330 protein-coding genes, 9 pseudogenes and 1 riboswitch (1 of these 340 only partly in view) are annotated in these 383,045 nt (G+C 70.5%); of the genes and pseudogenes, 199 read left to right on the top strand and 140 right to left on the bottom strand.

Features of this window, described 5'->3' with window-relative positions; translation table 11 throughout:
* From ACWD04_RS07750 to ACWD04_RS07735, 4 genes are all read left to right on the top strand, one after another.
* Positions 1-497, top strand: a 497-nt coding sequence (locus ACWD04_RS07750; protein ID WP_451129208.1) for a phytanoyl-CoA dioxygenase family protein, incomplete at its 5' end; no start/stop codon positions are given.
* 373 nt (positions 498-870) lie between these two features.
* A complete protein-coding gene (locus ACWD04_RS07745; protein WP_451129206.1) occupies positions 871-2,832 on the top strand; it encodes an acyl-CoA dehydrogenase family protein in 1,962 nt (653 codons plus the stop codon).
* A 645-nt stretch (positions 2,833-3,477) separates the two neighbouring features.
* Positions 3,478-5,349, top strand: a complete 1,872-nt coding sequence (locus ACWD04_RS07740; protein ID WP_451129204.1) for a CASTOR/POLLUX-related putative ion channel — start codon at positions 3,478-3,480, stop codon at positions 5,347-5,349.
* 708 nt (positions 5,350-6,057) lie between these two features.
* Positions 6,058-7,125 carry a glycoside hydrolase family 43 protein gene (locus ACWD04_RS07735; RefSeq protein WP_451129202.1) on the top strand — a complete coding sequence of 356 codons (1,068 nt, stop codon included), beginning with the start codon at positions 6,058-6,060 and terminating at the stop codon, positions 7,123-7,125.
* Positions 7,126-7,372: 247 nt separating this feature from the next.
* On the opposite strand, the gene ACWD04_RS07730 is transcribed toward ACWD04_RS07735, so the two are convergent.
* Complete coding sequence (locus ACWD04_RS07730) at positions 7,373-7,861, bottom strand: CAP domain-containing protein (protein ID WP_451129200.1); 489 nt, start codon at positions 7,859-7,861, stop codon at positions 7,373-7,375.
* Between the two features lie 1,324 nt (positions 7,862-9,185).
* On the opposite strand from ACWD04_RS07730, the gene ACWD04_RS07725 reads away from it, so the two are divergent.
* The 3 genes from ACWD04_RS07725 (at position 9,186) to ACWD04_RS07715 (ending at position 11,492) form a co-directional block, all read left to right on the top strand.
* Positions 9,186-9,467, top strand: a complete 282-nt coding sequence (locus ACWD04_RS07725) for a hypothetical protein (protein WP_451129198.1) — start codon at positions 9,186-9,188, stop codon at positions 9,465-9,467.
* Between the two features lie 221 nt (positions 9,468-9,688).
* A complete protein-coding gene (locus ACWD04_RS07720; RefSeq protein WP_451129196.1) occupies positions 9,689-10,069 on the top strand; it encodes a hypothetical protein in 381 nt (126 codons plus the stop codon).
* Between the two features lie 547 nt (positions 10,070-10,616).
* Positions 10,617-11,492, top strand: a complete 876-nt coding sequence (locus ACWD04_RS07715) for a carbon-nitrogen hydrolase family protein (RefSeq protein WP_451129194.1) — start codon at positions 10,617-10,619, stop codon at positions 11,490-11,492.
* A gap of 87 nt (positions 11,493-11,579) precedes the next feature.
* On the opposite strand, the gene ACWD04_RS07710 is transcribed toward ACWD04_RS07715, so the two are convergent.
* From ACWD04_RS07710 to ACWD04_RS07695, 4 genes are all read right to left on the bottom strand, one after another.
* On the bottom strand, positions 11,580-13,289 hold the full coding sequence (locus tag ACWD04_RS07710) for a glycoside hydrolase family 13 protein (RefSeq protein ID WP_451129192.1): 1,710 nt from the start codon (positions 13,287-13,289) through the stop codon (positions 11,580-11,582).
* A gap of 75 nt (positions 13,290-13,364) precedes the next feature.
* Positions 13,365-14,213, bottom strand: a complete 849-nt coding sequence (locus ACWD04_RS07705) for a carbohydrate ABC transporter permease (RefSeq protein WP_451129190.1) — start codon at positions 14,211-14,213, stop codon at positions 13,365-13,367.
* Positions 14,210-15,208 carry a carbohydrate ABC transporter permease gene (locus tag ACWD04_RS07700; RefSeq protein WP_451129188.1) on the bottom strand — a complete coding sequence of 333 codons (999 nt, stop codon included), beginning with the start codon at positions 15,206-15,208 and terminating at the stop codon, positions 14,210-14,212. Before ACWD04_RS07700 ends, ACWD04_RS07705 begins: the two co-directional genes overlap by 4 nt.
* Positions 15,205-16,533, bottom strand: coding sequence for an extracellular solute-binding protein (locus tag ACWD04_RS07695; RefSeq protein ID WP_451129186.1), 1,329 nt, complete (start codon positions 16,531-16,533; stop codon positions 15,205-15,207). Before ACWD04_RS07695 ends, ACWD04_RS07700 begins: the two co-directional genes overlap by 4 nt.
* A 168-nt stretch (positions 16,534-16,701) precedes the next feature.
* On the opposite strand from ACWD04_RS07695, the gene ACWD04_RS07690 reads away from it, so the two are divergent.
* The 7 genes from ACWD04_RS07690 to ACWD04_RS07660 all read left to right on the top strand — a co-directional run bounded on the left by ACWD04_RS07690 (position 16,702) and on the right by ACWD04_RS07660 (position 24,143).
* Complete coding sequence (locus ACWD04_RS07690; protein WP_451129184.1) at positions 16,702-17,790, top strand: LacI family DNA-binding transcriptional regulator; 1,089 nt, start codon at positions 16,702-16,704, stop codon at positions 17,788-17,790.
* Positions 17,791-18,336: 546 nt separating this feature from the next.
* A complete protein-coding gene (locus ACWD04_RS07685) occupies positions 18,337-19,077 on the top strand; it encodes a DUF1684 domain-containing protein (protein ID WP_451129182.1) in 741 nt (246 codons plus the stop codon).
* 39 nt (positions 19,078-19,116) lie between these two features.
* Positions 19,117-20,625, top strand: a complete 1,509-nt coding sequence (locus ACWD04_RS07680) for an ABC transporter substrate-binding protein (RefSeq protein ID WP_451129180.1) — start codon at positions 19,117-19,119, stop codon at positions 20,623-20,625.
* Positions 20,625-21,590 carry an ABC transporter permease gene (locus tag ACWD04_RS07675; protein ID WP_451129178.1) on the top strand — a complete coding sequence of 322 codons (966 nt, stop codon included), beginning with the start codon at positions 20,625-20,627 and terminating at the stop codon, positions 21,588-21,590. Before ACWD04_RS07680 ends, ACWD04_RS07675 begins: the two co-directional genes overlap by 1 nt.
* A complete protein-coding gene (locus ACWD04_RS07670) occupies positions 21,587-22,465 on the top strand; it encodes an ABC transporter permease (RefSeq protein WP_451129176.1) in 879 nt (292 codons plus the stop codon). The genes ACWD04_RS07675 and ACWD04_RS07670 overlap by 4 nt, the downstream gene beginning before the upstream one ends.
* Entirely contained in the window at positions 22,462-23,262 is an 801-nt protein-coding gene (locus ACWD04_RS07665; RefSeq protein ID WP_451129174.1) for an ATP-binding cassette domain-containing protein, read from the top strand. The genes ACWD04_RS07670 and ACWD04_RS07665 overlap by 4 nt, the downstream gene beginning before the upstream one ends.
* Positions 23,259-24,143 (top strand): ABC transporter ATP-binding protein, encoded by an 885-nt coding sequence (locus ACWD04_RS07660; protein WP_451129172.1) that lies wholly within the window; start codon positions 23,259-23,261, stop codon positions 24,141-24,143. Before ACWD04_RS07665 ends, ACWD04_RS07660 begins: the two co-directional genes overlap by 4 nt.
* A gap of 98 nt (positions 24,144-24,241) precedes the next feature.
* Here the strand turns inward: ACWD04_RS07660 and ACWD04_RS07655 are convergent, their stop codons facing one another.
* The 7 genes from ACWD04_RS07655 to ACWD04_RS07625 all read right to left on the bottom strand — a co-directional run bounded on the left by ACWD04_RS07655 (position 24,242) and on the right by ACWD04_RS07625 (position 31,654).
* A complete protein-coding gene (locus ACWD04_RS07655) occupies positions 24,242-25,240 on the bottom strand; it encodes an ester cyclase (RefSeq protein ID WP_451129170.1) in 999 nt (332 codons plus the stop codon).
* Between the two features lie 108 nt (positions 25,241-25,348).
* The gene (locus ACWD04_RS07650) at positions 25,349-26,695 is read right to left on the bottom strand and encodes an MFS transporter (protein WP_451129168.1); all 1,347 of its coding nucleotides are present in this window, start codon (positions 26,693-26,695) and stop codon (positions 25,349-25,351) included.
* A 103-nt stretch (positions 26,696-26,798) separates the two neighbouring features.
* Positions 26,799-27,584 (bottom strand): HpcH/HpaI aldolase family protein, encoded by a 786-nt coding sequence (locus ACWD04_RS07645; RefSeq protein WP_451129166.1) that lies wholly within the window; start codon positions 27,582-27,584, stop codon positions 26,799-26,801.
* Positions 27,581-28,354 carry an SDR family NAD(P)-dependent oxidoreductase gene (locus ACWD04_RS07640; protein ID WP_451129164.1) on the bottom strand — a complete coding sequence of 258 codons (774 nt, stop codon included), beginning with the start codon at positions 28,352-28,354 and terminating at the stop codon, positions 27,581-27,583. Before ACWD04_RS07640 ends, ACWD04_RS07645 begins: the two co-directional genes overlap by 4 nt.
* The gene (gene hisD, locus ACWD04_RS07635) at positions 28,351-29,661 is read right to left on the bottom strand and encodes a histidinol dehydrogenase (RefSeq protein WP_451129162.1); all 1,311 of its coding nucleotides are present in this window, start codon (positions 29,659-29,661) and stop codon (positions 28,351-28,353) included. Before hisD (ACWD04_RS07635) ends, ACWD04_RS07640 begins: the two co-directional genes overlap by 4 nt.
* 83 nt (positions 29,662-29,744) lie before the next feature.
* Positions 29,745-30,518, bottom strand: coding sequence for an alpha/beta fold hydrolase (locus ACWD04_RS07630; protein WP_451129160.1), 774 nt, complete (start codon positions 30,516-30,518; stop codon positions 29,745-29,747).
* Entirely contained in the window at positions 30,515-31,654 is a 1,140-nt protein-coding gene (locus ACWD04_RS07625; RefSeq protein ID WP_451129158.1) for a hypothetical protein, read from the bottom strand. The genes ACWD04_RS07630 and ACWD04_RS07625 overlap by 4 nt, the downstream gene beginning before the upstream one ends.
* A 312-nt stretch (positions 31,655-31,966) precedes the next feature.
* Here ACWD04_RS07625 and ACWD04_RS07620 point away from each other — a divergent pair, with 312 nt between their 5' ends.
* The gene (locus ACWD04_RS07620) at positions 31,967-32,965 is read left to right on the top strand and encodes a LacI family DNA-binding transcriptional regulator (protein WP_451129156.1); all 999 of its coding nucleotides are present in this window, start codon (positions 31,967-31,969) and stop codon (positions 32,963-32,965) included.
* Positions 32,966-32,969: 4 nt separating this feature from the next.
* Here the strand turns inward: ACWD04_RS07620 and ACWD04_RS07615 are convergent, their stop codons facing one another.
* From ACWD04_RS07615 to ACWD04_RS07605, 3 genes are all read right to left on the bottom strand, one after another.
* Entirely contained in the window at positions 32,970-33,185 is a 216-nt protein-coding gene (locus ACWD04_RS07615; protein ID WP_451129154.1) for a hypothetical protein, read from the bottom strand.
* A gap of 269 nt (positions 33,186-33,454) precedes the next feature.
* The gene (gene hisD / locus ACWD04_RS07610; protein WP_451129152.1) at positions 33,455-34,816 is read right to left on the bottom strand and encodes a histidinol dehydrogenase; all 1,362 of its coding nucleotides are present in this window, start codon (positions 34,814-34,816) and stop codon (positions 33,455-33,457) included.
* A gap of 94 nt (positions 34,817-34,910) precedes the next feature.
* On the bottom strand, positions 34,911-35,849 hold the full coding sequence (locus ACWD04_RS07605) for a LysR family transcriptional regulator (RefSeq protein ID WP_451129150.1): 939 nt from the start codon (positions 35,847-35,849) through the stop codon (positions 34,911-34,913).
* Between the two features lie 356 nt (positions 35,850-36,205).
* On the opposite strand from ACWD04_RS07605, the gene ACWD04_RS07600 reads away from it, so the two are divergent.
* The 9 genes from ACWD04_RS07600 (at position 36,206) to ACWD04_RS07560 (ending at position 53,058) form a co-directional block, all read left to right on the top strand.
* Positions 36,206-36,445 carry a phosphopantetheine-binding protein gene (locus tag ACWD04_RS07600; RefSeq protein WP_451129148.1) on the top strand — a complete coding sequence of 80 codons (240 nt, stop codon included), beginning with the start codon at positions 36,206-36,208 and terminating at the stop codon, positions 36,443-36,445.
* Positions 36,442-37,293 carry a siderophore-interacting protein gene (locus ACWD04_RS07595; RefSeq protein ID WP_451129146.1) on the top strand — a complete coding sequence of 284 codons (852 nt, stop codon included), beginning with the start codon at positions 36,442-36,444 and terminating at the stop codon, positions 37,291-37,293. Before ACWD04_RS07600 ends, ACWD04_RS07595 begins: the two co-directional genes overlap by 4 nt.
* Before the next feature lie 99 nt (positions 37,294-37,392).
* Positions 37,393-38,394: an ABC transporter substrate-binding protein gene (locus tag ACWD04_RS07590; protein ID WP_451129144.1), complete on the top strand. Its 1,002-nt coding sequence runs from the start codon at positions 37,393-37,395 to the stop codon at positions 38,392-38,394.
* Positions 38,391-39,416 carry a FecCD family ABC transporter permease gene (locus ACWD04_RS07585; protein WP_451129142.1) on the top strand — a complete coding sequence of 342 codons (1,026 nt, stop codon included), beginning with the start codon at positions 38,391-38,393 and terminating at the stop codon, positions 39,414-39,416. The genes ACWD04_RS07590 and ACWD04_RS07585 overlap by 4 nt, the downstream gene beginning before the upstream one ends.
* Before the next feature lie 50 nt (positions 39,417-39,466).
* On the top strand, positions 39,467-40,408 hold the full coding sequence (locus ACWD04_RS07580; protein WP_451129248.1) for a FecCD family ABC transporter permease: 942 nt from the start codon (positions 39,467-39,469) through the stop codon (positions 40,406-40,408).
* Entirely contained in the window at positions 40,405-41,190 is a 786-nt protein-coding gene (locus ACWD04_RS07575) for an ABC transporter ATP-binding protein (RefSeq protein WP_451129140.1), read from the top strand. Before ACWD04_RS07580 ends, ACWD04_RS07575 begins: the two co-directional genes overlap by 4 nt.
* A 1-nt stretch (position 41,191) precedes the next feature.
* Positions 41,192-51,169, top strand: a complete 9,978-nt coding sequence (locus ACWD04_RS07570) for an amino acid adenylation domain-containing protein (RefSeq protein ID WP_451129138.1) — start codon at positions 41,192-41,194, stop codon at positions 51,167-51,169.
* Complete coding sequence (locus ACWD04_RS07565; protein WP_451129136.1) at positions 51,166-52,566, top strand: MDR family MFS transporter; 1,401 nt, start codon at positions 51,166-51,168, stop codon at positions 52,564-52,566. Before ACWD04_RS07570 ends, ACWD04_RS07565 begins: the two co-directional genes overlap by 4 nt.
* Before the next feature lie 84 nt (positions 52,567-52,650).
* On the top strand, positions 52,651-53,058 hold the full coding sequence (locus tag ACWD04_RS07560; RefSeq protein WP_451129134.1) for a hypothetical protein: 408 nt from the start codon (positions 52,651-52,653) through the stop codon (positions 53,056-53,058).
* 7 nt (positions 53,059-53,065) lie between these two features.
* Here the strand turns inward: ACWD04_RS07560 and ACWD04_RS07555 are convergent, their stop codons facing one another.
* Positions 53,066-53,206 (bottom strand): hypothetical protein, encoded by a 141-nt coding sequence (locus tag ACWD04_RS07555; protein WP_451129132.1) that lies wholly within the window; start codon positions 53,204-53,206, stop codon positions 53,066-53,068.
* Positions 53,207-53,397: 191 nt separating this feature from the next.
* Here ACWD04_RS07555 and ACWD04_RS07550 point away from each other — a divergent pair, with 191 nt between their 5' ends.
* The 5 genes from ACWD04_RS07550 (at position 53,398) to ACWD04_RS07530 (ending at position 58,036) form a co-directional block, all read left to right on the top strand.
* Positions 53,398-54,183, top strand: coding sequence for an SDR family NAD(P)-dependent oxidoreductase (locus ACWD04_RS07550; RefSeq protein WP_451129130.1), 786 nt, complete (start codon positions 53,398-53,400; stop codon positions 54,181-54,183).
* Between the two features lie 83 nt (positions 54,184-54,266).
* A complete protein-coding gene (gene dgoD / locus ACWD04_RS07545; RefSeq protein ID WP_451129128.1) occupies positions 54,267-55,412 on the top strand; it encodes a galactonate dehydratase in 1,146 nt (381 codons plus the stop codon).
* A 50-nt stretch (positions 55,413-55,462) separates the two neighbouring features.
* Entirely contained in the window at positions 55,463-56,128 is a 666-nt protein-coding gene (locus ACWD04_RS07540) for a bifunctional 4-hydroxy-2-oxoglutarate aldolase/2-dehydro-3-deoxy-phosphogluconate aldolase (protein WP_451129246.1), read from the top strand.
* A complete protein-coding gene (locus ACWD04_RS07535) occupies positions 56,125-57,108 on the top strand; it encodes a sugar kinase (protein ID WP_451129127.1) in 984 nt (327 codons plus the stop codon). The genes ACWD04_RS07540 and ACWD04_RS07535 overlap by 4 nt, the downstream gene beginning before the upstream one ends.
* Before the next feature lie 49 nt (positions 57,109-57,157).
* Positions 57,158-58,036 (top strand): SMP-30/gluconolactonase/LRE family protein, encoded by an 879-nt coding sequence (locus ACWD04_RS07530; protein ID WP_451129125.1) that lies wholly within the window; start codon positions 57,158-57,160, stop codon positions 58,034-58,036.
* Positions 58,037-58,043: 7 nt separating this feature from the next.
* Here the strand turns inward: ACWD04_RS07530 and ACWD04_RS07525 are convergent, their stop codons facing one another.
* The 3 genes from ACWD04_RS07525 to ACWD04_RS07515 all read right to left on the bottom strand — a co-directional run bounded on the left by ACWD04_RS07525 (position 58,044) and on the right by ACWD04_RS07515 (position 61,897).
* A complete protein-coding gene (locus ACWD04_RS07525) occupies positions 58,044-59,324 on the bottom strand; it encodes a DUF4380 domain-containing protein (RefSeq protein ID WP_451129123.1) in 1,281 nt (426 codons plus the stop codon).
* A gap of 92 nt (positions 59,325-59,416) precedes the next feature.
* Entirely contained in the window at positions 59,417-60,499 is a 1,083-nt protein-coding gene (locus ACWD04_RS07520) for a zinc-dependent alcohol dehydrogenase family protein (RefSeq protein ID WP_451129121.1), read from the bottom strand.
* 60 nt (positions 60,500-60,559) lie between these two features.
* Complete coding sequence (locus tag ACWD04_RS07515; protein ID WP_451129119.1) at positions 60,560-61,897, bottom strand: MFS transporter; 1,338 nt, start codon at positions 61,895-61,897, stop codon at positions 60,560-60,562.
* Between the two features lie 223 nt (positions 61,898-62,120).
* On the opposite strand from ACWD04_RS07515, the gene ACWD04_RS07510 reads away from it, so the two are divergent.
* A complete protein-coding gene (locus tag ACWD04_RS07510; protein WP_451129117.1) occupies positions 62,121-62,819 on the top strand; it encodes a FadR/GntR family transcriptional regulator in 699 nt (232 codons plus the stop codon).
* Positions 62,820-62,849: 30 nt separating this feature from the next.
* On the opposite strand, the gene ACWD04_RS07505 is transcribed toward ACWD04_RS07510, so the two are convergent.
* The 3 genes and pseudogenes from ACWD04_RS07505 to ACWD04_RS07495 all read right to left on the bottom strand — a co-directional run bounded on the left by ACWD04_RS07505 (position 62,850) and on the right by ACWD04_RS07495 (position 65,772).
* Positions 62,850-63,128, bottom strand: coding sequence for a hypothetical protein (locus tag ACWD04_RS07505; protein WP_451129252.1), 279 nt, complete (start codon positions 63,126-63,128; stop codon positions 62,850-62,852).
* Positions 63,129-63,235: 107 nt separating this feature from the next.
* A pseudogene (locus tag ACWD04_RS07500) lies at positions 63,236-63,352 on the bottom strand (hypothetical protein); the annotation flags it as partial.
* 44 nt (positions 63,353-63,396) lie between these two features.
* The gene (locus ACWD04_RS07495) at positions 63,397-65,772 is read right to left on the bottom strand and encodes a beta-galactosidase (RefSeq protein ID WP_451129115.1); all 2,376 of its coding nucleotides are present in this window, start codon (positions 65,770-65,772) and stop codon (positions 63,397-63,399) included.
* Between the two features lie 612 nt (positions 65,773-66,384).
* Between ACWD04_RS07495 and ACWD04_RS07490 the strand changes: the two genes are divergently transcribed.
* Positions 66,385-66,924 (top strand): transglycosylase SLT domain-containing protein, encoded by a 540-nt coding sequence (locus tag ACWD04_RS07490; RefSeq protein ID WP_451129244.1) that lies wholly within the window; start codon positions 66,385-66,387, stop codon positions 66,922-66,924.
* Positions 66,925-66,952: 28 nt separating this feature from the next.
* Here the strand turns inward: ACWD04_RS07490 and ACWD04_RS07485 are convergent, their stop codons facing one another.
* Entirely contained in the window at positions 66,953-67,417 is a 465-nt protein-coding gene (locus ACWD04_RS07485; protein WP_451129113.1) for an ATP-binding protein, read from the bottom strand.
* Between the two features lie 171 nt (positions 67,418-67,588).
* On the opposite strand from ACWD04_RS07485, the gene ACWD04_RS07480 reads away from it, so the two are divergent.
* Positions 67,589-67,783 (top strand): hypothetical protein, encoded by a 195-nt coding sequence (locus ACWD04_RS07480; protein ID WP_451129111.1) that lies wholly within the window; start codon positions 67,589-67,591, stop codon positions 67,781-67,783.
* Positions 67,784-68,403: 620 nt separating this feature from the next.
* Here the strand turns inward: ACWD04_RS07480 and ACWD04_RS07475 are convergent.
* On the bottom strand, positions 68,404-69,585 hold the full coding sequence (locus ACWD04_RS07475) for a MalY/PatB family protein (protein WP_451129109.1): 1,182 nt from the start codon (positions 69,583-69,585) through the stop codon (positions 68,404-68,406).
* Between the two features lie 2 nt (positions 69,586-69,587).
* Positions 69,588-71,189, bottom strand: coding sequence for a maltose/glucose-specific PTS transporter subunit IIBC (gene malX, locus ACWD04_RS07470; protein ID WP_451129107.1), 1,602 nt, complete (start codon positions 71,187-71,189; stop codon positions 69,588-69,590).
* A 382-nt stretch (positions 71,190-71,571) separates the two neighbouring features.
* Between malX and ACWD04_RS07465 the strand changes: the two genes are divergently transcribed.
* The gene (locus ACWD04_RS07465; RefSeq protein WP_371604899.1) at positions 71,572-71,649 is read left to right on the top strand and encodes a 50S ribosomal protein bL37; all 78 of its coding nucleotides are present in this window, start codon (positions 71,572-71,574) and stop codon (positions 71,647-71,649) included.
* Between the two features lie 340 nt (positions 71,650-71,989).
* On the opposite strand, the gene ACWD04_RS07460 is transcribed toward ACWD04_RS07465, so the two are convergent.
* From ACWD04_RS07460 to ACWD04_RS07435, 6 genes are all read right to left on the bottom strand, one after another.
* Positions 71,990-73,072: a tartrate dehydrogenase gene (locus ACWD04_RS07460; RefSeq protein WP_451129105.1), complete on the bottom strand. Its 1,083-nt coding sequence runs from the start codon at positions 73,070-73,072 to the stop codon at positions 71,990-71,992.
* Between the two features lie 185 nt (positions 73,073-73,257).
* The gene (locus ACWD04_RS07455) at positions 73,258-74,172 is read right to left on the bottom strand and encodes a LysR family transcriptional regulator (protein ID WP_451129103.1); all 915 of its coding nucleotides are present in this window, start codon (positions 74,170-74,172) and stop codon (positions 73,258-73,260) included.
* 117 nt (positions 74,173-74,289) lie between these two features.
* Positions 74,290-75,738 (bottom strand): C4-dicarboxylate transporter DctA, encoded by a 1,449-nt coding sequence (gene dctA / locus ACWD04_RS07450; protein WP_451129101.1) that lies wholly within the window; start codon positions 75,736-75,738, stop codon positions 74,290-74,292.
* Between the two features lie 399 nt (positions 75,739-76,137).
* Positions 76,138-77,961: a SpoIIE family protein phosphatase gene (locus ACWD04_RS07445; RefSeq protein ID WP_451129099.1), complete on the bottom strand. Its 1,824-nt coding sequence runs from the start codon at positions 77,959-77,961 to the stop codon at positions 76,138-76,140.
* Between the two features lie 497 nt (positions 77,962-78,458).
* Complete coding sequence (locus ACWD04_RS07440) at positions 78,459-79,106, bottom strand: CoA transferase subunit B (protein WP_451129097.1); 648 nt, start codon at positions 79,104-79,106, stop codon at positions 78,459-78,461.
* Positions 79,106-79,876 (bottom strand): CoA transferase subunit A, encoded by a 771-nt coding sequence (locus ACWD04_RS07435; protein WP_451129095.1) that lies wholly within the window; start codon positions 79,874-79,876, stop codon positions 79,106-79,108. Before ACWD04_RS07435 ends, ACWD04_RS07440 begins: the two co-directional genes overlap by 1 nt.
* Positions 79,877-80,004: 128 nt before the next feature.
* On the opposite strand from ACWD04_RS07435, the gene ACWD04_RS07430 reads away from it, so the two are divergent.
* Positions 80,005-81,669 carry an IclR family transcriptional regulator domain-containing protein gene (locus ACWD04_RS07430; protein WP_451129093.1) on the top strand — a complete coding sequence of 555 codons (1,665 nt, stop codon included), beginning with the start codon at positions 80,005-80,007 and terminating at the stop codon, positions 81,667-81,669.
* 275 nt (positions 81,670-81,944) lie between these two features.
* On the opposite strand, the gene ACWD04_RS07425 is transcribed toward ACWD04_RS07430, so the two are convergent.
* Positions 81,945-83,612 carry a serine/threonine-protein kinase gene (locus tag ACWD04_RS07425; RefSeq protein WP_451129091.1) on the bottom strand — a complete coding sequence of 556 codons (1,668 nt, stop codon included), beginning with the start codon at positions 83,610-83,612 and terminating at the stop codon, positions 81,945-81,947.
* A gap of 241 nt (positions 83,613-83,853) precedes the next feature.
* On the opposite strand from ACWD04_RS07425, the gene tkt reads away from it, so the two are divergent.
* Positions 83,854-86,034: a transketolase gene (tkt, locus tag ACWD04_RS07420; RefSeq protein WP_451129089.1), complete on the top strand. Its 2,181-nt coding sequence runs from the start codon at positions 83,854-83,856 to the stop codon at positions 86,032-86,034.
* On the opposite strand, the gene ACWD04_RS07415 is transcribed toward tkt, so the two are convergent.
* The 4 genes from ACWD04_RS07415 to ACWD04_RS07400 all read right to left on the bottom strand — a co-directional run bounded on the left by ACWD04_RS07415 (position 86,031) and on the right by ACWD04_RS07400 (position 92,280).
* Entirely contained in the window at positions 86,031-88,889 is a 2,859-nt protein-coding gene (locus ACWD04_RS07415; protein WP_451129087.1) for an NHLP bacteriocin export ABC transporter permease/ATPase subunit, read from the bottom strand. The two genes, tkt and ACWD04_RS07415, sit on opposite strands and share 4 nt — an antisense overlap.
* A gap of 1 nt (position 88,890) precedes the next feature.
* Entirely contained in the window at positions 88,891-91,164 is a 2,274-nt protein-coding gene (locus ACWD04_RS07410) for an NHLP family bacteriocin export ABC transporter peptidase/permease/ATPase subunit (RefSeq protein ID WP_451129085.1), read from the bottom strand.
* Positions 91,161-91,967, bottom strand: coding sequence for an HlyD family efflux transporter periplasmic adaptor subunit (locus ACWD04_RS07405; RefSeq protein ID WP_451129083.1), 807 nt, complete (start codon positions 91,965-91,967; stop codon positions 91,161-91,163). The genes ACWD04_RS07410 and ACWD04_RS07405 overlap by 4 nt, the downstream gene beginning before the upstream one ends.
* An 85-nt stretch (positions 91,968-92,052) precedes the next feature.
* Complete coding sequence (locus tag ACWD04_RS07400; protein WP_451129081.1) at positions 92,053-92,280, bottom strand: type A2 lantipeptide; 228 nt, start codon at positions 92,278-92,280, stop codon at positions 92,053-92,055.
* A 755-nt stretch (positions 92,281-93,035) separates the two neighbouring features.
* Between ACWD04_RS07400 and ACWD04_RS07395 the strand changes: the two genes are divergently transcribed.
* Positions 93,036-95,747 carry a cellulose binding domain-containing protein gene (locus tag ACWD04_RS07395; protein ID WP_451129079.1) on the top strand — a complete coding sequence of 904 codons (2,712 nt, stop codon included), beginning with the start codon at positions 93,036-93,038 and terminating at the stop codon, positions 95,745-95,747.
* A 118-nt stretch (positions 95,748-95,865) separates the two neighbouring features.
* Here ACWD04_RS07395 and ACWD04_RS07390 read toward each other — a convergent pair.
* Positions 95,866-96,097: pseudogene (locus ACWD04_RS07390) on the bottom strand (coagulation factor 5/8 type domain-containing protein); the annotation flags it as partial.
* 401 nt (positions 96,098-96,498) lie between these two features.
* Here ACWD04_RS07390 and ACWD04_RS07385 point away from each other — a divergent pair.
* Both ACWD04_RS07385 and ACWD04_RS07380 read left to right on the top strand, forming a co-directional pair.
* On the top strand, positions 96,499-97,389 hold the full coding sequence (locus ACWD04_RS07385; RefSeq protein ID WP_451129077.1) for a hypothetical protein: 891 nt from the start codon (positions 96,499-96,501) through the stop codon (positions 97,387-97,389).
* A 122-nt stretch (positions 97,390-97,511) separates the two neighbouring features.
* Positions 97,512-98,204 carry a class F sortase gene (locus ACWD04_RS07380; protein ID WP_451129075.1) on the top strand — a complete coding sequence of 231 codons (693 nt, stop codon included), beginning with the start codon at positions 97,512-97,514 and terminating at the stop codon, positions 98,202-98,204.
* Between the two features lie 434 nt (positions 98,205-98,638).
* On the opposite strand, the gene ACWD04_RS07375 is transcribed toward ACWD04_RS07380, so the two are convergent.
* Positions 98,639-99,265, bottom strand: coding sequence for a DNA polymerase ligase N-terminal domain-containing protein (locus tag ACWD04_RS07375; protein WP_451129242.1), 627 nt, complete (start codon positions 99,263-99,265; stop codon positions 98,639-98,641).
* Positions 99,266-99,342: 77 nt separating this feature from the next.
* Positions 99,343-99,873, bottom strand: a complete 531-nt coding sequence (locus tag ACWD04_RS07370; RefSeq protein WP_451129073.1) for a DUF4232 domain-containing protein — start codon at positions 99,871-99,873, stop codon at positions 99,343-99,345.
* A 191-nt stretch (positions 99,874-100,064) separates the two neighbouring features.
* On the opposite strand from ACWD04_RS07370, the gene ACWD04_RS07365 reads away from it, so the two are divergent.
* Together ACWD04_RS07365 and ACWD04_RS07360 are read left to right on the top strand one after the other, a co-directional pair.
* Positions 100,065-100,985: a glycoside hydrolase family 16 protein gene (locus ACWD04_RS07365; protein WP_451129071.1), complete on the top strand. Its 921-nt coding sequence runs from the start codon at positions 100,065-100,067 to the stop codon at positions 100,983-100,985.
* Positions 100,986-101,036: 51 nt separating this feature from the next.
* Positions 101,037-102,029 (top strand): aldo/keto reductase, encoded by a 993-nt coding sequence (locus ACWD04_RS07360; protein ID WP_451129069.1) that lies wholly within the window; start codon positions 101,037-101,039, stop codon positions 102,027-102,029.
* Between the two features lie 9 nt (positions 102,030-102,038).
* Here ACWD04_RS07360 and ACWD04_RS07355 read toward each other — a convergent pair whose 3' ends face one another.
* The 6 genes from ACWD04_RS07355 to ACWD04_RS07330 all read right to left on the bottom strand — a co-directional run bounded on the left by ACWD04_RS07355 (position 102,039) and on the right by ACWD04_RS07330 (position 109,546).
* Positions 102,039-103,211 carry a serine/threonine-protein kinase gene (locus tag ACWD04_RS07355; RefSeq protein ID WP_451129067.1) on the bottom strand — a complete coding sequence of 391 codons (1,173 nt, stop codon included), beginning with the start codon at positions 103,209-103,211 and terminating at the stop codon, positions 102,039-102,041.
* Between the two features lie 241 nt (positions 103,212-103,452).
* Positions 103,453-104,142 carry an HAD family hydrolase gene (locus ACWD04_RS07350; RefSeq protein WP_451129065.1) on the bottom strand — a complete coding sequence of 230 codons (690 nt, stop codon included), beginning with the start codon at positions 104,140-104,142 and terminating at the stop codon, positions 103,453-103,455.
* A 24-nt stretch (positions 104,143-104,166) separates the two neighbouring features.
* Positions 104,167-104,646, bottom strand: coding sequence for an Lrp/AsnC family transcriptional regulator (locus ACWD04_RS07345; RefSeq protein WP_451129063.1), 480 nt, complete (start codon positions 104,644-104,646; stop codon positions 104,167-104,169).
* 299 nt (positions 104,647-104,945) lie between these two features.
* A complete protein-coding gene (locus tag ACWD04_RS07340; protein WP_451129061.1) occupies positions 104,946-106,613 on the bottom strand; it encodes a hypothetical protein in 1,668 nt (555 codons plus the stop codon).
* A gap of 5 nt (positions 106,614-106,618) precedes the next feature.
* Positions 106,619-108,448 (bottom strand): flavin-containing monooxygenase, encoded by a 1,830-nt coding sequence (locus ACWD04_RS07335; protein WP_451129059.1) that lies wholly within the window; start codon positions 108,446-108,448, stop codon positions 106,619-106,621.
* A gap of 330 nt (positions 108,449-108,778) precedes the next feature.
* Positions 108,779-109,546: an SDR family NAD(P)-dependent oxidoreductase gene (locus tag ACWD04_RS07330; RefSeq protein ID WP_451129057.1), complete on the bottom strand. Its 768-nt coding sequence runs from the start codon at positions 109,544-109,546 to the stop codon at positions 108,779-108,781.
* A gap of 139 nt (positions 109,547-109,685) precedes the next feature.
* Between ACWD04_RS07330 and ACWD04_RS07325 the strand changes: the two genes are divergently transcribed.
* The 4 genes from ACWD04_RS07325 (at position 109,686) to ACWD04_RS07310 (ending at position 114,067) form a co-directional block, all read left to right on the top strand.
* Positions 109,686-110,354, top strand: a complete 669-nt coding sequence (locus ACWD04_RS07325; RefSeq protein ID WP_451129055.1) for a TetR/AcrR family transcriptional regulator — start codon at positions 109,686-109,688, stop codon at positions 110,352-110,354.
* Between the two features lie 84 nt (positions 110,355-110,438).
* Entirely contained in the window at positions 110,439-110,891 is a 453-nt protein-coding gene (locus tag ACWD04_RS07320; protein ID WP_451129053.1) for a hypothetical protein, read from the top strand.
* Between the two features lie 500 nt (positions 110,892-111,391).
* Positions 111,392-112,900, top strand: a complete 1,509-nt coding sequence (locus ACWD04_RS07315; RefSeq protein ID WP_451129051.1) for an FUSC family protein — start codon at positions 111,392-111,394, stop codon at positions 112,898-112,900.
* A 96-nt stretch (positions 112,901-112,996) separates the two neighbouring features.
* Complete coding sequence (locus ACWD04_RS07310; protein WP_451129049.1) at positions 112,997-114,067, top strand: lactonase family protein; 1,071 nt, start codon at positions 112,997-112,999, stop codon at positions 114,065-114,067.
* Positions 114,068-114,170: 103 nt separating this feature from the next.
* Here the strand turns inward: ACWD04_RS07310 and ACWD04_RS07305 are convergent, their stop codons facing one another.
* Both ACWD04_RS07305 and ACWD04_RS07300 read right to left on the bottom strand, forming a co-directional pair.
* Entirely contained in the window at positions 114,171-115,094 is a 924-nt protein-coding gene (locus ACWD04_RS07305; RefSeq protein WP_451129047.1) for a sirohydrochlorin chelatase, read from the bottom strand.
* Positions 115,095-115,232: 138 nt separating this feature from the next.
* Entirely contained in the window at positions 115,233-116,234 is a 1,002-nt protein-coding gene (locus ACWD04_RS07300; RefSeq protein WP_451129045.1) for an N-acetylglucosamine kinase, read from the bottom strand.
* Between the two features lie 222 nt (positions 116,235-116,456).
* On the opposite strand from ACWD04_RS07300, the gene ACWD04_RS07295 reads away from it, so the two are divergent.
* Positions 116,457-117,134: a uracil-DNA glycosylase gene (locus ACWD04_RS07295; protein WP_451129043.1), complete on the top strand. Its 678-nt coding sequence runs from the start codon at positions 116,457-116,459 to the stop codon at positions 117,132-117,134.
* Positions 117,135-117,227: 93 nt separating this feature from the next.
* Here ACWD04_RS07295 and ACWD04_RS07290 read toward each other — a convergent pair whose 3' ends face one another.
* The gene (locus tag ACWD04_RS07290; protein WP_451129041.1) at positions 117,228-118,313 is read right to left on the bottom strand and encodes a WD40/YVTN/BNR-like repeat-containing protein; all 1,086 of its coding nucleotides are present in this window, start codon (positions 118,311-118,313) and stop codon (positions 117,228-117,230) included.
* A gap of 167 nt (positions 118,314-118,480) precedes the next feature.
* Positions 118,481-119,539 carry a LacI family DNA-binding transcriptional regulator gene (locus ACWD04_RS07285; protein WP_451129039.1) on the bottom strand — a complete coding sequence of 353 codons (1,059 nt, stop codon included), beginning with the start codon at positions 119,537-119,539 and terminating at the stop codon, positions 118,481-118,483.
* Between the two features lie 215 nt (positions 119,540-119,754).
* Here ACWD04_RS07285 and ACWD04_RS07280 point away from each other — a divergent pair, with 215 nt between their 5' ends.
* The 9 genes from ACWD04_RS07280 to ACWD04_RS07240 all read left to right on the top strand — a co-directional run bounded on the left by ACWD04_RS07280 (position 119,755) and on the right by ACWD04_RS07240 (position 129,200).
* On the top strand, positions 119,755-120,999 hold the full coding sequence (locus ACWD04_RS07280; RefSeq protein ID WP_451129240.1) for an extracellular solute-binding protein: 1,245 nt from the start codon (positions 119,755-119,757) through the stop codon (positions 120,997-120,999).
* Between the two features lie 2 nt (positions 121,000-121,001).
* Positions 121,002-121,931 carry a carbohydrate ABC transporter permease gene (locus tag ACWD04_RS07275; RefSeq protein ID WP_451129037.1) on the top strand — a complete coding sequence of 310 codons (930 nt, stop codon included), beginning with the start codon at positions 121,002-121,004 and terminating at the stop codon, positions 121,929-121,931.
* A 4-nt stretch (positions 121,932-121,935) separates the two neighbouring features.
* Positions 121,936-122,835: a carbohydrate ABC transporter permease gene (locus ACWD04_RS07270; RefSeq protein ID WP_451129035.1), complete on the top strand. Its 900-nt coding sequence runs from the start codon at positions 121,936-121,938 to the stop codon at positions 122,833-122,835.
* Between the two features lie 52 nt (positions 122,836-122,887).
* Positions 122,888-125,290, top strand: coding sequence for a beta-xylosidase/alpha-l-arabinosidase (locus ACWD04_RS07265; RefSeq protein WP_451129033.1), 2,403 nt, complete (start codon positions 122,888-122,890; stop codon positions 125,288-125,290).
* Between the two features lie 1,023 nt (positions 125,291-126,313).
* Positions 126,314-126,427, top strand: a complete 114-nt coding sequence (locus tag ACWD04_RS07260; RefSeq protein ID WP_451129238.1) for a hypothetical protein — start codon at positions 126,314-126,316, stop codon at positions 126,425-126,427.
* On the top strand, positions 126,424-126,822 hold the full coding sequence (locus tag ACWD04_RS07255) for a hypothetical protein (RefSeq protein WP_451129031.1): 399 nt from the start codon (positions 126,424-126,426) through the stop codon (positions 126,820-126,822). The genes ACWD04_RS07260 and ACWD04_RS07255 overlap by 4 nt, the downstream gene beginning before the upstream one ends.
* A 118-nt stretch (positions 126,823-126,940) precedes the next feature.
* Positions 126,941-128,041, top strand: a complete 1,101-nt coding sequence (locus ACWD04_RS07250; protein WP_451129029.1) for an NADH:flavin oxidoreductase/NADH oxidase — start codon at positions 126,941-126,943, stop codon at positions 128,039-128,041.
* Between the two features lie 29 nt (positions 128,042-128,070).
* Entirely contained in the window at positions 128,071-128,799 is a 729-nt protein-coding gene (locus ACWD04_RS07245; protein ID WP_451129027.1) for a class I SAM-dependent methyltransferase, read from the top strand.
* 11 nt (positions 128,800-128,810) lie between these two features.
* Complete coding sequence (locus ACWD04_RS07240) at positions 128,811-129,200, top strand: ArsR/SmtB family transcription factor (RefSeq protein ID WP_451129025.1); 390 nt, start codon at positions 128,811-128,813, stop codon at positions 129,198-129,200.
* Between the two features lie 16 nt (positions 129,201-129,216).
* On the opposite strand, the gene ACWD04_RS07235 is transcribed toward ACWD04_RS07240, so the two are convergent.
* Positions 129,217-130,584 (bottom strand): FAD-dependent oxidoreductase, encoded by a 1,368-nt coding sequence (locus ACWD04_RS07235; protein ID WP_451129023.1) that lies wholly within the window; start codon positions 130,582-130,584, stop codon positions 129,217-129,219.
* 79 nt (positions 130,585-130,663) lie between these two features.
* Complete coding sequence (locus ACWD04_RS07230) at positions 130,664-131,323, bottom strand: DUF305 domain-containing protein (RefSeq protein ID WP_451129236.1); 660 nt, start codon at positions 131,321-131,323, stop codon at positions 130,664-130,666.
* A 181-nt stretch (positions 131,324-131,504) separates the two neighbouring features.
* Between ACWD04_RS07230 and ACWD04_RS07225 the strand changes: the two genes are divergently transcribed.
* Positions 131,505-132,995, top strand: a complete 1,491-nt coding sequence (locus ACWD04_RS07225) for an LVIVD repeat-containing protein (protein WP_451129021.1) — start codon at positions 131,505-131,507, stop codon at positions 132,993-132,995.
* A gap of 172 nt (positions 132,996-133,167) precedes the next feature.
* Here ACWD04_RS07225 and ACWD04_RS07220 read toward each other — a convergent pair whose 3' ends face one another.
* The 4 genes from ACWD04_RS07220 to ACWD04_RS07205 form a co-directional block, all read right to left on the bottom strand.
* Positions 133,168-133,347, bottom strand: coding sequence for a hypothetical protein (locus ACWD04_RS07220; protein WP_451129019.1), 180 nt, complete (start codon positions 133,345-133,347; stop codon positions 133,168-133,170).
* Positions 133,348-133,581: 234 nt separating this feature from the next.
* Positions 133,582-134,283 carry a phosphatase PAP2 family protein gene (locus tag ACWD04_RS07215; protein WP_451129017.1) on the bottom strand — a complete coding sequence of 234 codons (702 nt, stop codon included), beginning with the start codon at positions 134,281-134,283 and terminating at the stop codon, positions 133,582-133,584.
* A gap of 32 nt (positions 134,284-134,315) precedes the next feature.
* A complete protein-coding gene (locus ACWD04_RS07210; RefSeq protein WP_451129015.1) occupies positions 134,316-135,251 on the bottom strand; it encodes a M56 family metallopeptidase in 936 nt (311 codons plus the stop codon).
* A gap of 87 nt (positions 135,252-135,338) precedes the next feature.
* Positions 135,339-135,944: a DUF5134 domain-containing protein gene (locus tag ACWD04_RS07205; RefSeq protein ID WP_451129013.1), complete on the bottom strand. Its 606-nt coding sequence runs from the start codon at positions 135,942-135,944 to the stop codon at positions 135,339-135,341.
* Positions 135,945-136,140: 196 nt separating this feature from the next.
* On the opposite strand from ACWD04_RS07205, the gene ACWD04_RS07200 reads away from it, so the two are divergent.
* On the top strand, positions 136,141-136,722 hold the full coding sequence (locus tag ACWD04_RS07200) for a GNAT family N-acetyltransferase (protein ID WP_451129011.1): 582 nt from the start codon (positions 136,141-136,143) through the stop codon (positions 136,720-136,722).
* On the opposite strand, the gene ACWD04_RS07195 is transcribed toward ACWD04_RS07200, so the two are convergent.
* A complete protein-coding gene (locus ACWD04_RS07195) occupies positions 136,710-137,393 on the bottom strand; it encodes a glycerophosphodiester phosphodiesterase (RefSeq protein WP_451129009.1) in 684 nt (227 codons plus the stop codon). The two genes, ACWD04_RS07200 and ACWD04_RS07195, sit on opposite strands and share 13 nt — an antisense overlap.
* A 246-nt stretch (positions 137,394-137,639) precedes the next feature.
* Here ACWD04_RS07195 and ACWD04_RS07190 point away from each other — a divergent pair, with 246 nt between their 5' ends.
* The 4 genes and pseudogenes from ACWD04_RS07190 to ACWD04_RS07175 form a co-directional block, all read left to right on the top strand.
* The gene (locus tag ACWD04_RS07190; RefSeq protein WP_451129007.1) at positions 137,640-139,037 is read left to right on the top strand and encodes a DUF6421 family protein; all 1,398 of its coding nucleotides are present in this window, start codon (positions 137,640-137,642) and stop codon (positions 139,035-139,037) included.
* Positions 139,038-139,063: 26 nt separating this feature from the next.
* Complete coding sequence (locus ACWD04_RS07185) at positions 139,064-139,828, top strand: SDR family NAD(P)-dependent oxidoreductase (protein WP_451129005.1); 765 nt, start codon at positions 139,064-139,066, stop codon at positions 139,826-139,828.
* Positions 139,807-140,889: a threonine aldolase family protein gene (locus ACWD04_RS07180; RefSeq protein WP_451129003.1), complete on the top strand. Its 1,083-nt coding sequence runs from the start codon at positions 139,807-139,809 to the stop codon at positions 140,887-140,889. Before ACWD04_RS07185 ends, ACWD04_RS07180 begins: the two co-directional genes overlap by 22 nt.
* 10 nt (positions 140,890-140,899) lie before the next feature.
* Positions 140,900-141,217 (top strand): annotated as a pseudogene (locus ACWD04_RS07175) (transglutaminase domain-containing protein); the annotation flags it as partial.
* Positions 141,218-141,372: 155 nt separating this feature from the next.
* On the opposite strand, the gene ACWD04_RS07170 reads toward ACWD04_RS07175, so the two are convergent.
* Positions 141,373-142,095: a lysophospholipid acyltransferase family protein gene (locus ACWD04_RS07170; RefSeq protein ID WP_451129001.1), complete on the bottom strand. Its 723-nt coding sequence runs from the start codon at positions 142,093-142,095 to the stop codon at positions 141,373-141,375.
* Positions 142,096-142,314: 219 nt separating this feature from the next.
* Between ACWD04_RS07170 and ACWD04_RS07165 the strand changes: the two genes are divergently transcribed.
* From ACWD04_RS07165 to ACWD04_RS07145, 5 genes are all read left to right on the top strand, one after another.
* Positions 142,315-142,641, top strand: coding sequence for a TlpA family protein disulfide reductase (locus ACWD04_RS07165; protein WP_451128999.1), 327 nt, complete (start codon positions 142,315-142,317; stop codon positions 142,639-142,641).
* Positions 142,642-142,837: 196 nt separating this feature from the next.
* On the top strand, positions 142,838-143,344 hold the full coding sequence (locus tag ACWD04_RS07160; RefSeq protein ID WP_451128997.1) for a flavin reductase family protein: 507 nt from the start codon (positions 142,838-142,840) through the stop codon (positions 143,342-143,344).
* A 202-nt stretch (positions 143,345-143,546) separates the two neighbouring features.
* The gene (locus ACWD04_RS07155) at positions 143,547-144,332 is read left to right on the top strand and encodes an electron transfer flavoprotein subunit beta/FixA family protein (RefSeq protein WP_451128995.1); all 786 of its coding nucleotides are present in this window, start codon (positions 143,547-143,549) and stop codon (positions 144,330-144,332) included.
* A 58-nt stretch (positions 144,333-144,390) separates the two neighbouring features.
* The gene (locus ACWD04_RS07150) at positions 144,391-145,353 is read left to right on the top strand and encodes an electron transfer flavoprotein subunit alpha/FixB family protein (protein ID WP_451128993.1); all 963 of its coding nucleotides are present in this window, start codon (positions 144,391-144,393) and stop codon (positions 145,351-145,353) included.
* Positions 145,354-145,525: 172 nt separating this feature from the next.
* Positions 145,526-146,824, top strand: coding sequence for a DUF6986 family protein (locus ACWD04_RS07145; protein ID WP_451128991.1), 1,299 nt, complete (start codon positions 145,526-145,528; stop codon positions 146,822-146,824).
* 17 nt (positions 146,825-146,841) lie between these two features.
* On the opposite strand, the gene ACWD04_RS07140 is transcribed toward ACWD04_RS07145, so the two are convergent.
* The gene (locus tag ACWD04_RS07140) at positions 146,842-147,870 is read right to left on the bottom strand and encodes a LacI family DNA-binding transcriptional regulator (RefSeq protein ID WP_451128989.1); all 1,029 of its coding nucleotides are present in this window, start codon (positions 147,868-147,870) and stop codon (positions 146,842-146,844) included.
* A gap of 182 nt (positions 147,871-148,052) precedes the next feature.
* Here ACWD04_RS07140 and ACWD04_RS07135 point away from each other — a divergent pair, with 182 nt between their 5' ends.
* Positions 148,053-149,027 (top strand): ROK family protein, encoded by a 975-nt coding sequence (locus tag ACWD04_RS07135; protein WP_451128987.1) that lies wholly within the window; start codon positions 148,053-148,055, stop codon positions 149,025-149,027.
* Positions 149,028-149,170: 143 nt separating this feature from the next.
* The gene (locus ACWD04_RS07130; protein ID WP_451128985.1) at positions 149,171-150,214 is read left to right on the top strand and encodes an NUDIX domain-containing protein; all 1,044 of its coding nucleotides are present in this window, start codon (positions 149,171-149,173) and stop codon (positions 150,212-150,214) included.
* A gap of 18 nt (positions 150,215-150,232) precedes the next feature.
* Here ACWD04_RS07130 and ACWD04_RS07125 read toward each other — a convergent pair whose 3' ends face one another.
* Both ACWD04_RS07125 and ACWD04_RS07120 read right to left on the bottom strand, forming a co-directional pair.
* Positions 150,233-150,913 carry an MBL fold metallo-hydrolase gene (locus ACWD04_RS07125; protein ID WP_451128983.1) on the bottom strand — a complete coding sequence of 227 codons (681 nt, stop codon included), beginning with the start codon at positions 150,911-150,913 and terminating at the stop codon, positions 150,233-150,235.
* Positions 150,914-151,008: 95 nt separating this feature from the next.
* Positions 151,009-152,373: a M20/M25/M40 family metallo-hydrolase gene (locus ACWD04_RS07120; protein ID WP_451128981.1), complete on the bottom strand. Its 1,365-nt coding sequence runs from the start codon at positions 152,371-152,373 to the stop codon at positions 151,009-151,011.
* A gap of 194 nt (positions 152,374-152,567) precedes the next feature.
* On the opposite strand from ACWD04_RS07120, the gene ACWD04_RS07115 reads away from it, so the two are divergent.
* From ACWD04_RS07115 to ACWD04_RS07100, 4 genes and pseudogenes are all read left to right on the top strand, one after another.
* Complete coding sequence (locus tag ACWD04_RS07115) at positions 152,568-153,833, top strand: geranylgeranyl reductase family protein (protein ID WP_451128979.1); 1,266 nt, start codon at positions 152,568-152,570, stop codon at positions 153,831-153,833.
* Positions 153,834-153,866: 33 nt separating this feature from the next.
* Positions 153,867-154,198 (top strand): annotated as a pseudogene (locus tag ACWD04_RS07110) (TetR-like C-terminal domain-containing protein); the annotation flags it as partial.
* Between the two features lie 129 nt (positions 154,199-154,327).
* Positions 154,328-155,620: a sensor histidine kinase gene (locus ACWD04_RS07105; protein WP_451128977.1), complete on the top strand. Its 1,293-nt coding sequence runs from the start codon at positions 154,328-154,330 to the stop codon at positions 155,618-155,620.
* Positions 155,617-156,282, top strand: a complete 666-nt coding sequence (locus tag ACWD04_RS07100) for a response regulator transcription factor (RefSeq protein WP_451128975.1) — start codon at positions 155,617-155,619, stop codon at positions 156,280-156,282. The genes ACWD04_RS07105 and ACWD04_RS07100 overlap by 4 nt, the downstream gene beginning before the upstream one ends.
* On the opposite strand, the gene ACWD04_RS07095 is transcribed toward ACWD04_RS07100, so the two are convergent.
* On the bottom strand, positions 156,243-156,542 hold the full coding sequence (locus ACWD04_RS07095) for a DUF6332 family protein (RefSeq protein WP_451128973.1): 300 nt from the start codon (positions 156,540-156,542) through the stop codon (positions 156,243-156,245). The two genes, ACWD04_RS07100 and ACWD04_RS07095, sit on opposite strands and share 40 nt — an antisense overlap.
* Before the next feature lie 246 nt (positions 156,543-156,788).
* On the opposite strand from ACWD04_RS07095, the gene ACWD04_RS07090 reads away from it, so the two are divergent.
* Positions 156,789-157,187 carry a MarR family transcriptional regulator gene (locus tag ACWD04_RS07090; RefSeq protein WP_451128971.1) on the top strand — a complete coding sequence of 133 codons (399 nt, stop codon included), beginning with the start codon at positions 156,789-156,791 and terminating at the stop codon, positions 157,185-157,187.
* Positions 157,188-157,578: 391 nt separating this feature from the next.
* On the opposite strand, the gene ACWD04_RS07085 is transcribed toward ACWD04_RS07090, so the two are convergent.
* A complete protein-coding gene (locus ACWD04_RS07085; protein WP_451128969.1) occupies positions 157,579-157,947 on the bottom strand; it encodes an SCO4225 family membrane protein in 369 nt (122 codons plus the stop codon).
* 487 nt (positions 157,948-158,434) lie between these two features.
* On the opposite strand from ACWD04_RS07085, the gene ACWD04_RS07080 reads away from it, so the two are divergent.
* Entirely contained in the window at positions 158,435-159,649 is a 1,215-nt protein-coding gene (locus ACWD04_RS07080; RefSeq protein WP_451128967.1) for an ROK family protein, read from the top strand.
* Positions 159,650-159,818: 169 nt separating this feature from the next.
* Here the strand turns inward: ACWD04_RS07080 and ACWD04_RS07075 are convergent, their stop codons facing one another.
* Positions 159,819-160,448 (bottom strand): DUF4865 family protein, encoded by a 630-nt coding sequence (locus tag ACWD04_RS07075; protein ID WP_451128965.1) that lies wholly within the window; start codon positions 160,446-160,448, stop codon positions 159,819-159,821.
* Between the two features lie 142 nt (positions 160,449-160,590).
* On the opposite strand from ACWD04_RS07075, the gene ACWD04_RS07070 reads away from it, so the two are divergent.
* Positions 160,591-160,887: an SHOCT domain-containing protein gene (locus ACWD04_RS07070; RefSeq protein WP_451128963.1), complete on the top strand. Its 297-nt coding sequence runs from the start codon at positions 160,591-160,593 to the stop codon at positions 160,885-160,887.
* A gap of 107 nt (positions 160,888-160,994) precedes the next feature.
* Here the strand turns inward: ACWD04_RS07070 and ACWD04_RS07065 are convergent, their stop codons facing one another.
* Together ACWD04_RS07065 and ACWD04_RS07060 are read right to left on the bottom strand one after the other, a co-directional pair.
* On the bottom strand, positions 160,995-161,519 hold the full coding sequence (locus ACWD04_RS07065) for an ATP-binding protein (RefSeq protein WP_451128961.1): 525 nt from the start codon (positions 161,517-161,519) through the stop codon (positions 160,995-160,997).
* A 163-nt stretch (positions 161,520-161,682) separates the two neighbouring features.
* Positions 161,683-162,078, bottom strand: a complete 396-nt coding sequence (locus ACWD04_RS07060; RefSeq protein ID WP_451128959.1) for a hypothetical protein — start codon at positions 162,076-162,078, stop codon at positions 161,683-161,685.
* Between the two features lie 237 nt (positions 162,079-162,315).
* Here ACWD04_RS07060 and ACWD04_RS07055 point away from each other — a divergent pair, with 237 nt between their 5' ends.
* Complete coding sequence (locus ACWD04_RS07055) at positions 162,316-163,449, top strand: PLP-dependent cysteine synthase family protein (protein ID WP_451128957.1); 1,134 nt, start codon at positions 162,316-162,318, stop codon at positions 163,447-163,449.
* A gap of 22 nt (positions 163,450-163,471) precedes the next feature.
* On the opposite strand, the gene ACWD04_RS07050 is transcribed toward ACWD04_RS07055, so the two are convergent.
* Positions 163,472-163,906 (bottom strand): SRPBCC family protein, encoded by a 435-nt coding sequence (locus ACWD04_RS07050; protein WP_451128955.1) that lies wholly within the window; start codon positions 163,904-163,906, stop codon positions 163,472-163,474.
* Between the two features lie 65 nt (positions 163,907-163,971).
* Positions 163,972-164,802, bottom strand: coding sequence for a DeoR/GlpR family DNA-binding transcription regulator (locus ACWD04_RS07045; RefSeq protein WP_451128953.1), 831 nt, complete (start codon positions 164,800-164,802; stop codon positions 163,972-163,974).
* A gap of 229 nt (positions 164,803-165,031) precedes the next feature.
* On the opposite strand from ACWD04_RS07045, the gene ACWD04_RS07040 reads away from it, so the two are divergent.
* A complete protein-coding gene (locus ACWD04_RS07040) occupies positions 165,032-167,434 on the top strand; it encodes a hypothetical protein (protein ID WP_451128951.1) in 2,403 nt (800 codons plus the stop codon).
* Here the strand turns inward: ACWD04_RS07040 and ACWD04_RS07035 are convergent.
* The 7 genes from ACWD04_RS07035 to ACWD04_RS07005 form a co-directional block, all read right to left on the bottom strand.
* Positions 167,404-169,836, bottom strand: a complete 2,433-nt coding sequence (locus tag ACWD04_RS07035) for a right-handed parallel beta-helix repeat-containing protein (RefSeq protein ID WP_451128949.1) — start codon at positions 169,834-169,836, stop codon at positions 167,404-167,406. The two genes, ACWD04_RS07040 and ACWD04_RS07035, sit on opposite strands and share 31 nt — an antisense overlap.
* A gap of 207 nt (positions 169,837-170,043) precedes the next feature.
* Positions 170,044-170,661, bottom strand: a complete 618-nt coding sequence (locus ACWD04_RS07030) for an Rv1733c family protein (RefSeq protein ID WP_451128947.1) — start codon at positions 170,659-170,661, stop codon at positions 170,044-170,046.
* A 310-nt stretch (positions 170,662-170,971) separates the two neighbouring features.
* Positions 170,972-171,301 (bottom strand): MOSC N-terminal beta barrel domain-containing protein, encoded by a 330-nt coding sequence (locus ACWD04_RS07025; protein WP_451128945.1) that lies wholly within the window; start codon positions 171,299-171,301, stop codon positions 170,972-170,974.
* 45 nt (positions 171,302-171,346) lie between these two features.
* The gene (locus ACWD04_RS07020) at positions 171,347-171,841 is read right to left on the bottom strand and encodes a DUF6643 family protein (protein WP_451128943.1); all 495 of its coding nucleotides are present in this window, start codon (positions 171,839-171,841) and stop codon (positions 171,347-171,349) included.
* A gap of 419 nt (positions 171,842-172,260) precedes the next feature.
* Positions 172,261-173,004: a hypothetical protein gene (locus ACWD04_RS07015; RefSeq protein WP_451128941.1), complete on the bottom strand. Its 744-nt coding sequence runs from the start codon at positions 173,002-173,004 to the stop codon at positions 172,261-172,263.
* A 157-nt stretch (positions 173,005-173,161) separates the two neighbouring features.
* The gene (locus tag ACWD04_RS07010; protein ID WP_451128939.1) at positions 173,162-173,737 is read right to left on the bottom strand and encodes a TerD family protein; all 576 of its coding nucleotides are present in this window, start codon (positions 173,735-173,737) and stop codon (positions 173,162-173,164) included.
* A gap of 290 nt (positions 173,738-174,027) precedes the next feature.
* On the bottom strand, positions 174,028-174,750 hold the full coding sequence (locus ACWD04_RS07005; protein ID WP_451128937.1) for a FadR/GntR family transcriptional regulator: 723 nt from the start codon (positions 174,748-174,750) through the stop codon (positions 174,028-174,030).
* 195 nt (positions 174,751-174,945) lie between these two features.
* Between ACWD04_RS07005 and ACWD04_RS07000 the strand changes: the two genes are divergently transcribed.
* The 5 genes from ACWD04_RS07000 to ACWD04_RS06980 all read left to right on the top strand — a co-directional run bounded on the left by ACWD04_RS07000 (position 174,946) and on the right by ACWD04_RS06980 (position 181,980).
* Entirely contained in the window at positions 174,946-176,211 is a 1,266-nt protein-coding gene (locus tag ACWD04_RS07000; protein ID WP_451128935.1) for an SLC13 family permease, read from the top strand.
* Between the two features lie 62 nt (positions 176,212-176,273).
* Positions 176,274-177,731: an acyl-CoA synthetase gene (locus tag ACWD04_RS06995; RefSeq protein WP_451128933.1), complete on the top strand. Its 1,458-nt coding sequence runs from the start codon at positions 176,274-176,276 to the stop codon at positions 177,729-177,731.
* Positions 177,732-178,069: 338 nt separating this feature from the next.
* Positions 178,070-179,401 carry an SGNH/GDSL hydrolase family protein gene (locus tag ACWD04_RS06990; RefSeq protein WP_451128931.1) on the top strand — a complete coding sequence of 444 codons (1,332 nt, stop codon included), beginning with the start codon at positions 178,070-178,072 and terminating at the stop codon, positions 179,399-179,401.
* A 471-nt stretch (positions 179,402-179,872) separates the two neighbouring features.
* Positions 179,873-180,673 (top strand): alpha/beta fold hydrolase, encoded by an 801-nt coding sequence (locus ACWD04_RS06985; protein WP_451128929.1) that lies wholly within the window; start codon positions 179,873-179,875, stop codon positions 180,671-180,673.
* Between the two features lie 2 nt (positions 180,674-180,675).
* Positions 180,676-181,980, top strand: coding sequence for a PP2C family protein-serine/threonine phosphatase (locus ACWD04_RS06980; RefSeq protein WP_451129234.1), 1,305 nt, complete (start codon positions 180,676-180,678; stop codon positions 181,978-181,980).
* 437 nt (positions 181,981-182,417) lie between these two features.
* On the opposite strand, the gene ACWD04_RS06975 is transcribed toward ACWD04_RS06980, so the two are convergent.
* On the bottom strand, positions 182,418-183,599 hold the full coding sequence (locus tag ACWD04_RS06975) for a glycosyltransferase (RefSeq protein WP_451128927.1): 1,182 nt from the start codon (positions 183,597-183,599) through the stop codon (positions 182,418-182,420).
* A gap of 58 nt (positions 183,600-183,657) precedes the next feature.
* Here ACWD04_RS06975 and ACWD04_RS06970 point away from each other — a divergent pair, with 58 nt between their 5' ends.
* The 4 genes from ACWD04_RS06970 to ACWD04_RS06955 all read left to right on the top strand — a co-directional run bounded on the left by ACWD04_RS06970 (position 183,658) and on the right by ACWD04_RS06955 (position 187,292).
* Positions 183,658-184,449: a glutamate racemase gene (locus tag ACWD04_RS06970; RefSeq protein ID WP_451128925.1), complete on the top strand. Its 792-nt coding sequence runs from the start codon at positions 183,658-183,660 to the stop codon at positions 184,447-184,449.
* A gap of 69 nt (positions 184,450-184,518) precedes the next feature.
* Positions 184,519-185,082, top strand: coding sequence for a hypothetical protein (locus ACWD04_RS06965; protein ID WP_451128923.1), 564 nt, complete (start codon positions 184,519-184,521; stop codon positions 185,080-185,082).
* A 78-nt stretch (positions 185,083-185,160) separates the two neighbouring features.
* The gene (gene lnt, locus ACWD04_RS06960) at positions 185,161-186,792 is read left to right on the top strand and encodes an apolipoprotein N-acyltransferase (protein ID WP_451128921.1); all 1,632 of its coding nucleotides are present in this window, start codon (positions 185,161-185,163) and stop codon (positions 186,790-186,792) included.
* A gap of 23 nt (positions 186,793-186,815) precedes the next feature.
* Positions 186,816-187,292: an NUDIX hydrolase gene (locus tag ACWD04_RS06955; protein ID WP_451128919.1), complete on the top strand. Its 477-nt coding sequence runs from the start codon at positions 186,816-186,818 to the stop codon at positions 187,290-187,292.
* A gap of 93 nt (positions 187,293-187,385) precedes the next feature.
* Here ACWD04_RS06955 and ACWD04_RS06950 read toward each other — a convergent pair whose 3' ends face one another.
* Positions 187,386-188,426, bottom strand: coding sequence for an NAD(P)-dependent alcohol dehydrogenase (locus ACWD04_RS06950; RefSeq protein WP_451128917.1), 1,041 nt, complete (start codon positions 188,424-188,426; stop codon positions 187,386-187,388).
* 171 nt (positions 188,427-188,597) lie between these two features.
* Here ACWD04_RS06950 and ACWD04_RS06945 point away from each other — a divergent pair, with 171 nt between their 5' ends.
* The 4 genes and pseudogenes from ACWD04_RS06945 (at position 188,598) to ACWD04_RS06930 (ending at position 191,532) form a co-directional block, all read left to right on the top strand.
* Positions 188,598-189,542 carry a helix-turn-helix transcriptional regulator gene (locus ACWD04_RS06945; RefSeq protein ID WP_451128915.1) on the top strand — a complete coding sequence of 315 codons (945 nt, stop codon included), beginning with the start codon at positions 188,598-188,600 and terminating at the stop codon, positions 189,540-189,542.
* A gap of 110 nt (positions 189,543-189,652) precedes the next feature.
* Positions 189,653-189,983: pseudogene (locus ACWD04_RS06940) on the top strand (substrate-binding domain-containing protein); the annotation flags it as partial.
* Positions 189,984-190,246: 263 nt separating this feature from the next.
* Positions 190,247-191,167 carry an AEC family transporter gene (locus ACWD04_RS06935; protein WP_451128913.1) on the top strand — a complete coding sequence of 307 codons (921 nt, stop codon included), beginning with the start codon at positions 190,247-190,249 and terminating at the stop codon, positions 191,165-191,167.
* A gap of 44 nt (positions 191,168-191,211) precedes the next feature.
* The gene (locus ACWD04_RS06930; protein WP_451128911.1) at positions 191,212-191,532 is read left to right on the top strand and encodes a cholesterol oxidase substrate-binding domain-containing protein; all 321 of its coding nucleotides are present in this window, start codon (positions 191,212-191,214) and stop codon (positions 191,530-191,532) included.
* Between the two features lie 16 nt (positions 191,533-191,548).
* Here the strand turns inward: ACWD04_RS06930 and ACWD04_RS06925 are convergent, their stop codons facing one another.
* Together ACWD04_RS06925 and ACWD04_RS06920 are read right to left on the bottom strand one after the other, a co-directional pair.
* Positions 191,549-192,658 carry a polyprenyl synthetase family protein gene (locus tag ACWD04_RS06925; RefSeq protein WP_451128909.1) on the bottom strand — a complete coding sequence of 370 codons (1,110 nt, stop codon included), beginning with the start codon at positions 192,656-192,658 and terminating at the stop codon, positions 191,549-191,551.
* Positions 192,655-193,752 (bottom strand): tetratricopeptide repeat protein, encoded by a 1,098-nt coding sequence (locus ACWD04_RS06920; RefSeq protein ID WP_451128907.1) that lies wholly within the window; start codon positions 193,750-193,752, stop codon positions 192,655-192,657. Before ACWD04_RS06920 ends, ACWD04_RS06925 begins: the two co-directional genes overlap by 4 nt.
* Positions 193,753-194,053: 301 nt before the next feature.
* Between ACWD04_RS06920 and ACWD04_RS06915 the strand changes: the two genes are divergently transcribed.
* On the top strand, positions 194,054-194,272 hold the full coding sequence (locus ACWD04_RS06915; RefSeq protein ID WP_451128905.1) for an MbtH family protein: 219 nt from the start codon (positions 194,054-194,056) through the stop codon (positions 194,270-194,272).
* Between the two features lie 80 nt (positions 194,273-194,352).
* On the opposite strand, the gene ACWD04_RS06910 is transcribed toward ACWD04_RS06915, so the two are convergent.
* Positions 194,353-195,372: a bile acid:sodium symporter family protein gene (locus tag ACWD04_RS06910; protein ID WP_451128903.1), complete on the bottom strand. Its 1,020-nt coding sequence runs from the start codon at positions 195,370-195,372 to the stop codon at positions 194,353-194,355.
* Between the two features lie 420 nt (positions 195,373-195,792).
* Here ACWD04_RS06910 and ACWD04_RS06905 point away from each other — a divergent pair, with 420 nt between their 5' ends.
* The 3 genes from ACWD04_RS06905 (at position 195,793) to ACWD04_RS06895 (ending at position 199,606) form a co-directional block, all read left to right on the top strand.
* Positions 195,793-196,917: a PP2C family protein-serine/threonine phosphatase gene (locus ACWD04_RS06905; RefSeq protein ID WP_451128901.1), complete on the top strand. Its 1,125-nt coding sequence runs from the start codon at positions 195,793-195,795 to the stop codon at positions 196,915-196,917.
* A 359-nt stretch (positions 196,918-197,276) separates the two neighbouring features.
* Complete coding sequence (locus tag ACWD04_RS06900; protein ID WP_451128899.1) at positions 197,277-197,843, top strand: PadR family transcriptional regulator; 567 nt, start codon at positions 197,277-197,279, stop codon at positions 197,841-197,843.
* A 44-nt stretch (positions 197,844-197,887) separates the two neighbouring features.
* A complete protein-coding gene (locus tag ACWD04_RS06895) occupies positions 197,888-199,606 on the top strand; it encodes an acyl-CoA dehydrogenase family protein (RefSeq protein ID WP_451128897.1) in 1,719 nt (572 codons plus the stop codon).
* Positions 199,607-199,636: 30 nt separating this feature from the next.
* Here ACWD04_RS06895 and ACWD04_RS06890 read toward each other — a convergent pair whose 3' ends face one another.
* The 3 genes from ACWD04_RS06890 to ACWD04_RS06880 form a co-directional block, all read right to left on the bottom strand.
* Entirely contained in the window at positions 199,637-200,632 is a 996-nt protein-coding gene (locus ACWD04_RS06890) for a 2-hydroxyacid dehydrogenase (protein WP_451128895.1), read from the bottom strand.
* A gap of 7 nt (positions 200,633-200,639) precedes the next feature.
* Positions 200,640-201,914: a glucarate dehydratase family protein gene (locus tag ACWD04_RS06885; protein WP_451128893.1), complete on the bottom strand. Its 1,275-nt coding sequence runs from the start codon at positions 201,912-201,914 to the stop codon at positions 200,640-200,642.
* Positions 201,915-201,984: 70 nt separating this feature from the next.
* The gene (locus ACWD04_RS06880; protein WP_451128892.1) at positions 201,985-202,971 is read right to left on the bottom strand and encodes a 2-hydroxyacid dehydrogenase; all 987 of its coding nucleotides are present in this window, start codon (positions 202,969-202,971) and stop codon (positions 201,985-201,987) included.
* Between the two features lie 226 nt (positions 202,972-203,197).
* Between ACWD04_RS06880 and ACWD04_RS06875 the strand changes: the two genes are divergently transcribed.
* From ACWD04_RS06875 to ACWD04_RS06850, 6 genes are read left to right on the top strand one after another with little or no spacing between them, the layout of a single operon-like run.
* Entirely contained in the window at positions 203,198-204,790 is a 1,593-nt protein-coding gene (locus ACWD04_RS06875) for an ABC transporter substrate-binding protein (protein ID WP_451128890.1), read from the top strand.
* A 1-nt stretch (position 204,791) separates the two neighbouring features.
* Entirely contained in the window at positions 204,792-205,721 is a 930-nt protein-coding gene (locus ACWD04_RS06870) for an ABC transporter permease (RefSeq protein WP_451128888.1), read from the top strand.
* Between the two features lie 14 nt (positions 205,722-205,735).
* The gene (locus ACWD04_RS06865) at positions 205,736-206,695 is read left to right on the top strand and encodes an ABC transporter permease (RefSeq protein ID WP_451128886.1); all 960 of its coding nucleotides are present in this window, start codon (positions 205,736-205,738) and stop codon (positions 206,693-206,695) included.
* Positions 206,692-207,705, top strand: a complete 1,014-nt coding sequence (locus tag ACWD04_RS06860) for an ABC transporter ATP-binding protein (protein WP_451128884.1) — start codon at positions 206,692-206,694, stop codon at positions 207,703-207,705. Before ACWD04_RS06865 ends, ACWD04_RS06860 begins: the two co-directional genes overlap by 4 nt.
* The gene (locus tag ACWD04_RS06855; RefSeq protein ID WP_451128882.1) at positions 207,698-208,750 is read left to right on the top strand and encodes an ABC transporter ATP-binding protein; all 1,053 of its coding nucleotides are present in this window, start codon (positions 207,698-207,700) and stop codon (positions 208,748-208,750) included. Before ACWD04_RS06860 ends, ACWD04_RS06855 begins: the two co-directional genes overlap by 8 nt.
* Entirely contained in the window at positions 208,741-209,463 is a 723-nt protein-coding gene (locus tag ACWD04_RS06850; RefSeq protein WP_451128880.1) for a TSUP family transporter, read from the top strand. The genes ACWD04_RS06855 and ACWD04_RS06850 overlap by 10 nt, the downstream gene beginning before the upstream one ends.
* A gap of 58 nt (positions 209,464-209,521) precedes the next feature.
* Here the strand turns inward: ACWD04_RS06850 and ACWD04_RS06845 are convergent, their stop codons facing one another.
* Positions 209,522-209,785: a DUF5133 domain-containing protein gene (locus tag ACWD04_RS06845; RefSeq protein ID WP_451128878.1), complete on the bottom strand. Its 264-nt coding sequence runs from the start codon at positions 209,783-209,785 to the stop codon at positions 209,522-209,524.
* A 196-nt stretch (positions 209,786-209,981) separates the two neighbouring features.
* Between ACWD04_RS06845 and ACWD04_RS06840 the strand changes: the two genes are divergently transcribed.
* Positions 209,982-210,626, top strand: coding sequence for a DUF998 domain-containing protein (locus ACWD04_RS06840; RefSeq protein WP_451128876.1), 645 nt, complete (start codon positions 209,982-209,984; stop codon positions 210,624-210,626).
* A 54-nt stretch (positions 210,627-210,680) separates the two neighbouring features.
* On the opposite strand, the gene ACWD04_RS06835 is transcribed toward ACWD04_RS06840, so the two are convergent.
* The 9 genes and pseudogenes from ACWD04_RS06835 to ACWD04_RS06795 form a co-directional block, all read right to left on the bottom strand.
* Entirely contained in the window at positions 210,681-210,908 is a 228-nt protein-coding gene (locus ACWD04_RS06835) for a ferredoxin (RefSeq protein WP_451128874.1), read from the bottom strand.
* Positions 210,905-212,098, bottom strand: a complete 1,194-nt coding sequence (locus ACWD04_RS06830; protein ID WP_451128872.1) for a cytochrome P450 — start codon at positions 212,096-212,098, stop codon at positions 210,905-210,907. Before ACWD04_RS06830 ends, ACWD04_RS06835 begins: the two co-directional genes overlap by 4 nt.
* Positions 212,099-212,294: 196 nt before the next feature.
* Positions 212,295-212,519 (bottom strand): hypothetical protein, encoded by a 225-nt coding sequence (locus tag ACWD04_RS06825; RefSeq protein WP_451128870.1) that lies wholly within the window; start codon positions 212,517-212,519, stop codon positions 212,295-212,297.
* Between the two features lie 19 nt (positions 212,520-212,538).
* On the bottom strand, positions 212,539-214,347 hold the full coding sequence (locus ACWD04_RS06820; RefSeq protein WP_451128868.1) for a thiamine pyrophosphate-requiring protein: 1,809 nt from the start codon (positions 214,345-214,347) through the stop codon (positions 212,539-212,541).
* Positions 214,348-214,741: 394 nt separating this feature from the next.
* Positions 214,742-215,935 (bottom strand): FUSC family protein, encoded by a 1,194-nt coding sequence (locus ACWD04_RS06815; RefSeq protein ID WP_451128866.1) that lies wholly within the window; start codon positions 215,933-215,935, stop codon positions 214,742-214,744.
* A gap of 288 nt (positions 215,936-216,223) precedes the next feature.
* On the bottom strand, positions 216,224-216,541 hold the full coding sequence (locus ACWD04_RS06810) for a hypothetical protein (protein ID WP_451128864.1): 318 nt from the start codon (positions 216,539-216,541) through the stop codon (positions 216,224-216,226).
* 35 nt (positions 216,542-216,576) lie between these two features.
* A complete protein-coding gene (locus tag ACWD04_RS06805) occupies positions 216,577-216,744 on the bottom strand; it encodes a hypothetical protein (protein WP_451128862.1) in 168 nt (55 codons plus the stop codon).
* A gap of 9 nt (positions 216,745-216,753) precedes the next feature.
* Positions 216,754-218,019, bottom strand: coding sequence for a PP2C family protein-serine/threonine phosphatase (locus ACWD04_RS06800; protein WP_451128860.1), 1,266 nt, complete (start codon positions 218,017-218,019; stop codon positions 216,754-216,756).
* Positions 218,019-218,111 (bottom strand): annotated as a pseudogene (locus ACWD04_RS06795) (alpha/beta fold hydrolase); the annotation flags it as partial. The gene ACWD04_RS06800 and the pseudogene ACWD04_RS06795, both read right to left, overlap by 1 nt.
* A gap of 208 nt (positions 218,112-218,319) precedes the next feature.
* On the opposite strand from ACWD04_RS06795, the gene ACWD04_RS06790 reads away from it, so the two are divergent.
* The gene (locus tag ACWD04_RS06790; RefSeq protein WP_451128858.1) at positions 218,320-219,978 is read left to right on the top strand and encodes a catalase; all 1,659 of its coding nucleotides are present in this window, start codon (positions 218,320-218,322) and stop codon (positions 219,976-219,978) included.
* A gap of 275 nt (positions 219,979-220,253) precedes the next feature.
* Positions 220,254-220,820, top strand: coding sequence for a hypothetical protein (locus ACWD04_RS06785; protein ID WP_451128856.1), 567 nt, complete (start codon positions 220,254-220,256; stop codon positions 220,818-220,820).
* A gap of 55 nt (positions 220,821-220,875) precedes the next feature.
* Here the strand turns inward: ACWD04_RS06785 and ACWD04_RS06780 are convergent, their stop codons facing one another.
* Positions 220,876-221,526, bottom strand: a complete 651-nt coding sequence (locus tag ACWD04_RS06780; RefSeq protein WP_451128854.1) for a type III effector protein — start codon at positions 221,524-221,526, stop codon at positions 220,876-220,878.
* A 127-nt stretch (positions 221,527-221,653) separates the two neighbouring features.
* Between ACWD04_RS06780 and ACWD04_RS06775 the strand changes: the two genes are divergently transcribed.
* Both ACWD04_RS06775 and ACWD04_RS06770 read left to right on the top strand, forming a co-directional pair.
* Positions 221,654-222,088 carry an Hsp20/alpha crystallin family protein gene (locus ACWD04_RS06775; protein ID WP_451128852.1) on the top strand — a complete coding sequence of 145 codons (435 nt, stop codon included), beginning with the start codon at positions 221,654-221,656 and terminating at the stop codon, positions 222,086-222,088.
* A gap of 339 nt (positions 222,089-222,427) precedes the next feature.
* Entirely contained in the window at positions 222,428-222,862 is a 435-nt protein-coding gene (locus ACWD04_RS06770; RefSeq protein ID WP_451128851.1) for a DUF2267 domain-containing protein, read from the top strand.
* Between the two features lie 447 nt (positions 222,863-223,309).
* On the opposite strand, the gene ACWD04_RS06765 is transcribed toward ACWD04_RS06770, so the two are convergent.
* Entirely contained in the window at positions 223,310-223,918 is a 609-nt protein-coding gene (locus tag ACWD04_RS06765; RefSeq protein ID WP_451128850.1) for a Dps family protein, read from the bottom strand.
* Between the two features lie 495 nt (positions 223,919-224,413).
* On the opposite strand from ACWD04_RS06765, the gene ACWD04_RS06760 reads away from it, so the two are divergent.
* From ACWD04_RS06760 to ACWD04_RS06740, 5 genes are all read left to right on the top strand, one after another.
* Positions 224,414-225,040, top strand: a complete 627-nt coding sequence (locus tag ACWD04_RS06760; protein WP_451128848.1) for a TetR/AcrR family transcriptional regulator — start codon at positions 224,414-224,416, stop codon at positions 225,038-225,040.
* Complete coding sequence (locus ACWD04_RS06755) at positions 225,037-226,221, top strand: GDSL-type esterase/lipase family protein (protein WP_451128846.1); 1,185 nt, start codon at positions 225,037-225,039, stop codon at positions 226,219-226,221. Before ACWD04_RS06760 ends, ACWD04_RS06755 begins: the two co-directional genes overlap by 4 nt.
* A gap of 264 nt (positions 226,222-226,485) precedes the next feature.
* Complete coding sequence (locus ACWD04_RS06750) at positions 226,486-227,865, top strand: MFS transporter (protein ID WP_451128844.1); 1,380 nt, start codon at positions 226,486-226,488, stop codon at positions 227,863-227,865.
* A gap of 64 nt (positions 227,866-227,929) precedes the next feature.
* Positions 227,930-230,095 carry a SpoIIE family protein phosphatase gene (locus ACWD04_RS06745; protein WP_451128842.1) on the top strand — a complete coding sequence of 722 codons (2,166 nt, stop codon included), beginning with the start codon at positions 227,930-227,932 and terminating at the stop codon, positions 230,093-230,095.
* Between the two features lie 49 nt (positions 230,096-230,144).
* Complete coding sequence (locus ACWD04_RS06740; protein WP_451128840.1) at positions 230,145-231,149, top strand: alpha/beta hydrolase; 1,005 nt, start codon at positions 230,145-230,147, stop codon at positions 231,147-231,149.
* A gap of 57 nt (positions 231,150-231,206) precedes the next feature.
* On the opposite strand, the gene ACWD04_RS06735 is transcribed toward ACWD04_RS06740, so the two are convergent.
* The 3 genes from ACWD04_RS06735 to ACWD04_RS06725 all read right to left on the bottom strand — a co-directional run bounded on the left by ACWD04_RS06735 (position 231,207) and on the right by ACWD04_RS06725 (position 234,661).
* On the bottom strand, positions 231,207-232,652 hold the full coding sequence (locus ACWD04_RS06735; RefSeq protein WP_451128838.1) for a glyceraldehyde-3-phosphate dehydrogenase: 1,446 nt from the start codon (positions 232,650-232,652) through the stop codon (positions 231,207-231,209).
* Between the two features lie 445 nt (positions 232,653-233,097).
* Positions 233,098-233,676, bottom strand: coding sequence for a MarR family winged helix-turn-helix transcriptional regulator (locus tag ACWD04_RS06730; RefSeq protein ID WP_451128836.1), 579 nt, complete (start codon positions 233,674-233,676; stop codon positions 233,098-233,100).
* A 37-nt stretch (positions 233,677-233,713) separates the two neighbouring features.
* Entirely contained in the window at positions 233,714-234,661 is a 948-nt protein-coding gene (locus ACWD04_RS06725; protein WP_451128834.1) for a methionyl-tRNA formyltransferase, read from the bottom strand.
* A 241-nt stretch (positions 234,662-234,902) separates the two neighbouring features.
* On the opposite strand from ACWD04_RS06725, the gene ACWD04_RS06720 reads away from it, so the two are divergent.
* Positions 234,903-236,258: a lysine N(6)-hydroxylase/L-ornithine N(5)-oxygenase family protein gene (locus ACWD04_RS06720; protein WP_451128832.1), complete on the top strand. Its 1,356-nt coding sequence runs from the start codon at positions 234,903-234,905 to the stop codon at positions 236,256-236,258.
* A 51-nt stretch (positions 236,259-236,309) separates the two neighbouring features.
* Here ACWD04_RS06720 and ACWD04_RS06715 read toward each other — a convergent pair whose 3' ends face one another.
* A complete protein-coding gene (locus ACWD04_RS06715) occupies positions 236,310-237,971 on the bottom strand; it encodes an FAD-dependent oxidoreductase (protein ID WP_451128830.1) in 1,662 nt (553 codons plus the stop codon).
* A 9-nt stretch (positions 237,972-237,980) separates the two neighbouring features.
* The gene (locus ACWD04_RS06710; RefSeq protein ID WP_451128828.1) at positions 237,981-238,895 is read right to left on the bottom strand and encodes an AurF N-oxygenase family protein; all 915 of its coding nucleotides are present in this window, start codon (positions 238,893-238,895) and stop codon (positions 237,981-237,983) included.
* A gap of 460 nt (positions 238,896-239,355) precedes the next feature.
* Here ACWD04_RS06710 and ACWD04_RS06705 point away from each other — a divergent pair, with 460 nt between their 5' ends.
* From ACWD04_RS06705 to ACWD04_RS06695, 3 genes are read left to right on the top strand one after another with little or no spacing between them, the layout of a single operon-like run.
* A complete protein-coding gene (locus ACWD04_RS06705; protein ID WP_451128826.1) occupies positions 239,356-240,696 on the top strand; it encodes an extracellular solute-binding protein in 1,341 nt (446 codons plus the stop codon).
* Entirely contained in the window at positions 240,693-241,655 is a 963-nt protein-coding gene (locus tag ACWD04_RS06700; protein ID WP_451128824.1) for a carbohydrate ABC transporter permease, read from the top strand. Before ACWD04_RS06705 ends, ACWD04_RS06700 begins: the two co-directional genes overlap by 4 nt.
* Positions 241,652-242,551, top strand: coding sequence for a carbohydrate ABC transporter permease (locus tag ACWD04_RS06695; RefSeq protein ID WP_451128822.1), 900 nt, complete (start codon positions 241,652-241,654; stop codon positions 242,549-242,551). Before ACWD04_RS06700 ends, ACWD04_RS06695 begins: the two co-directional genes overlap by 4 nt.
* A 57-nt stretch (positions 242,552-242,608) precedes the next feature.
* Here ACWD04_RS06695 and ACWD04_RS06690 read toward each other — a convergent pair whose 3' ends face one another.
* The gene (locus ACWD04_RS06690) at positions 242,609-243,496 is read right to left on the bottom strand and encodes a UbiA family prenyltransferase (protein ID WP_451128820.1); all 888 of its coding nucleotides are present in this window, start codon (positions 243,494-243,496) and stop codon (positions 242,609-242,611) included.
* Between the two features lie 117 nt (positions 243,497-243,613).
* On the opposite strand from ACWD04_RS06690, the gene ACWD04_RS06685 reads away from it, so the two are divergent.
* Genes ACWD04_RS06685 through ACWD04_RS06665 form a run of 5 tightly spaced genes read left to right on the top strand, consistent with a single transcriptional unit; the run spans position 243,614 to position 249,750 of the window.
* Entirely contained in the window at positions 243,614-244,672 is a 1,059-nt protein-coding gene (locus tag ACWD04_RS06685; RefSeq protein WP_451129232.1) for a type III polyketide synthase, read from the top strand.
* 13 nt (positions 244,673-244,685) lie between these two features.
* Complete coding sequence (locus ACWD04_RS06680; protein WP_451128818.1) at positions 244,686-245,213, top strand: isoprenylcysteine carboxyl methyltransferase family protein; 528 nt, start codon at positions 244,686-244,688, stop codon at positions 245,211-245,213.
* Entirely contained in the window at positions 245,210-246,223 is a 1,014-nt protein-coding gene (locus tag ACWD04_RS06675; RefSeq protein ID WP_451128816.1) for an NAD(P)/FAD-dependent oxidoreductase, read from the top strand. The genes ACWD04_RS06680 and ACWD04_RS06675 overlap by 4 nt, the downstream gene beginning before the upstream one ends.
* Positions 246,224-246,272: 49 nt before the next feature.
* Positions 246,273-247,019, top strand: coding sequence for a YqjF family protein (locus tag ACWD04_RS06670; RefSeq protein ID WP_451128814.1), 747 nt, complete (start codon positions 246,273-246,275; stop codon positions 247,017-247,019).
* A gap of 46 nt (positions 247,020-247,065) precedes the next feature.
* The gene (locus tag ACWD04_RS06665) at positions 247,066-249,750 is read left to right on the top strand and encodes a SpoIIE family protein phosphatase (protein ID WP_451128812.1); all 2,685 of its coding nucleotides are present in this window, start codon (positions 247,066-247,068) and stop codon (positions 249,748-249,750) included.
* 33 nt (positions 249,751-249,783) lie between these two features.
* Here ACWD04_RS06665 and ACWD04_RS06660 read toward each other — a convergent pair whose 3' ends face one another.
* Together ACWD04_RS06660 and ACWD04_RS06655 are read right to left on the bottom strand one after the other, a co-directional pair.
* Positions 249,784-250,413 (bottom strand): class I SAM-dependent methyltransferase, encoded by a 630-nt coding sequence (locus ACWD04_RS06660; RefSeq protein WP_451128810.1) that lies wholly within the window; start codon positions 250,411-250,413, stop codon positions 249,784-249,786.
* A 23-nt stretch (positions 250,414-250,436) separates the two neighbouring features.
* A complete protein-coding gene (locus ACWD04_RS06655) occupies positions 250,437-251,222 on the bottom strand; it encodes an SAM-dependent methyltransferase (protein WP_451128808.1) in 786 nt (261 codons plus the stop codon).
* 502 nt (positions 251,223-251,724) lie between these two features.
* Here ACWD04_RS06655 and ACWD04_RS06650 point away from each other — a divergent pair.
* From ACWD04_RS06650 to ACWD04_RS06560, 19 genes and pseudogenes are all read left to right on the top strand, one after another.
* Positions 251,725-252,486, top strand: coding sequence for a DeoR/GlpR family DNA-binding transcription regulator (locus ACWD04_RS06650; protein ID WP_451128806.1), 762 nt, complete (start codon positions 251,725-251,727; stop codon positions 252,484-252,486).
* A gap of 168 nt (positions 252,487-252,654) precedes the next feature.
* Positions 252,655-254,013, top strand: coding sequence for an ABC transporter substrate-binding protein (locus ACWD04_RS06645; RefSeq protein WP_451128804.1), 1,359 nt, complete (start codon positions 252,655-252,657; stop codon positions 254,011-254,013).
* Positions 254,010-254,975, top strand: a complete 966-nt coding sequence (locus ACWD04_RS06640) for a carbohydrate ABC transporter permease (RefSeq protein ID WP_451128802.1) — start codon at positions 254,010-254,012, stop codon at positions 254,973-254,975. The genes ACWD04_RS06645 and ACWD04_RS06640 overlap by 4 nt, the downstream gene beginning before the upstream one ends.
* Positions 254,972-255,850 (top strand): carbohydrate ABC transporter permease, encoded by an 879-nt coding sequence (locus ACWD04_RS06635; protein WP_451128800.1) that lies wholly within the window; start codon positions 254,972-254,974, stop codon positions 255,848-255,850. The genes ACWD04_RS06640 and ACWD04_RS06635 overlap by 4 nt, the downstream gene beginning before the upstream one ends.
* The gene (locus tag ACWD04_RS06630) at positions 255,850-256,839 is read left to right on the top strand and encodes a zinc-dependent alcohol dehydrogenase family protein (protein WP_451128798.1); all 990 of its coding nucleotides are present in this window, start codon (positions 255,850-255,852) and stop codon (positions 256,837-256,839) included. The genes ACWD04_RS06635 and ACWD04_RS06630 overlap by 1 nt, the downstream gene beginning before the upstream one ends.
* The gene (locus ACWD04_RS06625) at positions 256,836-257,750 is read left to right on the top strand and encodes a PfkB family carbohydrate kinase (RefSeq protein WP_451128796.1); all 915 of its coding nucleotides are present in this window, start codon (positions 256,836-256,838) and stop codon (positions 257,748-257,750) included. Before ACWD04_RS06630 ends, ACWD04_RS06625 begins: the two co-directional genes overlap by 4 nt.
* Positions 257,751-257,832: 82 nt before the next feature.
* Positions 257,833-258,162, top strand: a complete 330-nt coding sequence (locus tag ACWD04_RS06620; RefSeq protein WP_451129250.1) for a hypothetical protein — start codon at positions 257,833-257,835, stop codon at positions 258,160-258,162.
* Entirely contained in the window at positions 258,096-258,518 is a 423-nt protein-coding gene (locus tag ACWD04_RS06615; RefSeq protein WP_451128794.1) for a SpoIIE family protein phosphatase, read from the top strand. The genes ACWD04_RS06620 and ACWD04_RS06615 overlap by 67 nt, the downstream gene beginning before the upstream one ends.
* A 259-nt stretch (positions 258,519-258,777) precedes the next feature.
* On the top strand, positions 258,778-259,200 hold the full coding sequence (locus tag ACWD04_RS06610) for a DUF6221 family protein (protein WP_451128792.1): 423 nt from the start codon (positions 258,778-258,780) through the stop codon (positions 259,198-259,200).
* Between the two features lie 139 nt (positions 259,201-259,339).
* Positions 259,340-260,230, top strand: a complete 891-nt coding sequence (locus ACWD04_RS06605; RefSeq protein WP_451128790.1) for an SDR family oxidoreductase — start codon at positions 259,340-259,342, stop codon at positions 260,228-260,230.
* Between the two features lie 131 nt (positions 260,231-260,361).
* Positions 260,362-260,595: a hypothetical protein gene (locus tag ACWD04_RS06600; protein ID WP_451128788.1), complete on the top strand. Its 234-nt coding sequence runs from the start codon at positions 260,362-260,364 to the stop codon at positions 260,593-260,595.
* A 341-nt stretch (positions 260,596-260,936) separates the two neighbouring features.
* Positions 260,937-261,425 (top strand): lamin tail domain-containing protein, encoded by a 489-nt coding sequence (locus ACWD04_RS06595; protein ID WP_451128786.1) that lies wholly within the window; start codon positions 260,937-260,939, stop codon positions 261,423-261,425.
* A gap of 160 nt (positions 261,426-261,585) precedes the next feature.
* Positions 261,586-262,083, top strand: coding sequence for a peptidylprolyl isomerase (locus ACWD04_RS06590; RefSeq protein WP_451128784.1), 498 nt, complete (start codon positions 261,586-261,588; stop codon positions 262,081-262,083).
* Between the two features lie 183 nt (positions 262,084-262,266).
* Positions 262,267-262,538 (top strand): annotated as a pseudogene (locus ACWD04_RS06585) (SDR family oxidoreductase); the annotation flags it as partial.
* Positions 262,539-262,563: 25 nt separating this feature from the next.
* The gene (locus ACWD04_RS06580) at positions 262,564-263,268 is read left to right on the top strand and encodes a ribonuclease H family protein (RefSeq protein ID WP_451128782.1); all 705 of its coding nucleotides are present in this window, start codon (positions 262,564-262,566) and stop codon (positions 263,266-263,268) included.
* Positions 263,269-263,411: 143 nt separating this feature from the next.
* A complete protein-coding gene (locus tag ACWD04_RS06575; RefSeq protein ID WP_451128780.1) occupies positions 263,412-263,555 on the top strand; it encodes a hypothetical protein in 144 nt (47 codons plus the stop codon).
* A gap of 119 nt (positions 263,556-263,674) precedes the next feature.
* A complete protein-coding gene (locus ACWD04_RS06570; protein ID WP_451128778.1) occupies positions 263,675-263,932 on the top strand; it encodes a WhiB family transcriptional regulator in 258 nt (85 codons plus the stop codon).
* 41 nt (positions 263,933-263,973) lie between these two features.
* Positions 263,974-264,342 carry a YkvA family protein gene (locus tag ACWD04_RS06565; protein WP_451128776.1) on the top strand — a complete coding sequence of 123 codons (369 nt, stop codon included), beginning with the start codon at positions 263,974-263,976 and terminating at the stop codon, positions 264,340-264,342.
* Positions 264,343-264,379: 37 nt separating this feature from the next.
* A complete protein-coding gene (locus ACWD04_RS06560; protein WP_451128774.1) occupies positions 264,380-266,281 on the top strand; it encodes a rhamnogalacturonan lyase in 1,902 nt (633 codons plus the stop codon).
* A gap of 67 nt (positions 266,282-266,348) precedes the next feature.
* Here ACWD04_RS06560 and ACWD04_RS06555 read toward each other — a convergent pair whose 3' ends face one another.
* On the bottom strand, positions 266,349-267,056 hold the full coding sequence (locus ACWD04_RS06555; RefSeq protein ID WP_451129230.1) for a VOC family protein: 708 nt from the start codon (positions 267,054-267,056) through the stop codon (positions 266,349-266,351).
* Between the two features lie 244 nt (positions 267,057-267,300).
* On the opposite strand from ACWD04_RS06555, the gene ACWD04_RS06550 reads away from it, so the two are divergent.
* Both ACWD04_RS06550 and ACWD04_RS06545 read left to right on the top strand, forming a co-directional pair.
* Positions 267,301-269,736 carry a GH92 family glycosyl hydrolase gene (locus tag ACWD04_RS06550; RefSeq protein ID WP_451128772.1) on the top strand — a complete coding sequence of 812 codons (2,436 nt, stop codon included), beginning with the start codon at positions 267,301-267,303 and terminating at the stop codon, positions 269,734-269,736.
* 221 nt (positions 269,737-269,957) lie between these two features.
* On the top strand, positions 269,958-273,233 hold the full coding sequence (locus ACWD04_RS06545; protein WP_451129228.1) for a LamG-like jellyroll fold domain-containing protein: 3,276 nt from the start codon (positions 269,958-269,960) through the stop codon (positions 273,231-273,233).
* Between the two features lie 400 nt (positions 273,234-273,633).
* On the opposite strand, the gene ACWD04_RS06540 is transcribed toward ACWD04_RS06545, so the two are convergent.
* A complete protein-coding gene (locus ACWD04_RS06540) occupies positions 273,634-273,837 on the bottom strand; it encodes a hypothetical protein (protein WP_451128771.1) in 204 nt (67 codons plus the stop codon).
* Between the two features lie 253 nt (positions 273,838-274,090).
* On the opposite strand from ACWD04_RS06540, the gene ACWD04_RS06535 reads away from it, so the two are divergent.
* From ACWD04_RS06535 to ACWD04_RS06510, 6 genes are all read left to right on the top strand, one after another.
* The gene (locus ACWD04_RS06535; protein ID WP_451128769.1) at positions 274,091-275,176 is read left to right on the top strand and encodes an ABC transporter substrate-binding protein; all 1,086 of its coding nucleotides are present in this window, start codon (positions 274,091-274,093) and stop codon (positions 275,174-275,176) included.
* A gap of 101 nt (positions 275,177-275,277) precedes the next feature.
* Entirely contained in the window at positions 275,278-276,885 is a 1,608-nt protein-coding gene (locus tag ACWD04_RS06530) for a sugar ABC transporter ATP-binding protein (protein WP_451128767.1), read from the top strand.
* Complete coding sequence (locus tag ACWD04_RS06525) at positions 276,882-277,880, top strand: ABC transporter permease (RefSeq protein ID WP_451128765.1); 999 nt, start codon at positions 276,882-276,884, stop codon at positions 277,878-277,880. The genes ACWD04_RS06530 and ACWD04_RS06525 overlap by 4 nt, the downstream gene beginning before the upstream one ends.
* Positions 277,877-278,920, top strand: coding sequence for an ABC transporter permease (locus ACWD04_RS06520; RefSeq protein ID WP_451128763.1), 1,044 nt, complete (start codon positions 277,877-277,879; stop codon positions 278,918-278,920). Before ACWD04_RS06525 ends, ACWD04_RS06520 begins: the two co-directional genes overlap by 4 nt.
* 60 nt (positions 278,921-278,980) lie before the next feature.
* The gene (locus tag ACWD04_RS06515; RefSeq protein WP_451128761.1) at positions 278,981-280,018 is read left to right on the top strand and encodes a LacI family DNA-binding transcriptional regulator; all 1,038 of its coding nucleotides are present in this window, start codon (positions 278,981-278,983) and stop codon (positions 280,016-280,018) included.
* Entirely contained in the window at positions 280,018-281,082 is a 1,065-nt protein-coding gene (locus tag ACWD04_RS06510; protein ID WP_451128759.1) for an aldose epimerase family protein, read from the top strand. Before ACWD04_RS06515 ends, ACWD04_RS06510 begins: the two co-directional genes overlap by 1 nt.
* A gap of 243 nt (positions 281,083-281,325) precedes the next feature.
* Here the strand turns inward: ACWD04_RS06510 and ACWD04_RS06505 are convergent, their stop codons facing one another.
* Complete coding sequence (locus tag ACWD04_RS06505; RefSeq protein WP_451128757.1) at positions 281,326-281,925, bottom strand: YdeI/OmpD-associated family protein; 600 nt, start codon at positions 281,923-281,925, stop codon at positions 281,326-281,328.
* Positions 281,926-282,046: 121 nt separating this feature from the next.
* Positions 282,047-283,033 (bottom strand): LacI family DNA-binding transcriptional regulator, encoded by a 987-nt coding sequence (locus tag ACWD04_RS06500; protein WP_451128755.1) that lies wholly within the window; start codon positions 283,031-283,033, stop codon positions 282,047-282,049.
* A gap of 510 nt (positions 283,034-283,543) precedes the next feature.
* Here ACWD04_RS06500 and ACWD04_RS06495 point away from each other — a divergent pair.
* The 4 genes from ACWD04_RS06495 (at position 283,544) to ACWD04_RS06480 (ending at position 289,092) form a co-directional block, all read left to right on the top strand.
* Positions 283,544-284,467, top strand: coding sequence for a carbohydrate ABC transporter permease (locus ACWD04_RS06495; RefSeq protein ID WP_451128753.1), 924 nt, complete (start codon positions 283,544-283,546; stop codon positions 284,465-284,467).
* Positions 284,468-284,470: 3 nt separating this feature from the next.
* Positions 284,471-285,400 (top strand): carbohydrate ABC transporter permease, encoded by a 930-nt coding sequence (locus tag ACWD04_RS06490; RefSeq protein ID WP_451128751.1) that lies wholly within the window; start codon positions 284,471-284,473, stop codon positions 285,398-285,400.
* 160 nt (positions 285,401-285,560) lie between these two features.
* Positions 285,561-286,904, top strand: coding sequence for an ABC transporter substrate-binding protein (locus ACWD04_RS06485; RefSeq protein WP_451128749.1), 1,344 nt, complete (start codon positions 285,561-285,563; stop codon positions 286,902-286,904).
* 91 nt (positions 286,905-286,995) lie between these two features.
* A complete protein-coding gene (locus ACWD04_RS06480; protein WP_451128747.1) occupies positions 286,996-289,092 on the top strand; it encodes a beta-galactosidase in 2,097 nt (698 codons plus the stop codon).
* 69 nt (positions 289,093-289,161) lie between these two features.
* On the opposite strand, the gene ACWD04_RS06475 is transcribed toward ACWD04_RS06480, so the two are convergent.
* Positions 289,162-292,359, bottom strand: coding sequence for an alpha-L-rhamnosidase (locus ACWD04_RS06475; protein ID WP_451128745.1), 3,198 nt, complete (start codon positions 292,357-292,359; stop codon positions 289,162-289,164).
* Between the two features lie 348 nt (positions 292,360-292,707).
* On the opposite strand from ACWD04_RS06475, the gene ACWD04_RS06470 reads away from it, so the two are divergent.
* The 12 genes from ACWD04_RS06470 to ACWD04_RS06415 all read left to right on the top strand — a co-directional run bounded on the left by ACWD04_RS06470 (position 292,708) and on the right by ACWD04_RS06415 (position 304,108).
* Positions 292,708-293,892, top strand: coding sequence for a S8 family peptidase (locus ACWD04_RS06470; protein WP_451128743.1), 1,185 nt, complete (start codon positions 292,708-292,710; stop codon positions 293,890-293,892).
* A 118-nt stretch (positions 293,893-294,010) separates the two neighbouring features.
* Positions 294,011-294,328: a cupin gene (locus ACWD04_RS06465; protein ID WP_451128741.1), complete on the top strand. Its 318-nt coding sequence runs from the start codon at positions 294,011-294,013 to the stop codon at positions 294,326-294,328.
* Between the two features lie 118 nt (positions 294,329-294,446).
* Entirely contained in the window at positions 294,447-295,355 is a 909-nt protein-coding gene (locus tag ACWD04_RS06460; protein WP_451128739.1) for a YihY/virulence factor BrkB family protein, read from the top strand.
* Positions 295,356-295,404: 49 nt separating this feature from the next.
* A complete protein-coding gene (locus ACWD04_RS06455) occupies positions 295,405-296,049 on the top strand; it encodes a GNAT family N-acetyltransferase (RefSeq protein ID WP_451128737.1) in 645 nt (214 codons plus the stop codon).
* Between the two features lie 54 nt (positions 296,050-296,103).
* Complete coding sequence (locus ACWD04_RS06450; RefSeq protein WP_451128735.1) at positions 296,104-296,985, top strand: ABC transporter substrate-binding protein; 882 nt, start codon at positions 296,104-296,106, stop codon at positions 296,983-296,985.
* A gap of 453 nt (positions 296,986-297,438) precedes the next feature.
* Positions 297,439-297,702, top strand: coding sequence for a type B 50S ribosomal protein L31 (locus ACWD04_RS06445; protein WP_451129226.1), 264 nt, complete (start codon positions 297,439-297,441; stop codon positions 297,700-297,702).
* A gap of 116 nt (positions 297,703-297,818) precedes the next feature.
* Entirely contained in the window at positions 297,819-298,769 is a 951-nt protein-coding gene (locus ACWD04_RS06440; protein WP_451128733.1) for a carbohydrate kinase family protein, read from the top strand.
* A gap of 46 nt (positions 298,770-298,815) precedes the next feature.
* Positions 298,816-300,666, top strand: coding sequence for an acyl-CoA dehydrogenase family protein (locus tag ACWD04_RS06435; RefSeq protein WP_451128731.1), 1,851 nt, complete (start codon positions 298,816-298,818; stop codon positions 300,664-300,666).
* A complete protein-coding gene (locus ACWD04_RS06430) occupies positions 300,663-300,833 on the top strand; it encodes a hypothetical protein (protein WP_451128729.1) in 171 nt (56 codons plus the stop codon). The genes ACWD04_RS06435 and ACWD04_RS06430 overlap by 4 nt, the downstream gene beginning before the upstream one ends.
* Positions 300,834-300,908: 75 nt before the next feature.
* Positions 300,909-301,095: riboswitch (cobalamin riboswitch) on the top strand.
* Positions 301,096-301,152: 57 nt separating this feature from the next.
* On the top strand, positions 301,153-302,199 hold the full coding sequence (locus ACWD04_RS06425; protein WP_451128727.1) for an ABC transporter substrate-binding protein: 1,047 nt from the start codon (positions 301,153-301,155) through the stop codon (positions 302,197-302,199).
* Positions 302,200-302,228: 29 nt separating this feature from the next.
* Positions 302,229-303,278 carry a FecCD family ABC transporter permease gene (locus ACWD04_RS06420; protein ID WP_451129224.1) on the top strand — a complete coding sequence of 350 codons (1,050 nt, stop codon included), beginning with the start codon at positions 302,229-302,231 and terminating at the stop codon, positions 303,276-303,278.
* A complete protein-coding gene (locus ACWD04_RS06415; RefSeq protein WP_451128725.1) occupies positions 303,275-304,108 on the top strand; it encodes an ABC transporter ATP-binding protein in 834 nt (277 codons plus the stop codon). The genes ACWD04_RS06420 and ACWD04_RS06415 overlap by 4 nt, the downstream gene beginning before the upstream one ends.
* Positions 304,109-304,169: 61 nt before the next feature.
* On the opposite strand, the gene ACWD04_RS06410 is transcribed toward ACWD04_RS06415, so the two are convergent.
* Positions 304,170-305,150: a PRC and DUF2382 domain-containing protein gene (locus tag ACWD04_RS06410; protein WP_451128723.1), complete on the bottom strand. Its 981-nt coding sequence runs from the start codon at positions 305,148-305,150 to the stop codon at positions 304,170-304,172.
* A 241-nt stretch (positions 305,151-305,391) separates the two neighbouring features.
* Here ACWD04_RS06410 and ACWD04_RS06405 point away from each other — a divergent pair, with 241 nt between their 5' ends.
* Positions 305,392-306,114, top strand: coding sequence for an adenosylcobinamide amidohydrolase (locus ACWD04_RS06405; protein ID WP_451128721.1), 723 nt, complete (start codon positions 305,392-305,394; stop codon positions 306,112-306,114).
* Positions 306,115-306,184: 70 nt separating this feature from the next.
* On the top strand, positions 306,185-307,081 hold the full coding sequence (locus tag ACWD04_RS06400; protein WP_451128719.1) for an NAD(P)-dependent oxidoreductase: 897 nt from the start codon (positions 306,185-306,187) through the stop codon (positions 307,079-307,081).
* A gap of 4 nt (positions 307,082-307,085) precedes the next feature.
* Here the strand turns inward: ACWD04_RS06400 and ACWD04_RS06395 are convergent, their stop codons facing one another.
* Together ACWD04_RS06395 and ACWD04_RS06390 are read right to left on the bottom strand one after the other, a co-directional pair.
* Entirely contained in the window at positions 307,086-308,345 is a 1,260-nt protein-coding gene (locus ACWD04_RS06395; protein ID WP_451128717.1) for a sulfite oxidase, read from the bottom strand.
* 273 nt (positions 308,346-308,618) lie between these two features.
* Positions 308,619-308,768: pseudogene (locus tag ACWD04_RS06390) on the bottom strand (sigma-70 family RNA polymerase sigma factor); the annotation flags it as partial.
* 386 nt (positions 308,769-309,154) lie between these two features.
* Between ACWD04_RS06390 and ACWD04_RS06385 the strand changes: the two are divergent.
* The 4 genes and pseudogenes from ACWD04_RS06385 to ACWD04_RS06370 all read left to right on the top strand — a co-directional run bounded on the left by ACWD04_RS06385 (position 309,155) and on the right by ACWD04_RS06370 (position 313,360).
* Positions 309,155-310,021: a GNAT family N-acetyltransferase gene (locus ACWD04_RS06385; RefSeq protein ID WP_451128715.1), complete on the top strand. Its 867-nt coding sequence runs from the start codon at positions 309,155-309,157 to the stop codon at positions 310,019-310,021.
* A 31-nt stretch (positions 310,022-310,052) separates the two neighbouring features.
* Complete coding sequence (locus tag ACWD04_RS06380; RefSeq protein WP_451128713.1) at positions 310,053-311,255, top strand: PP2C family protein-serine/threonine phosphatase; 1,203 nt, start codon at positions 310,053-310,055, stop codon at positions 311,253-311,255.
* A 115-nt stretch (positions 311,256-311,370) separates the two neighbouring features.
* A complete protein-coding gene (locus ACWD04_RS06375) occupies positions 311,371-311,643 on the top strand; it encodes a hypothetical protein (protein ID WP_451128711.1) in 273 nt (90 codons plus the stop codon).
* A gap of 300 nt (positions 311,644-311,943) precedes the next feature.
* Positions 311,944-313,360 (top strand): annotated as a pseudogene (locus ACWD04_RS06370) (ABC-F family ATP-binding cassette domain-containing protein).
* 1 nt (position 313,361) lies between these two features.
* Here ACWD04_RS06370 and ACWD04_RS06365 read toward each other — a convergent pair.
* Entirely contained in the window at positions 313,362-313,868 is a 507-nt protein-coding gene (locus ACWD04_RS06365; RefSeq protein WP_451128709.1) for an NUDIX domain-containing protein, read from the bottom strand.
* Between the two features lie 226 nt (positions 313,869-314,094).
* Between ACWD04_RS06365 and ACWD04_RS06360 the strand changes: the two genes are divergently transcribed.
* Positions 314,095-317,586 (top strand): phosphodiester glycosidase family protein, encoded by a 3,492-nt coding sequence (locus ACWD04_RS06360; RefSeq protein WP_451128707.1) that lies wholly within the window; start codon positions 314,095-314,097, stop codon positions 317,584-317,586.
* Between the two features lie 217 nt (positions 317,587-317,803).
* The gene (locus ACWD04_RS06355; protein WP_451128705.1) at positions 317,804-318,937 is read left to right on the top strand and encodes a GH12 family glycosyl hydrolase domain-containing protein; all 1,134 of its coding nucleotides are present in this window, start codon (positions 317,804-317,806) and stop codon (positions 318,935-318,937) included.
* Positions 318,938-319,000: 63 nt separating this feature from the next.
* Here the strand turns inward: ACWD04_RS06355 and ACWD04_RS06350 are convergent, their stop codons facing one another.
* The 3 genes from ACWD04_RS06350 to dhaK are packed head-to-tail and all read right to left on the bottom strand — an operon-like array spanning position 319,001 to position 321,049.
* Positions 319,001-319,411 carry a PTS-dependent dihydroxyacetone kinase phosphotransferase subunit DhaM gene (locus ACWD04_RS06350; RefSeq protein ID WP_451128703.1) on the bottom strand — a complete coding sequence of 137 codons (411 nt, stop codon included), beginning with the start codon at positions 319,409-319,411 and terminating at the stop codon, positions 319,001-319,003.
* Positions 319,408-320,025, bottom strand: a complete 618-nt coding sequence (gene dhaL / locus ACWD04_RS06345) for a dihydroxyacetone kinase subunit DhaL (protein WP_451128701.1) — start codon at positions 320,023-320,025, stop codon at positions 319,408-319,410. The genes ACWD04_RS06350 and dhaL overlap by 4 nt, the downstream gene beginning before the upstream one ends.
* Before the next feature lie 37 nt (positions 320,026-320,062).
* Positions 320,063-321,049 (bottom strand): dihydroxyacetone kinase subunit DhaK, encoded by a 987-nt coding sequence (dhaK, locus tag ACWD04_RS06340; protein ID WP_451128699.1) that lies wholly within the window; start codon positions 321,047-321,049, stop codon positions 320,063-320,065.
* A gap of 290 nt (positions 321,050-321,339) precedes the next feature.
* Here dhaK and ACWD04_RS06335 point away from each other — a divergent pair, with 290 nt between their 5' ends.
* The 4 genes from ACWD04_RS06335 to ACWD04_RS06320 all read left to right on the top strand — a co-directional run bounded on the left by ACWD04_RS06335 (position 321,340) and on the right by ACWD04_RS06320 (position 324,842).
* Positions 321,340-322,509 (top strand): NAD-dependent epimerase/dehydratase family protein, encoded by a 1,170-nt coding sequence (locus ACWD04_RS06335; RefSeq protein ID WP_451128697.1) that lies wholly within the window; start codon positions 321,340-321,342, stop codon positions 322,507-322,509.
* A gap of 145 nt (positions 322,510-322,654) precedes the next feature.
* A complete protein-coding gene (locus tag ACWD04_RS06330) occupies positions 322,655-323,407 on the top strand; it encodes a glycosyltransferase family 2 protein (protein WP_451128695.1) in 753 nt (250 codons plus the stop codon).
* Positions 323,404-324,063, top strand: coding sequence for a TIGR04282 family arsenosugar biosynthesis glycosyltransferase (locus tag ACWD04_RS06325; protein WP_451128693.1), 660 nt, complete (start codon positions 323,404-323,406; stop codon positions 324,061-324,063). The genes ACWD04_RS06330 and ACWD04_RS06325 overlap by 4 nt, the downstream gene beginning before the upstream one ends.
* Positions 324,060-324,842: a class I SAM-dependent methyltransferase gene (locus ACWD04_RS06320; RefSeq protein ID WP_451128691.1), complete on the top strand. Its 783-nt coding sequence runs from the start codon at positions 324,060-324,062 to the stop codon at positions 324,840-324,842. Before ACWD04_RS06325 ends, ACWD04_RS06320 begins: the two co-directional genes overlap by 4 nt.
* 310 nt (positions 324,843-325,152) lie before the next feature.
* Here ACWD04_RS06320 and ACWD04_RS06315 read toward each other — a convergent pair whose 3' ends face one another.
* Positions 325,153-326,418: a molybdopterin-dependent oxidoreductase gene (locus ACWD04_RS06315; RefSeq protein ID WP_451128689.1), complete on the bottom strand. Its 1,266-nt coding sequence runs from the start codon at positions 326,416-326,418 to the stop codon at positions 325,153-325,155.
* A 165-nt stretch (positions 326,419-326,583) separates the two neighbouring features.
* Between ACWD04_RS06315 and ACWD04_RS06310 the strand changes: the two genes are divergently transcribed.
* Positions 326,584-327,978, top strand: coding sequence for a hypothetical protein (locus ACWD04_RS06310; protein WP_451128687.1), 1,395 nt, complete (start codon positions 326,584-326,586; stop codon positions 327,976-327,978).
* A gap of 175 nt (positions 327,979-328,153) precedes the next feature.
* On the opposite strand, the gene ACWD04_RS06305 is transcribed toward ACWD04_RS06310, so the two are convergent.
* The gene (locus ACWD04_RS06305) at positions 328,154-329,317 is read right to left on the bottom strand and encodes a glycoside hydrolase family 26 protein (RefSeq protein ID WP_451128685.1); all 1,164 of its coding nucleotides are present in this window, start codon (positions 329,315-329,317) and stop codon (positions 328,154-328,156) included.
* 110 nt (positions 329,318-329,427) lie between these two features.
* Positions 329,428-330,717 (bottom strand): cytochrome P450, encoded by a 1,290-nt coding sequence (locus ACWD04_RS06300; protein ID WP_451128683.1) that lies wholly within the window; start codon positions 330,715-330,717, stop codon positions 329,428-329,430.
* A gap of 191 nt (positions 330,718-330,908) precedes the next feature.
* Between ACWD04_RS06300 and ACWD04_RS06295 the strand changes: the two genes are divergently transcribed.
* Together ACWD04_RS06295 and ACWD04_RS06290 are read left to right on the top strand one after the other, a co-directional pair.
* Positions 330,909-331,382 carry a tyrosinase family oxidase copper chaperone gene (locus ACWD04_RS06295; RefSeq protein WP_451128681.1) on the top strand — a complete coding sequence of 158 codons (474 nt, stop codon included), beginning with the start codon at positions 330,909-330,911 and terminating at the stop codon, positions 331,380-331,382.
* A gap of 19 nt (positions 331,383-331,401) precedes the next feature.
* Positions 331,402-332,262 (top strand): tyrosinase family protein, encoded by an 861-nt coding sequence (locus ACWD04_RS06290; RefSeq protein WP_451128679.1) that lies wholly within the window; start codon positions 331,402-331,404, stop codon positions 332,260-332,262.
* Between the two features lie 94 nt (positions 332,263-332,356).
* On the opposite strand, the gene ACWD04_RS06285 is transcribed toward ACWD04_RS06290, so the two are convergent.
* From ACWD04_RS06285 to ACWD04_RS06245, 9 genes are all read right to left on the bottom strand, one after another.
* Positions 332,357-332,638 (bottom strand): chaplin, encoded by a 282-nt coding sequence (locus ACWD04_RS06285; RefSeq protein WP_451128677.1) that lies wholly within the window; start codon positions 332,636-332,638, stop codon positions 332,357-332,359.
* A 111-nt stretch (positions 332,639-332,749) separates the two neighbouring features.
* A complete protein-coding gene (locus ACWD04_RS06280) occupies positions 332,750-333,916 on the bottom strand; it encodes a GNAT family N-acetyltransferase (RefSeq protein WP_451128675.1) in 1,167 nt (388 codons plus the stop codon).
* Positions 333,913-334,581 carry a YveK family protein gene (locus ACWD04_RS06275; protein WP_451128673.1) on the bottom strand — a complete coding sequence of 223 codons (669 nt, stop codon included), beginning with the start codon at positions 334,579-334,581 and terminating at the stop codon, positions 333,913-333,915. Before ACWD04_RS06275 ends, ACWD04_RS06280 begins: the two co-directional genes overlap by 4 nt.
* Entirely contained in the window at positions 334,578-335,729 is a 1,152-nt protein-coding gene (locus ACWD04_RS06270) for a glycosyltransferase (RefSeq protein ID WP_451128671.1), read from the bottom strand. Before ACWD04_RS06270 ends, ACWD04_RS06275 begins: the two co-directional genes overlap by 4 nt.
* Positions 335,726-336,496 carry a polysaccharide deacetylase family protein gene (locus tag ACWD04_RS06265; protein ID WP_451128669.1) on the bottom strand — a complete coding sequence of 257 codons (771 nt, stop codon included), beginning with the start codon at positions 336,494-336,496 and terminating at the stop codon, positions 335,726-335,728. Before ACWD04_RS06265 ends, ACWD04_RS06270 begins: the two co-directional genes overlap by 4 nt.
* A complete protein-coding gene (locus tag ACWD04_RS06260) occupies positions 336,486-338,102 on the bottom strand; it encodes a lipid II flippase MurJ (protein WP_451128667.1) in 1,617 nt (538 codons plus the stop codon). Before ACWD04_RS06260 ends, ACWD04_RS06265 begins: the two co-directional genes overlap by 11 nt.
* Positions 338,099-339,460, bottom strand: coding sequence for an O-antigen ligase family protein (locus ACWD04_RS06255; protein ID WP_451128665.1), 1,362 nt, complete (start codon positions 339,458-339,460; stop codon positions 338,099-338,101). The genes ACWD04_RS06260 and ACWD04_RS06255 overlap by 4 nt, the downstream gene beginning before the upstream one ends.
* A gap of 3 nt (positions 339,461-339,463) precedes the next feature.
* The gene (locus ACWD04_RS06250) at positions 339,464-340,957 is read right to left on the bottom strand and encodes a sugar transferase (RefSeq protein WP_451128663.1); all 1,494 of its coding nucleotides are present in this window, start codon (positions 340,955-340,957) and stop codon (positions 339,464-339,466) included.
* Positions 340,954-342,129 (bottom strand): glycosyltransferase family 4 protein, encoded by a 1,176-nt coding sequence (locus ACWD04_RS06245; RefSeq protein WP_451128661.1) that lies wholly within the window; start codon positions 342,127-342,129, stop codon positions 340,954-340,956. The genes ACWD04_RS06250 and ACWD04_RS06245 overlap by 4 nt, the downstream gene beginning before the upstream one ends.
* Positions 342,130-342,737: 608 nt before the next feature.
* On the opposite strand from ACWD04_RS06245, the gene pgm reads away from it, so the two are divergent.
* Positions 342,738-344,384: a phosphoglucomutase (alpha-D-glucose-1,6-bisphosphate-dependent) gene (pgm, locus tag ACWD04_RS06240; protein WP_451128659.1), complete on the top strand. Its 1,647-nt coding sequence runs from the start codon at positions 342,738-342,740 to the stop codon at positions 344,382-344,384.
* A gap of 42 nt (positions 344,385-344,426) precedes the next feature.
* On the opposite strand, the gene meaB is transcribed toward pgm, so the two are convergent.
* The 4 genes from meaB to ACWD04_RS06220 form a co-directional block, all read right to left on the bottom strand.
* Positions 344,427-345,416: a methylmalonyl Co-A mutase-associated GTPase MeaB gene (gene meaB / locus ACWD04_RS06235; RefSeq protein ID WP_451128657.1), complete on the bottom strand. Its 990-nt coding sequence runs from the start codon at positions 345,414-345,416 to the stop codon at positions 344,427-344,429.
* 16 nt (positions 345,417-345,432) lie between these two features.
* On the bottom strand, positions 345,433-347,670 hold the full coding sequence (gene scpA, locus ACWD04_RS06230) for a methylmalonyl-CoA mutase (RefSeq protein WP_451128655.1): 2,238 nt from the start codon (positions 347,668-347,670) through the stop codon (positions 345,433-345,435).
* The gene (gene mutA, locus ACWD04_RS06225) at positions 347,670-349,526 is read right to left on the bottom strand and encodes a methylmalonyl-CoA mutase small subunit (RefSeq protein ID WP_451128653.1); all 1,857 of its coding nucleotides are present in this window, start codon (positions 349,524-349,526) and stop codon (positions 347,670-347,672) included. The genes scpA and mutA overlap by 1 nt, the downstream gene beginning before the upstream one ends.
* Before the next feature lie 165 nt (positions 349,527-349,691).
* A complete protein-coding gene (locus ACWD04_RS06220) occupies positions 349,692-352,070 on the bottom strand; it encodes an ATP-binding cassette domain-containing protein (RefSeq protein WP_451128651.1) in 2,379 nt (792 codons plus the stop codon).
* Positions 352,071-352,367: 297 nt separating this feature from the next.
* On the opposite strand from ACWD04_RS06220, the gene ACWD04_RS06215 reads away from it, so the two are divergent.
* Entirely contained in the window at positions 352,368-352,862 is a 495-nt protein-coding gene (locus tag ACWD04_RS06215; protein WP_451128649.1) for a DUF6325 family protein, read from the top strand.
* 107 nt (positions 352,863-352,969) lie between these two features.
* Positions 352,970-353,764: a tyrosine-protein phosphatase gene (locus tag ACWD04_RS06210; protein WP_451128647.1), complete on the top strand. Its 795-nt coding sequence runs from the start codon at positions 352,970-352,972 to the stop codon at positions 353,762-353,764.
* Between the two features lie 78 nt (positions 353,765-353,842).
* On the opposite strand, the gene ACWD04_RS06205 is transcribed toward ACWD04_RS06210, so the two are convergent.
* Together ACWD04_RS06205 and ACWD04_RS06200 are read right to left on the bottom strand one after the other, a co-directional pair.
* Entirely contained in the window at positions 353,843-354,250 is a 408-nt protein-coding gene (locus ACWD04_RS06205) for a hypothetical protein (RefSeq protein ID WP_451128645.1), read from the bottom strand.
* A 128-nt stretch (positions 354,251-354,378) separates the two neighbouring features.
* Positions 354,379-354,951, bottom strand: coding sequence for a hypothetical protein (locus tag ACWD04_RS06200; RefSeq protein WP_451128643.1), 573 nt, complete (start codon positions 354,949-354,951; stop codon positions 354,379-354,381).
* 282 nt (positions 354,952-355,233) lie between these two features.
* On the opposite strand from ACWD04_RS06200, the gene ACWD04_RS06195 reads away from it, so the two are divergent.
* Together ACWD04_RS06195 and ACWD04_RS06190 are read left to right on the top strand one after the other, a co-directional pair.
* Entirely contained in the window at positions 355,234-355,584 is a 351-nt protein-coding gene (locus ACWD04_RS06195; RefSeq protein ID WP_451129222.1) for a DnaJ family domain-containing protein, read from the top strand.
* Between the two features lie 43 nt (positions 355,585-355,627).
* A complete protein-coding gene (locus ACWD04_RS06190) occupies positions 355,628-356,110 on the top strand; it encodes a GNAT family N-acetyltransferase (protein ID WP_451128641.1) in 483 nt (160 codons plus the stop codon).
* Positions 356,111-356,178: 68 nt separating this feature from the next.
* Here ACWD04_RS06190 and ACWD04_RS06185 read toward each other — a convergent pair whose 3' ends face one another.
* A complete protein-coding gene (locus tag ACWD04_RS06185; protein WP_451128639.1) occupies positions 356,179-356,565 on the bottom strand; it encodes a VOC family protein in 387 nt (128 codons plus the stop codon).
* Between the two features lie 308 nt (positions 356,566-356,873).
* On the opposite strand from ACWD04_RS06185, the gene ACWD04_RS06180 reads away from it, so the two are divergent.
* On the top strand, positions 356,874-357,452 hold the full coding sequence (locus ACWD04_RS06180; protein ID WP_451128637.1) for a DUF6328 family protein: 579 nt from the start codon (positions 356,874-356,876) through the stop codon (positions 357,450-357,452).
* Positions 357,453-357,456: 4 nt separating this feature from the next.
* On the opposite strand, the gene ACWD04_RS06175 is transcribed toward ACWD04_RS06180, so the two are convergent.
* The 3 genes from ACWD04_RS06175 to ACWD04_RS06165 all read right to left on the bottom strand — a co-directional run bounded on the left by ACWD04_RS06175 (position 357,457) and on the right by ACWD04_RS06165 (position 359,780).
* Positions 357,457-358,284, bottom strand: a complete 828-nt coding sequence (locus tag ACWD04_RS06175) for a VOC family protein (RefSeq protein WP_451128635.1) — start codon at positions 358,282-358,284, stop codon at positions 357,457-357,459.
* Positions 358,285-358,388: 104 nt separating this feature from the next.
* On the bottom strand, positions 358,389-359,303 hold the full coding sequence (locus tag ACWD04_RS06170; RefSeq protein ID WP_451128633.1) for a cation diffusion facilitator family transporter: 915 nt from the start codon (positions 359,301-359,303) through the stop codon (positions 358,389-358,391).
* A gap of 138 nt (positions 359,304-359,441) precedes the next feature.
* Positions 359,442-359,780 (bottom strand): DUF6479 family protein, encoded by a 339-nt coding sequence (locus ACWD04_RS06165; protein ID WP_451128631.1) that lies wholly within the window; start codon positions 359,778-359,780, stop codon positions 359,442-359,444.
* 88 nt (positions 359,781-359,868) lie between these two features.
* On the opposite strand from ACWD04_RS06165, the gene ACWD04_RS06160 reads away from it, so the two are divergent.
* The 11 genes from ACWD04_RS06160 to ACWD04_RS06110 all read left to right on the top strand — a co-directional run bounded on the left by ACWD04_RS06160 (position 359,869) and on the right by ACWD04_RS06110 (position 374,811).
* On the top strand, positions 359,869-360,834 hold the full coding sequence (locus tag ACWD04_RS06160) for an LLM class F420-dependent oxidoreductase (RefSeq protein ID WP_451128629.1): 966 nt from the start codon (positions 359,869-359,871) through the stop codon (positions 360,832-360,834).
* A gap of 148 nt (positions 360,835-360,982) precedes the next feature.
* Positions 360,983-364,255, top strand: coding sequence for a formate dehydrogenase (gene fdh / locus ACWD04_RS06155; protein WP_451128627.1), 3,273 nt, complete (start codon positions 360,983-360,985; stop codon positions 364,253-364,255).
* The gene (locus ACWD04_RS06150; RefSeq protein WP_451128625.1) at positions 364,252-365,154 is read left to right on the top strand and encodes a 4Fe-4S dicluster domain-containing protein; all 903 of its coding nucleotides are present in this window, start codon (positions 364,252-364,254) and stop codon (positions 365,152-365,154) included. Before fdh ends, ACWD04_RS06150 begins: the two co-directional genes overlap by 4 nt.
* Positions 365,151-366,098, top strand: coding sequence for an NrfD/PsrC family molybdoenzyme membrane anchor subunit (gene nrfD / locus ACWD04_RS06145; RefSeq protein WP_451128623.1), 948 nt, complete (start codon positions 365,151-365,153; stop codon positions 366,096-366,098). The genes ACWD04_RS06150 and nrfD overlap by 4 nt, the downstream gene beginning before the upstream one ends.
* A complete protein-coding gene (locus ACWD04_RS06140; RefSeq protein WP_451128621.1) occupies positions 366,095-366,490 on the top strand; it encodes a hypothetical protein in 396 nt (131 codons plus the stop codon). Before nrfD ends, ACWD04_RS06140 begins: the two co-directional genes overlap by 4 nt.
* Before the next feature lie 35 nt (positions 366,491-366,525).
* Positions 366,526-367,098 (top strand): 2Fe-2S iron-sulfur cluster-binding protein, encoded by a 573-nt coding sequence (locus ACWD04_RS06135; RefSeq protein ID WP_451128619.1) that lies wholly within the window; start codon positions 366,526-366,528, stop codon positions 367,096-367,098.
* Complete coding sequence (locus ACWD04_RS06130) at positions 367,095-368,090, top strand: FAD binding domain-containing protein (protein ID WP_451128617.1); 996 nt, start codon at positions 367,095-367,097, stop codon at positions 368,088-368,090. Before ACWD04_RS06135 ends, ACWD04_RS06130 begins: the two co-directional genes overlap by 4 nt.
* Before the next feature lie 43 nt (positions 368,091-368,133).
* The gene (locus tag ACWD04_RS06125; RefSeq protein ID WP_451128615.1) at positions 368,134-370,230 is read left to right on the top strand and encodes a xanthine dehydrogenase family protein molybdopterin-binding subunit; all 2,097 of its coding nucleotides are present in this window, start codon (positions 368,134-368,136) and stop codon (positions 370,228-370,230) included.
* Positions 370,231-370,375: 145 nt separating this feature from the next.
* A complete protein-coding gene (locus ACWD04_RS06120; protein ID WP_451128613.1) occupies positions 370,376-370,837 on the top strand; it encodes an ATP-binding protein in 462 nt (153 codons plus the stop codon).
* A 148-nt stretch (positions 370,838-370,985) separates the two neighbouring features.
* The gene (locus ACWD04_RS06115; protein ID WP_451128611.1) at positions 370,986-372,392 is read left to right on the top strand and encodes an NADP-dependent succinic semialdehyde dehydrogenase; all 1,407 of its coding nucleotides are present in this window, start codon (positions 370,986-370,988) and stop codon (positions 372,390-372,392) included.
* Positions 372,393-372,423: 31 nt separating this feature from the next.
* Positions 372,424-374,811, top strand: coding sequence for a phosphoketolase family protein (locus tag ACWD04_RS06110; RefSeq protein ID WP_451128609.1), 2,388 nt, complete (start codon positions 372,424-372,426; stop codon positions 374,809-374,811).
* Positions 374,812-374,854: 43 nt separating this feature from the next.
* On the opposite strand, the gene ACWD04_RS06105 is transcribed toward ACWD04_RS06110, so the two are convergent.
* Positions 374,855-375,259: a hypothetical protein gene (locus ACWD04_RS06105; RefSeq protein ID WP_451128607.1), complete on the bottom strand. Its 405-nt coding sequence runs from the start codon at positions 375,257-375,259 to the stop codon at positions 374,855-374,857.
* Between the two features lie 120 nt (positions 375,260-375,379).
* Positions 375,380-376,495 carry a baeRF3 domain-containing protein gene (locus ACWD04_RS06100; RefSeq protein ID WP_451128605.1) on the bottom strand — a complete coding sequence of 372 codons (1,116 nt, stop codon included), beginning with the start codon at positions 376,493-376,495 and terminating at the stop codon, positions 375,380-375,382.
* A gap of 136 nt (positions 376,496-376,631) precedes the next feature.
* Here ACWD04_RS06100 and ACWD04_RS06095 point away from each other — a divergent pair, with 136 nt between their 5' ends.
* Positions 376,632-377,126 carry a DUF1269 domain-containing protein gene (locus ACWD04_RS06095; RefSeq protein WP_451128603.1) on the top strand — a complete coding sequence of 165 codons (495 nt, stop codon included), beginning with the start codon at positions 376,632-376,634 and terminating at the stop codon, positions 377,124-377,126.
* Positions 377,127-377,190: 64 nt separating this feature from the next.
* Positions 377,191-378,543, top strand: a complete 1,353-nt coding sequence (gene glsA / locus ACWD04_RS06090) for a glutaminase A (RefSeq protein WP_451128601.1) — start codon at positions 377,191-377,193, stop codon at positions 378,541-378,543.
* A 4-nt stretch (positions 378,544-378,547) separates the two neighbouring features.
* Here the strand turns inward: glsA and ACWD04_RS06085 are convergent, their stop codons facing one another.
* Entirely contained in the window at positions 378,548-379,369 is an 822-nt protein-coding gene (locus ACWD04_RS06085; RefSeq protein ID WP_451128599.1) for an endonuclease I family protein, read from the bottom strand.
* Positions 379,370-379,580: 211 nt separating this feature from the next.
* Here ACWD04_RS06085 and ACWD04_RS06080 point away from each other — a divergent pair, with 211 nt between their 5' ends.
* Both ACWD04_RS06080 and ACWD04_RS06075 read left to right on the top strand, forming a co-directional pair.
* The gene (locus ACWD04_RS06080) at positions 379,581-379,793 is read left to right on the top strand and encodes a hypothetical protein (RefSeq protein WP_451128597.1); all 213 of its coding nucleotides are present in this window, start codon (positions 379,581-379,583) and stop codon (positions 379,791-379,793) included.
* Between the two features lie 71 nt (positions 379,794-379,864).
* Positions 379,865-381,022: a methyltransferase gene (locus ACWD04_RS06075; protein ID WP_451128595.1), complete on the top strand. Its 1,158-nt coding sequence runs from the start codon at positions 379,865-379,867 to the stop codon at positions 381,020-381,022.
* Between the two features lie 6 nt (positions 381,023-381,028).
* Here the strand turns inward: ACWD04_RS06075 and ACWD04_RS06070 are convergent, their stop codons facing one another.
* Positions 381,029-381,484 carry a hypothetical protein gene (locus tag ACWD04_RS06070; RefSeq protein WP_451128593.1) on the bottom strand — a complete coding sequence of 152 codons (456 nt, stop codon included), beginning with the start codon at positions 381,482-381,484 and terminating at the stop codon, positions 381,029-381,031.
* A 154-nt stretch (positions 381,485-381,638) separates the two neighbouring features.
* On the opposite strand from ACWD04_RS06070, the gene ACWD04_RS06065 reads away from it, so the two are divergent.
* Together ACWD04_RS06065 and ACWD04_RS06060 are read left to right on the top strand one after the other, a co-directional pair.
* Positions 381,639-382,529: an oxygenase MpaB family protein gene (locus tag ACWD04_RS06065; protein WP_451128591.1), complete on the top strand. Its 891-nt coding sequence runs from the start codon at positions 381,639-381,641 to the stop codon at positions 382,527-382,529.
* A 33-nt stretch (positions 382,530-382,562) separates the two neighbouring features.
* Positions 382,563-383,045, top strand: partial view of a tetratricopeptide repeat protein gene (locus tag ACWD04_RS06060; protein WP_451128589.1) — the 5' portion only. It continues 1,761 nt past the right edge of the window; the window shows 483 of its 2,244 coding nt (coding positions 1-483); it begins with the start codon at positions 382,563-382,565; its stop codon lies off the right edge, out of view.

Raw genomic sequence — 383,045 nt, 5'->3', positions numbered from 1 at the left:
GGATCAACGTCAAGCCCGGCTTCGGCGCCTCGGGCTTCTACTGGCACTCGGACTTCGAGACCTGGCACGCCGAGGACGGCCTGCCCAACATGCGGACCGTGTCCGTCTCGATCGCGCTGACCGAGAACTACGACACCAACGGCGGGCTGATGATCATGCCCGGCTCGCACAAGTCGTTCCTCGGCTGCGCGGGCGAGACGCCGAAGGACAACTACAAGAGGTCCCTGCAGATGCAGGACGCCGGCATCCCCTCGGACGAGGCGCTGACCAAGATGGCCGACCGCCACGGCATCAAGCTCTTCACGGGCAAGGCCGGCTCGGCGACCTGGTTCGACTGCAACGCGATGCACGGCTCGGGCGACAACATCACCCCGTACGCGCGCAGCAACGTCTTCATCGTCTTCAACAGCGTGGACAACACGGCGCAGGAACCTTTCGCCGCTCCGATCCGCCGGCCCGAGTTCATCGGGGCACGCGACTTCACACCGGTGAAGTAGGGGCCGCGGATGTGCCCAGCCGATCGCGGGTGGAACAAGCAACCATCCTTGATCGCCTTTTCGGGAATGTTCTCGCGCGGCCCGATCCTCCAGCCAGGGAGCGAGCGCGGCCGCGGAGACGCTGTTGTCCTGCGAGAGGTTCGCGGACACCAACATCCCGCCTCACGACCGTCAGGTGCGGCTGTCGTTCCTCGGGTAGTTCTGTGGCGTGGCGAGCCTCAGCCTGCTGGCAGTCGCCCGTGCGCGGGCGTGCTTAGCGCGCGTTCGACAACTCACGCTGCACAGACGGCGTGGCCTCGCCGTGCTTTCTCCGTACGGCTCTGAGAGCCCCGGTCGACCGCTTGATCTTCCCCGGGCGGGGTAGCGAAGTGGCATGGCCACCGAGAACACATCCACTTCTGCCAGCGGTTACGTGCAGCCCGAAGTCGACGTCCGGGCACTGACCGAGGTGCTCGACGGCGAGTACGCCGAGATCCGCGACCTCGTCCGAACCAACCTGGTGAACTCTGCCTCCGTTCTCGAGGAGGCCGACGCGCTCGGCATCGACGCGTTTCGCGAGCGGGTGCGCGAGCTCGTGGTCGAGATGGCTGCGACGGGCCAGACCGGCATGGGTTTCCCGAGCGAGTACGGCGGGGGTGGCGACATCGGAGCCTCGATCGCCGCGTTCGAGACGCTTGCTTTCGGCGATCTGTCGGTGCTGGTGAAGATCGGCGTGCAGTTCGGGCTCTTCGGCGGCGCGATCCTGCATCTGGGCACCGAACGCCACCACGACGCCTATCTGCCGGACCTGATCACCGGGCAGTTGATGGGATGCTTCGCGATGACCGAGACCGGGCACGGCTCCAACGTCCAGGCGCTAGGCACCATCGCGACATACGACGCCGCCGCCCAGGAGTTCGTCATCACCACCCACGGCATCCAGGCACGCAAGGACTACATCGGCAACGCGGCCCGCCACGCCGAACTGGCGGTTGTCTTCGCCCAGCTGGAGGTGTGCGGGAAGTCCGAGGGCGTGCACGCGTTCGTCGTACCGGTCCGGGTCGGCGGCGAGATGGCGCCCGGCGTCCGGATCGAGGACGACGGCCGCAAGATGGGCCTGAACGGCGTGGACAACGGCCGCATCTGGTTCGACGGCGTGCGGGTGCCGCGCGAGGCGCTGCTCAACCGGTTCGCCGACGTCACCATTGAAGGCGTCTACGAGAGCTCGATCGAGAACCCCAACCGACGCTTCTTCACCATGCTCGGCACGCTGGTGCAGGGCCGGGTCAGCGTCGGCGGCGCCGGGATCAACGCCGCCAAGGTCGCTCTGACGATCGCCACGAAGTACGCCGTGCGGCGTCGGCAGTTCGAAGCGACCTCGGACACAGAGGAGCAACTGCTCCTCGACTACGGCCTGCATCAGCGTCGGCTGCTGCCGCTCATCGCGCGCACGTATGCGCTGCACTTCGCGCAGGACGTGGTGCGCACGCAACTGCACGAAGTTCTCTCCGGTATCAAGGACGACGCGCAAGCGCGGCGCCAACTGGAGTCACGGGCCGCCGGCACCAAGGCGCTCGGTACCTGGCACGCCACCCGGGTCGTCCAGGAGTGCCGCGAGGCGTGCGGAGGCGCGGGTTATCTCACCGTCAACCGGTTCGCCGCCCTCAAGGCCGACAGCGACATCTTCACCACCTTCGAGGGCGACAACCACGTCCTGCTGCAGCTCGTGGCCAAGGGCCTGCTCACCCATCACGCGAGCGAGTTCGAGGACCTTGACCAGCTCGGTATGGTCCGCTACGTCACCAACCTCGCCGTCGAGACAGTCATAGAGAAGACTTCGGTCCACAAGCTGCTCGAGCGGGTGCGTGACCTGCTTCCCGGCGACGACGAGTGGGACCAGGAAGCCGGTTTGCTCGACTCGGAGTACCAGCTCGCCATGCTCCGCTACCGCGAGGAGCACATGCTTGCCGGCGTGGCCCGCCGGCTCAAGCGCGGGATCGACCAGAAGCGCGATCCGGGCGTCGTCTTCTCGCAGGTGCAGGACCATGTCATCGCGGTCGCCCACGCACACGTCGAGCGGCTGGTGCTGGAGGCGTTCGTCGACCGAGTGCGTGCGCTGCCCGAAAACGGGAACAAGGTCGCGCTGGGCTTGCTGTGCGATCTGTTCGCCCTGGCGACGATCGAGGCGGACCGGGCCTGGTTCATGGAGCACGGCCGGCTGACCGTCCAGCGCTCCAAGGCGATCAGCCGTGAGGTCAACGACCTCTGCCGTAAGGTCCGGCCCCTCGCAGTGGGCTTCGTCGACGCCTGGGGCATCCCGCCCGAGATGCTGCGTGCGCCGGACCTGGTGGGCTGACCAGGGGGCAGGACACCGCCCGGCCACGACGGGGACGGCGCCGAAGCGCCCGCCCAGGGACCGGGCAGGGACTGGCTCCCAGGCACGTTCCCTCGCCTGACACTTCAGCAGTATCCGGACATCCCGATAGTTTTCGCGAAGGGGGCGGGACCATGCCCCGGTGACCTGACGTACGGAACTCTTCCGCCACGTCTGCACCACCACCGACGAACTGAACCCGTCGGCCCGATCCCGGAACAGATCGGCCGCCTCCGGGCCGACATCGCCCGCCTCGCCCACACCGAAAAGCCGGCGCAGCCCGCCCGGCCACCCGCCCGCGACCACCACCACAGCCCCGGTGCAAGGGTCGTCTCCGCACCGTTTCGCCCCTCGGCGAGCGCAGCAGGCACGCGCGGCGGGCAGCCGGTTGAGCTGGGCCGAGAGAGGTTGCGCTGGTAACCGCCTGGTCCTCTAAAGGATGAACTGCGGCCGGATACCCGTATGCCGTGGTCAGCAAATCTCCACGCTGCTGCTGTGCACAAGACGAGCAACGATCAGGACAGGCGCCGGCGGGCCGGGACCGCCAGGGTGGGGAAGCAGCGGCAAGGCCAGGATGCTCCCACGGCCCCGGTAGATCCCGCGGCGGGAGTGCGTCGCGGGGCAGCGTTGAGCGAGCAGGCGCGGTACTGGTTCGACAACACGCTGGCAGGAGGTGCCGCCGCCCTCATCGGTTGGCTCGCCGTCGCGTGCCTGGTCATCGTCGTCCCGGCGAGCGCCATCCTGGTGTGGACGGACGACCGGGCCCCCGACGACCGGTGGGCCAAGGCCGCAGCGGTGTGGCGGAGCGTCGGGCAGACGCTCCGGTTGGGCGGAGAGGCCGGATCGCCACTGCGCGTAGCTCTGTCGGTCCTCCTCGCCCTGGTCGCCCTCTTCTACGTGTCCACCCTCGTCAGCCTGATCACTGCCGCGATCACAGAGAAGCTCCTCGCCCTCCGGCGCGGCCACTCCGCCGTCCTGGAGGACGGCCACACCGTTGTACTCGGTTGGTCCGATCAGATCTTCACGGTCGTCGCCGAGATCGTGGAGGCCAACACCAACCAGCGGCGGAGGGCCATCGTTGTCCTGGCCGATCGGGACAAGACGGACATGGAGGAGGAGTTGCGTACTGAAGTGGGCGACACAAAGGGCACTCGGATCATCTGCCGCAACGGGCGCCCGACGGACCCGGCCGCACTCGAACGGGTCAGCCCGGCCACAGCGGACGTCGTCCTGGTGCTGCCGCGCGACGAACCCGGCGAGGACGCCGAGATCGTCAAGAACCTGCTGTCCCTCCGGGCGGCGATCGACGACGACTGTCGCGTCCGGATCCTGGCTGTGGTCCGGGACGGCCGTTATCGGCTTGCTGCCACGCTCGCCGCCGGCCCGGGTGCAGTCATCCTGGAGATCGATGACATCACCGCACGGCTCGTCGCGCAGTGCGCTCGGCAGCCCGGACTGTCTCTCGTGTATCAGGAGTTGCTCGACTTCGCCGGAGACGAGTTCTACGTCGTCGACGCGCCGGCCCAGGCCGGCCGTACCTATGCCGAGGTCCTGATGGCCTATATGACCTCGACTGTGGTCGGCATCGTACGGGCGGACGGGGTGCTGCGGCTCGACCCGCCGCCCGACTCGCTCGTCCGTGCAGGCGACCGGCTCGTCGTGATCGCGGAGGACGACGACACCACGGTGGAGGCCTTTGAGCCCGCGGACGTCGACGCGTCGGTGATCGTATCCCGGCCACCGGCAGCGGCGCGGTCAGAAAAGATGCTCCTGCTGGGGTGGAACCGCCGCGCCCGCAGCATCGTCCGCCACTTGTCCGACCACGTCGCTCCCGGCTCGGTCCTGCACGTCGTGGCAGACGAGGGGGAGCTCACCGCCACGGAGGTGAGCGCCGCAGTGGCGGAGACCTCCACCGGCCTTACGGTCGTTCTGCGCCCCGGAGACCCCACCCTGCCCGAGACGGTGAACGGTCTGGATGTCGCCACGTACGACGGTGTCATCGTCCTCGGCCCCGACCGGGGGACCTGTGGCGGTGCACCGGACGACCGTACCCTGGTCACCCTGCTGCTCCTGCGCGATCTGGAACGCACATCAGGGAGCCCGGTCGCCGTGGTCACCGAGATGACGGATGACCGCAACAGAGCGATCGCGCCGGTCGGTCCCGGTGCCGATTTCATCGTCAGCGGCAAACTGGTCGGCCTCCTGATGTCTCAGATCTCACAGAACTGGCATCTCGCCGAGCTGTTCGAGGAACTCCTCGCTCCCGGCGGCAACACGATCGAGCTCAAGCCGGCCGGCCACTACGTGAGGGCAGGGTGCCACGCTTCCTTCGCCACCGTCGTCGAGTCGGCTTCGCGCCGAGGGGAGTGTGCCATCGGATACCGGTGCCGTGACCGTGCGACGACGGGCCCCGACTACGGGGTGCGGGTCAACCCCGGCAAGATCGATGTCCGGCGCTGGAGTGAGAACGACGACGTCATCGTGATCACTCGGCACTGACCTCCTGCGGTGGCCGGCGCGGTGTCCGCTATGTTCCGCGGCGGCGGCCCGACGTCGTACGCACCGGAGAGTGGCAGCACCGGCCTCCAGGATCATTCCGGCGTGACGGCCCAGGGCGTGCAGCCGTCCGGCAGCCTCTGCATCGAGGGCGGCGAGAGGTCGGCGGAACGCGCGAACAACTGATTTTTCGAGTGAGACAGGGATCGAACCGACATGCTCGTGCTCCTCGCCACCCGCTGACCGGAGCCGGGACGTCTCCGCCCCGAGAGGCGTCCCGCGCCAAGGGTCTCGAGACCCGGGGCGGGAGGGTGAGCCGTGGATCCGGGTACGCTCCGGGGTGGCGTAACAGGGTTGTTGGATACGAACGTCGGCCATGCGGACCGTGAGGTGCGGCTGTCGTCCATCGGATCGCTCCGAGGAAGCCACGACTGCGGGTTCAGCGCGTCACCCGCTTTCACCGCAGCCGAAGAAGAGAAGACGTCCTGGGTGCTGACGCGTCACGCGGCACTGATCCGTACCTTCGTCACGCACCTGCTCGCGGGCAATCCCCCGTACCGCCGGCCCGGCGCGCGCCGCACAAGCCCGCGCGACTCGTTGACATGTCCGCAACTGGTCGGGATGCTGGGGGAGCGCTCTTCCATCGATGTAAATCCCCCCGGCGGCCCGGCGGCCCGGCGTCGCAGCGGAGGCCAACCATGGAACGGGACTATGAACCTCTCACGCTTTTTCTCCCGCGCCGCCGCCGTCGCGCTGTCCGGCGTTCTCGCTGCCGTCATGTCGATGTCGTCCGCCGAGCACGCGCAGGCGGAACAGACCATCAGGGCTGCGGACCCGAGTGTGATCAGGGTCGGCGGCACATACGTATCGGTGCAGTCGGCCGGTGGGGGCATCGCTGTGCGGCAGGCCTCCTCGACGGCCGCGTTGGCGTCGGCGCCCGCCCGGCAGGTGTGGTCGGACACGGCCGGCCGCGGTGAGGTCTGGGCTCCGGAGATCGTGCGGGACGGCGGCCGCTACTACATCTACTTCTCGGCCGGCCGCGGGTCGGCCCACCGGATGTACGTCATCAGCTCGGCAGGCCCGGACAGCGGATACACCGGCGAGACGCAACTGGCACTGCCGGACAACAAGTGGGCCATCGACGGGACCCTGTTCACCTTCACCGGGCAGCGCTGGTTCGTCTGGTCCGGCTGGGCCGGCGACACCGACGTCGAGCAGAACCTCTACATCGCGCGGATGAGCAGTCCGACCACACCGACCGGCGCGCGGTACGTCATCTCGCAGCCCCGGGAGAGCTGGGAACGGGTGGTCGGCAACCCGTTCATCAACGAGAGTCCCGAGGCCATCAAGGACCCGAACGGGCAGTTGCATATCGCGTACTCCGCCAACGGCAGCTGGAGCGACCAGTACTGCCTGGCCGACCTGCGGCTGCGGGCCGGTGGCGACCCGACGTACGTCTGGGACTGGTACAAGTCGAACGGCTGCCTGTTCGGCTCCAACCGCGCGACGATGATGTCCGGCTGGGACCCGACGCTGTACGTCAACGGCCCAGGCCACCACAGCTTCGTCCTGCTCAACGGCGACATCAGCACGAGCCCGCCCGCCGGCCCCACGTTTCCCCTGATGTTCCACGCGGTTCCGAAGGGGACGCCGTACGCGTGGGAGAACCGGTACTGGTACACCGGCACGTTCTCCTGGTGGGGCAACACCAGCTACCGCCGGGCCAACGTCCCCGGGCCGACCGCCGACACGGGCTGGAGCCTGAAGTTCTTCGAGTAGGGCAGCAGGCGCGGTCGAAAACGGGGTTTCCGCACTCACCGAGCGACGGGCCTTCCGTTCGTGCCCCGCCGCGCTCAGGGTGCGATCGGCGCGGAGCACCGACTCTGTCAGCCGGAGGGGGAGGTGCCGCCCGCACCGTACCGGCCACGCCAGGGAGCCGGTATCCGTCACGGCACCGATCGCCTACGAGACAGCGTTCGCGTAATAGCGACACCAACTACGCCTTACACCGGGGCTCTCTCAGCCATTACTTTGTGCCCAAGTCCAGCGTCCAGTAGTGGTCCCATGGACCGCCTTGATCATGGCCTACACCAGCCTCGAGAGTTTCACACCTGAGGATGGCGTTGCGGTGCCCCCAGCCAAATCTTTCATCATCTTGCATCCAGAAGCGCACCGCCGCCTCCGGGGTCGTGAACCCTACGGCTACGTTCTCTGCCCGCCAGGTGCGATAGCCTGCCTGGTCCATCGGCTCTCCGGGGTCCCAGACTAGTTTTCCACCAGGGCCGCGGTGCATGTTGTCACCGGTAGTAACCCACTCCTTGGGTTGCTCTCTCAGAAAGGCGGTGTGAGCGCGCGCTATATCCGTCAACTCTGCTGACAGCCCGAAACCTCTTGTGCATGCAGACATGGTTGCACCTGCGGAACTTCCGTGAGGCGGATAATTTTCCGGATGCGTACGTGCGTCGTTGATCAGGTCGAATAGAACGCTTACTTCGAGGGCCGGTTCGATAGCCATAACATTCCTCCTGGGAAAGGTCGCCCGCTGCACGTCTGCGCCAAGTGCCTCGGCCGCATAACCTGACCTATTGAGCTGTTGGTTCGTCCGGGAGTCTCGGCTATGCACGGACCGTCATCAGCCGCACTCGCGCTCAGGCTGAAGGAAGGACTTCGTCTCAAGCTGAGGGGCGTCTTGCCGTTGCACTTTTCTCTTCCAGAGTAAACGGGATGCGAGATGCGCACCTCCCGCGGCGGTGAAGAACTGCTACCAGGCGGCGCGGGCGCGCGTGGTGGTGCGTACGTCCTGGCGTGCCAACTCAGGCGAACCTCGCCATCGTGACGCTCTCGCCCACGCAGCTGACTACGAGCGCCTGACCTGGCCGGAGCGGGATACTTCGCTCGCCGTGGTCATCAAGCGGTCCGCCGCCATGCGTGACAGCAGCCAGCCCCCGGGGTCGCAAAGCGGTCGCCCAACTGCGTTTGGCCTACGTTCTGTTCGCCCCGCCCGGAGCACGGCGGACTGCCGAACGCCTCCGCGTTCGCTTCGTGTCGGGCAGGTCGAACGTGGTGCCGTCAACCGCGGTCAGTCAAAGCCCATAGGGACGCTCGGAGTTGATGGCATCAAGTTGGCTTGATCCAACCCAGGCGATGGGAGGAGCGCGACTCGAAGCAGGAGAGAGAGGTAGTACGGGCCGATTCCGTCGCCCTCCAGGTTGCCTACGAAGGCCTCGAGCGCCGGGCCAACCCGCCTTGCCGCCTACGTCCGGCCACAGGATCCCGGGGTGCACGCGGCCGGCGCCGGGGTTCTCCTGAGCCAGTCCACGTGGTGCGGCTCCAGTCCGCCGTTGTCGGCCAGCCACTTCATCAGCCGGGCGGCCACGTGGACGGCGCGTGGGCTGCCGTCCACGTGGCGAGAGGGCTCTTCGGGCCCGCCGCCGGCCTCCCGCAATCCTGAGGATGGCCGTGGGCGTCTACCCGCCCCGGGTACTCAGTCCCTTCGCAGCCGGCCCGTCGAGAGGGGCAGGGTGGGGGCGGCCGCCGGGCCGATCGCCCCGAGTACGGAGGCCGGTCGGGCCACCCGCCCCCGCCATCGAGACCGACCCCGTCCTCACAAATCGCCGACGTCGCGGCATCGACTGCGACAACGCGCTCCGCCTCATGCCCGTACTGAGGCGCGCCTGAAGCGTGTTGCAGACGCCTCAAGGCCGCACGCACCTCGGTGGTGGTCGCGGGTCGGGCACTCCGCCTCGTCCGCCACCGGTCCGACCACATCACTTCCGGATCGGTTCTCCACGTCGTGGCAGACGGAGGGGACTTCACCGCCGCTGGGGTGCGGGCCGCGAGTGCCGAGGCCTCCACCGGCCTCACGGTTCAACAGGGCGATCGCGCCGGTCGGCTCCGGTGCCGATTTCGTCGTCAGCGGCAAGCTGGTGGGCCTCCTGATGTCTCAGAACTCGCAGGACCGGAATCTCGCCGGGCTGTTCGAGGAACTCCTTGCTCCCGGCGGCAACACGATCCAGCTCAAGCCGGCGGTCCACCACGTTTCGGGCGGGGCGCCACGCCGTCGCCGTCGTCGAGTCGGCTTCGCGCCGAGGGAGGGGTGCCATCGGATACCGGCGCTGTGACCGTGCGACAACTGGCCCCGACTACGAGGCGCGGGTCGACCCTCGCACGACCGAAGCCCGGCTCCGGAGTGAGCACGGCGATGTCATCGTGATCACCGGCACTGATCTCCGGACCGTCGGCATGGGCGCGGGCGGCTTCAAGTCCGTTTCCTGACTGGTCACTTGATCTTTCAACATCTGCGCTGTTAGCGTCGGCACGACCTCTCAGGAATGGATCCCCCATGCGTATAAAGGCCGTCGCCCTCGCAGCGATACCCGCAGCCTTCCTCGGTGTTATGGCATCCGCGCCCAGCGCTTCGGCGTGGGCTCCCGCCAACTGCCCGGAAGCCTCGTTCTGTGTCTGGCCCGATTATTGGTACGGCGACACCGATACGCCTCCGTCGCTGGCGACCGAAGGTGAGTGGTCCGGCAGTGCTCGCGGCCACATCTACTACAACAGAACGTCCCAGGACATCACGATGACGTACGTCGTCGTCCAGGACGAGGGGCAGGGGCCTACGTACACGGCATGTGTCAGCAGCGGCCACGGAAGTTACTTCACCCAGCCGATGTCCGTCACGAAGGTGGCCTTGCGCGAGGACGACGGCAGCCCCTGCTGGTGACGGCTCAGCAGTCGGTTCCTGCGTTCCCCCACAGGCGAGGAGAGGCGGGGCCGCCGGTAGCAACCCTGAGCGAGGTCGGACATCGTTGTCGAGTTCTGGTCGGCACCTCGGCGGACCGGCTGTGGAACTCGCAGGAAGTGATCTTGTCGGTCAGTGGCCCGGCGAGGCCACCCGCGCGCGGCACAGGAGAGCGCGTCGCGACGCAGGTGGCCTCCAGCCCCGGTGCGTCGGGGGAGATGGTGAAGCAGTTGCCATGACGGTCGGTGGGCGTTCGTGATCACGGAAGCAATCGATCTCGACACCGTCACCCGGGACGACGGCCGGAGCCAGGAGTGCGGCCACGGCCCGGAGCCCGTGACGCGGAGGCGCCGCCCTTGAACGCTGCGCTGCGGGGCCCGTGTGTCGGCACCGGTCCCGCAGCGCGCTTGCGGACCCGCTGGGTCGCCCTGTGGATGCCACTGGAGGAAGGGGCCTTGTCCTGCCGCAGGCGCGATGATTGGCTCGTCCGTGCCCCCGGACACACCCAGCGCGGAAGGTTGCCCCTGCGATGACGATCCCCCTGTCGATCGGCCTCGTCCAGACGGCCGCGCGGCATCACGCCGCCGACGATCCGGACGCGTTTTCGGCTGAGGTGCGTGGCGTCACCGAGGCGCATCCCGGCGTCCTATTGCTCGCGTATCCGGAACTCCACCTGTGCGGCCACAGGCCCGGCGAGGACCCCGAGACGGTCATGACCGCGGCGGCCCAGCCGCTGGACGGGCCCCGCGGTACCCAGCTGGCGGCCCTCGCCCGCGAACTGGGCATCTGGCTCGTGCCCGGCAGTGTCTACGAGCGGGGCGCGGACGGCCGGATCTACAACACGGCTCCGGTCTACTCGCCCGCGGGTGAACGGGTCGCGGAGTACCGCAAGATCTTCCCGTGGCGGCCCTACGAGACCACGGCGTCCGGGAACACCTTCGTGGTCTTCGACATGGAGGGATACGGACGCGTGGGTCTGACGATCTGCTATGACGCGTGGTTCCCCGAGACGACCCGCCACCTGGCGTGGCAGGGTGCCGACCTCGTACTCAACCTGGTGCGCACGCCGGGCGTCGACCGCGCTCAGGAAGTCGTGCTCGCGCAGGCGAACGCGATCGTGAACCAGGTGTTCATGGCCAGCCTCAACGCGGCGGCCCCGGACGGTATGGGGCGCAGCGTCGTCGTGGGCCCCGAGGGGGACCTACGTGCCGAGGCCGGCCCCGGCCCGGAGGAGGTCCTGACGGACGTGCTCGACCTCGCCGAGGCCCGACGGGTGCGCGCACAGGGCACCGCGGGCCTCACCCGGGTGTGGGACCCGTTCGAGGACGACCAGCCGCCGCTCGAACTTCCCCTGTACGCAGGCCGGATCGATCCCGAACGGTGGCGCCGCGGGCCCCGCCCATGAGACGGCCGCCCTCGCGGTGACCGCCCCGCCGGACGTCGGCCCAATGGTCCCCCCTCGCGGCGCGAGGGGGGACCGGGTCTCCGCCTCTCACCGGTCGGACGCGGACCTGCTCCGTAGCCAGACCGTGGTCCACGGCGGGAGCTCGTCACCGGACAGCGGGCCGGAAGCCAGGAGGACCTCACCCTGCGGCAGGGCGACGGGTTCACCGGAGAGGTTGCTGACGGTGTGCCAGCCGTCGGCGCGAGTGAAGTGCAGCAGCCCCTGACGTGACTGCTCCTGCGAGCCGACCCATTCCAGGGACTCGTCCGCGACCAGCGTGCGGCGCATCCGCAGGGCCTCGCGGTACAGCTCCAGGAAGGAACCCTTGTCACCGCTCTGCACGTCCGCGGCGTACCGGCCCCAGTCGGCGGGCTGGGGCAGCCACGAGCCACCCGGGCCGAACCCGAAGCTCGCGCCCTCGTGGGACCACGGAAGCGGCACCCGGCAGCCGTCGCGGCCCTTGACACGCCCGCCGCTGCGTACCCACATCGGGTCCTGCAGGTCGGCGCGGCCCAGGTCGGCGACCTCGGGCAGCCCCAGTTCCTCACCCTGGTAGACGTACGCGGACCCGGGCAGCGCCAGCATCAACAGCGCCGCGGCGCGAGCCTTGCGCACGCCCGTCACCAGGTCAGGGGCCGGTTCCCGGCCGTCGGTGAGCAGCCATGCCTCGATGTCGAGCTTGGCGTAGTCGCCGGGCAGTGCGTAGCGCGAGACATGACGCACGACGTCGTGGTTGGAGAGCACCCAGGTGCTGGTCGCCCCCGCTTCGCGGGCGTCGGCCAGCGCGGAGTCGATGATGGTGTGCATCTCGGCGGCGTCGAGCCGTGCGCCGAGGAAATCGAAGTTGAACGCCTGCCCCAGCCCGCCCCCGGAGGCGTACGCCGTACGCCGTGAGGCGCGCACCCATGCCTCGGCGACGGCGAAGCGCGGCGGGTCGTACGCATCGAAGACCTGCCGCCAGCCCCGGTAGATCTCGTGCACCGCGTCGCGGTCCCACAGCGGATGACTGCCGTCGACCGGCAGCGCGCCGGGCTGGTAGCTCTGCTGCTCTCCGAGATCGCGCAGCGGCTCACGCAGGTCCTTGGCGAGGCCGTGGGCCACGTCGACCCGGAAGCCGGCGACGCCCCGGTCGGACCAGAAGCGCAGGGTGTCGTGGAAGTCCTCGCGTACCTCGGGGTTGTCCCAGTTGAAGTCGGGCTGCTGAGGGGCGTAGAGGTGCAAGTACCACTGGCCGTCCGGCACCCGGGTCCAGGCGGGGCCGCCGAAGCTGGACGGCCAGTCGGTGGGCGGGAGTTCACCGTCCATCCCTCGGCCCTCGCGGAAGACGTAGCGCTCGCGTTCCGCCGAGCCGGGCGCGGCAGCGAGCGCCTCCTGGAACCAGGCGTGCTGGTCGGAGGAGTGGTTGGGGACGATGTCGACCATGATTTTCAGGCCGAGCCGGCGGGCTGCGCCGACCATCTCGTCGAAGTCGTCGAGGGTGCCGAGCCGGGGATCGACATCGCGGTAGTCGGCGACGTCGTAGCCGCCGTCGGCGAGCTGCGAGGGATAGAACGGGCTCAGCCAGACGGCATCGACGCCGAGGTCGGCGAGATAGGGAAGGCGGGATGTGACGCCGGGGATGTCGCCGATGCCGTCGCCGTCGGAGTCCGCGAAACTGCGCGGGTAGATCTGGTAGATGACGGCCTGCCGCCACCAGTCCGCGTCGTGCAGGGAGGGGGCGGGGGAGTCACGGTGGTGCATGGTGAGCCTCTCGGGCATGTGCCCAGGGTGGGGTGCGGGTGTGCGGGCAGACGGAGGGGACGGCCGGTGGGACCGGGATGCGTGCGTGGCCGCTCAGCCCTTCACGGCGCCGGTGGTCATGCCGGAGACGACCGACCGGCGGAAGATCAGCACCAGAAGCGCGATCGGCACGGTGGCCACCATCGCACCGGCGAAGATCACGCCGTACGGGACCTGGTACTGGCTGGTGAACAGGGCGATTCCGACGGAGACGGTGCGGCGGTCGTCGGAGCCGTTGAACGTGAGCGCGAGCAGGAACTCCGACCAGGTCGCGGTGAAGGCGAACACTCCGGCCGTGAAAAGCCCGGGCCGGGCCAGCGGAAGGATCACCGTCAGCGCGGTGCGCAGCGGGCCGGCGCCGTCGACCACCGCGGCCTCCTCCAGCTCGCCGGGAATACCGCTGAGGTAGTTGCGCATGATCCAGATCGCGAACGGCAGATTCAGCGCCACGTACGGGATGATCAGGCCCGGATAGCTGTTGAGCAGTCCGGCCTGCCGCTCCATCAGGAACAGGGGTACGAGCAGGGCGATCGGAGGGAAGACCGACAGCATCAGCAGCACCGTCATGACGGCCCCACGCCCGCGCAGTGGCAGCCGGGCGAGGGCGTATCCCGCGAAGAACGCGAGGGACAGGATCAGCACGGTGGAAACGCAGGCCACGATGACGCTGTTGAGGAAGTAGTGGCCGATCCCGTTGCGCAGGAACGCCGTCCCGTAGTTGCTGAGGGTGGGGTCCGCCGGCAGCAGGGAAGGCGGCGTCGCGCTGATCTCGCCCGGTCCCTTCAGGGAGGCGGACGCCATCCAGATCAGGGGAAGCAGGGCGCACCCGGCGATCAGCAGCCCGCCGATATTGACGACATTGACATAGCGGCGCACGCCTGTGCGCGGGACGTGGCGGCTCATGCCCGGCCCTCCTCGTCGACTTGGGTGCGAAACACGCGCAGGAACAACAGGCAGCAGCCCAGGACGATGGCGGCGGTGGTGACGGCGACGGCGGCGCCGCCTCCGAAGTCGAGGTTCTGGAAGAGGATCCGGTACCCGAGGATCGCCACCGACTGGGTGGCCGTGCCCGGGCCGCCCTGGGTGAGCACGAACGGCAGGTCGAAGATCCCGAACGCCTGGAGGATGCGGAAGAGGACCGCGATGGCGACGATGGGCCGCAGCTGCGGCAGCGTGACCTTCCAGAACGTGGTCCAGGCGTTCGCGCCGTCGATCTCCGCGGCTTCGTAGACGTCACCCGGGATGAGCATCAGACCGGCGAGAACGACGATGGCGACGAACGGCGTCGTCTTCCACACGTCGACCACCACCATCGCCGCCATTGCGGGTACCGGCTCCCCGAGAATGTCGGGCTGGGTGCCGAGCAGCTTCTCGCACAGCCAGCTCACCGCACCGTAGGTGCCGTTGAACAGGTACGACCACAGCTGCGCGGCGACCACGTTGATCAGCGCCCAGGGCAGCAGGAGCAGCGCGAGGATCCATCCGCGGGCGGCTCCGAGGCGTTCGAGGACGAGCGCGACGAGCGTCCCGAGAACCAGCTCGACGAAGACCGAGACGATGGTGAAGCCCAGGGTGAACAGGAGTGCCCGGTACCACTCAGAGTGCGTCAGGAGCGCCTCGTAGTGGGCGAGGGTGGGCGAGCCGAGACGCAGCCCGCCGTACTCGAGCCGGACCTCGTAGAAAGACAGCACCAGCGAGAAGACGACGGGGAAGACTGTCACCGCAGCGACGACCAGGAGGGCGGGGGAGGCGAAGAACCACCCGGTGCGCGCGCGACGGCGGGCGGCGAAGCCCGGGGGCGTCTCCCTCGGCGAGTGCCGAGAGGCCTCGGCGCGCGTGGCGCCGCCCTCGCCCTTCGACGGTGTCCTCGCCCTCTTCATCTGCTGCAGGGAACTCACAGCGCACTTCCTTCCAGGGCCGTACGCAGCCCCTCGCGTGCGGCGCGGACGCCGGCCGCGGGGGAGAGGCTGCCGCGGACGACCGCGTTCGCCGGGGTGTACAGCGACTTGCTGACCTGCGGGTAGTACGGGGTCTGGGTGGGCCGGGCGACGAGTTGCAGGTCGGCGGCGCGGAGCACCGTCGGGTCGCCGGCGGCGCGCGCCTCCCGGCCGTCGAGCACGGAGGTCATCGCCGGGATGACACCGGCCTCCCGGGCGAGGAGGCCCTGCACCTCGGCCCCGGCGCAGAACCGGGCGAACTCCATGGCGGCGCCCAGCTCCTGGGAACTCGGGTTGACGAGATTGCTCCAGCCGCCGGCGCAGGAGATGCCGGAGCGGCCGGTGCCCTCGAAGCCCGGACGCAGTGTGGCCCCGACCTTGCCGGCGACGCGGGAGACCGCGGGGGTGCTCGCGTTGACCCAGGCGTACGACCAGTTGCGGAGGAACAGCCCGCGTCCGCTGACGAAGGCGTCCTGCGCGTCCGATTCCTCGTACGTCGCCACGGTGCGGGGTGTGACCCCGCTGGCGGTGAACTCGGCCATCAGCGAGAACGCCCGCTCCGCCTCCGGGCCGCCCAGCGCGGCCCTGCCCCGCTGGTCCAGCACGGTGGCGCCCGCGTCGGCGAGGAACTCGGTGACATTGGCGGTCAGCGATTCGGTCACCGCCGCCTGCCAGAGGAACCCGGCCTCCGCGTCACCCGCGGTCTGCACGGTGCGGGAGGTGTGCAGCAACTCCTCCCAGCTGCGGGGGACGCGCAGCCCGTGCTTGGTGAGGAGGTCCTTGCGGTAGAAGAGGTAGGTGCTGTCGATGAAGAACGGCACCGCGTATACCTTGCCCTGATAGGTGGAGCTGCTCCGCAGGGCCGCCGGATAGGCGTCCCAGAAGTCGTTCGGCAGAAGCTTCTCCACCGGCAGTGCGAGCGAGGAGTGACCGAACTGCGCGGGCCACGTCGTGTCGCCCAGATACACGTCGGGCTGGTCGGACCCCCCGGCGAGCTGGGTGGCGATGGCGCTGCGGTTGCCGTCCGAGGTGGACAGCGCGTTGATCTTCGAGACGCGGATCCGGGGGTGCCGACGCTCGAAGGCACGGATGATCAGATCCGCGACGACGGCGCCCCGTCGTGAGGGGATCTCGGATACCCACCAGGTCAGCCGGGCCGGCCTCTTGGGAACGGCCGCGGCCTGTGCGAGCAGGTCGTCGAGGTCCTTTCCTCCGCATCCGGACAGCAGACCCGCCGCGGCGGTGCTCACGGCGCCCGTCAGCAGTGCTCGGCGGTGCAGGGACATGGCGTACTCCTCCCCTCTCGGGCTGCCCGATGACAGCGCTAGCAAAGTAAGGAGGGCCATGCTGGGGTGTCAACGGTCGCGACCGAACAATCGAGGGAAGGCAGCAAAATGACAGCGCTGTCACCCTGGGTGCTCCTGAGGAGAGACCGGTGTGTTAGCGTCCCGCGCATGGCCGCTGAAACCGCTGAAACCACTGGAAAGGGCGCCACGTTGGCGGACGTCGCCCAAAGGGCCGGAGTCTCGCCCTCGACTGTCTCCCGCACCCTGCGCGGTCTGTCGACGGTGTCCCCCGAGACCCGGGCGCGCGTGGAGAAGGCGGCGCGCGAGCTGTCGTTCGCGATCTCGCGCAGCGCGTCCAGTCTGGTCACCGGGCGTACCGGCCGGGTCGCCGTGCTCGTACCCAACCTCGACTCCTGGTTCCTGGGTGCGGCGCTCGCCGGCATGGCGCCCGCGCTCACCGCGGTCGGTCTGGACATGCTGGTCTACAGCGTCATCGACGCCGAGCAGCGCGCCCGGTTCTTCGATCATCTGCCGGCCCGGCGCAATGCCGACGCCCTGCTCGTCGTCAGCTTCGCGCTCTCCCCTGAGGAACGGGCGCGCCTGGACGACCTGGGCATGCCCCTTGTCTTCGTCAGCCAGCACGAACAGGGCAGGGCCGGCGTCTACGTGGACGACGTGGAGGCCGCTCAGCGCGGCACCCGCTACCTGCTCAACCTCGGCCACCGGCGCATCGCCTACCTGGAGCCCGCCGACGCCTCGGGTTTCGCCTGGAGCAGCAGGGCTCGCCTCGACGGGTACCGCACGGCCCTGGAGGAGGCGGGCATCGACCGGGATGACGAGCTCGTCCGCCAGGTCGCCCACTGGCAGGGGCCGAGCCTGGAAGCGGCGGTGGGACGGCTGCTGAGTCTCGCGGAGCCCCCCACGGCGATCTTCGCCGAGACGGACGACATAGCCTTCAGGCTGCTCACGGTACTGCGCGGGGTCAACGTCCCGGTGCCGCAGGGGATGTCGGTCCTCGGCTTCGACGGCCACTCGATGGCGGAGCCGTGGGATCTGTCCACCATGACGCAGCCCGCCCGCCTCCTGGGCCAGGCCGCAGCGGAACTGGTCCACCGGGTGATCCATGACCCCGAGGCGCACCGGGAACGGCACGTGGTCCTGCCGGTGGAACTCGTCCCACGGGGCAGCACGGGCACGGCGCCGGCCCCGAGCGCGCAGCCCGACGACGGGGACGGCAGTCCGGCACACCGGGTGTGACACGAGCCGGACCGTGGTGGCGGTCCGGGGCTGCGACCCGGCGATGTCACGGTTCGGCGCCGCGTCCGAGTGGCAACTGGTCGTCACCCGCAGCGGCGAACCGGGCTCCGCGGAGACCGTCGTCGCCGCTCCCGCGTCCCACACCGACGAAGTGGTAGCGCCCCCGGCCCGCTCCAGGTCGGCCGTGGCCACACCGCCGACGGCGGCTGGGGCGAGCACGTCCACGGAGGAGCGGACACCGTCCGCGTCTTCGGCGGAGCCCTCACCGCGTCCCAGGTGAAATCGTTCGCCTGCCTCTACTTTCGCCTGCCTCTACTGAGGCTGCACTCTTCCTGATGACGCCTGGACGGCGACGCCGAGACCTGGTGGCGCCGTCCAGGCCGGCGCAGTGAGGAACGTTGCGGTTCCTGCTGTTCACGAGATCCGTCTCACCATGTGGTGCGGACGTTTGACATTAGATAAGCTTATGGGTAATAAAGGTGTTGCTTTGGCCATTTGTTCACGTCCTGCTACCCACGGGCTGTGAGGGCTGCTCCGCCTAGACGAATGAGTAACGCCGTGTCCCACTCCGCCCCCGCCCGCGCATCCGCCGACCCGGCAGAGGAATGGGAAGCCTGGCGTGCCGAGCGTCATCGCGCGCTCACGTCCGCGACGGGCAACCTCGCTCTGGTGGAGACCCGCTGGGCCCCGGCGGGCGAGGTCCCGGACGCGGCGGACGCCCGCGCGGACCGGGCAAAGACCGTGACGGTCACCACGCTCCAGCGCACCGACCGGGTCACCGGCGAGCCCGAGCACGGTCTGCGCTTCTGGGACGCAGACGCGCCCGCCATCCGGCACTTCGACCGGGTCGACGCCTTCCCCTACGACCCCGCCTGGGTCCTGGAGGCCTCCTACGCGCCCGTCGCCGGTGCCCGGAGTGTCGCCTTCGAGCACATCCGGGACAACGGTGGCAGCCGCGACCTGGTCGTCCCCGGCGACATCACGCTCACCGTCGACGGCCGCGCCTACACGCTCAGCGCCTTCGACGACGACGGCACCCCGCTGCTCGTCTTCGGTGACCCGACCAACGGTGACACCACCTACGGGGCCGGCCGCTTTCTCTTCGTACGTCGCACCGACGACGAGAGCCGTGTCGTCCTCGACTTCAACCGGGCCTTCGTGCCGCCCTGCGGATTCTCCGATCAGTACAACTGTCCGATGCCGCCGCGGCAGAACCGCTTCCACCTGCCCGTCGAGGCCGGCGAGAAGCTCCCCGTCCTCCGCGACGGCTTCGACGCCCAGCACTGATCCTCCCGCAGCTTCCGGCACCGAAAGAGCCCTCACGCCATGAGCACCAAGAAGAACGTCCTGTACGGCACCGCCTCCGTCGCCGCCCTCGCCCTGGCCCTGACCGCCTGCGGCGGCTCCAGCGCCTCTGGTGGCACCTGGGACAAGGACGCGGTCGTCAACATCGGCTCCCTCTACGAGCCGCAGAACCTCGACAACACCGCCGGCGGCGGCCAGGGAGTCACCGAGGCGCTCAACGGCAACGTCTACGAGGGCCTGTTCAGGCTCACCGACGAAGGCAAGGTCGAAAAGCTCCTCGCTCAGGACTACGAGACCGGCGCCGACGGCCTCACCTACACCTTCACCCTGCGCGACGGCGTGAAGTTCCACAGCGGCAAGGCCCTCACCAGTCAGGACGTCAAGTACAGCCTGGAGAAGGTGATCGCGGACGACTCTCAGTCCGCCCGCAAGAGCAACCTCGAGGTCATCAAGGACATCGCGACCCCCGACACGCGGACCGTGAAGATCACACTGTCCAAGAAGTCGATCTCCTTCGTCTACAACCTCTCCTACGTCTGGATCATCAACTCCACGGCGCAGAACCTGAAGACGACCGAGGACGGCACCGGCCCGTACGCCCTGAACAAGTGGACCCGCGGATCCGCGCTGAGCCTGGGCCGCTTCGCCGGCTACTGGGGCGACGCCGCTGCCAACAAGCAGGTCGTCTTCCACTACTACAAGGACGCCACGGCGCTGAACAACGCGCTGCTGACCAACGCCGTCGACGTGGTCACCAGCGAGCAGTCGCCCGACGCTCTGGAGCAGTTCAAGAGCAACGGCACCTACACGGTGAACGACGGCGACTCCACCACCAAGCTGCTGCTGGCGTTCAACGACAAGGCCGAGCCCTTCACCGACGTCAAGGTGCGTCAGGCCGTGTCCGCGGCCATCGATGACGAGAAGCTCCTGGACTCCGTCTGGGGCGGCTACGGCAAGCCGATCGGCTCGATGGTACCGCCCACGGACCCGTGGTACGAGGACCTCACCGACGTCGACGTCCACGACGTGACGAAGGCCAAGAAGCTGCTCGCCGAGGCCGGTTACGCCAAGGGCTTCAGCTTCACCCTCGACACCCCCAACTACGACCCGCACCCGACGGCGGCGACCTTCATCAGGTCCCAGCTCGCCAAGGTCGGCATCACCGTCGAGATCAACACGATCACACCGGACGAGTGGTACACGAAGGTCTACAAGAACCACGACTTCACGGCGACGCTCCAGGAGCACGTCAACGACCGCGACCTGGTCTGGTACGGCAACCCAGACTTCTACTGGGGTTACGACAACCCGCAGGTCACGAAGTGGGTGGAGCAGGCCGAGGAGGCCTCCAGCACCGCCGAGCAGGCCGAACTGCTGAAGGAGGTCAACCGGAAGACCGCCGAGGACGCCGCGAGCGACTGGCTGTACCTTTACCCGCAGATCGTCGTCGCGAACAACCAGGTCTCCGGCTACCCGCTCAACGGCCTGAACTCGCAGTTCTTCGCCTACGACATCGAGAAGAAGGGCTGATGGCGCGCTATCTGCTGCGCCGGCTCGCCTTCCTCGCGGTATCGCTGGCTCTGGCCAGCGTGGTGCTTTTCGTGCTGCTGCGCATGCTGCCCGGCGACCCGGCCAACGCGCTCACCGCGGTCGGCGCGAGCCCCGAGCAGATAGCCGCGGCCCGCCACTCCATCGGCTCCGACCGGCCGCTGCCCGAGCAGTTCGTCCACTGGCTCGGGCAGCTGGCGAGCGGCGACCTCGGCACCTCGTTCGTCAGTTCGCTGCCCGTGGGCCCCGAGGTCACCGCCCGGATGGTCGTCACCGTGCCGCTCACGCTGGCCGCCTTCGTCCTCGCCGTCCTGGTCGCCGTACCCGCAGGGTTCGCGGCCGCGTACAAGCGGCACACCTGGTACGGCGCGCTGCTCAGCGGCGTGTCCCAGCTGGGCATCGCGATACCCGTGTTCTGGCTCGGCATGATCCTCATCGCGGTGTTCGCGCTGAACGCGGGCTGGCTTCCCTCCGGCGGCTTCCCGCAGGACGGCTGGGCGGACCCCGCCGAAGCGATCCGCTCCCTCGTCCTGCCGGTCGTGACCATCGCCCTCGTGATGAGCGCGTCCCTGATCCGCTACGTCCGCTCCGCCACCCTCGACGTGCTCGGCAGCGACTACCTGCGCACGGCGCGCGCCCTCGGCTCGTCCTTCGGCCGCGCCATGTGGCGGCACGGCCTGCGCAACGCAGCCGTGCCGGTGATCTCCATCCTCGGCATCGAACTTGCCTCGACGCTGCTCGGCGCCGTCGTCGTGGAGTCGGTGTACGCTCTGCCCGGCCTCGGCTCCCTGCTCGCCACCGGCATCGCGCAGCACGACTACCCGGTCATCCAGGGCGTGCTGTTCGTCTCCACCCTCGCGGTACTGGTGATCGGTTTCGTCGCCGACCTGGTCCAGCGGATCATCGACCCGCGGCTGCGCGGCCGACTCTCGGGAGGTGCCCGATGACCGGGACGGACCTGCTCGCCCCCACGAAGCCCTCCAGGAAGCCCTCCACGAAGCGGCGCCCCCGGCGCTCCGCCACCCTCGTCGTCGGCTGCGTACTCGCCGGTCTGATCGCGCTGCTCGCCGTGTTGTCGTTCTTCTGGCTGCCGTACGACGCCGAGGACACTTCCGGCGGACGGCTCGCCGTACCCGGCGACGGCCATCTGCTCGGCACCGACAAGCTCGGGCGTGACCTGTTCACTCAGGTGATGACCGGCTCCCGCATCGCCGTCGAGGCGGGGCTCGGGTCGGTGTCCGTCGCCGCCGTCATCGGGGTCACCCTGGGTGTGCTCGCGGCCTTCGCACAGGGCTGGCTCGACGACACGCTCTCGGCGTTCCTCGACATCCTCATCGCCTTCCCGACGCTGCTGCTGGCCATGCTCATCGTCGCCGCACGGTCGGCGACGCTCGGCTCGGCGGTCCTGGCGATCGGCCTGGCACAGAGCGCGGTCGTGGCGCGGTTGGTACGCATCCTGGTCAAGCGGGTCCTGGCACAGGACTACATCACTGCCGCCCGTACCTCCGGCACCTCCTGGCCGCGTACGGTCCTCTCCCACGTCCTGCCCAACATCTGGCCCACGCTGGTGGTCAACCTCGCCCTGCAGTTCGGGCTCGCGGTGCTCGCCGAGGCCGGGCTGTCCTACCTGGGGCTCGGGGCACCGCCGCCCAACGCCTCCTGGGGCCGCATGCTCCAGGAGGCGCAGGCCACCTTCACCACGGCGCCGGCCGGGGCGCTCGCGCCCGGCATCCTGCTCGTACTGCTCGTCATCGGAGTGAACCTCATCGCCGACGGCCTGCGTGACACCCTCGACCCGGCCACCCGGCGGAGGCGCACGTGACTCTCCTCGACGTACGCGGACTGACCGTCCGTGCCTCCGACGGGCGGACCCTGGTCGACGACCTGTCCTTCACCGTGGCCGGCGGTGAACGGCTCGGCCTCATCGGCGAATCCGGCTCCGGTAAGTCCCTGACGACGCTCGCGGTGCTCGGACTGCTGCCCGACGGCATGACCGCGGCCGGCAGCGTGGAACTGGCCGGGACGCAGACGGTGGGCGCCGCCGAGAAGCGGCTCACCGCCGTCCGCGGGCGGGATGCCGCCGTCGTCTTCCAGGAGCCGCTGACCGCGCTGGACCCGCTGATGCGGCTGGGCCGCCAGATCGCCGAGCCGCTCGCCCGCCGCACCGGACTCAAGGGCAAACCCCTGCGTGAGGCCGTGCGCGACGCCCTCGAACAGGTGCGGCTGCCCGAGCCCGACCGCATCACGCGCGCTTTCCCGCACGAGATCTCCGGCGGTCAGCGCCAGCGCGTCGCCCTGGCGATGGCGCTGGCCTGTGAGCCGAAGCTGCTCATCGCCGACGAGCCCACCACCGCCTTGGACGTCTCCGTGCAGGCTGAGATGCTGGAGCTGATCGACGGCCTGGTCCGGGAACGGGAGATGGCCGTGCTGTTCGTCAGCCACGACCTCGCCGTCGTGTCCAGGGTCACCGACCGGGTGCTGGTCATGAAGGACGGCCGGGCCGTCGAGCAGGGCGCGGTCCACGACATCGTGCGCGCGCCGCGCGAGGAGTACACCAGCGCCCTGGTCGCCAGCGCCCGGAAGCTCGAGTCCGCCCTGGATCTGAGGAGCCCGCGATGACACCCGTGCTGGAGCTGAAGGACGCCTCGGTGCGCTACCGGGGCACGGCGGCCGACGTGGTGCGGGACGTGTCCCTCGCCGTCGAGGCAGGCGAGAGTCTTGCGCTGGTCGGCGAGTCCGGCGCGGGCAAGACGACGCTGCTGCGCTTGCTGCTCGGCCTGGCCCGACCCACCGCCGGCAGCGTCCGTTTCGACGGATCCGACCTGGATCCGCGCGACCGCGAGCAGATGCGCGACTTCCGGCGCAGCGTGCAGTGCGTCTTCCAGGACCCCTACTCCTCGCTCGACCCCAGGCGGCGGGTCGGCGCGATCGTCGCGGAACCGCTGCGCTCCCTAGGCCTCGCCACCCGTTCCACCGCGGCGACCGAGGTGGCCGTGGCGCTGGAGCGCGTCGGCCTCCAGGCTGACGCCGTCGACCGCTACCCTCACGAGTTCTCCGGCGGACAGCGCCAGCGCATCGCCATCGCCCGCGCCACGGTCTGCGACCCACGCGTCCTGCTGGCCGACGAGCCGGTCAGCGCGCTGGACGTCACCACCCGGGTGAAGGTCGTCGATCTGCTGGCCGAGCTGAAGGAGGAGCGGGGGCTGACGCTGGTGATGGTCTCCCACGACCTGTCCCTCGTGGCCTCCCTGTGCGAGCGCACCGCAGTGCTGGAGCGCGGCCTGGTGGTCGAGCAGGGAGCCACCTCCCAGGTGCTCGGCTCACCGGCGCACCAGTACACCCGCCGTCTGATCGAGAGCGTGCCGCGGCTGCCCGGCCCGAGTACGCCGGGGGACGCCGCAGGCTCTGCACCGAACTCTCAGAGGGAGGCCGGGCGCTCGACGAGAAGCACGACCCCGACGCTCGACGAGAAGCACGACCCTGTGGAGACCGACGGCTGAGCGCGTCGTTCTGTCCCCGACACGCACCGGGTCCGCCCGGTCCGCCGCATGGACGCGGTGGACCGGGCAGGTCCAGCTGGGCTGGACGTCAGAGACGGTCAGTAGATGTTGGCCTCCACCGCCGGGCCGTCGCCCCGGGTGCCGTTGATCTGGGCGCGCAGCGAGATCTCGTCGTAGACACGGACCTCCCTCACGATCCGGCCCTCCTGGATCAGGAACTGGGACACCCCGAGGACGGTGACCGGCTTGTCGGTCAGCTGACCGAAGACCGGCGTGCCCCGGTAGGTGCCGTGCATGGTCCAGGTGACGGCCACCCGAAGTCCGGCGTACCGCTGCGCGTAGTTGGTCTGCACGTCCCGCACCGCGAACCGTGCATCGGGGAAGGCTCCGACCATGGCCAGCAGATCGCTCTGGTAGCGCTCCGGGCGGATGACGGTCCGGTCGCCGATCGTGTGCAGGAAGAGGTCTCGCACCATGAAGTCGTTGACCCTGTGCAGCCGTCGCTGCGTCCACACCTCGTCGATGAACTCCAGCACCATCTCGCACTCGGGCCGGAATTCGTCGGGGCGCGGTCCGCTGACGCCGACCAGCAGTACGTCCTCCGGCGGCTCCTCGGTCATCGAACCGCTGTAGCCCTGGAACCGCAGGGCGCGGGCCGCGTCGTCCGGGTCTTCTCCGCGCTGCAGACAGTCCGCCAGCTCGTCGCGGACCACCCACTCCTCGACCATCCGGCCCCGGCGATAGAGGCAGTTGGCGACGGTGCGCTTGCGGATGCGGATGTTCCGGCCGTCCACCAGGTGTTCGTCGGCGGAGAAGACGAGGTGCGAGCTGAGAAAGGCATCGTCCCCGCGCGCTTCCCACACCACGTCCTCGGCCTGGCCGATGTGACCGGGGGTGCTGCCCATCCGCATCGTGCTGCCTTCGATCACACCGTCGCGGCCCACCACGGTGCCCAGGCTGGTGTGGACGATCGAGTCCGGCTCGTAGTTCTCGACGATGTGGGCGATGTCGCGGTCGATCCAGATGCGGTCGGTGACCTCACGGATGAAGTCGTCCGGGTCCTTGTAGGGAAGGTAGGCGGCGGGGTCCAGCGGCATGATTCTCACCTTTCTCAACGTCCTGTGTATGCGTATGTATACGAGAGTGAACGCGGCCCGTTGTCCAGGGCGGCGGGCGCGGGGCCAGGGCTGTGGTGCGTGTGCTGGTCACTGGGCGAACTTGTCCGCCCCCAGATGGCTCCGGTACGTCTCCGTCATGAAAGCACTCACGACCACGAGGGCCATGACCGCGGCCGCCGCGAGGTAGACCCACACGGCGTAGATCGTGTCGAAGCTGCTGACGAGCAGTGACGCGACGAACGGCGTGATCCCCATGAAGATGGAGAACGAACTGTTGTACGCGATGGCGCTCGCGCTGAACCGGGTGCGCGTGGCGAAGAGTTCCGCCGTGCAGACCGTGACGATGCCGGTCAGGAAGAACTCGGGGATGATGTAGATCAGCTGGCTCGCGACCGCCGTACCGAAGGTGGCACCCTCGCCGACCCGGAAGGCCAGCGGCACCAGGACGATGCAGGCGACGGCGCCGGCGATCAGCATGGGTTTACGCCCGATCCGGTCCGAGAGGATGCCCGCCAGGGGCAGCAGCGGGATGAGCACGGCGACGGAGATGGCGTTGGACGTCAGAGCCATCCAGCGTGGCAGGCCCAGCGTGCCGGTCAGGTACTCGGGATAGAACGTGACCCAACTGTAGGACAGGATCGCGAGCATGACGGAGACGCCGCAGAACACGAGCATCGGACGCCACTGCGTGCGCAGTGCTTCCCGGATCGGGGCTTTGACGACCTCCTTGCCGCCGTCCGTGGCCCGGACGAACTCGGGTGATTCCTCGATGCGCCTGCGCAGCCAGATCCCGACCGCGCTCAGCGGCAGTGCGAGCAGGAACGGGATGCGCCAGCCCCACGAGTCCAGTGTGGGTCCCTCGAACAGCCAGCTGGTGAGCGCGGCGGTGCCGGCCCCGGCGAGAATCCCGACGAAGCAGCTGTTGGAGGCGTACGAGGCGTAGTAACCACGCCGGTTCGGCTCCGCCCACTCCACGATGAAGGCCACTGCCCCGACGTACTCCCCGCCCGAGACCATGCCCTGGATGACGCGCAGGAACAGGAGGAGCAGGGGCGCGAGGATCCCGATCTGGTGATACGTCGGCAGGGCGCCGATCATGGCGGTGGTCACGCCCATGAGCACGATGGTCCACAGCAGCGTCTTCTTGCGGCCCACCCGGTCGCCCCAGCGGCCGACGAGCGTCCCGCCGAGGGGGCGGAACAGGCATGCGATGGCGATGATCGCGTAGGTGCTCAGCACCGCCACCGTCGGATCGCTCTCCGGGAAGAAGGCGGGGGCCAGGATCGGTGCCATGTACCCGTAGAGGCCGTAGTCGAACTGTTCGACGAAGTTTCCGATGCTTCCCGCGCCGATGGCTCGACGTATCGCCTTCCGCTTCTCCGTGTCGACCCCTGAGGTGCCGGCGGTGGCGGTGGGCGGCGCTACAGCGGACATAGCTTCTCCGATCGGGCATTGGCTCGGTTGTGCATACGTATAAATGTCTGCCGAACGTTAAGGAGTCCGGCGGAGGCCGTCAAGAGGTCTCGCGGCCGCGGCGTCACGAGGGCCTGCCGGCCACGTCGGCGGGCCCTGGCTCCGTGAGGGACCGGAAGGTGTCCATCAGTACGTGAGCCATGTTGTAGAGCACCAGCTGTGCGCCCGCCCGCTCGGCCGCCCTGGCGCCCTCGGCGCCCGGGACGATCGTCATGACCGCCCGGCCCGCTTCGCGGGTGGCGCGATGGGCCTCGGCCACCAGACCGTCGATGACGTCCTGTCCTGGGAAGGAACAGTCGGCCGCGAGGTCGGCCGGGCCCACGAGGACCGCGTCCACGCCCCGCGTGCCGGCGATGTCCCCGGCGGCGGCACAGGCCCGCTCCGTCTCGACCATCGCCACCACGAGGGTGTCCCGCGAGGCGGCCACATGGTCGGCCGCCGGGACCGTTCCGAAGCGGCCCGCCCTGCTGTACGTAGCGAATCCCCGCGTCCCCAGCGGCGGATAGTGGACCGAGGCCACCGCCCGTCGCGCGTCCTGCGCGGAGTCGACGTGCGGATGGATGAGCCCCGCGGCGCCCAGGTCCAGGCACCGTAGGGCGAGAGCCGGTTCGGACGTGCCCACGCGGACGAGGACATCGACGCCGTGCACCGCCGCGGCCGTCAGGTGATGCTGGAGCAGGGCCATGTCGGCCGGCCCGTGCTCGCAGTCGATGACCACGTAGTCGAGACCGGCGACCCCCGCCATCTCCACCAGGGTCTCCGAGGGCAACCGCAGCAGGGCGCCGTACAGCCGTTCACCGGCCGCGAGCCGCGCTTTGAGGGAGCGGCGACCCGCATACGGCGCCGTCACCGCGCCACCATCCCCGCGGAGAGGTCGATGTCCGCACCGCACAGGCCGGGCATCCGCAGCATCGCACTCACCGCGGCGCCGACCTCCTCCTCGCTCACCATCCGCCCGAGGGCGGACCGTGACACGAACGCAGCCTCGGCCTCGGCGTAGCTGCTGCCGGTGCGCTCCGCCTCCAGGCGGAAATTACGCTCCATCCGGGGGCCCGAGACCGGCCCCGGCGACAGGGAGTTCACCGTCACCCCCAGCGGGCCCACCTCACCTGCCAGGGTTGCGGTCAGGCCGATGACCGCCATCTTCGACGCGCAGTAGGGAGTGCGCCGCAGCAGGGGCCGCTTCCCCGAGACCGAGGCGACGTTCACGACGTCGCCGGCGCCCCGCTCCGTCATGGCGGGAAGAAAGGCCCGGCACATCAAAAACACCCCCCGCACGTTCACGTCGAAGACCTCGTCCCAGTCCTCGGCCGAGATCTCGGTCAGCGGTGCCACCGGTCCCGCGATCCCGGCGTTGTTGACGAGCACCGAGATCTCCTCGTCCGCGAGGCTCTCCGCGAGCCTCTCGACGTCATCCGGCCGGGACACGTCACAGACCCGGTGGACGACGTCCGGGCCCAGACGCGAGGCGGTCTCCTTCAGGGTGTGTTCGCTGCGGCCGGTGATCACCACGCGGGCTCCGTCGGACACCAGGGCGCGGGCGATGGCCGCGCCGAGTCCGCTGCCGCCTCCGCTGACGAGTGCGGTGCGTCCGGTCAGACGCGGTGCGCTGCCGCTCATGCGCCGGCCCCGTCGTTCCACGGCAGCGTGCCGTCGCCGTACTTGGCGGCCCGCACGTCACCGGAGCGGGCGTGCCCCTCGAACAGCTCGACGCGCGCGGCCCGCCCGCACACTTCGCCGAGCAGCGCCGACGAGGAGGTGTCCGTGACCTCCTGGTAGGTCACCGTCTTCAGATACTTCCCCACCCACAGGCCTCCGGTGTAACGCGCGGCCCCCCGGGTGGGCAGTACGTGGTTGGTGCCGATGACCTTGTCCCCGTACGAGACGCAGGTGCCTTCTCCGAGGAAGAGGGCGCCGTAGTCGTTCATCCGGTCCAGTGCCTGGCGCGGGTTCTCGGTCAGGACCTCCACGTGCTCACTGGCGTAGGAGTCCGCGATCCGGAAGGCCTCGTCCAGGGAATCGGCTACGACGATCTCGCCGTGGTCGCGCCAGGCGGGCCCGGCGAAGTCCTTCGTCGGCATACCGGGCAGCAGCCGTTCGATGTGGCGCTCGGCCTCCCGGCCCAGCTCCTCGGACGTCGTGACGAGCACGGCGGGGGAGTCCGGGCCGTGCTCGGCCTGAGAGAGGAGATCGACGGCCACCACGAACGGGTCGGCGTGCTCGTCGGCGATCACCAGGATCTCCGTCGGCCCCGCGAACAGGTCGATGCCGACCTCGCCGAACAGCTGGCGCTTGGCCTCCGCCACGTACGCGTTGCCGGGGCCCGCGATCAGCGGCACCCGGCCGACCGTCTCGGTGCCGACGGCGAGCGCCGCCACGGCCTGGACCCCGCCCAGCAGATAGATCTCGTCAGCACCCGCCAGGTGCATCGCCGCGACCGTCGCGGCGGGGATCTCGCCCCGGATCGGCGGGGTGCAGGCGGCGACCCTCGACACCCCGGCCACCTTCGCGGTCACGATCGTCATGTGCGCCGACGCGGTCAGCGGGTAACGCCCACCGGGCACGTAGGCGCCCGCTCCGGCCACGGGGACGTGCCGGTGCCCGAGGCGGACACCGGGCAGGGTCTCGATCTCGACGTCGTGCATCGAGTCCCGTTGCGCCTGGGCGAAGGTACGCACCTGCCGCTGGACGAAGCTGATGTCGTCCAGGACGGTTTCCGGCACGCCGGCGATGATCTTCTCGATCTCCCCCGGGCTCAGGCGGAAGGACTCGGGGCTCCAGTTGTCGAACTTCTCGGAGTACTGGCGGACCGCTTCGTCACCCCGTTCGCGGATGTCGTCGAGGATGGCGCGGACGCGCTCGGAGACATCCGCCTGGGCGGCGCGCACCTGTCCGGCGGGCACGGGGGACTTGAGGAAACGAGGCATGACGGCCTTCTTCAGTAGTGAGTGTCGGATGCGGAGATTCGAGGGCAGGCGGAGAGAGCTGGGTGAGCGCCCGGCCGGGCGGCTCAGGCAGCCGGGGGCGCGGGGGGCACGTATGTCCGGGATGCCGGCGGTGGCGTGTCCCGCACCTGAGCCAGCAGATCCAGCAGTGCGGTGGAGACGGCGGTCGGGTTCTGCCACGGCAGCAGATGGCCGGCCCCGGGCACCTCGCGCAGTTCCGCGTCCGGCACGGCCCGCGCGATGACGCGGTGGAACTCCGGCGGGCACAGCGCGTCCCGCTCCCCGGACAGGACCACGGCCGGGCACCGCGCGGTGCGCAGCGCGCCGGTCGCGTCCTGGCGGGTCGCCTGCGCGGCGAGCTGGGCACGGGCGACCTCGGGGCCCACGGCATACGCCATGCGCCGGTAGCGCTCCGCCGATTCGCCCGGCGGCCGAGGCGCGGGGAACATGTCCGGCAGCGTCTGTTCGACGACGTCCGCGAACCGGCCGTCGGCGATCAGCCCGTCCATCGCGCGCCAGGCGGCGTACTGCTCGGGCCGGGGCGCGCCCGCGTTCGTCGACATGACGCACAGGCCGCGGAACCGCTCCGGCGCCCTGCGCTGCGCCTCGAAGACGACGATGGCCCCGAGGCTGAGGCCGACCGCGACGAACGGGCCGGACACCGAGGCCAGCAGATCCTCGGCCATGGCCCCGATGTCCGGCTTCGTCAGCTCGACGTGACGGACCGGGTGGTCCGCAGGGAACACCACCTCGGACCAGAGGCCCGCGTCGCACAGCATCCCGGGGACCATCACCAGGGGCAGCGGGCCGGCCGGTCCGCCGCCGGGTCCGGCGGTCACCAGCGGCGCGCGGAGCGGGGCAGCAGCGCGTACGGCGCGACGTAGCCGTTGTGGTCGATGCCGAGCCCCGCGTCGGCGGCGCTCTTGGCGACCTCCTCGTCCCAGTCCAGACGGACCCGGCCGTCGCCCGAGTTGACGACCATCAGGTCGCCCCGTCCGTCGCCGACGTTACGCAGGGTGCGCCAGGCGTCCTGCGGGACGGAGAGCATGTCGCGCGGCCCCAGGCGTACCGAGACGGGATCGGTGCGGTTGAGTGTGACCTCCCACAGGCCGTCCTTGACGATCAGCGTCTGCGTCTCGTGCTGCCGGTGCAGGGAGACGCCTTGTCCCGGATCGGCCCGCAGCCAGGCGACGTTGTGCCCGTGCGGGTTGAAGATCCTCGGCTCCTGGTGCAGGTCCTCGGTCATGCCGTACCCAATGACGCAGCTCAGCCGTGCGCCTCCGCCCGGCAGAGTGCTGTCGAGGAACGGCCGCTCCGACCACACCAGCTCGTCCGATGCCGCGACGCGGCGCTTCATCTCGTCGGCGCTGTAGTGCCGCAGCCGGTCGATGTGCTCCTGCGTCATCGGCTCGGTCAGCTCGGTCCCGGCCGGTACGCCGTCACCGGCGACCGTGTCGATCAGTTCGTTGTCGGCGGTGAGGTACAGGCCATGGCCCTCCGCCTCACGCAGCACCGAGGGGCCCCAGATGATGCCACCGGTGTGGTCCATGCCGAGCACGGTGAACATCCAGCCGTCGTCGGGGCCGGTGTTGGTGAAGCCGCGGAAGATCCAGGTGGGGACGGAGGCGATGTCCCCGGCCCCGAGCAGGAGCTCCCCCTCCGAGCCGTCGGCACCCCAGCGCAGCAGGTACTCGCCCTCGGTGCAGACGAACACCTCGGCCGTGTAGTGGAGGTGGAGGTTGTTGGTGATCCCGTGGGGCATGGCGGCGGCGCCGATGTTGTAGCCGTGCGGCAGCCGGAGGTTGACGTGCTGGCCGGCGGCCTGCGAGACGCCGGGCCCGATCATGGCGTAGTTCTCCTTCCGGTCGGAGCCCGGCGTCCGGCAGTCGATGAAGGCCTGGTTGCAGGAGACGAAGTCACTGCGGCGGATCGTGCGGCGGCCCAGCTCGGCGGTGGACACGACGGCATCGGGCATGACTGCTCCCTTGGTTCGGGTACGTTTGGAATACGTATGCATTCCATGACAGGGCTTCCATCGGGCGATGTCAAGGGGTCGCGCGGGTCGGCTCCGGGCGTGAGGTGTACGAGGTCCCGAGCGTGACTCCGTGGAGTATCAAGCTGAGGTGTGACCGGAGTTCGTCTGTCACAGGCGGTGGGTGTGTGCCGGCGCAGGAGGGTGTGGGGACAGCTCGATCCCGTGCGGCATCAGGGGCGTGGGCGTGCCCTGGTGGGAATCTACATACGTATACTGAACGGAGCGGCGCACCGGGCTACGGGAAGAGGGCCGATGGCGATCACGAGTCATGACGTGGCGAGGCTGGCAGGAGTCTCGCAGCCCACGGTCTCCCGCGCCCTGCGGGACGACCCGCGGGTCTCCGTGGCGACCCGCGAGAAGATCAGGCGGGCCGCGCAGGCACTGAACTACGTGCCCAGTGAGGCCGGCCGGACCCTGTCGACCCGGTCCACCCGGCGTATCGGGGTGATCGTGACCGACCTGACGAATCCCTTCTACCCCCATGTCATCGCGCCCCTGCACGACGAGCTCCAACGCCTCGGCTACCGCATGATGCTCCTCACCGAACGCTCCGACGAAGCGGTGGCCGAGGAGAACCTCCTGGACCAGTCGCTGGACGGCGTGGTCCTTGCGACCGCCACCACCGACTCCCGTCTGCCGGCCCAGCTCGACCGCCGCGGCATGCCCTATGTCTTCCTCAACCGCGACACCGGCGGCCGGGGCGACTACGCCTCCGTCGTGGACAACGAGGGCGGAGGACGCCTGGTCGCCGATGTGCTCGTCGAGCTCGGCCACCGACGGATCGCGGGCATCTTCGGTGCGGCCAACACGACGACCGGGCGCGAACGCGAACTCGGCTTCCGCCTGGCGCTGGCCGACGCGGGCATAGGCCTCCCCGAGGACCGGGTGGCGCGGGGCGCCTTCGAGTTCGACACCGGCTACCAGGCGCTGCCGTTCCTGCTCGATGCGGCGGAGACCCCCACAGCGGTCTTCTGCGGCAACGATGTGGTCGCCATCGGCGTCCTGAACGCGGCCCTCGCCGCAGGGCTCCGGGTTCCCGACGACCTGACCGTGATCGGCTTCGACGACCTCCCCATGGCGGACTGGGAGGTGTTCCGGCTGACCACGGTCCGTCACGATCTCCGTGAACTGTCGCGGCAGGCCGCGCGCCTGCTGGTGCGGCGCATCGACGGCGACGCGGACCCCACCGGCGAACGCCTCGTCCTGCCGACCGAATTCGTACCCCGAGCCACCCACGCCCGCCTCCCCTGACCGGTCACCGGGGTGACGAGCCCGCGCGTGGTGGCTGCCCGGCGACTCCTGCGCCGGCCCTGGGCGTGGCGCAGGAGTCGGCCATCAGCACCAGTACCCCGGCGATGAAGGCGATCGAGGCGAGGGTGAGGCAGGGGAACGCCCACATGTGGACCTCGCCCGGCTCCGCCTCCCTGCACCGGGTGGCGTACTGCGTGCTTGCGATGACCGTGTACATCATCAGGGCGATCGCGCCGCTGGAAGCGATCAGGACGTGAAGGTGGCGGCGAAGAGGCCGGCCCCGGTCGCACCTCCGATGGAGATCATCGTGGGATCGGGAGCGCGAGTGCTCCTGCTGGAGGACGGTGGTCACCCGTCTCGGGCGGGCGAAGCCACCGGCGGGCCCGGCACACCGGCGGCGGCCGTCCATGGTGTACCGGGCGCCGCACCCGTCTCCGGCGCAGGCTGATGCCGGGGCGGCACCGGAGGCCGGGGAACAAGCGGACGGGATCAGAACTGTTCGCGCAGCGTCTCGGGGACGGCGTCGAACGCGCCGGACGTACGGCCGATCCGGTCGATGCGGATCGTTGCGGTCGCACCATGAGCGGCCAGGCCCTCGAACGCCGAGATCCGCTCGACAGCGGGCGCCAGTGCGGCCGTGCCCTCCTCGGCCGCCCTCTGGTACGTGAGGGGCTTCAGGAAACGGGAGACGGACAGGCCCGCGTTGTAGCGAGCGGTCTTACCGGTCGGCAGTACGTGGTTCGTGCCGGCGATGCCCTTGTCGGAGTAGGCGACGGTGGACCAGGGGCCCAGGAAGAGCGAACCGTAATTGGTGAGGTTGTGCAGGTAGTAGTCGTCGTCCTCGGTCTGGATCTCCAGGTGCTCGGGTCCGAGGATGTCCGACACGGCGACTGCCTGCTCCCGGTCGCGTACGACGATGACGGATCCGAAGTCGCGCCAGGCGGGCCCGGCGATGTCCCGGGTGGCGAGCGTTTCGAGCTGTCGGTCGATCTCGGCGGCGACCGCGCGACCTGTCCTCTCGGAGGTGGTGATGAGCGCGGCGGGAGAGTTGGGGCCGTGCTCGGCCTGGCCGAGCAGATCCGCGGCGACCCAGACCGGGTCGGCGGAGTCGTCGGCGATGACGGCCACCTCGGACGGCCCGGCGAGCAGGTCGATGCCGACCTGGCCGAAGAGCTGTCGCTTGGCCTCGGTGACGAATGCGTTGCCGGCACCGACCAGCATGTCGACCGGGGCCTCACCCAGCAGGCCGAAGGCCATCGCGCCGAGGGCCTGTACGCCGCCGACGGCGAAAACCCGGTCGGCCCGGGACAGGTAGGCGCCGTAGAGCACGGCCGGGTGGGCGCCGTGCTCACCCGACGGGGGAGTGCACGCCACCACGGTGGGGACGCCGGCGGTCTTCGCCACGCCGACGGTCATGAACGCGCTGGCCAGCAGCGGGAAGCGGCCCGCCGGGAGATAGGCGCCGACCCGGGAGACCGGGACGTAACGCTGCCCGCCCGCCACCCCGGGGGCGAGTTCGATCTCGAAGTCGGTCAGGTGCTCGCGCTGGGCGGAGGCGAAGCGGTGCGTGCGTGCGTAACCCATTTCCAGGGCCGTACGGACGTCGGCGGGCAGGGCGTCCCCCGACTTCTTCAGCTCGGCGGACCCGATCTCCAGCTCACCGGACCAGCCGTCGAGCTCCTGACCGTAGGCGCGGACGGCGTCCAGGCCCTTGCTCTCGATCTCCTTGAGCATCTGGGAGACACGCTCGACCACCTTGGGGTCGCGCTGGGCGGGAGGGCCGTCGACCGCCGGCTTCTTCAGCCACTGGAAGGGGGCGAGGGTCTTCTGTTCGGCGTGCGTGATCTGCATACCCCGGACGGTAGACGCGCCGCTGCCGCAGGGCTAGAGGGGCAGTTCCTGCGTCTCCTGCAGGCTTTCCCTGTGGCGATGCGCCGTTTCAGGCTCAGGTCGTCAGTCCATGGCCCATCTCGCGGATGGTGTCCTCGGCGAGGCGGGCGAGTTCCCGGGTGGCGCGGGAGAGGGGATGGCCGAAGCGCCTGACGAGCGCGATGGTGTCGTACAGCGGCTCGGTGAAGGGGGCGGTGTGCAGTCCTGCGGGGAAGGAGGGGCTGGCGATCACGGCCCGGCTGGCGATGGTGTCGCCGACTCCGGCGGCTGCCAGTTTCAGTGCCGCCTCGACGCGTTCGAGCTCGATCAGGGGGTCGATGCGGACCCCGGCGAGCTGGGCGCGCTCGGCGATCTGCCGTCGGGTCGGGTCCTTCCACCCGTAATGGGCGTCGTACAGCACGAGAGGCGCCCGCGCGAGGGCCTCCATGGTGACCGGGGAGCCGGTGCGTTCAGCGCTCGCACTGACGTAGTGCACCTCGTCGCGCATGAGCGGGGTCACCGCGAGCCCTTCGTCGTCGATCGGCAGAACGACCAGGCCCGCCTCGATCTGCCCCGCCGCGACGGCCAGCGCGGTCTCGGCGGAGTTCTGGCCGACGAGCCGCACTCGGACAGCCGGGTACCGGGCGTGGAACATCTGTACAAGGTCGGCGAGAAGGTAGTAGTCGGCGTTGCGCAGCACCCCGAACGTGGCGGTGCCGCCGCCCAGCGACCCGAGCGAGTGCACGGCCCGGGCCCCGCTGTCCGCTGCCTCCACCGCCTCCTGGGCGTACGGAAGCAACTCCTGCCCAGCGGAGGTCAGGGTAAGTGTGCGGCTGCCGCGGAGGAACAGTTCGGAGTCCAGTTCCGTCTCCAGTCGTCGGACCAGTTCCGAGGCGGAGGCCTGGGCCATGTCCATGGCCTGCGCGGCGGCGGTGAAGGACCCGAGTCGCTCGGCCTCGACGAAAGCCCTCAGCTGGACGAGAGTCATGCTGCCCGGAGAAGTGGTTCTGCGCATGCCTGCACCTTAGGAAACGGCGATGGCGGCTGCGGGGCGGGGCGGGGTTCCGATCCGGCAACAGAGGTTTCAGGAGGGGGTGTCCAGCGGGGACCCGCTTGTGAGCACCGGCACCAAGAGGCGTTAAGTTAGGTTAGCCTCTCCTTAGCTTGAGCGGGGGAGAGTGGGAGTTCGCGTGGCCGTGGGACGTGCGGGGCGGCGACGCGGTCGCCGAGGCCGCCACGCTCAACTCCCGGCTTCTCCCGTGAAGTCACCGGCTGTTCCCGTACACCGCCAGGTGCTGTGGCGACGTGACCGTCACCACCACCGCCGATCGGCGACCGAGCCGACGGTATCCGCCCCTCAGGAGTTTTCCGATGAACCAGACCTTGTCGCCCGAACGTGTCCGCGCCGACGTCGCGGAACTGGTGGGCTGCGACCCTGCCGAGATCGAGCCCGAGGAGAACCTGACCGACCTCGGCCTGGACTCGGTGCGGATCATGGTGCTGGTCGAGCGCTGGCGTGCCGCAGGGGCGGACGCGCTGGAGTACGCCGACCTGGCCGAGCAGCCCGAACTGGGTCACTGGACCGAGCTGCTGACGGGCGGGGCCGCGTGAGCCGGGTCGACCATCGGGGCCGGCACCTGGACCGTATCGCGGAGGTCCGGGCGGGCCTCCGGGCCGAGAAGGTGGGCTACCCGATCGGCATCCGGGAGACCGAGGTCGTGCGTACCGCCATGGTCGGGGCCGGTCTGCTGCGGGTGACCCTCGGCGGGAGAGGTGTCGAGGGGTTCGAGGCCCACGCGCCGGACGAACACGTGAAACTGCTCTTCCCCGATCCGGACGGCTCGCTGCGGCTGCCCGAGCCGAACGGAACGATGCTGCGCTGGCCGCGGCCCGCGCTCCGCTCGCGGCAGTACACGGTGCGCCGTTACGACCCGGTCGCCGGCGAGATCGATATCGACATCGCCCTGCACGACGGCGGCCTCGCGTCGGACTGGGCACGTGAGGCCCGGCCGGGCGCCGTCATGCACCTCGCGGGGCCGCCCGGCGGTCTGATCGTCCCGCACTCCTACGACCGCTACCTGCTCGCCGGCGACCTCACGGCCCTGCCGGCGATCGCGCGTCGGCTGGAGGAGCTGCCCAGAAGTGCGAAGGGCTGGGCGTTCGTCGAAGTCTCCGATGCCACGGAGGAGATCGAACTGTCCGCGCCCGGGGGTGTCGAGGTGCGCTGGCTGCACAGCGCCGACCCGTCGGCCGGAGCCGGCGACGCCCTGGCGCGAGCCGTGACCGGGGTGACGGTGCCCGAGGGGGAGCGGGTGTACGTGTGGGTCGCGGGCGAGGCGGGACAGATCAAGCCGTTGCGCCGCTGGGTCCGCGACGAGCTGCGGCTGGAGAAGGCCGACCACGACATCACCGGTTACTGGAAGCGCGGCGTCTTGGACTTCGACGAGGACGGCCACTGACCGGCAGTCCGGCCGGGGAGCAGGCCCGATGGCGCTGCGGTCTCCTGGCGTGAGATCGTCAACTAAGGTTAGCCTTACCTAAATCACAGGGAGCCTTGCATGTCCATACGCAGAACGTCCGGCCTCGTCGGCGCAGTCTCGCTGGCTCTGGTACTGGCCGGGTGCGGATCCTCGTCGGAGGGTGGTGGGTCGGACGCCTCGGCAAAGGGCGAGACCCGGGTGTTCGTCGCTGACAACGGCAAGATCACCATTCCCGCCGACCCGCAGCGTGTGGTGGCCACCGGCTACGCCGTGCCCGCCTTGATCGAGGCCGACGCCCCGCTGGTCGGGATCTCGTCGTGGAAGCGCGGCGAGCCGATGATGAGCAAGGAGAACCTGGCCGAGTACAAGAAGCTCACCAAGGTGGCGGGTGAGCAGGCGGCCGAGACCAACTACGAAGCCATCGCCGAGGCCGAGCCCGACCTGATCGTCATCGGTGTGCCCGCCCCCGTGCTCGGCGACATCGACGTCGAGCGGCTGGAATCCATCGCCCCGGTCGTCGCGATCGGCCCGACCGTGCCGTCCGCATGGCGGGACCTGTCCCGCAAGCAGGCCGACGCGGCCGGCTCCCTCGAGAAGTCCGACGCCGGACAGAAGGCGTACGAGGCCAAGGCCGCCGACTTGCAGACGAAGTACAAGGACGTTCTGCCCCAGCTCAAGCTGGGACACATCGGTGCGTACGGCGAGGTCGCCAAGGGCACGTTCCAGCGGGAGTTCGGCGGTTCGTGGGGCACCAACATCGCCGAGGACCTCGGCGCGAAGTATTACGGCAAGGTCAAGGAGGCCGGTGCCGGCTCGCGTTCGGTCAGTGAATACCCGTCCGTCGAAGAACTCCCGGCCGCGTTCGACGAGGCCGACGTACTGACGTACTCGGTCAATGCCGACGGCAGTGTCCCCGAGTCGGTGCAGTACGTCCTCGACTCGAAGCTGTGGAAGAACCTGCCCGCCGTCAAGGCCGGAAAGACCTTCCCGTTCCGCTACACCGAGGCCGCGACCTACGGGCAGGCCATGAACACCCTGGACGCGATCGACACGTCGCTCGCTCCACTGCTGAAGCGATGACCGTCGCGGGTCGCGCGTCCGGACCGGCGAGGACCGAGCGCGCCGCCGTACCGCAGATCGGCCTGCTCGTCGGCGGACTTGTGCTGCTGGCGGCGGTCGCCGTGCTCAGCATGGGCGTCGGCGCCCGGACGGTCCCGCCGGGCGAGGTCGTGCGCGCGTTGCTGGACTACCAGGGCACCGACGACCACGTGATCGTGCGTGACGTACGAGGCCCCCGGGCGCTGCTGGCCGTCGCCGTGGGCGCCGCGCTCGCGGTGTCCGGCGCACTGATCCAGACGCTGGCCCGCAATCCGCTGGCGGAGCCCGGCATCCTCGGTGTCACCGCGGGTGCCGGGTTCGCGATCACCGTCGGCTCGGCGCTCGGACTGGCCGTCGGGCAGGCCGGTGAGCTCGGCTTCGCGATTCTGGGCTCCGTACTCACGGCGCTGCTGGTGGCCGCGGTCGGACGCCGCTCGCCGCTGCGCCTGGTGCTCACCGGCGTAGCCCTGACCGCGGTGCTGAGCGGTGTCGCGCTGGGCTTGCGGTTGATGCTCCCCGACGTCTTCGACGCGTACCGCTTCTGGTCCGTCGGGTCGCTGGCGGCCCGCAAACACGCGCCGCTGGCACTGCCGTTGGCCGCTGTCGTGGTCAGCCTGTTTGGGGCGCTGCTGCTGAGCAGGGGGCTCAACGCCCTCGCACTGGGCGAGAGCGCGGCGCACACACTGGGTGCGGGAGTGGGCCGGGTGCGGACAGCCGCACTGGTACTGATCACCGTGCTCTGCGGGGCGGCGACGGCGGTGGCCGGGCCGATCCTGTTCGTCGGCCTGATCGTGCCCCACCTGGTCCGCAAGCCGGCGGCGGGTTCGGTGCCCTGGCTGATCCTTTACGCGATGGTGCTGGGTCCCGTCCTGCTGCTGGTCGCCGACATCGGGTCGCGGGTGCTGCTGCCCACCGGCGAGGTGCCGGTGGGCATCGTGACAGCGTTCCTCGGCGGCCCCGTGCTGATCTGGGCCGTCCGCCGTTACGGGGCGGGATCACTGTGAACATATGCGGACTGAAAGCCGAACGCCGCACGGTGGTACTGGCCGCTGTCATGGTCGCCCTGATGCTGTGTCTGAGCCTGCTCGGGCTCTGCTACGGGGCGTCCTGGGCCACCCCTGGCGAGGTGTTCGCCGTGCTGACCGGCGCGGACCACTCCGTGGTGATCTCGGACTGGCGGTTGCCGCGGGTGCTGGCCGGGCTCGCCTTCGGCGCCGCGCTCGGCGTGGCGGGCGCGATCTTCCAGAATCTCACCCGCAACCCGATGGGCAGCCCGGACGTCATCGGGCTCGACGCGGGCGCGTACACCGGTGCTCTTGTCGCCATCACCGTCCTGTCCGGCACGTCCGCGCAACTGGCCGCCGGCTCCGTGATCGGCGGGCTGGTCGTCGCGGCCGCGATCTACCTGCTGGCTTTCGAACGGGGCTTCTCCGGACTGCGGTTGGTGGTGATCGGTATCGCGGTGAACGCGATGGTGACCGCGATCAACTCGTGGATCGTGCTGCGCGCCGAGCTGGAGGTGGCGATCGCCGCCGTCGGCTGGAGCGCGGGCTCACTCAACGGCGTGAGCTGGGACGACCTGGGAATTCCGTTCGTGCTGATCGCCGTGCTGCTGATCCTTATGACCACGCGGGCGCACGACATGCACCAGGCATCGCTCGGCGACGCGGTCGCGACGACCACCGGGGTCGGCCTCAACCGGCTGCGGCTGCTGATGGTGCTGGTCGGCGTCGGCTGCACGGCCACGGTGACCGCCGTCGCCGGGCCGATCGCGTTCATCGCCCTGGCGGCACCCCAGATCGGCCGCAGGCTCGCCGGCGCGGCCGGTGTGCCGCTGCTCCCGGCCGCGCTGACCGGGGTGGTACTGCTCCAAGGCGCTGATCTGCTCGCCCAGATGCTGCTGACGCCCGTCGCGCTTCCCGTCGGAGTGGTGAGTACCGCGATCGGCGGTTGCTATCTGATCTGGCTGCTGACCAAGGAGGTGAGGCGCGCATGACCGCACGCCTGTCCGCGCGGGAGATCACCCTGCGCTACGGAGACCGGGTCGTGTCCACACGGCTGAGCCTCGACGTCCCCGACGGCGCGTTCACCGCCGTCGTGGGCCCCAACGCCTGTGGGAAATCGACCTTGCTGCGCGCGCTGGTGCGGCTGCTGCGCCCGGAGGCCGGGCACGTGGGACTCGACGGCCGTGCGCTCGGCGACTACGCGCCCAAGGCACTGGCCAGGCAACTCGGCTTCCTGCCCCAGGATCCGCTGGCCCCCGAGGACATCAAGGTCCGCCAGCTCGTGAGCCGGGGACGGTTCCCGCACCAGTCACTTCTGGCTCTGTGGTCGCCGGAGGACGAGGAGGCCGTCGCCGGGGCGATGGCCGCCGCCGGTGTCGAGGACCTGGCCGGCAGACCGGTGCGGGAACTGTCCGGCGGACAACGCCAGCGGGTGTGGATCGCGATGGTGCTGGCCCAACGGACGTCCTACCTGCTGCTCGACGAACCGACGTCGTTCCTGGACATCACCCACCAGTACCAGCTGCTCGGCCTGCTGGCCCGGCTGCGCGACGAGGGCCGCACGGTGATCGCCGTACTGCACGACATCAACCAGGCGTGCCGGTTCGCCGACCACCTGGTCGCCATGCGGGACGGCCGGGTGGTCGCCGAGGGCGTCCCCGGTGCCGTCGTGGACGCCGCGCTGATCAAGGACGTCTTCGACCTGCCGAGCGTCATCGTCCCCGACCCGGTGACAGGCACACCGATGGTCGTCCCCACACTGCAAGGAGAGTAAGTTGAGCACCGCAAGCGTGGCCTCGGACGGCCTTCTCGCCCTGACCCGCGCCCAGTTGGGTATATGGAACGCGCAGCGCCTGGAGCCGGACTCGCCGTACTACGTCGTCGGTGACGTCGTCGAGATATCCGGCACCGAGCCGGTGGACGTCGACGCGCTGGCCGAGGCGGTCCGGGCGACCACGGAAGAGGCCGAGACACTCCGCCTGCGGGTGTACGACACTCCGGAAGGGCCACGCCAGAGGGTCAGCGAGGAGCCGGTCGAGCGACCCGAGGTGCACGACGTCAGTGCGGCGCCCGATCCCGTGTCCGCCGCCCAGGCGCTGGTCGATGCCGAGCGGGCGCGGGCGGGCGAGGAATGCCGGGGGATGCTGGACCGGCCGCTCTGGTCACGCACCGTCATCCGGCTGTCCGACCGCGAGGTGTGGTACACCCAGCTCGGCCACCATCTGGTCTTCGACGGCTACACCGCCGCGATGCTCGCCCGCCGCACCGGCGCCCGCTACACCGCCCTGGTACGGGGGAAGGAGCCTGCCCGGTCGACCTTCGGCGCCTTCGCCGACCTCGTCGCCGCGGACCAGGCATACCGTGACAGCGACCGGTTCGCCGAGGACCGCGCGTACTGGGTCGAGCGGTTCACCCCGCTCCCCGGACTCGGCTCCCACGGTGATCCCGGCACCGCAGACGGTGCGCCGGACCGCACCCTGACCGCCCGCGCAGTCCTCACGCCCGAAGAAACTGCCCGGCTGCGGGCGTTCGCCGACGGTGAGGGCGTCACGTGGGGTGAGGTGCTGATCGCCGGTTACGCCGCCTTCCTGCACCGCATGCTGGCCCGCACCGACGTGGTGTTCGCGCTGCCGCTGATGTGCCGGGCAGGCTCCGTCGAACTGCGCACCCCCGCCATGGCGGTCAACGTGCTGCCGCTGCGGGTGACCGTGCGAGGCCGCGACCGGCTCGGCGAGCTGAGCCGGAGGGTGTCCTCCGCCATGCGCGAGATGCGCGACCACCAGCGGTACAGAGGCGAGGACCTGCCGCAGGACCTCGGCGTCCCAGGCGCCGGCGCGCTGTTGCACGGACGCGGTGTCAACCTCAAGGCGTTCGACCTGGCGATCGACTTCGCCGGGTCCGGCGGTGTGATGCGTAACGTCGCGGGCGGCCCGCCCGAGGACATGGGCCTGAGTGTCCTGCCGACCCGCGACGGCGGGCTGCTGCTCGGCTTCGAGGTCGACGCGCGGACCAACGACCAGGCGGCGGTCGACAGTCTGCTGGCCGGGCTGCGGACCCTGCTGGCCGCGCTCGTCGACGGCCGGCCCGTCGGACGCGTCGCCATGACGGACGACGTGGACGGACTGATGGCGGCCTGGTGCCCGCCCGCGCTGCCCGGCACGCCGGTGGACGTGCCCACCGCCTTCGACACGATGGCCGCCGCCCATCCCGGGCATACGGCCCTGGTCTGTGGTGACGAGCGGCTGAGCGCGGCGGACCTGGCGGGCCGGGTGCACCGGCTGGCCCGTGCGCTGCGGGCCCGCGGGATCGGGCCCGACGACGTCGTCGCCCTCGCTCTGCCGCGCTCGGCCGACTCGGTGACCGCCCTGCTGGCGGTGCTGGACGCGGGCGCCGCCTTCCTGCCCCTTGACGCCGCGTACCCGCCCGAGCGGCTGCGCGATCTGATCGACGACGCCCGCCCCGCTTTGGTGGTGACCGACGGCACGCTCGACGGGCTGCCGTGGAGCACCCTGCTCGGCGAGGCCGACGACCTGTCCGGCGCACCGCTGACGGCCGACGAGCTGGCTGCGCCCCGGCACCCCCAGCACCTCGCCTACGTGATCCACACCTCCGGGTCGACCGGGCGCCCCAAGGGCGTACTCGGCCGGGTGGGCGGCCTGGCCGCGCTGCTGCACCACCAGCGGTCCACGGTCGTCGCGGAGGCCGAACAGGCCGCGGGCAGGCGGCTGCGCGCCGCTCACACCTACTCGTTCGCCTTCGACTCAGCCTTCGACCACCTGGTGTGGCTCCTGTGCGGACACGAACTGCACGTCTACGACGCGGAGACCATTCGCGACGCCGACGCACTGCTCGCCGTGTACGACCGCGACGGCATCGACATCGTGGACACCACGCCGTCGATGGCCCTGCCCCTGGTCGAGGGCGGCCTGCTGGACCGGCGGCCGACGCTGCTGGTCCTCGGCGGAGAAGCCACCTCGCCCGCCCTGTGGCGGCGGGTCGCCGAGTCGGGGACGACCGCGTGCAACATCTACGGGCCGACCGAGGCGACCGTGGACAGCACCACCGCGCGGATCGACGGCGGCGAGCCGACGATCGGCCACCCGCTCGCGGGAACCCGGACCTATGTGCTGGACAGCGCGCTGCAACCGGTACCCCCCGGCACGACGGGTGAGCTGTACCTGGCGGGGCCCCACCTGGCCCGCGGCTACCTCGGCAGGCCGGGAGCCACTGCCGAGCGTTTCGTCGCCGACCCGTTCGGCGCACCGGGGGAGCGGATGTACCGCACCGGCGACCTGGCCCGGTGGGTGCCAGGCAGGGGTCTCGCGTACGGAGGCCGGGCCGACGGGCAGGTCAAGATCCGCGGGCACCGGGTGGAGACCGGCGAGGTCGAGTCCGCCCTCGCGGCTGTCCCCGGGGTCACCGCGGCGGCCGCCAGGGTGCTGTCGTCCCGGCTGATCGGTTATGTCGTGTCCACCTCGGTCACCGGGGACGAGGTGCGCGCACACCTCGCTGAGCGGCTGCCCGACCATCTGGTGCCCGCGGCGGTGGTGGTGCTCGCCGCGCTGCCGGTCACGCCCAACGGCAAGCTCGACCGCGCCGCCCTGCCCGGGCCCGCATCGGCCGGCGGCGGCCGGGAGCCGGGCACCGAGCGGGAGCGCCTGCTCTGCGTCGCCCTCGCCGAAGTGTTCGACGTCGAGCGGGTCGGGGTGGACGACGACTTCTTCGCCCTCGGCGGGGACAGCATCACCGCGATCACCGTCAGCAGCAGGCTGCGGGCCGCGGGCCTGGGGCTGCGGCCGCGGGACCTGCTGGCACGCCGCAGCTTCGCCGCCCTGGCCGCCTCCGCCGAGCTGCTGGAGGACGTGCCCGAGCCGGTGGACGACCCGATCGGGCCCGTGCCCGCGCCGCCGATCGTGCGGGGCCTGCTCGACCCGCATCCGGACGTCGACGTCGTCGCCGGGTACGCGCAGTGGACCGCCCTGAGTGTCGACAGCCTGGACCACGACGACCTGGTCACCGGCGTACAGGCCGTGCTCGACCACCACGACGCCCTGCGGCTGCGGGCGGACGCCGGCCTGGAAGTGCTGCCCCGCGGTGCGGTGGGGGCGGTCGTCGACGAGGTACGCGACGAGGACGTGACCGCCCTGGCAGGGCGGATGGCGGGGGAACTCGATCCGAGGAGGGGCGACCTGTTGCGGGTGGCCCTGCTCCGTACCGGTGACGGCACACCGGACCGGCTGGTCGTCGTCGTGCATCACCTCGCCATGGACGGCGTGTCCTGGCGCGTCCTGCTGCCCGACCTGCACACGGCCTGCACGGGTGGCGCCCTGGACCGGGTCGGGGCGTCCTGGCGGCGGCACGCCCTGCTGCTCGCCGGCCAGGGGGCGTCCGGTGCGCGACGGGGCGAACTCGACCACTGGCGGGCAGCGCTCGCCTCCGCGTCCCGGCTGGGCACCCGGCCGCTGGACCCGGCGCGGGACACGGTCTCGACCGCCCACCGTTCGGTCACCGTGGCCTCGCCCGAGGTCACCGAGGCACTGCTGACGACCCTGCCCGCGGCGTACCGTGCCGGAGTCGACGAGGTGCTGCTGGCCGCGCTCGTACTCGCCCTGCGGCGCTGGGGCCTGTCCGGGGACGAGGTGACCGTCTCGATGGAGGGCCACGGCCGCGAACACCTCGACCTGGCCCGTACGGTCGGCTGGTTCACCAGCGAGTACCCGGTCCGCGTCCCGGCGGCCGACGACGTGGGGCGCACGCTGCGCGCAGCCAAGGAGGCCAGGCGCGGCCTTCCCGACGGCGGCATCGGATACGGCGTCCTGCGCCACCTGGACCCGGAGGCCGGCGCCGAACTCTCGGCCACCCCGCCCCCGGACGTACTTCTGAACTACCTGGGCCGGTTCGCCCCGTTGTCCGCGTCCGGATGGCGCCTGCCGGAGCACGACGCCTTCTCGGTGACCGAGCCTGACGCCAAGGCGCTGGAGCAGGTGCTGGCCCTCAACTGCTTCGTCCACGAGGAAGGCGCGCCACGGCTCGCCGTCGAGTGGACGGCGGCGACCGAAGTCCTCGGCACCGACGTCGTGACTGCCCTGCAGACGGCCTGGGCCGCGGCACTGGACACGCTGGCCGCGCACGCGCGCCACACCCCGGGCGGGCTCACCCCGTCCGACCTCCCGCTGCTCGACCTCGACCAGAGCGCCATCGACACGCTCGAACGGACCGGCCGCATCGCCGACGTACTGCCTGCCACACCCCTGCAGGTCGGGCTGTCCTTCCACACCCTGGTCCGTGACGACGACGAGACCGACGTCTACGTCGTCCAGGCCGTGACCACCCTGGTCGGCGAGCTGGATGCGGACCGCATGGCCGAGGCCGCGCGCGAACTGCTGCGCCGCCACCCCGCTCTGCGCGTGCACCTGGGCACGGCCGGGGACGACGTGGTGCAGGTGATCCCCTCTGAAGTCTCCCTGGACTGGCGGGCGGACGACCGTTTCCCCGAAGCCGCCCGCGCCGATCTCGAGCGTCCGTTCGATCCGACCCGTCCGCCACTGATCCGCTTCCTGCTGTCCCGTGTCGGTCCCGCCGAGCACAAGCTGGTGATCACCAATCACCACGCCCTGCTCGACGGCTGGTCGATGCCGCTGGTCGGCCGCACGCTGCTCGCCCTCTACGCCGAGTTGAGCGGTGGGCCCGTCGCGCTCACCGCTCCGCCGCTGTCGGAGTACTTCCGGTGGCTGGCGGGCCGGGACCGGGAGGTGTCGCTCGCCGCGTGGCGGGACGCCCTGGACGGCGTCGACGAGGCGACGCGGCTGGCACCCGCGGTCACCGGGGGGACCGCGATCGAGCGGCCCGGCCGCGAAACCGTCGGTCTGGGCCGCGAGTTCAGCGACCGGCTCCGCGCGTTCGCCCGCGAGGAGGGTGTCACCCTGACCACGGTGCTCCAGACGGCGTGGGGACTGCTGCTGGGCAGGCTCACCGGGCGCCTCGACACCGTGTTCGGCTGTCCGGTCTCCGGGCGGCCCGCCGAGGTCGACGGAGTGGAGTCGATGATCGGCCAGCTCGGCACCACGATCCCGGTACGCGTCCGGCACACCCGGGACACGTCGGCGCGTGCCCTCATGGCACAGGTGCACGCCGAGAGCGTCGCGCTGGCCGAGCACCACCACGTCGGTCTGCCCGAGATCCAGCGGGCGACGGGCATCGGTGAACTCTTCGACACGATGCTGGTGATGGAGAACTTCCCGCTGTCCAGCCGGAAGCGCACCCCGCTCGCCCCCGGGCTCGAGCTCGCGGGGGTGGACATCACCGACGCCACCCACTACGCGCTGACCGTCATCGTGATCCCCGATGACGAGATCACCATCGGCCTCGGCTACCAGCCGCGCGCCTTCGCCGAGTCGACCGTGCGCGACTACGGCCGCTGGCTGCACAATCTCCTCCGGGAGATCGTCGACGACCCGGCGCGGCCCGCGGTGCGGCTGCCCGCGCTCGACTCCGACGAGCGAGAGCGGATGCTGCGCACCGGCACCGACGTCGTCGCCGCCAGGCCCCGTGGCCACTGGCTCGACGAGTTCGCCGCCTGGGTGGACCGCAAGCCCCGGGCCGAGGCCCTCGTCTGCCGCGACCGCAGCCTCAGCTACGCCGAGCTGGACCGGCAGGCCAACCGGCTCGCCCACGCGCTGATCGCGCGCGGAGTCCGGCCCCAGGACCCGGTCGCGGTTCTGCTCGGACGCGACATCGAGATGACCGTAGCCCTGTTCGGCGTGGCCAAGGCAGGCGCCGTGTACATACCCATGGACGCGAGTTACCCGCGCGAGCGGCTCGCCTACATGTTCGACGACATCGCTCCGGCCGCCGCCGTGACAACCGGCGCCGAACTGCCCGTGGCCCGCGACGTCCCCGTACTGAGGCTGGACGACCCGGCCACGCTCGCGTCGGTGCCGGACACCGACCCGGCCGAGGCACGTGCCGCACTCACCGAGGACGCGCTCGCCTACGTCATCTACACCTCCGGCACCACCGGACGGCCCAAGGGCGTCGGTGTGACCCATCGGGGCGTGCCCGACCTCGTCGCGCTCCAGGAGGAGGTCGTCGGAGTCACCGAGCACGACCGCTACCTGCACTTCGCCTCGACCAGCTTCGACGTCGCGTTCTGGCAGACCATGGTGCCGCTGCTCTCCGGCGGCACGTCCGTGATCGCACCCGAGGAGGTGCGCGTCCCCGGCGACGAACTCCTCGACTACATCGTCGAGCACCGGGTGACCGGGGTGAACCTGCTCCCCTCGTTCCTGGCCGCGATGCCCGACGACCGCACCGTCGACCCCGGCGTGTTCTTCGTCGTCGGCGCCGAGCGCCTCGACCCCGAACTGGCGCGACGCTGGGGCCAGGGCCGCAAGGCGCTGTTCAACGCATACGGGCCGACCGAGGTCACGATCAACTCCACGACGTGGCGGTACGACCCGGACGACACAGGGCCGCTACCCATCGGCCGCCCGGACCCCGACGTCCGCGCCTACGTCCTCGACGGCGGGCTCCAGCCGGTCGGCATCGGCGTGACGGGCGAGCTGTACCTCGGCGGGCCGAGCCTGGCCCGCGGCTACCTCAAACGCCCCGGTCTGACCTCCGCGACGTTCGTCGCCGACCCGTTCGGCCCGCCCGGGGAGCGCATCTACCGCACGGGCGACCTCGTGCGGTGGCGGCCGGACGGACAACTGGTGTTCCTCGGCCGCGCCGACCACCAGGTCAAGATCCGCGGCTTCCGGGTCGAACTGGGCGAGATCGAGTCCACCCTGACCAGCCATCCCGACGTACGGGCCTGTGCCGTGATCATGCGGGAGGGCAGGCTCGTCGGCTACGTCATCCCGACCGACGAGGCCGACATGGACACCGCACGGCTGCGTGCCTACCTGGCGGAGCAACTGCCCGACCACATGGTGCCGACGGCGCTCGTGCCGATCGACCAGCTGCCGCTGAGCCCCGGCGGCAAGCTCGACGCCTCCGCGCTGCCGGCTCCCGAGACCACTGCCGCGACGCGGCGCGAACCCGCCACCGAGGCCGAAGCGGTGTTGCTCGGAGTGTTCCGCGATGTCCTGGGCACCGACGACATCGGCCTCGACGACGACTTCTTCGCCGTCGGCGGAGACAGCATCGTGTCGCTGCAAGTGGTGTCGCGGGCGCGGCGCCACGGGCTCGGCCTGAACGCACGCGACGTCTTCGAGGGAGAGACGGTCGCCGGGATAGCCGCCCGGGCCCGCGACCTCGACGGCGGCGAGGCACCCGCCGTGGGGGACGCGCCGCTGACCCCGGTCATGCGGGACCTGCTGCGCCGCGCGGGGGCCGCCGCGGACGGGTTCTGCCAGTGGGTGGAGATCTGTGTCCCGCCGGGGGGCGACGAGACGGCCTGGCAGGCAGTGCTCGACGCGCTGCTGGCCCGTCACGACGTGCTGCGGGCCCACCTGGCCGACGACATGTTGCGCATTCCGGCCGTCGGAGTGGTGTCCGGGGCCGACGTACTGACCCGCGTACCGGCGGACGACGGCCTGCGGGCCGCAGCCGACGCCGCGACCGCAGCGGCACGGGAGTCGATGGACCCGCGCACAGGTCCGCTGCTGCGCGCGGTGTGGGTGGACGCGGGGGAGGACCGGCCGGGCCGGCTCGTCCTGGTCGCCCATCACCTGGTCATCGACGGTGTGTCCTGGCGTGTCCTGCTCGACGACGTGGAACACGCCTGGTCCGGCGGAGCTCTCATCCGGCACGGCCAGTCGTTCCTGGCTTGGGCGCGTTACCTGCACGACGCCGACCGGAGCGCCGAACTGCCGCACTGGCAGCGGATGAGGGCCACTCAGGCACTCGCCCGTCCGCTCGACCCGGCCGAGGACACCGTGGCCACCGCGACGCACCACGAGATCCGTCTCGACGCCGACTCGACCCGCGCCCTGATCACGACCCTGCCCGCCGCCTACCGCACCACGCCGGACGCCGTCCTGCTGACGGCGCTCGCTCAGGCGGTACGGGCCTGGCGCGGGACGCCGCGTCTCCTGGTCGCACTGGAGAGCCACGGCCGCCCCCGGCAGGTCGACCTGTCCCAGACCGTCGGCTGGTTCACCGCCGTCCACCCCGTGCTGCTCGACGCCGACGACGACGTGCAGGCGGTCAGGGAGCGGCTGCGCGCACAGGGCGACGGCCTCGGCCACGGCGTCCTCACCGCGGCGGGTCTGCTGGACCCCGTGGAACCGGAGGTCGCCTGGAACTACCTCGGCCGCTACCCGGGCGCACCGGCCGAGGAGACCCCGTGGCAGGCGCCCCCGGACGCCGATCCGCTCGGCTCGGGCGGCTCCGACGCGATGCCCCTGCCCCACAGCCTGATGGTCAACGCCCTCGTACGCGACGACGTGCTCGGGGTCCGGATCACCTGGCCCTCCGCACTGTTCACCGCCGCCGAGATCGAGGACCTCGCCGGGCACCTGAGGACCGCGCTCCTGCGCACCGCCGCCGCACCGGAGATCACGGAGCTCGGACCGTCCCGCCAGGTCGCCGAAGTGCTCCCGCTGACCCCGTTGCAGGAGGTGATGCTGCGGCATTCGCGCACCGAACGCCCGGACCCGTACACCGTGCAGTCCGCGTTCTCCCTCGCCGGCGCGCTCGACGTCGACGCCCTTCGCGCCGCGGGCGCCGACCTGCTGGCCCGCCACCCGAACCTGGGCGCGGTGTTCCCCGCCTCACTGGCGGTGATCCCCACGTCGCTCCTGCCGGACTTCCGAGTGACCGACGGGCCCGCCCGGGAAGTGCTGGCCGCCGACCTGGCCGAGCCCTTCGACCTGGGACGGGGCCCACTGGTCCGCCTGACCGTGATCCGGCTCGGCCCCGAGCGTGCCGACCTGGTTCTGACCACCCATCACGTGCTCTCCGACGGCTGGTCCGCCCCGCGCATCCTCACCGAGCTGTTCGCCCTCTACACGGCCCGGGTCCACGGCGGGGCTCCGGACCTGCCCGCCCCCGTGCCGTTCACCGGCTACCTGCGCTGGTGCGCCGACCACGAGCCCGGCCTCTCGGCCTGGGCGGCCGAGCTGGACGGACTGCCCGAAGGCGACTACCTGAGCGACGGCCTGCCCGGTCAGGAACGGCCGGCACCCGAGGTCATCGCGTTCGACCCGGCTCTGGTGGCCGACCTCACCCACCTCGCCGCACGGCGCGGTCTGACCCGGAACACCCTGGTGCAGGGCGCCTGGTCGGTGCTTCTCGCCCGGCGCTCCGGCCGCACGGACGTCTGCTTCGGCGCCATGGTCGCCTGCCGTCCCCCGGAGCTGGAGGGCGTCGAGGAGATCATCGGGCTGCTGGCCAACACCGTCCCCGTACGAGCACGGCTCGACGGCACCCTCGCCGAGACGCTCGCCGACCTCCAGGCACGGCAGCGTGCCCTGGTGGAGGACCAGCACGTCGCCCTGTCCGACTTGGAACGTCTGACCGGACGGCACAGGCTGTTCGACAGTCTGGTGGTGTTCGAGAACTACCCGGTAGACCCGGAACGGCTCCGCGAACCCGCCCCCGGGCTCACGGTCGTCGGAACCCGCTTCCGTGAGGCCACGCACCACCCGGTGACCCTGACGGTCATGCCGGACGGCGACGGCTGGACCGGCGTGCTCGCCCACCGGTCCGGCGCGGACGTCGACGGGCTCGCCGAGGAACTGCTCGACCTGCTCCGAACGCTGGACAAGCACCTCGACAACGACGTGCTCGGCCTCCTGGAGGAGCGATGAGCGGGGACGTCGCACCGCCCGCCGAGCGGGTGGACCGGCATCTGCTGCGGGTCGCGTTCATCCTGGTGCTCGGCACCTTCATGGCCACGTTGGACGCCACCATCATCAGCGTCGGCATCGACGTCCTGACCGACGAGTTCGGCGGGTCCGTCGCGGAGATCCAGTGGGTCACCACGGCCTATCTGCTGGCCGTGGTGGCGGCCGTGCCCGCGTCCGGCTGGCTGGCCGACCGGTTCGGCGGACGGCGGACATGGCTCGCCGCCGTGGGCGTGTTCCTGCTCGGCTCCGTTCTGTGCGCGCTGGCCTGGTCGGCGACCAGTCTGATCGTCTTCCGGGTGATCCAGGGGCTCGGCGGCGGGCTGCTGCCCGCGACCGGGCAGGCGCTGCTGGCCCGCATCGCGGGCCCCGGACGAACCGGGCGGGTGATCAGCGTGGTCGCGGTCGTCCCGCTGCTGTCACCGGTGTTCGGCCCGCTGGTCGGCGGCTCCGTCCTCGGCGTGGCGTCGTGGCCGTGGCTGTTCCTGATCAACCTGCCGATCGGTGGGATCGCCCTGCTGCTCGCCCGCCGCTACGTGCCCACGGTGCCGCCGTCGACGCGGCGGACACCGTTCGACCTGCGAGGGGTTCTGCTGCTCTCGCCCGGCCTTGCCATGCTGGTGTACGGGCTGACCGAGGTGGCCCAGGGCCGTACCCTCCCGGCTGTCGCCGGCGTGGGGGTGGGAATGGCGATGCTGGCCGGCTTCACCGTGCACGGGCTGCGCACCCGCCGCACCCCGCTGGTCGACCCCCGGCTGTTCGCCCGGCCGCCCTTCGGCGCTGCCGCCCTCGCGCTGCTGGTACTGGGCGCTTCGGTGTTCGGCACGATGTTCCTGCTGCCGCTGTACTTCCAGACGAGCCGGGGGCTCTCGCCGTGGGAGGCCGGGCTCCTGCTCGCCCCCCAGGGGCTGGGCGCGGCCGCCGGGTCGATCCTGGTCAACCGCACCATCGACAAGGTCGCGCCGCGGACCTCGGTGGTGACCGGCATCGTCCTGATCGTGGCGGGTACGGTGCCCTTCACCCAGCTCGGCCACGAGGTCCCGGACGCCGCGATCGCCGCGGCACTCGCGGTCCGTGGCCTCGGGATGGCGATGGTCGGCGCGCCCGTGATGAACATCGTCTACAGCCGCATCGAGCCCGAACAGCTGCCCCGTGCGTCCGGAGCGCTCAACCTGCTGAACACGGTGGGCGGTTCGGTGGGAACCGCCGCCCTCGCCGTGGTCCTGGAGAGCCGGCTCTCCGTCCGAGGCCCGGATGTCGCCCGGGCGTTCGCCGACACCTTCTGGTGGGTGCTCGGTTTCTGCCTGCTCGCCGCCGCCGGAGCCACGAGGCTGCCCCGGACCCAGGCCCGTAAGCCATGACGCGCCCCTGCCGATGCCGGGCAAGGCCCGACGCACGTACGATCTTCGGCGGCAAGCAAGCCGGACAACCGACGGGGACGTCTCATGCAATGGCCCGCGCGCCAGGAATTCGACCGCTGGGCCGGACGGCAGCAGAGCTGGGGGGCCGGCCTGATGGCGGTCTCGGCAGCCCTGTTCCTCTGGCTGGGCTACCTGCTGCTGATGCCTTTCAGCGTGCACGACCACCACGATGAAATCGCTTGTGACGCCCCGATCTTCCACGACAGTGAGAGCAGGACGTACAGCCAGGGCACGGGCCGGCTGTGCGCCGTCGAGCGCGACTGGCCGGAACTGCTGGGGCTCGGAGTCCTCGCCGTGCCGCCCGCGGTCGCGGGTGCGGCGCTGTTCACCAGCGGTAGCGCGCGGAAAAGGGCGAGCGCCCATGTCTTCCGGATCCTCGAGATGCAGGAGTCCGATGAGCGTGCACGGCAGAAGGCCCGGCCGAAACCATGAGCGCGCATCACGGTTGTTGTTGTGAGGCCTTCAGAAGTGTGCCGCTCCAGCCGGAGAGGAAGCTGAGGACTTCCGCGGAGCGGGAGGCGGGCTCGGCGGTGTAGACGAGCAGGATCTGGCATGTCCGGAGGCGGGCTGCCTCCGGCACGCGCACGCCCCGTCGCCCGAATGCGGGGGTTCTGTGGCGTCGTCCTGCGGCGGGTGACCCGCTGTGAGGAGGACCTCAGGCGCATGTATTGGCGTCCAGCAATAATTCATATTTAATAACCTAGGTGGTTGTCCCCGGGCACCCGCCGACCGTCCGAACGCCGTCCGCGCCGCAGTCTCCGGAGCCGCCCCATGCCGTCCACAGACCCGCAGACGCCCGTGGGGCCGCGCCGTTTCGACGGACGTGCCGTCGTGGTCACGGGAGCGGCCGGGGGTATCGGCGCCGCCACCGCCCGGCGTCTCGCGGACGAGGGGGCCCGGGTCCTGGTCGCTGACATCGACGCCGAGGAGGGCGAGCGCACCGCCCGTGCCATCCGGGACGCCGGGGGAGAAGCCCTCTTCCACCGCACCGATGTGAGTGACGAGGGCGCGTGGGTGTCCGCGCTGGACGCCGTGCACGACGCGTTCGGGCCCGTCTCGGCGCTTGTCTCCAACGCCTACGCCGTACGCGTCGCACCCGCCCACGACACGACGCTCGACCAGTGGAACCAGCAGCTCGGGGTCACCCTGACCGGCGCGTTCCTCGGCTTCCGCGCCTGCCTGGACGACCTGCGCGCCACCCAGGGCAGCGCCGTCCTGATTTCCTCGGTCCACGCCCTCGTCGGACTGCCGGGCCGCCCCGCCTACGCCTCGGCGAAGGCGGGACTGACCGGCCTGGCCCGGCAGTTGGCCGTCGAATACGGGCCCCACGTCCGCGTCAACGCCCTTCTTCCCGGGCCCGTGCTCACCCGCGCCTGGGACGGCATCGGTGAGGAGGACCGGCGCAGCAGCGCCGAGCAGACCGTGGCAGGGAGGCTCGGGCGGCCCGAAGAGGTCGCCGGAGCGACCGCCTTCCTTCTGAGCGAGGACGCCTCCTTCATCACCGGTGCCTCGCTGGTCGTCGACGGTGGCTGGAGCGCCTACAAGACGAGCGCCTGAACCCCGCGCCCTCCCCGCCACGAAGGATGCCCGTGCCCGGTGCGCCGTCCGCCCGGCCGCGCCCGGCCGTATCAAGGAGAAGAATGAAGATCACCCGCGTCGAGACGTTCGCGGTGCCGCCCCGCTGGCTGTTGTGCCGAGTCGAGACGGACGACGGCGTCGTCGGCTGGGGCGAGCCGGTGGTCGAGGGCCGCGCGGCCACGGTCCGCGCCGCCGTGCACGAGCTGTCGGAGCTCCTCGTGGGGCAGGACCCGCTGAGGATCGAGGGCCACTGGCAGACCATGACCAAGGGGTCTTTCTACCGTGGCGGACCGATCCTCTCCAGCGCGGTCGCCGGACTGGACCAAGCGCTCTGGGACATAGCGGGAAAGGTCTACGGCGCCCCCGTGCACCAGCTGCTCGGCGGCCCCGTGCGCGACCGGGTGCGGGCCTACACCTGGGTCGGCGGGGACGAGCCGGGCCAGATCGCCGACGCCGTGCGGGAGCAGGTCGAGGCCGGATTCACCGCCGTGAAGATGAACGCCTCCGGACGGATGAACCGGCTGGCGACCACCCGCGACATCGACGAAGTCGTCTCCCGCGCAGCCGCCGCACGCGAAGCACTCGGCGACGACAGGGATTTCGCCGTCGACTTCCACGGCCGGTTCACGGTCGCCAACGCCGCCAAGGTCCTGCCGCACCTCGCCCCGTACAACCCGCTGTTCGTCGAGGAGCCGGTGCTCCCCGAGTACACCCACCGGCTGCGCGACCTGGCCGCGGCGTCGCCGGTGCCGCTGGCCACCGGAGAACGCCTCTACTCGCGTACGGAGGTGCTCCCCGCCCTGACGGCCGGAGTGGCGGTCATCCAGCCCGATCTCTCCCACGCCGGCGGTATCTCCGAGGTCCGCCGGATCGCCGCGCTAGCCGAGACCTTCGACGTGCTCCTCGCACCGCACTGCCCGCTGGGGCCCGTCTCGCTCGCCGCCAGTCTTCAGATCGCCTTCAGCACCCCGAACTTCCTCATCCAGGAACAGAGCATCGGCATCCACTACAACGTAGGCGCCGGCCCGCTGGACTACCTGGTCGACACGTCGCCGCTCGACTTCCACGACGGACATCTCCTGCGGACCACGGCCCCCGGTCTCGGTATCGAGGTGGACGAACGAGCGGTCCGCGCCGCCGACAACACCGTCCAGGACTGGCACAACCCGCTCTGGCGCCACGCCGACGGCTCCTTCGCCGAATGGTGAACCAGCCCCGACCGCCGGCTCTTCCCGCGACCCTCTTGGACGTGAACGACATGCATCACCAGACCCCTCTGCACAGTGACGCCTTCGCCGAAGTGCTGCGTCGCACCCGCCTGGCCGCCATCGTGCGCGGCTCCGACGCCGACGCCGCCCTGCGTACCGTCCTGACCCTCGCGGAGGAGGGCGTGGCCCTCGTCGAGGTCTCCCTCAACACCACCGACGCCCTCGGAGTCGTACGCCGTGCCTCCGCCGAGGTGGGGCCCGGGACCGTCGTCGGCGCGGGCACCGTGCTGACCGAGGACGATGTCGCCCGCGCCCAGGACGCCGGGGCCGGCTGGATCGTGACTCCCGCCCTCACCGAAGCCGTGGCCGCGTCGGTCAGGGCCGGACTGCCCGTTCTGGCCGGGGCCCTCACCCCGACCGAGGCCGTCGCGGCCCGGCGCGCGGGCGCCGACGCCGTCAAGCTGTTCCCCGCCTCGCTCGGCGGCCCCGCCTACCTGAAGGCCCTGCGCGACCCCTTCCCCGACATGCCTCTCGTGCCCGTCGGAGGAGTGGACCTCGCCCGCGCCGAGCAGTACCTCTCCCACGGCGCAGTCGCGGTCGGCGTCGGATCGCCGCTGGTGGGCGATGCCGTGCACGGCGGCGACCTGGCCGCCCTGCGCACACGCGCCCGCCGTTTCGTCGCGCTCTGCGCCGGCGGCAGGCAGGGGGAGGTGTGACCGCCGCACCAGGGAGGGCGGCCGCCTCCGCCGATGTTCTGACGTTCGGTGAGACCATGCTCGCCGCCCAGCTGCCCGGCGCCTTGGCGGTCGGCGCCCAGGCCCGGACCACCGTCGCCGGCGCCGAGTCGAACGTAGCCATCGGTCTGGCCCGGCTGGGCCACCGCGCCGTCTGGGCCGGCCTCGTCGGCGACGACGAGCCCGGCCGCCTCGTCCTGCGTACGCTCCGCGGCGAAGGCGTCGACATCACCCGTGCCGCCACCCATGCCACGGCCCCCACCGGCGCGATGCTCCGCGAGCAGCGCGTCGCGGACCTCGTCCGCGTCCACTACTGGCGCAGCCACTCCGCCGCCTCACTGCTCACCCCCGCCGACATCGCGCCCGCACTCGGCGCCGGCGCCCGGATCCTCCACCTGACGGGCATCACCTGTGCCCTCGGCCCGGGCCCCCTGGAGGCCGTGCGCGAAGCGGCCGCCCACGCCCACGCGCAGGGATGGACCGTGGCCCTGGACGTCAACCACCGGCAGCGGCTCTGGACGGCCGAGGAGGCGGGCGGGGCGCTTCGGCCGCTGCTGCCGCATCTCACCGTCCTGATCGCCTCGGACGACGAACTCCCGGTCGTCACCGATGCGTTGACAGGCCCTGACGGGGAAGAGCGAGCCGTCGACGCACTGCTGGACGCCGGAGTGCGGGAGGTGGTCGTCAAGCGCGGGGGACAAGGAGCCGCGTTCCACGACAGGGAGGCCCGGCACTCCCTCCCCGCCCTGCGCGTGCCCGTACGGGACACGGTGGGAGCCGGCGACGCGTTCTGTGCCGGATACCTCTCCGGTCTGCTCGACGGGCTTTCGCCGGCCGAGCGTCTCGCCCGCGCGAACACACTCGGTGCGTTCGCCGTCGCCTCGGACGGCGACTGGGAGGGACTGCCCCGGCGCGATGAACTCGGCCTGCTCTCCGCCGCACCGGGCACCGCGATCCGCTGACTCCTGCCCGCCCACGACTGCCCGCCCACGACAGCCCGGAGCGCCCACCATGACCATCCTGACGCCCTTGGACTTCCCGGACCGGCTGGAGCTGGGTGAGGGTATCCGCTGGGTCGACGGCCGGCTCGTCTTCGTCGACATCCTCACCGGTCGCCTCCTGACACCTCACGGGGAGGGGGACGCGGCCGTGCTGAGGACCCTCGCCCGCCTGGAGGACCTACCCCTGGGCGCGGTGGCGCCGGTCGCCGAGCGCCCCGGCGTCTGGATCGCGGCGGCTGGTACGGGCATCTGCCTGCTGGGTCCCGGTACGGAGCCCGAGTGGCTGGCCACCCCCGAGGACGGCGCGGCGACGGCGATGCGCATGAACGACGGGAGTGCCGACCCGCACGGCCGGTTCTGGGCCGGGAGCATGGCGTACGACGGGACACCGGACGCGGGCTCGCTCCACCGGGTCCGCCCCGACGGCTCGGTCACCCGCGTGCTCGACGGCATCACGACTCCCAACGGCCCCGCGTTCGACCGGCAGGGCACCACGATGTACCTGGCGGACAGCGCGCGCGGCCTCGTGCGGCGGTTCCCCGTGGACCCGCGTGACGGCGGTCTCGGCGCACCCGAGGAATTCGCCCGGATCGAGGGGGGAAGCCCCGACGGGATGACCGTGGACGCCGCCGGCGCCCTCTGGACGGCCGTCTGGGGCGCCGCAGAGGTCCGCCGCTATCTGCCGGACGGGACGCTGGACACCGTTCTGCGCCTGCCCGTCGCCCAGCCCGCGGGCGTATGTCTGGGCGGGGACGACCGACGCACTCTCTTCGTCACCACGGCCCGGGTGGGGCTCTCCTCACCCGGACCGCTCGACGGAGCCGTCTTCCGGGCCCGGGTCGACGTACCGGGCCTTCCGACGGCCGCCTACCGGACCGCCGCGCGCTGAGTGAGCGTCAGTCTCCCGCGCGTGCGACCGATCCCAGTACGTCCTGCCCGCAGCGCACTTCCAGAACGACGGCGTCCGGGTCCGTGGGCAGCGCGCGGTCCAGGACCAGGGGTGCGCCCGCGGCGCAGGGTCCGAGACCGCGCGACTCGCGTACCCGGCCTTCCGTGTCCCGCAGCAGTATGTCGACCGGGCCCGCACCCATCGGCACACATGTTCCGGTCACCGATCCCCTCGTGTACGAGAGCGGCTCGCTCCACCAGGCGTCCCGGCCCACCGAGGCCACTGCACCGAGGCGCGGACCGAGCGAAACGGTGCAGTCCAGCTCGGTCGAATCACCGGGAGCCAGCTCCCGGTAGGGGCCGAGCACCTCGCACTCCACGACCCGGTGGCTCGGCCGCAACCCGCCGAGGTGCTCCAGGGGCTTCTCCAGCGGGTGCTCCATCCAGACCTCGGCCCGCGAACCTCCGTCCGTGTAAGGGGCGCTGGGGTCGACGGGGAAGCTGCAGGTCCAGGTCCCGGACGGGCCCACATGGGCGATCCACCCGGCCGCGTCCGGGAATCCGACCTTGCCGACCACGTCCTGCGCCGGGAGGTGCAGGACGCCCCCCACGCGCTCGACGTGCGGGCGCCCGGTGCCCGCGACCAGGTCGACCGATTCCGGGGCGCCCGAGCCGGCCGACCCCAGCCACACACCGTCGCCCGGCTGCCGGGACGGGTGCCCCGGCAACTGCGTGACGTTCCAGAGCGCCCAGCGGACGCTCTGTGCGCCTGTGTTGAGGGCCGCCAGCCACAGCCCGAAGTCGCTCCGGCCCGCTTCGAGAGCGATCCGCCGGGTGAGGCGGAGGCCGGTGCGCGGGTCGTCGGCACTGGTGAGGGTGATGACGGCGCGAGAGCCGTCGTCCGCCAGGTCCACTGCGCAGGCGTACGGCCCCGAGTCGAGGACGGGGTCCGGGGGACCCGCCCATTCCGCCGGTCCCGACCAGCCCTGCGGAGCCGGCCAGGTCTTGTCGCCTCCCCAGTTGTGCCAGGCGGACATCGGCCCGTCGTGCGGGCCGACGGTCCGCGGATCGCGCGCGTTCAGCTCCTGGTCGAGGAGGGCCGGGTTGCGGTGCAGGAACTCCTTCCCGTCGCGGACAGCCGACAGGATGCGACCGCCCAGGGTGGGCGCGATCAGCAGACGGATCAGGCCGTTGTCCACCTCCACGACCTCGTGCCCGGTGCGGGTCCGACGGACGGCGCGCACCGGGCCTCCGGCCGTGCGACGTGCGGGTGCGGATGTGCTGCTCACAGACGTTCTCCTGGGGAGACGGGGCCGGACGGCAACGGGGGGCCACTGCCGTCCGGTTCGTGCGGGGGAAGGACCGTGACGGGCCGGCCGGATCAGTCCTCGAAGACGAGGCAGACCTTGCCCGCCGCGCGGCCGGCCGCGGCCTCGTAGGCGCGCCCCGCCTGCGACAGCGGGAAGCGGTCACTGACCAGCCGCTCGGGGTGCAGCTCGCGCCGGGCCAGCATCTCGGCCAGCCGGGTCATGCCCTGGACGGAGGTGACCCAGGAGCCGGAGATCTGCACCTGCTTGTGGAGGACGTCGTCCGAGACGTCCAGTGTCATCTGCCCGCCCTCTCCTACGAGGGCCAGCCGGCCGCGCACCCGCAGGGCCTTGAGGGCGAGCGAGCGCGCCCCGGGGTGGCCGGAGCAGTCGACAGCCGCCTCGACACCGGTGCCGCCCGTCAGCTCGCGGATCCGCTGGAGAGGCTCGTCCGACGAGTCGAGCACCTCGTCGAACAGGCCGAGGCTACGGGCCCACTCCATGCGCTCCGGGACCACCTCGGCGCCGTATACGGTCGTCACGCCGAAGGCCCGGGCGACCAGGGCGGCGGCCGCGCCGACGGGACCGAGCCCGGTGACCAGCAGGCGGTCCGCGCCGCTCACCGCGATCCTGGAGAGCGCCTCGTAGACCGTGCCGATGCCACAGGCGATGAACGCGCCGTCGACGTATGTCAGCGGCTCGGGCAGCGGGACGCAGGTGTTCTCCTCGGCGAGCACATAGGGGGCGTGGCCGCCGTCGCGCTGCCACCCGTAGGCGGCACGGGACTCGGAGGTGCAGCCGATGAAGTACCCGCGGGCACACTCGTCGCACTGGCCGCAGCCGGAGATGTGGTAGACCGCCACCCGGTCACCGGGTGCGAGCCGCTTGCAGCCGGGGCCCACCTCGACGACCTCGCCCGCGGGCTCGTGGCCGGCCACCACGTTGTCGTACGCGGCACCGCCCTCGCCGATGTGCCCGTTGTAGATGTAGTGGATGTCGCTCCCGCAGACCCCCGAGGCCCGCGTGCGCAGGACGACCTGGCCGTGCCCGGCGCGGGGACGCGGGGTCTCGCGCAGGTCGACGGTGCCGTCGCCGGGAAGGAAGGCGCCGACCATCGTGGGGCCTTCAGCGGTGGCGGTGCCGGTGTGTGTGCTCATGATGTTCCTCGTTGCTTCCGTACTGCGTGCGGGGTGGCTCCCGGCGGACCGGGGGGCGGGTCAGGGCGACAGAAGGTCCTTTTGCGCGGTGGGTGCGGAGCCGCGGGTGCGCCGGGAACCAGGGTCCTCGGGCACGTCCAGATAGCGCCAGGTGAGCAGGGCGCCGACCAGGTACATGCCGATGTAGACGATGACGACGCCGGTGTGGCCCAGGAGCGGATCGACGACGGAGTACGTCAGTGGCCCGATGAAGGTGGAGAGGCCGGCGGCGAGGCTGTAGATGCCCATCGCGTTGCCCTTGTCCTCCTCGGGCACCAGGGAGGGCAGCAGGGCGGACAGCGGGATGTAACCCGCGAGCATGATGCCGTAGACGACCGTGGCCAGTAGTGCCACCGTGTAGTTGCCCGGGGCGAGTTGGGGGACCCAGTAGACGAGTGCCACACCGAGCGCGCAGCCGACTCCGCCCGCCCAGGCGATGGTGTCGCGCCAGCCGAGCCGGTCGCTGAGCTTGCCGAAGAACGGGTCGGCGAGGATGCCGATGACCCCCATGAAGGTGACCAGCGCCAGGTACTTCGACTCGCTGATGCCGATGTCGTCGGTGAAGAACGACGGCAGGAACACGAAGAACCCGAAGTACGGCGTCGTGTTGATCATCCGGACCACCGCGGCCACACCGATGCGCGGATGGCGCTTCAGGATGCTGACACCCCGCACGAGTTCACCGCGCACGGTGAAGCCAGGTGCCGAAGTGTCCACCATCGGGCGAGTGCCCCGGATCTCCCGTACGGCGAACGAACCGATCGCAGCGCCCACCACGACCAGCGCGAGGGAGAGCCAGAAGGTGGCGTAGGCGCCGAGCAGCGGGATGCTGACGGCAGCGATGGCGGAGCCGATGGTGGGCAGGCCGGCGCTGTAGGCGAACCAGAACCAGCCGGCGGCGGACCCGCGCAGCTCCTTGCGTGCGGTGAGCTGGATCCAGAGCAGGAAGGCGTAGGCGAAGAGCGGGTAGGCGATGCCCCGCAGCCCGTAGAAGACGTACACGAGCGTCTGGTTCTGGCTGGGGAGCGCCACCGTGAGGAAGAGGACCTCGAAGACGATCCAGAGCACCGCGCCTATCCGCATCACACGGCGCGGCCCCCACAGGTTGGAGAGCGCGCCGGAGAGCCATGAGCCGATCGCGACGAAGGCGCCGTAGACGCTGATGACGAGGCCGGCGCCGGAGGAGCTGAAGCCGCTGTCCCGCAGATACGGTTCGAGGTAGTTCGACTCGACCCCGTCGCCGATCATGAAGATCAGGACGGCGACATAACCCCACATGAGGGGTCGGGGGATACCCATGCGCTCCACCCATGGCAGCGCGCTGCGCGACACCGTCGGCGCACCGGGGGCTGTGCTCATCGAAGTTCCTTCCTGGGCCCGGTGGGGGCCGGGGGACGTGGTCGAAGCGGCAAGCGCAGTTATTAAATATGAATTATTCTGATGCTTCAATGGTGTCGCTGCTCACAGAGCTCTCCGGGTCCCGGGAGCCGGGCGCCCGGGACCGTTCCGACCAGGCATGGTGGGTCCCTGCAACACGCCGTGCGCCCGCCCGCACGGCTTCACCAGGACGAGGAGGCAGGCCATGGCGGCCTACGTCGGCAGGGGCATACACGGTCAGGTCGTGGAGGATCTGGGGTACCGGATCGTCTCGGGCCGGATCGCGCAAGGGGACACCATCGAGGTACGGTCCGTCGCCGAGGAGATGGACATCAGCCTCACCGTGATGCGGGAGTCGCTGAAGGTCCTCGCCGGCAAAGGACTCATCGACTCGCGTCAGAAGCGCGGCACCTTCGTCCAGCCGGACCGGGAGTGGAACTTCCTCGACGCCGACGTGATCCGCTGGCGGGTGGCGAGCGGCAACGGCGCGAAGCTGCTCGGTGACCTCGCCGAAGTGCGTGCCATCATCGAGCCGGCCGTGGCACGGCACGCCGCCGGGCGCAGGAGCGAGCGGGATCTCGGCGCTCTCGAGGAGGCGCTGGCGGCCATGAGCACGGCGCAGGGCGACGCCGACGTGGCGGCCGCCGCCGACACTGCCTTCCACCGCGCGCTCTTCCTGGCGACCGGGAACGACCTGCTGGCCCGGTTCGACCTGCTGCTGGAGCCCGGGCTACGGGAGCGCGACCGGCTCGTGCACACACACCGGCAGGACGACGATCCCGTGCCCAGTCACCGCGCGGTGCTGGACGCCGTCCGGGACCGCGACGAGGAAGGTGCGCACACCGCGATGATGGAGCTCCTCAGCAAGGCGACCGCTGACGCGGAGACCGTGACCGGAGTCTGAGGGCGGCGGGCGGCGCGCCCCGGAACTGGTTCAGACGCTCGGCACGGCGTCGCTTTCCTGCTGGAGGCGGATGTCCTGCCACATGGGGTGCTGCGGGGCGGCGTCGGAGCACACGACGGATCCGCGTGCTCCGGCCCGGGCCGCTTCGGTGACGGCGCGGCGGCAGAACGCGGCGCCGACCGGGCCCTCCTCGAAGGTGCCGTGCCGGGGTGTGTATCCGATCCAGCCTTCGCCGAAGACGAACGGCACACCCGTCTCGGCGGCCCATTCGGCGGCGGCCGCGATCCAGATGCTGAGCTTCGCTTCCATCCCGTAGCGGTGGACGGCGTAGCGGTGGCGTCGAGACCGGTGCCGAACAGCAGCAGCGGCAGGGCACAGATGCGGACGGTGTCGTATCCGCGCTCGACCGCTTCGGTGAAGGCGCGGTCGAGGTCGGCGAAGGGGTCGCCGGGGCCGGTGCGGGTGTACCAGCTGAAGTCCCACAGGGAGATGGTGAGGGCGGCGGGGAGATGAGCGGGCAGCGTGGTGGGCATGGTGGAACGCGCCTTCCGTGGTGATGTGCGGGGGAGTGGGGCGGTCAGCTCCTGACGGTGCCGGCGGAACGTACGGCGGCCTTGTGGACGGGTACCAAACGGGCCGCGTGCAGGGCAGCCGTCCCCTGGGCGGCGTCGAGTCCGGCGCGGACCGAGGCGTCGACGCACACCTTGCTGGCGCGGGGCCGGGGAAGCAGACGGATCTCGACGCCGTGCTCGACGGCCTCGCCGGCGAACCGCCGCAGGCCGATCTCCCATTCGGGGCCGTACCAGAACTGGTCGGCGACGAGCCGGCCGCCGATGTACGCGCGAGCGGCATCGCCCGTGAAGGAAAGGCGCAGCAGCACCTCGCCCTCGCCCTCGAAGACGTCCCGAGGCACGGAGATCCAATACACGGAAGCGGAGTCGAAGTCCTCATCCCCCGGAGCGGAGGCGCGGCTGTGCGAGCCACCGGCCCGCGCGGGCGGGGCTTCGGCGTCGGCCCGCACGCATGTCACCACGGGTGCGTACGTCTCCTGTGGGAGGCCGAGCGTCCACCGGGTGAAGGCGCCGTCGGGCTGAGGGGCGCCGAGGCCGGGCGCCGAGAGGGCGGCGGGTGCGGGCAGCAAGGCGAAGGAGGCTGAGGAAGAGGCTGTGTGCAGGCGCAGTTCGGGTCCGTCGGCCAGGACCAGTTCGTCGCTCAGGAGGAGACGGTCCTCGCCCCAGATCCGGACACGGTTCACGGTCAGGGCCTGCTCCTCGTCGAGCACGAGTACGCGCACGGGGCCGGCCGGGCCGTGGACCGTCAGCACGGTGTCCGTGCCGGGCTCCGGCACGGACACCAGAGTGGCATCCCCACCCGCCGTCACCTCGGCCGGGCCTTCGACCCGCAGCCCGGCGGGCAGGGCGAGGCTCACGGTGATTCCGGCGGTGGCGGCGAGCACGGTGAGGGGGACGCCGTCGATGTCGAAGCGGGTGACGGGCTGGGCGGTTGCCCAGTCCAGCCGGACTCCCCTGCCCAGGTCGTAGCCGATCGGCCAGACGAAGTGCGCCCCGGAGGGCACTGCCACCGGCAGCGAGGGGAGGGTGACGGTGCGTCCGTCGTCCAGCCCGACCTCGAAGCGGACCTGGTCGTGCTGCGGCAACGACTCGTGCGGCTGATGGTTGTTGACGAACAGGAAGCCTCGCTCACCGTCCGACCGGACGGCCCAGCGCAGGGTGGTCAGGTCGTCGAGCCCCTCCGGTTCGGCGTCGGGCAGTACCAGCGGCATTGCCGCCAGGTCGGCGCCGGAGTCCTGCAGGAAGAGGTGCTGGAGCCGCAGCGCGTGGAAGGACGGCCGCACCTGCCCGTACTCGCCGAGGGGAGCCTGGAAGTCGTAAGAGACCCTCGGCAGGTCGTTGGGGTAACCCGTCGCGTGGGACTCCTGGTTGGGGACCGTGTGGTCCAGACGCTGGGAGCAGCCGTGGTACAGGTAGTAGCCCTGCCAGACGGAGCCGCTGCCGAGTTTGGCGAGAGCCAGTGACGTGATGTCTTCGGCGGGCACCATGGGGCGGCGGTGGTAGGCGATGGCCATTCCGCCGCCCAGTTCGCAGGTGGCGTACGGGTATCGGCGGTCGTCCGGGCCGGTGCCGGTGGGTGCGGAGTTCCTGAGGTCGGCGCCGATGGCGTGGTCGTCGCGGATGGGCGTGAAGAAGTAGTGACGGCGCATGTCCCGAGTCCAGCCCTCGTGCGCGTCCTCCCAGAACGCCTCCGGGTAGCCGCCGTAGAGCGGCAGCACAACGTCCTCGGGGAGCTGCGCCGCGCCCCAGCCGGTCGCGGTCCACAGCGGGGCCCGGATACCGGCGTCCTCCGCCATGCTCCGCAGCGTCGAGAGGTGATCGGGCTGGTCGTACAGCTCGTTCTCGACCTGGACGGCGACGATCGGGCCGCCCTCGTCGTGCCCGAGGCCGCGCAGCTCGTGGGAGATCCGGGCGTAGTACGGCTCGACGAGCGCGAGGTAGGCCGGGTCATCGGTGCGCGGCGCGCAGTCGACGTCCTCCAGCCAGTCGGGGAAGCCGCCGTTGCGGCACTCGCCGTGCGACCAGGGGCCGATGCGCACCGCCACGGCCAGGCCGAGGTCCGCGCACAGCTCGACGAAGCGGCGTACGTCGAGGTTCCCGTCGAAGCGCAGCGTGCCGCGCCGGTCCTCGTGCTGGTTCCAGAAGAGATACGTCGCCACGAGGTCGATGCCGCCCGCGCGCATCTTCAGCAGCTCCTCGCGCCATTCGGCAGCCGGGTAGCGGCTGAAGTGGAACTCGCCCATGACAGGGATCCACGCCTTGCCGGCGCGGAGCACCTGGCGGCTGTCCACCGACACGGCCCGCGGAGTCCCTTGGGGGCTTCCCATCGGCAGGTGCCCGGAGAGCGGTGCGGACGGCTTTCGGGCATGCAACGACAACATGACAGGCGGCTCCTGCGTGCGCGGCTGGGTGAAGTGGGTTCATCGTCAGCGCGGACCAGCACCCTGTCAAGATGTATTCATAATTAATGACTAGCGCTTCGATTCGGTCGGCCGTCATGCGTAACAGTGCCCGGAATCCGCGTACTTCGGTCGCACCAGCAGTCTCCTCGTTCCGGTGAGGGCGGTCCTGCTCAGCCTCCCGGCCGAGTTCGGAGCGATCGTCCACGTGTTCCGGCACGGACACGCCGGCGGTGGCTGTCCCGGAGAGCGAATCGAGGGCGGTGGACCGACCGGTCGCACCGGCCCCCGGCTGTGAGACGGCCCATAGGTTCCAGATCACATACGAAGCGGCGTAGTAGGACGCCGCATCCAGGCTCGGCGCGCTTGAGCGCACGGGTCGGCACCTCGCACCCGTACTACGTAGTCACGTAGTAATGCCGGTCCTTGCCGGCATTCCGGCGTGCCGCTAACCATGGACCGAGTCCACGGGAGCCGAAGCCCCGGACCGGTCGAGCGCCGCACTGCGCACTTCCGCTTCGCCGCCCCCGCCCCGTGTGGCTGTCCCTCACAGCACCGCAAGGAGAGTGTTTTATCCGTACGCCATCTCAGTCCCTGACGCCCGCCGCCCGTACCGCCCGGATCCGCACGTTCTCCGTCTCCGGACTGTGCGCAGCTGGAGCCGCGGCAGCGGCCCTGACTCTCGTACCGTCCCCCGCACACGCCTCCGAGCCGGCCACGCCCGGCGTGGCCACGGCGGCCGGAGTCTCGGCAGCGGGAGTCTCCGCGCAGGCGGACGCCCTCGCCGACAAGGCCGGCGTGGCCGTCACGGAGCAGGACGACCTGGACAGCTGGATCCGGGAGTCCCTCAAGGTCATGGAGGCCAAGGGGATCCCGGGCTCTTATGAGGGCCTGCACCGCAACATCATGCGCGAGTCGGGCGGCGACCCCGAGGCGACCAACGGCTGGGACGTCAACGCGCAGAACGGGACGCCCTCGAAGGGCCTGCTGCAGGTGATCCAGCCGACCTTCGACGCCTACCACGTCGCCGGCACCCCGCAGGACCTGACCGACCCGGTCGCGAACATCACTGCTGCCGCCAACTACGCCGCGGACAAGTACGGCTCCATCGACAACGTCGACTCAGCTTACTGAGACGAGCCGTGACCGGCCGGCCGGAGCGTCACGCTGCGCCTTCGAGCAGAGAGATCTGCACGTGGACGCGCTTACCCACCGGGGCGCGGCGTACTTCGAGACTCCGGCAGACCGCGCGAACGATCTCCAGGCCGTGCTGCCCCGCACGCGCGGGGTCGGCCTGCGGGGTGGTGGGCAGTGCGGAGCCGGAGTCCCACATCGTGATGTCCAGCGTGCTGCCGTCCACCTCGAGATCCAGCAGGCACGGGCCCGGTGCGTACTTGCAGACGTTGGTGGCCAGCTCACTCACCACCAACTGCGCGGCCTCCAGTGCCCGCGCGGACACGTGCAGACCACGCAGAGACTGCGCCTCGGACAGGAACTCCCGGACGAAGCCCCGGGCATGGGCGATCACTCCCGAAGCCATGTCATACGCGGCGCTACACGTCACTACGCCCGTGGCGGTCCGCCGCCTGCCTTGTCCGGTTCCGCGTTTCGCCGCCAGCCGTTCCATGACACACACATCCCCCGTCAGACCAGCTGCACCACACAGCTCACATGCCACCCCGCCTACCCGCCATGACACATCTCAGGCAGGGCGGTTTCGCCCGGCCCTGGCCACGGTCCTGACGACCGCGCCGAAGCCGGGGTTCGGGGCGCTCGCCGACCAGCAGGCACACCGCACGTGCACCGCCGCTTCGCCACCGGCCACGACGTGCGCCGCATGCCGTACGTCAGCAGCCCACTGCTGTCCCGTGCGGTGGGTCCGGTCGTGATGATCGCCTTCGCCGCCCTGGATTTCCGGTTCCTGCGCCGCGCTGATGTCGGCGATCAGGACGGGGGTTGCGCTTTTTCAGCGCACGGGGTGCTGTATGGGTAACCTTGCCACCCCGTACCGTAACCCCCCCCATAATCAATGGCGGGGGCATTGAGCCCCTGTGATGGGTGGGGGTCGAAATGTTCGCAATCGCAGTATTTTTCGGGGTGTTGGGTCTCCTGGTGGCTTCCCTCGTCGTTGTCCCCCTGCGTCGGGGACGCGGTGGCACGGAAAACCATGACGGTCTCCTTCTCGAAGAGGAACGGCGAATTCAGGCGCGCGCCGATCGGGCAACCTATGGTTCCGGAGCAATGCATAACTCCATTCCCGGAGTTGAGCGGCAGCATCACGGATAGGTGAACTCAGTCCGGGCGGGAGCCGCATGTCGCGCCCGACCGGGCCTGCCGCCGGCGTCCGCGCCACGTGCGGGAACTCCGGGCGCGGGGGCGTGGGCAGCCGCTGACACGATGGGCCTGCGGCTTACCGGCCGGAGCCTGTTGACGCGGTAACGGCCCGACCGCAGGGGCCTGCCGCGCCCGCGTGCCCTGTGAGTCGATCACGGTCGCCCATCCGGCACACCGCGAGCGATGCGCGGCGCACCGGACGGCGCAGGTAACGGTGATCCCGTCCCACGACGCGCCCGCGGTGTGCGATGAGGTCCGCGCCGCCCCGCCGCCGCGCCCTCAGGCCCGGCCCCCCGCCTGTGTGAGCCGGCGCAGTGCGCGTACCAGCGCCTCGACACCCGTCTCGGCCTTGGACCGGGGGCACCCGACATTGAGCCGCACCCGCCCCGGGGAGCCGTAAGCCGCTCCCGGCATGACGGCCACCTTCTCCACCTCGACGAGCTCGCGCTGCAGCGCGTCGTCGTCCACCCCGAGCGGCCGCAGATCGATCCAGGCGAGGTACCCCGCCTGTGGGGGCTCCCAGCCGAGCTGCGGGAACTCACCACGGAGGCGGTCGGCGACCATCGCGAGATTCCCCGCGAGATACGCGCGCAAGGCGTCCAGCCAGGGCGCCCCCTCCCTGTACGCGGCGATGTGGCCGACCAGCGACAACACGGCAGGGGAGGACAGGCCGTCCGCCTCCTTGAGCTGCCGCAGGTAGGCGTCACGTGACGCAGGATCGCCGATGATTCCGTAACTACCGGTCAGAGCGGGGATGTTGAACGACTTGGACGCCGAGGTGACCACCGCCCACCGGCCCTCGCCGCCGAGCCCCGACCAGGGGCGGTGCATGTGCGGGGTGTGCGCCAGGTCGGAGTGGATCTCGTCGCTGATGACGGCCACACCGTGCCGTGCGCACAGACGTGCCATCCGGTCCAGCTCTCCCTCGGACCAGACCCTGCCCGTCGGATTGTGCGGCGAGCACAGCAGCAGCACGGCCGTGTCGGGCAGCGCCAGGAGTCGCTCCAGCTCCACCCAGTCGTCGAGCGGGCACTCCCGGAGCTGCCGCCCGTGGGCCGCCACGGTCTTGGGGAACGCGTCGTACATAGGAGTGTGGGTGACCACACCGTCACCGGGGCCCGACCAGAGCCGCAGCAGCTGTGACACCTGGTAGAGCACGGAGGGTGCGTAGACGATCGACTCGGGATCGACGGCCGTCGCGTGCCGCGTCGCGTACCAGTGGACGATCGCCGAGAGGAAGTCATCCTGTCGCCACCGCGAGTAGCCGAGCACACCGTGGTCCAGCCGGTCGCGCAGCGCGCTCATGATTTCCGGGGCGGTCTCGAAGTCCATGTCGGAAATCGTGAACGGCAGCAGATCCGGCACGCCGAAGCGGTCTTCGACGTAGTCCCACTGCGTGCACCAGGTGCCGTGCCGGTCCACCGGGGTGTCGAAACCGTAGGCGGGGGATGAGGGCGACATGGTCAGCCCACCGGGATCATGGCGGCGATGGCGTCCTTCACCGACTGGACCTGCGGCCCGATGACGACCTGCACGTTGTGGTCGTCGAGTTTGATCACGCCCACGGCGCCGAGCTTCTTCAGCCGTGCCTCGTCCACCTGTCCGGCGTCCTGCACCGTCATACGCAGACGGGTGATGCAGTTGTCCAGCGACCGGATGTTGTCGGCGCCCCCGATCGCCTCGAGGATGGCGACGGCGTCGTACTTCCCGGCCACCAGCTCACGCGCGGGCTCCTCGGCTCCGTGCGACGTGACGGGCTCACCGTCTTCATCCTCCTGTTCCTTGTCGCGGCCGGGAGTCCTGAGGTCGAAGCGGGTGATCGCCCAGCGGAACAGGCAGTAGTACACGGCGAACCACACAGCCGCGATCACCGGCACCAGGTACCACTTGGTCGACGAGCCCTGGAGGACGCCGAAGACCAGCCAGTCGATGACATTGCCGTCGGTGTTCCCGATGAAGACACCGAGCACGGCGGCCGTGAGGAAGCCGAGCCCGACCAGGACCGCGTGGATGGCGTACAGCCACGGTGCGACGAACAGGAACAGGAACTCCAGCGGTTCCGTGATGCCGCCGACCACGCAGGCCACCACACCGGACACCAGCAGGGCCTTGATCTCCGGGCGCATCTTCTTGTTCGCGCAGTGGTACATCGCGAGTGCCGCACCAGGAAGACCGCCCAGGTAGGACGCCATCTTGCCCTGCGAGAGGAAGTGCGTCGCGTCGGTGACGGCGGCGTTCGGCGCGCCCGCGCAGTCCAGGTGTGCGTAGAACATGTTCAGGGCCCCGGAGACGTTGTCCCCGCACACCGCCCCCGAACCGCCGACGTCGGTGAACCGGAACATGGCCACGAGGATGTGGTGCAGCCCGATCGGCCGCAGCAGTACCTCACCCATACCGAAGAAGAAGGGCCCGAAGACACCGGTGTGCCCGATGCCGCGGCCCACGGCGGTGATCCATCCGTTGAAGGCCGGCCACACCACGGGGATGAGCAGGCCGAGCACGCTCAGGAGGAGGGCGGAGATGATCGGTACGAAGCGCAGCCCGCCGAAGAAGGCCAGTGCATCGGGCATCCGCTGCGTACGAAAGCGCTGGTGGAGGAGGCTGACAACGATGCCAACGGCCACGGCTCCGAGGAGCCCCGTATCGATGGACTGCACGCCGAGCACGTCGGCTATGCCGTAGTGCGCGATCGCTTTCTCGTCCTCGAAGTCGACGCCCGTGGCGGTGAGGTAGAAGTTCACCGCGAGATTCATGGCGGCGAAGCCGACGAAACCCGAGAACGCGGCCACACCCTTGTCCTCGCGGGCGAGACCGAGCGGAATCGCCATCGCGAAGAGGACGGGCAGGAAGGTGAAGGCGACCAGACCTGTGTTGGCCATCCAGGTGAAGACGAGGTGGAAGCCCTCGGCCTTCAGGAAGGGCAGGTTGTCGGTGACGGCCTCGCTGGAGAGCGAGGAGCCGATGCCCAGCATGATGCCGCAGAAGGCGAGCAGGGCCACCGGGAGCATGAACGTCTTGCCGAGTCCCTGGAGGAATTCCCAGAGTGCGGCCTTGGTCTTCTGCATGTGTACGGAACTTTCGAGCCTGGGGGACGGACCCGGGCGCTCGCCGTGGCGATGCTGGGACCCACGGGTGATCGAGCGGTTCGAGCCTCGCGCGACCGCACCTGGGGATCGTCAGGTGCGCAACGCCAGACGGTGCCGTTCCGCCGCACGGATCACATCACAGCAGGTCGGCGGCTGTCTATGGGAGCCGGAGCATCAGTCTGTGGCGGGCACCGGGAGCGGGTGCGCGGAGTGAACCAGTTGTCGCGTGCCGTGACGTGCGCGTGCGTCCGCGTCGGGTGTTTGCCGCCGCGTCGGCGGGTAAGGGGCTCTGTGGTCGCCGAAGCCGACAATCTGATGGATAGTGCGCAAAGAGAGAAAAGCTACCGAATAAGGAGGTTCGATGTCCTCGAAACGACGTCGCAAGAAGAAAGCCCGGCGCAAGAACGGCGCGAACCACGGCAGTCGTCCCCAGACCTGAGGGCGCTCCGGCAAACCGGGGGGGGGCGTGCCGCCCCCTGGACGTGTTCCTGGCGGCCTGACCGCGCCGGCTCGCTTGTGCCGGCGCCGCCTGCCGATCGGGTGAGCAGCCGATTGCGGTGGGATCCGTCTGGCGCAATGCGCGTCCCCCGAATGCGTGGCTTGCTCCACCGGAGCGTCGGTCCCACTGCCGTCCGAGGAGAATGGCCGCCCCGGACAAGACCAGGGGCGGCCCTGCCCACGGCACGGCCGCCCCTGAGATTCGCCGTAGGCAACGAGGCGTACGGCGGTGCCGGGCCGCTGGCGCGACTACGGAACGGCCCAGGACAGATCGGGTCGGGTCAGATGTGCAGGGCGTCGATGAGTGCCTCGGTGACGTCCTCGGTGGACGAGGTTCCGCCCACGTCGCGGGTGAGGATCCCGGCCGCGGTCGTGGCCTCGATCGCCTTGTGCAGCCGGGCGGCCTGTTCCGGCAGGCCGAAGTGCTCCAGCATCAGGGCCGCGCTGCCGACAGCGCCGATCGGATTGGCCAGGCCCTGACCGGCGATGTCGGGCGCAGAGCCGTGCACGGGCTCGAACATGCTGGGGAAACGGCGCTCGGGGTTGAGGTTGGCGCTGGCGGCCAGGCCGAGACTGCCGGCCAGTGCGCTGCCGAGGTCGGACAGGATATCGGCGTTGAGGTTGGAGGCGACCACGACCGAGAGGTCTTCGGGGTGCAGGACGAACTTCGCCGACATGGCGTCGACGAGGACGGACTCCGTCTCCACGTCCGGGTAGTCCGCGGCGACGCGCTCGAAGACGTCGTCCCACAGAACCATGCCGTACTGCTGCGCGTTGCTCTTGGTGACACTGGAGACCTTGCGCCGGTCGCGGGTGCGGGCGAGGTCGAAGGCGAAGCGCATGATGCGCTCACATCCGACTTCGGTGAACAGGGCGGACTGGATGGCCACTTCGCCGCCCGGGCCACGGCCGGCGAGGTTGCGTCCGCCCAGGCCCGCGTATTCGCCTTCGCTGTTCTCGCGCACGACGACCCAGTCCAGGTCGGTGTCGTCCGCCTTACGCAGAGGACTCCGGACGCCCGGCAGGAAGTGGACAGGGCGGACATTGGCCCACTGGTCGAAGTTCTGGCAGATCTTCAGACGCAGTCCCCAGAGGCTGATGTGGTCGGGAACGGTGGGCCAGCCGACAGCACCGAAGTAGATGGCATCGAACTCCTTGAGGCGGTCGAGGCCGTCGTCGTCGATCATCTTGCCGGTCTTGGTGTAGTAGTCGCAGCCCCAGGGGAACTCCTCCCAGACGAAGGAGAACGCGCCGTCGGAGTCCTGAGCGACCGCGTCCAGGACAGTGCGTCCTGCCGCGACGACTTCCGCGCCGACGCCGTCGGCGGGGATGGCGGCGATCCTGAAGATCTGGGATGTGGTCACAAGGGCCTCCGGCGATGAACGGGCGCAGTGGGTGCTTGGTGGAACATCCACGAGTCAACACAGGGACCCCGCAGGTCGTCCAAGACCTGCTTTCGATACGACCCATAGGGTCTGCCGATCGGTGCGGCGGCAGGCAACGGCCCCCCGAAGGCCGAACCGGGCTGGACGGGTCACTTGATGACTGTTCAGGAGAAGTCGTCGCGGTTCCCGGCGGCTCGCTGCCTGGCCAGGGAGCCGGTGAGATCCAGGAACGAGCGGGCGGCGGGAGTCAGATGCGCGGGCAGGCTGATCATGGCGACGTGCAGGTGTGCGGTGGGCTCGATGGGTGCGACGGCGGCTCCGCACCGCCGGGCCAGTCTTGCCCAGGCCGCCGGGAGCACGGCGATGCCCAGGCCGGCCATCACGAGCGGGAGAATGGACGTGCGGTGGTCGACCACGGCGACGATGTCGGTGTCCGTGTCAGCGGCGGTGATGGCGTCGACGATGGTGCGCATGAGACTGCCACGACGTGAAGCGATGAGCTTGTGTCCCGCGAGGTCTTCCGGGCGAAGGGGTACCCCGTCCTGGATGTCCCCTCCGGCTGCGGAGACGGCGACGAAGGGCTGGGCCTCGACGGCCAGGACATCAATGCCCGGGGCGCTGACCGGACTGGCCGCCCCGAGCAGTCCGAGTTCGCAGGCGCCACTGCGGACGAGGCCGATCACCTCGGCAGGCGTGAACGCAGCCTGGGTGCTGACCGTCAGAGTGGGGTGCAGCTTGTGGAAACGCTGGATCAGGGTGGTCAGGGGCTCGATACCCGGCGAGGGCATGACGGCGACTTCGACGGACCCGCCGTGCAGGCCGGACAGACACGCCGCTTTCTCGCGCACGGCGTTCAGATCACGCAGGACCCGTCTGCTGGGCTCCAGGAGTTCCGCCCCGGCTTCGCTGAGCACCACGCCGCGGCCCAGCCGGTGGAAGAGGGGGACGCCGAGATCGGACTCCAGATTTGCCATCGCCTGCGACAACGAGGGCTGCGCGACATGAAGTACCGCGGCCGCCTTGCTGAAGCCCCCGTGTTCCACGATCGCGAGGAAATATTCGAGCTGCCGGGCGTCCATGGCCCCTCCCGACCCGTACGGACAAAACGGTAGCCGCAGCCTATCGGTCGGGTTGCGGCTCCAGCGGCCGCCGGGTACGGACGCCGCGAGCCCGGGCATCCGTACCCGGGGGCTCGGTCAGGGGTGCGACGACGGGGCGGCTTGCGGAGCGACAGGGGGGCCGGTGTCCGGATCGGGCCCCGGGCGGTCGGTCTCCGAAGCGGCTGCGGGTTCAGGCAGCACGGAGGTGGCGGCCGGATGCGCTGACGGCAGCGTCTCCACGATCTCGCCCGCCAGCACCTTTCGAGCGCGCGTCAGATCGAGATCGTTCTCCCACTTGGCGATGAAGAGCGTCGCGACGGCGTTGCCGTAGAAGTTGACCAGGGCGCGGCACTCGGACATGAACTTGTCGATCCCGAAGATGAGCATGATGCCCGCAGCGGGAACATGCCCGACCGTGGACAGGGTCGCGGTCAGGGCGATGAAGCCGCCGCCGGCGACGCCGGCCGCCCCCTTGGACGTCAGCAGCATGACGGCGAGCAGGCCGAGCTGCTGTCCTAGCGAGAGTACGGTGTCGGTGGCTTGAGCGATGTAGAGGCTGGCGAGGGAGAGGTAGATGGCGGCGCCGTCGAGGTTGAAGCTGTAACCGGTCGGCACCACCAGCCCCACCGTGGACCGCTCGACTCCCATGAACTGCAGTTTGCGCATGAGGCCAGGCAGGGCGGGTTCGGCCGTGGATGTGCCGAGGACCAGGAAGAACTCGTCCTTGAAGTAGCGGAAGAGCTGGAAGATGTTCAGCTTCACGTACGCGGCCAGGACCGACCCGAGCACCACGACGACGAAGAGGATCGATGTGACGTAGAAGAGGAGGATCAATGAGCCCAGGCTGGTCAGTGTGGACAGGCCGAACTTCCCGATGGCGTAGGCCATCGCACCGAACGCTCCCAGGGGTGCCGCCTTCATCACGAAGGCCAGTACCTTGAAAACCACCTCGGTCAAGCGGTTGACGCCGGCGACCAGGGGTTCCCCTGCCTTGCCGACCGACTTGACGGCGACACCGAAGATCACCGCGAGGAAGATGACCTGGAGGATGTCGCCCTCGACGAAGGCCCCGAAGAAGCTGTGGGGGACCAGATCGGTGAGAAATTCCCACCACTGCTGGTGCTCACCCTCCTTGACGTACTGGCCGGCGTCCCCGGAGGTGGTCAGCTGGGACGGATCCGCGTGGACCCCGTCTCCCAGGCGGAAGACATTGATCGCGATGAGGCCGGTGACCAGAGCAGCGATGGTGCCGACCTGGAAGTAGGTCAGTGCCTTCAGGCCGGTGAGGCCGACCTTCTTCAGGTCAGCGACTCCGGCGACGCCGCTGATGATGGTCAGAAAGACGATCGGCCCGATCAGCATCTTCATCGCCGCGATGAAGGTGGTGCCGATCGGCTCCATCGAGGTGGCCAGATCAGGCGACTGCCACCCCAGCAGGACGCCGATGACGATCGCGACCAGCACCTGTATGTACAACTGCCTGTACCAGGGCTTGGCCTGACCCCCCACGGTGTTCGTTGCGGCTCCGTGCTGGGTGTGCGTCATTGCAACCTCCATGCGGGTGTCGAAGAGGCCCGCCTGCACACGAGGGCACGACGACAGTGCCGTACTGTGCGGTGCGCTCGCGGGTGCCGGCCCGGCTGATACCTGCGGGTCACCGAGGCCCGTTCGGCGTCCCGCTCACTAGCAGGACAGTGAAGCCGGTCGCACGGGGAGGGTCTACGACCAAAAATCGATGCCCCGCATAGGCCACACCTATGGAAGGCGCCGCAGTGGAGTGCCCTCGGTCCGGGACAGCCCTGCGGCGGACGCGCGGAGGGAGATGCTCCGACGGGCCGTCGCGGCAGGCGTGGAGGCCGCACCCGGTCAAGGGAAGAGGAGGCCACGCCCCGCCGGATCGGAGGTGTCCTCGACCTCTGTTGGCAAGAGGGGGCGTCGTGTGCGTCAGGCCGGTTCGGAGGTGTCCCTGACCGGCGTGTCCTCGACGCGGGAGCCGGGGGCTCCGCGGCCGGGGGCGGCCGGGCTGTGGGCATGCTGCGGCGGTGCCTCGTCGTCACCGGCACCGACGCCCGCCGGCGGGGTGCGCAGGACCAGCAGGGCGACGTCGTCGCCGCTGGGGTCGATGCGGCTCAGAAGTGCGTCGAGAAAATCCTCGATGTCGCGGCGGGCCAGGGCCGCGGCATGCCGACGAAGCGTGGCGAGGCCGACTTCGATGTCACGGGTGCGGCTCTCGACGAGCCCGTCGGTGTAGAGCACAAGAGTCGACCGGGGCGGGAGATCCGCGTAGGCGTCGGGCCATCCCAGCCCCATGTGCAGGGCCGAGCTGAGACCGAGGAGCGGGCCGTGACCGCCTTCAAGGAACCGCGTGTGCCCGTCGGCGGTGATCAGTAACGGCGGGGGGTGGCCGGCGTTGACCCAGTGGAGTTGCCAGGGCCCGCCCTCCTCGCCCTCGATACGCGCGAAGACGCAGGTGGCCATGGGGGCATCACTCGTATGGGTCATGGCCTCGTCCAGACGGGCAATGATCAGGCTGGGGGGCTCTCTCCGGTCCCAGGCCAGGGCGCGCAGCATGTTGCGGACCTCGGCCATATGGGCGGCGGCCTTGAGGTCGTGGCCGACGACATCCCCGATGACCATCGTCAGGACGCCGTCGTCGAGGAGGAAGGAGTCGTACCAGTCCCCGCCGATCTCCGCGGCACTTTCGGCGGGGAGGTAGCGGGCCGCCAGTTCCAGGTGGTCGACCTGCGGAAGGGGAGTGAGCAGCTGGCGCTGCATCGTCTCGGCGACGTGACGCTGCTGCTCGAAGAGCTCTGCGGCTTCCATGACGAGGCCGGCGCGGCGCGCGATGTCGGAAAGTACGAAAACCTCGGCCTCGGTGTAGGAGGCGTCCGGCGCGACGCGTGCCACGGTCAGTGTGCCGTAGACCTGCCGCCGGGTGTGCAGGGGTACCACGACGGCGCAGGTGCCTCCCAGCCGGTCGAACAGCTCCCGGTGGGCCGACGCGAGCGGGCTGTCCGGCGGCGCCGCGAGGGCGGCCGCGTCCAGAACGACGGGCTCGGCGCTTCGCAGCGCCTGCGTGACCGGTGAGCGGGCTGACTCGGGCACGGGCGGCAACGGCCCCGTGAGCGCTTCCGCAGCCCGGTCCGCACCGGGGGCGCGGACAGCGACGCGCTGCATCTCGCCGGGCTGCCCCTTCGTACGGACGTCGATCACCGCCCAGTCACCCATGTCGGGTACGAGCAGTCCGGCCAGCCTGTTCAGCATCTCCGGCGTCTCCGGGGTGGAGATCAGGACCGTCGAGACCTCCGCCACCATCGTCAGCCGTGCGGTGAGTCCCTCCAGAGCGGCGAGGTGGGCCGCGGTCTGTTCGGCGGCGTCATGGTGCAGGCTGAAATCGTGGAAGACGATCACAGCGCCTTCCCTGTGCCCCGCGTGCCGCAACGGGGTGGCCGCCCAGATGACCGGCACCAGGGTGCCGTCACCACGAAGGAGAAACTCATCGCTTCCCTCGGCCGGTCTTCCGTCCTCCAGCACGGTCAGCAGATCGCACTCACTCCGAGGGACTGTGGCGCCGTCCCGTCGGCGGTGCAGCAGATCATGTATGTCGTGACCGAGCATCTGCTCCTGGGGACGGCCGAGAAGCTGTACCGCGCGTGGATTGCACGCGGCGACCCGGCCGATGGTGTCGGTGAGGAACACCCCCGCCCCCAGACTGTCGAACACCGCGCGCATGAAACTGATCCCCAGCAGCCCCTCCGCGGACCTCATCGAGCGGCCCTACTCGTCCTCGGGCAGGCCTCTTCGCCCGTGCTCGCAGGCATCACGCCTTCCGTGCCGCCCGGCGGCCGGAGCCGCACGGGCGGCTCCTGGTCCGCCGCGGGCGTCGCGGTCTGGGAGTTCATGCGCTCAGGCCTTCCGCTTCGTGGTCGGAACCGGGTCCGGTCCGCGCGGCGCAGAGGCCGGGCGGATGCGCGCACCACAGCATCTGCTCATCATTCATCCGGCACGCCCGTTCCGCCGCTCGGAGAGAGCCCGCCGCGGTCGGACGCGGGGCCCGGCCGGTCGGGTCAGGGGACGTGTGAGCCGGCAGCAGGTCGAGGCCATTGCGGCAGCACTGGACCGGGAGGTTCCCTTCGCCGAGATCAGACGCCAGGAGTCCCACGCACAGCGAGGTCGTCAGGCCGTATCTGCGCGAGCCCTCTGTTCTACCTGCCGATCGGGGGGCCGGGTGGCGTCGACGATGTACACATCGCGGGGGCGGAAGCTCATGAGGCGACCCTTTCCGCCGTGCGGACCGGAGCGGCCGTCCTCTCCACGACCTCGGCGGCACTCACCCCGGGGGCGGTCTCCACCAGTACCAGGCCGTCGTCGGTCACGTCGAGCACGGCGAGATCCGTGATGATGCGGTGGACGCACGCCTTGCCGGTCAGGGGCAGGGTGCACTCCTCGACGATCTTCGGGCTGCCGTCCTTGGCGGTGTGCGTCATGGTCACGATGACGCGGCGGGCCCCGTGCACGAGGTCCATGGCTCCGCCGATGCCGGTCACCATCTTCCCCGGCACCGCCCAGTTGGCGAGGTCGCCCCGGGCCGAGACCTCCATCGCCCCGAGCACGGCGGCGTCGATATGACCGCCGCGGATCATGCCGAAGGAGAGCGCCGAGTCGAAGAACGAGGCGCCCGGCCGGACGGTCACCGTCTCCTTGCCCGCGTTGATCAGATCGGGGTCGACGTCCTCGTCGTACGGGAAGGCGCCGGTGCCCAGGATGCCGTTCTCGGACTCCAGGACGACGTGCACGCCCTCCGGCAGGTGGTTCGGAATCAGCGTCGGCAGTCCGATACCGAGGTTGACGTACTCGCCGTCACGCAGCTCCGCGGCCGCCCTGGCGGCCATCTCGTTCCGGTTCCAGGCCACTAGTTCCGTGCCTCCCCTTCCGTGATCGTCCGCTTCTCGACCTTCTTGTCCACGGCCTGCCCGGGGGTCAGTGCGACCACCCGCTGCACGAAGATGCCTGGCAGGTGCACATGGTCCGGGTCGATCGCGCCCGGCTCGACCAGCTCCTCGACCTCCGCGACGGTGATGCGGCCGGCCATGGCGGCGAGCGGATTGAAGTTGCGTGCGGACTTGTTGAAGACCAGGTTGCCGTGCCGGTCACCCTTCGCCGCCCTGACGAGGGCGAAGTCGGTGCGGATGCTGTGCTCGAGGACGTACTCGGTGCCGCCGAAGTCGCGTACTTCCTTGGCCGGAGAGGCCGCGGCCACGCCGCCCTCACCGTCGTAGCGCCAGGGCAGACCGCCGTCGGCTACCTGCGTGCCCACTCCGGCGGGCGTGTAGAACGCGGGTATCCCGGCTCCGCCCGCCCGAAGCCGCTCGGCCAGGGTGCCCTGCGGGATCAGTTCGAGCTCCAGCTCACCCGCGAGGTACTGCCGGGCGAACTCCTTGTTACCGCCGATGTACGAGCCGGTCACCCGGCTGATCCGGCCGGCGGAGAGCAGCACCGCGAGACCGGAATCCATGGCTCCGCAGTTGTTGGATACGACATCGAGTCCGCTGACGCCGCTCGCGTACAGGGCGTCGATCAGCACGTTCGGCACACCACTGAGGCCGAAGCCTCCCACTGCCACCGAGGCACCGTCCGGCATGTCGGCGACGGCCGACACCGCTGAGGCGACCACCTTGTCCATGGAACCGCCCATCCGCTAGTGTTCGCATGGTGAAGTTTTCTTCACTGTGATGCGAAGAGTCTGCCGCCCGGATCAGAGCCCTGTCAATGGCCCTGACACCTGCTGGACATGTCCGACTGGAGAGACAGATGCCATCGACCAGCACCGCCGGACCCGGCGCGGAGACGCCCGAGGAGGCCGTCGCACCGCTCATGCGCGGGATCGCCGTGCTGCGCCGGCTGACCGACGCGGACGGCTCCCTCAGCCTCAGCGACCTGGAACGCGCCACCGGACTTGCCCGCTCCACGGTCGACCGGGTCACGCTCACCCTCGCCCGCACGGGATACGTCCGCCTCGACGGCCGGACCGTCACCCTCGCGCCGCGCCTGATGGAGCTGGGCAACGCCTATCTGTCCTCGATCCGCCTCCCCGGGCTCCTCGGCGACCTGGTGGACGCCCTCGCGGACGAACTCGACGAGTCCGTGTCCCTCGCGGTGCCCGACAGCGGGGACATCCGCTTCGTGCACCAGGCCACCCGGCGCCGCGCGATGTCCCTGAGCTTCCGCATCGGCGACCTGCTCCCCGCCGAACGCACCGCCCCGGGCGCTCTCTTCGCCACCCTCTGGGGGCCTGCGGAGTGGCAGGCCTGGCGGAAGAGGCAGGGCTCCGACCCGGCGGGAGCCGGCTGCCCGTCCCTGCCGCCGCGTCCGCGCCCGGAGGACGACACCTTCGAGGAACGGGTGGACGCGGCTCGGGCCGACGGCTGGGCGCTGGACGACCAGCTGATCGAACCCGGCCTCCTCGCCCTCGCCGTACCGGTACGGGAACCCGCCGGAGGTATCGCGTGCGTACTCAGCGTGGTGAGCCACACAAGCCGGCACAGCGCGCAGGGGCTCCGCGACAGCCTGCTGGCCCGGCTGCGCGGCGCCGCCGCGGCCATGGAGTACCGGCTGCGTGACGCGCCCCCCGGCGGCCCCGCACCCGCCCCGGGGCCCCTCGCCTCATGGACGGCGGCCTCGAAGCAGGAGCTGGGCCGGGAGTTCGTCGAGTCCCTCGCCAGGGGCCTGACCGTCGTCACCGCCTTCGGTGACACCGGCGCGGCCCTGACGCTCAGCGCCGTCGCCCGTGCGACAGGCCTGTCCCGCGCCTCCGCGCGCCGCGCGCTGATCACCCTCGAACACCTCGGCTATGTGACGGTCGACGGGCGTGACCACCGGCTGACCCCGCGTGTCCTGGCACTCGGATATCCGCCGCTCTCCCGCATCACCCTGCCGCGGATCGCCGAACCGCACCTCGCCGCACTGGCGGGGCGGATCCACGACTCGACGTCCCTCGCCGTGCTCGTGGACGACTCGGTGCAGTACGTGGCGCGTGCGGCCACCCACCGCATCATGAACGTCAACATCACGGTCGGCACACGCTTCCCCGCCTACGCCACCTCGCTGGGCCGCGTCCTGCTGGCCGACCTGACCGCCGCCGAACTCGGACCCCTCCTCGACCACGCGGAACTGCGGCCCTTGGCCCCCCACACACTTACCCGCCGTGCCGAACTCGAAGCCGTGCTGGAGCGCGTGGGGACCGAGGGGTACGCCCTGGTCGACGAGGAGCTGGAAGCGGGCCTGCGCTCGATCGCCGTACCCGTACGGGACCGGGAGGGCACCGCGGTCGCGTCCATCAACGTCGCCATGCACAGCAGCAGCCGGACGATCGGAGCGTGCCTGGAGCAGGTGCTGCCGCAGCTCCGCCTCACGGCCGGGAGCATCGAGTCCGAACTGCACACAGCGGCCCGCTTCACCCGTGTGGCGGCGGTGTGAGCCGGGCCGGCGCCGGTCCGGCTCACACCGCAGCAGCAGGATCAGGTCGTGCTCCTGGTGACCACCCATCCGCCGGCGACCCGGTAGCCGGCCGTCTCGTAGCCGGAGTGGAAGAATCCGAGCCGGCCCAGCGACAGCCCGGCCCCCGCGGTGGACTTGACCGGGGTGCAGCTCCCGGCCTCGTCGGCCGGGCCGCCGGCCGGGTTCTCGGCGACGTCGAGGAAGGGGCGGACGGGGCGGGTGGCGGACCGTGAACAGGAGCCGGTTCCGTCTCCTCAGGCGTGGAAGCCGTTGCACACGACGGAGGTGAACTGCGAGGGGCCGCCCTCGACGTGGTAGAGCACGACGGTCCAGTCGCCCCGGTCGTCGCCCACCGGAATGGCGTCGACGGTCCGGTCGGCGAAGCGGGCTCGGAAGTCCTCCGGATACTTCAGGGTGATCGTGCCGCCCGAGGACCACTTCGAGAAGACGTCGACCGGCTTGCTGGTGAAACCGACGCCCTTGCCGAGGGACCGGGTGGGACGCCCCGTGCCGGGGTCGGTCCCGTGCGGAGGGCGAACGCCGACGGATATGTAGTACGGCACAGGCCGCTTCCCCTTGCCGGTGTCCTCCGGCCGCATCTGCACCGAGGCGGTGTCCGAGCCGGTGGTGTGCGAGACGGACGACCGGAGATTCATCGGCAGCGAGGACATGGCGGGTCCGGACAGGTCGCAGGAGCCCATGCCCTGAGCCGCCTGCGCGGGGTCGTCGGACAGCGTCCAGCGATCCTGCGACTCCCGGTCGTTCACGATGTGGTCCGGCGGCCCGGCGGCCGGTGTGGTGGAGGCGGGCTGCCGGGACCCGTTCTCCCCGGGTGTGGCGGCCGCCCCGTTCGCACGGCCGTCCGGCTGGCCCGAGAGCAGCCAGGCCGTCGCCGAGGCGGCCAGCACGGCCGCGACCGCCGCGAGGCCCAGGGCCCCGCGGCGGCCGGTGCGGGACGGGCTCGTCCGGCGGTCCGCGTCGTCGTACGGGGTGGGCCCGGGTGGAGCGGCGGGCACGACCGCGTCGGTCGGCAGGAGGGCGGTCGCCGTGCCTCCCCGTACGGCGCCGTCGTCGCCACGGGTCAGCGAACAGTAGTGGGCATCCGTCGCCAAGGCCGAGTCCACCGCGCACCCGGCGATCACGGCCGAGGGGTCCGGCCGGTCCGCCGGATTTTTGGAGACGCAGTCCCGGATCAGGGCGGCCAGTTCAGAGCTCACACCGGCCACGTCGATGTCCTCGTGCACGGCACGGTAGCTCACCGCCGCCGCGTCTCCGGAGCCGAAGGGCGGTCTGCCGGTCGCGGTGAAGGCGAGTGTCGCCCCCAGTGCGAACACGTCCGCCGCCGGGCCGACCTCGTTGCGCAACACCACCTCGGGCGCCGCGAACCCGGGGGTCCCCGGTCCCATCCCGTCCTGTGTGAGGACCGTCTGCCCGAGAACCCGGGCGATCCCGAAGTCGATCAGCTGCGGTCCCTGCGGAGAGAGGATCACGTTCTGCGGTTTCAGATCCCGGTGGGTGACCCCGTGCACATGGACCGCCGCCAGGCCCTCGGCAAGAGCGGCGAACAGCTTCAGCGCGGTGCCGGCCGGGAACGGCCCGGCTGCCCGCACCGCCCCGCTCAGGGTGGGTCCCGCCACGTACTCGGTGGCCAGCCAGTAGGGCGGGGAGCCGAGTGACGCCTCGATCAGCTGGGCCGTGTACGCGCTGCGTACGGTCTCCACAGTGGCGGCCTCACGGCGGAAGCGGGCCAGCACCTCCGGGTGATCACTGATCTCGTCCCTGATCACCTTCACGGCGACCAGTCGTCCACCGGGGGACCTGGCGAGATACACCTGCCCCATTCCGCCTGCACCGAGCCGCGCGAGTAGCTGGTACGCGCCTATGCGCGTGGGGTCCTGGGGCCGCAGTTCGTCCACCGGCATGACTGTGCCACATCGGCCGCCGCCGGACCGTGCGTCCCGGGACATGAGGCGTCCTCGCCCGTGTGCGGGTTCCGGGCCTGGCGGGCACTGCTGCGGGTAGGCGAACGTCGGCGGGAGCCCCGCACCGCCGGGCCCGCTCCGGGTGCGGAGGGCAGCGGGAAAACAGAGGATGCGAAGGTGGCGAGCCGCACCGGCCCGGCCCCGTCGTACCCGAGAAGTGACATCCGAGGGAGACAACACCATGGCGCCCGAACGATCCTCTTCCGGCAGCACCGCGTCCCGGGACCCCGGCATCGCCCGGCCGCTGGCCGAGCGGGCCGGCTGGAGCGACGTGGACCTGCGGGCGGTCGACACCGTACGGGTGCTCGCCGCCGACGCCGTCCAGAGGACCGGCAACGGCCATCCCGGTACGGCGATGAGCCTGGCGCCGCTCGCCTACCTGCTGTTCCAGCAGGTCATGCGGCACGACCCCGCAGACGACCAGTGGTTGGGCAGAGATCGCTTCGTCCTCTCCTGCGGCCACACCAGCCTCACGCTGTACATCCAGCTCTACCTGGCCGGCTACGGCCTGGAGATGGACGATCTGAAGGCGCTGCGGACCTGGGACTCGGCGACCCCGGGCCACCCGGAGTACCGGCACACCCGAGGCGTCGAGGTCACCACAGGTCCGCTCGGCCAGGGGATGGGCTCGTCCGTGGGAATGGCCATGGCCGCTCGCAGGGAGCGGGGACTGCTCGACCCGGACGCCGCGCCGGGCACCAGCCCGTTCGACCACCACGTGTACGTGCTGGCGTCCGACGGCGACATGATGGAAGGCGTCGCGTCCGAGGCCGCGTCCCTGGCCGGCCATCAACGGCTAGGCAACCTCATCGCCTTCTACGACTCCAACCACATCTCCATCGAGGACGACACCGACATCTCGTTCAGCGAGGACGTCCCGGCCCGCTTCGCCGCCTACGGCTGGCACGTGCAGACGGTGGACTGGACTCGCACGGGCGACTACGTCGAGGACGTCGACGCACTGCTCGCCGCGATCGGGACGGCGAAGGCGGAGCGGTCCCGGCCGTCGCTGATCATGCTGCGCACGATCATCGGATGGCCCGCCCCGACGAAGAAGAACACCGGAAAGGCCCACGGGGCGGCCCTGGGGGACGACGAGGTCGCCGGCACCAAGCGGCTCCTCGGCTTCGCCCCCGAGGCGTACTTCCCCGTGGAGGACGAGGTGCTCGCCCACACCCGGGCCGTCGGGGAGCGGGGCGCACACGCCCGGAAACGTTGGCAGCGGACCTACGAGGAGTGGCGGACCGCCGAACCGGAGCGGGCAGCCCTGCTGGACCGGCTGCGGGAGCAGGAACTGCCCGAGGGCTGGACCGCTGCCCTCCCGGACTTCCCGGCCGACGCGAAGGGCATGGCCACCCGTAAGGCGTCCGGTCAGGTGCTCACCGCTCTCGCACCGGTTCTGCCCGAGCTGTGGGGCGGCTCCGCGGACCTCGCAGGCAGCAACAACACCACCATGGACGGCGAGCCCTCCTTCGTCCCCGCCGACCGGCAGACGACCGAGTTCGCGGGAGGCCCCTACGGGCGGACCCTGCACTTCGGGATCCGTGAACACGCGATGGGCGCCGTACTCAACGGCATCGCCCTGCAGAGCCTCACGCGCCCCTACGGCGGCACGTTCCTCACGTTCAGCGACTACATGCGTCCCGCGGTCCGACTCGCCGCACTGATGAAACTTCCCGCCACCTACGTGTGGACCCACGACTCGATCGGACTGGGCGAGGACGGCCCCACCCATCAGCCTGTCGAACACCTGGCCGCTCTGCGTGCGATCCCGGGACTCGACGTCGTGCGCCCCGGCGACGCCAACGAGACCACCACCTGCTGGCGGACGATCCTGGAGCACACCGACCGCCCCGCCGGTCTCGTCCTGACCCGGCAGAACCTTCCGGTGCTCGACCGCGCCGACGGCGTCCATGCCTCCGCCGAGGGAGCGGCCCGCGGTGCCTACATCCTGGTGGAGGCCCCCGCAACCGCCCCCGACGTCATCCTGGTGGCGACGGGGTCGGAGGTCCAGATCGCGCTCGACGCCCGCAAACTGCTGGTCGACGAGGGGCTGGCCGTACGCGTGGTCTCGATGCCCTGCCGCGAATGGTTCGCCGAGCAGCCGCTGTCCTACCAGGACGAGGTGCTGCCGCCGGACGTGCGCGCCCGCGTCAGCGTCGAGGCCGCCGTGGGCCAGGGCTGGCGCGAGGTGGTCGGCGACGCCGGCCGGATCGTCAGCCTGGAGCACTACGGCGCGTCAGCTGCCTACGAGCGGCTGTACGAGGAGTTCGGCATCACCGCCGCCGCCGTCGCCACGGCCGCCCGCGCAAGCATCCGCGATGCGGTGGAGCCCCCCAGGCCGGGCGGACGACGGCCCTAGCCCATCTGCCGCCGTACCAGTTCATGGAGCTGCCCGGTCGTGTCCGCGAGGAGCTCGGCGGGCGGCCCCTCCTGGACGACACGGCCGTCCGCCATGACGATCACGCGATCGGCGTCCATCACGGTGGACAGCCGGTGCGCGATCACGATACGGGTGGCCCGCAGAGACCTGGTGCTCTCGATCACCGTGCGCTGGGTCTCGTTGTCCAGCGCGCTGGTGGCCTCGTCGAAGAACAGGATGCGGGGCCGCCGTACGAGTGCCTGGGCGATCATCAGCCGCTGGCGCTGCCCCCCGGAGATCGAGCCGCCGCCGGAGATCATCGTGTGCAGCCCCATCGGCATGCGCTCGATGTCCTCGGCCAGACCCGCCATCGCGGCGGCTTCCCACGCCTCCTCCTGGGTGAAGACCTCGGCGCCGCATATGCAGTCCAGGATCGATCCGGACAGCGGCTGGGCGTTCTGCAGGACCACCCCGCACTGCCGTCGCACCGCCGCCTGATCGAGCGCCGTCAGGTCCTGACCGTCGTACAGGACGCTGCCCGACATCGGCTTGTCGAAGCCGATGAGCAGCCGCAGCAGCGTCGACTTGCCGGAGCCGCTGGGGCCCACGATCGCGACGAACTCTCCCGGCCGTACGGTCAGCGACACCTCGTCGAGGACCGTCGGGCCGTCGTCGGAGTAGCGGAAGGAGACTCCCCTGGCCTCGATCTCCCCGGACAGCGTGCCCGGCTGCGTGCTGGCGCCGCGCACCTCGGGCGCCTCGTCGAGCACCGGCTTGATCTGCTCGAACATCGGCAGCACGGCCGCGGCCGACACGAACGCGCCGGTGAGCTGGGTGACGGCCGTCAGCAGCATCGTCACGGACGTGTTGAAGGTCAGGAACTCGGCGGCCGTCAGGGAACCTCGCGCCGGGCCTGCCAGCAGGACGAAGATGATGAGCGAACACAGCGGCAGATACACCGCGTTGAGGACCGTCGTCAGGTTCTTGATCCGGCCCGCCCGCTTCTGCATCCCACGGCTGCGGGCGAACTCCCCGGCCCACGCCCCGTACGCGAAGCTCTCCGCCGCCGCGACGCGCAGTTTCGGCAGCCCCCGCAGTGTCTGGAACGCCTGGTTGTTCAGCTTGTTCCCCAGCTCGACCAGCCGGCGCTGCCAGCGGAGCTCCCACATGCCCATGGTGAGGAACACTCCGGCGATGACGACCAGCATCGCGACGGCCGTGAGCGCCAGCGGGACGCTGAACCAGAGCAGCAGGCCCAGATTCACCGCCCCGAGCGTGCCCGCCTGCACCACGACCGGGCCGGTGCCGGACAGCACCCTGCGAATGGCACTGACTCCCATGGCCGCACTTGCCAGTTCCCCCGTGGAGCGCTCTGTGAAGAACTTCGTCGGCAGCCGCAGCAGCCGGTCCCAGACCGCAGGCTGCAGCGTGCTCTCGATCCGCCCCTCCATCCGCAGGATCGTGAGGTTCTGCAACAGCATGAAGGCCGCCGAGACGACACCGGTGATGATCACGGCCAGGGAGACCTGCACGATGAGACTCGTCCGGGCGTTCGGCACGTACACGCCGAGCACCTTGCCCGTCGCGATCGGCACCAGTGAACCCAGCGCGACCGTCACCAGACCCGCCAGCACCAGTCTCCGCAGGTCGCCCCGGGTGCCGTACAGGCCGAAGCGCAGCAGCTGCCACTTCCCCAACGGCTTCTCGGGCAGCGGCCGGTAGAACATCACGGCCCGCTCCCCGAATTCCTCGGCCGACGTGCTGTGGACCCGGCTGCGCCGCCCGGTCAGGGGGTTGACCGCCTCGTAGCGGCCCCGGCGCCACAGCAGGGCGACCGGCGCCCCGGACGCGGCCCGGTTACCCACCAGCGGGCCGGAGTTCTCCCGCCACCAGCGCCCTTGGAGCCGCACCGCGCGGGTGCGGATGCGCGCAGCGACCGCGACCCGCTCGACCGGGTCGATCCGGTCGCTCACCGCGCCGCCCGTCGCGGGTTCCGCGAGGACGATCCCGGAATCCCGGGCCACCAGACGGCAGGCCGCGTACACCGCGTCGTCCGAGGCTCCCGTCGTGGGCGACGCACCCCTCCCGGACCGGCCGATCGACGTCAGCAGCGCCTCGTCGGCCTCCTTGCGGACGGCCTCGCCCGCCTTCATCCCGGCCGCGGTCCGGTCCTCGTGCGCGCGCTCCAGCTGTTCGATCCAGCGGTCCAGCGCCGACAACAGGCGGAACTGCTGATTGACCATCCCCTGCCACATCGCCGGTTCGACGAGCAGATCACCTAGGGCCTCGGCGCTGAACGCCGCGCCGTACTGCACACTGCCGGGCGACACCGGAAGCCACAGGATGTCGTCGTCGCCCACCGTTTCGTCGAGGGTGGTCCGCCCGTCCAGGGGGGCCTCGAACAGCACGCGCTGACTGCGGCCCACACCGAGCGAGAAAGCGTGCTCCAGCAGACTCAGCGAGGCGTCCCCGGTGTCGTAATGGCTGCGGTACTGCCCCTCGTACGCCCCCTGTCCGGCGTATTCCGGCCGGTACAGCTCACGCAGCGGGATCCGGCGCAGCACGCACTCCTGGAGGGGCCGGCCGACCAGGGTGTGCTGCGGGCCCTCGACCGGGCCCAGTACCAGCGTTCCCGGTTCGAGGCGGCCCAGGAAGTGCCAGTGCCCCTGCTCCACCGCGTCCACGGCGAACAGGTCGAGGGCGCCGCCCACGACGAGCCACAGCACCTGGGGCCCCTCCAGAGACAGGCTCCGCAGCCCGGTGCAGGCGACCGGCTCGCCGAGCCCGCCCAGAGCGCCGATGACCGGGTCCTGCCCGTGCGCCTCCGTGCCCGCGAGAGGATGTACGGATGCCACGTCAGTGCTCCCTGACCAGATCGGCGTACGGGCCCCCGGCGGCCACCAGATGTTCGTGCCGGCCGCGTTCCACGACGGTCCCGTGGTCCAGGACCACGATCTCGTCGCTGTCCCGCACGGTGCTCAGCCGGTGCGCGATCACGACACAGGCACAGCCGCGCCGCCGCAGGTTGTCGATGATGACGCGCTCGGTCTCGGCGTCCAGCGCGCTGGTGACCTCGTCCAGGACCAGGATGCTGGGGCGGCGCACGAGCGCCCGGGCGATCTCCAGGCGCTGACGCTGCCCGCCGGAGAAGTTGCGGCCGTCCTGCTCCACCCGGCTGTGGATGCCACGGGGACGGCGCGCCACCACGTCGTACAGGGCGGCGTCCCGCAGGGCTTCGGCCACGGCCTCGTCCGGGACCGAGGGGTCCCACAGCGCCACGTTGTCCCGGACCGTCCCCTCGAAGAGGAAGACGTCCTGGTCGACGAAGGACACGGACGCGGCCAGCGCCCCCCGGGGGATGTCCTCCAGACGCTGCCCGTCGATGCGGATCGTGCCCTCCCACGGGCTGTAGAGCCCCGAGATGAGCCGCGAGACCGTGGACTTGCCACTGCCCGAACCGCCGACGAGCGCCACCTGCTGCCCCGGCCCCACGGACAGGGAGAAGCCGGTGAGCAGTGGCTTGTCGAGCGGGCTGTAGCCGAAGGTGATGTCCTCCAGCGTCACATGGCCCTTGAGCCGACGGGTGCTCGCGGCCGGCTCGGGGCGGGAGTACAGCGGGTCGACCGGGAAGTTCTCGACGTCCTTGAGACGGGCCACATCGGCCGCGAAGTCCTGGACCCGGCCCGCCACCCCGTTGAGCCGGGTGAGGGGCGCGGTGAAGCGGGTCACCAGCGCCTGGAAGGCGACGAGCAGACCGATCGAGATGTGCCCTTCGACGGCCCGCAGCCCGCCGATCCACAGGATCAGCGCACTGTTGAGCGTCGCGAGAGCGGGAGCGACGATGCCCAGCCAGGCGCTCGGCACCCCGAGGCGCTGCTGCTCCTCCAGCGTCGCCGCGTGCTGACCGGCCCACCGGCGGAAGTACCCGTTCTCGCCGCCCGTGGCCTTCATCGTCTCGATCAGCTGGAGACCGGTGTACGAGGTGTTCGTCAGCCGCGCGCTGTCGGCCCGCAGTTTCTGCGTGCCGACGGCCCGCATCCGTACGACGATGCGCATCGCGACCACGTTGAGCAGCGCGATCCCCACCCCGATGACTGTCAGCTGCGGATCGTAGGTCCACAGCAGGAACGCGTAGAGGAGGACGACGATGCCGTCCACACCGGCCGCGGTGAGATCCCGGGCGAGTGTCTCGGCCACGGCGTCGTTCGACTGGAGCCGCTGGACCAGGTCGGCCGGGCTGCGCTGCGAGAAGAAGGTGACCGGCAGCCGGAGCAGGTGCCGGAAGAAGCGCGCGCTGTTGAGCGTGGACGAGATGATGCGCCCGCGCAGCAGATTCGCCTGTTGCAACCACGTCAGTACGACGGTGAGGGCGACCATGCTGCCCATCGCGGCGAACAGCACGCCCAGCAGCGAGGTCTGTTCGCCAATCATGAACATGTCGATATAGGTACGGCTCAGGGCCGGAAGTGCCGCCCCGACGGCCACCAGCAGCAGGCTGGCGAGCAGAGCGACCAGCATCGTGCCCGTCGTCCCGCGCAGCCGGGCCGGCAGCGCGGCCATGACCCCGGGCTTCCGGCCGCCACGCCGGAAGCCCTCGCCGGGCTCCAGGATGAGGACGACCCCGGTGAAGCTGGTGTCGAAATCCTCCGTGGGCACGAACCGGCGCCCCTTGTCCGGGTCGTTGATGTGCACGCCCCGCCGTCCGAGACGGCGCCCCATGCCGTCGTACACGACGTAATGGTTGAACTCCCAGAACAAAATCGCGGGCGCCCGGACCTCCGCGAGCGCCGCGGGCTCCATCTGCATGCCCTTGGCCTGGAGACCGTAACTGCGGGCGGCCTTCAGTACATTGCTGGCCCGTGAGCCGTCACGCGAGACCCCGCAGGCGATCCGCAGTTCCTCCAGCGGCACATGGCGGCCGTGGTGCGCCAGCACCATCGCCAGCGAGGCCGCACCGCACTCCAGCGCCTCCATCTGGAGCACGGTGGGGGTGCGCACGGTCCGGGCCCGCCCGGGCTTCGGCGCGGCACGCGGCCGGCGCCTGTTGTTGGAAGATCCTTCCGGGCGGTGCCGGCCGCGGCCGGGAGCCGGCAGTTGCTGGGCGGTGGGGGAGGGATGCGGTGCGGTCACGGGAGCAGCCAATCGATCGGGCGCTGGTCGGCGAGACGGACGGAGCCGGTGGCCAAGGTCATGGAGCCGATCGCGTAAGGGGGGCCGGCGGCTGAGGACCACCGGTAGCCGGACTTCGTGGAGCCCGAGCGCTCGATCCTCACCAGGACCGCCAACGGCCTTCCGTGCCTGGAGAACTGTTCGCCGAGCTGGGCGTCGCCGAGGAAGCGGGTGATCTGCTGCTGTGTCTGCGCGGACCTGCCGACCGCGGCCACCTGGCCGCGCAGCACCCCGTACTGCTGGGCGGGCACGGACTGGACGGTGAGGTCGACGGAGGCGCCCACCGGGACCGAAGCGGCACTGCTCCCTGCCACGTACAGCAGGACGACCAGCGGATCGTCGGCGCCGTCGATCCGCTCGACGCTCGCCACGTCCGCGCCGGTGGTGACCACCGCGCCGATCGTGGCCGTCACCGAGGTGAGCCGGCCCGCGTCGATCGTACGGACGACACGTTCCCCCTGCTCCGTACGGACCTTGAGCAGGGGGGAGTTCCGGGGCAGGGTCTCGCCCTCGTCGGCGAGCACCTCGGTGATCTGCCCCGCGACCGGACTCTGCAGGATGTAACTGCCGCGGGAATGCGTGAGGATGCCGGGTGCGTCGAGCGTGCTGGCGACGGAGCCCGTCACGGCCCAGAAACAGGCGGCGGCCATCACGGCGACCGTGACACAGAGGACGAGCAGACCCTGCGGGCGGGCGAAGCGCACCGGAAGATCGAGTTGTTCGGGCGACTGCAGCTTCGAAAGGGCCTGCTGGCGGAACTGCACTGAACTCTTTCCTCACCTGTCAGCGATCGGCACCGAGCCCCGGAACCGATCGGTCCCGGGGCTCGGTGGGGTACTGCCGTGTCTCTCAGAGACCGGCGGTCAGGCCGGAGGCCAGGCCGGTGACCGCGCCCGTGTTCACGCCGGTGGCGGACTCGACGAGTCCGGTGGCCGAGCCGACGACGCCGGCGACCGGGACGATGCCCTCGACGGTGCCCGTCGCGTTGCCGAGCACGCCGCCGACGAGGCCGCCCGAGACGTTGTCGAGGTCGGCGTCGGAGATCTCGGCGGTGGCGACCTGGGGGGTGTAGTTCATGATGAGCGCTGCCCTTCGTATGGAAATTGCTTATATACGGAAACCCAGTGGCGCGGCCTCCGTATGGCCCAGGATCAAAGCACGCCTGTACCTCGTGCAGCCAATCGGACTGCGGCGGATCTGTGTTTATCAGCGCACCTGAATCGACTTACGTGCAGAAGCGTTCATTTCGTGGCGGCAGATCCTTCACGAGCTTCACCGGATGAATTCTGCGTCGTCGCAACCTCACGCCCCCCCCAAGTGGGGCACTCCCGCCCCAATCGCCCCATGAGGCGGCCTGGACCTGGCGCTTTGTTCCTGATCCGGTGACCGGTGTGCGCACGCCGTGTGCAGGTTTCCGCGGTCGGGCTGCCCCTGTAATTTCAGGTGCGGGTGACGCGGGCCGCCGGGCGGAGTTCGGAACGTATCGGTATTCACATCATGGCGAAAGCTGAGGGGGGCTCTCTTTTGTTCGTGTGCCGGCCGCGAATCGTTGGCGCACTTATGAAACGTTTCCGGACCCGAGTGTTCACCGTGTCACGCACCCCCCGGATACGTGGAGAATATGTGCCCCCCGCCGTGGCAATCGTGGACGGTGTGCCCGTCGTGCGGAAGGCGGGTGGGGTGACTCCGATTCATCCGGCGAAGCGGCTGCGCCACCCTTCTCTCCGCCGACACGCGGCGCTACCATCGGGATGCCTCATGGGAGCGCTCCCATCTCTGTGTCAGCCCCGTACCGCCGCTCTGCGGTGGTCCAGCTCGGAGAGGACGTTTCCGTGCGCTTGAGCACCAGACCAGTCGCCGCCCTACTGGCGGCATTTGCCCTCACCGCCGGGTTATCGGTCACCGGAACCCCGGCAGTGGCACGCCCGGACGAAGGGCCCGCCGCGGCCGAAGCGGCGGATGTGTCCATCGCGGCGGACACCTACACCTGGAAGAACGCGCGGATCGACGGCGGTGGCTTCGTGCCGGGCATCGTCTTCAACCGGTCCGAGAAGAACCTCGCATACGCACGCACCGACATCGGCGGGGCCTACCGCTGGGACCAGGCGGGCAAGCAGTGGGCACCGCTGCTGGACTGGGTGGACTGGGACCGCTGGGGCTGGTCCGGGGTGGTGAGCCTCGCCTCCGACACGGCCGAGCCCGACAACGTCTACGCCGCCGTCGGCACGTACACCAACAGCTGGGACCCGACGAACGGAGCGGTCCTGCGTTCCTCGGACCGTGGCGCCTCGTGGAAGGCGACCACGCTGCCCTTCAAGCTCGGCGGCAACATGCCGGGACGCGGGATGGGGGAGCGGCTCGCGGTCGACCCGAACAAGAACTCCGTGCTGTACCTCGGCGCCCCCAGCGGCAACGGGCTGTGGCGGTCCACCGACTCGGGCGTCACCTGGTCGGAGGTGACCGCCTTCCCGAACCCCGGCAACTACGCGCAGGACCCGTCCGACACGAGCGGATACGGCAACGACAACCAGGGCATCGGCTGGGTGACCTTCGACGAACGTTCCGGCAGCGAGGCCAGCGCCACCCAGGACATCTATGTCGGGGTCGCCGACAAGGAGAACACCGTCTACCGCTCCACGGACGGCGGTAGTACCTGGTCCAGGATCGCCGGCCAGCCGACCGGATACCTCGCGCACAAGGGCGTCCTCGACGCGTCGACGGGCTACCTCTATCTGACGCTGAGCGACACGGGCGGCCCGTACGACGGCGGCAAGGGACGGATATGGCGTTATGACACGCAGTCCGGCGCGTGGACGGACGTCAGCCCCGTCGCGGAGGCCGACACCTACTACGGCTTCAGCGGCCTTTCCGTCGACCGGCAGAAGCCCGGCACCCTCATGGCCACCGCCTACAGCTCCTGGTGGCCCGACACCCAGATCTTCCGCTCCACGGACAGCGGTGCGACCTGGACACAGGCGTGGGACTACACCAGCTACCCGAACCGCTCGAACCGGTACACGCTGGACGTCTCCTCCGTGCCCTGGCTCAGCTGGGGAGCTGACCCGTCCCCGCCGGAGACCGCACCCAAGCTGGGCTGGATGACGGAGTCCCTGGAGATCGACCCGTTCGACTCGAACCGCATGATGTACGGCACGGGGGCGACGGTCTACGGCACCGAGAACCTCAGGTCCTGGGACTCCGGCGGCCAGTTCAAGATCACGCCCATGGTGAAGGGGCTGGAGGAGACAGCCGTCAACGACCTGGCGAGCCCGCCCTCCGGCGCGCCGCTGCTGAGCGCGCTCGGTGACATCGGGGGCTTCCGGCACACGGACCTCGACGCGGTGCCCGCCATGATGTTCACCTCTCCGAACCTGGACTCGACCACCAGCCTGGACTTCGCGGAGACGTCCCCCGGAACGGTCGTACGGGTCGGCAACGCCGACGCCGCTCCGCACATCGGCTTCTCCACCGACAACGGCGCCAACTGGTTCCAGGGCTCCGAGCCCTCCGGGGTCACCGGCGGCGGCACGGTCGCCGCCGCGGCGGACGGCAGCGGCTTCGTCTGGAGCCCGGATGGTGCGGCGGTCCACCACACCACCGGTTACGGCAACTCCTGGACCGCCTCCGCCGGTATCCCGGCCGGGGCAACGGTCGAGTCGGACCGGAAGAACCCGAAGAAGTTCTACGGATTCAAGGCCGGCAGCTTCTACGTGTCGACCGACGGCGGAGCCACGTTCGCCGAGAAGGCGACCGGGCTCCCGGCCGAAGGCAACGTCCGCTTCAAGGCCTTGCCCGGCACGGAGGGCGACATCTGGTTCGCGGGCGGCGCTTCGACGGGTGCGTACGGGCTCTGGCGCTCCACCGACTCCGGTACGAGCTTCACCAAGTTCTCCGGCGTGGAACAGGCCGACAGCGTCGGCTTCGGCAAGGCGGCCACCGGGGCCTCGTACCAGACCGTCTTCGTCAGCGCGAAGATCGGCGGGGTGCGCGGCATCTTCCGTTCCACGGACGGGGGCGCCAACTGGACGCGTCTCAACGACGACGCGCACCAGTGGGCCTGGACCGGTGCGGCGATCACCGGAGACCCGCGGGTCTACGGCCGGGTGTATGTCTCCACGAACGGCCGGGGGATCCAGGTGGGTGAGTCCTCGGACACCGACGGAGGGGGCACGGACCCGGATCCCGATCCCGATCCCGATCCGGATCCGGGGGAGCCGTCGGGGGCCGACTGCTCGGTGACGTACACGGTCACCAACCAGTGGTCCGACGGCTTCCAGGCCGAGGTGACGGTCACCAATACCGGCAGAACCGCTTATGACGGCTGGCAGCTCGGCTGGTCCTTCCCGGGAAACCAGAAGGTCACTCAGATGTGGAACGCCTCCCACCAGCAGGCCGGGGCGAAGGTGACCGCGACGGACGTCGGATGGAACGGCAAGGTTGCGCCCGGTTCCTCGGCGGGCTTCGGCTTCACCGGTACGTCGACGGGCGGCAGCGCCGAGCCGGACGGGTTCACGCTGGACGGTGAATCCTGCGCTGTCGGCTGACGCCTGGCGCGCCGGCCCGGAACTGCCCGCGTACCTGCGGAGCACCTTCGGGACGTGACGCCGACGCGGGCCCGGCAGCGACCGCCGGGCCACGCTCCGTCCGATGAGCCGACTCCGCTCATCTCATTCCGGCTCCGGGAAAGGAGACCACCTGGGACGGAATGGCCGACGTACCGGATGTCGGAGCCCCGGTGTGTTGATGTCGTGTTCGTACCGGCCCTGGCCGCGAGGGACACGACGTTTCACCGGGGCCTGGAAGCCGTGCTGCTGGCGGATCGTCGGTCGACGTCGTAGTAGCAGTAGCCGCCCATGCCCCAGCCCTCGTGGGTGGTGACCGAGTCGTCGACCTTGTTCAGCGGTGCTCGCCGGGGGTCACAGTGGTGACCCGGCCCGCGCTGCCCGGTTCCGCACATGCAGGCGGGGCGGTCCCGGCGGGCCGTCAGGCCTCCTGCGGCCGGGGGAGCAGCAGCCGTGCCGGTGCGATGTCGTTCATGGCGTGATCCTGCGATCACCGCACAGGCCCTTTACACCGTTGATCGTCGTTGTCCAAACCTCCCCCCGGCGTGGCGTGCCGCCCAACGGGTGACATTCGGCTCCGTGTCACACGATGAGCCCAGGGCGTAGCTCGAATGCGGCCTTCCCGAGTGGTGCCGCGCCGGATTTCCGCTGACGGTGGAGCACGTCGCACCCGTGATTCGATGAGCCGACAACCAGCCGGCCGGCGCGGGAGTGACGAAAGGACTGTGTATCCATGCGCTCTGCCCGCACCCTGTTCGCATCGGCCGCCGTCACGGCGGTCCTTGCGGTCTCCGTCCCTGCCGCATACGCCGTGACCTCGGCGGACGACTGGGACAAGGACAGCGGCTCCTCCGCTAGCAGCAATGACGACCGTGACAAGCCGGAGTCGTGGAAGGAGAAGGACAAGGAGTCCGGCTCCGGCAGCAACGACCACGGTGACAAGTTGGAATCGTGGAAGCACGACAAGCCCGAGGGCGGTGTGCACGCCGGTGGCGGCGCGCTGGCCGGTGTGTCGGCGGACGACTGGGAGAAGGACAAGGAGTCCGGTTCCGGCAGCAATGACGACCGTGACAAGCCGGAGTCGTGGAACGAGAAGGACAAGGAGTCCGGTTCCGGCAGCAACGACCACGGTGACAAGCCGGAGTCGTCGAAGGAGAAGGACAAGGAGTCCGGCTCCGGCAGCAACGACCACCGCGACAAGCCGGAATCGTGGAAGCACGACAAGCCCGAGGGCGGTGTGCACGCCGGTGGCGGCGCGCTGGCCGGTGCGTCGGCGGACGACTGGGAGAAGGACAAGGAGTCCGGCTCCGGCAGCAACGACCACCGCGACAAGCCGGAGTCGTGGAACGAGAAGGACAAGGAGTCCGGCTCCAGCAGCAACGACCACGGTGACAAGCCGGAGTCGTGGAACGAGAAGGACAAGGAGTCCGGCTCCGGCAGCTCCGGGCACAGCGAGCAGACCTGGAAGCACGAGAAGCCCGAGGGCGGCGTCCACACCGGCGGTGGAGCGATGGCGCTCTCCGGCAGCGGCCTGGCCACGGGCTCGGTGCTGATGCTCGGCGGCCTGGGTGCCGTCGCGTACAAGCTGCGCCGCCGCAACGCCTCGGGTGCCGCGGCCGCCTGACGGTGTCCCGCACCGCTGAATGAACCACGTCGTGGCCGCCGCCCCCATCCCCGGGGCGGTGGCCACGTCGATTTACCCGTACAGCCGTCCGTGCCCCTCGTTACGCGAAAGGCAGCATGCGCATGGCCGCCCCGCAGCCGTCCGATCCAGACCCCGCCTCCCCTGCCCTCGGCCGCTCCCTGTTGTGGCCCGTCGTGGCGGTGGGGCTGGGCTTCCTCCTCGTCTACAACTCCCTCGACGCGTCGGCGGGCGCCCCGCCGGCCCCCCCTGCGGTTGTGTCCCTTCCCGCGCCCTCGAAACCTGCCTCGCCGACCCCGTCGGCATCCGCGTCCGCCCCCTCGCTGGGGCTGCCCCGGTCCGAGCCCGAGCGGATCCGGATCAAGTCGATCGCGGTCGACGCCCCCTTCACGCCACTGTCCATCGGGCCGTCCGGGCAGCTGGATGCCCCGCCCGCGAACGAGGAGAATCTGGTTGGCTGGTTCAAGGACGGAGCCGCCCCCGGTGAGCGCGGCACCTCGGTGGTGGCCGGGCACGTCGACACCAAGGCCGGCCCCGCCGTGTTCCTGCTGCTCAGCACGCTCAGGGCGGGCAACACGGTGGACATCCTCCGTCGGGACAACGCCGTCGCCACATTCAAGGTCGACTCGGTCGAGACCTTCAGCAAGGAGAATTTCCCTGACGAGCGAGTGTACGCCGACAACGGCAGGGCCCAGCTGCGGCTGATCACCTGCGGCGGTGTCTACGACAGGAAGAAGAAGGACTACGAGGACAACGTGGTGGTGTTCGCCCATCTGGCCTCCACCACGAACACCTGAGGCGGGCTGAAAGGGCCCACCCTTCCTGCCGAGCGGGCGGCCGCGCCCCGGCTGCCGGCCGGCGAGAAGGCTGAGCCGGCGACTGCTGCCGCAGGAGGCATGGGACTCGCCGGACGGGCCGGGCGGTCGCCGCCCTCCTCCGTTGGACCGCCGAGCTCAGCGATCACGGCTGGAGCGCCCCGGTCGCCCTGCGCCTCGCGGAAGGCCCGCAGCTCTGCCGGCAACGCGCCTGGAGGAGTTGCGGCCGACGCCGGCGGACCGGCTGTGCATGGCGTGGTGCGTTCCGGGGGCCGCCCGGGGCCAGTCCTGGGACTCGTCCCGCGAGTGTGCCCCCTACGTGGTCGGCCGACGAGCTGGAGAACTTCCCGGGTTCCGCCCAGGTACTGGTGGGGGCCTCGCGAGCGGGGGAGCACCGGCCCCCGCTCCGTGAGTTGTCAGCGGGCGCTCTCCCGCTCCGCCACGGCGACCTGGTGCAGTGTGCGGCCGGTGCGGGCCGAGCGTGCGTGGTGCGGGTCGGGGGTGCCCGGCCGGTCGTGGACTGCCTGCCGGTCGTCGGCCTTGATCAGCAGCCACGCTTCCGGTCCTGGTGTCCCGTTCTCGTCGTCGATACGGAAGCGGGTGAGTGCGAATTCGCCGTGCAGCTTGGCCCCGTCGAGCCGGAACGTGGCGTGACCGCGCTCCAGCGACTCGGCGAACGGGACGGGTGCGCCCGCGAGGTCGTGACTGGTCGGGCGGTAGGTGCCCTGGTCCCAGACGATCACGGTGCCGCTTCCCTGCTCGTCCTGCGGAATGACGCCCTCGAACTCGCGATACTCCAGGGGATGGTCGTCCGTCGGCACGGCCAGCCGTTTGTCGCTCGGGTTGTCCGACGGGCCACGGGGCACGGCCCAGGACTTCAGGACGCCGTCGACCTCGAGACGGAAGTCGAAATGCATGCGCCGGGCGTCGTGGATCTGCACCACGAAATGCCGTGTGCTCTCGCTGTCCACGCCAGATCCTTCCGCCGGATGCGGTCGGACGGTGCGCGCCTGCCCGGGTCGAGACCGCGCGGCCCCGCACAGTCCATGCCTCCACTGTGCCGCCGCAGGCTGGCCCCCGCACGGCGGCGGTCGTCGCGGGGGCCAGCCTGAGGGGCCGGTCAGTCGGTGTGGCGCTCGAGGGCCGCGTCGGCCGCCGCGATCGAGCGGTGCCACCAGGTGGTCACCGGCTCCCAGACCCGGATCCCGTCCGGCGCCCCCAGCGAGGTGGCGTCGAACGTCCGCCCCCTGTGGGCGGGATCCCCGGCGACCGTCAGCCGGTCCACGACCCGCAGCTCCGTGGCCGCCGGGTCCAGGGTGCGCACCGCGGCGTAGGCGGAACCGCCGGCCGGCAGGCGGTACGGACCGCTCTCACCGTCGGGCACCGGCAGGGCGGGGCCGTCCAGATCGCCGAAGACGACCGTGGGGACGCGGTCGACGACGCAGGCCTGCCGACCGTTGTTGGTGAGGCTGATCCGCACCGTACCGGGCTGGTCGGAGGCCGCCGCGGTGACCCTCAAGGTGCTTTCCCCGCACGTGGGGAGAGGCGGCGCGGCGGTGGGGGAGGAGGCTGTCGCGGCGCCGGCCGGGGTCAGCAGGGCGAAAGCCAGAGCGAGGGCGGCAGGCAGAGTTGCTTCGGTACGGATACGCATGAGTTGTCCGTTCCCCGTCGCGGTGACTTCTACCCGTGCGCGCCCGGTCCGGACCAGATCCTTGACGGGCCTCGGACCACTGCCTTAAATCACATATTGAAAGATACGCCTGGGGTGAGCGCTTCCCGCGTTCACCTCTCGGCGCCACAGTGTCATGCGCATGACTGTCATCCCCCACCCTGAAAGATGTGATGACTGTGTCTTCCCCCCACCACGTGGCGCGCCGCCTCTCCGGGAGGCGTCGTACGACGCTGTACACCGCGCTCTCGCTGCTCTGCTGTTCCCTGGTCATGACCGCACTTCCCGCCGGAGCCTCCGCCGCACCCGACCCCCACACGGGTGCGTCCTCCTCGGCTTCCGGGACATCGGCGGCCGTAGCCTTCGCCGACGAGTTCGACGGCGCCGCGGGCTCCGCCGTCGACGGCGGCAAATGGCAGACCGAGACGGGCGACAACGTCAACAACCACGAACGGCAGTACTACACGGCGGGCAACAGCAACGCCGCCCTCGACGGCCAGGGCAACCTCGTCATCACGGCCCGCAAGGAGAATCCGGGCAACTACCAGTGCTGGTACGGGACCTGCGAGTACACCTCGTCCCGCCTCAACACCTCCGGCAAGTTCACCGCGACGTACGGACATGTCGAGAGCAGGATGAAGATCCCGCGCGGCCAGGGCATATGGCCCGCCTTCTGGATGCTGGGCGCCGACATCGGCGACGTCGGCTGGCCCAACAGCGGTGAGATCGACATCATGGAGAACGTCGGTTTCGAACCCGGCACCGTCCACGGCACGCTGCACGGACCCGGCTATTCCGGCTCGGGCGGCATCGGCGCCGGCTACACCCTTCCCGGCGGGGCCGCCTTCGCCGACGACTTCCACACCTTCGCGGTGGACTGGGCCCCCGACTCCATCACCTGGTCCGTCGACGGCACCGTCTACCAGCGAAGGACACCCGCGGATCTGAATGGCAACGCCTGGGTGTTCGACAAGCCGTTCTTCCTCATCCTCAACCTCGCCGTCGGCGGCTACTGGCCGGGCGACCCGGACGGCAGCACCAGCTTCCCGCAGGAGCTCGTCGTCGACTACGTCCGTGTGACCACCAGCGACTGAGTGCGGAGGCGGACCGGCGGCCACCCCCGCCGGTCCGCATGCCGACGTAGCATGATCCGTATGGAGCAGCGCACATTCGACAGGATCGGCCGTGACGTATCGGTCGTAGGGCAGGGCACCTGGCAGCTCGGCGGAGACTGGGGTGAGGTGAGGGAGGCCGACGCCTTCGGCGTCCTCGACGCCGCCGTCGAGTCGGGGGTCACCTTCTTCGACACGGCCGACGTCTACGGCGACGGCCGCAGCGAACAGTTCATCGGCCGCTATCTGAAGGACCGGCCGGACGCGGATGTCTTCGTCGCCACCAAGATGGGCCGGCGCGGCGACCAGGTCCCGGACAACTATGTACTCGACAACTTCCGTACGTGGAACGACCGTTCGCGTGCCAACCTCGGCGTCGACACCCTGGACCTCGTACAGCTGCACTGCCCGCCCACGGCCGTCTACTCCTCCGACGCCGTGTACGACGCACTCGACACGCTCGTCGCCGAGCAGCGGATCGCCGCCTACGCCGTGAGCGTCGAGACGTGTGCCGAGGCACTCACGGCCATCGCCAGACCGGGCGTCGCCAGCGTCCAGATCATCCTCAACCCGTTCCGCCTGAAGCCCCTCGACGAGGTACTCCCGGCCGCCGTCGAAGCGGGCGTCGGCGTCATCGCGCGCGTACCGCTCGCCTCCGGGCTGCTGTCCGGCACGTACACGGCGGACACGGTCTTCGCCCCCGAGGACCACCGCACGTACAACCGCCATGGTGAGGCGTTCGACCAGGGCGAGACGTTCTCCGGTATCGACTACGCGACCGGCGTGGCCGCCGCCGCGGAGTTCGCCGGGTTCGCTCCCGAGGGCGCCACCCCGGCGCAGACCGCGCTGCGCTGGATCATCCAGCAGCCCGGTGTCACCAGCGTCATCCCCGGTGCGCGTTCGGTGGAGCAGGCCCGTGCCAACGCGTCGGCCTCCGAGTTCCCGCCGCTTCCCCGGAGCACCCTGGACGCGGTGCGTGACCTGTACGACCGCCGCCTCCGCGCGGAGGTCCACCCGCGCTGGTGAGCCGACGGCTCAGTCGTCCTCGCCGTCGCCGCCCTGAGCGGAACCCGCCGTCGGTTCGGCCGGCGCGGGCGACTCGAGCCCGGCCGTGGGGGAGGGGCCGGGATCCTGGGTGTCCGCCGCCCCGGTGTCCGGTGCGAAGAGGATCGTACCCAGGTACACCGCCGCCAGGAAGGCCACCGTTCCGGCCACGGCGCTCGCCACGCGCGGGCGCCGGCGGATGGCCTCACCCGTGCTGATGCGGCGCGTCGTGGCCGACCTGGCCGCGGATCTGGACGCCCGGGGGGCGGGAGCCGCCCGTCTGCGACCGGTGGCCTGCGGCAGCCGGTACGTCCCCACGCCCCCGGAGGCCGGGGAACCCGGAGCCGGGGCCGGGGCAGCGGGGCGCGGGGCTGCCGGGGCGTGCTGCGGCAGCGGCTCGGGCCGCCCGCGCCAGGCATCCGTGCGAAACCAGTCGGAGACCTGCTGCGCGCTCGGCCGCTCCTCGGGCTGCTTCGCCAGCAGCCCCAGCAGATACGAATCGAAGGCGGGAGAGACGTCCACCCCCCGCTGCCTCACCGGCACCGGGGGAGTGTCCACGTGCTGGTAGAGCGTCGCGGTTGCCGTGTCCGAGCGGAACGGCGGCTGTCCGACCAGCAGTTGGTAGATGACGCAGCCGAGGGAGTACATGTCCGACGCGGAGTCGGCCGTACGGCCGAGGGCCCGCTCGGGAGCCAGATACAGGCTCGTACCGACGATGTGGCCGGCCGTGGTCAGAGCCGTCGAGGGATCGTCGACGAACTGGGCGATACCGAAGTCCCCGATCTTCACGGACCCTTCGGCGTCCAGCATCAGGTTGCCGGGCTTGATGTCGCGGTGGACGATGCCCTGCCGGTGCGCTGCGGCCAGACCGGCGGCGGCCTGTTCGGCGATACGGGCGACCTGCTCGGGGTGGACCGTCTCCTGCGCCTCCAGCAGATCCCCGAGGCTCCTGCCCTCGACCAGCTCCATCACCAGGAAGAAGCGGTCCTCCCAGGAGCCGAAGTCGAACACGGCCACCAGGTGAGGGTGACTCAGGCGCGCGGCCGTCTGCGCCTCGAGCCGGAAGCGCGCGGTCGACGAGGCATCGGCCTGGTCGCCCAGCAGCAGCTTCACCGCCACGGCCCGCCCCAGCACTTCGTCCGTGGCGCGCCACACCTCACCCATACCACCACGGCCGATGGGGGATATCAGCCGGTACCGTCCAGCAACCAGCACCTGTCCACACCAATCTCGAATTATGGCCCGCTCCGACAGCCGCGGCGGCGACCTCCTCGGGCTCATCGCCTCGGTACGGTGCGTCGGGGTGCGCGGCGTGATCAGGATATCCGTCCCCCGGACCTCCGCTCGCACGGCCGGAGCGCGGGGCGACGGATCCGGCCAACCGGGGTTCCGGACCGGCCTGTTCTCACCCGTGGAAAAGCCAGTCGAGCACGGCGGCAGCGGTGAACTCCGCCTGTCCGCCCGGGAACAGCAAGTCCGCTTCCCCGAACGCCTTACTGTCCACCGTCGCCGAGGCGTCAGGAACCGCGACACAGCGCATCCCCGCCGCGTGAGCCGCCCGGACACCCGGGACGGCGTCCTCCAGGACCACACACGAGCCAGGCGCCACGCCGAGCCGCCGGGCCGCCTCCAGGAACACATCGGGCTCCGGCTTTCCGCGTACCACCTCCTCGGCGGAGACGTGCAGGGGGAGGCAGGCGTCCAGCCCCGTGACGGCGAGCGTGGCGGCGATCGCGGCCCTGGACGACCCGGACGCCACTGCCATCGGCACGCCGTGTTCGTGCAGCCGCTCGACGAGGGTGCGCATCTCGGGGAACACGGTGGTGGAAGTCCCGGCGAGTTCCAGATACAAGGCGTTCTTGCCGGCGAGCAGTTCGTCGACCGGTGCCTCGATGCCGTATTCCTCGCGCAGCACGGTGAGGGTCTCGCGAGTGCCGATCCCGATGAACCGGGTGTGGTTCTCCCAGCTGAAGTCCCGCACGCCGTACCGGGCGAGGAGCCGGCGCCCCGCCTCGTAGTAGTTCGGCTCGCTGTCGACGAGGGTGCCGTCGAGATCGAAGAGGACGGGCGGGGCAGAGGAGGGCGGGGTGTTCATGGCCTCCAGCATGCCTGACGGTGATCAGCCGGGGCCCGCTGCCGACCCCACCGCCTCGACCAGGGGAAGGACCCGGTGTGCCACACGCTCGCGCAGAGCCACATCGGTCCGGGTCCTGACGACGCCGGGGAGCTGGATCAGCTGCTGGATCACGTCCTCCAGATGCCCGTTGTCGCGGGCCACGACGCGGGTCAGAAGATCGCCGCCCCCTGTGGTGGAGAAGGCCTCGATGATCTCCGGGACGGCCGCGAGTGCGTCACCCACCTCGTCCAGATGCCCCTGGGTCACCTCCAGGTGGACGAAAGCGAGTACCGGGTGACCGAGTGCCGCGGGGGAGAGGACCGGGCCCGTGCCCGTGATCACTCCGTCCCGCTCCAGGCGGTCCAGCCGGGCCTGAAGGGTGCCGCGTGCCACGCCGAGGATGCGGGCGTACTCGCGCACGCTGGTGCGCGGCTGCTCGATGAGCAGCCGAAGGATGCGGGTGTCGAGGGCGTCCACGGCCATGTCCGGCTGTGCTCCTCCCGGCTCGGTGATCGGTCGCCCGACTGTACCCAGGGCAGGGCAGGGCAGGGCAGGGCAGAGCGACGGCGTCGGGGCACCCGCGGGATCAGTGGCCGTGGACACGGGCGCGGTCGACCCGCGCCCTACGACGAAGTGATCAGGCCGTGTGCGTGTCCGCCGGGCTCTTGACGCTCTGAGGGGGTGGTCGGGCCACGCCCGATTGCGGCGTGACCGACCGGCCCGTCGCTCTGCCGTGGCACGCACGCGTGCCACGGCAGAGCGACGGAGCTGTCCGGATGCCGTTACCGGGGTCCGGACGGGGTCAGCCGCAGCAGAGTGCCCTCGCCGTTGGCCGACAGGACGAGCGAACCGTCCGGTGCGGCAGCGATACCGGCGAAGCGGCGGGCGAGCCCCGGCAGGCCGTTGGCGAACAGTGCGGGTTCGGCGTCCGGCGGGAGGGGCACGGCCTCCGGCGGAGGACCGACCGGCAGGTCCTCGGCCTCGGTCCAGCTCGCCCCTGTGGTGAGGGAAAACGCGCGCAGCCTGCGGTGCCCGGTCTCCACCGTGTACAGCTCGTCGCCCAGGACCGTCAGCCCTTGCGGTGCACCGAGGCCGTCAGCGACGACGGTGGCTGTCGCGTCCTGCTCCAGCCGGAGCACGGCACCCGCCTGCTCGTCACTGACGTAACACCGCCCCGCCGCGTCGAAGGCCACGTCGACCGGCCGGCCGAGCCCTTCCGCGAGGACGGTGACCCTGTCGTCCTCCGCGACGGCCAGCACCCGGCCGCCGCCCGTCTCGGCGACGACGAGTGCACCTGCCGGGCTCACCGCGATGCCCATGGGCCGGGCCAGCCCTCCCAAGCGCGTCCGCATCGCCCCGTGCTCGAGGTCGTAGGTGCGGACGTCCCCGAACTGCGAGGTGAGGTGCAGGAGCCCGCCCTGCGCCGCGATGCCGTGGGCGAAGGGCGCCAGTACGTGACTGGTCGGTTCGCCTGTGCCCGCACCGTCGTCGGCCTGGGCACCCGGCTCGGTGGCCGGGGGACTCGCGACCCGGTAGTGGTCGGCGGCGTACACCGTTCCACCGAGATCGACCGTGACGCCGTAGGGGCCGTCGAAGCCGCGTGGCACGATCACCCGGGTCCGCCCGTCGGGGTGCATCTCGGTGATGCCGCCGCTGGCGTAACTGGAGACGAACATCCGGTTCTCCGCGTCGAACGCCGCGTTGTCCAGTCCCGCCAGACCACTGGTGACCAGGGTCCTGGACCCGGTGCCGTGCAGGTCGATGCGGGTCACCCCACCCTCCGGCCCGAGCGACAGGACGTGCAGTACACCGCCTTGGTCGAAGCGCACCGCGACCGGCCGGTCGACCTGGTCCGCGACCAACTCGGGCGCACCGCCGTCCGGTGGGATACGCCAGATCTGCTCGCTGATCATGTGTGGGTAGTAGAGGTAGCCGTCCGGCCCGCGCTGCATCGCGTTGCCCATGGCGAGTCCCACGGTGAGCACGGCAGGCTCACCGCCGTCGGGAAAGAGTTCCAGCAGACGGCCCTCGGGCTTCATCTCGTTGACGAACAACCGGTCGCCGATGCAGGTGATGCCGTTGGGGTTCTTCACCTCGTCGCATACCAGGGAGTACTCGCCCTGCGGAGTGCGCCGCCAGACCCGGCCCGGCACCAGGTCGGCGATGTACATCGAGCCGTCCGCCCCGAAGGCGAGGTCGTCCGGTGACTGGACCGGCCCGCCCGCCGGTACGACGACGTCGAGGTCACCCCCCGCGAGATCGACCGCACTGATCCTGCTTCCCAGGAACTCGGCGACGTACAGCCGGCCGTCCGGGCCGAACGCGATGCCGTTGGACCCCCACAGCGGGTTGGCCGGGTTGAGCCTCCGGGCCGACCGGTGGCTGCTCGCCGGGACGGTGCCGTCGAACCTGCTGGGGAACGCGGTAGCCTGCTCGTCCGTTGCACGCACCTTCGTCACTCCGCCCCGGCCAGGACATCGTTCATGCCGTCGCCGTCGCGCCAGTTTCTGAGCAGCTCGTGGAAGGCGACCGGCCCGTCGCCGAAGGATTCGCTGCGCGCCCGTGGCCTGCCCTCGTTGTTGTAATACCCGGGGGTGCACTCGGCCTGGAACGCGTGCAGGCTCGGCGCCTTCCGGCGGATCGTTGCCACCCACTCCTCCTGCGCCTCGACGGTCGGCTCGATGAGCCGCGCCTGGCGCCTGACGGACTCGGCGACGACCTCGGCGACGTGCGTGGCCTGTTCGTCGAGGATGTGCACGTAGTTGATGGAGCTGGCGTTCTGCAGCGGGCCGAGCTGGAAGAAGTTCGGGAAGCCGTGACTGTAGAACCCGTGGAGCGACTTCGGGCCCAGGGCCCAGGACTCCAGCAGGGACACCCCGTCCCGCCCGTACACCGGGAGCTTCCCGGACATCACACCGGAGATGCCGACCTCGAACCCGGTAGCGAAGATGATGCAGTCGACCTCGTACTCCACGCCGCCGACCACCACGGAGTTCTGGGTGATGCGCTCGACCCCATGACTGTCCGCGGTGTCGACGAGAGTGACGTTGGGGCGGTTGAAGGTCTGGAGGTAGTGGTCGCTGAACGTGGGCCGCTTGCACATGTAGCGGTACCAGGGCTTGAGCTTCTCGGCGGTCTCGCTGTCCTCCACGACGGCGTCCACGCGGGCGCGGATCTCGTTCATCTTCTGGAAGTCGGCGATTTCGTAGGCCTGTTCGCGTTCCTCAGCCGGAACATCCGCGTAGGCATCGGTCGGGATGAGCTTTTCCTGCAGACGGGCCGTGCTGGTCCAGGCGTCGTTCACCAGGTCCTCGTCGACCGGCTTGCCGGTGACGACCTTGAGGAAGTTGTCCATCCGCCGCCGCTGCCAACCGGGCGTGAGCGACTTGGCCCATTCCGGGTCTGTGGGCCGGTTCTCGCGGACATCGACCGAGGAAGGGGTGCGCTGGAACACGTACACCTGCCGGGCGTCGGCTCCGAGGTGCGGTACGACCTGGATGGCCGTGGCGCCGGTCCCGATGAGGGCCACACGCTTGTCGGCGAGTCCCACCAGGCCGCCGTCCTGGTCGCCCCCGGTGTACTCGTAGTCCCAGCGGCTGGTGTGGAAGGTGTGACCCTCGAAGTCCTCGATGCCGGGAATGCCGGGCAGCTTCGCCTGGCTGAGCGTCCCGCTCGACACCACCACATAGCGGGCCTTGACGCGGTCGCCGCGGTCCGTGGTCACCGTCCACTCCGACGCGCTGTCGTCCCAGCGCAGTTCGGTGGCCTCGGTCTGGAAGCAGGCGTCGCGGTAGAGGTCGAAGTGCCGTGCGATCGCCTGCGAGTGCTCGCGGATCTCCTCACCCGGCGCGTACTTCCACTTCGGGACGTAGCCGACCTCCTCCAGCAGAGGCATGTAGGTGTAGGCGTCGATGTCGCAGTGGATGCCCGGATACCGGTTCCAGTACCAGGTGCCGCCGAAGTCCCCGCCCTTCTCGATCACCCGGATCGAACGGACTCCGGCCTGGCGCAGCCGCGCCGCCGCGAGGAGGCCGCCGAATCCGCCACCGATGATCACCGCGTCGACCTGGTCACGCAAGGGCTCCCGTGTGAAGTGCGGGTCGGCGTGGGGGTCGGCGTCGTAGTAGCCGAACTCACCGGCGGCACGCCTGTACTGGGCGCTGCCGTCGGGCCGGATCCGCCGGTCGCGTTCCGTGCGGTACTTCAGCCGCAGCTCTTCGGGGTCGAAGTCCAGCTCGTGCGTATCGGGGCCAGTGGGCGTGGGTGAGGTGCGGGGGGACGGCATGCGAGGCCTCATTCCTCTTGGGGGTGGGATCCGGGCTGACCCGCGCGCCGGCGAGGCGCGGGGCGCCGGCCGGCGAGGAGCCATGCCGGCCGGGGGGTGCGGAAAGGGTCGGGGGAGCGGCGGCCCTCCGGGCGGACACTCCGGTCCCGCAGGCTACGAGGTCCCGCGTCGGGGGCGTCCACGAGTAACCCCCTTGTTCTTCACAGCACTTGACGCGCCCCGCACCTAAGAAGTGCATGGCACACGGTATGTGGTCGATGCAAATCTCGAGCTCGAGGGGTGGTGGAAGGTCTCCGGAAATGACCCGACGCCTGGGTGGAGGTGAGGGGCTCAGACTGCGGACCAGCCGTTGTCGACGGGGAGGATCGCGCCGTTGATGTTGCTCGCGGCGTCGGATGCGAGGAAGAGGATCGCCGCCGCCTGCTCCTCCGCCTGGGCGGGCGACCCGACGTTGCCCATGTAGGGGGCGAGGGCGGCGGGCCCGTGGGCACTCCGGTCGGCTTCGACCCGGATGTTGGTGATGGTGCCGCCGGGCGCGATGGCGTTGGAGCGGATTCCCTTGTCGCGGTACATGACTGCCAGGGACTTGGTCAGGCCGGCGATGCCGTGCTTGGACGCCGTGTACGCGGCACCCGCCGCGCTGCCCCTGAGTGCGGCTTCGGAGGCGGTGAAGACGACGGCACCCTTCCCGGCGGCGAGCATGTGCGGCAGCGCGGCCCGGGTGAGGCGGAACGGAGCCGTGAGGTTGATGCCGATGACGCGCTCCCACTCGTCGTCGCCGGTATCGGCCGCCGCCGACATGCTGTCCATGATTCCGGCGTTGTTGACCAGCACGTCTATGCCGCCGAACTCCTCCACGGCCGTCGACGCGACCCGGTCGACGACGGCCTGGTCCCGCAGGTCGCCGATCACGGTCACCGCGGTGCCGCCGGCCTGCTTCGCCTCCTCCGCGACGGCTCGGGCAGCCGCGTCGTCGATGTCGGCGATCACGATGCGCGCGCCCTCCTTCGCGAACAACAGGGCGGTGGCCCGGCCGATGCCCGATCCGGCGCCGGTGACGATGACGCTGCGGCCCGTTCCATTGCTGGTGACGCTCACGTGTTGCTCCTCGCGTTCGGTGACAGAGCAAGCACGCTACCTTTAATGTCAGGTCGCGCCAAAATGGCGAGTGCCGCCAGAAAAGATGTCGCTACGATGGACGCAGCTGGAAGGATGGTGGCCGAAAACCGTGGAAACCGTGCACGTCGAAGCGAGGCAGGACCCGGCCTCGGTCGTCGCCGGAACCGGGGCCGGCCGCGGAGCCCGCCTCGGGCGTCCTCCGCTGACCGAACGCCGCAAGGCCGCGACCCGGCTCGAGATCGCCCGCGAAGCCGTTCGTCTCTTCGCCGAGCGCGGTGTGGCAGCGACGACCGCCGACGAGATCGCCGCCGCCGCGGGAATCTCGCAGCGGACCCTGTGGCGCTACACCTCGTCGAAGGAACTGTGCGTCAGCCCCCTGCTGACCTACGCGCTGGACTTCGTCACCGCGCTCATGAGGTCGTGGCCACGCGACCGGCCGCTGGTGGAGGCCGTCGCGGGGGCCCCACCCTCGCTTCCGGACGCGCCGGCCGGCACCGAAGCCGAAGCGCTGCGTGACCTGGTCCTGCTCACCCGCACCGAGCCCGGGCTGCGCGCCGTATGGCTCCAGGTGCACCACGACGCGGAGCTGGTCTTCGCCGAGATCATCGCCGAGCGGACGGGCCACGGGCCGGACGGCCTCGAGCCACGGATGCAGGCGACCCTGCTCAACAGCACGCTCCGCATCGCGGTCGAGCAGTGGGCGTGGAGCACGGACCCGCAGCCGGCTTCGCTGTCCCGCACCATCCACCGCGCGCTCGCCATCGCCCGCTCGGGCCTGTCCGGCTGAGCGCCCGCGCCCGCCCGGGACCGGAGGCTCCGAACGTGTCCGGTCGTGTGGCTCGTCGTTGACCAGAGCATGAACCTGCGGTCCATGTCCTTCGCGCTCGTTGCCCTGCTGGGCGCGGCCGGTTGTGTCTCCGTCCCGGCCGAAGCGGAGAGGCCGGCCCCCGTGGCCTCCGTGCGCTCCGGCGACGCCCCCGCCGCGCAGACATCCACGCCGCCCGCCGCGCCTCCGGCCGTCCATGACGCCCTGGGGAAGGCCGAGGAGCGGCCGGAGCACGGCGGAAAGAAACGGAAGAAGAAGGAGGAGGGGGTGCGTGCGCCGACCCGCCGTGCGGGCGCTGTCGCACCACCGGCCCGTCAGCAGGCCCGGAGTCAGCCGCGACGCGTGGCTCCGGCCCGGCCCGAACCGCCGCGCCGCGCGGGCACGCCCCGCCGGGCACAGCCGCGGCAGACGTACGACATGCGCACCGTCTGCGCAACGGGCCAGGGGGTCGCGTCCTCCGAGATCGTCGACCTGTGCCGCGCCGCGTACGGCCGCTGAGGGCGCGTCACGGCAGTGCGTGGCCCTCGCACGGGTGGGCGTGGTCACCACCGAGGAACGGATCTCCTACGCGGAGCTCGCGGCCCAGGCCGTCGGGATCCGGTCCGCCGCCGGTATCGGGCAAGGGCGATCGCGTCGGCCTCTGTCCCGGCAACGGGTTCCGCTGGGTCGCTCCGGTCGTCGCCCTCGGATCGGTCCGAGCGGTGGCCGTACCCGTCACCACCCACCGCCGGCGAGGTCGCGCACACCCTGGCGTCCGGCGGGTCCTCCCGCCATACGGCAATCATGAGTCCGCGCACCGGCCCCTGCCCTGCCCCTACCCGAGACGCAGAGGCCCGGCCATTGGCCGAACCGTGGCACTCATGCAAGTGGATTGGCTGCACCAATGGCATAGCGTCTCGGGCATCTGTTGAGCCAACAGTCGATGCCGTGGTGTGATGTCCCCGTCGATGGCGCTGCGGATTCCGTGGCGCCCTTTTTCATGCGAAGGGGCGGCAGCTGTGCTGAAGAGGGCGTTCGTGGCTCCGGATCCAGGGCGGCTCCGGCTGCGCCACGCGACGAGGGCCGTCCTCGGCATCGGACTGGCCGCCGTCCTGTGCGGCCTGGCCGGTCACTCACTCGCCGGCGCTGTCACAGGCGGGCTCGCGGCACTCCTGGCCCTCTTCACGGTGACCGACCCCACCGTGCGCGGGCAAGCGGTCACAACGGCGCTCCTGCCCGTCGCGGGGCTTCCCGTACTCGCCCTGGCGGCTGGACTGCACGACCTACCCGTGGCGCGTGACCTGGCCTTCCTCGCGGTCATGGGTATGGGTGTCTACGCCCGGCGATGGGGACCGCGCGGTCACTCGCTCGGGGTGTTCGCCTTCATGGCCTTCTTCATCACCCAGTTCCTCCACACCCTCCCGGGACAGCTGCCCGAGCTGTACTCCGCCGTCCTGCTCTCGCTGCTCGCCTCGTCGGCCGTCCGTTTCGGCCTCTGGTGCTACGAGCGACAGCTGCCCGTTGCCGCGCTGCTCGCGCCCGTGTCCGGCCGGGGGCTGGCCCGGACGACCACGCGTCAGGCGATCCAGGCGACGGCGGGCGGGGCCCTCGCGCTGCTCGCGGGCCAGTTCCTCTCCGGGGAGCGCTGGTACTGGGCCGTGGGTGCCACCTGGTGGGTCTTCGTCAACACCGCCTCACGCGGTGAGACGCTGGTCCGCGGATTCCGCCGGGTGCTGGGGACGCTCGCCGGTATCCCCGTCGGGCTGCTCGTCATCGCTCCGCTGCACGGCTCGGCTCTGCCTTCCGCGGTCCTGGTGGCCCTCGGCGTTTTCGGGATCTTCTACAGTGCGGCCGTCTCCTATACCTGGATGATGTTCTCGGTGACGGTCCTGGCGGTGACGCTCTACGGCCTGCTCGGCGTCCTCGATCCCGCGCTGCTCGCGCTGCGCCTCACGGAGACCGGCGTCGGCGCGCTCGGTGCGGTGGTGGCGGTACTCCTCGTCCTGCCGGTCACCACCCACGCGACGACCGATGCCTGGATCCAGCGGGCCCTGCGCTGCGTGCACGCGTGCACCGCGGAGGCCGCCGCACGGCTCGGCGGCTCGGCGACCGCCGACCCCGCTCCCCGGGTCGCCGAGCTGGAGGCGCTCCTCGGGCGGGTACGGCTCTCGCTCGGCCCGCTCGTGCATCCGCTGAGTCCGTTCCGCGCCCGTAAGGCACGGGCCGCACAGGTCCTCGCGCTGCTCGACGTATGCGTACGCGAGGTGCGGGGCCTCGCGTCCGTCACGGCGGACCCGGAGGCGTCCCAGGACGCCCGCCTGGCCGCTGCCTGCTGGCGCGTGGAAGCCTCGGTGGAGGCGCTGACCGCACCGGTACGGCGGCGCGCCACGACGGCCTGTGCCGGAGTGTTGCAGCCTGCCGGTGCGGCCGAACCCGCGCTGGCTCATCTGCACAGTCTGGAAAGGGCGCTCGCCGAACTCGCCGCTCCCCTGCACAGTTCCCCGCGCGCTCCGCTGATCGGCGCCTGACTTCCTCTCTCGCAGCCTTCTCCGGTCCGGACCGGAGAAGGCTGCCTGCTACCGTCGGCCGGGAAGATCGTGACGGACGCGAAGAGGGGTAGCGCGATGGGCGCCGACCACGCAAAGCGGGCATTCATAGGGTCGTTCACCTCGGCGGGAGGCCGCGGCATCACCGTCGCAGCCGTCGACCGGGATACCGGGGCGCCGTCCGTGCTCGCGTCCACGGATGCCGTGGCCGATCCGTCCTTCCTCGCGGTCGGCCACGCTCCCGGGACGGGTGCGACCGTGCTGTACACAGTCAGTGAGACCTCCGACGGCGCCGTCGCGGCGTTCGGCATCGACGACGACGGCACACCGAGGCTGATCGGTGAGGTGCGGCCGGTCGACGGGAGCAGCCCGACTCACCTGGCCCTCGCCGGCGGCCATCTGGTGACGGCCAACTACGGCTCCGGCAGTGTCACCGCGCTGCCCGTAGAGGACGACGGATCGCCCGGCCGGGCGACCGACGTGCTGCGGCACGAGGGCCGCGGTCCCGACGAAGGCCGCCAGTCGGGCCCGCACGCGCACCAGGTGGTGGCCGATCCGTCGGGGAACTGGGTGCTGAGCGTGGACCTCGGCACGGATTCCGTACGTGTCTGCGCCCTCGACCCCGCCACCGGCTGCCTGCGGCTGCACGCCGAGACGGCACTGCGTCCGGGCACCGGGCCCCGCCATCTTGCCTTTCACCCGTCCGGGGGACACGTCTACGTTCTGAACGAGCTGGAGCCGACGGTCACCGTCTGCCGCTGGGACGCGGCCGACGGGCTGCTCGAACCGCTGGGGGAGACGCAGGTGCTGCCCTACGACCACGACGAAGGCGGAGCCGTGCGTACGTACCCCTCGGAGGTGGTGGTCTCGCACGACGGCCGGTTCCTGTGGACGGCCAATCGCGGGCACGACAGCATTTCCGTCCTCACGCTCGACGAGACGGCCGAGAAGCCTGTGCTGGCGGCTGCCGTGGGCTGCGGCGGACGCTGGCCCCGCGATCTCACCATCGACCCCACCGGACAGTGGCTGTATGTCGCCAACGAGCACTCCGGGAACGTCAGCTGGTTTGCCGTGGACGCGGAGACGGGAATCCCGGCGCACGCGGGCTCCATCGAGATCGCGGCCGCCTCCTGCGTGGTCTTCGCCTGACGCATACCGGGGCAGTGGCGGCGACTGCCCCCGCCCGGCATGTGGCACGGACCGGAGAGGACCGGTCCGCGCCACACCGTCCGGGCATGCGGGTGGCACGAAATCAGTGTGCGTGGGCTCCCTGCGGCGTCGCCGGGGTGATTCCCAGCGTCGTCGCGTACAGCGAGAGCACGAGCTTGCCGATGGCCGGGTATGCGCCGAGCGGCTCCGCGGTCGCGCAGCCCGCCTCCTTCGCGGCGGCGTCCAGCAGCCCTGCTTCGATCTCCGGGCCCACCAGGTACGGCGCGAGCGCGAGCTGCGCGGAGCCGGAGCTCTGCAGCTGCGCGGCGACCGAGGCGACCGAACCCTCCACGTCCAGGGCTGCGGCCATCACCGGCACGGCGAGACGGGCGGCCAGCAGCATGCCGGTGATCCCGGCGGCCTGCACGGCCTCCTCGCCACCGACCGTGGCCAGCACGATGCCGTCGGCCGCGGTCGCCACCGTGAACAGCCGCGCGCGGTCGGCGCGCGCCAGTCCTGCCTCCGAAAGGCGTACGTGCAGCGCTTCGGCGAGCAGTGGGTGCGGACCCAGTACGTCGGTCAGCTCCGCCTGCGTACCGCTGTCCATGACGGCCTGCCGTATGCGCCGGATCAGGGCGCTGTCCGGCCCCGCGAGCAGCGGCACCACGACGGCGGACGGGCCCGAGGGCTCGGCGACCTCGCGGCCCGCGGCGGTGGCCTGCTCGTAGCGCGCGGTGCGCTCGGCGGCGGCACGGGTGAGGACGGAGACGAGCGTGGGATATTCGGCGTCGTCGCCGTCGAGATAGCCGATCTGTGCATTCAGACCGGGTAGCTCGGAACGGGCGATGCTGATCACTTCCTCGGCCAGGCTGCGCGAGGCCGGGGAAGGGGCACCGGGAAGGGCAAGAACGAGCGCGGCAGCGCCCTCAGGTGCGACCACGGGCTCCGGGCGGCGGTGCCGTCCGGACTGGCGAGGTCGCGGCATTCGTACAGGCAGGCCGGAAGCGGGCCCAGTGGGGGTGCTCATGGCGCCGCATGCTACTGGTTTTGGGTGCCCCTCTGTTCGGGGAGGGGGCGGTCAGGCGTCATCTGTCCGCATATGTCTGTTGGGTGACATGGCAGGCGACTGACCTGCGCTGTCCGGACGGATGATCGCCCGAATCAGCTACGTTACTCCCGGTACGAACAGCAGGGTCGGATGGGGTGGCAGTCGCAGCCCGGGGCCGGCGAGAGCCCGGGCGATCTCCAGCGCGCCGTGCAGCGGGTCGCCCTCCGCCGTGACCACGCGTGCCCGTGGGACCTGTTGGGCCAGTTCCCTGTGCAACGGCCCGAGGAGAGGCTCGCCCATGTGGAACAACCCGCCCGTCAGAGCGACTTCACAGTCGTCGGGGCGGAAGCCCGCCGGGCGGGGACACACCGCGTTCGCCGATTCGGCGATGTGTGCCGCCGCCTCCCGTAGAATCCCCGCCGCTATCTTGTCGTCGAGGGCGCAGGCCCCGACCTCGGGGGCGAAGGAGGCGAGCAGCGCGGGGCGGTCCGTACGCGGATAGAGCAGGCCAGGAAGACCGGCGACCGCTCCGAAGACCGCCTCGAGCCGCGCCAGCAGCGCCGGCGAACCGCCGCGCCGGCCGTCATGGGCCCGCATCGCCGCATCGAGCCCCGCCCGGCCGATCCAGGCGCCGCCGCCGCTGTCGCCCAGCAGATGTCCCCAGCCGTCCGCCCGCCGCCACGTCGTGAGGTCGGTGCCGAGCGCGATCAGGCCGGTGCCGCCCGCGACGACAACCCCGGGCCGCTGGCCCAGTGCCCCGGCGTACGCGGACACCGCATCGGCTGCCAGCGCCACTCGCCGTACGCCCAGCGCGTCCGCGAGTGCGGCGGGCAACCGGGCGCGCAGCTGGTCACCGAGCGTCGCCATACCCGCTGCACCGATCGCCGCAGCGCTGACGGATGCCCCGGGCCCCGCCTGCTCCAGCAGCCGATGGGCCGCGGGCAGCAGCTGCTCCAGCAGATGCCCGGCGTCGATACCGTCCGCACCGGTCCGCACGGGTTCGGCGCGGACGGCGGTGAACGGCGGAGGCCCGGCCTCCACCGGTCCGAGCGCCACTCGGAGTCCTGACCCGCCCGAGTCCACCCCGAGGACGAACGCGCCTGGTTCGGGGACGGTCACGGCAGCCTCCGCTCGGCCGGCTGGAGACCGGTCGGCCCGATCACCGGAAGCAACGGGCACCACTGACTGCGGACGAACGCCTGCGGGACCTTGCGGGGCCGGGACCTCATGGACGGACTCCGGAATCATGAAGGACGGACGACAAGCGGCACCCTATCTCCCGCCCCCTCCCGTGGGCGCGCATGATCACTCGGGGCGGTGTAGGCCGGTAGAGTGACGGCCGTGGCAGCGCGACCGTTGAGTGAACTTGTGGAGCCCGGCTGGGCCGAGGCGTTGGAGCCCGTGGCCGGCCGGATCGCGGCGATGGGGGACTTCCTTCGTGCGGAGATCGGCGCCGGGCGCACCTATCTGCCGGCGGGGAAGAACGTACTCCGTGCTTTCCAGCAGCCCTTCGATGACGTACGCGTCCTGATCGTGGGTCAGGATCCCTACCCGACCCCGGGCATGGCCATCGGGCTCAGCTTCGCGGTGGCGCCCGATGTGCGACGGCTTCCGGGCAGCCTGGAGAACATCTTCCGGGAGCTGCACTCCGACCTCGGCCTTTCCCGGCCTTCCAACGGCGACCTGACGCCCTGGACACAGCAGGGTGTGCTGCTGCTCAACCGGGCGCTGACCACAGCACCCGGCAAACCCGCCGCCCACCGGGGCAAGGGCTGGGAAGAAGTGACCGAGCAGGCCATCCGTGCCCTGGCCGCACGGGGCAAGCCGATGGTTTCCGTGCTGTGGGGGCGGGACGCCCGCACAGCACGGCCACTCCTCGGAGACCTGCCCGCGGTCGAATCCGCCCATCCTTCCCCCATGTCGGCGGACCGCGGCTTCTTCGGCTCGCGGCCTTTCAGCCGCACCAACGACTTCCTGGCCCGCGCGGGGGAGCAACCGGTGGACTGGCGTCTGCCGTGAGCAGCGACCAGGAGTGCAGGGCGAGTTCGCGCGTCATCACCCTGCCCGCCCGCCTGCAAGGCGTTGGCAGAAGGGCGTGAGCCAGGCTGCCCGTCAGTCGAGCACCGCGGCCCGCACGCACAGCACATCGGGCAGATGCGCGACCAGTTGCTGCCAGCTGTCGCCGTCGTCCGCGCTCGCGTACACCTCGCCGTTGCGATTGCCGAAGTAGACCCCTGCCGGGTCGGCGTCGTCCGTACAAAGGGCGTCACGCAGCACCGTGCCGTAGTGGTCACCGTCCGGGAGGCCCTGGGCGAGGGGCTCCCAGGTCTCTCCCGCGTTCTGCGTACGGAACACCCGGCAGCGGTGTCCGGCCGGGACGCGGTCCGCGTCGGCGTTGATCGGGAAGATGTAGAACGTGTCCGCGCGGTGCGGGTGCGCGGCGGCGGCGAAGCCGAAGTCCGAAGGCAGGCCGGCGCCGATGTCCTTCCAGTGCTCCCCCGAGTCGTCGCTCCGGAACACGCCCCAGTGGTTCTGCAGATAGAGCCGGTCGGGGTCGGCCGCGTCACGGGTCACCTTGTGCACGCACTGCCCGAACTCGGGGTCCGGATCCGGCAGGAAGACGGCGGAGACGCCCTTGTTGGACGGTGACCAGCGCTCGCCGCCGTCCTCGGTGCGGAACACTCCCGCCGTGGAGACGGCGACGGTCACCGCCCGGGCGTCCCGCGGGTCGGTCAGGATGGTGTGCAGCCCCTCGCCGCCCCCGCCCGGCACCCACTTGGACCGTGTCGGATGGTCCCAGAGCGGGCGGACCAGCTCGAAGGACTCGCCCCGGTCCTGCGACCGGAAGAGCGCGGCCGGCTCGGTCCCCGCGTAGACGACGTCGGGGGCCTCGGGGCCGGCGGGGTGCAGCTGCCACACCCGCTCCAGCGACGCGCCGGTGAACTGGGGGAACTTCACCGCAGGCTGTTTCGGCTCCACCCAGGTCGCGCCCAGGTCGTCGGAGTGGAAGACCGAAGGGCCCCAGTGGGCGCTGTCGCCGCCGACCAGCAGCCGGGGCGCCCGCCCCCGGATGTCGATGGCGATCGAGTAGATCGCCTGGGCGTTGAAATGCGGATCGCTGAACGTCCACCTGCCGCCGTTTCTGCGGCCGATGAAGAGTCCCTTGCGGGTACCTACGGTGAGCATCACATCGGTCATGACCGGTCCTCCCGAGACGCCGTTGTGCCGGATGGGGCCAGTCTGCACCGGGCCACTGACAGTGGCCGGGAATTGCGGTGTCGGCCCAGGTCACAGCGGTCGCGGCGAGCGCGCGGGCCACGGCGCAGGACGACATGTCCGCGCGTCGGGAGTCGCGCCCCGCCCCCTCAGCGCGCCGGCGGGGCCGTGCTGCTGCGGACCACCAGGCTCGTCGCCAGGTCGACCCGGGTGGTCGCCGGCTGCTTGCCCCGGCTCAGGTCGAGGACCAGCCGGGCCGCGGTCTCGGCCATCTCTATCAGCGGCTGGCGCACCGTCGTGAGCGGCGGGCCGATCCAGCGGGTCAGCGGCAGGTCGTCGAAACCGACCACACTGAGGTCCTCGGGGATCCGCAGTCCCAGCTCGCGCGCGGCTTCGTACACGCCGAGGGCCTGGAGATCGTTCCCGGCGAAGACGGCGGTGGGCGGTTCCGGCAGGCGCAGCAGTTCCAGCGCCGCCGTGTAGCCGTCCTCGTGGTTGAACTCCCCCTCCCGGACGAGATCGGGATTCATCGGGATGCCCGAGGTCTCCAGGGCGGCGCGATAGCCATCGAGCCGGGCACGGCTGCACATCATGCGGGCCGGTCCGCCGACGATGCCGATCCTCCGGTGGCCCAGACCCGTCAGGTGGCGGGTGGCGGCAAGGCCGCCCTGCCAGTTCGCCGCCCCGACCGAGGGGATGTCGTCGCCTGGATCACCCGCCGGATCGACGACGACGAACGGGATGGAGCGGCTGGTCAGCTGTGCGCGCTGCGCCGCGTCGAGGTCCGAGAGCACAAGGATCACTCCGGCCGGGCGGCGCGCCAGCACGCCGTCCACCCACGTCTGGCCCGGGGTGAGCCGGCCCGCGCTCTCCGAGAGGACCAGGCTCAGGCCCTCCTCCCTCGCGACGTTCTCGACTCCCCGGACGACCTCCATCGCCCAGGCGCTGTCCAGCTCGTGGAAGACCAGGTCGATCAGCTGGGACTGCTGGGAGGCTCCCCGCCTGCGGCGGTAGCCGTGCCGCAGCAACAGGTCCTCCACCCTGGTGCGGGTGCCCGGGGCGACATCGGCACGGCCGTTCAGCACTTTCGAAACTGTCGGAGCCGAAACACCGGCCGCTCGGGCGATCTCTGCCAGCGTGGCGGTGCTCTCCGACGACTCGCCGACGGACACCTTCTCCTGTGGGGGCTGGACCTTTGCAGGGCTCATGCACGAATCGTAGCTCCCCCGCAGCCCTGGATACGCGTCCGGGCAAGGTCGGCACATCCTTGCTCCTGCCCTCTTGACGGGCCCGAAACGCGACCGTACGGTTCCGGCAACATTCGAGAGGCACTCCGAAACATTCGACAGAGGATGCGGTCATGAGGTCGGGGACATTCACTCAGGGCACACGTTCGACACGACGGGCCGCGGCGGGCGCGGCGATGACCATGGCCTGCCTGCTGGCAGGCTGTGGCTCAGGGGGCGGCGGGAGTGACAGCGGGACCATCACCGCTTACGTCTACGGCGACGACGCGGTCAAGGTTCAGCAGGCAGCGGTCGACACGTTCAACAAGACCTCCGAGGTCCAGGTGAAGCTGGTTCCGGTTCCCGGCAGCGACTACGTGAACAAGCTGCGCAGCGCCATGGGCTCGCCCAGCGCTCCTGACGTCTTCTACAACTGGGGCGCCGGCTCCATCAAGCCTTACGTCGACTCCGACGACCTGGTCGATCTGACGTCGACGGTGAAGAACGACGCCACGCTCGAAAACGGCTTCATCCCCTCGATCATGACGGCCGGCGGTCTCGACGGGAAGATCTACGGCGTGCCCATGCGCGGCATGCAGCCTGTGATGCTCTTCTACAACAAGGCCCTCTTCGCCGAGTACAAGATCGAGGCTCCGGAAACCTGGGAAAACCTTCAGACGGCGATCAAGACCTTCAAGGCCGCCGGCATCACCCCCTTCGCGCTCGGTGGCGCCGAGAAGTGGCCCGAACTGATGTGGATGGAATACCTGCTGGACCGGATCGGCGGCCCGGAGGTCTTCAAGAGGATCCAGGACGGCGACACCGACGGCTGGGGCGATCCCGCGGTGCTCAAGACGGCACAGACCGTCAAGGAGCTGATCGCCCAGGGCGCCTTCGGGAAGAACTTCAACTCCGTGGACTACGCCAGCGGAGCAGCGCCGACCCTGCTCAGCAAGGGCAAAGCCGCGATGCACCTCATGGGCTCGTGGGAATACTCGACCCAGCTGGGCAAGGCCCCCGAATTCGCCAGGAAGGACCTCGGCTGGACCACGTTCCCGGCGGTGGCCGGCGGGGTGGGCGACCCGGCGAACATCGTGGGCAACCCCACCAACTACTGGTCCGTCAACGCCCGGACCAAGCACAAGGACACCGCCATCGCGTTCCTGAAGACGATGGCGTCGAAGACCTACGCGCAGGCCCTCGTCGACAACGGCGACGTCCCCACCACGTCCAACGCGGCCTCAATGCTGAGCGGTTCCCCCAACCCGGAGTTCGCCACCGACCAGTACGAAATGGTGCGGAAGGCTCCGAGCTTCACCCTCTCGTGGGACCAGGCACTCGAAGCCCAGTACGCCACGCCACTGCTCACGGAGATCAGCAAGCTGTTCGCCGGCAAGACGACCCCTGAGCAGTTCGTCGAAGCAATGAAGGCCGCAAAGTAACGATGTCCCACCACACTCCGGTCGCGAAGAGGTACGGATACAGGAAGGCTGCCGTCGGCAACGTCGGCCGCCCCCCGGTCGCCTGGGCCGTCCCCGGCATCCTCTTCTTCGCCGTCTTCGCGATCGTCCCTCTGGCGATCGCCGTCTGTCTCTCCTTCTGCGAGTGGGACGGTCTCAACTCCCCGACCTTCACGGGCCTGGACAACTGGACCCGGCTGTTCAGGGACTCCGAGTTCGGTCAGGCCGCCTGGCTGAGCCTCCTGCTCACCACGATCAGCTGGGTCTTCCAGACTCCGGTGGCCCTGCTGCTGGGCGTGTGGGCCGCGGGCCGCCAGCGCAGCCGTGCGTTCCTGTCCGCGATCTTCTTCATCCCGCTGCTGCTCTCCACCACCGCCATCGCGATGCTGTTCCGCGCACTGCTGGACCCCAACTTCGGCGTGATCCAGACGATCGGACCCTGGATCGGCATCGATCCCAACGTCATGGGGACGTCCACCGGCGCCCTGCTCGTGGTGGCGTTCGTCGGCGGATGGCAGTTCATGCCCTTCCACACGCTGATCTACCAGGGCGGCGCCCGGCAGATCCCGGAGGTCCTCTACCAGGCCGCCTCCATCGACGGCGCGGGCATGGTGCGGCAGTTCTTCCACATCACTCTGCCGCAGCTGCGCCACACGATGACGACCTCGTCGGTCCTGATGATCGTCGGCTCGCTGACGTACTTCGACACCGTGCTCATCATGACCAAGGGCGGTCCCGGCACGGACACGACGATTCTGCCCTACCTGATGTACCGGACCGGCTTCCAGACGTACGACCTCGGCTATGCGGCGGCCATCGCCACGGCGCTCGTCGTCGTGGCGACCAGTATCTCGCTGGTCATGGTCCGCCTCAGTGGCTTCGGGTCCATGCGGTCCACGCGGGAAGGTATGTGACGAGATGCCGATCGACACCCGCCCCGCTTCGCCGCAGCAGCGCGCGACACCCGACGCGCCGCGTCGCGGCCGTGCGTTGCGCCGGCGCGGGTCTCCGGGAAACCCGGTGGCCGGCATCGGTTCGGTGATCTGGCTGGTCATCGTCCTGGTGCCGCTCTATACGCTGGTCTCCGCGTCGCTGATGCGGCAGGACGAGGCCCTGAACGGTGACCCGCTGGCGGTCCCCAAGGATCCGACGCTCGCGAACTACGACTACGTGCTGGACAGCGGGTTCCTCACGCTGATCGGCAACACCGCGATCGTCGCGGTGGTCACGGTCGCCATCGTGCTGGTGTTCTCCGTCCCGGTGGCCTACGTGGCGGTGCGCACCCGCAGCCGCCTGTCCTCGCTCGCCTTCCGGACCTTCCTGCTCGGTGTGGCCATCCCGGCGCAGGCCGTGATCGTGCCCCTCTATCTGATGATCGGAAAGATGGGGTTGTACGACACCCTGTGGGCGATCATCCTGCCCACCTCCGCCTTCGCGATGCCTGTCGCGGTCCTGGTGCTCAGCGGCACCATGCGCGACGTCTCCGAGGAGATGTACGAGGCGATGGCCCTCGATGGAGCCTCGCCCCTGCGCATGCTCTGGCAGCTGGCGGTGCCACTGTCCAAGGCCGGGATCAGCACGGTGGCGATCTTCTCCGCCCTGCAGGCGTGGAACGGCTTCCTGTTTCCGCTGATCCTGACGCAGTCGGAGGAGCAACGCGTACTGACGCTGGGACTGTTCAACTTCATGAGCCAGTTCGGAGTGAACATCCCCGCGGTACTGGCAGCGATCGTCCTCTCCGTCGTTCCCATCTTCGCCGTGTACCTCGTGGCGCGACGGGCGCTGATCAACGGACTGATGGGGGTGGGCGGCAAATAGCACACCGACGCCGCCCCGGACCACCGCACTCATGAAAGGAACCCCTGCCGCCATGGCAATCCACCCCGTCCCGCATACCCGTCAGCTCGATCCGCCCCCCGCCGTCGACGGCCCCTGGCGCGACCCTTCGCTCAGCCCCGAGGAGAGGGTGGCCGACCTGGTGGCCCGGATGACGCTCGAGGAGAAGGCCGCCCAGCTCTACGGAATCTGGGTGGGCGCCGACGCGGAGGGCGACGGAGTCGCACCGCACCAGAACGACATGGTCGACCCGGTCGACTTCGAGGACATCACCACACGTGGCCTCGGCCAGCTCACCCGCCCGTTCGGCACCGCCCCGGTCGACCCGGGCGTCGGCGCCGTCTCACTGGCCACGGCCCAGGCCAGGATCTCCGAGGCGGGCAGGTTCGGTATCCCCGCGCTCGCCCACGAGGAGTGCCTGGCCGGCTTCACCGCCTGGGGCGCGACCGCCTATCCGGTTCCGCTGTCCTGGGGTGCGGCCTGGGACCCGGAGCTTGTCGCGGAGATGGCCCACCGGATCGGCAGCGACATGCGGTCGGTCGGCGTCCATCAGGGCCTCGCGCCCGTCCTGGACGTGGTGCGGGATCTGCGCTGGGGCCGCGTGGAGGAGACCATCGGCGAGGACCCCTACCTCGTCGCGACCATCGGTACGGCCTATGTCCGGGGCCTGGAGGCCTCCGGGATCGTCGCCACGCTCAAGCACTTCGCGGGCTACTCGGCGTCGGCGGGCGCGCGCAACCTCTCTCCGGTACGTGCGGGCGCCCGCGAGATGGCCGATGTGATCCTGCCGCCGTTCGAGATGGCGATCCGCGAGGGCGGCGCCCGGTCGGTGATGCACTCGTACGCAGAGATCGACGGTCTGCCCGCCGCGGCCGACCCGGCCCTGCTCACCGGGCTTCTCAGGGACACCTGGGGGTTCAGCGGAACGGTGGTCGCCGACTACTTCGGCATCGGCTTCCTTGAGACGCTGCACAAGGTCGCCGCCGGACGCGGTGACGCCGCGCGGCTGGCCCTCACCGCCGGCGTGGACGTGGAGCTGCCCACCGTACGCAGCTACGGCGACGAACTGGTCGCCGCCGTCCGCGACGGACTCGTGGCCGAGGAACTGGTGGACCGCGCCCTGCACCGGGTCCTGCTGCAGAAGTGCGAGCTGGGCCTGCTCGACCCGGACCGGCCCACCCTCCCCGCGGTGCTGGACGGGGTGGACCCGGAGCGGGTGCGCGGCAGGGTGGATCTCGACCCGCCGCGGAACAGGGCCCTGGCCCGGTTGCTCGCCGAGCGGTCCTGCGTACTGCTGGCCAACCCCGGGGGGGCACTGCCGTTGAGCGGCACCGGGCGGATCGCGGTCGTCGGGCCGCGCGCCGACGACCCGCTGGCCATGCTCGGCTGCTACTCCTTCCCCAGCCACGTCGGGGTCCTGCACCCCGGGGCGCCCATGGGCATCGAGGTGCCGACGATGCTGGAGGCGCTCCGTGCGGAGTTCCCGCGCGTCGGCGTCGACTACGCGCAGGGTTGCGAGGTGGACGGTACGGATGCCTCCCGGATCGAGGAGGCCGCGGCACTCGCGGCCGGGGCCGATGTCTGTGTGGCCGTGCTCGGCGACAGGGCCGGACTCTTCGGCCGCGGCACCTCCGGCGAAGGCTGTGACGCGGCCGATCTGGCGCTGCCCGGTCGCCAGGGCGAGCTGTTGGACGCGCTGCTCGCGACCGGCACGCCCGTCGTTCTGGTGCTGCTGACGGGCCGCACATACGCGCTCGGCGGGCGGGCGGACCGGCTGGCCGCCTGCGTGCAGGCGTTCTTCCCCGGCGAGGAAGGCGGCCCGGCGCTCGCCGGTGTGCTCTCGGGGCGGGTCAACCCCTCGGGGCGTCTGCCCCTGTGCGTGCCCAGAGACCCGGGCGGCCAGCCGTGGACGTACCTGCAGCCGCCGCTGGGCCGGGCCAACGGGGTGAGCAATCTGGACCCGACGCCGCTCTACCCATTCGGCCACGGACTCTCGTACACCTCGTTCGCATGGGAGCCCGGCGCCGCCGCGCCGGCCGAACTCCCCACCGACGGCGAGACGGACCTCGAGATCACGGTCCGCAACACCGGCGACCGCGACGGCACCGAAGTGGTCCAGCTCTACGTGCACGACCCGGTCGCCCAGACCACGCGCCCCGAGGCCCGGCTGATCGGTTACGCCCGGGTGCCGCTCGCCGCGGGGGAGTCCCGGAAGGTCAGTTTCCGCTTCCACGCGGACCTGGTCTCCTTCACCGGGACCGGTGGGCTCCGTATCGTCGAGCCCGGTGACCTGGAGCTGCGCTTCGCCACGTCCAGCGACGCGGCCGATGTGAAGCACGTCGTAGGGCTGCGTCTCACCGGAGCCGAGCGCACCGTCGATCACGGGCGCCGCATGGTCTGCGCCACCTCGGTCGACGCACTGGTCGCACAGAACTGACGGGGCAGGGGGCTCACGCCCCCTGCCCGCCTGGTCCGCACACCTCCCGGGGAGGCGGAGGCCATGTCGAAACTTTCGAAGGCCACCCCGGGCATGCTCCGCCAACGGACTCGCGTGCGTCGGCGCTGCGGGTTTGATCTTGATTGTCCAGCAACGAGCACCATCTGCACCGGTCACGCCTCCGACGACGTAGCCAAACCCGAGCCCGCCGCTCCCACTGCAAAGGCCGAGAGCACCGTGGCTCCGCCATCAGTTCCAGGCGGCGGCCAGGCCTACGTGAGCCGAAGCGCCGCGGCTCCTGCATCGAAAGATGTATCGGCATCTCATCCGCCGGCGACCCTGGTGATCGCTTGGGCGCCGAGGAAGGTGAACACCCCTGGTGCGACCGGATGTTCAGCAAGGAGAGAGCGATGACCGACCCTCGCCCCGACCTGTCCGTTCGCTCCCTCACGCCCCCTCCCTCTCCGGGGCCCTGGGCCGGGCCCTGGGCGGCGGTCTCATCATGGTCGTGGCGCTGGGGGCCGGGACCGCGGTCGGCCCCGTGGTCGCCGACGCCGTCGGGGTGACCGGATTCGCGGCCCGCCTGGTACCTGCCGCGCTCGTCAGCGCGGTGGCCATGCCGCTCGTTGCGCTGAAGCTGGATGGCGATCACAACAGGACAGCCGCACCCGCACGCCGCGGACCTTCACCGGCAGGTCGTGGGTGTCGTGGTTGTTGTCGCGGGCGTGCTGCTCGCCCGGGCGCTGCGCCTCGCTCTTCAGGAACTGGTCCTCGGTGGGGCCCCGGCCAGCACAGCAGTGTGGTGCAGGACCGCACAGCTGTACTGGTCAGCCTCGCTGGATGGCCGCTGGTTCGTACTGGACCGGCTCGGCGGGTCTCGGCGCCATCGGGGAGCCTTCCTCGGCGCGTACGTCCCCCTGAAGCTGCAGGGGGAGCTGTGGGACAACGTCAACACACGGCTACCGCTCATCACATCGGACGGGCAGGTGCCCACATACGGAATTCTGGTTGGTCGACCCGACCGTGGTACTCCAGAACCTCGTGGTGGACACCGGCGGCCTCAAGTCGAGCTGTCTGGGCCCGCCGGAAATCTCCGGCCGAGCTGACCGGAGCGGGACGAGGAGGCGGCAGGGATGAGCATCGAGATCCGGGACACCGAGGGACACGGCGCGAGGCTGGAGGTGGCCCCTGGGGCTACGGACGGGCCTCTCCAGGTCGGAATCCGGATCGAGGGCCCCTCGGCGCACGGCTCCTGGTCCTGCTCTCCGGCCGCGGCCAGGGAACTGGCTGCGGCGCTCGTCGCGGCGGCCGCCGAGGCGGAGCACGCGCGCCCGGCGGAGCCGGTGACCGTCAGGGCGAGTGAGCTGGCGCGCGGCGACGTACGGGACGGCGACCGGCTGATGACGGTGGAGGCCGTCAGGACGGACGGGGCGAATGTGCAGGTGACCTGGACCTCCGGAGGCGGACGCAGCTGGACCCAGATGTACGAGGCCGAGGCCGGCATCCGGCTCCGGCGTCGGCGACTGTCGTAGTACGGTACATCTCGTAGTACGGTGAAAGTCGTAGTACGGTGGATCTCGTACGAAAAGACGGCCCGGCGCGCCCGGGCCGTCGTGCCGCCCGTCGCGTCCCGAGGAACCGGAGTCCCCTGTGAGTGCACTGTTCGAGCCCTACGCCCTGCGGTCGCTGACCATTCCCAACCGGGTCTGGATGGCCCCGATGTGCCAGTACAGCGCTGAGGCGTCCGGCCCCGACGCGGGCACAGCCAACGAATGGCACTACGCCCACTACGGCGCCCGCGCGGCCGGCGGAACCGGCCTTGTCCTCGTCGAGGCCACCGCCGTCAGCCCGGAGGGCCGGATCAGCCCCGCGGACCTCGGCATCTGGAACGACCGGCAGGTGGAGGCGTTCCGCCGGATCACCGGCTTCCTCGCCGGTCAGGGAACCGTCCCGGGCATTCAGCTCGCGCACGCCGGCAGGAAGGCGTCGACCGACCGCCCCTGGCGCGGTGGGGCCCCCATCGGCGTCGGTGACCCCGAGGGCTGGACGCCGGTCGCACCGAGCCCTGTCGCGTACGACGAGGATCACACGGTCCCCGCCGAGCTGAGCACCGAGGACATCCAGCAGGTCGTGCGGCAGTTCGCCGAAGCCGCCCGCCGAGCGCTCGACGCGGGCTTCGAGGTCGCCGAGATCCACGGGGCGCACGGCTATCTGATCGGTGAGTTCCTGTCCCCGCACAGCAACCACCGCACCGACGCCTACGGTGGCTCCTTCGAGAACCGCACTCGCTTCGCGCTGGAGGTCGTGGACGCCGTGCGCGCCGTGTGGCCCGAGGAGCTCCCTCTGTTCTTCCGCATCTCCGCCACCGACTGGCTGACCGAGAACGCGGACGATCCGCGCGAGGGCTGGACCGCCGACGACACCGTCCGCCTCGCACGCGAACTGCTCGCACACGGCGTCGACCTGCTGGACGTCTCGACCGGCGGACTGGCACCGAAGGCGCGGATCCCCGTGGAGCCCGGTTACCAGGTGCCGTTCGCCGAGCGGGTGCGCAACGAGACCGGCCTCCCGGTGGCCGCCGTGGGGCTGATCACCGACCCCGTGCAGGCGGAGAAGGTGCTCGCCGACGGCAGCGCCGATGCGGTCCTGCTCGGCCGGGAGTTGCTGCGAGACCCCTACTTCGTCCGCAACGCCGCACGCGCGCTCGGCGGCGACGTCCAGGTGCCCAAGCAGTACGGTTACGCGGTGTGACACCGCGTCCGTGGGTACGCTGAGCGGCGATGTTCACTCCCCAGGGCCCCACGCTGCGCGAACTGGCCGTACAGGCGCTCTCCTCGACGATGCGCGGATACGACCTGCTCGCCCCGAAGTTCGACCTGACGCCCTACCGGACCCCGGACCGGGTGCTCGAAGCCGTCGCCGACGCGGTGCGGCCCCTCGGGCCGTTCGGCCGGGGCCTGGATGTCTGCTGCGGCACCGGAGCAGGCGCTGGCGTGTTGCGCACGCTGTGCAGGGAGCGGGTCACCGGCGTCGACTTCAGCGCCGGCATGCTGGACGCCGCCCGGGCGGCGGACACCGGGAACGCCGGAGGTCTGCCGGTGGACTGGGTCCGGGCCGACGCCCGCGCGCTGCCGTTCGCGCAGGCCTACGACCTGGCCCTGAGCTTCGGGGCGTTCGGCCATTTCCTGCCGGAGGAACGCCCCGACCTGTTCGAGCAGGTGTACGCGGTGCTGCGGCCCGGCGGCCTGTTCGTCTTCCCGGTGGGTGCCCCGCCCTCGGTGGGCTCCCGGGCCTACTGGTCGCTGCTCGGCTTCGACCTGGCCATGCGGGCGCGGAACGCGCTGTGGCGCCCGCAATTCGTCATGTACTACCGCACGTTCCCGCTCGAGGGCGTGGTGGACGACCTCGTACGGACCGGATTCACGGTGCGGCTGCTGCCGCTGGAGGAGTTCGGCAGGAGGCCGGACGGAAGCCCTCGCGTCCGGCTCGTGACCGCGGCCCGTGGCTGATAACTACGACGATGCTCGTACAATGGGAGTCCCCTGTAGGAAGTGGAGCCACCGTGACGACGAACGCGACTCGCGTGCTCGCCCACCCCTCGCGCGAGGAGATCCGCGTCGAGGGCGTGCTCCATGCGCTCTCCGATCCGATCAGGCTCCGGATCGTGCGCCAGCTGGCCGGCGCGACCGACGAGCAGGCGTGTTCCCGCTTCGATCTCCCTGTGTCCAAGTCCACCACCACGCACCACTTCAGGGTGCTCCGTGAGAACGGCGTCATCAGCCAGTTCTACCGCGGCACGGCCAAGCTGAGCTGTGTACGGACGGAGGACCTGGACGCCCTCTTCCCTGGCCTGCTGGACAGCGTGCTCGGTGGTGTGGACCTGCAGGCAGAGCGCCTCGGCCAGGGCTGACGCGTTCTCCGGTGCGCTACGCGCGGTGACTCCGGGCCGCGTCGAGCAGCCCGGACCAGTCGGGAATTTTCACCTGCCCGCGTCCGAGCGAGCGGCCCAGCGCCGCCTCCGCGCGTTCGATGGAGAGCCAGCCGGCCCATTCCACCGGCCGCAGCCCCTGATCCCGCAGAGCGCCCAGAGGATCGGCGGACACCTCCCGGCCGGCGAGCAGCGGCGCGTCCTCGACGAGCGAGGCGACCGTCTCCTTGGCGCACGATCTGTTCGAGCCGATCACCCCGGTGGGGCCCCGCTTGATCCACCCGGCGACGTACTCACCGGGCGAAGCCGTCCCGTCCCTGGTCACCCGCCCCGCCAGATGCGGCACGGTGCCGCTCACCGGGTCGAAGGGCAGACCGGGCAGGGGCGTCCCCCGGTATCCCACGGCCCGAAGCACGAGCTGGGCGTCGATGTCCTCGTACGCCCCGGTGTCCCGTACGCCGCCGGCACCGTCCGGGGCCGTGCGCGCGAGACGTACCCCTGCGACCCGCCCGTTCCGCTCCAGCAGTTCCACCGGGCGCAGGAAGAACCGCAACCGGATGCGGCGCTCGCGGTCGAGCGCCGCGCCCGGAGGATCCGTCGCCCACCCGCGCAGCACGTCCAGATTCCGCCGGACCACGGCAGGCAGGGCTGCTCCCGCGACACCCGCGTACGCCGGATCGCGCGCGAGCTCCGACCCGTCGACCACGATCCGTGCACGGGGGAGCGCGCCCAGCTCGCGCAGCTCCTTGGTGGTGAACCTGGCCTGCGAGGGGCCGCGCCTGCCGACGATGTGCACCTCACGCACCCGGCTCGCCCCCAGCGCGTCCAGAGCGGCCCTCGGTACGTCCGTGCCCCGCAGCTCGGCCGCGCCGCGGGCGAGGATCCGGGCCACGTCGACCGCCACGTTGCCGACCCCGACCACCACGGCCGAACGGGCCAGGAGTGGAAAGCCGCCGACGGCCGCGTCCGGGTGGGCGCTGTACCAGGAGACGAATTCGGTGGCGGAGAAGCTTCCCGGAAGTCCTTCGCCGGGAACGGCGAGCGGCCGGTCGGCCGCCGCACCGACGCAGTAGACCACCGCGTGGTACAGCTCCTTCAGCCGTGCGGGTGACAGCCCGCCCGCGCCGCCCACCTCGACATGACCGACGAAGGTGATCCGGTCGTCCTCCAGGACCGTCCGGAGACTGCTCTGCAGTGACTTGATCTTCTCGTGGTCGGGTGCAACGCCGTAGCGGACCAGTCCGTACGGTGTGGGCAGCCGGTCCAGCACATGCACCCGCACATCGGGCACCTGGGACTGCCGCAGCAACGCCTGGGCCGTGTAGACCCCACTGGGGCCCGAACCGACGACGGCGACACGGAGCACGGCGCACCTCCTCCCGGACGATGCCTCCAGCATGGCACCGCCACGCGGAAGCGGGGGAGGAGCGCGGGCCCGGCACTTCTCAGGTCAGCAGCCCGCGCATCCGGTCGATCTCCACCGTCTGCTGGGCGACTACGTCGTTGGCCATCTCCTCCACCAGCACGTTGTTGCCGTCCGCGAGAGCCTCGGTGGCCATGATGACCGCACCCTGATGGTGGGCGATCATCAGCTCGAGGAACAACCGGTCGAAGGCCTTGCCCTGCGCGGCACGCAGCTGCTCGATCTGCTGGTCGGTCGCCATACCGGGCATCGCGGAGTGGTCGTGCGTCTCCTCGCGGTCGTCCCCGCCGTTGTTTTTCAGCCAGCCCTCCATGGCGCCGATCTCCGGCTTCTGGGCTGCCGATATGCGTTTCGCGAGCCGTTCGACAGAGGTGGAGGACGCCCGTCCGGGGACGAGAGCGGTGAGCACCAGGGCTTGACCGTGATGCTCGATCATCATGCGGGCATAGCGGAAGTCGGCGGAGTTGGGGGTGTCGTCACCGACGGCCTTCGCTGCTTCTTCGGCCGACAGCGTCCTGGCCGGTTCGCCGGGCCTACCGGGCGCCACGACCGAAAGGCCTTTGTCCGTCCCTGCGTCGGCCCCTTCCTCACTCCCGTCGTCGCAGCCGCTCAGAGCGAGAACGGCAGCCACGAGCGTCGTCGCCAGAGCGGCTGCGCGCACGCGTGTGGTCCGACGGGGCATCAACACGGCGACCTCCATTGCCACACAAGTCTGTTGCAGACCGTCCTAACACCTTCCACCGGCTTGTGATCAAAAACTTTTATTACGTCTCTGTTGCCATCTGTTGGTGTGTACATGAGAGGGACGATACTGCCGGGGTCCAAGAACCGTTCGTCGACGAACGGATACAAGGGAGGACGCAGTGACCTCGTTGCACACCACCAGCGTGCGGCGCAGACGTCTGGGCGTGGCGGCAGCCGCGGCCGGGCTCATCGCCACGCTGTTCACGGCCGGACCCGCGGCCGCGACGCCGGACCCGGGCGACGCCGCCACCACCCGCAACGGCGTTTCCTCGAGTGAGCAGGCCGAAGCACGGGCCGCGATCGAGAGCGGCGAGATACCCGGCGTGGATGAGATCGTCCACAGCGCCAACATCGAGCACCTCGCGAACGTCCCCAAGGACGCGCTCCAGGGGACCAACACGGACCTGGCCTTCCAGGGCACCTACGCCTATGCCGGGAACTACGACGGATTCCGGATCTTCGACATCCGTAACCCGAAGAAGCCGAGGACCGTCGCGCAGGTTCTGTGCCCCGGTTCACAGAACGACATCTCGGTCTCCGGCAATCTCCTCTTCCTGTCGACCGACTCCTCCCGTAGCGACAACTCCTGTGCCAGCACCACTCAGCCGGCCACGGAGAAGTCCTCCTGGGAGGGCATGAAGGTCTTCGACATCAGCGACAAGCGCAACCCGAAGTACGTCGCCGCCGTCGAGACCGCGTGCGGTTCGCACACCCACACGATCGTTCCCGAGCGTAAGAGCGTGTACGTGTACGTCTCGTCGTACTCGCCCAACGAGACCTTCCCGGACTGCCAGCCGCCGCACGACGGGATCTCCGTCATCAAGGTGCCGCGCGGTGCTCCCGAGGACTCCCGGATCGTGAACTTCCCGTTGCTCTTCCCGGATGGGGGCAACCCGGGCGCGCCGGCCAACCCCGGCGTCTCGAAGACCACAGGATGCCACGACATCACCGTGCTGCCCTCGAAGGACCTGGCAGCCGGGGCGTGCATGGGTGACGGTCTGCTGTTCTCCATCAAGGACCCGGAGAACCCGAAGATCATCGACCGGGTCCAGGACAACGTGAACTTCGCGTTCTGGCACTCCGCGACCTTCAACCAGGATGCCGACAAGGTCGTGTTCACCGATGAGCTCGGCGGCGGCGGCGCGGCCACCTGCAACGACGAGATCGGTCCGAACCGCGGGGCCGACGGCGTCTACGACATCACGGGCAAGGGAGATGACCGCAAGCTGGTCTTCCGCAGCTACTTCAAGATCGACCGCCCGCAGGCGGACACAGAGGTGTGCGTCGCGCACAACGGCTCGATCATCCCGGTCAAGGGCAAGGACCTGATGGTCCAGGCCTGGTACCAGGGCGGGGTCTCCGTGTGGGACTTCACCGACTCCTCGAAGCCGAAGGAGATCGCGTACTTCGAGCGCGGTCCGGTCTCCACGGACGCGGTCACCACGGCCGGCCCGTGGTCGGCGTACTACTACAACGGCTACATCTACTCCAACGACATCGCCAAGGGCTTCGACGTCCTGAAGCTCAATGACCGGCGGACCGACCCGGCGAAGAAGGTACGGCTGCCGGAGCTCAACGTGCAGACGCAGCCGGACTACTTCGGCCGCTGAATCACCGGCTTCTCCCGCAGGTGAAAGCGAGTGCCCCGCCGGGCGGTTTCCGCCCGGCGGGGCACGTTTATCTCATTGACCCGTGGGCGGCGTGGGGACATGCTGTACCCCTGATTCCGGCGATGCGGGGGATCGCCGGAATCAGTCGCGGTGCCACGGGCTGCCCGGTTGCTCAGGCGGCCGGACGGACGCTCGTACCCGCGGCGGTGGCCCACTCCACCAGCAGGCGCTGGTACTCCGTCTCGTCGTCGGCGGACAGCAGCCCGCCCGAGCGCTGCCACAGGCCGCGAATCTCTTCGTTGACGACGGAGGCGGGGCGCACGGCGACGGACGTGTTCGGATACGGGGACATGTTCACCAAGCTAAACCCCCTTCGGGCTCCCGGCCCCTCTCAGGGACAGGGATATCCCTCACACCGCCTCCCGGAATCCTTCACGGAGCGAGTGAGCCGGCCCGTCACCCGTGAGTTCCCCCAGGCCGAGTGCCCGGAGCCCGTCCGGGACTCTATCCGGAAGAGCGTCCCGGAGAAATCGAAAAGTAAACCCTTGAACTGCATACGCCGCTCATCGCGGCCCCGGACGAGGTCCTACCCCGAGGCCTCACCGGGGCGGACGTCGCCACCGGACGCCCGCCGCCCCGTGTACGCGGTGTATCCGACGACGGAGAACGCGACCAGGGCGGCTCCCAGCAGCACCCCGCCCAGTACATCGCTCATCCAGTGCACGCCCAGGTAGACGCGTGTGAGGGCCACACCGGCCACGGAGACCAGGGCGAGCATCAACGACCCCCACCACACCGAGGACTGGGCGCCGTGCAAGCGCAGCAACCACATCAGGAGCCCGCAGGCCACCGCCGCACTCATGGCGTGCCCGGAGGGGAAGGCCGCGTAGTTCGCCGAGTCCACCGGGTCGGGCCACTGCGGACGCTCCCGGCCCACTGCCGCCTTCAGACCCTGCTGCAGCAGGGTGGCGAGCAGACTCGTCGCGGCTACCCACCCGGCGAGCAGGCGCGCACCGCGCCACCACAGCGTGATCACGACCACGGCGGTCAGAGCGCGCATCGTCCAGGGATCCCATACCCAGTCCGTCAGCACCCGGCTGACGTGGACCAGCCCGGGCTCGCTCACCGCTCTGCGGTGCAGCGCCTCCGCCACCGTGGTGTCGAGCGACATCAGAGGCGACCAGCGGACCGCGACCAGCACGAGGAGAACGAGAGACAGCGAGGCGCAGACGAGGCCCGTGATCAGGAGAGGGGATCGGGTGCGGGGAGGGAGGGGAGGGGAGTGCATGGGTCGATACTCGTTCACGACCCGGAGCGAAGCTATCCCAGGGCCCTGAGTCCCGGTACGAAGGCCACCAGCAGGGGTACGACGGGCACCATCGCGGCGGCGGCGGTCAGTCGCAGTCGACGGCCCGCGGTGAGGCGCTCCACCGGTGTGAGCAACCGGTTAACCCTCAGCGGCATGTGGGCGCCGGAGGCCGGTGCCGGGCCGAACACCCCGCGGTCCTCGTTGAGTTCGACCAGGGCGAGTGCGATCGTGAGGCGGCCGAATCGCCGTGACGCCACGTCGTCCGCGGCGAGTTCGACGAGGCGGTGCATCTCGTCGCGGAACGCGGCGAAAACCGGCACCTGGGGGAATCCGGTCGCGAGCGCGTCCGAGCAGTGCAGGAGCCAGTCGTGGCGGGCCCGCGCGTGGCCCTGCTCGTGTGCCAGAACCGCGTCGAGCTGACGGCCCTTCAGCCGGCCGAGTGCCGCTGTGGTGATGACCAGTTGGGGAGCCGCTCCCGGCAGCCACCACGCATCGGGCCGTCGGCCCTCCAGCACCACGAGGCGACCACTGCCGGGTTCCTCGCCCGGCATCAGCGGGGAACGGACCAGCAGTTCGGTGCGCCGCCGCTTGCGGCGGGCGCGGGCCCGGTGGATCTCCCGTACGAGCATGGCGGCGGTCCATACTCCGCCGAGAGCCAGTAGTACTGCGATGACCGCCGACCACGGCCCGTACGCGCCCAGGGCGTACGCCTCCACCACGGCGTGCGGGGCGGGTGCGAAGACGTGTCCGCGGACCGCCTGCCAGGCGGCAGCCGCGCTCAAGGTCATGGAGAGACCGAACGACAACAGGACGCCCGCGACCACGCACTGCCACACCCACAGGGCCACGACCGGCTCACGCTCCGGCCATAGGGCCCTCGCCATCAGGCTCGGGGCCACGACGGCGGCCAGTGCGCCGAGCAGCAGGAGCGCGAGGGAGACCAACATGGGCGTCAGCCTATGAGTGCCGCGGTATTCACGGGTATAACCGCGCGCGTCAAGTGACGTACGACACGGGGAGAGGGGCCCGCTGTCTCACAGGGTGAGCAGCATGGCGAACATGGCTATCCCCATGGTCAGCCTGCACGCCAGGGCCAGCTCCGGCCGCCCGCCCCAGGCCGGGACGGTCATGCCGCCTCCGCCACCGGCCGGTACGCCGGCAGGTGCGCCGGCTGACGAGGGGGCCGGTATGAGCCGCCCCGCCGAGCTCAGAACATACAGCGCGTAGTAGACCAGCAGCGCTCCCGTGAGCACAGGGATGCCTCCGGCGGCCCCCGCGCCGTGGCCCGGTTGGCCGCCCCCCGTGCCGTGGGCAGCCCCCGGTGCCATGGTCACGGCCATGTAGACCATGGCCAGCGAACCGACCAGGTGATGCAGATGATGGCCGCCGCGCCTGGCGTACACGACCGCGTGCAGCGAGGCGGCGCCGAACACCACCGCGTACACCACCCACATCCATTCCGGGAGCGCGAGCAGGGCGGCGGGCGCCGCCATCGCGGCCATCCCGAACCCCATCAGCGCCTCGGCGCGCGCCGATCCGCGTTCCCGCTCAGCGCCGTTGCGCGCCCGCAACAGGCAGTAGGCCCCCGTGGCCCCGCACAGCACCATGAGCAGCCAGCCGGGCAGCGCCGGTCCGTGCACAGTGCACCTCCCCCTACGGCGGATCACGCCGGTGTCGTCCCATCGATGCCCCGTTCCTGGCGCTCCTACCGGGGCGCATTGAGGTACGTGGGGGTGTACTCGGGGAGCGCGCCCGGGCCTGCGAGGGGCTGTCGGGGCCGGGTTAGTAGTCTCGGAAAGTACGAGCGGCAATCGGCAACACTTCGGGAGAAGCCACATGGACATCGCACCGGCCACGGCACAGGCAGAACTGACCTTCCGCGACGCGACCGAGGACGATGTGCCGGTGCTGGTGCGACTCGTCGAAGCGGCCTACCGAGGCGACTCGAGCCGTGCCGGCTGGACCACGGAGGCCGAGATCCTCCAGGGGCAGCGCACCGACGCCGACGGGGTGCGCGAGGTGCTCGCGGCCCCCTCGGGCCGGGTACTCGTCGCCGAGCGGGACGGCGAGCCGGTCGCCTGCTGCCAGCTCGAACGCCGGGGGGAAGCCGCGTACTTCGGCATGTTCGCGGTCTTGCCGGAGCTACAGGGTGCGGGCCTCGGCAAAGTGATCATCGCCGAGGCGGAGCGGACGGCCAGAAGCTGGGGCGCGAGCGAGATGCACATGACGGTGATCTCCGTCCGCGAGGAGCTGATCGCCTGGTACGAGCGCCGGGGCTACCGCCGTACGGGAGAGCTGACGCCCTTCCCGTACGGCGACGATCGTTTCGGCGTCCCGCAGCGTGACGACCTCGCGTTCGAGCTGCTGGTCAAGGAACTCCAGGGCGCGGCGGGGCCCGGGGCGACTCAGGCGGTGTAGCGGCCGGCGCGCCGGATCTCCGGGTAGTCGGTCGTCGCGCCGTCCAGCCCCAGCGCGCGGACCAGGCGCATTTGGTCCTGGGTGTTGACCACCCAGCCGATCACCTTCAGGCCCTCCGCGTGCGCCTGCTCGACGACCTCGAGGGTGAGGCGGCGGATGTTCAGGGCGACCGTCGCCGCGCCCACCGCCTTCGCCCGGTCCACCACATCGCCTTCCCAGCGGCTTGCGATGAGCACCGTCCGCACGCCCGGGACCAGCTGCGCGATCTCCGCGACCGCCTCGTCGTGGAACGAGGACACTTCGACGCGGCCGGCCAGATCGCGTCGGAGCATCACCTCGGCCAGCACCCTCGCGGCCGCCACGTCCTTGATCTCGGCCTGGACGGGGGAGCCGATCGCGTCGAGCACCTCCTCGAGGACGGGCACCCGTTCGCCCTGCCCGGCGTCGAGCTCGCGGAGCTCCGCCATCGTCTTCTCGGCGATCAGCCCCCGCCCGTCCGTCGTGCGGTCCACGGCGGCGTCATGCATCACGGCGAGCGCGCCGTCCTTGCTCAGATGGAGATCCAGCTCGACGACGTCCATGCCGGCCTGCTCTGCGTGCGCGAACGAGCGCAGCGTGTTCTCCGGCTCGACACCCATGACCCCGCGATGACCGATGGTGAGAAAAGTCAAGGCACTCCCGCTTTCGTCCGTCGTGTGCGCTCCCGTGCGGCTTCTGCCCCCAGGCAACCAGTTCTTGCCCGCAGGACGGCCACTGCCCTGCCATTACGGTGGAAGGAGTTGTCGCGCCGATGCGTGGCAGGAAAAACAACGGTGAAGCTGAGGGTCGGCAGGATAATTTTCTGCCTTCCGCTTGTCCGAAGGGGCCGTGCGCGGATACGGTTGTTTGACGCCAGGTTCTTCTGTGAAGGAAGTGTTATGACGGAAATTCTTGAGCACGCCACCGCCACCGGCGCGATAGCTGCTTCCCAGCGGGTCGTGGAGCACCCGGCCTGGCCCGCGCTCAAGAGTGCCGTGGAAGAGCTCCGCCCCTGGCAGTCCAAGGACGGTTCCATCGACTTCGAGGCCGACGGCGCACCTTCCGCCGTGACCGCCGGAACAGTCGTCGAACGCGTGATCACGGCGATCGAGCGGCTCTCTCCGCTGCTCCCGCACGATGACGCCTACCATCGCGCGCTCGTCGCCGACCTGCGGCGCTGGGCCGCGGACGGCTTCGGCGTCCCGGACTTCCTCGACTCCCTGCTCGCCTTCCAGCCTGCCAGCAACCGCGCGGACGGCCTCCAGCACCTGGTCGTGTTCGCGATGTACACCCAGAACGGCAATCCGGACCGCAACCTCGAAGCCGTCGTACTGCGGATGGTCTGGCCCGAGTGGCTCGCCGACCTCGAGGCGACGCGTTACGACAACCCGCTGTTCTGCGGCATCACCTTCGAGGACTTCACCGCGGGCTACGACACCAACTCCGCGGTGCTCTTCCCCGAGACCGTCGCCGTACGTGAGGCGCCGGAGCGCTTCAGCTGGGGCGGCATCTTCTGCGACCGCGAGGCCGCGCGCTTCCGCCGCGTGACCGAGGCGTCCGTCGACCTGCTGGGTGTCGAGCTGCCCGATGACATCCGCGAGATGATCGGCGACCAGAAGCGCTGCGAGCAGGCCTTCGTGCTCTGGGACATGGTCCACGACCGCACCCACAGCCACGGCGACCTTCCGTTCGACCCCTTCATGATCAAGCAGCGCCAGCCGTTCTGGATGTACGGGCTCGAGGAGCTGCGCTGCGACCTCACCGCTTTCAAGGAGGCCGTGAAGCTGGAGGCCGACGGCTTCGGCCAGGGCCGTGACGTCCAGTTCGCCGTGCTCTTCGACCGGATGTTCCGCTTCCCCGTCACCGGCGAGCGCGTGCGCAACTACGACGGCCTCGGCGGCCAGCTGCTCTTCGCCTACCTCCACAAGCACGACGTGGTCCGCTGGACCGACAACACGCTCAAGATCGACTGGGCCGGCGCCCCGCACGTCACCAACCAGCTCTGCGGAGAGATCGAGAAGCTCTACCGCGACGGCATCGACCGCCCCAAGCTCGTGCACTGGTTCGCGGCGTACGACCTGGTCGCGACCTACCTCGCACCCCACCCCGGATCCCGGTGGGCCAAGGGCCCGGACGCCCTGGACGTGACCCTGCCGCCCCGGAAGCTCGTCGACGACGTGCTTCCGGACGAGTTTCCCCTGAGCATGTTCTATGAAGCGCTCTCGAAGAAGCTGAAGCATGTGATCGCCTCCACCAAGGGGATCACCGCGGCGGACGCCGGGCGGGCAGCAGCGTGAGCGTGGGTTCTGAGGAGGCGGTGGCGATGAACGGAACAGGCAGGGCCGACAGCGGGGCGCTCGAGGGTGCGGTTGTCGCGGTGGCCGGAGCGGCGGGGCCTGCGGGGCGGGCCACGCTGCTTCGCCTCGCCGAGGCGGGCGCGACCGTGGTCGCCTCCGACGCCAATCCCGAGCGGCTCGCGGAGGCCGTCGACGCCGCGCGGTACGGACACGGCGGAGCGACCGTCACCGGGGACACGGTCGATCTGCTCGACCTTGAGGCCACCCGGGACTGGGTGGTCAAGACGGACAAGGAATTCGGCCGTATCGACGGACTGGTCCACCTCGTGGGTGGCTGGCGCGGCAGTGCCGGGTTCGCGGACACCAGCCTCTCCGACTGGGACTTCCTGGAGAAGCTGCTGATCCGCACCGTCCAGTCGACTTCGCTCGCGTTCCAGGACGTCCTTCAGCGCAGCGACCGCGGCCGGTACGTGCTGATCAGTGCTGCGGGCGCCAGCAGCCCCACCGCCGGAAACGCGGCCTATGCTGCGTCCAAGGCGGCGGCCGAGGCCTGGACGCTCGCCCTGGCGGACGCCTTCCGGAAGGCGGGGGGCGACGCGGGCCCGACCTCGGCTGCTGCGATCCTGGTCGTCAAGGCACTGGTGCACGACGCGATGCGCGCCGAGCGCCCGAATGCGAAGTTCGCGGGCTTCACGGATGTCACGGAGCTGGCCGAGGCCATCGCCGGAGTCTGGGACCGGCCCGCCGGAGAAGTGAACGGAAAGCGTCTGTGGCTGACCCCGCAACCGTAAGGACCGATGCGCGACGTCATCACGATCCGCAGGTACGCGGATTCGCCAGTGACAACTACGCGGGCGCGCACCCGGAGGTTCTCGCGGCCCTCGCCCTCGCCAACGGCGGCCACCAGGTCGCCTACGGCGAGGACGGCTACACCGGCCACCTCCAGCGGATCATGCACAGCCACTTCGGCCCCACCGCTGAGGCCTTCCCGGTCTTCAACGGCACCGGAGCCAACGTCGTCGCGCTCCAGGCGCTGACCGACCGCTGGGGTGCGGTGATCTGTGCGGAGTCCGCCCACATCAACGTGGACGAGGGCGGTGCGCCCGAGCGGATGGGCGGGCTGAAGCTGCTCACCGTTCCGACTACGGACGGGAAGCTCACGCCGGAGCTCATCGACCGCGAGGCGTACGGCTGGGACGACGAACACCGGGCGATGCCGCAGGTCGTCTCGATCACCCAGAACACCGAGCTGGGCACGGTCTACACCCCCGGTGAGATCCGCGCGATCTGCGAGCACGCCCACGAGCGGGGCATGAAGGTCCACCTGGACGGGGCGCGCATAGCCAACGCCGCCGCGTCGCTGGACGTACCCATGCGTACGTTCACCAACACGGTCGGCGTCGACGTCCTCTCCTTCGGAGGCACCAAGAACGGCGCGCTCTTCGGTGAGGCCGTCGTCGTCCTGAACCCGGACTCCGTCCGGGCCATGAAGCACCTGCGCAAGCTGTCGATGCAGCTCGCTTCCAAGATGCGCTTCGTCTCGGTCCAGCTCGAGGCGCTGCTCGCCCGGGATCTCTGGCTGCGCAACGCGCGCCATGCCAACACCATGGCTCAGCGGCTCGCCGACGGGGTCCGGTCGGTGGACGGTGTGGAGATCCTCTACCCGGTCCAGGCCAACGCCGTCTTCGCGCGGCTCCCGCACGAGGTGACCGAACGGCTCCAGGAACGGTTCCGGTTCTACTTCTGGGACGAGAAAGCCGGAGACGTCCGCTGGATGTGTGCGTTCGACACCCGCGAGGACGACGTGGACGCCTTCGTGCTGGCACTCAAGGAGGAGATGGCCAGGCAGTAGCGGCACACCTATGCGGTCGACCGGCAATCTCGCTGCTGACGAGGCCATTGACCATCGTCATCCGCTGGTGCGGGAGACGTATGAGCGCCTCGGCTCCGGGACCGCCGACGCCTACACATACGTCTTCGATGCCTTCGCGTACGTCCGCGACGTCATCCCTCACTCGACGGACGTGGGGGATTCACGGGGCACCTGGCGCGCCTCCGACGTCCGCACCGGCACCTGCTACGCCAAGGCTCATGCCCTGACCGCTCTGCTGCGGGCGGCGGGCGTCCATGCCGGTCTCTGTTACCAGAGGCTCATCGGGGGCGACGGTGTGAGCCTCGTCTGGTCTACGCCGCACCGCACACGGCGGCTCTCCGCGCGCTGCGGAGCTCACGTGACTGTGCGGAACTGGGCGGGAACCTGCCGACCGCGCTCTGAGCCGGGCACCCCCCCCGGCGGGGGGTGCCCGGCGGGGGAGCGCCTCCGCCGCGCGGGGGATCAGCCGAGCTCGCGCGCCTCCGCGGGAGTCGGCGCCGTACCGCCGAGGTGCGCCGGAACCCACCAGGTGTCGGCCGCGTCCTTGGGGCGCACCGGGTAAGCGCGCTGCGCCGCCTCGAGAAGCTCCTGGACGCGCTCACGCAGCCGACGGGTGATCGCCCCCGCGTACTGGTCGGCCGGAGCCTCCACGGCCTCGCCCACCCGGATGGTGATCGGAGTGTGGCTGCGCCGGAAGTTGCGCGGGCGCCCCTTGGTCCACAGTCGCTGGGTACCCCACAGCGCCATCGGGATCAGCGGTACGCCGGCTTCCTGGGCCAGCCGCGCGGCGCCGGACTTGAAGCTCTTCAGGGTGAAGGACTGGGAGATGGTCGCCTCGGGAAACACGCCGACGATCTCGCCCGCGCGGAGGGATGCCAGCGCGTGCGCGTAGGCGTCCTCGCCCTGGTTGCGGTCCACGGGGATGTGTTTCATGCCGCGCATCAGAGGTCCGGACACCTTGTGCCGGAACACCGACTCCTTCGCCATGAAGCGGACGACCCGCTTCTGGGGCAGGGCGCCGAGTCCGGTGAAGATGAAGTCCAGATAGCTGATGTGGTTGCTGACCAGAACCGCGCCACCGGTCTTCGGGATGTGCTCCGAACCCTGGGTGTCGATCTTCAGGTCGAGCGCCTTGAACAGCGTGCGAGCGGCGCCGATGACCGGCCGATAGACGAGTTCTGCCATCTGGATGAAGACCCTTCTTCAATGCCTGGGGAGGGTTCTCCCGGCGGAAGTTACGCAGCCGTAGGTTTTCGGCATTGTGGCGATCGTGCCCCATGTGCGACGCCGTGGCCAGCCCCAAAGGCCCCAGGGCGAGAGATTCTCGTCACGTGGATCTGCCGGGAATGTAATGCGGCCGCGGGACGCTGACCCTTTGCGCAGAGCTCTATGAGGGAGGACCGGATGGACGGGCGGACGGCCGCCGGCACGCTGGACGCGGGCCGACTCGGCGCGGAACTAGGGGATCGGGCCACTCTGGTGCAGTTCTCCACCGCGTTCTGCCAGCCGTGCCGCGCCACCAGGCGCACCCTCGCGGAGGTGGCCGCAATGGTGGAAGGCGTCGCCCATGTCGAGATCGACGCCGAGGAACATCTGACGCTCGTGCGCAGCCTCGGCATCAGCCGGACCCCCACCGTCCTGGTGCTCGACGCGACAGGCCGCATCGTCCGCCGGGCGGCGGGACAGCCGCGTACCGCGGATGTCGTCGCCGCGCTGGGGCAGGCGATGTGAAGGACCGTGACGCACCTCCCACATGACGGGACGCACTTGACTGTGCACACCACGCATCGCCACTCTGAAGCAATGCCGCCAGAAATCCTTCTCTTCGGCCGGGTCCATGTCGACCTCGCGCGCCACGCGAGCGCGCGCTGTCCGGGTGCCTGAAGAACCCGCGCACCCGTACGCCTCCTCGCAGAAGGATCTTTCCATGACGGCCTCGCCCGACCTCGGCACCTCCCGGACGGCTGCCCCCGGACTTCTCCGCTCCGTCTTCCGGCAGCACGCCGCCGGCATCGCCGTGATCACCGCCGCCGGCGCGGCTCCGGTCGGCTTCACCGCGACCTCGCTCAGCTCCGTCGCCGCCGAGCCGCCGCTCATCTCCTTCGGGGTGGGCACCTCGTCCTCCAGTTGGCCCGTGGTCGCGGAGGCAAAGTACGTCGGCGTCCACATACTCGGCGAGGACCAGAGGGAGCTGGCCGCGACGTTCGCCCGCAGCGGCGCCGACCGGTTCGGCCCCTCCACCGACTGGCACAGGGGCCCGGAGGGGGTGCCGCTGCTCGGGGGAGTCGTGGCCTGGCTGGTGTGCCGGGTGGTGGCCCGGCACCCGGCGGGGGACCACCGCATCGTGATCGCCGAGGTCGTGGCCGGGGACCCGTCGGAAGGCGGCCGGCCGCTGGTCTACCACGACGGCGGTTTCACGGCTCTGCGAGACTGAGTGCGAACAGGAGGGTGCCACGGTGGGCCTCGTTGGCTACGTCACAGTTCCAAGCGCTTGCTTATGGGTAACGTACTGGGTGTACTGACGAGTAATATTTCACCGGGAGCCGGGTCGCCCCCGACCGGAAACCGCCCGATAAGGCGCCTATGCTGCGTGCAACAAGGCAGCCCAGAAATGACGATGCAGTAGGAGAGCCGGCGTGAGCTTGAGGATCGTTGTCTGTGTGAAGTACGTGCCCGACGCCACCGGCGACCGGCACTTCGCCGATGACCTGACCCTGGACCGTGACGACGTCGACGGTCTGCTGTCGGAGCTCGACGAGTACGCGGTCGAGCAGGCACTGCAGATCGCCGACGGTGCGGACGACGCGGAGGTCACCGTACTCACGGTGGGTCCCGAGGACGCCAAGGACGCGCTGCGCAAGGCGCTGTCGATGGGCGCCGACAAGGCCGTCCACGTCGAGGACGACGACCTGCACGGCACCGACGTCATCGGCACCTCCCTGGTCCTGGCCAAGGCCGTGGAGAAGACCGGTTACGACCTGGTCATCTGCGGCATGGCGTCGACGGACGGCACCATGGGCGTACTCCCGGCGCTGCTCGCGGAGCGCCTCGGTGTCCCGCAGGTCACCCTGCTCTCCGAGGTCTCGGTCGAGGGCGGCACGGTCACGGGCCGTCGCGACGGCGACTCCGCGAGCGAGCAGCTCGAGGCGTCCCTGCCGGCCGTGGTCTCCGTGACCGACCAGTCGGGCGAGGCCCGTTACCCGTCGTTCAAGGGCATCATGGCGGCCAAGAAGAAGCCGGTCGAGTCCCTGGATCTGGAGGACCTGGAGATCGAGGCGGACGAGGTCGGCCTGGGCGGCTCCTGGACCGCGGTCGACTCCGCAGTCGAGCGTCCCGCCCGTACGGCGGGCACGATCGTCAAGGACGAGGGCGAGGGCGGCAAGCAGCTGGCCGAGTTCCTTGCGGGCCAGAAGTTCATCTGAGCCCCGGCCGTTCCCTCCACAGCCCCGCACTCCCTCGCACGCAGGAGATTGAAGTCCCATGGCTGAAGTTCTCGTCTATGTCGACCACGTGGACGGTGCCGTCCGCAAGCCCACCCTGGAGCTGCTGACGCTCGCACGCCGCATCGGCGAGCCCGTCGCTGTCGCCCTCGGCAACGGGGCCGCCGACACCGCCGCCGCGCTCGCCGAGCACGGTGCGGTCAAGGTACTCACCGCCGACGCCCCGGAGTTCGCCGACTACCTCGTCGTACCCAAGGTTGACGCGCTCCAGGCCGCCTACGACGCGGTGTCCCCGGCCGCCGTGCTGCTGCCCTCCTCGGCCGAGGCCAAGGAGATCGCGGCCCGACTCGCGCTCCGCATCGGATCCGGCATCATCACCGACGCCGTCGACCTCGAGGCCGGTGACGAGGGCCCGGTCGCCACGCAGTCGGCGTTCGCCGCCTCGTACACCACCAAGTCCCGTGTCTCCAAGGGGGCTCCGGTCATCACGGTCAAGCCGAACTCGGCAGCCGTCGAGGCCGCCCCGGCCGCGGGCGCCGTCGAGGCTCTCGCGGTCTCGTTCTCCGCGACGGCCACCGGTACCAAGGTCCTCTCGCGTACCCCGCGCGAGTCGACCGGGCGTCCGGAGCTGACCGAGGCCGCGATCGTCGTCTCCGGCGGCCGTGGCGTCAACGGTGCGGAGAACTTCGCGATCATCGAGGCGCTCGCCGACTCCCTCGGCGCGGCCGTCGGTGCCTCGCGTGCCGCGGTCGACGCCGGCTGGTACCCGCACACCAGCCAGGTCGGCCAGACCGGCAAGTCGGTCTCCCCGCAGCTTTACATCGCCTCAGGCATCTCCGGCGCGATCCAGCACCGGGCCGGGATGCAGACCTCGAAGACCATCGTCGCGGTCAACAAGGACGCAGAGGCCCCGATCTTCGACCTCGTCGACTACGGCGTCGTCGGTGACCTCTTCGACGTCGTCCCGCAGCTCACCGACGAGGTCAAGTCCCGCAAGGGCTGACCCTGCAGGAGCTCTGCCCGTACGAAACGGCCCGGGGCCGCGTGGTGTTCTCACCGCGCGGCCCCGGGCCGTTTCCGATCACCATTGACGCAGGACCGGGAGGCTTATAACTTCACCCTGCGGATGAAGAATTCCAGGAAGCGGAAATGTCGAGTAAGTGGAGAGTGCGCTCATGGTTCAGCAGGAGAAGGTGGCAACGAGTCTCACCATCGCGGTCGGTGAGGAGATCGGGGCCTCCCTCACGTCGGTGGACGCCGAACTCGCCCGCCGCTACCCGGGGGACCCCGGCACACGCCAGCCCGTCCACACCGTCTATGTGCCCGCCGACAGCTTCACCTCCACCACCCTCCGTACCTGGGGCGGCCAGGCGCTGGCAGCGCTCGACGAGCACGCCCCCGACGCCGCCTCGTTCGCCACGGTCCTCGGCATCCCGCAGGAACTCGCAGGGCCGGTCCATGACCGCGTACGCGCCAAGCTGGAGCGTGAGCCGGTGGAGGACCTGCGCATCGACTTCGAGGACGGCTACGGACCCCGCCCCGACGCCGAGGAGGACGAGGCCGCCGCCCGCGCGGCGCGTCTGGTCGCCGAGGCGTACGGCGACGGGACCGCCGCTCCGTACATGGGCATCCGGATGAAGTGCATGGAGGCCGCCGTGCGTGACCGGGGCATCCGCACCACGGACATCTTCCTCACCGGCCTGATGCGGGCCGGTGGCCTGCCCGACGGACTCGTCCTGACCTTGCCCAAAGTGACGTACCCCGAACAGGTCACCGCCTTCGTGCGCCTGCTCGAGGCTTTCGAGGAGGTCCATGGTCTGCCCGCCGGGCGCCTCGGGTTCGAGATCCAGATCGAGACCAGTCAGTCCATCCTGGCGGCGGACGGCACCGCCGCCGTGGCCCGCATGATCGACGCCGCCCGGGGCCGGGCGACCGGTCTGCACTACGGGACCTTCGACTACAGCGCCTGTGTCGGAGTCAGCCCCGCCTACCAGGCCGGGGACCACCCCGCCGCCGACCACGCCAAGGCCGTCATGCAGGTCGCGGCGGCCGGCACCGGTGTGCGGGTCTGCGACGGCTCCACGAACGTTCTGCCGGTCGGTCCCGCCCAGCAGGTCCACGACGCCTGGCGGCTGCACTACGGCCTCACCCGCCGCGCTCTGGCCCGCGCCTACTACCAGGGCTGGGACATGCACCCGGGGCATCTGCCCACTCGGTACGCCGCCGTCTACACCTTCTACCGCGAGGGCCTCGGCCAGGCCGCGTCCCGGCTCGCCGCCTATGTGGCCAAGGCCGGCGGTGACGTCATGGACGAGCCCGCCACCGCCAAGGCGCTCGGCGGCTACCTGCTCCGCGGCGTCGACTGCGGTGCCCTGGACACCGCGGAGGTCACCGGCCTCACCGGTCTGACCCGCGCGGACCTGGACGCTTTCGCCTCACCGCGCCGCGACGGGCTGACGGTGACGGCGCCGTAGGCATCGGCTGTGAGCGTTCAAGCGGGCGGGAGTTCCCCCGAGCCGCGCGGGACGAGCCGGGTGGGGAGCTCCACCCTGGCCGGGGCGTGAGCGGCGCCGTCGAGGCGGCGGAACAGGTGTTCCGCCGCCGTACGGCCGACCGCTGCGGCATCCTGCGAGATCACCGTGATGCCGAGCAGGTCGGCGAGTTCGATGTCGTCGAAGCCGACCAGGGCGATCCTGCGGTCGCACTCGGCGAGGACGCGGACGACGGTGACCGTCACCCGGTTGTTGCCCGCGAAGAGCGCGGTCACCGGCTCCGGGCCGGTCAGCATGGCCTCGGTGGCAGCCCTGACCCGGGCCGGGTCGGTCGGGCCGAGGGAGACCCAGGCGTCCTGGACCTCGACCCCGGCGTCGGCCAGGGCTGTGTGGTATCCGCGCAGTCGTTCCTTCGCGGTGTGGATGCGCGGCTGGTCGCCGATGAAGCCGATCCTGCGGTGGCCGTGCGCGATCAGGTGGGCGACCCCCGCACGTGCTCCGCCGAAGCTGTCCGAGAGAACCATGTCCGCGTCCACCCGGCCCGCCGGACGGTCGACGAACACGGTGGCGATGCCCGCCTTCATCTCGGGCTCCAGATAGCGGTGGTCGTCGCCTGCCGGGATCACGATGAGGCCGTCCACCCGGCGGGCACAGAGCGCGAGGACGAGCTCCTGCTCGCGCTCCGGGTCCTCGGCGCTGGAGCCGTTGATCAGCAGTGCGCCGTGCGCGCGGGCCACCTCCTCCACGGCGCGGCTCAGCGGGCCGTAGAAGGGGTCGGCGAGGTCCTCCAGCACGAGGCCGATGGACGCGGTGCGGCCCTTGCGCAGGACGCGCGCGCTGTCGTTGCGGCGGAACCCGAGGGCTTCGATGGCCTCCTGGACGCGCCGCTCGGTGTCGGGGGTGACGCCGGGCTCGCTGTTCACCACGCGTGAGACCGTCTTGAGGCCTACTCCGGCTCGGGCTGCCACGTCCTTCATGGTCGGCCTGTTGCCGTAGCGGGACTCGGAATGGCGGGCGGTCTCGGCCACGGTGCGCTGTCCTGTCGTCGGGAACGGATGATTCCGGCTTCACCGGTGGTGCCGGGGAGGGGCCGGATGCTGTGGCGTCGAGCATAGGCCCTGGACAACGTTGTCAAGAGAATGGAGACTGAGTGGACCGTCCGACTCAAGTCGCACGTCCTGCGCCTCACCCCTCCGGAGAGTCCACACCGATGCATACCGACCTCGTCGCCGCGCTCGACATCGGCGGTACCAAGATCGCCGGGGCGTTGGTGGACGGCGGCGGAACCCTTCTGGTACGGGCGCAGCGCCCGACGCCCGCACGCGAGGGTGCCGAGGCCGTGATGGGTGCGGTGGACGATGTCCTGGCGGAGTTGATGGCCTGCCCGCTGTGGATCCGCGCGCGTGCGGTCGGCATCGGCAGTGCCGGGCCCGTGGACGCCTCGGCCGGCACGGTCAGCCCGGTGAACGTCCCGGGCTGGCGCGGCTTTCCGCTGGTGGACCGGGTGGCCGCGGCAACCGGCGGGCTGCCGGTCGCGCTGGTCGGCGACGGAGTCGCGATGACGGCGGCCGAGCACTGGCTGGGCGCCGCCCGGGGCTACGACAACGCGCTGTGCCTGGTCGTCTCCACCGGCGTCGGCGGGGGACTCGTACTCGGCGGAAAGCTGCATCCGGGTCCCTCGGGCAATGCCGGTCACATCGGTCACATCAGCGTCGACCTGGACGGCGACTCCTGCCCCTGCGGCGCGCGTGGCTGCGTGGAACGTCTCGCCAGCGGGCCGAACATCGCGCGGCGGGCCCTGGAGAACGGCTGGAGCCCCGGCCCGGACGGCGATGCGACGGCCGCCGCGGTGGCCGCTGCCGCGCGGGCAGGAGACCCGGTCGCGGCCGCGTCCTTCGAGCGGGCCGCCCAGGCACTCGCCGCCGGGATCGCGGCCACGGCAACCCTGACCGACATCGACATCGCCGTGATCGGAGGGGGAGTCGCGGGTGCCGGCGAGGTGCTTTTCGCGCCGTTGCGCAAGTCCCTGCGCGACTACGCCACGCTCTCCTTCGTCCAAAACCTCACCGTGGCCTCCGCGCTGATGGGCACCGACGCGGGCCTGGTCGGCGCCGCGGCCGCGGCCTCGACGGTCCGGTCCGCAGCCAACGCCGCCGACGGCGTGCGGGCCGTAGCCGCCCCGTAGGGCCGCAAGCACGGCCGTCACCCCCATCGGCGTGACGGCCGCTCCCCGCTCCGACGGCTCCGGCGCAACCACATCACCCCTGCGGGGTTTCCGGAGCGGGGTGATGCGGGCAAGCCACAGGGGGCTACGGAAGAGGGGGACCCGTGATCGTCTGGATCAACGGTGCGTTCAGTGCGGGCAAAACCAGCGCCGCGTGCGAACTGATCGATCTGATCCCGAACAGCACCTTCTACGACCCCGGACTGACCGGCGGGGGGCTGCGCCAGCTGTTGCCCCAGAAGAAGCTCGCCGAAGTGACCGACTTCCAGGACCTGCCGATATGGCGGCGCCTGGTGGTCGATACGGCGGCCGCGCTCCTCGCTGAACTCTCCGGGGTGCTGGTGGTGCCGATGACACTGCTGAGGCAGGACTACCGCGACGAGATCTTCGGAGGCCTCGCCTCCCGGCGAATACCGGTGCGTCATGTACTGCTCGCACCTGAGGAAACGATCCTGCGGAGACGGATCGCCGGGCGCGAGGAATCCGCCGACGACCCCGAGCACAGCGAGCGGATCCGGCAATGGGCGTACGAGCACATCGAGCCCTACCGGGCGGCGCTCGGGTGGATCACCGCGGACGCCCACACGATCGACACCAGCGCTCTCACCCCGTACGAGACGGCCGAGCGGATCGCCGCAGCGCTGCGCACCGGCGAGGCCGGGGAGTGCGGGATAGTCCAGACCCCCGAGCCGCGTGCGGAGACCGTCGCGTCCGGGGTTCTGCTCTTCGACGAACACGACAGGGTGTTGCTGGTCGACCCCACCTACAAGCCCGGCTGGGAGTTCCCCGGCGGTGTCGTGGAGCCCGGAGAGGCCCCGGCACAGGCGGGGATGCGGGAAGTCGCGGAGGAGCTCGCGCTCTGCCTGGACGTGGTGCCGAAGCTCCTGGTGGTTGACTGGGAGGCGCCGAAGCCGCCCGCCTACGGAGGACTGCGCTTCCTGTTCGACGGCGGTCGTCTGCGCGGCGAGGCGGCCGGGCAGCTGCTGCTGCCGGGATCGGAACTGCGCGGCTGGCGGTTCGTCACCGAGGACGAGGCGGCCGGCATGCTCCCGCCGACCCGGTTCGAGCGGCTTCGATGGGCCCTGCGGGCCCGCGAGCGGTCCGTCGTGCTGAATCTGGAGGCGGGGGTGCCCGTGGGCGGCCGATAGTCGCCAGCAGGCCGCCGGTCACGCCGCGGCCCCCCGCAGAGCACCCGCCGCGTCCACGGTGAGGGGGTCACCGTGGCCGAAGCAGGCGACATCGTGGCAGAGGGCGGCGAGCCGGCGGAAGGACGCCTGGGCCTGCGCGTGGTCGATGTTGAGCACTCCCAGGATCACCCGGTCCGTCCTGGCCACTGCGTCGCCGGTGAAGAGCACCTTGTGGCGGGGCAGGTGGATGCCGATGGAGCCGGGGGTGTGCCCGGGGGAGTGCACCACCCGGGCACCGCCCCCGAACGGGAGCTCCTCGCCGTCCGTCAGCTCGCGGTCGACCCGGGTGGGCGGGGCCTCGGGGACCGTCAGCGCACGGGCGTACAAGGGCCGTTCCCAGTCGTGGGGAACGGGATCGGGCACGGGCTCCTCACCCCGGACGGCAGGGGCGTCCAGCCGGTGCACCAGGATCTCTGCGCCGTACGCGTCCGCGAGCTCCTGTGCGGCGCCGTAGTGGTCGCGGTGGCCGTGGGTGAGGACGATCCGCCGGATCCCCGCCGGATCCAGCCCGAGTCCGCGCACGCCGTCCCCGATGGCGGCCGCCGCGTACCGGTCGCCCGCGTCGATCAGGGTCAGGTCCGCGCCGTCACGCCAGAGGTAGGCCTGACCGATCGGGAAGCGGAACATGTGGAGCTGCGGGAGTACCTCGACACAATCCATGCGGTGAAAGGTACGGAGAGAAGGCCGCCCGTCCCCCGTGAATCTGCTCCGGGCGACTTCGCTCAGCGCGTACTCCAGAGGCCGGGGGCGGGCACTCAGACCTTCTTGGACTCCGCGTAGTTGCGAAGGAACAGGGCCTCGGCGACCGAGAGCCGCTCGAGCTCCTCGGGGGACACGCTCTCGTTCACCGCGTGGATGCGGGCCTCGGGCTCGCTCAGTCCGATGAGAAGGATCTCCGCCTGCGGGTACAGCGTGGCCAGGGTGTTGCAGAGGGGGATGGAGCCGCCCATGCCGGAGGACTGCATCTCCTCACCCGGGTAGGCGAGCCGCATGGCCTCGGCCATCGACGTGTAGGCGGGGCTGGTGAGGTCGGCCCGGAACGGCTGCCCCTGGCCGACCTGTTCGACGGAGACCCGCGCACCCCAGGGCGCGTGCGCCTCGAGGTGGGCGGTCAGCAGCGTCGTCGCCTCGGCGGCGTCCTGGCCCGGCGGAACCCGCAGACTGATCTGCGCCCGGGCGCTGGCCTGCAGCGACGGGGTGGCCCCGACCACCGGCGGGCAGTCGATGCCGATGACGGTGACTGCGGGCCGCGCCCAGATGCGGTCGGCGACCGTCCCCGTGCCGATCAGCTCCACGCCGTCGAGCACTTTGGCGTCCTTGCGGAACTCCATCTCCGGGTACTGCAGTCCGTCCCACTCGGTGTCGGTCGTGAGCCCGTCGACCGTCGTCGTACCGTCCTCGGCCCGCAGGGACGCCAGCAACTGGATCATCGCGGCCAGTGCGTCCGGGGCCGCGCCGCCGAACTGCCCGGAGTGCAGGTTCCCTTCGAGGGTGTCCAGCTGCACCCGCAGCATGGTCATACCCCGCAGCGTGGCGGTGACGGTGGGCAGCCCGACGCGGAAGTTCCCGGTGTCACCGATGACGATCGTGTCGGCGGCCAGCAGCTCCGGGTGAGCCTCTGCGTACTGTTCGAGCCCGCCCGTGCCCTGCTCCTCCGAGCCCTCCGCGATCACCTTGACGGAGACCGGGACGCCGCCGTTCGCTTTGAGGGCGCGCAGCGCGAGCAGGTGCATGATGAAACCGCCCTTGCAGTCCGCAGCGCCCCGGCCGAACCAGCGTCCGTCGCGCTCGGTCAGCTCGAACGGCGGGGAGAGCCAAGCGGACTCGTCCAGCGGCGGCTGCACGTCGTAGTGCGCGTAGAGCAGCACCGTGGGCGCACCGGCCGGGCCGGGCAGGCAGCCGTACACCGACTGGGTTCCGTCGGGGGTGTCGAGCAGGGCGACGTCCTGGAAGTCCTCGGCACGCAAGGCGTCGGCGACCCAGTCGGCCGCCGCCTCGCACTCGCTCCTGGGGAACTGCGCGGGATCCGCCACCGACCGGAAGGCCACCAGCTCGGCGAGCTCCGCCTTCGCGCGGGGCATCAGCGAGGCAACGGTCTCGGAAATCGGACGGGCGGTCATGGGCACGCTCCTGGTGGGTGCGACGTTAGGACTAGGGCGCGGTGTGTACGCGGCCGGGGGCGACGCCGTGGACACGACGTTGCGTGTACGAGGAATTCATGGCTGATCCTCCCACAGCGGAGTTCGGCCGCGACGCGCCGTAGGATGCCGTGAGCAACTGGGGCCACTGGTCGGATCGGGAGCAGAAGCACATCGTGAGCAGCGAGAACGCAGACGCCGGACGTGAGCCGGATGAGTCGTCGTCGGTACCGCAGGATTCCTCGGTATGGGACGTCGTCGTGGTCGGTGCGGGCCCGGCCGGAGCCTCCGCGGCGTACGCGGCAGCCGTCGCAGGCCGTCGGGTGCTGTTGCTGGAGAAGTCGGAGATCCCCCGCTACAAGACGTGCGGCGGCGGAATCATCGGGTTCTCGCGGGACTCCTTGCCTCCCGGCTTCGAACTGCCTCTGAAGGACCGGATCCACGCGGTCACCTTCTCGCTCAACGGGAAGCTGTCGCGCACCCGCAAATCCAGGCGCATGCTCTTCGGCCTGATCAACAGGCCGGAGTTCGACGCCGGCCTGGTGGAGGAGGCCCAGAAAGCGGGCGCCGAGCTGCGCACCGGTGCGACGGTGACGCGGGTGGAGCAGCACGGCACCGCCGTGCCCGACCGGCGCACGGTCGCCGTGGTGCTGGCCGGCGGCGAGACGGTGCTCGCCCGGGCCGTCGTCGGCGCGGACGGCAGTGCGGGCCGCATAGGGGCGCATGTCGGCGTGAAGCTCGACCAGGTGGACCTCGGGCTCGAGGCGGAGATTCCCGTTCCCGAGACGGTTGCCGAGGACTGGGCGGGCCGGGTGCTCATCGACTGGGGGCCGATGCCCGGGAGCTACGGCTGGGTCTTCCCCAAGGGCGACACGCTGACCGTCGGTGTGATCTCGGCGCGCGGCGACGGTTCCGGAACCAAGCGGTATCTGGAGGACTTCGTCGGCCGGCTGGGCCTGGCCGGCTTCGAGCCGACGGTCTCCTCGGGCCATCTGACCCGGTGCCGCAGCGACGACTCGCCGCTCTCCCGTGGACGGGTGGTGGTCTGCGGTGACGCGGCCGGACTGCTGGAACCCTGGACCAGGGAAGGCATTTCCTTCGCCCTGCGGTCCGGGCGGCTCGCCGGTGAGTGGGCGGTACGCATCGCGGAGTCGCACGATGCGGTCGACGCCCGTCGGCAGGCGCTCAACTACGCGTTCGCCATCAAGGCGGGTCTGGGCGTGGAGATGAGCGTCGGACGCCGCATGCTCAGGCTGTTCGAGCGGCGCCCCGGGCTGCTGCACGCGGTGCTGACGGGCTTTCGCCCCGCCTGGAACGCGTTCGCGGGAATCACCCGGGGGACGACGTCGCTGGCCGAGCTGGTCCGTTCACATCCGCTGGCACAGCGGGCGCTGCATGCGATGGACCGTCAGGGAGCGGGCGGGGCCAGCCCTCGACCGTGACCCGGAAGACGGGGTGGTCGGGGCAAGCGGCCCGTCGCCTGTGCCGTCCGGGACCGGGCGCTCGCCCATCCCCAGGCGAGTACGCGCTGATCTACGGCTCGTCCGTTCCCGGCTGCACCGCTCCCCAGGAAACCGTCGGGCCCGCCTTTCGTGTGGGGCCGGTTCTTCGTCGGCCTCGTATGCGGCGCCCATACACCGAGGGCCCCGTCCCCCCGCCGGCTGCCGCACTGCGTACCGAGGCCGCACGTATGGCGGCCGACCTGGCCCCCGATCTTCCGCCGGCGGTCTTCCGACACGCTGTTCACGAGCTCGGGCGCTCGGTGGGCCTGCAGGACGGCCGGCCCGGCGGGGGCGCGAGGGTCTGAGGCGGGGGCGGGCACCCACACCTGCGGCGACGGCCGGGCCCCGCCCGTACGGGTACTCCGCAGGGAGTACGTGGGATCACCACGCCCGGCTGACGTGCACCAGGGGCCCGCGCGTCTAGCGTGGACGGTATGCAGGATCACCGAGCGCACCCGCGTGCGGCCCGACGCCCGGGGCCGGGAGGCCTATGGGCAGGCCCTGGGCCCCTGTGGCGCGGAAAGTACGGCGGCGTGAGGATGTCCGGCGGCCGGGGGACGGCCGGTGACCGGCTGCCCTGGCTCTCGACCGTCGCGGTCGGCGTGATCGTGATGGTGGGTACTACCGTCGCCGCGCACGGCCAGGGCCGCGAACCGCTCGGCCTCGTGGCCCGGCTGCTGCTGTTCGCCGCGGTCGCCGTCCTGTTGACGCGCCGCCGCCACCCTGTTGTCGCCGTCGCCGGTACGTCGGCCGCGACGCTCGTCTATCTCGGGCTGGGCTATCCGTACGGCCCGGTCTTCCTCGCCGTCGCCGTCGGCTGTTTCAGCGCCCTCGTGTCGGGGCACCGCAAAGCCGCATGGTGGTCGCTGGGCACCCTGGGGGCGGGGCATCTGCTGGCCGCGCACTGGCTGTACCGGTGGCTGCCGCCGGACGGCGACGGTCCGTCCCCCTGGGGCCAGGAGGCATTCGTCACCGCCTGGGTCGTGGCGATCGTCGCCGCGGCCGAGCTTCTCCGGGTGCGCCGTGAGCAGTGGGAGACGGCCAGGGCGGAGCGGGAGGCTGCGGAGAAGCGGCGGGCCGACGAGGAGCGGATGCGCATGGCCCGCGAACTCCACGACGTCCTGGCACACAGCATCTCCGTCATCAACGTCCAGGCCGGGGTCGGCCTGGCCTTGCTCGACGCCGATCCCGAACAGGCCCGAACGGCCCTCACCACGATCAGATCCGCCAGCAAGGAAGCGCTCGGCGAGGTACGCCAGGTACTGGAGAATCTCCGGACTCCGGGCGACGCCCCCCGCGCCCCGGCCCCCGGACTCGACCGACTGCCCGAGCTGGTCGACCAGGCCGCCGGGGCGGGCCTCGCCGTGACCGTCGAGACGGACGGCGCGTCGGGGCCGGTCCCGCCCGGTACCGACCTCGCCGCCTTCCGCATCGTGCAGGAGGCCCTGACGAATGTGGTGCGGCACTCCGGATCTCGTACCGCACGCGTCCGTATCGCCTACTGCGGCGCGCACCTCAGGCTCCTCATCGACGACGAGGGTCCCGCGACCGGGGACGGTGCCGGAGGCAGCGGCAACGGGCTCATCGGGATGCGGGAGCGGGCCGCGGCGCTCGGCGGCACGATCGACGCGGGCCTCCGGCCGGACGGCGGATTCCGGGTCACTGCGGAAATCCCGCTGCGGCCCGGCCTGGAGAGCGGTCCCGCCGCACGGGAGGGGACGTCGTGATCCGCGTACTGCTCGCCGATGACCAGCTGCTGGTCCGGGCCGGTTTCCGGGCCCTTCTGGACGCTCAGCCGGACATCCAGGTGACCGGCGAGGCCGCCGACGGGGCGGAGGCCGTTCGCCTGGTCCGCGAACTGCGCCCCGACACCGTGCTCATGGACATCCGGATGCCGAAGCTTGACGGCCTGGCGGCGACTCGCGCGATCACCGACGACCCGGCCCTCCACAAGGTGAAGGTGGTCATGCTCACCACCTTCGAGCTCGACGAGTACGTGTTCGAGGCGATCCGGTCGGGAGCCTCCGGATTCCTGGTCAAGGACACCGACCCCGACGAGCTGCTGCGGGCGGTGCGTGCCGTGGTGGACGGGGATGCCCTGCTGTCGCCGGGAGTGACCCGCAGGCTGATCGCAGAGTTCGCGGCCCGTTCCAAGGAACCCGCGGCGGCGATGGTCCTGGACGAACTCACCGATCGCGAGCGGGAGGTCATGGCCCTGGCCGGCATGGGGCTTTCCAACGAGGAGATCGCCCGCAGGCTTGTCGTCAGCCCGCTCACCGCCAAGACCCACGTCAGCCGCGCCATGGTCAAGCTGGGTGCTCGGGACAGGGCCCAACTCGTCGTGCTCGCTTACGAGTCCGGGCTCGTGCGCCCCGGCTGGCTCGGCTGAAGGGGCGACAGACGCCGCTCGCCGGCCGCGCGGTGAAAACGCCGGAGCACATGGACCACCCGGACGGCGAACACCAGTGCACCGAGCGCGACGCCGACGCGGAACAGCATGCGGTCAGCGCCGTCCGGCAGCTGGAACAGAAGGGCGGGGAGAAGGAAAACCCCGGCGAACGTGGCCGCGGCCACCAGCACTCCGCTGACCAGGGCGTAGCCGATCTCCACGGTTATCGCGTCCCGCTCGGCCTGAGTGCGTCGAACCATGTACGCAGTGTCACAGGGCTGGTAGCGCATGGCAAGGATGTATGACTGAGTACGCCAGCCGGCATCCTTCGCTGGTTGAGCCGCTCAGTTCGTGACGTGTGTTTCGCCGGCCCGCTTCCTCTTGTCGTCCCAGGGGTGAGCGAGGTGGGCACGCCGAGCGGAGGCAAGGCCGTGCCCGGAATGCATGCCCGCGTGTGCATGCATTATGCATGCATGAACATTCCGCTCCTCTGCTAGCGTGCGGGCATGGCAGCGAAGGAGTTCGAGCAGGCGCTCGTCGGCGAGTGGCGCGAGCTGCTCGCACTGCACGCCAGAACCCTGGGCGAGCTCGATCGGGCGCTGGACCGACATGGCCTGGGAGCCAGCGACTTCGAGGTCCTGGACATCCTCGCGGAAGCTGCGGAGGGCGGCGACGCATGCCTGCGTGTTCAGGAGATCGGTTCGCGGGTCCATCTCAGCCAGAGTGCGCTGTCACGGCTCGTGGCGCGCCTGGAGAGGGGCGGCCTCGTGCGCCGCGCGATGTGCAGCGAGGACCGCCGCGGTGTGCGTGTCGAGCTGACGGATGCGGGCCGGGCCCTCCACGCGGAGGCCAGGCCCCTGCAGCGGGCGGTGCTCTCCCGGATGCTGAACCGGGCCGGTAGCTGAACCCGCCCCGTTCACGGACGACCGCCCAGGTCTCCACCCGGAGCCGGGCGGCCTCGGGATCTCCTGTCAGGCCGGTGGGCGGGACCGGCCGGCCTATTCCACAGCCCAGAGCTCTCGGCGCGGGCGTGGAAGCCGGTCAGGAGCTCGTTGATGCCGTCCGCACGCGTCGGCGCCACGGGCGTCAGCCGGCCGCCCGGTGCCGACTCGGCCTCCACCCGGCGGATGTCTGGTCCCGTGCGCCTGCCGCCGGGTGCCCTCGACGGCGACCGCGGTCGCCCAGCGGTGCACCATGCCAGGTGTGCCTGAAGAGGTCGCGTACGCCCGCGCCCCGGGCGGGTCGGGGACACGGACTCCGCCCCCGTTTCGCGGACGGCGGTGGCGAGGCCACGGGTCAGGCGCCCTGGGGGCGTGCTGAGCGACCCCGGCGGGGGCCGCGGAGCAGCCGGGAGAACCAGCCCAGCGCGCAGGCCTGTACGAGTACCGACATGACCAGGGCGAGGTACGTGAACCAGGCGGGGCCGCCGGCTTCCGCACCGGCCATCGATTCGCCGAGAAGGAAGACGAAGACGGTCGGCGCGGCGAGGAAGAACACCCAGACACCGGCGAACGATGCATCGTCATGCGCCACGAACAGCGTGTCCACCGCGACGAACACCGCGGCCGCCAGTACGAGGCCGAGGTAGATCCGCGAAGCCGCGTTGCCGAAGGTCAGTCGCGCCAGCGTGCGCAGCTGCTGCTTGTCCGTCATCTGGTGGCTCATGTTCCGCTCCCCGTGAATCGTTGATGCCTCCATCGTGCGCCGGAGGCCCTGTCAGCGCCTGAGTACGATTACTCAATCGTTCACGTGTTCGTCGTGTGGCGGGCCGCAACCACGGGCCGGGTCGTCATGAACGGTGGCAGTCGGTTGCCCAGGGCGAAGTCTGAATTATCGATAAGTATTCGAATGGACGAGCGGCGCCGCCAGATCCTGCAGATCCTGGCAGAGGGAAAGATCACCGCGGACGAGGCCGAGCGGCGGATCGACGTCCTCGCGAGAGACGCCGCCGATGACTCCGGCGACGGGCGCAGCCGGGGCGAACGTCCGAGTCCTGCTGCGGCCGTCCTTAATTTGTTTACGTTGGGGACAAAGTGCGGCACAGGGGCGTCCGGACGGCGTACGCAAGAGCGCTGCCCCGGTGACCGGATGGTGAACGGTGAGGGATGCCGGAGCGTCGGCAACCGCTCGGGATCATGGGAGACTCGCCCCCATGAACGGCAAGCCGACCACCACGCGGACGAAGCTGGAGAGGGGCCGCAGCGCGCTCGGGCCCGCCCTGGAACTCGTGCACACCGGACGCGCGCCCACGCGCGCCGTACTGACGTCCGAACTCGGTGTCACCCGTGCGACCGCGGGTGCGGTGGCCGCAGAACTCGAGGCGCTCGGTCTTATCAAGGTCGACTCCAGCCCCGGCTCCGCCGCCGGTTCGCAGGGCCGCCCCTCGCACCGTCTGTCCGTCCGGGGCAGCGGGCCCGTGGCACTCGCCGCCCAGGTGCACTCCGACGGCTTCCGTGCCGCGCTCGTGGGGCTCGGGGGCAGGATCGTGGCCACCGCGCCCGGCTGCGTCGCCGTCATGGCCGACCCCGCCCAGGTCCTCGGCGAGGTCGTCGAGGCCGGGGCCCAACTCCTGCGTGAGAGCGGGCTGCGCTGTGTCGGTGCCGGGCTCGCCGTGCCCTCCGCCGTGGCCGAACCCGAGGGGACGGCGCTCAACCCGCTGCACATCGCCTGGCCGGCCGGCGCTCCGGTCCGGGAGATCTTCGCCGGCTGTGTCCGCGCCGCGGGGATCGCCGGTCCCGCGTTCACCGCCAACGACGTCAACCTCGCCGCTCTCGCCGAGCATCGGCACGGTGCCGGGCGCGGTGCCCAGCACCTGCTCTGTGTCGCCACCGGTCACCGGGGGGTGGGAGGTGCCCTCGTCCTGGACGGCCGCTTGCACAGCGGGAGTTCGGGACTGGCCCTGGAGGTGGGGCATCTCACCGTGAACCCCGAGGGCCGCCCCTGCTACTGCGGCGGAAGAGGCTGCCTCGACGTCGAGACGGACCCGCTCGCCTTCCTCACCGCGGCACGCCGGGCGCCCGGCCCCGAGGAATCGCTGCTCAAGCAGTCGGGCGACCTGCTGCGCACGGAGTATGACGACCCCGATGTGCGTGCTGCCGCGGAGGAGCTGATCGACCGGCTAGGCCTCGGACTCGCGGGGCTGGTCAACATCCTCAACCCGGACCGGATCATCCTGGGCGGGCTGCACCGCGACCTCCTGGAGGCCGACCCCGAGCGACTGCGGGCCGTGGTCGCCGACCGCAGTCTGTGGGGCCGCAGCGGCAGTGTGCCGATCCTCTCCTGCACGCTGGATCACAACAGCCTGGTGGGCGCCGCCGAACTGGCCTGGCAGCCCGTACTCGACGATCCGCTGGCCGCACTGGCCTGACCGGCCGCGCGGGGGAGCACCGCCGCTCGGGCCGTGGCCAGGGCGAACGCCCGCGCCGGACTGGCGACGGGCACCGCCCGCAGCACTCCTCGCCGAGCGACCGCACCGGTCGGGGGCGTAGTCGCCGTACCTGTACGTTCGGTGGTGTGATTCGCCCCCCGGACCCGGGTCACCCCTGCTCTCCCTGCCTGAGCCGGTCGCGCTCCGGCGCGGACAGGTGCAGTACCTCGTAACGGTCGCCCGGCGCCTCGGGTGGCTCGTGTCCCCAGAGGGTGAAGTGGAGCACCTCCCAGTGGCGCGGGTCGATGGCCAGCGCCGTGGCGACGGCCCCCGGAGCCTCGGACAGCCGCCGGCTCTCCTCCAGAGCGGCGTCCATCGCGGCAGCCGGGCCGACGGTGTCCGGGATCCGCTCCAGACAGCGGACCGCGGTGCGGGGGAGCACCCCTGAGGCTGCCCCCTCCCGGAAGAGGAGTCCGTTCCAGTGCTGTACCTCGGGGCGCCCGAAGTCGTCGACGACGCCCTGGAATCCGGGGCCCCGGAGGAAGGCGTGCATCCCCTCGGGGGAGGACCACAGATACAGCGGGGCGTACTGGTTGACCGGTGAGGTGTCACCGCGTTCGCGGATCAGGAACGCTTTGAGGCCCAGGCCCGGGAAGGCCGCGTAGAGCAGCCCCCGGACCGCCGAGTCGAAGGCGGCCGTCGATGCGGACGCGCGGGCCGGTGCATAGTCGGCGCCCGCTGCTGGATCGCCTTGGGGCTGGTGCCCGCGCAGCCGCGCTCCCACAGGTGCGCATCGCACGGAAGCAGGCCCTCGGCCCCGGCGTACTCCCGCGGCCGTACGCGTACGGCCGCCAGCCGTACGACGCACCCGGCCCCTCCCGGAGACAGGCTCGTAGGTGACAGGAGCACGCGGACGCACCGCCGACCGAGGAGTGACCGAGATGAACACCCTGGCGAACTTCCCAGGCCCAGGACCCTGGATCCTCTTCTTCCCGATCATCTGGGCGGCTGTCGCCGTCGGAGTCGTCACCCTGCTCCACCGCACCGTATGGAGCGGCCGCCGGGGAACGTGGCAGCCGCGCGGCGTCCGCCGTGGTGGCCCGGCAGGCGAGCACTCACCGATCGACCTGCTGGGCCGGCGGTTCGCCGCAGGGGAAATCGACGAGGACGAGTACTGGCGCAGGCTCTCCGTCCTGGACGAGCCCCACGGCCGCTACGACAAGGAGGGCCCGGAATGACTGCGGAAGGCGGGTGAGGCCCGGGCACCAAAAAACGGAGCGCGTCGATCACCAATGGATCGACGCGCTCCTGTGTGCGCTGTGTACGGTGCGCGGCCCCGTACCCGTCAGCCGACGACGGCCGACCGGGCCCGTGTCCGTGCTGCCGTCGGCTCCACGCGCTCCGCGAGGTCCGGGCCGAACGGGCCGTCGGTCGTCGACCCGTACACCGGGAGAGGGGGCAGAGCGGTGGTGAAGGACGGGGCGGGCAAAGTGAACCAGATGACCTTCCCCGCGTCGTCGCTCGGTCGTACGCCCCAGCTTTCGCTGACCGCGGCGATCATCGCCAGTCCGCGCCCGGAGGTGGCGGACGAATCGGCATCGCACACGGTCGGCAGCCGGGGGTCGTGGTCGTGGACGGAGACCGTCAGCCGGTCGAGCAGCAGCTCGATCTCGACGGTGCATGATTTGTCCGGCTGTGCGTGCCGGTGGACGTTGGTCAGCAGTTCGGTGACACCGAGCGCTGCCGGGTCGATCAAAGGATCGAGATGCCAGTAGCGCAGTTGCGCCGAAATGATTCTGCGGACCTGACCGATCCGCGACGGCAGGGCCTGGAGCTCCACCGCGCAGTGCCTGCTTGGCTCGCTGATCACGGCTGCGACTCCCCGAAATGGGTCCGGAAGAAGACGAAGGAACGGATCCAGCAGATGGCTGACTGCTGTTTCTGGTCGTGCGTGGTCCGTCCTGGTGGCTCCCGGCGGAGCGGCTTTCGCTGTCACCGCCGGTGCACCATCAGTGACGTGTGACCAGCGTGACTCAGGGGGTTGGGCTCCGCAACTCGCGGTGTTCGTACCGGTCCGTAGCGTCAGATCCGCCGTCCCGCGGCGCCCGCAGCGCCTCCAGGAATCTGCGGACCGGTGCGGCTCCGCCCGGCCTGCGGTTGCGCTGGCCCATGGTCAGCCGATAACGAACCCCGTTGATACGGGCGATCGCCGAGTCGGCGGCCGGGAACCAGGGCTTCCCGGCGCTCACCGTCGTCACCGGGGCGCTGGCGATCTCCCGTCCGTTGCTCGTCAGCAGCGCTATCCGGCCGTCCTTGACGATCACTTGGCCGGCCCTGGTCAGCGACCGCGCCCAACGCTGGATCCTGACATCGCTCGCGCGGAACTCCACCGCGCCGAATTCCGCAGCGCTGAATTCTGTGTCGGCCATTGCGACTTCGCCCCCCTTGTACTGGCTTCTGCAAGTCTGCCCGCGGGCAGGGCCCGTGCACCAGGTCTCGTGCCCACCGATTCCGGCCGGGACCGGGGCCCGGGCGCGTCGGGGGCGGGGGAGCCAGGGGCAGCCGGGCCAAGGGAGGGCTATGGATCGCCAAAGGAAACGTTTGTGCAGGTGGGGGGAATATCGTGGGCCCCACGGAGTACCGCTGTCACCCGAAGGAGACCGCTGATGGACACCAGTGCGCACACACCTGGCGGTGGCGTCGTGGAGACCGTGGACATCGACCGGAGCGATCCGGACTACCGGGCCTGGCTCAAGGAAGCGGTACGCAAGGTCCAGGCGGACGCCAACCGTTCGGCGGACACCCATCTCCTGCGCTTTCCGCTGCCGGAGCACTGGGGCATCGACCTCTACCTCAAGGACGAGTCGACGCACCCGACGGGCAGCCTGAAGCACCGGCTGGCCCGATCCCTCTTCCTCTACGGCCTCTGCAACGGCTGGATCCGCCGCGGCAAGCCGGTCATCGAGGCCTCGAGCGGCTCGACGGCGGTTTCGGAGGCGTACTTCGCCAAGCTGATCGGCGTGCCCTTCATCGCGGTGATGCCCCGGACCACCAGCCCCGAGAAGTGCCGCCTGATCGAATTCCACGGCGGTCAGTGTCACTTCGTCGACGACTCCCGTCGGCTGTACGAGGAGTCGGCGGCCCTCGCGGCCGAGACGGGCGGTCATTACATGGACCAGTTCACCTACGCCGAGCGCGCCACCGACTGGCGCGGCAACAACAACATCGCCGAGTCCATCTACCAGCAACTGAGGCTGGAGCGGTATCCCGAGCCCGCCTGGATCGTCGCCACCGCCGGTACAGGCGGCACCTCCGCGACCATCGGGCGCTACGTCCGCTACATGCAGCACGACACACGGATCTGTGTGCCCGACCCGGAGAACTCCTGCTTCTTCGACGGATGGACCCGGCACGACCAACTGGCGACCAGCGACTGCGGCTCCCGCATCGAGGGCATCGGCAGGCCCCGGATGGAACCGAGCTTCGTGCCCGGAGCGATCGACCGGATGATGAAGGTGCCCGACGCGGCCAGTGTCGCGGCGGTCCGGGTGCTGGAGCACGCCATCGGCCGCAAGGCGGGCGGCTCGACCGGCACCGGGCTGTGGAGCGCCTTCAAGCTCGTGGCCGAGATGGTGGACACGGGGAGTACCGGAAGCATCGTCACGCTGTTCTGCGACCCGGGCGACCGCTATCTCGACAAGTACTACTCGGACGACTGGCTGAACGAGCAGGGCCTGGACATCCGGCCGTACACCGGGACGATCGAGCACTTCCTGGCCACCGGCACCTGGCCCGCCTGATCCGGAGATACCCGCGCGAGCTTCAGCCCTCCAGCAGAACGGCGAGCTCACGGGCGAAGACTCGCCGGCCGGCGCTCGCCAGCAACGGATCGGCCCAGCGGGGCAGCAGCCTCACCCGCAGTTCCTCCACCCAGATCACGTGCGAGCCCGAACCGGTCGGGCAGACATCGATCGACGCCCGGCCGCGCACCACGGATCCCCGCTTCTCCAGCCGGCACAGCCCCGCCCGGCCTGCGGCGGGCGGGGTCCACCGCACCACTTCCATCGGGTCGTCGAATCCCAGCAAACCCACGCCGGTGCGGGCCACGAAGACCGTCCCGGTCCGGGTGGGCAGGCCCGCCGGGGCGGTGACAGTGGTGAACGGAACGGTCCCGCCGTGCCGCTCCCAGTCGGTCACCCGTCGCCACGCCTCGGCGGCGGGGAGGGGAGTGAAACGCTCGATGCGGAATACGGCCACAGTCCGATCCTAGGACGTCCGTCGCCGACGGGCCCCGTAGCGGAAGGCGCGTCACCCGGCGTCGGCTATTCGACCGACGATCCGCCGGCCACCACGAGGCCCGGCAACTGTTCCTCGATCTCCTGCCTGGCGGTGTCCGGCAGGCCCGCGTCCGTGACGAAGGCGTCGACCTCGTCGAGCGCCGCGAACGAACTCAGCCCCACCGTGCCCCACTTCGTGTGGTCGGCGACCACGACGACGCGCCTGGCCGCCCGCACGAAGCGGCGGTTCGTCTCGGCCTCCGCGAGATTCGGCGTGGACAGACCGGCCTCGGCCGAGATCCCGTGCACTCCGAGGAACAGCACATCGAAGTGGAGTGAGCCGATCGCGCGGTCGGCGACCGGCCCGACGAGCGAGTCCGAAGGCGTACGGACCCCGCCGGTCAGGACCACCGTGGCCGCTCCGGCCCGCGTCCCGCCCGCCGCCGACGGACGCTGAGCGCCGTGGAACACATCGGCCACCCGCACCGAATTCGTCACCACCGTCAGCCCCGGCACGTCGAGGAGGTGCCGGGCCAGCGCGAATGTGGTAGTGCCACCGGACAGCGCGATCGCGCTGCCGGGCACCGCCATCGCGGCCGCCGCGCGCGCGATGTCCTCCTTGGCGCTCAGCTCCAGCGTCGACTTCGCCTCGAAGCCGGGCTCGTGGGTGCTCGCCTCGACGACGGGGACGGCTCCGCCGTGCACCTTCTCGATGACGCCCTGACGCGCCAGCGCGTCCAGGTCCCGGCGGATGGTCATGTCGGAGACGCTCAGCTTGCGGGTCAGCTCGTTGACCCTGACCCCGCCCCGCTTGCGTACATCGTCGAGAATGAGCGCGCGCCGCTGCTCCGCGAGCAGATTCTGGTTCTCGCTCAACGCCGGGTCCCGGCCCTTCCCTCTGTCCGCACGGTCCGGCAGCGGTCCTGCGGGACGCCTTCATCCTGCCACGCACGCCCGCGGCCCGTACCCCCTGGGGAGATTCGGTGAGAGCTGGTGCGGCGGGAGCCTCCCGTCCGCGATGGTGGTGACTGCACATCAGCTCAGATCCCAGCCGCCCCCTCCCGCCGGCCGAGAGCCGGACGGACCAGAGAGCGAGTCACCGACATTGCCTCCTGCACCCCAGGCCGAGGCCGCGCAGAGCAGCGGCGCCGCACTCGAACTGCTCGTCCACGGTGTCGGCGGAACCACCCCGCAGGAGATGCTCGGTGATCCGCGTACGACCAGGATCACCGGTGACGCCACAGCCGCCGTCCACCGGCGCACCGAGGACGTCGGAGCCGAACAGCACCCCGCGCGCCACCGGGGCGGGCCGATCGCCGAGGCCTACTGCTGGTCCAACCTCACCTCGGGCAACGGCTCAAGGGCCCTCTGGCTGCTGCTGCTCCCCTTCATGGTGGTCAACCTCGCCCACTGGATGCGGCCCACCGCTCAGGGGCGCACCGGGACGGTCCGGCTCTACGGGGTCCTGGTGCGGCTCATCGCCCTCAGCCTCACCGTGCTGCTGACCGCCGCGGCTTGCGAGGTCGCCCTCGACCTGGTGGCCTGGCAGTGCGCGGGAACGCCGGACTGCGCCGCGCAGCGCTCCTGGCTCGGTTTCCTGTCCACACGGCAGGACGGGTGGTTCGCCCAGCCCGGACGGCGGCTCGCCGTCGCCGCGCTCGTGCCCGCCGCCCTGGTGGGACTGCTCTGGTATCTGTCCAACCGCACCTGGAGTGCCTATGAGTCACAGCGACCCCTGACCTGGGATGAACCGGACAGCACCGAAACGGACGAGGCCGCGGATGGGGCCACGCAGTCCGGCGCTCCCCTGGTCCGACCGGCCCTCGGCAGGCCCGGCTTCTGGTACGGACGCAGGCTGGTGGCCCGGCTGCGCGCGGCACACACCGCCGCCGGACTCCTGACGGTCGCGGCCGCGGTCGGCGGCGCGGCGGCCCGGCACGACCGGGCAGCCGACAGCCCCGTACCCGCCGGGATCGGCGTCCTGTTCGAGGCCGGGCTCGTCCTGTGCGCACTCGTCGTCGTCGCGGTGGTCTGCCACCGCGGGCGCAGCGAGCGACGCCTCGACAACCGGCTCGACCGGGCCGTCATCACCTTCCTGCCCGGCACCGCTCTCACCCTGCTGCTCTGCGCAGTGGCCTACGCCGCCTGGTCGCGTCCCGGCTGGGCGTCCTCGGGCGCCCTCCCCGGAGAGGCCGCATTCCGCGCACTCGCGCTGGGCCAGGGCCTGCTCGTCGTCGTACTCGCCGCGGTCGCCCTGAGCCTGTACCGCAGCGTTCCCGAGCCGCGCACCACCCTTCACGGTCTCGGCGGCCCCTCGGTGGCCATGCTTGCCTGCGCCCTCGGCGGTGTGATGACCGGCGGGATCGCCCAGCGCGTGGCCGACTGGCTGGACGGCCCCGGAACCCCGGGCATGGGTGCCGGCGCCGCCATCGACGGACCGCCCGTGCTCCTCAGCTGGCAGGCCTCCGTCATCCCCGTCCTGCTGCTGCTCCTGCTCCCGCCCGTCATCTGGCTGGCGGTCCGCACCATGCGCCGCGCCCGCCGGCTGGGCCCCGCGATCGAGGCGGAGTACGAGGAGAAGCACCCCGAGCCCGGACGCACCCAGCGGATCGCGCTCACCCGGGCCACCGCCGCGCTCACCGACTCCGCACCGGGGATCCTCGGACTGCTGTCCGCCGCCACCCTGCTGCTCGGTGCGGGAGCGGTGACCGGTTCCTGGCTCACCGGCGAGGTCCCCGGCCTCGCGATGGAGGGTAAGGGTTCCTTCGTCGAATCGCTCGCCGAGACGGCCCAGTCGACCGGCTCCTGGCTGACCGGTCTCGGCGTCATACTGTTCGTCACGTTCGGCCGTCGTGCCTACCGCGACGTCTCCGCCCGGCGCACCATCGGCATCCTCTGGGACGTGGGTACGTTCTGGCCGCGCGCGGCCCATCCTTTCGCGCCGCCCTGCTACGCCGAGCGGGCCGTCCCGGACCTCTCGTCCCGGATGTGTGCCTGGACGGGGCGCACCCGTGGCAGGCTTGTCATCTCCGGCCACTCCCAGGGCAGCGTGCTCGCCGCCGCGGCGGTCTGGCAGCTCCCCGACCCGGTCCGGCGCCGGGTCGCGCTGCTCACCTACGGTTCCCCGATCGAGCGGCTGTACGGGCGCTGGTTCCCGGCCTACTTCGGCCGGGGCCCTCTCGAAGGGCTGCAGCGGTCCGTGCACTGCTGGCGCAACCTCTGGCGTGCGACGGACCCGATCGGCGGCCCGGTCCAGATCGACGAGGGCGAGGGCCACGAAGTGGACCGGGGCCCGCTGAAGGACCCGCTGGTCTACGGCCGCACCGCCGAATACCCGCTGCCCGAACCGATCCTGGGGCATTCGGACTACCAGGCCGACCCCCTCTTCGCCGTCGAGCGCGCCGGGCTCCTGGAGTGGCTCGGGCCCGTCGTGCCCCAGCAGGCGGGCGCGGGTGCGGAGGACCGGGGCGGCACCGCTCAGGGCAGCGCCGGAAGGTCCTCGGGATAGAGCATGGTCAGGTCGTCCGTGCTCGGCTCGGCGAGCTGGGCGACCCGGCCCGCATGCCGCTCCACCATCGACTCGAAGGTCTGACGGGCCGTTCGGCCGTTGCCGAATGCGGGGCCCTTGGGAAGCGCCGTGAAGTACTTGAGCAGCGCTTCCCCCGTCCCCTCCGCCAGGCTGTACTCGTGCTCGTCGCTCTGCTGTCCGACGATCCGCAGCAGTTCCTCGGGCTCGTAGTCGCTGAAGGTGATGGTCCGCGAGAAACGGGACGCCACCCCGGGGTTGACGGTGAGGAAGCGCTCCATCTCGTGGGTGTAACCGGCCACGATCACCACCACTGCGTCGCGGTGGTCCTCCATCAGCTTCACCAGCGTGTCGATGGCCTCCCGGCCGAAGTCGCGGCCGGAGTCCTCGGGCGACAGGGCGTACGCCTCGTCGACGAACAGGACTCCGCCGCGCGCCCGGTCGAACGCCTCCTGGGTGCGGATGGCCGTGGACCCGATGTGCTCACCGACCAGGTCGACGCGGGACACCTCGACGAGATGGCCGTGCTCCAGGACACCGAGCGAGGCCAGGATCTCCCCGTACAGCCGGGCCACCGTCGTCTTGCCCGTGCCCGGGGAGCCGGTGAAGACCAGGTGCCTGCGGACCGAGGCCGCCTTCAGACCGGCCAGCCGGCGACGGCGGCCCACCTCGATCATGTCGGTCAGCGCCCTGACCTCGCGCTTGACGCTGTCCAGACCCACCAGTGCGTCGAGCTCGCCCAGCACGGCGCCCGAGTCGCGCACCGGCTCGACGGGAGCCGAGGGGGCGGCGGCGGGCTCGGCGGTCCGCTGCCCGGGTATCGCGCCGAGCAGCCCGGGCGTGCCCTGCGTTGCCGTCAGGACCGCCGGGGGCGGGGGAGTGGCCCCGCGCAGGCCGCTCTCGTCGCTCGTGCAGTCCCGTGCCACCGGACCGCCCGCGAGGCCGTCGCCGCCGGAGCCGTCGGCGAATTCGTAACCGCCGCGTGCGCACCGCTCGGTCCTGCACCGGGTCAGCGTGGAACGGCAGCCGTCCATCACATGGAAGCCGTAGCCTTCGCTCCCCGTGACGCGGCAGCTGTCGAAGGTGCCCCGGCCCTCGGCGGATACGTAGAAACCGGCCTCCGCGGGTGAGGTGACCGTGCATCTCTCGATGGTCGGGTCGGCGCCCTTGGTCACGATGACCCCGGTCTGCGCCGCGTCGATCGTGCAGTTGTTCAGCGTTCCGCCGCTGCCGTGGTCACGGAACCATGCTCCGGTGGACGCTTCACGGATCCGGCAGTCGTCGAGCTGTGCGGTGGCTCCGTCGCTCACCGACACCGCCGTGTTGCGGATCTGGGACAGATCGCTGTCCACGACGTCCGCGCGTGAGCCCCGGTCGAGGACGAACAGGGCGTCGGGCACGTCATGGACGCGGCACGAGTCGAGTATCACGGTGGCCCCGTCGCTGACCCACACCGCCGGGTAGTCGCCCGTGCTGTCGTGGATCTCGCACTGGTTGGCGTCGACACGGGTGCCCGGGTCCCAGACGGAGAGGCCGTTGCGGCCGAACCTGCGGACGGTGGAGCGGGTCAGGGTGAGCACCGAGCGGGACCGCAGGTCGACCGCGTTCTCCGGGATGTCGTGGATGTCGCAGTCCGCGAGTGTGAGGACCGCGTCGGTGTCCAGGGTGACCCCGTCGGCGGACGTCCGGTGCACGGTGCAGTCCGTGAGATGCGCGGAACCGCGGGAGGTGACCTGCACCCCGCTGCCCTTGATCTCGTACACCTCGCAGCCCACCGCCTCCAGGCCGCTGCCCTCCCCGGTCACGCTCAGCCCCGCGCCCGACGAATGGTGTACACGGCAGCGCTCGAACCGCGGGTGCGCGCCGTCGCGCACCGAGACACCGGACTGCCCGGCCGAGACGACCTCGCACTCCTCGAACACGCCGCCGGCGCCGTCGAGTACGGCGATGCCCACGCCGGCCGGGTTGTCGACCGTGCAGCGGCGCACGGTGGGCCTGGCCGCGCCCCGTACCTCCATCCCGGCGGCGGATCTGGTCACGATGCGCAGATCCGACAGCTCGGGAGCGCCGTCCTCGACGAGCAGTGCGGGGGCGGCCGAGTCCTGGCCCTCCACATGGAGGTCCTGGACGACGGCGGAGGCGCGGACGGTCAGGGGGACCCCGTCGGCCGGCGCGATCCTGACGGAGCCGGCCGATCCCTCGGGGCCGCGCAGCGTCACCGCGCGGTCGATGACGAGATTCTCCCGGTAGGTGCCGGGGGCGACGGTGAGGATGTCACCGTCGGCTGCGGCCTCCAGGGCGGCGGTGAGGGAAGCGTATTCGCCCGTACGGCGTCGCCATCGAGATGTGCCGGTGTGCGTCACCTGGACCGTGCCCTGTGCCATGGTGCTGCTGTGCCCCCACCTCGTGCCGTGTGCGCTGCCTCGTGCCTGTCCGCAGGTGCCGCCGGTTTCGCCGGCAGCCCTCCGGCCCGCCTGCCGAGGAGAAGGGCGGGCCGGTCCACCGTAGCGCGCGCGACGGGCGCGAGTTGACGGGCGGCGTGATGAGAAGTGCGACTCAGCCGTACACGCGGAGGGACTGCGCTCCCGGGGTCAGCTGCCCGTACCCGTTCTGCCCCAGTCGGGGCCGACTTGGGCCCAGGCGCGGTCGAGCCGGGCGTACCGCTGTTGCATCATGCGCCATAAGACGAGTCGGCGGGCGACTTCCGTCAGACCTCCTGCGAGCAGCGCCGCACCTAGGCCGGCGAGCCCCGCGTGGGTGTGAGCCGTGGCGATGTCCATGGGACGCCTCGCGGGGTGGCCCCGGTCGTCCGTCCAGATCCGGATCCGGGTACCGGGCGCGGTCTCCGTGGACGCCGTCGACACGGTGCCCGTCCGTGCCGTACCGTCCGGGGCACGCCAGTCGGCGACCACGGACATACGCATGGAGTCCTCGGTGACGGCCGCCTCGGGGTCCTGGGTGAAGCGCGAGGGGCTCGAGGACGCGCGGACCACGACGGCCGTGGTGGGATGGCGTTGTTGATGCTGGGCCCGCACCGTTCGCTGGAGTGCGTCGTCCGTGAGTGAGCCGACCTTCCAGCCGAGCACCGGTGCCGCCAGCAGCATCAGCAGCAGCGCGACCAGCGCCACCCCCACCTCATGGCGGTCGGTGGCCCGGCACACAGGATTGTGCCGCCACCGCCGGAACCCCAGAATCGCTCGCACAGTCATGCACCCCCCTTCCCTGTCCGTGATAACCCGACAGGGCCGTGATTACCTCCGAGGACGGCGAAGAGAGAGCAACCTCACGCCGTCAACGCCTTTCCCGATGACCTGGGTTCCGGGGACGCCCCGAGTCCGGGGCGGTCAGTCCAGGACTCGCGCCGGTTCCCCCGACCAGGATCACCCCGGTGCCTCCGGGATCATGTTCTGGCCGGAGAGGACATACTTTCCGTCCCGGCGACGCCGGGCGAGCGTGCGCAACGGCCCCCTGCTCCGCTCCGCCGTGCGCTGGTCGTGATGACGCACCGTCCGCACGGCTTCATGACACGGAAGGCGACCTCCCCGAGCACGATCCGTTTCCAGCTGCGGATGATCTCCCTGCGCCACCAGCGAGTTGAGCGCGTCCAACTAGGCACAGGCGCTGAGGAGCCGCGGCAGGAACCAGTCCGCCGCCGGACAGGAGCCCGGCCGACAGCTGTGCCATGCGGGGCTGCTGACGCTGCGTCACGACTCTGCTTCCGCTGTCGATCAGCATCCGACGACGGTCGCCGGCGAGTCCCCATGGCTCGACGGCGCCCTCATAGGACGCGAGTGCTCCCAGTGACGTGACCGGGTGGATGCATGCGGCACCGGGTACAGGTGAAAGCATGTCCTCATCCTGCCAGCCCCCACTGACAGTGACCGACGGCGCCGGTCAGTGCCCCCGGCTCTGGTACGGGCGGTTGTAAGGATCCTCGTACGGCGACTGCGCGGGAGCGGGCGCCGGTCGGGGAGACGCGGGACGCATCGCCTCGTAACCCGTACCGGGCCGCTGCGGTTGCTGTTGCGGCTGCTGGTAGCCGCGGGGCGCCGACGGCTGCTGCGGGATGTACGGCGCCGGCGCCTGCTGCAGCTGCGCGGGCTGCATCATCGGCGCCTGCTGCATCCCGGCGTTCTGGTACTGCGGCTGCCCAGCCTGCTGCGGATAGCCGTGGGACCCGCTGGGCTGCGACGGGGCCGCGGGCAGGGCCGGGAGCGCCGACGGCAGGGCCGGCAGGTAGCTGCTTCCGGTGTCGTAGGCGGCAGGGACCCGGATCGGTGCGATCTGAGGGGTCCCCCGCTCGGCGACCAGGGAGTCGTAGATCGGGGTGTCGGGGAACGACGGCGCGGCGTAGTAGCCGCCGCCGTAGGTGGAGCGGGGGGAGGTCATGACACATAAGTTAAGCCCACGATGTGCTGGTTGGGGAGCCCCAATCCTGGGGTTATCCCTTTTACGCTGGTTTTGTCGGCCTGACCTGCCAAAACATAGTTAAAGCCCTCGTTAACATCGAGGGCTTTTCCGTGGGAGAGCCCATGGCCGGTCCCCAACCGGCGACGGACGACAATGCCACGCCCGGAGCCGGCATGGTCGGCTCCCGGCGCCTCTCCCACGAACTGGTGCGGCGGAGCCTGGCGCGCGGGCGCGCGCCTTCGGCCGTGGTCGGCCGGTGTGTCATCCCTGGCGATCAGTTCTTCGCGGCGGAGGTGCAACGTCTCCCGGCGCCCGGGAGTTTCCGCTCCGTGAGGGTGGAGTCGCGGTCCAGGGGCGTGATGACGGACTCGGCGCCGCGCGCTCTGCGGCGTCGGGTGTCAGTTCCGCGAGGGCGTCGCGGGGCCGGTGGAGTCCGGGCCGGTGAAGTCGGGGCTGGTGTAGCCCAGGCGGCTGCGGGCGTCCGGATGCGGGTCGGGGGCGGATGGGCGGGGCGGTGACTGTTCTGCGGCGCTGAGAGCCGGAGTGGGCAGATGCTGGTGCAGGAAGGGCAGGAGGCCGCGTTCCAGCAGCGCTTGACGCCAGGCCTGGTGAGCTGCGGCGACGTGGTGCTCGGGGTCACCCGGGGTGAAACGGTGCCGCACGGCGGTGACGATCAGGGCGGCCGCGGAGGCGAGGGCCGCGAGTGCCGCCAGCGCTGCGGTGATCCAGCCGGTGCCCACGAGGGCAGCCGCGAGGTGTTGTTGAGTGCCGACGAGCCGGAGGCCGTAGCCAAGAAGGAGGAATATCGCTGAAGCGGTGGCGGACAGGAGCGGTGCGAGCACCGCCAGAGCGCTCAGCAGTCCGCGGCCCGTTGTAGCGTCCGCATCTCGCGGGTGGGCAGGGCGGCGGGCCGCGGAATCTTCGGCTTGGGCCCGCAGCCCGAGGTAGAAGGAGTACTCGGCTGCGGCCTCAGCCGCGATGGTCTCGGCTGCGATCAGGGCCCGGGTGCGAAGACGTTCGGCGTCGGTCTCCGCGTCCGGGTGCCGCAACGCGGCCCGGATCTTCGGGGTGTCCAGGGCGAGGCGTAATACCTGTTCGAAGTCTGTTCCGTTCTCCGCCTCAAGCCGGTCGGGCGCATGCATGAGAGGAATCCCCGTTCGTTTCTGCCGTGGAACTGAAGCGCATTGTCCGCTCCCTGGTGTGGGAGCCGGCCTGGTGCTGACATCTTGTACGTGCAGGGGCGCCCCGGCCGTCGGCCGGGACGCCGGCCGGCGGCCGGGGCAGGCGTGGAACGATGCCTCAGACTCCGACGCCGTAGTCGGAGGCGATTCCGGCCAGTCCGGAGGCGTAGCCCTGGCCGACTGCACGGAACTTCCATTCCTCGCCGTGCCGGTAGAGCTCGCCGAAGACCATGGCGGTCTCGGTGGCGGCATCCTCGGACAAGTCGTAGCGGGCGAGTTCGGCGCCGCCTGACTGATTGACCACGCGGATGAACGCGTTACGGACCTGGCCGAAGCTGTGGCCGCGGTTCGCGGCGTCGTGGATGGAGACCGGGAAGACGATTTTCGCCACATTCGCGGGGACGGTGGTCAGGTTGACCTTGAGAGACTCGTCATCGCCCTCGCCCTCTCCGGTGAGGTTGTCTCCGGTGTGCTCGACTGAACCGTCGGGGCTCCTCAGGTTGTTGTAGAAGATGAAGTGCTGGTCGGAGAGCACCTTGCCGTTGCCGTCCACCAGCAAGGCGCTGGCGTCGAGGTCGTAGTCGGTACCGGTGGTGCTGCGTGCGTCCCAGCCGAGTCCGACGAGGACGGCGGTCAGGCCCGGGGCCTCCTTGCTGAGCGAGACGTTGCCGCCCTTGGCCAGACTGACACCCATAGTGCTGTTCCCTTCGCGCGTATTCGCACCGCGCCCCGGATCGAGGGGCGGTTCCGTGATCACCAGCCCCTTGAATCTACAGCACTGTAGAAGTTGGGAGGAGGTCGCCGGGCAGGGTGTCCGGAATCGAGACAGCGCATCCGGGGCTGCGGCAGGAACCCGTACCCGGCGAAGCCCACCGGGCGCACATGACGTCCCGTCCGCGGCGCCGGCCGGGACGTCGACCGGCTACTGCGGGCGGCCGGCTTGTTCGCCTGTACGTCGTACAGTCCCGGCGAAGGCGGTGCGGATCAGGGTGTCCCGTCGGTGGTGTCCGGTTCGGGATTCCAGTCCAGGAGCCGCACCTTCGCGACGGTCCGGACATGGCGCCGCATCGCCGCGGCCGCAGCCTTGCCGCGCTGTTCCGCGATCGCGTCGAGGATCGCCCGGTGCTGGTTCAGAGAGCGGCCGGGCCGGCGTGGCTGGCGCAGGGATTCGTGCCTGCTCTCGGTGATCTGGTCGGCGATGGACCGCATGAATTCGGCGAGCAGAGCACTGTGGGCGGCCGCGGTAACGGCGGCGTGGAAGCGCCGGTCCCCTTCGATGCCGTGGCCGCCGTCGGCGATATCCGCCGCCATGTGGGCGAGCGACGCCCTCAGTGCCGTCAAGTCCGCCTCGGTACGCCGCTCTGCCGCGAGTTCGGCGAGTTTCGTCTCCAGTGCCTCGCGTGCCTCCAGCACGTCGGGCAGCCTGCGCCGGCGTTCGACGAGCCGCTCGACGGGTTCGGCATCCAGTCCGTCTCCGAGGAGGTAGGTACCGCCTCCGTGCCGCACCTCGACGAGTCCCTGCACTTCGAGGACGACAATGGCCTGCTTCACCGAAGCCCGGGAGACTCCTAGGCGCCGAGCGAGATCGCGCTCCGGTGGAAGCCTGTCGCCCGCTACCAGACCGCTCTCGGCGGCGTAGGAGCGCAGCCGGTCGAGCACTTGCTCGTACAGTCGTGTGCGCCCCATGGGCCGCAGTGCGTCGGACATCCCCCGCCCCTGTTCCGAAGGGCCCCGCCCTCTTGGCACCGGAAGCCTAGCAGCGCTCAGTGGTCCAGAGGCTGAACCAAATTCTGCGCAACCCCTTGACGGTTGTTTCCGCGCCCTCGACTCTGAGTGCCGTCAACAGGCCAAGTGGCTCATCCACTGGACCAATGAGGTTCGGCCCCAGGACGGGAGCCCGCAATGTCCGCGGAACTCATCTCTATCCTCGTACTTGTGGCGGTCTTCGCGATCGCCACCACCCGCTCGATCAACATGGGCGCGCTGGCGTTCGCTGCCGCCTTCGCGGTGGGCGGGCTGGCGGCTGACCTGGACGCGGACGGCATCTTCGCCGGGTTTCCCGGAGACCTTTTCGTCGTTCTGGTCGGCGTCACTTACTTGTTCGCGATAGCCCGGGCCAATGGCACCACCGACTGGCTGGTCCATGCCTCCATCCGCCTGGTCGGCGGGCGTATCGCTCTGATCCCCTGGGTGATGTTCGTGATCACCGGGGCGCTGACGGCGATCGGCGCGGTCAGTCCGGCCGCAGTGGCGATCGTCGCACCGATCGCTCTGAGCTTCGCCGTCCGTTACGGCATCAGCCCGCTCCTGATGGGCGCGATGGTGGTGCACGGAGCGCAGGGTGGAGGCTTCTCCCCGATCAGCATCTACGGCTCGATCGTGAACGGCATAGTGGAGCGCGAGAACCTGCCGGGCAACGAGATCGCGCTGTTCCTCGCCTCGCTGGTCGCCAACCTGATCATCGCCGGTGTGGTGTTCGTGCTGTTCGGCGGCCTGAAGCTGGCCCGGCATCGCACCGCGGAGGGCGACGACGACTCACCCAAGCCTCCTGCGGCGGAGGGGAGTGTCCGGCTCGACGCACCCCGCACGGCCACCCTCCTCTCGCTCCTCGCTCTGGTCGTCGCCGTACTCGTCTTCGATCTGGACGCGGGTCTGACCGCCATCACGCTCGCCGTGCTGATCAGTGCCGTGTGGCCGGATACCAGCCGCAAAGCGGTCGGCGCGATCGCCTGGCCCACCGTGCTGCTCATCTGCGGCGTACTGACCTATGTCGGCGTGCTCGAGGAGATGGGCACGATCACGTGGGCGGGGGAGGGAGTCGGAGGCATCGGAGTGCCACTGCTCGCGGCCCTGCTGTTGTGCTACATCGGCGCGATCGTTTCGGCGTTCGCCTCGTCGGTCGGCATCATGGGCGCGCTGATCCCGCTGGCCGTGCCGTTCCTCGCGCAAGGAGAGATCGGGGCCGTCGGAATGATCGCGGCGCTGGCGGTATCGGCGACCGTGGTGGACGTCAGCCCCTTCTCGACCAACGGCGCGCTCGTTCTCGCAGCGGCCCCGGACGTCGACCGAGAGCGATTCTTCAGGCAGCTGATGGTGTACGGCGGGGTCGTCGTCGCGGTGGTGCCCGCAGCGGCGTGGCTCGTCCTGGTGGTGCCAGGGTTCGGGTGAATCCCAGCAGACCCCTGTCACGGCTCCGATTTTCTGCCGGTCCACCGATTGGAGTACGACGCGTGAACGCCCCCGAAAAACTGTTCCCCGCACTGGCCGAGAGCAGTTCGCGGCCCGCCCTGCAATTCGGAGACCGGACCCTGTCGTACGCCGAACTCGCGGCGTCGGCCGGGTCGCTCGCCGCGACCCTGGGTTCGGCCCGTCGAGTCGCCGTGTGGGCGACGCCGAGTCTTGAGACCGCGGTCGGTGTGGTGGCGGCGCTCCTCGCCGGTGTGCCCGCGGTGCCGCTCAATCCACGGATCGGCGGGAGCGAACTGGCCCACATCGTGGCCGACAGCGCGCCGTCGCTGGTCCTGGCCGCAGCAGGCGACGTACTCCCGTCCGTGCTGGACGAACTACCTCGCAAGGACATCGACGTGGCTGCGGGACCAGCAGGCGCACCACCCGCTGAGCCCGGCCCCGGCCATCCCGCACTGATCGTCTACACCTCAGGTACCACCGGCCCGCCGAAGGGCGCGGTCCTGCCTCGACGAGCCCTGACCAGCACGCTGGATGCGCTTCAGGATGCCTGGGAATGGGACGCCGACGATGTGCTGGTGCACGCGCTGCCCCTGTTCCACGTGCACGGGCTGATCCTCGGCATCCTCGGGCCGCTGAGGCGCGGGGGATCGGTGCGCCACCTGGGGCGGTTCAGTACCGACGGGGTGGCACGGGAGCTGAGCGCAGGAGCCACGATGCTGTTCGGGGTGCCGACCATGTACCACCGCATCGCCGAGGCCCTCTCCACCGGGCCCGGTGACGCCGCGCTCGCCGAAGCGTTGTCCGGTGCGCGCCTGCTCGTGTCGGGATCGGCTGCGCTTCCGGCGCGCGACCACGAACGGATCGCGGCGGCGACCGGCCGGACCGTCATCGAGCGGTACGGGATGACGGAGACGCTGATGAACACCAGTGTGCGCGCGGACGGTGAGCCTCGGGCCGGGGCCGTCGGAGTGCCCCTGCGGGGCGTCGAGTTGCGGCTCGTCGACGAGGCGGGCATACCCGTCGGCACGGGGCCGGACATCGTGGGTGAGATCCAGGTGCGCGGCCCGAACCTCTTCACCGAGTACCTCAACCGGCCCGAAGCCACCGCCGAGGCGTTCACCGAGAACGGCTGGTTCCGCACCGGAGACATGGCAATCCTCGATCGGGACGGTTACGTCCGGATCGTCGGCCGAAAAGCGACCGATCTCATCAAGAGCGGCGGTTACAAGATCGGCGCGGGCGAGATCGAGAACGCGCTGATGGAGTACCCCGGTGTGAGGGACGCGGCCGTGACGGGAGAGCCGGACGCCGACCTCGGCGAGCGGATCGTGGCGTGGATCGTACCGGAAGACCCGCAACACCGCCCGGGGGTTGCTGAGTTGGCAGCCCATGTGGCTGCGCAGCTTGCCCCGCACAAGCGGCCGCGGGCGGTGCGCTACCTGTCCGAGCTCCCCCGCAACGACCTCGGCAAGATCATGAAACGGGCTCTTCGCGTGTGAGGCCTCGGGGCGGACGAGCGCAGGCGCAGGAGGCCCGGCGCGTATGACGGCACGCGAAGCCCCTCGCGGCCGTCGCCGACACCTTCACACGGCAGCCGCGAACCTCGAACGCCCCACCCGCCAGAAGGGTCCTACCGCCGACGAGCTGAGGATCCGACCACAGGACCTGGTCGAACTCGGCTTTCCGCGGGGGCTGATGTCGCGGCGCGCCTGATCTCGTCCTCCGGGGTGGGGTCCTCCTCACGGAAAGAGGTGTGCGCATCCGGCCTCGGGCCGGGGCGATCGCTCGCCGCACGGCTCGGAACGTCCATCGCTTCTCCTCACGGAATGGCAAGTCCATGATCACATCACTCCTCGCCAGAGGCCGCCGCAGCGCCCGGGTACCGCTGGCCAGACGTATCTCGACCGCCGTGGCCACCACTTCGATAGCGGCAGCTTTCGCTGTCTCGGTCCCGACGACGGACGCCGCGGGCGACACCGCATCCGGACAACGACCCGGCGCGCGGGCCTGGTTCACGTCGTGGGCCAGCCCGCAGCACGACCTCGCTCCCACTCCCTTGCGTGACCAGACCGTGCGCATGATCAGTCACCTCAGCCAGGGAGGCGACGCGCTGCGCATCCGGATCCAGAACACATTCGGTACGACCCCCCTCACCGTGGACGCCGCCACAGTGGGGCTCACCGACGGAGAGAGCGCTGCCGCGCAGGGGCGCCCCCGTCCCGTCACCTTCTCCGGTCGGAGCGACGCCGTCATCCCGGCCGGCGGAGAGCTCTGGAGTGACGCCACTGCCCTGGCGACCCGCGCCCAGGGGGACGTCGCGGTCTCTCTGTCCGTATCCGGCGTCGTCGTCCCGGGCCGGCACCAGACCGCCTTTCGTACCAACTACCTGACGGCGCCCGGCACCGGGGACCACACCCGCGACACGAGTGCCGCCGCCTACACGGAGACGACCGAGTCCACCTACCTGGTCACCGCCGTGGACGTACACAACCCGACCCTGAAGGGCAGCCTCGTCGCCTACGGCAGCTCCGTGGTCGACGGGGTCGGATCCACCAACTGCGGCCCCGGCTGCACACAACTCGGCACCAACCGCCGATGGGCCGACGACCTCGTCCGGCGCATCACCACGGAACTGCCCCCGACACGCCAGCTCGCAGTGGCCAACGCAGGTGTCAACGGCACCACCAGTGCCGCCGAATGCCCGAAGCTCGGTGAACCCCTCCGCGGGCTTGACGCGCGGGCACGCCTGCAGAGAGACGTGCTGGCCCTCCATGGAGTCACCGGAGTCCTCTATTACTACGGCACCAATGACCTGCCCGCCGGATGCGACGCCCAACAGGTGCTGGCGAGCTACCGCGACGTCTTCGGACGTCTGCGCGCGGCTGGTATCAAGGTGTACGTCACTCCGGTGACACCCCGCCCGAGCTATACCGATGAGCACAACAGAAGTCGCCACACCATCAACTCGTTCGTCTCGAAATGGAACAACTGCAGCGGCACCTGCGACGGCATCATGGACTTCGACCAGGTTCTCAAGGACCCGTTGAAGCCGAACGCCATCAACCCGCCCTACGACACCGGAGACGGTGTCCACGCGAACATCACCGGTCAGCAGGCTCTGGCCGACACCCTCTCGCTGCCGATGCTCGCGTCCTCCGCACGTCGGTGACGAGGCTCTGAAGCACGCCGGGAGAGGCTTAGACACCAACGGCCCGGAAACGCGCTCATCGCGCCCCGGTGCACGACGCCACGGGTCACTCCTGGCTGGCACTTCGTCCTTACCGTTCAGGAGGAGCGCCGACGCGTCCACGTCGTGGTCCGCGCCGGTGCTGGTACGTACCGCGCAGGGCGGCGCCCGCCGCCGGCACCAGCGGCGGAGTGATCAGCATGAACCGGATCAGAAGCCACGAGATCCCGTGCATCGACCGGTCGAAGGCACTCACCTACCGCCGCTCGGGACCGCGTGCGTGGGTCGAAGCCAGCCGCGTACGGGTTCCGGTCCCGACGACGACCGCGGTGGCATCGCGGTGACGTCTCAGGCGCCCTGTAGGCGGATGGTCACTCTTTGTGAAAAGTGCTGGTGGGTGGCTCTGCTTCGGGACATCATGCCGTCACGTGCCGGGAGTGTCAGGATGTTCTCATGGACGTTCGTAAGAGGAACCGAGTGAAGGTGACGGGCCGGGAGGGCGGCCCGGTCGTGATGCTCGGCCATGGTTTCGGATGCGATCAGAGCCTGTGGCGCCTCGTCGCGCCCGAACTGGAGAAAAGCTTCCGGGTGGTCCTCTTCGATTATGTGGGGGCGGGGGGTTCGGATCTGTCCGCCTGGAGCCCCGAGCGCTACTCCGGTCTGGACGGCTATGCGCAGGACGTGATCGAGATCTGCCAGGAACTCGGCCTCGGACCTGTGACCTTCGTCGGGCATTCGGTCAGTTCCATGATCGGGGTCCTTGCCGCGGTGCGGGAGCCCGGGCTGTTCGACAGGCTGATCCTCCTCACTCCGTCGCCGTCGTACATCGATGACGGCGACTACCGGGGCGGATTCAGTGCGCAGGACATCGACGAACTGCTCGAATCGCTGGACAGCAACTACCTGGGCTGGTCCGCGACAATGGCACCGGTGATCATGGGAAACCCGGAGCGTCCCGAACTGGGTGAAGAGCTGACCAACAGCTTCTGCCGAACGGATCCGGAGATTGCCCGGGCCTTCGCCAGAGCGACCTTCCTGTCCGACAACCGGGCGGATCTCGCCAAGGTGACCGTTCCGACGTTCATCGCCGAGAGCGCGCGCGACACGATCGCCCCGCGCGAGGTGGGCGCCTTCGTCCATGCCCGGATCGCCGGCAGCGAACTGGTCACTCTGGACTCGACGGGCCACTGCCCCCAGCTGAGCGCCCCCAAGGAGACGGCTGAGGCGATCATCGCCTTCATGCAGGGGGCGTGACGATGTACCCGGGCGGCGACGAGACCAACGCGTTGTGGGCGGCGGGGGACCGTGACCAGGAACAGCTCCCGTTCCTCGCCCTGCTGGAGGACAGCGCGGAGGACCTGTACGAGAACGCGCCCTGCGGCTATCTCTCCACACTGATGGACGGGCGGATCGCCAAGGTCAACGGAACCCTGTTGAAATGGCTCGGCCGCCGCCGCGAGGAACTGATCGGCCACAAGCAGTTCTCCGATCTGCTGACCATCGGCGGCAGGCTGTATCACGAGACACACTTCTCACCGCTGCTGCGGATGCAGGGCGAGGTCAGCGGCATCGCCCTGGAACTCAAAGCCGCGGACGGCAGCCGGCTGCCCGTCCTGGTCACCTCAACCGTCAAGCAGGACAGCGACGGTGAACCATTGCTGATCCGCACCACCCTCCTGGACGCCCGGGACCGACGTACCTACGAGCGTGAACTGCTGAGAGCCCGACGGGAGGTCGAGCACGACCGCGAACGCCTGCAGCGCCTCGCCACGACCCTGCAGCGCACCTTGATTCCACCGGCTCTCCAACCGGTTCCGGGCCTGGACGTCGCCGCGCACTACCACTTCGCATCCTCCGACGAGGTGGGCGGGGACTTCTACGATCTGTTCCCGCTGGCCGCGGGACGCTGGGGGTTCTTCATGGGGGACGTGCGCGGCAAGGGCGCGGGCGCGGCCGTGGTGACGTCCCTGGCGCGCTACACCCTGCGGGCCGCAGCGGTTTCCGATCCGGTACCGGTCACGGTCCTGGCCAACCTCAACACCGCGCTCAGCCAAGAGCCCCAGGATGACGAACCGCGCTTCTGCACCGTGATCTTCGGTGTGCTCACACCCGAGGAGGACGACGTGGGATTCCATGTCGTCCTCGCCGGCGGCGGACACCCCCCGGCCGTGCTGCTGCGGGCCGACGGCAGCGCCGACTATGTGCCCACGCCGGGCGGTCAGCTGGTCGGGGTCGTACCGGACGCCGAGTTCACCACAGCCACCGTGGACCTGGGCCCTGGGGACACTCTGCTGCTCTACACCGACGGTCTGACCGAGGCACGTGCCTCCCCGCGTGCAGGCGAACGGTATGGCAATGAAGGGCTCCTGGACTTCGCGCGGGCCCTCGCACCCACCGCGGCTCCCGGCGTCGTCAAGGCCCTCACCGTGCTCCTGGACTCGTTCGGCGGGGGACTTGACGATGACACCGCGCTCCTGGCGATGGGCGTGCCCCCGGTTGAGCCTCCGGCCGAGGTGAGGGGACCGGAGCCGGATCGGACAGAGCATCGCCCCGCGCGCTGACTGCGCCGGGACCGAGTTGCAACGTGGCTCAGAGTGTCTCCGTAGGTCGTGGCAGCCTTTCCTCTGATCCAGGACAGGGGACTGGACTGCGTCTCCGAAGGGCGTGCCGTTCAGGCCGTGTGGCATTGCTCGAGGCCTCGCCCGCCCCGTCCTGCCCCGGGCGTGAGCGGCGCGCGGTCAGATCGGCCCCGGGCAAACGGATCTTGTGCCGGATTCGGCCCGCCACCAGCCGACGCACGGTCCGGCGCGGTGCGCCACGAGGAGAAGCGGACGGCCGGCGGTGCCGTCACGGACAGCCTCACCGACCGTGCAGCGCGAGGCCCGCCGTCTCGTCCCCCAGGGGACCATCGACAGCGCCTACGGGTGGGGCATGGGTGGCCCCCCGGGCGCAAGTGACCCCGCGGCGGACGGACCGTCGCCGCTCGGGCCCCCCCGGCTCAGGGCTCCGGTGCGGCCTCGGGGCGGGCGTAGGTACGCCCCTTCCACGCAGCCCCCAGCCCCCGGTAGTGCTGTACCGCGGACCCCACCGTCATCAGAAGATAGAGGACCGCGGTGAAAGGCAGCAGCGGCGCCAGCCACAGCGACTGGCGGTAGTACCCGAGCATGGGCATGTACGTCCCCGCCATCAGTGCCCAGGCCGCCCCGCCCGCCGCCGCGGCCACCGGATCACCCGTCAGCAGTCCAGCGCCCAGCGTGACGGGCGGCGCGACATAGACCAGGCCCAGACCGAGCACCGTGCCGGCCAGCAGCGACGGGCTGTACCGCAGTTGTGCGTACGCGCTCCGCGCGACCATGCGCCACAGGTCCGCCAGCCGGGGACAGGGCCGCACGCTGTCCACCCGGTCGGCGAGCCCCAGCCAGATGCGGCCGCCGCTGCGCCGCACCGCACGCGCCAGCGACACATCGTCGATCACCGCCTGACGGATGGACTCCGGGATCCGCGCCCGATCGGCGGCTCCGGCGCGCAGCAGCACACAGCCGCCCGCCGCCGCGGCTGTCCGCGACCCCGTCCCGTTCACCCACCGGAACGGGTAGAGCTGCCCGAAGAAGTAGACGAAGGCCGGCACGATCAGCCGCTCCCAGCTGCTCACCACCCGCAGCCTGGCCATTTGTGAGACCAGGTCGAACCGGTCCGTCCCGTCGGTCCCGGCCGCAGCCACGAGTTCACGCAGGCTGTCCGGCTCGTGCGCGATGTCGGCGTCCGTCAGGAGCAGGAACTCGGGCTTCCGCTGCCGGGCCAGCGCCATCCCGTGCCGCAAGGCCCACAGCTTGCCCGTCCACCCCGGCTCCGGTTCACCGGGCGTCACCACCGTCAGGGGCATCCCACCGCACCGCTCGGACAGCTCACGGGCGAGCGCGCCCGTGCCGTCGCCGCTGCAGTCGTCGACCAGAAAGATCTCCGCGTCACCCGGATAGTCCTGGGCGAGCAGCGACGGCAGGCTCACCGGCAGGACCTCGGCCTCGTTCCTCGCGGGGACGACCACCGCCACCGAGGGCCAGCGCGCCGGATCCCTGCGTACGGGCAGCCGCTGGTCGGTCCGCCAGAAGAAGCCCTGGCCGAGCAGCAGCCATACCCACACGATCAGTGAACCCACGGCGATCCAGGCAACGGCGCTCATCCGTCGAAGTGTGCCCCACTCCGGCGGGCCCGCAAGGGCTGTCGACTATGGTGACCGGGTGAAGATCGCACTCATGGACTCGGGAATCGGCCTGCTCGCGGCAGCGGCCGCCGTACGCAGGCTACGGCCCGACGCCGATCTGGTGCTGTCGTCCGATCCCGGCTCGATGCCCTGGGGGCCCCGCACGCCTGAGGACGTGACCCGGCGTGCGCTCGCCGTGGCACGCGCGGCAGCGGCCCGTCTGCCGGATGCCCTGATCGTCGCCTGCAACACCGCATCCGTTCATGCCCTGCCCACCCTGCGGGCCGAACTGGAGCCCGGGCTGCCGGTCATCGGCACGGTGCCCGCGATCAAGCCGGCCGCCGCGGGCGGTGGGCCCCTTGCCATCTGGGCCACGCCGGCGACCACCGGCAGCCCTTACCAGCGCGGGCTGATCCACGACTTCGCCCGTTCCGTGGACGTCATGGAAGTGCCCTGCCCGGGGCTCGCCGACGCCGTGGAGCATGCCGACGAGGAGGCGATCGAACGCGCAGTGGCCGCCGCGACCGCCCTGACTCCGGCCGATGTGACGGACGTCGTCCTGGGCTGCACCCACTACGAACTGGTCGCCGAACGCATCCGCGCCGCGGTGGAAGCCGGCCGGCCCGGCCGTGCGCCGCTCGTGCTGCACGGCTCCGCCGAAGCGGTGGCTGCCCAGGCTCTGCGCCGTATCGGGGAGGCACCCGCTCCGTCGGCCGAACCGGTCGGCACCCTCACCGTGCTCCTCGGCGGAGAAGCCGCCGACCTGACCGAACCCGCTCTGGCCTACGCCGAGGGCCTGCTGCTCAAGGCCGTCAGCCCCGCGGTCTGACCGCCTGCGGCGCCTCGCCGGGGCCGCACACCCCTCCCCACCGCGCGAAACGTGGGTACGCTGCTTGGCATGACGGACCACCCCGGCAATACGCGGCACGGTTCGAGCCAGGCCCCGAGCACGGTCTGGACGGGACGGGCCACCAATCGCTTCCAGTGGCTGCTCGCGGCCGCGGGGGCAGGATGCTTGGCACTCGGTATCGAACTCGCCGTCGACTCGGCCTGGGGTGGCGGGTACGCCCCGCTGCTCATGTCCGTCATCGGCTGTGTCGCCGCCGGACTCCTGATCCTCTTCGGGACCCTCGCCTTCGTGCACGTGGCCGTCAAGGTCGACGGTGACGCCCTCGAGGTGAGGTGCGGTCACGCCGGGCTGCCCAGGCGCCGGATCCTGCTCACCCATGTGGTGGGCGCGGACTTCGCCCCCAAGGTCACCCCGCGTCACTGGGGCGGCTGGGGCTACCGCTGGCGCCCTGACCAGGGCACGGCCGTGGTCGTGCGCCGTGGGGAGGGGCTGGTGCTCCGGCTGGGGGACGGCAGGAGCTTCACCGTGACGGTGGACGACGCGGAGGCCGCCGTACGGTTCATCCGCGACCGCCTGCACCTCGCGTCCACCGGGAAGACCCCGGGATCCTGAGCCCGGCCGGGGCCCCGCTGCCCCGGGGTGGCCGGAGCGGCTGCCGCCCTCACAGCCGCCCACCGTAGACTCCGCCAGGTGAGCGCCACCATCACCACCGTCGAACCGTCGCCCGCCCCCGTGTCCCGCAGCAGGAAGCTGTGGCCGCGGCTCGTCCGGCCTGCCGCAGCCGTGCTGTCCGGTGCGCTGCTCTACGCGAGCTTCCCGCCCCGGCCCCTGTGGTGGCTGGTGCTGCCCGGCTTCGCCCTGCTGGGCTGGGTCCTGACCGCACGCAGGCTGCGCGCGGCGCTGGGCCTCGGCCTCCTCGCGGGCCTCGGCTTCATGCTGCCGCTGCTGCACTGGACGGGCGAGGAGGTCGGCCCGGTCCCGTGGCTGGCCCTCGCTTTCGCCGAAGCGCTGTTCATCGCCGTCGGCTGTGCCGGTATCGCCGCAGTCTCCCGGCTTCCGTACTGGCCGGTCTGGGCTGCGGCCGTGTGGACCCTGGACGAGGCGCTCCGTGCGCGGGTCCCGTTCGGCGGCTTCCCCTGGGGCAAGATCGCCTTCGGCCAGGCAGACAGCGCGTTCCTGCCGCTCGCCGCTCTGGGCGGCACCCCGCTGCTCTCGTTCGCCGTCGTGCTGTGCGGCTTCGGACTCCTGGAAGCCGTCCGGCAGGTCCGCCGCTACCGCACCAACGGCACCGTGCCCCGCTCCGCAGTCGTCGCGGCGGCCGTCACCGTCACAGTCCCGGTCGCCGCCGCGCTGGCGGCCCTCCCGCTCGTGGACGACTCGCCCGAGGACGGCACTGCCACGGTCGCCGCGATCCAGGGCAACGTGCCGCGCCTGGGCCTCGACTTCAACTCCCAGCGCCGGGCCGTCCTGGACAACCACGCGGAGCGCACGGAACAGCTCGCCCGGGACGTCGAGGCGGGGAAGGTGCCCCAGCCCGACTTCGTCCTGTGGCCGGAGAACTCCTCCGACCTCGACCCGTACCGCAACGACGACGCCCGCGACGCCATCGACCGGGCCGTGCGCGCCATCGGCGCACCCACCGTCATCGGCGCGGTCCTCACCCCCGACACCGGCTCCCTCCGAAACACCCTGATCGAGTGGGACCCGGAGAGCGGCCCCGTGGACACCTACGACAAGCGGCACATCCAGCCGTTCGGCGAGTACATGCCGATGCGCTCCGTCGCACGGATCTTCAGCGAGGACGTCGACCGGGTGCAGCGGGACTTCGGCCCCGGAAACAAGGTGGGCGTGTTCGACCTGGCGGGTACGAAGGTCGGGCTCGTGACCTGTTACGAGGCCGCGTTCGACGACGCCGTACGCGACACCGTCAAGGAGGGCGGACAGCTGATCGCCGTACCGAGCAACAACGCCACCTTCGGGCGCAGCGAGATGACCTACCAGCAGCTGGCGATGAGCCGGGTGCGGGCTGTCGAGCACGGGCGGTCCGTCGTCGTGCCCGTCACCAGCGGCGTCAGCGCGGTCATCCGGCCGGACGGCACGATCGTGGAGAAGACGAAGATGTTCACCCCGGACGCCCTGGTCGACGAGGTACCCCTGCGGTCCTCGCTCACGCCCGCCACCCGGCTGGGAACCCTCCCGGAGGGCGTCCTGGCGCTGCTCGCCGTGGCCGGTCTCGGCTGGGCGACGGCCAGGCCGGTGCGGGCGAGGAAGGGACGAAGGGACCTGGCGGCCGGGCCGGAGAACGTCCCGGCCGCCACGTGATTTCGCTCGCATAGGCTCGTCGCATGAGTACTCCAGACTTCATCCGCGACATCCGTGCCACCGCCGGGCACCAGCTGCTCCTGCTGCCGGGAGTCACCGCGGTCGTCTTCGACGACAAGGGCCGGGTGCTGCTCGGCCGGCGGTCGGACACCGGCAAGTGGTCGGTCATCGGCGGCATCGGCGAGCCCGGCGAAGAGCCCGCGGTGACGGCGGAGCGCGAGGTGTACGAGGAGACGGCGGTGCACTGCGTCGCGGAGCGGGTCGTGCTCATCCAGGCGCTGAAGCCGGTGCAGTACGCCAACGGCGACCGGTGCCAGTACGTCGACATCACCTTCTGCTGCCGGGCCACCGGCGGCGAGGCGCGGGTGAACGACGACGAGTCGCTGGACGTCGCCTGGTTCGACGTCGACGCGCTGCCCGCGCTGAGCGAATACTCACTGTTCCGGATCAAGCAGTCCCTCACGGACGGCCCCACCTGGTTCGCGCGCGACGAGGCATGACGGGCCCGGCCCCCTCCCCGGCGGCCGTAGGCCGGAGACCGGCCCTCCCCGTCATGTGCTGAGCGCTGTGCCGCGGCCCAGCAGCCGAAACCCTCAGATCGTTGCCGCGTCGATCACGAACCGGTACCGCACATCGCTGTTCAGTATGCGCTCGTACGCCTCGTTGATCTCAGCCGCGCCGATCAGTTCGATCTCCGCGCCGAATCCGTGCTCGGCGCAGAAGTCCAGCATGTCCTGGGTCTCCTGGATGCCGCCGATACCGGATCCGGAGAGGGACTTGCGGCCGCCGATCAGGGAGAAGAGGTTGACGGCGATGGGCTCCTCCGGTGCGCCGACGTTCACCAGCGCGCCGTCCGTCTTGAGCAGGGAGAGGTAGGCGCCGAAGTCCAGCGGCGCGGACACCGTGGACAGGATGATGTCGAACGTTCCGGCCAGTTCCTCGAAGGTCTTCGGGTCACTGGTGGCGTAGTAGTGGTCGGCGCCGAGCTTCAGCCCGTCGTCCTGCTTGCGCAGGGACTGAGAGAGAACGGTCACCTCCGCGCCGAGAGCGTGCGCGATCTTGACGCCCATGTGCCCGAGGCCGCCCATGCCGAGGACGGCGACCTTCTTGCCGGGACCGGCGTTCCAGTGCTTCAGCGGGGAGTACGTGGTGATACCCGCGCAGAGCAGCGGCGCGGCCTCGTCCAGCGACAGGCCGTCGGGGATACGGAGGGTGTAGTTCTCGTCCACGACGATGTGCGAGGAGTAGCCGCCGTAGGTGGGGTCGCCGTTCTTGTCGAGGGCGTTGTACGTGCCGATGTTGCCCTTGGCGCAGTACTGCTCGAGGCCGGCCCTGCAGTTGTCGCACTCGCGGCAGGAGTCGACCATACAGCCGACGCCGACGCGGTCGCCCGCGGCGAACCTGGTGACGCCGGAGCCGACCTCGGTGACGATGCCGGCGATCTCGTGGCCGGGCACCATCGGGAATATGCCCTCGCCCCAGCCGTCACGGGCCTGGTGGATGTCGGAGTGGCAGATGCCGGCGAACTTGATGTCGATCAGGACGTCGAACTCGCCGACCGCGCGACGCTCAATGGTGGTGCGCTCCAGCGGAGCGTTGGCGGAAGGTGCGGCGTACGCAGCGACAGTGGTCATGCGGGAGTTCTCCTAAGGAGTGGTCTGCGCCCGGCAGCTTTCGGTCCGGGCACGCCGTCCAGCGTGCCCCACCTGCGGGACTTCACCCAGCCCACGGTTATGCCTACGTCCAGTGGTCCTACTACCGGCGGGGTCAGGATGGTGTGCGTATGACCGTGGATACTGGACCTCATGGACGAGCAGCCTGTACGCGAGCGGACGTCCGTCGGTGGCCCCGGTCCCCATGGCGGCAGAGGGCATGCCCTGGACCGGCGCGCCGAGCTCAGCGAGTTCCTCCGCAGCCGGCGTGCGCGGCTGAAGCCGGAGGACGTGGGTCTGCCCGACTTCGGGCGGCACCGTCGCGTCCCGGGGCTGCGCCGGGAGGAGCTGGCCCAGCTGGCCGGAGTGTCCGTGGCGTATTACACACGTCTTGAACAGGGCAATGGACAGAACGTGTCCGGGGAAGTGCTGGGAGCGATCGCGTCCGCGCTGAGGCTGACGGACGCCGAGCAGGCACATCTCACGCACCTGGCGAAGCCCAAGCAGCACAGGAAGAAGCCGTCGACGCGGCAGCAGCGTGTGCGGGGGGCCCTCTGCCAGCTTCTCGACACCATGGACGGCGTGCCCGCGTACGTCTCCGGGCGGCGTTCGGAGATCCTGGCCTGGAACCGGATGGCTGCGGCGGTCTTCGGTGACTGGTCACAGTTGCCGCCGCACGAGCGGAACTGGGCGCGGCTGGTGTTCCTGAAGCCGGAGTATCGCGAGCTGTTCGTGGAGTGGGACCAGAAGGCGTCGGACATCGTCAGCTATCTGCGGATGGACGCGGGCTGCCACCCCGACGACCCTCGTCTTTCCGCGCTCGTCGGTGAGCTGTCCGTGAAGAGTGAGGAGTTCCGGCGGCTGTGGGCCAGGCACGATGTCAAGGAGAAGAGCCACGGCATCAAGCGGCTGCATCATCCCTTGGTGGGTGAGCTGTCGCTCTCTTTCGAGACGTTCGCTCTGCCCGACGACGCCGAGCAGTCGGTGGTCGCTTATCACGCCGAACCGGGTTCGGCGTCGGCGGAGGCGTTGCGCCTGCTCGCCAGCTGGGGCACGGACGCGACACGGGCCGGTACGTCCGTTTCCGGGAGTCCCTAGCCCGAACCGTGCGTTGCCGGACGCAGGCCCCCGGGAAGTCCCGGGAGGCCTTCGTTCTGCGGGGCCAGCGGCCGCCCTGCTCCTCGATGGCGGCGGGGCGTGACTGGGCCGACGCGCTGCTGTGCCTCAACGACCAGCTCGCCCTGGCGCCTTGCGCGCTCCGCACGAATACGGCGTCCGTGTGCCGGAGGACGTGGCGGTCATCGGTTTCGACGATGTGGAGGGTGGCCGGTTCGGTGTGCCGCCTCTGAGCACCGTGGCGCCCGACAAGGCGGCGGTGGCCAGGGTCGCCGTGCGACTCCTGCACCACCGCGTCGCGGAAGCCGCGCAGACCCGCAGGCTCCCGGTCCCGGGGCCGCCGGTGTCCGGTCACCCAGGGACCGCGTGGTGGCACACCGCCTCGTTCTGCGCGAGAGCACGGAGGGCCCTGGGGTCCGGTGACCGGGGGGCGGGAGGAGAGCGGGGCGCTGCCGGGCTTCACCGGAGGAGTGTCCGATGTACGCCCACGTGTGGGCGCGGTCGTGAACCCGCCTGCTCGACGAAGGTGCCGCTTCCCGGTGACCGTAGGCTGAGCCCTGGTCAACACATCGGTGAGCGGACCTCCGCGGCCATTTCCGGTGCGGGGCAGACGGCCCACGTCACCGGACCCGGACGGTCCCCGTCCCCGTCGACCAGCCGTATGCGAGTCACCAGCAAGGAAGCTCATGCAGGGAGTTCTCACCGGGTTCGCGGTGATCGCCGTCGTCATAGGCGTCGGCTACGTCCTCGGACGCCGAGGACACCTGGGCGACGACGGCCGGACGGTCCTGACCAGGCTAGCCTTCAACGTGGCAACCCCCGCGCTGCTCTTCACCACCCTGTCGGGCGCGGACCTGTCGGTCATCTTCTCCCAGCGGCTCATCGTCGCCGCGGCCGGAACGGCCATCGCAGCCGCTCTCTTCGTCACCGTAGGACTCCTGCGAGGCTGGGACGCCGGACACCTCACCATCGGTGCCCTGTGCTCCAGCTATGTCAACGCCGGCAATCTCGGTATCCCGATCGCCGTCTACGTACTGGGAGACGCCTCACTCGTCGCGCCCGTCCTGCTCTTTCAGCAGGTCGTCGTGACCCCGCTGGCCCTGACCATCCTCGACCTGAGCCGGCCCGGCGAGCGCCGCTCCCTCTGGCAACGCCTCACCACACCGCTTCGCAACCCGATGGCTGTCGGCTCACTGGCCGGTGTCACCGTGGCCGCCGCCGGATGGACCATCCCACAGCCCGCCCTCGAACCTCTCACTCTCATAGGTAACATGTCCGTCCCTGCGGTCCTGCTGGCCTTCGGAATCTCGCTGCGGGGCAGCGGCATACCCGCGCGCGGGGACAACCGCCCCGCCATCGTCCTGTCCGCCGTCCTCAAGACGACCGCCCAGCCTCTCATCGCCTGGGGCATCGGCGCGGGCGTCTTCCATCTGCACGGCGCGGCTCTTCTCGACGTCGTCGTGACCTCGGCCTTGCCGGCTGCCCAGAATCTCTACACGTACGCCTCGAAGTACCGTGTCGCCGAACAACTCGCCCGGGAATCGATACTGCTGTCCACCATCGTCTCGATACCGGTCCTGGTCACCATCGCCGCTCTTCTGGGATAGTCGGCGTGTTGCGATGCCCCGTGGGTGACGCAGACCAGTCAGTCATGGCTCAGGGACGGCCAGGTCGAGTTCGGCGTGGGCGCTCTGGACCGGCCCGAGGAGCCGGTGGCCCCCGGCGCCCGGACGCCCTGCTCTGCGTCACGCGACCGCCGGTGGACCGGCCGGAGTTCGACCGGGCGGTGTGGATCGATGTCCTGACCCAGCCGTCCACTCCTGGGTCCCATGTGTTCCGCCAGGACCTGGAGCGGTTCCTTCTCGCCACCTTCGACGGAGAGTACGCGCTCACCCGGGTCGAGTGGTCCAAGAGCCGGGCGTACACCGACACGGGGCCTGGGCGGACCAGGAGGTCATCGGTACCACCGTGATCCGCCCCGGCACGCCTCACATCCTGCGGTGCAGCAGGAACCCGAGCAGCACCTCGATCTCGCGTGCCGCACGTGGGGCGAGGGGCACGCTCCGCAAGCAGGCGCGGGCCGCATCGAGGTGGTGGCGGGCTTCGTCCAGGGTGGCGGTGCGGCCGCCGCACGCTTCTACGAGTGCGGCCGCGCGCACCGTACCGGCGTCGTCCAGGGGAAGCGGAGAGGTGAGGAGAGCGGCCAGCTCCCTGGCGGGGCGACCGGCACCGGCGAGGGCGGCCAGCACGGGGTAGGTTTTCTTCTGCTGCCGCAGATCGCTGTGCACGGGTTTGCCCGTCACCGCCGGGTCGCCCCAGATGCCGAGCAGGTCGTCGACGGCTTGGAAAGCCACTCCCAGGTGACGCCCGGCCCGGTCCAGCGCGGCGACGGTGTGGGCGGGCGCCCCGCCCAGGAGGCCGCCGAGCGCTGCGGCGCAGCCCAGCAGGGTGCCGGTCTTGAGTTCCGCCATGGCACGGTACTCATCGGTCCGGACGGCCTCGTGTCCCGTCCAGGGCCGGGAGGCGAAGAGCAGGTCCTCCGCCTGTCCCCGTACGAGGCCGCTCAGCGTCTCGGACAGGCGGCCCACGGCCGCAGCGGTGTGCGGCCCCGGGGTCTCGGCGAGGGTCTGGACAGCGAGAGCGAAGAGCGCGTCGCCCGCGAGTACGGCGGGCCCGGTACCGTACGCCTTCCACACGGTCTCCCGCTGCCGCCGCGTTCCGTCCCCGTCCATGATGTCGTCGTGCAGCAGCGAGAAGGTGTGGATCAGCTCCACGGCCACCGCGCCGGCTACGGCGCTTTCCCCCGGGGCCCCCGCGGCCTCGGCGCACAGTACGGCGAGGGCCTGGCGCACCCCTTTGCCCTCGAAGGACCCGTCGGCGGGCGCACCGCCGACCTCGCACCAGCCGAGTGAGAACGCGGCCATCTCGCCCGGCCAGGGATGGAGCCGGCCTATCGCGGCGGACAAGGAGGGGCGCACCAGGTCGCGGCAGCGGGCGAGTATGCGGGGAGCGGCGACCGCGGTGTCCGGGGGCGCGACCTTCCCGGAAGGTGCCGCGGTGCGCACGGCGCCGGCGGAGACGGTCGTGGGGGTGATCATCGTGTCGCCGCCTCCTCGACGCGGTGGCCCGTGTCGGGCAGCGGGCCCACCCCCAGCTCGACAGTCGCCTTGTCGACCATGTCCCGGGCGTGCTTGAGGCCGATGCGGTCCAGGGTCCGCCGGAGTTCGGCCAGTTCCACGACCGTTTCCGCCGGATTGCGCCCGAGCCGGGCCAGCGCCTTGGCGAGCCCCAGCCGGGACAGCGCTGTCCCCCGTGGCTCGTTCATCTCCTGGAACTCCGCGAGTGCCTGCGCGTAGGTGTCACGGGCCTGCGTGTACTGCCCGGCCCGGTAGTGCACATTGCCCCGCATCTTGTGGTTGTACGCCAGCGCGCTGGACAACTTCATCTCGCGGCAGGCGGATTCGGCCTCGGTGAGCAACGCCAGCGCGCGCTCCACATCACCGTCGCGTACGGACACCACGTCGGCGATGCCGCGCAGCGCCCAGGCCCGGCCACGCCAGTCGTCGGCCCGGCCGGCGGTCTCGGCCGCTTCCTCGAAGAGGGCGAGCGCACTGTCGTACGAGCCGGTGTTCCGGTGCATCTGGGCTATGCCTTCCAGGGCCCACACCGTGTGCCGGGCCTCGCCACGCCTGCGGGCCTCGGCGAGCAGCTGTTCGTGCAGTTCACCGACGGCCTGGTAGTCGCCCTGGATGCGGCCGGTCTCCGCGAGGCCGGCGAGCGAGTAGCCGCGTACCACCACGTCACCCCCTTGTTCACCCATGTCGGCCGCGAGCCCGAGCAGCCGGTACGCCAGCGCCAGCGAGCCCCGCTGGCGGGCGAGCGTGCCACCGCTCCACAGGGCCCAGGCCATCGCCCCGACGTCCTCCGCCGAACGCGCCGCACGGAAACTCGACTTCCAGGCGGCATCGGCATCCGTCACCCGCCCCAGCCGCCGGTACGCCTCCGCCACAGCGAGTCCGCAGCGTGCCATCTCCCCTTGCCGGCCGGCTCGTTCAGCCGCCCGTAGTTCCTCGATGCCCTTCGCCAGCACCTCGGTGAGGGAGGAGTTCACCGACAGCGAGCCGAGCGCCCCCTGATACTCGGGAGCGAACGCCTTGTCCTTCGGCCGGTCCTGCTGAGTCACCCGTGCCACCTGCTCACTGTGTCGCCTGTCTTCGGAACCGCTGTCCACGGCGGTGGTCGGCCGCCGTCCCTGACCAAGACGGTATGAGCGAAAAGGGGTTCCACGAATCCCCCTCAGTGTTGGTCGTGGGTCGTACCTGAGTGCCACGGGAGGAAGCCGGACCAGTCAGCGGGATGGACACCGCTCGGTCAGGGTGTCAGGAAACGCGGGGCTGGGGGAGTTGTGGCATCCGATGCGACAACCGGGAGCGGGATGGGTAAGGTACCGACGGACAAGTGAAGGTAGCCTTACCTAAGTTCGAGGAGTATCGGTGACCAACCCCTTCGACGACGAGAACGGCACCTATCTGGTGCTCGTCAACGACGAGGGACAGCATTCGCTGTGGCCCGCCTTCGCGGAAGTGCCCGGCGGCTGGACCGTGGCCCATCAGGAGGACACCCGCCAGGCCTGCCTCGACTACGTCGAGCGGAACTGGACCGACCTGCGGCCCAAAAGTCTGATGCGGAGCATGGCTGCCGAATCCACGTGAGCCGGCCCACGGAACGCGCGAGGCGTTCGTCCGGAAAGCGGACGAACGCCTTCAGCAGTGGAACCACCGGCGCTCTCCGGTCAGGATTCCTCGGCCGTCGCCTGCTTCGGCAGCGGACCCGCGACCGCCGGTGTCAGCTCGTCGCGCCGTGACCGGTGGGACATCCAGGCGGCGACCAGAGCGCCCGAGATGTTGTGCCACACGGAGAACACCGCGGCCGGCAGCGCGGCCAGCGGACTGAAGTGGGCAGTCGCCAGCGAGGCGGCGAGCCCGGAGTTCTGCATGCCGACCTCGAAGGCCATGGCGCGGCTGGCGGGCCGGCCGAGCCCTGAGATCTTGCCCGCGCCGTAGCCGAGCGCGAGCCCGAGGCCGTTGTGCAGCACGACGGCGATCAGCACGGTCAGGGCGGCCGACTTGATCGCGTCGGCGCTGCCCGCCACGACGGCGCAGACGATGGCGGCGACGGCCAGCGAGGACAGCCAGGGCATGAGGCCCAGCACCCGGTCGACCAGTCTGCCCGCGACCAGTCGCACCACCAGGCCGCCGAGGACGGGAAGCAGGACCGTCTTGAGGATGTCCGTGATCATCGAACCGGCGTCCACCGGCAGGTACGCCCCCGCCAGCAGCAGCGTGAGCGGAGGCGTGACCAGAGGGGCGGCCAGGGTGGAGACGGTGGCGACGGAGACCGACAGCGCCACGTCACCGCGGGCCAGGAAGGTCACCACGTTCGAGGCCGTGCCGCTCGGCGCGCAGCCGACCAGGATGAGTCCGGCCGCCAGCTGTGGCGGCAGTCCGAGCAGATGGGCGATCGCCCAGCCGAGCCCCGGCATGATCACGTAGTGCGCGACCAGGCCGATCGCCACGGCCCACGGGCGCTTCGCCACGCCCCTGAAGTCGAGCGGAGTCATCGTCAGCCCCATGCAGAACATGACGATGCCCAGCAGATACGGGACCGACTCCGTCCAGCCGCCGAACGTGCCGGGGGTGACGAGACCGGCTACGCCCGCCACAAGCACGAGGACGGGGAACACCGTGACGGCGCGCCTCGCCGCCTTGTCGTCGGACACCGGTTGATCAGGGGCTATCTGTTCGGTTTGCACAGGCGCGATGGAACGCCGCAGGCATGGGCCTCCGCAAGCGCGTCTCACTATACGGAAGAAATGTCCAGGATGCGTCCGCCCTGAGGCCCCCGGGGGGTGATGGTCGGAGGGGTAGCTCGCGCCCCTGCCGACGCCTGCGTAACCACGCGCCCCTGCCGACGCCTGCTTAACCAGCGGTCGTGGCGGGCAACTTCTCGTTGTCAGGTGGTACACGGTCCGGGACGATGCGCTGCGTGGCCGTCCCGATGGACCCGTGCGGGCCTCCTGCTCCTTTGGCTGTACGGCGTAACGGCGCTCCCGCTCGGCGTGCTTCCCGGCTCGCTGGTACCTGGTGCAGTTGCCGAAGTACCGCACCGGTCCCTCCACGGTCGGCGGCAGCCCGGGGATGCGGACGGGCGCGCTTGCGGGGAGCGTGGGGGAGTGCCGCAGCTGCTGAGAACCCAGTGGATCCCCGTAGGCCTCATCGCGCTGGCCGTGGTGGTCGACCTGGTCACCCCGCACGATGTGACGTCCGCGCCGCTTCTCGTGGCGGTGCCCGTCGCCGCCGCGCCGCTCCTCGGTGTCCGCGGCATCATCGGCGTAGGCCTCACCGCGATGGCCGTCCACGCGGTTCTCGTATGGCCCGACGGCACCTTCGGCTGGCGCGCGGGTGTGGCCGACCAGATCACCCTGGCGGCCGTCACCGCACTCGCCGTCCTGATCCATCGCACGCTGCGCGGACAGGACGCCCGCGCCCGGCGCGCGCAGCACGTCGCGGCAGTCGCCCAGCGGGCCGTGCTGCCCAGGCCGCCGACGTGCCTGGGGGATCTGCGCATCGACGCGCGGTACGTGCCCGCCGAGAGCGAGGCCATGATCGGTGGAGACCTGTACGTGGTCCAGAGCACCCCGTACGGAATCCGGGTCATGGTCGGAGACGTGCGGGGGAAGGGGCTCGGGGCGGTCAGCGCCGTCAGCGCCGACCTCGGCGCCTTCCGGTACGCGGCGGACGAGGCCGAGGACCTTCCGCAGCTGGTGACCCGGCTCGAGCGAGCCCTTTTGCGTGAGGGTGACCGACGCGGCGGCGAGCAGCAGCAGGAGGGCTTCACGACGGCTCTCATCGCGGAGTTCTCCACGGACCTGGAGACCGTACGCCTGGTCAACCGAGGCCACCCGCCCCCGTTGCTGCTCGACGCGCACGGCCACGCCACGCTCCTGGAGGCGTCCGAGGAGGCGCCCCCGCTGGGGATGAGCGACCTCGGCGTGTGGTCCGCACCGGTCGACAGCTTCCCGTTCCCGGCCGGCTCCACCCTGCTCTGCTACACCGACGGTGTCACCGAGTCCCGTGACGCGAGCGGACGCTTCTACGATCCCGTCGCTCGTCTGCCGCTCGTGCTCGGCAGGCGGGCGCGCTCCGGTACTCGCCTCGCGCCGGGGCAGATCCTGGACGTGCTGATCCAGGACGTCCGGCGCCACGCCGGTGGCCGGCCCCAGGACGATCAGGCCATGCTGGCCCTGTACCGGGTGCCCGCCGGGCACGAACCCGCTCCGGCCGTCTCCCCGAGTTGACCACGGGGCGAGAGGGGATGACTCCCGGCCGGGCGAACAGGCGGAGCTCAGCGTTGGCGATCAGCAGGATCAGGACGACGACAGCGGCGGCGCCCAGCGGGAGGTGCTGGAGATCTCTACCCGTCATCGGCTCACGTGAGGCGCCGGGGGGAATCGGCGGCGCGCGGCGCGTCCGGCGGCCCGGGCCTCAGTAGTCGCGGGGACTGCTGACGCCCGAAGAGACGGACGCACCCGCGGAGGAGTGCGACGGGCCGTGGGGGCGAGCGCTGAGGACCGGTCCACAGCGGCGGCAGGGTGAGGCGCGTCTCACCCTGCCGCCGCTGCTTGCTATGCAACCAGTTGCATAGAACTATCGGGGTATGGCGCTCGAACACGCGATCCTCGTCTCCCTGCTGGAACAGCCGGGCTCGGGCTATGAGCTCGCCCGGAGGTTCGAGCGGTCCATCGGGTACTTCTGGACCGCGACGCACCAGCAGATCTACCGCGTCCTCAAGCGCATGGAGAGCGACGGCCTGCTCGCGGTCCGCGACGTCCCACAAGAGCGCCGGCCGGACAAGAAGGAGTACTCCGTCGCAGGCCCCGGCCGTGCCGCCCTCTCCGGCTGGCTGCACGAACCGATCGAACCCGAGAGCCTCCGCCACGATCTCGCCGTGAAGATCCGAGGTGCGGCCTTCGACGACCCTGCCGCGCTGCTCGACGAGATCGAGCGGCACCACAGGGTCCACAGCGACAGGCTCGCGCACTACCTCGCCGGGGAACTCCGCGACTTCACCGGCCCCGGCGCCCCCGCCCCGCTCGACGCGGGTCAGGAACTGCAGCACGTCGTGCTGCGCGGCGGCATCGAGTACGAGCGCATGACGGTCGCCTGGCTCGACGACGTACTCGCCACCCTCCACCGGCTCGGCGCGACCGACCCGCGTATCTGAACCGCCCCGCATCCTCCGCCCCCAACCCCGGAAGGCGTATCACCATGGCCGACCCGCTGCTGTTCAACCCGCGTACCTACGACCCGGCGCACTTCGACCCGGAGACCCGCAGGCTGCTGCGCGCCACCATCGACTGGTTCGAGGACCGTGGCAAGCGACGGATCGTCGAGGACTACCGGTCCCGTGCCTGGCTTGGCGACTTCCTCGAGTTCGCCTCGAAAGAAGGCCTGTTCGCCACCTTCCTCACCCCCGCCTCCGCCGCGGAGCGGGAGGAGCAGCGCTGGGACACCGCCCGGATCGCCGCGCTCAACGAGGTCTTCGGGTTCTACGGGCTCGACTACTGGTACGCCTGGCAGGTGACCATCCTCGGTCTCGGCCCGGTCTGGCAGAGCGACAACGCCGCTGCCCGCAGCCGCGCGGCACAACTTCTCTCCGAGGGCGAGGTGTTCGCCTTCGGCCTGTCGGAGAAGGCACACGGCGCCGACATCTACTCCACCGACATGCTGTTGGAACCGGACGGCGACGGCGGCTTCCTGGCCACGGGTTCCAAGTACTACATCGGCAACGGCAACGCTGCCGGCCTCGTCTCGGTCTTCGGCCGCCGTACGGACGTCGAAGGCCCGGACGGCTACGTCTTCTTCGCGGCCGACAGCCGCCACCCCGCCTACCACCTGGTGAAGAACGTCGTCGACTCCTCCAAGTACGTCAGCGAGTTCCGCCTCGACGGCTACCCGGTCGGCCCGGACGACGTCCTGCACACCGGCCGGGCCGCCTTCGACGCCGCTCTCAACACCGTCAACGTGGGCAAGTTCAACCTCTGCACCGCATCGATCGGCATCTGCGAGCACGCGATGTACGAGGCCGTCACGCATGCGCACAACCGCATCCTCTACGGCCGCCCCGTGACGGCTTTCCCGCACGTCCGCCGTGAGCTGGCCGATGCTTACGTCCGGCTCGTCGGCATGAAGCTGTTCAGCGACCGCGCCGTCGACTACTTCCGTTCGGCCGGCCCCGACGACCGCCGGTACCTGCTGTTCAACCCGATGACGAAGATGAAGGTGACCACGGAGGGCGAGAAGGTCATCGACCTGATGTGGGACGTCATCGCCGCGAAGGGCTTCGAGAAGGACACGTACTTCGCCCAGGCGGCCGTGGAGATCCGGAGCCTGCCCAAGCTCGAGGGCACGGTCCACGTCAACCTCGCCCTCATCCTGAAGTTCATGCGCAACCACCTGCTGGATCCGGCCGGGTACGAGCCGGTGACGACCCGTCTGGACGCCACGGACGACACGTTCCTCTTCCAGCAGGGACCGGCCCGCGGCCTCGGCTCCGTCCGCTTCCACGACTGGCGCCCCGCCTACGACGCGTACGCCGCGGTCCCCAACGTAGCCCGGTTCCGGGAACAGGCGAACGCACTGTGTGACTTCGTGGCCCACTCCGCGCCCGACGAGCGGCAGAGCCGCGACCTCGACTTCCTGCTGTCCGTCGGCCGGCTCTTCGCTCTGGTGGTCCACGGACAGCTGATCCTGGAGCAGGCCCGGCTGACCGGCCTGGACGAGGACGTGCTCGACGAACTGTTCTCCGTACTCGTCCGCGACTTCTCCGCGAACGCCGTCGAGCTGCACGGCAAGGACTCCGCAACCGAGGAACAGCAGCACTGGGCCATAGCCGCGGTACGGCGCCCCGTCGCCGACGACGCCCGCTCGGCGCGGATCTGGGACCGCGTCGAGGCACTGTCCGGGGCGTACGAAATGGGCCGGTAGCCCCGACGGGCGGTTCTTCCGTCCGGGCGGTCAGCGGTGGGCGGGCCGGGCCGGCCCACCGGCGCGCACCACGTTCACGAGGGGTTCGCCGCGCTGCAGGCGGCCGATGTTGTCGGCGATCTCCGCCGCACGGGCGGCGAAGGTGTCGGTGGTGTGGCCCGAGTTGTGGGGCGTCATGAGCACGTTGGGCAGGTCGTGGAAGGGCAGTCGGCTCGGCGGGTCCGGCGGGCCGGACCACCACACGTCCAGGGCGGCGCCGCCGATGGCACCGGAGCGGAGGGCCTCGTAGAGCGCCTCCTCCTGTACCACCGGTCCCCGGGCCACGTTGACCAGCAGTGACCCGGGTCCCATCGCCTTCAGTTCGGCCGGGCCGATCAGCCCGCGGGTGGCGGGGCTCAGGGGGACGGTGACCACCACGATGTCGGACTCGGCGAGGAGTTCGGGCAGCCGGTCGTTGCCACCGATCCAGTCGGGCCGCAGGTCGGTGGGGATCGGTGCGGTGGGGTCGCGCCGCACGGCACGCACTCCGAGTCCGACCGCCTGGCACAGCCGGGCGACCTCGGTTCCGGTCTCGCCGAAGCCGACGATGCCGACCTGCCGGCCGCGCAGCGTCGACCCGAAGGGCAGCCCGGGATCGACGGCCACGTTGCGCCAGTGTCCGGCGCGCAGCGCGCGATCGGCTGTCAGCACATCACGGGAGAGCATCAGCGCGGACATCAGTACGTGCTCGGCTATGGAGCGGCCGTGGTGATGAGTGGTGGCGACCGTCACCCCGGGGTCGAGCGCGTCGAGCGGAATGCCGTCGTAGCCGGCGCCGACGACGAGCACGAGCCGCAGCTTTGCGGCCCGCCGTGCGTCCTCGGCCCGGAGCTTCGATCCGACGTACACCTCGACGTCGGAAAGGGCGTCGGAGATCCGTTCGGCGGCCCAGTCACTGGCGTCCAGCCAGATGTGCCGCCCCTCCGCACGCGCCTTGAGCGGCTCGTGGAACCGGCTGAGGATGCGGTGATTGAGCATGATGTGCATGAGTGGGTCACCACCGGGGGGTCTTGATCGAGAACGAGGGGTCGAAACGGCGCATGTAGCCGGTGTCGTCGCGGTCCCGCAGCCCGCAGTCGAGGTACTGGCGGTGGAGCCGTGCGAGTGCGTCCCGGTCCAGCTCCACGCCCAGCCCGGGAGCCGTCGGTACGGCGAGGCTGCCTTCGCTGAACCGCAGCACCCCGGGGTCCACCACGTCCTCGTCCGGCTGCTTCCAGGGCCAGTGCGTGTCACAGGCGTAGGTCAGACGTGGGGTGGCCGCCGCCAGGTGGGTCATCGCCGCGAGGCTGATACCCAGGTGCGAGTTGGAGTGCATCGACATGCCCAGCCCGAAGGTCTCGCAGATCGCGGAGAGCTGGCCGCAACGTCGCAGCCCGCCCCAGAAGTGGTGGTCGGACAGAACGATGCTGACCGCGCCCTGGGCCACGGCCGGGGCCAGGTCGTCGAAGGAGACCACGCACATGTTGGTCGCCAGTGGGGTCGCTGTCCGCCCCGCCACGGACGCCATGCCCTCGATGCCCTCGGTCGGGTCCTCCAGGTACTGCAGGACGCCGTCCAGCTCGCCGGCGACGTGCAGCGACGTCTCCGTGCTCCAGGCGGCATTGGGATCGAGGCGCAGGGGAAGGTCAGGGAACGCCTTCCGCAGCGCCCTGATCGCCGCGATCTCCTCCTCCGGCGGGAAGACACCCCCCTTGAGCTTGATGGAGGAGAAGCCGTACGTCCCGATCATGCGGCGGGCCTGGTCGACCAGACCCGCCGGGTCGAGGGCCGCGCCCCAGTCGTCGTCGTCCTGAGAGGGGTGCCCGGCCCACTTGTAGAAGAGATACGCGCTGTAGGGGACTGCGGGGCGCACGGCTCCCCCCAGCAGATCGCAGACCGGCCGGCCGACGAGCTTGCCCTGGATGTCCAGGCACGCGACGTCGAACGGCGCCATGATCCGGTCCACGGTGCTGCTGCCGGTGACCATCCCGGACATGCCGTCGCCGCCCGTGGTGTCGGACCCCAGCGCACGTGTGGTGCGGGCGATCAGGTCATTGAGGCTCCAGACATCCATGCCGGCCAGCTCGGTGGCGGCGCGGCGCAGACGCTCCAGGTGCACTGTGCCGCCGTAGGTCTCGCCGATGCCGCTGATCCCGCTCTCCGTGGTGATCTCCACGATGGTGCGGAGCGCGTACGGCTCGTGCACGCCGACCGTGTTGAGCAAGGGGGGGTCGCGGAAGGCCACGGGGGTCACGGTGACGTCGGCTATGCGTTCGGAGATGCGCGCCATGCAGACCGTCCTCATACGTTCGGCGTTCTCATGTGTAGACGCCATTTGTATGTGTGGACGTGTGTCCTCGTCAATGGGGGGACGGGAAGGCTTCCGGTACGGGGGTGAGCAGGACCCCCTCGGTCATGAACCGCCGCAGGTTGCCCAGGGCCAGGTCGCCCATGGCCGCACGGGTCTCATGGGTGGCGCTGGCGATGTGCGGAAGCAGCACCACCCGGTCGGACTCCAGCAGGGCCCGCGGCACGTTCGGTTCGTCGGTGAACACGTCGAGCGCCGCACCCGCGATCCGTTCCGCCTCCACGGCCGCGACCAGGGCCGGTTCGTCGACGACACTGCCGCGTGCGACATTGACCAGGTACCCCTGAGGGCCGAGCGCGTCCAGCACCGCAGCCGAGACCAGCCCCTCCGTGCCGCGCCCTCCCGCGACGGTGACGACGAGCGCGTCGCACGCTTCGGCCAGGGCCTCCGCGGTGGGCAGGTAGCTGTAGTCGACGCCGGGGACGGGCGAACGTGTGCAGTACGCGACCTGCACGCCGAAGCCGTCGAGCCGTTGTGCGACGGCCCGGCCTATGCGGCCCAGCCCCAGGATGCCCACCCGCTTCCCGCTCACCCGGGAAGCGAGCGGGAAGGGTGCGGTGCCCCAGCCTCCGGAGCGTACGTACCGGTCGGCGGCGGACATCCGGCGCATGACGTCGATCAGGGCGCCGACCGCGAGGTCGGCCACGCAGTCGGTGAGCACGTCGGGGGTGTTGCTGACGTCGATGCCCCGCGCCCTGGCCCGGACCACGTCCGTCGTCTCGTAGCCGACACCGAAGTGGACGATCGCCCCCAGTCGCGGCAGCGCGTCCATCAGGGCGTCGCTGACGCCGACCCGCGCGCTCGTCACCGCGGCCACCACGTCCTTCCCATGGCTGCGCAGGTAGCTCGTCGGGTCGGGCAGTTCCGGCAGGTGAACCGTGTGGAAGTGCTCGGACAGCGCGCCCTCCAGGGCGGGGAGCAGGGCGGACACCTGGAGCACGGTGCCCGGGGCGTTCGTGCGGGCGGGTGAGTTCGGCAAGGTGGCACTCCGGTTCTCGGTGACGGTTTCGGGGTGTGTGGCGCTCAGCGGCATCCGGGTGAGACGGTCCGTTCTTCCGAATGTCTTGACGCTGCCGCGGCACCGGTTTAACTTCGCGTTCACAGATACAGACCGAGTACGCAATTGTAGACAGCCTGTGGGTGGTCGGCCCTATACCCCGTGCTCGGAACGCGACACATCAGCGATTCCCCGGAGACATGTGACGATGAAGTCCTCCGTTTCACCCACCCAGCGCGCCGCACCAAGGCGGCCCCGCAGGCTGGTGGCGACCCTGCTGGCGGGCGTTGTGCTCACGTCCAGCGGGTGCGCCGTGGCCAACAGCGCGGGCGGCGAGACCGGCCGCGCCGACGGCCGCACTCTACGGGTGGTGCTCACACAGGAGCCGCCCACTCTGGAGCCCTGCGAAGCATCGCTGACAGGCACCGGTGTCGTCGTCCGGTCCAACATCACCGAACCCCTGGTCGAACGAGACCCCACGTCCGGCGAGCTGAACCCCTTGCTGGCGACCGCCTGGAAGCAGACCGGTCCGCGCACCTGGACGTTCGACATCCGTGCCGGGGTGACCTTCCAGAACGGTGCGCCCTTCACCGCCGAGGACGCCGCCTTCTCCATCGACCGGGCGGTCAACTCCGACCTCGCCTGCAACGTCGAGGGCTACGTCTTCGGCAACGACGACCTTGAGGTGGAAGCGGCGGACGACCGCCGTCTGACCGTCACCACCGCGAAGCCGGACCCCATCCTCCCGCTGCGCCTGAGTTTCGTGGAGATCGTGCCCCGGACGACCGACACCGACGCCAAGGTGCGCATACCGATCGGTACCGGCCCCTACGCCGTCCGCTCCTGGCAGCCCGGAGCGGCGATCTCCCTCAACCGCTTCGGCGACTACTGGGGTGAGGCCCCGCCCTTCGCGCAGGCCCGTTACGTCTGGCGCAGTGATGCCAGTGTCCGCGCTGCCATGATCGACAAGGGCGAGGCGGAGATAGCCGTGGCGCTGGACCCGATGGAAGCGGAGAAGGACACGACGGTCGCCTATCCCAACAACGAGACGACCGCCCTGCGGCTGGACGGCCGCGAGGCTCCACTCGACGATCTGCGGGTGCGGCGGGCGATAGACCTGGCCGTGGACCGCCAGGGCATCATCGGCGCCCTGCTCGGCGGTCTGGCCGAACCGGCAGGCCAACTGGTTCCGCCGGGAGTGGTGGGACACAGCGACGCGATCGAACCCGCCCGGCAGAACGTCACCGAGGCCCGCGCCCTGATCCAGGAAGCTGCGGCCGACGGGGTGCCCACCGACCGGCAGATCACCCTGGTCGCCCGCAACGGCATGTTCTCCGGGGTGTCGGAAACGGCGGAGGCACTTCAGTACCAGATGGGGCGGATAGGTCTGAACGTACGGGTCCGTATGGCCGACACCGCCACCCAGCTCCAGTACCAGCTCCGCCCACTGCCCAAGGGCGTCGGACCGATCGCGCTGCTGATCATGCACGGAAACCAGGCCGGTGACGCGGCCTTCACCACCAGCCAGTACCTGCTGAGCGACGGGCCCCAGTCCGCGTTCGGCACGAAGGCTCTCGACCGGCGCATCGCCGAAGCGGCCGAGCTCTCCGGCGAGGAGCGGCAGAAGGCCTATGCCGGCCTGCTCGCGGAGCAGAACGAATCCGTCGTCCAGTACACCCACATCGCCCACATGAGAGGACTGCTCGGCCTGTCGCCGTCGATCCGGTACCGGCCCGACTCCGCCACCGGGGACGAACTGCGGCTGGCCGAGGTCAGCCCGGCCAAGGGGGCGAAGCACTGACATGATCCGATTTCTGCGCAAGCGCATACTCTCCAGTGCCGTCCCCCTGGTCTGCGTCGTACTCGGCGTGTTCTTCCTGGCCCGGATGACCGGCAATCCCGTCGACCTCTACCTCGCCCTGAGCGCCACACCCGAGCAGCGTGCGGAGTTCTCCGCCGCGCAGGGCTTCGACCTCTCGATCCCGGCACAGTTGTGGAACTATCTCGTCGACGCCGCACATCTCGACTTCGGCACCTCGCTGCGGACCGGACAGTCGGCCGGCTCGATGGTGATCGACGCCTTCCCCGTCACCCTGCAACTCGCCGGCGTGACCATGCTGCTCGCGATCACCGGAGCGTTGCTGGTCGGCAGCCTGGCCGCCTACCGTCCCAACTCCCTGATCGACAGGATCGCCAGTCTGCTGTCGATGACGGCTGCCAGCATCCCCGACTTCTGGTTCGCCATCATGGGCGTACTGGTCTTCGGTGTGAGCCTCGGGCTGCTGCCGACCTCGGGCACGATCGGCGGTCCCGAGATCTGGGTGCTGCCCATCGCGACCCTGCTGATCCGCCCTTTCGGCGTGCTGGTGCAGGTGGTCCGCGGCAGCATGGTCACCGCGCTCTCCGCGCCCTACGTCAAGATCGCCCGGAGCAAGGGCGCCACGCCCCAGCGGGTGGTCTTCGGTCACGCACTGCGCAACGCCGTCACACCGGTGCTGACCGTGGCGGGCGACCTGACGGTGGGGCTGGTCAACGGAGCGGTGATCGTCGAGACGATCTTCGGCTGGCCCGGCATCGGCAAACTTATGATCGACTCCATCCTCCAGCGTGACTTCGCGGTCCTCCAGGCGGCCGTCCTCATAACCGCCGTGACGATCTTCGCGCTGAACATCCTCGTCGACGTCTGCCACGCGCTGACCGACCCCCGAGTGCGTCAGGCGGTGCCGGCGTGAGCGAAGGAAGCACCATGACCCGAGAAGAGTCCTCCACCGGGGACGTGGCCGCCCCCGCCCGCGCGGCGCAGCCGAGCCGGTGGCGGATGCTGGGCCGGGACCGAGCCGCAACCGTCGGGGCCGTGATCCTCACCGTGGTCGCCCTCGTGGCCCTCTTCGGCCGGCTGTTCATCGGCGACCGCGCGCAGCGGCAGGACCTGGAGGCCTCCCTGCGGCCACCGTCCCTGAGCGACGGGGTGTACGGGCTGCTCGGCACCGACGTCCTGGGGCGCAGCATGCTGGCCCGGCTGATCGAGGCGGCGGCCACGACGTTGTCCGTGGCCGTCCCGGCCGTCCTGTGCTCACTGGTGATCGGCTCGGCCCTGGGCCTGTGGGCCGGTTACCACGGGGGCCGCCGCGAGAGCGTGGCCATGCGGATCGCCGACGTGATCCTCAGCTTTCCCTCGCTGCTGACCGCGGTGGTTGTCCTGTACGTCTTCTCACCCAGCGCGCTGAACCTCGTGCTGATCCTGGCCGTGACCCGTATCCCCGTGTACCTGCGCACCGCGCGGGCGGAGGCGGCGGAGTTGCGGAGCCGACTGTTCGTCGATGCGGCCCGGACCTTCGGCACAGCCAGCCGGATGATCATCTACCGGCACATTCTGCCGATCGCCCTGCCGACCCTGCTGACGGTTGCCACCCTCGACTTCTGCTTCGTGATGCTCACCGAGTCGTCGCTGAGCTTCCTGGGCATCGGAATCCAGCCCCCGGACGTGAGCTGGGGCCTGATGGTCGCCCAGGGGCGGCAGTACCTCCAGACCGCATGGTGGATCACCGTGCTGCCAGGGCTGGCCATCGTGCTCACGACGGTGTCCGCCACGGTGCTCGCCGCCTGGGCCCGCATCGCCACCGACCCCGCCCAGCGCTGGCGCCTGACACTGCCGAAGCAGCGCCGGGCCCGCCCGGCCGCCGTCCCTCCGGAGATGACCCCGTGACGACCACCACCAGTCCCTCCCTGCCCGGCACCGACACCCCGGCCCTCGCCGTCGAAGGGCTGTGCGTGGACCTGACCACGCCCGCCGGGACCGTACGCGCGGTCGACGGCGTCAGCTTCAGCGTCCGTCGCGGACGCACCCTGGCCCTCCTGGGCGAATCCGGCTGCGGCAAGTCGATGACCGCTCTGTCCGTGGTCGGGCTGCTGGACCCCGCGGCCTCGGTCACCGGCGGCGCCGTCCGGGTCAGAGGTGACGACACGCTCCGGATGAGCCCGGCACAACGCCGCAAGCTGGCCGGACCCGTCCTGTCGATCGTCTTCCAGGACGCCCTGACCGCCCTCAACCCGGTGCAGCCGGTCGGCAGGCAGATCGGCGAACCCTTCCGCATCCACCGCGGACTCTCCCGGCGCCAGGCCCAGGAGAAGGCCGTCGAGTTGATGACGCGGGTGGGCATCCCCGAACCGAGGCAGCGGGCCCGGTCCTACCCCCACCAGTTCTCCGGCGGGATGCGGCAGCGGCTGCTGATCGCGATGGCCGTCGCGCTCGCCCCCGACGTACTCATCGCGGACGAACCCACCACCGCACTCGACGTGACCGTGCAGGCGCAGATCATGCGGTTGCTGCGGGACCTCCAGGACGAGGGGGACATGGCCCTTGTCCTGATCACCCACGACCTGGCCGTGGTCGCCCAGCGCGCCGACGACGTGGTCGTGATGTACGCGGGCACGGTCGTGGAGAACGGACCGGTGCACGACGTCTTCTCCGCACCCCGCCACCCCTACACCCGGGGACTGCTCGATTCGGTCCCGGAGGACAGCGTGCGCGGACGCCCGCTTCCCGCCGTTCCGGGCAGCCCGCCCGAGCTGAGTGCCGTGCCGTCCGGCTGCGTCTTCCAGGCCCGTTGCCCGCTGGTGCGAGAGCGCTGTGTCCGGGAACGGCCGTCTCTGCGGACCGCGGGCGACGGCCGATCGGCCGCCTGCCACTTCTCCGAGGAGCTCGCACGTGTCTGAGTCCCAGGCCACCACCGCCACGTCCGGATCCCGCGCGGACGGTCCACAGGAGAACCCCCCGCTGCTGGAGGTCCGAGGGGTCACCAAGACCTTCGGCAGCGGCCGGCGCCGGCTGACCGCCCTGGACGGGGTGGACGTGCAGATCGGCCGGGGGCAGACACTCGGGCTCGTCGGAGAGTCGGGCTGCGGCAAATCCACCCTGGCCCGGGTACTGCTCGGGCTGGAGCGACCGGACGCGGGCACCGTGCGCTTCGACGGAACCGACCCCTTCGCCCTGCGCGGAAAGGAACTGCTGGCCTGGCGCCGCCGTGTGCAGATGGTCTTCCAGGATCCCTTCGCCTCGCTCAACGCACGCATGTCGGCCGCCGACCTGATCGGCGAGCCCTGGGCCACCCATCGGGACGTCGTGCCGGGCGCCAAGGCCCGGGAGAAGCGGATCCGCGAACTGCTGTCCCTGGTAGGGCTCCGGGAGAGCGACGCCCACCGCTACCCCAACGAGTTCTCCGGCGGGCAGCGCCAGCGCATCGGCATCGCACGCGCGTTGGCCCTGGACCCCGACCTCATCGTGTGCGACGAGCCGGTCTCCGCCCTCGACCTGTCGGTGCAGGCGCAGGTCCTGAACGTCCTCTCGGAGCTGCGCACCCGCCTCGGCGTCACCTACGTGTTCATTTCCCACGACCTGTCCGTGGTGCGCTACATCTCCGACCGGGTGACCGTGATGTACCTGGGCAAGGTCATCGAACAGGGAGAGACGGAGAGCGTCTTCGAACGTCCGCAACACCCCTACACCGCCGCGCTGATGTCGGCGGCTCCCGTCCTGAAGCCCACCCGTGACGCCCGCCACCAGGAGATTCACCTCCAGGGGGAGATCCCCTCACCCTTCGACATCCCCTCCGGGTGCCGTTTCCGCACCCGCTGCTGGCGTGCCGAGGACCGGTGCGCGACCCATACACCTCCGGTCGTCATCAGGGAGACGGGGGGCGCGGCCGAACCGCACACAGCCCTGTGCCACTTCCCCCTGGAGGCAGAGTCCGCGTGGGCGTGACCGGCCTGGAGTTCGCCCTGCTCTGCGTCACGGTGGGGGTCGGCGCCCTGCTCCAGGTCTCCATCGGCTTCGGCCTCGGCATGATCGCCGCACCGGTCTTCTCCCTGGTGGATCCGGAGCTGGCCCCGGTCGCGGTCCTGCTGCTCGCCGGCGGGGTGACGGCGACGGCGCTGGTGCGCGAACGCGGCAGGGCGGACCTGCGTGGCTGCGGATGGGCACTGGTCGGACGGGTACCGGGAGTGCTGGCGGGCACACTGCTCGTCGTCGCCCTCCCCACCCGGTACCTCGCCCTCCTCATCGCCGGTGTGGTCCTGACCGGCGTCGCGGTGAGCACAGCCGGCTATGTTCCCCGGCAGCGGCGGTCCGCGGTGGTCCTGGCCGGCATGGCCTCGGGCCTGATGGGGACGGCGACGTCCATCGGCGGCCCGCCCATGGCGATGGTGTGGCAGCGGCTGCGCGGGCCGGAGCTGCGCGCCACCATGAGCGCCTTCTTTCTCGCGGGCTCACTCATGAGCCTCGTCGCGCTGACGGCGGCCGGTACGGTCGGAGCACACGCCCTCCAGGGCGCCGTGCTGCTCACCCCCGCCGCTGCGGCCGGAGTGCTGCTCGCCCGGCCACTGACCCGACGGCTGGACGTGCGGCGCACCCGCACGGCCGCCACGGCACTGGCGGTCGCGGGTGCGTCGGTGCTGGTGGTGCAGCAGTTCGTCTGACCGGCGAGACCGTTACGTGGAACGGGGCGCAGCGCTCCGGGCACGCGCTGATGGCCTTTCAGGCGGTCTGGAGACGGCCGCCCTGCCGCGCGGTGCCGGGCCGGCGAAGTGCGGGGGAGACCGTGGCACGCACGCCGAGCATGGTGTCGGCGACGTGGAGGGCCTGTGTGACGGCCTGCGTACCGGTCATCACACACAGCGTGTAGGCGGCGTCCTCCACAGCTCGGACGGTCGCGTCCGTGGAGCGGCGCGCGTCCTCGATCCGCGCGTCGGCGTAGCGGGCCAAAGCCACTCTCAGGTCCTGAGGTCCGGGTGTCAGCACAGCAGGTGTTCCTCCGGTTCGATCGACGTCCTTCACGGCGCGCCGGGACACGGGGCCGTTTGCCGGGTCGCCGGCCGGTGTGGTTCACCCACCGTCAGGTGACCCTGCGTCACGCGTCTACCCGGCGGCCGGCGGAGTACACACCTGTCTGCGTGTACACCGGCGCTTACCGGTCCGGATGTTCTACCGTTCACCGATGCGATCTGTCCCTTGGTGGGTCCTGTTCTCCTCGGCGTCCGCACCGATCCTTCTCGTCGGCGGCTGGACGGTCTCCGGGGAGCTCCAGGGACCCGCCTACGACCCCGCGTCGGCGACGATCAGCATCCTCGCCTCCGACGGAGCCGACGGTTACTGGGTGATGACGTCAGCCCTGCTCGCCCTGGGAGCCTGCCATGTGATCACCGCGTGCGGACTGCGACCCGCCGCGCCGTTCGGACGGGTGGCGCTGGCCGCCGGCGGACTCTCGGCGATGCTGCTGGCCCTGTTCCCGGCGCCGACCAGCGGTGGCTCGTTCGCCCATGGTGTGGTCGTGGCCGTGGCATTCTCGCTGCTCGCGATCTGGCCGGTGATGGCCGTGCGACGCGGCTCACCGGCTTCGCGGACCGCGTCCGGACGGCGAGCGGACGACGGCCCGCGTGCGGCGGCCCCACCGTGGGGGCTGCGGCCCCGGCCGTCCGTCACGGCGGCCGCGCTGATGTGGCTCGGCGGCGTCTGGTTCCTGGTCGCCCTGTTCGTACTGGACACCGCCGGAACGGCTGAGCGCGTCCTGACGTTCTCTCAGTCGTTCTGGCCTCTTGTCGTGGTCCTCTCCTGCGTCCGGAGCACAGGCCGGCAGACGTGAGGCTCGCGGCGCCGGGGTCCGCCCGCCGGACACGGGCAGACCCGTGTCCCCCTCTCAGGGGCGCGGCCCGATCGGCAGGTCCCCGTCGCGGACCAGGATCGCCGACGCCGGGCACGAGTCCGCGGCGTCCAGCGCACGTTCGTCCGGGGCGATTCGGGCACGCACGGGCCTGGCCCGGTCCTCGTCGTCCAGTGCGTACAGATCGGATGCCATCCCCGCGCACATGCCCGAACCCATGCACAGGTCGCGGTCCACCTCCGTCGTCCACGACACGGCCGTCACCACCCCACCGGCATCTCGCGAGGGCCCCGCACGAGCATCTGATTCTTCCATTCCAGGTCCCCCGCCACGTGCAGGGCGGGGAAGCGGGCGAGCAGCGCCTCCAGTGCCTCCTGCAGCTCCAGCCTGGCGAGCGGTGCGCCGAGACAGTGGTGGACCCCGTGTCCGAAACCCAGATGCTGGACACCGGTCCGGGTGACGTCGAGCCGGTCCGGTGCCTCGAACTTCAGGGCGTCGCGGTTGGCGGCGCCGACCGCGACGAGCACCGGCTCACCGGCGCGGACGAGCGTGCCACCGACCTCCACGTCCTCGGTCGCGTACCGGGGGAAGCCGGCGCCGCTGCCGAGCGGTACGAACCGCAGCAGTTCCTCGACCGCGCCGCGGATCAGTTCGGGGCGCTCCCGCAGCAGCTTCAGCTGATCCGGGTGGTCGAGCAGCGCGTACACGAAGTTCGGGATCTGGGTCGCCGTCGTCTCGTGACCGGCGACGAGGATGCCGACACAGAGGTCGATCAGTTCCAGTTCGCTGAGCCGGTCCCCGGTGTCGCGGGCCTCGATCAGTCCCGTCATCAGATCAGGCCGGGGACTGCCCCGGTGCTCCTCGATCAGCGAACTCATGTAGGCGCGCAGTTCCTCCCGGCTGCGCGAGAACTCCTCGGCTGTCAGGGAGCTGGTGGAAAGAGCGGCGTCGCTCCAGACCCGGAACTTCGGACGGTCCTCCTCCGGTACGCCGAGCATGCGGCAGATCACCGCTACAGGGATCGGCAGCGCGTAGTGCTCCACCAGATCGGCCGGTTGTCCAAGGGCCTCCAGTTCGTCGAGCAGGCCGTGGGCCAGCTCCCGCACCCAGGGGCGCAACTTCTCCACCTGGTGCACGGTGAAGGCCTTCGCCACCAGGGTGCGCAGCCGGGTGTGCCCTGGAGGGTCCATGCTCAGGATGCCGCTGTCCCGCTGCCCCTCCGACTGGCGTGGCGCGTCGTGCCGGAGGGCCTCCGCCCGGCTGAAGCGGCGGTCGCCGAGGATGAGGCGCGCGTCGGCGTAGCGGGTGGCCAGCCACGCGGACTCTCCGTATGTCATGCGCACCCGCACGAGCCCTGGCCGTTCCAGAGCTTCCCGGTAGGCGTCTGCCAGCCCCAGCCCGTCCGGCTCGTTGAAGGGATAGGGAACGGGCGTCCGTCCGGCTGTGTCCGTCATCGAGGGCCTCCCTGTTTCGCGGCGGATCATCCGAGAATCAGGGGGCGCGGCCAGCGGGGTCAACAGCGCTTTGTCAGCCACCCCGGGGCCGTCGTTCCCGATCATGGCGACGGCCGGCCCGGCCGCGGAGCGGGTTGCAGCTTGCGGCCCACCGCCACATAGCCGCCTGATGACGTCCTCCTGGCCAGGGACCGGCTCACCGAGCTCGTGGTGGATCACGGGTACGGGGCGCCAGGGTGAGCGTGTCGGCCTTGTACATCTCGTCCACCTTGCGAGCCTCCGCCGGGTTGAAGTCGGCGGTGAGGTGCGAGATCACCTGGGAGGGCCGCCGCTTGTTCCTCGCGCGAAAGCGCCGTGGTCTCCCGACACAGCGGTGGAACGTCGTCGCGGCGGCCTCGGCGGGGTTGATCGAACCTGGCACAGGGCGTTCAACGAGGCTGTTACCGCCCGTGGGCGCCTGAGGCGCCGTGGCGGTGGCCCGGGAGCATCTCCTGAACCTTGGCTTTGATTCCCTGCTTGATCATGCCGCTGCGGTCGCTGTCTCCCTTGACGATGGAGGACACCACCGCCTCGGCCTGTTCCCGGCTGGCGTGCGGAGGAATGGGTGGTACGGCAGGGTCGGTACGGAAGTCGATCACGAACGGCCGATCCGAGCCGAGAGCCTGCCGCCACGCCGCCTCCACCTGGTCGGTCGTCTCCACCCGAATCCCGCCGAGCCCGATGGAGCGTGCAAAGTCGGCATAGGGGACGTCGGGCAGCGCCTGGGAAGGCAGGAACTGCGGAGCACCGGACATGGCACGCATTTCCCAGGTGACCTGATTCAGGTCCTGGTTGTTGAGTACGGCGACGATCAGCCGCGGGTCCTGCCACTCCTGCCAGTATTTGGCGGCGGTGATGAGTTCGGCCATGCCATTCATCTGCATGGCGCCGTCGCCGACGAGAGCGAGCGCGGGGCGGCCGGGGTGGGCGAACTTGGCGCCGATGACGTACGGCACTCCGGGGCCCATCGTGGCGAGGGTGCCGGACAGAGAGCCGCGCATCGTCCCGCGCATGCGGAGGTGGCGGGCGTACCAGTTGGCCGCGGAGCCGGAGTCGGCGGCCAGGATCACGTCGTCGGGCAGCAGCGCATCGAGGGAATGCACGACGTACTCGGGGTTGATGGGGTCCGCCTCGACGGCAGCGCGCCGTTCCATGACGTCCCACCAGCGGGCGGTGTCCTTCTCGATCTTCTTACGCCAAGCCCCGTGCTTCTTGCGCTTCAGCTGAGGCAGCAGCGCCCTGAGAGTCTCTTTCGCGTCCCCGACAAGGTTGACCTCGAACGGGTAGCGCATCCCCACGTTGTGCGGGTCGATGTCGATCTGGACGGCGCGTGCCTGATCGAACTCGGGCAGGAACTGGCTGTAGGGGAAACTGGACCCCACCACAAGGAGCGTGTCGCAGTCCTGCATCAGCTCGTAGGAGGGACGCGTGCCGAGGAGGCCGATCGCTCCGGTGACGTAAGGCAGGTCGTCGGGCAGAACATCTTTGCCGAGAAGGGCCTTGGCGACGCCGGCGCCGAGAACGTCCGCGAGCTCTTGCACCTCGGTTCGCGCGCCTCGCGCACCCTGACCGATGAGCAGGGCGACCTTCTCGCCGGCATTCAGGACTTCCGCCGCGCGGATGAGGTCTGCACGGGCCGGAACCGGTGCGTACGAGGGCATGCCGAGGCTGGAGGGCACCATCTTGAACGCGTGAGTGGGCGGTGAGTACTCGAGGTCCTGGACGTCGGCCGGAATGATCACGGCCGTCACCGTCCGCCTGCTGCAGGCGGTGCGCATGGCCCGGTCGATGACGTTGGGCAGCTGTTCAGGGACAGTCACCATCTCGCAGAAGTCGGAGGCGACATCCTTGTACAGGCTCAGCAGATCGACTTCCTGCTGGTAAGAGCTGCCCATGGCACTGCGGTTGGTCTGCCCGACGATCGCTACCACGGGAACGTGGTCCAGCTTGGCGTCGTAGAGGCCGTTGAGCAGGTGGATCGCGCCGGGCCCCGAGGTCGCGGCGCAGAGACCGACCCTGCCGGAAAACTTGGCGTAGCCGACGGCTTCGAACGCCGCCATCTCCTCGTGTCGGGCCTGGACGAATTTCGGCTTGTCGTCAGCACGGCCCCACGCTCCGAGGAGCCCGTTGATGCCATCACCCGCGTAGGCGAACACGTGGTCGACCTCCCATTCACGCAGGCGTTGCAGGACGTAGTCGGATACCTTCACCAGGGGGTTCCTCTCATGTGCCGTGTGCTGAAGGGACGTCCGGCCCTCGGGCGCGGACCCGGCACCCGATGACGCTCACGGCTTGATCATCCACCGCATCAGGGCGCACGTTCCAGATCGCCGCGCAGGCAACTGGGGCAGCACGCGGACACCATCCCTTCCGCGGTGCGGGGCCGTCAGCACCACCGACCGTTCGTACACGCAGTACGTACCTGGTGCCCGACGAGGGGCCCCTCAGACATGCGTCTCGGATGCTGCTTGTCACCGGGTGACGTGAACACGGCTCAGCTCCGACGACAGCTGAACGCGTGGCTTCCAGGAGAGACCGTCAGTACCTGTGGATGAAGCGTTTTATGCACTCCTCCGGACGACATGACCAGCGGGTTCCTCCGTCTCACCGCGGGTTCCGAGCAACTTCGAGGAGGACGTCAGAGGTGTACCGGAATTCCTCCATGAGCCGTGTCGCCTCGGTGACGAGGATGCCGTACGGGGCGGAGGGGTCGGCGAGGGACAGGGACAACCGGTCGGACTCCTCGACTACCTCATCGCGGCAGACCTGGGCCTTGCCGGTGAGCCGATCGAGTCTTTTCGCCTGCTGGAGCAGAGTTGTCTCATCCAGTGTCGTCAGCACCTGAGCGACTGCGCCAGCGGATTCCAGGAACGCCGCGTACCGCTGCAGGAACGGCCTGCGGGCCTCGTCCTCCTCACGGGGCCGGTCGAGCCCGCGGGTGAGAGCAGCCACCTGATAGAGCGTGCGTTCCAGGGCGCCGAGCACTGCCTCGTAGCCCTGGAAACCCGGGTGGCCTCGGTAGCGGCGCATCAGGCGTCGAGGGTTGAGCAGGGCGCTCTCCTTGGCTGTCTCGAGTCCCGCCCGAGCCTGCTCGATCATCTGGCCCGTGCGTGCCGCGCGGGCCCGCCACCCCCCGGTTGTGTCCTGGTCGGGCATTCCCTCGGCGAGCACGGGATGCATGTCGGCGAGGATGTCGTGGAGGGTGTGGGCAAGGCTGCGGATGCTGTACTCGGCGCTGCGATAGCGCAGCGGCGGGGCCACGAGGACATTGACGGCGGTGCCGATCGCACAACCGATGAGAACGAGCAGCACAATCTCACCCAGCCGGAAGAACCGCTGGGAGTCCCCGGACGACGAGGTGTAGGTCGAGAAGGCGAAGAAGGCGGCGGTGGCGACCTGGGGTCCCTGGACGCCGAGAACGGGCCAACGCCCGATGGCAAGGGCGATGAGGGCGACCAGCACGAAGGTCAGCAGGTCGGGGCCGGCGAGGAAACCGAGAATTGCCTGCACCAGGACCCCCGCGACGACTGCACCGACGTAGCGCAGCGACTGCACGACCGAGCGGTAGACGGTCACCTGCATGATCAGTACCGCTGAGAACGGGGCGAAGGCAGGCGAACGCGCGTCGAGACCGTTGTAGGCGATCGCCCAGGCCAGAGTGGCGGCAAGGGTACTCTTTCCGATCACCAGAAGGGTGTCGCGTTGGTCTCCGGCGTACGAGAAAGCGCGTCGCGACCACTGGCCCAGTACAGCGACCCGCTCCCTGTCCACCCGTTCGGTCATCGTGCCGCGAGTCATGAAAGCCTGCGTCCTCCGGCCTCTTACGTTGCTCAGACCGCTGTCGGCCTGGGTCGTGCGTCGGTTTCGGTTCTTCTCCATGGCGTCGGCCAGGCGTGCAAGCATGCTGCGGTGCCGGATCCGGATCAGCGCGTCCACTGCCGTGTTGCGCAGCTTTCCACCCGGGCCGCGCAAAGGTGTCCATCGACGATCACCAGAGCCTCCGCGCCCCACGGACGTACCTCCACGGAGATCCGCGCAGTGCCGAGCTATCCGCTGCAGGGTTCCAGTTCCAGCAAGCCTGGCGCCTCACGGCATCGGTCCAACGGCTATCGACCCTCCAGCTCTCGTCGGTCGTACCGATGACAAGTGCCCGGCCTGACAGGTCTCACTCGTACGTACTCCTACGAGCGGAACCGTCTTGCGGACGCCGCCGTCTCGCTGACCACGAGGCGGTCGGTCGCCCAGGTCCGCAGCGGGGGGCGTGGCTGTCGACGCGTCGGCTTGGACGGTGCAGATTCGTTCCAGGCCGGTGATGCGCAGGATCAGGGCGGTGTCGGCCGGGCCTGTGGCCAAGACTATGTCGGCGTTCTGTCCGGCAGACGGTCTGCGTGCCGCCAACAGCACGCTGATGCCGCCGGAGTCGCAGATTTCCGGACCGGTCAGGTCCAGGACCAGCAGTTGCCGCGCGGCGGGATGTCGAGCCCACTAGCCAGGGGGCGTTCCACCGCCTGGCGGAGTCCGGGTGCAGTCACCTGGTCGAGGTCACCGGAGATCGCCAGTACGGGACCGGTGGCTGAGTTTCTGGCAGTGACTGTCAGCGGGCTCATGGCAGGTCTTCACTCGCGGGGGGTGGGAACAGGGGCGGGCACGCCTAGGGCGAGCAGTGCGGTGTCGTCGTCGAGCCCATCGCCGAAAGCGGCGAGCAGGCCAGTCAGGGCGACAATCAGAGCCTGGGGACCCCTGGGGGGCTGTTCGGAGGCGAAGGCGCGCAGAGCTTCGTCACCGTAGAGCTCGCGTTCGGGTCCGGTGCGGGCTTCGGTCAGGCCATCGGTGTAGAGCAGCAAGGTATCGCCGGGGAACAGCTGCGTGTGGGCGGGTGTGAATTGCGCCTGAGGCAGAACGCCGATGAGCATGCCGCCGGGGGTGGGCAAGTACTGGGCGGCGCCGTCAGCGCGTTGGATCAGTGCAGAGGGGTGGCCGCCGGAGGCCAGGCGCACGCTGACGCTGTCGCTGTCCGGGCGTAGAACCCCGAATATGGCGGTGCAGTAGCGGGTATCCCCGCTACTGTGCCGCTCGTGCAGCACGGTGTTCAGGGTGGTCAGTACCGTGACGGGGTCCGGGTCGTGCAGCGCGGCCGCCCGCAGCGTGTAGCGGGTCAGTGAGGTGACCGCCGCAGCCTGGGGGCCTTTGCCGCATACGTCGCCGAGGAAGAACGCCCACCGGCCCGAGCCGAGATGGAACAGGTCGTAGAAGTCTCCGCCCAGAAGATCGGGAGAGGCGGTGTGGTAGTAGGAGCCCGCTTCCAGGCCCGGAATCCTGGGCAGCTCGGTGGGCAGCAGACTCTGCTGGAGAACGGCGAGGGCTTCCTGCAGCCGCTCGCGGTCGACCTCGGTCTGGCGCCGTGCCTCTTCAGCCACTTGGCGTCCCCGTAGCAACTCGGCCTCGTAGGCGCGACGGTCGCGCGCATCGAAGATCGTGGTGCGGACGAGCATCGGTTCGCCGTCCTCGCCGGTCTTCACCCTCGAGGTGACGAGCACCGGCATCCGCCGGCCGTTGGCGGCCTTGATGTCCAGGGCGATGCCGCTGACCTCACGGTTCATATGCAACAGTGGGGCAAAGTGCGTCTCGTGGTAAAGCTTGCCGCCCACAGTGAGCAGATCGGTGAACCGCATCAGGCCCACCACCTGGTGCCGCGGAAGACCCAGCCACTCCAGCAGGGTGGCGTTGATCTTCGCGACAGTCCCATCCATGAGCGTGGACAGGTATCCGCAGGGCGCCTGCTCGTACAGCTCCTCCGCACTGTCCTCCAGCAGAGCGTCGGAAGCCACGTCAGTGGCGTCCACGTCCTGATCCCCCTCCGGAGAGTGGGCGGTGCGGCTCATCAGCGGGCCAGTTCGATGAAGTCGGTGATCGCCGCCGCGGTGGCCTGCGGTGCGCTCAGCTGCGGGCAGTGTCCCGTCGCCTCCAGCGTGACAGACGCGGGCCACCAGCCCCGGAAGCCCAGGAGGTCACCAGCCGCTCCGTGCGCGAGCTCGAGCTCAGCCGCTCTCACGGCCGGGGGCGCTAACGGCCAGTCGGTTCGTCATGTCGTGGCGTATGGCGGACATGAGCTCATATGTCCTTTCCGCGGCGTCATCGCGGGGAACAGTCGATCACCCGAATTCGATGGAGAGGAGTCAGCCATGACCGATACCGAGAGCGTGGAGTCCGACGACGACACCAAGCGTCCGGTGCTGACCAACCGGCAGGGACACCAGGTCTACGACAACCAGAATCAACGCACGGTCGGCGCTCGCGGCCCAGCGACCCTGGAGAACTACCAGTTCCTGGAGAAGATCAGCCACTTCGACCGGGAGCGCATTCCGGAGCGTGTCGTGCACGCGCGTGGAGTGACCACGTACGGCTTCTTCGAGGCTTACGGAAAGTACGGCGACGAACCGATCGGCCAGTACACCCGTGCCAAGCTGTTTCAGGAGGCGGGCAAGCGCACGGACGTGGCGGTGCGCTTCTCCACCGTGATCGGTGGCCGTGACTCCTCCGAGGCGGCGCGGGACCCGCGAGGGTTCGCCGTGAAGTTCTACACCGAGGACGGCAACTGGGACCTGGTCGGCAACAACCTCGGAATCTTTTTCATCCGGGACGCCATCAAGTTTCCCGACGTGATCCACGCGCTCAAACCCGACCCCGTCACCCACGAGCAGAAACCTGCCCGGATCTTCGACTTCATGTCGCAGACCCCGGAGAGCATGCACATGCTGGTGAACCTGTTCAGCCCGCGCGGCATCCCCGCCGACTACCGCCACATGCAGGGGTTCGGGGTCAACACGTACAAGTGGGTGAACAGCCGGGGCGACACAGTCCTGGTCAAGTACCACTGGATGCCCAAGCAGGGCGTGAGCAGCATGACCGAGGAAGACGCGGCGAACGTCCAGGCGACCGGCCTCGGACACGCCACCAAGGATCTCTACGAGGCGATCGGCCGCGGGGACTTCCCCGAATGGGAACTCGTCGTCCAGGTGATGTCCGACGACGAACACCCGGAACTGGACTTCGACCCGCTGGACGACACGAAGACCTGGCCCGAGCAGGACTTCCCACCGAAGGCGGTGGGACGCATGGTCTTGAATCGGGTCCCGGACAACTACTTCGCCGAAAACGAGCAGGCGTCCTTCGGCACCGGTGTGCTCGTCGACGGGCTCGACTTCTCGGACGACAAGATGCTGGTCGGCCGGACCTTCTCGTACAGCGACACCCAGCGGCACCGCGTAGGCCCGAACTACCTGCAGTTGCCGGTCAACCAGGCCAAGCACGCACACGTGGCAACCAACCAGCGAGACGGCCAGATGGCGTACGACAACAGCTACGGCGGTGAGAACCCGGAGGTCAACTACGAACCGTCGATCACCGGTGGTCTCCGCGAGGGCCGGTATCCGACGCACGACGACCAGGGGCCGGAGATCCACGGACGTCTCACCCGCGCCAGAATTCCGCGCACGAACGATTACCTGCAAGCCGGCCAGCGCTATCAACTGATGGAGTCATGGGAGCGTGACGACCTGGTCAAGAACTTCTCCGGCCTGTTCGCTCAGTGCACCCGTCCGGTCCAGGAACGCATGATCTGGCACTGTCTGATGACCGACACCGACTTGGGTACGCGCGTCGGAGAGGCCTTGGGCATCGGCCTCGGGGACGTCAAGCGGCTGCCGCCACTCCCCACGCAGAATCTCAACGACGACGAACGCGAGCGGCTTGCCCGCCTCGGTGAGAACCCGCCCCGCGATGTCACCGGACTTACGATGACCCACTGCGTCCCCAACAAGCGCCACGTCGTCAACCGCTGAGCCGACCCCACAGGGCCATGCCGCCCGCGTCGTCGGTGTTCGCCCTGCCGCCGGACGCAGTGTCGGGGACTCAAGCTGCCACGGCAGGTCAGCGGACGGGTCGCAGTCCAGCCGATCGCCCACCCTCCTCGGTGGTGTGCGGTTGCCGTCACGACCGGAGAGGTGAGCCGTGTTTCCCTCGGGTGGGTCACCCGTGTCGCTTCCTTGCGCGCCGTGACGGAGCCTCGGGGTGTGTGATCAGCACTGTCCGCAGCCCGCCGGAAAGAGGAATCAGCATGTCGGAACGCAATACCGTCCTGCGCAGCTTGCACGACCTGGGCCTGGGGGCCTGGTTCGGAGGGTCCCTCATGGGCGCTCTCGGTCTGAACGGCGCCGCCGAGCAGGAAGGCGGAAACGACGTCACGACCGCGCGGATCGCCAGTTCCGGCTGGGCCAGGTGGGCGCCCGTGAACGCCTTGGCCATCGGCGTCCACTTGATCGGCGGCACGGGGCTGCTCACAGCCAATCGCGCCCGTGTCCAGCTTCAACAGGGTGTCGCGGGGTCGACAGCGGCCAAGACCGTACTGACTGGTGCAGCTCTGGCTGCCACTGCCTACGCCGGCGTCTTGGGCAAGAAGATTGATCTCGCCAGTTCCCCGGACCCCGAAGACACCGAGAAGGCTGCGAAGCACCCCGTCGATGTGGAACAAGCGCAGAAGCACCTGGCTCTGGTGCAGTGGGCCATCCCTGCGCTGACCGCCGGAATCGTAGTCCTGAACGCACTCCACGGAGAGCAGCAGCGCCCTGTACAGCAGGCAAAGGGTATCGCGCTACGAGCAGCCCATCGCAACCTGTCTTTCTAGGACGCGCCCTGCTGGTGGTGACCGAACACACCGGAGAGCGTGGGAAACGCGCATGTCAGAGCATCGTGCGCTGGTCGTGGCTGTCCTGTCGGAGCTGGTCGGTGTGGCGGCTGATGGTGTCGATGCGGGCTGCCAGACCAGGATGGTTGGACGTCAGGTGTTCGTGAGCATCGGCGAGAGGAGCGATGAGGCCGGCGGCGTCGTCGTCAGCGAGGGCCGTGGAAAGCCGGGTGATGGAGTTTGCAGGGAGGTCGTCCAGAGCGGTGATCTGGCCGGCGAGCTGGCGCAGATCACCGGCATTGTCGCGGCACCAGGTGGAGACGGTGCGGTCGGCGGCACGGCCACTGCGGATGGCTTCCACGCGTTGCTCGCCCGTGGCGCCAGGGGCTCCGGGGCGTACGCGCAGATAGCGGCGTTCGGCGGCCTGCCGACTGGCGACGCCGAGAGGGTGGGCGAGGTCGGCCCAGCTGGTGCCTGCCGCGCGGGCCGCCTCGATCAGCCCCGGTTCCCATCCGGCCAGCCGGTCGCGCAGCTCGCGCAGCAGACGCAGAGCAGCCACCGCCTGCTCGGCATGCACCTGCTCGTCTGCTGCGCGCGACCCGTGCGCTGGTGTCTGGGCGCCCAGCACGGCCTCGTCGATCCGGTGCAACGCTGTCACGGTGGCAGCGAAGGACTTGGGCTCGCTGTCAGAGGGAGATGGGTTCATGGAGACTCCTTCACTGACGTCATCGTTCGGATGACATTGCAGTTGTCATCGTCTGGATGACATGCTACAACAGAGTCAGATGAAGCGCATTGGCAGTTCCTGCCTGACCAGTGGAGGTGTTTTCGCGATGTTGGTGCGCACTGACCCGTTCCGCGAACTGGACCGGCTCGCCCAGCAGCTCACGGGTGTTTACGGGACCTGGTCCAAGCCGTCGGTGATGCCGATGGACGCCTATCGTGAGGGCGAGGAGTACGTGATCGCCTTGGATCTCCCCGGTGTCACGCCTGACGCGATCGATATCGACGTCGAACGAAACATGCTCACCGTCAAGGCGGAGCGCCGCCCCGCCACGAGGGGTGAGGACGTGCAGGTGGAGCTCTCCGAGCGGTCGCTGGGCGTCTTCTCTCGTCAGCTGGTCCTGGCTGACACCCTGGACACGGAGCGCATCAGGGCCGATTACGACGCAGGGGTGCTGACCCTGCGGGTCCCGATCGCCGAGCGAGCCAAGCCTCGCAAGATCACCGTCGGCGCAGACACCACTCACAAGCAGATCGGCACCTGAACCCGGTCGTGCTCGCTCGCCCGTAGGGCTGAAGCGCACGATGCGCCTTCGGTAGCTCCTCCTCCGTGCTCGGCACGCGAGCAGGGGAGCATCGGGCGAATCCGCCGACACCCCAGGGTGTCCGCCTCAGCCGCCTCGCCGCAGCGCGAACCGCTCCCCGGAGCGGTTCGCGCTGCGGCGGCACACAAACGTGGCTATGTAACGGATGCGCCATGAGAGGTCAGGACTTACTTCGGCGGATCCGGGCACCCCTGCTTGCCGAGTCATCCCGAAATCAGCAGCGCGGCTGCCGGCCCTCGCCTGACGCAGCCGCCCGCCGCAAGAAAGGCAACCCCGTCCATGCGCTCCCCGAGCGAAATGACCCGCGCCACCACGGGCGTGACGTTCGATCAGATGCTGGAAAAGATCAGGTACGAGGGCGCGTACCCCACGCGCGAGCGAGCCGAGACCGTCACGGAAGCAGTGTTGTCCGGCCTGGGCCGGCAGCTGACCGGGAACGAACGTGTCGACCTCGCAGCCCGCCTCCCCACCGAGGCAGCCCGCATCTTCACCGACCAGATCCCCGACCCCGGCCCGCTGACCGGCTGGGGATTCGTCAAGGACCTGGCTGCTCGCACAGGCGGCACTCCCGCCACCGCCCGCTGGGACACCGGAGCTGTCCTCGCGACCGTCGCCCACCTTGCCGGCCCCGTGCTTCTCGACCGCATCCTCGCCCAGCTCCCACCTGGCTATGCCCTCCTGTTCGGTCGCGCGGAACTCATCCAGGCCGCATGACCGGCCCGACGGGCCACGGCCCCTCGGGCGAGGGCGCTGCCGCCGGGAGCCAGGCGTAGTCCTGTAGGGCTTCGGTGGATCCGTGCGGCTCGCCCGTAACCGTCATCGCGCTGTGGACGAATCGGGCGTGCTGTCTGCCGGTGCGGGCAGGCGATGCACCTTATGAGCAGGGGCTGGAGCTGGCCCGAGAGTGGCACTCCCCTGGCCACCCCCGGCTTCTGCTGGATTCTCGCCATCCCCGTCGGAGGCCTCCTGCACCCTGACAGACGCCGAAGTGCCGACGAAGACAGTCAGGTGGGGGGCCTTCGGCGTGACATCACTTCGCGCACCAGGTTCCTGTCACTGCTGCTCATCCTTCAGTGCAGGTTCAACCATGAAGTGACATCTCCTGCCGTCAGTGGCTCGGTACCCGGCAGATGGTCGCCGTCTTCTGTTCACGCACTGGGATCATGCCTTCGACCTGCTGGTTTTCTTGGCCGGCCGCTTGGTGGCTGCCTTGCGAGTGGGGGATGCAGTCCGGGCGGCCTGCTCCTCTGTCGTTGTCCCAGCCGTGGAAAGAGACCCGCCGCTGCTTTCCAGATGTGCCCGGACGAACCACTGGAACAGTTCCAGAGAGCGGAGGTGCTCGATGAGGAGGTCCTCGGTGACGGGATCCATGGAGCCGGCCTTGGAGGCTGCCGAGCGGTGATCCTTGATGACGCCGGTGTACACGAGGTCCAGGGCACCGAGATGAGCGATGGCGTCGGCGCGGCCGATGCTGTAGTCCTCCCAGGTGCGCTCGGCCACCAGGGCGCCGGGAGTGCCCTGCGGCTCACCCCCCAGCGTGGAGATGCGCTCCGCGGTGTCGTCGGCCATGTCCCTTACCGCGGCAGTCTGAGGATCGAGCATCTCGTGGACAGCGACGAAGTGAGGCCCCACCACGTTCCAGTGGATGTGCTTCAGAGTGAGGGCCAGATCGTTGAGTGCGTGCAGACGGGGGATCAGGAGTGAGACCAGTTGCTGACCGTTCTTCGTGCTGAGGCCGGGGACCGTGTAGAGAGGGCTGCGGTCTGACATGACTCTCCTTTGTGGCGATTGACGCACTTCCTCTGCCCCCTCCTGCTGGGACCGTAACCAAAGGATGACGCGGCCCGTGCTCGCCGCGCCCGTCGAGCGGGTCATGCAGCTATGCCGGGCCTCCGGCCCAAAGCGAACGAGTGGAAATCAGCCGGTACGGCCGATCAGTAGCAGACCTCGGACTCAGTCGCGTGTCGAGTGCCTTCGACGACTCCACGCCGGCCCTGCTGAATCCTTGCCGTGGTCCGTACGCAAAGACGCCGGATTCACGGGCGGGTTCCTGGCTGTACGGAGCGTCGAATCGACGCGACATCGGGGGAACGGACGGCTTCTCAGTAAGCTCCCGGCTCCGCCTGCCCCAGCCTCGCCGCAGACGCCGGTCGCGACTGTCGCCTCCCCGTCCAAAAACCCTCGCCACCCCCTTAGGGTAATCATCGATTTGCCTAATTCCACTAGGCATTTACATAATCAAACCCACTGAACAGGAGGGTGGTCATGGCAAGAGCAGGACTGACCGCGGAACGCCTCACCCAGGCCGGAGCCGAGCTGGCCGACGAGGTCGGCTTTGACAAGGTGACCGTCGCGGCACTCGCCCGGCAGTTCGGCGTCAAGGACGCGAGTCTTTACTCGCACCTGAAGAACTCCCAGGACCTCAAGACGAGGATCGCCCTGCTGGCTCTGGCCGAACTCGCCGACCGTGTCGCCGCGGCTCTGGCCGGGCGGGCCGGCAAGGACGCGCTGGAGGCGTTCGCGAACGCCTACCGCGACTACGCCCGGGAGCACCCGGGCCGCTACGCCGCGGCGCAGCTCAGGCTCGACGCGGAAGCGGCCGCAGCCAGTGCCGGCGTCAGGCACGCCCAGATGACGCGGGCGATCCTGCGCGGCTACGACCTGACGGAGCCGGACCAGACGCATGCGGTCCGGCTGCTGGGCAGTGTCTTTCACGGCTACATCAGCCTGGAGGCGGGCGGGAGCTTCAGCCACAGTTCCCCCGGCACGCAGGAGACCTGGTCACGGGTCCTGGACGCCCTCGACGCCCTGCTGCGGAACTGGCCCGCCTCCGAGCCGCCCGGCCCCTCCGGATCGAACCGGACACACACCCTGAAAGGCGGCGGAGAATGAGCACCCGACCCCGGCTGATGACCACCCCCCTCACCGAGGACCTCCTGCACGGCGCTCTGGAGCTGGAGCGCACTGAGCGCGGTGTGCTGCCGCACCGGCTGCCCGCTCGTGCCCGCGCCCAGAACACCGACGGCCAGCTGGCCATGGCGGAGGTTCAGCCCTCCGGCGTACGGCTCGTCCTGCGTACGCGGGCGACCGTCGTGGAGCTGGACACCTTGCCCACCAAGCGGGTGTACGTGGGTGCCCCGCCCCGACCGGACGGGCTCTACGACCTGCTGGTCGACGGCCGCTTCGCGGGCCAGGCATGTGCGACCGGTGGCAACACCCTGACCATCGACCTGGCCACCGGATCCTCGGAGGTCCGGCCGGGGCCTGCGGGTACCCTCCGCTTCAGCGGTCTGTCGGCCGGTCCGAAGGACGTCGAGATATGGCTGCCGCACAACGAGACCACCGAACTGATCGCCCTGCGCACTGATGCCCCCGTCGAGCCGGTGCCGGACCGGGGACGCAAGGTATGGCTGCACCACGGCAGTTCGATCAGCCACGGTTCCGACGCCGCGAGCCCCACCACCACCTGGCCCGCGCTGGCCGCCGCGCTCGGCGGTGTGGAGCTGGTCAATCTGGGATTCGCCGGTAGCGCCCTGCTCGACCCCTTCACCGCACGCGCTCTGCGCGACACCCCCGCCGACCGGATCAGCGTCAAGATCGGTATCAACCTGGTCAACGCCGACCTGATGCGGATGCGCGCGTTCACTCCGGCCGTCCACGGCTTCCTCGACACGATCCGCGAAGGCCACCCCACCACGCCGCTGGTGGTCGTCTCGCCTGTCCTGTGCCCCATCCACGAGACGACTCCGGGCCCCAGTGCACCGGACTACAGCGCCCTGAGCGCAGGGAAGCTGAACTTCCGCGCCGGGGGAGACCCCGCAGAAACGGCTGCCGGGAAGCTCACCCTGAGCACCATCAGGGACGAACTCGCCCGCATCGTCGAGCAGCGGGCGGCCGAGGACCCCAACCTGTACTACCTCGACGGCCGCGGACTCTACGGCGAGGAGGACGCCGCAGAGCTGCCGCTCCCCGACGCCCTGCACCCCGACGCGGCCACGCACCGCCGCATCGGCGAACGCTTCGCGAAGCTGGCCTTCCGGGCGGGTGGCCCGCTCGCCGTCACGGACGCCTGACCCACCGAGGCGCACGGGTCTCCGGCGCCCTTTCGTATCCGGCGCGGAGGTGAGTACTCTCGGGTGCGGTGAGTGACTGACGAGGAGTTGAGGTATGCCCGGTCGTCCGTGCGCGCGTTGACGTCGTAGTCCGTAAGCGGCCTGTCATCGCGTGCTGCCCTCCTTGTCACGCGGCACAGCGAACCCTTCCCGACCCCGGACTGCCGACGGCATCTGCCGTGCGCCGGGTGGCGGGCTTCGTTTCCCTGCGTTCCAAGGGGCCCCGTGCCGTCCTCTTCCTCCGCCTCCTCCCGTTCCTCTTCCTCTGCTGCGTCCGGTTCCGGCCGTCCGGTTCCGCCGCCGAGCCTGTCGTCCGACCGTGACTTCCGCAGACTCTGGGTGGGTCAGACGGCCTCCCAACTCGGCGAGCACACGGGACTCGTGGTCCTGCCGCTGTTCGCCGTACTGACACTCGACGCGGGCGCCGACCGGATCGGCGCCCTCCGCGCGGTGGGGCAGGTGCCGGTGTTTCTGTTCGCGCTCCTCGCCGGGGCGTGGGTGGACAGCCGACGGAGCCGGCCGGTGATGGTACTGGCCGACATCAGCCGGGCCCTGGCACTGGCGGCCGCCGCCGTGACCGGCTTCCTGGGCATGCTCGGTCTGCCGACGCTGTTCGTCGTCGTCTTCGTCGCGGGTGCTCTGTCCGTCCTCTTCGATGTGGCGTACCAGGCCGCACTCGTGCGTCTGGTGGACCGCGATCAGCTGCTGCGTGGCAACAGCGCGCTCGAGGCCAGCCGGTCGGCTGCTCAGTTCGGCGGCCCTGCCCTGGGCGGCGCGCTGGTTTCGCTCCTGTCGGCGCCGATCGGTGCGGCGTCGAGCGCCGCGTTCTTCGCCCTGTCGTTCCTTTCGATCAGCCGGATCCGCCGCCACGAACCGGTTCCCGGGAGCCGGGAGCGGCCCCCTGGGATCCGGCGGCAAATCCAGGAAGGCCTCAGCTTCGTGGCGCGGAACGTCGCGCTGCGGGCCGTCAGTCTTGCCTCGGCCGCCTTCCAGTTCTTCTTCGCCGCGACGATGACCGTCTATCTGCTCTTCCTGCCACGGGAACTGCATCTGTCCGGTGCCGCCATCGGGCTGGCGCTCGCCGCGACGGGGCCGGGCGCGCTTCTGGGCTCGTTCCTGGCGGTCCGGCTCCCCGGCCATCTGGGATATGGCCCCGTTCTCGTGTGTGCGGCGGGGATCGGCGACGCCGTGATGCTGTGCGTGCCCGCGCTGCACGGATCCCCCGCCGTGACGGTCCCGGTCCTTGTGGCGGTCGGTTTCGTGTTCGGGACCTTCGGCCAACTGGTCAACGTCACGGTCATGGCTGTCCGCCAGGCCGTCACCCCGGACGGGATGCAGGGCCGTGTCGCCGCGACGATCAACTTCGCCGGGCTGGGGCTCGCCCCGTTCGGATCCCTGCTCGGCGGATGGCTCGCGGAGGGCTGGGGACTGCGCGTCGGCCTCCTGGTGGCGGCTGCGGGCATGCTGGTGTCTCCGGCGGTGCTGGCGCTCTCTCCGCTCGCCCGCATGGGACGGACGCTGCCGGTACCGGACACCGGAGCTGAGCCAAACGGCTGTGACGGGGCGGGGGCGGTTGAGAGAGGGGACGCACACGGGCATTCTTGAACAAAGGTCGCATATGTGTGTTCGTGGGCGACCTGCCTAGGCGGTAAGGACGAGTGATGGGCCCATGAGCATGGACGAGTCGGGCCGTGCAGGCCCGCCTGCGGACAGAGGCGAGCCCGCACCGTCGGCTGAGGGGGGCAGAGGGTCCCCCTGCGTGCCGTCCGACGAGGTGCGCCGCCAGATCCTGGAGCAGCTGCCGGTGCCGGTGGCTTACTTCGGACGGGACCAGCTGCTCGCCATGGTCAATCGGGCAGCGGCCGATTCGGTCAGCAAGACCGAGGCCTCGCTGATCGGACTGCTGCCCGGGGAGGTCGAGCCCGGGTTGTTCCTGGAGGGCGGAACAGGGCTTGCCGAAGCCATCGACCGGGTGCTGAGAACCGGCGAAGGTGAGCCGTACGAGACGCACCTCACGCTGGAGGGCGGCGAGCACATCTGGCAGGCGGCGATGTCGCCTGTGCGCAATGCCGACGGCGAGGTCCAGGGCGTGTCCGTCGTGACACTGGATACGACGGACCAGTTCCAGGCACGCCGGCGCCTGAACATGCTGAACAAGGCCAGCATGCGCATCGGCAGCACCCTTGATGTGGGCCGCACCGCCGAGGAGCTGGCGGAGCTCGGCAGCGAGGGCTTCGCCGATTTCGTGACCGTCGACCTGCTCGCCGAGGTACTGTCCGGCGACGAGGCGCGCTCCGTGCTGCACCGGGACAAGATTTCCTTCTACCGGGCGGCCCACCGGTCGGTGCTCGAAGGGTGCCCCGAATCGGTCGTCCGGCTCGGTGAGACCCACGACTACGGCCGGGACTCCGTCATCGGTCGCGCCCTGATCGCAGGGGAACCGTCGCGTCAAACGGTCGACGAAGAGATTCTGCGGCAATGGGCGGCGGGCGAGCCGGTACGGGCGCGGGGCATGCGTATTCACAAAATCCATTCGGTACTGGTCGTTCCGCTGCGGGCGCGCGGCATCACTCTCGGCATCGTGGTGTTCGCCCGCCACCGGACCCCCGCGAGATTCGGCAGTGCGGATCTTCAGCTGGCCACCGAAATGGTCTCGCGAGCTGCCGTCTGCGTGGACAACGCCCGGCGTTACACCCGCGAACGGGCCACGGCCCTCGCCCTGCAGCGCAGCCTGCTGCCCCGCCGGGCGGCCCGTCAGCAGGCCGTCGAGGTCACCGCGCGCTATCTCCCGAACACGAACGGCGCCGGCATCGGAGGGGACTGGTTCGATGTCATCCCGTTGTCCGGCGCCCGGGTCGCCCTGGTGGTCGGAGATGTCGTCGGGCACGGCCTGCATGCCTCGGCCACCATGGGCAGGCTCCGCACCGCCGTGCGGACCCTCGCCGATGTCGACCTCACGCCCGAGGAACTGCTGACGCAGCTCGACGACCTGGTGCTGACCCTCGACCGAGAGGAGCCGGCGGACAGCGCCGTCGGCGCGACGGTCGCCGGCGCGACCTGCCTCTACGCCGTGTACGACCCGGCCGCCGGCTGCTGCACGATGGCCAGGGCCGGTCACCCCGAGCCGATGCTGATTCGCCCCGACGGCACCGTCGAACAGCTGGCGCTGCCCATCGGACCGCCGCTCGGGGTGGGTGGCATGACCTTCGAGGCAGCCCATTTCGAGCTGCCCGAGGGCAGCCGTCTGGCCCTCTACACGGACGGTCTGATCGCGACGGCGGGCAGGGACATCGATGCCGCCTTGACGGAGCTGCGTCAGCTGCTCGGCCGCCCCGCCCGCACCCTCGAGGAGACCTGCGACACCGTCATGGACGCATTGGTCCCCCCGCAGCCGGACGACGACGTCGCCCTGCTGCTGGCTCGTACCCGGCGTCTGGACGCGCACCACTACGCCTCGTGGGACCTGGCCGCGGATCCGGCCGTCGTGGCGACCGCCCGCAAACGCGCCTCCGCGCAACTGCTGGCGTGGGGTTTGGACGACGCCGTGTTCACGACCGAGCTGGTCGTCAGCGAACTGGTCACCAACGCCATCCGCTACGGCGGCGATCCGATCCGGCTCCGCCTCATCCGGGACACCGCGCTCATCTGCGAGGTTTTCGACGGCAGCAGTACCGCCCCCCATCTGCGCCGCGCCCGTATCTTCGACGAAGGTGGACGCGGCCTGCTGCTCGTCGCGAGTCTCACCGAGCGCTGGGGCACCCGCTACACCGGCACGGGCAAGACGATCTGGGCCGAACAGCCGCTGCCGGGCACGGACGAGGCGAACATGGCCTGATGCCGGCCGGGAGTTCAAGGTCAAGGGGCCGGCAGCCGACAACTCAGCTATGTCGCACACACACTCACGCCGCACCGTACTGGCGAGCGGTGCCCTGCTGGGCGCCGGGGCGCTCCTCGGCGCCGCCGCCCCCGCAGGTGCCACCGGGCAGGCCGTCACCGAACGGCGGCTGGACGAACGGCTGATCGAACTCACCCTCAACTCCCCGGCCCTCGGCGGCCGGAGCACCGTGGCCCTGCTGACACCACGGGGCTGGGACCGGCGCCGTCCCGGTGACCGCTGGCCCACGCTCTATCTGCTGGCAGGCGGAGACGGTGACCACACCACCTGGACGACCCTGTTCAAGGTGCAGGAACTCGCCGAGCTGCGCGATGTTCTGGTGGTCATGCCGGCCATGCCGCTGTTCGGTTTCTGGACCGACTGGTGGAACCACGGCGAGGCAGGGCCTCCCCGGGTGCGCACGTACTTCCTCCGTGAAGTCGTGCCCCTGGTGGAGCGGGACTACGGCGCCGGCCCGAACAGGGCGGCCGCAGGGGAGTCCCAGGGAGGGTTCGGTGTCCTCGGACTCGCGGCCCGGACCACGGGGCTGTTCGGTGCCGTCGCCGCTTTCGGGGCACCCGTGCATCCGGTCCGGCATCCGGAGATGTGGCTCTCGGGAGCGAAGTTCGTCGGAGTGGACGGTTACGCGATCTTCGGCGACCCGTGGAAGCAGTGGAAGACATGGCTCGACTGGGACCCGTACCACCATGCCGCGGGACTGCGGCGTACGCCTGTCTACCTGGCCTCGGGCGACGGGAAGCCCGGCCCGCTCGACGGTGACGAGCCCGACCCCCACATCCCCGGCACCGAGAAGTGGGTCGCGCTCGCCGACGACGGTGTCGTGTCCGTCACCGAAGCGGTCTGCGGCGAGGAGACGCGGATGCTCCACGACCGGCTGACGTCGCTGGGCGCGCCCGTCACCACCCACCTCTACCCGGGCGGGCACAGCGGGACCTACGGGTACAGGGAACTGCGCCACGCTCTGCCGATGCTGGCGGCAGCACTGCGCCGGTGACACCCGGACCGTCCACGGCCGGCGGGTCCCGGCACAGGGAGCCGCCGGCCGGAAGGATCAGACCGCCGGGGCCGGGTAGGTCGGGTACTCGACGCCGGAGACGTGCTGGACGACCCGGACGACCTGGGAGGAGTAGCCGAACTCGTTGTCGTACCAGAGGTAGAGAATCGCGTTGTCGCCCTCGACCTTGGTGGCGCCCGCGTCGACGATCGAGGCATGGCGCGACCCGATGAAGTCGCTCGAGACCGCGTCGGGAGCAGTGATGAAGTCGATCTGGCGCCTGAGCGGCGAGGTCAGCGACACATTTCGGAGGTAGTCGAGAACATCCTCCCGGCTGGTGCCGCGCGCGAGCTGCAGGTTCAGGATGGCGATCGAGACATCCGGCACCGGGACGCGGATCGAGCTGCCGGTGATCTTCGCCTGGAGGTCGGGCAGCGCCTTGGTGACGGCGGAGGCGGCGCCCGTCTCGGTGATCACCATGTTGAGCGGCGCCGAGCGGCCACGACGGTCCGAGTTGTGGTAATTATCCAGAAGATTCTGGTCGTTGGTGAACGAGTGGACGGTCTCCACATGGCCGCGCAGCACGCCGTACTCGTCCGCCATCGCCTTCAGCGGCGGGACGATCGCGTTGGTGGTGCAGGAGGCGCAGGAGATGATCTGCTCGTCAGGCTTGATCATGTCGTGATTGACGCCGTGCACGATGTTGGGAACGTCGCCCTTGCCGGGCGCGGTCAGGACGACCTTCGCGATGCCGGGACGGAGGTGCCTGGACAGGCCCTCGCGGTCGCGCCAGCGGCCCGTGTTGTCGATGAGGATGGCGTCCTTGATGCCGTGCGCCGTGTAGTCCACCGACGTCGGGTCGTCGGAGTAGATCACCTGGATCTCGTTACCGTTGGCGATGATCCGGCTGTTCGCCTCGTCGACGGTGATCGTGCCCTGGAACTGGCCGTGGATGGAGTCACGGCGTAGCAGGGAGGCGCGCTTCACGATGTCCTGGCCGGCACCCTGGCGTACGACGATGGCGCGCAGCCGCAGACCGTTGCCGGAGCCGGTCTTCTCGATGAGCAGGCGGGCCAGGAGGCGGCCGATGCGACCGAATCCGTAGAGGACCACGTCGCGCGCCTCGCGGCGCTCCGTCTTGTTGGGGCCTGTCGCGCCCGCCACGGCTTCGGCGGTGAAGTCGTCCACCGACAGGCCGCGGTCGTCGGTCCGGTACGTCGCGGCGAGCATGCCGATGTCGATCTGGGAGGGACCGAGGTCGAGCGCGGTGAGAGCGTGCAGGAACGGCAGCGTCTCGGTGACCGAGAGCTCCTCGCCCGCTATCTGCCGGGCGAACCGGTGGGTTTTGAGGATGCTGACCACCGACTTGTTCACCAGGGAGCGGCTGTGGAGCAGGATCGTGACGTCCCGCTCCCGGTGCAGCTTCCCGATGATCGGGATCATCGACTCCGCGATCTCCTCGCGTGTCTTCCAATTGGTGAACGAGTCCTCGGTGGCAGTCACAAGTCCATCTTTCGAGCTAGGCGGTGCTCATATGTTAACCGCACTCGATTTTGATCATGCAATCGGTTCCACCCCTGCACCTGAGCCCCCGCTCGCCGCGCGGACAGGCCGACGAGCCCGCTCGGGCGTGCGCCTTCCTTGACGAGGTCTCGGCCTCGAAGGGCCGGACGCGACGCCGAACGAGGGGCGGGACGGCTCCTCGCGGACGATCGGCTCCGTAGACGCACCCGGGCTCCTTGCGCGGTCATGAAGGGACACGCACCGTCCGGGAACCGGCACAAGGCCAGGCCCGATGTCACGCCGACAACGCGAGCCGGCCGCGCGCCCCGGCAGCAGGACGTCGATGTCGCCGTGGTCATCGAGCCGGCAGCCCGCCGCCGGCTCGGCGGCGGTGCCACCCGCCACCCACCGGTGGCACCGCAGGACGGAGAACCGAGAGGTCACCTCACCGGGAGGGGCGGCCTCCCACGCGCCGCACCGCGCCCGGACGGGTGTCATGCCCGCCGTCCGGTTCGGTGGCGGCGGGGCCGCGGTCCGCCCGGTCCCTTTCGAGGTGGTCGTGGACGCGGCGCAGCAGGGAGGCGAACCGGTCGCGTTCCTCGTCGGTCAACGGGGTGAGGAGGCCGGCCTCGGCGGCGGACACATCGGAGTTGAGTCGCGCCAGGGCCTGCTCTCCCGCAGGCGTCAGGGCGACCTCGATGCGGCGGCGGTCCGAGGGGTCGCGGGCGCATGTCGCGTAACCGGCCGCGTCCAGGTCGGTGACGGTCCTGGTCAGGTCGCTCTGATTCATGTCCAGTCGCGCGGCGAGGTCACCCTTGGGCAGCGGGCCGGCCTCTTTCAGCATGGCCAGGATGGTCAGGTGCCACAGTCGCAGTCCGTGAGCCGTCAGCACTTCCGTGAGCCTGCGGCGTGCGGCCTTGCCCGTCGCGTGCATGAGATAGGCGTTGAGGTCCAGCACGCTCGACGGCGTAGCACCCCCGGCCCGGGGGGCGTGAACCGTGGCCGGGGGGCTCGGCTGTTGCATGGTTCTTCCTTACGTGGCGACGGCGGGAGGCCAGGGGTCAGGGCCGGCCGGTGAGATAGCCGCCCATGGAGGTGAAGTACTCGGTCGCGGGCATCTCCTCCCCCTCCTCCGTGCGCACCCGGGTGATGGCCAGACCGCGGTTACGGCCGGTCCTGGCGTCCGCCCCGGCGACGATCACCACGCCGTCGCCCTCGCGGTAGAAGATCCGGCCGGGGGTGCCGCCGTAGCGTCCTTCCGACACGAATGCCGTCACGATCTCCAGACGCCTTCCCCTGTGGTGGGTGAACGCGCCGGGATACGGGGCGGACTGGGCGCGCACAAGACGTTCGAGGTCCTCGGCCGGCCAGTTCCAGTCGATGCGGATGTCCTCGTCCGACCGCTTGTGGAAGAAAGTGGCCAGGGACCGGTCCTGCTCGGTGAAGTCGGTACGGCCCGAGGCGATGAGGTCGAGGGCGTCCGTGACGACGGGGGCGATGAGGTCGACGGTCTTGTGGAAGAGATCCGTGGCCGTGTCGGCGGGCCCGACCTCCACCGCACGCTGCACCACGATGTCGCCGGCGTCGAGTTCGGCGTCCATCAGGTGCGCGGTCACGCCAACCTCGCGCTCCCCGTTGATCAGCGCCCAGATCAGCGGCGAGAAGCCCGCGTACTTCGGCAGCAGGGAGTCGTGCACGTTCAGCGTGCCGTGCCGGGGGAGCCCGTAGATGTGTGGGGGAATCCACGTACGCCAGTTGTTGGCCACGATGATGTCCGGATCCGCCTCTTTGAGGCGGGTGAGCAGCTCCTCGTCGTCGGGCCGGCTGCGGATCAGGACGGGCACGCCGTTCTCCTCGGCGAGATCGGCGACCGAATCGCTCCAGATCTTCTCGTACGCGTGCTCGCTCCTGGGATGCGTCACCACCGTAGCCACGTCATGACCGGCGTCCAGGAGAGCCCGCAGGGTCCGGTGCCCCCACGTCTGATAGCCGAACATGGCAACCCGCATGAATCTCTCCTCGGAACGACAATAAGTGATGCTTAGTAAAGCAAGCCTAACCTAAGCATGCAATGCCTGTGCGTGCGGGGCGAGTTGATGAAGAATCACTCGGGCTTGCCCGTTTTGCCCAGTCGACAGCGCGCCGTGATGAGGTTAGCTTTACCTAAGTTCCTACTCGGCTGCCGCTCGCGTGCCCTGTTCCGTCGTACCCACGTCCGCCAAGCGGCTGCCCCCGCACGATGGGAGTCCCATGTCACAGCCTTCACCCGACGATGCGCCACTGGTCCACGACCTCATAGGAATCGGCTTCGGGCCGTCCAATGTGGCCATGGCGATCGCGCTCACCGAGCGCAACTCACGCGTCGGCAGGGAGCAGGCCGTCACTGCTCACTTCTTCGAGAAGCAGCCACGATTCGGCTGGCATCGCGGCATGCTGATCGACGACGCCACGATGCAGGTGTCCTTCCTCAAAGACCTGGTGACGCTGCGGAACCCGTCGAGTGAATACAGCTTCCTCTGCTACTTGCAGAGCCAGGGGCGCCTGGTCGACTTCGTCAACGGCAAGAGCCTCTTCCCGCTGCGGGTCGAGTTCCACGACTACTTCGAATGGGCCGCAGCCAAGGTGGACGACATGGTGTCCTACGGGCACGAGGTCATCGCCGTCCGGCCCGTCGTGTGTGACGGTGTCGTGGAGTATGTGGATGTGACCGCACGATCGGGATCGGAGGTCGTGGTCCACCGGGCGCGCAACCTCGTGATCGGTACGGGCCTGCGGCCCCAGATGCCCGACGGCGTCGAGCGAACGGAACGGATCTGGCACACCTCCGACCTGCTGGCGCGGGTGGAAGGCCTGGACGAGGCCGGTTCCCCGTCCCGCTTCGTCGTGGTCGGGGCCGGTCAGAGTGCTGCCGAGAACGTGGCGTATCTGCACCGCCGCTTCCCGGAGGCCGAGGTCTGCGCCGTCTTCTCCCGCTACGGTTACAGCCCCGCCGACGACAGCGGTTTCGCCAACCGGATCTTCGACCCGGACGCGGTCGACGAGTACTTCACCGCTCCGGACGAGACCAAGCGCAAACTGATGGGCTATCACGGAAACACCAATTACGCCGTGGTGGACATCGATCTGATCGATGACCTCTACCGCACGACGTACCAGGAGAAGGTGCTCGGGAAGGAGAGGCTGCGGTTCCTCAACGTCTCCCGGGTGGTCGACGCCGTCGAGACGCCGGAGACGGTCCGCACCACGGTCGAGTCGCTGGTCACCGGCGAACGGACCACGCTGGACGCCGATGTCGTCGTCTACGCCACCGGCTATCAGCCCGCCGATTCCCTCGGCCTCCTCAGCGAGATCGGGGAGCACTGCCGGCTCGACGACCAGGGGCGCGTCCGGGTCGAGCGCGACTACCGCGTGGCGACCGATCCCGGACTGCGGTGTGGCGTCTACCTGCAAGGCGGCACGGAGCACACCCACGGCATCACGTCGTCCCTGCTGTCGAACACCGCGATCAGGGTCGGCGAGATCCTCGACTCGATCGTGGAGCGCGGTCCGAAGGGTGTGTCCGGGCCGGCTCGCGACGCCGTCGGTGAGATCAGCACACCCCTCTGAGGCGGGTGGCCCGGCTCGCAGGCGCCGTCAGCGGGCCGGGCAGGTACCTGTTCAGCCGGGAATCCGCCGCCGTCCGCCCCTGGCCGCCGCCACCAGCTCGGGAAGTGTCGCCAGCTTGACCCGGGGCCGGCCGTCGCGGCGTCCCAGGGCCAGTTCGGTACGCTCGATCTCCGCCAGACCGCGGGCGTCCACGATCCGCGGGTTCCGGCGCCGCACGAGCCGCTGGAACGCCTTCGCCCCGTGCTCCGGCGCGGGCAGCGTGCCGCCCACGGCGTCGTCCAGCAGAGTGCCTACGGTCTCGGCCGCGCAGGTCCGGTTGGCGCCTATGCCACCCGACGGACCGCGCTTGATCCATCCCACGACGTACGTCCCCGGCAGGCCCGCCACCCGGCCGCCCTCGTGCGGAACGGTGCCCGTCGCCTCGTCGAACGGCAGCCCTGGGATCGGCAGTCCGCGCTGGCCGACGGCCCGTAGCAGCAGCCCGGCCGGGATCTCCCGACCGTCCGTGCTCCCCGTGCCGTCCGTGACCCGTACGACGCTGACAGCGCCTTCACCGGGCGCCTCCACCGGTGCGGAATGGAAGCGGAACACGATGCGGCGTCCCGCCGGTGACGGGCGCGACCAGTCCACCGTCTCCCGGGCGACGCCCTGCAGCAGCGCGGCCCTGTCGCCCGGCCCCGCGGCGTCGATCGCGGCCCCGGTCCGCGGGTCGTGGTCGTCGACGACCAGCTCCACACCGGCCAGATGTTTGAGCGCGAGCAGCTCGGACCTGGTGTACGCCGCGTCTTCGGGACCCCGCCGCCCCAGCAGCACCACCTCGCGTACCGAACCGGTGCGCAGTGCCTGCAGGGCGTAGCCGGCGATGTCGCCGGTGGCCAGCGCATCGGGGTCAGAGACCAGGATCCGTGCCGCGTCGAGGGCGACGTTTCCGTTGCCGACCACGACGACCCGCTCCGAGGACAGGTCCACGGCGTCCTGGGCGACCTCGGGGTGGGCGTTGTACCAGGAGACGAACGTCGTCGCGCAGATGCTGCCCGGCAGGTCTTCGCCGGGAATCCCCAGCCGGCGGCCGGCCGAGGCGCCGACGGCGTAGATCACCGCGTCGTGATGCGCGGCGAGCTCCTCCGGAGTGATGTCCCGGCCCACCTCCAGGCCGAGGTGCATGCGCACCCTCGGATGGGTGTGGAACCTGGCGAACGTGTCGCCGGCCTTCTTCGTCGACAGGTGATCAGGCGCTACGCCGTAGCGGATGAGCCCGCCCGCGACGGGCAGCCGGTCGATCAGGGTCACCTCGGCGCCCGTGTGCAGCAGCAGGTCCTCGGCGGCGTACATCCCCGCCGGCCCGGTGCCCACCACCGCGACCCGGATCGGTGCGAAGTCCGCCGGCAGGCTGCGCTTGAAGGTGGGCTCTCCCCACACGTGGAAGTTCGGCCCCCCGGGGGCGGCCTCCCCGGGCCCCTTGTCCGCGAAGTACGCCGCGTTGAGCGGACCGTACTCCTGCTGTGCGGCAGGGAGGCGGTCCAGCGGGAAGACCGCCTCCACCGGGCAGGCGTCGGCGCAGGCACCGCAGTCGATACAGGACTTCGGATCGACGTACAGCATCTCCGTCCGGCCGAAGTCCGGTTCCTCCGGCGTCGGATGGATGCAGTTGACGGGGCACACCGAGACGCAGGTGGCGTCGCTGCAGCATGTCTGGGTGATGGCGTAGGTCATGTCGTCCGCTCAGATCAGATGGGCACGCTTGTAGAACACCAGGGCGGGCTTGGTGAGCAGGCGGGCCGAGGCCAGGAAGTCCATGAGCCCCGAACAGCTCGAGCGCATCATCGATTTGTGGTGCTCATTGGCCTTGGCCTCGCCGAGGGCACGCTTCCCGTCGAGTCCGGCGTTGGCGTAGACGCCCTTGTTCACCATGCTGGTGACGATGACGTACGAGGCGATCGCGATGACGAGCGCGTTGATCCGCCGCCGCACCGGGCCCGCACCGCTGAGGTGCTTGCGGGTCTCCGCGCGGGCGAACTTCATGTGCCGGGACTCCTCGACGACATGGATGTTGTTGATGGTGCGGACGAAGGGCACGACCCGCTCGTCCCGCATCCAGTCGCGCTGCATGACGTCGAGGACCTCCTCGGCGACGAGGATCGCCGCGTACGCCGCCTCGCCGAACGCGAGTGTCTTGAAGGCCCGCCCGAGCTCCACCGCGAGCCGGTGCGGCCGGTAGGGCGGGGCGCCCAGCTTCTGTGCGCCGCGGGCGAACATGATCGAGTGCCGGCACTCCTCGGCTATCTCGGTCAGCGCCCACTGGACGTCCGCGCTCGTGGGGTCCTTCGCGTAGACGTCGCGCAGGACCATCTGCTGCAGGATCATCTCGAACCAGATGCCGGTGCTGGCCACCGAAGCGGCTTCCTGGCGCGTCAGTTCCTTGCGCTGCTCATCGGTCAGCTCGCCCCAGTACGCGGTGCCGTACAGGGTGCTCCACTCGGGGCTCGCACCGTGGAACTGCTTGTCCAGCGGCGTGTCCCAGTCGACCTCCGTGGCCGGGTCGTACGCCAGCGTGGCGGCCGATTCGAGCAGGCGGCGGGTGAGGTGGTCCTCCGGCGGACGGTCCTCGGCATCCGGTCGAACAGTGCTGCTTGCCATGGTGCGGCTCCTTGTCCGTCAGTGCTGTCCTTGGTGCTGTCACATGTGTCGTGCCGGTGACGAGTCGTCAGATGATCTGCTGCCGACAGGAGATGGCGACAGCAATGGACGGAGGGCCGGCGCCGGCCCCGGCCGGGCAGCCTTCCGCCCCGCTTGTTAGACGGAAGGTATAGCAAGGATGCCGGGTGGGCCTACCCCCCAGTACGAAATGTGAGCGCATCCCCGCGATATCTCCTCGCGTATGCCCGTGCGTGTGCGTTCCTGTCGTCAGCCCGGGGCGTGGAGGGAGGTGCGTGTTCGTGATATCGAACATTGTTCGCAATTTCAGCGCGAGTCATTGACGCCGCGTTCTCCCGCACCTACGGTCCCGACCGAAGTGGCGGGCAGGCGTCGAAATTTCGAACGCACTGCCTTCTCTTCACACGTCCCCGCACTCAGAGACGAGCCGAGACGAGCCGCCATGCAACCACCCCTCCTCAGTCGGCGCCGAGCCCTCGCGGGCGGTGCCGGCGCCCTGGTCGCCGCCGGAGCCCTGGGCTCCCTGTCCGGCTGTGCCGCGCCCGCGACCGCCGCGGGTCCGGGACAGACCCTGCTGCGGTACTGGCATCTGTTCGGCGGCGGTGACGGCGTCAACATGACGGGAATGCTGGACGACTTCCGGGCCGGGCACCCGGGCATCGCCCTGGAAGCCTCGACCCTGCAATGGGGCGCCCCGTACTACACCAAGCTCGGCATGGCCGGCGCCGGCGGCCGGGCTCCCGAGATCGCCGCCCTGCACCTCGCCCGGCTCGCGGGCTTCGCCCCCGGCAGGCTCCTCGACCCGTTCGACCTCGACCTGCTGGCCGAACACGGCGTACGGGAGAAGGACTTCCCGCCGGAGATCTGGCGGCGGGGTCAGGTGGGCGGCAAGCAGTACGCCGTCCCGCTCGACACCCACCCCTTCGTCCTCTACTACCAGACCGAGATCTGTGAGAAGGCCGGGCTCATGGCGGGCGGCCGGCTCAAGCCGATCAGCGGCGCGGAGGAGTTCGCCGACGCGCTGCGCGCCGCGAAGAAGGCGACCGGCCGGCCGGGTCTCGTGGTCGAGACGCTCGGGCCCGACTGCATCACCCCCTGGCGGCTCTTCTCCAGCTTCTACGCGCAGACCGGCGGTACAGTGCTCTCCGCCGACGGCAAGCGCCTCGCACTCGACGACGCCAAGGCGCTGCGGGTACTGGAATACCTGGCCCGGCTCATCGAGGACGGGCTGATGGTGCGCCGGGTCGACTACGCCGGATCCATCGGCGTCTTCAACGGCGGGAAGACCGCCTTCCACCTCAACGGCGAATGGGAGATCTCCACCTTCAAGACCACCGGTCTCCCGTTCTCCATGACCCGCATACCCGCGCTGTTCGGGACCGCGGCCACGCAGGCCGACTGCCACGCCTTCGTCCTGCCGCACCAGAAGGACCGTGGCGGCGCCACGAACGAGGCGGCCCACACCCTCGCCGCGTGGATGCTGCAGAACTCCGTCGCATGGGCCGAGGGCGGGCATGTGCCCGCCTATCTTCCGGTGCTCGACGATCCGGCCTACCTCGCCCTGAAGCCGCAGTCCGAATACCGCTCGGTGATCGACGACGTGGCGCTGGATGAGCCCGCGTGGTTCGCCGGCTCCGCCTCCCGGATGTGGATCGAGCTCGGTGCCGTGTTCTCGGGGGTCCTCACCGGCTCCCGGAGCCCGCGCAATGCCCTGACCGAGGCCAAGTCCCGGCTGCGGACGCTCCTCGACACCCGCAACCCCCTCCCGGGAGCCGCGTCATGACCTCCACCGCAGCGGTGTCGCCGACACCCGTGGCGAAGCCGGCCGAGGGCGCGGCCGGGCGTCCGGCTCGCGGCGTCCGCAGGAAGTGGACCGAACACGGTCTGGTGTTCATCGCGCCGTTCTTCCTCGTGTACGCCGTGTTCTTGATCTGGCCGCTGGTATCCGGCCTTGGCATGAGCCTGACCAGCGAGAACATCACCGGCGCCGGAGGTGAGTTCGTCGGCCTCGACAACTACGCCGAGGCGGTGCGCGACCCCGAGGTGTGGTCCTCGCTGTGGAACACCGTGTGGTTCACGGTCCTGTCCACCGTGCCCCTCGTCGTCGTCGGCCTCGTGCTGGCACTGCTCGCCCACCAGCTCCAGGTGGTGCAGTGGCTGTGGCGGCTCAGCTGGTTCGCGCCCTTCCTGCTGCCGTCCGGCGTCGTCTGCCTGTTGTTCCTGAACATGATCCTTCCGTCCGACTTCGGCCTCGCCGACCAGTTGCTCGCCGCCGTCGGACTGACGCCGGAGATCGGCTGGCTGACCGACGAGCGGTACGCCATGCTCAGCATCGTGGCGACCACCGTCTGGTGGACCGTCGGCTTCAACTTCCTGCTGTACCTCGCCGCCCTCCAGGCCATCCCGGCGTATCTGTACGAGGCCGCCGAACTGGACGGTGCCGGCGTCGGGAAGCGGCTCCTGCACATCACCCTGCCGATGCTGCGCCGCACCACCGGAGTGGTCGTGGTCCTCCAGGTGCTGGCCTCGCTGAAGATCTTCGACCAGGTCTACATCATGACCGGCGGCGGCCCCGACGAGTCCACCCGGCCGATCCTCCAGTACGTCTACCAGCAGGGTTTCACCGGCTACCGCATCGGCTACGCCTCTGCCGTCTCCTACATCTTCTTCGCCCTGATCCTGACCGTCTCCCTGGTGCAGCCGCTGCTGTCCCGGCGCCGAGCTGAGGAGGCCGCGAAGTGAGCGGTTCCACCACCGTCACCACCCGCCCCGCCCCACGGACGGAACGGTCCGCCGACGCCGGGGGCCGGCGCCCGCGCTGGACGCCCGGCAGGATCGTTCTGCTCGTCATCGCCCTGCTCCTCACCGCTGCCTGGCTCCTGCCGCTCGCCTGGGCCGTCGCCACCTCCCTGAAACCGGAGGGCGACACGACGAAGACACCGCTCTCCTGGATCGGCTCGCGCGTCACCTTCGACGCGTACAGCAAGGTCTGGGAGTCGGGCGACCTGATGATCTGGCTCATGAACTCGGCGTACATCTCCGTCATGACCACCCTGCTGACCGTCGTGACGTGTGCGATGGCCGCGTACGGCTTCACCCGCACCGACTTCCGCGGCCGGAGGCTGCTGTACGGGCTGGTGCTCGCCGGCATCATGGTGCCCCCGCAGGTGCTCATCGCCCCTCTCTTCCGCGAGATGGTCCAGCTCGGCCTCGTCGACACCTACTGGGGCGTGATCCTGCCCCAGGTCGCCGTGCCCGCCATGGTGTTCATCCTGGTGAAGTTCTTCGAAGGCGTACCCCGGGAACTGGAGGAGGCGGCCTTCGTCGACGGTGCCGGACGCTGGCGGGTGTTCTGGACGATCGTCATCCCGCTGTCCCGGCCCGTGCTTGCGGCCGTCGCGATCTTCACCTTCATCTCCACCTGGAACAACTTCCTGTGGCCGTTCCTCGTGACCACCGACCCCGGTGGAATGACCCTGCCTGTCGGCCTCGTCAGCGTCCAGTCGACCTTCGGGGTGCGGTACGCCCAGATCATGGCCTCCCTCGTGATCGCCGGGATCCCGCTCCTGATCGTCTTCGCGTTCTTCCAGCGGCAGATCGTGCGCGGTATCGCGCACACCGGTCTCGCCGGCCAGTAGTAGCGGCCACACCACACCTGGTGGCCCGTACGGCCGGCACAACATCCGTACGGGCCGTCAGGCGATCTCCGTGCCCGCCGTCAGGAGCAGGGTCACATCGGCCGCCGCCACCGCGACCGGCCCCGCGAGCGCGGCCTTGCGCCATGTCCGCGCCGGCCATGAGCCGGCGCACGCCGTCGTCGCCGGCACGGCGCAGAGAGCGACCCCAATGAGGACGACGACACCTGGTCCGTCGGGCGCCCCGACGGGCCCCAGGACCAGTACGGCCGTGGCCGCCACCAGGGGGAGGGGCAGCAGGAGACGGGTGCGGGCAGGGCCCAGGCGCTGGGGCAGGCCTCGGATCCCCGCCCGCAGGTCCGCCTCGATGTCCGGGAGCACGTCGCCCAGGTGCGCCGCCACACCGAGCAGCGCACCCGCCGTCACCGCCCACCACGCGGGCCACGGGCTTCCCGGCAGGCTCAGGGCGACCAGACACGGGAGGCTGCCGAAGCCGATCGCGTACGGCAGCCAGGACAGCACCGTCTCCTTGAGCTTCAGGTTGTACGCCCACGCCGCCGCCACCCCGGCCAGATGCGCCGCACCCGCCGCGGCACCGCACGCGAGGGACAGCACCGCGCACAGGGACAGCGCGGTGAACGCCGCGCTCCACACCAGGCCCGGGCCCACCGCACCCCGGGCCACCGGCTTTCCCGGGCGCACGGCCTCGGCGTCGCGGCGCGCGTCGAACGCGTCGTTGCACCAGCCCACCGAGAGCTGGCCGGTCAGCACGGCTCCGGCGACCAGCAGTCGACGGCCGCTCCCCGGACCCGAGCTGACGGCCAGTGCGGTGACGAGCACGGTCACCGCCGCGACGGGCCCCGGATGGCAGGCCCGGACCAGCCCCGCCGACCGGCGCGGCAGGCGTGGGGCGATGGCAGGTGTCCGAGGCCGGTCCGTGGTGTCCACGGGGCGATCGTAGGGACACGGGCGCGTGAACACGGCAGCCGCGCGTCGCATGTGCGCGCAATTGCCAGGTTCTGTAGGCAGGATGTGGGTCATGACCTCTCCGAAGCGGTGGCCAGGGTGACCCGGATCGCGGCTGTCCACGGAGTCCTGCCGCCGGGCCGCCACACCCAGCGGGCCGTCACCGACATGGTGGCGCGCACCTGTCTGCCCGATGGGGCCGACCGCCGCGTGCTGGACCGGATCCACGCGAACGCGGGGGTGCGCACCCGGAACATGGTGCTGCCCCTGGAGCGCTACGGCGAACTGGACGGCTTCGGGGCTGCGAACGACGAGTTCATCCGCGCGGCCGTCGACCTCGGCGCCGAAGCCGTGCGCGGCGCCCTGCGCAAGGCCGGGCTGCGCCCCGTCGATGTGGACCTGCTGATGTTCACCTCGGTCACGGGGATCGCGGCGCCCTCCATCGACGCGCGGCTCGTCGGACGTCTCGGTCTGCGCGCCGATGTCAAGCGGCTCCCCGTCTTCGGACTGGGCTGTGTCGCCGGAGCCGCCGGGGTGGCGCGGCTGCACGACTACCTGCTCGGCCGGCCCGGGCAGGTGGCCGTACTGCTCTCGGTCGAACTCTGCTCCCTGACCTTCCAGCGGGAGGACGCGAGCCGCGCCAACCTGGTCGCCACCGCGCTGTTCGGCGACGGCGCCGCGGCCGCGGTCCTCGTCGGCGCCGGGCACAGGACGACGCCGGACAGCCCCGAGGTGGTGGACACCCGCAGCCGCCTGTACCCGCACACCGGCCACGTCATGGGCTGGGACATCCGGGGCTCCGGCTTCACCGTGATGCTCGACCCGGCCGTCCCCGACGTCGTACGCCGCTACCTCGCCGAGGACGTCGGCGGCTTCCTGGAACAGCACGGGCTGAAACCGAAGGACATCGCCCGCTGGGTGTGCCACCCCGGCGGACCCAAGGTCCTGGAGGCCGTCACCGACGTCCTGTCCCTGCCCGAGGGGGCCCTCGGCGTCACCTGGCGTTCACTGGCCGAGGTCGGCAACCTGTCCTCGTCCTCGGTCCTGCACGTCCTGCGGGACACGATGGAGCAGCGGCGGCCCGAACCCGGAACGCCCGGCCTGCTGATGGCCATGGGCCCCGGCTTCTGCTGCGAACTGGTGCTGCTGCGCTGGTAGTCCGGAGGAACACATGATCTGGTACACCGTCCTCGTGCTGGCCGTCGCCGCCGAGCGATTCGCCGAGCTCACGGTGGCGCTGCGCAACGCCCGCTGGAGCCTGGCCCGGGGCGGCACCGAAGCCGGCCGCGGGCACTACCCGGTGATGGTGGCCTTGCACACCGCCCTGCTCGCGGCCTGTCCCGCCGAGACGTGGCTGGCCGGCCGCCCGTTCGTGCCATGGGCCGGCTGGGCCATGGTGGCGGTGGTGGCCCTCGCGCAGGGGCTCCGCTGGTGGTGCGTCCGCACACTGGGACGCCGCTGGAATACCCGGGTGATCGTCGTCCCGGGCCTGCCCCGGGTGACCGGCGGGCCCTACCGGTGGCTGCGCCACCCCAACTACGTCGCGGTCGCGGCCGAAGGGGCTGCCCTGCCGCTGGTCCACGGCGCCTGGGTGACCGCCGTCCTGTTCACCGTGCTCAATGCGGCGCTCATGACCGTACGCATCCGATGCGAGGACGTCGCGCTGACCCGGCTCGCGGGCGCGGACGCACGCGCGTGATCGACATCCTGGTGGCGGGCGGCGGGCCGGCCGGCCTGGCGGCGGGTATCCGGGCCGCCCTGGCCGGCCTGGACGCCGTGGTGGTCGAACCCCGTCCCGCCCCCGTGGACAAGGCCTGCGGCGAGGGGATCATGCCCAGCGGGGTGGCGGCCCTGCGCGCGCTGGGCGTCACTCCGGCCGGCAGCGAACTCCGGGGGATCCGGTACATCGAGGGTGCCCGGCAGGCGGAGGCCGACTTCTCGGGCCACCCGGGGCTCGGCGCCCGGCGGACCACGCTGCACGCCGCCCTGCACCGGCGGGCCCAGGAGCTCGGGGTACGGGTCGTCACGGGCCGGGCGGGCGAGGTGCGCCAAGGACACGACAGCGTCACCGCGGCAGGGCTGACGGCTCGCTGGCTGATCGCCGCCGACGGCCTGCACTCACCGGTGCGCCGCGCGCTCGGCCTGGAACGCCCGTGCTCCGCACCGCGCCGATACGGGCTGCGCCGCCACTACGGGATCGCGCCCTGGACGGACTTCGTGGAGGTCCACTGGTCGCGCCACGGCGAGGCGTACGTGACACCGGTGGGGGAGGGGCTGGTGGGTGTCGCCGTTCTCAGCCGCTTCCAGGGCTCCTACGAGCAGCACCTCTCCGCCTTCCCCGCACTGGCCCGTACGCTCCGGGGCCTGGAGGCCGGGCCCGTACGCGGCGCGGGCCCCCTGCGCCGCACCGCGAGCGCACCGGGAGCCGGGCGGGTCCTGCTGGCCGGGGACGCGGCGGGTTACGTCGACGCACTCACCGGTGAGGGCATCGCGATGGCTGCGGCGACGGCGTCGGCAGCGGTCGACTGCCTCGTCGCGGGACGGCCCGAGGACTACCCCGCGAGATGGGCGCGGCTGACGCGACGCCACAGGCTGCTCACCAGAGCACTGCTGGGCGCGGCGGGGCATCCGCTGACCGCCGGGCTGATCGTGCCCGCCGCACACCGGCTGCCCCCGTTGTTCAGGGCCGCGGTACGCGCCCTGCAGTAGTCGTACGCCGTACCGCAGCAGTTGCCGCCCGCTCTGCCATTCTGTCAGGGTGCCGCCCGCCCCCCGTACGCCCCAGCCCATCACCCCCGACCCGCCGCACCCGGCGATGAACCCGCTGATGACACAGTCCTGGCTGGACCTGGCGTTCCTGCACTGGGCGGCCGACCCCGGCGACGTCGCGCCGCTCCTGCCCGCCGGAACCGTGCCGGACACCCTGGGCGGAGTCACCTACGTCGGACTCGTCGCCTTCCGGATGTACCGCGTCGGATGCCTCCGCCTCCCCGGCCTCCCCTACCTGGGCACCTTCCCCGAGACCAACGTCCGGCTGTACTCGCGCGACGCACATGGCAGACGCGGGGTGGTCTTCCGCTCGCTCGACGCCTCCCGGCTCATCCCCGTGGCCGTCGCCCGGACAGTCTTCCGACTGCCGTACGTGTGGTCCCGGATGGAGATCAGGCGCGAGGCCGACACCCTCACCTACACCAGCAGCCGGCGCCTCCCCGGGCCCCGGGGCGCCCACAGCCGGATCGTGCTGCGCGCCGGTCGGCGGATCGAGTCCCCCAGCGAGCTCGAACACTTCCTGACCGCGCGGTGGGGTCTGCACAGCACCTTCCACGGGCGCCCGGTGTTCCTTCCGAACGCCCACCCCCGCTGGCCCCTGCACCGTGCCCAGTTGCTCGAGTGCGACGAGAGCCTGGTGACGGCGGCGGGTCTGCCCGCGCCCGTCGGGGAGCCGCTGAGCGTGCTGTACTCACCCGGCGTCCCGGTGCGCTTCGGCCGCCCGGGCCGCCTGTGAGGACGGCGGGCGGCGAGGGAGCGGGAAGTCGTGTAGAAAAGGGAACATGGCCGGACGCTACGGCCGCCCGCGTTCGTTTCTCCGCATGAGAACCCTCGCCGGTCAGGTCTTTCTCCTGCAAGTGGCGATCGTGGTGCTGCTCGCCGTTGCATCCGTGGCCGCGCTCGTGCTTCAGGCCCGGACCGGCAGTGAACGCGAAGCCCGCAATCGCTCCATCGCCGTCGCCGAGACCTTCGCGGACGCCCCCGGCATGGAAGCGGCTCTGCGGAGTCCCGACCCGAGCGCCGTGCTCCAGTCGAAGGCCGAGGCGGCACGGAAGGGCTCCGGGGTCGACTTCGTCGTCGTCATGAACCGGGAGCGTGTCCGCTACACCCATCCATTGCCCGACAGGATCGGCAAGAAGTTCGTCGGCAGAGTGGCCCCCGCCCTGAACGGCGGAGTCGTCAGCGAGAAGTCCGAGGGGACGATCGGCCCGCTCGTCTACGCCGTGGTGCCCGTGACCGGCGCGAACGGCAAGGTCGTGGGCCTGGTGTCCGCGGGAATCACCATCAAGAACGTCAGCGGGGCCGCCGAGAGCCAGTTCCCCCTCCTGTTCGGCTCGGCCGCGGGCATCCTGCTGCTCACCATGGGAGGCACCGCACTCGTCACCAGGCGGCTGAGACGCCAGACGCGCGGTCTCGGCCCGACCGAGATGACCCGGATGTACGAGCACCACGACGCCGTTCTGCACGCCGTACGCGAAGGGGTGGTCATCGTCGGCGGCGACGGGCGGCTCCTGCTGGCCAACGACGAGGCACGACGGCTCCTCGGCCTTCCACCGGACGTCGAGGGCAGACGCGTGGCCGAACTCGGCCTCGCCCCGGTGATCACCAGACTGCTGGACTCAGGACGCAGCGCGACCGACGAGGTGCACTCCGTGGGCGCGCGGCTGCTGGCCGTCAGCCAGCGCACCACCGACAGGAACGGCGGACCGTCCGGCAGCGTGACGACTCTGCGCGACACCACGGAGCTGCAGGCCCTGACGGGCAAGGCGGCCGTGGCGCGCGCCAGGCTGAAGCTCCTCTACGACGCGGGCACGGAGATCGGCACCGCCCTGGATGTCGTACGGACGTGCGAGGAACTCGCGGACTTCGCCACGGCCAGGTTCGCCGACTACGCCACCGTCGATCTCGCCGAGGGCGTGCTGCGCGGCGAGGAACCCACGGCCGCCCGCACCACCACCGACGGTCTGCGCCGTTCGGCCTTCAGCGGCGTCCGCGACGATACGGGGCTCCACCCGCTGGGGTCGGTGATCCGCTTCCTGCCGACCACGGACATCGGTGCCGGGATGCTGAGGGGCGAAGCCGTCCTCGACACCGATCTGGCACAGCGCTCCGGCTGGCAGCAGCAGCACCCGGAACGCGCCGAGCGCATGGTGGGGAGCGGATTCCACTCGCTGATGGCTGTGCCGATGCGGGCCAGGGGCGTGTTGCTCGGCGTAGCCCTGTTCTGGCGGGCCCAGAGGCCCGAGCCGTTCGAGGACGAGGACCTGTCCGTCGCGGAGGAGCTCGTCGCCCGCGCCGCGGTGAGCATCGACAACGCCCGCCGCTACGCGCGCGAGCACAACGTGGCGGTCACCCTGCAGCGCAGCCTGCTGCCGCAGGGACTCCCCGACCAGAGCGCCATCGACGCCGCCTACCGGTACCTCCCCGCGCAGGCCGGGTTCGAAGGGCTGGGCGGCGTCGGCGGCGACTGGTTCGACATCATCCCGCTGCCCGGCGCCCGGGTCGCACTCGTGGTCGGCGACGTGGTCGGCCACGGGCTCCACGCCGCCGCCACCATGGGGCGCCTGCGTACGGCGGTCCACAACTTCTCCACCCTGGACCTGCCCCCGGACGAGCTGCTGTGGCACCTGGACGAGCTGGTGACGCGTATAGATCTGGACGAGTCGGCCGAGGGCTCCGAGGGAGGCGGCGTCACCGGGGCCACCTGCCTCTACGCGATCTACAACCCGGCGTCCGGCCGCTGCACCATGGCGCGGGCGGGCCACCTCCAGCCGGTGATCGTGAGCCCCGAAGGCGACGCCGCGTTCGCGGATGTTCCCGGGGGCCCGCCCCTGGGGCTCGGCGGCATGCCCTTCGAGACCCTCGATGTGCACATCCCCCAGGGCAGCCGACTGGTGCTCTACACGGACGGGCTCGTAGAGGACCGGCACCGCGACATCGACGAAGGGCTGGAACTGCTGCGTGCCGCCCTGTCCGGGCACCCCGACCGGACCCCGGAGGAGACGTGCGAGGCCGTCATCCGCGCCCTGGTGCCCGCCAGGGCGCGCGACGATGTCGCGCTGCTCGTCGGCCGCACCCGCTGCCTGGCCTCCGAGAACGTGTCCGAGTGGGACGTGCCCTCCGACCCCTCGGCCGTGTCCGGGGTCCGCTCCGATGTGTCCCGCAAGCTGAGCGAGTGGAATCTGGTCGAGGAGGCGTTCACGACCGAGCTGATCCTCAGCGAACTGGTCACCAACTCCATCCGCTACGCGCGCGGGCCCATCCGCGTGCGGCTGATCCGTGACAGGACGCTGATCTGCGAGGTGTCCGACCACAGCAGCACCGCGCCCCATCTGCGCCAGGCGGCCGGCATGGACGAGGGCGGCAGGGGTCTGTTCCTCGTCGCCCAGCTGGCCGAACGCTGGGGCACCCGCTACACCGAAGACGGTGGCAAGGTCATCTGGACGGAACAACTGCTGCAGCCGTAGGCGCACGGCCCGGTGAGACGGAACACCGGCAGGTCACCGGCGGCAGTCCAGGAAGAGGTGGGGTTCGGGCACCGCTCCTGGGTGGGACGGCGTGAACACCGTGCCGTCCTCGTGCACGACGGTGAGTCCGGCGCCGGCTGCGAGCGCCCTGAACGCCTCTCGGCCGAAGCTGTTCACCCGTACCCCCTGGCCCATGAAGACGGCGCTCACCCCCTCCACATCCAGCGGTACCGTCGCCAGGACCAGCTGGCCGCCCGGCCTGAGCGCCGCCGCCAGGCGGTGCACGAGAGAGCGCTGCTCGACGCGTGACATCTGCAGGAGTGAGAAGTACACACAGACCGCGTCGAAGCTCTCCTCCTCCAGCGGGACCTCACGGATGTCGGCGCAGCGGAAGGAAGCCTCGGGCACGCGGCGGGAAGCCAGTTCCACCATGACCGGCGAGACGTCGACACCCAGCACCTCGTGCCCGGCGGCCGACAGGGCGTGGGCGGTCGGCCGGCCCGTTCCGCTGCCGACGTCCAGAACCCGGCTGTGCGGAGACAACCGCATCAGAAGCCGGTTCAGCGAGGCGTGGTGCGCGGGCGAGCCGGCGAAGGCCCTCTCGTAGTCGGCACCGATGGCATTGAACGCCTCGGCTGCCGCGTGCCGGCCGTCTTCGTCCACGGCACGTCCCCTTCCGACCGGTGCTACGGGATACGGGCGACCGCGACGTAGACGCCGCTCATCTCCGGCTGAGGGGCCGGCGTGCCGCGGAACCACTCGGGGGCCGTCACCAGACCCGGCTCGACGATGTCCAGGCCCTCGAAGAAGCCGGCGAACTCGGCGCGGGTGCGCAGCGCGAGCCGGATGCCGCCCTTGCCGTACTCGGCCGCGCCCTGCACGCCGCGCTCGGGGTTCACGTCCGAGGCACCCTGGGACAGCACCACATAGCTGCCCGGCCGCAGGCTGCCCGCCAGGGTGCGCACGATGGCCCGCGGGTCCAGGTCGTCGGGGAGGAAATGGAGGAGACCCAGGAGCGAGAGTGCGACGGGGCGGTCGAAGTCCAGGACCTTGCGGGCCGCCTCGAGGATGGTGGCGGGCTCGAGCACATCCGCGTGCACGTATTCCGTGGCCCCCTCCGGAGCGCTGACCAGGAGGGCCTCCGCATGCCGCAGGACGATCGGGTCGTTGTCGCAGTAGACGACCCGTGAGCGCGGATTGATCTCCTGGGCGATCTGGTGGAGGTTCGGCTCGGTCGGGATGCCCGTGCCGATGTCCAGGAACTGGCTGACCCCCTCGCCGGCCAGCCAGGCCGTCGCGCGGTTCATGAAGGCACGGTTCTGGAACGCTCCCGCCTTCGCCTCGGCCGGCAGGTGCCTGGCCACCGCCTCGTCCACCGGGTAGTTGTCCTTGCCGCCGAGCAGCGAGTCGTAGACGCGTGCCGAGTGAGGCCTGCTGGTGTCGATCGGGGGCTGAGGTGTCCCAGTCGTCATGACGAGCTCCGTTGCAGATGAGGTGAACCGCTGCGCCTGCGAAGTCTGCCACAGCAACTCGTACGGATAAGGCCGTCGTTGACGCTGCAGGGTGACTGAGGCACCGGCCGGTCGAGGGTGTCGGGCTCGCCGCTGTCCGTGATCACGGAGGCGCCTGCGGCATGAGTTGTTGGCTGAAATCAGGCGTTGAGGCGCCCAATCGGGCATTTTCGGGCTGTGTCCGCTGCGATCCGGGGATGCCGCACCCGCTCCAGAGGCCTGCGTGACCGCTGGCGGGCATGGAACGGGCATCATCATCGGCGAAGCGGGCACCGTACTCACGCCTCGATGTCGCGATAACGCAGGCCACCAGCACGGGAACCTTTGAGGAAACGGGCATGAACGGGCGCAGCCCGTGGCGCGAAGAAGCTGGTCGAACAGCCGTTTCTGCTTGTACAAACAATGCGTGGCCCGAACGGACACCGGGACCACGGCAGATTCGCACTAGCGCAGGGATGGTGTCGTGGGCACCGAGGAACGCCGACGAGGAATACTCGAGACGGCTCGCCGGGACGGTTCGGTCGATGTGAACCGGCTGGCCGAACGGTTCGAGGTGGCCAAGGAGACCATCAGGCGGGATCTGCACACCCTTGAGGAACACGGTCTCGTACGGCGTACGCACGGCGGTGCCTACCCGGTCGAGAGCGCCGGGTTCGAAACCACCCTGGCGATGCGCACCACGCACCACGTGCCGCAGAAGTCCCGGATCGCGACGGCCGCCGCCGACCTGCTCGGTGACGCCGAAACGGTCTTCGTGGACGAGGGCTTCACCCCGCAGCTCATCGCCGAAGCCCTTCCCCGCGACCGGCCGCTGACCGTGGTCACCGCCTCCCTGGCCGTCGCGACGGTCCTCGCGGACGTCGAGAAGACCGCCGTGCTGCTGCTCGGCGGGCGCCTGCGCGGCAGCACCATGGCGACCGTCGACCACTGGGCCACCCGCATGCTCGCCGATTTCGTCATCGACCTGGCCTACGTCGGTGCGAACGGCATCTCCCGCCAGTACGGGCTGACCACCCCGGACCCGGCGGTCGGCGAGGTCAAGGCGCAGGCCATGCGCAGCGCCCGCCGCCGTGTCTTCGCCGGAGTTCACTCGAAGTTCGGAGCGGTGAGCTTCTGCCGTTTCGCCGATGTCGGAGACTTCGAGGCCGTCGTCACCGACACCGGGCTGCCGTCGGCGGAGGCCCAGCGCTACTCCCTGCTCGGCCCGAACGTCATCCGCGTCTGAACCGACCCGACGGCGGTCCCCGGACCGTCGTCCCCACCCGCCACCGACTCGTCCCCCGCTCCCGTCAGGAGGCCGGAGGACAGGCCCGCCATGCCCGGAACCGTCAGGAGAACCGGAGGGCACGGGCAGCGATCCGCGAGCCGCTACGACCGATCAGGAGAATTACTTATGCCCCACCAGCAACGACGCCGTGGGACCCGCGTGCGTGCGGTCGCGGGCACGGCAGTGATGGCCTTCCTCGCCGCCGGGTGCGCCGGAGCAGGCGGTACCGCGTTCGGAGGCGGTGACGCACTGAACGTACTCATGGTGAACAACCCGCAGATGGTCGAGCTGCAGAAGCTCACCGCCGAGCACTTCACCGAGGAGACCGGCATCAAGGTCCACTTCACGGTGCTCCCGGAGAACGACGTCCGCGACAAGATCAGTCAGGACTTCTCCAACCAGGCCGGACAGTACGACGTCGGCACCATCAGCAACTTCGAAGTGCCCTTCTTCGCGAAGAACGACTGGCTCCACCCGCTCGACACCTACGCGGCGAAGGACACCGCCTTCGACCAGGACGACATCCTCGAACCCCTGAGGGAGTCGCTCACCGCCGAGGGCAGGCTCTACGCCCAGCCCTTCTACGGCGAGTCGTCCTTCCTCATGTACCGCAAGGACGTCTTCGAGGCGCAGGGGCTGACGATGCCCGAGCACCCCACCTGGAAACAGGTGGCCGGACTCGCGGCGCAGGCGGACGGCGCCGAACCCGGCATGAAGGGCATCTGCCTGCGCGGACTGCCCGGCTGGGGCGAGCTCATCGCACCGCTCACCACCGTCGTCAACACCATGGGCGGTACATGGTTCACCGAGGACTGGAAACCCCAGCTCACGTCACCCGAGTTCAAGAAGGCCACGCAGTTCTACGTCGACCTCGTGCGCAAGCACGGGGAACGCGGCGCCTCCCAGGCCGGGTACGCCGAGTGCCTCAACAACATGACCCAGGGCAAGACCGCCATGTGGTACGACGCCACGGCCGGTGCCGGCTCGCTGGAGGCGGCAGGCTCCCCGGTCAAGGGGAAGATCGGTTACGTTCCCGCGCCGGTCGAGGAGACCAAGAGCTCGGGATGGCTCTACACCTGGGCGTGGGGCATCCAGAAAGCCTCCAAGAAGTCCGACGACGCATGGAAGTTCGTCTCCTGGGCCTCCAGCAAGGAGTACGAGTCGCTCGTCGGTGAATCCAGCGGCTGGTCCAACGCACCGGCCGGCAAGCGGGCCTCCACCTACGACAATCCCGAATACCGCCAGGCGGCAGGCGCCTTCGCGGACGTCACCGAGCAGGCCATCTCCGGCGCCGACCCGAAGAACCCGGGAACCCAGCCGCGCCCCGTGCCCGGCATCCAGTTCGTCGGCATCCCCGAGTTCACCGATCTCGGCACCAGGGTCGCGCAGGAGATCAGCGCGGCCATCGCCGGCCGCCAGTCCGTCGACAAGGCGCTGGCCACTTCCCAGAAGCTGGCCGAACAGGTCGCCAAGGAGTACCGATGACCACAACAGTCGGCACCACCCCCCAGTCACCACCCCGGCCACCCGCCGCCCCCGCCCGTAAGAAGACCGGTCCCCGGGCCTGGGCCACCAGGGCTCCGCTGCTGCCGGCACTGGTCTTCCTGATCGTCGTCACGCAGCTGCCGTTCGTGGCGACCCTGGTGATCTCCCTCTTCGACTGGAACTCACTCAGCCCCGACAAACGCGCCTTCAACGGGCTCGACAACTACGCCTCCGTCTTCACCGACGCCGCACTCCGGGACTCGGTCCTCACCACGATCCTGCTGACCGCGGGCGTCGTCATAGCCACCGTCGTCGTCGGCCTGGCCCTCGCGCTGCTCCTGGACCGTACGTTCTTCGGCCGGGGCATGGTCCGTACCCTGCTCATCACGCCGTTCCTGATCGTGCCCGTCTCCGCCGCACTCCTGTGGAAGCACGCGCTCTACAACCCCGAGTACGGCCTTCTCAACGGCGCGCTCAGCTGGCTGGGAGACCTCTTCGGCGATACGAGCCCGAGCCAGCCGGACTGGATCGCGGACATGCCGCTGCTCGCCGTCATCGCCGCACTCGTCTGGCAGTGGACGCCGTTCATGATGCTGATCCTGCTCGCGGGGCTTCAGAGCCGCCCCGCCGAGGTCGTCGAGGCCGCACGTCTGGACGGTGCCAGCGCCTGGCAGACCTTCCGGTATCTGACCCTGCCGCACCTGCGCAGGTACCTCGAACTCGGGGTTCTGCTCGGCGCCGTCTACATCGTGCAGAACTTCGACGCGGTGTTCACGATCACCGCCGGCGGACTCGGTACCGCCAACCTTCCCTACACGATCTACCAGACCTTCTACCAGGCCCACGAATACGGACTGGCGTCCGCCGCGGGAGTCGTGGTGGTGATCGGCACGATCATCATCGCCACCTTCGCGCTCCGGACCGTCTCGTCCCTCTTCAGTGAGGAGGCGAACCGCGCATGACCACTGCCACCGTCCCCGCGTCCGCTCCGTCCGCGCAACGGCTCCTGCGGCGGGCCAAGCGCCGGTCCACCGTGCTGGGCCTGCTGGCCTGGGCGGCAGGACTCGCCTTCTGCCTGCCCGCGCTGTGGATGCTGCTGACCTCGCTGCACGCGGAGCCGGACGCCGCCACCAACCCGCCGTCCGTCTTCGCGCCGCTCACCCTTGACGGCTACCGCGCCTTCTTCGGTGCCGACACCGGGGTCACCCCCTGGCCGCCCCTGCTCAACTCCCTGGGCGCCTCGTTCTTCTCCACGGTCCTGGTGCTCCTGCTGGCGCTCCCGGCGGCGTACGCCCTCTCCATCCGACGCGTCCGCAAGTGGACGGACGTGATGTTCTTCTTCCTCTCCACCAAGATGCTGCCGGTCGTCGCGGGCCTCCTCCCCATCTACCTGTTCGCCAAGAACGTCGGGATGCTGGACAACATCTGGCTCCTCGTCCTGCTCTACACCTCGATGAACCTGCCGATCGCGGTCTGGATGATGCAGTCGTTCCTCGCGGACGTGCCGGTCTCCGTCATCGAGGCCGCCCAGGTCGACGGCGCCAGGCTGCCGACCGTCCTCGCCCGGGTGGTCGCACCCATGGCCGCGCCGGGCATCGCGGCCACCGCGCTGATCTGTTTCATCTTCAGCTGGAACGAACTGCTCTTCGCAAGGGTGCTCACCGGCGTCGTCGCCCAGACGGCACCCGTCTTCCTCACAGGATTCGTCACCAGCCAGGGCCTCTTCCTGGCCCAGCTGTGCGCCGCGTCCGTCGTCGTATCCCTGCCGGTGCTCGCCGCCGGCTACGCCGCCCAGGACAAACTCGTCCAGGGCCTGTCTCTTGGAGCAGTGAAGTAATGCGGGCAGCGATCGTCGAAGCCCCCGGCAAGGTCTCCGTCACCACCGTCCCCGACCCGACGCCCGGTCCGCGTGACGTCGTCGTGTCCGTCGCGTCGTGCGGACTGTGCGGGACCGATCTCCACATCCTGCAGGGCGAGTTCGCGCCCACCCTGCCGATCGTTCCGGGCCATGAGTTCGCCGGGGAGATCGTGGGCATCGGCCGGGACGTCACGGAGCTGGCCATCGGCGACCGGGTCGCCGTCGACCCGTCCCTGCACTGCCACGAGTGCCGTTACTGCCGCATCGGACGCGGCAACCTCTGCGAGCGCTGGGCGGCCATCGGCGTCACCGTGGCCGGCGGCGCGGCCGAGTACGCCGTCGCCCCTGTGGCCAACTGCGTCAAGCTGCCCGAGCACATAGACGTCAAGGACGCGGCCCTGATCGAGCCGCTGTCCTGCGCGGTGCGGGGCTACGACGTACTGAACAGCACCCTCGGCGCCGAGGTGCTCATCTACGGCTCCGGGACCATGGGCCTGATGATGCTGGAGCTCGCCAAGCGCACCGGGGCCGCGGGCGTCGACGTCCTGGACGTCAACCCCGACCGCCTCGCCACGGCCGGGCTCCTCGGCTGCTCCCGGTCGGCGGCCGGGGCGGACGAGCTCGACCGCCCCGGCGGCTGGGACGTCGTCATCGACGCGACCGGCAACGCGGCCGCGATCCAGGACGGTCTGGGCCGCGTCGCCAAGGGCGGCACCTTCCTCCAGTTCGGGGTCGCCGACTACGCGACGACGGCGGTCATCGAGCCGTACCGGATCTACAACCAGGAGATCACCATCACCGGATCGATGGCGGTCCTGCACAGCTACGAACGTGCCGCCGCGCTCTTCGCCGCCGGCGTCCTCGACCCGGCCGTCTTCATCAGCGACCGGCTGCCGCTCGAGCAGTACCCGCAGGCCATCGACCGCTTCAAGGCCGGCATCGGCCGCAAGATCGTGGTCGAGCCGTGACGGGCGGGCCCGGCGCCGTCCTCGTGCTCGGCGAGGCCCTCGTGGACCTCGTCCCCGAGGCCGGGGACGGCGGCGTACGATCCGCTCAGTTCGGCGGGGCCCCGGCCAATGTCGCCGTCGGGCTGGCCAAGCTCGGGACCCCGGCCTCGTTCGCCGGGGGCCTGGGCGGCGACGGTTTCGCCCGGATGATCGAGGAACGGCTGCGGGCGGCCGGGGTCGACCTCAGCTTCTGTGAACGCTCCGGCCTGCCCACCGCGCTGGCCGTCGCCGAACCGGGCGACGGAGGTACGGGGTACCACTTCCACCTCCAGGACACGGCTACGTTCCGGCTGCCGGACCTTTCCACTCGGGCCGCCGGGTTCGGTGCCGTGTACGTGGGCGGCCTCGCGGCCGTCGTCGAACCGGCGGCGTCGGCCGTGCGGGCGACCGCCCTCGCGGCTGCCGAGCACTCCCTCCTCGTCGTGGACCCCAACGTCCGCCAGGACCGCACCCTGGGCGCGGACCACGGTTCGGCGACGCTGCGCGAACTGTGCGGCCTCGCCCATGTCGTGAAGGCCAGCGACGAAGACCTGGAAAGGCTGTGGCCGGGGACCGATCCGGAGGAGACCTGCCGGAAGCTCGCCGCCGCGGGACGGCTGGTGATCCTCACCCGGGGCGCGAGGGGCAGTACGGCGTACACCGCGACCGCGCCGCCCGTGTCCGTCGCGGCCACACCGGTCGAGGTCGTCAACACGATCGGGGCGGGGGACGCGTTCACCGCGGGCCTGCTGAGCCGGCTGGGGGCTCTCGGCACCTTCACGGCGACACCGCATCCGGAGGAGGTCAGGGACATGCTGCTCTTCGCCTCCGAGGCGGCCGCCTCGGTGTGCGCGCAGGCGGGCACGGAGCCCTCCGTCGCCGCCCGTCTCTGAGGGGCACAGGACATGCGCACCCGCGCGGGGGGTGCGCATCCTGGCTGTGTGACCTGGAGCCACGAGGGCAGCCGGGCGCCTGATGTCTGTCCTGGTGCTCGCCCAGGCCGTGGTGAGCGCCGTCGACGCCGTCGGGGGGTACGCGGGTGGCGTCCACCTGCGCTCCCCGCCCCGGGGCCTGCTGCTGATGGCAGTGCTCGTGGGGCCCCCGGCCGGCAGATACGTCCCCTTCGAGGGGGTCGGTCCGATGCGCACATTCCCGGTGTGCAGACACTCACGACCGGCCGTCGGACTCGCCCTGGTCATCGGGGACGTCCAGGGCACGGTGCCGCCGCTGCAGCCACCATGGGGCAACTGCCGAGCGCCGTACGGGCGTTCGTGTTCATCGGGCGTGCACCGCAGGAGATCATGAGCGCCACCGACCACTGCTCATCGGCCTCGACCCCGGTCATTCGCCAGCTGCTGCTACGTCCTGCCCGACCCCGCGACCGGAGCCGCCCGGGCCGTAGCGCCGGGCACCCGCAGCCCGTCCTGCGGCATCCCGGCGGCAGGACCGAGGTCCTGGACCTCCCAGGGGGCGTGGTGCTCGGCGTCGACCTGGAGGCCTCGTATCCCGTCACCGAGCCGCGGCTCGGTGACGGGGGCAGTCCTGGACCTGTTCACGGACGGGCTCGTGGAAAAGGCGGGTACGGACATCGACGAGGGAATCGAGCGTCTGCGGGCCAGCCTGGACACGGTGGGCCATGCGCCACCCGCCGAGACCGCTGACCGCTGACCGCATCATCGGACAGGCCGGCAGGACGAGGACCGGCCCGACGACATCGCGCTTCTCATGGCCGCCCGCCGGGCGCCGCCCCGCTGATTCCCGCCGGTCACACCGGACGCGGTGTCCGTCATACGGAACGCGCGAGGTGCGGACTGCGCCTCGGCGCGTGGGTGAGGCATTCTCTGCTGGTCGGGCAGAACGGGTCCGTGGCGGTGAGTGGATCTTCCGCCGCGGTCTGTAGCGAGAAGGATTCGGAACCAGATGGCAGACAACTCGGACCTGTTGGCCTTCGTGCGGGCACGCCTCGCCGAGGAGGAGAGCATCGCGCGGGAAGCGGGCGGCGACGGCTGGCGCACCCCGGCCGAGGCACCCGGTGAGGTGCACGACCGCACCAGCGGTATCGCGTTCGTCGTACGGTCGCGTGCTTACGACCGGCACATCGCCTTCCAGGACCCGGCGCGCACGCTGCGCCGCATCGAAACCACCAGGGTCCTCCTGGACGAGTACGAGGAGATCGCGGCCCTGGACACCGACCGCCCGGCCCAGGACTTCACCTCGGGTCGCGCCGTCGGGCTGGGGTTCGTCGTCCGGCAGATGGCCGCCGAATACGCCGGGCATCCCGGCTACCGGGTGAAGTGGCTGCCCCGGTTCTCCCACTGGGGCCCGTCCTCCGCTCCGGAATGAAGGTATGCCGGGATGCCCCCGCGCCCGTTCGCCTCGCGGGGCTGCCGCCCACCAGGAATGCTGGAGTGGAGTCGAGGCACCGTCCGTGCGCGGGACGACGGTGCGGAACAGATCGCGGCCCGACCTTGAGGAGACGCGGATGACGGGCACAGCCGGTCCTTTGAAGGGCCGTGTCGCCGTCGTGACCGGCGCGGCGCGGGGCGTCGGCGCGGCCGTAGCACGGGATCTGGGGAGCCGTGGCGCCACGGTCGCCCTGATCGGCAGGGAAGAAGCGGGCCTGACAGCGGTGCGGCACTCTCTCTCCGGCCGGGCGCAGTGCTGGGAGGTCGATGTCGCCGACGATTCCGCCATGGCGGAGGTGGCCGGCGACATCCGCGCGCAGCTCGGGCCCGTTTCGGTCGTGGTCGCCAACGCGGGGCTGGCCGAGGGCGGCCCCTTCGCCGAATCCGACCCATCGACCTGGCGGCGCGTGATCGAGGTGAACCTGATCGGCAGCGCGATCACCGCGCGCGTCTTCCTTCCCCACCTGCGAGCCACACGTGGTTACTACCTTCAGATCGCCTCGCTGGCCTCCATCGGCGCCGCGCCCATGATGAGCGCCTACTGCGCTTCCAAGGCCGGTGTGGAGTCCTTCGCGCACGCGCTCCGCGCCGAGCTCGCCCATGAGCACGTCGGGGTGGGCATCGGCTACCTGAACTGGACCGACACCGACATGATCCGTGATGCCGACCAGCACCCCGTACTGCGCGAGCTACGGGCACACATGCCCAGGCCCGCACGCAAGGTCTATCCGGTGGAGACCGTGGCGCGCCGCATGGGGCGGGCGGTCGAACGGCGTAGTGCCGCCGTGTACGTGCCCGCATGGCTCCGCGCCACGCAGCTGGTGCGTGCCGCGATGCCCCCGGTCGTCACGGCCGTCTCCAAGCGCGAGCTGCCCGAACTGGGGCGGAGGGCCCCGCTCGTGCCCACAGGGCTCCTCGGAGCCGGCGGCCGGGCCGACGCCGTAGGCCGCCAGGAGCCGGACGGCTGACTCGCGTGCCGCCCGGAGCGGACACGACCCGGACCACGTCCGCTCCCGGATCCGGACTGAGTACGGGGGAGCAGCTCGTCTGAGTACGTGCCCCGATGGCGTCGCACACCCCCGCCGGTCAAATGGGGACCATGCTCCCCGACGCGCCGACGCGCCCCCGCATCCAGAACCTGACCAGCGCCGGAACGGCGTTGGCCGTGACCCTGCTCCCGCTGGCCGTCGGCGTCCTTCTGGCCAGGACGATGGCACTGGATCCGATGACACCCGTGAACGCGCTGGTCACCAGCGGCGGTCAGCGCGTCCGTCTCGCCCCTTCACGATGGATGCTGAAGGCTCGAACGCACGAGCTCCTGTCCCGACGGTAATGGAACATCCGTCCAGGTAAGCGCTGTCGCTTTTGTTACATGGATCCGCGTGGGCGGGAGTGGAGCGCCCGGGGGAGCCGGGTCGGGGCGGACCAGGCGCCACGATCGGGTGGACCGTTCGCCGGAAGGGTCGGTGCAACGATCAACGGTTGACAGGCCTACGATCGCCGGGATCCGTGCCGGATGCAGTCGTGTGTGACAGAAATGTCCGCACTTCGTCACATGGACCAGGGCACCTTTCGGCCACCTCGAAAGCGGGACAAAGTTTGCGTTCCCGGCACGACGCCGGGTCGGAAAAACGCCCGGCGCTCCATTTCGGGCCCGCACGAAGAGGGGTTTCCATGTCCCGTTCCGCACGACGGATCACCGCCACCGTTCTCGCCTCAGGCGCCCTGCTCGCCGCAGCGGCCCTGCCGGCCACGGCCGATGGCCGTGACCACGGTCACAACCGGCCGGCGCAGCGCTCGGCAATCGTCCTGGGCGAGATCCAGCACGACAGCCCGGGCCGTGACAACGGCTCCAACCGAAGTCTGAACGCCGAGTGGGTCACCGTCACCAACACCGGTCGTCACGCCGTCAATCTCCGGGGCTGGAAGCTCACCGACGAGAGCCGCCGCTCGTACACCTTCGACCTGCGGCTGCCCGGCCGCTCCTCCGTCCGCGTCCACACCGGTGTCGGCCGTGACACCCGGCACGACGTGTACCAGGACCGCCGCAACTACGTGTGGGACAGCCGGGACACCGCCACGCTCCGCGACGACCGCGGGCGCAGGGTGGACTCCGAGTCCTGGGGCCGGCACCGCGACGGCGGTCACCGCGGCAACCGCTGAACGGCGTCGGCAAGGGGAAGCGACGCTCTCCGTGACTGACTCGTGACCGAAACGGCGTACCACGGCTCAACCCCGTGGTACGCCGTTGTCCGTGCGGTTCGCGGCCCCGTGGGGTGGGGTCTGTGCATCGGGGGGCGGTGAGTGATGTCAGGATGGACTCATGACCATCAAGGCGTATTTCGACATCACCATCGACGACCAGCCCGCAGGGCGGATCGTGTTCAACCTTTTCGACGACGTTGCCCCCAAGACCGCTGAGAACTTCCGTGCGCTGGCCACCGGTGAGCAGGGCTTCGGCTACGCCGGCTCGCCGTTCCACCGGGTCATCCCGGACTTCATGCTCCAGGGCGGTGACTTCACGAACGGCAACGGCACCGGCGGCAAGAGCATCTACGGCGAGAAGTTCGCCGACGAGAACTTCACCCTGAAGCACAACAAGCCGGGTCTGCTCTCGATGGCCAACGCGGGCCCGAACAGCAACGGCTCGCAGTTCTTCATCACCACCGTCGTCACCCCGTGGCTGGACGGCAAGCACGTGGTCTTCGGCGAGGTCGCCGACGAGGCCGGCATGGCGCTCGTCCGCAAGATCGAGTCGTACGGCTCCTCGAACGGCAAGACCAAGGCGAAGATCGCCGTCTCCGAGTCCGGCGTCCTCTGACGCACTCGACGGGGCTCCCGGCCGGTTTCCGCGGTCCGGGAGCCCCGAGCCGCGTCCGGCACCTGCCCGTCCGCCCGGCTGACCCGGCGGGCGAGGCGCAGCGGTGTCGTCCCCGACGACGTAGATCACGGACCGCAGTGCCCCACTCCGGTGACGCACCGGGTGCGGCGAGCGCGACAGCGCACCGGAGTGACCGTGAACTCGGTGATCGCCGGGCCCACACACACCGGCGGCGTCGAGAACTTCGTCCGCGAGCCCGTGGGCAGGGACCTTCCGTGGGACGAGGCCCGGCGCGCGTTCATGCGCCTGTACCGTCCGCAGTCCCTGCTCCCACGCCTGATCGAACCTGAGAGGTTGCGAATCTCGTCGTCCGCCTCAGCTCCCCGCAGGCATCGGCCACCACGGGCGCGGCCGTGCGGGTGGACGGCGGGTACATCGACTCGATCGTGCCCTGACCTTCCGGGCTGGCATGATCGGGGCATGAACGAGCGCATCATCGCCGCGTGTGACGGGGCATCGAAGGGCAATCCGGGACCTGCCGCCTGGGCGTGGGTCGTGGCCGATGACCTGGGGGACCCCCAGCGGTGGGAGGCGGGTCCGCTGGGTACCGCCACGAACAACGTCGCCGAGCTCACCGCGCTCCTGGAACTGCTGAAGTCGACCGATCCGGCCGTGCCCGTCGAGGTGCGCATGGACTCGCAGTACGCGATGAACGCGGTGACCAAGTGGCTGCCGGGGTGGAAGCGCAACGGGTGGAAGACATCGGCGGGCAAGCCGGTCGCCAACCGGGAGCTGGTGGTCGGCATCGACGAGCTGCTGAGCAGCCGCAGCGTGACCTTCCGCTACGTACCGGCGCACCAGGTGGACGGCGACCCGCTCAACGCGGTGGCCGACCAGGCCGCAAGCGAGGTCGCCGTCTCGCAGCAGGCGGCGGGGACCGCGTACGGCACCGCGGACATGCCGGTGCCGGCGCCTGCCCGCTCGACGAAGAGCCGGGCGGCGGGCGCGGGGGCCGTCAAGGGCGGGTCTGCGGGTGGCTCCACGGGCCGGCCGCGATCCGGCGGCACGATCCGGGCGAAATTTGCGGGCCGGTGCCACTGCGGGAAGCCGTACGCGGCCAAGGACATGATCGCCAAGAATCCGAACGGCTGGGGTCACCCGGAGTGCCGGGCGTCGCTCGCCTGAGTCATCACGGGGCGTTCAGATATCGGCCCGGACCAGTCGTGCCGTCGGCGCGGTTCCACACGCAGATGCGTACCCGGCCGGGGGTACGCAGCACGCGGCACCGGATCTGTTGGCCCGCAGTGTGCTCCACCGCGTTCGCGTCCATGTCGATCACGACCAGGGCCGCCACCCTCCACACGGACGTCGACGGCCCACCGCTGCACCTGCTCCGCGTCCCGGTCGCGGAGATCGGCGACCGCGCGATCCTGGAGGTTTCCGGGAGCAGCCGGAACGCCGGAAACCCCTGAACGCCGGGCCAGTTGTGGTTTCGAACGCCCGATGGCGGTCACGCGCACAGTGCGGAACCGAAACGGAGCGGAACCAGCAGAGACCGGCGGACCGTTCCCTGGGACAAGGAGTGAGAGACATGGACAACTGGCGCATGCACGCGGCATGCCGCGAGGAGGACCCCGATCTGTTCTTCCCCATCGGCAGCAGCGGCCCGGCGGTCGTGCAGGCCGAGGCGGCCAAGGCCGTCTGCGGGGCCTGCCCCGTGCGGGAACAGTGCCTGGGATGGGCCCTGGAGAACGGACAGGACGCGGGCGTGTGGGGAGGCATGGACGAGAACGAGCGCCGTGCCCTGAAGCGCCGCCGCGCCCGGCAGCAGGCCAGGAGCCACGGGTGAAGCCTCCGGGCTCCGGCCGCCCCGCCGGGAGACCATGAGCTATGGACATCTCGGTCTGGCTACTTCTCGGCGCGCTGGCGCTCCTGCTCGTGGCGGGTGCCGCCGCTGTCCTCCTGGTGCGCGTGATCCGGGCCAGGAGGCTCCTCATCGACGCCGGCGTCCCGCTGCGCAACAAGGCGCTCGTATGGGCGGCGGTGATCTACACCGTGTCGCCCGTCGACCTTTTGCCGGACCCCGTCTATCTCGACGACATCGGCTTCCTGCTGCTCGCTCTGCGCTCGCTGCACGCCTCGGCCCACGCGGCCGGTGCGGGGAGGGGCGGGCCGCCCGGAACGCGTCCGGGCGCCGGGCCCGCGGCCGCGACACGAACGGAATCGGACGGCAACCTTTCGGCTTCCGGGAGCAACTGAGGGGGCGTAAGCCATCCCCTGCCAGAAGGTGCCTCTCGTGGAGCCTCTGCTTCCCCACCCCCAATCCCCTCCCCGCCGCCGACGTCGTATCACCCGCACGCGCGCGCTGATCGGCGCCCTGACGGCCGGGCTGCTCGCCGCCGGCGGGCTCGTGGCGCTCGGCCCTACCTCGCAGGCCGCCACCGCGCGGCAGGCCGAGGCGCTCGACCGCGGCGTCGTGAGCGTGCACACCGACAGCGGGAACCTCGTCAGCTGGCGCTGGCTGGGTACCGATCCCGACAACGTTTCCTTCAACGTCTACCGGGCCGGCACCAAGGTCAACGCCTCGCCGGTCACCGCGTCCACGAACTACTTCCACTCCGGCGCGCCCGCCACCGCCGACTACACGGTGCGCGCGGTCGTCGACGGCGTGGAACAGGGCGACTCCGTGCACGCGATCCAGTTCCGCGCCGGATACAAGGACGTGCCCATAAGCCCGCCCGCCGGCGGGACGACACCCGACGGGGTCGCCTACACCTACGAGGCCAACGACGCGTCCGTCGGCGACCTGGACGGCGACGGCGCCCTCGACTTCGTACTGAAGTGGCAGCCCACCAATGCCAAGGACAACTCCCAGTCCGGCTACACGGGCCATACGGTCATCGACGGGATCCGCCTCGACGGCACCCGGCTCTGGCGGATCGACCTCGGGCGCAACATCCGCTCCGGCGCGCACTACACCCAGTTCCAGGTGTACGACTACGACGGTGACGGCCAGGCCGAGGTGGCGATGAAGACCGCCGACGGCAGCGTCGACGGTGCCGGAAAGGTGATCGGCAGCTCCTCCGCCGACTACCGCAACTCCTCCGGCTACATCCTGTCCGGACCCGAGTTCCTTACGATGTTCAACGGGAGGACCGGCGCGGCGATGGGCACCGTCGACTACGTCCCGGCGCGCGGCACGGTGTCGTCCTGGGGCGACTCCTACGGCAACCGGGTCGACCGCTTCCTCGCCGGCACCGCCTACCTGGACGGCGCGAGGCCGTCCCTGATCATGGCGCGTGGCTACTACACACGCAGCGTCATCGCCGCCTGGGACTGGCGGGGTGGCGCCTTCACCCGGCGCTGGACCTTCGATACGAACAGCTCGACCAACTCCGGCAAGGGATACGACGGCCAGGGGAACCACCAGCTGTCCGTCGCTGACGCCGACGGTGACGGCAAGGACGAGATCATGTACGGCGCCATGGCCGTGGACGACAACGGCAGCGGACTGTGGACGACGAAGAACGGCCACGGCGACGCCATGCACGTAGGGGACCTCAATCCCTCCCGCGCGGGTCTCGAGGAGTTCAAGGTCGACGAGGACAGCTCGAAGCCGTCCTCGTGGATGGCGGACGCCAAGACCGGCCAGATCCTCTGGTCGACGCCGGCGAGCGGGGACAACGGACGTGGTGTGTCCGGTGACATCTGGCCCGGCAGTGCCGGCGCCGAATCCTGGTCCTCCGCCGTCTCCGGTGTGCGCGGCCCGAAGGGTGACGTGGTCACCAGCCGCAAGCCCTCCAGTTCCAACTTCCTGTCCTGGTGGGACGGCGACACCACCCGTGAACTCCTCGACGGCACCCACATCGACAAGTACGGCACCTCGGCAGACACCCGCCTGCTGACCGGGGCCTCGGTCCACTCGGGCAACGGCACCAAGGCCACGCCCGCGATCTCCGGCGATCTCCTCGGCGACTGGCGCGAGGAAGCCGTCTGGCCGACCACCAACAACACGGCACTGCGGATCTACTCCACACCGCACGAGACCAGCACGAGGATCACCACCTTGCTGCACGACACCATGTACCGGACGGCTCTGGCCTGGCAGAACACCGCGTACAACCAGCCGCCGCACCCCAGCTTCGCCATCGGCAGCGGAATGGCGACCGCGCCCCGGCCGAGCATCACCACGCCGTAGTGTCCTTGCGGGCCGTGCCCCCTTCGTCCGGGTCGCGGCCCGCCGGTGCCGTGCTCCGGAGGCCGGCCTACTCGCCCGTCAGAGGGTCGCGCCCCGTGAGGCAGTAGAGGCCTCCCGCAGGGTCCCGCATCACCGTCCACCCGTCGCCGTCGCGGACGAACTCGGCGCCGTACCCTTCGTGGCGGGCCCGCCCGGCAACCAGGTCGGAACAGGCCAGGTCCAGATGCGCGGAGGCGCCCCGAGGCTCGTCCAGGCGCTGGATGAGCAGATGGACCGGCAGATCCAGGGGCGGGCGGAGCACGTGGAACTCCCGGTGGTCGCCCGGGCGCGCGTCCCAGCCGGTCAGTGCCGCCCAGAACGCGACCTCCGCGTCGAACGCCGCCGGTGACACGTCGAGGCAGATCTGGTCCAGGCGGCTCGTGGTACCGCCGGCGTCGGTCAGGACCGGAGGCCGTCGGGTCCGGCCCCGCCAGGGCACGACGCAGAACGGCTGGCCGCCGGGAGAGCGGAAGACCGTCAGTTCCGGGTGCCGGGCCTCGATTTTGGCACCCAGCCGGCGGGCCCGTGCGGTGAAGGCGGACACGTCCTCCACCGCCAGATCGGGATGAGCTCCGCCCGCCCCGCCCACCGCCCGGGTCACCAGGCAGGCGTCCGCCCCGTCCGGGATCAACGTGGTGAACTCGCCGCGTTCGCCCCACGGCGTGGAGACGCGGGTTCCGGTGACCGTGCTCCAGAAGGAGGCGGCGCGGCCGGCGGTCGGCGCGGGACGGTCGATGAAGGCGTACGCCAGCGGATCACAGTGCTCCTCTGCTGCGGGCCGGGTGCGTCTCCCGGGGCCCTCATGGTGCCAGGGCGCCGGTTCCGGGGCCCGTTCATCACTCGTTCACCGGTCGGATCCGTCCGTGGCATTCCCTCGCACGCCGGGGGGACCTACGCTCGGCGCGAAACGATCAACGCTGCCCGCGCCGTGGTGACGGTGGTGACAACGTTGTCCATTTGTGTAGGAGGTATCCGAGAACATGCCCTCCAGACCGTTCGCGGCCCGGCGTCTCGCCGCACGGGCCGCCGCGATCGTCGTCACCGGCGCGCTCGCCGGCGCCGTCACCCCGCCCGCCGCCCAGGCCGAGGCGCTCGTCACGCGTCCCACCGCCTATGTCGACCCGATGATCGGCACGGCGAACGGCGGCAACACCTACCCCGGCGCGGTCCGCCCGTACGGCATGATCGCCTGGTCGCCGACCAGCACCACGGGCGACCAGACGAGCACCGGGGCGGCCAACGGTTACGAGTACGGGGTGACCCGGATGCGCGGACTGAGCCTCACCCATGTCAACGGAGCGGGGTGCAACCCCGGTGCCGCAGGTGATGTGCCCATCATGCCGTTCGTCGGCGACGTCACCTCGTCCCCGTCCGCCGACACCAAGGACGCCGTCTACGCGTCCGGCTTCTCGCACGACAACGAGCGCGCCGTACCCGGCCGTTACACCGTCGGACTGGACTCCGGCGCGACAGCGGACCTGGCCGTCAGCGAACGGGCGGGTGTGGCCGACTTCAGCTTCCCGGCGGACAAGCCCGCCAACCTGCTCTTCCGGGTATCGAATTCCCTCAACGGCAGCGAGGATGCCGAGGTGGAGATCGACACCGCGCACCGCAAGGTGACCGGTTCGGTGCTCACCGGGGCGTTCTGCGGGCGGCGCGCCAACGGCGGTACCAACAACCGCAAGAGCTACTACCGGCTCTATTTCAGCGCCTCCTTCGACCGTGACTTCGCCACCACGGGCACCTGGCGCGATGGCACCCTCGCACCGGGAGCCACCAGCGGGAGCGGTGGCGAGGGATACGCCACCGGGGCGGACCGCGCCGGGCGGGGTTCCGGAGGCTGGGTCGGCTTCGACGCGGCGGCTGACGACGACGTCCGTATGCGGATCGGGATCTCCTACGTGAGCCAGGCCGGCGCCGAGGCCAACCTCCGTAAGGAGATCGCGCCGAGGGCGAGCGTCGACGACGTGGCCCGGTCGGGATCGGCCGCCTGGGACCGCGAGCTCGCCTCCGTGCGCACCGGTGGCGGCAGCGACGCGCAGCGTACCTCGTTCTACACCGCGTTGTACCACTCGTTGATGCAGCCGAACCTGATCAGCGACACCGACGGCCGCTACCCCGGCATGGACGGGAAGCCGCACCGCGTGGCGCGCGGCCAGAAGGCGCAGTACAGCAACTTTTCCGGCTGGGACCAGTACCGCGCCCAGATCCAGCTCCTCGCCCTCCTGAAACCGAAGATCGCGGGGGACTTCGCCCAGTCGTTGTACAACTTCGCCCGCCAGAACGGCGGCGTCTGGGACCGCTGGGTGCACGTCAACGGGGCCACGCATGTGATGACAGGCGACCCCACGGCCGCCACCCTCGCCACGTTCTACGCGATGGGCGTACGCAACTTCGATTACGAGGGCGCCTTCGAGTCCCTGGCCCGGCAGGCCACGGTGCCCCACCCGGACGGCCTCTCCGACGCCGGCTGCCCCGGCCAGTGCACCGGCCAGCGGCCCAACCTCGCGCAGTACCTGGAATCGCACTACGCGGCCCAGGACGTGTGCCACTGCTGGGGAGGCGCCGCAGAGACCCTGGAGGACGCGGTCGCCGACGCGGCGCTCGGCCGATGGGCCCGGCTGCTCGGACGTGACGAGGAGGCCGACGCCTTCGAGGAGCGCGGCACCTGGTGGCGCAACGTGTTCAACCCTGACGCCGGCGACGGCGCGGGGACCAAGGGCTACATCCAGGCGCGCAACGTCGACGGTTCCTGGGTGACCCCCTTCAGCCCCGGCAGCGACCGCGGCTTCGCCCAGGGAACCAGCGCCACCTACACCTGGATGGTCCCGCAGGACGTGCAGGGTCTGGCCGCGGCGATGGGCGGACGCGACATCGCGGCGCAGCGGCTGGACGCCTTCTTCCACAAGGCGGACGGCTCCTGGTCGGTCAAGGGCGGCGACGCGCTGCGCTACGACCCGACCAACGAGCCGGGCATCCATGCCCCGTGGCTCTACAATGCGCTGGGCCAGCCCTGGAAGACCCAGGAGACCGTGCGCGAGATCGTGAACACGGTCTACGGGACCGGCCCGCGCGGCCTGCCCGGCAACGACGACCTCGGCACGATGTCGGCCTGGTACGTCTTCTCGGCACTCGGCATCTACCCGCAGACGCCGGGCAGCGCCACCATGCTGCTCGGAGCGCCGCTCTTTCCCTCCGCGGTGCTGGACCGGCCGCAGGGCGGGAACATCCGCATCAGCGCGCCGCAGGCTGATGCGACACATCCGTACATCGATGCGGTGAGTGTCGACGGGCGGCCGAGCGACAGGTCCTGGACGGACGCCCGGCTGGTCACCCGGGGCGGGTCGCTGACCTACCGGCTCGCCGACCGGCCGAACACGTCCTGGGCCACGGGACCTGCGGGTCTTCCGCAGTAGTACCTCGGCCGGGCCTGTTCCGGAGCCCGGTGGGCGGCGCGATGCCGCCTGCCGGGTCCGCGCGCCCGTCGCGGAGGGTGGGAGGGTCACTGATTTCTATCGTTGAAAATTCTGTGTGCATGACCGTTGTCAGGTGTTCGAGGCTGTGGCTCAATGTTCGACTATGTGCAGTGCTCCGCGGTTAGGGGCACTTCGGCTTCTTCGACGAGGACGACGCCTTGATACGACAACTAGCCCGCCCCCGCACACTTTTCAGATCACTCGCCTGTACGGCGGCGTTGCTGCTCCCCGTGGGCGCCACCCTGGTCCCGGCGGCTGCCGCAGCCCCCGCAGCTGACACCGCCTCCGCCTCCGCGGCCTCCGCGGAGGTCCCCTCCACCGAGGTGCGCGGGCTCAAGGGCGAATACTTCGCCATGTCCGCCCCGGGTGCCCGCGACTTCGCGGAGCTCGGTGCCGTGGCTCTCGACCCGGAGATCAACTTCCCCGGACTGACCGGTGCGTTTGAGTCGGCCACCGGCAGGACCGAGCACACCACCGCACGCTGGACGGGGCAGATCGAGGCTCCGGAGACCGGCGACTACACCTTCGCCGCCATCGGTGACAACGGCTTCCGGCTCTTCATCGACGACAAGGCCGTCATCGACCACTGGGAGCCGGACTGGGACAGGGAGCAGACCAGCGCGCCGGTCGCCCTGAAGGCCGGTGAACCACACACGTTCCGGCTGGAGATGTTCCAGGACACCGGCGGAGCGAACATGTTCCTGCGCTGGTCGAGCGCGAAGCTCGCCAAGCAGCTCGTTCCCGAGTCCGCCTTCACCCCGCCCGCCGACTTCGAGGTCTACCCGGTCGGGCTGGGCGTCGCCGAGAACGGTCTGAAGCTCCAGGCGGCCTTCGACCACGAGATCAGCGGCATCGAGGAGGTGAAGGACCACCTCGCCATCGAGGCGGACACCACGCCGATGCCCGTCAAGTCGGTCGCCAGGGTGCCCGGCAACCGCAAGGCGCTCGTCGTCACTCTGGACGCAGCCGTCCAGAAGGGCCAGCAGGTCAAGTTCGCTTACGACGGTGAGGGCGGCCTGAAGGCCGGCGACGAGACCGTCCCGGAGATCAACCGCAGGGCGAAGAACCTCTCCACGCACCGGTTGCTCACCCCGTGGGGCGAGAAGGCCGACCGCAAGAACCCGCTGCCCGAGTACCCCCGCCCGCAGCAGGTGCGCGAGGACTGGAAGAACCTCAACGGACCGTGGGAGTTCGCCGGGGCCGAGGCGGGCGAGCAGCCCGTCTTCGGCAAGGAGCTCGACGAGCGCATCACGGTGCCGTACCCCGTCGAGTCCCAGCTCTCCGGACTCGAGCGCCACGAAGACCACATGTTCTACCGCAAGCTCGTCACGGTGCCCAAGAGCTGGTCGGTCGGCAAGCGGAACAGCGACGACCGCCTGAAGCTGAACTTCGGCGCCGTCGACTACCAGGCGCGGGTCTGGGTCAACGGCAAGCAGGTCGCCGAGCACACCGGCGGCTACACCGCCTTCAGCGCCGACATCACCGACGCACTCAACGGCAGCGGCCCCCAGGAGATCGTGGTCGCGGTCACCGACACCACCGGACCCGACCAGCCCACGGGCAAGCAGTCCGCCAACCCCAGCGGCATCTTCTACACCGCCTCCTCCGGCATCTGGCAGACTGTCTGGATGGAGCCCGTCGCTCCGGCCGCCGTCGACTCCCTGACGACCACGCCCGACATCGGCAAGGGCCGGCTCGGCCTCACGGTCAACTCCGAGGACGCCTCGAAGTCCGCCCGGATCACCGCCGTTGCCCGCGACAAGAAGGGCAAGGTCGTCGGGAAGGTCACCGGCCCGGCCAACAGCGAGTTGAGCCTCCCGGTCGCCAAGCAGCACCTGTGGACGCCGGACGACCCGTACCTGTACGACCTGGAGGTCACCCTCAAGGACGGCCGCTCCAAGGACACCGTCGACAGCTACTTCGGTATGCGTTCCTTCGGTGTCGCCGAGGTCGGCGGCTACCAGAAGCTGGTGCTCAACGGGAAGCCGTTCTTCTCCCTCGCCCAGCTGGACCAGGGCTTCTACCCGGACGGCCTGAACACCGCGCCCAGCGACGCGGCGCTGGTCTTCGACCTGAAGGCGCAGAAGGACCTCGGCTTCAACTCCGTCCGCAAGCACATCAAGGTCGAGCCCGCCCGCTGGTACTACCACGCCGACCAGCTGGGCCTCCTCGTGTGGCAGGACTTCGTCTCCGGCAACCTCACCGGCGAGAAGGGCCAGAAGGCCTTCCTCGACCAGGGGGCCGAGATGATGCAGCAGCTGCACAACTACCCCTCGATCGGCGCCTGGATCGTCTTCAACGAGGGCTGGGGCGAGTGGGACCGCACCGAGACCGGCAAGATCACCGAAAAGGTCCAGGCCGCGGACCCCTCGCGCGTCGTCAGCGCCCACAGCGGTGTCAACTGCTGCAACTCCAAGGGTGACTCCGGCAAGGGCGACATCATCGACCACCACGACTACAACAACACCGACCCGGCCTTCCCGGACGAGAAGCGTGCCGCGATGGACGGTGAGCACGGCGGCTTCACCCTGCGGATTCCCGGCCGCATGTGGCCGGGTGCGCCCACCGCGATCTACAGCGGTGTCGCGGACAAGGACGCCCTGACCGCCAAGTACGTCGACAACACCCGCACGTACTACCTGGAGGCCGCCGGTGCGGAACTCTCCGGGTCCATCTACACCCAGGTGACCGACCTGGAGAACGAGCTCAACGGTCTCTGGACGTACGACCGGCGCGAGATCAAGGTCGACCCCGCCAAGGTGCGGAAGATCAACGAGGAGGTCATCGCCGCCGGCGCGGCCGCGGGCGAGCGGGACGAGGTCAAGGGCGGTGGCGCCTGGTCCCTCGACGAGAACGAGGGCGCGAAGGCCGCGGACAGCGGCCCGAACCACAAGGACCTCACCCTCACCGAGGGCACGTCCTGGGCGCCCGGAGTGCAGGGCTCGGCGCTGAAGTTCGACGGCGAGGGCCAGTACGCGCAGACCGACGGCCCGGTCGTCGACACCACCGGCGACTACACCGTGTCCGCCTGGGCGTCGCTCGACGCCCTCCCGGGCAACTACGCGACCGTCCTCAGCCAGGACGGCCGCCGCCAGGAGAACCCGTTCTACCTCCAGTACGGGCAGGGCGGGTTCGCCTTTTCCACCCCGGGTGCCCACCGGGCCCGGCTGGAGACGAAGCCCGAGCTCGGCCAGTGGTACCACCTCGTCGGCGTACGCAGCGGTGACGAGATCAAGCTGTACGTCGACGGCACGCTGGCGTCCACCGCGGCGGCCGGGACCGCTGATGTCAGCACCGGAGCGCTGTCCGTGGGCCGTGCCAAGTGGTCGGGCGGCAACACCGACTTCTGGAACGGTTCCGTCGACCAGGTGAAGGTGTACGACAAGGCGCTCACCGACCAGGAGGTGACCGCGCTCCACGACGGCGAACAGCCGTAGGTCCCCCGGCCCGGACGACCGCTCCCGGCGGTGCGCGGCGAGAGCGCCACACCGCCGGGAGCTTCGGCCCGTCCGGGGCCCGGCTCGGACGGGGGAGACCACGACCCCGGAGCTTTCCCGGGTCCGGGCCCGGTGCGGGACCACGATCCGGCGGGCGGGCAGCGTGTCGAGCCGGCCGAGCACACGCTCGGCCAGGCACGCACCGTGCGTTCGGCGATCCGTTTCCGGCCCGGGGCCGATCGTGGTGAGTGACGGGCGGCGAACCGGACGTCCTCGACGTCGTCGAACCCCGTCAGCGCCAGCTCCTCCGGCACCCGCACGCCTTGCTCGGCGGCCAAGCGTCGCGCTCCGAAGGCGAGTTCGTCGCCGAAGCGGATGACGACGTCACGAACCGGCCCCCTCAGCAGTTCACGCGGGCCCGCGCCCCTTCCGCCCGGTGCAGATCGGTCACCTCCACCTCGGCCACCGGGCTCAGTCCCGCATGCCGTAGTCCCAGCCGGAAACTCTCGGCGCGCAGTTCGGCCGTCCCGTAACCCGGCCCGTGCAGGCCGATCCGGGTGGCGCAGCACCTGTGCGGCAGCCCCCCGGAGGCCGTGACACGCACGACCGCGTTCCGGGGCGATATTTTGAAAACGCATCGACAACTCTCTTGCCGCCTGCGGCGCCTCGCCTATATAACGTTGTAAACCGAGCCGCCGAGAGGCCGCACAAGCCCTCACGACCGCAGTTTCCGCAGCTCGCAGCGGGGTCGCGAGGGACACAGCGTCATCTGCCGCCGAGCGGCCGATGCACCGTCCCGCCATGCCCGACCGCACGCCGAAGGGTGTGCCGTCACCTCGCCAAGGAGCGTCTCGCGCATGATGACCCAGCGTCGATCCCGTACTTTCGCCGCGGCTTGCCTGCTCGCCGCCACCGCCACGCTGGCCGTTTCCGGCTGCTCCAAGTCGGAGACCACGGACAGCGCGGGCGGTGACAGCAGCCAGGGAGCACAGGCGGCCAAGTCCCCTGAGGCCGCCTCCGGCCCCGGCTGTTCCCTGCAGAGCTACGGCGCGCCCAAGATCGACCTCAAGGACGCGGTGGTCGGCTTCTCCCAGTCGGAGAAGGAGGCCAACCCGTTCCGTATCGCCGAGACCCAGTCCATCAAGGACGAGGCCGCCAAGATCGGCGTCAAGAAGCTGCTCACCACCAACGCGCAGTCGCAGCTGTCCAAGCAGATCAGCGACATCCAGGACATGCTCTCCCAGGGCGCGCAGTTCCTCATCATCGCGCCGCTGAACTCCGACGGCCTGGAGCCCGCGCTCAAGGCCGCGGCGGCGAAGAAGGTGCCCGTCCTCACCATCGACCGCAAGGTCAACGCCACGGCCTGCAAGGACTACGTGGCCTTCCTCGGCTCCGACTTCGTCGAGCAGGGCAAGCGCGCCGCAGATGCGATGATCAAGGCGACGGACGGCAAGGGCAAGGTGGCGATCCTCCTCGGCGCCTCCGGCAACAACGTGACCACCGACCGGACCAAGGGCTTCGTCGACCGGATCAAGGCCGAGGCACCCGGCATCGAGATCGTCGCCCAGCAGACCGGCGAGTTCGCCCGTGACAAGGGTCAGCAGGTGATGGAGCAGCTCATTCAGTCCAAGCCCGGCATCACCGCCGTCTATGCGGAGAACGACGAGATGGGCCTCGGCGCCGTCACCGCGCTGAAGGCGGCCGGCAAGGAACCCGGCAAGGACGTCAAGATCGTCTCGGTCGACGGCACCCGCAACGCCGTGCAGGCCCTGGCCAACGGCGAGTACAACGCCGTCATCGAGTCCAACCCGCGCTTCGGGCCACTGGCCTTCGCGACCGCCCAGAAGTTCTACGGCGGCGAGGAGATCCCCGAGAACGTCATCATCACCGACCGCGCCTACGACGAGACCAACGCCAAGGAATCGCTCGGCGGGGCGTACTGATCCGCCTCTGACACCAGCGGCCCCGGCCGCCGCGGCGCCCGCACGGGCCACGGCGGCTCCCGGGCCCCTCCATCTTGGACAGCGGAAGGCCGAGAACACCCATGGCACCACCCGAAGCAGTACCTCAGGCACCGGGAGGGGCCGCGCCCACGGCCTCCGCCGTGCTCGAAGCCCGCTCGGTGAGTAAACGGTTTCCCGGCGTGGTCGCTCTCGACGACGTCACCTTCTCCCTGCGCGCGGGGGAGACGCACGCACTCGTCGGGGAGAACGGCGCCGGCAAGTCCACCCTCATCAAGGTGCTGACCGGCGTGTACCGGCCTGACGGGGGCGAATTGCGGATGGCGGGTGAACCGGTCAGGTTCGCCCGGCCGTTCGAGGCCCAGCAGGCCGGAATCTCCACGATCTACCAGGAAGTCAACCTCGTCCCGCTGATGAGCGTGGCGCGCAACATCTTCCTCGGCCGCGAACCCAGGAACCGCTTCGGACTCATCGATTTCGCCCGTATGCACCGGGAGACGAGCGAACTGCTCGACGGCTTCGGCGTGCGCGTCGATCCGCGCCGTCCCCTGCACACCCTCGGCATCGGCACCCAGCAGATGGTCGCCCTCGCCCGGGCGGTGTCCGTCAACGCCCAGGCCGTCATCATGGACGAGCCCACCTCCTCGCTCGAACCGCGCGAGGTGGAGACCCTCTTCCGGGTCATCGGCAACCTGCGGGACCAGGGCATCGCCGTCCTCTACGTCAGCCACCGCATGGACGAGCTCTACCGCGTCTGCGAGCGGGTCACCGTCCTGCGCGACGGCAGCCACATCCACACCGGCGACCTCGCGGACCTCGACCGGATGCAACTCGTGTCGATGATGCTCGGCCGTGATCTGTCCGAGGTGCGCCGCTCCGGCGTCACCAGCTTCGGCGCGGAAGGGCACGAGGCGGCCCGCACGCCCGTCCTCACCGCGACCGGGCTCACCAGTCGTCTCCGGCTCCATGACATATCCGTGTCCTTGTACGCGGGCGAGGTGCTCGGCCTCGGCGGTCTCCTGGGCTCGGGCCGCAGCGAGACCGCGAAGGCCCTGTCCGGTGCGCTGCCCCTGGACGCGGGCGAACTCACCGTCGACGGAACCACCTTGAAACGCCTCACCCCGGCCGCCGCGATCCGGGCCGGCATCAGCCTGTTGCCCGAGGACCGCAAGGCCGAAGGCATCGTGCCCGGTCTCTCCGTCCGCGAGAACATCGTGCTGGCCGCCATGCCACGCCTCTCCAGGGCCGGTGTCGTCTCCCGCGCCAAGCAGGACCGAGTCGTCGAGATCTTCATGAAGCGCCTGCGGATCAAGGCCTCCAGTCCCGAGCAGAAAGTCGGCGAACTCTCCGGCGGCAACCAGCAGAAGGTCCTGCTGGCCCGCTGGCTCTGCCTGGAACCCAAGGTCCTCCTGCTCGACGAACCCACCCGCGGCATCGACGTCGGAGCCAAGGCCGAGGTCCAGAGCCTCATCGACGACCTCGCCCGTGAGGGCCTCGCCGTCCTGCTCATCTCCTCGGACATCGAGGAGCTCATCGAAGGCGCCGACCGGATCGTCGTCCTGCGCGGCGGAGCCGTCGCCGGTGAGCTGTCGGGTGACGACGTGGCCGAGGACCGGCTGCTCGAAGTGCTCGCCGACCACGCACCGCAGCCGGAGAGGCGAGCCCCGGCCACCCAGGAGGACCCCCGATGACCCGGACAGCCGTCGCCCCGCCGACCAAGGGCGACACCCCCCGGAAGCCCGAGCACCCCCTGGCCCGGCTGTGCGATCCCGCCTGGTACCAGAAATACGGCGTGTACGTGGCCGTGGCCGTCGTGCTGCTCTTCAACGCCCTGTTCACCGAGCACTTCATGACCGCCGACAACTTCCGCACCCAACTCGTCCAGGTCGCCCCCATCGTCATCGTCGCCCTGGGCATGGCCCTGGTCATCGGCACCGAGGGCGTCGACCTGTCCGTCGGCTCGACGATGGCGCTCGCCGCCGCGTTCCTGCCGCTTTACCTCGGATACGGGCTCGTACCCGCTCTCGTCGTCGCCCTGCTGGCCGGCGCGGTCGTCGGAGCGGTCAACGGCGCCCTGGTCTCCCTCGTCGGACTCCAGCCCATCGTGGCCACGCTCGCCCTCTTCGTCGGAGGCCGCGGCCTGGCCCTGGTCATGGCTGACGGACAGCTCAAGCAGATCGTCAACCCCGACCTGCTGTCGCTGGGCACCGGCTCCTTCCTCGGAATTCCGCTGGTCGTCCTGATCGCCGCTGTGCTGGCCGTCGCCGTAGCCTTCCTGGTGCAGCGCACCACCTTCGGCCGGCAGGTCGTCGCCATCGGCGGCAACCGCTCCGCCGCCGCACTCGCCGGGCTACCCGTCAAGCGGGTGCTCATCGGCGTGTACGTGCTCTGCGGAGTGCTTGCCGCGCTTGCCGGAATCCTCGCCACGGCCAGGCTCACCGCGAGTGACCCCTCCTCGCTCGGCACCCTCATGGAACTCTCCGCCATCACGGCGGTGGTGGTCGGCGGCACCCCCCTCAACGGAGGCTCCGTCCGGGTCCTCGGCACCGTGGCGGGCGCCCTGCTCATGCAGCTCCTGCGCGCCACGCTCGTCAAGCACGACCTGCCCGACTCCACCGCACAGATCGCCCAGGCGGCCATCATCATCGCCGCCGTCTACGTCGCCCGGGAGCGTCGGTCCCGATGAACGAAACCAAGCCCGTCACCGCCGCCCAGGCCCCGCTGCCGACGAAGTCGCCCGCCGCCCGGCCCGCCGCTGGCCCCGAGCGAACCGGCCGGCAGCGCGCCGCCGAACTCCTGCAACGCCAGGGCGTCCTCGCGGTCCTGCTGGCCGTCGTGATCGCCGCCTCGTTCATCTACCCGACCTTCGCGTCCCTGGACAACGCCCGCGGTGTGACCATCCAGGCGTCCTTCCTCGCCGTGGTCGCACTCGGTATGACGATGGTCATCATCACCGGCGGCATCGACCTGTCCGTCGGATCCGTCTTCGCCCTCGGGGGAGTCCTCGCCGCGTGGGCCTCGCAGTACGGTTTTCTGGCCGCGCTGCTGCTTCCCCTCGTGGTCTGTGGCGGAATCGGCCTGCTCAACGGACTTCTGATCGCCCGGGGCAACATGGCCCCGTTCATCGTCACCCTGGCGACCCTGCTCGGCGCCCGCGGTCTGCTGCTCGCTCTCACCGACGAGGGAGCCACCACCTACCTGGTGGCCAAGGGTTCCGCCTTCGCCGAACTCGGCCAGGGCAGTGTCCGGGGCTTCGGCTATCCGATCCTCATCGCGCTGGTGCTCTTCGGAGCCGGCGGACTCGTGCTGCAGCGCACCTCGTTCGGGCAGACACTCTTCGCCGTCGGCGGCAGCAGCGACGCGGCGACCCTGATGGGCCTCCCCGTCGCCCGTACGAAGATCCTCGTCTACACACTCAGCGGTCTGCTCGCCGGACTCGCCGGCGCACTCAACGCCGCCAGGCTCTCCTCCGGCGTCACCATCGTCGGGGTCGGCATGGAACTCGACGCGATCTCCGCCGTCGTCATCGGCGGCACCCTGCTCATCGGCGGCGCCGGGTCCATCAGCGGCACCCTCTGGGGCGTCCTGCTGCTGGCAGTCATCCAGAACCTGATCAATCAGATCGGCTCGCTCAACTCCTCCTACCAGTCGGTGGTCAGCGGCGGCTTCCTTATCGTTGTGGTGGTGGCCCAGCGCTATCTGGCGCGCAGTCGCAGAAGCACCTGACGACGAGCCGCCGGTCCGAGGCCGGACCACAGAACAAGCCGAGCCGAACCAAGGAGTGCCGTGGGCGTCAGCCTCAAAGACGTTGCGCGACGGGCGGGCGTGTCCATCAAGACCGTGTCGAACGTGGTGAACAACTATCAGCACGTCACACCCGCGATGCGCGCCAGGGTGCAACAGGCGATCGACGAGCTCGGCTACCGGCCGAACCTCACCGCCCGCCATCTGCGCAAGGGCCGCACCGGCATCATCGCCCTCGCCGTCCCGGAATTCGGCAACCCGTACTTCGCGGAACTCGCCGGTGCGGTCATCGACGCGGCGGCCCGGCACGACTACACCGTCCTGGTCGATCACACCGCCGGCCTCCGGGAGAAGGAACTCCTGGTCAGCCAGGGATTCCGCTCCCATGTGATCGACGGCCTCATCCTCAGCCCCATCCATCTGGAGACCGAGGACCTCATGGCGCGTACCGATACGGCGCCCCTGGTCCTGCTCGGCGAGCGCGAGTACGAGGCCCCGTACGACCACATCGCCATCGACAACGTGGCGGCGGCCCGTGCGGCCGTCCGCCACCTCGTCGGCCAGGGCAACCGCCGGATCGCATTCCTCGGCTCGCGCACCGGACGCGAACGCCAGCCCGCCCACCTGCGGTTGCGGGGCTGGCGCGAGGAACTCGCCGCCGCAGGCCTGACACCGGACGAATCCCTCGTCGTGGTCACCGACGGCTACGGCCGCGAGGACGGTGCCGCGGGAATGGCGGAACTCCTGGACCGGGGCGAGCGCCCCGACGCCGTCTTCGCCTACAACGACCTCATTGCCATCGGCGCGATGCGGACCATCGGCGAACGCCGAATGCGCGTCCCGGACGACATCGCCGTCGTCGGCTTCGACGACATCGAGGAGTGCCGCTACGCCTCCACCACGCTGACCACCATCGCCCCGGACAAGGAAGCCATCGCCCGCCTCGCCGTCGACAGCCTCGTCGAACGGCTCTCGGGCGAAGCCGTCGCCGAACCGCGCAGGCCGCGCCCCGGCTACCGGCTGGTCGTCCGCGAATCCACGACGCCCGGACCCCGTTCCGGCCCCACAGAGGACCTCTGATGCCGCGCCCCACCGTGCACAGCACCCCCTTCGGCTCCGCCCAGGGCGCCCCGGTCCACCGGTGGACCCTCGACAGCGGTACCGGTGTCCAGGCCGACATACTCACCTACGGGGCGTCCCTGCACCGCCTCGACGTACCCGACACCACGGGCGCCACCGCCTCCGTCGTCCGTTCGCTCGCCACCCTCGGCGACTACACGGCCGAGCACCCCTACTTCGGCGCCGTAGTCGGCCGTTACGCCAACCGCATCGCGCACGGCCGCTTCGCTCTGGACGGGGACGAGCACCACATCCCCGCCAACGACCGCGGCCACGCCCTGCACGGCGGCCCCGAAGGCTTCCACACCAAGGTGTGGGACGCGAGCGCCGACCGTACCGACGACAGTGTGTCCGTCCGGCTCACCCTGCACAGCCCCGACGGTGACATGGGCTTCCCCGGCGCACTGGACAGCACGGTCACGTACACCCTCGACACCACCGGCACCCTGGCCATCGACTACGCCTGCACCACCGACCGGCCCACGGTCGTCAACCTCACCAATCACGCCTACTTCGACCTGGCCGGCCACGACGACGTACTCGGCCACCGTCTGGAGGTCGACGCCGACACCTATCTGCCTGTGGACGGCGAGGGCATCCCCTGCGGGCCGCCGACCGAGGTCCGGGGCACCCCCTTCGACCTCACCGGGCCCCACGTCCTCGGGGAACGGCTCGGGCACGACGACGAACAGCTGCGTGGCGCGGGCGGGTTCGACCACTGCTGGGTGCTGCGGAACACCGGCGGCGGTCTGTGCCGCGCCGCCCGTCTCACCGCACCGGACACCGCACGCGTCCTGGAGGTGTGGACCACGGAGCCCGGCATCCAGGTCTACACCGCCAACCAGCTCGACGGCTCCTTCACCGACGCCACCGGCCGCCGCCACGCACGGCACGGCTCGGTCTGCCTGGAGACCCAGCACCTGCCCGACTCACCCAACCGGCCCGACCAGCCCAGCACCGTGCTGCGCCCCGGCGACACCGCGCGGAGCCGTACCGAGCTGCGTTTTCCCCATCTGGAGCCGTGAGCTCGTGCCCACGGCCTCGTGGCCACCGAGATCCAAGGGGCGGGCCATCCTCGACCTGGCGACCTGGCGACCTGGCGACCTGGCGACCTGGCGACCTGGCGACCTGGCGACTGGTCGCGGATCCGGCCGGACGGTTCGCGTCACCGGCCGATAAGCCTGAGCTCCTGGGCGTACGGGCCGGCCGACGGGCGGTTGTCTGACGTCTGCCGGACATCAGAGGCGGGTGGCCCCACCCCCGGCCGGTCAGCGGACCGGCTCCCCCGCCGCCAGTCTCGCCGTCATCCGTGCGAGGCGGGCAGCCCTCACCTCGGGGTTCCTCGCCGTCATCAGCTGAAGGAGCACGAGGTAGCGCTCCGCCCTGGTGAGCTGTTCGAAGCGTTCACCGGCCCTGCGGTCCGCGGCCAGCGCGGCGGCCAGGTCGTCGGGCACGGTGGCTTCCCTCTGTGAGGGGTACGCCGCCGCCCACCTGCCGTCGGCTCGCGCCGCCCGCACCTCGGCCAGCCCGGACTCCCGCATCCGGTCGGCCGCGGTCAGCGCCTCGACCCTGCCGACGTTGACGAGGGACCAGTTGCTGCCGCGGCGGCGCGGCGAAATCCGCTGCAGGTAGAACACTTCGTCCAGGGATTTGCGCTGGCCGTCGATCCACCCGTGGCAGAGTACGACGTCGACGACCTCCGCGGCGGTGACCGAGGCGATGCCCGAGCCCTTCTTCGCGATCTTCAGCCACAGCCCCGTCCGCTCCGCGTGATGACGCTCCAGCCAGGCCTCGAGCAGGTCGGCCCGTTCGAAGAGCAGCGGCTCCGAACTCGCTCGGCCGTCGCTTGCTTCACGGTTATGTGCCATCGCTGTGCCCGTCCCTTTTCGGTGTCGACGTCCTGGCGTCCACGCTAGGGGGCCCATAGGACAGGTTTCGTCCTGTACCCGGCGGACCGCCGTGGCGTCGGCAGCACCGGCCGGCGTGCGGTCACCCGGGAGGCGGCGGGGCCGTGCTGGCCCGGACGACCAGCCGGGTCGGGACCAGGGTGGTTCCCCGCTCCGTCGTCTCGTTGCGGATCTGCCGCAGGACGCCGTCCACGCACTGCCGCCCTATTTCGGCGAAGTCCTGGTGGACGGTGGTCAGAGGCGGAAGGAAGGAGGCGGAGTCGGCGATGTCGTCGAACCCGACGACGCTGACGTCCTCGGGTACGTGTCTGCCCCGTTCCTGCAGGGCGCGCAGAACGCCCAGCGCCATCTGGTCGTTGGCCGCGAAAACCGCCGTGCACGCGGGGTCGGCCGCCAGGGCGAGGCCCGCTTCGTATCCCGAGGCCGCCGTCCAGTCACCGTCCACCGGCGGCGGGACGGGGCATCCCGCGTCCTCCAGCGTCTGCCGCCAGGCGCGGGCGCGGCGCTGGGCGGCGAACGACTCCGCAGGCCCGGCCACATGCACCACGGTGCGGTGCCCGAGATCGAGCAGATGCCGCACTGCCGCCCTGGCGCCTCCGGACTGGTCGGTGTCCACGACGCTGTACCGGTCGCCGGCGTCGGAGTCGGCCACTACCACATGGGTGTGCGGCGGAAGCGAGATGGCGGCGTCCAGAAGGGGGACCTCCATGATCACGATGATGCCGTCCACGACGTGTTCGCCGAGCACGGTCACGGCCCCCCGGACTCCCGTGCTGGTGGGCGTCGCGACGGGGAGCAGGGTGATCGCGTACCCCTCGTCCGCCGCGGAGGCGGAAATGGCTTCCAGCGTGCGGACATTGCCCGTCGTGGCCAGGGTGAACAGGATGACGCCCAGGGTGCGGAACTTCCCGCTCCTGAGGGCGCGCGCGGCGCTGTTGGGGCGATAGTCCAGCTCCTTCATGGCGGTCAGGACGCGATCGCGCGTCTCCTCGGAAACCACCGTGTGTCCGTTGGATACACGGGAGACCGTCTGGGAGGAGACTCCCGCCCGGCGCGCTACGTCGGCCATCGACGCCTCCCTGTGAGGAGGCCGGTCCGTGGCCTGTTCCTGTCCGTGCACTTCGTTCGCCTCCGTCGTGGTCGTGTGGGCCTTTCGCCGTGTGGGCGCGCCGCTTCGGCCGCGGGGTCGTCTTCTCACCGCGTGCGTCGAGGGTGTTCCGAACGTGACCCACCCTGTCTCTGCTGCGCGTGTGGCTCGAATCGCGTGCGGACCGAGGTCTCTGGTCACCGGCATTTCTACCACTTCGGACGCACCGTGCCGACACACGGGCAAGCGCGGACACGGCTGCTCGGAGGCGCGGTGCGGGTGCTGGGTCCCAACTCGTCGGCCTAGCAGGGAAACCGAGTCTTGACCATGGGATGAGAGACGTGTAGACATCACTTCACCGATAAATGTTTACGTAAACATCAGTACGGGTGTTTACGTGGGCATCGGCCTCCTCAAGCACAGCGCCTCCACGATGTCCGGTGTCTCCATCCGGCCGGGGCCATGCTCAACGCCGGATCAACAGGAGTACCCATGACGGCTGTCACGCCGCTCACCACTGGACGCCGCCCACCAGCCGGAGGCGGCTCCCGCGCGCGGCGGGGGCGGGTCGGGTGGATCTTCGTAGGGCCGTTCATGGCCGTGTTCGCCCTCGTGTTCCTCGCCCCGATCGCCTACTCGCTGTATCTGAGTTTCTTCCGGGACCAGTTGGTGGGCGGCACGTCGTTCGTCGGCCTGGACAACTTCCAGAGGGCGTTCGAGGACGAACAGTTCTGGGCGGCAGTGGGCCGGGTGACTCTGTTCCTCGTGGTGCAGGTGCCCGTCATGCTCGGCCTCGCCCTGCTCATAGCCCTGGCACTCGACAGCGGAAGGATCTACGGGAAGAGCTTTTTCCGGATCGCCGTCTTCCTGCCGTATGCCGTACCCGCCGTCGTCGCCACACTGATGTGGGGCTTCATCTACGGCACCCGCTTCGGGCTGGTCGGGAATTTCAACGACGCCTTCGGCGTATCGCTGCCCGACCCGCTCTCGCCCTCCCTGATACTGGCCAGCATCGGCAATATCGTCACCTGGGAGTTCATCGGCTACAACATGCTGATCTTCTACTCCGCGCTGCGTGTCGTCCCCAAGTCGCTCTACGAGGCGGCCGAGATCGACGGAGCGGGACAGTGGCGGATCATCACCGCGGTGAAGATACCCGCGATCCGCGGGGCACTGGTGATCGCGACGATCTTCTCCGTGATCGGCAGTTTCCAGTTGTTCAACGAGCCCAGTATCCTGCAGAACCTGGCGCCCAACGCGATCACGACCTACTTCACGCCCAACTTCTACACGTTCACGCTGTCCTTCTCGGGCCGGCAGCAGAACTACGCGGCCACGGTCTCCCTCGTCATGGGCGTCGTCACAATGATCATCGCCTACGCGGTCCAGCTGCGCGGCATGCGAAAGGAGGCGTGAGCCATGAGCGCCCCTTCCTTCACCGCCGAGCAGACGCCCCGGCGAACCACCCACCGTGCCCCGGCACTCCGCCGACGCCATTCGGCGGTCCGGCCGCGCCGCAGCGTGCTGCTCACGCTGCTCATGGGCGTGACCGCGCTCTACGCGCTCATGCCGCTGGCGTGGCTCGTCATCAACGCCACCAAGACGCAGAGGGGCCTGCTCGGTTCTTTCGGCCTCTGGTTCAGCGGCGACTTCGCCCTCTGGGACAACATCTCTCAGACACTCACCTACAACGACGGCATCTTCGTCCGCTGGTTCCTCAACACCCTGCTGTACGTGGTCGTGGGAGCGGGCGGGGCCACCTTCCTCGCGGTCATGGGCGGCTACGGCCTGGCCAAGTTCGATTTCGCGGGCAAGCGTGCCGTCTTCGCCACCGTCATCGGCGCGGTGGCGGTGCCGGCCACCGCCCTGGCGGTCCCCACCTTCCTCATGTTCAGCAAGATGGGGCTCACCAACACGCCGTGGGCCGTCATCATCCCGTCCCTGATCTCACCGTTCGGGCTCTACCTCATGTGGGTGTTCGCCGCCGAGGCGGTCCCCACCGAGCTGCTGGAAGCAGCCAGGATGGACGGTTCCGGCGAGCTGCGGACGTTCTTCCGCATCGCCCTCCCGCTGCTCACCCCGGGCATCGTGACGGTGCTGTTGTTCACCATGGTGCAGACCTGGAACAACTACTTCCTGCCCCTCATCATGATCAAGAATCCGGACTGGTATCCGCTGACACTCGGGCTGAACGCCTGGAACGAGCAGGCGTCCACCGCCGGCGGCCAGCCGGTCTTCAACCTGGTCATCACGGGCTCACTGCTGACCATCGTGCCGCTGATCATCGCCTTCCTGCTGCTTCAGCGCTATTGGCAGTCCGGACTGGCGGCAGGCAGCGTCAAGGGGTGATCCGCTCTCCGGCCCGGTCGGCCACCGAATCTCCGCGCTCCGAGACCGGTTTCCCCCGGCCCTCGGCCGGCGCGGTGTCCCACCCCTGTCCAGCCTCGCACCCCCGTGCGGACGTTCGACGGTCTGTGCACCACCCTCACCACAACGGAGTGAAGCAATTATGAGAACCATGACCAGACGCGCGATGCGTGGCGTCGGCCTGCTGTGCGCGGCCGCGCTGAGCCTCACCGCGTGCGGGTCCTCCGACGATGCCGGTTCGTCGGACAAGGCCGTCACGGGGGGTGACCTCCGCGCAGCTCTCAAGGAGGGCGGCTCCATCACGGTGTGGGCGTGGGAACCGACGCTGAAGCAGGTCGTCAGCGACTTCCAGAAGAAGTACCCCAAGGTCAAGGTGAAGCTGGTCAACGCCGGTACCGGCAACGACCAGTACACTGCCCTGCAGAATGCGGTACAGGCCGGATCCGGGGTGCCTGACGTCGCGCAGGTCGAGTACTACGCCCTCGGCCAGTTCGCCCTCGGAGAGTCCCTCGAGGACCTGAGCCGTTACGGTGCCGGGGACTTCGAGGACGACTACTCGCCGGGACCGTGGAACTCGGTCGCCGTCGACGAGGCCGTGTACGCCCTCCCGATGGACTCCGGCCCGATGGCGCTCTTCTACAACAAGAAGGTGCTGGACAAGCACCAGATCGCCACGCCCACCACCTGGGACGAGTACCTGGAGGCGGCGCGCGCCCTGAACGCCGCCGATCCCAAGGCCTACATAACGAACGACACCGGTGACGCCGGGTTCGCGACCAGCATGATCTGGCAGGCCGGCGGGACCCCCTTCAAGACCCGCGGCACCGATGTGACGGTCGACCTCGCCGCTGACAAGGGCGTCGTCGCCTTCACCGAGGTCTGGCAGAAGCTCATCGACGAGAAGCTCCTGGCGCCCGTCACCTCCTGGAGCGACGAGTGGTACAAGGGCCTGGCGGACGGCACCATCGCCACCCTCGCCACCGGTGCCTGGATGCCCGCCAACTTCGTCTCGGGTGTCGAGTCGGCCTCGGGTGACTGGCGCGCGGCCGCGCTCCCGCAGTGGGAGAAGGGCGGCGAGGTCAGCTCCGAGAACGGCGGCAGCTCCCTCGCGGTGATGAAGGCGGGCAAGAACAAGGAGCTGGCGTACGCGTTCAACGAGTACGCCAACCACTCGGACGGCGTCCAGGCCCGCATCAAGGCCGGCGCCTTCCCCGCCACCACGGCAGACCTGTCCTCGCCGTCGTTCCTCGACACCACCTTCCCGTACTTCGGCGGCCAGAAGGCGAACGAGATCTTCGCCCGGTCCGCCAGCCAGGTACCCGAGGGCTGGTCCTACCTGCCCTTCCAGGTGTACGCGAACTCGATCTTCAACGACTCCGTCGGCAAGGCATACGTCTCCGACACCACGCTCGCCGACGGGCTGAAGGAATGGCAGAAGGCCTCCGTCGCCTACGGCAACGACCAGGGCTTCAGCGTCAACAAGTGACGTCCTGCAGCTGAACCGGCACAGGGCGGCCGTCCGACGGGCGGCCGCCCTGTGCCGTACTCGCACCTCGTACGTATCCGAAAGGATCATCATGACCCCCGCATCCGAGCGCCACTGGCTGCGCCTCCCCTCCGACGACCGTCCCGCACGCTTCGCCTACGGGGCCGACTACAACCCGGAGCAGTGGCCGCGCGAGGTGTGGAAGGAAGACGTCCGGCTGATGCGCGAGGCCGGGGTCACCATCGTCTCCGTCGCCATCTTCTCCTGGGCTCGCCTGCAACCGGCCGAGGACCGGTGGGACTTCACCTGGCTGGACGAGGTGCTCGACCTGCTCCACGACAACGGGATCGCGGTGGACCTCGCCACCGCCACCGCCTCGCCGCCGCCCTGGCTCACCACCCTGCACCCGGAGATCCTGCCGGTCACCCGCACCGGTGAGACCCTCTCCCAAGGCGCGCGACAGCACTGGCGGCCCACCTCACCCGTCTTCCGCAGGTACGCCCTGCGGCTGGTGGAGGCCATGGCCACCCGATACGCGGACCATCCCGCCGTGGTCGCCTGGCACATCTCCAACGAGCTCGGCTGTCACAACATCTACGACTACTCCGACGACGCCGCCCAGGCCTTCCGCGACTGGCTGCGCGCACGCTACGTCACGCTGGACGAGCTCAACCGGGCCTGGGCGACCTCCTTCTGGTCGCAGTACTACGGGGAATGGGCACAGATCCAGCCGCCGCGACTGGCCGCGAGCCATGCCAACCCCACGCAGCAGCTCGACTTCAAGCGGTTCTCCTCCGACGCGCTGAAGGATTATCTCCGGGCGGAGCGCGACGTCCTGCGCCGCATCACCCCCCAGATCCCCGCCACCACCAACTTCATGGTGATGGGGGACACCAAGGGTATGAACTACCCCGAGTGGGCGCAGGAGATCGACTTCGTCTCCAACGATCACTACGCCCACCCCGGTCCGCAGCGCCTGGACGAGCTCTCGTTCTCCGCGGCCCTCACGCACTCCATCGCGCAGGGCAGGCCCTGGTTCCTGATGGAGCACTCGACCAGTGCGGTCAACTGGCAGCCCGTCAACGTCGCCAAGAGCCAGGGCGAGCTCGCCCGCGACTCCCTGGTGCACGTCGCCCACGGAGCCGACGCGGTCTGCTTCTTCCAGTGGCGCCAGTCCGCCGCCGGTGCCGAGAAGCACCACTCCGCGATGGTTCCCCATGCCGGCCCGGACAGCGAGGTGTTCCGTGCGGTGACCGCCCTCGGCCGGACGCTGGAGACACTCACCCCGGTCACCGGTTCCGTACGGGAGCCGGCTCGCGCGGCACTGGTCTACGACTGGGAGTCCTGGTGGGCCGTCGAACGCGACTCCCAGCCGTCCTCCCTGCTGCGCTACCGGCAGGAGGCGCTCGACTGGTACTCGGCCTTCCTGGCCCTGGGTGTCCGGGTGGACGTCGTCACGACCGCCACCGACCTCACCGGGTACGACTTCGTCGCGGCGCCGGTCCTGCACGTCGTCCCCCAGGCCCTCGCCGGCCGGCTGGACGCCTATGTGCGCGGCGGCGGCCACCTCGCCACCACCTACTACTCGGGTGTCGTCGACGAGAACGACCACGTCCACCTCGGCGGATACCCCGGAGCGCTGCGTGATCTGCTGGGCATCCGCATCGAGGAGTTCGGCCCCCTTCGGGAGGGCGTGAACGTACGGCTCGACAACGGTCTGACCGGCACTCTGTGGACCGACCGCATCGACCTGACCGATTCCGAGGTCACGGTGCTGGCGCGCTACGAGACCGGTGACCAGGCAGGGCGCCCCGCCATCACACGGCGTGCCCTTGAGGACGGCGGCTCCGCCGCCTACGTCTCCACCCGGCTGGGCACCCATGGGCTGCCCGACGTGCTGCGGTCCCTGCTGTCCGGCGCCGGTGTGCTCAGCGAGCTGCCCGCCGATGTGCGGGGGCGGGTGGAGCTGAGCGTACGGACCGACGGCTCCCAGTCCTACTGGTTCCTCGTCAACCGTACGGACGAGCCCGTGGCGTTCGGCACGGTGGCCGGAGAGATCCTCTCCGGGCCCTCACCGGCCGCCGAGGGCGGCCTGGTCCTGCCCTCGCGGGGGGTCGCGGTGCTCCGCCTGGCGACGGGGGCCACGCCCTTCCTTGGGGAAGCCCTGCCGGGACACGCCGTCGGGTAGCGGGTACCACTCCGCTTTCAGCGGGCCCCGGGGGGCCGGTTCGTCCCCCGGGGCCCGCTGGCGCTCCGGTCAGACGGAGGCCGTGAACCGATGAGTTCCCGACCCCACGGCGAAGACCGCACACTCGTCGTCCTGCCGCAGGAAAGCCGCCGGTCCCCGGCCGGCGCTCCGCTTGTCGCCGCCCGGCACCCACACCTCGGCGGTCGTGTTCGGCGGCAGTACGACGCGGAGTGCGAAACCGTCCGCGTCCTTCTTCCAGCGTGTGGCGACCGGCCCGTACCGTGAGTCGAACCGTCCCTCGGCCTGCGTCACCCCGCCGCCCGGCCGCGGCCGCACGAGGATCTTCCGGAAGCCGGGGGCGCCGGGCGCGATGCCCGCGATGTTCGCGTACATCCACTCGCCGACCGAGCCGTACGCGTAGTGGTTGAAGGAGTTCATTCCGGCGTCCTGGAAGCTGCCGTCCGGCCGGATCGAGTCCCAGCGCTCCCACATCGTGGTGGCGCCCCGGTCGATCTGGTAGCCCCAGCTCGGGAAGGTCCTCTGCATGAGCAGCCGGTAGGCGACATCCGTGTGACCGGTGTCCGTGAGCACGGGCAGCAGGCGCGGGGTGCCGAGGAACCCCGTCGACAGATGCCAGCCCTTCGCCTCGATGAGCGTCACCAGCCGGTCAGCAGCCGGCCCGCGGTCGTCCTCCGCCAGCAGATCCATGGACAGGGCCAGCACGTAAGCCGTCTGCGTATCGCCCTTCACCCGTCCGCCGGCCGAGACGTACGCGGCGCGGAAGGCGTCGCGCACCCGGCCGAAAAGCGTCAGGTACGGCGCCGGATCCTTGCCCAGAACCTGGGCGGCGCGGGCCACGAGATCGGCGCTGTGCGCGAAGTAGGCCGTGGCGATCACGTCCTTGGGCGTCTCCTCCTCGATGTTGAGCCAGTCGCCGAACCCGTCGGCGGGCCGCAGTAGCCCGGTGCTGTGTGCCTCCAGATACGTCAGCCAGCGGAGCATCGAGGACCAGGACTGTTCCAGCACCCGCACATCGCCGTATGCCTGGTACAGGGCCCATGGCACGGTCACCCCGGCGTCACCCCAGCCCGCCGCGCCGTTGCCTACGTTCGGCAGATCCGGGGCGACATGGGTGAAGGCGCCCTCCGAGGTCTGCGCGTCGCGCAGGTCCTGCAGCCACTTGGTGAGGAAGCGCGCGGACTCCATCGTGTACGCGGCGGTGGGCGCGAAGACATTGATGTCACCGGTCCAGCCGAGACGCTCGTCGCGTGCCGGGGTGTCCGTCGGGATGGACAGGAAATTCCCGCGCTGTCCCCAGGTGATGTTGCTGTGGAGCTGGTTGAGCATGGGGACATCGGTGGCGAAGTCCATGGTGAACGGCGCCGAGGTGTGGATGACACGGCCCACGATCGCGTCGCGTCCCGGCGTACCGGGGTATCCCGTCACCTCGACGTAGCGGAAACCGTGGAACGTGAAGCGGGGCTCGTAGGTCTCCCGGCCACCTCCCCTGAGTGTGTACGTGTCCGTGGCGCGGGCGGTGCGCAGGTTGGCGGTGTAGACCGTGCCGTCCGGGTTCAGCACCTCGGCATGCCGCAGACGCACCGTCGTCCCGGCCGGTCCGGACACCGTGAGGCGTGCGGCGCCCACCATGTTCTGGCCGAGGTCGAACACGAACACACCGGGCTTGGGCTCGGTCACCTCACGGACGGTCAGCTCCCGCTCGACACGGCAGGCCCCGTCCACTTCTGCCACGAGCGCCGCCGTGACCCCGTCGACGCGGTCGGCCGCGAGCCAGCCGGTCGAGTCGAAACCGGCGCGGGTCCATCCGTCCGTCTCCCGCCGGGCGTCGTAGTCCTCGCCCGCCACGAGGTCTGCCCCGGTGACCGGCCCGGTCGCGGTGAGCCAGTCGGCCCCCGACACCACGCGGTCGGTCGAGCCGTCGGTGTAGATCACCTCCAACTGGGCGAGAGCGGCGGGCTGTTCGCCGTACTGATGCGGTCCGAACCAGGCGATGTTCCCTGCGTACCACCCTGTCGCCAGGGTGATTCCGAGAGCGTTTCCGCCTGGCGCCAGCAGGCCGGTCACGTCGTAGGTCTGGTACTGGACCCGCTGGTTGTAGTCCGTCCAGCCCGGAGCGAGCCGGTCCTCGCCGACACGCTCGCCGTTGAGAGACACCTCGTACAGGCCGAGGGCGGTCGAGTACAGCCTGGCCCGCGCGACGCGTTTGCGGTCCAGCCGGAACTCCCGGCGCAGCTGGGTCGCGGGGGAGTACGCCACCCGCACCTTCCCCCAGGGGCCGGAGCCCCAGCGTGCGAGTACCTTGGCGGCCGGCCAGGCGGTGTCGTCGTAGGTGACGGAGTGCCAGTCCCCGGGCGGCTCCTTGTCGGTGGCCCGCCAGCCGGCGTCGGTGACGACCGTGGTCGTCCCCTCCGCGGTGGTCAGCTCCAGTACCCCGAGAAGCCCGGCAGGACCGGCGACCGCGTTGGTCGCCGACACGGCGATCACCTGGATGCCGGGGGAGAGGCGGTCCGTCACATCCACGAGGACGGGGCGTTTCCAGTTCTCGGCGGGGCCGTCCGCTTCCGTGTGTGCCACTTCCGCGCCGTTGACGCGGGCGGTGAACCCGTCGTCGGCGCTCATGACCAGACGGGCGCGGGTGACCCCCTCCGGGACCTCCACCCGGCCGCGGAACCACCGTGTGGCCGCCGGTGCCTCGACGGTGGGGTCCCCTTCGGGGAACCAGATCCACGAGACGTCGTCGAGGGCGGGTGTGCCGGTCAGCGCAGCCGGCGCCGCGATCCAGTCGGCCGACCAGTCCGAGGCCTCCAGGAGTCCGGTTTCCCACCAGGACGGCGCGCTCCACGAGGACGCCCGGCCGTCCGCGTCCCAGACCCGTACGGACCAGAAGTAGCGCGTGCGGGACTCCGGTTCGGGGCCCGCGTACGGCACGAGTACGGACTGCGCGGACTCGACCCTGCCGCTGTCCCAGACGTCGGGTTTCCCGAGGCGGTCGGCGGTGGTGGCCACGCGCACCTGGTAGGCGGTCTGGCTCAGACCCGGACTGTCCGATGCGACGGGCCAGCTCAGTCGTGGACGTGGGGTGTCCAGGCCCAGCGGATGGCGTACGTACTCGACGGTCGGCTCGGTGACGCGGGCCCGGCCGGCGGCCGCCCGCCCCGAACCGGACGCACCGGCGGCGGGTGCGGACGCCGCGGCGAGCGCGGCGGTGGCGGCGGTGGTGCTGAGCAGTCGTCTTCTGCTGATCACAACGCGGCTCCGTAACGATGCAGGGGTGAATCGTTTCAGTTGGTGTGAAGCTAGAGTTGTGACCGGTCCCTGTCAATACTTCTTTCGAGATGACGCGCTTTCTGGCTCGATGGTCATAGGCCTGCTCGATGTGGCATTGACGCACTCGCCGGGGCGGGGCTATCGTCGATTGCGGAGGCAGTTGAAACCTTTCATGCGATCGGCCGAATGGGCCTGCCCCGGTACCGATCGTTGCGCTGTCCGGCTGATGCGGCTCAGGCGCGCCGGAGATGTGGACGAAAGGTCAGGTGTTCGCTTTTCGCGGGCCTGGCAGGTCCGCGAACCGCTCCTCCATCCAAGGGAGAACGCATGCGCCCGCGCGCCCTATGGGCACCAGCCGCCCTACTGCTGATCGGCCCCCTGATCGGCACGGCCACGGCGACGGCCGACACCGGCGAGACTCTCGTGCCGGTGCAGAAGTCGGTCCGAGCCGTGCCCGGTCAGTACATCGTCACCCTCGCGCCCGAGCGGAAGCCGGTCGCCATGGCCGAGCAGCTCGGAATCGCCACGCTCTTCACGTACAGCAAGGTCCTGCACGGTTTCGCCGCCTCGCTCACGCCCGCGCAGCTGGAGCAGGTGCGCGGCGCCGCGGGCGTGCAGGCCGTCGAGGAGAACAGTGAGGCCTCCGTCCCGCCTTCGCCCGTCAGGACGGCGGCCGGGAATCGGGCGGTGGCAGGGAGCTGGGGGCAGGACCGTGTCGACCAGCGGAATCTGCCGCTGGACGGCACGTACGACGTGGACGGCACGGGGCAGGGTGTGACCGCGTACATCCTCGACACCGGCATCGAACGCGCCCACAGCGAGCTCGGCGGCCGGGTGGGCGCCGGGTACGACGCGATCGGTGACGGCCGCGACGGCGAGGACTGCAACGGCCACGGCACGCACGTGGCCGGGACCGTGGCCGGTGCGACGTACGGTGTCGCCCCCGCCGCCTCGCTGGTGCCGGTACGGGTGCTCAACTGTGAAGGCTCGGGTACCTGGGCCGGGGTCATCGCCGGTCTCGACTGGATCGCCCAGAACGCCGAGCAGCCGGCCGTGGTCAACGCCTCCCTCGGAGGTCCCGCGTCCTCGGCCGTCGACGAGGCGTTCGACGCACTCGCGGCGCAGGGCACCCTGCCCGTGGTCGCGGCGGGCAACGAGAACCAGGATGCCTGTGAGGTGTCTCCGGCGCGCGCCCTCGGCGTGCTCGCCGTGGGTGCCGACGACGACCAGGACCGGCAGGCGGCGTTCAGCAACTGGGGTACCTGTGTGTGGCTGTACGCCCCGGGGGTGGACATCGTGTCCGCGAACCTCGGCGGCGGTTCCACGACGCTGAGCGGTACGTCCATGGCCAGTCCGCACGTGGCCGGTGCCGCCGCTCTGTACAAGGAGCGGAATCCCCAAGCGGCGCCGCAGGAGGTCTCCGACTGGCTCGCCGCGGAGGCGACCCCGGGCGTCCTGACGGGTCTGGGCCCCGGCTCCCCCGACCGGCTTCTCTACGTCGGCGGTCTCTGACCGTCGGCCGGTGACTCGTCGAGACGGTGCGGCAGGGGTTCCTCCCGGTTTCCGAAAGGGCGGGGGAGAACCCCTTCCCGCGATAGCGGGGGAGCGGGGGCTGCGGCACAGTGGTCGTATGGATGATCTCAACGCTCTCGCCGACGAGCACCTGGCCGCGGCCCGCGCCCATGCGCACGGGCGCAGCGCACATCTGCTGCTGCGCCAGGAGCCGCTGCGGCAGACGGTGATCGCGCTCACCGCGGGATCCGCCCTCGACGAGCACAACGCACCGCCCGCCGCGTCACTTCAGGTGCTGCGCGGTGCGGTCCGGCTCACCGCCGGCTCCGGGGACGTGGAGCTCGCGGCGGGCGGGTTGCACCCCATTCCCCAGGAGCGGCACGGACTGCTGGCGCTGGAGGACGCGGTGGTGCTGCTCACCGCCGTCAACGACTGAGCCCACCTGGAGTACACCCGCGGGACCGAGGCATGAGAGAAAGGGGGCAGCCGGGACGCCGGGCACCCCGGTGGCGACGTCCCGTCCGGCCGCCTTCCTACGTCCCCGGAGTATCCGTGTGCCCAGCAGGACCGACGACCCCGTCGCGGAACGAACCACGCCGCCCGCAGGTCACACCGCGCGGAGGCGCTGGCGCACCGCACTGCGCAGGACCCCCGTATCGCTGTGGAACGACGACCTCTCCGACTGGGCGGCGGCTCTCACCTACTACGCCATTCTGGCGCTGCTCCCGGCACTCCTCGTCACCGTGTCCGTCATCGGACTGGCCAACCCCGGCGCCACCAACGCCCTGATCGCCGACATCACGGCCTTCGCACCGGCCGAGTCCGGAGCGGCGCTGCGCCGGCCTCTGGAGGCGGCCACCCAGGAGCGCACCGCCGTCTGGCTGCTCGTCGCCACCGGCAGCGTGAGCGCCGTGTGGTCCGCCTCCAGCTACCTGGCCGTGTTCCGCAGGGCGATGCACGCCATGCACCACGTGAAGGACACCAGGCCCGCCCTGCGCCAGGCCCACATCATCGTGGTCTCCGCCATCGGGCTGCTCGTCCTGCTGATGGCCAGTGCCTTCGCTCTGGTGCTCACCGGACCTCTGGCCCGCTGGCTCGGCCGCCGACTGGGCCTGGCGCGGGCCGGCGAGACGCTGTGGGAGGGACTCAAATGGCCCGTGCTGCTCTGTCTGGTCGCCTGCCTCATCGTGGTCCTCTTCAGCACCGGTCCACGTTCCGCGCGGACCGTGCGGCAAGCCTTGCCGGGCGGAGTCCTCGCCGCGTTCCTGTGGCTGATCGCCTCGGCCGGCTTCGCGCTGTACGCGACCCACATCGGGAGCTACAGCCGGTTGTACGGTTCGCTGGCCGGCCTGGTCGTCTTCCTTATCTGGATCTGGTTCACCAACCTGGCACTCGTGACCGGCGCTCAGTTCAACGTCGAACTGGCCCGCGCGGAAGACTGCCGGGAGGGCGACGGCCCCTGAAGCGCCTCAGGGCCTTGTGGGAGCGCTCCCAGGGGTGAAGGATGGGGCGATGACCCAAACCGCGTACGTACGCCCCTACCGATCCAGTGACCAGGAGGCCCTCGCGGACATCTGCGTCCGCACGGCTGACGGCGGCGGTGACAGTACGCATCTGTACCCCGATCCCGGACTGATGCCCGCGCTGTTCGCCGAGCCCTACGCCCACATCGAACCGGAGCTCACCTTCGTTCTGGACGACGGTGCGGGGCGTGCGGTCGGCTACGTCCTGGGGACCGCGGACACGCGGCGGTTCGTGGACGCGTTCCGAGAGGTCTGGCTCCCCCGAGTGACGGACCGTTTCCCCGGCCCCGAGCATGAACCCCGGACGCTCGCCGAGACGATGACGGCGCTCCTGTACCGCCCTGAGCGGATGATCCTTCCTGAGCTGGACGGATACCCCGCGCACCTGCACATCGACCTGCTGCCGTCGTGGCAGCGCAAGGGATACGGCAGGGAGCTGATGGGGGCTTTCCTGGACGCACTGCACCAGAAGGGCGTCCGTGCCGTGCATCTGTCCATGCTGACGGCGAACACGTCGGCCAGGGCCTTCTACGACCGGCTCGGATTCCAGGTGGTCGACGTCCCCGACCCCGGGCCCCTCACCTATCTGGGTCGCCCCACGGAGCGTGTGGGGCCGATGGGCTGGGCAGGGTAGTGGGCGGCGGGACCGGGAGAGGGCCCAGGTCGCCGGTGCGGAGGGGTGAGTGGCGTGACGGAGCAGGGCATGTGGAGTTTCGCGGACGACCGGAGCCGGCTGGCGGTGGCGGACCGCAGGCCGTCCCGGGTGCTCACGTACGTCCAGGCGGGAGCGACGCTGTGGGATTACGGGATACGCCCGGAAGGGATATTCGGCTCCGGGCACGACGGGGCGGAGCCCGACCGCGCGAAGACCGGCACGCTCCCGCTGGACGCCGTGGACTACCGGGGCGCGGGTGACGACCTGGACGTGGACACGCTGCTACGCGGCAAACCCGACCTGGTCGTCGCGGTCAGCTACGGCCACGGCCGGCTCTACGGACTGGACCCGGACACCGCCGAGCACCTGGAGGATCGTGTCCCGGTCGTCGTGATCGACGTGGGCCAGGCACGCACCCTCGACCGGGTCGCCGAGCGATTCGCCGAGCTCGCGCGCTCGCTCGGCGGCGCACCGGTCCCGGCCGCCGCGGGTGAACTGCGCACCGCCCGTGAGCGGCTCCGCGCGGCCGCCGGGGCCACTCCCGGCGGGCCCAGGGTGCTGGCCCTCTCGCCCGCGAGCCAGGAGCAGGCGTACGCCGGCCGCCCTCAGATGTGGCCCGAGCTGCGCGTCCTGGCCGAGCTGGGGGTCGACCTCGTGTCCCCGCCCGCAGGGGCCGGCGTCAACTGGGCCACCCTGGACTGGGCGGACGTGGCGGCGCTGGAACCCCGCATCGTCCTGACGGACATCCGGTCCAACGCGGTCCCGCTCGACGGGATCACCGCCCCCGCCTGGGAGGCGGTCGGCCGAGGGGCGCGGATCGTGCCGTGGAATCCGGAACCCCTGTGCAGCCCGCAGGCTCATGGGCGTTTCCTCGGGCTCGTCGCGGACGCGGTGGAAGGGGTGACGCGTGACTGAGCAGGTCTACCGAACCACCCTGCACAATCTATCGGGCAGAGTTTCGTCGCGCTCCGGCTGCCGCCATGGACAGCGACGCGACGCACCGCGCATTCGACGCGGCGCCGACCCGGCGGCACCGAAGGCGCCCACCCACCTCGGCGCCTGCGGCTGCGGGTGCTCGCCACGTACGGCTTCGCCGGGGAGGCGGAGCACCGCGGCGGACGTGAGCGCCTTTGGCCGGCCGCGCACTCCGTCACCTCGTCGGACCACGCGGCCGGGCTCGCCGGCCTGGCCGCGTGGTCCGGCCATGTGCCGGGCAGGCGCCGCCAGGTCGAGCATCTGCAGCAGACGATCGAGCAGCACGCGGCCGATCCGCTGCTCCGTACGGACGCCCCGGATCGCGCCCTCCCTCGCCGTTCGGGAGGCTGGCCCGAAGCGGGATGCGAGATCCCCGTACCTCCAGGAGCAGGCATGCAACAGGACAAGCATCCGTCGTACCGCCCCGTGGTCTTCCGTGACAGCTCCGCCGGGTATGCCTTTCTGACCCGGTCCACCGCGTCGAGCGAGCAGACCATCGACTGGGACGACGGCAACAGCTATCCGGTCATCGATGTGGAGATCTCCGCCGAGAGCCACCCGTTCTTCACCGGCAAGGCGAGGGTGGTCGACACGGAGGGCCAGGTCGCGAAATTTGAGCGGCGTTACGGGGACGAAAGCGGCAAGGAAGCCTCCTGAACCCTCCTGACCCCCGGATCCCCGCTGGTCCTGCGCACCGGGCAGAATCGTGAGCCTTGTGGCAGTAGTGCTCCGCCGGCCACCTCCGCCCGCGTTCCCCAGGAGACCCGCTCCTCATGCCCGACAGCCCCGCCCTGCTGGTCATCGGCGAATGCGTCGCCGACGTCGTCCGGCTGCCGGGCGCGCCGGACCGGGTCCATCCCGGCGGTAGCCCCGCGAACGTCGCGTACGGTCTGGCCAGGCTGGGGCTGGGCACCACCTTGATCACCCAGCTCGGCCAGGACTCCCACGGGCGGCTGATCAAGGACCACCTTGCTTCGGCCGGGGTTCGGGTCCTCACGGACGGGAGCGGTGCGCCCACCCCGGCCGCCACGGTGTGCCTCGACGAGGCCGGCCGGGCCGCGTACACCTTCGAGATCACCTGGACGCTGGGCCCGGTGGAGCAGCCCGGGGAGCCGCCCCAGCATGTCCACACCGGGTCCGTCGCCACCGCCCTGGAGCCCGGCGCGGACACCGTCCTGGACCTCGTCCGGTCACTCCGGACAGCGGCGACGGTCAGTTACGACCCCAATGTGCGGCCCGCGCTGATGGGTGACCATGCCCGTGCGGTACACCGGGCGGAGCGTTGTGCGGCGCTGAGTGACATCGTCAAGGCCAGCGACGAGGACCTGCGATGGCTGTATCCGGACGAGGCCCCGGAGGAGGCCGCCGAGCGGTGGCTGCGCTCCGGCGCGGCGGTCGTCCTGGTCACCCGGGGCGCCGGAGGGGCAGTGGCATTCCTGCCGGGCGCGACGGTGAGCATCGGCGCGCCGCCCGTACGGGTCGCGGACACGGTGGGGGCAGGCGATGCCTTCATGTCGGGCACACTGCACGCCCTGGCCTCGCACGGACTGCTCGGAGCGCGGGGCCGCGCACGGTTGCGCTCCCTGGACGACGCCGTTCTGGGCGACGTGCTGCGCCACGCGGTGGCCTCGGCCGCAGTGACCGTCGCACGGGCCGGTGCGCTGCCTCCCGACGAGGAGGAGCTGAAAGAGGCCCTGACCAGCGCGCCGGTCCCGGAGCGGTGACAGTGTCCAGGGTGTCCTCGCCCGTACCCCGGTCGTTCATTTCGTTATGACCGTGACCCTTACCGACACCGGCCCACCGTCCACCACCGAACTGCTGACCGGCGTCCTCCTCGGCCCGGATTTCCGCCGCGAGCACGGATTCTGGCAGCGGCTGATCAGCACAGAACCGTTCCGCCGCCCCGTCGGCGGTACGCCCGAAGAGCGACTGGAACTCGCCTACGACCGGTTGCGGATCCTCAACCTCTCCCTCGACAGCGGAGCACGCCTCGCTTCCGACCCACGCGCGCTGGCCGCCCTGCACGCGTGGCTGGGCCCGGTGGACCCAGCGCTGACCACCGTGGCGGGCATCCACTACAACCTCTTCCTCGGCAGTCTCCTCGATCACGAATGCTCCGGTCGCCGTGACCTGTCGGACTATCTGACGATGCGGCGCATCGGCACTTTCCTCTGCACCGAGGTGGCACACGGCAACAACGCGGCGGCCATGGAGACCACTGCGACGTACGACCGGGAGAGGGACGGATTCGTCCTGCACACCCCGAACGCGGGCGCGCAGAAGTTCATGCCCAACACCAGCCCGGCGGGCGGAGCCAAGTCCGGACTGGTGGCCGCACGCCTGGTCGCCGACGGCTCGGACCACGGGGTGCGCCTCTTCCTGGTGCCGCTCACCGACGACGAACAGGCGCTGCCGGGCGTCCGGGTGCGGCGGCTTCCGGCCCGGATGGGCAGCCCGGTGGACCACTGCCTGACCTCGTTCGACCGGCTGTTCGTTGCGCGGGACGCACTGCTGGGATCCGGCGAAGAGAGCGACTCCCCAGGAAAGTTCAGCACGGGACCGGGTGACAGGCGGCGGCGCTTCCTGACCTCGATCGGGCGGGTGACCCCCGGCCGGATCTCCATGAGCGCCTGCGCGGCGGGCTCGGCTCGCGCGACCCTGGCGGTCGCCGTGCGCTACGGCGGCCACCGGCTGATCTCCGGGACCCGCGGTAAGCCGCCGGTGCCCGTCAACGCCCATCGGTCCCACCACGGACCGCTCGCCTCGGCCATGGCCACGGTCTTCGCCATGAGCCTGCTCTACCGCAGGGCACAGGAGCGCTGGGAGGCCTGTACGGACGAGGACGTCCGGACGGACACGGGCAGACTCGTCGATGTAGCCAAGGCATGGATCACCTGGCGGGCCCGTGACGTCATCGTCGAGAGCCGTGAACGCTGCGGCGCGCAGGCCCTGCTGGAGAACAACGGCATGACCGAGCTCGTCACGGGAGTGGAGGGAGCCATTACCGCGGAGGGCGACAACATCGCCCTGTATGCCAAGGCGGCGGCCGAGATGCTCTTCGCCGCCGAGCCCCACCAGGACGACGCCCCGGGCCGAGCCCCGCACCGCGGTGACCTGGACGACCCACGTTTCCTGGGCCGGCTCCTCGCCGCGGTCCAGGACATCTGGTTCGCCCGGGCGCGGGCCCGCGCGCAGCGGGCGCCCGACTCCGACCTCCTCGAGCGGTGGAACGCCGCCTCGGGCCCCGCCCTGCGCGGGGTCGAGGCCTACGCGTGCCGGGAGGCCGCCGCGGCCTACGCCGAGGCCCGCGCGGCGTTGCCCGAGGGCGCCGCCAGGGACCGGCTGGGAGAGCTGGAGCGGCTGTTCGCCGTCGAATGGGTGGCCCGCAACAGCGGCGATCTGCTGGCCGCCGGGTTCCTGAGCGGTGATCAGGTCGAGGCCCTGGCCGAGACCGCCGAACAGCTGATCGCGGCCGTCGCCGCGCACGCCCCGCAACTGGCTGAATCCTTCGCCCTGCCCGAGGAACTGCTCGCCGACTGGCCGATCGCCGGACCGGGGTACGCGAACGCGTACGACGATCCCCACGGCCCCTGGAACACCACCAGGGCGGACGCCCGATGAGCTCCGTGGCCAAGGGGCGTACCGTGTCCGGCCGCCTCGGGGAGCGCTTGGAGATCATCGGCCTGCGCGTCGTTCTGCTGGCCTACTGGGGCACGGTGTCGGTGCTCGCCCGCCGGCGCGGGAAGCCGCAGACGCAAGGCGGCGAATCGGTTCACCCCAAGCGCTGAACCGCCCGACGGCCGGTACGAGGCGGAGCCCGACCCGTACCGGCCGACGGCTCCCGAGGCCGTCGACGCGCCGCGTGATAACTTGCAGACGCCAGTCACACTCCACGTGGAGTCAGGGAATCCGGTGCGAATCCGGAGCTGACGCGCAGCGGTGAGGGGGACGGGCGGGGCAAGTGCCACTGGGACACCCTCGGGTGCACCGGGAAGGCGCCCCGTCCGGACGAACCCGAGTCCGAAGACCTGCTGGTACCCGCTTCCGTACCGGGAGCGGAACACCGTAGCGGGCTCCGCGCATGAGCCCAGAGACGCCGAGGACTCCGTGTCGCCCATCGCCAGCACCATACGCCGAACCGCCCTCCTCATCGCGGGACTCGTCCTCCTCGCCGCCTGTGGCGGAGGCGGGAGTGCGTCCGACGGTGAGGCACAGGAAGGCCCCGCCCCCGGCTTCCCCGTGGCGCTGAAGAACTGCGGTCGTACGGTGACCGTCGACGCGGCACCGCGTCACGCCGTCTCCCTCAACCAGGGATCGACGGAGATCCTGCTCTCCCTGGGCCTCGCGGACCGGCTCGCCGGCACCGCGACCTGGACGGACCCGGTGATGAAGGGGCTGGAGAAGGACGAAGCCACCGTGCCCCGGATCGCCGAGAGCCAGCCCTCCTCCGAGAAGGTCCTCGCCGAGGAACCCGACTTCGTCAGCGCCTCGTTCGAATCCACCCTAGGCAAGGGCGGTGTGGCAACCCGCGACCAGTTCGAGGAACTGGGCGTACCGACGTACCTCGCACCCTCCGACTGCATGGGCAAGGACCACGCGGGCAGCAGCGACGGCTCCCGAGCCGAGCCTCTGACCATGGACCCGGTCTACGACGAGGTCCGCGACCTGGCCGCGGTGTTCGGCGTTCCGGAGCGGGGCGCGAAGCTCATCACCGGCCTCCAGGGCCGCATCGACAAGGCGACTGCGGACATCGACGCTTCCGATGCCACCCTGCTCTACTGGTTCGCCAACGCCGAAGCCCCCTACCTCGCGGGCTGCTGCGGTGCGCCCGGCATCATCACCGAGAAGCTCGGCGCGGAGAACGTCTTCGACGACACGCACGAGGAATGGCCCCAGATCAACTGGGAGACGGTCGCCGACCGGAATCCCGACGTGCTGGTCATCGGCGACCTGACCCGTAAGTCGCAGACGGCCGAAAGCGCCGAGAAGAAGATCGAGTTCCTGGAGTCCAACCCCGCCACGAAGAATCTGGACGCCGTCCGGCACAAGCGCTACGTCCTGCTCAGCGGCCAGGCCATGAACCCGACCATCCGGACCGTGGAGGGCGTGGAGCGCGTCGCCGCGGGGCTCCGTTCGTTCGGACTCGCGGGGTGACGAAGACCGAACGCGCTCCGGTCGTGAACGTGCAGCCACCCGCAGTCCTTCCGGCCGCAGGAACCCGGTTCCTACGCGGCGGTGTCCTTTGGAGCGCCGGGGCCGCCCTGCTGTTCCTGTCGGTCGCGGTGGCCGTGACGATCGGACCCGCCCGCATCTCCGTCCCCGACGTCTGGTTCGCGGTAGCCTCCCACCTCGGCCTCACCGATGGGCGACTGACCCCCATACGCGACGGCATCATCTGGAATCTGCGCATGCCCCGTACCCTGCTCGCCGCGGTGTGCGGGGCCGGGCTGGCGGTGTGCGGCACCGTGATGCAGTCGCTGCTGCGCAACCCGCTCGCCGACCCCTTCGTCCTCGGTGTCTCCTCCGGCGCGTCCACCGGGGCGGTCGTGGTCGTCGTCCTGGGCGTCGGCGGGGGAGCGGTGTCGATCTCGGGCGGCGCCTTCGTCGGGGCCCTGTGCTCGTTCGTCCTCGTCCTGATGCTCAGTCACCTCCTCGGCGGCTCCACCGACCGGGTTGTCCTCTCCGGGGTCGCGGTCATGCAGCTCTTCTCCGCGCTCACCTCGTTCGTCGTGATGACCGCGGCCGACGCCGAACAGACCCGGGGCGTGCTGTTCTGGCTGCTCGGCTCGCTGAGCGGGGTCGGCTGGGGCGACGTGTGGATGTGCTCCGCCGTGCTGGCCGTCACCCTGCTGATCTGCCTCGGCCATGCCCGTACCCTCGACGCCTTCGCCTTCGGGCAGGACGCCGCGGCCGCCCTCGGGGTGCACGTGGCCCGCACCCGGATCGTGCTGCTCTGCACCACCGCGCTGCTGACCGCGGCCCTCGTCAGCTCGGCGGGCGCCATCGGGTTTGTCGGTCTCGTCCTGCCGCACGCCGCCCGGGCACTGACCGGGTCCGGGCACCGGAGGCTGCTGCCGGTCACCGCGCTCACCGGAGCCGTGTTCCTCGTCTGGGTCGACACCCTGGCCAGGACCGTCCTCGACCCGCAGGAGGTCCCGGTCGGAGTCGTCACCTCCCTCATCGGGGTGCCCGCCTTCGTCCTGGTCCTCTACCGCACGAGGAGAAACGCATGACCCGGGCGGGCACTCCCGGTGACGGCCTGCGGGCCGCACGGGTCAGCAGGGAGGCCGGCGGGCGGATCGTCCTCGACGACGTGAGCATCGCGCCGCCGCCCGGCACCACGGTCGGACTCCTGGGGCCGAACGGCTCCGGCAAGACCACGCTGCTGCGGGTGATGGCGGGTGTCCTCACTCCCGGCGCGGGCGTCGTCACCCTCGATGGCCGTACCCTCGCCGAGACCGGCCGACGAGGTGTGGCCCGCCGCGTGGCCGTCGTCGACCAGCACGCGGTGACCCAGGTCGACCTGAGTGTGCTGGACGTCGTACGCCTCGGCCGCATCCCGCACCGGCGCGCCTGGTCCGCGCCCCGCCCCGAGGACGAGGGCGCTGTACGAGAGGCTCTTGCGCGCACCGGACTCGCCGACCGCGCCGGACAGTTTTGGCACACCCTGTCCGGGGGCGAGCGCCAGCGCGTCCAGATCGCCCGCGCCCTGGCCCAGCAGCCGCGCGAACTCCTGCTGGACGAGCCCACGAACCACCTGGACATCCAGCACCAGCTGGAACTCCTGTCGCTGGTCGCCGCGCTGCCCGTCACGGCCGTGGTCGCGCTGCACGACCTCAATCTGGCCGCGATGTTCTGTGACCGGGTCACGGTCATGCGGGAAGGCCGAGTGGTGGCAGGCGGAACGCCCTCGGAGGTGATCACCGAGGAACTCATCGCCGATGTCTACCGCGTACGCGCGGTGGTGACGCCGGAAGGGCCCGACGGGCGCCCGTCGGTGCGGTTCCTGCCGGGAGAAGCCGTCCACGGTCGGCAGAAGTGCGACGAGAGGGCGGGCCCGTGAACCGCCCGGGTCCGCCCCTCGATACTGTCGTGCGGCCTTTCGCCGCCGTCTGTGTGAGGGGTCAGCGACGACGTCCCTGGCCGAACTCGCCGCCCATGTCCTTGCCGCTGCCCGTGTCCTTGCCGTCCGCGTAGTCGATCTTCTCCTTGCGGAGTTCGGCGGAGACTTCCTTCTGCTCGGTGACCTTGCTGGTTTCGAGGTGGACCCGCTCCACAGGGACCGCCTCCTTGCGGACGGTGGCTCGTTCGGCGTGCAGGGTGACTTCGACGTCCTGCTCGCCGAGTTCGCGCCCCTTCATGCCTGTTCCCTCCTCGCCGGGCTGCATAGGCTCGCGCACCACGCGTACCTCCTCGTGGGACACGGGCACCGTCCGGGTGACGTTCTCGGTCACGACGTACTTGTGCAGCCGGGCCCTTCCGCTCTCGTACTCCTCCGTGCCGACCTGGAGATGCTCCTCGGACCGGATCATGTCCTCCCGGCCTCCGGCGCCCGCGGCGGACCGCTCGGCTCCGGCTCCCGCGAGCGGGCGCGACGTGGAAGAGGTGTCCATGTCGCGGTGCCTCCCCGCGCCGGCTGTGGTGCCGGTGGCCTTCGTCTGGCCGGCCGAAGTGGTACGAGCGGTTCCGGCAGCACCGGCAGCACCGGCGGCTCCCATGGCTCCCGTTCCGGTCCCGGACGTCGTGCGCGCGTCGCCGCGCGCCCCGGCGGTACCGGTGGCCTTCCTGGTCATCCCGTAGTGCCGGTACAGCTCCTCCTCCTCCGATACGGAGAGGTGCGCGTCGGCGTCCACCCGGGGGGCTTCTTTGACGCGGTCCTTCGGATGCGAGACGTGCAGGTCGGAGCCCACGCGGCGGGCTCCCGACAGAGGGACGAAGCTCTCCTTCATGCCGAACATGCCGGTCTTGACGGTGATCCAGTCGGGCTTGCCGGTGTCGTCGTCGACGTACACCCGCCCCACTGTGCCGACCTTTTCTCCGTCGCTGTCGTAGACGGTCAGACCGTCGAGTTCTCCGGAATCCGTGAAACCGTCAGCGGCTCCCATGGCCGATTCCTCCTCGCCCGGGCGCGTCCTGTGGGTGGGTCCAGCAGGGGAGGCGCGTCCGGATTCCATCGCGCCTCACCCAGTTGGACGGTGCAACTTCCCGGCCACGGCGCTGAGCGGCCCAGAACACCGGGAAGGGGCGGTGGCCCCGTTGCACGCGGATATCTGCCCACCACACGCGTTACGCCATTCGAGTGAGGATTCTTCTGGGCGCGCCGGAGGTGCGGTCCCGCCCGCCCGTATGATCGACGCGCTGTCGCCGACCGTCGGTCCGGCCTGTCGCGGGAGGTGCGTTATCGGATCTGCGGGCATCAGCCTGCCCCGGCAGCGCGGGAAACTGCTGGCCCGGCAGGAGGACGGTCTGGGACTCCACCATCTGGTCTGGCGGCTGGGGCCCGGCTGGCGGGTGTGCAGCAGCGCCGTGCTCGGCGGCGGGATCGGCGCCCGTGCCTGGATCCTGAACGCCCAGGTGCCCGGCGGCTACCCGCGGCTCGACCCCGGCCGGCACCTGGCGGAGATCGCGGTGGCCGAGGCGCTGGACGGCCCGGGCGCCGGACTGATGACGGCCGCCGACGTCACCGCGTACGCCGTCGCCGACGACGGAGGCGTGACCGCGACCGTCACCAGCGGCCTCGGCGTACGGGGATGGGCCGCCGCCCCGGCCGAAGGGACCGACGGTCCGTTGCCACCGGGCACTGTCAACATCGTCGTCACCCTCCCCGTGGCGCTTTCCGACGCCGCCCTGGTCAACGCGGTGGCCACCGCCACCGAGGCGAAGGTCCAGGCGCTCGTGGACGCAGGACTCGACTGCTCAGGGACGCCGACGGACGCGGTGTGCGTCGCCGCGCCCGACCCGGCAGAGCAGCCCGGCGAACCGTTCGCGGGACCGCGTTCGCTCTGGGGCGCGCGACTCGCCAGAGCCGTGCACCGCGCCGCTCTGGAGAGCGCGCTGCGGCAGTCTTGAGCCCCACCGGTCCCGGGACCACTCCGCAGCGGCGGTCCCGAGACCCTCCCGCACCGACGAAGGGACCCCCATGACCACCGCATCCCCCGCCGACGCCGCCCCCGATGCACCGGCCGTCGCGGTCCTCGGCACCGGCATCATGGGATCCGGGATGGCCCGCAGCCTGCTCAGGAAGCGGCTCCCCGTCCGGGTCTGGAACCGTACGCGGTCCAGGGCAGAGCCGCTGGCCGCCCACGGCGCAACAGTGACGGACACGGCCGAGGAAGCGGTACGCGGAGCCGACGTCGTCCTGACCGCTCTGAACGACGGCCGGTCCGTGGCGGAAACCCTCACCGCCGCGACGCCCGGTCTGCGCCCGGGGCAAGTCTGGCTGCAGAGCTCCACCGTCGGTCTCGACGCCACGACCGACCTCGTACACCGGGCCGCCGGACTGGGACTGGTCTACCTCGACGCCCCGGTCTCCGGCACGAAGCAGCCCGCCGAGCAGGGCACCCTCACCGTGTTCGTCTCCGGCCCGTCCGGCGCCCGCCCGACGGCACTGCCGGTCCTGGACGCGATCGGGCAGCGCACCGTATGGGTCGGGGAGGCACCAGGAGACGCCACCCGGCTCAAGCTCGTCGCCAACACCTGGGTGATCAACATGGTCAACAGTGTGGCGGAATGCCTCAATCTCGCCGACGGGCTAGGGCTCGATCCGCAGCTCTTCCTGGACGCGATGAAGGGCGGCCCGCTGGACACGCCGTACCTCCAGGGCAAGTCCGCGGCGGTGCTCTCCGGCGATCTCAGCCCGAGCTTCGCACTCTCCACCGCGCTCAAGGACTCCCGGCTGATCCTGGACGCGGCCGAGGCGTCCGGAGTGAAGCTCGATCTGGTCGCCGCCTCCGCCGAGCGGTTCACCCGGGCGGAGGCGGCCGGACACGGCGGCCAGGACATGATCGCCACCTACTACGCCGGCCGCCCCGCATAGCCGCTCAGACGACGGTCACCGGGTGCCGCACCACCGCGTCGAAGAGATAGCCCTGCGTGTTGTGCGCGGTCGTCGCGGGCTGGGTGCGGCCCGAACGGTCCGTCGCCCGCGCGAGCAGCACAGCCGGGCCCGCCCCCGCCGGAACCCAGTCGGCCGCCCAGCGGACCCAGCTCCCGGTCCTGGGCTCGTCGCGCAGCCGCGCGGGGTGCCACCGGACGCCGCCGTCGGTGCTGACCTCGACCGAGCGCACCGGCGCGCCGCCCGACCAGGACCGGCCGGTGAGCAGATGCCTGCGGTGGGCCGCGAACGATGCACCGGGGGCGAGCTCGAACGCGCTCTTGAGCGTCTGGCGGGCCAGCGGCGCGCTGCCCTCGGGCGGGTATCCGGGGCCGAAGAGCCGGTACAGTCCGGTGTTCCACGGGCTCAGCAGCGGCTCCGCGCTCACCTCGATGTCGCCCACCCACTTGATGTTCGCGATGCCCACCCAGGACGGCACGATCAGCCGGACCGGAGCGCCGTGGTCGGGCGGCAGCGGCTCACCGTTCATCTCGTACGCGAGGAGCACGTCGTCCAGGGCCTTCGCCACCGGCAGGGGCCTGCGCACCCGGCCCAGATTCGTCCCGTCCCCGATGACCTCCGCGTCCAGGCCGCGCGGCAGCACGTCGACCGCCTTCCCGCCGATGCCCGCGCGGCGGAGTACCTCTGCGAGCCGGACCCCGCGCCAGCGCGCCGTTCCGATCGCGCCCAGGGTCCACGCGGTGCCGCTGACCTGCTGGCCCTGCTGAGAGGTGAAGAAGCTCCGGCCGTTGCCCGCGCACTCGACGAACGCGGTGCGGGAGACGGACGGCAGGGCGCGCAGAGCCTCGTACGAGAAGTCCACCGGACCGCCGGTCAGTCCGCTGCCCCAGACCGTCAGCCTCCAGTCCGCCGCGTCGAGGACCGGTGTCGTGGTGTGGTTGCGGACGAAGAAGTGGTCGGCGGACGTCAGCAGCCCGGTGTCCCGCAGCGATGCGAAGTTCGTCTCGGCGTTGGTGCCGCGCACCGTGAACAGCTCCGGCGGCAGGGGCTTCACCACCCCCGGGAGCGAGGGCCCCGCGTGTGCGGGAGATGCGGCGGCCGGGACCAGCGGGGCCGCCACCGAGGCCGCGGCGAGGAGTTTCAGCAGATCACGGCGGTCGATGCCCGCCGATCTCGCACGGCCGCGGGTCCACTGGCGAAGCCGCGTGCGGTCGTACGCGGCTTCGGACGGTGGTACGGCACTCATGGGCGCTCCTGGGGTAGACCGGGTCCGCGGTCAGGACCGGTTCGGAGGGGACAGCGGGCCGGCTCATGTCATACCCCGCATGGTCGTTCGAGGACTGTCCGCACAAGCACGGTGGCGGACGCGGCGGCGTACTGGATACGGACCCTAGAGGCCGAAGGCACCGGGACGGAAGGAGGTGGCGCACGTGGCCACGAAGCCGCAATGCCGCCGCAACAGACACGCCGTAACCGGCCCCGTTGTTCACGAAACCGGCGGCCCTGCGTCGGTGGTGAGTCAGTCCTGGGTGAACATCCCGCTGCGCAGCTTGCGGAGAATGCGGCTGAGCAGACGGGAGACATGCATCTGCGAGATGCCGAGCTCCGTGCCGACCTGAGCCTGCGTCATTTCCTGGCCGAACCGCATGTCTATGCGCTCACGCTCCTCAGGGTGTCGGCCACGAGGTGGGAGCGCCTGCCCGAAGGGCTGCAACTCATGCACGGTGAGGCGGATGTGAGCCACACCCCTGCGATGGGGCCGGGAAGGGGCGTGATGGTGCACAGAACCGCCCCACCGGTACGGGGGAGCCCGGTGGGGCGGTCCTATCCAGGGTGCCACAGGCCGACGCCGGTTGGGGTCGTATCCCGTGCAATGGTGCGCGATTCGCCTGACCGGCAGGGATGTGCACCCGCGTGCGGCACGGTCCACGCCCTGGCGAGCGCGCTCTGATTACACGCTCGTGAGCAGACCTGCGCGCGGGAATAGGCGCGGGGCGAATCAGCCTTCCATCCCTGTCGCCGACCGTCGACATCAACCGGAGTGAGAGAGTCCCCATGTCCGAGGCCACACCCCTGCCCGCGAACCTGTCCACGTCGGGGGCCGCGGGCCCCGCTGTGCCGCCGCGCCAGGGCCCGTCCACGCCGCGGGTACCCGGCCCCGGTACGGGACTCGAAGCGTCGCATCCGCTGGACAACCCGGTTCACTCCTCGCTGACCGGTCCGCACGCCCACTTCGCCGAGGGGCGCGGCCGGATCCTGCGCTACCGTCCCGACGTCACCCCCTGGCTCGCCCTGCCGGACGCGCCCGACGCACAGGACTGGGCCGACGTCGCCGCGCTCGCGGGTCCCGGCGCGCCCGTCACGCTCACCGCCTTCCGTGAGCCCCCGCCGGCCGGCTGGGAGATCGTCTTCCAGGCGGAGGGCGTCCAGATGGTCGACGACACCGTGGACTCCGCCCCCGACCCGGAGGCCCTGCCCCTCGGCCCGGCCGATGTGCCGGAGATGCTGGACCTGGTCGAGCGCACCCGCCCCGGCCCCTTCCTGCCGCGCACCGTGGAGCTCGGCACCTATCTCGGCATCCGCCGCTCCGGAGTGCTCGTCGCGATGGCGGGGGAGCGGCTGCACCCGGTCGGCTGGACCGAGATCAGTGGTGTCTGCACCGACGGTTCCGTACGGGGCCAGGGGCTCGCGACGCGCCTCATCAGGGCCGTTGCCCACGGCATCAGGGAACGAGGCGAGACACCTTTCCTGCACGCCGCCGCGTCGAACACCTCCGCCATCCGGCTCTACGAATCCCTCGGCTTCACCCTGCGCCGCGAAACCGCCTTCATGTCGGCGCTCGTCCCCGCGGACACGGCGCCGTCCACCGACGCCAGGATTCGGGACCTGGGGACGGGTAGCTTGGAACACGTGGGGCGATAGGGACAGCACAGGCGGGAGGCGTGCCGTGGTCATGGGGCTCCGGCGCCCGACGGCGGCGCGCAGACCGCAGCTGCCCGGTGCGGATCCGGGAGAAACGGCGGCGGGCGCCGCCCGGATCGGGAACTGGGCGCTCGCGCTGTGGCTCCTCCTCCTGACCGCTGCGGTCGTCCTGCTCGACGCCTTCACCGGTAACGACCTCCCCCTCATCCCGCTCATGGTCGTCCTGCCCGCGCTGGCCTCGGTCTCCTGCACGGTCCGGCAGACAACCGTCGTGGCGGTATGGGTCGTGCTGGTGGTCGTCGGATCCCGGATCGCCTCGACCGGCACCTTCTGGGACGTGGTCTTTCTCATCGGCTTCACGGCCCTCGCCAGTGCTCTGGGCGTCGTCGCCTGTGCCGCACGCATCCGGCACGCCACCGAGGTGGCGAGACTGCGCTCGGCCGCAGTCGCGCTTCAACGCCAGATCCTGCGGCCGCTCCCCATCGTCACGCGGCAGGTCCGTGCCCACGGCCTCTACGAGCCGATCGAGGAGGACCGCTTCGTGGGCGGCGACATCTACGAGGTCGTGCAGTCGCCCCACGGAACCCGTGTGATCATCGGCGACGTACAGGGCAAGGGCCTGCCGGCGATCGGCGCCGGCTTCGCCGCACTCGGCGCGTTCAGGGAGGCCGCCGTCAGGGAGCCCGAGCTCGCCGCAGTGGCCGACGCGGTCGAGGACGCGGTCGTCCGGCACAACGCCTTCTCCGCCGAGACCGGTGAGGAAGAACGCTTCGTCACCGCCCTGCTGCTGTGCTTCGACGGTGGCGAACGGGCGCGGGCCGTCAACTGCGGCCATCTGCCGCCACGTCTGCTGCACGACGGGGCGGTGTCGGCGGTCACCCTGCACCGGACGGCCGTACCGCTCGGCATGGCGGATCTCGGCGGCGAGGCACGCGTTGCCGAGTGCATCGCCTTTCCGCCGGGCGCCGCCCTGCTGGTCTTCACCGACGGGGTCACCGAGGCGCGCGACGCGGCGGGTGACTTCTATCCGTTCGACGAGCGGCTCGGCTGCTGGGCGGGGCGTGAGCCGGACGAGGTCCTGGACGCGCTCCAGGCCGACCTGCAGAGCTTCTCCGGCGGAGTGCGCCGCGACGACGTCGCCGTGCTCGTCCTGAGCAGGCCGCGGGACGGCGAGAGCGCTCCCGGGAACGTTGCGGTGCACGGCCCCACGAAGCACCACCTGCGCCGGGTCTGAGCGGCCAGGATTCCGGGACGGGCGTGGCGGGCATGCGTCGTCCGGGTCGCAGGGGGTACGCGAGGTGCGACACCGGGCCGGCACCGGACCGGGTCGCACCGACGGGAGTAACGACATGACCGACCGCAGGCCCCAGGGAACCGCCTACACCGGGGCGCAGGGCAGCCCGCCGCCGATACCCGCCGACATGCCCGATCAGCAGGCCCAGGCCGGCGAGGACGCCCTCGAGGTGATCCTCCCGCCGGATACCTCCCGCCCCGGCGCGGAACCGGACGCAGGGCCCCACGCGGAGAATCCCGACCCCGATGAGGCCGGCTCGGGCCGTGACACCGCCCGCAACGCCGGCGTCCACCCGGAACACCCGACCCCGGACGAGTCCACGGGGTGACTCGGGGCCCGCGGTCGCGACCTGGAGCGGACGGCCCAGGTGGACCAGGTTCTCCCGGTCCACCTGGAGCCGCCCCCGGCCTGGTCAGCATGGGTGCCATGGGTTCGTACCACTTCTTCCTCTGATCCGCGGCCAGGACGCCGCCGGGCGACGCTGAGCGTCGCCGCGTGACCCGCCGGGTCGCGCCGTGTGCCGCAGTCCTTTCCGTTGTCCGAGACCCCAGTCCTGCAGCGCCCTTCCGTCCGTGACGGATGTCGATGTGCGCGCCGCCGAGGGCATGTCACTCCAGGGAAAGCACCCATGTCTCCTCAGTACCCCCGCGCCCAACTGGCCATGAGCGATGTCTCCAAGGCGTACGGTGACCGCTCCGTCCACGATCAGGTGTCCATCACCGTCCGGCCCGGGGAGAAGAACGGAGTCATCGGCGAGAACGGCTCCGGGAAGTACGGGGACCTCCTGACGGCGTACGGGGAGCGCGGTGGATACCAGGCTGACGCCAGGACCGAGGCCGCACTGCACGGCCTCGGGCTCGGCCACCTCACCCGGGACCGCGCGCTCGGCACGCTGTCCGGCGGTGAGCAGTCCCGGCTGGCCCTGGCCTGCGTGCTGGCCGCCGGAGCTCCTGCTCCTCGACGAGCCCACCAACCACCTCGACGCTGCTGCCGTCAGCTGGCTGGAGGACCACCTCCGATCCCACCGGGGCACCGTGGTCGCCGTCACCCACGACCGGGCCTTCCTGGAGCGGATCACCGCTGTGATCCTGGAGGCCGACCGCGACCTGCGGAGCGTCTCCCGGTACGGGACGGCTGGGACGGCTATCGCACGGCGAAGGGCGCCGCGCGCCGTCGATGGGCCCAGGAGCACCAGGAGTGGCTGGCCGAGCTGGCCCGCACCGAAGAACTGGTGGGCTCGGCCGGCCGGAGCCTCGCCGGGAGGCAAGGGCCCCGGGCAGGGCTTCGGCAAGCACCGCAGGTCGCACGAGGCCAAGCTGTCGGGCCAGGTCAGGGCCGCCAGGACACGGCTGGAGGCGCTGCGCCGTTCACCCGTCCCCGCGCCTCCCCGGCCGCTGAGCTTCACCGCCGACCTCGCCGTGGCCGGTGCGGCCGACCCCTCGGCGTCCGGTTCGGCCGACGCCGTTCCGCCCCCGGCCGAGCTCGACGCGGTCCGGGTCGGTGAACGGCTGGACCTGCCCTCCCTGCGCGTCGAGCCGGGCCGGCGGCTTCTGGTCACCGGGCCCAACGGCGCCGGGAAGACCACACTCCTGCGCGTCCTGGCCGGCGACCTCGCACCGGACGCCGGCACGGTCCGGCGGCGGGGCAGAACCGGCTACCTCCCGCAGGAGCTCCCCGTCAGGCCCACCCGCCGTTCTCTGCTCGCCACCTTCGCCGTCGGCCTGCCGGGGTCCCCCGACGAGTACGAGGACGAACTGCTGGCCCTCGGTCTGTTCCGTCCGGAGGACCTGGCCGTGCCCGTGGCGGCCCTTTCCCTCGGGCAGCAGCGCAGGCTCGCCCTGGCGCGGCTGGTGACCCGTCCTGCGGATCTGCTGATCCTGGACGAGCCGACGAACCACACCGCGCTCGGCCTGGTCGGGGAGCTGGAGGCGGCGCTGGACCGGTACGCGGGAGCGGTCGTGGTCGTCTCGCACGACCGTAGCTTCCACGGGCGCTTCACCGGCGAACGCCTCGAGCTCCGGGCAGGCCGCGCCGTCGCTCCGTGACCTACGTCTCCGAGGGTTCGCTCCCCTCTCGCACGTAGGCGCGCAACCGCTCGACGAAGACTCGCTGGCCCGCCACCAGCCGTTCGAGAGCCATGGCCGGTGCGCACCAGACGAACCGGTCCATCTCCGGGAACTCCCGCAGCACACCGGACCCCTCGGGCCATTCCATGGCGAAGGTGCCCGGGACCGCCTCGGCAGGGTCCAGGTCGGCTTCCACGCCCCATACGGTCACGGTCTTGCCGCCGGTCTGACGCGTCTCGCCCAGCGGCACCCAGGCTCCGTCCGGGAGGGGCAGTCCGAGCTCCTCCTCGAACTCCCGGCGCGCGGCCTCGGCAGGCTCCTCGGATGACTCGTACTCACCCTTGGGGACGGACCAGGCCGCGGTCTCGCGGCGAGCCCAGAACGGTCCGCCCATGTGGCCGATCAGCACCTCGGCGTCGGGTCGGCCGTCCTCGCCGGCGACGACACGGAAGAGGAGAAGCCCCGCACTGCGCTTGGCTGTCGACATGTCGTCAAGTGTGCGGGGCGGCGCGGCGTAAGGCCACCGGTCCGGGTTTCCGGAAGGCTGTGCGGTCCGGGACCGCCAGGGGTAACTCCCGAGCCGCGCGCTGTTCCACCTGATGTCCCCGTTGCACCTCTGGTGCGTCCCACCTCGCCCGGTCATGCTGTCCGCCGACAGCGCGTTCCGCGCCTGATCCGCACTACACCTGATTCGCACTGCACCAGGAGGATTTGTGGGCCCTGGCACATTCCGCGTCATCCTGCGGCCACTCGTGCTGCTGGCGACCGTGGTGGCGACGACGGCCGGAGCCGTCGCACCCGCCGCCGCCGACCCGACGCTTGATCCCCGCCCGCACACCGCCGCCGAGATCCTCAGACCCGTCGCCCCGCCGGCCGCGAGCGGCCCGTCCGGCGAAGCGAGATCCTTCGTGGACGGCGACGGCATCGAGACCGCCCGGGCCTCCCGCCCCGTCGCCCCCGGTGTCCGTCTGAGCTCGTACGACCGCCTCGAGTCCGGCACATGGCTGCGGGTCGACACCCTCTCGGTCGATCTGGACGACAGCGGAGTACGCGCCGACTACCTCTCCTCGGGCAAGGTCGCTGACCGGCACACGGTCTCCGAGCTCGCCGCCGGGCACGACCCGGGGCAGGGCCGCCGTACCGTCGCCGCGGTCAACGCGGACTTCTTCGACATCAACCAGACCGGAGCGCCCCAGGGCCCCGGGGTCAAGGACGGCAGGACGGTCCACTCCCCGGCCCCTGGCGTCCACCGGGCGGTGGGCATCGGGCCGCAGGACGCGGGCCGCGTCCTGGAGCTGTACTTCGACGGCACGCTGACCCTCCCTTCGAGCACGCACCCGCTCGCCGCCTACAACGCGGCGAACGTACCGGCCCAGGGCGTGGGCGCCTACACATCCGCCTGGGGCAGCGCCGACCGCGCGCTGACCGTCGACACCGCGCAGCCCGTCGCCGAAGTGGCCGTGCGCGACGGCAAGGTCGTCTCCGTGCCGGGCACCCCCGGATCGGGGCCCGTGCCTGAGGACACCGTGGTGCTCGTCGGCCGTGAGGCCGGGGCCGGACTGCTGACCGCCCTGAAGCCCGGTGACCCGGTCGCCATCGCCTACCGGGCACGCACCGACAGCGGAGCCGTCCCGCGCACTGCCGTGGGTGGCCGGGAACTGCTCGTCGTCGACGGGACGGCGCGGAACCACGACGGCGAGAGTAACAACACCGCGGCGCCCCGCACCGCCGTCGGGTTCTCCGAGGACGGCCGGACCATGCAGGTCGTCACCGTCGACGGTCGCCAGACCGACAGCGGCGGTGTCACCCTCACCGAGCTGGGCGAGATGATGCGCGAGGCCGGCTCGTACAGCGCTCTGAACCTCGACGGCGGAGGCTCCTCCACGCTCGTCGCCCGCGAGCCGGGCAGCGACGCGCTCCAGGTCGAGAACAGCCCGTCCGACGGCAGCGAGCGCACGGTCCCCAACGGTCTCGCCCTGACCGCCCCCGACGGCAGTGGGCGGCTCGAGGGGTTCTGGGTCGAGACCCGTACGCCGGCCGGTGCCGCCCCCGGCGACGACCCGGTCGCCGGCGGCCACCCCGAGCGGGTCTTTCCGGGCCTGACCCGGCGGCTCACCGCCGCCGGATACGACGAGACGTACGGCCCCGCCGCCGGCGCCCCCCGCTGGCGAGCCGTCAGCCCGGCGGTCGGAAGCGTCGACGACGGGGGGATGTTCACCGCCCGCCGCAGCGGCACGACCGACGTCCGGGCGGAACGCGCCGGCGCCCACGGCGGGACCCGGCTCACCGTCCTCGACCGGCTGGCCCGTATCCGGCCCACCGCCGAGCGCGTCGACCTGGCGGACAAGGAGGCCACCGGCGGCTTCGGTATCGTCGGACTCGACGCCCACGGTACGAGTGCCCCCGTCGAGCCGGGGGACATCACCCTCGACTACGACCGCACCCTGTTCGCCGTCGCCGACGACAGCCGGGGATCCTTCACCGTGAAGTCCCTCACGGGCTCCGGAGCGGGACAGATCAAGGCCACCGTGGCAGGCGTCAGTACGACCCTCGCGGTGAGCGTCGGCCTCACCGAGCAGACGGTGTCGGACTTCGAGGACGCCGGGTCCTGGAAGTTCAGCCAGGCCCGCGCGGACGGCTCACTCGCCGCGACGCCGGACGGGCACACCGGTACCGGCCTCCGGCTCACCTACGACTTCACCCGGTCGACGGCGACGCGCGCGGCCTACGCCGCCCCGCCTCAGCCAGTCGTCGTACCGGGCCGGCCGCAGGCGTACACCCTCTGGATCAAGGGAGACGGCAACGGCGCCTGGCCGACCCTCCACCTCAAGGACGCCGCAGGCTCCGACCTGCTGCTGCGGGGCCCCTACATCACCTGGACCGGGTGGCGGCAGGTCACGTTCGGCGTGCCGCCGGGCGCGGCGATGCCGCTGTCGGTGTACCGTTTCTACCTCGCCGAGACGGCCGCGGCCCGGCAGTACACCGGTGAGATCGTCGTCGACGGCCTGACCGCCCAGGTGCCGCCCACCGTCGAACTCCCCGAACAGGCGGAACCCGCCGACCCGTTGATCGACACCGCCGCGGTGACGGAGGGCCGTGACTGGCAGTTCGCGGTGATGTCGGACGCCCAGTTCGTCGCCCGCGATCCGGACAGCGCCATCGTCCGGCAGGCCCGCCGTACTCTGCGGGAGATCAAGGCGGCGCACCCCGACTTCCTGGTCGTCAACGGGGACCTCGTCGACGAGGGATCGGCCGCCGATCTCGCCTTCGCCCGCCAGGTCCTCGACGAGGAACTGGGCGACTCGCTGCCCTGGTACTACGTACCGGGCAACCACGAGGTGATGGGCGGGAAGATCGACAACTTCATCACACAGTTCGGTCCGGCCCGACGGACGTTCGACCACGAGGGCACCCGGGTCATCACGCTCGACACATCGAGTCTCAGCCTGCGCGGCGGCGGCTTCGCGCAGATCAAGGAGCTGCGCGCCCAACTGGACGCGGCGGCGAAGGACCGGTCCGTAGGCTCCGTGATGCTGATCGAGCACGTGCCCCCGCGTGATCCGACCGTGCAGAAGGGCAGCCAGCTGAGTGACCGCAAGGAAGCCGCTCTCGTCGAACAGTGGCTCGCCGCCTTCCGCCGTACGACCGGCAAGGGCGCGGCCCTCATCGGCAGCCACGTCGGCGTCTTCGACGCCTCGCACGTGGACGGAGTCCCCTATCTGATCAACGGGAACTCCGGGAAGGCGCCGGCCGGCCCCGTGGACGAGGGAGGCTTCACCGGCTGGTCCCTGATCGGTGCCGACCGTGTCTCGCCCGGCGAGCAGGCCACAGCGCGTCGGCAGCCATGGCAGGGAGGGCCGGACTGGGTCTCCGCGCAGACCCGCGCCCACGTCGACGCACTGACCCTGGACGCCCCCTCGGGGCTCGTCGCGGGGGAGCGCACGAGGGCCGGCGCGCACGTCACCCAAGGTACACGGACCGTGCCGGCGGCCTTCCCGCTCAGCGCGGACTGGACCGCCTCCCCCAACGTGCACATCGGGAAGGCGGACGGCGCCCGGCGCCGCCACATCGCGACGCTGGACCCCGCCACGGGTACGCTCGTCGCGCTCCGGCCGGGCGCCGTCACACTCGCGGTGACCGTCAATGGCGTCACCCGCCAGGTGCGAATCCAGATCGCGGCCGGGGCGGTGACACCCGCCGCCTGACGCTCCACCGCCGCACGGCTCCCGGACCTGGCCCGGGAGCCGCGCGGTGTTTTTTTGTGGTGCTCCGATGGGCGGAGGGTGTTGGCATTTGGTTGCGACTGAGCCTTGCGCGGAATCAGGCCGTCCCCATAGGTTCCACGCTGGAATGGAGTGGGAGCGCTCCCAGTACGTCCTGCCGGGTGACTTCCCGGCGCCTCGGCTCTACCGAAGGGACATCATGAAGAGCCCCATCCGCTTTCTCCGGTCCATACGCACCAAGGCCGCCGCGTTATGCCTGGCGCTCGCCTCCTGCGCCGCGCTCGCCACCGCGGCGTCGCCCGCGCACGCCGACACCCTGCTCTGCGAGCAGTACGGTACGGCCGTCATCCAGGACCGGTACGTGGTACAGAACAACCGCTGGGGCATCGCCGAGGAGCAGTGTGTCAACGTGACGGCGAACGGCTTCGACGTGGCCCGGGCCGCCGGCTCGGTGCCGACGAACGGGGCGCCCAAGTCGTACCCGTCCGTCTTCAACGGCTGTCACTACACGAACTGCTCTCCCGGGACGAAGCTTCCGGCCCGGATCAGCTCGATCAGCAGCGCGCCCACCAGCATCACGTACGAGTACGTGGACAACGCGGTCTATGACGCGGCCTACGACATCTGGCTCGACCCCACGCCTCGCACGGACGGCGTGAACCGTACCGAGATCATGATCTGGTTCCACCGGGTGGGCCCCGTCCAGCCGGTGGGCTCGCAGACCGGGGCCGCCACGGTCGCCGGACGCGCCTGGGAGGTGTGGACCGGCAACAACGGCGGCAACGACGTCATCTCGTTCGTCGCTCCGTCCGCCATCACGAGCTGGAGCTTCGACGTCAAGGACTTCGTCGACGAGACCGTGACCCGGGGCATGGCGCAGGCGTCCTGGTATCTCACCAGCGTCCAGGCCGGGTTCGAACCGTGGCAGGGCGGATCGGGCCTCGCCGTCAACTCCTTCTCCTCGGCCGTCGAAACCGGGGGCGGCACCGGCGGCCCGGGCGAGCCGGGTACACCCTCGGGTTGCCGGGTGAGCTACACGGCGAACACGTGGTCGGGCGGCTTCACCGCCGATGTCGAGGTCACCAACACCGGGACCACGCCCGTGGACGGCTGGGAGCTGGGCTTCACCCTGCCGCCCGGCCAGACGGTCACACAGGCGTGGAACGCGACGCTCACCGGGGTCTCCGGAACGGTGCGAGCGGCCAACGCGGCGTTCAACGGGCGGATCGCGGCGGGCGGCAGCCAGTCCTTCGGCTTCCAGGGCGCCTACGCCGGCACCTACACCAAGGCGGCGCAGTTCACGCTCAACGGGACCGCCTGCACAGCGACCTGAGGCCGGCGGCCGACAGACCTGCGCCGGCCGCCGCTCCCTACGGCGGCGGCCGGCACAGCCCACTCACACCTTCCGGTAGCCGTACGCGTCCGTGGCCGCCGCCTCCACGGTGTCCAGATCGCCCCCCGCCGACGCCGTCACCAGCGCGGCCACCGCACCCTCCACGAACGGCGCGTCCACCAGCCGTGCCCCGTCCGGCAGTTCGTCACCCTCCGCCACCATGGACTTCACCGTGAGCACCGCGCTTCCGAGGTCCACGAGCAGCGCGACCCCGGCGCCCCGGTCGACCCTCCTGGCGGCCTCGGCGATCAGCTCCGTGCTCGTTCCCAGGCCTCCGGCAGAGGTGCCTCCTGCCGCCGCCACCGGTGCCGTCGCACCACCGGCCGCCAGCCCCTTGGCCAGCTCGACGACGGCCTCCGCCACCGGGCCGCTGTGCGAGACCAGCACGATCCCGACCTGATTCCCCTCACTCATGCGCCGCCTCCACCGCTCGCCACGTCGGCCTCGGCGAGGGCTCCGACCAGCATTGCCGCCGAGGTGGCCCCCGGGTCCTGGTGCCCGATGCTGCGCTCGCCGAGATAACTCGCCCTTCCCTTGCGGGCCCGCAGCGGCACGGTCGCCAGAGCACCGGCCAGCGCGGCGTCCCGGGCATCGCCGAACGAGCCGCCCAGCACCTCGACGGCCGGGAGCAGCGCGTCCAGCATCGTCTTGTCCCCGGCCTGCGCCCCGCCGAGCTGACCCACCGCGGCGACGCCCGCGCCGAGGGCCTCCGCCAGCTGACCGGGCGTCACCTCCGGCGCATCTCCCAGCGCCTTCCCGGTGCGGCGCAGCAGGGTTCCGTACAAGGGACCGGACGCTCCGCCGACCGTCGAGATCAGCTGCCGGCCGGCCAGCGTCAGCACGGCCCCCGGTGACGTGGGGGCCTCCTTCTCGAGAACGTCGCGCACAGCGGCGAAGCCGCGTCGCATGTTGCTCCCGTGGTCGGCATCGCCGATCGCGGCATCGAGCTCGGTCAGCCGGTCCGCGTCACGATCGACGGCAGCCGCCGTGGCGGCCATCCAGCGACGGAAGAAATCGGTGTCGAGCACAAGATCTCCTGTTCCTCACACACGGTGGAAAGTCCGTTCACCGGCCCCAGCGGAGCGTGGGTGTCTGTACCGGAGCGTCCCAGAGCCGCACCATCTCCTCGTCCACCTGGCAGAGCGTCACCGAACACCCTGCCATGTCGAGCGACGTCACATAGTTGCCCACCAGCGTACGAGCCACCGTCACGCCTCGCTCCGACAGCACCCGCTGCACCTCGGCATTGAACCCGTACAGCTCCAGCAGCGGTGTCGCGCCCATCCCGTTGACCAGCACCAGGACAGGGCCGCTGGGCCGCAGATCCTCCAGCACCGCGTGGACGGCGACGTCGGCGATCTCCCCGGACGTCATCATCGGGCGGCGCTCCCGGCCGGGCTCGCCGTGGATACCGATACCCAATTCCAGTTCACCTGCGGGCAGATCGAACGTCGGTGTGCCCTTCGCCGGAGTGGTGACGGAGCTGAGCGCCACCCCGAAGCTCCCCGAGGACTCGATCACCCGACGGGCCAGGGACTCCACCCGCTCCAGCGGCGCACCCTCGTCGGCGAGGGCGCCGGCGATCTTCTCGACGAACAGCGTCGCCCCGGTGCCGCGCCGGCCAGCCGTGAACGTGCTGTCGGCCACCGCCACGTCGTCGTCGACCAGGACCCGGGCGACCTGGATGCCCTCGTCCTCGGCGAGCTCGGCGGCCATGTCGAAGTTCAGCACGTCCCCGGTGTAGTTCTTGACGATGAACAGCACGCCCGCGCCGCTGTCCACCGCGGCGGCCGCCCGCACCATCTGATCGGGCACCGGCGAGGTGAAGACCTCCCCGGGACACGCCGCCGACAGCATGCCGGGCCCGACGAACCCGGCGTGCAGCGGCTCGTGCCCGGATCCACCACCGGACACGAGCCCCACCTTCCCGGTCACCGGGGCGTCACGCCGGACGACGAGACGGTTCTCGACGTCCACGACGAGGTCCGGATGGGCGGCCGCCATACCGCGGAGTCCGTCGGCGACGACGGTCTCCGGCACGTTGATGAGCATGCGACGCAAGGGTTCCTCCTGGGGAGAGCGTGACAGCCGGCCGAGGGTACCGACCTGCCAACGGCGTGAATCGATCCTCTTGTCTCAAGTGCGTACGGCACCAGTATCGAAGAGACCATGGCGATCGGGAAGCGACGCGTCGGAGGGACAGCCCCCTGCGCGCCGTCGCAGGCGGTCTGCGCCCAGGCCGCCGCCCGGGACATGCCGCCGGACCGCCCAGGTCTCACGGTCCCGTGACGTGGGCGTGCCGCACCGCCTTTCCCGTCTCCGGGAGGCCTAGCGTGGCGGCCATGCGTGTACTGGTCACCGGCGGAGCCGGGTTCATCGGGTCATACGTCGTCCGGACTCTCGCCTCCGGCGGGCACGAGCCCGTGGTCCTCGACGCACTGCTGCCCTCCGCGCACGGACCGGCCGGGGCCGGCACCCCGTCGGCCGGCCACCTGCCGCCCGAAGTCCGGACGATCGTCGCGGACGTACGGGACCGGGAGGCGGTGGCCGGAGCGTTGTCCGGGGTCGACGCCGTGTGCCATCAGGCGGCGATGGTCGGTCTCGGCAGGGACTTCGCGGATGCGCCGGAGTACGTCGGATGCAACGATCTCGGCACCGCGGTGCTGCTCGCCGAGATGGCGGCGGCCGGGGTCCGGGACCTCGTGCTCGCCGGCTCGATGGTGGTCTACGGCGAGGGGCGTTACGAGTGTCCCCGGCACGGCTCCGTCAGACCCGGTCCCAGGGCCGTGGCCGACCTCGACGCAGGCCGGTTCGAGCCGCACTGTCCCACATGCGGCGCGGAGCTCGTGCCAGGCCTGGTGACCGAGGAGGCGGCCGGCGACCCGCGCAACGTGTACGCGGATACGAAGCTCGCACAGGAACACCTGGCCGCAGCCTGGGCACGCTCGGCCGGCGGCCGGGCCGTCGCGCTGCGCTATCACAACGTGTACGGCCCGGGGATGCCGCGAGACACCCCGTACGCCGGCGTCGCGTCCTTCTTCCGTTCGGCACTGGCCCGGGGCGAGGCCCCCAGGGTGTTCGAGGACGGCCGCCAGCGGCGCGACTTCGTGCACGTACGGGACGTGGCGGCGGCCAACGCCGTAGCGCTGGCGGCGCTGGGGGAGCGGGAACCAGGCACCTTCGACGCCTACAACACGGGAAGCGGCACACCGCACACCATCGGCGAGATGGCCTGGGCCCTGTCCTCGGCCCACGGCGGTCCGGCTCCCGTCGTCACCGGCGAGTACCGGCTCGGGGACGTCCGTCATGTGACCGCGGATTCGCGACGCCTCCGCGAAGAGCTCGGCTGGAAGCCGACGACGGAGTTCGGCGCGGGTATGCGGGAATTCGCCACGGCGCCCCTGCGGAGCGTCGGGAAACCGGGTACTCAGGGCGGCCATGTGTGCAGTTCCCGGGAGCGTCGTGGTCCGGCAGATCCATGCGGTAACCCACGCCCCGCGCGGTCTGGATGAGGCAGGCCCGGGCAGGGGCGGCCTCGACCTTGTCGCGCGGCCGTCGCACATGCACCGTTGCCTTCGGCAGATCGCGGACGGTCTGCGGCGGCCACACGGTCGACGTCCACGTTTCGCAAGAACCTGAAGCCCGAAATGTCGGTTTATGGTCCGTAGGGTGATCGGCGTGACCCACTCTTCACCGGCTGAATCCGCCGACCCCGTCCGCGCCGACATCGTCCTCCCCTGCCTCGACGAGGCCGACGCTCTGCCCCGGGTGCTGGCCCGCGTACCGGACGGGTGGCGAGCCATCGTCGTCGACAACGGATCCACCGACGGGTCGGCGGCCATCGCCCGCTCGCTCGGCGCGACCGTCGTGCACGAACCGCGCCGCGGCTTCGGCTCCGCCTGCGACGCGGGGCTGCTCGCCGCCGAGGCGGAGTACGTCTGCTTCTGTGACTGCGACGGTTCGCTCGACCCCGCGCTGCTCCCCGGGTTCGTCCGGAGGATCGCCGAAGGGGAGAGCGACCTGCTCCTCGGCCGACGCCGCCCCACGGCCCGCGGCGCATGGCCCCTGCATGCCAGAGCGGGCAACATCGCCCTGTCCAGGATGATCCGTCACCGTACCGGCCTGCGGCTGCACGACCTCGGTCCGATGCGGGCCGTGCGCAGGGAGGTGCTGCTGGCGCTCGAGCTGACGGACCGTCGCAGCGGCTACCCGTTGGAGATGGTGGTGCGCGCCTCGGACGCCGGACTGCGCGTCGCCGAGAGGGACGTGCCGTACCTGCCCCGGACAGGCAGGTCCAAGGTCACCGGCACCTGGCGCGGGACCTGGCACGCGGTGCGGGACATGCGCGCCGTCCTGCGGCAGCCGGAGTCCGGGGCCCCGCCGAGCGTCCGGGCGGGAGTGCCCCGATGAGTGCACGTGCACCCCATGACGGAGCGACGACGTTGCTGGTCATCGCCAAGGAGCCGGTTCCCGGCCGGGTCAAGACGCGCCTCACACCGCCGTTCAGTCCCGGCGAAGCCGCGGAGCTCGCAGCCGCGGCGCTCGAAGACACCCTGCGGACCGTGCTCATCCTGCCTGCGCTGCGACGAGTCCTGGTTCTCGAAGGGAGTCCCGGGCCCTGGATGCCGCGGGGCTTCGACGTAGTGCCGCAGAGGGCGGGCACCCTCGACGAACGCATTGCGGCGGCGTTCGGCGCATGCGCCGGACCGGCCCTCCTCATCGGAATGGACACCCCGCAGATCACCTCGGCCCTGCTGGCGCCCGCGCTCTCCCCGGGGGGCTGGGACGGCTGCGACGCCTGGTTCGGGCCGGCCGAGGACGGAGGCTTCTGGGCTCTGGGCCTGGCCGCCCCCGACCCCGGCCTCGTACGGGGCGTGCCGATGTCCCTCCCTGGCACGGGCGGACTCCAGCGGGCGCGCCTGACGGACGCGGGCCTCACCGTTCGGGACCTGCCGCCGCTCCGCGACGTGGACACCGCCGAGGACGCGCTGCGCGTCGCCGCGACCGCGCCCCACGGTCGGTTCGCCGCCGCCCTCTCCCGCCTCGGCGGGGCGGTGGTCCGATGAGTACGGTGCTGCCACCGGCCGGCCGGGGCTCCGCCCCCTGGGCGGCAGATCCGTACGCGCGGGCGCTGAGCCAGGGCCGGGGACCCCTCTTCCTCCGGCGGAAGGACGGGTGGCTGCTGCCACTGGACATCGAACGCTGGTGCGGAGACGCCGACGCCGCCGACCTGTCGGCACTCCGCCGCAGCGAGGGGCCGGTCATCGACATCGGCTGCGGACCCGGAAGGCTGGTCGCCGCGCTGGCCGCCCGTGGACACCGCGCGCTGGGCATCGACGTGAGTGAGGCCGCCATCGGGCGCACCCAGCGGATCGGCGGCCCGGCGCTCCGCCGCAGCGTGTTCGAGCTGCTGCCCGGCGAAGGCCGCTGGGGAACCGCCCTGCTCATCGACGGCAACATCGGAATCGGCGGCGACCCCCGGGCCCTGCTCCGTCGGGTCGCCGCCGTGCTGGCGCCGGGGGGACTGCTCATCGCGGAGGCCGCACCCCTCGATGTGGACGAGCAGGTCCAGGTGCGTCTCGACGACGGCAGCGGACACGCCGGTGCGGCACCCCCCTTCCCCTGGGCCCGTGTCGGCGTGTCCGCGCTGCTCGGGTACGCGCCGCCGGAGGACTGGAAGCCCGTGGATCAGTGGGAGGCCGACGGCCGTCCGTTCCTCGCCCTGCGACGCGCCCGGACGGTCCGTACGACGAGCCGGAGCGCCGACAGGGCGAACAGCGTGGCCGTGATAAGCAGCCAGTTGCCCACGAATCTGTCGGGCGACATCCCGCTCGCCGGCTCGTAGCGCTCCGCTTGCCGCGTGATCAGGGGGAACCACATCAAAAGGAGCAGCCCGGACAGGAGTAGCGGCACGCGTACGGAGTTGACCAGCCCGGGCCGTCGCGCGAGGGGGACCCGCAGCGCCCGGTCCGCCGCCGAGTACAACGGCAGCAGCACCAGGTCGTGCACGAACGCGGCGCCCACGAACCACACCAGGATCATGAGCGTGTCCCCGTCGAGCAGCCGCACCCCCGCGTAACCCGTGAGGGCGAACGACGAGACCATCAGCAGCATGTGCAGCGGCCCTTGCCCGTACCAGCGGCGCACAACCCTCATCACGGCTCTCCGAACGTCAGGCGGCTCACCCATTTGGTATTCATCACGCCGGGGGCGGCCGGCACGATGACGCGCGCCGGATAGCCGTGATCCGGTGACAGATCCTCACCGTTGACACCCAGTGCCAGCAGTGAGCGCGGGTCGCGCACCTGGTTGCTCCGGAGCGCCACCGTCCGGAAGGGCCCGCCGCGCTGGAGGGACTCCACCAGCACCCCCGGTGGTCCTTCGGGGAAGCCGGCGAGCGCGGCGAGATCGCGCAGGCGGACCCCACGCCACCACTGATCGGATGTCGACCAGCCCTCCACACAGGCGATGGGCAGCGCCGCGCTGTGTTGCTCCATGGCCAGCAGTTCCGTCCGGGACAGGTGGACCTCCCCGGACGGTCCGATGACGGTGAGCCGCCAGCGCTCGCCTGTCTCGGCCGGCCTGATGCCCACCTTCGCGGCCGTCTTGTTGATCTGGAAGCCATTGGGGCCCGGACCGGGTTCGGCGCCGCCGCGCGGGGTCAGCAGGGCGGTCCGCCGCATCCCGCCGTCGAAATTTCGGCCGACGGAGGTGACCAGGAGGAGCAGCGACGCCCCGCCCACCACGACCAGGGCACCGCGCCGGGAGACGGTCGGCGCGGCGGGACGCGCAGAGGCCAGTTCGTCGCGCTCCGTCGAGGGGATGCCGTGGCGCAGGACCCTGAGAGCCCGTGGGAGCTTCAGGCACGCATGGGTGAGGAACGCGGCGAAGAAGACCCATGCTCCGTAGAAGTGCAGCGAGTAGAAGGATCCGGGGAAGACGTACTCCAACTGGATGTTGAGCAGGCCCGTGACCCACTCGAAGAGCGCTCCGCCCACCAGCAGCAGCAGCGACAGACGCTCCAGGGCATGCGCGGCTGAGCGCGCCGGCGGCAGTGCGAAGAGCTTCGGGATCACCGACCACAGCTTCGCCAGCAGGACGGGGAAGAGGACGATGCCGAGGGTGACGTGAGTTCCTTGGGTCAGCCGGTACAGCCAGTGGGGCCCCGTGGGCCAGTCGAAAAGGTAGAAGCCCAGCCACCCCTTGCCCGGTGTCTTGTCGTTCACGGCGGCGAGATCCGGGTTGTACGCCGCGTACGACAGGAGGCCGGTCACGAACATCAGGGTGATACCGGCGAGGAGTACCAGACCGAGTACGGCCGTGAACCGGACCCCGCGCACCGGACTGCGCCAGAAGGCGGGCTCGGAGGGAAGGGGAACGGAGGGAAGGTGTGCACCGGTCCGCTGACGTGTGTGGCCCATGTGCCGACGTTATGCCGGGGACGCCGCTCCGCACGGGGTACGACTCCTGACGAAAGTCCGACGCCGGCCCTTGCCCGACAACCGACCCGCTGCTGGATCTGGGGGTTGTGTGACACGGCGGCGTCGCACCGCTCGCTGGACTCCGTCGATGCGTAGCGTGCCCGCGTGACGACCGAGCAGCGCAGCGACCGCATCCAGCCCTCTGAGTCCACCGGGCCCGCCGGTCGCCGTCGGGATCTGACGGCCGCCGCGGCGGGGGCGGCGCTGGTGGCCGTGGCCATAGCGGTCGGATGGGTGATCCAGGAGGGTGACGGCAGCCTGCAGGTCCACTGGCCGCCTCTCCTGGCCTCCTGGGACCCGCATCTCGGCCCCGGTACTCCGGCCGCCGTGGCGGTGGCGCTGGGGGGCGTCGCGTACGGGCCACGGCTCTTGTCCAGGCTCCCCTGGCGGCGGCTGCTGCTGACCTGCTGGGCCGGCTCGGTGGCGTGGATCCTCTCGCTCGCCCTCATCGAGGGCTGGTACCGGGGGGTCGCACGCAGGCTGACCACCAAGCACGAGTACCTGCGTGTGATCGACCGTTTCGATGACATCGGCGCCGCCCTGCGCGGTTTCACGGACCACATCGTGATCGGTCCTCCGGGCAACTGGCCGGCTCACGTCGCAGGGCACCCGCCGGGCGCCACGCTCACCTTCGTCGGCCTGGACCGTGCCGGGTTCGGGGGTGGCGCCTGGGCGGGCACGTGGTGCATCGTGCTCGGCGGCTCCGCCGCGGTGGCCGTCATGGTCGCGCTGCGTGCTCTGACGGGCGAACACCTCGCGCGGCGCGCGGCTCCGTTCCTCGTCCTGGCCCCCTTCGCCGTCTGGACCGGCACCTCGGCGGACGGCTACTTCGCCGCCGTCGCGGCGTGGTCCGTCGCACTGCTGGCTCTCGCCGCGACCCGCACGGCCCGGCACCCGGCAGCCGCGGCGCTGGGATCCGGACTGCTGTTCGGGCTGACCTGCTATCTCAGTTATGGTCTGACACTCGTCGCGGCGCTGATGGCAGCCGTCCTCGTGCTGACCCGGACGGCCCGGCCTCTCGGCCTCCTCGCGCTCGGCGTGCTGGTCGCACCCGTGGCCTTCACCCTGGCGGGCTTCAACTGGTGGGAGGCCTACCATCTGCTGGTCGAGCGCTACTACCAGGGCGCGGGCGGGACCCGCCCCTACTCCTACTGGATCTGGGCGAACCTCGCCTGCACCACTCTGGCCGCGGGACTCGCCACCGTCGCCGGTCTGAGACGTACGGCGGTGTCCGTCCCCGCCGCCGTACGCGGACTGCGTTCAGGCTCGGCATCGGCCACCCAACGGCTGGTGGTCCTCACCCTGGCCGCGTTCTTGGCCCTGGCCGTCGCGGACCTGTCCGGTATGAGCAAGGCGGAGACGGAACGCATCTGGCAGCCCTTCGTCGTGTGGCTCATGCCCGCCGCCGCCCTGCTTCCGGACATCGACCGGCGTGGGTGGCTGACCGCCCAGGCGGTCGTCGCCCTGCTGATCAACCACCTGCTGTGGACCGGCTGGTGAACGATGCCGGGACACCGGCCCCGGCAGGTGCTCGGGGCGGGGTCCGTCGTTCTCCCCGGCCGGCCCCCCCGGTTCCGCCTGCCACCGCTGCCCGCGTGTGCTGCTCCTTCGATCGCGCTTCCTGACTCCACGACGGAGCGGCCGCCGCGGATGTGACGTCGCCGGAGCGCGACCCTCAGTCGCCCGGACAGAGTTCGCGGTCGCTCAGCCACTGGCCGAACCAGTCGCTCAGCGCAAGGGTGATGCACCATCCGGGCTCGCTCGGCACCGGTGCGGGCACCGTCGGCGTCTGCTCGCCGGACTCCGGCGCCGAGGGCCCGGTGGCGTCCGGTAGCGCGCTCAGCATCTCGCGGAACACCTGGGAGGACCGGGGGTTCTCGGCGCACTGCCACACCCCGTGCGGGCAGTAGTCCGTGATCGTCTGGTACAACGGCTTGTGCCGCTCGATCCACTCCAGCATGCGGCGCATGTACGCGGGGTTGTCGCCGTTGCGGAACAGCCCCCACTCGGGGAACGAGATCGGTTTGCCGTGCTCGGCCGCGAAGTCGACCTGCTTCTGCAGGCCGTAGGGCTCGTTCACCTGCTCGTCGAAGGTCCGGGCCGGAGGCTGGTCGTAGGAGTCCATGCCGATGATGTCCACGACGTCGTCGCCCGGATAGCACTCCGTCCAGGGCACGGCGTCCCGCCCCCTGCTCGGTGCGAAGTCGAAACGGAACTCCTGGCCGGACACGGACCGCATCGCGGTGACGATGCGGCTCCAGTACGCCTTCCAGGCGGTGGGGTCGGGTCCGCACCGGTGCGTGTACGTCGTGCCGTTCATCTCCCAGCCGAGGACGATCACCGTGTCCGGGACACCCAGCAGGACCAGACGCTCGGCCAGTCTGCGGAAGTGCTCGTCGAATCGGCCCTCGGCGCCTGCCCGCAGCAGGCCGCGCACCTCTTCGTCGGAGACACGCTCCTCATTCCGCTCCAGCATCGGCGTGTTGAGTACGAACATCCGGTCCTCGGCCGCCTTCCGCCAGGCCGCCCACGAGGCGAGGAAGCCGGGTCGGCCCTCGATGTTCTCCCACACGTCGCCCGGCAGGTAGCTGTGCCCGACACGCAGTTCCGTACCGCCGAGCCAGCGGGACAGCTCGCCCATTCGCTGCACACCTTCCGGCCCGTAGTCCAGATAGGCGCCGACGGCGGTCGTCGAGGGCGGCTCCGCGCCCCTCCGGGCGGCGCCCTTGCCTGCCTGGGTGTCCGCGGTGTCGTGGTCGGCGAGGACCACGCCGCCGACGAGGAGGCAGAGCGCGGTCGCGCCGATGCCGAAATCAATGAGACGGCGCTTCACGGGCACGGCTCCTCCTTGGGTTACGGCTTGGATCCGACCCTTTCGACACTAAGGAGAAATGTTCAACAATGGATTGTGGGCCGCCCGTGAATAGACCATTCGTGAGCCGCGCAGGTTCAGAGCCCGCCGTTCGGGTGGACCTTTCCGAAGGTGTAGGGAAGGAAGTTGACCCGGTTGTCGAAATTCGAATCGACCAGACCGGGTTCGCCCGAGGTCCGGACACCTTCCAGCCGTGTGAGCATCTCGCGGAAGAGCGCCTTCATCTCCAGCTTCGCCAGATGCGCCCCCAGGCAGTGGTGAGGACCTCCACCGCCGTATCCGAGGTGCGTATTCGGCGACCGGGTGATATCGAAGGAATCCGGGTCGTCGAAGACGGCCGGGTCCCGGTTCGCGGACGCATAAAGGAGTACGACTTTCTCCCCGGGAAGAAAGGTGTGGCCGCCGAGCGCGCATTCGGCCACCACCGTCCGGCGGAACTGGATGATCGGCGTCGAGTGACGGACGATCTCGTCGACCGCGCCGTCGGCGTAGCGGTCGAAGTCGGACTCCAGGAGGGCGCGCTGCTCCGGATGCGCGGTCAGCAGGACCATCCCGTGGGCGATCGCGTTCCGGGTGGTCTCCACACCGGCGACGAGCAGCAGTGAGAAGAACGCGCCGAGCTGACGCGAGGACAGGGCCTGTCCGCCGACATCCGCGCGGACGAGCGCCGAGATCACATCGTCCGCCGGGGCCCGGCGCCGCTCCCTGGCGATGCCCGCCATGTCCCACTGCATGCGGGCAAGTGAGCGCAGGCCGCGCCCCGGGACCCGCAATCGGGCGCGGCCACGGCGCCGGACCCCGACGTACTCCGAGGCCCGGTCGATGCGCGCGGCGATGCGGGCCCGATGGCGTACAGGGATGCCCATCAGGTCGCAGATGACCTCGAACGGCATACGGGAGGGTGACGCACGCATGAAGTCCCCCGGGCCCTCGACGATCATCTCGTCCACCAGCCGCCGGGCGACAGCGCCGATGTTCTCCTCGGCGGCGGCGAGCAGCCTGGGCGTGAAGGCCCGGGAGATGGTCCTGCGCAGGCCCGCGTGCTCGGCGCCGTCCATGTTCACCATGGAGTTGCCGAACAACGCCTTGGCCCAGGGCGCCGGCTCCGGGACGGTGGCACCGGGGGCGCTGGCGAAGACCTGTGGCTGCCGGCTGGCCGCTCTCACGTCCGCGTGCTTCACCAACGCGTAGAACGGTGTGCGCGACCCCGTACGGGGGGTGAAGAGGACCGGTGCGTCGAGTTTCCGCAGCCGGGCGAACGCGGACAGCCGCTCGGGCCGTGGCAGCCGCCAGAACGCCGGATCGGCCAGATCGGCCCCAGCCGTCTCTCGCACACGGTCGGTGGGCACCTGCGTCGGCGCGTTCATGCACAACCTCCGGGAGTTCGGACGGCCATGCTGGCCCGGCGGGCGGCGCCGAGCGGCTGACACGGCCGGACCGGCCGGAGAATTCCCACGGTCGCGTGATGCCCTGTGGATGAGAACTGTTCGCGCCCCGTCTCGTTGCCCACTCGAGCGAGATACCTCGCAGAAGCGGACACGAGGGAGGTACACCCACCATGAATCCGACCACCGGCACGCACACGGAGCCGGCCGGGCCCCCGCGGCCGGCCCGCCGCGCGGTGCTGCGCACCGGCTTCACCGCGGTCGTGATCGCCGGCACCGGAGGCGCACTCGCGCCGATCCTCCTCGAAGGCCCGGGCCCTGGAGACCGTAGCCAGGAACGTGACGCCGTGGGGCCCGAGCGGTTCTCCGAGCTGTACAAGGGGCGCGAGATCCGGGGCACGGTCACGGCCGTCGTAGCGGCCGGGGCACAGTCGTACGCCGGTGAGGCCGGAGCCGTCGCTGCGGCGCCCGGCATCGACGTCCGCGTCGACGGGAGGGCGCTGCATGTGATGAGGCGCGCGGACGGGAGCTATCTCAGCGCCGTCAACCACTACGAGTCGTTCCCTACGCTCCTCGCGACGGCGCGCGCGGCGGTCGACGAACTCGGCACCACACAGTTGGCAACAGTCTCCCCGCACACCATCTGAGCCCTAAGGACGAGCACGGGTGTACAGCCGAAAGAATCAACGAGACCTCACGCGCACCGAGAAGAAACGTCTGGTCGACGCGATCCTGGAGCTCAAACGCTCGGGACGCTACGACGACTTCGTCACCCTGCACCGGCAGTACTACGTCACCGACGCCGAAGGCAGACCACGGGCCGCCCATATGACCCCGTCCTTCTTCCCCTGGCACCGCAGGTACCTGCTGGAATTCGAGGAGGCTCTGCAGGCCGTCGACTCCCGTGTGTCGATCCCGTACTGGGACTGGACGCGGGACAGCACACCGGGCGCCTCCCTCTGGGCTGAGGACTTCCTCGGCGGTAACGGCAGGCCGGGCGACCGGCAGGTCATGACCGGGCCGTTCGCCTACCGGCAGGGGAACTGGCACATCCGCGCAGGCGTCACCGACGACGCCTTCCTGCGGCGTAACTTCGGCCGGCCCTCCGCGCCCGTCACCCTGCCCGGCGCGGCGGACGTGGACCGCGCGCTGAGTGATCCGGTGTACGACGCCGCGCCCTGGAACAGCGTCAGCACCACCGGCTTCCGGAACAGGATCGAGGGCTGGAACATCAGAGGGGGCCCCGGTCTCGCCAACCACAACCGGGTGCACCGCTGGGTCGGCGGGTCCATGGCGGGCGCGGCGTCGCCCGACGACCCGGTCTTCTGGCTGCATCATGCTTTCATCGACCTGCTGTGGGTCCGCTGGCAGAAGGCGCATCCCGGCTCCCGCTACCTGCCGGCCCGCGCGCTCCCCGCCGACGATCCGCAGCGGGACCGGATCTTCGCACTCGATCAGCCGATGCCCCCATGGGACGTGGCGCCCTCTCAGCTCATGGACCACTCCCGGCTCTACCGGTACGCCTGAGCCGTGCCGCCCGGGACGGGCCCGGGACGGGCCCGGGCCTCCCCCCGCCGCCCGGAAGCGGAGAGGGGAGGCCCGGAGGGCGCTGCGGGAGAGATCAGTGGTCGTAGCCCTGCTCGACCTCGTCCTCGTGGCTGTCCGACACGTTCGCACAGGTGTTGCCGAACGCCGGGTTCAGCAGGGCGATCACGTTCACCGTGTTGCCGCACACGTTGACCGGGATGTGGACGGGCACCTGGACAGCGTTGCCCGAAAGGACACCGGGGGAGTGCGCTGCGACGGCCTCCGCGCCGGCGTCGGCGGTAGCCATGCCGGCACCGCCGGCGATCAGGGCACCAGTACCTGCCATGACGGCGGCCACCTTCGAGATACGCGACATCAGTTCTCCTTGGAAGCTTCGAGACCGGCTGCCGAGCGTGCGGCCGGTTCGCCCTGACAACGCGGAACGCGGCAGACGGTAACGGATCGGCTCAGAACTCGTCTTCCCGGCTCAACTCCGGCCGATGGCCGCGAGCCCGGCCGACGGGAGCTCCCTCAGCAGACCACGCCAGTCCCGCGCTGCGGGAAAACGGGACTTCACCGTTTCCGCCACCCGGTCCCGTGCGGTCACCTGCGTCTCGCGCAGCCGCAGCAGCGGCTCCAGCGAGGAACGGGCCAGCAGGAGGCGCTGGTTGACGACAACGGAGGGGCCCCAGTGATTCTTGTACTGCTCCGAGCCGCGCAGCAGACTCAGCACACCGCGGTCCAGGCCCTCGGACTCCCGCGCGAGCTCGCGCAGCAGCATCGAGGAGACATCCACCTTCCGCTCCCTGAGCCGTGGATCGGCCCCGTAGAGATAGCCTCCGGTCAGCTGCGTGGACCGGAACGACAGGTCGGCGGCCACCACCTCCCCGTCGAGCAGGAACTCCCTGACCGAGGCCTCGCCGTCGCGCATCATCCGGCGGGCGGATCGCACCAGGTGCGCGCAGAAGCGGGGCCGTAGGTGCTCCGGGGTGACCCCCCTGTCGAGCCACTGGAGCTCGTGCAGCCGCAGCATGGTGCCGATCGCGCCCGCCACCCGGTGGACCGGCGTCGCGCGGCACTCGATGCCCAGCGCGTCGATCCGGCGCAGCTTGGCCCGGGTCCGCTGGGCGCGTGAACGGGTCATCCGCCCGATGAGGATGTCGATCGGCTCGGCCGGCAGTTCCATGCTGGTCGAGTCCGTGCGGCTGCTCCGGGCGCCGGACCATGCCTCGAACAGCAGGTGTGCCGAGGCGTCGGGCCGTACCTCCCGCAGGTCCACGACCGTGTGCGCGGCCGCCCGGTGGAGCCCGCGCTCGAGCGCGGTGACCGCTGCCCGGGTGTCCTCGCCGTCCACCAGGATGTCGGAGAAGTCGGAGATCGCGCCGCCCATCGGCACCAGCAGGGGCATCGGGCGGTGCACGAGCATGAGCGGCGCCGCGCCGATCAGACGCCCGCCCCGGCGCGCCAGAACGACGCGCAGCCGGCCGGGAGTTCCGTAGGAGAGCCACCACGAGTGGAGCCACGCATGGCTTTGGAACGGCGTGGCGGTGGGGCAGCGGCGGTGCAGCGCGTCCCACTCGGCGGCGAGGTCCGCGAAATCCGGCAGATCCCGGCAGAGGGTGACGGCGAGCCGCCCGTGAAGGCCGTTGTTCATCGCACGAGCTCCCGTTCGTCGGCGGCGCCGCCCTGGGCGGGTGCCGGGACCTGGGCGGTGACACCTCGGTGTCCGGGGCGGGGGCGGACGAGCAGGGCCAGTCCGCCGACCAGTCCGCCCGCGCTGGCGCCCACGGCCGTGCCGAGCGGCGCGGAGGGGGAGGCAGGGTCGACGGGCGGCACGGCGTGCGAGAACTTGATCAGCTTCACACCGGTGTCCTTCGCGACGTGCCCGCTGCTGACGACCACCGCCTCGGTCACCGCGTTGGCGATGTCCGCGGCACGGTCCCGGTCGGCCGACGTACCGGTGACCGTGATCATGGGCGAATCGGGGGAGGTCTCGGACCGTACATGCGTGCGCAGTTCGCGAACGGGTTCCCCCGCTGCCCCCTTGGCGTAGGTGAGGGTGGCGTCGCTGGTGGCGAGGCGGCCGTACGACTGCGCGTATCCCAGAGCCGCGGCAGGGTCGATGTCCTTGCCGGCGGTGACCATCGCGTAGCTGGTCGCCGCGTACTCGGGCTGGGCGAGCATTCCGTACGAGAATCCGCAGGCGGCTCCGAGCAGGACGCCGACGGGCAGTGGCCACCAACTGGGCCGTACGAATGCGGGGCGGCGCCTGCGCCACCGTCCAGGGACGGCAGGCTGCTGCTCGGGCGACTCGGTCATGGCTTCGCTCTCTCGGTCGGGGGAACTGTGGCGGTGCCGACGGCCTGTGCGTAAACGTCCAGGAGGCGCCGACTGCTGAGCCTGATGTCGTAGTGGTCCACGGCGGGAGGCGGCGGCAGCCTGTGGGTGCCGCTCTCCATGCGGCGCCGCAGAGCGGCCGTCAGCTCACTCGTGGGATCGGTCGCGCCGGAGGCGGATCCGATACGGGTGGCGCCCGGTACCCGGCCGGACGGGAGATCCTCGATGGCGGGACAGGCCGCGTGCACCACGGGCAGCCCCGCGGCCAGGGCCTCGACGACGGCGAGACCGAAGGACTCCTCACGGGACGCCGAGACGAACGTGTCGACGGCGCTGAGCACCGCGGGGATGCCGGGGGCCGCGCCCGTGGTGCCGCACTCGCCGAGGAACCTGACCCGGCCGGTCACACCGAGCCGGGTGGCGAGCGTGCGCAGCGGCACGGCCTCCGGCCCGTCCCCGGCCAGTACGAGCCAGGCACCGGGGAGGCCGGCGACGGCGCGGATCAACAGGTCGAAGCGTTTGCCGGGAACCAGCCTGCCCACGCCCCCCACCACGAAGGCCCCGTCGGGAAGACCCAGCAGGGACCGTGTGGCGCGCCGTTGCGCGCCGTCGAAGCGGAAGGCCGCCACATCGATGCCGTTGGGAACGGTATGGATCCGGGCGGCCGGCACACCCCAGTCGCGCAGCCTGCCCGCGACCGTGTCGGAGACGGCGACCGTCGCCGCCCCGAGGCGCTCGGTGCGCAGATAGAGCTCCCGGGTACCGCGGGTGAGCGGCCGCCCCTCGATCTCCGCGCGCCCCAGCGAATGCTCCGTCGACACCACGGTGGTCCCGGCGAGGCGCGCCGCGATCCGGCCGTAGACACAGGCCCGGTAGAGATGCGTGTGCACGAGGTCGTACGCACCGCGGCGGATGAGGCGGGCCAGCCGGGGGACGGCGGCGAGGTCCCGGTTGCTCCTCATCCCCAGATGCCGGACACCGACGCCGTCGGCGCGCAGTCCCTCCGCGACCGCTCCCGGGTTGGTGAGCGTCACGACATCGCAGTGCACCGGCAGATGACGCAGCAGCAGACGCAACTGCTGCTCGGCCCCGCCGACGCCGAGGCCGGTGATCACGTGCAGCGCCTTCACCCGGCGACACCCGGCCCGGCCTCACCGGCGGAACGGTGCCGCAGCCGGTGCCGTACCTCCTTGGCGCGCAGGCGCGCACCTCGGTCGGCGTGGCTGACATGCGTGCGGGGAAGGGCGAGCGGTCCTGAGAGGGAGCCGGGAGCCAGGGCGCACCCGTAGGTGTATCCCGCCTCCCGTACGGACTCCACCACCCGCCGGTCGGCCGTGCCGTAGGGGTAGCAGAAGCCGGAGGGCGTCTGCCGGAGGATGCGGTGCAACGCTTCCCGGCTGCCGTGCGTCTCCTGGCGCAGCTCCTCGTCGGACAGCTCCGTGAGATCCCGGTGGAGCATCCCGTGCGAGCCGACCTCCATACCCGCCGCGGCGACGGTACGGATGCCCTCATCGGTCAGCAGCGGTCTTCGTGGGCCGAGCGGGTCCCAGGCGTTGGAGCCGCCGGGCCGGCCCGGCAGGACGAACACCGTCGCCGTGCAACCGTGGGCGAGCAGCACCGGGAGGGCCTCGTCGAGGAAGTCGGCGTACCCGTCGTCGAACGTGAGCCCGACCAGCCCTCGCTTCCCGGCGGCCCGTCCACGCAGCAGCGCCGTCACCCCCACGCCGGACAGTCCCCGGAGCCGCAGCCAGGTCAGCTGCTCGTCCAGACGGTCGGCGGAGACGGTGATGCCGTACGGATCGTCCGTGGGATCGCAGACCGAGTGATACGTCAGGATCCACGGCAGGGACCGGAGGGGAAGCGCACGGACACGGGGTGCCGAGGTGTCAGCGGGCATGGGGGAACCTCTGTCGGATGAGAGCCAGTAGATGAACGGCTTCGGGGGCTCGGAGCGCGAGCCCGGTGAGAAGGAACGCCGTGGGTACGAGAAGGCAGCCGGCCGCCAGACCCGCCACCGGCCCGGGCACCAGGTCCGTGGCCAGCCGGCCGGCGGCCGCGGCGACCGCCGCGGCGGCCACCGGCCGGGCAAGGGAGAGGGCGACGGCCCCGGCCCGTACGGCGACCGCCCGCGAGCCCAGCCCCAGGAGCATCAGCAGGGCGGCCGTGCTGATGCCGAAGGCATTGGCGGCCGCGATGCCCTTGACGCCGAACGGCCCGGTCAGGAGCAGCCCCGCGGCGGTGGTGACCAGCAGTCCGGCGCCCATAGCGCCGAGCGGATACCAGGTGGGCCGGCCGGCCGAGAAGAACGGCCGGCACAGGGCGCCGACCAGCGTGTGACCGAGCAGCCCGAGCGCGTAGACCCGCATGACACCGGCCGTGGCGGCGGTGTCAGCGGCGTCGAAGGCCCCGCGCTGGAAGAGGACTTCGATGATGTGGGGCGCGCAGCCGAGCACTGTCGCCGTGCCCAGCAGCACCACGGTCCCGGCCAGGGCGAGATCGCGCTCCACCCGCTGCCGGGCGCCCTCCCGGTCCCCGGCCGCCATGGCCCGCGCGACGACGGGGAAGGTCACCGTGCAGATCATCATGGACAGCACCATCGGCAGCTGCGCGACCTTCTGCGCGTAGTTGAGATGGGAGATGGCCCCGTCCGGCAGGGACGAGGCGAGGAACCGCTCGACGAAGACCTGCGACTGACGGCTCACCACGAACAGGACGACCGGCGCCAGGACCGTCGCTCCGAGAAGGGCGGAACCCCGCTCCCGCGCCGCCCGTTTCCCGCCACGCCCCGGCATCAGCCGTACGAATGCGGGCAGCAGGGTGAGGATCATCAGCAGGCTGCCGACCGCGACCCCCGCGGCCGCGGCGCGCACACCCCAGACGGAGTGCAGTGCCAAGGTCATGCCGATGATGCCGATGTTGTACGCGATGTAGACACCGGCCGGTGCCAGGAACCGGCCGTGCGCCCGCAACGCGGCGCTGAAGTACCCCGTGACGCCGAAGGTGAGGACCGTGACGGCCGTCAGACGCGTGCAGTCCTCCGCGAGCCGTGGGTCGTCCAGGCCGGGCGCCAGGATGCCGACGGCCCAAGGGGCGCCCCAGATCAGCAGCCCGCCCGCACAGGCCAGCGCGGCGAACAGCCGGGGAAGGGTGTCGGCCACCAGGACGCGGACCGGGTCCTGTGCGTGACCGCCGGAGGCACGCCGCGTCAGTGCCAGGCTGAACGCCGGCACGAGCAGCAGAGCCATGCCGTCCTCGATCAGCAGCGTGGCCGCCATCTCCGGCACCGTCCAGGCGATCAGGAAGGCGTCGCTGGCGTGACTGGCACCGAAGAACCGGGCGATGGCCTGGTCCCGGACGAGCCCCAGCAGGGCGGCGATCACGGTCAGCCCGGCGGCGCCGACCGCCGTCCGGGCCAGAAAGGGCCCGGGACGTAACGGAACACCATGCTTGGGTGTTCCCGTGACCGGCGCCTGCGCGGCCGGATCCGTGGCGGTCCCGCTCACGTGGCACTCGTCCTTTCCGGCTCCGCCAGCGCCCACCACGCGGCGAGGCCGAACACGATCCCGGTCAGGACGGTGGAGGGCCCGCCGATGTCCGCGTACAGGAAGTCGACCGTCTGCCAGGTTGTCAGCCCGACGGCGGCGAGACCGCAGTCGACGGCCGCGGCTCTTCCGGCCCGGGCGAGGACCAGTCTGCGCACCCCGCCGGCCAGGAGCGCCGCCCAGGAGCCGACCAGGGCGGTGAAGCCGATGAGTCCCTGCTCGCTGAGTACCAGCAGATACATGTTGTGGGGGGAGAGCAGCGGCTGCTTACGGAACTCCTGCCCGGCCCCCGCCGTGTCACTTCCGGCAGAGAGCCCGATCGAGGCGTGCCCGTCCCGGTGCGCCGGGAAGCCCTTCAGGCCGACCCCGGTCGCGGGCTGCTCGCGCCACATGCCCGCCGCGGCGGCCCACATGGTGTAGCGGTCGTTGACCGACCGGTCGGGGGCGCTGGTCACCTCGGTGATGCTGGTGAGCCGCTGCGAGATCATCTCGGACCCGACGCCGAAACCACCGACCAGGACGACTCCGGCCGCCCCCAGCACCGCCGCCGCGCGGACCGCCTGCCGGAGTCCGGTCAGCGCGACCACGGCGAGGACCCCCGCTGCCGTCGCGATCCACGCCCCCCGGCTGAACGACAGCGTGAGCGGGACGACCAGCAGCGCGGCGGCGAGGGGAGCCCACGGCTTCAGCCGACGAGGGGTTCCGGCGGGGGCGCGGAGCGCGTACACGGTGGCCGCGACCAGCCCGTAGCCGACGACCGTCGCCATGCCCATCACATCGCCGGGGCCGAACGTGCCGACCGCGCGGATGTCCTGCCCCATGTAGGAGGCGCCGGAGCCGGTGACGTACTGGTGGACACCTGTCACACCCTGGACGGCCGCCAGCAGGAAGAGCGCGCCCGTGACGGCCCGGAACCCCCAGGCATCCCTGACCAGGAGGAGGACGGCGGCCGGCACCAGGACGAAGATCTGCAGGTACCGCACGAATCCCGGCAGCGCCGCCACAGGGTCCGCGGCGGTGACCGTGGCCAGGGCGAGGCCCACGGCCGGCAGCCCCAGTACCACCGCCGCGGCCGGTGTGAGCGGCCGCCGCCGCAGGAACACCAGGCGGCCCGCGCAGGCGAGGACGGCCACACCGGAGAGGAGATCGGCCGCCGGTACGCCGAAGACGGCCCCGGCACCTGCGCCGTCGGACGGTACGCCCACGAGCAGAACGGTCGCGAGCAGCGGCAGCAGCGGCCATCGACGGCGCCACTCGCGCGGGGGCGTCTCCTCCGGCGCGGTCGGCAGTGCGCGCGCCGCGGTCACGGTGAGTGTCACGGGTCAGCTGCCTCCGAGCCGGAACACCGAGCCGGCCGTGCGCGCCAGCACGCACATGTCCTGCCACAGCGACCATGTCTCGATGTACCGGTTGTCGAACCGGGCCCGGTCCTCGATCGAGGTGTCGCCCCGCAGGCCGTGAACCTGGGCCAGACCCGTGATGCCGACGGGCATCCGGTGCCGGTTCCGGTAACCGGGATGCATCCGACTGAACTGCTGGACGAAAAAAGGGCGTTCGGGGCGCGGGCCGACCAGGCTCATGTCGCCGCGCACGACGTTCCACAGCTGCGGCAGCTCATCGAGCGACGTCCTGCGCAGCAGCCTGCCGACACGGCTCATGCGCCGGTCCGCCGCCACGTTCCACCGGGTGGCCGACTCGTGCGCGTCGGCCGGGCGCAGGGTGCGGAACTTCAGCAGGACGAACGGCCGTCCGTGTCCGCCGATCCGCTCCTGACGGAAGATGACGCCCGGGCCGTCGCACGCGCGTACGGCGAGGGCGCAGGCGGCCATCACAGGGGACGCCGCGACCAGGGCGACCGAGGCCAGGACGGCGTCCATGGCCCGCTTCACCCGGCGAGCCACCGGACGGTGCGGTCCGGCGTGCAGCGGGTGCGCCGCGAATCCCCACACATGGTCCGGCCGGGGCGTGGGCCGGCTCCGCGCGACCATTCCCTGATCGGTGATCAGCCACACCCGGCAGTCGTGTCGCGAGAACAGCGAGAGGAGTTCCGCCCCGTCGGGCGCGGTCTCGGGCGGCGCGGTGAAGACGGCGTGCCGTACGGAGTTCTGGACCATGGCCCGGCCGGCGTCCTGCACCGACGCGAGGACCGGCAGCGGCGCTTCGCCGGACGGCGCTTCCACCGTCTCGTCCGTCTCCGTGCCGGCGCCCACCACCCGGCCGACCGGCCGCATCCCGTACCGCGTGTGCTCCTGCAGAACGGTGACGACCCGGTCGGCGACCGGACCGTCACCCACCACCAGGGTGGACTGCGGATCACGTGCGGCCGACCAGAGCCGGGACCGGTGGACGAGTGCGCGTGCGCCGAAGCACACCAGGGTCTGGACACCTGCCGCGCAGCCGAGCGCCACCCACCCGGCGGCGCGGAGCGGGTCGTGGGCGGACACCGCCTCGGCGACGACGTACCACTGGACCGCGGTCAGCCCGGCCAGCGCGGGCAGTTCCGCCAGGGCGGACGGGGAGAGCCTGGTGCGGTAGAGGCCCCGATAGGCGTGCAGGAGGAGCTGGACGGCGGCCTGCAGGAGAAAGGCGACCGGTGGCCACGGTGCGGGGGCGACCAGGGTCACGGCCAGACCGAGCGCGAACACGTCGGAGGCCACGAGCATCGCCGGCGCCCGCCGGTACCTGATGCCTCCGGCGGCCCGGGAGTCCGGAGCGCCGCCCTGACTGCCGCTGCGTGGCGGCCGGATCGCGGAAGCCGCGTGCCGTACGGCGGTTGCCTGGGCGGCTCGGGGAACAGGTGCACTCTCCGTCGTCATCGCTCGGTGCGCTTCCTCGTCGTGGGGCGGGACTGGCCGACAAGTTCCTGGTAGAGCTGCAGGACCGCTCCGGCGGTCTTCGTCACGTCGAAGACCGACCGGGTGCGGCTCTGCGCGGTGCGGCCCAGCTCCGTCCGCAGCGCCGGGTCGCTCAGCAGTGTGGTCAGCGCTGCGGCGAGGGCCGTGGGGTCCTCGGGCGGCACCAGGCAGTAGGGCAGATGACCGGGCGGCAGGCTCTCCCTGGCCCCGTTGACGTCGGTCATCAGTACGGGCGTGCCGCAGGCCATGGCTTCGAGGGGGGCCAGCGCCATCCCCTCCCAGCGCGAAGGGAGAACCAGCAGGTCCGCCGCGTGGATCCAGGGCCGCACATCGGTGCTGGCCCCCATGAACAGCACACCGGGGGGCGCGGTGCGCCGCAGCTCGTCCCCGTACGGCCCGTCGCCGACCAGGACCAGCCGCGCACCGCCCACCGCTGCCGTCCGCCAGGCCCGTAGCAGCACGTCCTGGCCCTTCTGCCGGCTCAGGCGTCCGACACACACGACGAGCGGCACGCCGGCCGGGGTGCCCTGGAGCAGCGGAAGCGAGGCGCGGGCCGACGCGGAGGCGCCCTCGCGGGCAGGCCGGAAGCGGCCGAGGTCGATGCCGTTGTGGATCACCGACCAGCGCGCCGAGATGCCCGCACGCTGACCCGCCCGGCGTTCGGACTCGCTGACGCAGACGATGCGGTCGCTCCATCGCGCACCGAGCCGTTCCCACACCCTGGCCAGTCCGGCCGCCTGGCCCTCCAAGGCCTCGAACGACCAGGCGTGCGGCTGGAACACCGTCGGAACCCGGCCGCGCACGGCCAGGCGCCCGGCGAGCCCTGCCTTGGCGCTGTGCGCATGGACCACGTCGGGAGCACACGCGCGGATCAGACGGCTCGCCGTGAGGACCTCCCGGCCCAGACCGGGGCCGGGTGCGCGTTCCGCCGGCCAGGCGCACACCCGGGCCCCGGCGGCGGATGCCCCGGCCGTCAGAGGTCCGTCGGGCGGGCAGGCCACGACGGGCCGCAGCCCTGCCCGGACCTGAGCCGCGACGAGGTCGGTCACGACGCGTGCGACTCCTCCCTCCACCGGCTGGACCAGGTGGAGGACCGTCAGCCGGCTTTCGTCGGTGCAACTCATCTGCAGCACTCACGGCTCTCTTTCACATGCCCCCGAAGATCTGGTTCGCGTAAACGTCGGCGGATAGGGATGGGGAGGCGGAGATCAAGTGGGTAAAACCGAAATGCACTGTGGCAGACCGTGCGTGCGAAAACACGCATGACTCGCGCTCATGACCCCATGGATTGCCTCCGGGCCCGCCGCCGGGGACCGTTCTCGAATCCTGCGGCGTGTCAGGTGACGATGATTTCCCTTGTTCCTTCGCGTGCCGCATGATGGCCGTGCTGCACGCTTCTGCTCGAATGCAGGAGGGTGAATTCCGGGGCCCCGGATACGCCTGACGGTAATGTGCCGCAATTCGCGCAGAGTTGTGCGCCCTCGCTGACGACTGCCAGTTCTCCGCCGGCCGCGCCCGGCGGCCCGGGCGGCATTCTCCGCTCCCACCGCCTTCCGGCGTGTTTCCGTGCAAACCGGCCGACCACGACGGAACGGCCCCGTGATCCAGCGTGCGCCGTATGTACTGCTGGTACGGCCGCGTACCCGCACGTACGGCCGAAGAGGCAGTATCGGGTACAACTCGTGATGGTCGTCCGCCTGGTGGCGGTCCGCGAACAGCCGATGAGGACAGAGGAGAAGCGATGGTTCACGAACGGGCCGGTCAGCCGGCGCAGCCCGGAGACCTGGTGGACGTGGCACGGCTGGTGACGGCCTATTACACGGTCCACCCCGACCCGGCCGAGCCCGGCCAGCGTGTGGCCTTCGGTACGTCGGGCCACCGTGGATCGGCGCTCGCGGCGGCGTTCAACGAGGACCACATCGCCGCCACCACTCAGGCCATCTGTGACTACCGGGACCGGCAGGGCACCGACGGGCCGCTGTTCCTCGGCGCCGACACCCACGCGCTGTCCGAACCCGCCCGGGTCACGGCCGTGGAAGTGCTGGCCGCCAACGGCGCCACCGTCCTGATCGACAGCGACGACGGTTACACCCCCACCCCTGCCGTCTCGCACGCGATCCTGACCTACAACCGCGACCGCACGGGCGGCCTCGCCGACGGTATCGTCGTCACGCCCTCGCACAACCCGCCCGCCGACGGCGGGTTCAAGTACAACCCGCCGCACGGAGGGCCGGCCGGCTCGGACGCCACCTCCTGGATCCAGGACCGGGCCAACGCCCTGATCGAGGGTGGTCTGAAGGAGGTCCGGCGGATTCCCTACGCCCGGGCCCTCGCCGCCGGCACCACCGGGCGGCACGACTTCCTGACGGCCTACGTCGACGATCTCCCGGCCGTCCTCGATCTGGACGCCGTACGCGATGCCGGGATCCGGATCGGCGCCGACCCCCTCGGCGGTGCCTCCGTCGCGTACTGGGGGCGGATCGCCGAGCGCCACCGGCTGGACCTCACGGTGGTCAATCCGCTGGCCGACCCCACCTGGCGTTTCATGACGCTGGACTGGGACGGGAAGATCCGGATGGACTGCTCCTCGCCGCACGCCATGGCCTCGTTGATCGAGCGACGTGACGCCTACACCATCGCCACCGGCAACGACGCCGACGCCGACCGGCACGGCATCGTCACGCCCGACGGCGGGCTGATGAACCCCAACCACTATCTGGCCGTCGCGATCCGCTATCTCTACTCCCACCGGGAGGGCTGGCCGGCCGGCACCGGCATCGGCAAGACCCTGGTCTCCTCCTCCATGATCGACCGGGTCGCCGTGGATCTCGGGCGTCAGCTGGTGGAGGTCCCGGTCGGCTTCAAATGGTTCGTCGACGGGCTGTTCGGCGGCACCCTGGGATTCGGCGGCGAGGAGTCCGCCGGAGCGTCCTTCCTGCGCCGCGACGGCCAGGTGTGGACCACCGACAAGGACGGCATCCTGCTCGCCCTGCTCGCCTCGGAGATCACGGCCGTCACCGGGTCTACCCCCTCCCAGCACTACGCCGAACTCACCGCACGGTTCGGCGATCCGTCCTACGCCCGGATCGACGCACCGGCGACCCGCGAACAGAAGGCGGTGCTGGCCAGGCTCTCCCCGGAGCAGGTCACCGCCGACACACTCGCCGGCGAGCCGATCACCGCCGTGCTCACCGAGGCCCCCGGCAACGGTGCCGCGATCGGCGGGCTCAAGGTCTGCACCGACAGCGCGTGGTTCGCGGCCCGGCCCTCCGGCACGGAGGACGTCTACAAGGTGTACGCGGAGAGCTTCCAGGGCGCCGGACACCTGGCCGAGGTCCAGGACGAGGCCCGCGCCCTGGTCTCCGACGCACTGGGTGCCACGGGCTGAGCGGCCGGGCGGGCGCGCCCGGACCCCCCGGGCCGCCCGCCCTCAGCCGCGCCCGCGGAACGCCTGCAGGATCTGCTCGGCGGCCAGCGTCGCCGTCAACTCGCCCTCGCGTACGTGCTGTTCGAGCTCCGGGGCGAGCGTACGCACCGCCGGATGGCTGCGCAGGCTGTCCAGCAGCTCGTCGCGGACCATCGCCCAGGTCCAGTCCACCTGCTGCTCACGGCGCTTGGCCGACAGCCGCCCGGTGGACTCCAGGAGCGTACGGTGCTGCTCCAGCCGCTCCCACAGCGTGTCCAGCCCGGTCGATTCCCTCGCGCTGCACGTCAGTACCGGGGGAGTCCAGGCCGCGTCCACGGGGTGCATCAGCCGCAGCGCGCCCGCCAGTTCGCGCGCCGCGGAGCGGGCGTCGCGTTCGTGCGGACCGTCGGCCTTGTTGACGGCGATGGCGTCGGCCAGTTCCAGGACACCCTTCTTGATGCCCTGCAGCTGATCGCCGGTACGGGCCAGGGTGAGCAGCAGGAAGGTGTCGACCATGTTGGCGACCGCGGTCTCCGACTGCCCGACCCCGACCGTCTCCACCAGCACCACGTCGTAGCCCGCCGCCTCCATCACCACGATGGACTCGCGGGTCGCCTTGGCCACCCCGCCAAGTGTCCCGGCTGTGGGAGAGGGGCGTACGAATGCCCGGGGGTCCACCGCCAGCCGTTCCATCCGGGTCTTGTCACCCAGGATGGAACCGCCCGTACGACTGGACGACGGGTCCACGGCCAGCACCGCGACCCGGTGCCCGAGCCCCGTGAGCAAGGTGCCGAGCGCGTCGATGAACGTGGACTTCCCCACGCCCGGCACCCCGCTGATCCCGATACGCCTGGCCCGCCCGGCATGGGGCAGGAGTTCGCTCAGCAACCGCTGTGCCAGCACCCGGTGGTCGGGGCGGGTCGACTCCACGAGCGTGATCGCGCGCGCGACGAACGCGCGCTTCCCGTCGAGCACACCCTTGGCGTAGGTGTCGATGTCGATATGCGTAGTCACGGCCACCGTCAGCGGCTCACAGCTCGTGGCCGAGCGCGGCGGCGAGCCGTGCGACCAGGTCGTGAGCGGCGTCCGGAATCACCGTGCCCGGCGGGAACACCGCAGCGGCACCCGCCTCGTGCAGCGCGTCGATGTCCTGCGGCGGGATCACCCCGCCCACCACGATCATGATGTCCTCCCGGCCCTCGGCAGCCAGCTCCTCGCGCAGCGCGGGTACGAGCGTGAGGTGACCGGCGGCGAGTGACGAGACGCCCACGATGTGCACGTCCGCCTCGACCGCCTGCCGGGCGACCTCGCCCGGCGTCTGGAACAAGGGGCCGACGTCGACGTCGAACCCCAGGTCGGCGAAGGCCGTCGCGATCACCTTCTGGCCGCGGTCGTGTCCGTCCTGGCCCATCTTGGCGACGAGAATGCGCGGACGCCGCCCTTCCGCCTGCTCGAAGTCGTCGACCAGGGTGCGGGTGCGGTCCACGGAAGGGGACTCTCCTGCCTCTTTGCGGTACACGCCGGAGATCGTACGGATCTGGCCCGCGTGCCGGCCGTACACCTTTTCCAGCGCGTCCGAGATCTCCCCGACCGTGGCCATCGCCCGGGCGGCGTCGACGGCCAGCGCCAGCAGGTTTCCCTCGAGCCCCGGCCCCGGATCCCGCTCCGCCGCGGCTGTCAGGGCGCGCAGCGCTTCCTGGCACGCCGCCTCGTCGCGCTCCTCGCGCAGCCGGCGCAGCTTCTCGATCTGCTGGGTACGCACCGAGGAGTTGTCGACCTTGAGCACGTCGATCTTCTCGTCGGTCTCCACCCGGTACTTGTTCACGCCGATGACGGGCTGGCGTCCGGCATCGATCCGCGCCTGCGTCCGGGCCGCGGCCTCCTCGATCCGGAGCTTGGGGATGCCCGCGTCGATGGCTTTGGCCATCCCGCCCGCCGCCTCGACCTCCTCGATGTGCTGCCAGGCCCGCTGCGCCAGGTCGTGTGTCAGCCGCTCCACGTACGCGCTGCCGCCCCACGGGTCGATGACCCGGCAGGTGCCGGACTCCTGCTGGAGCAGCAGCTGGGTGTTGCGGGCGATACGCGCCGAGAAGTCCGTCGGGAGCGCGAGCGCCTCGTCGAGCGCGTTGGTGTGCAGCGACTGGGTGTGCCCCTGGGTCGCCGCCATCGCCTCGACGCAGGTGCGTGTCACGTTGTTGAACACGTCCTGTGCGGTCAGTGACCAGCCGGACGTCTGTGAGTGGGTGCGCAGCGAGAGCGACTTGGCGTTCTTCGGGCCGAACTCCTTGACCAGCTTCGCCCACAGCAGCCGCGCCGCCCGCAGCTTCGCGATCTCCATGAAGAAGTTCATACCGATCGCCCAGAAGAACGAGAGGCGCGGGGCGAACGCGTCCACATCCAGGCCCGCCGCCTGCCCGGCCCGCAGATATTCCACCCCGTCGGCCAAGGTGTACGCCAGCTCCAGGTCGGCCGTCGCGCCGGCCTCCTGGATGTGGTAACCGGAGATCGAGATGGAGTTGTAGCGCGGCATCTTCTGCGAGGTGAACGCGAAGATGTCGGAGATGATCCGCATCGAGGGGCCGGGCGGATAGATGTAGGTGTTGCGGACCATGAACTCCTTGAGGATGTCGTTCTGAATGGTCCCGGCCAGCTTCTCGGGGGCGACCCCCTGCTCCTCCGCGGCGACGATGTACAGGGCGAGCACGGGCAGCACCGCGCCGTTCATCGTCATCGACACCGACATCTTGTCCAGCGGGATGCCGTCGAAGAGCTGACGCATGTCGTAGATCGAGTCGATCGCCACGCCCGCCATGCCGACATCGCCCGTCACCCGGGGGTGGTCGCTGTCGTAGCCGCGGTGGGTGGGCAGGTCGAACGCGATGGACAAGCCCTTCTGTCCGGCCGCCAGATTGCGCCGGTAGAAGGCGTTGGACTCCTCGGCCGTGGAGAACCCGGCGTACTGACGGATCGTCCAGGGCTGGTTGACGTACATCGTCGGGTACGGACCGCGCAGATACGGAGCGATGCCGGGGTAGGTCCCGAGGAAGTCGAGCCCCTCCAGGTCCCGTCCGGTGTACAACGGCTTGACCTCGATGCCCTCCGGGGTCTCCCAGACCAGCTCGTCCTCGGACCGGCCGGCCGACTCCTTCACCGCAGTCTGCCACCGGTCCTCGGTGACCTCGGGGGAAGGCTCGCCGTTCAGCGCGACGTCGGAGAAGTCCGGCACGGGGTTCCCGGCAGGGACGGTGGGGGTCTCGGGGGTCTGCATCACGCCACTCCCATGCGGTCGAGTTCGGAGGAGAGGACGGCGATCACGTCGCAGCCGGCGAACACATGGACGTCCACCCCGGCGTACTCGCCCGGACGCCCGGCGAGATAAATCTGTTCGGCGCCCGCGGCCCTGAGGGAGGCGGCGACGGCGTCGGCCTGCTCGGCGTAGAGCGTGTCGGTCGAGCACAGGCAGGCGGTCGTCGCCCCACTGGCGGTGAAGGCCGCGGCGACGGTCGACGCGTCCACGGAGGCCGGCTCGTGGACGGGCTCGATGCCGCCCGACAGGAAGAGATTCACCGCGAACGAGACCCGTGCAGTGTGCACCGAGGCGGGCCCGAGTGCGGCGATGAACACCTTCGGGCGGCCGCCCGTGGCCGCGAGGTGCGCGTCCGACCGGGCACGCAGCGCCTCGAACGCCTCGTCGCGCCGGACCCTGGGCAGCCCGCCGCTCGGCGGTACGTCGGGGACGGGCTCGCGCACCACCGGCCGCTCGAGGAGGGCCGGGAATTCGCTGACCCCGGTCACCGGCTCCTTGCGCCGAGCCAGATCCCTGCTCCGCGCCGCCCAGGTGGCCGCGAGCCGCTCCTGGACCATGCCTGAGCGCAGGGCGGCGGCCTGGCCGCCGGCCCGCTCGATCTCCTGGAAGAACGCCCAGGCGGCAGCGCCGAGCTCATCGGTCAGCCGCTCGACGTACCAGGAACCGCCCGCCGGGTCCGTCACCCGGGCCAGATGCGATTCCTCCATCAGGATGGTCGATGTGTTACGGGCGATCCGCCGGGCGAACGCGTCCGGCAGGCCCAGTGCGTGATCGAACGGCAGTACGGTGACGGACTCGGCTCCGCCGACCCCCGCCCCCAGACAGGCCAGCGTCGTCCGCAGCATGTTCACCCATGGATCACGGCGGGTCATCATGACCGACGAGGTCACGGCGTGCTGCCGCTGCGCCCCGGCGTCCGGGGCCCCGCAGACCTCGGCGACCCGGGCCCACAGCCGCCGGGCCGCGCGCAGCTTCGCGATCGTCAGGAACTGGTCGGCCGTCGCCGCGTACCGGAACTCCAGCTGCGCGCACGCCTGCTCGACGGAGAGCCCCGACGCCGTCAGCGTCCGGAGGTAGGCGACACCGGTGGCCAGCGAGAGCCCCAGCTCCTGCGCGGCGGAGCCGCCCGCCTCGTGGTACGGCAGCGCGTCCACGGCCAGGGCGCGCAGCCCCGGGTACTCGCGGGAGCACAGCAGCGACCAGTGGACGGCGCCGCTCAGCTCCGGCTCCGTGCCTGTACGCGCGGCCTGCCCGAGCGGATCCACCCCGAGACTGCCCCGCGCGGCCTCCTTGGCGACACCCCGGGCCTCGTAGAGCGCGAGCAACTCCCGGACGGCGGGCCCGGGGTCGGCGCCCGCGTCGAGCGCGATGGGCGCCAGGTCGAGAAGGACGCCCTCCAGCGCACGGGCCAGGCCCGGGACCGGCACCCCACCCGGCCCGCCCACGGCCAGCCAGAGCGAGGTGACGCCGTTCTCCAGATCGCCGAGCACGGCCTCGTTCAGGCTCACGGGGTCGGTCAGTTCGTGGCGCTGGCGCACCTCCCACCCGTCAGTGGTGTTCCCTGCGGCCCTGCTGCCCCGGGTGAAGGGAGCGAAGCCGGGCAGACCGGGGTCCGCCGATGCATCGATGGAGGTGTACAGCGGGCGGACTGTGAGCCCGTCCCCGAGCGCGGTGGACAGCGCTTCCTCGGCGGCCGAACCCGTGACTTCCTTACCTGACCTGCGCAGTACGCCTTCGGCAAGGCTCTGCCACTGGTCGTGGGAAGGGTCGGGGAACTCGGCGGCCAGGGGAAGCCCGTCAGCAGGCAGGACCGTCATGGTCAGATGCTAGGTCAGCACTCTGACGGGCAGCAGGGCTACCGACTGTGACCTTGCACTCTCCGAAATGTACGAGATGCTCTGGGTAAGGCGGGCTTGTCCCGGGAACCATGCCGGAGGCGAAGTCCGACGCCGGGCGCGGGGGTCGGCGTCGGGCCGCCACGGTCAGGCGCCCACGTAGGCCGCGAGGTGCTCGCCGGTGAGGGTGGAGCGGCCGGCGATCAGATCGGCCGGCGTCCCTTCGTAGACGATCCGGCCTCCGTCGTGGCCGGCGCCGGGACCGAGGTCGATGATCCAGTCGGCGTGCGCCATGACCGCCTGATGATGTTCGACGACGACGACCGACTTGCCGGAGTCGACGAGCCGGTCGAGCAGGCCGAGCAACTGCTGGACGTCGGCGAGGTGGAGGCCGGCGGTCGGCTCGTCGAGGACGTAGATGCCGCCCTTCTCGGCCATGTGGGTGGCCAGCTTGAGCCGCTGCCGCTCGCCGCCGGACAGCGTGGTGAGCGGCTGGCCGAGGCTGAGATAGCCGAGCCCCACGTCGGCGAGCCGCCCGAGGACGCGGTGCGCGGCCGGCGTACTCGCGTCGCCGGCGCTGAAGAACTCCTCTGCCTCGGCCACCGACATCACGAGCACCTCACTGATGTCGCGGCCGCCCACGTGATATTCGAGCACCGATGCGTCGAACCGCTTCCCCTCGCAGTCCTCGCAGGTCGACGCGACACCGGCCATCATCCCCAGGTCGGTGTAGATGACGCCCGCGCCGTTGCACGTGGGGCATGCCCCCTCGGAATTGGCGCTGAACAGTGCCGGCTTCACGCCGTTGGCCTTGGCGAACGTTTTGCGGATCGGGTCGAGCAGTCCGGTGTACGTGGCCGGGTTGCTGCGTCGTGAGCCCTTGATCGGGCTCTGGTCGACCGACACCACGTTCTCGCCGGCGGGGATCGACCCGTGCACGAGCGAGCTCTTGCCGGAACCGGCGACGCCGGTGACGACGGTCAGCACCCCGAGCGGGATGTCGACGTCGACGCCCCGCAGGTTGTGTGTCGACGCCCCGCGGATCTCCAGTACGCCGGTGGGCTTGCGCACCGACTCCTTGACCACGGCCCGGTCGTCGAAATGGCGGCCGGTGACGGTGTCGCCTGCCCGCAGCCCCTCGACGGTGCCCTCGAAACAGACGGTGCCGCCCGAGCTGCCCGCCCCGGGGCCGAGGTCGACGATGTGGTCGGCGATGACGATCGTTTCCGGCTTGTGCTCCACGACGAGCACCGTGTTGCCCTTGTCCCGGAGCCGCAGCAGCAGCTTGTTCATGCGCTGGATGTCGTGCGGGTGCAGACCGATGGTGGGCTCGTCGAAGACATAGGTGATGTCCGTGAGCGAGGAGCCGAGGTGACGGATCATCTTGACGCGCTGGGCCTCGCCGCCCGAAAGCGTGCCGGCCGGCCGGTCGAGCGAGAGATAGCCGAGGCCGATCTCCGAGAACGAATCGAGGGTCCGCTGCAGCGCGGCGAGCAGCGGAGCCACCGACGGATCGTCGAGGCCGCGCACCCATTCGGCCAGGTTGCGGATCTCCATAGCGCAGGCGTCGGCGATGCTGATCCGTTTGATCTTCGAGGACCGGGCGTCCGGGCTGAGCCGGGTTCCGTCGCACTCGGGGCAGGTGGTGAAGGTGACAGCACGCTCCACGAACGCCCGGATGTGCGGCTGCAGCGCCTCCTTGTCCTTGGACAGGAACGACTTCTGGATCTTGGGGATCAGCCCCTCGTAGGTGAGGTTGACGCCGTTGACCTTGACCTTGACCGGATCCCCGTAGAGGAAGGCCTGCAGTTCCTTCCTGGTGTACGCGCGGATCGGCTTCTCCGGGTCGACGAAGCCTGACTGGGCGTAGACCTGCACGGTCCACTGACTGTCCGACTTCCAGCCGGGGATGGTGAATGCGCCCTCGGCGAGCGACTTGGAGTCGTCGTAGAGCTGGGTGAGGTCGATGTCGGAGACCGAGCCCCTGCCCTCGCAGCGCGTACACATTCCACCGGTGCGGTTGAAGGTCGCCTTCACGGTCCTGGTCCTGGCGGCACCGCGTTCGACAGTGATCCCGCCGCTGGCCCGGACCGATGCGGTGTTGAAGGAGTAGGCGCTGGGCGGGCCGATGTGCGGTGTGCCGAGCCGGCTGAAGAGGATGCGCAGCATCGCGTTGGCGTCGGTGGCGGTGCCGACCGTCGAACGGGGGTCGGCACCCATCCGCTGCTGGTCGACGGTGATCGCGGTCGTCAGCCCGTCGAGGACGTCGACCTCGGGTCGTGCCGGTGTCGGCATGAAGCCCTGGACGAAGGTGCTGTACGTCTCGTTGATCATCCGCTGCGACTCCGCGGCGATGGTGCTGAACACCAGTGAGCTCTTGCCCGAGCCGGAGACGCCGGTGAACACCGTCAGCCGGCGCTTCGGGATCTCGACGCTGACGTCCTTGAGATTGTTCACGCGCGCGCCGTGCACGCGGATCAGGCCGTGGCTGTCGGCAACGTGCGGCGCGTCCGTCCTGGTGGCCATGCTTGTCTCTTCTCCATCTGTCACGCGGGCCGCGTGGTCGCGGCAACGGTCGTTGTCTATCAGTCCGGCGGTGCGGGCGGAGGAAAACCGTTCGCTCGACCGGTCGAAACGCGGACGCGGCTCACGCTACGGGCGGCCGTCTGCATGTGCTTCTTCATTCCTGACCGGTCGCGTGGACTCCCACCAGCCGGCCCGGTGAACCACGAGCGTCACGCCTGTCAACAATTTTCACAGTGCGTAACGGATTGTCCGAAGTTAAGCTGCTGTCGATCCAGAACCGCAGGGGAAGGACGCATCGTGGCCGTGGGACCCGTGGAGTACCTCGTCGTCACCTTTCCCGTCGGACACTTCTCCGACGCGATCGCGCCCGTACTGGCGGATGCCGTCGCGTCCGGCGCGGTACGCATCCTCGACCTGGCCTTCGCCCGCAGAGCGGCCGGCGGTGCCATCGAGCGCGTCGGGCTGCGGGAGATGGACCCCCAGGGGCTGGTGCCGTTCGAACCACCGGACGACCCACCGGCCGGGCTGCCGAAGATCACGGCTCTGGATATGCTCGGACGTCTGCCGGAGGAGAGCTCTGCCGCACTGATCGTCTGGGAGGACCTCTGGTCGGTGCCTCTCACCCGGGCGGTCCAGGAGGCGGGTGGCCAACTGCTGGCACACGAGCGGGTCCCGGCGGACGGTGGGGACGACGTCATCACGCTGCTCGAGAGGCTCGCCGACCTGAAGCAGCGCGGCGTTCTCACCGACACGGAATTCTCGGAGCAGAAGACGAGGATCCTCGCCGACTGATTCCCCGCAGGCCGGCGCCCCCGTGCCTCAGGTTCCCTTTGTCGATATTCGTACGCCGTGCGACGTTGATTCCGACCCGCAGTCTGTCGGGAAAGAGGCAGTTCATCGTGCAGACCGCCCGCGCCGTTCCCGCCTCCACCGTTGTCAACCTGCGCGATCTGGGTGGTATCGCCCTGGGGTGCGACCGCCGCGTGCGGCAGGGAATCCTTCTCCGTTCGGGCCAGTTGAGCGATTTCCAGGAGCACGACATGGCGGTGGCCGCACTCGGCATCCGCACCGTCGTCGATCTGCGCAGCGCGGAAGAGCGCCGATGGGCGCCCGACAGGCTTCCGGCGGGCGCGAGGCTCTTCGTCGCCGATGTCCTCGGCGACAACCCGGGGGTGGCACCGGCGCGGCTCAAGGCGCTGCTCAGTGACCCGGAGGCAGCAGCCGGACTGCTCGGCGGCGGAAGAGCGGAAAAACTGTTCGCGCAGACCTACCGGAAGATGGTCCTCTCCCCGGGGGCGGCCGCCGCCTATCGTGCGTTCCTCGACACCGCCGCGGATCCGCGGGCGAGACCGCTGCTCTTCCACTGTGCTACCGGGAAGGACAGGACGGGCTGGGCCACCGCGCTGCTGCTGATGATGGCGGGTGCGTCGCGTGATGTCGTACGCGCGGAGTTTCTCGCGGTGAACCGAGCGGTGCGCGCCGCTTCCGGGCCCGCCGTACAGCGCTTCCTCGACGTGGGCGGGGATCCTGACATCGCGTCCGCGGTCATCGAGGCCCGGCCCCGTTATCTCGAGGCGGCCCTGGATGCGATGGACGAGCGGTGGGGCGGACTCGACGGCTACCTGACCAAAGCGCTGCGCCTTCCCCTGGCGGTGGCCGAGCGACTGCGCGACGACCTGGCCGTCCCGGTCTGACGGACCGCCCTGGCAAGAGCCGGCCCGGGGCCGCGTCGGAGGACGTGGCGCCGGGCCGACGTGCGGTGGCTGCGCCGCTCAGATCTTCAGCAGTTGTTCGCTGATGTCGCGGTAGCGCTGCAGCGCTATGCGCAGCTCCTCCGTCTGGGCGTCGGTGTCCTGCTCCTGCCAGCTCGCGCGCAGGGCGCGCCTGCGGTCCGCGAGGGCCTCGGTCAGGTCCGAGACGATCTGGTCGAACGTGTTGTCCGCCTCCTCGACCGCCCGGCGGGGGCTCTCGACGAAGTCGGTGACCGCCTGCTGCATGCGAAGCGACAGCGCGTCCCGCTCATGTGGGGAGAGCAGCGCCCGGTCGGTGCCGGAGGCCCCGTGGCGGCCGGTCCGCTCGGCAGCCGGCGCGGCGGGAGCCGTTCGCGGGGCGGGCGGAACGCTGAGACCACCATGGCCTCCGCTCTTCGGCCCGAGGCCCTTGCTGTCTGGGGACACCATTCCGGTCGCCGCTCCCGGGGCCCTGCCCGGCGCGGTTGCGGGAGCCGCCTCCGCTGTGCTTCCCGGGGCGCCGGTATGCCGGGGCCCAGCGGGGGGAACGGGATCTGTCGTGTGTCCGACGCGGTTCGTCATGCTGCACTGCCCTTCGCCTCGTGCCGGTCCGTTCGGGCCGGGTCATCCGGTGCATCCGAGAGAAGTACGTCGAAGAGCGCCCGGCTCTCGATCAGGGCCTTCCGCATCTCTTCCGTACCGCCCTGGCCGCGCACGGCCGTGTGTACCCTGCGGTAGCCGTCGACCTGCTCGGCGTGATGGACCGAGAGGGCGTCCGTCTGCTCCTGGAAGCTTTCGCCGTCCGGGAAGCCCCGGTCACGTGCCAGCTGCGCCAGAAGCGCGTCGGCTTCGACGACCGCGTCCTTGGGGGAGTCGATGAACCGTTCCTGCACCTCGGCCCAGCGGCGGGCGTACGCTTCGCGGGCTTCCGGCCTCAGGGGCCGCTCGGACAGGGTGCCGTGCAGCCTCACACGCTCGGAGAGCTCGTGCTCGGCCGCTTTGGTGTCGCCGTCGTGACGGGCGACCGTCCGGTCGTACTCGGGTCCGAAGCGACGCTGCAGCCCACGCCCGCCGGTCCTGCGGCCGCGGGCGAGGTAAAGGGCGAGCGCTGCCACGAGGACGACGGCAACGATGATCACCACAGTCGTCATGGCCGACGCTCCCGTCGGTTCGCGGTCGGTGCGTCGTGCTGTTCCACTCTCGTCAACCCCTTCCGATTCGGGCCCGGTCCGGTGTACCGGGCCGGGCGGTGTGCATCAGCCGTGTACCCGCTGGACACCGTTCATGCGGGAATGCTCCCGGTATCCTGGGATGCGTCGACCCGGACGTGCCCGGCCGAACACGGTGCCGCCCGGCACGAGTTGCGAGAGGGGCACGCGGTGACCGAGCGCAAACCCGCAGGGGTCAGCTTCGAGACATGGGTGGACCGGTAGATCCGCGAGGCCGAGGAGCGAGGCGCCTTCGCCGACCTGCCGGGCGCAGGCAAGCCGATTCCCGGTCTCGACAGGCCCTACGACGCGATGTGGTGGATCAAAGGGAAGACGGAGCGTGAGGGGCTGTCGGCACTCCCTCCCTCGCTGACGCTGCGGAAGGCGGCCGAGGACGCCCGGCTCGAGGTGTCCCGCGCACGGTCGGAGGCGGAGGTCCTGCGCATCCTGACCGAGGTGAACGAGACGATCCGCGAGGCGCTGGCCAGGCCGCCGGAGGGCCCGCCACTGAACCTCGAGCTGTTCGACATCGACGCGGTCGTGGGCGAGTGGCGCGCCGAGCGGCGCCGACGCTGAGCGTCATGGGCGCCCGGTATCCGGAGTGCGTCATACTCGCCTCATGAGATCGAGCGTCACGGACCGGCGTGGCGGGGTCCGGATCAGGCGGGCCGTCGCACGGGACGCCAAGCGGCTCACCCGCCTGGTCACGACGTCGCGTGCCTACGAGGGCCCCTACGCACCCATGGTCGCGGGGTACAAGGTCGGCCCGGACTACATCGAGGCGCACGGAGTTCACGTGGCAGTGGACGACGACGGCCGGGTGCTCGGCTTCTACGCGTTGATCCTCTCCCCGCCCGAGCTCGACCTGATGTTCGTCGCCGACGACGCCCAGGGGCGGGGCATCGGGCGGCTCCTCATCGGCCACCTGCGCGAGCAGGCGCGCCGTGCCGGCCTTGCCACCGTACGGGTGGTCGCGCACCCGCCGGCCGAAGGCTTCTACCGCACTGTGGGCGCCGAACGCACCGGCACCGTCGCGGCCCGCCCGCCCGCGGTGATGTGGGACCGGCCCGATCTGAAGCTCACGGTCGCCGGCGGCCCCTGAGCCGGAGGGCCCGGCCCCGATCCCTGATCGGGGCCGGGCCACTCGTGGGGTCCCGGTACGGCGTGCTGCTACGACCAGCCGCCGTAGGGACGGGTGATGAGTTCCATCCCGTGGCCGCTGGGGTCGGGGAAGTACACCCCGCGTCCGCCGTCGTTGTGGTTGATCTCGCCGGGGTGCTTCCGGTGGGGATCGGCGTAATACGTGATCCCCTTCTCCTTGATGAGACCGAAGGCCGTGTCGAACTCCGCCTCCGAGACGAGGAATGCGTAATGCTGCACGGTGATCGACCCGGCGGGAACGGTCGCGAAGTCCAGCGTGACGCCGTTCGCGAGAACGACCGGGATGAAGGGTCCCCATTCGGTTCCGACGGCGAGACCCAAAATACGCGCCAGGAACTCGGCGGACTCACGGTTGTCCTGGCTGTGAACGATGGTGTGGTTCAACTCGACTGACACGGTGGAATGCCTCCAACAGGCATCTCACGGCTACCTCCACGCCTCACCCAGCCGGTGACCGACGCGCGATGCCGTACGACGATCTTAAGCGAGTTGTCACGGCGCGTCGAGGTTTTGGCCTTCGGTCGTCGTCGATCCCGGCCGCCCCTCCCGTGGTGTGGTGGTCCTCCCGGGGGCTGCCACCATTGAGGGCGTCGGCAGGCGCGCTCTCCCGCGCCTGCCCGGCTGACGGGGAACGCGGGCGATCCACGATTCACGACGGCCTCGCGGGGCACCAGTACCACCTCTACGAGGTGGGGGAGGCATCGATGGGACAGATACCGGTGGGCAGTGGTGAGAACGGGAGAGAGAGGGCGGGAAATCCCCGCAGTGGACGGCGGGAGACCGAGGAAGAGCGGGCGGACCGGCAGTGGGGTGAGCTGCTCCAGGAGCTCCGGGTGGCGCAGACCGGCGTTCAGATCCTGTTCGGCTTCCTGCTCGCGGTGGTCTTCCAGCCGCGCTTCACGGATCTTTCCACCGTCGACCGGAACATCTACGTCGTGACCGTCATGCTGGGGTCGGCGACCGCTGCCGCGCTGATAGGGCCCGTGTCGTACCACCGGCTGCTCACCGGCCGCCGGATGAAGCCGCAGACGGTCATCTGGGCCTCACGTCTGACGAAGCTGGGGCTCGGCCTGCTCTTCGGCACGATGTGCAGCACACTGCTGCTCATACTGCGGGTGGCGCTGCACAACGTGGTGGCACTGTGGCTGGTGGGCGGGATGGCCCTTTGGTTCCTGGTCTGCTGGTTCGTGTTCCCGCTGTGGGCCATCGCCCGGGACAGCGGCCGTCGGCCGGCCGACGGGGGAGAAACCGCGGACGCCGAGGATTCCGACCCGCGCCGCTGACCCGTCAGTCCTCATCGACGCCCTCCGGGCTGCGTACGTCCGTCACGGTGAAGAGCGCGCCGTCCGGGTCCCGCAGTGTCGCCTCGCTGCCGTACTGCACGCCGCGCCGCTCCATGAGAGTCCCTCCGTACCGCTCGGCGGCGAGGACCGTCGTGCCCACGTCGGACACCGGGAACTGCACCTGCCAGTGAGGGCGCACCTGGGGGTCGGGAGCGGCCTCCACGGCACCGGAGCTGATCCGGGCCAGCGGGCGTCCGTTGCAGCGTACGAGCACCTCTTCCTTCACGTACGCCACGTCACAGCCGCCGGGCTCCCCGCTCTCCCAGCCGAGGACCTGTCCGTAGAAGATCGCGGCGTCGAAGGCGTCCCTGGTGCGCAGCCGGAGCCAGGCGTGGGCACGGTTCCCGGACGGCGCGAGGGTGGCCGCACGCCCGGTCCACTCCCAGACGCCGAAGGACGCACCGTCCCGGTCGGCGGCCAGGACCGCGCGTCCCTGCCCGACCGTCAGTGGGCCCACGCCCACGGTGCCGCTGCGCTCGCGGATGCGGTCCGAGACGACACCGGCGTCCCGGACCGAGAAGTAGGGCATCCAGGCCACGCCCACCTGGTATGCCGACGCGACCGCGCCGATGCCGGCCACCGGGACCCCGTCGGAGCGCGCCATCAGGAAGTCCTTGCCCAGCGGGCCGGGGCGGAACGTCCAGCCGAGAACGGCGCCGTAGAAGCGCCGGGCGTCCTCCAGGTCGCGGGTCACCAGGTGGACCCAGCACGGAGCGCTCGCACCGCTCAGCACTGCCGGTTCCGGCGTGGTCCGCGGATCGCCAGGAGTCATGGTCCCACTGCCTTATCGGTTCTGCGGCATGACTTCTTCGGTGCCGCGGGGCCAGAACCAGCCTCATGCGCCTCGGCGACTCCCGCAACACGCAGCAGCCGCGATCACACACCGCCCTGGGGCGGCGCGTTCGTGATGTCGAGGAAGACGTGCTCGGCCTCCGGCCAGGTCCCGGCGATCGACCGCTTGATCCGGACGGCGACCCGCTCGACCTCCTCGCTGTCGATGCCGGGTGTCAGATCGATCCTTGCCGCCACCAGCACCGAGTCGAGACCGAGCCCCATGGTGAACAGGGCCGCGACGTTGTCGATCTCTGCCTGGGAACTGAGGAACTCCTCCACGCCCCGGCGCAGCCTGGGGTCGGCGGATTCCCCGATCAGCCGGTCGCGGGCGTCCCTGCCGAGCCGGAAGGCGACGTAGACCAGCAGCGCGCCGATCCCCAGAGAAGCCGACGCCTCCCACACGACGTCTCCCGTGACCAGGTGCAGCACCATCCCCGCCATGGCGAGCAGCACGCCCAGCACCGCCGTGCTGTCCTCGGCGACGACGGTCCTCAGCGCCGGGTCGCGGGCGGCGCCCTTCTGCCCGCGCAGCTGGACCAGCGCGCGGACCAGCGAACTGCCTTCCGCGAGGAAGGCGACGCCTAGGACGATCAGGCCCGCCGTGTATCCCTCGGGTGACTCCTGTTCGTCGCGGCCCAGTGCCTCGATGCCCTGGAGAAACGAGAAACAGCCCCCCACGACGAAAATCCCTACGGCCGCGAGCAGCGACCAGAAGTAGCGCTCCTTGCCGTACCCGAAGGGGTGACGGGCATCGGGAGGGCGCCGGCTGCGTCTGAGCGCGGCCAGCAGGAAGACCTCGTTCACGCTGTCCGCCACGGAGTGGGCGGCTTCGGACAGAAGGGCAGGAGAGCCCGAGAGGAATCCCCCCACCCCCTTGGCCACAGCGATGACGAGGTTGGCTGCGAGCGCGACCAGGATGGTGACGCGGGTCTTGCGGTCCGACTCAGGCCGCTTCATATGCCCCCCGGATTCATGTTCCTCCGATCGACGGTGAAAGGTGACGGGCCCAGGTACAGACGCCCGGACCCGCTCCGTGACGGGCCCGGACGTCTGTGCCCGGTCGGCCGGTCGGCCGGTGGCCGGTGCGATCGTGCGTCAGTCACGCCGGTGCTCGTCCTCCGGCTGCGGGATCACCTCGTTACCGCGGTCGCTCAGCTCGTACGGTGAGAGGGCGTGGCCGTTTTCGGGGAAGCGGTCAGAGCTGTGCTGCCCGCTCTCCCGGATCTCGGTCCGATGCTCCGGACGCGGCGGCTGCTCATCGGGGCGCGGTGGCCGTGATTCCTTGTCGCGGCGCCTCATGCCGAACCAGAAGCCCCCGATCAGCAGAAGCACCACGAACAGGCCCACGATGCCGATGATCACGCCTACTGCTCCCGGCCCGCCGGCGCCGCCGGTACTGGCGAGCGATTCCCATGCTCCGTTCGTTACGTCCATGCATGGCGCATACCCCAGGGAATCGATCACAGACAGCCATTGATATGAATTCATGTTTTATGGCGATGTCACGGTAAATGTGTTTCATATGGTTCAAATCGGCTACACGATGATGACAGAGCAGGCAGGCCCCCGTGCACTCGTCGAGGACGTGGCCGCTGCGGAAAAGGCAGGCTTCGACTTCTCCGTGATCTCCGATCACTACTTCCCCTGGTTGGCTTCCCAGGGACACGCGCCCTATGCGTGGTCGGTTCTGGGAGCCGCCGCGCAAGCCACGTCCAGAATTCCGCTGATGACGTACGTGACCTGCCCCACCACCCGCTACCACCCGGCAGTGGTCGCGCAGAAGGCGGCGACGCTCCAACTGCTCGCCGAGGGCCGCTTCAGGCTCGGCCTCGGCTCCGGCGAGAGCCTCAACGAACACGTCGTGGGCGAGGGATGGCCCTCGGCCCTTGTCCGTCTGGAGATGCTCGAGGAGGCCGTACGGATCATCCGCGCCCTCTTCGACGGGGGCTACGTCAACCACCACGGCACCCACTTCGACGTGGAGAACGCCAAGCTGTGGGACCTGCCCGACCGGCGCGTCCCCATCGGCATCGCGGTCTCCGGGGAGAGGTCCTGCGAACTCGCGGGCACGCTGGGTGACCTGGTCATCGCGACCGAACCCAGGAGTGAACTGCTGAGCGAGTTCGACCGGCACGGCGGGGCCGGCAAACCCCGTGTGGGACAGGTGCCCATCTGCTACGACACCGACCGGGACGCCGCGATCGCCCGCGCACACGACCAGTTCCGCTGGTCGCTCGGCGGCTGGAAGGTCAACTCGGAGCTGCCGGGTCCCTCCGCCTTCGAACAGGCGACCCAGTTCGTCCGTAAGGACGACATCGCAGAAGCGATCCCGTGCGGCTCGGACGTCGACGCGTTCGTCGAGGCCGTACGGCCCTACGCGGAGGCGGGCTTCACCGAGGTGGCCCTCGTCCAGATCGGCGGCGCCCAGCAGCGGCCCTTCATCGAATGGGCGCGGAGCACGCTGCTGCCGGCACTGCGCGAACTGTAGGCGGCAGCCGGGCAGCAGCACGTTTCCCCGCCGCCCACCGGGTACGAGATCTTTCGGGGGCCCGCGCGTCCGAGCCGTCGCTCGTGTCGCCGACACGGAGCCATGGGGTGAGCCTGGAGTGAGTCACCGGACGGCTGGAGGAAACGCGATGGGAGCACGCAACCCGCTCGGCCGATGGCCCGTGTACCGGCAGCTGACCGGCGGTGATCGTCTGGGCAGAGGTCAGGCGGTCGTGTCACGGGCGACGGAGGAGACCCGGCCGCGCACGGCCACGGCCGACCGCGTGGTCAAGTCTGTCTGCCCGTACTGCGCCGTGGGCTGCGGCCAGCAGGTGTACGTCAAGGACGACCGGGTCGTCCAGATCGAGGGCGACCCGGACTCGCCGGTCAGCCGCGGCAGGCTGTGCCCCAAGGGCTCCGCGACACTCCAGCTCACCACCGGTCCGGCCCGCCGCCGCCAGGTGCTCCACAGGCGCCCGTACGGCACCGACTGGGAGCAGATCGACCTGGAGACGGCGATGGACATGGTCGCGGACCGAGTCGTCGAGACCCGGCGCAGGACCTGGCAGTGGGAGCACGAAGGGCTCCGCACGGCACGCACCATGGGCATCGCCAGTCTCGGCGGAGCCACCCTGGACAACGAAGAGAACTACTTGATCAAAAAGCTCTTCACAGGCCTCGGCATCGTGCAGGTGGAGAACCAGGCGCGGGTCTGCCACAGCTCCACCGTGGCCGGCCTCGGTACCTCCTTCGGCCGGGGCGGAGCGACCACCTTCATGCAGGACCTCCAGCACGCGGACTGCATCATCATCCAGGGGTCGAACTTCGCCGAGGCTCACCCGGTCGGCTTCCAATGGGTGATGGAGGCGAAGGCACGTGGCGCCCGGATCATCCATGTGGACCCACGCTTCACCCGCACGAGCGCCCTGTCCGACCTCTACGTGCCCATCCGGGCCGGGAGCGACATCGCGTTTCTCGGCGGGATCATCAACCACGTGCTCACCGAGGAGAAGGACTTCCGGGAGTACGTCCTCAACTACACCAACGCCGCGACGCTGATCGGCGACGACTTCAGGGACACCGAGGACCTCGACGGCGTCTTCTCCGGCCTGGACGAGGAGGGGGGCCACTACGACCCCCGCACGTGGCAGTACCGGGACACCGAGGTACAGGCCCCCTCCGGGAACGTGGACGAGCTGTACGAGGACCGCGCCGGAAGCGACGACGCGCACCGCCGGATCCACTCCGCGGCGGGGTCCGAGACCCACGGGTCGGGAGGCCCGCAGGCCCGGGCATGGCCGCCGCGCGACGAAACCCTGCAGGACCCCCGCTGCGTCTACCAGATCCTCAAGCGCCACTACGCGCGCTACACGCCCGAGATGGTCGAGGAGATCACCGGGGTGAAGCAAGAGGTCTTCCTGCAGGTCTGCGACGCGCTGACCTCCAACTCCGGACGGGACCGGACCACGGCCTTCGCGTACGCCGTCGGCTGGACCCAGCACACCACCGGCACCCAGTGCATCCGTGCGGCGAGCGTGCTCCAGCTGCTCCTCGGCAATATCGGGCGGCCCGGCGGCGGCATCCAGGCCCTGCGGGGACACGCCTCGATCCAGGGCTCCAGCGACATCCCGACCCTCTTCAACCTGCTGCCGGGCTATCTGCCGATGCCGCACGCCCACGCCCACGAGAACCTCGACGCCCTCGTCCGGGCGAGCCGCACCGACAAAGGTTTCTGGGGCGACATGCGGGCCTACTTCGTGAGCCTGCTCAAGTCCTACTACGGCGACGCGGCCACCGCGGAGAACGACTTCTGCTTCGACCACCTGCCTCGCCTCACCGGCGCCCACGGCACGTACGAGACGGTGATGGCGCAACTGGCGGGGGAGTGCAAGGGCTACTTCCTCATGGGTGAGAACCCGGCCGTCGGCTCCGCCAACACACGGCTGCAACGGCTCGGCATGGCCCAGCTCGAATGGCTCGTCGTCCGTGACTTCTCGCTCATCGAGTCCGCCACCTGGTGGCAGGACGGCCCGGAGACGGAGACCGGGGAGATGACCACGGGGGAGATCGGAACCGAGGTCTTCTTCTTCCCGGCAGCGGCGCACACCGAGAAGTCCGGATCCTTCACCAACACCAACCGGTGGCTCCAGTGGCACCACGCCGCCGTCGAGCCCGAGGGCGACGCGCGCAGCGACCTCTGGTTCATGTACCACCTCGGCCGGCGCATCAAGGAGCGGCTCGCGGCGTCCGCCGATCCGATGGACCGCGCCGTCCAAGACCTGACCTGGGACTATCCGGTCGACGGTCCGCTCGACGAGCCGGTATCGGCAGCGGTCCTGGCCGAGATCAACGGGCATGGCCCGGACGGCGCCCCGCTCTCCGCCTACACCGAGCTCAAGGACGACGGTTCGACCCGGTGCGGATGCTGGATCTACTGCGGGGTGTACGCGGACGGCGTCAACCAGGCCGCTCGCCGCAAGCCCCACACGGAGCAGGACTGGGTGGCGGCCGAGTGGGCGTGGGCCTGGCCCGCCAACCGGCGCATCCTCTACAACCGGGCCTCGGCCGCCCCCGACGGCCGCCCATGGAGCGACCGCAAGGCATGCGTCTGGTGGGACGAGGCGGAAGGCCGGTGGACCGGGCACGACGTCCCGGACTTCGTCCCGGACCGCGCCCCCGGCCACGTACCTCCGCCCGGCGCCGAAGGACCCGACGCGCTGCGCGGGGACGACCCGTTCATCATGCAGGCCGACGGCAAGGGCTGGCTCTACGCCCCCTCCGGCCTCGAGGACGGCCCGCTGCCCACGCACTACGAGCCGCAGGACTCGCCCTTCACCAACGCGCTCCACCCCTCGCGTCCCCGCTCACCGGTCAGGCATCTGCACCCGCGCGAAGGCAATCGCTACCACCCGAGCGGCGACGAGCCGGGTGCGGACGTGTATCCGTACGTCGTCACCACCCATCGACTCACCGAACACTTCACGGCGGGCGGGATGAGCCGCTGGTCGCCCTATCTGTCCGAGCTGCAGCCGGAGTTCTTCTGCGAGGTGTCGCCGCAGCTCGCAGGAGAGAGAGGGCTCGAGCACGGCGGTTGGGCGACGATCGTCACGGCCCGCAACGCCGTCGAGGCCCGCGTCATGGTGACCCGCCGGATCACGCCCCTGACGGTCCGGGGCCGTACCGTGCACCAGATCGGTCTGCCCTTCCACTGGGGCCCCAACGGGATCGTCACCGGTGACGCGGCCAACGAACTGGTGGCCATCGCGCTCGACCCCAACGCCTTGATCCAGGAGGACAAGGCGCTCACCGCCGACATCCGGCCCGGGCGCAGGCCCAGGGGCCCCGCGCTGCCCGAACTCGTCGCGGAGTACCGCCGCCGGGCCGGGATCACGGAAACGACCCGAACGCAGGAGACGACGTGAGGGACAACCTCTTCAGCGGGCCCGAGCCCGACCCGGCGGGCGACGCCGGACACGAGAACGCCCCGCCGCGCGTCGGGTTCTTCACCGACACCTCCGTCTGCATCGGCTGCAAGGCGTGCGAGGTCGCCTGCAAGGAGTGGAACGCCCTCCCCGAGGGCGGGCTGTCGCTGACCGGTATGTCGTACGACAACACCGGAGGGCTGGGCGCCTCCACCTGGCGGCACGTCGCCTTCATCGAGCAGCCCGTGCCCGCCGGGCGTAGGGAACTGCCGCTCGTCGAGCCGGATCCCGGGAAGCCGGAGGACGCCTCGGGCGTCCGGTGGCTGATGTCCTCGGACGTCTGCAAGCACTGCACCCATGCCGCCTGCCTGGATGTCTGCCCGACCGGATCACTCTTCCGCACGGAGTTCGGCACGGTCGTCGTCCAGGAGGACGTCTGCAACGGCTGCGGCTACTGCGTGCCCGCTTGCCCGTACGGAGTGATCGAGCAACGCCCCACGGACGGAAGGGCGTTCAAGTGCACGATGTGTTACGACCGTCTCGGCGCGGGCCAGGAACCCGCGTGTGCCAAGGCGTGCCCCACCGAGTCCATCCAGTTCGGCCCGCTCGACGAACTGCGGGAGCGGGCCGCGCTGCGGGTGGAACAGCTGCAGGAGGCCGGAGTCACCGAGGCCCGGCTGTACGGCCATGAACCGGACAACGGCGTCGGAGGGGACGGCGCGTTCTTCCTCCTCATGGATGAACCCGAGGTGTACGGCCTGCCTCCGCACCCCGTGGTCACCACCCGGGACCTGCCGGCCATGTGGCGTCACGCCGGCATCGCCGCCCTGTCGCTGGTCACGGGCGCCGCCCTGTCCTTCGCGATTCCCGTACTCACCCGAAGGAGCGGCCGGACATGACCGCCAGCACGTCCAGGAAGAAGGCCGGCCGCGCGGAGTTCACCTCCTACTACGGCCGGCCCGTCATCAAGGCACCGTCGTGGTCCGCCCAGGACATCGCCGGGTACTTCTTCCTCGGCGGTCTGGCCGGCGCCGGTTCCGTCCTCGCCGCCGGGGCCCACCTGACCGGCCGTGGCACCACGGCCAAGGCCCTGAAAGTGTCCTCGCTCGCCGCCGTCAGCCTCTCCGCTGCCGCGCTCGTCCACGACCTCGGCCGCCCGTCGCGCTTCCCCAACATGCTGCGCGTCTTCAGACCGACATCCCCGATGAGCATGGGTTCCTGGCTGCTCTCCGGTTACGGACCCGCCGCCGGGGCCGCCGCCCTCACCGCCGTGACCGGCCGACTTCCCAGGACGGGCGCCGCGGCCACCGTGGCCGCCGCAGTGCTGGGCCCCGCTCTGGCGACGTACACCGCGGTGCTGGCCGCCGACACCGCCGTACCCGCGTGGCACGGCGCACACCGCGAACTTCCCTATCTCTTCGGGGCGTCGGCCACTGCCGCTGCCGCCGGAATGGCGTTGGCCGCCGGGCCCGTCCACGAGAACGCCCCGGCCCGGTACGCCTGCGTACTCGCGGCCGTCGCCGACGGCGCCGCGAGCCGCGCGGTGGAACGGCGCCTCGGCTCCGTCGCGGTGACCTACCGCGAGGGCCGTGCCGGGACGCTGATGCGCGCGGCACGCGGACTCACCGCAGCCGGGGCGACGGCGGCCCTCCTTCTCGGACACCGCAGCCGTGCCGTCGCCGCCGGCGCCGGCCTCGCACTGCTCGCGGGCTCTGCCTGCACACGCTTCGGGGTCTTCGCGGCGGGAATCGTTTCCGCCGAGGATCCCGCCCACACGGTCGGCCCCCAGCGCGACGCCGCCGAGCTGCGTTCCCAGCGCTCCAGTGAAAGGAATCCAGGGTGAACAGCACGCAGGAACAGTCACAAAAACACCAGGAGAGCGGCGACGTCGTGGTGGCGGTGACAGGCTGTCCGAAGGAGGACGCGCGCACCGTGTTCGAGGTGCTGCGGCGCTCGTTCGTCTCCGACCGTCCGGCGAGCGACACCCCCGAGGACGCGTCGGACACGCGCCCCACCGTATGGACGGCGACCGTGGACGTCACGGAGGTGAAGACCGGCCCCGGGCCCGCGCAGCTCTCCGTGCCGGTGATGGTCGAGGCGCAGGGCGGCTACTGGGCGGTCGACCGTCTCCGCAAGCACCTGGCGGAGGCTTTCACCGTCCGGCTCGTCGGAACGGCGGCGGGCGACCAGGAACAGGAGATCCGCCTGCGACTGGAGAGCCACCGTCCCGCATGACGACCGCAGGCCCCGAATTCGGAAGGTACGCGTACATGGATGCCACTCCGGGGACCGTCGGCGCGGAAGCGGCACACGTGCCGACTCCCGACGACCGTTCCACTTTCACGCTGTACGTCAACGGCACGGAAAGAACTCTCACGCTCGACAACCGCACCACCGTGCTGGACGCGCTGCGCGAGCATCTCGGGCTCACAGGAGCCAAGAAGGGCTGCGACCACGGCCAGTGCGGAGCCTGCACCGTCCTCGTCGACGGACGGCGCGCCAACAGTTGCCTCCTGCTGGCCGTCGCCCAGCAGGACGCCCGCATCACCACCGTCGAAGGGCTGGCCGACGGCGACCGGCTGCATCCGCTCCAGTCGGCCTTCCTGGAGAGGGACGCGCTCCAGTGCGGCTACTGCACCCCGGGACAGATCTGCTCGGCGGCCGGCATGCTCGGTGAGGTGGAGGCCGGCTTCCCCTCCCACGTCACCCCGCGGGCGGCTCTCGTCGCCGGCGGGCCGGTCCCGCTCGACGCGGACGAGATCCGCGAGCGGATGAGCGGCAATCTCTGCCGGTGCGGTGCCTATCCGTACATCGTCGAGGCCATCGAGGACGTGGTCCCGTGAAACCTTTCGCCTATCTGCGTCCCGCCACCGTGGCCGAAGCCGTCCGTGCCGGCGCCGGGCACCCCGGCGCACGGTTCCTCGGCGGCGGCACCAACCTCGTCGACCTGATGAAACTCGGGGTGGAGTCGCCCGGTCTGCTCATCGACGTCAGCCGGCTGCCACTGGACCGGGTGACACGGACGGACGACGGCGGTCTCCGGATCGGCGCGACCGTACGCAACAGCGACCTCGCCGCCCACCCCGACGTACGCAAGGGCTGGCCCGCCCTGTCTCAGGCGCTGCTGGCCGGCGCGTCCGGGCAGCTCCGCAACACCGCCACCACCGGCGGGAACCTGCTCCAGCGGACCCGGTGCCCGTACTTCCAGGACGTCTCCAAGCCCTGCAACAAGCGGGCTCCCGGCTCGGGCTGCCCGGCCCGGGAGGGAGCGCACCGCGATCTTGCGGTGCTCGGCCACTCGCAGGACTGCGTCGCCACCAACCCCTCGGACATGGCGGTCGCCCTCGCGGCCCTCGACGCCACCGTCCAGATGCACGGGCCCGAGGGGGAGCGGGCCGTGTCCGTGACGGACTTCCACCGGCTGCCCGGCGACAACCCCGACCAGGACACGGTGGCCCGTCCGGGCGAGCTGATCACGGAAGTGGTGCTGCCGCCGCCTCCCGCCGGTGCGGTCTCCCTGTACCGAAAGGCGCGGGACCGCGCCTCGTACGCCTTCGCGCTGGCCTCCGTCGCCGCCGTACTGAGCGTGCGCGACGGCCGCGTCGAACGGGCGTCGCTCGCCTTCGGCGGGCTCGCGCACCGGCCGTGGCGTGCCCGGGTGGCCGAGGACGTGCTGCGCGGGGCCCCCGCGACCGAGGACACCTTCATGCGAGCGGTGGACGCCGAACTCGGAGCGGCCAGGCCCCTGCGCGACAACGGTTTCAAGGTGGACCTGGCCCGCCGGCTGGCCGTCGGCGCCCTGACCGGACTCACCACCCAGGCCGCATCCGCCTGATCCGCGGCCCCCCGCACACCCCGACGAACCGAGGACTACCGTCATGAGCGACTCCCCTCAGGCGCTGGGCGCGCCCGTCGTCCGCCGCGAGGGCCGGGACAAGGTCACCGGCACCGCCCGCTACGCCGCGGAACACACGACGCCAGGCTCTCTGTACGGCTGGATCGTCCCCGCCACCGTCGCGAGCGGGCGCGTCACCGCGATCCGTACCGCCGACGCGCTCGCCGTGCCGGGGGTGCACACCGTACTGACCCATGACAACGCGCCGCGGCTGGAGGAGCCCGACGACCCGATCCTCGCCGTGCTCCAGGACGACAGGGTGCCGCACCGCGGCTGGCCCGTGGCTCTCGTCGTCGCCGAGAGCCTGGAGTCCGCCCGGGCCGGCGCGGAGGCCGTGTACGTCGAGTACGCCATCGCCGGGCACGATGTCGTCCTCGCCGGGGATCACCCGGGCCTCTACACCCCGGAGGAGGCGAACGGCGGCTACCCGGCTCTGCGTGAACGCGGCGACGCCATGCGCGCGCTCGACGCGGCACCCGTGCGGATCGACGCCACCTACACGCTGCGAGGGCTGCACAACCACCCCATGGAACCGCACGCCTCCACAGCCCGGTGGGCCGACGGACACCTGACGGTCCACGACTCCAGCCAGGGATCGACCGCAGTGCGCAACAGTCTCGCCCAGGCCCTCGGGCTCGACCGGGACAGCATCACCGTCATCTCCGAACACGTCGGCGGCGGCTTCGGATCCAAGGGCACCCCGCGTCCCCAGTCCGTCCTCGCCGCGATGGCCGCACGGCACACCGGGCACCCGGTCCAGCTCGCCCTGCCCCGGCGGTCCATGGCAGCGGTCGTCGGGCACCGCGCACCCACCCTGCAACGGGTACGTCTGGGAGCCGACCGCGACGGCGTCCTCACCAGCGTCTCGCACGAGATCGTCACGCACACCTCGCGGATCAAGGAATTCGTCGAGCAGGCGGCCGTACCCGCCCGGGTCATGTACGCCTCCCCCCACAGCCGAACGGAGCACCGGGTGGCAGCACTCGACGTGCCCAGTCCGTCCTGGATGCGCGCACCGGGGGAGGCCTCGGGTATGTACGCGCTGGAGTCGGCCATGGACGAACTGGCCTGCGCCCTCGGGATCGATCCGGTCGAGCTGAGGCTGCGCAACGAACCGTCCACCGAACCCGACAGCGGGCGTCCGTTCAGCAGCCGCAACCTCGCGGCCTGTCTGACCGAGGGAGCCCGGCGCTTCGGCTGGTACGGCCGTGACCCGCAGCCCGCCGCCCGCGAGGAGGGGGCCTGGCTGCTCGGCACCGGGGTCGCCTCGGCGACGTACCCCGTACTCGTCCTGAAGTCGGCGGCCTCCGCGCAGGCCGCTCCGGACGGCTCCTTCCACGTCGGCGTCAACGCCACCGACATCGGCACGGGGGCCCGCACCGTCCTGGCGCAGATCGCCGCATCGGCCCTGGGCACGCCCCCGGAGAACGTACGGATCGACATCGGCAGCAGCGATCTGCCCACCGCATCCGTCGCGGGCGGCTCCTCGGGCACGGCCTCCTGGGGCTTCGCGGTGCACAAGGCCGCCACCGCCCTGGTACGGCGGCTCGCCGAGCACACCGGACCGCTCCCGCCGGAGGGCGTCACCGTCACCGCCGACACCGGAGAGGAGGCGGCACAGGAGTCCCCGTACGCACGGCACGCCTTCGGCGCCCACTTCGCCGAGGTCGCGGTCGACTCCCTCACCGGTGAGGTACGGGTCCGCAGGCTGCTCGGCATGTACGCCGCCGGACGCATCCTCAACTCCCGTACGGCACGCTCCCAGTTCGTCGGCGGCATGGTCATGGGCCTCGGCATGGCCCTCACCGAGGGCAGCACCATGGACCCGGTCTTCGGTGACTTCACGGAGTGCGACCTGGCCTCCTACCACGTGCCGTCCTGCGCGGACGTCCCCGACATCCAGGCGCACTGGATCGACGAGGAGGACTTGCACCTCAACCCCATGGGCAGCAAGGGCATCGGCGAGATCGGCATTGTCGGAACCGCGGCCGCCATCGGGAACGCGGTGCGGCACGCCACCGGCGCCCGGCTGCGCGAACTCCCCCTGACCCCGGACAGACTCCTGCCTTACCTGCCGTGACTCCCGGCCCCTCGGTTGCGCAACCGGCCCCCTCGGGCCACTCTGATGAGTGACCCGGAAGTGATTACTGCTCACGCTTCGTGTTCGGGGGTCGTTGGTTCAAACGGGGTGAAGCACGTGGGCCTCGCGGTGAGGAGCCTCGACGATGACCGTTCCACCCGACCGGCACTGTCTGGTCGAACTGCAGGTGTCGGCAGAGCGCATTTCCCAGCTGCGGCGCATAGTCGCCGCGCACCTTCGTCACTGGAGTCTCGAACTGCACGTCCGGCCGGTATGGCGGGCCGCGGAGGAGCTCCTGACGAACGTCCAGCGACACGTCGGCGACGACAGCGAGTGCGTCCTCGAGCTCCGCTGGACCGGCCGGCGCCTGACGGTGTCCGTGGCCGACAACGATGTGCGGATGCCCCGGCTGCTCGACGGCGGCGGCGGCGGCCTCAGCCGCGTCATGGCTCTGAGTGACAGCTGGGGTACCTGCCGGACCGTCGACGGCAAGGTCGTGTGGTTCACGCGCTACGCCGAGACGCCGTGCACCGTCGGACTGCTTCCGCAGACGCCCCTCCCCGGCGGCCGCACGTTCCTCAGCGGCCCGGTGGGCGAACTCGTGTGACGAACAGCCGGTGCCGGCCCGGTCGGCGCGGACGGTGTGCCCGCAGCACGCATGATCCGCGCGGGCCGGGTACGCGTGCGTGAGGCGTCGCGTTGCGCGCTGCGGCGTGGCGCGGCACGGTCGAAGGACAACGCAAGGAGGCACTGCCATGCCCATCGCGACGGTCAATCCCGCGAACGGTGAGACGCTCAGGACATTCGACGCACTGGACGAGCGGGAGACCGAGCGCAGGCTCGCCGCCGCACACCGCGCGTTCCGCAGCTACCGCACCACGGACTTCGCCGAGCGTGCCCGCCTGCTGAACCGGGCGGCCGATCTCCTCGACGAGGACCAGCAGGACATCGCCCGCACCATGACCACCGAAATGGGCAAGCCGGTCAAGGCCGCCCGTGCCGAGGCCGCCAAGTGCGCCAAGGCGATGCGCTGGTACGCGGCTCACGCCGAACGCCTGCTCGCCGACGAGCACCCCGACGACACGGACGTCAAGGACTCCGGTGCCTCCCGAGCCCAGGTGCACTACCGGCCGCTGGGCGTCGTGCTCGCCGTGATGCCGTGGAACTTCCCGCTCTGGCAGGTCATGCGTTTCGCCGCGCCCGCGCTCATGGCGGGCAACACAGCCCTGCTCAAGCACGCCTCGAATGTGCCGCAGACCGCCCTGTACATCGAGGACCTCTTCGCCAGGGCGGGGTTCCCCGCCGGTTGTTTCCAGACGCTGCACATCGGCTCGGGCGCCGTCGAGGCGATCCTGCGCGACCCGCGGGTCGCCGCGGCTACGCTCACCGGCAGCGAGGCGGCCGGCCGCGCCGTCGCCGCCGTCGCGGGCGACGAAGTGAAGAAGACCGTACTGGAACTCGGTGGCAGCGACCCGTATGTCGTCCTGCCCTCGGCGGACGTCGAGAAGGCCGCCGGGACCGCGGTGACCGCGCGCGTCCAGAACAACGGCCAGTCGTGCATCGCCGCCAAGCGCTTCATCGTTCACGCGGACGTGTACGAGTCGTTCACCGAGCGCTTCCTCGCGGGGATGGGCGCCCTGACCGTCGGCGACCCGCTGGAGGAGACCACCGATGTGGGGCCGCTCTCCAGCGAACAGGGCCGCACCGACCTTGAGGAACTCGTCAAGGACGCCCTGGGCGAGGGCGCCACCGCTTTGTGCGGGGGCCGGCGCCCCGAGGGGCTGGACCGCGGCTGGTTCTACGAGCCCACGGTGCTCACCGGGATCAGGCCGGAGATGCGCATCCACCGCGAGGAGACCTTCGGGCCGGTGGCGACGCTCTACCGTGTGGCGGACCTCGACGAGGCGCTGGACCTCGCCAACGACACACCGTTCGGGCTGAGTTCCAACGTCTGGACGCGTGACCAGGGGGAGATGAGCCGCTGTGTGCGCGACCTGGAGGCCGGCGGGGTCTTCTTCAACGGCATGACGGCCTCGCACCCCGCGCTGCCGTTCGGCGGGGTGAAGCGCTCCGGCTACGGGCGGGAGCTGGCTGGGCACGGCATCCGAGAATTCTGCAACGCCACCACGGTCTGGTACGGATCCGATCCGGACGCCCGCTAGTCATGCCCCAGGGACCCCAGGGAGACGCTTCATGACCGACGCCCGCACACCGTTCGGGGCATCCGCCCTGTCCGACACCGAGATCTCGGCACTCGACGCGCACTGGCGTGCCGCAAATTACCTGGCAGTCGGACAGATCTATCTGATGGCCAACCCGCTCCTGGAGGAGCCGCTGGCACCCGAGCACATCAAACCGCGGCTGCTCGGCCACTGGGGCACCTCACCCGGGCTGAATCTCGTTCACACCCACCTCAACCGGATCGTCAAGGCTCGGAACCGGCAGGCACTCTGCGTCTGGGGGCCGGGTCACGGCGGCCCTGCCGTCCTCGCCAACTCCTGGCTGGAGGGCAGCTATTCGCAGACGTATCCACATGTCAGCCGCGACCGCGCCGGAATGGCAGCACTGTTCAAGCAGTTCTCCTTCCCCGGCGGTGTGCCCAGTCATGTCGCCCCGGAGACGCCGGGCTCCATCCACGAGGGCGGCGAGCTGGGATACGCGCTCACCCACGCCTACGGAGCGGCGTTCGACCACCCGGAGCTTCTCGTCGCCTGCGTCGTCGGGGACGGGGAGGCGGAGACCGGGCCGCTCGCCGCGTCCTGGCACTCCAACAAGTTCTTCGACCCGGTGCACGACGGAGCCGTCCTGCCGATCCTCCATCTCAACGGATACAAGATCGCCAACCCGACGGTGCTGGCCCGGCTGCCCGAGGGCGAACTCGACGCACTGCTACGCGGATACGGCCATGATCCCCTCTACGTCGAAGGAGACGAGCCCGCCACGGTCCACCGCGCGTTGGCCGCCGCCATGGACCTCGCAGTGGACCGTATCGGGGGGTATCAGCACGCGGCCCGCGCCGAGCGCGCGTCCGTACGTCCCCGCTGGCCGATGATCGTCCTGCGCACCCCCAAGGGCTGGACCGGCCCCGAGGAGGTGGACGGGCTCCCCGTCGAGAACACCTGGCGCGCTCACCAGGTTCCGCTGCCCGGGGTCCGGGACAACCCCGACCACCTTCGCATGCTCGAGGCGTGGATGCGCTCCTACCGCCCGCAGGAACTCTTCGACTCGGAGGGACGGCCCAACGCCCAGGTCCTGGACTGCGTCCCCGTGGGCGCCGCACGGCTCGGCTCGACACCGTACGCCAACGGCGGGCTGCTCCTGCGGGATCTACCGCTCCCCCGCCTCGAGGACCACGCGGTGCGGGTCGACAAGCCGGGGACCGTCCTGCACGAGCCGACCCGCGTGCTGGGCGGGCTGCTCGAAGACGTCATGGCGGCCACCGCCGAGCGCAGGAACTTCCGTGTGGTGGGCCCCGACGAGACCGAGTCCAACCGGCTGGGCGCGCTCTACGGGGTCACCGGCAAGGCATGGCAGGCGGAGATCCTCCCGGCCGACGAGCATCTGGCCCGCGACGGGCGGGTGATGGAAGTACTCTCGGAACACCTCTGCCAGGGCTGGCTGGAGGGGTATCTCCTCACCGGGCGGCACGGCCTCTTCTCCTCGTACGAGGCCTTCGCCCACATCGTCGACTCGATGGTCAACCAGCACATCAAGTGGCTGCGCACCTCCCGTCGGCTGCATTGGCGTGCACCCGTCGCCTCGCTGAACTACCTGCTCACCTCGCACGTCTGGCGCCAGGACCACAACGGCTTCTCACACCAGGACCCCGGCTTCGTCGACCACATCCTCAACAAGAGCCCCGAGGTCGTCCGGGTCTATCTGCCACCGGACGCCAATACCCTGCTGTCCACAGCCGATCACGTACTGCGCAGCCGCGACTACGTCAATGTGATCGTGGCCGGCAAGCAGCCCGGCTTCGACTGGCTCACCCTCGACGAGGCCCGTGCGCACTGCGCCCGGGGGGCCGGGGTGTGGGGATGGGCCGGCACCGAGGACGGCAGCCGCGAGCCCGACGTCGTGCTTGCCTGCGCCGGGGACGTGCCCACCCTGGAGACGATGGCCGCGGCGGGGCTCCTGCGGCGTCACCTTCCGGACCTCGCCGTGCGCGTGGTCAACGTGGTCGACATGACACGGCTGCTGCCGCACGACGAGCACCCGCACGGGATGCCCGCCGCGGAGTACGACTCCGTCTTCACCCGTGACAAGCCGGTGATCTTCGCGTACCACGGGTATCCCTGGCTGGTGCACCGCCTCGCGTACCGACGGGCGGGCCACGCGCACCTCCACGTCCGGGGCTACAAGGAGGAGGGGACCACCACCACGCCGTTCGACATGGTGGTCCGCAACGACCTGGACCGCTACCGGCTGGTCATGGACGTGGTCGACCGGGTTCCCGGCCTGGGGGTACGCGCCGTCGCCGTCCGGCAGGCGATGGCGGACGCCCGCACCCGCCACCACGCCTGGATCCGGGAACACGGCACGGACCTGCCCGAGGTGGCCGACTGGACCTGGGAGGGCTGACACGCTTCGCCTTCGCACTCCGGAAGAGTGCGAAGGCGGGCGCTCAGTTCACGGTCGTGCGTACGGCCGGGGAGACGGCTCCGCCGCCGACGATCCGGAGGGCGTTCTCGCCCTGCATGCCCAGCTTCACACGCAGGCTGTACTCGCCACTGCCGATGATCCTGATCGCGGCGGGCAGGGACACCCAGCGCTCGCCCTGCTTCTGCTGCAGGGTGACCGGAGTGCCGGAACGGACGTTGCGGGCGGAGCCGTGGATCCGGAACTCCTCCCAGGCCGCCACGCTGCGCGCGGTCGCGTGGGCGGAGAGAGCCGGCCGTGTGGCCACCTGCACACGTTCCCCGGGCTGCGGTGCGGGGCCACCGGGCGACGCCACGGCCCCGCCCACCGCGCCGGCCAGTGCCGCAGCCGTCAGCAGGGCTGCTGCCGATGCGCGCCTGATTCGGTCCATGAATGGCTCTCCTTCGTTCACGATGTGATCGGTGAGATCAACTCGGTGAGGTCGACGAGATCGACTTCGGAGCGCCAAACCTAGACAAATTTCCCATAATACTCACGCGGGGACACGCGGTCAGAAGCGCAGAACCGCTGCGATCCGGCCGTGGCCCGCGAGGGAGTCGTCGGAGACGAAGGCCACCTCGCAGCCCTTGTCCAACGCCGATTCGACGAGCTCGTCGACGATGTCCTCCCGGACCTGGCCGTCCGTGGCCGGTGTGACGTCCGGGTCCACCGGCTCCAGGTGTCCGTCGGTGACCCGGACCGTCTGCTCGAAGTGCTCCTCCACCGTGACCAGGCCGGCCCGGCCCTCCCGTACGGCCAGCCACACCTCGTCGAGGCCGCCGGCGAAGGAACGGCTGCTGTGGGCGTTGTCGAGCCTGTCCCGGATCCGGGCCGCGGCCTTCTTCCGCCAGTCCCCCAGCGCCGGGCCCAGCTCCTTGGCCAGCTCGGGTGCGCTCGTTTCCGCGGTCGTCCCCTTCGTGACCCTGCCGACGGCCGGTTTCGCGCTCTCGCCCACCTCGTCGAGCAGGGCGAGCGCGGGTGCGAGGCCCACGAGGAACAGCGGACGCGGGTCAGCGGCCAGGACCGCGCGCAGCTGCTCGTCGACCGTGCGGAGGAAGTTGCGGGCGTCCTCGCTGCTGTAGGTGCTCGGGGTGTCGCCGATCCGCTCCTCACGCTGCGGGTTGGGCTCCTCGTGCGGCGCCGTGAGCGGGAATCCGTCCCTCGGCTCGGGGCGCAGTCCGTCGTTCGTACCCGAGAACAGTGAGGCGTGCTCCGCGGACAGGCTGAGCGCCCAGAACGACTGTGCTCCGGCCTTCGCCGCGACCAGGTTGCGTGTGAGGTAGCTGTCGCTCAGGACCACTCTTTCGGGTGCGGTGCGCGGCAGTTGCCAGATCTGGTAGCCGTCGGTGTCCGTGAGGATGACGAGGGACTCCAGCGCGCGGCGCTGATCCACCTCGGCCACCGCACGGTCGAGCTGTGCCTTCACCGCGGTCCCGGCCTCGCGGGTCACCCGGGGATCAGCGTCCAGCCGGCTGCCGGCCCTGGCCACGAGGTTCCGCAGCCGTACGGCGTCCTGGGTGTTGTCCGGCGCCCGACGGTGGGTCGGCATCGTCAGAGACAGGGCCGGATAGGGCCTGGTCGCGCGAAGTTTCTGCAACAGGCCGGGCGTCAGGGCGTCCGTATCCATCGTTCCCTCCCGGAGGGTTCGGGGTCCTCGGTGCTGGAGCCGCCCTCGGCACGGGGCGGGTCGTTCGACGAGTTAATTCATACCTTTTGATCGTAAGATGGGCGAATTATTACCTTGCCTTTCGGAGGTACACGAGATGTCCACGCTCACTGTGTGGAAGTTCCGGACGGCCGATGGCGCGGAGGATGTGCAGACGGCCCTGAAGTCCCCCCAGAAGGAAGGGCTGGTCAGGATCCTTGACGCCGCCGTCGTGACCTGGCGGGCCGAGCGCCCCAGACCGAAGAAGCGACAGCTGATCAACCTCGTCGGCGCGGGCGCGCTGAGCGGAACCTTCTGGGGCATGCTCTTCGGGCTCATCTTCCTGATGCCGCTGCTGGGCGCGGCCATCGGGGCCGCGGCCGGGGCGCTCGGCGGAAAGCTCGCCGACGCCGGCATCGACGACGTCTTCATCGCGGAGGTCAAGCAGAAGGTGACGCTCGGGACTTCGGCGCTGTTCCTGCTCACCCCGGACGAGGCGCCCAGCCGCGTCAGCGAGTCGTTGCCCGGCGGTGGCGCCGAGCTGTCGCACAGCAACCTCGACGCGGAGCGTGATGCCGAGCGCCGCGAGATCTTCGGCGACGAGGCGGAATGACAGGGGAGGGGCCGCCTCCCGCGGGCCCCGCGGGAGACCCCGTGCGGCAGTCGGCGGGCACCCGGTGAGCGCGTCCGAGGCCGTCACAGACGCGCTGCGCGATCTCCATGGACGCTTCGTCGGTGTACGGGAGGGCCGACGCGCCGACTACATTCCGGAGTTGACCACCTCGGACCCCGACGACTTCGGGCTTTCCCTCGTCAGCATGGACGGGCACTCCTACAGTGCCGGTGCGGCGGACACCCCCTTCACCCTGCAATCGGTGTCCAAACCTTTCGTCTACGCCCTTGCGCTGGCCTCGCACGGCCTCGACGAGGTGGGCCGCTGGGTGGGCGCCGAGCCGAGCGGTGAGGCGTTCAACGCCATCAGCCTGGAACCCGGCACCGGGCGGCCGGCCAACGCGATGGTCAACGCCGGCGCCATCGTCACCACCGCCCTGGTTCCCGACAGTCGCGAGGTTCCCGCGTTCCACCGCATCCTGGTCTGTCTGAGCCGGTTCGCCGGGCGGAAGCTGGATGTCGACGAGGGTGTGTACGCATCCGAGGCCGCGACGGGGGACCGTAACCGGGCGCTCGCCTACCTGATCCGTAGCGCGGGGACCCTGCCCGTCGACCCGGTGGCCGCGGTGGACACCTACTTCCGGCAGTGCGCGGTGCGGGCCACCGCCGTCGATCTCGCCGTGATGGCCGCCACCCTGGCGCACGGCGGGGTCAATCCGGTGACCGGGGAGAAGGTCGTCTCCCCGGAGGTCGCGGCACAGGTCCTCGCGGTCATGGCGACCTGCGGGATGTACGACACCTCCGGCGACTGGCTGCTGAGGGTCGGGCTGCCCGCCAAGAGCGGTGTGTCCGGCGGCCTGATCGCCGCCGGGCCGGCCCGCTTCGGCCTGGCCGCCTACAGCCCGCTGCTGGACGAGGCAGGCACCTCGGTGCGCGGCCATGCCGCGCTCGGTGCACTCTCGGAACGTCTGGGGCTGCACCTCATGAAAAATCCGGCGCTGCCCGGCTCCACCGTCACGCTGGTCACCACCGCCGACGTGCTGCCCTCGGCGCCGCCCGGCCGGCGGGAGCGCGCGTTGCGCGAACGCGTGGGTGTCGTCGCGGCCCAGGGTGCCCTCGACTTCACCGCGGTCGAGCGTGTGCTGTACGCCCTGGACGAGTCGGGCACGGATCGGGCCGCTTCGGTGGTGCTCGACCTGCGCGAGGTGACCGGCGCCGACTCCGTCGCCCTCGCGCTGCTGCACGCCGGCCTGTCCCGGCTCGCCCGGGAAGGGCGGCGCGCCGTCGTCGTCGATCCGGGTGACCGACTGGGCCCGCCGGACCTGGTCCGGGAGCGGACCGGCCAGGACCTGCCGCGCTTCGGCTCCCGTGAGGAGGCCGCGGAGCACTGCGCACAGGCCATGGCTGGACCGGGCTGAGTCCCTACCAGATGGCCTCGACCCACTCGGGGTGGTCGATGAACGGGTTCCGGTTGTGCTGGTACTGGTCGAATATGACCTCGTTGCGGTTCCGCTCGAAGCTGTCCGGCGGGTCCTCCTGGCTCCACTGCTTCAGGACGGAGAGCCGCCCGATGTTCGGCGCCGACCCGTTGCTCACGCTGTCGTTCGGCTCCAGGTCGGCGAAGGCGTCGTCGCCCTCGTACCGCACCGCCATGTAGAGGATCATCCGGGCGACGTCACCCTTGACGGCGTCACGCGGTTCGAAGGAGTCGCCGTCGGTGTAGTTGCCGGGAGCCCCCGAGACGGCGCTGCCACCGTTGTCGAAGTCCTTGTTGCCGCGGGTGGAGTTGACCTGGACGTCCTCGGGGCGCAGGTGATGGATGTCGGTTCCGGGACCGGTCGCGGTGCCGAAGTCGCCGTGGGACTTGGCCCAGACGTGTTCCCGGTTCCAGTCGCCGGTATTGCCCCCGTTCTCGCTCTTCGACTGCGAGCGGCCGGTGTAGAGGAGGATCACGTTGGAGGAGTCGGCCGGGTCCTCGTCGGTCGTCTTGAGCGCGTCCCAGACCTGGCTGTAGGAGAGCGTGGTCTGGTCGCTGATGATCGTGTGGAGCGAGCTCTTGAGGGCGGTGCCGGTCTTGCCCAGGGCGTCCTGGTAGTACGTGTCGTCGAGAGCGGCGGCCGGGCGCGCCGTCCCGGCGGTCGTGGAGGTGGCGGCGGGCGCGGCGGAAGCGACGCCTGCGAGTACGACGACCGAGGCGGCTGCCGCTAGTAGTGGACGCGCGTAGAAACGGCGACGACTGGACATGTGGGGTGTCCTCTCCGGGGTGGCGAACGGTGTCGTGATGGCCGGACGTGGTCTGTTCGGTCGGGAGCCTTCCACACGCACGGTGCCGGTCGCGTGAACACTGCGTATTCATCATGTGCAGGTCAAGTAACGGCTTTCTCCGGTCCGCGGAGGCATCGGATGCGCAGATGCCGCCCCGGAGTGAGAATTGCCGCAAGGACGAGGAGGCGGTATGAGCGAAGAGTCCGAATCCGTATCCCTATCCGTGCCGGAAGTGCGGGGGGTGACTCCCGATCGTCTGCTGCACACCGGCGGCGACGATCAGCCCACCGCGGAGGATCTGGTTCTCGCCTCCGGGCGGGACCTGACCGCCCGGAGCCTGGAGTGGGCACAGCGCAGGCTGTCCGAGGAGGGCCGGTCAGCCATGGACAAACGGCTCCCGTAGGACCCGCGTGACATCCCGGGGGCGGGGAGCGTGCGGAGCGCTTCCCGCCACTCGGTTAGCCTGAACGCAATATGAACCGTTTGACGACGTCACAGGGCGAATTCGATCTCGCCCGCTTTCCCGAGAACCCGCGCGACCCGTTCCGTGCGTGGGACGCCGCCGACGAGTACCTGCTGCGGCGGCTGGAGGGAGCGGACGGGAGCGAGCCGGTCCGTCCCGTCGGCACCGTGGCCGTGGCAGGCGACCGCTGGGGTGCCCTGGCCACCGTGCTGGCCGCACACCGCCCGGTCATGATCACCGACTCGTATCTCGCCCGACGGGCCACGCAGGCCAACCTGGCGCGCAACGGCGCCGCCCAGGACGCGGTACGCATTCTGTCGGTGTGTGACACCCCGCCGGAGCGCGTGGATCTGCTGCTCGTGCGGGTGCCCAAGAGCCTCGCGCTCCTGGAGGACCAGCTCCACAGACTCGCTCCCGCCGTGCACGCCGGGACCGTCGTCATCGGCACCGGCATGGTGAAGGAGATCCACACTTCCACCCTCAAGCTGTTCGAGCGGATCATCGGGCCCACGCGCACGTCCCTCGCGGTGAAGAAGGCGCGGCTCATCTTCTGCACCCCTGATCCCGCCCTGGCCAGGATCCCCAGCCCCTGGCCGTACCGCTACGAGCTGCCCGACGACGTCGGCGTGGTCTCCGGCCGCACCGTGACCAATCACGCCGGTATCTTCTGCGCCGAACGCCTGGACATCGGCACCCGCTTCTTCCTGAAGCACCTCCCGGAGCGGAAGGGGCCCGACCGCGTGGTCGACCTCGGCTGCGGAAACGGCGTCGTGGGTACGTCCGCGGCACTCGCCAACCCCGACTCCACCGTCACCTTCATCGACGAGTCGTACCGGGCCGTCGCCTCTGCCGAAGAGACCTTCAACGCCAACACCGGGCCGGCGGCCGAGGCCGAATTCCTCGTCGGCGACGGAATGGCGGACATGCCGCCGGGAAGCGTGGACCTGGTCCTCAGCAACCCGCCGTTCCACTCGCACCAGGCGGTCACCGACGCCACGGCCCGGAACATGTTCCACGGAGCAAGAGCCGCGCTGCGCCAGGGCGGGGAGCTGTGGGTCGTGGGCAACCGCCACCTCGCCTATCACACCCAGCTGCGCCGGATCTTCGGTAACTGCGTCACCGTGGCGGGCGACCCGAAGTTCGTGGTCCTGCGGGCCGTCAAGCGCTGACCCGCGTCAGGGGAGGTCGTCCCGGCCCAGCCAGGACGGCACCTCCGGCACCTGTGCGTCCCAGGCGGGCGGGGGACCGGGGTCGGGGGCGCGGGGCTTCGACTCCGGCGGCACAGGCACCTTGGGCGCAGGACCTTCCCGGTCCGCCGCCGGGGCGTCCGGGTGCTTCGCCACGGGCTCGGGAGCGGCGCTGTCGTACAGCTGCTCGGCCACCGAGAAGCGGCAGTGGAAGGGCTGCCAGAACCCGTGGACGACCAGCAGGAAACCGTTCGCCTCCTGGTACAGCTCCCGGCGTCCAGGCTCGGCAGGATGGAACGGCGCGAAACGTTCGGCCCGCAGCCGGAGCGCTGCGAGCGCCTCCTCGTGCGTTCCCTCCACGTGACCGATGACTTCCACCGACCACGTCCGTGAGTGCCGGCCGTACCCTCGGTTCTCCTCGACCACCAGTCCCCACCTGGGCACAGCCCCACCCCTCCCCGGACGTGCGCGGTTGCGGTATGCAGGTAACTGCGCCGGACGCCATCCTAGAAGGCACGATCTTCCCGGTACGACCGCGCCCGGCACGAAGACCCGCCCAGAGGCCCCGGTTCCACCGCCGAACGGAAGGCACGAGCCGATGAACGATCCAGACCCGGGGCTGTTCGGCCCCGGCTCCGTCACCTGGCAGATGCACGGGGACCCCATGATGTGGGTGGCCGGCGTCCGCGCTCTCTACCTCCAGGCGCTCCATCCGCGCGCCGTACGCGGCGTCATGCAGAATTCCGACTTCCGCAACGACACCTGGGGGCGTCTGATGCGTACGGCCGACTTCGTCGGCACGCTCACCTACGACACCACGCACGCCGCAGAGAAGTACGGCGCCAGGGTCCGCAAAATACACCGGCTGCTCAAGGCCACCGATCCGGACACCGGCGAGGTCTACGGCATCGACGAACCGGAGCTGCTGCTCTGGGTGCACTGCGCCGAGGTCGACTCCTACCTCCAGGTCGAGCGCCGCTCAGGCTTCCCGCTCAGCGACGCCCAGTCCGACAGCTACGTCGACGAACAGCGGGAGGGTGCCCGCCTCGTCGGCCTCGACCCGTCCGGTGTCCCCGGCACGAGGGCGGCGCTCGCCGCCTACTTCGGACAGGTCCGCCCCCTGCTCGCGGCCGGCTCCGAGGCGTCGGACGTCGACGACTTCCTGCGCAACCCGCCGGTCCCCGCCCTGCTGACCCCGGCGCGTGCCCTGCTCTGGCGGCGCGTGGCCGCGCTCGCCTACGACTCCCTGCCCGCGTACGCCCATGAGCTGTACGGCAGAGCCGCACCGCCCCCGGCGGCGGTCGACCGCCGGCTGCGCACCACGGGCACCTGTCTGCGCCGCATTCCCGCCCGCCTCCGCTGGTGCCTGCCACCCGGGCACATCGTGAAGGCGATGGCACGACTCGGCCCCGGGAGCCGACCCGCCCCGTACGAACTCCGCAGACAGGCAGCCATACTGGACGGGCCGGGGAGGGCGCAGCAGCAGTAGCGGGCAGCGAAGCAACGGGGGCGACGACAGGCGATGGCGGACACCAGGCTGATCCAGAGCCGGTACCGGCTGCTCGATCTGATCGGGCGCGGAGGCATGGGCGAGGTGTGGCGGGCGCGTGACGAATCGCTGGGCCGGCAGGTGGCCGTCAAGTGCCTCAGACCGATGGGGCCACAGCACGATCAGGCCTTCACCCGCATTCTGCGCGAGCGCTTCCGCCGTGAGGCGCGGGTGGCCGCGGCGCTCCAGCACCGTGGAGTCACCGTCGTCCACGACTTCGGCGAGTCGGACGGCGTCCTCTACCTCGTGATGGAGCTCCTGGAGGGTCGCAATCTGAGCCAGCTCCTGGAGGACAACAAGCAGCACCCGCTGCCGGTGGCCGATGTCGTCGACATCGCGGAACAGGTCGCGGACGCCCTCGGCCACACCCATCAGCAGGGCATCGTGCACCGTGACCTCAAGCCCGCGAACATCATGCGGCTCGACGACGGCGCGGTGAAGATCTGCGACTTCGGC

The organism is Streptomyces sp. NPDC002911 (assembly GCF_053591835.1).
The sequence above is the reverse complement of the archived record's forward strand: the minus strand, read 5'-3'. Positions and strand labels throughout refer to the sequence as shown.

Coding starts and splice junctions, on each gene's coding strand:
- ACWD04_RS06490 (WP_451128751.1), top strand. CDS start 284,471: ATGAGCGCCCCTTCCTTCACCGCCGAGCAGACGCCCCGGCGAACCACC.
- ACWD04_RS07585 (WP_451129142.1), top strand. CDS start 38,391: ATGACCGTCGCGGGTCGCGCGTCCGGACCGGCGAGGACCGAGCGCGCC.
- ACWD04_RS06455 (WP_451128737.1), top strand. CDS start 295,405: ATGACCCAAACCGCGTACGTACGCCCCTACCGATCCAGTGACCAGGAG.
- ACWD04_RS07320 (WP_451129053.1), top strand. CDS start 110,439: ATGTCCTTCGCGCTCGTTGCCCTGCTGGGCGCGGCCGGTTGTGTCTCC.
- ACWD04_RS06815 (WP_451128866.1), bottom strand. CDS start 215,935: ATGACTCGCGGCACGATGACCGAACGGGTGGACAGGGAGCGGGTCGCT.
- ACWD04_RS06595 (WP_451128786.1), top strand. CDS start 260,937: ATGTCCCGTTCCGCACGACGGATCACCGCCACCGTTCTCGCCTCAGGC.
- ACWD04_RS06075 (WP_451128595.1), top strand. CDS start 379,865: ATGAACCGTTTGACGACGTCACAGGGCGAATTCGATCTCGCCCGCTTT.
- ACWD04_RS07095 (WP_451128973.1), bottom strand. CDS start 156,542: ATGGTTCGACGCACTCAGGCCGAGCGGGACGCGATAACCGTGGAGATC.
- ACWD04_RS06415 (WP_451128725.1), top strand. CDS start 303,275: ATGACCCGGGCGGGCACTCCCGGTGACGGCCTGCGGGCCGCACGGGTC.
- ACWD04_RS06615 (WP_451128794.1), top strand. CDS start 258,096: ATGGGGCAACTGCCGAGCGCCGTACGGGCGTTCGTGTTCATCGGGCGT.
- hisD (WP_451129162.1), bottom strand. CDS start 29,661: ATGCCTCGTTTCCTCAAGTCCCCCGTGCCCGCCGGACAGGTGCGCGCC.
- ACWD04_RS07530 (WP_451129125.1), top strand. CDS start 57,158: ATGACCATCCTGACGCCCTTGGACTTCCCGGACCGGCTGGAGCTGGGT.
- malX (WP_451129107.1), bottom strand. CDS start 71,189: ATGCAGAAGACCAAGGCCGCACTCTGGGAATTCCTCCAGGGACTCGGC.
- ACWD04_RS07370 (WP_451129073.1), bottom strand. CDS start 99,873: ATGCGTATCCGTACCGAAGCAACTCTGCCTGCCGCCCTCGCTCTGGCT.
- ACWD04_RS07200 (WP_451129011.1), top strand. CDS start 136,141: ATGGACATCGCACCGGCCACGGCACAGGCAGAACTGACCTTCCGCGAC.
- ACWD04_RS07620 (WP_451129156.1), top strand. CDS start 31,967: ATGGCGATCACGAGTCATGACGTGGCGAGGCTGGCAGGAGTCTCGCAG.
- ACWD04_RS07010 (WP_451128939.1), bottom strand. CDS start 173,737: ATGGGTGTCAGTCTGGCCAAGGGCGGCAACGTCTCGCTCAGCAAGGAG.
- ACWD04_RS06085 (WP_451128599.1), bottom strand. CDS start 379,369: ATGTCCAGTCGTCGCCGTTTCTACGCGCGTCCACTACTAGCGGCAGCC.
- ACWD04_RS07605 (WP_451129150.1), bottom strand. CDS start 35,849: ATGCGCAGAACCACTTCTCCGGGCAGCATGACTCTCGTCCAGCTGAGG.
- ACWD04_RS07245 (WP_451129027.1), top strand. CDS start 128,071: ATGTTCACTCCCCAGGGCCCCACGCTGCGCGAACTGGCCGTACAGGCG.
- ACWD04_RS07600 (WP_451129148.1), top strand. CDS start 36,206: ATGAACCAGACCTTGTCGCCCGAACGTGTCCGCGCCGACGTCGCGGAA.
- ACWD04_RS07675 (WP_451129178.1), top strand. CDS start 20,625: ATGGCGCGCTATCTGCTGCGCCGGCTCGCCTTCCTCGCGGTATCGCTG.
- ACWD04_RS07080 (WP_451128967.1), top strand. CDS start 158,435: ATGAACGGCAAGCCGACCACCACGCGGACGAAGCTGGAGAGGGGCCGC.
- ACWD04_RS07035 (WP_451128949.1), bottom strand. CDS start 169,836: ATGGCACAGGGCACGGTCCAGGTGACGCACACCGGCACATCTCGATGG.
- ACWD04_RS07270 (WP_451129035.1), top strand. CDS start 121,936: ATGCCGATCGACACCCGCCCCGCTTCGCCGCAGCAGCGCGCGACACCC.
- pgm (WP_451128659.1), top strand. CDS start 342,738: ATGGTTCACGAACGGGCCGGTCAGCCGGCGCAGCCCGGAGACCTGGTG.
- ACWD04_RS06800 (WP_451128860.1), bottom strand. CDS start 218,019: ATGAGCCGCACCGCCCACTCTCCGGAGGGGGATCAGGACGTGGACGCC.
- ACWD04_RS06610 (WP_451128792.1), top strand. CDS start 258,778: ATGGCAGACAACTCGGACCTGTTGGCCTTCGTGCGGGCACGCCTCGCC.
- ACWD04_RS07215 (WP_451129017.1), bottom strand. CDS start 134,283: ATGCACTCCCCTCCCCTCCCTCCCCGCACCCGATCCCCTCTCCTGATC.
- ACWD04_RS06925 (WP_451128909.1), bottom strand. CDS start 192,658: ATGATCACCCCCACGACCGTCTCCGCCGGCGCCGTGCGCACCGCGGCA.
- ACWD04_RS06890 (WP_451128895.1), bottom strand. CDS start 200,632: ATGCACATCATGCTCAATCACCGCATCCTCAGCCGGTTCCACGAGCCG.
- ACWD04_RS06495 (WP_451128753.1), top strand. CDS start 283,544: ATGACGGCTGTCACGCCGCTCACCACTGGACGCCGCCCACCAGCCGGA.
- ACWD04_RS06525 (WP_451128765.1), top strand. CDS start 276,882: ATGACCCGGACAGCCGTCGCCCCGCCGACCAAGGGCGACACCCCCCGG.
- ACWD04_RS06440 (WP_451128733.1), top strand. CDS start 297,819: ATGCCCGACAGCCCCGCCCTGCTGGTCATCGGCGAATGCGTCGCCGAC.
- ACWD04_RS07730 (WP_451129200.1), bottom strand. CDS start 7,861: ATGGCTATCGAACCGGCCCTCGAAGTAAGCGTTCTATTCGACCTGATC.
- ACWD04_RS07000 (WP_451128935.1), top strand. CDS start 174,946: ATGTCCGCGGAACTCATCTCTATCCTCGTACTTGTGGCGGTCTTCGCG.
- ACWD04_RS07475 (WP_451129109.1), bottom strand. CDS start 69,585: ATGTCGCCCTCATCCCCCGCCTACGGTTTCGACACCCCGGTGGACCGG.
- ACWD04_RS06935 (WP_451128913.1), top strand. CDS start 190,247: ATGCAGGGAGTTCTCACCGGGTTCGCGGTGATCGCCGTCGTCATAGGC.
- ACWD04_RS07120 (WP_451128981.1), bottom strand. CDS start 152,373: ATGACCGCCCGTCCGATTTCCGAGACCGTTGCCTCGCTGATGCCCCGC.
- ACWD04_RS07560 (WP_451129134.1), top strand. CDS start 52,651: ATGCAATGGCCCGCGCGCCAGGAATTCGACCGCTGGGCCGGACGGCAG.
- ACWD04_RS07615 (WP_451129154.1), bottom strand. CDS start 33,185: ATGATGTACACGGTCATCGCAAGCACGCAGTACGCCACCCGGTGCAGG.
- ACWD04_RS06125 (WP_451128615.1), top strand. CDS start 368,134: ATGAGCGACTCCCCTCAGGCGCTGGGCGCGCCCGTCGTCCGCCGCGAG.
- ACWD04_RS06900 (WP_451128899.1), top strand. CDS start 197,277: ATGGCGCTCGAACACGCGATCCTCGTCTCCCTGCTGGAACAGCCGGGC.
- ACWD04_RS06280 (WP_451128675.1), bottom strand. CDS start 333,916: ATGAACAACGGCCTTCACGGGCGGCTCGCCGTCACCCTCTGCCGGGAT.
- ACWD04_RS07265 (WP_451129033.1), top strand. CDS start 122,888: ATGGCAATCCACCCCGTCCCGCATACCCGTCAGCTCGATCCGCCCCCC.
- ACWD04_RS06470 (WP_451128743.1), top strand. CDS start 292,708: ATGCGCCCGCGCGCCCTATGGGCACCAGCCGCCCTACTGCTGATCGGC.
- ACWD04_RS06720 (WP_451128832.1), top strand. CDS start 234,903: ATGTCACAGCCTTCACCCGACGATGCGCCACTGGTCCACGACCTCATA.
- ACWD04_RS07465 (WP_371604899.1), top strand. CDS start 71,572: ATGTCCTCGAAACGACGTCGCAAGAAGAAAGCCCGGCGCAAGAACGGC.
- ACWD04_RS06790 (WP_451128858.1), top strand. CDS start 218,320: ATGACCGATACCGAGAGCGTGGAGTCCGACGACGACACCAAGCGTCCG.
- ACWD04_RS07025 (WP_451128945.1), bottom strand. CDS start 171,301: ATGCTTTCACCTGTACCCGGTGCCGCATGCATCCACCCGGTCACGTCA.
- ACWD04_RS06510 (WP_451128759.1), top strand. CDS start 280,018: ATGCCGCGCCCCACCGTGCACAGCACCCCCTTCGGCTCCGCCCAGGGC.
- ACWD04_RS07210 (WP_451129015.1), bottom strand. CDS start 135,251: ATGTTGGTCTCCCTCGCGCTCCTGCTGCTCGGCGCACTGGCCGCCGTC.
- ACWD04_RS06630 (WP_451128798.1), top strand. CDS start 255,850: ATGCGGGCAGCGATCGTCGAAGCCCCCGGCAAGGTCTCCGTCACCACC.
- ACWD04_RS07425 (WP_451129091.1), bottom strand. CDS start 83,612: ATGCCGGTGGACGAACTGCGGCCCCAGGACCCCACGCGCATAGGCGCG.
- ACWD04_RS07360 (WP_451129069.1), top strand. CDS start 101,037: ATGATCCGTATGGAGCAGCGCACATTCGACAGGATCGGCCGTGACGTA.
- ACWD04_RS07030 (WP_451128947.1), bottom strand. CDS start 170,661: ATGACTGTGCGAGCGATTCTGGGGTTCCGGCGGTGGCGGCACAATCCT.
- ACWD04_RS06435 (WP_451128731.1), top strand. CDS start 298,816: ATGACCGTGACCCTTACCGACACCGGCCCACCGTCCACCACCGAACTG.
- ACWD04_RS07070 (WP_451128963.1), top strand. CDS start 160,591: ATGAACACCCTGGCGAACTTCCCAGGCCCAGGACCCTGGATCCTCTTC.
- ACWD04_RS07350 (WP_451129065.1), bottom strand. CDS start 104,142: ATGAACACCCCGCCCTCCTCTGCCCCGCCCGTCCTCTTCGATCTCGAC.
- ACWD04_RS07650 (WP_451129168.1), bottom strand. CDS start 26,695: ATGTCCGCTGTAGCGCCGCCCACCGCCACCGCCGGCACCTCAGGGGTC.
- ACWD04_RS07285 (WP_451129039.1), bottom strand. CDS start 119,539: ATGAGCCCTGCAAAGGTCCAGCCCCCACAGGAGAAGGTGTCCGTCGGC.
- ACWD04_RS06200 (WP_451128643.1), bottom strand. CDS start 354,951: ATGACGACTGTGGTGATCATCGTTGCCGTCGTCCTCGTGGCAGCGCTC.
- ACWD04_RS06705 (WP_451128826.1), top strand. CDS start 239,356: ATGCAACCACCCCTCCTCAGTCGGCGCCGAGCCCTCGCGGGCGGTGCC.
- ACWD04_RS07125 (WP_451128983.1), bottom strand. CDS start 150,913: ATGGATTGTGTCGAGGTACTCCCGCAGCTCCACATGTTCCGCTTCCCG.
- ACWD04_RS06780 (WP_451128854.1), bottom strand. CDS start 221,526: ATGAACCCATCTCCCTCTGACAGCGAGCCCAAGTCCTTCGCTGCCACC.
- ACWD04_RS07305 (WP_451129047.1), bottom strand. CDS start 115,094: ATGAGCACCCCCACTGGGCCCGCTTCCGGCCTGCCTGTACGAATGCCG.
- ACWD04_RS06170 (WP_451128633.1), bottom strand. CDS start 359,303: ATGAAGCGGCCTGAGTCGGACCGCAAGACCCGCGTCACCATCCTGGTC.
- ACWD04_RS06395 (WP_451128717.1), bottom strand. CDS start 308,345: ATGAGTGCCGTACCACCGTCCGAAGCCGCGTACGACCGCACGCGGCTT.
- ACWD04_RS07060 (WP_451128959.1), bottom strand. CDS start 162,078: ATGGCCGACACAGAATTCAGCGCTGCGGAATTCGGCGCGGTGGAGTTC.
- ACWD04_RS06575 (WP_451128780.1), top strand. CDS start 263,412: ATGTCGATCACGACCAGGGCCGCCACCCTCCACACGGACGTCGACGGC.
- ACWD04_RS06830 (WP_451128872.1), bottom strand. CDS start 212,098: ATGACGGACACAGCCGGACGGACGCCCGTTCCCTATCCCTTCAACGAG.
- ACWD04_RS06985 (WP_451128929.1), top strand. CDS start 179,873: ATGGACGTTCGTAAGAGGAACCGAGTGAAGGTGACGGGCCGGGAGGGC.
- ACWD04_RS06330 (WP_451128695.1), top strand. CDS start 322,655: ATGGTCCGTAGGGTGATCGGCGTGACCCACTCTTCACCGGCTGAATCC.
- ACWD04_RS07590 (WP_451129144.1), top strand. CDS start 37,393: ATGTCCATACGCAGAACGTCCGGCCTCGTCGGCGCAGTCTCGCTGGCT.
- ACWD04_RS06315 (WP_451128689.1), bottom strand. CDS start 326,418: ATGGGCCACACACGTCAGCGGACCGGTGCACACCTTCCCTCCGTTCCC.
- ACWD04_RS07575 (WP_451129140.1), top strand. CDS start 40,405: ATGACCGCACGCCTGTCCGCGCGGGAGATCACCCTGCGCTACGGAGAC.
- ACWD04_RS06805 (WP_451128862.1), bottom strand. CDS start 216,744: ATGAGCCCGCTGACAGTCACTGCCAGAAACTCAGCCACCGGTCCCGTA.
- ACWD04_RS07710 (WP_451129192.1), bottom strand. CDS start 13,289: ATGCCCGAGAGGCTCACCATGCACCACCGTGACTCCCCCGCCCCCTCC.
- ACWD04_RS06135 (WP_451128619.1), top strand. CDS start 366,526: ATGGATGCCACTCCGGGGACCGTCGGCGCGGAAGCGGCACACGTGCCG.
- ACWD04_RS07745 (WP_451129206.1), top strand. CDS start 871: ATGGCCACCGAGAACACATCCACTTCTGCCAGCGGTTACGTGCAGCCC.
- ACWD04_RS07565 (WP_451129136.1), top strand. CDS start 51,166: ATGAGCGGGGACGTCGCACCGCCCGCCGAGCGGGTGGACCGGCATCTG.
- ACWD04_RS07670 (WP_451129176.1), top strand. CDS start 21,587: ATGACCGGGACGGACCTGCTCGCCCCCACGAAGCCCTCCAGGAAGCCC.
- scpA (WP_451128655.1), bottom strand. CDS start 347,670: ATGCAGACCCCCGAGACCCCCACCGTCCCTGCCGGGAACCCCGTGCCG.
- ACWD04_RS06080 (WP_451128597.1), top strand. CDS start 379,581: ATGAGCGAAGAGTCCGAATCCGTATCCCTATCCGTGCCGGAAGTGCGG.
- ACWD04_RS07135 (WP_451128987.1), top strand. CDS start 148,053: ATGCATACCGACCTCGTCGCCGCGCTCGACATCGGCGGTACCAAGATC.
- ACWD04_RS06765 (WP_451128850.1), bottom strand. CDS start 223,918: ATGTCAGACCGCAGCCCTCTCTACACGGTCCCCGGCCTCAGCACGAAG.
- ACWD04_RS07355 (WP_451129067.1), bottom strand. CDS start 103,211: ATGGGTGAGGTGTGGCGCGCCACGGACGAAGTGCTGGGGCGGGCCGTG.
- ACWD04_RS06535 (WP_451128769.1), top strand. CDS start 274,091: ATGATGACCCAGCGTCGATCCCGTACTTTCGCCGCGGCTTGCCTGCTC.
- ACWD04_RS06350 (WP_451128703.1), bottom strand. CDS start 319,411: ATGAGTGAGGGGAATCAGGTCGGGATCGTGCTGGTCTCGCACAGCGGC.
- ACWD04_RS06100 (WP_451128605.1), bottom strand. CDS start 376,495: ATGGATACGGACGCCCTGACGCCCGGCCTGTTGCAGAAACTTCGCGCG.
- ACWD04_RS06355 (WP_451128705.1), top strand. CDS start 317,804: ATGAAGAGCCCCATCCGCTTTCTCCGGTCCATACGCACCAAGGCCGCC.
- ACWD04_RS07720 (WP_451129196.1), top strand. CDS start 9,689: ATGCGTATAAAGGCCGTCGCCCTCGCAGCGATACCCGCAGCCTTCCTC.
- ACWD04_RS06990 (WP_451128931.1), top strand. CDS start 178,070: ATGATCACATCACTCCTCGCCAGAGGCCGCCGCAGCGCCCGGGTACCG.
- ACWD04_RS06950 (WP_451128917.1), bottom strand. CDS start 188,426: ATGACCACTGTCGCTGCGTACGCCGCACCTTCCGCCAACGCTCCGCTG.
- ACWD04_RS07280 (WP_451129240.1), top strand. CDS start 119,755: ATGACCATGGCCTGCCTGCTGGCAGGCTGTGGCTCAGGGGGCGGCGGG.
- ACWD04_RS06320 (WP_451128691.1), top strand. CDS start 324,060: ATGAGTACGGTGCTGCCACCGGCCGGCCGGGGCTCCGCCCCCTGGGCG.
- mutA (WP_451128653.1), bottom strand. CDS start 349,526: ATGACGGTCCTGCCTGCTGACGGGCTTCCCCTGGCCGCCGAGTTCCCC.
- ACWD04_RS06570 (WP_451128778.1), top strand. CDS start 263,675: ATGGACAACTGGCGCATGCACGCGGCATGCCGCGAGGAGGACCCCGAT.
- ACWD04_RS06620 (WP_451129250.1), top strand. CDS start 257,833: ATGTCTGTCCTGGTGCTCGCCCAGGCCGTGGTGAGCGCCGTCGACGCC.
- ACWD04_RS07550 (WP_451129130.1), top strand. CDS start 53,398: ATGCCGTCCACAGACCCGCAGACGCCCGTGGGGCCGCGCCGTTTCGAC.
- ACWD04_RS06165 (WP_451128631.1), bottom strand. CDS start 359,780: ATGGACGTAACGAACGGAGCATGGGAATCGCTCGCCAGTACCGGCGGC.
- ACWD04_RS06520 (WP_451128763.1), top strand. CDS start 277,877: ATGAACGAAACCAAGCCCGTCACCGCCGCCCAGGCCCCGCTGCCGACG.
- ACWD04_RS06605 (WP_451128790.1), top strand. CDS start 259,340: ATGACGGGCACAGCCGGTCCTTTGAAGGGCCGTGTCGCCGTCGTGACC.
- ACWD04_RS06400 (WP_451128719.1), top strand. CDS start 306,185: ATGACCACCGCATCCCCCGCCGACGCCGCCCCCGATGCACCGGCCGTC.
- ACWD04_RS06785 (WP_451128856.1), top strand. CDS start 220,254: ATGTCGGAACGCAATACCGTCCTGCGCAGCTTGCACGACCTGGGCCTG.
- ACWD04_RS07240 (WP_451129025.1), top strand. CDS start 128,811: ATGCTCGTACAATGGGAGTCCCCTGTAGGAAGTGGAGCCACCGTGACG.
- ACWD04_RS06700 (WP_451128824.1), top strand. CDS start 240,693: ATGACCTCCACCGCAGCGGTGTCGCCGACACCCGTGGCGAAGCCGGCC.
- ACWD04_RS06755 (WP_451128846.1), top strand. CDS start 225,037: ATGAGCACCCGACCCCGGCTGATGACCACCCCCCTCACCGAGGACCTC.
- ACWD04_RS07090 (WP_451128971.1), top strand. CDS start 156,789: ATGGCAGCGAAGGAGTTCGAGCAGGCGCTCGTCGGCGAGTGGCGCGAG.
- ACWD04_RS07430 (WP_451129093.1), top strand. CDS start 80,005: ATGCCATCGACCAGCACCGCCGGACCCGGCGCGGAGACGCCCGAGGAG.
- ACWD04_RS07005 (WP_451128937.1), bottom strand. CDS start 174,750: ATGTCCGACGCACTGCGGCCCATGGGGCGCACACGACTGTACGAGCAA.
- ACWD04_RS06580 (WP_451128782.1), top strand. CDS start 262,564: ATGAACGAGCGCATCATCGCCGCGTGTGACGGGGCATCGAAGGGCAAT.
- ACWD04_RS07685 (WP_451129182.1), top strand. CDS start 18,337: ATGAGTAACGCCGTGTCCCACTCCGCCCCCGCCCGCGCATCCGCCGAC.
- ACWD04_RS07275 (WP_451129037.1), top strand. CDS start 121,002: ATGTCCCACCACACTCCGGTCGCGAAGAGGTACGGATACAGGAAGGCT.
- ACWD04_RS06730 (WP_451128836.1), bottom strand. CDS start 233,676: ATGCAACAGCCGAGCCCCCCGGCCACGGTTCACGCCCCCCGGGCCGGG.
- ACWD04_RS06930 (WP_451128911.1), top strand. CDS start 191,212: ATGGCTCAGGGACGGCCAGGTCGAGTTCGGCGTGGGCGCTCTGGACCG.
- ACWD04_RS06505 (WP_451128757.1), bottom strand. CDS start 281,925: ATGGCACATAACCGTGAAGCAAGCGACGGCCGAGCGAGTTCGGAGCCG.
- ACWD04_RS07495 (WP_451129115.1), bottom strand. CDS start 65,772: ATGTTGTCGTTGCATGCCCGAAAGCCGTCCGCACCGCTCTCCGGGCAC.
- ACWD04_RS06980 (WP_451129234.1), top strand. CDS start 180,676: ATGTACCCGGGCGGCGACGAGACCAACGCGTTGTGGGCGGCGGGGGAC.
- ACWD04_RS06160 (WP_451128629.1), top strand. CDS start 359,869: ATGGTTCAAATCGGCTACACGATGATGACAGAGCAGGCAGGCCCCCGT.
- ACWD04_RS07625 (WP_451129158.1), bottom strand. CDS start 31,654: ATGCCCGATGCCGTCGTGTCCACCGCCGAGCTGGGCCGCCGCACGATC.
- nrfD (WP_451128623.1), top strand. CDS start 365,151: ATGACCGCCAGCACGTCCAGGAAGAAGGCCGGCCGCGCGGAGTTCACC.
- ACWD04_RS06295 (WP_451128681.1), top strand. CDS start 330,909: ATGAATCCGACCACCGGCACGCACACGGAGCCGGCCGGGCCCCCGCGG.
- ACWD04_RS07105 (WP_451128977.1), top strand. CDS start 154,328: ATGCAGGATCACCGAGCGCACCCGCGTGCGGCCCGACGCCCGGGGCCG.
- ACWD04_RS06680 (WP_451128818.1), top strand. CDS start 244,686: ATGATCTGGTACACCGTCCTCGTGCTGGCCGTCGCCGCCGAGCGATTC.
- ACWD04_RS07165 (WP_451128999.1), top strand. CDS start 142,315: ATGGACGGGCGGACGGCCGCCGGCACGCTGGACGCGGGCCGACTCGGC.
- ACWD04_RS06065 (WP_451128591.1), top strand. CDS start 381,639: ATGAACGATCCAGACCCGGGGCTGTTCGGCCCCGGCTCCGTCACCTGG.
- ACWD04_RS07435 (WP_451129095.1), bottom strand. CDS start 79,876: ATGGACAAGGTGGTCGCCTCAGCGGTGTCGGCCGTCGCCGACATGCCG.
- ACWD04_RS06975 (WP_451128927.1), bottom strand. CDS start 183,599: ATGAGCGCCGTTGCCTGGATCGCCGTGGGTTCACTGATCGTGTGGGTA.
- ACWD04_RS06190 (WP_451128641.1), top strand. CDS start 355,628: ATGAGATCGAGCGTCACGGACCGGCGTGGCGGGGTCCGGATCAGGCGG.
- ACWD04_RS06375 (WP_451128711.1), top strand. CDS start 311,371: ATGACCGACCGCAGGCCCCAGGGAACCGCCTACACCGGGGCGCAGGGC.
- ACWD04_RS06600 (WP_451128788.1), top strand. CDS start 260,362: ATGCTCCCCGACGCGCCGACGCGCCCCCGCATCCAGAACCTGACCAGC.
- ACWD04_RS07445 (WP_451129099.1), bottom strand. CDS start 77,961: ATGAGGTCCGCGGAGGGGCTGCTGGGGATCAGTTTCATGCGCGCGGTG.
- ACWD04_RS06430 (WP_451128729.1), top strand. CDS start 300,663: ATGAGCTCCGTGGCCAAGGGGCGTACCGTGTCCGGCCGCCTCGGGGAG.
- ACWD04_RS07505 (WP_451129252.1), bottom strand. CDS start 63,128: ATGGAAGCGAAGCTCAGCATCTGGATCGCGGCCGCCGCCGAATGGGCC.
- hisD (WP_451129152.1), bottom strand. CDS start 34,816: ATGCAGATCACGCACGCCGAACAGAAGACCCTCGCCCCCTTCCAGTGG.
- ACWD04_RS06635 (WP_451128800.1), top strand. CDS start 254,972: ATGACCACTGCCACCGTCCCCGCGTCCGCTCCGTCCGCGCAACGGCTC.
- ACWD04_RS06550 (WP_451128772.1), top strand. CDS start 267,301: ATGCCCTCCAGACCGTTCGCGGCCCGGCGTCTCGCCGCACGGGCCGCC.
- ACWD04_RS06740 (WP_451128840.1), top strand. CDS start 230,145: ATGTCGCACACACACTCACGCCGCACCGTACTGGCGAGCGGTGCCCTG.
- ACWD04_RS06385 (WP_451128715.1), top strand. CDS start 309,155: ATGTCCGAGGCCACACCCCTGCCCGCGAACCTGTCCACGTCGGGGGCC.
- ACWD04_RS06110 (WP_451128609.1), top strand. CDS start 372,424: ATGACCGACGCCCGCACACCGTTCGGGGCATCCGCCCTGTCCGACACC.
- ACWD04_RS06380 (WP_451128713.1), top strand. CDS start 310,053: ATGGGGCTCCGGCGCCCGACGGCGGCGCGCAGACCGCAGCTGCCCGGT.
- ACWD04_RS07150 (WP_451128993.1), top strand. CDS start 144,391: ATGGCTGAAGTTCTCGTCTATGTCGACCACGTGGACGGTGCCGTCCGC.
- ACWD04_RS06875 (WP_451128890.1), top strand. CDS start 203,198: ATGAAGTCCTCCGTTTCACCCACCCAGCGCGCCGCACCAAGGCGGCCC.
- ACWD04_RS06115 (WP_451128611.1), top strand. CDS start 370,986: ATGCCCATCGCGACGGTCAATCCCGCGAACGGTGAGACGCTCAGGACA.
- ACWD04_RS06590 (WP_451128784.1), top strand. CDS start 261,586: ATGACCATCAAGGCGTATTTCGACATCACCATCGACGACCAGCCCGCA.
- ACWD04_RS07220 (WP_451129019.1), bottom strand. CDS start 133,347: ATGTCCCCGTATCCGAACACGTCCGTCGCCGTGCGCCCCGCCTCCGTC.
- dgoD (WP_451129128.1), top strand. CDS start 54,267: ATGAAGATCACCCGCGTCGAGACGTTCGCGGTGCCGCCCCGCTGGCTG.
- ACWD04_RS07085 (WP_451128969.1), bottom strand. CDS start 157,947: ATGAGCCACCAGATGACGGACAAGCAGCAGCTGCGCACGCTGGCGCGA.
- ACWD04_RS07520 (WP_451129121.1), bottom strand. CDS start 60,499: ATGAGCACACACACCGGCACCGCCACCGCTGAAGGCCCCACGATGGTC.
- ACWD04_RS07640 (WP_451129164.1), bottom strand. CDS start 28,354: ATGAGCGGCAGCGCACCGCGTCTGACCGGACGCACCGCACTCGTCAGC.
- ACWD04_RS07380 (WP_451129075.1), top strand. CDS start 97,512: ATGGCCGCCCCGCAGCCGTCCGATCCAGACCCCGCCTCCCCTGCCCTC.
- ACWD04_RS06945 (WP_451128915.1), top strand. CDS start 188,598: ATGGACGAGCAGCCTGTACGCGAGCGGACGTCCGTCGGTGGCCCCGGT.
- ACWD04_RS06725 (WP_451128834.1), bottom strand. CDS start 234,661: ATGCGGGTTGCCATGTTCGGCTATCAGACGTGGGGGCACCGGACCCTG.
- ACWD04_RS07365 (WP_451129071.1), top strand. CDS start 100,065: ATGACTGTGTCTTCCCCCCACCACGTGGCGCGCCGCCTCTCCGGGAGG.
- ACWD04_RS07020 (WP_451128943.1), bottom strand. CDS start 171,841: ATGACCTCCCCCCGCTCCACCTACGGCGGCGGCTACTACGCCGCGCCG.
- ACWD04_RS07680 (WP_451129180.1), top strand. CDS start 19,117: ATGAGCACCAAGAAGAACGTCCTGTACGGCACCGCCTCCGTCGCCGCC.
- ACWD04_RS06865 (WP_451128886.1), top strand. CDS start 205,736: ATGACCCGAGAAGAGTCCTCCACCGGGGACGTGGCCGCCCCCGCCCGC.
- ACWD04_RS06095 (WP_451128603.1), top strand. CDS start 376,632: ATGTCCACGCTCACTGTGTGGAAGTTCCGGACGGCCGATGGCGCGGAG.
- dhaK (WP_451128699.1), bottom strand. CDS start 321,049: ATGCTCATCAACGTGCCGGAGACCGTCGTCGCCGACGGACTCCGCGGT.
- ACWD04_RS06175 (WP_451128635.1), bottom strand. CDS start 358,284: ATGACTCCTGGCGATCCGCGGACCACGCCGGAACCGGCAGTGCTGAGC.
- ACWD04_RS06775 (WP_451128852.1), top strand. CDS start 221,654: ATGTTGGTGCGCACTGACCCGTTCCGCGAACTGGACCGGCTCGCCCAG.
- ACWD04_RS07660 (WP_451129172.1), top strand. CDS start 23,259: ATGACACCCGTGCTGGAGCTGAAGGACGCCTCGGTGCGCTACCGGGGC.
- ACWD04_RS07540 (WP_451129246.1), top strand. CDS start 55,463: ATGCATCACCAGACCCCTCTGCACAGTGACGCCTTCGCCGAAGTGCTG.
- ACWD04_RS06405 (WP_451128721.1), top strand. CDS start 305,392: ATGATCGACGCGCTGTCGCCGACCGTCGGTCCGGCCTGTCGCGGGAGG.
- ACWD04_RS07510 (WP_451129117.1), top strand. CDS start 62,121: ATGGCGGCCTACGTCGGCAGGGGCATACACGGTCAGGTCGTGGAGGAT.
- ACWD04_RS06530 (WP_451128767.1), top strand. CDS start 275,278: ATGGCACCACCCGAAGCAGTACCTCAGGCACCGGGAGGGGCCGCGCCC.
- ACWD04_RS06465 (WP_451128741.1), top strand. CDS start 294,011: ATGGATGATCTCAACGCTCTCGCCGACGAGCACCTGGCCGCGGCCCGC.
- fdh (WP_451128627.1), top strand. CDS start 360,983: ATGGGAGCACGCAACCCGCTCGGCCGATGGCCCGTGTACCGGCAGCTG.
- ACWD04_RS06300 (WP_451128683.1), bottom strand. CDS start 330,717: ATGAACGCGCCGACGCAGGTGCCCACCGACCGTGTGCGAGAGACGGCT.
- ACWD04_RS06655 (WP_451128808.1), bottom strand. CDS start 251,222: ATGACGACTGGGACACCTCAGCCCCCGATCGACACCAGCAGGCCTCAC.
- ACWD04_RS07190 (WP_451129007.1), top strand. CDS start 137,640: ATGACGGAAATTCTTGAGCACGCCACCGCCACCGGCGCGATAGCTGCT.
- ACWD04_RS06485 (WP_451128749.1), top strand. CDS start 285,561: ATGAGAACCATGACCAGACGCGCGATGCGTGGCGTCGGCCTGCTGTGC.
- ACWD04_RS07290 (WP_451129041.1), bottom strand. CDS start 118,313: ATGACCGATGTGATGCTCACCGTAGGTACCCGCAAGGGACTCTTCATC.
- ACWD04_RS07400 (WP_451129081.1), bottom strand. CDS start 92,280: ATGAACTACACCCCCCAGGTCGCCACCGCCGAGATCTCCGACGCCGAC.
- ACWD04_RS07170 (WP_451129001.1), bottom strand. CDS start 142,095: ATGGCAGAACTCGTCTATCGGCCGGTCATCGGCGCCGCTCGCACGCTG.
- ACWD04_RS07580 (WP_451129248.1), top strand. CDS start 39,467: ATGGTCGCCCTGATGCTGTGTCTGAGCCTGCTCGGGCTCTGCTACGGG.
- ACWD04_RS06105 (WP_451128607.1), bottom strand. CDS start 375,259: ATGGACCGAATCAGGCGCGCATCGGCAGCAGCCCTGCTGACGGCTGCG.
- ACWD04_RS07185 (WP_451129005.1), top strand. CDS start 139,064: ATGAACGGAACAGGCAGGGCCGACAGCGGGGCGCTCGAGGGTGCGGTT.
- ACWD04_RS07735 (WP_451129202.1), top strand. CDS start 6,058: ATGAACCTCTCACGCTTTTTCTCCCGCGCCGCCGCCGTCGCGCTGTCC.
- ACWD04_RS06745 (WP_451128842.1), top strand. CDS start 227,930: ATGAGCATGGACGAGTCGGGCCGTGCAGGCCCGCCTGCGGACAGAGGC.
- ACWD04_RS07145 (WP_451128991.1), top strand. CDS start 145,526: ATGGTTCAGCAGGAGAAGGTGGCAACGAGTCTCACCATCGCGGTCGGT.
- ACWD04_RS07385 (WP_451129077.1), top strand. CDS start 96,499: ATGCGCTCTGCCCGCACCCTGTTCGCATCGGCCGCCGTCACGGCGGTC.
- ACWD04_RS06265 (WP_451128669.1), bottom strand. CDS start 336,496: ATGCCCGCTGACACCTCGGCACCCCGTGTCCGTGCGCTTCCCCTCCGG.
- ACWD04_RS06715 (WP_451128830.1), bottom strand. CDS start 237,971: ATGACCTACGCCATCACCCAGACATGCTGCAGCGACGCCACCTGCGTC.
- ACWD04_RS07230 (WP_451129236.1), bottom strand. CDS start 131,323: ATGCCCCGTCGGACCACACGCGTGCGCGCAGCCGCTCTGGCGACGACG.
- ACWD04_RS07055 (WP_451128957.1), top strand. CDS start 162,316: ATGGACACCAGTGCGCACACACCTGGCGGTGGCGTCGTGGAGACCGTG.
- ACWD04_RS06365 (WP_451128709.1), bottom strand. CDS start 313,868: ATGTCGACAGCCAAGCGCAGTGCGGGGCTTCTCCTCTTCCGTGTCGTC.
- ACWD04_RS07255 (WP_451129031.1), top strand. CDS start 126,424: ATGAGCATCGAGATCCGGGACACCGAGGGACACGGCGCGAGGCTGGAG.
- ACWD04_RS06770 (WP_451128851.1), top strand. CDS start 222,428: ATGCGCTCCCCGAGCGAAATGACCCGCGCCACCACGGGCGTGACGTTC.
- ACWD04_RS06205 (WP_451128645.1), bottom strand. CDS start 354,250: ATGGTGTCCCCAGACAGCAAGGGCCTCGGGCCGAAGAGCGGAGGCCAT.
- ACWD04_RS07335 (WP_451129059.1), bottom strand. CDS start 108,448: ATGCCGTCCCCCCGCACCTCACCCACGCCCACTGGCCCCGATACGCAC.
- ACWD04_RS07705 (WP_451129190.1), bottom strand. CDS start 14,213: ATGAGCCGCCACGTCCCGCGCACAGGCGTGCGCCGCTATGTCAATGTC.
- ACWD04_RS07695 (WP_451129186.1), bottom strand. CDS start 16,533: ATGTCCCTGCACCGCCGAGCACTGCTGACGGGCGCCGTGAGCACCGCC.
- ACWD04_RS06870 (WP_451128888.1), top strand. CDS start 204,792: ATGATCCGATTTCTGCGCAAGCGCATACTCTCCAGTGCCGTCCCCCTG.
- ACWD04_RS07715 (WP_451129194.1), top strand. CDS start 10,617: ATGACGATCCCCCTGTCGATCGGCCTCGTCCAGACGGCCGCGCGGCAT.
- ACWD04_RS06335 (WP_451128697.1), top strand. CDS start 321,340: ATGCGTGTACTGGTCACCGGCGGAGCCGGGTTCATCGGGTCATACGTC.
- ACWD04_RS06955 (WP_451128919.1), top strand. CDS start 186,816: ATGAGTACTCCAGACTTCATCCGCGACATCCGTGCCACCGCCGGGCAC.
- ACWD04_RS07345 (WP_451129063.1), bottom strand. CDS start 104,646: ATGGCCGTGGACGCCCTCGACACCCGCATCCTTCGGCTGCTCATCGAG.
- ACWD04_RS06640 (WP_451128802.1), top strand. CDS start 254,010: ATGACCACAACAGTCGGCACCACCCCCCAGTCACCACCCCGGCCACCC.
- ACWD04_RS07485 (WP_451129113.1), bottom strand. CDS start 67,417: ATGGAACGGCTGGCGGCGAAACGCGGAACCGGACAAGGCAGGCGGCGG.
- ACWD04_RS06285 (WP_451128677.1), bottom strand. CDS start 332,638: ATGTCGCGTATCTCGAAGGTGGCCGCCGTCATGGCAGGTACTGGTGCC.
- ACWD04_RS06840 (WP_451128876.1), top strand. CDS start 209,982: ATGCGATCTGTCCCTTGGTGGGTCCTGTTCTCCTCGGCGTCCGCACCG.
- tkt (WP_451129089.1), top strand. CDS start 83,854: ATGGCGCCCGAACGATCCTCTTCCGGCAGCACCGCGTCCCGGGACCCC.
- ACWD04_RS06760 (WP_451128848.1), top strand. CDS start 224,414: ATGGCAAGAGCAGGACTGACCGCGGAACGCCTCACCCAGGCCGGAGCC.
- ACWD04_RS07655 (WP_451129170.1), bottom strand. CDS start 25,240: ATGCCGCTGGACCCCGCCGCCTACCTTCCCTACAAGGACCCGGACGAC.
- ACWD04_RS06895 (WP_451128897.1), top strand. CDS start 197,888: ATGGCCGACCCGCTGCTGTTCAACCCGCGTACCTACGACCCGGCGCAC.
- ACWD04_RS06120 (WP_451128613.1), top strand. CDS start 370,376: ATGACCGTTCCACCCGACCGGCACTGTCTGGTCGAACTGCAGGTGTCG.
- ACWD04_RS06965 (WP_451128923.1), top strand. CDS start 184,519: ATGACGGACCACCCCGGCAATACGCGGCACGGTTCGAGCCAGGCCCCG.
- ACWD04_RS06645 (WP_451128804.1), top strand. CDS start 252,655: ATGCCCCACCAGCAACGACGCCGTGGGACCCGCGTGCGTGCGGTCGCG.
- ACWD04_RS07690 (WP_451129184.1), top strand. CDS start 16,702: ATGGCCGCTGAAACCGCTGAAACCACTGGAAAGGGCGCCACGTTGGCG.
- ACWD04_RS07310 (WP_451129049.1), top strand. CDS start 112,997: ATGGGCGCCGACCACGCAAAGCGGGCATTCATAGGGTCGTTCACCTCG.
- ACWD04_RS06180 (WP_451128637.1), top strand. CDS start 356,874: ATGGGACAGATACCGGTGGGCAGTGGTGAGAACGGGAGAGAGAGGGCG.
- ACWD04_RS06445 (WP_451129226.1), top strand. CDS start 297,439: ATGCAACAGGACAAGCATCCGTCGTACCGCCCCGTGGTCTTCCGTGAC.
- ACWD04_RS06565 (WP_451128776.1), top strand. CDS start 263,974: ATGGACATCTCGGTCTGGCTACTTCTCGGCGCGCTGGCGCTCCTGCTC.
- ACWD04_RS07015 (WP_451128941.1), bottom strand. CDS start 173,004: ATGCATGCGCCCGACCGGCTTGAGGCGGAGAACGGAACAGACTTCGAA.
- ACWD04_RS06885 (WP_451128893.1), bottom strand. CDS start 201,914: ATGGCGCGCATCTCCGAACGCATAGCCGACGTCACCGTGACCCCCGTG.
- ACWD04_RS06665 (WP_451128812.1), top strand. CDS start 247,066: ATGGCCGGACGCTACGGCCGCCCGCGTTCGTTTCTCCGCATGAGAACC.
- ACWD04_RS06220 (WP_451128651.1), bottom strand. CDS start 352,070: ATGGCCACCAGGACGGACGCGCCGCACGTTGCCGACAGCCACGGCCTG.
- ACWD04_RS06275 (WP_451128673.1), bottom strand. CDS start 334,581: ATGACCGAGTCGCCCGAGCAGCAGCCTGCCGTCCCTGGACGGTGGCGC.
- dctA (WP_451129101.1), bottom strand. CDS start 75,738: ATGACGCACACCCAGCACGGAGCCGCAACGAACACCGTGGGGGGTCAG.
- ACWD04_RS06500 (WP_451128755.1), bottom strand. CDS start 283,033: ATGGCCGACGTAGCGCGCCGGGCGGGAGTCTCCTCCCAGACGGTCTCC.
- ACWD04_RS07515 (WP_451129119.1), bottom strand. CDS start 61,897: ATGAGCACAGCCCCCGGTGCGCCGACGGTGTCGCGCAGCGCGCTGCCA.
- ACWD04_RS07455 (WP_451129103.1), bottom strand. CDS start 74,172: ATGGACGCCCGGCAGCTCGAATATTTCCTCGCGATCGTGGAACACGGG.
- ACWD04_RS06410 (WP_451128723.1), bottom strand. CDS start 305,150: ATGGGAGCCGCTGACGGTTTCACGGATTCCGGAGAACTCGACGGTCTG.
- ACWD04_RS06325 (WP_451128693.1), top strand. CDS start 323,404: ATGAGTGCACGTGCACCCCATGACGGAGCGACGACGTTGCTGGTCATC.
- ACWD04_RS06480 (WP_451128747.1), top strand. CDS start 286,996: ATGACCCCCGCATCCGAGCGCCACTGGCTGCGCCTCCCCTCCGACGAC.
- ACWD04_RS06710 (WP_451128828.1), bottom strand. CDS start 238,895: ATGGCAAGCAGCACTGTTCGACCGGATGCCGAGGACCGTCCGCCGGAG.
- ACWD04_RS06250 (WP_451128663.1), bottom strand. CDS start 340,957: ATGACGACGGAGAGTGCACCTGTTCCCCGAGCCGCCCAGGCAACCGCC.
- ACWD04_RS07160 (WP_451128997.1), top strand. CDS start 142,838: ATGACGGCCTCGCCCGACCTCGGCACCTCCCGGACGGCTGCCCCCGGA.